General features: G+C 72.3%; 380 protein-coding genes, 2 tRNA genes and 30 pseudogenes (2 of these 412 running past the window's edge). 204 read left to right on the top strand and 208 right to left on the bottom strand.

Features of this window, described 5'->3' with window-relative positions; genetic code table 11:
- The 3 genes from LRS07_RS14380 to LRS07_RS14370 form a co-directional block, all read left to right on the top strand.
- Positions 1–510: the 3' portion of a LysR family transcriptional regulator gene (locus tag LRS07_RS14380; RefSeq protein ID WP_260498692.1), read on the top strand. It extends 417 nt beyond the left edge of the window; the window shows 510 of its 927 coding nt (coding positions 418–927); its start codon lies beyond the left edge, outside the window; it ends in the stop codon at positions 508–510.
- A gap of 87 nt (positions 511–597) precedes the next feature.
- Positions 598–1,797, top strand: coding sequence for an FAD-dependent oxidoreductase (locus LRS07_RS14375; protein ID WP_260498691.1), 1,200 nt, complete (start codon positions 598–600; stop codon positions 1,795–1,797).
- 15 nt (positions 1,798–1,812) lie between these two features.
- Entirely contained in the window at positions 1,813–2,553 is a 741-nt protein-coding gene (locus LRS07_RS14370) for a maleate cis-trans isomerase family protein (RefSeq protein WP_260498690.1), read from the top strand.
- A gap of 39 nt (positions 2,554–2,592) precedes the next feature.
- Here the strand turns inward: LRS07_RS14370 and LRS07_RS14365 are convergent, their stop codons facing one another.
- Positions 2,593–3,564 (bottom strand): Bug family tripartite tricarboxylate transporter substrate binding protein, encoded by a 972-nt coding sequence (locus LRS07_RS14365; RefSeq protein ID WP_260498689.1) that lies wholly within the window; start codon positions 3,562–3,564, stop codon positions 2,593–2,595.
- A gap of 283 nt (positions 3,565–3,847) precedes the next feature.
- Between LRS07_RS14365 and LRS07_RS14360 the strand changes: the two genes are divergently transcribed.
- The 7 genes and pseudogenes from LRS07_RS14360 to LRS07_RS14330 all read left to right on the top strand — a co-directional run bounded on the left by LRS07_RS14360 (position 3,848) and on the right by LRS07_RS14330 (position 11,592).
- On the top strand, positions 3,848–4,834 hold the full coding sequence (locus tag LRS07_RS14360; RefSeq protein WP_260498688.1) for a Bug family tripartite tricarboxylate transporter substrate binding protein: 987 nt from the start codon (positions 3,848–3,850) through the stop codon (positions 4,832–4,834).
- 8 nt (positions 4,835–4,842) lie between these two features.
- On the top strand, positions 4,843–6,576 hold the full coding sequence (locus LRS07_RS14355) for a thiamine pyrophosphate-requiring protein (RefSeq protein WP_260498687.1): 1,734 nt from the start codon (positions 4,843–4,845) through the stop codon (positions 6,574–6,576).
- A gap of 148 nt (positions 6,577–6,724) precedes the next feature.
- Positions 6,725–7,114 carry a photoactive yellow protein gene (pyp, locus tag LRS07_RS14350; protein ID WP_260498686.1) on the top strand — a complete coding sequence of 130 codons (390 nt, stop codon included), beginning with the start codon at positions 6,725–6,727 and terminating at the stop codon, positions 7,112–7,114.
- Positions 7,115–7,122: 8 nt separating this feature from the next.
- Positions 7,123–8,340, top strand: a complete 1,218-nt coding sequence (gene pcl / locus LRS07_RS14345) for a 4-coumarate--CoA ligase (RefSeq protein WP_260498685.1) — start codon at positions 7,123–7,125, stop codon at positions 8,338–8,340.
- A gap of 142 nt (positions 8,341–8,482) precedes the next feature.
- Positions 8,483–9,481 (top strand): tripartite tricarboxylate transporter substrate binding protein, encoded by a 999-nt coding sequence (locus LRS07_RS14340; protein WP_260498684.1) that lies wholly within the window; start codon positions 8,483–8,485, stop codon positions 9,479–9,481.
- 305 nt (positions 9,482–9,786) lie between these two features.
- Positions 9,787–10,617 carry a Kelch repeat-containing protein gene (locus LRS07_RS14335; protein ID WP_260498683.1) on the top strand — a complete coding sequence of 277 codons (831 nt, stop codon included), beginning with the start codon at positions 9,787–9,789 and terminating at the stop codon, positions 10,615–10,617.
- An 8-nt stretch (positions 10,618–10,625) separates the two neighbouring features.
- A pseudogene (locus tag LRS07_RS14330) lies at positions 10,626–11,592 on the top strand (magnesium and cobalt transport protein CorA).
- A gap of 12 nt (positions 11,593–11,604) precedes the next feature.
- Here the strand turns inward: LRS07_RS14330 and LRS07_RS14325 are convergent.
- Both LRS07_RS14325 and LRS07_RS22035 read right to left on the bottom strand, forming a co-directional pair.
- A complete protein-coding gene (locus LRS07_RS14325) occupies positions 11,605–11,841 on the bottom strand; it encodes a hypothetical protein (protein ID WP_260498682.1) in 237 nt (78 codons plus the stop codon).
- Between the two features lie 68 nt (positions 11,842–11,909).
- A complete protein-coding gene (locus tag LRS07_RS22035) occupies positions 11,910–13,454 on the bottom strand; it encodes a methyl-accepting chemotaxis protein (protein ID WP_409450647.1) in 1,545 nt (514 codons plus the stop codon).
- Between the two features lie 233 nt (positions 13,455–13,687).
- Here LRS07_RS22035 and LRS07_RS14310 point away from each other — a divergent pair, with 233 nt between their 5' ends.
- Positions 13,688–16,201: a DEAD/DEAH box helicase gene (locus tag LRS07_RS14310; RefSeq protein ID WP_260498681.1), complete on the top strand. Its 2,514-nt coding sequence runs from the start codon at positions 13,688–13,690 to the stop codon at positions 16,199–16,201.
- Between the two features lie 18 nt (positions 16,202–16,219).
- Here the strand turns inward: LRS07_RS14310 and LRS07_RS14305 are convergent, their stop codons facing one another.
- Genes LRS07_RS14305 through LRS07_RS14295 form a run of 3 tightly spaced genes read right to left on the bottom strand, consistent with a single transcriptional unit; the run spans position 16,220 to position 20,094 of the window.
- Positions 16,220–17,194 (bottom strand): Bug family tripartite tricarboxylate transporter substrate binding protein, encoded by a 975-nt coding sequence (locus LRS07_RS14305; RefSeq protein ID WP_260498680.1) that lies wholly within the window; start codon positions 17,192–17,194, stop codon positions 16,220–16,222.
- Positions 17,195–17,234: 40 nt separating this feature from the next.
- On the bottom strand, positions 17,235–18,329 hold the full coding sequence (locus LRS07_RS14300; protein ID WP_260498679.1) for a Rieske 2Fe-2S domain-containing protein: 1,095 nt from the start codon (positions 18,327–18,329) through the stop codon (positions 17,235–17,237).
- A gap of 10 nt (positions 18,330–18,339) precedes the next feature.
- A complete protein-coding gene (locus LRS07_RS14295; RefSeq protein ID WP_260498678.1) occupies positions 18,340–20,094 on the bottom strand; it encodes a feruloyl-CoA synthase in 1,755 nt (584 codons plus the stop codon).
- Positions 20,095–20,204: 110 nt separating this feature from the next.
- Between LRS07_RS14295 and LRS07_RS14290 the strand changes: the two genes are divergently transcribed.
- The 6 genes from LRS07_RS14290 (at position 20,205) to LRS07_RS14265 (ending at position 28,613) form a co-directional block, all read left to right on the top strand.
- Positions 20,205–21,170: a LysR family transcriptional regulator gene (locus LRS07_RS14290; RefSeq protein WP_260498677.1), complete on the top strand. Its 966-nt coding sequence runs from the start codon at positions 20,205–20,207 to the stop codon at positions 21,168–21,170.
- A 160-nt stretch (positions 21,171–21,330) separates the two neighbouring features.
- Positions 21,331–23,481, top strand: a complete 2,151-nt coding sequence (locus LRS07_RS14285) for a TonB-dependent siderophore receptor (protein WP_260498676.1) — start codon at positions 21,331–21,333, stop codon at positions 23,479–23,481.
- Between the two features lie 9 nt (positions 23,482–23,490).
- Positions 23,491–24,666 (top strand): PepSY-associated TM helix domain-containing protein, encoded by a 1,176-nt coding sequence (locus LRS07_RS14280; RefSeq protein ID WP_260498675.1) that lies wholly within the window; start codon positions 23,491–23,493, stop codon positions 24,664–24,666.
- Positions 24,667–24,888: 222 nt separating this feature from the next.
- Positions 24,889–25,314, top strand: a complete 426-nt coding sequence (locus tag LRS07_RS14275; protein ID WP_260498674.1) for a hotdog fold thioesterase — start codon at positions 24,889–24,891, stop codon at positions 25,312–25,314.
- Positions 25,315–25,389: 75 nt separating this feature from the next.
- Positions 25,390–26,691 (top strand): PepSY-associated TM helix domain-containing protein, encoded by a 1,302-nt coding sequence (locus tag LRS07_RS14270; protein WP_260498673.1) that lies wholly within the window; start codon positions 25,390–25,392, stop codon positions 26,689–26,691.
- A complete protein-coding gene (locus LRS07_RS14265; RefSeq protein WP_260498672.1) occupies positions 26,688–28,613 on the top strand; it encodes a cytochrome c/FTR1 family iron permease in 1,926 nt (641 codons plus the stop codon). The genes LRS07_RS14270 and LRS07_RS14265 overlap by 4 nt, the downstream gene beginning before the upstream one ends.
- 64 nt (positions 28,614–28,677) lie before the next feature.
- Here the strand turns inward: LRS07_RS14265 and LRS07_RS14260 are convergent, their stop codons facing one another.
- The 5 genes from LRS07_RS14260 to LRS07_RS14240 form a co-directional block, all read right to left on the bottom strand.
- Positions 28,678–29,508, bottom strand: a complete 831-nt coding sequence (locus tag LRS07_RS14260) for a trypsin-like serine peptidase (RefSeq protein ID WP_260498671.1) — start codon at positions 29,506–29,508, stop codon at positions 28,678–28,680.
- 128 nt (positions 29,509–29,636) lie between these two features.
- Positions 29,637–30,845 (bottom strand): hypothetical protein, encoded by a 1,209-nt coding sequence (locus tag LRS07_RS14255; RefSeq protein ID WP_260498670.1) that lies wholly within the window; start codon positions 30,843–30,845, stop codon positions 29,637–29,639.
- Between the two features lie 101 nt (positions 30,846–30,946).
- Positions 30,947–31,909, bottom strand: a complete 963-nt coding sequence (locus LRS07_RS14250) for a HupE/UreJ family protein (RefSeq protein WP_260498669.1) — start codon at positions 31,907–31,909, stop codon at positions 30,947–30,949.
- 16 nt (positions 31,910–31,925) lie between these two features.
- The gene (locus LRS07_RS14245; protein ID WP_260498668.1) at positions 31,926–32,738 is read right to left on the bottom strand and encodes a peptidylprolyl isomerase; all 813 of its coding nucleotides are present in this window, start codon (positions 32,736–32,738) and stop codon (positions 31,926–31,928) included.
- Between the two features lie 89 nt (positions 32,739–32,827).
- Positions 32,828–35,083, bottom strand: coding sequence for a CehA/McbA family metallohydrolase domain-containing protein (locus LRS07_RS14240; RefSeq protein ID WP_260498667.1), 2,256 nt, complete (start codon positions 35,081–35,083; stop codon positions 32,828–32,830).
- Positions 35,084–35,303: 220 nt separating this feature from the next.
- Here LRS07_RS14240 and LRS07_RS14235 point away from each other — a divergent pair, with 220 nt between their 5' ends.
- The 3 genes from LRS07_RS14235 to LRS07_RS14225 all read left to right on the top strand — a co-directional run bounded on the left by LRS07_RS14235 (position 35,304) and on the right by LRS07_RS14225 (position 39,219).
- Entirely contained in the window at positions 35,304–35,933 is a 630-nt protein-coding gene (locus LRS07_RS14235) for a PEP-CTERM sorting domain-containing protein (RefSeq protein ID WP_260498666.1), read from the top strand.
- Positions 35,933–36,559, top strand: a complete 627-nt coding sequence (locus LRS07_RS14230) for a putative 2OG-Fe(II) oxygenase (RefSeq protein ID WP_260498665.1) — start codon at positions 35,933–35,935, stop codon at positions 36,557–36,559. Before LRS07_RS14235 ends, LRS07_RS14230 begins: the two co-directional genes overlap by 1 nt.
- A gap of 83 nt (positions 36,560–36,642) precedes the next feature.
- Entirely contained in the window at positions 36,643–39,219 is a 2,577-nt protein-coding gene (locus LRS07_RS14225) for a fused MFS/spermidine synthase (protein ID WP_260498664.1), read from the top strand.
- A gap of 52 nt (positions 39,220–39,271) precedes the next feature.
- Here LRS07_RS14225 and LRS07_RS14220 read toward each other — a convergent pair whose 3' ends face one another.
- The 5 genes from LRS07_RS14220 to LRS07_RS14200 form a co-directional block, all read right to left on the bottom strand.
- Positions 39,272–41,284 (bottom strand): gamma-glutamyltransferase family protein, encoded by a 2,013-nt coding sequence (locus LRS07_RS14220; protein ID WP_260498663.1) that lies wholly within the window; start codon positions 41,282–41,284, stop codon positions 39,272–39,274.
- 90 nt (positions 41,285–41,374) lie between these two features.
- Entirely contained in the window at positions 41,375–43,534 is a 2,160-nt protein-coding gene (locus LRS07_RS14215; RefSeq protein WP_260498662.1) for a TonB-dependent receptor, read from the bottom strand.
- Positions 43,535–43,634: 100 nt separating this feature from the next.
- Positions 43,635–44,060 (bottom strand): hypothetical protein, encoded by a 426-nt coding sequence (locus tag LRS07_RS14210; protein ID WP_260498661.1) that lies wholly within the window; start codon positions 44,058–44,060, stop codon positions 43,635–43,637.
- Between the two features lie 56 nt (positions 44,061–44,116).
- Positions 44,117–44,527: a PhoD-like phosphatase N-terminal domain-containing protein gene (locus LRS07_RS14205; protein WP_260498660.1), complete on the bottom strand. Its 411-nt coding sequence runs from the start codon at positions 44,525–44,527 to the stop codon at positions 44,117–44,119.
- 133 nt (positions 44,528–44,660) lie between these two features.
- Positions 44,661–45,464 carry a siderophore-interacting protein gene (locus LRS07_RS14200; protein ID WP_260498659.1) on the bottom strand — a complete coding sequence of 268 codons (804 nt, stop codon included), beginning with the start codon at positions 45,462–45,464 and terminating at the stop codon, positions 44,661–44,663.
- A 76-nt stretch (positions 45,465–45,540) separates the two neighbouring features.
- On the opposite strand from LRS07_RS14200, the gene LRS07_RS14195 reads away from it, so the two are divergent.
- The 4 genes and pseudogenes from LRS07_RS14195 to ppk2 all read left to right on the top strand — a co-directional run bounded on the left by LRS07_RS14195 (position 45,541) and on the right by ppk2 (position 48,306).
- Positions 45,541–46,008 carry a MarR family winged helix-turn-helix transcriptional regulator gene (locus LRS07_RS14195; protein WP_260498658.1) on the top strand — a complete coding sequence of 156 codons (468 nt, stop codon included), beginning with the start codon at positions 45,541–45,543 and terminating at the stop codon, positions 46,006–46,008.
- 110 nt (positions 46,009–46,118) lie between these two features.
- Positions 46,119–46,991, top strand: coding sequence for a class II glutamine amidotransferase (locus LRS07_RS14190; protein ID WP_260498657.1), 873 nt, complete (start codon positions 46,119–46,121; stop codon positions 46,989–46,991).
- Positions 46,992–47,045: 54 nt separating this feature from the next.
- Positions 47,046–47,285 carry a hypothetical protein gene (locus LRS07_RS14185; RefSeq protein ID WP_260498656.1) on the top strand — a complete coding sequence of 80 codons (240 nt, stop codon included), beginning with the start codon at positions 47,046–47,048 and terminating at the stop codon, positions 47,283–47,285.
- A 102-nt stretch (positions 47,286–47,387) separates the two neighbouring features.
- Positions 47,388–48,306 (top strand): annotated as a pseudogene (gene ppk2 / locus LRS07_RS14180) (polyphosphate kinase 2).
- A 30-nt stretch (positions 48,307–48,336) separates the two neighbouring features.
- Here ppk2 and LRS07_RS14175 read toward each other — a convergent pair.
- Genes LRS07_RS14175 through LRS07_RS14165 form a run of 4 tightly spaced genes read right to left on the bottom strand, consistent with a single transcriptional unit; the run spans position 48,337 to position 50,979 of the window.
- Positions 48,337–48,786, bottom strand: a complete 450-nt coding sequence (locus LRS07_RS14175) for a response regulator (RefSeq protein ID WP_260498654.1) — start codon at positions 48,784–48,786, stop codon at positions 48,337–48,339.
- 20 nt (positions 48,787–48,806) lie between these two features.
- A complete protein-coding gene (locus LRS07_RS14170) occupies positions 48,807–50,189 on the bottom strand; it encodes an RAD55 family ATPase (protein WP_260498653.1) in 1,383 nt (460 codons plus the stop codon).
- 26 nt (positions 50,190–50,215) lie between these two features.
- On the bottom strand, positions 50,216–50,302 hold the full coding sequence (locus tag LRS07_RS22285) for a hypothetical protein (RefSeq protein ID WP_409450646.1): 87 nt from the start codon (positions 50,300–50,302) through the stop codon (positions 50,216–50,218).
- Positions 50,272–50,979 carry a sensor histidine kinase gene (locus LRS07_RS14165; protein WP_260498652.1) on the bottom strand — a complete coding sequence of 236 codons (708 nt, stop codon included), beginning with the start codon at positions 50,977–50,979 and terminating at the stop codon, positions 50,272–50,274. The genes LRS07_RS22285 and LRS07_RS14165 overlap by 31 nt, the downstream gene beginning before the upstream one ends.
- A gap of 159 nt (positions 50,980–51,138) precedes the next feature.
- Between LRS07_RS14165 and LRS07_RS14160 the strand changes: the two genes are divergently transcribed.
- On the top strand, positions 51,139–52,932 hold the full coding sequence (locus LRS07_RS14160; RefSeq protein ID WP_260498651.1) for a sensor histidine kinase: 1,794 nt from the start codon (positions 51,139–51,141) through the stop codon (positions 52,930–52,932).
- Positions 52,933–52,948: 16 nt separating this feature from the next.
- Here LRS07_RS14160 and LRS07_RS14155 read toward each other — a convergent pair.
- Positions 52,949–54,860, bottom strand: a pseudogene (locus LRS07_RS14155) (PAS domain-containing hybrid sensor histidine kinase/response regulator).
- A gap of 55 nt (positions 54,861–54,915) precedes the next feature.
- Positions 54,916–56,790 carry a TOL_0244 family TonB-dependent receptor gene (locus tag LRS07_RS14145; protein ID WP_260498649.1) on the bottom strand — a complete coding sequence of 625 codons (1,875 nt, stop codon included), beginning with the start codon at positions 56,788–56,790 and terminating at the stop codon, positions 54,916–54,918.
- A gap of 316 nt (positions 56,791–57,106) precedes the next feature.
- On the opposite strand from LRS07_RS14145, the gene LRS07_RS14140 reads away from it, so the two are divergent.
- Both LRS07_RS14140 and LRS07_RS14135 read left to right on the top strand, forming a co-directional pair.
- Complete coding sequence (locus LRS07_RS14140; RefSeq protein ID WP_260498648.1) at positions 57,107–57,568, top strand: TOL_0243 family YfiR-like periplasmic protein; 462 nt, start codon at positions 57,107–57,109, stop codon at positions 57,566–57,568.
- A complete protein-coding gene (locus LRS07_RS14135; protein ID WP_260498647.1) occupies positions 57,565–59,445 on the top strand; it encodes an ATP-binding protein in 1,881 nt (626 codons plus the stop codon). The genes LRS07_RS14140 and LRS07_RS14135 overlap by 4 nt, the downstream gene beginning before the upstream one ends.
- 19 nt (positions 59,446–59,464) lie before the next feature.
- On the opposite strand, the pseudogene LRS07_RS14130 reads toward LRS07_RS14135, so the two are convergent.
- The 5 genes and pseudogenes from LRS07_RS14130 to LRS07_RS14110 all read right to left on the bottom strand — a co-directional run.
- A pseudogene (locus LRS07_RS14130) lies at positions 59,465–59,866 on the bottom strand (GAF domain-containing protein); the annotation flags it as partial.
- A gap of 134 nt (positions 59,867–60,000) precedes the next feature.
- Complete coding sequence (locus LRS07_RS14125; RefSeq protein WP_260498646.1) at positions 60,001–60,942, bottom strand: methyl-accepting chemotaxis protein; 942 nt, start codon at positions 60,940–60,942, stop codon at positions 60,001–60,003.
- A 340-nt stretch (positions 60,943–61,282) separates the two neighbouring features.
- A pseudogene (locus tag LRS07_RS14120) lies at positions 61,283–61,564 on the bottom strand (PAS domain-containing protein); the annotation flags it as partial.
- A 157-nt stretch (positions 61,565–61,721) separates the two neighbouring features.
- Positions 61,722–62,921, bottom strand: a complete 1,200-nt coding sequence (locus tag LRS07_RS14115) for a multidrug effflux MFS transporter (RefSeq protein WP_260498645.1) — start codon at positions 62,919–62,921, stop codon at positions 61,722–61,724.
- 51 nt (positions 62,922–62,972) lie between these two features.
- On the bottom strand, positions 62,973–64,184 hold the full coding sequence (locus tag LRS07_RS14110; RefSeq protein WP_260498644.1) for an MFS transporter: 1,212 nt from the start codon (positions 64,182–64,184) through the stop codon (positions 62,973–62,975).
- 98 nt (positions 64,185–64,282) lie between these two features.
- Here LRS07_RS14110 and LRS07_RS14105 point away from each other — a divergent pair, with 98 nt between their 5' ends.
- Positions 64,283–65,230 carry a LysR family transcriptional regulator gene (locus tag LRS07_RS14105; protein WP_260498643.1) on the top strand — a complete coding sequence of 316 codons (948 nt, stop codon included), beginning with the start codon at positions 64,283–64,285 and terminating at the stop codon, positions 65,228–65,230.
- 13 nt (positions 65,231–65,243) lie between these two features.
- Here LRS07_RS14105 and LRS07_RS14100 read toward each other — a convergent pair whose 3' ends face one another.
- Positions 65,244–66,284, bottom strand: a complete 1,041-nt coding sequence (locus tag LRS07_RS14100; RefSeq protein WP_260498642.1) for an isopenicillin N synthase family dioxygenase — start codon at positions 66,282–66,284, stop codon at positions 65,244–65,246.
- A 253-nt stretch (positions 66,285–66,537) separates the two neighbouring features.
- On the opposite strand from LRS07_RS14100, the gene rutA reads away from it, so the two are divergent.
- The 5 genes from rutA (at position 66,538) to rutF (ending at position 70,146) form a co-directional block, all read left to right on the top strand.
- Positions 66,538–67,638, top strand: coding sequence for a pyrimidine utilization protein A (rutA, locus tag LRS07_RS14095; protein ID WP_260498641.1), 1,101 nt, complete (start codon positions 66,538–66,540; stop codon positions 67,636–67,638).
- A complete protein-coding gene (gene rutB, locus LRS07_RS14090) occupies positions 67,638–68,384 on the top strand; it encodes a pyrimidine utilization protein B (protein ID WP_312028303.1) in 747 nt (248 codons plus the stop codon). Before rutA ends, rutB begins: the two co-directional genes overlap by 1 nt.
- Positions 68,385–68,395: 11 nt before the next feature.
- Entirely contained in the window at positions 68,396–68,788 is a 393-nt protein-coding gene (gene rutC, locus LRS07_RS14085) for a pyrimidine utilization protein C (RefSeq protein ID WP_260498640.1), read from the top strand.
- Entirely contained in the window at positions 68,785–69,570 is a 786-nt protein-coding gene (gene rutD / locus LRS07_RS14080; protein ID WP_260498639.1) for a pyrimidine utilization protein D, read from the top strand. The genes rutC and rutD overlap by 4 nt, the downstream gene beginning before the upstream one ends.
- Positions 69,571–69,636: 66 nt before the next feature.
- A complete protein-coding gene (gene rutF, locus LRS07_RS14075) occupies positions 69,637–70,146 on the top strand; it encodes an NADH-dependent FMN reductase RutF (protein ID WP_260498638.1) in 510 nt (169 codons plus the stop codon).
- Between the two features lie 15 nt (positions 70,147–70,161).
- Here the strand turns inward: rutF and LRS07_RS14070 are convergent, their stop codons facing one another.
- Together LRS07_RS14070 and rutR are read right to left on the bottom strand one after the other, a co-directional pair.
- Positions 70,162–70,398: a hypothetical protein gene (locus LRS07_RS14070; RefSeq protein WP_260498637.1), complete on the bottom strand. Its 237-nt coding sequence runs from the start codon at positions 70,396–70,398 to the stop codon at positions 70,162–70,164.
- A 100-nt stretch (positions 70,399–70,498) separates the two neighbouring features.
- Positions 70,499–71,224, bottom strand: coding sequence for an HTH-type transcriptional regulator RutR (gene rutR / locus LRS07_RS14065; protein WP_260498636.1), 726 nt, complete (start codon positions 71,222–71,224; stop codon positions 70,499–70,501).
- Between the two features lie 208 nt (positions 71,225–71,432).
- Here rutR and LRS07_RS14060 point away from each other — a divergent pair, with 208 nt between their 5' ends.
- The 8 genes from LRS07_RS14060 (at position 71,433) to LRS07_RS22280 (ending at position 78,212) form a co-directional block, all read left to right on the top strand.
- Positions 71,433–71,822, top strand: a complete 390-nt coding sequence (locus tag LRS07_RS14060) for a VOC family protein (RefSeq protein ID WP_260498635.1) — start codon at positions 71,433–71,435, stop codon at positions 71,820–71,822.
- A 95-nt stretch (positions 71,823–71,917) separates the two neighbouring features.
- Positions 71,918–72,940: a BMP family ABC transporter substrate-binding protein gene (locus LRS07_RS14055; RefSeq protein WP_409450645.1), complete on the top strand. Its 1,023-nt coding sequence runs from the start codon at positions 71,918–71,920 to the stop codon at positions 72,938–72,940.
- A 19-nt stretch (positions 72,941–72,959) separates the two neighbouring features.
- On the top strand, positions 72,960–74,492 hold the full coding sequence (locus LRS07_RS14050; protein ID WP_260498633.1) for an ABC transporter ATP-binding protein: 1,533 nt from the start codon (positions 72,960–72,962) through the stop codon (positions 74,490–74,492).
- Positions 74,485–75,648 (top strand): ABC transporter permease, encoded by a 1,164-nt coding sequence (locus LRS07_RS14045; protein ID WP_260498632.1) that lies wholly within the window; start codon positions 74,485–74,487, stop codon positions 75,646–75,648. Before LRS07_RS14050 ends, LRS07_RS14045 begins: the two co-directional genes overlap by 8 nt.
- Positions 75,648–76,574 (top strand): ABC transporter permease, encoded by a 927-nt coding sequence (locus LRS07_RS14040; protein WP_260498631.1) that lies wholly within the window; start codon positions 75,648–75,650, stop codon positions 76,572–76,574. The genes LRS07_RS14045 and LRS07_RS14040 overlap by 1 nt, the downstream gene beginning before the upstream one ends.
- Entirely contained in the window at positions 76,571–77,251 is a 681-nt protein-coding gene (locus LRS07_RS14035) for a cysteine hydrolase family protein (RefSeq protein WP_260498630.1), read from the top strand. The genes LRS07_RS14040 and LRS07_RS14035 overlap by 4 nt, the downstream gene beginning before the upstream one ends.
- An 84-nt stretch (positions 77,252–77,335) precedes the next feature.
- On the top strand, positions 77,336–77,683 hold the full coding sequence (locus LRS07_RS14030; protein ID WP_260498629.1) for a VOC family protein: 348 nt from the start codon (positions 77,336–77,338) through the stop codon (positions 77,681–77,683).
- Positions 77,684–77,780: 97 nt separating this feature from the next.
- Positions 77,781–78,212 carry a hypothetical protein gene (locus tag LRS07_RS22280; RefSeq protein WP_409450547.1) on the top strand — a complete coding sequence of 144 codons (432 nt, stop codon included), beginning with the start codon at positions 77,781–77,783 and terminating at the stop codon, positions 78,210–78,212.
- A gap of 5 nt (positions 78,213–78,217) precedes the next feature.
- Here the strand turns inward: LRS07_RS22280 and LRS07_RS14020 are convergent, their stop codons facing one another.
- On the bottom strand, positions 78,218–78,709 hold the full coding sequence (locus tag LRS07_RS14020) for an MOSC domain-containing protein (protein ID WP_260498628.1): 492 nt from the start codon (positions 78,707–78,709) through the stop codon (positions 78,218–78,220).
- 63 nt (positions 78,710–78,772) lie between these two features.
- Positions 78,773–79,684 carry a LysR family transcriptional regulator gene (locus LRS07_RS14015; protein ID WP_260498627.1) on the bottom strand — a complete coding sequence of 304 codons (912 nt, stop codon included), beginning with the start codon at positions 79,682–79,684 and terminating at the stop codon, positions 78,773–78,775.
- A 180-nt stretch (positions 79,685–79,864) separates the two neighbouring features.
- Here LRS07_RS14015 and LRS07_RS14010 point away from each other — a divergent pair, with 180 nt between their 5' ends.
- On the top strand, positions 79,865–80,647 hold the full coding sequence (locus LRS07_RS14010) for an SDR family oxidoreductase (RefSeq protein WP_260498626.1): 783 nt from the start codon (positions 79,865–79,867) through the stop codon (positions 80,645–80,647).
- Positions 80,648–80,659: 12 nt separating this feature from the next.
- Here LRS07_RS14010 and LRS07_RS14005 read toward each other — a convergent pair whose 3' ends face one another.
- Both LRS07_RS14005 and LRS07_RS14000 read right to left on the bottom strand, forming a co-directional pair.
- A complete protein-coding gene (locus LRS07_RS14005) occupies positions 80,660–81,124 on the bottom strand; it encodes a CreA family protein (protein ID WP_260498625.1) in 465 nt (154 codons plus the stop codon).
- A 219-nt stretch (positions 81,125–81,343) separates the two neighbouring features.
- Positions 81,344–82,780: an IS1182 family transposase gene (locus LRS07_RS14000; protein WP_260498624.1), complete on the bottom strand. Its 1,437-nt coding sequence runs from the start codon at positions 82,778–82,780 to the stop codon at positions 81,344–81,346.
- Between the two features lie 353 nt (positions 82,781–83,133).
- Here LRS07_RS14000 and LRS07_RS13995 point away from each other — a divergent pair, with 353 nt between their 5' ends.
- Genes LRS07_RS13995 through LRS07_RS13980 form a run of 4 tightly spaced genes read left to right on the top strand, consistent with a single transcriptional unit; the run spans position 83,134 to position 85,731 of the window.
- Complete coding sequence (locus tag LRS07_RS13995; RefSeq protein WP_260498623.1) at positions 83,134–83,520, top strand: TIR domain-containing protein; 387 nt, start codon at positions 83,134–83,136, stop codon at positions 83,518–83,520.
- Entirely contained in the window at positions 83,520–84,074 is a 555-nt protein-coding gene (locus LRS07_RS13990) for a RipA family octameric membrane protein (protein WP_260498622.1), read from the top strand. The genes LRS07_RS13995 and LRS07_RS13990 overlap by 1 nt, the downstream gene beginning before the upstream one ends.
- Before the next feature lie 9 nt (positions 84,075–84,083).
- Complete coding sequence (locus tag LRS07_RS13985; protein WP_260498621.1) at positions 84,084–84,662, top strand: DUF4062 domain-containing protein; 579 nt, start codon at positions 84,084–84,086, stop codon at positions 84,660–84,662.
- Positions 84,663–84,693: 31 nt separating this feature from the next.
- Entirely contained in the window at positions 84,694–85,731 is a 1,038-nt protein-coding gene (locus tag LRS07_RS13980) for a PIN domain-containing protein (protein ID WP_260498620.1), read from the top strand.
- 182 nt (positions 85,732–85,913) lie between these two features.
- On the opposite strand, the gene LRS07_RS13975 is transcribed toward LRS07_RS13980, so the two are convergent.
- Both LRS07_RS13975 and LRS07_RS13970 read right to left on the bottom strand, forming a co-directional pair.
- A complete protein-coding gene (locus LRS07_RS13975; RefSeq protein WP_260498619.1) occupies positions 85,914–87,845 on the bottom strand; it encodes a B12-binding domain-containing radical SAM protein in 1,932 nt (643 codons plus the stop codon).
- 47 nt (positions 87,846–87,892) lie between these two features.
- Positions 87,893–90,352 carry a hybrid sensor histidine kinase/response regulator gene (locus tag LRS07_RS13970; protein WP_260498618.1) on the bottom strand — a complete coding sequence of 820 codons (2,460 nt, stop codon included), beginning with the start codon at positions 90,350–90,352 and terminating at the stop codon, positions 87,893–87,895.
- Between the two features lie 182 nt (positions 90,353–90,534).
- On the opposite strand from LRS07_RS13970, the gene LRS07_RS13965 reads away from it, so the two are divergent.
- The 3 genes from LRS07_RS13965 to LRS07_RS13955 all read left to right on the top strand — a co-directional run bounded on the left by LRS07_RS13965 (position 90,535) and on the right by LRS07_RS13955 (position 93,562).
- The gene (locus tag LRS07_RS13965) at positions 90,535–90,888 is read left to right on the top strand and encodes a DUF1428 domain-containing protein (RefSeq protein WP_260498617.1); all 354 of its coding nucleotides are present in this window, start codon (positions 90,535–90,537) and stop codon (positions 90,886–90,888) included.
- Between the two features lie 51 nt (positions 90,889–90,939).
- A complete protein-coding gene (locus LRS07_RS13960) occupies positions 90,940–91,827 on the top strand; it encodes an amidohydrolase family protein (protein ID WP_260498616.1) in 888 nt (295 codons plus the stop codon).
- 142 nt (positions 91,828–91,969) lie between these two features.
- On the top strand, positions 91,970–93,562 hold the full coding sequence (locus LRS07_RS13955) for a histidine kinase famiy protein (protein ID WP_260498615.1): 1,593 nt from the start codon (positions 91,970–91,972) through the stop codon (positions 93,560–93,562).
- 19 nt (positions 93,563–93,581) lie between these two features.
- Here the strand turns inward: LRS07_RS13955 and LRS07_RS13950 are convergent, their stop codons facing one another.
- From LRS07_RS13950 to LRS07_RS13940, 3 genes are read right to left on the bottom strand one after another with little or no spacing between them, the layout of a single operon-like run.
- Positions 93,582–94,835: an SAM-dependent methyltransferase gene (locus LRS07_RS13950; protein WP_260498614.1), complete on the bottom strand. Its 1,254-nt coding sequence runs from the start codon at positions 94,833–94,835 to the stop codon at positions 93,582–93,584.
- A complete protein-coding gene (locus LRS07_RS13945; protein WP_260498613.1) occupies positions 94,832–95,650 on the bottom strand; it encodes a DUF1365 domain-containing protein in 819 nt (272 codons plus the stop codon). Before LRS07_RS13945 ends, LRS07_RS13950 begins: the two co-directional genes overlap by 4 nt.
- Positions 95,647–97,023 (bottom strand): NAD(P)/FAD-dependent oxidoreductase, encoded by a 1,377-nt coding sequence (locus LRS07_RS13940; RefSeq protein WP_260498612.1) that lies wholly within the window; start codon positions 97,021–97,023, stop codon positions 95,647–95,649. The genes LRS07_RS13945 and LRS07_RS13940 overlap by 4 nt, the downstream gene beginning before the upstream one ends.
- A 203-nt stretch (positions 97,024–97,226) precedes the next feature.
- On the opposite strand from LRS07_RS13940, the gene LRS07_RS13935 reads away from it, so the two are divergent.
- Entirely contained in the window at positions 97,227–97,829 is a 603-nt protein-coding gene (locus LRS07_RS13935; RefSeq protein ID WP_260498611.1) for a sigma-70 family RNA polymerase sigma factor, read from the top strand.
- A gap of 70 nt (positions 97,830–97,899) precedes the next feature.
- Positions 97,900–98,553 (top strand): ChrR family anti-sigma-E factor, encoded by a 654-nt coding sequence (locus tag LRS07_RS13930; RefSeq protein WP_260498610.1) that lies wholly within the window; start codon positions 97,900–97,902, stop codon positions 98,551–98,553.
- Positions 98,554–98,595: 42 nt separating this feature from the next.
- Here the strand turns inward: LRS07_RS13930 and LRS07_RS13925 are convergent, their stop codons facing one another.
- The 13 genes and pseudogenes from LRS07_RS13925 to LRS07_RS13865 all read right to left on the bottom strand — a co-directional run bounded on the left by LRS07_RS13925 (position 98,596) and on the right by LRS07_RS13865 (position 111,031).
- Complete coding sequence (locus LRS07_RS13925) at positions 98,596–99,009, bottom strand: DUF2177 family protein (protein WP_260498609.1); 414 nt, start codon at positions 99,007–99,009, stop codon at positions 98,596–98,598.
- Between the two features lie 14 nt (positions 99,010–99,023).
- Positions 99,024–99,662, bottom strand: coding sequence for a DUF6134 family protein (locus LRS07_RS13920; RefSeq protein ID WP_260498608.1), 639 nt, complete (start codon positions 99,660–99,662; stop codon positions 99,024–99,026).
- Positions 99,659–100,441: a DUF1295 domain-containing protein gene (locus LRS07_RS13915; RefSeq protein ID WP_260498607.1), complete on the bottom strand. Its 783-nt coding sequence runs from the start codon at positions 100,439–100,441 to the stop codon at positions 99,659–99,661. The genes LRS07_RS13920 and LRS07_RS13915 overlap by 4 nt, the downstream gene beginning before the upstream one ends.
- A 7-nt stretch (positions 100,442–100,448) precedes the next feature.
- Positions 100,449–101,497, bottom strand: a pseudogene (locus tag LRS07_RS13910) (SAM-dependent methyltransferase).
- A gap of 77 nt (positions 101,498–101,574) precedes the next feature.
- Entirely contained in the window at positions 101,575–102,291 is a 717-nt protein-coding gene (locus LRS07_RS13905) for an ABC transporter ATP-binding protein (RefSeq protein WP_260498606.1), read from the bottom strand.
- A complete protein-coding gene (locus LRS07_RS13900; protein ID WP_260498605.1) occupies positions 102,288–103,040 on the bottom strand; it encodes an ABC transporter ATP-binding protein in 753 nt (250 codons plus the stop codon). The genes LRS07_RS13905 and LRS07_RS13900 overlap by 4 nt, the downstream gene beginning before the upstream one ends.
- A 148-nt stretch (positions 103,041–103,188) precedes the next feature.
- Positions 103,189–104,178, bottom strand: a complete 990-nt coding sequence (locus tag LRS07_RS13895) for a branched-chain amino acid ABC transporter permease (RefSeq protein ID WP_260498604.1) — start codon at positions 104,176–104,178, stop codon at positions 103,189–103,191.
- Positions 104,178–105,047 carry a branched-chain amino acid ABC transporter permease gene (locus LRS07_RS13890; RefSeq protein WP_260498603.1) on the bottom strand — a complete coding sequence of 290 codons (870 nt, stop codon included), beginning with the start codon at positions 105,045–105,047 and terminating at the stop codon, positions 104,178–104,180. The genes LRS07_RS13895 and LRS07_RS13890 overlap by 1 nt, the downstream gene beginning before the upstream one ends.
- Before the next feature lie 149 nt (positions 105,048–105,196).
- A complete protein-coding gene (locus tag LRS07_RS13885) occupies positions 105,197–106,375 on the bottom strand; it encodes an ABC transporter substrate-binding protein (RefSeq protein WP_409450546.1) in 1,179 nt (392 codons plus the stop codon).
- Positions 106,376–106,457: 82 nt separating this feature from the next.
- Positions 106,458–107,237 carry an alpha/beta fold hydrolase gene (locus LRS07_RS13880; protein WP_260498601.1) on the bottom strand — a complete coding sequence of 260 codons (780 nt, stop codon included), beginning with the start codon at positions 107,235–107,237 and terminating at the stop codon, positions 106,458–106,460.
- A gap of 76 nt (positions 107,238–107,313) precedes the next feature.
- Positions 107,314–108,906, bottom strand: coding sequence for a benzoate-CoA ligase family protein (locus LRS07_RS13875; protein ID WP_260498600.1), 1,593 nt, complete (start codon positions 108,904–108,906; stop codon positions 107,314–107,316).
- Between the two features lie 84 nt (positions 108,907–108,990).
- On the bottom strand, positions 108,991–110,562 hold the full coding sequence (locus LRS07_RS13870) for a 3,4-dehydroadipyl-CoA semialdehyde dehydrogenase (protein WP_260498599.1): 1,572 nt from the start codon (positions 110,560–110,562) through the stop codon (positions 108,991–108,993).
- 1 nt (position 110,563) lies between these two features.
- Entirely contained in the window at positions 110,564–111,031 is a 468-nt protein-coding gene (locus tag LRS07_RS13865; protein ID WP_260498598.1) for a DUF4863 family protein, read from the bottom strand.
- 131 nt (positions 111,032–111,162) lie between these two features.
- Here LRS07_RS13865 and LRS07_RS13860 point away from each other — a divergent pair, with 131 nt between their 5' ends.
- The 4 genes from LRS07_RS13860 to boxA all read left to right on the top strand — a co-directional run bounded on the left by LRS07_RS13860 (position 111,163) and on the right by boxA (position 116,638).
- Positions 111,163–112,128: a helix-turn-helix transcriptional regulator gene (locus LRS07_RS13860; RefSeq protein ID WP_260498597.1), complete on the top strand. Its 966-nt coding sequence runs from the start codon at positions 111,163–111,165 to the stop codon at positions 112,126–112,128.
- Between the two features lie 106 nt (positions 112,129–112,234).
- Positions 112,235–113,893, top strand: a complete 1,659-nt coding sequence (gene boxC / locus LRS07_RS13855; RefSeq protein WP_260498596.1) for a 2,3-epoxybenzoyl-CoA dihydrolase — start codon at positions 112,235–112,237, stop codon at positions 113,891–113,893.
- A 17-nt stretch (positions 113,894–113,910) separates the two neighbouring features.
- Positions 113,911–115,338: a benzoyl-CoA 2,3-epoxidase subunit BoxB gene (gene boxB / locus LRS07_RS13850; RefSeq protein ID WP_260498595.1), complete on the top strand. Its 1,428-nt coding sequence runs from the start codon at positions 113,911–113,913 to the stop codon at positions 115,336–115,338.
- A gap of 25 nt (positions 115,339–115,363) precedes the next feature.
- Positions 115,364–116,638, top strand: coding sequence for a benzoyl-CoA 2,3-epoxidase subunit BoxA (gene boxA, locus LRS07_RS13845; RefSeq protein ID WP_260498594.1), 1,275 nt, complete (start codon positions 115,364–115,366; stop codon positions 116,636–116,638).
- Here boxA and LRS07_RS13840 read toward each other — a convergent pair.
- Positions 116,601–117,269, bottom strand: a complete 669-nt coding sequence (locus tag LRS07_RS13840; RefSeq protein ID WP_260498593.1) for a TetR/AcrR family transcriptional regulator — start codon at positions 117,267–117,269, stop codon at positions 116,601–116,603. The two genes, boxA and LRS07_RS13840, sit on opposite strands and share 38 nt — an antisense overlap.
- A 142-nt stretch (positions 117,270–117,411) precedes the next feature.
- Here LRS07_RS13840 and LRS07_RS13835 point away from each other — a divergent pair.
- The 18 genes and pseudogenes from LRS07_RS13835 to LRS07_RS13750 all read left to right on the top strand — a co-directional run.
- A pseudogene (locus tag LRS07_RS13835) lies at positions 117,412–119,209 on the top strand (feruloyl-CoA synthase).
- 100 nt (positions 119,210–119,309) lie between these two features.
- Positions 119,310–120,302, top strand: a complete 993-nt coding sequence (locus tag LRS07_RS13830; protein WP_260498592.1) for a Bug family tripartite tricarboxylate transporter substrate binding protein — start codon at positions 119,310–119,312, stop codon at positions 120,300–120,302.
- A 198-nt stretch (positions 120,303–120,500) separates the two neighbouring features.
- Positions 120,501–121,673 (top strand): annotated as a pseudogene (locus LRS07_RS13825) (efflux RND transporter periplasmic adaptor subunit); the annotation flags it as partial.
- A gap of 316 nt (positions 121,674–121,989) precedes the next feature.
- Positions 121,990–125,188: pseudogene (locus LRS07_RS13820) on the top strand (efflux RND transporter permease subunit).
- Positions 125,185–128,451, top strand: a complete 3,267-nt coding sequence (locus tag LRS07_RS13815; protein WP_260502117.1) for an efflux RND transporter permease subunit — start codon at positions 125,185–125,187, stop codon at positions 128,449–128,451. The pseudogene LRS07_RS13820 and the gene LRS07_RS13815 overlap by 4 nt, the downstream one beginning before the upstream one ends.
- The gene (locus LRS07_RS13810) at positions 128,448–129,902 is read left to right on the top strand and encodes an efflux transporter outer membrane subunit (protein ID WP_260498591.1); all 1,455 of its coding nucleotides are present in this window, start codon (positions 128,448–128,450) and stop codon (positions 129,900–129,902) included. Before LRS07_RS13815 ends, LRS07_RS13810 begins: the two co-directional genes overlap by 4 nt.
- 355 nt (positions 129,903–130,257) lie before the next feature.
- Positions 130,258–130,815, top strand: coding sequence for a dihydrofolate reductase family protein (locus tag LRS07_RS13805; RefSeq protein WP_260498590.1), 558 nt, complete (start codon positions 130,258–130,260; stop codon positions 130,813–130,815).
- The gene (locus LRS07_RS13800) at positions 130,812–131,102 is read left to right on the top strand and encodes a hypothetical protein (protein ID WP_260498589.1); all 291 of its coding nucleotides are present in this window, start codon (positions 130,812–130,814) and stop codon (positions 131,100–131,102) included. Before LRS07_RS13805 ends, LRS07_RS13800 begins: the two co-directional genes overlap by 4 nt.
- Positions 131,103–131,104: 2 nt before the next feature.
- Complete coding sequence (locus tag LRS07_RS13795) at positions 131,105–131,593, top strand: GNAT family N-acetyltransferase (protein ID WP_260498588.1); 489 nt, start codon at positions 131,105–131,107, stop codon at positions 131,591–131,593.
- Positions 131,590–131,967, top strand: a complete 378-nt coding sequence (locus tag LRS07_RS13790) for a hypothetical protein (protein ID WP_260498587.1) — start codon at positions 131,590–131,592, stop codon at positions 131,965–131,967. Before LRS07_RS13795 ends, LRS07_RS13790 begins: the two co-directional genes overlap by 4 nt.
- A 31-nt stretch (positions 131,968–131,998) precedes the next feature.
- Positions 131,999–132,412, top strand: coding sequence for a PPC domain-containing DNA-binding protein (locus LRS07_RS13785; RefSeq protein WP_260498586.1), 414 nt, complete (start codon positions 131,999–132,001; stop codon positions 132,410–132,412).
- Positions 132,413–132,450: 38 nt separating this feature from the next.
- Positions 132,451–133,161, top strand: coding sequence for a TetR/AcrR family transcriptional regulator (locus LRS07_RS13780; protein WP_260498585.1), 711 nt, complete (start codon positions 132,451–132,453; stop codon positions 133,159–133,161).
- A gap of 168 nt (positions 133,162–133,329) precedes the next feature.
- Positions 133,330–134,583, top strand: a complete 1,254-nt coding sequence (locus LRS07_RS13775) for an alpha/beta fold hydrolase (RefSeq protein WP_260502116.1) — start codon at positions 133,330–133,332, stop codon at positions 134,581–134,583.
- A gap of 37 nt (positions 134,584–134,620) precedes the next feature.
- Positions 134,621–135,493, top strand: coding sequence for a VOC family protein (locus LRS07_RS13770; RefSeq protein WP_260498584.1), 873 nt, complete (start codon positions 134,621–134,623; stop codon positions 135,491–135,493).
- Between the two features lie 34 nt (positions 135,494–135,527).
- Positions 135,528–137,210 (top strand): AMP-binding protein, encoded by a 1,683-nt coding sequence (locus LRS07_RS13765; protein ID WP_260498583.1) that lies wholly within the window; start codon positions 135,528–135,530, stop codon positions 137,208–137,210.
- The gene (locus LRS07_RS13760) at positions 137,207–138,376 is read left to right on the top strand and encodes an FAD-dependent monooxygenase (RefSeq protein ID WP_260498582.1); all 1,170 of its coding nucleotides are present in this window, start codon (positions 137,207–137,209) and stop codon (positions 138,374–138,376) included. Before LRS07_RS13765 ends, LRS07_RS13760 begins: the two co-directional genes overlap by 4 nt.
- A gap of 23 nt (positions 138,377–138,399) precedes the next feature.
- A complete protein-coding gene (locus LRS07_RS13755) occupies positions 138,400–139,377 on the top strand; it encodes a Bug family tripartite tricarboxylate transporter substrate binding protein (RefSeq protein WP_260498581.1) in 978 nt (325 codons plus the stop codon).
- 16 nt (positions 139,378–139,393) lie between these two features.
- A pseudogene (locus LRS07_RS13750) lies at positions 139,394–140,122 on the top strand (maleate cis-trans isomerase family protein); the annotation flags it as partial.
- Between the two features lie 51 nt (positions 140,123–140,173).
- Here LRS07_RS13750 and LRS07_RS13745 read toward each other — a convergent pair.
- On the bottom strand, positions 140,174–141,667 hold the full coding sequence (locus LRS07_RS13745; RefSeq protein WP_260498580.1) for a CYTH and CHAD domain-containing protein: 1,494 nt from the start codon (positions 141,665–141,667) through the stop codon (positions 140,174–140,176).
- A 211-nt stretch (positions 141,668–141,878) separates the two neighbouring features.
- Between LRS07_RS13745 and LRS07_RS13740 the strand changes: the two genes are divergently transcribed.
- Positions 141,879–142,790, top strand: coding sequence for an SDR family NAD(P)-dependent oxidoreductase (locus LRS07_RS13740; RefSeq protein WP_260498579.1), 912 nt, complete (start codon positions 141,879–141,881; stop codon positions 142,788–142,790).
- Between the two features lie 10 nt (positions 142,791–142,800).
- Here LRS07_RS13740 and LRS07_RS13735 read toward each other — a convergent pair whose 3' ends face one another.
- The 3 genes from LRS07_RS13735 to LRS07_RS13725 are packed head-to-tail and all read right to left on the bottom strand — an operon-like array spanning position 142,801 to position 146,314.
- Entirely contained in the window at positions 142,801–143,613 is an 813-nt protein-coding gene (locus LRS07_RS13735; RefSeq protein WP_260498578.1) for an enoyl-CoA hydratase/isomerase family protein, read from the bottom strand.
- Positions 143,610–145,289, bottom strand: coding sequence for an AMP-binding protein (locus LRS07_RS13730; protein WP_260498577.1), 1,680 nt, complete (start codon positions 145,287–145,289; stop codon positions 143,610–143,612). The genes LRS07_RS13735 and LRS07_RS13730 overlap by 4 nt, the downstream gene beginning before the upstream one ends.
- Before the next feature lie 17 nt (positions 145,290–145,306).
- A complete protein-coding gene (locus LRS07_RS13725; protein WP_260498576.1) occupies positions 145,307–146,314 on the bottom strand; it encodes a Bug family tripartite tricarboxylate transporter substrate binding protein in 1,008 nt (335 codons plus the stop codon).
- 147 nt (positions 146,315–146,461) lie between these two features.
- Between LRS07_RS13725 and LRS07_RS13720 the strand changes: the two genes are divergently transcribed.
- From LRS07_RS13720 to LRS07_RS13645, 16 genes are all read left to right on the top strand, one after another.
- Entirely contained in the window at positions 146,462–147,109 is a 648-nt protein-coding gene (locus LRS07_RS13720; protein WP_260498575.1) for a hypothetical protein, read from the top strand.
- Positions 147,106–147,258, top strand: a complete 153-nt coding sequence (locus LRS07_RS13715; RefSeq protein ID WP_260498574.1) for a LuxR C-terminal-related transcriptional regulator — start codon at positions 147,106–147,108, stop codon at positions 147,256–147,258. The genes LRS07_RS13720 and LRS07_RS13715 overlap by 4 nt, the downstream gene beginning before the upstream one ends.
- A 61-nt stretch (positions 147,259–147,319) precedes the next feature.
- The gene (locus LRS07_RS13710; RefSeq protein WP_260498573.1) at positions 147,320–148,267 is read left to right on the top strand and encodes a LysR family transcriptional regulator; all 948 of its coding nucleotides are present in this window, start codon (positions 147,320–147,322) and stop codon (positions 148,265–148,267) included.
- 134 nt (positions 148,268–148,401) lie between these two features.
- Positions 148,402–148,911 (top strand): cupin domain-containing protein, encoded by a 510-nt coding sequence (locus LRS07_RS13705; RefSeq protein ID WP_260498572.1) that lies wholly within the window; start codon positions 148,402–148,404, stop codon positions 148,909–148,911.
- A gap of 33 nt (positions 148,912–148,944) precedes the next feature.
- Positions 148,945–149,952 carry a hydroxyquinol 1,2-dioxygenase gene (locus LRS07_RS13700; protein WP_260498571.1) on the top strand — a complete coding sequence of 336 codons (1,008 nt, stop codon included), beginning with the start codon at positions 148,945–148,947 and terminating at the stop codon, positions 149,950–149,952.
- Positions 149,953–150,055: 103 nt separating this feature from the next.
- On the top strand, positions 150,056–151,522 hold the full coding sequence (locus LRS07_RS13695) for an aldehyde dehydrogenase family protein (protein WP_260502115.1): 1,467 nt from the start codon (positions 150,056–150,058) through the stop codon (positions 151,520–151,522).
- A 19-nt stretch (positions 151,523–151,541) separates the two neighbouring features.
- The gene (locus tag LRS07_RS13690; RefSeq protein ID WP_260498570.1) at positions 151,542–152,516 is read left to right on the top strand and encodes a tripartite tricarboxylate transporter substrate binding protein; all 975 of its coding nucleotides are present in this window, start codon (positions 151,542–151,544) and stop codon (positions 152,514–152,516) included.
- Positions 152,517–152,518: 2 nt separating this feature from the next.
- The gene (locus LRS07_RS13685; protein ID WP_260498569.1) at positions 152,519–153,586 is read left to right on the top strand and encodes a maleylacetate reductase; all 1,068 of its coding nucleotides are present in this window, start codon (positions 152,519–152,521) and stop codon (positions 153,584–153,586) included.
- A 131-nt stretch (positions 153,587–153,717) separates the two neighbouring features.
- The gene (locus LRS07_RS13680; RefSeq protein ID WP_260498568.1) at positions 153,718–154,890 is read left to right on the top strand and encodes an ABC transporter substrate-binding protein; all 1,173 of its coding nucleotides are present in this window, start codon (positions 153,718–153,720) and stop codon (positions 154,888–154,890) included.
- Between the two features lie 12 nt (positions 154,891–154,902).
- On the top strand, positions 154,903–155,622 hold the full coding sequence (locus tag LRS07_RS13675) for an ABC transporter ATP-binding protein (RefSeq protein ID WP_260498567.1): 720 nt from the start codon (positions 154,903–154,905) through the stop codon (positions 155,620–155,622).
- Positions 155,619–156,323, top strand: coding sequence for an ABC transporter ATP-binding protein (locus LRS07_RS13670; RefSeq protein WP_260498566.1), 705 nt, complete (start codon positions 155,619–155,621; stop codon positions 156,321–156,323). The genes LRS07_RS13675 and LRS07_RS13670 overlap by 4 nt, the downstream gene beginning before the upstream one ends.
- Positions 156,324–156,327: 4 nt before the next feature.
- The gene (locus tag LRS07_RS13665; RefSeq protein ID WP_260498565.1) at positions 156,328–157,188 is read left to right on the top strand and encodes a branched-chain amino acid ABC transporter permease; all 861 of its coding nucleotides are present in this window, start codon (positions 156,328–156,330) and stop codon (positions 157,186–157,188) included.
- Between the two features lie 103 nt (positions 157,189–157,291).
- Positions 157,292–158,284, top strand: a complete 993-nt coding sequence (locus LRS07_RS13660; RefSeq protein ID WP_260498564.1) for a branched-chain amino acid ABC transporter permease — start codon at positions 157,292–157,294, stop codon at positions 158,282–158,284.
- Positions 158,285–158,310: 26 nt separating this feature from the next.
- Positions 158,311–159,171 (top strand): dioxygenase family protein, encoded by an 861-nt coding sequence (locus LRS07_RS13655; protein WP_260498563.1) that lies wholly within the window; start codon positions 158,311–158,313, stop codon positions 159,169–159,171.
- On the top strand, positions 159,168–159,884 hold the full coding sequence (locus tag LRS07_RS13650; RefSeq protein WP_260498562.1) for a 3-oxoacid CoA-transferase subunit A: 717 nt from the start codon (positions 159,168–159,170) through the stop codon (positions 159,882–159,884). Before LRS07_RS13655 ends, LRS07_RS13650 begins: the two co-directional genes overlap by 4 nt.
- The gene (locus LRS07_RS13645; RefSeq protein WP_260498561.1) at positions 159,881–160,537 is read left to right on the top strand and encodes a 3-oxoacid CoA-transferase subunit B; all 657 of its coding nucleotides are present in this window, start codon (positions 159,881–159,883) and stop codon (positions 160,535–160,537) included. The genes LRS07_RS13650 and LRS07_RS13645 overlap by 4 nt, the downstream gene beginning before the upstream one ends.
- Positions 160,538–160,554: 17 nt before the next feature.
- Here the strand turns inward: LRS07_RS13645 and LRS07_RS13640 are convergent, their stop codons facing one another.
- From LRS07_RS13640 to fdnG, 11 genes are all read right to left on the bottom strand, one after another.
- Entirely contained in the window at positions 160,555–161,433 is an 879-nt protein-coding gene (locus LRS07_RS13640; protein ID WP_260498560.1) for a sugar phosphate isomerase/epimerase family protein, read from the bottom strand.
- A 3-nt stretch (positions 161,434–161,436) separates the two neighbouring features.
- Positions 161,437–162,645 (bottom strand): dihydrodipicolinate synthase family protein, encoded by a 1,209-nt coding sequence (locus LRS07_RS13635; RefSeq protein ID WP_260498559.1) that lies wholly within the window; start codon positions 162,643–162,645, stop codon positions 161,437–161,439.
- A gap of 7 nt (positions 162,646–162,652) precedes the next feature.
- The gene (locus LRS07_RS13630; protein ID WP_260498558.1) at positions 162,653–163,816 is read right to left on the bottom strand and encodes a Gfo/Idh/MocA family protein; all 1,164 of its coding nucleotides are present in this window, start codon (positions 163,814–163,816) and stop codon (positions 162,653–162,655) included.
- A gap of 35 nt (positions 163,817–163,851) precedes the next feature.
- On the bottom strand, positions 163,852–164,832 hold the full coding sequence (locus LRS07_RS13625) for a tripartite tricarboxylate transporter substrate binding protein (protein ID WP_260498557.1): 981 nt from the start codon (positions 164,830–164,832) through the stop codon (positions 163,852–163,854).
- A 60-nt stretch (positions 164,833–164,892) separates the two neighbouring features.
- Positions 164,893–165,582 carry a TetR/AcrR family transcriptional regulator gene (locus tag LRS07_RS13620; RefSeq protein WP_260498556.1) on the bottom strand — a complete coding sequence of 230 codons (690 nt, stop codon included), beginning with the start codon at positions 165,580–165,582 and terminating at the stop codon, positions 164,893–164,895.
- 850 nt (positions 165,583–166,432) lie between these two features.
- The gene (selB, locus tag LRS07_RS13615) at positions 166,433–168,373 is read right to left on the bottom strand and encodes a selenocysteine-specific translation elongation factor (protein WP_260498555.1); all 1,941 of its coding nucleotides are present in this window, start codon (positions 168,371–168,373) and stop codon (positions 166,433–166,435) included.
- 10 nt (positions 168,374–168,383) lie between these two features.
- Positions 168,384–169,835 carry an L-seryl-tRNA(Sec) selenium transferase gene (gene selA, locus LRS07_RS13610; protein WP_260498554.1) on the bottom strand — a complete coding sequence of 484 codons (1,452 nt, stop codon included), beginning with the start codon at positions 169,833–169,835 and terminating at the stop codon, positions 168,384–168,386.
- The gene (gene fdhE / locus LRS07_RS13605) at positions 169,835–170,869 is read right to left on the bottom strand and encodes a formate dehydrogenase accessory protein FdhE (RefSeq protein ID WP_260498553.1); all 1,035 of its coding nucleotides are present in this window, start codon (positions 170,867–170,869) and stop codon (positions 169,835–169,837) included. The genes selA and fdhE overlap by 1 nt, the downstream gene beginning before the upstream one ends.
- A complete protein-coding gene (locus LRS07_RS13600; RefSeq protein WP_260498552.1) occupies positions 170,866–171,555 on the bottom strand; it encodes a formate dehydrogenase subunit gamma in 690 nt (229 codons plus the stop codon). The genes fdhE and LRS07_RS13600 overlap by 4 nt, the downstream gene beginning before the upstream one ends.
- Positions 171,556–171,567: 12 nt before the next feature.
- Positions 171,568–172,509: a formate dehydrogenase subunit beta gene (gene fdxH, locus LRS07_RS13595; RefSeq protein WP_260498551.1), complete on the bottom strand. Its 942-nt coding sequence runs from the start codon at positions 172,507–172,509 to the stop codon at positions 171,568–171,570.
- Positions 172,510–172,512: 3 nt separating this feature from the next.
- Positions 172,513–175,584 (bottom strand): formate dehydrogenase-N subunit alpha, encoded by a 3,072-nt coding sequence (gene fdnG, locus LRS07_RS13590; RefSeq protein WP_260498550.1) that lies wholly within the window; start codon positions 175,582–175,584, stop codon positions 172,513–172,515.
- Positions 175,585–175,870: 286 nt separating this feature from the next.
- On the opposite strand from fdnG, the gene LRS07_RS13585 reads away from it, so the two are divergent.
- On the top strand, positions 175,871–179,206 hold the full coding sequence (locus LRS07_RS13585) for a sigma 54-interacting transcriptional regulator (protein ID WP_260498549.1): 3,336 nt from the start codon (positions 175,871–175,873) through the stop codon (positions 179,204–179,206).
- Between the two features lie 4 nt (positions 179,207–179,210).
- Here the strand turns inward: LRS07_RS13585 and LRS07_RS13580 are convergent, their stop codons facing one another.
- From LRS07_RS13580 to LRS07_RS13570, 3 genes are all read right to left on the bottom strand, one after another.
- Entirely contained in the window at positions 179,211–179,555 is a 345-nt protein-coding gene (locus tag LRS07_RS13580; RefSeq protein WP_260498548.1) for a hypothetical protein, read from the bottom strand.
- Between the two features lie 91 nt (positions 179,556–179,646).
- Positions 179,647–180,747, bottom strand: a complete 1,101-nt coding sequence (apbC, locus tag LRS07_RS13575) for an iron-sulfur cluster carrier protein ApbC (RefSeq protein ID WP_260498547.1) — start codon at positions 180,745–180,747, stop codon at positions 179,647–179,649.
- A 36-nt stretch (positions 180,748–180,783) separates the two neighbouring features.
- Positions 180,784–181,584: a hypothetical protein gene (locus LRS07_RS13570; RefSeq protein WP_260498546.1), complete on the bottom strand. Its 801-nt coding sequence runs from the start codon at positions 181,582–181,584 to the stop codon at positions 180,784–180,786.
- 131 nt (positions 181,585–181,715) lie between these two features.
- On the opposite strand from LRS07_RS13570, the gene LRS07_RS13565 reads away from it, so the two are divergent.
- A complete protein-coding gene (locus tag LRS07_RS13565) occupies positions 181,716–182,996 on the top strand; it encodes a glycerophosphodiester phosphodiesterase family protein (RefSeq protein WP_260498545.1) in 1,281 nt (426 codons plus the stop codon).
- A 127-nt stretch (positions 182,997–183,123) separates the two neighbouring features.
- A complete protein-coding gene (locus LRS07_RS13560; RefSeq protein WP_260498544.1) occupies positions 183,124–183,681 on the top strand; it encodes a hypothetical protein in 558 nt (185 codons plus the stop codon).
- A gap of 95 nt (positions 183,682–183,776) precedes the next feature.
- On the opposite strand, the gene LRS07_RS13555 is transcribed toward LRS07_RS13560, so the two are convergent.
- The 16 genes and pseudogenes from LRS07_RS13555 to LRS07_RS13485 form a co-directional block, all read right to left on the bottom strand.
- Positions 183,777–185,732 (bottom strand): hybrid sensor histidine kinase/response regulator, encoded by a 1,956-nt coding sequence (locus LRS07_RS13555; protein ID WP_260498543.1) that lies wholly within the window; start codon positions 185,730–185,732, stop codon positions 183,777–183,779.
- Positions 185,725–186,183, bottom strand: a complete 459-nt coding sequence (locus tag LRS07_RS13550; RefSeq protein ID WP_260502114.1) for a response regulator — start codon at positions 186,181–186,183, stop codon at positions 185,725–185,727. The genes LRS07_RS13555 and LRS07_RS13550 overlap by 8 nt, the downstream gene beginning before the upstream one ends.
- A gap of 14 nt (positions 186,184–186,197) precedes the next feature.
- Positions 186,198–186,293, bottom strand: coding sequence for a hypothetical protein (locus tag LRS07_RS22275; protein ID WP_409450644.1), 96 nt, complete (start codon positions 186,291–186,293; stop codon positions 186,198–186,200).
- Between the two features lie 122 nt (positions 186,294–186,415).
- Positions 186,416–188,383: pseudogene (locus LRS07_RS13545) on the bottom strand (GAF domain-containing protein); the annotation flags it as partial.
- Entirely contained in the window at positions 188,361–188,888 is a 528-nt protein-coding gene (locus LRS07_RS13540) for a biliverdin-producing heme oxygenase (protein WP_260498542.1), read from the bottom strand. The gene LRS07_RS13540 and the pseudogene LRS07_RS13545, both read right to left, overlap by 23 nt.
- Positions 188,889–189,147: 259 nt before the next feature.
- Positions 189,148–190,159 (bottom strand): annotated as a pseudogene (locus LRS07_RS13535) (sulfate ABC transporter substrate-binding protein).
- A gap of 100 nt (positions 190,160–190,259) precedes the next feature.
- On the bottom strand, positions 190,260–190,862 hold the full coding sequence (locus LRS07_RS13530; RefSeq protein WP_260498541.1) for an RBBP9/YdeN family alpha/beta hydrolase: 603 nt from the start codon (positions 190,860–190,862) through the stop codon (positions 190,260–190,262).
- A gap of 4 nt (positions 190,863–190,866) precedes the next feature.
- A complete protein-coding gene (locus tag LRS07_RS13525; RefSeq protein ID WP_260498540.1) occupies positions 190,867–191,085 on the bottom strand; it encodes a TOBE domain-containing protein in 219 nt (72 codons plus the stop codon).
- A 33-nt stretch (positions 191,086–191,118) separates the two neighbouring features.
- Positions 191,119–191,985, bottom strand: a complete 867-nt coding sequence (locus LRS07_RS13520; RefSeq protein ID WP_260498539.1) for an ATP-binding cassette domain-containing protein — start codon at positions 191,983–191,985, stop codon at positions 191,119–191,121.
- A gap of 15 nt (positions 191,986–192,000) precedes the next feature.
- Positions 192,001–192,783 carry an aliphatic sulfonate ABC transporter permease SsuC gene (gene ssuC, locus LRS07_RS13515; RefSeq protein WP_260498538.1) on the bottom strand — a complete coding sequence of 261 codons (783 nt, stop codon included), beginning with the start codon at positions 192,781–192,783 and terminating at the stop codon, positions 192,001–192,003.
- Between the two features lie 115 nt (positions 192,784–192,898).
- Positions 192,899–194,065, bottom strand: a pseudogene (gene ssuD / locus LRS07_RS13510) (FMNH2-dependent alkanesulfonate monooxygenase); the annotation flags it as partial.
- A 23-nt stretch (positions 194,066–194,088) separates the two neighbouring features.
- Positions 194,089–195,048, bottom strand: a complete 960-nt coding sequence (locus LRS07_RS13505) for a sulfonate ABC transporter substrate-binding protein (RefSeq protein WP_260498537.1) — start codon at positions 195,046–195,048, stop codon at positions 194,089–194,091.
- Positions 195,049–195,166: 118 nt separating this feature from the next.
- Positions 195,167–196,465, bottom strand: a complete 1,299-nt coding sequence (locus LRS07_RS13500; protein WP_409450544.1) for an RNA polymerase sigma factor — start codon at positions 196,463–196,465, stop codon at positions 195,167–195,169.
- 1 nt (position 196,466) lies between these two features.
- Entirely contained in the window at positions 196,467–196,880 is a 414-nt protein-coding gene (locus LRS07_RS13495) for a VOC family protein (protein WP_260498536.1), read from the bottom strand.
- Between the two features lie 114 nt (positions 196,881–196,994).
- Positions 196,995–197,351 (bottom strand): YciI family protein, encoded by a 357-nt coding sequence (locus LRS07_RS13490; RefSeq protein ID WP_260498535.1) that lies wholly within the window; start codon positions 197,349–197,351, stop codon positions 196,995–196,997.
- Positions 197,352–197,388: 37 nt separating this feature from the next.
- The gene (locus LRS07_RS13485) at positions 197,389–198,132 is read right to left on the bottom strand and encodes a 3'(2'),5'-bisphosphate nucleotidase CysQ (RefSeq protein WP_260498534.1); all 744 of its coding nucleotides are present in this window, start codon (positions 198,130–198,132) and stop codon (positions 197,389–197,391) included.
- 102 nt (positions 198,133–198,234) lie between these two features.
- On the opposite strand from LRS07_RS13485, the gene LRS07_RS13480 reads away from it, so the two are divergent.
- Positions 198,235–198,591 (top strand): H-NS histone family protein, encoded by a 357-nt coding sequence (locus tag LRS07_RS13480; protein WP_260498533.1) that lies wholly within the window; start codon positions 198,235–198,237, stop codon positions 198,589–198,591.
- Between the two features lie 91 nt (positions 198,592–198,682).
- On the opposite strand, the gene LRS07_RS13475 is transcribed toward LRS07_RS13480, so the two are convergent.
- The 4 genes from LRS07_RS13475 to LRS07_RS13460 form a co-directional block, all read right to left on the bottom strand.
- Positions 198,683–199,999 carry a hypothetical protein gene (locus tag LRS07_RS13475; RefSeq protein ID WP_260498532.1) on the bottom strand — a complete coding sequence of 439 codons (1,317 nt, stop codon included), beginning with the start codon at positions 199,997–199,999 and terminating at the stop codon, positions 198,683–198,685.
- Positions 200,000–200,093: 94 nt separating this feature from the next.
- Positions 200,094–200,561, bottom strand: a complete 468-nt coding sequence (locus LRS07_RS13470; protein WP_260498531.1) for a DUF2269 family protein — start codon at positions 200,559–200,561, stop codon at positions 200,094–200,096.
- A gap of 34 nt (positions 200,562–200,595) precedes the next feature.
- Entirely contained in the window at positions 200,596–201,879 is a 1,284-nt protein-coding gene (locus LRS07_RS13465) for an NAD(P)H-binding protein (RefSeq protein ID WP_260498530.1), read from the bottom strand.
- Between the two features lie 648 nt (positions 201,880–202,527).
- Positions 202,528–203,130, bottom strand: coding sequence for a diguanylate cyclase (locus LRS07_RS13460; RefSeq protein ID WP_260498529.1), 603 nt, complete (start codon positions 203,128–203,130; stop codon positions 202,528–202,530).
- Between the two features lie 57 nt (positions 203,131–203,187).
- Here LRS07_RS13460 and LRS07_RS13455 point away from each other — a divergent pair, with 57 nt between their 5' ends.
- Genes LRS07_RS13455 through LRS07_RS13445 form a run of 3 tightly spaced genes read left to right on the top strand, consistent with a single transcriptional unit; the run spans position 203,188 to position 204,891 of the window.
- Positions 203,188–203,955 (top strand): histidine phosphatase family protein, encoded by a 768-nt coding sequence (locus tag LRS07_RS13455; RefSeq protein ID WP_260498528.1) that lies wholly within the window; start codon positions 203,188–203,190, stop codon positions 203,953–203,955.
- Entirely contained in the window at positions 203,952–204,473 is a 522-nt protein-coding gene (locus tag LRS07_RS13450; protein WP_260498527.1) for an NAD(P)H-hydrate dehydratase, read from the top strand. The genes LRS07_RS13455 and LRS07_RS13450 overlap by 4 nt, the downstream gene beginning before the upstream one ends.
- A 1-nt stretch (position 204,474) precedes the next feature.
- A complete protein-coding gene (locus tag LRS07_RS13445) occupies positions 204,475–204,891 on the top strand; it encodes an ADP-dependent NAD(P)H-hydrate dehydratase (RefSeq protein ID WP_260498526.1) in 417 nt (138 codons plus the stop codon).
- A 13-nt stretch (positions 204,892–204,904) separates the two neighbouring features.
- Here the strand turns inward: LRS07_RS13445 and LRS07_RS13440 are convergent, their stop codons facing one another.
- Positions 204,905–205,126 (bottom strand): heavy-metal-associated domain-containing protein, encoded by a 222-nt coding sequence (locus LRS07_RS13440; protein WP_260498525.1) that lies wholly within the window; start codon positions 205,124–205,126, stop codon positions 204,905–204,907.
- Between the two features lie 114 nt (positions 205,127–205,240).
- Between LRS07_RS13440 and LRS07_RS13435 the strand changes: the two are divergent.
- A pseudogene (locus tag LRS07_RS13435) lies at positions 205,241–207,533 on the top strand (heavy metal translocating P-type ATPase).
- A gap of 3 nt (positions 207,534–207,536) precedes the next feature.
- Here LRS07_RS13435 and ligD read toward each other — a convergent pair.
- On the bottom strand, positions 207,537–208,505 hold the full coding sequence (gene ligD, locus LRS07_RS13430; RefSeq protein WP_260498524.1) for a non-homologous end-joining DNA ligase: 969 nt from the start codon (positions 208,503–208,505) through the stop codon (positions 207,537–207,539).
- Positions 208,506–208,839: 334 nt separating this feature from the next.
- Here ligD and fumC point away from each other — a divergent pair.
- A pseudogene (gene fumC / locus LRS07_RS13425) lies at positions 208,840–210,236 on the top strand (class II fumarate hydratase).
- An 8-nt stretch (positions 210,237–210,244) separates the two neighbouring features.
- Here the strand turns inward: fumC and LRS07_RS13420 are convergent.
- On the bottom strand, positions 210,245–210,868 hold the full coding sequence (locus LRS07_RS13420; RefSeq protein WP_260498523.1) for a TetR-type transcription factor C-terminal domain-containing protein: 624 nt from the start codon (positions 210,866–210,868) through the stop codon (positions 210,245–210,247).
- Between the two features lie 197 nt (positions 210,869–211,065).
- Between LRS07_RS13420 and LRS07_RS13415 the strand changes: the two genes are divergently transcribed.
- From LRS07_RS13415 to LRS07_RS13390, 6 genes are all read left to right on the top strand, one after another.
- Positions 211,066–211,941, top strand: coding sequence for a branched-chain amino acid ABC transporter permease (locus tag LRS07_RS13415; RefSeq protein WP_260498522.1), 876 nt, complete (start codon positions 211,066–211,068; stop codon positions 211,939–211,941).
- Between the two features lie 16 nt (positions 211,942–211,957).
- Positions 211,958–213,034 (top strand): branched-chain amino acid ABC transporter permease, encoded by a 1,077-nt coding sequence (locus tag LRS07_RS13410; protein ID WP_260498521.1) that lies wholly within the window; start codon positions 211,958–211,960, stop codon positions 213,032–213,034.
- Between the two features lie 75 nt (positions 213,035–213,109).
- Complete coding sequence (locus LRS07_RS13405; protein WP_260498520.1) at positions 213,110–213,913, top strand: ABC transporter ATP-binding protein; 804 nt, start codon at positions 213,110–213,112, stop codon at positions 213,911–213,913.
- Positions 213,910–214,725 (top strand): ABC transporter ATP-binding protein, encoded by an 816-nt coding sequence (locus LRS07_RS13400; protein WP_260498519.1) that lies wholly within the window; start codon positions 213,910–213,912, stop codon positions 214,723–214,725. Before LRS07_RS13405 ends, LRS07_RS13400 begins: the two co-directional genes overlap by 4 nt.
- Positions 214,726–214,735: 10 nt before the next feature.
- Positions 214,736–216,607 carry an AMP-dependent synthetase/ligase gene (locus LRS07_RS13395; protein WP_260498518.1) on the top strand — a complete coding sequence of 624 codons (1,872 nt, stop codon included), beginning with the start codon at positions 214,736–214,738 and terminating at the stop codon, positions 216,605–216,607.
- An 11-nt stretch (positions 216,608–216,618) separates the two neighbouring features.
- Positions 216,619–217,800 carry an ABC transporter substrate-binding protein gene (locus tag LRS07_RS13390; protein WP_260498517.1) on the top strand — a complete coding sequence of 394 codons (1,182 nt, stop codon included), beginning with the start codon at positions 216,619–216,621 and terminating at the stop codon, positions 217,798–217,800.
- Here the strand turns inward: LRS07_RS13390 and LRS07_RS13385 are convergent.
- Entirely contained in the window at positions 217,797–220,199 is a 2,403-nt protein-coding gene (locus LRS07_RS13385; protein WP_260498516.1) for a transglycosylase domain-containing protein, read from the bottom strand. The genes LRS07_RS13390 and LRS07_RS13385 overlap by 4 nt on opposite strands.
- A 184-nt stretch (positions 220,200–220,383) precedes the next feature.
- On the opposite strand from LRS07_RS13385, the gene LRS07_RS13380 reads away from it, so the two are divergent.
- Positions 220,384–220,794 carry a TraR/DksA family transcriptional regulator gene (locus LRS07_RS13380; RefSeq protein ID WP_260498515.1) on the top strand — a complete coding sequence of 137 codons (411 nt, stop codon included), beginning with the start codon at positions 220,384–220,386 and terminating at the stop codon, positions 220,792–220,794.
- On the opposite strand, the gene LRS07_RS13375 is transcribed toward LRS07_RS13380, so the two are convergent.
- Positions 220,791–221,804: a LysR family transcriptional regulator gene (locus tag LRS07_RS13375; protein ID WP_260498514.1), complete on the bottom strand. Its 1,014-nt coding sequence runs from the start codon at positions 221,802–221,804 to the stop codon at positions 220,791–220,793. The two genes, LRS07_RS13380 and LRS07_RS13375, sit on opposite strands and share 4 nt — an antisense overlap.
- Before the next feature lie 124 nt (positions 221,805–221,928).
- On the opposite strand from LRS07_RS13375, the gene LRS07_RS13370 reads away from it, so the two are divergent.
- The 3 genes and pseudogenes from LRS07_RS13370 to dusA all read left to right on the top strand — a co-directional run bounded on the left by LRS07_RS13370 (position 221,929) and on the right by dusA (position 225,014).
- The gene (locus tag LRS07_RS13370) at positions 221,929–222,177 is read left to right on the top strand and encodes a hypothetical protein (RefSeq protein WP_260498513.1); all 249 of its coding nucleotides are present in this window, start codon (positions 221,929–221,931) and stop codon (positions 222,175–222,177) included.
- 209 nt (positions 222,178–222,386) lie between these two features.
- A complete protein-coding gene (locus tag LRS07_RS13365) occupies positions 222,387–223,946 on the top strand; it encodes a methyl-accepting chemotaxis protein (protein WP_260498512.1) in 1,560 nt (519 codons plus the stop codon).
- A gap of 103 nt (positions 223,947–224,049) precedes the next feature.
- Positions 224,050–225,014: pseudogene (gene dusA / locus LRS07_RS13360) on the top strand (tRNA dihydrouridine(20/20a) synthase DusA).
- A gap of 10 nt (positions 225,015–225,024) precedes the next feature.
- On the opposite strand, the gene LRS07_RS13355 reads toward dusA, so the two are convergent.
- The 6 genes from LRS07_RS13355 to aptA form a co-directional block, all read right to left on the bottom strand.
- Positions 225,025–225,798 carry a gamma-glutamyl-gamma-aminobutyrate hydrolase family protein gene (locus LRS07_RS13355; protein WP_260498511.1) on the bottom strand — a complete coding sequence of 258 codons (774 nt, stop codon included), beginning with the start codon at positions 225,796–225,798 and terminating at the stop codon, positions 225,025–225,027.
- 37 nt (positions 225,799–225,835) lie between these two features.
- Entirely contained in the window at positions 225,836–227,362 is a 1,527-nt protein-coding gene (locus tag LRS07_RS13350) for a hypothetical protein (RefSeq protein WP_260498510.1), read from the bottom strand.
- A 74-nt stretch (positions 227,363–227,436) separates the two neighbouring features.
- Positions 227,437–228,438 (bottom strand): glycosyltransferase family 2 protein, encoded by a 1,002-nt coding sequence (locus tag LRS07_RS13345; protein WP_260498509.1) that lies wholly within the window; start codon positions 228,436–228,438, stop codon positions 227,437–227,439.
- The gene (locus LRS07_RS13340) at positions 228,405–228,857 is read right to left on the bottom strand and encodes a GtrA family protein (RefSeq protein ID WP_260498508.1); all 453 of its coding nucleotides are present in this window, start codon (positions 228,855–228,857) and stop codon (positions 228,405–228,407) included. Before LRS07_RS13340 ends, LRS07_RS13345 begins: the two co-directional genes overlap by 34 nt.
- On the bottom strand, positions 228,854–229,549 hold the full coding sequence (locus LRS07_RS13335; protein ID WP_260498507.1) for a class I SAM-dependent methyltransferase: 696 nt from the start codon (positions 229,547–229,549) through the stop codon (positions 228,854–228,856). Before LRS07_RS13335 ends, LRS07_RS13340 begins: the two co-directional genes overlap by 4 nt.
- Positions 229,550–229,616: 67 nt before the next feature.
- Positions 229,617–230,927 (bottom strand): omega-aminotransferase AptA, encoded by a 1,311-nt coding sequence (gene aptA, locus LRS07_RS13330; RefSeq protein ID WP_260498506.1) that lies wholly within the window; start codon positions 230,925–230,927, stop codon positions 229,617–229,619.
- A 59-nt stretch (positions 230,928–230,986) separates the two neighbouring features.
- Here aptA and LRS07_RS13325 point away from each other — a divergent pair, with 59 nt between their 5' ends.
- The 4 genes from LRS07_RS13325 (at position 230,987) to LRS07_RS13310 (ending at position 238,295) form a co-directional block, all read left to right on the top strand.
- Complete coding sequence (locus tag LRS07_RS13325) at positions 230,987–234,787, top strand: DUF748 domain-containing protein (protein WP_509909122.1); 3,801 nt, start codon at positions 230,987–230,989, stop codon at positions 234,785–234,787.
- A gap of 257 nt (positions 234,788–235,044) precedes the next feature.
- A complete protein-coding gene (aceA, locus tag LRS07_RS13320; protein WP_260498504.1) occupies positions 235,045–236,340 on the top strand; it encodes an isocitrate lyase in 1,296 nt (431 codons plus the stop codon).
- A gap of 123 nt (positions 236,341–236,463) precedes the next feature.
- Positions 236,464–237,429 carry an alpha/beta hydrolase gene (locus tag LRS07_RS13315; protein ID WP_409450543.1) on the top strand — a complete coding sequence of 322 codons (966 nt, stop codon included), beginning with the start codon at positions 236,464–236,466 and terminating at the stop codon, positions 237,427–237,429.
- A complete protein-coding gene (locus tag LRS07_RS13310; protein ID WP_260498503.1) occupies positions 237,426–238,295 on the top strand; it encodes a YbgC/FadM family acyl-CoA thioesterase in 870 nt (289 codons plus the stop codon). Before LRS07_RS13315 ends, LRS07_RS13310 begins: the two co-directional genes overlap by 4 nt.
- A 14-nt stretch (positions 238,296–238,309) precedes the next feature.
- Here LRS07_RS13310 and LRS07_RS13305 read toward each other — a convergent pair whose 3' ends face one another.
- Genes LRS07_RS13305 through ygfZ form a run of 3 tightly spaced genes read right to left on the bottom strand, consistent with a single transcriptional unit; the run spans position 238,310 to position 240,404 of the window.
- The gene (locus tag LRS07_RS13305) at positions 238,310–239,119 is read right to left on the bottom strand and encodes an NRDE family protein (protein ID WP_260498502.1); all 810 of its coding nucleotides are present in this window, start codon (positions 239,117–239,119) and stop codon (positions 238,310–238,312) included.
- Entirely contained in the window at positions 239,110–239,415 is a 306-nt protein-coding gene (locus tag LRS07_RS13300) for a DUF4936 family protein (RefSeq protein WP_260498501.1), read from the bottom strand. The genes LRS07_RS13305 and LRS07_RS13300 overlap by 10 nt, the downstream gene beginning before the upstream one ends.
- Positions 239,412–240,404: a CAF17-like 4Fe-4S cluster assembly/insertion protein YgfZ gene (gene ygfZ, locus LRS07_RS13295; protein WP_312028301.1), complete on the bottom strand. Its 993-nt coding sequence runs from the start codon at positions 240,402–240,404 to the stop codon at positions 239,412–239,414. Before ygfZ ends, LRS07_RS13300 begins: the two co-directional genes overlap by 4 nt.
- Positions 240,405–240,449: 45 nt before the next feature.
- On the opposite strand from ygfZ, the gene mltG reads away from it, so the two are divergent.
- From mltG to LRS07_RS13260, 7 genes are all read left to right on the top strand, one after another.
- Positions 240,450–241,469: an endolytic transglycosylase MltG gene (gene mltG, locus LRS07_RS13290; protein ID WP_260502110.1), complete on the top strand. Its 1,020-nt coding sequence runs from the start codon at positions 240,450–240,452 to the stop codon at positions 241,467–241,469.
- Positions 241,470–241,478: 9 nt separating this feature from the next.
- Complete coding sequence (gene tmk / locus LRS07_RS13285; protein WP_260498500.1) at positions 241,479–242,138, top strand: dTMP kinase; 660 nt, start codon at positions 241,479–241,481, stop codon at positions 242,136–242,138.
- Entirely contained in the window at positions 242,129–243,187 is a 1,059-nt protein-coding gene (locus LRS07_RS13280) for a DNA polymerase III delta subunit-related protein (RefSeq protein WP_260498499.1), read from the top strand. Before tmk ends, LRS07_RS13280 begins: the two co-directional genes overlap by 10 nt.
- A 57-nt stretch (positions 243,188–243,244) precedes the next feature.
- Entirely contained in the window at positions 243,245–243,571 is a 327-nt protein-coding gene (locus LRS07_RS13275) for a PilZ domain-containing protein (protein ID WP_260498498.1), read from the top strand.
- Positions 243,572–243,628: 57 nt separating this feature from the next.
- Positions 243,629–244,420: a TatD family hydrolase gene (locus LRS07_RS13270; RefSeq protein ID WP_260498497.1), complete on the top strand. Its 792-nt coding sequence runs from the start codon at positions 243,629–243,631 to the stop codon at positions 244,418–244,420.
- Positions 244,421–244,852: 432 nt separating this feature from the next.
- Complete coding sequence (locus LRS07_RS13265; protein ID WP_409450542.1) at positions 244,853–245,182, top strand: ankyrin repeat domain-containing protein; 330 nt, start codon at positions 244,853–244,855, stop codon at positions 245,180–245,182.
- Positions 245,183–245,218: 36 nt separating this feature from the next.
- Positions 245,219–245,413 (top strand): hypothetical protein, encoded by a 195-nt coding sequence (locus LRS07_RS13260; RefSeq protein ID WP_260498496.1) that lies wholly within the window; start codon positions 245,219–245,221, stop codon positions 245,411–245,413.
- A gap of 9 nt (positions 245,414–245,422) precedes the next feature.
- On the opposite strand, the gene soxZ is transcribed toward LRS07_RS13260, so the two are convergent.
- Positions 245,423–245,740 (bottom strand): thiosulfate oxidation carrier complex protein SoxZ, encoded by a 318-nt coding sequence (soxZ, locus tag LRS07_RS13255; RefSeq protein ID WP_260498495.1) that lies wholly within the window; start codon positions 245,738–245,740, stop codon positions 245,423–245,425.
- A gap of 18 nt (positions 245,741–245,758) precedes the next feature.
- Positions 245,759–246,121 carry a thiosulfate oxidation carrier protein SoxY gene (locus LRS07_RS13250; protein ID WP_260498494.1) on the bottom strand — a complete coding sequence of 121 codons (363 nt, stop codon included), beginning with the start codon at positions 246,119–246,121 and terminating at the stop codon, positions 245,759–245,761.
- Between the two features lie 294 nt (positions 246,122–246,415).
- Here LRS07_RS13250 and LRS07_RS13245 point away from each other — a divergent pair, with 294 nt between their 5' ends.
- Together LRS07_RS13245 and LRS07_RS13240 are read left to right on the top strand one after the other, a co-directional pair.
- A complete protein-coding gene (locus tag LRS07_RS13245) occupies positions 246,416–246,796 on the top strand; it encodes a hypothetical protein (protein WP_260498493.1) in 381 nt (126 codons plus the stop codon).
- Positions 246,797–246,928: 132 nt separating this feature from the next.
- Positions 246,929–247,144 carry a hypothetical protein gene (locus LRS07_RS13240; protein ID WP_260498492.1) on the top strand — a complete coding sequence of 72 codons (216 nt, stop codon included), beginning with the start codon at positions 246,929–246,931 and terminating at the stop codon, positions 247,142–247,144.
- A gap of 265 nt (positions 247,145–247,409) precedes the next feature.
- Here the strand turns inward: LRS07_RS13240 and LRS07_RS13235 are convergent, their stop codons facing one another.
- Together LRS07_RS13235 and LRS07_RS13230 are read right to left on the bottom strand one after the other, a co-directional pair.
- Positions 247,410–248,855, bottom strand: a complete 1,446-nt coding sequence (locus LRS07_RS13235) for an RNA polymerase factor sigma-54 (RefSeq protein WP_260498491.1) — start codon at positions 248,853–248,855, stop codon at positions 247,410–247,412.
- A 285-nt stretch (positions 248,856–249,140) separates the two neighbouring features.
- Positions 249,141–249,509, bottom strand: a complete 369-nt coding sequence (locus tag LRS07_RS13230; RefSeq protein ID WP_260498490.1) for a hypothetical protein — start codon at positions 249,507–249,509, stop codon at positions 249,141–249,143.
- Between the two features lie 202 nt (positions 249,510–249,711).
- On the opposite strand from LRS07_RS13230, the gene LRS07_RS13225 reads away from it, so the two are divergent.
- Genes LRS07_RS13225 through LRS07_RS13210 form a run of 4 tightly spaced genes read left to right on the top strand, consistent with a single transcriptional unit; the run spans position 249,712 to position 254,483 of the window.
- Entirely contained in the window at positions 249,712–250,290 is a 579-nt protein-coding gene (locus LRS07_RS13225) for a beta-galactosidase (RefSeq protein ID WP_260498489.1), read from the top strand.
- Entirely contained in the window at positions 250,221–252,212 is a 1,992-nt protein-coding gene (locus LRS07_RS13220) for a glycosyltransferase (protein WP_260498488.1), read from the top strand. The genes LRS07_RS13225 and LRS07_RS13220 overlap by 70 nt, the downstream gene beginning before the upstream one ends.
- Positions 252,213–252,240: 28 nt before the next feature.
- Positions 252,241–253,206: an amidohydrolase family protein gene (locus LRS07_RS13215; protein WP_260498487.1), complete on the top strand. Its 966-nt coding sequence runs from the start codon at positions 252,241–252,243 to the stop codon at positions 253,204–253,206.
- Positions 253,207–253,217: 11 nt separating this feature from the next.
- A complete protein-coding gene (locus tag LRS07_RS13210; RefSeq protein ID WP_260498486.1) occupies positions 253,218–254,483 on the top strand; it encodes a glycosyltransferase in 1,266 nt (421 codons plus the stop codon).
- Here LRS07_RS13210 and LRS07_RS13205 read toward each other — a convergent pair.
- The gene (locus tag LRS07_RS13205; RefSeq protein ID WP_260498485.1) at positions 254,470–255,585 is read right to left on the bottom strand and encodes a mechanosensitive ion channel family protein; all 1,116 of its coding nucleotides are present in this window, start codon (positions 255,583–255,585) and stop codon (positions 254,470–254,472) included. The two genes, LRS07_RS13210 and LRS07_RS13205, sit on opposite strands and share 14 nt — an antisense overlap.
- The gene (locus tag LRS07_RS13200) at positions 255,582–256,577 is read right to left on the bottom strand and encodes a YihY/virulence factor BrkB family protein (RefSeq protein ID WP_260498484.1); all 996 of its coding nucleotides are present in this window, start codon (positions 256,575–256,577) and stop codon (positions 255,582–255,584) included. Before LRS07_RS13200 ends, LRS07_RS13205 begins: the two co-directional genes overlap by 4 nt.
- Positions 256,578–256,618: 41 nt before the next feature.
- Here LRS07_RS13200 and LRS07_RS13195 point away from each other — a divergent pair, with 41 nt between their 5' ends.
- The 3 genes from LRS07_RS13195 (at position 256,619) to LRS07_RS13185 (ending at position 261,192) form a co-directional block, all read left to right on the top strand.
- Positions 256,619–257,956 (top strand): AI-2E family transporter, encoded by a 1,338-nt coding sequence (locus LRS07_RS13195; RefSeq protein WP_260498483.1) that lies wholly within the window; start codon positions 256,619–256,621, stop codon positions 257,954–257,956.
- A 125-nt stretch (positions 257,957–258,081) separates the two neighbouring features.
- The gene (locus LRS07_RS13190) at positions 258,082–259,926 is read left to right on the top strand and encodes an ABC transporter ATP-binding protein (protein ID WP_260498482.1); all 1,845 of its coding nucleotides are present in this window, start codon (positions 258,082–258,084) and stop codon (positions 259,924–259,926) included.
- 153 nt (positions 259,927–260,079) lie between these two features.
- On the top strand, positions 260,080–261,192 hold the full coding sequence (locus LRS07_RS13185; protein ID WP_260498481.1) for a phospholipase D-like domain-containing protein: 1,113 nt from the start codon (positions 260,080–260,082) through the stop codon (positions 261,190–261,192).
- A gap of 18 nt (positions 261,193–261,210) precedes the next feature.
- Here the strand turns inward: LRS07_RS13185 and LRS07_RS13180 are convergent, their stop codons facing one another.
- Positions 261,211–262,107: a hypothetical protein gene (locus LRS07_RS13180; protein WP_260498480.1), complete on the bottom strand. Its 897-nt coding sequence runs from the start codon at positions 262,105–262,107 to the stop codon at positions 261,211–261,213.
- A 172-nt stretch (positions 262,108–262,279) separates the two neighbouring features.
- Between LRS07_RS13180 and LRS07_RS13175 the strand changes: the two genes are divergently transcribed.
- Genes LRS07_RS13175 through LRS07_RS13165 form a run of 3 tightly spaced genes read left to right on the top strand, consistent with a single transcriptional unit; the run spans position 262,280 to position 264,355 of the window.
- Positions 262,280–262,735 (top strand): ferritin-like domain-containing protein, encoded by a 456-nt coding sequence (locus LRS07_RS13175; RefSeq protein ID WP_260498479.1) that lies wholly within the window; start codon positions 262,280–262,282, stop codon positions 262,733–262,735.
- Positions 262,732–263,061, top strand: a complete 330-nt coding sequence (locus LRS07_RS13170) for a hypothetical protein (RefSeq protein ID WP_260498478.1) — start codon at positions 262,732–262,734, stop codon at positions 263,059–263,061. The genes LRS07_RS13175 and LRS07_RS13170 overlap by 4 nt, the downstream gene beginning before the upstream one ends.
- Positions 263,048–264,355 carry a DNA topoisomerase IB gene (locus tag LRS07_RS13165; protein ID WP_260498477.1) on the top strand — a complete coding sequence of 436 codons (1,308 nt, stop codon included), beginning with the start codon at positions 263,048–263,050 and terminating at the stop codon, positions 264,353–264,355. Before LRS07_RS13170 ends, LRS07_RS13165 begins: the two co-directional genes overlap by 14 nt.
- On the opposite strand, the gene LRS07_RS13160 is transcribed toward LRS07_RS13165, so the two are convergent.
- From LRS07_RS13160 to LRS07_RS13145, 4 genes are all read right to left on the bottom strand, one after another.
- A complete protein-coding gene (locus LRS07_RS13160; protein ID WP_260498476.1) occupies positions 264,271–264,534 on the bottom strand; it encodes a hypothetical protein in 264 nt (87 codons plus the stop codon). The genes LRS07_RS13165 and LRS07_RS13160 overlap by 85 nt on opposite strands.
- Positions 264,531–265,892: a lipocalin family protein gene (locus LRS07_RS13155; protein WP_260498475.1), complete on the bottom strand. Its 1,362-nt coding sequence runs from the start codon at positions 265,890–265,892 to the stop codon at positions 264,531–264,533. The genes LRS07_RS13160 and LRS07_RS13155 overlap by 4 nt, the downstream gene beginning before the upstream one ends.
- A 31-nt stretch (positions 265,893–265,923) precedes the next feature.
- A complete protein-coding gene (locus LRS07_RS13150) occupies positions 265,924–266,418 on the bottom strand; it encodes a phage holin family protein (protein WP_260498474.1) in 495 nt (164 codons plus the stop codon).
- 88 nt (positions 266,419–266,506) lie between these two features.
- Positions 266,507–266,833: an ElaB/YgaM/YqjD family protein gene (locus LRS07_RS13145; protein ID WP_260498473.1), complete on the bottom strand. Its 327-nt coding sequence runs from the start codon at positions 266,831–266,833 to the stop codon at positions 266,507–266,509.
- A gap of 299 nt (positions 266,834–267,132) precedes the next feature.
- On the opposite strand from LRS07_RS13145, the gene LRS07_RS13140 reads away from it, so the two are divergent.
- Positions 267,133–267,339 carry a hypothetical protein gene (locus tag LRS07_RS13140; RefSeq protein WP_260498472.1) on the top strand — a complete coding sequence of 69 codons (207 nt, stop codon included), beginning with the start codon at positions 267,133–267,135 and terminating at the stop codon, positions 267,337–267,339.
- Between the two features lie 108 nt (positions 267,340–267,447).
- Positions 267,448–269,415 (top strand): hybrid sensor histidine kinase/response regulator, encoded by a 1,968-nt coding sequence (locus tag LRS07_RS13135; protein WP_260498471.1) that lies wholly within the window; start codon positions 267,448–267,450, stop codon positions 269,413–269,415.
- Here the strand turns inward: LRS07_RS13135 and LRS07_RS13130 are convergent.
- The gene (locus LRS07_RS13130; RefSeq protein WP_260498470.1) at positions 269,369–269,986 is read right to left on the bottom strand and encodes a cysteine hydrolase family protein; all 618 of its coding nucleotides are present in this window, start codon (positions 269,984–269,986) and stop codon (positions 269,369–269,371) included. The two genes, LRS07_RS13135 and LRS07_RS13130, sit on opposite strands and share 47 nt — an antisense overlap.
- Before the next feature lie 63 nt (positions 269,987–270,049).
- Between LRS07_RS13130 and LRS07_RS13125 the strand changes: the two genes are divergently transcribed.
- The gene (locus tag LRS07_RS13125; RefSeq protein WP_260498469.1) at positions 270,050–271,432 is read left to right on the top strand and encodes a sigma-54-dependent transcriptional regulator; all 1,383 of its coding nucleotides are present in this window, start codon (positions 270,050–270,052) and stop codon (positions 271,430–271,432) included.
- 24 nt (positions 271,433–271,456) lie between these two features.
- On the opposite strand, the gene LRS07_RS13120 is transcribed toward LRS07_RS13125, so the two are convergent.
- From LRS07_RS13120 to LRS07_RS13110, 3 genes are all read right to left on the bottom strand, one after another.
- Positions 271,457–273,535, bottom strand: coding sequence for an AsmA family protein (locus LRS07_RS13120; protein WP_260498468.1), 2,079 nt, complete (start codon positions 273,533–273,535; stop codon positions 271,457–271,459).
- 9 nt (positions 273,536–273,544) lie between these two features.
- Positions 273,545–273,736 (bottom strand): hypothetical protein, encoded by a 192-nt coding sequence (locus LRS07_RS13115; RefSeq protein WP_260498467.1) that lies wholly within the window; start codon positions 273,734–273,736, stop codon positions 273,545–273,547.
- A gap of 63 nt (positions 273,737–273,799) precedes the next feature.
- Entirely contained in the window at positions 273,800–274,261 is a 462-nt protein-coding gene (locus LRS07_RS13110) for a hypothetical protein (RefSeq protein WP_260498466.1), read from the bottom strand.
- A 409-nt stretch (positions 274,262–274,670) separates the two neighbouring features.
- Between LRS07_RS13110 and LRS07_RS13105 the strand changes: the two genes are divergently transcribed.
- The 3 genes from LRS07_RS13105 to LRS07_RS13095 all read left to right on the top strand — a co-directional run bounded on the left by LRS07_RS13105 (position 274,671) and on the right by LRS07_RS13095 (position 277,840).
- Entirely contained in the window at positions 274,671–275,522 is an 852-nt protein-coding gene (locus tag LRS07_RS13105) for a transporter (RefSeq protein ID WP_312028300.1), read from the top strand.
- Positions 275,523–275,556: 34 nt separating this feature from the next.
- Positions 275,557–276,237 carry a cation efflux transmembrane domain-containing protein gene (locus LRS07_RS13100; protein ID WP_260498465.1) on the top strand — a complete coding sequence of 227 codons (681 nt, stop codon included), beginning with the start codon at positions 275,557–275,559 and terminating at the stop codon, positions 276,235–276,237.
- A 67-nt stretch (positions 276,238–276,304) separates the two neighbouring features.
- Positions 276,305–277,840: a class I adenylate-forming enzyme family protein gene (locus LRS07_RS13095; RefSeq protein ID WP_260498464.1), complete on the top strand. Its 1,536-nt coding sequence runs from the start codon at positions 276,305–276,307 to the stop codon at positions 277,838–277,840.
- 3 nt (positions 277,841–277,843) lie between these two features.
- On the opposite strand, the gene LRS07_RS13090 is transcribed toward LRS07_RS13095, so the two are convergent.
- The 6 genes from LRS07_RS13090 to LRS07_RS13065 all read right to left on the bottom strand — a co-directional run bounded on the left by LRS07_RS13090 (position 277,844) and on the right by LRS07_RS13065 (position 284,995).
- On the bottom strand, positions 277,844–278,224 hold the full coding sequence (locus LRS07_RS13090; protein WP_260498463.1) for a hypothetical protein: 381 nt from the start codon (positions 278,222–278,224) through the stop codon (positions 277,844–277,846).
- Positions 278,225–278,242: 18 nt separating this feature from the next.
- Positions 278,243–281,413 carry an efflux RND transporter permease subunit gene (locus LRS07_RS13085; protein WP_260498462.1) on the bottom strand — a complete coding sequence of 1,057 codons (3,171 nt, stop codon included), beginning with the start codon at positions 281,411–281,413 and terminating at the stop codon, positions 278,243–278,245.
- Positions 281,413–282,558 carry an efflux RND transporter periplasmic adaptor subunit gene (locus tag LRS07_RS13080; protein WP_260498461.1) on the bottom strand — a complete coding sequence of 382 codons (1,146 nt, stop codon included), beginning with the start codon at positions 282,556–282,558 and terminating at the stop codon, positions 281,413–281,415. Before LRS07_RS13080 ends, LRS07_RS13085 begins: the two co-directional genes overlap by 1 nt.
- The gene (locus tag LRS07_RS13075; protein ID WP_260498460.1) at positions 282,555–283,181 is read right to left on the bottom strand and encodes a hypothetical protein; all 627 of its coding nucleotides are present in this window, start codon (positions 283,179–283,181) and stop codon (positions 282,555–282,557) included. Before LRS07_RS13075 ends, LRS07_RS13080 begins: the two co-directional genes overlap by 4 nt.
- The gene (locus LRS07_RS13070) at positions 283,178–284,422 is read right to left on the bottom strand and encodes a TolC family protein (protein ID WP_260498459.1); all 1,245 of its coding nucleotides are present in this window, start codon (positions 284,420–284,422) and stop codon (positions 283,178–283,180) included. Before LRS07_RS13070 ends, LRS07_RS13075 begins: the two co-directional genes overlap by 4 nt.
- Before the next feature lie 159 nt (positions 284,423–284,581).
- Positions 284,582–284,995: a hypothetical protein gene (locus LRS07_RS13065; RefSeq protein WP_260498458.1), complete on the bottom strand. Its 414-nt coding sequence runs from the start codon at positions 284,993–284,995 to the stop codon at positions 284,582–284,584.
- A 66-nt stretch (positions 284,996–285,061) separates the two neighbouring features.
- Here LRS07_RS13065 and LRS07_RS13060 point away from each other — a divergent pair, with 66 nt between their 5' ends.
- Together LRS07_RS13060 and LRS07_RS13055 are read left to right on the top strand one after the other, a co-directional pair.
- The gene (locus LRS07_RS13060) at positions 285,062–285,442 is read left to right on the top strand and encodes an antitoxin Xre/MbcA/ParS toxin-binding domain-containing protein (protein ID WP_260498457.1); all 381 of its coding nucleotides are present in this window, start codon (positions 285,062–285,064) and stop codon (positions 285,440–285,442) included.
- On the top strand, positions 285,439–286,170 hold the full coding sequence (locus LRS07_RS13055) for an RES family NAD+ phosphorylase (protein WP_260498456.1): 732 nt from the start codon (positions 285,439–285,441) through the stop codon (positions 286,168–286,170). Before LRS07_RS13060 ends, LRS07_RS13055 begins: the two co-directional genes overlap by 4 nt.
- 4 nt (positions 286,171–286,174) lie before the next feature.
- On the opposite strand, the gene LRS07_RS13050 is transcribed toward LRS07_RS13055, so the two are convergent.
- The gene (locus tag LRS07_RS13050; protein ID WP_260498455.1) at positions 286,175–287,197 is read right to left on the bottom strand and encodes a Bug family tripartite tricarboxylate transporter substrate binding protein; all 1,023 of its coding nucleotides are present in this window, start codon (positions 287,195–287,197) and stop codon (positions 286,175–286,177) included.
- A 150-nt stretch (positions 287,198–287,347) separates the two neighbouring features.
- On the opposite strand from LRS07_RS13050, the gene recC reads away from it, so the two are divergent.
- From recC to LRS07_RS13025, 5 genes are all read left to right on the top strand, one after another.
- Complete coding sequence (gene recC / locus LRS07_RS13045; RefSeq protein ID WP_260498454.1) at positions 287,348–290,668, top strand: exodeoxyribonuclease V subunit gamma; 3,321 nt, start codon at positions 287,348–287,350, stop codon at positions 290,666–290,668.
- Entirely contained in the window at positions 290,665–294,336 is a 3,672-nt protein-coding gene (gene recB, locus LRS07_RS13040; RefSeq protein ID WP_260498453.1) for an exodeoxyribonuclease V subunit beta, read from the top strand. The genes recC and recB overlap by 4 nt, the downstream gene beginning before the upstream one ends.
- On the top strand, positions 294,333–296,240 hold the full coding sequence (gene recD / locus LRS07_RS13035; RefSeq protein ID WP_260498452.1) for an exodeoxyribonuclease V subunit alpha: 1,908 nt from the start codon (positions 294,333–294,335) through the stop codon (positions 296,238–296,240). Before recB ends, recD begins: the two co-directional genes overlap by 4 nt.
- Positions 296,237–297,634, top strand: a complete 1,398-nt coding sequence (locus LRS07_RS13030; protein ID WP_260498451.1) for a DNA recombination protein RmuC — start codon at positions 296,237–296,239, stop codon at positions 297,632–297,634. Before recD ends, LRS07_RS13030 begins: the two co-directional genes overlap by 4 nt.
- A gap of 13 nt (positions 297,635–297,647) precedes the next feature.
- Positions 297,648–297,725: transfer RNA gene (locus LRS07_RS13025), tRNA-Val, on the top strand.
- Positions 297,726–297,854: 129 nt separating this feature from the next.
- On the opposite strand, the gene LRS07_RS13020 is transcribed toward LRS07_RS13025, so the two are convergent.
- Complete coding sequence (locus LRS07_RS13020) at positions 297,855–299,429, bottom strand: methyl-accepting chemotaxis protein (protein ID WP_260498450.1); 1,575 nt, start codon at positions 299,427–299,429, stop codon at positions 297,855–297,857.
- 11 nt (positions 299,430–299,440) lie between these two features.
- On the bottom strand, positions 299,441–299,932 hold the full coding sequence (locus LRS07_RS13015; protein WP_260498449.1) for a Cache 3/Cache 2 fusion domain-containing protein: 492 nt from the start codon (positions 299,930–299,932) through the stop codon (positions 299,441–299,443).
- Positions 299,933–300,485: 553 nt separating this feature from the next.
- Here LRS07_RS13015 and LRS07_RS22030 point away from each other — a divergent pair.
- Both LRS07_RS22030 and LRS07_RS13005 read left to right on the top strand, forming a co-directional pair.
- Positions 300,486–300,815, top strand: a complete 330-nt coding sequence (locus LRS07_RS22030; RefSeq protein WP_312028299.1) for a c-type cytochrome — start codon at positions 300,486–300,488, stop codon at positions 300,813–300,815.
- Positions 300,812–302,071 (top strand): c-type cytochrome, encoded by a 1,260-nt coding sequence (locus LRS07_RS13005; RefSeq protein WP_260498448.1) that lies wholly within the window; start codon positions 300,812–300,814, stop codon positions 302,069–302,071. Before LRS07_RS22030 ends, LRS07_RS13005 begins: the two co-directional genes overlap by 4 nt.
- 10 nt (positions 302,072–302,081) lie before the next feature.
- Here LRS07_RS13005 and LRS07_RS13000 read toward each other — a convergent pair whose 3' ends face one another.
- The 3 genes from LRS07_RS13000 to LRS07_RS12990 all read right to left on the bottom strand — a co-directional run bounded on the left by LRS07_RS13000 (position 302,082) and on the right by LRS07_RS12990 (position 306,594).
- A complete protein-coding gene (locus tag LRS07_RS13000; RefSeq protein ID WP_260498447.1) occupies positions 302,082–303,269 on the bottom strand; it encodes a glycosyltransferase in 1,188 nt (395 codons plus the stop codon).
- Positions 303,270–303,410: 141 nt separating this feature from the next.
- Positions 303,411–305,720 carry a RelA/SpoT family protein gene (locus tag LRS07_RS12995; protein ID WP_260498446.1) on the bottom strand — a complete coding sequence of 770 codons (2,310 nt, stop codon included), beginning with the start codon at positions 305,718–305,720 and terminating at the stop codon, positions 303,411–303,413.
- 4 nt (positions 305,721–305,724) lie between these two features.
- Positions 305,725–306,594 (bottom strand): alpha/beta fold hydrolase, encoded by an 870-nt coding sequence (locus tag LRS07_RS12990; protein ID WP_260498445.1) that lies wholly within the window; start codon positions 306,592–306,594, stop codon positions 305,725–305,727.
- Positions 306,595–306,655: 61 nt separating this feature from the next.
- Here LRS07_RS12990 and LRS07_RS12985 point away from each other — a divergent pair, with 61 nt between their 5' ends.
- Complete coding sequence (locus tag LRS07_RS12985; protein WP_260498444.1) at positions 306,656–307,426, top strand: 3-hydroxybutyrate dehydrogenase; 771 nt, start codon at positions 306,656–306,658, stop codon at positions 307,424–307,426.
- A gap of 15 nt (positions 307,427–307,441) precedes the next feature.
- On the opposite strand, the gene LRS07_RS12980 is transcribed toward LRS07_RS12985, so the two are convergent.
- Positions 307,442–308,176 (bottom strand): SIMPL domain-containing protein, encoded by a 735-nt coding sequence (locus tag LRS07_RS12980; RefSeq protein WP_260498443.1) that lies wholly within the window; start codon positions 308,174–308,176, stop codon positions 307,442–307,444.
- A 181-nt stretch (positions 308,177–308,357) separates the two neighbouring features.
- Between LRS07_RS12980 and ompR the strand changes: the two genes are divergently transcribed.
- Positions 308,358–309,092: an osmolarity response regulator transcription factor OmpR gene (gene ompR / locus LRS07_RS12975; protein ID WP_260498442.1), complete on the top strand. Its 735-nt coding sequence runs from the start codon at positions 308,358–308,360 to the stop codon at positions 309,090–309,092.
- Positions 309,092–310,423 (top strand): sensor histidine kinase family protein, encoded by a 1,332-nt coding sequence (locus LRS07_RS12970; protein WP_260498441.1) that lies wholly within the window; start codon positions 309,092–309,094, stop codon positions 310,421–310,423. Before ompR ends, LRS07_RS12970 begins: the two co-directional genes overlap by 1 nt.
- A gap of 284 nt (positions 310,424–310,707) precedes the next feature.
- Here the strand turns inward: LRS07_RS12970 and LRS07_RS12965 are convergent, their stop codons facing one another.
- The 3 genes from LRS07_RS12965 to ispD form a co-directional block, all read right to left on the bottom strand.
- Positions 310,708–312,357 (bottom strand): hypothetical protein, encoded by a 1,650-nt coding sequence (locus LRS07_RS12965; protein WP_260498440.1) that lies wholly within the window; start codon positions 312,355–312,357, stop codon positions 310,708–310,710.
- Positions 312,358–312,379: 22 nt separating this feature from the next.
- On the bottom strand, positions 312,380–312,856 hold the full coding sequence (gene ispF / locus LRS07_RS12960; RefSeq protein WP_260498439.1) for a 2-C-methyl-D-erythritol 2,4-cyclodiphosphate synthase: 477 nt from the start codon (positions 312,854–312,856) through the stop codon (positions 312,380–312,382).
- Positions 312,857–312,953: 97 nt separating this feature from the next.
- On the bottom strand, positions 312,954–313,673 hold the full coding sequence (ispD, locus tag LRS07_RS12955) for a 2-C-methyl-D-erythritol 4-phosphate cytidylyltransferase (protein WP_260498438.1): 720 nt from the start codon (positions 313,671–313,673) through the stop codon (positions 312,954–312,956).
- A 92-nt stretch (positions 313,674–313,765) separates the two neighbouring features.
- Here ispD and mfd point away from each other — a divergent pair.
- From mfd to LRS07_RS12920, 7 genes and pseudogenes are all read left to right on the top strand, one after another.
- Positions 313,766–317,250 (top strand): annotated as a pseudogene (gene mfd, locus LRS07_RS12950) (transcription-repair coupling factor).
- A gap of 26 nt (positions 317,251–317,276) precedes the next feature.
- The gene (locus LRS07_RS12945) at positions 317,277–317,609 is read left to right on the top strand and encodes a hypothetical protein (RefSeq protein WP_260498437.1); all 333 of its coding nucleotides are present in this window, start codon (positions 317,277–317,279) and stop codon (positions 317,607–317,609) included.
- 432 nt (positions 317,610–318,041) lie between these two features.
- A complete protein-coding gene (locus LRS07_RS12940; protein ID WP_260498436.1) occupies positions 318,042–318,386 on the top strand; it encodes a DUF2834 domain-containing protein in 345 nt (114 codons plus the stop codon).
- Positions 318,387–318,440: 54 nt separating this feature from the next.
- The gene (locus tag LRS07_RS12935; protein ID WP_260498435.1) at positions 318,441–318,992 is read left to right on the top strand and encodes an alpha/beta hydrolase family protein; all 552 of its coding nucleotides are present in this window, start codon (positions 318,441–318,443) and stop codon (positions 318,990–318,992) included.
- A gap of 4 nt (positions 318,993–318,996) precedes the next feature.
- Positions 318,997–319,248 (top strand): dienelactone hydrolase family protein, encoded by a 252-nt coding sequence (locus LRS07_RS12930; protein WP_260498434.1) that lies wholly within the window; start codon positions 318,997–318,999, stop codon positions 319,246–319,248.
- A gap of 65 nt (positions 319,249–319,313) precedes the next feature.
- A complete protein-coding gene (locus LRS07_RS12925; RefSeq protein ID WP_260498433.1) occupies positions 319,314–319,775 on the top strand; it encodes a C2 domain-containing protein in 462 nt (153 codons plus the stop codon).
- 122 nt (positions 319,776–319,897) lie between these two features.
- Positions 319,898–320,377: a cupin domain-containing protein gene (locus LRS07_RS12920; protein ID WP_260498432.1), complete on the top strand. Its 480-nt coding sequence runs from the start codon at positions 319,898–319,900 to the stop codon at positions 320,375–320,377.
- A 105-nt stretch (positions 320,378–320,482) separates the two neighbouring features.
- On the opposite strand, the gene LRS07_RS12915 is transcribed toward LRS07_RS12920, so the two are convergent.
- The 7 genes from LRS07_RS12915 to LRS07_RS12885 are packed head-to-tail and all read right to left on the bottom strand — an operon-like array spanning position 320,483 to position 328,307.
- Positions 320,483–320,866, bottom strand: coding sequence for a RidA family protein (locus tag LRS07_RS12915; protein ID WP_260498431.1), 384 nt, complete (start codon positions 320,864–320,866; stop codon positions 320,483–320,485).
- A gap of 31 nt (positions 320,867–320,897) precedes the next feature.
- Positions 320,898–322,559 carry an AMP-binding protein gene (locus tag LRS07_RS12910; protein WP_260498430.1) on the bottom strand — a complete coding sequence of 554 codons (1,662 nt, stop codon included), beginning with the start codon at positions 322,557–322,559 and terminating at the stop codon, positions 320,898–320,900.
- Entirely contained in the window at positions 322,556–323,716 is a 1,161-nt protein-coding gene (locus LRS07_RS12905; RefSeq protein WP_260498429.1) for an acyl-CoA dehydrogenase family protein, read from the bottom strand. Before LRS07_RS12905 ends, LRS07_RS12910 begins: the two co-directional genes overlap by 4 nt.
- An 11-nt stretch (positions 323,717–323,727) precedes the next feature.
- Positions 323,728–324,588 carry an enoyl-CoA hydratase family protein gene (locus tag LRS07_RS12900; RefSeq protein WP_260498428.1) on the bottom strand — a complete coding sequence of 287 codons (861 nt, stop codon included), beginning with the start codon at positions 324,586–324,588 and terminating at the stop codon, positions 323,728–323,730.
- On the bottom strand, positions 324,585–325,133 hold the full coding sequence (locus LRS07_RS12895) for a MarR family winged helix-turn-helix transcriptional regulator (protein WP_260498427.1): 549 nt from the start codon (positions 325,131–325,133) through the stop codon (positions 324,585–324,587). Before LRS07_RS12895 ends, LRS07_RS12900 begins: the two co-directional genes overlap by 4 nt.
- Before the next feature lie 58 nt (positions 325,134–325,191).
- Positions 325,192–325,941 (bottom strand): SDR family NAD(P)-dependent oxidoreductase, encoded by a 750-nt coding sequence (locus LRS07_RS12890; protein WP_260498426.1) that lies wholly within the window; start codon positions 325,939–325,941, stop codon positions 325,192–325,194.
- Positions 325,941–328,307 (bottom strand): bifunctional salicylyl-CoA 5-hydroxylase/oxidoreductase, encoded by a 2,367-nt coding sequence (locus tag LRS07_RS12885; RefSeq protein ID WP_260498425.1) that lies wholly within the window; start codon positions 328,305–328,307, stop codon positions 325,941–325,943. The genes LRS07_RS12890 and LRS07_RS12885 overlap by 1 nt, the downstream gene beginning before the upstream one ends.
- A 150-nt stretch (positions 328,308–328,457) precedes the next feature.
- Between LRS07_RS12885 and serB the strand changes: the two genes are divergently transcribed.
- Positions 328,458–329,129, top strand: a complete 672-nt coding sequence (serB, locus tag LRS07_RS12880) for a phosphoserine phosphatase SerB (protein ID WP_312028298.1) — start codon at positions 328,458–328,460, stop codon at positions 329,127–329,129.
- Between the two features lie 62 nt (positions 329,130–329,191).
- Here the strand turns inward: serB and hrpA are convergent, their stop codons facing one another.
- Entirely contained in the window at positions 329,192–333,133 is a 3,942-nt protein-coding gene (gene hrpA, locus LRS07_RS12875; protein WP_260498424.1) for an ATP-dependent RNA helicase HrpA, read from the bottom strand.
- 107 nt (positions 333,134–333,240) lie between these two features.
- Here hrpA and argA point away from each other — a divergent pair, with 107 nt between their 5' ends.
- The 14 genes and pseudogenes from argA (at position 333,241) to dnaJ (ending at position 351,100) form a co-directional block, all read left to right on the top strand.
- Complete coding sequence (argA, locus tag LRS07_RS12870) at positions 333,241–334,590, top strand: amino-acid N-acetyltransferase (RefSeq protein WP_260498423.1); 1,350 nt, start codon at positions 333,241–333,243, stop codon at positions 334,588–334,590.
- A 22-nt stretch (positions 334,591–334,612) separates the two neighbouring features.
- Positions 334,613–334,888: an oxidative damage protection protein gene (locus tag LRS07_RS12865; RefSeq protein WP_260498422.1), complete on the top strand. Its 276-nt coding sequence runs from the start codon at positions 334,613–334,615 to the stop codon at positions 334,886–334,888.
- 71 nt (positions 334,889–334,959) lie between these two features.
- Entirely contained in the window at positions 334,960–336,006 is a 1,047-nt protein-coding gene (locus LRS07_RS12860; protein WP_260498421.1) for an extracellular solute-binding protein, read from the top strand.
- A gap of 69 nt (positions 336,007–336,075) precedes the next feature.
- The gene (locus LRS07_RS12855) at positions 336,076–336,384 is read left to right on the top strand and encodes an H-NS histone family protein (RefSeq protein WP_260498420.1); all 309 of its coding nucleotides are present in this window, start codon (positions 336,076–336,078) and stop codon (positions 336,382–336,384) included.
- Positions 336,385–336,579: 195 nt separating this feature from the next.
- Positions 336,580–339,612, top strand: a complete 3,033-nt coding sequence (locus LRS07_RS12850) for an EAL domain-containing protein (protein WP_260498419.1) — start codon at positions 336,580–336,582, stop codon at positions 339,610–339,612.
- 10 nt (positions 339,613–339,622) lie between these two features.
- On the top strand, positions 339,623–341,404 hold the full coding sequence (dnaG, locus tag LRS07_RS12845; RefSeq protein ID WP_260498418.1) for a DNA primase: 1,782 nt from the start codon (positions 339,623–339,625) through the stop codon (positions 341,402–341,404).
- Positions 341,405–341,760: 356 nt separating this feature from the next.
- Positions 341,761–343,998, top strand: a complete 2,238-nt coding sequence (gene rpoD, locus LRS07_RS12840) for an RNA polymerase sigma factor RpoD (protein ID WP_260498417.1) — start codon at positions 341,761–341,763, stop codon at positions 343,996–343,998.
- Between the two features lie 107 nt (positions 343,999–344,105).
- Complete coding sequence (locus tag LRS07_RS12835) at positions 344,106–345,059, top strand: adenylate/guanylate cyclase domain-containing protein (RefSeq protein WP_260498416.1); 954 nt, start codon at positions 344,106–344,108, stop codon at positions 345,057–345,059.
- Positions 345,056–345,418: a response regulator gene (locus LRS07_RS12830; RefSeq protein ID WP_260498415.1), complete on the top strand. Its 363-nt coding sequence runs from the start codon at positions 345,056–345,058 to the stop codon at positions 345,416–345,418. Before LRS07_RS12835 ends, LRS07_RS12830 begins: the two co-directional genes overlap by 4 nt.
- Before the next feature lie 48 nt (positions 345,419–345,466).
- On the top strand, positions 345,467–346,570 hold the full coding sequence (gene hemH, locus LRS07_RS12825) for a ferrochelatase (RefSeq protein WP_260498414.1): 1,104 nt from the start codon (positions 345,467–345,469) through the stop codon (positions 346,568–346,570).
- A gap of 61 nt (positions 346,571–346,631) precedes the next feature.
- Complete coding sequence (locus LRS07_RS12820) at positions 346,632–347,078, top strand: RNA-binding S4 domain-containing protein (protein WP_260498413.1); 447 nt, start codon at positions 346,632–346,634, stop codon at positions 347,076–347,078.
- A gap of 113 nt (positions 347,079–347,191) precedes the next feature.
- The gene (grpE, locus tag LRS07_RS12815; protein ID WP_260498412.1) at positions 347,192–347,761 is read left to right on the top strand and encodes a nucleotide exchange factor GrpE; all 570 of its coding nucleotides are present in this window, start codon (positions 347,192–347,194) and stop codon (positions 347,759–347,761) included.
- Positions 347,762–347,865: 104 nt separating this feature from the next.
- A pseudogene (dnaK, locus tag LRS07_RS12810) lies at positions 347,866–349,853 on the top strand (molecular chaperone DnaK).
- Positions 349,854–349,957: 104 nt separating this feature from the next.
- Positions 349,958–351,100 (top strand): molecular chaperone DnaJ, encoded by a 1,143-nt coding sequence (gene dnaJ, locus LRS07_RS12805; RefSeq protein WP_260498411.1) that lies wholly within the window; start codon positions 349,958–349,960, stop codon positions 351,098–351,100.
- 43 nt (positions 351,101–351,143) lie between these two features.
- Here the strand turns inward: dnaJ and LRS07_RS12800 are convergent, their stop codons facing one another.
- A complete protein-coding gene (locus LRS07_RS12800) occupies positions 351,144–352,028 on the bottom strand; it encodes a LysR family transcriptional regulator (protein WP_260498410.1) in 885 nt (294 codons plus the stop codon).
- Positions 352,029–352,141: 113 nt separating this feature from the next.
- Here LRS07_RS12800 and LRS07_RS12795 point away from each other — a divergent pair, with 113 nt between their 5' ends.
- Together LRS07_RS12795 and LRS07_RS12790 are read left to right on the top strand one after the other, a co-directional pair.
- Positions 352,142–353,332, top strand: a complete 1,191-nt coding sequence (locus LRS07_RS12795) for an Acg family FMN-binding oxidoreductase (protein WP_260498409.1) — start codon at positions 352,142–352,144, stop codon at positions 353,330–353,332.
- Positions 353,333–353,527: 195 nt separating this feature from the next.
- Positions 353,528–353,848 (top strand): annotated as a pseudogene (locus LRS07_RS12790) (response regulator); the annotation flags it as partial.
- Between the two features lie 1,368 nt (positions 353,849–355,216).
- Here the strand turns inward: LRS07_RS12790 and LRS07_RS12785 are convergent.
- The 9 genes and pseudogenes from LRS07_RS12785 to LRS07_RS12745 form a co-directional block, all read right to left on the bottom strand.
- Complete coding sequence (locus LRS07_RS12785) at positions 355,217–356,851, bottom strand: helicase-related protein (RefSeq protein WP_260498408.1); 1,635 nt, start codon at positions 356,849–356,851, stop codon at positions 355,217–355,219.
- Between the two features lie 74 nt (positions 356,852–356,925).
- Entirely contained in the window at positions 356,926–358,215 is a 1,290-nt protein-coding gene (locus tag LRS07_RS12780) for an amidohydrolase family protein (RefSeq protein ID WP_260498407.1), read from the bottom strand.
- Positions 358,216–358,229: 14 nt separating this feature from the next.
- Positions 358,230–359,153 (bottom strand): ABC transporter permease, encoded by a 924-nt coding sequence (locus LRS07_RS12775; protein ID WP_260498406.1) that lies wholly within the window; start codon positions 359,151–359,153, stop codon positions 358,230–358,232.
- A gap of 2 nt (positions 359,154–359,155) precedes the next feature.
- Positions 359,156–360,226, bottom strand: a complete 1,071-nt coding sequence (locus LRS07_RS12770; RefSeq protein WP_260498405.1) for an ABC transporter permease — start codon at positions 360,224–360,226, stop codon at positions 359,156–359,158.
- Positions 360,216–361,850: an ABC transporter ATP-binding protein gene (locus LRS07_RS12765; protein WP_409450541.1), complete on the bottom strand. Its 1,635-nt coding sequence runs from the start codon at positions 361,848–361,850 to the stop codon at positions 360,216–360,218. Before LRS07_RS12765 ends, LRS07_RS12770 begins: the two co-directional genes overlap by 11 nt.
- Positions 361,850–362,848 carry a BMP family protein gene (locus LRS07_RS12760; RefSeq protein ID WP_260498403.1) on the bottom strand — a complete coding sequence of 333 codons (999 nt, stop codon included), beginning with the start codon at positions 362,846–362,848 and terminating at the stop codon, positions 361,850–361,852. The genes LRS07_RS12765 and LRS07_RS12760 overlap by 1 nt, the downstream gene beginning before the upstream one ends.
- A 24-nt stretch (positions 362,849–362,872) precedes the next feature.
- Positions 362,873–363,514 carry a uracil phosphoribosyltransferase gene (gene upp, locus LRS07_RS12755; protein ID WP_260498402.1) on the bottom strand — a complete coding sequence of 214 codons (642 nt, stop codon included), beginning with the start codon at positions 363,512–363,514 and terminating at the stop codon, positions 362,873–362,875.
- Positions 363,515–363,526: 12 nt separating this feature from the next.
- On the bottom strand, positions 363,527–364,732 hold the full coding sequence (locus LRS07_RS12750; RefSeq protein ID WP_260498401.1) for a DUF1688 family protein: 1,206 nt from the start codon (positions 364,730–364,732) through the stop codon (positions 363,527–363,529).
- 58 nt (positions 364,733–364,790) lie between these two features.
- Positions 364,791–366,031 (bottom strand): annotated as a pseudogene (locus LRS07_RS12745) (GTP cyclohydrolase II).
- 192 nt (positions 366,032–366,223) lie between these two features.
- Between LRS07_RS12745 and LRS07_RS12740 the strand changes: the two are divergent.
- The 3 genes from LRS07_RS12740 (at position 366,224) to LRS07_RS12730 (ending at position 368,866) form a co-directional block, all read left to right on the top strand.
- The gene (locus LRS07_RS12740) at positions 366,224–366,442 is read left to right on the top strand and encodes a DUF1289 domain-containing protein (protein ID WP_260498400.1); all 219 of its coding nucleotides are present in this window, start codon (positions 366,224–366,226) and stop codon (positions 366,440–366,442) included.
- A gap of 133 nt (positions 366,443–366,575) precedes the next feature.
- Positions 366,576–367,760 carry an ABC transporter substrate-binding protein gene (locus LRS07_RS12735; RefSeq protein WP_260498399.1) on the top strand — a complete coding sequence of 395 codons (1,185 nt, stop codon included), beginning with the start codon at positions 366,576–366,578 and terminating at the stop codon, positions 367,758–367,760.
- A gap of 17 nt (positions 367,761–367,777) precedes the next feature.
- Positions 367,778–368,866, top strand: a complete 1,089-nt coding sequence (locus LRS07_RS12730) for a Rieske 2Fe-2S domain-containing protein (RefSeq protein ID WP_260498398.1) — start codon at positions 367,778–367,780, stop codon at positions 368,864–368,866.
- A 37-nt stretch (positions 368,867–368,903) separates the two neighbouring features.
- On the opposite strand, the gene LRS07_RS12725 is transcribed toward LRS07_RS12730, so the two are convergent.
- On the bottom strand, positions 368,904–369,659 hold the full coding sequence (locus LRS07_RS12725) for an SDR family oxidoreductase (RefSeq protein WP_260498397.1): 756 nt from the start codon (positions 369,657–369,659) through the stop codon (positions 368,904–368,906).
- A 166-nt stretch (positions 369,660–369,825) separates the two neighbouring features.
- Positions 369,826–370,332: pseudogene (locus tag LRS07_RS22270) on the bottom strand (DJ-1/PfpI family protein); the annotation flags it as partial.
- A gap of 379 nt (positions 370,333–370,711) precedes the next feature.
- Between LRS07_RS22270 and LRS07_RS12720 the strand changes: the two are divergent.
- Positions 370,712–371,839 (top strand): glycosyltransferase, encoded by a 1,128-nt coding sequence (locus tag LRS07_RS12720; protein WP_260498396.1) that lies wholly within the window; start codon positions 370,712–370,714, stop codon positions 371,837–371,839.
- A 6-nt stretch (positions 371,840–371,845) separates the two neighbouring features.
- Here LRS07_RS12720 and LRS07_RS12715 read toward each other — a convergent pair whose 3' ends face one another.
- The 3 genes from LRS07_RS12715 to LRS07_RS12705 form a co-directional block, all read right to left on the bottom strand.
- On the bottom strand, positions 371,846–372,958 hold the full coding sequence (locus tag LRS07_RS12715) for a hypothetical protein (protein WP_260498395.1): 1,113 nt from the start codon (positions 372,956–372,958) through the stop codon (positions 371,846–371,848).
- Positions 372,959–373,406: 448 nt separating this feature from the next.
- Positions 373,407–373,889: a hypothetical protein gene (locus LRS07_RS12710; protein ID WP_260498394.1), complete on the bottom strand. Its 483-nt coding sequence runs from the start codon at positions 373,887–373,889 to the stop codon at positions 373,407–373,409.
- Positions 373,890–373,922: 33 nt separating this feature from the next.
- The gene (locus LRS07_RS12705; protein ID WP_260498393.1) at positions 373,923–376,703 is read right to left on the bottom strand and encodes an ATP-binding cassette domain-containing protein; all 2,781 of its coding nucleotides are present in this window, start codon (positions 376,701–376,703) and stop codon (positions 373,923–373,925) included.
- Between the two features lie 247 nt (positions 376,704–376,950).
- On the opposite strand from LRS07_RS12705, the gene LRS07_RS12700 reads away from it, so the two are divergent.
- The 10 genes and pseudogenes from LRS07_RS12700 to LRS07_RS12655 all read left to right on the top strand — a co-directional run bounded on the left by LRS07_RS12700 (position 376,951) and on the right by LRS07_RS12655 (position 389,410).
- Entirely contained in the window at positions 376,951–378,318 is a 1,368-nt protein-coding gene (locus LRS07_RS12700; protein ID WP_260498392.1) for a glycosyltransferase family 4 protein, read from the top strand.
- Positions 378,318–378,926, top strand: coding sequence for a D-glycero-alpha-D-manno-heptose-1,7-bisphosphate 7-phosphatase (locus tag LRS07_RS12695; protein ID WP_312028297.1), 609 nt, complete (start codon positions 378,318–378,320; stop codon positions 378,924–378,926). Before LRS07_RS12700 ends, LRS07_RS12695 begins: the two co-directional genes overlap by 1 nt.
- 53 nt (positions 378,927–378,979) lie before the next feature.
- Positions 378,980–380,098 (top strand): lipopolysaccharide heptosyltransferase II, encoded by a 1,119-nt coding sequence (gene waaF, locus LRS07_RS12690; RefSeq protein ID WP_260498390.1) that lies wholly within the window; start codon positions 378,980–378,982, stop codon positions 380,096–380,098.
- Positions 380,095–381,854, top strand: a pseudogene (locus tag LRS07_RS12685) (carbamoyltransferase family protein). The gene waaF and the pseudogene LRS07_RS12685 overlap by 4 nt, the downstream one beginning before the upstream one ends.
- Entirely contained in the window at positions 381,851–382,888 is a 1,038-nt protein-coding gene (locus LRS07_RS12680) for a glycosyltransferase family 2 protein (RefSeq protein WP_260498389.1), read from the top strand. The pseudogene LRS07_RS12685 and the gene LRS07_RS12680 overlap by 4 nt, the downstream one beginning before the upstream one ends.
- A 5-nt stretch (positions 382,889–382,893) precedes the next feature.
- Positions 382,894–383,880 (top strand): annotated as a pseudogene (locus LRS07_RS12675) (glycosyltransferase family 9 protein); the annotation flags it as partial.
- Positions 383,881–384,028: 148 nt separating this feature from the next.
- Positions 384,029–384,982, top strand: coding sequence for a glycosyltransferase family 4 protein (locus LRS07_RS12670; protein WP_260498388.1), 954 nt, complete (start codon positions 384,029–384,031; stop codon positions 384,980–384,982).
- Positions 384,983–385,075: 93 nt separating this feature from the next.
- Positions 385,076–387,832, top strand: coding sequence for a bifunctional diguanylate cyclase/phosphodiesterase (locus LRS07_RS12665; protein ID WP_260498387.1), 2,757 nt, complete (start codon positions 385,076–385,078; stop codon positions 387,830–387,832).
- Positions 387,833–387,914: 82 nt separating this feature from the next.
- Positions 387,915–388,322 (top strand): H-NS family nucleoid-associated regulatory protein, encoded by a 408-nt coding sequence (locus LRS07_RS12660; RefSeq protein WP_260498386.1) that lies wholly within the window; start codon positions 387,915–387,917, stop codon positions 388,320–388,322.
- A 434-nt stretch (positions 388,323–388,756) separates the two neighbouring features.
- Positions 388,757–389,410 (top strand): AGE family epimerase/isomerase, encoded by a 654-nt coding sequence (locus LRS07_RS12655; protein ID WP_260498385.1) that lies wholly within the window; start codon positions 388,757–388,759, stop codon positions 389,408–389,410.
- Between the two features lie 72 nt (positions 389,411–389,482).
- Here LRS07_RS12655 and LRS07_RS12650 read toward each other — a convergent pair whose 3' ends face one another.
- A complete protein-coding gene (locus LRS07_RS12650; RefSeq protein ID WP_260498384.1) occupies positions 389,483–390,136 on the bottom strand; it encodes a glutathione S-transferase family protein in 654 nt (217 codons plus the stop codon).
- 173 nt (positions 390,137–390,309) lie between these two features.
- Here LRS07_RS12650 and LRS07_RS12645 point away from each other — a divergent pair, with 173 nt between their 5' ends.
- Positions 390,310–391,530 carry a polyhydroxyalkanoate depolymerase gene (locus LRS07_RS12645; RefSeq protein ID WP_260498383.1) on the top strand — a complete coding sequence of 407 codons (1,221 nt, stop codon included), beginning with the start codon at positions 390,310–390,312 and terminating at the stop codon, positions 391,528–391,530.
- Positions 391,531–391,593: 63 nt separating this feature from the next.
- On the opposite strand, the pseudogene LRS07_RS12640 reads toward LRS07_RS12645, so the two are convergent.
- From LRS07_RS12640 to LRS07_RS12625, 4 genes and pseudogenes are all read right to left on the bottom strand, one after another.
- Positions 391,594–392,608: pseudogene (locus tag LRS07_RS12640) on the bottom strand (TRAP transporter substrate-binding protein).
- 33 nt (positions 392,609–392,641) lie between these two features.
- Positions 392,642–393,934 (bottom strand): TRAP transporter large permease, encoded by a 1,293-nt coding sequence (locus LRS07_RS12635; protein WP_260498382.1) that lies wholly within the window; start codon positions 393,932–393,934, stop codon positions 392,642–392,644.
- 5 nt (positions 393,935–393,939) lie between these two features.
- Positions 393,940–394,389: a TRAP transporter small permease subunit gene (locus LRS07_RS12630; RefSeq protein WP_260498381.1), complete on the bottom strand. Its 450-nt coding sequence runs from the start codon at positions 394,387–394,389 to the stop codon at positions 393,940–393,942.
- A 44-nt stretch (positions 394,390–394,433) separates the two neighbouring features.
- Positions 394,434–394,964 carry a gluconokinase gene (locus LRS07_RS12625; RefSeq protein WP_260498380.1) on the bottom strand — a complete coding sequence of 177 codons (531 nt, stop codon included), beginning with the start codon at positions 394,962–394,964 and terminating at the stop codon, positions 394,434–394,436.
- Positions 394,965–395,128: 164 nt separating this feature from the next.
- On the opposite strand from LRS07_RS12625, the gene gntR reads away from it, so the two are divergent.
- Positions 395,129–396,151 (top strand): HTH-type transcriptional regulator GntR, encoded by a 1,023-nt coding sequence (gntR, locus tag LRS07_RS12620; protein ID WP_260498379.1) that lies wholly within the window; start codon positions 395,129–395,131, stop codon positions 396,149–396,151.
- A gap of 18 nt (positions 396,152–396,169) precedes the next feature.
- Here gntR and aroC read toward each other — a convergent pair whose 3' ends face one another.
- From aroC to LRS07_RS12600, 4 genes are all read right to left on the bottom strand, one after another.
- Positions 396,170–397,270 (bottom strand): chorismate synthase, encoded by a 1,101-nt coding sequence (gene aroC, locus LRS07_RS12615; protein WP_260498378.1) that lies wholly within the window; start codon positions 397,268–397,270, stop codon positions 396,170–396,172.
- A gap of 69 nt (positions 397,271–397,339) precedes the next feature.
- Positions 397,340–398,116 carry a PEP-CTERM sorting domain-containing protein gene (locus LRS07_RS12610; RefSeq protein ID WP_260498377.1) on the bottom strand — a complete coding sequence of 259 codons (777 nt, stop codon included), beginning with the start codon at positions 398,114–398,116 and terminating at the stop codon, positions 397,340–397,342.
- A 171-nt stretch (positions 398,117–398,287) separates the two neighbouring features.
- The gene (locus tag LRS07_RS12605) at positions 398,288–398,767 is read right to left on the bottom strand and encodes a CBS domain-containing protein (RefSeq protein WP_260498376.1); all 480 of its coding nucleotides are present in this window, start codon (positions 398,765–398,767) and stop codon (positions 398,288–398,290) included.
- 79 nt (positions 398,768–398,846) lie between these two features.
- Entirely contained in the window at positions 398,847–400,136 is a 1,290-nt protein-coding gene (locus LRS07_RS12600) for a YihY family inner membrane protein (RefSeq protein ID WP_260498375.1), read from the bottom strand.
- A gap of 19 nt (positions 400,137–400,155) precedes the next feature.
- Between LRS07_RS12600 and LRS07_RS12595 the strand changes: the two genes are divergently transcribed.
- Positions 400,156–400,599, top strand: a complete 444-nt coding sequence (locus tag LRS07_RS12595; RefSeq protein ID WP_260498374.1) for a DUF2069 domain-containing protein — start codon at positions 400,156–400,158, stop codon at positions 400,597–400,599.
- On the top strand, positions 400,596–402,014 hold the full coding sequence (locus LRS07_RS12590; protein ID WP_260498373.1) for an FAD-binding oxidoreductase: 1,419 nt from the start codon (positions 400,596–400,598) through the stop codon (positions 402,012–402,014). The genes LRS07_RS12595 and LRS07_RS12590 overlap by 4 nt, the downstream gene beginning before the upstream one ends.
- Before the next feature lie 30 nt (positions 402,015–402,044).
- On the opposite strand, the pseudogene LRS07_RS12585 reads toward LRS07_RS12590, so the two are convergent.
- The 26 genes and pseudogenes from LRS07_RS12585 to tsaD form a co-directional block, all read right to left on the bottom strand.
- Positions 402,045–402,513 (bottom strand): annotated as a pseudogene (locus LRS07_RS12585) (DUF1178 family protein).
- The gene (locus LRS07_RS12580; RefSeq protein ID WP_260498372.1) at positions 402,510–403,091 is read right to left on the bottom strand and encodes an NUDIX domain-containing protein; all 582 of its coding nucleotides are present in this window, start codon (positions 403,089–403,091) and stop codon (positions 402,510–402,512) included. The pseudogene LRS07_RS12585 and the gene LRS07_RS12580 overlap by 4 nt, the downstream one beginning before the upstream one ends.
- Positions 403,092–403,107: 16 nt before the next feature.
- The gene (locus tag LRS07_RS12575; protein WP_260498371.1) at positions 403,108–403,419 is read right to left on the bottom strand and encodes a DUF2818 family protein; all 312 of its coding nucleotides are present in this window, start codon (positions 403,417–403,419) and stop codon (positions 403,108–403,110) included.
- Between the two features lie 26 nt (positions 403,420–403,445).
- Positions 403,446–404,927 carry an NADH-quinone oxidoreductase subunit NuoN gene (nuoN, locus tag LRS07_RS12570; RefSeq protein WP_260498370.1) on the bottom strand — a complete coding sequence of 494 codons (1,482 nt, stop codon included), beginning with the start codon at positions 404,925–404,927 and terminating at the stop codon, positions 403,446–403,448.
- A complete protein-coding gene (locus LRS07_RS12565) occupies positions 404,924–406,396 on the bottom strand; it encodes an NADH-quinone oxidoreductase subunit M (protein ID WP_260498369.1) in 1,473 nt (490 codons plus the stop codon). Before LRS07_RS12565 ends, nuoN begins: the two co-directional genes overlap by 4 nt.
- A gap of 24 nt (positions 406,397–406,420) precedes the next feature.
- Positions 406,421–408,487, bottom strand: coding sequence for an NADH-quinone oxidoreductase subunit L (gene nuoL / locus LRS07_RS12560; RefSeq protein WP_260498368.1), 2,067 nt, complete (start codon positions 408,485–408,487; stop codon positions 406,421–406,423).
- Between the two features lie 13 nt (positions 408,488–408,500).
- The gene (gene nuoK / locus LRS07_RS12555; RefSeq protein WP_260498367.1) at positions 408,501–408,815 is read right to left on the bottom strand and encodes an NADH-quinone oxidoreductase subunit NuoK; all 315 of its coding nucleotides are present in this window, start codon (positions 408,813–408,815) and stop codon (positions 408,501–408,503) included.
- Positions 408,815–409,462 (bottom strand): NADH-quinone oxidoreductase subunit J, encoded by a 648-nt coding sequence (locus LRS07_RS12550; RefSeq protein ID WP_260498366.1) that lies wholly within the window; start codon positions 409,460–409,462, stop codon positions 408,815–408,817. The genes nuoK and LRS07_RS12550 overlap by 1 nt, the downstream gene beginning before the upstream one ends.
- Positions 409,463–409,542: 80 nt before the next feature.
- Positions 409,543–410,040, bottom strand: coding sequence for an NADH-quinone oxidoreductase subunit NuoI (gene nuoI / locus LRS07_RS12545; RefSeq protein ID WP_260498365.1), 498 nt, complete (start codon positions 410,038–410,040; stop codon positions 409,543–409,545).
- Between the two features lie 5 nt (positions 410,041–410,045).
- Positions 410,046–411,143: an NADH-quinone oxidoreductase subunit NuoH gene (nuoH, locus tag LRS07_RS12540; RefSeq protein WP_260498364.1), complete on the bottom strand. Its 1,098-nt coding sequence runs from the start codon at positions 411,141–411,143 to the stop codon at positions 410,046–410,048.
- A complete protein-coding gene (gene nuoG / locus LRS07_RS12535) occupies positions 411,140–413,479 on the bottom strand; it encodes an NADH-quinone oxidoreductase subunit NuoG (protein WP_260498363.1) in 2,340 nt (779 codons plus the stop codon). The genes nuoH and nuoG overlap by 4 nt, the downstream gene beginning before the upstream one ends.
- Positions 413,480–413,491: 12 nt before the next feature.
- Entirely contained in the window at positions 413,492–414,829 is a 1,338-nt protein-coding gene (gene nuoF, locus LRS07_RS12530) for an NADH-quinone oxidoreductase subunit NuoF (RefSeq protein ID WP_260498362.1), read from the bottom strand.
- Between the two features lie 23 nt (positions 414,830–414,852).
- A complete protein-coding gene (locus LRS07_RS12525) occupies positions 414,853–415,371 on the bottom strand; it encodes an NADH-quinone oxidoreductase subunit NuoE family protein (RefSeq protein ID WP_409450539.1) in 519 nt (172 codons plus the stop codon).
- Entirely contained in the window at positions 415,368–416,621 is a 1,254-nt protein-coding gene (locus LRS07_RS12520) for an NADH-quinone oxidoreductase subunit D (protein ID WP_260498361.1), read from the bottom strand. Before LRS07_RS12520 ends, LRS07_RS12525 begins: the two co-directional genes overlap by 4 nt.
- A gap of 90 nt (positions 416,622–416,711) precedes the next feature.
- Positions 416,712–417,308, bottom strand: coding sequence for an NADH-quinone oxidoreductase subunit C (locus LRS07_RS12515; RefSeq protein WP_260498360.1), 597 nt, complete (start codon positions 417,306–417,308; stop codon positions 416,712–416,714).
- Positions 417,305–417,783 (bottom strand): annotated as a pseudogene (locus LRS07_RS12510) (NuoB/complex I 20 kDa subunit family protein). The gene LRS07_RS12515 and the pseudogene LRS07_RS12510 overlap by 4 nt, the downstream one beginning before the upstream one ends.
- 36 nt (positions 417,784–417,819) lie before the next feature.
- A pseudogene (locus LRS07_RS12505) lies at positions 417,820–418,183 on the bottom strand (NADH-quinone oxidoreductase subunit A).
- 170 nt (positions 418,184–418,353) lie between these two features.
- A tRNA-Leu gene (locus LRS07_RS12500) sits at positions 418,354–418,438 on the bottom strand.
- Between the two features lie 192 nt (positions 418,439–418,630).
- Positions 418,631–419,029 (bottom strand): preprotein translocase subunit SecG, encoded by a 399-nt coding sequence (gene secG, locus LRS07_RS12495; protein ID WP_260498359.1) that lies wholly within the window; start codon positions 419,027–419,029, stop codon positions 418,631–418,633.
- A gap of 42 nt (positions 419,030–419,071) precedes the next feature.
- Complete coding sequence (tpiA, locus tag LRS07_RS12490) at positions 419,072–419,809, bottom strand: triose-phosphate isomerase (protein WP_260498358.1); 738 nt, start codon at positions 419,807–419,809, stop codon at positions 419,072–419,074.
- Positions 419,810–419,839: 30 nt separating this feature from the next.
- Positions 419,840–420,836: pseudogene (locus LRS07_RS12485) on the bottom strand (NAD(P)H-quinone oxidoreductase).
- A 54-nt stretch (positions 420,837–420,890) separates the two neighbouring features.
- A complete protein-coding gene (pnp, locus tag LRS07_RS12480; RefSeq protein WP_260498357.1) occupies positions 420,891–423,188 on the bottom strand; it encodes a polyribonucleotide nucleotidyltransferase in 2,298 nt (765 codons plus the stop codon).
- A 216-nt stretch (positions 423,189–423,404) separates the two neighbouring features.
- Positions 423,405–423,674 carry a 30S ribosomal protein S15 gene (rpsO, locus tag LRS07_RS12475; protein ID WP_260498356.1) on the bottom strand — a complete coding sequence of 90 codons (270 nt, stop codon included), beginning with the start codon at positions 423,672–423,674 and terminating at the stop codon, positions 423,405–423,407.
- A 285-nt stretch (positions 423,675–423,959) separates the two neighbouring features.
- Positions 423,960–424,358 (bottom strand): Hsp20/alpha crystallin family protein, encoded by a 399-nt coding sequence (locus LRS07_RS12470; RefSeq protein WP_260498355.1) that lies wholly within the window; start codon positions 424,356–424,358, stop codon positions 423,960–423,962.
- 28 nt (positions 424,359–424,386) lie between these two features.
- A complete protein-coding gene (locus LRS07_RS12465; RefSeq protein WP_260498354.1) occupies positions 424,387–424,845 on the bottom strand; it encodes an Hsp20/alpha crystallin family protein in 459 nt (152 codons plus the stop codon).
- A gap of 109 nt (positions 424,846–424,954) precedes the next feature.
- The gene (tsaD, locus tag LRS07_RS12460; protein WP_260498353.1) at positions 424,955–425,989 is read right to left on the bottom strand and encodes a tRNA (adenosine(37)-N6)-threonylcarbamoyltransferase complex transferase subunit TsaD; all 1,035 of its coding nucleotides are present in this window, start codon (positions 425,987–425,989) and stop codon (positions 424,955–424,957) included.
- Positions 425,990–426,057: 68 nt separating this feature from the next.
- Here tsaD and LRS07_RS12455 point away from each other — a divergent pair, with 68 nt between their 5' ends.
- The 6 genes from LRS07_RS12455 to LRS07_RS12430 all read left to right on the top strand — a co-directional run bounded on the left by LRS07_RS12455 (position 426,058) and on the right by LRS07_RS12430 (position 433,502).
- On the top strand, positions 426,058–426,690 hold the full coding sequence (locus tag LRS07_RS12455) for an ANTAR domain-containing response regulator (RefSeq protein WP_260498352.1): 633 nt from the start codon (positions 426,058–426,060) through the stop codon (positions 426,688–426,690).
- Positions 426,691–427,046: 356 nt separating this feature from the next.
- Entirely contained in the window at positions 427,047–428,267 is a 1,221-nt protein-coding gene (locus LRS07_RS12450; protein ID WP_260498351.1) for a CmpA/NrtA family ABC transporter substrate-binding protein, read from the top strand.
- Positions 428,268–428,298: 31 nt separating this feature from the next.
- Positions 428,299–429,216, top strand: coding sequence for a nitrate ABC transporter permease (ntrB, locus tag LRS07_RS12445; RefSeq protein WP_260498350.1), 918 nt, complete (start codon positions 428,299–428,301; stop codon positions 429,214–429,216).
- Between the two features lie 13 nt (positions 429,217–429,229).
- Positions 429,230–430,030: an ABC transporter ATP-binding protein gene (locus LRS07_RS12440; protein ID WP_260498349.1), complete on the top strand. Its 801-nt coding sequence runs from the start codon at positions 429,230–429,232 to the stop codon at positions 430,028–430,030.
- Between the two features lie 208 nt (positions 430,031–430,238).
- Positions 430,239–431,681 carry an NAD(P)/FAD-dependent oxidoreductase gene (locus LRS07_RS12435; RefSeq protein ID WP_260498348.1) on the top strand — a complete coding sequence of 481 codons (1,443 nt, stop codon included), beginning with the start codon at positions 430,239–430,241 and terminating at the stop codon, positions 431,679–431,681.
- Positions 431,682–431,690: 9 nt separating this feature from the next.
- Positions 431,691–433,502 carry an aminopeptidase P family protein gene (locus LRS07_RS12430; protein WP_260498347.1) on the top strand — a complete coding sequence of 604 codons (1,812 nt, stop codon included), beginning with the start codon at positions 431,691–431,693 and terminating at the stop codon, positions 433,500–433,502.
- A 20-nt stretch (positions 433,503–433,522) separates the two neighbouring features.
- Here LRS07_RS12430 and LRS07_RS22025 read toward each other — a convergent pair whose 3' ends face one another.
- A complete protein-coding gene (locus tag LRS07_RS22025; protein ID WP_312028296.1) occupies positions 433,523–435,067 on the bottom strand; it encodes a methyl-accepting chemotaxis protein in 1,545 nt (514 codons plus the stop codon).
- A 107-nt stretch (positions 435,068–435,174) separates the two neighbouring features.
- Here LRS07_RS22025 and LRS07_RS12415 point away from each other — a divergent pair, with 107 nt between their 5' ends.
- Entirely contained in the window at positions 435,175–436,140 is a 966-nt protein-coding gene (locus LRS07_RS12415; RefSeq protein WP_260498346.1) for an ROK family protein, read from the top strand.
- Here the strand turns inward: LRS07_RS12415 and LRS07_RS12410 are convergent.
- Positions 436,137–438,890, bottom strand: coding sequence for a zinc-dependent metalloprotease (locus LRS07_RS12410; protein WP_260498345.1), 2,754 nt, complete (start codon positions 438,888–438,890; stop codon positions 436,137–436,139). The two genes, LRS07_RS12415 and LRS07_RS12410, sit on opposite strands and share 4 nt — an antisense overlap.
- A gap of 255 nt (positions 438,891–439,145) precedes the next feature.
- Between LRS07_RS12410 and LRS07_RS12405 the strand changes: the two genes are divergently transcribed.
- From LRS07_RS12405 to LRS07_RS12385, 5 genes are all read left to right on the top strand, one after another.
- Positions 439,146–439,727 (top strand): D-sedoheptulose-7-phosphate isomerase, encoded by a 582-nt coding sequence (locus tag LRS07_RS12405; RefSeq protein WP_260498344.1) that lies wholly within the window; start codon positions 439,146–439,148, stop codon positions 439,725–439,727.
- Positions 439,728–439,735: 8 nt separating this feature from the next.
- Complete coding sequence (gene rfaE1 / locus LRS07_RS12400) at positions 439,736–440,668, top strand: D-glycero-beta-D-manno-heptose-7-phosphate kinase (protein WP_260498343.1); 933 nt, start codon at positions 439,736–439,738, stop codon at positions 440,666–440,668.
- Entirely contained in the window at positions 440,665–441,672 is a 1,008-nt protein-coding gene (rfaD, locus tag LRS07_RS12395; protein WP_260498342.1) for an ADP-glyceromanno-heptose 6-epimerase, read from the top strand. The genes rfaE1 and rfaD overlap by 4 nt, the downstream gene beginning before the upstream one ends.
- The gene (locus LRS07_RS12390) at positions 441,672–442,139 is read left to right on the top strand and encodes an adenylyltransferase/cytidyltransferase family protein (RefSeq protein WP_260498341.1); all 468 of its coding nucleotides are present in this window, start codon (positions 441,672–441,674) and stop codon (positions 442,137–442,139) included. Before rfaD ends, LRS07_RS12390 begins: the two co-directional genes overlap by 1 nt.
- Positions 442,140–442,511: 372 nt before the next feature.
- Complete coding sequence (locus LRS07_RS12385; protein ID WP_260498340.1) at positions 442,512–443,816, top strand: Ig-like domain-containing protein; 1,305 nt, start codon at positions 442,512–442,514, stop codon at positions 443,814–443,816.
- Between the two features lie 22 nt (positions 443,817–443,838).
- Here LRS07_RS12385 and LRS07_RS12380 read toward each other — a convergent pair whose 3' ends face one another.
- From LRS07_RS12380 to LRS07_RS12325, 12 genes and pseudogenes are all read right to left on the bottom strand, one after another.
- The gene (locus LRS07_RS12380) at positions 443,839–445,047 is read right to left on the bottom strand and encodes a capsular polysaccharide export protein, LipB/KpsS family (protein ID WP_260498339.1); all 1,209 of its coding nucleotides are present in this window, start codon (positions 445,045–445,047) and stop codon (positions 443,839–443,841) included.
- 31 nt (positions 445,048–445,078) lie between these two features.
- Positions 445,079–445,306: pseudogene (locus LRS07_RS12375) on the bottom strand (capsular polysaccharide export protein, LipB/KpsS family); the annotation flags it as partial.
- Positions 445,307–445,535: 229 nt separating this feature from the next.
- Positions 445,536–445,886 (bottom strand): annotated as a pseudogene (locus LRS07_RS12370) (capsular polysaccharide export protein, LipB/KpsS family); the annotation flags it as partial.
- Entirely contained in the window at positions 445,868–446,560 is a 693-nt protein-coding gene (locus LRS07_RS12365; protein WP_260498338.1) for an SGNH/GDSL hydrolase family protein, read from the bottom strand. The pseudogene LRS07_RS12370 and the gene LRS07_RS12365, both read right to left, overlap by 19 nt.
- A gap of 82 nt (positions 446,561–446,642) precedes the next feature.
- Entirely contained in the window at positions 446,643–447,962 is a 1,320-nt protein-coding gene (locus tag LRS07_RS12360; protein WP_260498337.1) for an alginate O-acetyltransferase AlgX-related protein, read from the bottom strand.
- A 56-nt stretch (positions 447,963–448,018) separates the two neighbouring features.
- Positions 448,019–449,056, bottom strand: coding sequence for a glycosyltransferase family protein (locus tag LRS07_RS12355; RefSeq protein ID WP_260498336.1), 1,038 nt, complete (start codon positions 449,054–449,056; stop codon positions 448,019–448,021).
- Positions 449,057–449,060: 4 nt separating this feature from the next.
- Positions 449,061–450,236 carry a hypothetical protein gene (locus tag LRS07_RS12350; RefSeq protein ID WP_260498335.1) on the bottom strand — a complete coding sequence of 392 codons (1,176 nt, stop codon included), beginning with the start codon at positions 450,234–450,236 and terminating at the stop codon, positions 449,061–449,063.
- Between the two features lie 10 nt (positions 450,237–450,246).
- The gene (locus LRS07_RS12345; RefSeq protein WP_260498334.1) at positions 450,247–451,395 is read right to left on the bottom strand and encodes a polysaccharide pyruvyl transferase family protein; all 1,149 of its coding nucleotides are present in this window, start codon (positions 451,393–451,395) and stop codon (positions 450,247–450,249) included.
- Positions 451,392–452,069: a CatB-related O-acetyltransferase gene (locus tag LRS07_RS12340; protein WP_260498333.1), complete on the bottom strand. Its 678-nt coding sequence runs from the start codon at positions 452,067–452,069 to the stop codon at positions 451,392–451,394. The genes LRS07_RS12345 and LRS07_RS12340 overlap by 4 nt, the downstream gene beginning before the upstream one ends.
- Positions 452,038–453,351, bottom strand: a complete 1,314-nt coding sequence (locus tag LRS07_RS12335) for a glycosyltransferase (protein WP_260498332.1) — start codon at positions 453,349–453,351, stop codon at positions 452,038–452,040. Before LRS07_RS12335 ends, LRS07_RS12340 begins: the two co-directional genes overlap by 32 nt.
- Positions 453,352–453,361: 10 nt before the next feature.
- Complete coding sequence (locus tag LRS07_RS12330; protein ID WP_260498331.1) at positions 453,362–455,242, bottom strand: glycosyltransferase family 2 protein; 1,881 nt, start codon at positions 455,240–455,242, stop codon at positions 453,362–453,364.
- Positions 455,239–455,502: the end of a glycosyltransferase family 2 protein gene (locus LRS07_RS12325; protein WP_260498330.1), read on the bottom strand. The gene runs 1,977 nt beyond the window's last position; 264 of the gene's 2,241 nt are visible here — the last part of the coding sequence; the start codon falls outside the window, past its right edge — the gene reads right to left on this strand; its stop codon occupies positions 455,239–455,241. Before LRS07_RS12325 ends, LRS07_RS12330 begins: the two co-directional genes overlap by 4 nt.

Below are 455,502 nucleotides of genomic sequence, written 5' to 3'. Positions count from 1 at the left end.
GCGCAGCTGCTGGAAGGCCGCGTCGACTTCGTCATCACGCGCACCGAGCAGGCGCGGCTCGAGCCCCGCCTGCGCCTCGAGCGGCTGTACCCGGAGCACATCTCGGTGGTCGTCGGCCCGCGGCACCCGCTGGCCGACCGGCGTGAGGTCGGCTGGCCCGAGGTCATGGCCTACCCGTGGGTGGCGCCGCCGCCCACCAGCCCCATCCGTCGTGAGCTGGACCATGAGCTGGCGCTGGCCGGCCAGGACAACCCGCGCTACCGCGTCGAATCCGGCTCGGCGCTGGTCATCGTGTCGCTGCTGCAGACCACCGAGATGGTGGCGCCGATGTCGAGCCGGCCGATGGCCTACTTCCGGCGGCTGGGGCAGCTGGTGCCGCTGCCACTGCCGAACCTGCGCGAGGGCTCGGTGAGCGTCATCCACCGCCGCGACGCGGTGCCGACGCCCCTGCACGGCGCCTTCCTCGACGGGTTGCGCGCAGCCGCACAGGCAGACATGCCGACTGCGTGATGACGGCATTGCCAAGTTCCATGGGGGCCGCGCCGGCGTGGCGTTGTCTGCGGTCCAGAATCGGTCAACGCCGCATCGCCCCTCACGATGAAACCACCGAGTGTCCTCATCGCCGGCGCCGGACCGGCCGGCCTGGTCAGCGCCCTGGCGCTGGCGCGCGCCGGCATCCCGGTCACCGTGCTGGAGCGCGCCGCTGACCTGGTGCAGGACCTGCGGGCCTCCACCTTCCACCCGCCGACGCTGGACCTGCTCGAGCAGTTCGGCGACATCCCCGAACGGCTGAAGGCCCAGGGCCTGATCGCCCGCCACACCCAGCAGCGTGACCGGCGCGAGGGCGTGATCGCCGAGTTCGACATGGCGTTACTGGAAGGCCAGACGCGGCACCCGTACCGCCTGCAGTGCGAACAATGGAAGCTGGCCCGGCTGCTGCGCGAGGCGCTGTCGGCGCTGCCGCACGCCCGGCTGGTGGCCGACGCCACGGTGGACGGGGTCGAGCAGGGGGCCGACCACGTCGTCGTCACCGCCACGGTGCAGGGCGAGGCCACCCGCTTCCAGGGCGACTGGCTGATCGGGGCCGACGGCGCCTGGAGCGCCGTGCGGCAGTCGCTGGGCATCGAGTTCGAGGGCTTCACCTACCCCGAGCGCTTCCTGGTGGTGTCGACGGCGTTCCCCTTCGAGTTGCACCTGCCGCGGCTGTCCTGGGTCAACTACATCTCCGACCCCGACGAATGGTGCGTGCTGCTGCGCGTGCCGGGGCTGTGGCGGGTGCTCTTCCCGACGCCGCCGCAGGAGACCGACGAGGAGGTGATGTCGGGCCTGACCATCGAGCGGCGACTGCAGGGCCTGCTGGCGCAGCCGCGGCCCTACGAGGTGGTGCACCGCACCCTCTACAAGGTGCACCAGCGCATCGCGCGCCAGTTCCGCAAGGGCCGGGTGCTGCTCGCCGGCGACGCGGCCCACATCAACAATCCGCTGGGCGGCATGGGGATGAATGGCGGCGTGCACGACGCCTTCAACCTGTCGGCCAAGCTCATCGAGGTGGTGCAGGGCGGTGCCGACGCCGCGCTGCTCGACCGCTACGAGCGGCAGCGCCGCACCGTCGCCATCGAGTACGTCAACGCGGACACGCAGCGCAACAAGAAGAACATCGAGGAACGCGACCCGGCGACGCGGGCGCGCCACCACGACGAGCTGCGGGCCATCGCCGCGGACCCCGCGGCGTCCCGCGCCTACCTGCGCAAGACCTCGATGCTCGACGCGCTGGCCCGCGCCGACGGCATCGCCTGAAGGCCCTCGACCACCATGGACCACCTCGGCTTCCGCGCCAAGCTCGGCGCCCTCGGCCCGTCGACGAACACCATCGTCCAGCCGGACTTCGACGACATGCGCCCGGTGGGCGTCACCAACCACTACAGCCGCATCGTCATCCCGGACGTGCCGGTCCACAGCGACGAGGACTTCGTGCGGCTGGTCGGCCTGATCCAGGACAACACCCTGCAGGCGGTGGACGTGCTGCGCAGCTGCGAGATCGACTACCTGGTGATGGGCATGTCGGCGGCCACCTTCTGGGACGGCAGGGCCGGCGCCGAACGGTACCTGGCCATGATGCGCGAACGCGCCGGCGTGGGCGTGTCCTGCGGCTCGTTCGCGATGGAGGCGGCGCTCAACGTCCATCGGGTCCGACGCATCGCGTTCATGTCGCCATACTTCCCGGTGGCCAACGCGCAGGTGCGCCGGTTCTTCGAGGACTGCGGCTTCATCGTCGTGCGCGACGTCTGCCTGCGGCGGCCGAGCCCGGTGCAGATCGCGCACACCACCGACGCCATGTGCCGGCAGGCGATCCGGGAGCTCGACGGCGACGACGTCGACGCGATCGTGCAGGTCGGCACCAACCTGTCCATGGTGCGGCTGGCCGCGGCGGCCGAGCTCTTCCTCGGCAAGCCGGTGCTCGCCATCAACACCGCCACCTACTGGCACGGGTTGCGGGCGATGGGCATCGGGGACCGCCGCGAGGGCTTCGGCTCCTTGCTGAGCCACCACTGAGGGCAGCCCTCGCCGCCGCGCGCGCCGCGGAAGCGACGGCTACTGCGCCTTCGCGCCGGAGACGCGAATGACCTCGGTCAGGCGCTCGGCGTCGCGCCGCACCCGGGCTTCGAGCTGTGCCGCGGTGCCGCCGACCGGTTCGCCACCGGCGCCGCGGATCACCTCCATCATCGCCGGGTCGGCCAGGAGCTTGGCAAGCTCCCGCTCCAGCCGGCCGAGGATGTCCGGCGGCGTTCGCGCCGGCGCGAAGATGCCGAACCAGCCCGACAGCTCGTAGTCGGGGATGCCCAGCGCTTCGGCCACCGTCGGCACGTCGGGCAGCAGGGCGGAGCGGCGGGCGCTCGTCACGGCCAGCGCCCGCAGCCGGTTGCTGCGCACGAACTGCAGGGCCACCGGCATGTTGACGAAGCCCACCTGCAGCACGCCGGACAGGTGGTCGTTGGTCGCCTGCGCGTTGCCCTGGTACGGCACGTGGGTGAGCAGGGCGCCGGTCTTCACCGCCAGCAGCTCGGCGGAGAGGTGGCCCGAGCTGCCGATGCCCGGTGTGCCGTAGTTGAACTTGCGCGGCTCCGCCTTCGCGGCCTGCACCAGTTCCTTCATCGACTGGATGGCCAGGCCCGGGTGCACCGTCACCACGTTGGCGATGTCCGCGACCTGGATGATGGGCGCCAGGTCGCGTGTCGGGCTGTAGGTCAGGTTGTCATAGAGGGCCGGGTTCGTGGCCAGCGGCAGGCCGTTGATCAGCAGGGTGTAGCCGTCCGGCGCCGCCTTGGCCACGAACGCATTGCCGATGTTGGTGCCGGCACCGGGCTTCTGCTCGACAAGGAAGGTCTGTCCCATCAACTGCTCGAGCCGCTGGGCGATCGCCCGTGCGAAGAGGTCGCCGCTGCCGCCGGCGGCGGGCACCACCAGGCGCACCGGCCGCGAGGGGTAGGTGTCGGCCAGGGCCCACGGGGACCGAGCGGCCAGCGGGACCGCGCCGGCGAGCGACAGGAGGGTGCGACGTTGCATTCGAGCCTTCAATCGTTTCCAGCTTCACCCAGCATGACGGCAGCCCGGCGTGAATCGATTATGGAAGTCAGGCCGGTGCGCGGTCGCATAAAACATTCTTCTCCACCGATCACCTCTTCCTCATGGCGCGGGCCGCGGCACGGGCGTGCGCATTGCGGACTTGTCGCCCGGCCGCGTTGACCCGGCGCTCTCCTGCTTCCCAGAATGGGCCGCACAGGCTCGCGCGGCCGGCCGCGCCTTCGGGTCGCGACCGCCCGCTGACGGGCCGGCTCAGGAGACAGGCATGCAACGACTCACGCGACGCCGGCTGATCGCCGGCCTGCCGGCCCTCGGGCTGGCGCCACTCGGCGCGGCATGGGCGCAGTCCGCCGCCTGGCAGCCCGCCCGCCCGGTGCGGGTGACCATTCCCTTTCCCGCCGGCGGCACCACCGACTCGGTGATGCGCCTGCTGGCCGAGCGCCTGTCCGGCCGCTGGCAGCAGCAGGTGCTGGTCGACAACAAGCCCGGCGCCGGCGGCAACATCGGCGCCTCGCTGTTCGCGCGCAGCGAGCCCGACGGCCACAGCCTGCTGTGCGCGCCGCCCGGGCCGCTGGCCATCAACCACCACCTGTACAAGACGCTGGCCTACGACCCGAGGCGCTTCGTGCCGGTGACCGTCATCGCCAACATGCCCAACGTGCTGGTGGTCGGTCCGCATGTGCCGGCGCGCAGCCTGGCCGAGCTGGTCGCCCTGGGGCGGTCCCAGCCGGGCAAGCTCAGCTTCGCCTCGCAGGGCAACGGCTCGACCTCGCACCTCACCGGCGTGCTCTTCCAGAACCGTGCGGCCATCGACATGGTCCACGTGCCCTACCGCGGCTCGGGCCCGGCGCTGAACGACATGATCGGCGGCAAGATCGACCTGATGTTCGACAACCTGACCACCACGCTGCCCTTCCACACCGCGCGGCGCGTCCACATCCTGGCATCGGCCACGCGCCAGCGACTGCCGACGCTGCCCGACGTGCCGACGATGGCCGAGGCGGGGCTGGCCGACTTCGAGTCCGGCACCTGGGTCGGGCTGGTGGCGCCGGCCGGCACGCCGACGGCCGTGGCCGACGCCATGGCCCGCGACATCGCCGAGGCGCTGCGCCAGCCGGAGCTGGTGCGCCTGTTCAACGGCCTGGGCGCCGAGCCCGTCGGCGGCACGCCGGCGACCGCGGCCAGCTTCATCCGCGACGAGTCCGCGAAATGGAAGCAGGTCATCGACAGCGCCAACGTGACGGCCGATTGAGCGACGCCATGAACCTTCCGCTGAACCCCCGCGTCGCCACCACCATCGCCACCGAGTCGGTGGCCGAGGCCTACCTGGCCCTGCTCAAGGACCGCGGCATCGACCACCTCTACGTCGGCGCGGGCACCGACACCGCCCCGGTGATCGAGGCCTACGCCCGCGCTGAACGCGCCGGCCTGGACTTCCCGAAGCCCATCGTCGCGGTGCACGAGAACCTGGCCGTCGGCATGGCGCACGGCTTCTACATGGTGGCGCGCCGGCCGCAGGCCGTGATGCTCCACGTGAGCGTCGGCGCGGCCAATGCGGTGTGCGGCCTCATCAACGCCGCGCGGGCGCAGGTGCCCATGCTCTTCACCGCCGGCCGCACGCCGCTCTACGAGCAGGGGCGGCTGGGCTCCCGGACCCACGAGGTGCACTGGGCGCAGGAGATGTTCTACCAGGGCGCCATGGTGCGCGAGCTGGTCAAGTGGGACTACGAACTGCGCGACGCCCTGCACGTCGACCAGGTGGTGGACCGCGCGCTCTCGGTGGCGATGGCCGAGCCGCGCGGCCCGGTCTACCTGACCCTGCCGCGCGAGGTGCTGGCCCAGCCGATGACCGAGTGCCGGCTGGGCGGCGCGCCGGCCGCCACCACCGCCGCGCAGGCCGATTCCCAGGGCGTGATGCGGCTGGCGCGGGCGCTGCTGGCCGCCGAGCGGCCGGCCATCGTCTGCGTCAGCAGCGGTGCCGACCCGCGCACGGTGCCGCTGCTGGTCGAACTGGCCGACCGCTTCGGCATCGGGGTCTGCGAGGGCCGCCCGCGCTACCTGAACTTCCCGAGCCGCCACCCGCTGCACCTGGGCCACGAACTCGGCCGGGTGCTGCCCCAGGCCGACGCGCTGCTCTTCCTCGAATGCGACGTGCCGTGGATCCCCTCCGTGGTGGCGCCCCGGGACGAGGCGTTCGTCGCCCACGCGGGCAGCGACCCGCTGTTCACGCGCTATCCGATGCGCAGCTTCCGCAGCGACCTCACGCTGCCGGGCAACCCGGTCGGCCTGTTGAAGGCCCTGATCGGGGCGCTGCACGAGGCCGGCGGCGACGCGCACGCTGCCCGCCGAAGGGCGTGGGGCGAAGCGGTGGGCGTGCAGGCGCGCGCCGCCGTGTCGGCGCGGCTGGCCGAGGACGAACGGGCCGGCGGCGCCATCACCAAGCGCTTCTTCACCCGCTGCCTGGACGCGGTGCGTCCCCCCGGCGCCATCGTCGTCAACGAGTACTCGGCGCTGCGCGAGGCGCTCCAGCTGGACGAGCCGGGCACCTTCTTCCAGCTGCCGTCGTCCGGCGGGCTGGGCTGGGGGTTGCCGGCGGCGCTCGGCGCCAAGCAGGCGGCGCCCGAGCGCACGGTGATCGCGGTGCAGGGCGATGGCGCCTACCTCTTCGCCAACCCCGCGGCCTGCCACCAGGCGATGGCGATGCACGGGCTGCCGGTGCTCACGCTGGTCTACAACAACGAGGGTTGGGAAGGCGTGCAGGCCGCGGCCACCGGCCTGTACCCCGGCGCGCATTCGGCCCGGTCGGTGCAGGAACGGCAGGCGGCGCCGCTCTCGTCGCTGAAGCCGGTGCCCGACTTCGAGCTCTACGCGCGCGCCTCCGGCGGCCACGGCGAGCGCGTCGAGCGGCGCGAAGACCTGCTGCCGGCGCTGCAGCGCGCGCTCCAGCGGGTGGCCGACGGCCAGCCGGCGCTGCTCAACGTCATCGGCCGCTGAGCGGGCGGCGGGGCGTGCGCTTTCGCACACTCTGCCGGAGACTTCATTGAGCGTACTCAATGCATGGGGGGATGGGCGCCGATACAGGCCCCGGCGACCCGCGTTCGCCGCGGGCCGCCGTCCGATCCATCCACGCAGGGAGCTCTCCATGATTTCGACTCTGGACACCGTCGCCTTCGGCAAGGCCGACATCGAGAACGTGCTGGCCCGTTTGAATGAGGCCGACCTCAACAAGCTCGCCTTCGGCGCCGTCGAGGTCGACCGGACGGGCAAGGTGCTGCGGTACAACGCCACCGAGGGCGCCATCACCGGCCGGGACCCGAAGGCGATGATCGGCAAGAACTTCTTCACCGACATCGCGCCCTGCACCAACCGGCCGCAGTTCAAGGGCGTGTTCGACAAGGGCGTGCGCGAGGACAACCTGAACACGCTGTTCGAGTACGTCTTCGACCATCAGATGAAGGCCACCCGGGTGAAGGTGCACATGAAGCGCGCCATCAACGGCGGCTCGTACTGGATCTTCGTCAAGCGCGTCTGAGGGCCGCCATGCGCTGGCATGCCGACGACCACGCGCTGGCGCGTGTGGTGGGCGACCTGGTGCGCGACGAGGTGGGTGCGCTGCGGCCCGGCCTGCCGGCGTTGTCCGCCGGCCCCTGGGCACCGACGCTGCGGTTGGACGAGGACGGGCTGGGCCTGGACTCGCTGGAGCGGCTGTCGGTGGCCGGCGCGCTGACCGAGGCGCTGCACCTGCACGAGAGCGGCCTGGAGGACCTGCTGCTGGCGCAGCAGGACGTCGGCGGCTGGCTGCAGCTGGTGCGCCGTGCGCTCGCGGTGGCCGATGCGCAGCTCAGCTTCCGCACCTCGGGCAGCACCGGCCCGCGCAAGCCCTGCACCCACCGCCTGGCCGACCTGCAGCAGGAGGTGGCCCACACCGCCGGCCTGCTCGGGGCGGTGAACCGGGTGGTCAGCGCGGTGCCCTCGCACCACATCTACGGCTTCCTCTTCACCGTGCTGCTGCCCCAGGCCTTGGGCGGCGTGCCGGTGGTGGACGGCCGCGCGCTCACACCGCAGGGCTTCGCCAAGACGCTGCGGCCGGGCGACCTGGTGGTGAGCCACCCGGCGCACTGGGCGCTGCTGTCGCGCCATGGCGCGGCGTTCGCGGCCGGCGTGGTCGGCGTCAGCTCCACCGCGCCGTGCCCGGACGCACTGGCCACCTCGTTGCTCGAGCAGGGGCTGTCGCGCCTGCTGCAGGTCTACGGCAGCTCCGAGACCGCCGGCATCGGTTGGCGCGACGCCCCCGGCGCGCCCTTCAGGCTGATGCCGTTCTGGTCGCCCGGGGCGGATGGCGGCTCGCTGCACCGTCGCCATGCGGACGGCGGCACGTCGCCCGTCGCGCTGCAGGACCGGCTGCACTGGACGGCCGTCGACCGCTTCGAGCTGCGCGGCCGCCACGACGCCGCGGTGCAGGTGGCCGGGCACAACGTCTTTCCCGAGCAGGTGCGGGCGGTGCTGTGCCGCCACCCTGAGGTGGCCGACGCCGCGGTGCGGCTGATGACGCCGGAGGAGGGCGGACGGCTCAAGGCCTTCGTCGTGCCGTCGGCCGGTGCCCAGCCTGACGGCCTGGCGGAACGCCTGCTTCGGTGGGCCGCCGCCCACCTGCCGGCGCCGGCGCAACCGCGTGCCTGCCGCATCGGGACCGCGCTGCCGGTCAACGCCCAGGGCAAGGCCTGCGACTGGCCGGTGGCCGCCGAACCGGTGGTCTGATCCGCCGACGTTCCGCGCTGCGGGCGCGCTGTCCGGTGGGCGACAGGCCGTCGCGGGTGGGACCCGAGCGGCACGGTGGCCCGCGCTGCCTAGACTGCCGGCCCGCCCTTCGAGGGCGACCCGAACCTGCAGGAGCCTCCGCATGCGCCGCTGTCCCGACACCGCCCGTTCCTCGCGCCGATCGCTGCTGCTGACCGCGGCCGCCGCCAGCCTCGGCCTGCCCGCCGTCGCCCAGACCGGCGCCTGGCCCGGAGGGCGGCCGCTGCGCATCGTCGTGCCCTACGGCCCGGGCGGCTTCACCGACGTCACCGCCCGCCTGGTGGCGCAGCAGCTGCAGCAGCGCCTGGGCGTGCCGGTCAACGTCGACAACCGGCCCGGCGCCAACAGCATCCTCGGCGTCGACCAGGTGGCCAAGGCGGCGCCCGACGGCAGCACCTTCGCCATGGTGATCGCGGCCTATGCGGCCAACACCACGCTGTACCCCAAGCTGCCGTACGACCCGAGGCGGGACCTCACCGGCGTGTCGCTGGTCGGCCTGTCGCCGCTGGTGGCGGCGGTGAACAACGACGCGCCGTTCAAGAACGCGAAGGAGCTGGTCGCGTATGCCAAGGCCAACCCGGGCAAGGTCAGCTTCGGCTCGTCGGGCAACGGCTCGGCCGCGCACCTGACCACCGAACTGCTGAAGGCGCAGACCAACACCTTCATGGTCCACATCCCCTACCGCGGCGCGGCGGCGGCGCTGGCCGACCTCGTGGGCGGGCAGATCCAGCTCTTCCTCGACGCGGCGCAGGGGCTGATCCAGCCCGGCCGCGCCGGCCGCGTGCGGCTGATCGGCGTTGCCGCCGACAAGCGGCTGGCCGTGCTGCCCGACGTGCCCACCTTCGTCGAGCAGGGCTTCAAGGACTTCACCGGCAGCACCTGGGCCGGCCTGCTGGCGCCGGCCGCCACGCCGAAGGAGGTCGTGCAGCGCGTGGCCGACGAGGTCGGCCGCATCGTGCAGACCGAGGAGATGCGCCAGCGGCTGGAGGCCATGGGCACGGTGCCGGTGGGCAGCGGCCCGGCCGACTTCAACAACTTCATCGATGCCGAGACGCGCAAGTGGGCCGCGGTGATCCAGCGGGCCAAGGTCGTGCCCGACTGACCCGGTCCCGGCGCTAGAGTCGGCCCCGCGCCCGTGGAGGGCGCGCCACGCAGGACCGCCATGCCCCATCGCCGCCACCTCGTCCTCGGCGCCGCCGCTGCGCTCGCCGCCCCCGCGCTGCTGCGGGCCCAGCAGGGACACCAGCATGGCCACCACACTGGCCAGTTCGAGCGGCTGGCCCAGCCCGGCCGCATCGATCTGCCGGCGATCCATGCGCAGCAGGCGGTCACCGACAGCCCGGCACCGGCGGCGGCCCGGCCCGGGGCCTGGCGGCCCGCGCGCCGCTGCCCATCCCGCGCACCGAGATGGCCTGGGCGGTGGCCTACCGCAACCGGGTGCACCTGGTCGGCGGCTACGCCGAGCAGCGGGTGGACAAGCCCTACCACCACGCCTACGACCCGGCCAGCGACCGCTGGGAGGAGCTGCCACAGCTGCCGCGCGGCGCCAACCACGTCGGCGTGGCCACCCTCGGCGACCGGCTCTACGCCTTCGGCGGTTTCATCGAACAGAACCGCACGCCGCACGACGAGGCCTTTGCCTTCGACGGCAGCCGCTGGAACCGCCTGCGCCGACTGCCCGAGGCCTGCGGCGCGATCGCCTGCATCGGCCTGGCCGGCAAGGTGCACCTGATCGGCGGCGCCATCGGCAGCGACTGGCGCCGCTCCATCGACTGGCACCTGGTCTACGACCCCGCCACCGACCGCTACGAACGCCGCCAGCCGCTGCCGGTGGCGCGCGACCACACCGGGATCGTGATCGTCAACGACGCGCTGCACGTCATCGGCGGCCGGGTCGATTCCTTCCACACCAACAGCAGCCTGCACCACCGCTACGACGCGCAGGCCGACCGCTGGGACTTCCGCACCCCCATGCCGACGCCGCGCAGCGGCCACGGCTGCGTGCTCTACCGCGGCAAGGTGTTCGTCATGGGCGGGGAGGGTACCAACCGCGTCTTCGGCCAGAACGAGGCCTGGGACCCGGTGGCCGACCGCTGGGAGGCGCATGCGCCGATGCTGACCCCGCGCCACGGCATGGGCGCGGTGGTGGTGGGCGATGAGGTCATCGTCGCCGGCGGCGGGCCGCAGATGGGCGGCGGCGTGAAGAGCGCGATCAACGAGTCGTTCACGCTGGGCTGAGCCGCCACATGCTGGTCAACTGTGTTGCCTACCAGGACGGTCGCAAGCTCGCCGACATCGCCGTCGAGGACATCAGCGAGCACGTCAGCCGACCGGACTGTTTCGTGTGGGTGGCGCTGCGCGACGCCACCGACGAGGAGCTGCAGCAGATGCAGCGCGAGTTCGGACTGCACGACCTGGCCGTCGAGGACGCGCGCCACGGTCACCAGCGGCCGAAGCTGGAGGAATACGGCGACACCGTCTTCGTCGTGCTGAAGTTGCTGGCGCTCGAGCAGGGCGAGGTGCACGTCGGCGAGGTGGCCATCTTCGTCGGCCCCAACTTCGTGCTGTCCGTGCGCAACGGCAGCCGGCAGGGGCTTCCTCGGCGTGCGCGAGCGCTGCGAGCGGGAGCCCGAGCTGCTGCGCCACGGTGCCGGCTTCGTCTTCTATGCGCTGCTCGATGCGGTGGTCGACCGCTACTTCCCGCTGCTGGACACCATCGAGACCGAACTGGAGACCATCGAGGCGCAGATCTTCGAGCCCGGCGCCGCGCGCTGGAACATCGAGCGGCTGTACGCGCTCAAGCGCCGTGCCTCGGTGCTGCGCCATGCGGTCGCGCCGCTGGTGGAGGTGGCCGGCAAGCTGCACGGGGGTCGCGTCCCGGCGGTGTGCGCCAGCACGCAGGAGTACTTCCGCGACGTGCACGACCACCTCACGCGCATCAACACCGCCATCGACGGCATCCGCGACACCATCGGCACCGCCATCCAGGTCAACCTGTCGATGGTCACCATCGAGGAGTCGGAGACCACCAAGCGGCTGGCCGCCTGGGCCGCCATCTTCGGTGTGTCCACCGCGCTGGCCGGCATCTGGGGCATGAACTTCGAGCACATGCCGGAGCTGAAGTGGGCCTACGGCTACCCGGCCGCGCTGGGCGCCATCGCCGGTGCGGCGGGCCTGCTGTACTGGCGCTTCCGCCGCGTCGGCTGGCTCTGAACCGGCGCCCGCTCAGCAGCGGCCCGACCGCCGGCTGCGCGGCTGCAGCTTGTCCAGTTCGGCGATCTGCTGCTTGAGCAGGATGAGCAGCGTGCGCGCATGCTCGACCGGGATGCGCAGCCGGCTGCCGGCATCGTCCTCGTCGCGCGGCGTGCGCGGCTGCACCAGCAGGTCGGTGCCCAGCTCGATCACGCCCTTGTCGTGGCGGGCGGACTTCAGGCGCTGCACTTCGATGTCGTAGGTTTTCACGGGGCCGCAAAGCGATGAGGGCGGGCGGGCAGCATAGCCGCCCGCCCGCCCCTTGCTGGAAGGCTGCGTCAGCCGCGGGCGAGGCGGAACACCGCCACCGCGTCGACCAGCTTGGCCGCCTGCGACTTCAGGCTGTCGGCGGCGGCGGCGCTTTCCTCGACCAGCGCGGCGTTCTGCTGCGTCACCTGGTCCATCTGGCCGACGGCCTCGCCGATCTGCGAGACGCCGCTGCTCTGCTCCTGCGAGGCCGAGCTGATTTCGCCCATCAGGTCGGTGACGCGGCGGATGGCGGCGACGATCTCGGTCATCTTCTCGCCGGCCTGGGCGGCCTGCACGCTGCCGCGCTCGACGCGCTCGCTGCTGGTGGAGATGAGGGCCTTGATCTCCTTGGCCGCGCTGGCGCTGCGCTGGGCCAGCGAACGCACCTCGCTGGCGACCACGGCGAAGCCGCGGCCCTGCTCGCCGGCGCGGGCCGCTTCCACCGCGGCGTTCAACGCCAGGATGTTGGTCTGGAAGGCGATGCCGTCGATGGTGCCGATGATGTCGGCGATGCGGCGCGCCGACTCGTCGATCTCGCGCATGGTGGCGACCACCTCGCCGACCACCGCGCCGCCCTGTTCGGCGACGCTGGAAGCACCGCTGGCCAGCTGGTTGGCCTGGGCCGCGTTGTCGGCGTTCTGGCGCACGGTGGAGCCCAGCTGCTCCATCGACGCGGCGGTCTGCTGCAGCGAGCTCGCCTGCTCCTCGGTGCGGCCGCTCAGCTCGGCGTTGCCCTGGGCGATCTGCGCCGAGGCGGTGGCCACGCCTTCGGCGTTGGCCCGCACGTCGCAGACGATGGCCGACAGGCTGTCCTGCATGCGTTTGAGCGAGGCCAGCAGGCTGGCCGTGTCGCCCGGCGCGGTGTGGATGGCCACGCTCAGGTCGCCCTCGGCGACGCGCTGCGCCAGCGCGGCGGCTTCGGCGGGCTCGCCGCCCAGCGTCTTCTTCACGCCGCGCAGGATGCCGACGGCGACCGCGACGGCGATCAGCACGGCCGCCAGCATGATGCCGACGGTCCAGCGCACGGCGGCGGCGTAGGTTGTCTTTGAGCGCGCGGCGACGTCGTCGGCGCCTTTGACGTTGATGTCGACCAACCCGCCCAGTTCAGCCACCATCGCGTTGAAGGCGGTGCGCGACTCGTTGCGGAAGAAGTGCCGCGACTCCGCGGCGTCGCCCTTGCGGGAAAGTTCGAACAGCTTCGCGCGGGCGGTCCGGTAGGCGGCCAGCTTCTCCTTGTAGCGTTCGTAGCCCGCCTGTTCGTCCGCGTTGGCGATCAAGGGCTCGTAGTGCTTACGACGCTCGTCCAGCTTGGCGGCAATCTCGCGCACTCGCTGCTCAATCTCGGTCATCTCCTCCGGCGTGGCGCTCAGCAGGTGATCGCCTTCGGCACGGCGCTGCTGGTTGGCATAGGTGCGGATTTCACCGAGCACCTTGATGCTGGGCAGCCAGCTCTCGGCGATCTCCACCGTGTCGGCGTTGACCGAGGCGAGGCGGGTGATGGCGAAGCCGCTCACCAGCACCGTCATGACCACCAGGGCAGTGAAGGCGAGGGCGAGCTTGGTGGCGAACTTCATCTGGGCGTTTTTCACGACTTCCTTTCAAAACGTGGTCGGTGGAGGCTGCATTCACCAAACAAGATGCGGCGAGGTGTCCCGGTTTCGTCACTCGGCGGTGCCGGGTTGAGGTGGGACTGCCCCGGGGGATGACCGAAATCAAGGATCCCCCACACACCGCGCGTCGGGCGTCGCGGCCGGTGCGGGCGGCCGGGCCGTCGGGCGGCCGCCCGGGCCGCCGCGACAATCCGCCGATGCCTTCCGGCCAGCGCCGTCCCGAACCCGGCCCCGACACCCCCGTCCCGGGCCACTTCCGCCCCCGGCTGACCCTGCAGACGCTGACCCGCGGCGACGGCCTGCTCGGGCTGCGCGCGGCGCCGGGGTTCGGCCCGCGCGGCGCCCAGGTCACGGTGGCGCAGGCGCACTGGACCTACGCCACCGCGCAGGGCCTGAACTGGGAAGGGCCGGCGCCGACCAAGGTCCTCGCCACCCGGCCGCGCGCCACGACCGAGGTGCTGCGCGGCGCCTGGAACGCCCGCGTGCTGCTGCAGCGTGACCCGTCGGCCGAGGCGGATGCGCGCGACGCGCTGTGGGCCAGCGGCCTGAAGCCGCTGCCGATGGAGGCGCTGCAGTGGCGCGGCCCGGAAGCGGCCGAGGGCCTCGGCCCGCTGTGGAGCCTGGCCGAGGAGGCGCATTTCGCCGACTTCTGGGCCGAGCAGGTGCCGCGGCTGCAGGCGCAGGGCTGGCAGGTGGTGGTGCGGCCGGGCTTTGCGCACGAGAGCCTGCCGGTGGACCGCTGGCGGCTGCTGGTCGATGCGGCCACCGGCGACGAGCAGGGCCGCGAACCGGCCGAATGGGCCCAGTCCGCGCCGGCCCTGCGCGCGCTGCGCCAGCCGCACCAGGAGGGCAGCTGGCGCCTGAGCCTGGGTGTCGACGTCGAGGGCGAGACGCTGGACCTGGTGCCCCTGCTGGCCGACCTGATCAAGCGCGACGCCCGTTGGCTGGACGCCCGCGAAGTGAAGTCCATCCCCGACGGCGCCATCGTCCACCTGCGCGCGCCGGGCGGCCGCCGCCTCGAGGCGCCGGCCGCGCCGCTGAAGGCCATCGTCGGCGCCATGGTCGACCTGCTGACCGACCCGCAGCGCACCGCCGACGGCGGGCCGCTGCTGCTGTCCACGCTGGAGGCGCACCGGCTGGACGCCCTGCGCGCCGGCCTGGCCGACACCATGGCCGAGCGCGCCGGCGAGCACGGCGCCTGGCAGCTGCAGGGCGAGGCCGGCCTGGCCGCGCTGGCGCAGCGCCTGCGCGAGGCCGGCGCGCCGGCCGAGGTGCCGCCGCCGCCCGGCCTGGGCCTGACGCTGCGGTCGTACCAGCGGCAGGGACTGGCCTGGCTGCAGCACCTGCGCGAGCACCGGCTGGGCGGCATCCTGGCCGACGACATGGGCCTGGGCAAGACGGCGCAGGTGCTGGCCCACGTGCTGGTCGAGCAGCAGGCCGGCCGGCTGGACCGGCCGGTGCTGGTGGTGCTGCCCACCTCGCTGATGGCCAACTGGCGGGCCGAGGCGGCGCGCATCGCGCCGACGCTGCGCACGCTGGTGCTGCACGGTGCCCAGCGGCAGGCGACCTTGCCGCAGGCCGCCGAACAGGACCTGGTCATCACCACCTACCCGCTGGTGTGGCGCGACATCGAGGCGCTGGCGGCGCAGCCCTGGCACCTGGTGGTGCTGGACGAGGCGCAGACGGTGAAGAACGCCGGCAGCCGGGCCGCCGCCGCGCTGCGACGGCTGCAGACCCGCCACCGCCTGTGCGTCACCGGCACGCCGCTGGAGAACCACCTGGGCGAGCTGTGGGCCCACTTCGACTGGCTGATGCCCGGCTTCCTCGGCAGCGAGCGGCAGTTCAACCGCCAGTGGCGGCGGCCGATCGAGAACGGCGGCGAGACGCTGCGCGCGCAGCTGCTGGCGCAGCGGGTGCGGCCCTTCATCCTGCGCCGGGCCAAGGACGAGGTCGCCACCGAGCTGCCGCCGCGCACCGAGGTGCTGCGCCGGGTGCGGCTGGAAGGCGCCCAGCGCGACCTCTACGAAAGCGTGCGCCTGGCCGCCGACGAGCAGGTGCGCCGGGTGCTCGAACGCAAGGCGTTCGCCGGGTCGCAGATCGCCATCCTCGACGCGCTGCTCAAGCTGCGGCAGGTGTGCTGCGACCCGCGGCTGGTCAAGGGGCCCGCCGGCCAGACCGATGCGGGCAGCGCCAAGCTCGACCTGCTGCACGACATGCTGCCCGCGCTGGTGGAGGAGGGCCGCCGGGTGCTGGTGTTCAGCCAGTTCACCGAACTGCTGGGCCTGGTCGGCCGCGCGCTGCACGACTGGTCGCTGCCGCACCTGGTGCTGACCGGCGACACGCCGCCGGCCGAGCGCGGCGCGCTGGTCGCGCGCTTCCAGTCGCGTGAGCACGAGCCGGTGCTGCTGGCCAGCCTGAAGGCCGGCGGCGTCGGCCTCAACCTCACCGCCGCCGACACCGTGATCCACCTCGACCCGTGGTGGAACCCGGCCGCCGAACGCCAGGCCAGCGACCGCGCGCACCGCATCGGCCAGGACCGGCCGGTGTTCGTCTACCGGCTGGTGGCCGAGGGCAGCATCGAGGAGCGCATCCTGGCGCTGCAGCAGCGCAAGTCGGCGCTGGCCGAGGCGGTGCTCGGCCGCGACGCCGAGGGCGCCGTCAAGTTCAGCGCCGAGGACCTGGACCGGCTGCTGGCCCCGCTGGAGGGGTGAGGGCGCCGGTCCCGCGCGTCAGTCGTCCGGCGTGAAGCCGGACTCGCGGATCACCGGGCCCCATTGTTCGGTGTCCTCGCGGATCAGGCGGGCGAACTCCTGCGGCGGCGCGAAGTTGGCTTGCAGCTGCAGCTTGGCCAGGCCGTCCTGCACCTCCTTCGTGTTCAACGCCTCTCGGACCTGGGCCTGCAGCCGCTGCACCACCGGCGCCGGCGTGGCGGCGGGCACGAAGGCGCCGAACCAGTCGCGCGTGACGATGTTGAAGCCGGACTCGACCAGCGTCGGCACGTCCGGCAGTTGCGGCGACCGTTGGGCACCGGTCGTCGCGAGCACCCGCAGCCGACCGCCGGGCACGTGCGGCAGCTGCGCGGCCGGGGTGTTCACGCTCATCGCGATCTGGCCGCCGAGCAGGTCCTGGATGGCCGGCGCGTCGCCCTTGTAGGCGGCGTGCGTGAGCGGCACGCCGGCGGCCTTGCCCAGCATCATGCCGATGAAGTGCGGCGTGCTGCCCGGGCCGGGCGTGCCGTAGAACGCCTTGTCGGGGTTGGCCTTGAACCACTGCATCAGGTCCTTGATGTTCTTCACCGAGGCCGGCACGCTGGGGCCGACGCCGATGAACAGCGGGAAGGTGGCCAGGCGCCCCACCGGCACCAGGTCCTTCTGCGGGTCGTACGCCAGCCGCTTGTAGAGGTGGGGGTACATGGTGATCATCGGGTTCGGCGTGATCAGCATGACGCTGCCGTCGGCCTCCGCCGCCTTGACCGCCTCGATGCCCAGCCGCCCGCCCGCGCCGGCGCGGTTCTCCACCAGCACCGGCGCGTCGATGCGGGTGCGCAGCGCTTCCGCCAGCAGGCGCGCCAGAGCGTCCGACGAGCCGCCGGCCGGGAAGCCGACGACGATGCGCATGGGCTTGCCCTGGGCCAGGGCGGTGCCGGCGAGCGGCAGGCCCGCGAGGCCGAGGCCTGCGAGCACGATGTGACGGCGGCGGTTCATCGGGGTCTCCTTGTGTTGGTGGTGGGAACGGGAAGGGACGTCAGGCGGGCCGCGTGGCGGCGGCCGTGGTCGCGGGGGAGGGGGTGGTCGCCGCGGCGGCCTGCTCGGCCCTGATCAGGCCTTCGAGCACCCGGCGGGCGCGCACGCCGGCCGCGTCGCCCGGCAGCAGCACCGGCTTGAGCGACCAGAATTCGGCGTCGCCCATGGCCGACTGCTGGGCCTCGAGCATCGGCAGGTCCTCCGTCTCGAAGGGCGCGCGCAGGAAGCGGATGTCGGCCTGTGCACGCCGCTGGCCCTCCTCGCCCATGCGCAGCGGGTAGCTGGTGGCGAAGAAGTAGTGGGTGGTGGTGGCGGTCTCCGGGGTGAACAGGTGCTGGAACGGCACCCGCTTGCCCACGGCGCGCGGGTCCGGGCTGCCGGCCGGCGCCTGGCCGACCCACAGCTCCATGTTGCCCGGCGCGTCCCAGCGGGTGTCCAGCCAGCGGTCGAGCAGCGTGCCCGGCGCGATGCCGTACTGCCGCTCCAGCGCCTCGGTCAGGCGCTCGTTGCGCGTCAGCCGCTTGGAGTAGACGGTGTGGCCGACCTGTTCGACGGAGGTTTCGGCCGACTTGACCGCGTCGCTGCCCAGGCTGGAGTCGTGCAGGAACTCGATGTGGCTGAGGTCGAGGATGTTGTCGACCTCGAGCATGTAGTTCGCGCGCGCGTTCAGGTAGTCGCGGCCGACGATGCGCTTGGCCGGGTCCATGCTGCTGAAGTCGGGGATGCGCTCCGGATCGGCCCGCGCCGGCTCGCCCATCCAGATCCACAGCGCGCCGTGGCGCTCGACCACCGGGTAGGACTTCACCCTGGCGCTGCGCGGGATGGCACCGTCGCCCTGCGGGTTGCGCACGCAGGCGCCGCTGCCGTCGAACTCCAGCCCGTGGTAGCGGCACTGCAGGCGGCCGTCGACGACCCGCGAGAGGTGCAGCGGCGCGAAGCGGTGCGGGCAGCGATTGGCGAGCGCCTGGGGCCGGCCGTCGCCATCGCGGTAGAAGACGATCGGCTCGTCGAGCAGGCGCCGGGCGAGGGTCGCCCCGGGGGCGACCTCGTCGTCCCAGGCGGCGATGTACCAGGTGTTGCGCAGGTAGGTGGTCATGGGAAGGCGGTCAGTCGGACGCCGCGGGCCGGATGAGGTCGGCGTCGGCGTCGTCGTAGAGGCGGGTCACGTCGTCGGCGCGGTGCTGCAGCACGGCGCGCTGGTTGAGGTAGCCCTTGTCGGTGATCTCGCCGAGGGCGATGCGGGGCGGCTCGGCGAGCACCCGTGCGCGGGCGATGCGCACCGAACTGCCGCCGCCGGCGTTCAGCCGGGTCAGCGCCCGGGCCAGGTGGTCGTGCACCTGCGTCGGCGACAGGCCGTCCACCCGCGCGGGGTTCAGGAAGAGCAGGGCGCCGACTTCGTCCCGGTCATGCCCGGCGATCACCGCGTCCTGCACCAGCGGGTCGGCGGCGGCCAGCAGCCGCGTGCGCAGCGCCCCCACGTGCACCCAGGTGCCGGTGCGCAGCTTGAAGTCCTCGGCGATGCGGCCGTCGAACACCAGCCCGCGCGCGGGCTGGCCGGCATCGGCGAAGCGCAGCGCGTCGCCCATGCGGTAGAAACCTTCGTCGTCGAAGGCGGCCGCGCTGAGGTCGTCACGTCGCCAGTAGCCCGGCGTGACCTGCGGCCCGCGCACGCGTGCCTCCAGCTTGCCGGCGGACGGCACCAGCTTCAGCTCGCAGCCGGGCACCGGCAGGCCGACGATGCCGGGTTCGGCCACCGGCGCGTGCACCGCCACCACCAGCGGCGCGGTCTCCGTCGAGCCCCAGGAGGAGGCCAGCAGCACGTCCTCGCCGCGCTCGGCCTTGGCCATGGCGGCGAGGCGCCGCCACAGGTGCTCGGGCAGGGCGGCGCCGGCGTAGAGCAGGAAGCCGCAACGGGAGAAGAACCGCCGGCGCAGCGCCTCGTCCTGCTCCAGCACGGGCAGCAGCAGGTCGAAGCCGCGGGGCACGTTGAAGTACATCGTCGGCGCCACCTCGCGCAGGTTGGCCAGGGTGTGGTCGATGAGGCCGGGCACCGGCTTGCCGCCGTCGATGTAGAAGGTGCCGCCGTTGGCCAGCACCAGGTGGAGGTTGAAGTTGCCGCCGAAGGTGTGGTTCCAGGGCAGCCAGTCGACCAGCACCGGCGGCTGTTCCAGCACGAAGGGCCAGACCTGCCGGGCCTGCTGCTGGTTGGTGGTCAGCATGCGCTGGGTGTTGATCACGCCCTTCGGCGTGCCGGTGGAGCCGGAGGTGAGCAGCACCTTGGCCACCGTGTCCGGCCCGACCCGGGCGTGCGCCTCGTCGACGGCCGTCGTGGGCGGCCGCCGCCGCAGCACGGTGACGTCGGCCACCGGGCGCCGCAGGGCCGCCAACGCCGGCGCGAAGCGCGCGCCGTCGGCGTACACCAGGCCGGGGGCGATGAGCTCGGCGACCTGCCGCAGCTTGGCGTGGTCGCTGCTCGACAGCGAGTAGGCCGGCGACACCGGCACCACCGGCACGCCGACGTGCATGGCGGCCAGCGCGATCAGCGCGTGCTCGACGCTGTTGTCCGACAGCACCATCAACGGGGCGTCGGGCCCCAGGCCCTGGTCCAGCAGGCCCTGCGCCAGCCGGCGCACCTCGTCGAGTGCCCGGGCGTAGGGCAGTTCGAACCAGGCGCCGTCGCGCCGTTCGGCCAGGAAGACGCGGTCGGGCGTCGCGGCCGCCCAGCGGGTCAGCCAGTCGCCGACGCAGCGCTCCGGGAGGCCCAGCGGCTGCGGTGAGCGCAGCACCATCGAGCCGTCGCGCCGGCGCTCCACGGCCAGTTCGGGCTCTGCCAGCGAAAGACGGCGTGCGCGGGTGTCCAAGGCTGTCGTCTCCTTCGTCCACCCGTCGTCCGCGGGCGATGGGCGAAGACTAGGCGGCCGTGCACCATCGGCCAATCCATGCCATCGGAGGATTACTATCTGCTGCAACGATGGACGTCGCGTTCGACCTCAACCTGCTGCGTGTGCTGGTGGCCCTCGACGCCGCCCGCAACGTCACCCGCGCCGCGCAGGAACTGGACATGAGCCAGTCCGGCTTCAGCACCGCGCTGGCCCGGCTGCGCCGCCAGGTCGGCGATCCGCTGTACGTGCGCACGAGCCGGGGCATGGAGGCGACCCCGCGCGCGGCCGCCATGGTGGAGACCGCGCGGGCGGTGCTCGCGCAGGTCCAGGCCGACATCCTGGAACAGCCGGTGTTCGAGCCCGGCACTGCGCGCGCCGAGTTCCGCCTGGCGATGGCCGACGTGGCCGAGATCGTCTTCCTGCCGCGGCTGCTGGCGCACCTGCAGACGGCGGCGCCCGGCGTGACCCTGCGCAGCGAGTCGTGGGCACGCGGCTCGCTGCGCGAGGCGATGGAGTCGGGCAAGGTCGACCTCGCGCTGGGCTATTTCCCCGACCTGTCGTCGGGGCCCTTCTACCAGCAGCGCCTGCTGACCCACACCTACGCGGCGATGCTGCGGCGGGGACACCCCGCGCTGCGACGCCGGCTGACCCTGGCCACCTACCTCGAACTCGGCCATGCGGTCGTCGCCTCGCCGTCACGCTCCAACGAGCTGTTCGAGCAGTTCCTGGAACGCGAGGGCGTGGAGCGGCGCATCGTGCTGCGCACGCCGCACCACCTCAGCCTGCCGGTGATCGTCGAGGGCAGCGACCTGGTGGCCAGCGTGCCGCTGGCGACGGCGGCACGCTATGCGGATGCCGGCATGGTCAGCGTGGCGCGGCTGCCGTTCGATCCGCCCTTCTTCCCGGTGCAGCAGTACTGGCACCGACGGTCCCACCGCGACCCGGCGTTGCGCTGGCTCCAGGCGCAGGTCGCGCGGCTGTTCAACGACGAACGCGACGACTGGATGGTGATGGAGCGCCGGCTGTACGGCCGGCTGCGTCCCGAAAAGCCGTGAGCCGTCGCATCCCGATGCGAATGATTCGCAGTACACTGCGGAGGCTGCGGCCCCAAGCCGCCTTCGAACCCAGCGGACCGATCGGCCGCTGACCTGCCCACCCCGCGCCAGCCCGCTCCCCGCCAGCCCGTGCGTTCCAGCTCCTGCAAGGAGAGAGCACGTGCTGTCCATCCGTCCGCTGCTGTGCGCCGGCGCCGCCCTTGGCGCGGCCTTGGCACCGCTTCACGCCGCCGCCCAGGGCGCCGCGCCCGCCGTCGTCCCGGCCGTTCCCGCCGCCGAGGAGGGCGCGCTGCCGGTCGTGCGCGCCCGTGCCCGCGCCGAGCGCGAGACGGCCACCGGCCCGGTGCAGGGCTACCGCGCCCGGCGCGCGGCCAGCGCCACCAAGACCGACACCCCGCTGTCGGAGACGCCGCAGGCGGTGACCGTGATCACCCGCGACCAGATCGTCGACCAGGGCGCCACCAACACGCAGGACGCGCTGGGTTATGCCGCCGGCGTGCGGTCGGATGCCTACGGGCTGGACTCGCGGACCGACACCGTGCGGGTGCGCGGCGCCTTCCCGGTGGAGTACCTCGACGGCCTGCGCAAGACCAACGGCTACTACACCTCCAACGGGCGCACCGAGCTGTACACGCTGGAGCGCCTGGAAGTGCTGCGCGGCCCGTCGGCCATGCTGTTCGGCCAGGGCTCCACCGGCGGCGTCGTCAACCTCGTCAGCAAGCGGCCGCTGGCCGAGCGTCAGGGCGAGGTGGGACTGCAGGTCGGCAGCTTCGGCCGCCGGCAACTGCAGGCCGACCTCACCGGCCCGCTGACCGCCGACGGCGAATGGCTGTACCGGCTGGTGGCCGTGGGCCGGGTGTCCGACACCCAGGTCGACCAGGTGCGCGACGACCGCCGGCTGCTCGCGCCGTCGTTGACCTGGCGGCCGAACGCGGCCACCTCGTTGACGCTGCAGGCGCTCTACCAGGACGACCGCAGCGGGTCCACCTCGCAGTTCCTGCCCTGGATCGGCACGCTGCTGCCCAGTCCCGCCGGCCCGGTGCCCAGCAACGCCTTCATCGGCCAGCCCGGCGACCACTACGACACCGAGCGCCGCACGCTGGGCTGGCTGTTCGAGCACCGGCTGAACGAGGCCTGGACGCTGCGCCAGAACCTGCGCTGGGCGCGCAACCGGGTCGACTACCTCAGCGCCTACGGCGACTCCTTCACCGTGCCGGGCGACTGGGCGGCCGACCCCGGCAACAAGCGGCTCATCGACCGCTTCTACTATGCCGAGAGGACCCAGCTCGACACCGTCAACGCCGACCAGCACGTCGAGGGCCGCATCGACACCGGCGCCGTGGAGCACCGGCTGCTGGCCGGCCTGGACCTGTCGCGCTTCAAGACGCGCCAGGCCACCGGCATCGGCCTGCCGACCAGCATGGGCGGCAACGTGCCGCCGGTCGACGCCTACAACCCCGTCTACCCGGCGGTGCCGGTGCCCACGCTGACCGACCGGCCGCTCAACACGTTGAAGCAGACCGGCCTGTACCTGCAGGACCAGATGAAGATCCATCGGCGGTGGATCGTCGTCGCCGGCCTGCGCCACGACCGCGTGACCAACGAGACGGCCGGCCGTCCCGACGAGGAGGCCAGCGCCACCTCCAAGCGCCTGGGCCTGATGCACGCCTTCGACAACGGCTGGAGCCCCTACGTCAGCTACAGCGAGTCGTTCACGCCGCAGGCCAACCTGGCGGGTCAGTCGTTCCGGCCGCTGCGGGGCGAGCAGTGGGAGGTCGGCGTCAAGGTCGAGCCCGCGGGCCGCGCGCTGGCCTTCAACGTCGCCGCCTACGACCTGCGGGAGAAGAACCGCATCAACACGCCGCAGCCCAACGTCTACAACCAGCTCGGGCAGACCAAGACCCGCGGCGTCGAGCTCGAAGCGCGCGGCAGCCTGACGCGCGACCTCGACCTCATCGCCCACTACAACCGCACCGACCTGGACGACCAGCTCGAAGGGCTTCCGCGTCACCAGGCGGCGGTGTGGACGAAGTACCGCTTCGCGCTGGCCGGGCTGCCCGGCTTCTCGGTCGGTGCCGGCGTGCGCTGGATGGGCGACTTCACCGACCGGCAGGACGGCCTCGTCGGGCCGCCGGTGCCGTCGGTGGCCCTGATCGACGCCATGCTGGCCTACGACAGCGGCGACTGGCGGCTCGCGCTCAACGCCTCCAACCTGGGCGACAAGCGCTACTTCAGCACCTGCCTGAACCGCGGCGACTGCTGGTACGGCACCCGGCGCAACGTCGTCGCCACGGCCACCTACCGCTTCTGAGGCGCCGGGATGACCGCCTCGTCGCTCAAGGCCTGGGCCTGGCTGCACAAGTGGTCCAGCCTGGTGTGCACGCTGTTCATGCTGCTGCTGTGCCTGACCGGCCTGCCGCTGATCTTCCACCACGAGATCGGGCACCTGCTCGGCACCGAGGTGGAGGCGCCGCCGATGCCGCCCGGCACGCCGCACGTCAGCGTCGACCGCCTGATGGCGGCCGCGCAGGCACGGCATCCCGACCGGGTGGTGCAGTTCGCCTCGCAGGACGAGGACGACGCCAACGTCTGGTTCTTCACCCTCACGCCGACGCCGGCGCCCACCGACGATTTCCGCTCGGTGGCGGTCGACGGGCGCAGCGCCGAGGTGCTGGCCCAGCCGCGCTTCGACGAGGGCTTCATGTGGGTGATGTTCAAGCTGCACGTCGACCTCTTCGCGGGCCTGCCGGGCAAGCTGTTCCTCGGCCTGATGGGGCTGCTGCTGCTGATCGCCATCGTCTCCGGCGTGGTGCTGTACGCGCCCTTCATGCGCCGGCTGGACTTCGGCACCGTGCGCCGCGACCGCTCGCCGCGCACCCGGTGGCTGGACCTGCACAACCTGCTGGGCATCGTGACGCTGGTGTGGGCCTTCGTCGTCGGCGCCACCGGCATGGTCAACACCTGGGCCGACCTGCTCGTCAAGTACTGGCAGCACGACCAGTTGACCGCGCTGATGGCGCCCTATGCCGGCCAGCCGCCGGTGCCACCCGCCGAGCGGGCGTCGCTGCAGCGCTCGCTGGACGCGGCGCTGGCGCAGGTGCCCGGCCGCGAACTGTCCTTCATCGCCTTCCCCGGCACCGCCTTCTCCAGCCCGCACCACCACACCTTCTTCCTGCGCGGCGACACGCCGCTGACCCAACGGCTGCTGCAGCCGGTGCTGGTCGACGCGCGCACCGCCGAGGTCACCGCCGCGCCCGAACTGCCCTGGTACCTGACCGCGCTGCTGCTGTCGCAGCCGCTGCACTTCGGCGATTACGGCGGCCTGCCGATGCAGGTGCTGTGGGCGGTGCTGGACGTGCTCACCATCGTCGTGCTGGGCAGCGGCCTGTACCTCTGGCTGCGGCGCGCGCGACGTCCGCTGCTGGCGGATCTGGCCGACGCGCCTGCGGCCGGCGGCGCGCCCGCCTACGTCGCCGTGCGCGAGGCCTCGCGATGACCGCCGCCGGCGTGAACTGGAAGGTCTGGGGTTGGCCCGCGGGGATCGGCGCCGCCTCGGCCGTCGGGCTGGTGTCCGCCCTGGTCGGCGACGGCGGGTTCGATGCGCTGTCCTGGGCGCTGCTCGGCGTGCCGGCCGCCTGCGGCCTGTGGGGGCTGTGGCGGGGCCGGCGCATCATGGGCGATCGACCCGCTCCGCCGCGCTCCGCCGCGCGCCCCCCGCATGACCACGATCTGGAAACAACCCGCCTCGCCCGAACTGCTGACACGATGGCATGTCGACACCGCACCGCAGCGCCTGGGCATCGAGTTCCTCGAGGTCGGCGACGACTTCGTGCGCGGCCGGGTGCCGGTGGACGAGCGCACCCGCCAGCCGATGGGCCTGCTGCATGGCGGCGTGTCGGTGGTGCTGGCCGAGACGCTGGGCTCCAGCGCCGCGCTGCTGACCCAGCCGCGCGACGGCCGGGTGGTCGGCCTGGACATCAACGCCAACCACCTGCGCGCGGTGAAGACCGGCTGGGTGGAGGGCATCGCCCGCCCGGTGCACCTGGGTCGCAGCACCCAGGTCTGGCAGATCGACCTGCGCGACGACGAAGGGCGGCTGACCTGCGTGTCGCGTCTGACGATGGCGGTGCTGGCCGGGGTGTGAGGAGGTCCCAGCACCGTGGAGCCTCGCACCTGGCGCCGGTCGGGCACCGTCGCCTTCCGACTTGAGGAGCCTGGCATGCGCCAAGCCTGGACCGTCATCCACCGTTGGGCCGGCCTGTTCATGGCCGCCTTCCTCGTCTTCAGCGGCCTCACCGGCGCGGTCATCTCCTGGGACCACGAGCTGGACGACTGGATCAACCCCGAGCTGATGCACGCGCGCACCGAGGGCCGGCCGCTGCCCGCGCTGGAACTGGTGCGGCGGGTGGAGCAGCGCCATCCGCAGGTGCGCGCCAGCTTCTTCCCGCTGCAGCCCGAGCCGGGAGACTCGTTCTCGGTGTTCGTCACGCCGCGGGTGGACCCGGCCACCGGGCGGCTGTTCGAGCCGGGCTTCAACCAGGTCTTCCTCGACCCGGCCACCGGCGACGAACTGGGCCGGCGCGAATGGGGTGCGGTGTGGCCCGTCACCAAGGAGAACGTCGTCTCCTTCCTCTACCGTCTGCACTACACGCTGCACCTGCCGGAGTTCCTCGGCATCGACCGCTGGGGCATCTGGCTGCTGGGTGTGGTGGCGGTGGTGTGGACGCTGGACTGCTTCGTCGGCTTCTACCTCACGCTGCCGGCTCGGCGTCGCGCCGCGCGCCGTCGCGACGACGATGTCGGCGGCGACGCAGTGCCGCCTTCCGGCAAGGGCTGGTGGGCGCGTTGGTCGCCGGCGTGGAAGGTGCGCTGGGGCAGCGGCAGCACCAAGCTCAACTTCGACCTGCACCGCGCCGTCAGCCTGTGGACCTGGGCGCTGCTGTTCATCGTGGCCTTCACCGCCTTCTCGCTCAACCTGTACCGCGAGGTGTTCTTCCCGCTGATGTCCAAGGTCTCGCAGGTGACGCCGACGCCCTTCGACCAGCGCCGGCCCGCCGACCGGCACCGGCCCATCACACCCACCGTGACCTGGCAGCAGGTGATCGACATCGGCCGTGCCGAGGGCCTGCGCCGCGGTTTCGATCCGCTGGGCGCGTTGTCCTACTCCGACCGCTACGGCATCTACCAGGCGCGCTACTTCAAGCCGGAAGACGACCACGGTGTGGGTGGCGCGGGCCCGACGCGGCTGTTCATCGACGGCCTGACCGGCGAGGTGCTGGGCCAGAAGGTGCCGTGGACCGGCACCGCCGCGGACATCTTCGTGCAGGCGCAGTTCCCGCTGCATTCGGGTCGCATCCTCGGCCTGCCGGGGCGCATCCTCATCTCGGTGATGGGCGTGGTGGTGGCGCTGCTCAGCATCACCGGCGTGGTCATCTGGTGGCGCAAGCGCACGGCCCGGATGGCGGCGCTGGCACGCGAGGCGTCGCGCCGGGCGCCGGCCGGCCCGGTGCTGGCCAAATGAGGCGGGCGCTGCAGGGCCTGTGGTGGGCCTGGATGTTCTGCCTGGCCTGGCCCGCCATGGCCGCACCGCACGACGACACCGTGCGCCAGGTCTGGCAGCTGCTCGACTACGTCGGCGTCGACTACGCCGGTGCGGTGGCGGACGGCAAGGTGATCAGCGAGCCCGAGTACGACGAGATGCGCGAGTTCTCCCAGCGCGCGCAGGACGGCATCTCCGGGCTGCCGGCCACCCCGCAGCAGCCGGCGCTCGTGGCGCAGGCCGCGGCGCTGCGCCAGGCCATCGCCGCCCGGCAGGCGCCCGACCAGGTTGCCGACCGCGCCCAACAGCTCGCCGCCGCGCTGCTGCAGGCCTATCCCATCCCGATGGCGCCGCGGCGGCCGCCGGACCTGCCGCGCGGCGCGGCGTTGTACGCGCAGCAGTGCGCGTCCTGCCATGGCGCCACCGGCGCCGGCGACGGGCCGGCCGCCGCCCGGCTGGACCCGCCGCCGGTGGCCTTCACCGACCGCGAACGGGCGTCGCAGCGCAGCCTTCAGTCGCTGTACCAGTCGATCACGCAGGGCGTGGCCGGCACCTCGATGCCGGCCTTCGCCGCCCTGTCGGAGGACGACCGGTGGGCGCTGGCCTTCTTCGCCGGCACGCTGTCGCACGACGCGGCGATGCGCGCCCGCGGCGCGCAGCTCGCGAAGACGCTGCCCGCCGCCCAGCGGCCGGCCGACCTGGCCGCGCTGGCGGCCGCCAGCGAACGCTCGCTGGCGCCGGCCCTCGGCGCCGAGCCGGCCCGCGACCTGCTGGCGCACCTGCGCGCGCAGCCGCAGGCGGTGGCCGCCGGCACCCCGCAGGGGACGGCGCTGGCGCGTCGGCGCCTGCAGCAGAGCCTGGCGGCCCTGCAGGCGGGTGACCGCGGCGGTGCGATGAAGCAGGCGCTGTCGGCCTACCTCGACGGCTTCGAGCCGGTGGAGCCGGCCCTCCGGGTGCGCCACGCCGAGCTGCTGGCGGCGGTGGAGGAGGGCATGCTCGCCTACCGCAGCGCGGTCGGCCGCGGTGACGCGGCCGAGGCGGCGGCCGGCGTGCAGCGCCTGGACGAGCTGCTGCGGCGCGCCGACGAAGCGCTGGACGCGGGCCGCGGCGACACCTGGTCGGTCTTCCTCGGGGCGATGACCATCCTGCTGCGCGAGGGCGCCGAGGCGCTGCTGGTGGTGATCGGCATCCTGGCCTTCCTGCGCAAGGCCGAGCGGCACGAGGCACTGCCCTATGTGCACGCCGGTTGGATCAGCGCCCTGGCCGCCGGCGGGCTGACCTGGGTGGCCGCCACCACGCTGGTCGACATCAGCGGCGCCAGCCGCGAGATCACCGAGGGCGTGGCCGCGCTGGTCGCCGCCGCCGTGCTGCTGGGCGTGGGCGTCTGGATGCACCACCAGTCGGCGGCGGGTCGATGGCAGGCCTACCTGCGCGACACGCTGGCCGCCGCCCTGTCGCGCCGCTCGGCGTGGGCGCTGTTCACCCTGGCCTTCGTGGCCGTCTACCGCGAGGTGTTCGAGACGGTGCTGTTCTATTCGGCGCTGTGGGTGGAGGGCAGCGGCCAGGCGCTGCTGGCCGGGCTGGCCGCCGGCGTGGTGCTGCTGGCGCTGCTGGCCTGGGCCCTGTTGCGCACCAGCGCGCGCCTGCCCATCGGCCGCTTCTTCGCCTGGAGCTCGGCGCTGATCGCGGTGCTGGCGGTGGTGCTTGCGGGCAAGGGTGTCGCGGCGCTGCAGGAAGCCGGTTGGTTCGACGTCACCCCCTGGGCCTCGCTGCCGCGGCTCGACTGGCTGGGCCTGTTCCCCACGCGGGAGACCGTGGTGGCGCAGCTGACGGTGGTGCTGGTGGTGCTGGTCGGCTACGGCCTGAACCTGCGCCGTCGTGCGCCGGCGGTCGAAGCCGCCTGACACGCCGCCGACCGGAGGGCCGGCGGCCCCAGGCGGGTGCGTGGCGCGGTGCAGGTCGCGCCGGTCAGTCGCCCACCGTGCCCGCCCAGGCGCCGATCTGGCGGAACACCTCGGGCGTGATGCGGATGCCGAAGTTCTTCGGGCACAAGCCGTAGGCGTGGATGGCGACGACGATGCGCTGGTCGCGGGCGTCGAGATGGAAGATCGGGCTGCCGCTCTGGCCTTCCGCGGTGTCCAGCCCGTACTCCAGCGTGCGCGCGCCGGTGCCGAGCACCCGGCCGGCATTGAACCATTGGGTGCCGATGCGCTTGTCGCCCGGATAGCCCGCGTTGTTGATCACCAGCCGCTGCAGCGCCGCGTCGTCGTAGACGGCGGTGCCGAACCAGCCCACGCGCTGCCCGATCGGCTCCTTGAGCCAGACCACGCCGTAGTCGTGGTCGCGCGACGCGCCGGCGCGCCATTGCGGATGCACGTCGGCAGCTTGCGCTTCATAGAACCCGAACGGTGCCTGGTCGCCGGTGCGGCCGGGAATCACGATGACGCTGCGCGGGCCGCGGCCCACCTGGTGGCTGAACAGGTTGTGGCCCGCCGTGACGACGGTGCGCGGGCCGACCAGGAAGCCGGTGCCGAAGACGTCCACCGAGTGCATGCCCTGCATCACCAGGTGGCAGATGCAGCGCCACGGCAGGGCGGCGGGGTTGGGCACGGGCACGCGGTCGTCGCGTTCGCCGCAGACCAGTTGCGGCATCGCGAACTCGAGGTTCGACGCCCGCTCGAAGTGCTCGCTGCGCAGGCGCTCCGGCAGCCGTCCCCCGCCGAAGCCCTGCGCCAGCGCACGGCCGGTGTCGAACGTCGGCACCGCCTCCACCCGGCCGCCGTTGTTGGTCTCGACCATGAAGGACGGGCGGCTCAGGGGGCCGCGGGCACCGGCGCGTCGGTCCCCGGCTTGGTGCGGGCGCGGCGGGGCGCCTCCTCGGCGCCGGGCGAGCGCGCTGCGGTGCGATGGGCCATGGCGCCGGTCCGTCAGTTCCGGGCGCTGCCCGACGAGCCCGGTGTGGACAGCAGCGGTGCGGGGCCGCTGGCGGCGGCTGGGGGTGTCGGGACAACAAGCGTGTCGACGGATCGGCTCGTGCCGAGGGTCAGCGTGGCCAGGGCGGTGTTGGGGTCGGCGGCCGGCGGCTTGTCGCCGCCTGCCTTCTTGGCCTCGTCCGCCTTGGCCTTGGCCGTGTCGGCCTCCGACTTCGCCTGCGCCGCCTTCGCTTCGTACTGGCCGCTGGTGTCGATCTTCAGCACCTCGCTGAGCGGCTTGGTGATGCTGCTGAGCACGCCGCTGACGGCGGCGAGCGGGCTGTTGACCAGCGCCAGCGCCGAGCTGGGCCGGTCCACGGTCGCCGACGTCAGCGTGCCCTGCTCGAACGCCAGGGTGTGGGTGGTGGTCACGAAGGCATGCCGCTCGAGCGGCACGGCCACCAGCGGCGCGGCATTGGGGATCTGCAGCACCAGCGACCGGCTGATGCCGCCCAGCGCCACCGTCAGCAGATGGGGTTGCGGCTGGCGGTAGCAGATGCCGACGCTGCAGTCGGCGCCCGGCGACGCGGCCTCCGCGGCGGGCGCCGTGGCGGGCGCAGCGGTCCGCCCGGCGGGGCGACCCTCCAGGCGGATGACGGGGGCGAGCCGGCGCACGGCCGCGTACTCGTCGCAGACGGCCTTGCCCTGGGTGCAGGACGACGCCTGCTGGTGCAGGAAGGTCATCAGCGATCCGTTCAACGCCTCCGTGGCGGCCCTCAGTTCGGCGTCGTTCGCCGGGTCGACCACCGCGCTGGCCAGCTCTTCAGCGCCTTCGGTCCGCTCCATCGTCGGCGTCGACTTCGGCAGCAGCAGCTTCTCGAGGACGACCAGCGTCTCGTCCTTGCCCACGGCGCTGACGGAGGTCAGGAACCCGGTGGCCGGGTCCACCGTGATCGTGACCTGGTCCGAGCCGAAGGGACTGGACTGCCGCTGCGCGACGTAGCGGTGGTCCGGGTCGGGCACCACGCGGGGCGTCAGCACGCGCAGGATGATCTGGCCCTGCTGGGCGGACAGCACCACCGGCACGCGGCTCATGGGCAGCGCATAGGCCACGCCGCTTCCGGCGCTGGCGCCCGGTGGCAGCCGCTGGCTGCCGACGATGGTGCAGCCGCACGACAGCGAAGCCGCCACCAGGGCGATGGATGTTGGGCCGACATGCCGCATGACGGGGTCCCTCCCTCGCTCCCGGGCCGGGAGCCTTGGGACCGATTGGACGCCCGGGCCCCGGTGCGAGGCATCCCCAGGAGTGTGGACGTCGGTGCGGCTCAGCCCGCCACTACCGCGCCCACCCGTTCGATGGCCCAGCAGGCGGCCAGGCCGCCGATGGCATAGAGCGCCGGCACCCGGCCGCGCTGGCGCCACGCGCCGGGCAGCACCTTCCACAGCGCCCAGGCGGCGGCGACCACCAGCAGCTGGCCGGCTTCGACGCCGAGGTTGAAGGTCAGCAGCGCCACGGCGAGGTGGTTCTGCGGCAGGCCGATCTGCTCCAGCGCGCCGGCGAAGCCCAGGCCGTGCACCAGCCCGAAGAGGAAAGCCACCAGCGCCGGCCAGCGGCGCGACAGCGTCGTCTCGCGGTGCAGCCCCTCGCGCGCGACCAGCACGATGGACAGCGCGATGCTGGCCTCCACCGGCGGTGGCCGCAGCGTCAGCAGGCCGAGCGCGGCCAGCGCCAGCGTGAGGCTGTGGGCCGCGGTGAAGGCGGTGATGGTGCCCACCAGCCGCCGGTTGAAGCCGACCAGGAACAGCAGGCCGATGACGAACAGCAGGTGGTCGATGCCGGCCAGGATGTGCTCGACGCCGAGCACCGCATAGGCGGTGGCGATCTCGCCCATGCCTCGGCGGTCGTCGGGGCCGTTGAACACCTGCACCTCGGGCTGCGCCTTCGTCAGCGTGTAGAGGCTGCTGCGTCCGTCGAGCCAGGTCACCTTGACCAGCACGGCCGAGAAGCGCTGGCCGACGCCCGCCATGCCGAGCCGGCCGCTGAGGCCGTCGGGCCCGCAGCGCAGCACGCCGTCCTGGTCGGCGCAGCCCTGCGGCCAGCGCGGCCGCAGCACCGCCTCGCCGGTGCGGTTGCCGGCGGTCCACTGCCAGAGGAACTCGGTGGGCGAGGCCTGCTGCAGCGACATCTCGGCCATGCTGATCTCGTGCGCCGTCGCGGCGCGCAGGCCGATGGCCAGCAGCCCGAGCAGAAACAGGCGCAGCCCGAGCGACAGGCGCGACGCCGTCACTTCGCGGCCTCCGCCGTCACCCGCACCTCGTACTTCCTGGCCAGCGCGCGCCGGCGGCCGTGCGCTGCTCGGCCATCACCGCGTCCTTCCAGTCCTGCAGCACCACGCCGCGCAGGGGCTCGAAGTCGGCCGGCTTCGCCGGCGTCACCGCCTGCAGCTGCACCACCCGCCAGACGCCGCCCTGCGGCAGCGCCTGCCAGCGTCCGACGGGTGCCGCCTGCAGCGCCTGCGCGAAGGGCTCGCCGTAGCTCTGCACGAGGTTGGCGTGCGGCCGTCCCTTGAAGACGCGCAGGCCGGCGTTGGTGTCGCCCGAGCCGCCGCCGTTGAGCTGTGCGGCCAGCGCGGTGGCGTCGGCCTCGGCGGCGTCGCCGGACAGCACCGCCTCCAGGAAGTCGACCCTTGGCGGCTCGTCGTAGCGCGCCCGGTTCTTCTCGAACCAGGCGCGCAGCGACTCGTCGTCGACGGCCGGCAGCTGCAGCCCGGCGTTGACGGCGGTCAGCGCCTTGAAGATGACGCGGTCGCGGATGGCCTTGTCGCCCCTGTCCATCTGCAGCGCGATGCCCTCGCGGTACAGCACCTCGTTGTCCAGCCAGATGCGGCGCAGGGCGTACAGCTCGTCCTCGTCGGGGTCGCGTCCGCGCGCGCCGCGGAAGACCGACAGCGCCTCCTGGTCCACCGAGGCGTCCACCGTGATGACGCGCGGGTCGTCCTGGCGGCCGGCGATCCAGGCATCGATGCCGAAGAGCAGGGCGCCGAGGACGGCGAAGTGCAGCAGCGGTTCGCGCAGCCAGGCATGGCGAGAACGGATCGGTTCGGTGGGGACGGACATCGTGGGGCGAGCGGTCTCAGGGGATGGAAGACGGCAAACGACAAGGCGCCGCGCGTTGCCGCGCGGCGCCCGTCGAGGCGGTGAGGGGTCTACTGCACGCCGGCGACCACGGTCGAGCCCGAGACCTCGACGAAGATCGGGTTGCTGTAGAACCACAGGTCGGCCCAGGCGGCGACGTCGAGCGCCAGCATGCGCTGGCCGTTGACCACCGGCAGGTGGTTCGGGCAGCCGTTGATGCCGGTGCTGTTGAACACCTCGGCGCCCGGCAGGTTGGTGCCCACCGTCGTGCAGGGGATGCGCAGCATCGCGTTCACCGGGAACTCGGTGGTGCTGCCGGTCTTCGCCCGAATGGCCTGCGAGTTGGTCCAAACGTCGGACAGCGGGTTGCCCGAGGCGTCCGTCTCGTAGGGCACGGCCGGCGGCAGGTTGGTGCCGCGCAGGCGCAGGTACTGCGACGCCGACACCGCCGGGATGCGGAAGGTCATCTTCTTGAACTCGGCATTGCCGGGCACCGTCGTCCAGGTCGCGTCGTTGAAGGTGCGCAGGACCGACGCCGTGGTGTTCTTCGCCGCGGCGGGCACGGTGGTCAACGGGCGCAGCTGCTGCGGGTTCGCCAGGTCGACCCAGTTGTCGGGCCAGGTGCCGGCGTAGTCGGCGCTGCCCGGCGTCCTGAAGCCGGTGACCAGGCCGCGGATGACGTCGACGTGGTGCAGCACCGGCGCGTCCAGCGGCTGGTTGATGCCCACCTGCAGCAGCGACGGGTTGGGGAAGGCGTAGGGCGAGAAGTTCTTGCCCGACGGATCGCGCACGACGATGGAGACGACGATCTCCGCGCCGGGCCGCACCTTGAGCTTCTCGCCCATGGTGGCGCAGCCGGCGACGTCGATGTCGGTCTTGTTCAGCGCCGCGGTCACCGCCAGCGCCTCGACCTGGGCGTCGGTGCGACGGGCCGGGCCGGCGTAGGAGGCGCACGCGACGAAGGCCAGGCGGTCGATGAGCTGGCCGGAGCTGACGTAGGTGTTCCCGCTGCGCAGGCCGTCGACGATCATCTGCGGCGTCATGCGCGAGCCGCCGGTGCGCACCATGGTGTAGTTGCGCTGGTACTCGCCGGGCCAGAAGTCGTTGTCGGTGCGGCGGTCGTCGACGCTGAAGCTGCCGCGCGAATGCCAGTCCGAGCTGGCGAAGAACCACCAGTTGCGGCCTTCGCCGAGCAGCGCGTCCCACACGCCGCCGACCTGCGCCGCGTAGACCCCGGTGCCGCCGAAGGTGGTGCCGCCCACCGAGTCGACGTTGACGCCGCCGATGGTGTTGCGGCGCAGGGTGTACTCGCCACGCTGTTCCGACGCGCCGTGGCCCGGCTGGCTTTCGAAGCCGAAGGCCACCCGCGGACCGGCGTTGTTGAAGTTGCGCAGGTGCTCGACGTTGAAGCCGTTGTTGCCCGACGGGTTGAAGGGGCCGGCGCGTTCCAGGTGGGCCGGCACGTAGTAGCTGCCCTCGCCGTGGAAGGCGGCCATCCACTTCACCGCCTCGACCGTCTTCAGGTGGCCGTTGTTGCCGTTGGCGCCGTTGAGCTTGGCGGCGCCGGCGTTCCAGTCCGGGTTGCCGCTGTTCAGGCTGCCGGGCACGGAGCATTCCCAGGCGTTGGCGCCACCGCGGCTGGTGTCGCTGTTGCCGCGGTCGAAGCAGTAGGCCCACTTGGCCAGCGCGTTGGCGTTGCCCAGCGGCGTGTAGCCGGGCGTGGTCGGCAGCGGCGTGTTGTAGATGGCCGTCGGCATCTGGCCGGTGATCACCGACATCGACGTGTGCTCGTGGCCGGCGACCACCGATTCGATGCCGATGAACAGCGGCTCGTTGCGGTAGGCGGCCAGGTACTCCATCAGCGGGTACTGGTAGCTCTGGATCGCGTTCCAGCGCCACATGTTGCGGTTGTTGCCCGAGCCCGAGACATCGCCGGCCGGCGTGACCGGCGGCTGCGAATTCAGCCAGGTGGTGTTGGGACCCAGCACCTGGCCGTTGGCGTTGGTCACCAGCGGGTAGGCCGGCGTGGCCAGGCTGGCGTCCTCGGCCAGCGTGCAGTTGCGGTTGCCGGTGCCGCCGTGGCCGGCCTGGACGAACCAGTCCAGGCCCCAGGGCGTGGTGGCGTCGCGGTCCATCGACTTCTTGACCTTCTTCTGCAGCGACGTGGCGCCGTCCGAGCAGGTGCTGTGGTTGTGGAAGTCGCCGGCGACGTAGGTGCCGGCGGTCTTCGCCGCGTTGGCGGCGTCGGGCGCGCCGCCGAGGGCCAGGCTGCCCAGCGCGGCCACGGCGGCCAGCGCGAGCGGGCTCTTGGGGAAGATCGTCTTCATGGGATTCCGGCAGCGGTCGTTGAAGTTGCCGGGATCCTAGGAACGGGCCGTGAACCGGCCGTGACAGATTCACGTCACCCCGGAACAAGTGCCCGTGCCGGCAGGAACGACGGACCGTCACGCTGCTGTCGTGAAGCGCTGGAAGACTGCGCGCCGTCTGCCGGTGGCGGGGTCCCATGGCGGCCCGGGCCGGCGTGCCCATCACCCCACGGGAGATCCCATGAAGTTCCTGTCCACCTCCGCGGTCCTCGGCCTGCTGGCCGCGGCACCGGCGTTCGCCGCGCCCATCCTGATCGACTTCGAACTGCCGTCGAGCAGCAGCTTCGGCTCCATCCTGGAGTACTACAACGGTGGCACCGATGCCGCCGGCAACAGCGGACCCGACCTGGGGGTGAGCTTCGGCGGCGGCGCGCTGGCGCTGCTCAACGACGCGGCCGGCCCGTACTTCTCGAACGCGCCGAGCGCGGTCGGTGTGATGACGCCGGTCGACGCCGACTCGACGCTGAACAGCGACCTCGCCTTCACCGGCCTGAGCTTCTACTACTCGTCGGCCGTGCGGTCGAGCGATGCGGTGGAGGTGTGGAGCGGCTTGAACGGCACCGGCACCCTGCTGGCCTCGTTCAACCTGCTGGCCAACGCCACCACGGGCTGCAGCGACACCGCGTTCTGCAACTTCAACATGCTGGCCGGCACCTTCGCCGACGCGCGCTCGGTGGTCTTCAGCGCCGGCCTGGAAGCCGCCTTCGACAACATCACCATCACGCCCATCCCCGAGCCGTCGACCTATGCGCTGATGGTGCTCGGCCTGGCCGGCCTGGGCGTCGCCGCGCGGCGGAACAAGAAGGGCTGATGGCCGACGACGTCTTCGGCCTCTTCGCCACCCCGGTGCTGCGCGCACCGGGCGTGCTGCCGGCGCCGCTGCTGGACGGCCTGGTCGCCTACTTCGGCGACCGCGCCGACCTGCAGAACAACGCGTCGGCGAACCTGTCGCACACCGCGCTGCTCAAGCCGTCGGACACGCCGCTGCTGGGCCTCGTCGCCGAGCGGCTGACACCCAAGCTGGTCGACTTCGGCGCGCTGCTGTTCGGCCAGCGCCTGGGCTGGGCGCTGAAGGAGATGTGGGTCAACCTGCTGGACGAGGGCGGCCGGCAGGCGATGCACAACCACGCCAACAGCTTCGTCTCCGGCATCGTCTACCTGACGCCGACGCATGCCGATTCGCGCACGGTGTTCATGAGGCCGCCGGCCGGCCACGACTTCGTGTTCAAGAACGACCACGCCGGCGCGGCCACCGGGCCCTACAACGCCGACAAGTGGATCAGCCCGCAGCCGCAGCCGGGCGATGCGCTGCTGTTCCCCAGCTACCTGCTGCACGCGGTGCCGCCCAACCCCGGGCCGCGCCGCATCACCCTGGCCTTCAACGCCATCCCGACGCGGCTGGACTCCTGGGGCTACACCATCGGCTTCAGCGGTTGAACGCCATCCTGTCCTCCGGCGACGAGGGAGCCGCGACGTCGGCGTCCCGGGCCGGCCGGCGCCTGCGCCTGGCGCCCCTGCTCATGCTCGGGTCGGGATTCGCCGGGCTCGGCTACCAGATCGTGTGGACGCAGCAGGGCGCGCTGTGGCTCGGCCACGAGACGGCGTCGGTGCTGGCGGTGGTCACCGCCTTCTTCGGCGGCCTGGCGTTCGGCGCCTGGACGCTGGGCGACCGCCTCGCCCGCAGCCGTCGGCCGGCTCGGGCTTATGCCCTTTGTGAGGCGGTGATCGCGGGCTGGAGCCTCGCGCTGGCCTGGCTGGCCCAGCCGGTCGCCGGGGCGTTGCGGCAGTTCATCGGCGCGCAGCCGACCGCCGCCTGGCAGGCGGGCGTCGCCTTCGGCGGCACCCTGCTGGTGCTGCTGCCCGCCACCGCCGCCATGGGTGCCACGCTGCCCGCGCTGGCGCGGGCGCTGGCCGCGCTGCAGCCGGGCCGTCCGTCGTTCGCGGGGCTGTACGCGGCCAACACGCTCGGCGCGGTGATCGGCGTGCTGGCGTCGGCCTTCTGGCTGGTCCCGTCGCTGGGCCTGCGGCAGACCGCCCTGGTGTGCGCGGGGTTGAACGTCCTGTGCGCGCTGCTCGCGTGGACCTGGCCGGCGGTGGCGGCCAAGACCACGCCGCGCCCGACCGTGCGGTCGCCCGAGGCCCGACGGCTCGGCGCGCTGCTGTGGCTCACCGGCCTGCTCGGCATCGGCTACGAGGTGCTGGCCGTGCGGGTGCTGGGCCAGCTCACCGAGAACACCGTCTACACCTTCGCGCTGCTGCTGGCGGTGTACCTGGTCGGCACGGCGCTGGGCGCGGCGGCGTGGCAGCGCTGGGGCGCCCGCCGCACCGTCGCGCCGCACCGGCTGCTGGGCACGCTGGCGGCGGCCGGCCTGCTGGGCGCCGGCGGGCTCTGGGGGGCGGGCCCCCTGCAGCCGATCCTGCAGTCGGTCCTGTCGTCGTCGTTCGGCGGAGGCGTCGGCGCCGCACTGGCGATCGAGGCCACGCTGGCGCTGGCCGCCTTCGCCGCGCCCACGCTGGCGATGGGCGCCGTCTTCAGCGCGCTGGCGCAACGCGCGCAGGACCGGGGCCTGGGCCTGGGGCGCGCATTGGCGCTGAACACCCTCGGTGCGGCGCTGGCGCCGATCGTCTTCGGCCTGCTGCTGGTGCCGGCCGCGGGCACCAAGGCCGCGCTGCTCGCCTTGATCGCGGCCTACCTGGTGCCGGCCTGGCGCCGCTGGACCTCGCCCGCGGTGTGGGCGCCGGCCGTGGCGCTGGCGCTGGTGGCGCTGGCCCTGCCGCCGCTGCGCTTCATCGGGGTCCCCGAGGGGGCCCGGCTGCTGGAGCATCGCGAGGGCGCGCTGGGCACGGTGGCCATCGTCGAGCACGCCGACGGCAGCGCCACGCTGCACATCGACAACCGCGCGCAGGAGGGCAGCAACACCACGTGGACGGCCGATGCGCGGCAGGCCCTGCTGCCGCTGCTGCTGCACGCCGGGCCGCGGCGGGCGCTGTTCCTCGGCCTGGGCACCGGCGTGACGGCGGCGTCGGCAGCGGTGATGACGGGGGTCGAGGTCGACGCGGTCGAGCTGCTGCCCGAGGTCATCGCGGCGTCGGCCTTCTTCACGCGACCGTTGATGGACGACGCGCCGGCCGCGCGGCTGCGTCTGCTGCAGGCCGACGCGCGGCGGTTCCTGCGCAGCGCCGAGCAGCGCTACGACGTCGTCGTCGCCGACAACGTGCACCCGGCGCGCGGCGGATCGGGCTCGCTCTACACCGTCGAGCACTTCCAGGCGGTGCGCGCGCGGCTGGCCGACGGCGGCCTCTTCTGCCAGTGGCTGCCGCTGCACCAGATGGACCTCGGCACGCTGCGCAGCGTCGTGCGGTCGTTCCAGGTCGCCTTCCCCGAAGGCGGCGCGGTGCTGGCCGGCCTCAGCCTGCAGACGCCGGTGCTGGGCCTGGTCTCGCACGCCGACGGCCGGCGCATCGACGTGGCGGCGCTCGGTGCCCGGCTGCAGCGCTCGCCCTGGCCGCGCTCGCCGGCCGAGGTCGGCCTGGCCGACGTCTGGGCGGTGGCGGGCGGCGTGGTGGCCGGTCCGTCGGCGCTGGCCCGGCTGGCGGGCGATGCGCCGCTGAACACCGACGACCACCCGGTGGTGGCGGCCCGGGCGCCGGCCGCCACCTACGCGCCCGAGGCCCGGCCGCGGGACCGGCTGCTGGCGCTGCTGCCGCAGCTCGACCTGCGGCCGGGCGAGCTGCTGGACCTCGGCGACGAGGCCACCGCCCGGCGGCTCGCCGCCTACCGGCAGGCGCGTGACCGCTTCCTCATCGCCGGCCGCGACGTGCGTCCCAGCGCCGACGCGCGGCAGATGCTGGCGCAGGTGCAGGCGCCGCTGCTGCAGGTGCTGGCCGACAGCGCCGACTTCCGCCCGGCCTACGACCCGCTGCTGCGCATGGCCGAGGCGCTGTCGCGGCAGGACCCGGCGGCGGCGGCGTCGCTGCTGGCCGCGCTGCAGCGCCTTCAGCCGACGCGGCCCGAGGCGGCCGCGCTGCTGCGGCAACTCGAGCCGCGGCAGCCAGGACCCGGCTCGCCCGTCGCCGGGCCGCCCCAAGGCGGCTGAGCACCGGCGCGGGCATGGCGCCCGGCACCCCGGGGGCCGGGCTCCGTTCGCGTCAGGGCGCGACCAGCACGTCCCCCAGCACGACGCCCTCGCGCCGCGGGTCCGCGCCGCCGGTGTAGCCGGGCCGGCCGAAGGGCGCGGTGCGCACGATGGTGCCGATGCCGCTGGACTGGGCGGCCACGCTCACCGTGTGGCCCAGCGCCCGCAGCCCGTTCACCAGCGGATCGGCGTTGCCGTTGTTGGCCGCGTTGACCGCCGGGTGCTCGCCGCCGACGTTGGTGGTGGGGCCGTTGGCGGCGCCGAAGTCGACCAGGTTGGTGGCCTGCTGCGCGTCCAGCCCCCAGTCGAGCACGCCGATGAGCGTCTTGGTCACGTACTGGATGATGGCGCCGCCGCCCGGCGAGCCGGTGGCCATCAGGAAGTCGCCGCGGCTGCCGTCGGCGTTGCGCCGGAACACCAGCGTCGGCGCCATCGAACTGCGCGGCCGCTTGCCCGCCGCCAGCCGGTTGGCGATGGGCAGGCCGGCAGCATCGGCGGGCGCGGGCGAGAAGTCGGTGAGCTGGTTGTTGAGGATGAAGCCGCGCGTCATGTGGAAGGCGCCGAACGAGCTTTCCACCGTCGTCGTCAGCACCACCACGTTGCCCGCCCTGTCGACGATGCTGACGTGGGTGGTGCCGTTGTCGCGGCCACGGTCGGCGCCCAGCGGTGCGAGGCCGAAGTTGCCCGGTTGCGCGGTGCCCAGGCTGGCCGTCGTGCGGATCAGCGCGGCGCGGCCCTTGAGGTAGTCCTTGTCGAGCAGCGCGCTGGGGCTGTTGCCCGGCAGCGGGACGAAGTCGGTGTCGGCGATGTAGCGGTCGCGGTCGGCGTAGGCCAGGCGTTCCGCCTCGCTGACCAGGTGCACGCCGAGCACCGTCGGCCGGCCGCCTTCGCCGTCGACCGCGGTGGGCTGCTGCGCCGCCAGGTCGAAGTTCTCGAGGATGCCCAGCGCCGAGGCCACCGTGATGCCGCCCGACGACGGCGGCGGCATGCCGCAGACCCAGTACGCGCGGTAGGTGGTGCACACCGCTTCGCGCTTCTTCGGCTGGTAGGCGGCCAGGTCGGCCAGCGTGGTGCGGCCCGGTGTGATGACGCTGCCGTCGGCGCCGGTGGTGGTGCCGATCTTGTCGACGATCGATTGCGCGATGGCGCCGGTGTAGAGCGCGTCGGCGCCGCCCTCGGCCAGCCGGGTCAGCGTGTCGGCATAGGCCGGCAGGGTGAACCGCGTGCCGAGCGCCTTCGGGCTGCCGTCGGCGTTGAAGTAGGTGGCCGCGGCCTCCGGGTCGCGTTTCAGGTCGGTGGCCGAGGCCTGGATCGCCGCCGCCATGCGGCCGCTGACGGCGAAGCCGTTGGTGGCCAGGTCGATGCCGGGCTTGAACAGGTCCTTCCACGGCCGGCGGCCGTGTTCCTGGTGCACCAGCCCGAGCATGCGCACGGCGCCGGGGGTGCCGATGGAACGGCCGCTGGCGCGGGCGCTGGGCTTCGGCAGCGTGCGATCGGTGGTGGCGTCCACCCAGCGCAGGTCGTTCTCGGTGGCCGCGGCGGGCGCGGTCTCGCGGCCGTCGTAGGCCTGCACGGTGCGGGTCTGCGCGTCGTAGTGCAGCAGGAAGGCACCGCCGCCGAGGCCGCTGGACTGCGGTTCGACCAGGCCGAGCACCGCCTGCACCGCGACCGCCGCGTCGGCGGCGTGGCCGCCCGAGCGCAGCACCTCGCAGCCGGCCTGGCTGGCCAGCGGGTTGGCGGTGATGACCATGTAGCTGCGGCTGTTCACCGCCGTCTTGCCCAGCCGGTAGCCGGAGGCGGGCTCCGGCGCGGCCGGGTCGCCCGCCACGCCCGAGCCGACGGTCACGTTGCCGGCACCGGTGACGACGGCGCATTCGGCCCGCGCGACGTCGTCGTTGTCGCCGCCACCGCAGGCGGTGAGCGCCAGGGCGCAGAACAGGGCGGACAGCAAGGCGGAGGGTCGGCGCCCGGTGGCGCAAAAGGTCGGGGGCGCGGCCGGTGTCAGGCCGCGGGCGAGGTACTGCATGTGGGATCTCCCGGCGGCGCTCGACGCGGCCGCGGGACTGCTGGGACCACGCAGCGCCTGCGGCCAGCATAGCCGCCCGCGGCCGCGGCTTCAGAACCGCTGCAGCAGCGTCAGCCGCAGCGTGCGCGGCTCGGCCGGGTGCAGGTGCCGGTCGGCCACGGGTGCCGCTTCGCCGGTGACGCGCGAGGGGTAGAAGTACTCGATGTCGTTGACCCGCCGGTCGAACAGGTTGAAGACGTCCAGCGTCAGCTCGGTGTCGCGGGCGAGCCGGTGGCCGATGCGCAGGTTGGTGGTGAGCGCGGTGCGCGAACGCACGCTGTTGTCCTCCACCAGCGCGCCGCTGCCGAGGTAGCGCCACTGCAGGCTGGCCGACCAGGGCCCGAGCTCGCGCACGGTGACGGCCACCGACGCCACCCGGTCCACCGCGTTGGGGATGCGGTCGCCCGCGCCATCCGGGTCGGGGCCGCGGAAGCGGGCGTGCGACCAGGCCAGGTCGGCATCGACGAGCAGCCACGACCGCGGCATCCAGCGGTTGTTCCACTCCAGCCCATGGCGCCGGCTCGGCCGGTTGGGTTCGGTGGCGCCGGCGTCGCCGACGTAGACCAGCTCGGAATCGAACTCGAGCTGCCACAGCGCCACCGAACTCTGCAGGCCGGGCAGCCACTCGGTGCGCGCGCCCAGCTCCATGCCCTTGGCGGCGACCAGGGCCGGCACGCGGTCCACCGGGTCGCCGGTGCGCGGGTCGACGCGGGCGGTGGTGCCGCGCGCGTCGTTGCTGTGGAAGCCCCGGCCGGCGTTGAAGAAGAGCTCGGTCCGGGCCCAGGGGCCGAACACCAGCGACAGCTTGGGCGAGACCAGCTGGTCCGACGCCCGGCCGGAGTTGGCCGCATTCGACAGGCTGTCGACGTCGAAGCGCGCCTGGTCGCCGCGCACGCCGACCACGCTGCGCAGCCAGGGTGTCCAGCGGGTGGCGGTCTGGGCGTAGAGGCCGGTCTGCGTCTGCCGCACCTCGTCGTCGCGGGTGGTGCCGACCACCTGCCGCGCCACGGTGTCGAACAGGCCGACGCGGAGGCGGTCGTGGCGCAGCTGCAGGCCGACCTCGGTGGTGGTCGGCCAGCGGCCCAGGCGATGCTCCACGGCATGGCTGGCGCTCAGGCCGTAGACGCGGCGCCGGTCCTGCTGCGCGAACTGGTCGCCTTCGCCGGGGGTGCGCGCGGTGGCGCAGTCGTCGGCCGCGTCCACCGGCGTGTTGGCGTCGCTGCACAGCGCGTAGGTGAAGTTGGAGTACAGCGACAGCCGGTAGGCCATCGCATAGGCCGCGAGGCGGGTGCTGGTGGTCTCGGTGCTGCGTCGCCATTCGCCGGACAGGCTGCTGCGGCGGGTGGTGCCCCCCGTGGTGGGGTCCAGGGAATCGAAGCGGCCGAAGGGCCGGCCGTTGAACGTGCCGGCGTCGATCAGCCGCTGCGGCACCTGGTCGGTGGCGGTCCATCGGCCGCTGTAGTGCATGGCGCTGGCGCTCCACCCGTTGGCGCCGTGGCCGCCGCTGAGCGTGAGCACACCGTTCAGGCGGCGCAGGTCCTCCGGCACCGTCCACGGGCCGTCGTTGCGCTGCACCTCCAGCGCGCCCAGCAGCGTGAGGTCGCCGCCGAGCCGTGTCGAGCCGGCGCCGAGCAGCCGCCGGTGGCCGCGCTGGCCGAAGGTGACCTGCGCCAGCGGCGCGTCGAGCCGGCGGCGGTAGCGGATGTCGGCCGATCCGGCGGCCGAGAAGTCGCCGCTCTGGGCGAAGTACGGTCCTTTGCGGTAGTCGATGCGGTCGACCAGCTCCGGGATCAGGAAGTTGAGGTCGCTGTAGCCCTGGCCGTGGCCATGGCTGGGCATGTTCACCGGCAGGCCGTTGACGGTGGTGGCGAAGTCGGTGCCGTGGTCGAGGTTGAAGCCGCGCAGGAAGTACTGGTTGGCTTTTCCGTCGCCCGAGTGCTGGGTGACGATGACGCCGGGCACGAACTCCAGGATCTCGCCCGGCCGCAGCGCGGGCCGGCTCTTCAGCAGGCTGCTGCGGATGCTGCCCTGCGAGGCGGCCTCGGAGGTCCCGACGGCGTTGTCGTAGTGGCCCTCGACGACCACCTCCTGCGCGGCGGCGGCGACGGCGGTGGGTGGCGAGGGCGGCTCGGCGGCGACGGCGAGCAGGGGCAGGCAGGACAGCAGCGGCAGCGCGGCCAGGGCGTTGCCGCGCGGGTGGCGGTGGGTCACGACGGGCTTTCGACAGGGCGGGAACGGACGGCCGTGGCCGCGGGGTCGCGGCTCGGCGGTCTACCGGGAGGGGGCACGGCCGCGCGGGCCGTGCCGGCGGTCAGCCCTGTCGGGGCGGGCGCCGCGGCGGCGCCGCGGGTGGCGCGCTGGCCGCCCACGCCGGCGCGGCCCGCAGCAGGTGGCGTCGCGGTTCCAGCGCCAGCGCACTGGCCGACGGCAGGGCGGCGGCGAAGGCCGCCAGCAGCGACTGGGTGCCGGCGCCATCGGCGGGGTCGGTGCCGAGGGCCAGCACGCTGGCGTCGAGCAGGTCGTGCTCGTGCGGCAGCGCGGCCTGGTGCAGGCGGTCGTGCGTGGCCGCCGGCGGTGCGGCGACGCCGATGTCCGGCGGCCGGTGCAGGTGGCGTCCGGTGCGGGCCAGCGCCTGGCCCGCCGCCAGCCCCTGCACCAGCAGCAGCACCGCCAGCCAGCCGGCCAGCAGCCGCAGCAGCGCGCGGGCGGTGGGTCCGAAGGGGCGGGCGGTGGTCATCGGCGGCAGGATTCTGCGGCTCTACGCGGGGTCGCCGGCGGCGGATGCGATGCGCCTCAGGAGCGCCGCGCGGTCGCCGGACCGGTCAACGCCCGGCCGACCGGGCTGACGTCGTGGTCGACGACGAAGCGGTAGTAGACAGTGATGCCGGGCGGCAGGCCGCCGAGCCGTGCCCTCACCCGGTAGTCGTCGCGCTTGAGCGCCACCAGCGGCACCTCGGCCAGCAGCTCGTGGAAGTCGTTGCGGTGGGAGACCTGGAGCGTCAGGCCGACGTCGGCCTCGCGGCCGTCGCGCCGCTGGCAGCGGGTGGTCAGCACCAGTTCGCCGTCGTGCACGCCGTCGCTGGCGACGCCCTGGGGAAAGGCGTAGCCACCGGGCGGCTCCGGCGCCTGCCCTCCGCCGCCGCAGCCGGAGAGCGGCAGGGTCGGCAGCAGGCTCAGCAGCAGCGCGAGGGCGGGGCGTGACATGGCGGGCATCGGATGAAGCCCGCGAGCATGTCAGCCGGACATGACAGCGGCGTGAGGGCCCGTCGGCGCACGACCACGGAGGGTTCCGGCCGTCGCAGGCGGTCGATGCCACGCGGCAGGCCAGCCGGCCGACTCAGTCGCCGAGGTTCTCGTGGTGGCCGGCGGCGCCCTGCTTCCAGTAGGCGGCGGCGCGGATGCGGTCGCGCGGCACACCGACCTCGGGCGCAACGAGCTGCGCGCGCAGGGCGGCGATCTCGCGCGCCTCGCCGGCGGCCCAGGCGTAGCCCTCGCCGGCCGGTGGGCGCCAGCCGGCCAGCGACGCCTGCAGGCTGCCGGGCGCCACCCAGCGCAGGTCGACGTCGGCCTGCGTCGCGAGGTCGATGCGGTCGGCCTCCGCCACCGCCAGCACCACGGCGACGCGGGTGCCGCGGGGCAGTTCCTCCAGGCGGCGGGCGATGGCGGGCAGGGCGGCCGCATCGCCGACCAGCAGTTGCCAGTCGTAGCCGTCCGGCAGCACGAAGGAGCCGCGCGGGCCGCCGATGGCGACCTCTTGCCCTGGTGCGGCCTGCGCCGCCCAGGTGGCGGCCGGACCGTGGCCGTGCAGCACCAGGTCGATGTCCAGCGTCAGCGCGTGGGCGTCGAAGCGGCGCGGGGTGTAGTCGCGCATCAGCGGCCGCGGGCCGGCATCCCCCTGCGGCGGGCGCTGCGGGCCGTCGGGACCCAGGTCCGGCAGCACCAGCGGCTGGCCGGGCGACGGCAGCATCAGCTTGACGTGGTCGTCGAAGGACGCGCTGACGAAGCCGGCCAGCTCGGGCCCCGCCAACCGCACGCGGCGCAGGTGCGGCGACAGCTCGATGACCCGCTGCACGGTGAGCCGGCGGCGCTGCAGGGGGTGGCGCACGCGCTGCGGCGCCAGGGAGGGGGAGGAGGGCGTCATGGCAATTCGTTGATATAGTCAACGTCATCATGGAGCTATTCGTGGACATTGTCAACGGTAAGGCCGGGTGGCGCCGGTGAAGGGTTCGACGGCCCGGGACGCGGTGCTCGACCAGTTGCAGGCGCTGATGTTCGCCGTGCGCGGCCGGCTGCACCAGGCGCTGCGCGAGGAGGCCGGCCGCGGCGCCCCGACCCTGACGCCGCTGGAGCTGCGCCTGCTGATGGGGCTGGGCCGGCGCGACAGCGGCCTGACGCAGGCCGAGCTGGTGCAGCGCAGCGGCCGCGACAAGGCCCAGATGACGCGGCTGCTGCACGGGCTGGAGCAGCGCGGGCTGGTCGAGCGCGAGCCGGACCCCGCCGACCGGCGCCGGCTGCTGCTGCGGCTCACCGCCGACGGCCGGGCGCTGCGCGACACGATGGAGGCACGGCGGCGGCGGCTGGTGGCCGGTCTGCTGGCCGGCCTCGGCGACGACGAGGTGCAGCAGCTCGGCGTGCTGCTCGGCCGGCTGCACGACAACCTCGGTCCCTCCGCGGACGAGCGCTGACCGGCGGCCGGCCCGCAGCCGCGCAAACCGTGCGAAACGGCCAGCGACGGCATGAAGCGTGCAGGGTATCGGCCGACAACCAAAGAACCGGTTGTCGCGTTTGACGTCCCATGTGCCAACTCTTCGCCCTCAGCTGCAACGTGCCCGCGGCGGTGACCTTCTCGTTCACCGGGCTGGCGGCGCGGGGCGGACGCACCGGCGAGCACGCGGACGGTTTCGGCGTCGCCTTCCACGACGACGCCGCCTGCCGGCTGTTCGTCGACGACCAGCCGGCCAGCCGCTCGGCGCTGGCCGAGTTCCTGCGCCACCACCCCATCCGCGCGCGCACCGTGCTGGCGCACATCCGCAAGGCCACGCAGGGTCCCGTGCGCTGGGCCAACTGCCATCCCTTCCTGCGCGAGTGGAACGGCCGCCACTGGTCCTTCGCCCACAACGGCGACCTGCAGGGCTTCAAGCCGCGGCTGGCCGGCGGCCTGCGCCCGGTGGGCCAGACCGACAGCGAACGCGCCTTCTGCTGGCTGCTGCAGCAGCTGCGCCAGCGCTTCCGCTCGCGCCAGGCGCCGGCCTGGCAGCAGGTGGCGCCGGTGATGGCCGAACTGGCCGCGGAGGTGGCACGGCACGGCCGGTTCAACTTCCTCGCCAGCGACGGCCAGGCGCTCTACGCCCACGCCAGCACCTCGCTGCACCTGCTGCAGCGCCGGCATCCGTTCCCGGTCGCCCACCTGGTCGACGAGGAGCTGAGCCTCGACCTCGGCGTCGACAACGGCCCCGGCGACCGCATGGTGCTGGTGGCCACCGAGCCGTTGACCCGCAACGAAGACTGGGCGCCGATGGCCGCCGGCGAACTGCGGGTCTTCGTCGCCGGCGAGCAGGTCTGGTGCTCGACGCCACCGGACCTGACGCGGTGTCAGGAGGCGGCCACCGCCCGGCCGCTGGTGACCGCCCGCCAGTCGCCATTGTCCTTCGCCGCCGCGGGCGGTTGACCTCGTCCAACCCAGCGCAGATACTGTACATATACACAGTACAGGAGCTGTCCCATGGACGAAGTGGAATGGATTGCGCGCTGCGCCGGGCGGCTGCAGGCGCAGTGGCCGCGGGCCGACCGTGACGCGCTGGTGGACGCGGCCGCCGAGCTCTGCGCCGAGACCCGCTGGCGCCGGCTGGCGCCGGAGGTGGCCGCCGTGGCCTGGCTGCGGCTGGGCGTGCTGGCGCCGGACCTGCCGCTGACGGCGCGCGGCGACGACGACGCCGCCGAGCCGGTGCGCCGGGCGGCCTGACCGCGGTCCGGCCGCTGCCCGGGCGGCGCCGGGGGGTTTCACACGGCTGTCGCCGCCGGGCCGCTAGGCTTCGGCGATGGACGACCGCACCCCCCTTCCGCCCTGTCCCGCACCGGCGAGGACCGGTTGCTCGACCGCCTCGGCGAGGAACTGCTCGACGACTACGACGAGGAGCTCGAGCTGGACTGGGAAGACCGGCTCGACGGCCTGCACGGCGGCGCGGCCGAGGCGCGCGAAGCCGGCAGCCCGCTGCCGCGCCGCCGCTACTTCGGCGAGCTGTTCCGCCTGCAGCGCGAGCTGGTCAAGCTGCAGGACTGGGTGGTGGCCAGCCGCCACAAGCTGGTCATCGTCTTCGAGGGCCGCGACGCCGCGGGCAAGGGCGGCATGATCAAGCGCATCACCCAGCGGCTGAACCCGCGGGTGGCACGGGTGGTGGCGCTGCCGGCGCCCAACGACCGCGAGCGCACCCAGTGGTACTTCCAGCGCTACGCGGCCCACCTGCCGGCGGCCGGCGAGATCGTGCTCTTCGACCGCAGCTGGTACAACCGGGCCGGCGTCGAACGGGTGATGGGCTTCTGCACCGAGGACGAGGTGGAGGAGTTCTTCCGCTCGGTGCCCGAGTTCGAGCGCATGCTGGTGCGCTCCGGCATCCAGCTGGTGAAGTACTGGTTCTCCATCACCGACGAGGCGCAGCACCTGCGCTTCCTCGGCCGCATGCACGACCCGCTCAAGCAGTGGAAGCTGAGCCCGATGGACCTGGAGTCGCGCCGCCGCTGGGAGGACTACACCAAGGCCAAGGAGGACATGCTGGCGCGCACGCACATCCCCGAGTCCCCCCTGGTGGGTGGTGCAGGCGGTGGACAAGAAGCGGGCGCGGCTGAACTGCATCGCCCACCTGCTGGGCCAGGTGCCCTACAGCGAGGTGCCGCGCGAGCCGCTGCAGCTGCCCGAGCGGGTGCGCCACGCGGACTACAGCCGCCACCCGGTGCCGGCGCGGATGCTCGTGCCGGAGGTGTACTAGCGCGGGCGCCGCGGCCTGGTGCGGCCGCGGTCAGGTTTCCTCGGGCCGCGACGAACTGATGCCGCGCAGCAGCTGGCGCACCGATTCGTCGATCTGGGCGTCGGGCGCCTGGGGCTGGCGGCCGCTTTCGGCGAGCCGGTCGAGCACCGCCAGCATCTGCTCGGCGTTGTAGGGCTTGCGCAGGAAGGCGTCGTAGTCGGCGAACACCGACTGGATCGCCGATTCCTCGGTGGCGCTCATGATGACGATCGGGATGTCGCGCAGCTGCGGGTCCGCTCGCAGCGCCAGCCCCAGCTCGCCGCCGGTCATGCGCGGCATCATGTAGTCGGTCAACACCAGGGTCGGCCGCTCGCGGGCCAGTTCGACCAGCGCCTCGCGGCCGTTGGAGGTCAGCCTGACCTGGTAGCCGGCCGACTCCAGCAGCAATTGCAGCACCTCCGCATTGCCGTACTCGTCTTCCACGACCAGGACCGACTTCATGGCTTTCCTTGCGGTGACGCTCACTGGGCCGACAGACCCGCATCGCTCATCCGCAGATGCAGCAGCGTTCGGCGGGCCCGGCCGCCGCGCAGCTTGCGCAGCACGGCCAGACGACCATCCTCTCCCACTGCAGGCAACTGAAGTTCCACCACATTGTCGAACCAGCCCATCAACCCCTGAGCCGGGGGGCCGCCGCCGGCGGCGTCGAAGGCCTGGGGATCGATGGTGAACAGCGCGGTGACGCCGCGCGCCTGCAGCTGCAGCAGCAGGTGCCCCATGAACCGGTAGCCCCGTTCGGCGAAGGCCGGCGTGTCGGCCAGCCCGGCGACGCCGTCGACGACCAGGCGCCGAACCCCGCCTTCGTCCACCATGCGCAGCAGGTGGTGGCCGATCTCGTCGAGGGCCTGCTCCTGGGCATCCCGCCAGGTGAAGGTGAGGCTGCCGTCGGCCACGCGCTGGGCCAGGTCCATGCCGCAGGCGCCGGCGACGGCCTTCAGGTCCTCGGGGGACTCGCCGAAGCTGAGCACGAGCCCGGGCTCTTCGACCGAGGAGGCGGCGGCGAAGGCCATGGCCAGCAGCGTCTTGCCGCTGCCGCTGGGGCCGTACACCGCCGTGCTGCTGCCCTGGCGCAGACCGCCGGCCAGCACCTGGTCGTCCAGGGCGGCCAGCCCGCTGCTGACCACGCGCGGCTCCGCCTCGCGCTCGCGCGGCTGGAGCGGCGTGGTCTCGAAGCGGGGGTAGAAGCGCAAACCGTCGTCGGTGATGCAGAAGGTATGCCCGCCGCGTTCGACCGCGCTGCCGCGGAACTTGCGGACGTGGAAGCGCCGCTCGGCGCGCCAGCGGTGCGACAGGTCCTCCAGCCGGAAGATGCCGTCGACCATGGTCTGCTCGGCGTTCACCGAGCGGCCGGTGCCGCTGGTCAGCAGCAGGCACAGGCAGTTGAGCAGGCCGGTCACGCTCTGCAGCTCGTGCACGAACTGGCGCACCTGCTCGTCGATCGGGTTGCCGTCGCTCGGGATCACCAGGCCGTCGACCACCAGCAGGCCGGCCCCATGGCGGGTGACCTCTTCACGCAGCAGGGCGATCACGCCCTTCAGGCCGTCGCGCTCGAGTTCGCGGTAGGCGCTCATGTAGATGACCTCGCGGTTCACCGCGCCGATGCGGAAGAAGGTCTGCGCCCCCATGTGCTGCAGCATGCGGGCATGCGACTCGGCGAGCAGGGTGACGTAGACCGTCTTCTGGCCGTGCGCCTGCGCGAAGTTGTAGGCCATCTGGTTGGCCAGGGTCGTCTTGCCCACCCCCGGCGGCCCTTCGACGATGTAGACGCCGCCTTCGAACAGCCCGCCGCGCAGGACGTCGTCCAGGCCTGGCACCAGCGTCGGGATGCGGCGCAGCAGGTTCATCGCGGTTCCTTTGGTGATGGTGTGTGTCATTCGGTGTGCGGCAGCGTGACCGTGAAGGTGCTGCCCTGGCCGAGGTTGCTGGTCACCTCGACGGTGCCGCCGTGGGCATGCACCAGTTGGCCGACGATCCACAAGCCCAGCCCGAAGCCGTCCTGGCGCACGCCCCCTGCATGAGGCGCTCGAACTTGTCGAAGATGCGCTGCCGGTCGGCGGCGGCGATGCCGGGTCCGCCGTCGCTGACGCTGAAGGCGGTGCCCCGGTCGTCGGCCCAGGCCCGCACCTGCACCGGCTGGCCGGCACCGTACTTCACCGCGTTGGTGATCAGGTTGTCGGCCACCTGGGCCAGCGCGTCGATGTCCCACAGGCCGGGCAGGCTGCCCGGGCAGTCCAGCCGGAGCGGACTGCTGACGTGCCTCGCCTGGTCGTCGAGCTGCGCCACCGCGGCGCGCAGGCAGTCGGCCAGGTCCGCCGGCCGCCGCCGCAGCACGAAGCTGCCGTCGTTGAGCCGGGAGACGTCCAGCAGCAGCGAGGCCCGCCGCACCAGCGTCTCGATCGCCCGCTGCGCCCGGCGCGCACGGCGTTCCAGCTCAGCGTCGCCCTGCGCGACCGACTGCGCCAGCACGGTGCTGATGGTGAGCGCGGCGGTGTGCATCGGGTTGCGGAGCTCGTGCGCCGCAATGGCGAGGAACTCGTCGCGTGCCCGCACCGCCAGCAGCGCCTGCGCCAACTGGTCGCGCAGAGCCTGCATCTCCTCCGCGGCGCCGTCGGTTCCAACCGCGTCCGACTGCATCTCGCACTCCCTGGCGTTGTGATGTCTTGCACGTGGGTCTGCCAACCCCGTGGGGCGCATGTTAGACGCAGTTTGGAACAGTCGAACCCGGGAGGCCAACGGGGCGTCGGCGGTCCCCGACAACCGCCTGGGCGAAAATGGCGGCATGGACATGCCTGGATGAGCGGGAGGCCCGAGCAGCCGTTGCGCCGACAACTGCTGCTGCTGTTCGCCACCGGTCTGCTGCCGTTGGCGCTGTTTGCCGCCTGGAACATGCGCGCCGCCATCGTCGCGCACCGGGCGGAGGTGGAACGCAGCGCGTTGAGCCTGACGCGGGCGCTGGCCAGCGCGGTGGACGGCGAGCTGGAGGGCTCGCGGGCGTCGCTGCGATCGTTGTCGCTGCTGCCGGCGCTGACCGAGGGCGACCTGCGCCAGCTCCACCTGCTGAGCCAGAAGGCGGTGCAGGCGCGGCCGAGCTGGCTGGCGGTGATCCTCACCGACGCCGACGGCCGGGTGCTGCTGCGCAGCTCGCGGCCCTTCGGGGCGCCGGGCGCCGAGCCGGTGGTCGATCCGGACAGCCTGCGGCTGGCGGTGGCGCAGCGCCGGCCGGTGCTCGGGTCGCTGGCCGTCGGCAGCCGCGGCAACCTGGCCTTCGCCGTGCGCCTGCCGGTCCTGCGGGAGGGCCAGGTGGCCTACGTGCTGAGCGCCGCCCTGCAGCCCGATCGCCTGGTCGAGCTGCTGCGCCGCCAGCAGCTGCCCGAGGGCTGGACCTCGTCGGTGTTCGACGGCCAGGGCCAGCGCGTGGCCCGCTCGACCGAGGACTTCCGGCCGCCGCGGGCGCAGCCGGTGTCCGACGCGCCGAACCGGCTGCCGCCCGGTTGGCGCGAGATGACCGGACACGCCAGCGGCGCCGACGGCGGGTCGGTGTACCTCGGCGTGAGCCGCATCGGCACCACCGACTGGACGGTGTCGGTGGAGATCCCGACCGCGCTGCTCGACGCGCCGCTGCAGCGCACGCTGGTCGGCTACGTCGTCGGCATCGTGCTGTCGCTGGGGCTCAGCCTGGCGCTGGCGCTGTACGTGGCGCGGCGGGTGAGCCGGCCCATCCGCGCCATCCGCGACCAGGCGGTGCGGCTGGGCGAGGGGCAGCCGCTGCAGCTGGGGCCGAGCGGCATCACCGAGCTCGACCAGATGGGCCAGGCGCTGCAGAAGGCCGCCGCCCAGCGCGCCGAGGCCGCGTCCGAGCGCGAGGACCTGCTCGCCTCGCTGCGCCAGGCGCTGCAGCGGGCAGGGGAGGCGGCGCAGGCCAAGGACCAGTTCCTCGCGGTGCTGGGCCACGAACTGCGCAACCCTCTGGCGCCGATGGTCACCGCGCTGCAGCTGCTGGACCGCAAGGCCGGCCCCGACACCGACCGCGAGCGCCTGATCATGCGGCGCCAGCTGCAGCACATGCGGCGGCTGGTCGACGACCTGCTCGACATCTCGCGCATCACCCGCGGTGCCCTGGTCCTGCAGCGCGAGCCGGTGGACCTGCGCACGGTGCTGGAGCGCGCGATCGAGGCGGTGCCCGACCACCCGGGCCTGCGCTTGCCCGATGCGCTGCCTCCGGCCGTGGTGCGGGGCGACGAGACGCGGCTGGTGCAGGCCGTCACCAACCTGCTCGTCAACGCGCTGCGCTTCTCGCCGCAGGCGCCGGTGACGGTGGACCTGGCGCTGGCCGGTGGCGAGGCCTGCATCGTCGTGCAGGACGAGGGGACCGGCATGGACGCCGGCACCCTGGCCCGCGTCTTCGAGCCCTTCTACCAGGCCGAGCAGCCGGTGGCCCGCGCGGCCGGCGGGCTCGGCCTCGGGCTGGCCATCGTGCACAGCATCGTCGCGGGCCACGGCGGGCGGGTGGCGGCCCGCAGCGACGGGCCCGGCCGCGGCAGTCGCTTCGAGATCTGGCTGCCGCTGGCGGACGCCGGCGGGGGTTGAGCCGGCGCTGTAGGCGTCAGCGCGGGGTCAGCGCCGCCTCCAGCTCGGCGGGGGCCACCGGCTTGGTCAGGTGGCCGTCGAAGCCGGCGGCCGCCGTCTGGCGGCGGTCGCCCTGCTGGCCATAGCCGGTCATGGCGAACACCCGCGGCGGCCGCGGCAGGCGGCGCAGCTCGGCGATGACCGAGAAGCCGTCGCCGTCGGGCATGTGCAGGTCCAGCAGCACCACCTCCGGGACGAAGGCGGCGGCCTGTTGCAGCGCCTCGGCGGCGCCGTAGGCGCCGAGCGCCTGGTGGCCCAGGCTGCGCAGCAGCTCGACCATGGTGTCGGTCGAGTCGTGGTTGTCGTCGATCACCAGCACCCGCTGCGGCGTGGCGGGCGCCGTCCGCCGGTGGGTCGCGGCGCCGGCCTGCGGGCCGCCGGCCAGCGGCAGCCGCAGCGTGAAGCAGCTGCCCCGGCCCGGCCCGTCGCTGGCGGCCACCAGGCTGCCGCCGTGGCCCTCCACCAGCGTGCGCGCGAGGCTGAGCCCGATGCCCAGGCCGCCGCCGTCGGCCGAACCGGCGGTGGCCTCGGCCTGGACGAAGAGGTCGAACACCCGCTCCAGGTCGGCGGCGGCGATGCCGCGGCCGTTGTCGTGCACGGTGGTCACCAGCCTGTCCGCATCGCGGCGCACCACCAGCGCGATGCGACCGCCGGGCGCGGTGTAGCGCACGGCGTTGTGCAGCAGGTTCTGCAGCGCCTGCACCAACCGCGTCAGGTCGCCGTCGACGGGCAGCGGTTCGTCGGGCTGGTCGACGGTGAGGTCGTGCTGCCGGGCCTGCGCCAGCGGCCGGGCGACCTCCAGGCTGGCCTGCACCACCTCGTGCCAGTCCAGCCGCCGGCGCTGCAGCACCACCTTGCCGGTGACGATGCGGCCGACGTCGAGCAGGTCGTCGACCAGCCGCACCAGGTGGTCGAGCTGGCGCTCGATGATGCCGGCCGAGTGCAGCGCCGGCGCCGGCAGCTCGGGCAGCCGGCGCAGCAGCGAGGCGGCGTTGCGGATCGGCGCCAGCGGGTTGCGCAGCTCATGGCCCAGCACCGCGAGGAAGGCGCTCATGCGCTGGCTCGACACCTCCAGTGCGGTCAGCCGGCGCTGCACCGACAGGTCGCGGGTCACCTTGGCGAAGCCGCGCAGCTGCCCGTCGTCGGCCAGCACCGGGGTGATCGTCACCCCGGCCCAGAAGCGGCTGCCGTCGCGGCGCAGCCGCCAGCCTTCGGTGCGGGCGCGGCCCTCTTGCACGGCGTGCTGCAGCTCGCGTCCGGGCAGGCCGGCCGCGCGGTCGGCCTCGGTGAAGAAGAGCGCGAAGTCCCGGCCCAGCACCGCCTCGGCGGGGGTGGCCGGTGATCAGCTCGGCGCCGGCGTTCCAGGTCAGCACGCGGCCTTCGGGATCGAGCATGAAGATGGCGTAGTCCTGCGCCGCGTTGACCAGCAGTCGCAGCTGTTCCTCGCTGCGGCGCAGCGCCTCCTCCTGCGCGCGGCGCTCGGTGAGGTCCCGGGTGACCTTGGCGTAACCCTGGTGCCGGCCCGCGCCGTCGCGCAGCGCGGTGATGACCACGCTGGCCCAGAAGCGGCTGCCGTCGCGTCGCACCCGCCAGCCTTCCGCCTCGAAGCGGCCCTCCGCCAGCGCACGGCGCAGCGCGTCGCGCGGCCAGCCCGAGGCCGCCACCTCCGGCGGGTAGAAGGTCTCGAGCGGACGGCCGACGATCTCCTCCGTCCGCCAGCCCTTCAGCCGCTGCGCCCCGGCGTTCCAGGTCAGCACGCGGCCCTCGGGGTCGAGCATGAAGATGGCGTAGTCCTGAACACTGTCGACCAGCAGCCGGAAGCGCTGGTCGGGGTTGAGCAGCGTGTCGGCCGGGGCGGCGGCGGATGGTCCTGGGGACGGGGCGGACATCGATACGTGGTGGATCGCGGGTGCCGTGGGCAAGCGTTGTACCCCGTTGCGGCGCCTATCGGTGGTCCGACAGCACCAGGCGCAGCCAGAGCCGCCGCCGCTGCAGGCTGGGATTGGCCTCGAATTCAGGATGGTGGGGGTCCAGTGCGTTGAACAGCGCCAGCGACACCTCCGCCTGCGGCGTCGGCCGCCAGCCCCAGCGCACGTCGAGCGCGGTGTAGGCGGGAATTGCCGGCTGGGGTAGGGCGCCGACGCGGCGCAGGAACAGGTCCAGCGCCTGGGCAGGGCCGAGCTGGTGGCTGGAGTGCAGCGACCACTGCGACGTCGGGTCGTTGCCCAGGTTGGCGATGCTGCTGGGCGCGGTGCCCGGCCGCGCGCGCAAGGCCTTCTTCTGCGCCAGCAGGCCGGCGGACAGCCGCCAGCTTCTGCCCGCCTGCCAGCTGCCCCAGGCCTCGACCCCGTCGGCATGGCCGTCGATGCGGTTCTCGACCTGGGTCGGCAGCGTGGTGCCGCCGGCGCGCAGGCCCTCGTACTGCTGGCGGTAGGCGGTGGCCGAGTAGGACCAGTCGGCGCCGACCTGCCCGCGAACGCCCACTTCCGCCACCAGCGCGATTTCGGACTGGAAGTCCGGGCCGCCGGCGATCAGGCTGCGGGTCACGGCGGGGAAGAAGAATTCGCGGTCGATGCGCGATGGTGCCCGCACCGCGCGCGACAGGCCGGCCCACACCATGCGCGCGTCGCTCGGCCGCCAGGCCAGGCGCAGGCTGGGCATCCATTCCCAGCCGTTGTAGCGGTTGCGTTCCAGCTTCAGGCCGCCGGTGACCTGCCAGCGCGGTGCCAGCCGCACCTCGTCCTGCAGGTACACGCTGGCCCAGTGCAGCCGGCGGTCGCCGGGCAGGAACTCCGCCGTGGTGCGTTCGGTCCGGCTGAACGCCTCGCGGGCGTTCAGGCCCCACAGCAGGCGGTGCGCGCCCCGGGCGGGCAGCGCATGGTCGAAGCGCAGGTCGACGGTGCGCGTGCGGTCGCGGAAGATCACCGGCTCGTCGCGCTCGGCGCTGTCGACGTAGCCCTGCAGCGTCCATTCGGCACCGTCGGCGCGGCGCTCGCCCAGGCGTGCCAGCAGGTGGTGGCCGCGCTGCACCGGGGCGGTGTTGGTGCCGGGCGCCTCGCCGCCTTCATAGGCCTCGCCCTGCACGGTCAGGCTGCGGCGCTCGTCGGCCCAGTCGGTGCGGAAGCCGAGCTGGCGTTTGCTCGCCTGGTCGGTCACGGGCGTGCCGTCGGCGCGCAGGGTGTTGTCGGTGTGGCGGGTCAGCGCGTAGAGCCGCAGGTGCGCCTGGTCGCCCAGCCGCAGGCCGTGGCGCAGGCTGGTGTGGTGGCCGTGCTCACCGCCGCCCACCGACAGCTGGGTGCCCTGCGTGGCCGCCGCGGTGCGCGTCACCACGTTGATGACGCCGTTGACCGCGTTGGCGCCCCACAGCGTGCCGCCCGGGCCGCTGATGACCTCGATGCGGTCGACGTCCTCCAGCACCACGTCCTGCGCGTCCCACAGCACGCCCGAGAACAGCGGCGAATAGACCGTGCGGCCGTCGATCAGCACCAGCAGCTTGTTGGCGATGGCGGTGTTGAAGCCGCGCGCGCTGATGGCGTTCTGCGTGGCGTTGAGCGCGGCGACGTGCAGGTTGGGCGCCAGCCGCAGCGCCTGCGGCAGGGTGACGGCGCCGGAACGGCGGATGTCGTCGCCGGTGATGACGTAGACCGAGGCCGGCGCGTCCTGCCAGCGCTCGGCGCGGCCGCTGACCGAGGTGACGGGCAGCGAACCCAGCTCTTCCAGCGACAGGTCGGGCAACGACGGGGCGGCCGGCGCCACCGGCGCGTCCCGGACCTGCGCGGCCGCCGGCACGCCGGTCGACGCGGCGGCGAGGGCGCACAAGGCGTGAGCGGTCCAACGGCGCCGTGAGGCGCCGGCAATGCGTCGAGCGAGCACGAAGGCCCCCCCTTCTCAACGGCGGGCAGGGTCGACATGCCCCGCTCCAGGCGGCGGCGATTCTGGCCGAAATGCGGCCACAATCGCGCCTCCCGAAGCGAGGGCGCATCGACCCCTCCACGGGGCCGCGGCGGCGGTGCCGCCGTGGGCCTGCCAGGACAAGAACACGCAGGGAGTCGATGGCGTGCAGGGACCGTGCACCAGGCGAGGGTTGGTTCTTCTGCTGGTCGGGCTGTGGCCCGGCCTGGCGGCTGCGCAGCCCGTGCCCGCCCCGCCGGTCAGCCCGGCCGACCTCAAGGCGGCCTACCTCGTGCGCTTTTCCGGCTTCGTCGAATGGCCGACGCCGACCCCGCCGGTGCTGGTGCTGGCGGTGGCCGGCGCGCCCGAGGTGGCGGCTGCGCTGCAGCACCATGCGGCCGGCCGGCAGGCCGGCGGCCCTGAACTGGCCACCCGTGCCGTGCGCACCGGCGACCCGGTCGACGACGTCCACCTGCTGTTCGTCGGCGGCCCGCGCTCCTATGCGGAGTCGTGGGCGATGCGGCTGCAGGGCCGGCCGGTGCTGCTGGTCACCGACGTGCCCGAGGGCCTGCCCGAAGGCAGCGCCATCAACTTCGTCCACGTCGGCGAGCGGTTGCGCTTCGAGGTCTCGCTGCGGGCGCTGGAGCGGGCGCGGCTGCGCGCCAGCGCCCGCCTGCTCGGCGTGGCGGTGAAGGTGGTCGAATGACGACGCCGCGCGGTCCACAACAGTCGCTGTCCGCCGCGCTCACGCGGGTGACGTGGACCACCACGGCCATGGCGCTGCTGGTCAGCGCGCTGGCCCTGCTGGCCTACGACCTGGTGAACCAGCGGCAGCAGGGGCTGCAGGACCTGCGCAGCCAGGCCGCGCTGGTGGCCAGCAGCGCGGTGGCGGCGCTGGCCTTCGACGACCCGCAGGCGCTGCAGGAGACCCTGCTCGCGCTGCGCGAGCGCCAGCGGGTGCGCCTGGTCTCGGTCTACCGCGCCGACGGCACGCTGTTCAACGGCGTGGCCGCGCCCGGCGAGCGCCTGCCGGACCGACTGAGCGACGACGGGTCGTCCGATGCCCGCCAGGGCATCGACTCGGTCGGCCTGGTGCTGCCGGTGGTGCACGTCGGCGAGCGCCTGGGCAGCGTCTACCTGGTGTCCCGCCTCGGGCTGACGCAGCGGCTGCGCGACACCGGCCTCATCCTCGTGGCCATCGGCGGCGCCGGCTTCCTGATCGCGGCGGCGGTGTTCGGTCGCCTGCGCCGCCGGCTGCTGCGGCCGCTGTCCAACGTGGCCGACGCCGCCGACGAGGTGGCCCGGCAGCGCGACTTCGGCCTGCGTGCGCCGACCAGCGGCCTGGCGGAGGTCGATGTGCTGGTGCGCGCCTTCAACGACATGCTCGGCACGCTGCAGCAGGAGATCCAGGACCGCCAGCGCGCCGAGGCGGCGCTGAAGGAGGACGACCGCCGCAAGGACGAGTTCCTCGCCACGCTGGCGCATGAGCTGCGCAACCCGCTGGCGCCCATCCGCCATGCCGCCGGCGTGTTCTCCAACGACCGCGCCAGCGAGGCGCAGCGCCTGCGCAGCGCCGCCATCATCGAGCGCCAGGTGCGCCACATGGCGCTGCTGCTGGACGACCTGCTCGACGTCTCGCGCATCACCCGCGGCAAGCTCGCGCTGCGCCGCGGCCCGCATGCGCTGGCCGAGATCGTCGCCTCCGCCGTCGAGACCTCGCGTCCGCTGATCGAGGCGCGGCGTCACCAGCTCTCGGTGGCGGTGCCGCAGCCGTCGCCGGTGGTCGACGCCGACCCGCTGCGGCTGGCGCAGGTGCTGTCCAACCTGCTGAGCAACGCGGCCAAGTTCACCGAGCCGGGCGGTGTCATCCGCCTCAGCGCCGAGGCGCGTGCCGACGGCGTGCGCCTGCGGGTGGAGGACAACGGCATGGGGATCGCGCGGCAGTCGCTGCCCTTGATCTTCTCGATGTTCGGCCAGGGACCGGGTGGCGAGCGTGGCGGTGGCCTGGGCATCGGCCTGGCGTTGTCGCGGGCGCTGGTCGAACTGCACGGCGGCCAGCTCACCGCCCACAGCGACGGCGAGGGCCACGGCACCAGCATGGTCGTCCACCTGCCGCCGGCGGTGGGAGCGCCGCCCGTGGCCGAGCCCGTGCCCGTGGCCGTGGCCACGGCGGCCGCCGCGCCAGCGGCGCCGGCCCGCCTGCGCGTGCTGGTGGCCGACGACAACCGCGACGCCGCCGACACGCTGCACGAACTGCTGACCCTCGACGGGCACCAGGTGCAGGTGGCCTACGACGGGGAGGAGGCGCTGGCCGCCTGGCAGGGGTTCTCGCCGCAGGTGGCGCTGCTGGACATCGGCATGCCGAAGGCCACCGGCGACGAGGTGGCGCGCCGCATCCGCGCCGCCGGCGACCGGGCGGTGCTGCTGGTCGCGCTCAGCGGCTGGGGCCAGGAGCGCGACAAGGCGGCCGCGCTGGCGGCCGGCTTCGACGAGCACCTGACGAAGCCGGTGGACGCCGCCCGGCTGGCCGCGCTGCTGCAGACGCGCCGGCCGCAAGAGCCGCGCCCCTCGGCCGGCGCTTGAACGCCCGCGTGGGCGGCCGCTAAGCCAGCGGAACCCAGGCGCGGGCGATGAGCTCGCAGGCCGCGGCCTGGGCCAGCCGCACCAGTTCGCCGCGATCCTCGCCGGTGAAGGTGCGGGGCTGGGTGTCCATCGCGCACAGCACGCCGACGGGCTCGCCGCCGGCCGACAGCAGCGGTGCGCCGGCATAGGCGCGCAGCCGCGGCTCGCCCACCACGTAGGGGTTGGCGCGCAGCACGGGATGGGCGGCCAGGTCCTCGACCACCAGCGGCGATTCGAGGAACACCACCTGCGAGCAGATCGATGCCGAGCGCCGCACCTCGCGCAGGCCGAGGCCGACGCTGGCGTGCACGACCTGGCGGTCCGAGGTCACCAGCGACAGCGCCGCCATCGGCGCCTGCAGGCGTTCGGCCAGGCGCACGACGAGCCGGTACAGGCCCGGTTCGCGCGGCGCGTCGACGATGTGCAGGGCGTCGAGCGCCGCCAGCCGGGCACGCTCGCGCCGTCCGTCGACCGCCCGCGCGGGGCGTGGCACGGCGAGCTGCAGCGGCATCGGCGTCAGGCCGCCGCCGCGGCGCGCGCGTCCTGGCGGAACACGCTCACCGCCTCGGTCACGGCCTGCGTGCGTTGGCGCAGCACCGTGGCCGAGGCCGACAGCTGCTCGACCATGGCGGCGTTCTGCTGCGTGAGGCCATCCAGCTGGGTCACCGCCACGTTGACCTGGGCCGTGCCCGCCGCCTGCTCGGCGGAGGCACGGCTGATCGAGTCGACCATCACCCGCACCGCCTCGACCGCGCTGGCGGTCTCGCGCACGCTGGCCTCGGTCTCGCGCACCAGGGCGTGGCCGGCTTCCACCTTCTCGCTGGTGTCGGCGATGAGCTGGCGGATTTCGCGCGCGGCCTCGCCGCTGCGGCTGGCCAGCGTGCGCACCTCGCCGGCGACGACCGCGAAGCCCTTGCCGGCCTCGCCGGCGCGGGCGGCTTCCACCGCCGCGTTCAGCGACAGCAGGTTGGTCTGGAAGGCGATGCCGTCGATCACGCCGACGATCTGCGCGATGCGCGCGGACGCCTGGCGGATGTCCTCCATGCGCTGCGCGGCCTGCTCGGCGCGCTCGCCGCCGTCGGCGGCCTGGCGGGCGCAGCGCGCGGCCAGTGCGGCGGCCTCCTCGCTGGTCTTGGCGTTCTGCCGCACGGTGGCGGTGATCTGCTCCAGCGAGGCCGCCGTCTGCTGCAGGTTGCCGGCCTGCGCCTCGGTGCGGCCGGACAGGTCCTGGCTGGCGCTGGCGATCTCGCGGCTGGTGAGGTCCATGCCGCGCACCTGCTCGCGCACGTCGCCGACGATGGCCTGCAGGTTCACGTCCAGCTGCTGCAGCCCCCGCTGCAGCCGTGCGGCGGCGGCCCGGCCCTGCGCGGCCTCGGTCCCGCCCAGGGTGCCGGCGGCCAGCCGGTGGGTGGCGGCGATGGCGACCGCCAGCCCCTTGCGGCGCGTGCGATGCGCCACCACGGCGCACACCACGCCCAGCGGCACGCCGACCGCGAGCGCGGCGACGGGGGGACACCAGCAGCGCGGCGGCGGCGACCGCCAGCGGCGCGCCCAGCCCGAGCGCCGGCGCGCCGCCCAGCGTCGACGCCAGCGGCGGCAACAGGCGCCGCAGGCCACGCCCGGCGACCACCTCGCCGCGGTGCAGGCGGGTGCGCAGCACGCCGGCCGCGGCTTCTTCCCGCATCCGGGCGTACAGCGCCTCGGCGGCCTGGACCTCGGCCCGGCCGGGCACCGTGCGCACCGACATGTAGCCGCTGGCCCGGCCCTGGCTCAGCACCGGGGTGACGTTGGCGCGCACCCAGTAGTGGTCGCCGTTGCGGCGGCGGTTCTTCACCATGCCCGACCACGGCTCGCCCGCCCGCAGCGTCTCCCACATGTCGCGGAAGGCCTCGGCCGGCATGTCCGGGTGGCGGATCAGGTGGTGCGGCTGGCCGATCAGCGCCTCGTGCTCGAAGCCGCTGGCGTCGATGAAGGCCGCGTTGCAGTAGGTGATGCGACTGTCGAGGTCGGTGGTCGAGACGAGCGTCGCGCCGGGGGTCAGGGCGTGCTCGACCTGGGTGACGGGGCCGTTGTTCTTCATGGATCGCTGCTGCGGTGGGGTGATCCCATTCTTCGGCCGCGCCCGGGCTTTTCCTCTGACACCGGCTGTCGGGAAAGCTTGATGGCCTGCGCCCCGGGTTGATCCACGTCAAGCAGATGTCACATCACGCCGTCGCCTGCGGGTTGGCCCGGGCCGGTCAGGCGGGGGCAGCGGGTCGCCTGCGCCAGCCCAGCGTGCCGACCGACAGCGCCAGGGTGGCGAGCGCGCAGGCCGCGATGGTCAGCAGCATCGGCCGCGCGGTGCCGTCGGCGAACAGCCCGGCCAGCGGCATCACCGCCGCGCCCACCAGCATCTGGAGGGTGCCCATCAGGGCGGCGGCGGTGCCGGCGATCGGACCGTGTTCCTCCATGCCCAGCACCGCGGTGGACGGCACGACCAGCCCGAGGAAGCCGAACCCGACGAACAGCAGCCCGACCATCCAGGGCAGGCCGTCCACGCCGGCCAGCGACAGCAGCGCCAGCGCCACCATCGCCGTCGCGAAGCCGACGCAGGCCGCCTGCACCAGCCCGGCCAGTCCCAGCCGGGCGGTGAGCGGTCCGGTGAGCTGGGCGACGCCGATGAACGCCACCGCGTTGAGCGAGAACAGCACGCTGTACTGCGAGCCGCTGAGCCCGTAGTGCCCCATCAGCACGAAGGACGAACTGGCCAGGTAGGCGAAGAAGGCGCTCATGCCCATCGCGCCGAGGAAGGTCAGGCCGAGGAAGTGGCGGTCGCGCAGCAGTTCGGCGCAGGCGGCCAGCGTGCTGCGCAGCGTGGTGTCGGCCCGGGCCGCGAGGGTGCGCGTCTCCGGCTGCTGCGTGGCGCACACCCACAGCGCGACCACCGCGATGCCGGCCACCGCCCAGAACACCGAGCGCCAGCCCCAGTGCTCGGTGAACTGGCTGCCGACCAGCGGGGCCAGCACCGGCGAGACGCTGAAGACCAGCATCAGCATGGAGCTGAGCCGCGCGGCCTCGCGGCCGGTGTAGAGGTCGCGCACGATGGCGCGCGGGATGACCCCCGGCGCCGCCGCGCCGACGCCCTGCAGGAAGCGGAAGACGACCAGCGTGCCGATGTCCGGCGACAGCGCGCTGCCGACGCTGCCGACGATGAACAGGGCCAGCCCGATCATCAGCGGCCGCTTGCGCCCCCAGCGGTCGGACGCCGGGCCGAAGACCATCTGGGCCAGCGCGAAGCTGGCGAAGAAGGCGGTGAGGCTGGCCTGTGCCTGGGCCATGCCGGTGCCGAGCTGCCGGCCGATGGTCGGCAGGGCCGGCAGGTACATGTCGATGGCGAAGGGACCGATGGCGGTCAGCAGGCCGAGGACGAGGGCGGGGCGGAGCAGGGAGGCGGTCAAGGCGGTGGGCTGGCAGGCCGGCGGGCGGGCGGCGATTCTCGGTGAGCGCCGTCAGCGGCGCCGGGCGAGCGCCAGCCCGCCCAGCGCGGACAGGGTCGAGAAGGCCGTCACCGCCATCCAGCCGCCGTGCGACAGCAGCGCGCTGCCGACCCCGGCGCCCAGCGCCATGAAGACGAACATCGTGCTCAGCAGCACCGCGTTGAGCCGGCTCCGGGCGTCGGGGTCGAGGTTGTAGACCAGCGTCTGGTGGGCGATCAGCGCCGACTGCACACCGAGGTCGAACGCCACCGCCACGCCGGCCAGCCACAGCAGCCGGCCGGTGACCGGCAGCAGCGGCAGCAGCACCATGCTGGCGAAGGCGGCCGCGGCCAGCGCGGCGCCGGCGGTGGCCACGCGCTGGGGCCCGCGGCGGTCGGCCAGGCGGCCGGCCAGCGGCGCCAGCAGCGCGCCGGCGGCGCCGGCCAGGCCATAGGCGCCCGCCACCGAGCTGCCGACGGCGTAGGGCTGGCCGTGCAGCAGCACCGCCAGCGTGGACCAGAAGGCGCTGAAGCCGGCCGAGAGCAGGCCCTGCGCCAGCGCGGCGCGGCGCAGCGTGGGATGGCGCCGCCACAGCGACAGCACCGACGCCAGCAGGGCGCCATAGGGCAGGGCGCTGGTGACCGCGAAGCGCGGCAGCCGGCGCCAGGCCGCGAGCGCCACGCCGGCGATGCTGAGCGCGGCCAGGCCGAACATCGCGCGCCAGCCGGCGTGTTCGGCCACCAGCCCGCTCACCACCCGCGACAGCAGGATGCCCAGCAGCAGCCCGGTCATCACCGTGCCCACCGCCTTGCCGCGACGCTGCTCGGGCGCCAGGATGGCCGCGGCCGGCACGAAGTCCTGCGCCACCGTCGCCAGCAGCCCGATGGCCGCGCTGGCCGCCAGCAGCACGGCCAGGTGCGGCGCCGCGGCGGCGGCCAGCAGCGCCAGCGTCAGCAGCACGAGCTTGATGCGGATGATGCGTCGCCGCTCGTAGCGGTCGCCCAGCGGGGCGAGCAGCGCGATGCCGAGCGCGTAGCCGAGCTGCGTCAGCGTCGGCACCCAGCCGATCTGGCGGGTGTCGGCGCCGAGGCTGTCGGCCAGCACGCCCAGCATCGGCTGGGCGTAGTACAGGGCGGCCGCCGCCAACCCGGCGCCGGCGCCCAGCAGCAGGGTGAGCGAGCCGGCCAGCGGCGGCGGGGTGGCGGGTGACGGGGCCATGCAATGCGTGGTGCGAATGGTCGACATGGTGAGGTACGGGCAGTGTCCAGGGTTGACCCGCAGTCTGCGGCGCGGTGCCCGGCTCGGATAGGCGGCCCCACGAAGAATGCCTATACGCTTGCCGCATGAGCCATCGCCCCCTCGACCCTGGCCCGCCCGCCGTCACCGCCGACCGGCTGGCCCTGCTGGCCACCTTCGTGCGCATCGTCGAGGCGGGCAGCCTGTCGGCCGCGGCGGCCCAGCTGCAGGCGACGCAGCCGACGGTCAGCCGCCGGCTGCAGGCGCTGGAGCGCGCGCTCGGGCTGCGCCTGCTGCAGCGGTCGACGCACAGCCTGCAGCTCACCGACGACGGCCGCCGCTGCTACGAGCGCGGCCGCGAGCTGCTGGCCGGCTGGGCCGCGATGGAGGCCGACCTGCGCGGCCTCGACGAGGCGCCGCAGGGCCCGCTGCGGGTGCTGGCGCCGCACGCCTTTGGCCAGGACCGGCTGATGGCGGTGACCGCGGCCTTCCTGCAGCGGCACCCCGGCGTCAGCGTCGAGTGGCTGCTGGACGACGACACGCACAACCTCATCGGCCGCGGCATCGACTGCGCCATCCACGTCGGCGCGGTGGGCGACGAGTCGCTGGTGGCGATCCGCCTGTCCGAGGTGAAGCGGGTGGTGGTCGGCGCGCCGTCGCTGTTCGGCGACGCCGCGCCGCCCCGCTCGCCGGCCGACCTGGCCGCGCTGCCGTGGCTGGCGCTGCGCACCTTCTACCGCGACGAGGTCGCCCTGCAGCCGCTAGGCGGCGGGCCGCTGCAGCGCATCGCGCTGAAGCCGCGCCTGAGCACCGACAACCTGTTCGCGCTGCGCACCGCCGCCCTGGCCGGGCTGGGCCTGGCGGTGGTGTCGCACTGGGCGGTGGTCGAGGACATCGCCCAGGGCCGCCTGCTGCACCTGGTGCCAGGGTGGGAGGCGGCGCCGCTGCCCATCCACCTGCTGTACCCCTACGCCAGCTTCTACCCGGCGCGCCTGCGCCGCTTCATCGAGGCGATGCGCGAGGCGCTGCCGCCGACGGTCAGCGCCGGCGGCTGACCGCCCTGCCTGCTCAATCGGCCATCGCCTTGGCCTTGGCCACGTCGAGCGTCTGCTCGCCGAAGGAGGCCTGGCGCACGAACTTGCTCAGCAGGTGGTCGCCGGAGGTCACGGGCGCGTACTTCGGCGTCTCGCCCGGCGCCAGGCAGCTGGGGATGCATTCGACCACCGCGTCGTAGTTGGGCTGGTGGAAGAACACCAGCGAGATGCGCCGGCTGTCGAGCGCCTTGTCGCGCGGCGGGTTGGCGACGCGGTGCATCGTCGACAGCCAGTGGTCGTTGGTCCACTGCATCATGAGGTCGGCGATGTTGACGACGAAGCTCTCGGGCACGAAGGGCACGCCCACCCACTCGCCGGCCTGGTTGCAGACCTGCAGGCCGCCGGGGCGGTCCTCCTGCCGGATGATGGTCAGCGAGCCGTAGTCGCTGTGCGCGCCGGAGCGCAGCTGCCCCGGCAGCGGCGCGTCCGGCTGGTCCGGGTAGTTCAACACCCGGAACATGCTGATGTGCCGGTCGATCTTGTCGTCGAAGAAGCGCTCCGGAAGCTTCAGCGCGACGGCGAAGATGCGCATCAGCTCGGCCGCCAGTTTCTCCATGACGCCGAAGTACTCCAGCCACGACACCTTCAGGTCGGCCGGCTGCTGCGGCCACAGGTTGGGCGCGAAGTGGATGCGGCCTTCCTTGCCGCCGAAGTAGGGGTCCGAATAGTCGACGTCCGGCGGGCCGATCGACAGCGACTCGTTGAGGTCGGGCGGCGACTCGCCGTCGAGGCCGTAGCTCACCGCCTCCGAGCCGAGCGCCGCGTAGCCGCGCACCTGCGTCGGGTCGGGCCGGGCGCACTTGAGCTTCTCCTCCTTCGGCAGGTCGAAGAAGGCCTTGGAGGTGGCGTAGACCCGCTCGCACAGCGCGGCCGACACGCCGTGGCCCGTGATGACGAGGAAGCCGATGTCCTCGCAGGCCTTGCCCACCTCGGCCGCGACGCGGGCCTTGTCCTCGGCGCCGCCGGTGAACCAGGGGCCGATGTCGATGACGGGAACGTTGAGCAGGGTGGTCATGTGCGGATCTCCTTTTGCGGCCCGGAAAAAAGCCAGATCCATGCCACCGCGCGCCGGCGCCGTCTTGCCTGCGAACGCCTGCGCGACGATGCACCAGACGGCGCAGCCATGCACTGCGCAAGGGCCTGCGACGGCCACGATCACCCACCGCATGCTCCGATTTGGACCATTTGGTCAAAAGACGAGGCGGAAAGGCCCGTCTCACGCTGGCACGGGCCATGCACGGGCTGCCGGTCCACCCAAAAGGCCCAGCATGAACGTCGGCGTCTTCATCCCCATCGGCAACAACGGCTGGCTGCTGTCCAGCACCGCACCCCAGTACAAGCCCACCTTCGAGCTGAACAAGCAGATCGTGCAGAAGGCCGAGGCCCACGGCTTCGACTTCGCGCTGTCGATGATCAAGCTGCGCGGCTTCGGCGGAAAGACGGAGTTCTGGGACCACAACCTGGAGTCGTTCACCCTGATGGCCGGCCTGGCCGCGGTGACGACGAAGATCCAGCTCTTCGCCACCGCGGCGTCGCTGGTGATGCCGCCGGCCATCGTGGCCCGCATGGCCTCGACCATCGACTCCATCTCCAACGGCCGCTTCGGCCTGAACCTGGTCACCGGCTGGCAGCGGCCGGAGTACTCGCAGATGGGCCTGTGGCCGGGCGACGAGTTCTTCGCCACCCGCTACGAGTACCTGGCCGAGTACATCCAGGTGCTGCGCGACCTGTGGGGCAGCGGCCGGTCCGACTTCAAGGGCCGGTACTTCCAGATGGACGACTGCCGCCTGAGCCCGCGGCCGTCGGTGCCGATGAAGGTGATCTGCGCCGGCCAGAGCGACGCCGGCGTCGCCTTCTCGGCCCGGCACGCGGACCACAACTTCATCTTCGGCAAGGGCGTGAACACGCCGGCCGCGTTCGCGCCCTCGGCGGCGAAGATCAAGACCGCGGCCGACGCCGCCGGCCGCCAGGTCGGCGCCTACGTGCTGTTCATGGTCATCGCCGACGAGACCGACGCCGCCGCCCGCGCCAAGTGGGAGCTGTACCAGGCCGGTGCCGACCAGGAGGCGATCGCCTGGCTGGGCCAGCAGGGCGCGGCCGACACCCGCAGCGGCGCCGACACCAACGTGCGCCAGATGGCCGACCCCACCTCGGCGGTGAACATCAACATGGGCACGCTGGTCGGCTCCTACGAGACGGTGGCCCGCCTGCTCGACGAGGTGGCCGAGGTGCCGGGCTGCGAGGGCGTGCTGCTGACCTTCGACGAGTTCGTGCAGGGCGTGGACACCTTCGGCAGCCGCATCCAGCCGTTGATGAAGAGCCGGCGGCACGTCGCCGCCGCGGCGCGGCCGGCGCTGGAGGCGGCGTGATGTCGGCCTTGCGGGACAGGATGCTCAACGAGGGCACCGTCGGCGTGCCCTCGTTCAACGGGCCCGACGCGCTGACGCTGCCGGCCCGTCCCGAGCCGATCGCGTTCACGCCGTCGCAGACCGCGCTCATCGTGGTCGACATGCAGAACGCCTACGCCAGCCAGGGCGGCTACGTCACGCTGGCCGGCTTCGACATCTCCGGCGCGCAGGCGGTGGCGAAGAGGATCGGCGACGCGCTGGTCGCCGCGCGCCGCGCCGGCCTCACCATCGTCTTCCTGCAGAACGGATGGGACGCCGACTACGTGGAAGCCGGCGGCCCGGCCTCGCCCAACTGGCACAAGAGCAACGCGCTGAAGACCATGCGCCGCCGGCCCGAACTGGCGGGCTCCCTGCTCGCCAAGGGCGGCTGGGACTACGCGCTGATCGACGCGCTGACGCCCGCGCCGGGCGACATCGTCGTGCCGAAGACGCGCTACAGCGGCTTCTACAACTCCACGCTGGACAGCACGCTGCGCGCGCGCGGCATCCGCAACGTGGTGCTCACCGGCATCGCCACCAACGTCTGCGTCGAGAGCACGCTGCGCGACGCCTTCCACCGCGAGTACTTCGCCATCGTGCTGGCCGACGCCACCCACCAGCTCGGCGGCGAGGAGATCCAGCGCGCCATGCTCTTCAACTGCGAGAAGTTCTTCGGCTGGGTGTCCACGGTGGACGACTTCCGCCAAGCGCTCTCGGCCAAGCCCTGAAGGACCGTTCCATGCCCAAGACCGCCATCATCCCGCCCGGCACCGGCAAGCCGCTGGCGCCCTACGTGCCCGGCACCCTGGCCGACGGCGTGCTCTACGTCAGCGGCACGCTGGCCTTCGACCAGGACAACAACGTGGTGCACGTCGGCGACGCCGCCGCGCAGACCCGCCATGTGCTGACCACGATCAAGGGCGTGGTCGAGGCCGCCGGCGGCACGATGGACGACGTGACGATGAACCACATCTTCGTCAAGGACTGGGCCGACTACGGCAAGGTCAACGCCGTCTACGCCGAGTTCTTCCCCGGCGACAAGCCGGCCCGCTACTGCATCCAGTGCGGGCTGGTGAAGCCCGACGCGCTGGTCGAGATCGCCAGCGTGGCGCACGTGGGGAAGGGCGCTTGAGCCTGAACTGGACCCTCGAGGGGCCGGCCGGGGCACCGGTGGTGCTCGTCTCCGCCGGCCTCGGCGGCGCGGCGGCCTACTGGGCGCCGCAGGCGCCGGCGCTGGCCGGCCACCGCGTGCTGGCCTTCGACCACCGCGGCACCGGCCGCAACGCCGGTGGGCTGCCGCCGGGCTATTCCGTGCCGGACATGGCCGACGAGGCGCTGGCGGTGATGGACGCGGCCGGCGTCGACCGCTGCCTGGTGCTCGGCCATGCGCTGGGCGGGCTGGTCGGCCTGTCGATGGCGCTGAAGGCGCCGCCCCGCATCGACGGCCTGGCCCTGGTCAACGCCTGGGCCGCGCCCAACCCGCACACCGAGCGCTGCTTCGCCGCCCGCACCCGGCTGTTGGCGCAGGGCGGGCCGCGGGCCTATGTCGAGGCGCAGCCGATCTTCCTGTACCCGGCGGCGTGGGCGATGGCGAACGACGAGCGGGTGGCTGCCGAGGTGGAGCACGGCGTGGCGCACTTCCAGGGCGAGGCCAACCTGCTCAAGCGCATCCGCGCGCTGCTGACCTTCGACGTGGCCCAGCACCTGCCGCGCCTCGACCTGCCGGTGTGGCTGCTCGCCGCCGAGGACGACACGCTGGTGCCCTGGACCTGCTCGCAGGCGCTGGCCGACGCGCTGCCGCGGGCGACGCTGCACCGCCTGCCGCAGGGCGGGCATGCGGTGAACGTGACGCAGGCCGATGCCTTCAACCAAGCGCTGTGGGCCTTCCTGCAGGCCACACGGTCGGCCAGCTGAGCCGACCGCATATCGATAGACGGACGCGCTGGCGCATGCTGCACCGTCCAACCCCCCGAGACGCCCATGACCGCCGTCGCCGATCCCCTGCCCGCCGTCTCCGCCGCCGACTTCCGCAACGCCATGGCCACGCTCGGTTCGGCGGTGCACGTCATCACCACCGACGGCCCCGGCGGGCGCGCCGGCTTCACCGCGTCGGCGGTGTGCAGCGTCACCGACAGCCCGCCCATGCTGCTGGTGTGCCTGAACCGGTCGGCGTCGGTGCACGCCACCTTCGCCGCCAACGACGTGCTCTGCGTCAACACGCTGGCGGCCGGACAGGAAGCGCTGTCCGCCCTGTTCGGCGGCAAGACGCCGATGGCGCAGCGCTTCGACGCCGCCCGCTGGCTCACCCTGGCCAGCGGCGCCCCGGTGCTGCACGACGCGCTGGCCGCCTTCGACTGCCGCATCACCAGCCGCTGCAGCGTCGGCACGCACGACGTGCTGTACTGCGAGGTGCTCGACGTCCGCCAGCGGCCGGGCGCCGACGGGCTGGTCTACTTCGGGCGGCGCTACCACGCCCTGTCGGCGCCGTAGGCCCGATCCGCGCGGCTAGGCGACGACGTCGAGCCGGGTCCCCAGGTTCGCCACCGCGTCGTACGTCATCACCGGTCCGGTGTAGACCAGCAGGTCGAAGGCACCGCCCGACATCCGGTAAGGCCCGAGGGTCGGCACCTGGGTGTCCAGCGCCACCAGCGGCCAGGGCGCCGCGCCATGGCGCAGGCCGCGGTCGATGTGCTCGGCCACGGCCGGCGGCAGCGCGAACAGGGAGGTGGGAACGACTGCCACGACTGGCCAGCGGGACGACAGCGGTACAACGGATGGAACGGGTCGGCGTCTGCGCGCCCCCCATTGTCTCTTCGATTTCCGGCCCGCCCGGCGTGGCGGGTCAGCGGCGCGAGCGCGGCATCGCCACGCCGTCCAGCACCAGCCGCTGCACGCTGGCCACCGCCTCCTCGAAGAAGCCCGGATCGTCCAGCGTCTTGCCGCTGATGGCATGCACCTGCACCGCGAAGTCGGCGTAGTGCTGGGTGGTGGCCCAGAGGGCGAAGATCAGGTGCCTCGGTTCCACCGTCGCCTTGAGCCTGCCTTGGGTTATCCACTGGCGGATGACGCCGGACTGCGCGTCCACCAGCGGCCGCAGGCTCTGCTCCAGCTCGGTCTTCAGCAGCGGCGCGCCCTGGACCATCTCCAGGCAGAACAGGCGCGAGGCTTCCGGCTGGTCGCGTGAATCGACCAGCTTGGCACGGACGTAGGCCTCGATCGCCTCGCGCGGGTCCTGCTCCGCGCTGAAGGCCTTCAGCGGCGCCAGCCACAGCGCCAGCAGGTCGCGCAGCACGGCGACGTACAGCTCCTCCTTGCTGGCGAAGTAGTAGAGCAGGTTGCTCTTCGAGACGTCGGCCCGGGCGGCCACCTGGTCGAGGCTGGTGCCGTGCAGGCCGAAGCGCGAGAACAGGCCGAGTGCCGCCTGCAGGATGGCGCCTCGCTTGTTCTCGATCAGCCGCAGCCGTCGCTGCGCGCTGGCCGGGCTGGTGCTGCGCGGTGTGGTCGCGGCCGGCCGCCGTGCGGTCTTGCGGGCGGCGGGCGTGGGCTTCTTCTTGGCTTTGGTCGTCATGGCGGCGGCGAAGCGGTGGCCCTCCAACGCAAGCCATCGGCCCGCATTCTAGGAAGCCGGACGCACCGCGAGAGGGTGCCGGCGGCCCGCCGCGACGGGCCAGGGCCGGTCTTCGGTGCATGCTGACCCGCCGCGGTGCGAAGGAACCCGACGGCGCATTTGTCCGTTTGGTCAACCAATGGCATGGGGGTTGCTTTTCAGGCCGCCCATGAGCGCGACCCTGTCCTATGTCAACGTCTTCGCCCGCGACGTGGTGGCCCTCAGCGGCTTCTACCAGCGGGTGTTCGGCTTCACCGAGATCGAGGCCATCCGCTCGCCTATCTTCCGCGGCCTCGACACCGGCAAGTCCAGCCTGGGCTTCAACGCGCTGGACGCCTACGGGCTGCTGCAGCTCGACGCCTTCAGCGACACCAAGGGCGTCAAGTTCCTGCTCAACATCGACGTCGACTCCAAGGACGAGGTCGATCGCCGCGTGCCGGTGGCGGTGGCCGAGGGCGCGACGCTGATCAAGCCGCCGTACGAAACCTACTACCACTGGTACCAGGCCGTCCTGCTGGACCCGGAAGGCAACGTCTTCCGCATCAACCACATGCTCTGACCACCGAAAGGTTCCCGATGATGAAGCGCAGCCCCTGGATCGCCCGCACCCTGGCCCTGCTGGCCACGTGTGCCGCCCTCGCCGCACCGGCCGCCATGGCCGCCGACGGTTTCACCTTGAAGGGCAAGCCGCAGATCGCGATGCTGTACTTCGGCCCGAAGAACGACGGCGGCTGGACGCAGGCCTTCGACGAGGCGCGGCAGAAGGTGGAGAAGGCCATCGGCATGAAGATCTCCTACGTCGAGAACGTGCCGGAGGACGCCTCGGCCATCAAGCCGGCGGCGGAGAAGTTCATCCAGCGCGGCGCCAACATCATCATCGGCACCGCCTTCGGCTACTCCGACACCTTCAAGGAACTGGCCGCCAAGTACCCGGACGTGGCCTTCCTCAACGGCTCCGGCACCACCAACGGCCCCAACCTGCAGAGCTTCTACGGCCGCACCTACGAGAGCCACTACCTCTGCGGCATGGCCGCCGGCGCGGCGTCGAAGACCGGCAAGCTCGGCTTCGTCGCCGCCAATCCCTTCGGCGTGGTGAACTGGACGGTCAACGCCTTCGCGCTGGGCGCGCAGAAGGTCAACCCCGCGGCCACGGTCAACGTCATCTACACCGGCGCCTGGAACGACCCGGTGAAGGAACGCGCCGCCGCGATGGCGCTGATCGACCAGGGCGCCGAGGTCATCGGCCAGCACGTGGACACGCCCACCCCGCAGGTGGTCGCGCAGGAGCGCGGCAAGCTCGGCACCGGCCACCACCGCGACATGAGCCAGTTCGCGCCCAAGGCCACCATCTGCTCGTCGGTCTGGGTGTGGGACAAGTTCCTGGCGCCGGAGCTGAAGAAGATCATGGCCGGCGGCTGGAAGCCTGCGCCCTACGGCGCCTTCATCGCGATGAAGGACGGCGGCACCGACATCGCCTGCTGCGGCAAGGCGGTGCCGGCCGACAAGGCCGCGATGATCAAGGTCGAGCGCGAGGCCATGCTCAAGGGCAAGCAGGTCTACGCCGGCCCGCTGGCCGACGCCTCGGGCAAGGAACGGGTGGCGGCCGGCGCCGTGCTCGGCGACGCCGACCTCTGGAAGATGGACTGGTACGTCAAGGGCGTGATCACGCAGAAGTGACCGCCGACGGCCCGACCCGATGACCACGCCCGCGCTGCAGCTCGACGGCATCTGCAAGTCCTTCGACGGCTTCGCGGCGCTGACCGACGCGTCGTTCTCCGCCCATTGGGGCGAGGTGCATGCCCTGCTGGGCGAGAACGGCGCGGGCAAGTCGTCGCTGATGAACATCGCCGCCGGCCTCTACGCGCCGGAGGCCGGGCGGCTGGCCATCGACGGCAACCCGCTGTCGCTGGCCGGCCCGCGCGACGCGGCCCGGGTGGGCATCGGCATGGTCCACCAGCACTTCAAGCTGGTGCGGCCGTTCACCGTGGCCGAGAACATCCTGCTCGGCCTGCCCGAGGGCAGCGAGGAGATCGCCGACGCGGCCACCCACCGCGCGCGCCTGCGCCGCATCGAGGCCGCGGTGAAGGCGCAGGCCGACGCCCTGGGCTTCGACATCGACGCCCGTGCGCGGGTCGAGACGCTGTCGGTGGCCGAGCAGCAGCGGGTCGAGATCCTCAAGGTGCTGCTGGCCGGCGCGCGCATCCTCATCCTCGACGAGCCCACCGCGGTGCTCACCGACGGCGAGGCGCAGCGCCTGCTGCTCACCGTGCAGGCGCTGGCCCGCCAGCGCGGCGCGGCGGTGGTGCTGGTCACGCACAAGATGGCCGACGTGAAGGCGCACGCCGACCGGGTGACGGTGATGCGCGGCGGCCGCACGGTGGCCACCGTCGACCCGCGCGCCACGCCGGCGGAGGCGCTGGTGCGGCTGACGGTGGGTGAATCGCCACCGCTGCCGGCCGCGGCGGCGCGGCCGGCCGGCGCGCTGCGCCTCACCGTGCGCGGCCTGCGCAGCCGGCAGGGCCAGGCGCTGCGCGGCGTGGACCTGCGGCTGCACGACGGCGAGGTCTACGGCATCGCCGGCGTCGGCGGCAACGGCCAGGGCGAGCTGGTGGCCGCGCTGCTCGGCCTGCAGGGCGCCGGCCGCGACGCCAACGAGGGCGAGGTGCTGCTCGAAGGGGTGGGCGACCTGTCGGCCATCGCCACGTCCGCCCGCCGCGCGCTCGGCATCGCCGCCATCCCCGCCGACCGCTACGGCCTGGCGCTGGCCGGCGCGCTGTCGGTGGCCGAGAACTTCGCCATCGGCCAGGTGCACGCCGGCCGCTACGGCCCGACCTGGTGGCTCAACGCCCGCCGCATGGCCGAGGACGCCATCGCCGCCGCCCGCGCCTTCGACGTGCAGGGCGTGCGCTCGCCGCGGCAGAAGGCGGCGCTGCTGTCGGGCGGCAACGCGCAGAAGCTGGTGCTGGCGCGCGAGTTCGGCCGCGCGCCGCGGCTGGTCATCGCCCACAGCCCCAGCCGCGGGCTGGACGTGCGCGCCTCGGCCGAGGTGCACGCCCGCCTGCAGGCCGCGCGCGACGGCGGCGCGGCGGTGCTGCTGATCAGCGAGGACCTGGACGAGGTGATGGCGCTGGCCGACCGCATCGGCGTGATGAACAAGGGCCGCATCGTGGCCGAGTTCGCCCGGCCGGCCGACCGGCAGGCCATCGGCAAGGCGATGGTCCATGACTGACCTGTCCGTGCCGCTGTCCCCGCCGGTGGCGACGGCCGCGCCCGCCCGCCCGCGCTTCGAGCCGCTGCTGTCGCGGCGCTACGCGCTGGAGGTGCGCGGCCAGCTCGCCTGGCCCTGGCAGGCGCTCATCCTGGCGCTGGCCGTCGTCGTCGGGCTGCTCGTGTCGGCGGCCATCCTGGTCGCCGCCGGAGTGCCGGCCGACCAGCTGCTCAACGAGTTCGTCGTGCAGACCTTCCTCGACGGGCAGAACCTGCGCGCCGTGCTGTTCCAGGCCGCGCCGATGGTGCTCATCGGCCTGGCCGGCTGCGTCGCCTTCCGCGCCCGCTTCTGGAACCTGGGGCTGGAGGGCCAGATGGTGTGGGGCGCCATCGCCGCCACCGCGGTGTCGGTGTGGGACCTCGGCCCGCAGCCGCTGCGCCTGCCGCTGATGTTCGCCGCCGCCGCCGCCTTCGGCCTGCTCTGGTCCTGGGGACCGGCCTGGCTGAAGCTGCGGCTGGGTGTCAACGAGATCATCTCCACGCTGATGCTCAACTACCTGGCGGCCAACTTCCTGCTGCACCTGGTCTACGGCGCGTGGAAGGACCCGGCCAGCGCCTTCCCGCACTCGCCCCAGTTCCGCGCCTTCGAGCGCCTGCCCGAGCTGGGCGCCGGCATCGGCAGCGCGGTGCTGCTGGCCGGCGTGGTGGCGCTGCTGGCCTGGTGGGGCGTGGAGCGCAGCCGCGCCGGCCTGTACCTGCGCTTCGTCGACGCCAACCCGCGCATGGCCGACGCGGTCGGCGTGCCGGTGCGGCGGCTGGTGCTGGCGGCGGTGCTGGTGTCGGGCGCGCTGTCCGGGCTGGCCGGCTTCGTCATCGCCTCGGGGCAGGAAGGGCGGCTGACGCAGGGCTTCTACGCCGGCTACGGCTTCAGCGGCATCCTCATCGCCTTCCTGGCGCGCAACCACCCGCTGGGCGCGGTGGCGGTGGCGCTGCTGGTGGCGGCCCTCTTCGTCACCGGCCGCAGCCTGCAGGTCTTCTACCAGATCCCGTTCTCCATGGTGCAGCTCATCCAGGCGGTGATCGTCGTCTGCGTCGCCTCGTCGGACTTCTTCATGCGGCACCGGCTGCGGCGGGTGGCCTCGGCCGCCGCGCGGGCCGGCACGCCAGGGGCGCGCTGATGGACATCGCGCTGCACTGGCTGACCAACACGCCCGACTTCGCGGTGCCGTTCGCGCTGGCCGCGCTCGGCCTCATCCTCACCGAGCGGGCCGGCGTGCTGTCGCTGGGCGCCGAGGGCTTCATGCTGGTCGGCGCGCTGGTGGGCATCGGCGGCATGCTGGCCTTCCAGGACCCGGCGGTGGCGCTGGTGCTGGCCATGATGGCGGCCGCCGCGGTGTCGCTGCTGTTCGCGGTGATGGTGGTCACGCTGCGCGTCAACCAGGTCATCGCCGGCCTGGCCATCGTCTTCTTCTGCCAGGGCTTCACCGGCCTGATGGGCACGCTGCTGGAATGGACCAACCAGACCACGGCCGGCCTGGCGCCGCTGGCGCTGTGGCCGCTGTCGGCGCTGCCGGGCATCGGCCCGGTGTTCACGCAGAACGCCATGGTGTGGCTGACGCCGCTGCTGTTCGTCGCCGTCACCGCCTTCCTCCACACGACCACCCTCGGCCTGCGCTGGCGCGCGGTGGGCGAGAACCCGCAGGCGGCGGATGCCGCCGGCATCCCGGTGTCGGCCTACCGCTTCGCCGCGGTGCTGGCCGGCTCGGCGCTGGTCGGGCTGGCGGGGGCGTACATCTCGGTGGTCAGCACCAAGCTGTGGATCGCCGGCATGACCGGCGGGCGCGGCTGGATCGCGGTGGGCTTGGTCATCTTCGCCCGCTGGTCGCCGTGGAAGGCGCTGGCCGGCGCGCTGCTGTTCGGCGGCATCGAGGCGCTGATCCCGCAGCTGGCGGCCAGCGGGGTGAAGCTGCCGCAGTACTTCGTGCTGATGACGCCCTATGCGGTGACGCTGGCGGTGATGGTGTGGGTGGCGCTGGCCGGGCGCGGTGGCCAGGCGGCCCCGGGCGCCCTGGGCGAGCCCTATGTTCGCGAGGAGCGGCGATGAAGATCTGGGTCCACGGCGTCGAGCGCGAACTGCCCGCCGGCTTCGACGACTACCTCGACCCCGCGCGCACCGCGGTGCTGTCGATCGACATGCACCGCGGCCACCTCGACGACTCGCCCGACTGCCCCTGCCCGGCGCCGCGGGCGCGCGAGATCGTCGCGCCGATCGACGCCTTCCACCGGCAGGTGAGGGCGCTCGGCGTTCGCATCGTGCACGTGAAGTCGGTGCTGCGGCCCGACGGCTCCGACGACCTGAAGGGCATCCCCGCCGCCTGGCGCCGCACCTTCCCGCTGCACGTCGGCGACATCCCCAACCACGCCGCCCATGCGCTGGCCGGCTCGCCCTGGACCGAATGGGTGACCGAGGTGCTGCCGCAGGACCTGACGGTGGAGAACAAGCGGCGCCTGTCGGCCTTCTACCCCACCGACCTCGACTTCCTGCTGCGCAACCAGCGCATCGAGACGGTGGTCATCGACGGCGGCTTCAGCGACTGCTGCGTGCTCAACACCGCCTTCGACGCCAACAACCACAACTACCGCGTCATCGTGCTCAAGGACCTGACCCGCGGCACCGACGACGAGCTGGAGGCCGCGGCGCAGGCGATGGTGTCGCTGCACCTGGGGCTGGTCACCGAATCGGCCGAGCTGGTCGCCGCCTGGCGCGCGCGCAGCCGCTGAGCCGTCGCGCCCCCCGGCCGGGGGCGATGTCGATCGCCGGGCGGCAGGATCGTCGTGAGGGGGAGACGCCGACAGGAGCCCCTCATGCTGCAGCAGTACCCGATGTTCAACTACCTGCCCGCGCGCGACCTGGCGCGCGCCCGCCGCTTCTACGAGACGGTGGTCGGCCTCACCCCCGACGAGGAGGTCAACGGTGGGGTCGTCTACCGCTGTGCCGGCGGCACGGCGGCCTTCCTCTACCCCACGCCCAATGCCGGCACGTCGAAGGCCAGCCAGGCCTTCTGGTCGGTGGACGACCTGGACGCGGTGATGGTGGCGCTGGCCGCCCGCGGCGTGGTCTTCGACCTCTACCCCGACCTGCCCGGCGAGCGCAGCCCGCAGGGCGCGCTCGTCGCCCGGCGGCGCCAAGGCCGCCTGGTTCCGCGACAGTGAAGGCAACATCCTCGCGCTGATCGAGACCCTGACCCCGCCGGCCTGACCCGCGGCGCCGGCGCCTGCCCTGCCGGCCACGCGCCGGCCGAGGAACGCCATGACCACGACACCCCACGACCCACCCGTCACCGCCGCGGCGGCCGTGCAGCGGCTCTGGCACCACGCCGGCCTGCCGGCCGAGGCGCTGCGCCACCTGCACCTGGCCGGCGCCGAGCCCGCGCTGCCCAGTTCGTTCGCGGTGGGCACCGCGCTGCAGTCGGCGGCGGCGGCGGCCGGCCTGGCCGCCGCGTCGCTGCGGGGCGCTGCGCGGCGGCGGCTGGCCGGGGTGCGGCAGTGGCTGGACGGCCTGGGCCGGGTGCCGGACGGCATCCACGGGGCATGGCCCCCGTTCGACGACGCGGCGATGGACGAGACCGACAGCGGCTGGGGCCGGCTGCGGGCGGTGCGGCATGCGGTGGCCTTCGACGGCGTGCGCGCCGGCTGGACGCGGCCGTCGGTCCGGCCGGGGGCGGATGAGCCGGTCTGGTGACAGGCCTACCGCTGGACCTGCACCGGGTCGCCCACGCGGATCGGGCCGCCGGTCAGCACCCGCGCCGTCATGCCGCCGTGGCCGCGCATCGCGGCGTAGCCGCCCGGGCCGATGGTCTCCTCCATGCGGGAACAGGGGTGGCACGGGCCGACGATCTCGAGCACCGCCTCGCCCACCTGCAGCCGCGCGTTCTTCAACGCGAGCAGGTTGATGCCGGAGACCACCAGGTTGCGGCGCAGCCCGACCGGGTCGACGCCGTCCACCCGCGCCAGCCCGGCGATCACCGGCAGGTGCTCGGCCTGGATCAACGTCACCTGCCGCGTCGACAGCTCGGCTTCGCCGCGCTGCCCCAGCCGATCGTCGGCCAGGCCGATGCCGGCCAGCGCCACCGTCTCGGCGATGCTGCGCGCCGCCGCGCGCGGCGAGGCCCGCACGACGATGGCCTCCACACGCCCGTCGATGTGCGGTGGCTTGAGCAGGTCGCGGATGGTCTTCATGCGAAGCAGCCTGTGGCCGTGGGCGGCGGGGGTCGTTTGAGGGCCGGTCGCTAGGGCCGGACGCTAGGGCCGGTCGAATGGCTTTCTGTCCAGCAGACAGTCGATGAACGCACCGAGGGCCGCGGGTCGGTGCTGCCGGTTCGGGTAGTACAGGAACAGACCCGGGCGCGAGATCGACCAGTCCGCAAGGACCTGGACCAGCCGTCCTTGGGCCAGGAGCTCGGCCACGCCGTCATTCTCGAAGTGATAGGCGATGCCGAGCCCGTTCAGTGCAGCGCCGAGGCCGATGTCGGCGTGATTGGTGACGACCGGGCCCTCCACCGCCACCTCGAGTCGCTGGCCCCGCTTCTTGAACTCCCAGCGATAGTGCCTGCCGTCCGTTTGGAGCCGCCAGTTGATGCAGGCATGGTCATGCAACTCGGTGGGCGACTTGGGGGTTCCGCGACGCGCAAGGTAGTCCGGGGACGCCACGGCGACCATGTTCAGGTCGGGCGTGAGGCGGATGGCCACCATGTCCTTGTGCAGTTGTCCTCCCACGCGGATGCCCGCGTCGAAGCGGCCTGCGACGATGTCCGCCAGTGCATCGTCGACCACGACGTCGAGCACGACGTCGGGGTGCGCCTCATGAAAACGCGAGAGCCGCGGCGCGATGATGGTTCTGGCCGCGATCCCCAACGTGTTGATGCGCAGGGTGCCGCTCATCCGTCCGGTGGCTTCTCCGGCCTCGGCGACGGCCACGGCCATTTCGCGGAACAACGGCGCGATGCGCCGGTAGAGCAGCTCGCCACTGGTCGACGGCGCGACGCTTCGGGTCGTGCGGTTCAGAAGGCGTGCACCGATGCGGCCTTCGAGGTGCCGGATCGTCTGGCTCAGCGCCGAGGGCGACAGGCCCAGATGCTCCGCCGCGCGCGCGAAGCTCTGACGCTCCACCACCGCGACGAACGCCTTCAGCTCGGCGAAGTCAGACCCGCGCATTGTGTATCGCCCCCCTACACAGCCATTGCCGATCCTAGTCTATTCATTAATCGGCTCGACGACGGCATTGTGTGGACCGTCCCAACCGACGAGTTCAACCATGTCAGCCCTCAGCCTCCCCGAACCCACGCCCGCCCTCCGCCTGGCGCGCGGCCTCTTCACCCGCTTGGAGATCACGGCATGAGCTTCGACCTGCAACTGAAAGGCCTGCGGGCCGTGGTCACCGGCGGTACGCTGGGCCTGGGCGCTGCCGTCGTGCACGCCCTGGTGGAGGCCGGCGCTCGGGTGGCGACATCCGCCCGCACCCCACCGCCGCAACCGGTGGAGGGGGTCACCTACGTCGCCGCCGACCTGTCGACGGCCGACGGCACGCACCACCTTGCCCAGACCATCCTGCGGGCGTGGGGCGGCGTCGACATCCTGGTCAACGTGCTCGGAGGGTCGAAAACGCCCGGCGGCGGTTTCGCCGCCATCAGCGACGAGCACTGGTTCGCCGAGTTGAACCTGAACCTGATGCCTGCCGTGCGCCTGGATCGGGCGCTGCTGCCCACGATGCTGGCGCAGGGCGCGGGGGTCATCATCCACGTCAGCTCCATCCAGCGTGTGCTGCCCCTTCCCGAGTCCACCACCGCCTACGCCGCGGCCAAGGCAGCCCTCACCACCTACAGCAAGTCGCTGGCGAGAGAAGTGACGCCGAAGGGCGTTCGCGTCCTGAGCGTTGCGCCGGGCTGGATCGAGACCGAGGCGTCGATGGTGTTTGCCCAGCGGATGGCCGACGAGGCCGGAACGGACTACGAAGGCGGCAAGAAGATCGTGATGGACTGGCTGGGCGGCATTCCCGTGGGGCGCCCCGCCAGACCACGCGAAGTGGCCGATCTGATCGCCTTCCTGGCGTCGCCCCGCTCCGCTTCCATCGCCGGTGCCGAGTACCGGATCGACGGCGGCACCGTTCCCACGCTGTAGGGCCCTGGCCCGCTACCGGACCGGGATCGGCGTGGCGCGGTCGACCGGCACGGCGGTGACGCTGTTCTGCGGCGAGCCTTCGATCACGCGGTCGGAGTAGGTGAGGTAGACCAGCGTGTTGCGCGGCGCGTCGACCATGCGCACCACGCGCAGGCGCTTGAAGACCAGCGAGATGCGCTCGCTGAACATCTCGTCCTGCCGCTTGACCGGCTGGGGGAACGAGATCGGGCCGGTCTGCCGACAGGCGATGGAGGCTTCCGCCTTGTCCTCCGCCAGGCCGAGCCCGCCCTTGATGCCGCCGGTCTGGGCGCGCGAGACGTAGCAGGTGACGCCCTTGACGCCCGGGTCGTCGTAGGCATCGACCACGATCTTGTGGTCGGGCCCGATCAGCTTGAACACCGTGTCGACTTCGCCGATGCGTTGGGCGTGGACCGCGCCGGCGGCGGCGAGCAGGGTGGGGAGCAGGAGGCGTTTCATGGGGGGATTGTGGGGGCGCAGTGGGGGCGGCAGTGCCGATGGGCCCTGCAGCCGCCAGGCTGACTGAGTGTTGCCTGTCGAGGTCGGCCGATAGGGGTCTGCTAAAGACTGAGGGCGTGTGCAAACAGCCCTGGCATCGGGTCGCAAGTAGCATCGGCCGCTGGAGCGCGCAGCGCTTCGGCGCATGGCCACTTACTCTCTTGCTAGGAAGTCTTCGTCCTACGCCCTCATCGCTTCGATCAGGGTCGTTGCACCCAAGATTCTGATCACGCGCCGCATGTTGTAGGCCAACACCTGCAGGCTCATCTCGGTCCGCACGCGCGGGAGCGTCCTGGTCTGGAAGTGCGTTGCTCCCATCCAAGCCTTCAGCGTGCCGAAGACGTGTTCGACGGTGCGCTGTCGTAGGCGGGAAGCTTCAGGCGCGCCGTCAAGGCGCGCCTGAACAACCTCCAGCACGCTTTCGTGCTCCCATCGGCTGATGCGCCGAAACGGCGCCGGGGTGCACTGCTTCTTGAGGTGACAGCCGGGGCACGCCGACGACCAGTACTTGTGGAGCGTCTTGCCGTCCTCGATCACGGTGAAGCGACGAACCGCCGTCTCTCCTGCCGGGCACCGGTACACGTCGCCTTGGGCGTCATAGGCGAAATCGCGCTTGTCGAAGCGCCCCTCGAACTTGCCGCCAGAGGTGAGTGGCTTGGGCACCATCGCTGCGATGCCCGCTCGCTCGCATTCCAGGATCTGGTAGCCCTCGAAGTAGCCTCTGTCTGCCAGAACGATCGGGCTCGGGTGAGCAGCAGCCTCCTTCGCCGCTTTGGCCATGGCGGCCAACTGGCCTCGGTCCGTGACGGCGTTGGTCACCTCATGCACAACGATCAGGTGGTGCCTGGTGTCGACGGCGGCCTGGACGTTGTAGCCGACGACCGCCGAGCCAAGTCGACTGGTTGCCATGGAGCGTGCGTCAGGATCGGTCAAGGAGACCTGCCGCTCATTGAAAGACCTGAGCTGCTGTTCGATCTCGGCCAGCCCTCGTATCTGCTCCTTGATCCTGGCGATCTTTTCCCTCAAACGGGCAGCCTTCTCGGGAAGCACCAGTGTCGGGTCGCGATCAGCGCGATCAAGCTCGGTGAGGTACCGGTTGATGTTGTGCTCCAACTGCTTCATCCGCACCTGAATCTTGTGGCTGGTGAAGTTCTTGTCTCGGTTGTTCACGCCCTTGAACTTGCTGCCGTCGATGGCCACCACCCCCTCGGTGAACAGCCGGAGCCGGCGACACAGAAGTACGAACTCACGGCATACCTTGCGGATCGCCTCTCCGTGGTCCTTTCGGAAGTCGGCGATCGTCTTGAAGTCCGGGGTCAAGCGACCGGTCAGCCACATGAGCTCGACGTTTCGCTGCGCTTCACGCTCCAGGCGCCGGCTCGACTGGATCTGATTGAGGTAGCCGTAGATGTAGAGCTTCAGCAGCACCGACGGGTGGTACGACGGGCGCCCGGTGGCGGCCGGCCTCACGCCATCGAAACCGAGCGAGTGGAGCTTGAGCTCATCGACGAAGACGTCGACAACGCGTACTGGGTTGTCTTCGGTGATGAAGTCGTCCAGACACTCAGGCAGCAGCGTGATCTGGCTGCGCTCCTCGCCCTCGATGAATCGCTTCATGTGGCCGCCCCAAGTCGCGTTGCCAAACCTTAAAAGCGCCGCCTCGATCGATCAAGACGTTTTCACACAGCCTCGACTGGTTGCTGTCGGTCGACGGCCGCCTCTTGAACGTCGGCGCGCACCGTAAGCCGACCTTCGCGACCCTCCAGTTCCGCTTCATAAGCAGGAGAGACCTGCTCTTCGGCGCCACCGGCACCGGCAAACGCGTTCCGGGATCGTGGCTAAACAGAGAGTCGGGATAAGCTAACCTGCCGGCGCAACCGCCGGAATATGGAGAACCACTGGGTGTGCCAGCGCTGAGTGAGATGGCCGATCGGTTGAATTAGAGCCCACCTACCTCGCAGGAGAAGCGGATGGCTAAGGCCCGTTTGTTCGTCAGCTTCGACTATGACAACGACGAAACCCTGAAGACGTTCCTGATCGGGCAGTCGAAGCACGACGACACGCCGTTCGATGTCACCGACGCCTCCGTCAAGGAGCACTTGACCGGCGACTGGGAAGAGAAGGTCAAGGGGCGCATCAACCGTGCCGACGTGGTGTGCGTGCTGTGCGGGATGCGGACCCATACGGCGAAGGGTGTCTCGATTGAACTCGCCATCGCCAAGAAGCTTGGCAAGCCATACTTCCTGCTCAAAGGGTATAGGGACGTGGACTGCACGCGGCCCAAGGGTGGCGAGAACGACAAGATGTACACCTGGACCTGGGAGAACCTCAAGACTCTCATCCACGGCGGGCGCTAATGCCTCGCCTGGACGAGAAATCGAAGCTGTGGAACGAGATACCCGTCAAGGAAGACGCGGTCTATCCGCACAACGAGAAGTGGTATAGCCATCTCCTTGATCAGTACAAGCTGTACGTGGAGATGGCTGACCGGATCAGCCAGCGGCGCACCACCGCGAACAACTACTTCCTGTCAGTGAACTCGGCGATCCTCGGCTTCGTCGGGTACCTGACCACCAAGGACTCGCCCGAGTACCTGTGGACCCTTGCCACGGCCGGCATTGCGCTGACCATGCTGTGGTTTGCGATCATCGTTTCCTACAAGAACCTGAACACCGCGAAGTGGGGTGTGGTGCACGAGATCGAGAAGCGCTTGCCGATCAGCCCGTACGACGCTGAGTGGGACGCGGTCCAGCGAGGCAAGAACAAGAAGCTGTACTGGCCGATCTCGCACATCGAGTCGTTCGTGCCGTGGGTGTTCGCAGGCCTGCACGTCTTCGTGTTTTGCAAAACCTTCCCATGGAAGGCGTTCCTTGACTTCGCAATCGGCATCGGGCGCAAGCAGTTCTGCTAAGGCATGGCGATGACACAGTCGATCTTCGTCAGCAGCACGTTCGTTGATCTTGAGTCGCACCGACGACTCGTACGCAGCGCGATTACGAAGTTGGAGCTGAGCTTCAAAGCGATGGAGTTCTTCGGGGCGCTTCCTGACACGCCAATGGAGGAGTGCCTTCGACTTGTCCGCGCCTCGAAGATCTTCGTCGGCATCATTGGCATGCGGTACGGTGACATCGACCCCGTCTATGGGAAGTCGATGACACAGCTCGAGTACGAAGAGGCACAGGCCGTTCGGCTGCCTACCCTGATGTACCTGATTGACGAAGATCACCACCCGGTGCTCCCCAAGCACGTCGACACCGGTGCCGGCGCCGAGAAGCTGGTGGCATTCAAGGCGCAGCTCAAGAATGCGCACGTTGTGAGCGCATTCACGTCGCCCGAGGATCTTGCCTTGAAGGTCACTCAGGATATCGTGCGGCTTGTCGGCGCAATGGCAAAGGAGCCCGCAGTGCAGGCGCTGCCTGATGCAGTCGACGGGCTGATGTCAATAGAAAGGGTGCTGGCGGAACTACTCAGGAACGCGCGTCCGCCTGCCGGCGCATGAAGAAGGTGTTCGAGGGCGGGGTGGCTTGATCATGTTCAACGTGCTGCTCGACACGTGCGTGTGGCTGGATCTGGCCCAGGATCGAAAGCTCCAGCCGTTAGTGCTTGTTCTTGAGAACATGGTCCGCAAGGAAATGCTGCGGCTCGTCGTGCCTGAGCTTGTGTTCACCGAGCTCAAGCGAAACAGGAACCGGGTTGCACAGACTGCGGCCAAGAGTCTCAAGTCGCACTTCCAACAGGTCCGTGAAGCGTTGACACGCCTACCGGGCGAAACACGCCGCAAGAAGTCCTTGCTGAAGCAGCTCGACGATGCGAACCACAAGGTGCCAATCGTTGGTGGTCGAGTGGAAGGCGTGCTGGACAGACTTGAGAGGCTACTGACCGACGCCCAGCACTCAAAGCCGTCCAGCGGTGCGATGCTTCGAGCGGCAGACCGGGCGTTGCATCGAAAAGCGCCCTGTCAGCACGAGAACAAGAATGGGGTGGCAGACGCGATCCTGTACGAGCTGTACGTCGACCTCGTGAAGGCTGCCCCGCCCGGTGAGCGACTCGCGTTCGTGACGCACAACAAGTCGGACTTCGGTGCGCAGAACGCGCGGCTGCCGCACTCTGACATCGCAGGCGCGTTCAGCCGCGTGAAGTCGCTGTACTTCATCAATCTCGCTGAGCTGCTGAGGCGCATCGACCCGTCGATGGTCAGCGAACTGATGTGGGAGCAGTCATGGGAGCAGGAACCGCGCGGCCTGCACGAGTTGCTCAAGGCCGAAGACCTGCTTTTCAATCAGGTTTGGTACAACCGCAAGATGGTCATGCGAGAGCACATCGAGGACGGCAAGCTCAAGATCGTGACTAAGGAGGAGTGGGACAAGGCCGGTCAGGGCGTTCGTCACCAATGGATGGTGGTCGACACCATTTGGGAAGGGTCTCTGCGTGCTCAGCGTCGAGTCGAGAAGGAGTACGGCAAGGAAAACCTTGGCCCGTGGGACGACTTCGAGTGGGGCATGATTAATGGGAAGCTATCAGCGATCCGTTGGATGCTCGGCGACGAGTGGGACATGCTTGATACGTGACCACGTGTGGAGTACTACAAGAAGACGTCGGCGCTGCCCAAGCCCGCGCGCTTCGTCGAGCGTGGGCTCGTGTGTGAATCGGTGACCGGTGTACGAATGAGAGCGTGAGTTCGAGCTTTCGCAGGGACTGACGGCTTACGCTGCATAGCGGACGTCAGTCATCCGCACCGCCCATCTCGCCGTCAGCCATTCATCCCCTCCCGCAACGCCCGCTCGATCCGATCCCTCCGCACCGTCGGCTTCGGCACCCGCACGTCGAACCACCGCCGCACGTCCTGCTCCAGGCCGATGCCGTGCATGTAGTTGTAGACCGCCTTCTTCAGCGCCCGGCCCATGGCGTCGTGGTCGGTGCCGGTGGGGTCGGTGAAGCCGATGTCGTTCTTGGCGAAGGCGCCGGGCGGCAGGGGCTGCAGGGTGACGCCGTAGGCCTCGGGCTCGCGGCCCACCGGGGAGTGCACGGTGCAGGTGAAGCGGTGGAAGAAGCCGCTCTGGATGCAGCCGGCCTCGAAGAGCTGGCGCACGTACTCCAGCGCGTCCACCGTGTCCTGCACCGTCTGGGTGGGAAAGCCGTACATCAGGTAGGCGTGCACCAGCACGCCGGCCTGCGAGAAGGCATGGGTGACGCGGGCCACCTGGTCCACCGTCACGCCCTTCTTCATCAGCTTGAGCAGCCGGTCGGAGGCCACCTCCAGCCCGCCGGTGACGGCGATGCAGCCGCTGTCGGCCAGCCGCTCGCACAGCGCGGGGGTGAAGGTCTTCTCGAAGCGGATGTTGCCCCACCAGGTGATGGGCAGCCGGCGCTGCAGCAGCTCGTCGGCCAGCGCCTTCAGCGCCTTGGGCGGCGCCGCCTCGTCGACGAAGTGGAAGCCGGTCTGCCCGGTCTCGGCGATCACCGCCTCGATGCGGTCGACCAGCGTGGTCGCGCTGGCCGCGTCGTAGCGGGAGATGTAGTCCAGGCTCACGTCGCAGAAGCTGCACTGCTTCCAGTAGCAGCCGTGGGCCACGGTCAGCTTGTTCCAGCGGCCGTCGCTCCACAGCCGGTGCATGGGGTTCAGCAGGTCCAGCAGCGACAGGTAGCGCTCGGTGGGCAGGCCGTCCCAGGTCGGCGTGCCGACGTCGTCGAAGTGGATGTCGGGCTCGACGAAGTTGACGTAGCGCACCTGCCCGGCGTCGGACCCATCGCCAACGTCACGCAGGAAGGTGCGCACCAGCCGCTGCCGCGAGCGCTTGCCCTGCAGGTGCTCCAGCAGCGCCAGCAGCGGCCGTTCGCCGGCGTCCAGCGTCACGTAGTCGACGACGTCGAAGACCCGCGGCTCGGCCAGCTCGCGCAGCTCGGTGTTGACGAAGCCGCCGCCCAGCACGACCACGGTCGCCGGGTCGTGCGCCTTCACCGCCTGCGCGATGCGCAGCGCGCCGTACACCGCGCCGGGGAAGGGCACCGACAGCAGCACCACGCCGGGCCGGTGCCGTTCCAGCGCCTGCCGCGTCAACGCCTGCAGGGTGCGGTCGATGAGGTTGGGGTCGGCCGCCAGCGCCTGGGCCAGCGGGTCGAAGCTGGGCTGGCTCATCGCCAGCCGCTCGGCGTAGCGCACGAACTCGAAGCGCGGGTCCACCGCGTCGCGTAGCACGTCGGCCAGGTCGTTGAGGTGCAGCGTGGCCAGGTGGCGTGCGCGGTCGTGCAGGCCGAGCGCGCCGAAGGCCCAGGCGAGCGGGTCTTCGCCGTCTTCGGCGACGTAGTTGTCCAGCGAGCGGAAGCGCGGCCCCTCGGGCAGCCAGCCGCGGCCGGCGATGCGGTGCGCCAGCGTCGGGTCGCGGCCCTGCAGGAAGTTGATCACCCGCGGCACGGTCTGGCGGTAGCGGTGGAACTCGCGCTCGAAGGTGGCCAGCGTCTCGCTGCGCCGCTCGGCCGGCAGCGCCGTCACCACGGCGTGCAGCGCGTCCAGGCCCTCGGCCGAGAACAGCGCCAGCACCAGCTCCAGCGACAGGTCGGCCTGCACCGCGTCCACCCCGCGCGAGCGCAGGAAGCCGGTGAGGTAGGCGGTCGACGGGTAGGGCGTGTTGAGCTGCGTCATCGGCGGGATGAGCGACAGCACGCGCGGGGCGGCGGGCGGCATGGGCCGGCAGCATAGCGGCGGGCCCGTGCCCGTCGCGGGCGGTGGCCTCAGCCGCCGGCGGTGCCGGGGTCGCCCGCCGTGTCGCCGCTTTCGCGCTGGAGCAGGGCGACCACCGCGTCCACCAGCGCCGACGGCGCCAGCGGCTTGACCAGGTGGTGCTGGTAGCCGGCCTCGATGGCGCGCTGCCGGTCCTCGGGGCGGGCGAAGGCGGTGAAGGCGGCGGCCGGGGTGTGGCGGCCCTGCGCCGCTTCGGCTTGGCGCATCCAGCGGATGAAGGCGTAGCCGTCGTGCACCGGCATGCCGATGTCGCACAGCACCGCCGCCGGCCGGTGCGCCTGGAAGCGCTGCAGCCCCTCTTCGGCGCTGCCCGCGGTGACCACCCGCGCGCCGGCGGCCTGCAGGGCGTAGGCGGCGACGGCGCGGCCGTCCGGCTCGTCGTCGATCACCAGCAGGTCGACACCGTCCAGCCGGTGGTCCTGCTCATGCACTGGCGGCCCCGGCAGCGGCGCCGGCGCCTCGGCGGCGGCGGTGCGGTTGCCGCGCTCGCGGCCCAGGGCCGGCAGGCGGACGGTGAAGGTCGAGCCCTTGCCCGGGCCGGCGCTGTCGGCGCGCACGCTGCCGCCGTGCAGTTCGGTGAGCTGGCGCACGATGGCCAGGCCCAGGCCCAGCCCGCCGAAGCGGCGGGTGCTGGACGCGTCCTGCTGCTGGAAGCGGTGGAAGGCGCGCGTCAGGAACTCGCGTTCCATGCCCTGCCCGGTGTCGGCGACGGCGATCTCGAGGTGGCCGCGCACCCGGGTGACCGACACCGTCACCCGGCCGCCGGCGGGGGTGAACTTCACCGCGTTGCTGAGCAGGTTCCAGACGATCTGCTGCAGCCGTGCCGGGTCGCCCATCACCGGCCCGGCGCGGGGGTCGAGCAGGGTGTGCACCGTCAGGTCCTTGTGGTCGGCGTTGGGCTGCACCGCCTCCACCGCCGCCGCCACCACCCCGGTGATGTCCACCGGCCCGGTCTCCAGCCGCATCTGGCCGGACTCGATGCGGCTCATGTCGAGCAGGTCCTCGATCAGCTGCACCTGCACCTGGGCGTTGCGCCGGATGGCGGCCAGCCCCTGCTGCAGGTTGTGCGGGTCGGCCACGCCGCGCTCCAGCAGGTGCGCCCAGCCGAGGATGGCGCCCAGCGGCGTGCGCAGCTCGTGCGAGATCACGGCCAGGAACTCGCCCTTCGAATGGCTGGCGCGCTCGGCGTCGGCGCGCGCGGCCTGCGCCAGGCTGAGCATCTCCTCGCGCTCGGCCTCGACCTGCTTGCGCCGGGTGATGTCCTGTGTCAGCTTCAGGTAGCCGAGCAGGCCGTCGTCCGGGCCGCGCAGGGCGGTCAGCACCACCGCCGCCTCGAAGGCCGTGCCGTCCTGGCGCAGGCGGCGTCCCTCGCCCTTGAATTCGCCGGTGCGCACGGCCATGTCCATCTCCAGCTGCGGCCGGCCGGCGGCCCGGTCCTCGGGGGTGAAGAGGTCCGCGAAGGGCATGCCGATGGCCTGCTCGGCCGTGTAGCCCTTCATCAGCTGCGCGCCGATGTGCCAGGACGAGATCCGGCCGTCCAGGCCGATGGTGAAGATGGCGTAGTCGCGCACGCCGCGCACCAGCGCGCGGAAGGCCTCCTCGCGCTCGGCCAGCAGGCCCTTCACCTGTGCCAGCTCGCGCTGCCGCTCGTCCAGGCGCACGCGGTGGGTGAGGTCGCTGTTGATGGCCACCGCGCCGAGGATGTGGCCGTCGACGCGGATCGGCGCCGCCGTGCCGCGGATGAAGACGTCCTCGCCGTCCGGCCGGGTGGCCCAGGTCTCCAGCGTCGCCATCTCGCCGTTCAGGGCGCGCGCGAAGGGCAGGTCCTGCGCCGCGACCAGGTCGCCGTCGCGCTCGCGGCGCACCCGGAAGCGCCGCCCCAGCTCGTCGATGCGCGCCCGCAGCTCGTCCAGCGACGCCACCCCCAGCATCTGCAGCGCCTGCGCGTTGCATTCGGTGATGCCGTCGGCATTGCCGATGTACAGCGCGTCCGGGATGGCGGCGATGGTCGCCCGCAGCACCGCCGCCTGCCGTTCGGACTGCGCCCGCAGCGTCCGTTCGGCGGCCAGCGCCCGCTCGCATTCGTCGGCGGTGCGGCGGGCGTCGGTGCCGTCGCGCAGCACCTTGAGGAAGGCGACGATGGCGCCCGCCTCGTCGCGCACCGGGCTCACGCTGCCGTTGGCGAAGAAGCGTTCGCCGTCGCGGCGCTGCAGCCAGCGGTCGTCGTGCGCGCTGCCGGTGCGGGCGGCCTGCCGAAGCTCGCGCTCGGGCACGCCGTCGGCCACGTCCTCCGGGGTGAAGGCCACCGCCACCGGCTGGCCGATCCAGTCGGCCTCGTCCCAGCCCAGGATGGCGCCCACGCCCTCGTTCCAGCTGGCGCAGCGGCCTTGCAGGTCGACCACGAACATGGCGTGGTCGCGCACCTGCCGCACGAACCGCGCGATGGCCATGTTCAGCGGGGCGGGCCGATCATCGTCTCGGGGCAGGGGGCTCACGGCCCCGGCCGGGCAACGCCTGTACCCGGGGCAACGCCGCAGGGCCCGGGCCGGACGTCGAAATCGGGCCGGCCCGTGCGTCGTGGGGCATGCGGGGCCCTCGGTGGGCCGCGCCGGTCCGACCGACAGGAGATGCGATGAACTACGTGGATGGCTTCGTGGCCGCCGTGCCCAACGCCAACAAGGAGGCCTATCGCCGGCACGCCGCCGACGCGGCGGTGGTGTTCCGGGAGCACGGCGCCCTGGGCGTCGTCGAGTGCTGGGGCGACGACGTGCCCGAGGGCAAGCTGACCTCCTTCCCGATGGCGGTCCAGCGCCGGGACGACGAGACGGTGGTTTTCGCCTGGATCACCTGGCCGTCGAAGGCGGTGCGCGACGCGGGCTGGAAGCAGGTGATGGCCGACCCGCGCATGGCCGCCGACCGCGCGCCCATGCCCTTCGACGGCCAGCGGATGGTCTACGGCGGCTTCCAGGTCATCCTGGACGCCTGACGGGGTGCCGCCGGCGCGCACCGCGTCGGCCGCTTCGGCTAAGGTGGCGCCATGGCACGCCACCCCATCGCCCGCCGTCCGCTGCTGCTGGCCGCCGCGCTGTCCGCCGTCGCCGGCGCGGCCAGGGCCCAGCCCGCGCCCTATGCCGGCCCGTTGTTCGATGCCCACCTGCACTACAACGACGAGGCGGTGGCGCGCTACCCCATCGCCGACGTGCTGGGGCGCCTGCAGCGCAGCGGGGTGCGGGCCATCGTGGCCAACAGCCGGCCGAACGACGGCACCAAGGCGCTGGCCGCGGCGCGGGAGGCCACGCGCGGCGCCGGCGTGACGGTGGTGCCCTTCGTGCGCCTGTACCGCAACCGCGCCGACTACACCGGGTGGCCGCACGACGCCAGCATCGTCGAGATGGTCGAGCGCGAGCTGGCCGCCGGCACCGAATCCGGCCCGTACCGCGGCCTGGGCGAGTTCCACCTCTACGACAGCGCCAACGCCGACGGCCCCACCGCGCGGCGGCTGATGCGGCTGGCCGAGCAGCGCGGCCTGGCGGTGCTGGCCCACGTCGACGACGTGGCGGTCGACCGGCTGATGGCCCATGCGCCGGGCGCCAGGCTCATCTGGGCCCACACCGGCATCGGCGGCGTGCCCCTCGAGCGGGTGAAGGCGCTGCTGGCCCGGTACCCGACGCTGCTGGGCGAACTGTCCTACCGGCCGGGGCTGACGGAGGGCGACGGCCGGCTGGCCGCGGCCTGGCGGGCGCTGTTCACCGAGCAGCCGCAGCGTTTCCTCGTCGGCTCCGACACCTGGGTCAACGGCCGCTGGGACGACTACGAGAACCTGATGCGGCAGGCGCGTCGCTGGCTCGGCGACCTGCCGCCGGCCGCCGCCCGCCGCATCGCCTGGGACAACGGCGCCACGCTGTTCGACCTGCCGGCCGGCTGACCATAACCCCACGGGGAGTGGAAACGTTCCCCTACAGGCAACGGCTGTCCCGCCCGACAGCCCGGGAGACCCGGGTTTCGAAGAATCTCGACATCGGCGCACCGCGCCGTTCGTCGAAAGGAAGCGCATGGTGCGCCCGCACATGCCCGCCGGCCCCTCCGAGCCGGTCACCGTCTCCCACGAAAAGCTGAACGCCGACCGCCACGGCCGGGACATCTTCTTCGCCGCCGTGGAGACCACCCGCATGCCGATGGTCATCACCGACCCGCGGCAGCCGGACAACCCCATCGTCTTCGCCAACCACGCGTTCCTGCAGATGACGGGCTACGAGCCCGAGGAGGTGCTGGGACGCAACTGCCGCTTCCTGCAGGGACCGGAGACCGACCGTGCGGCGGTGGCCGAGGTGCGGCAGGCGATCTCGCACGGCCGCGAGCACGCGGTCGAGATCCTCAACTACCGCAAGGACGGCAGCAGCTTCTGGAACGCGCTGTTCGTCACCCCGCTGTACGACAACGAGGGCGGGCTCATCTACTTCTTCTCCTCGCAGCTCGACGTCAGCCGCCGTCGCGACGCCGAGACCGCGCTCAGCCAGGCGCAGAAGATGGAGGCGCTGGGCCAGCTCACCGGCGGCATCGCGCACGACTTCAACAACCTGCTGCAGGTGATCGCCGGCAACGTCGACGTGCTCGAGCGGCGCATGCGCAAGCTGGGCCTCGACGACGAGGTGCTGACCAAGGCGCTGACCGGCGCCCGCCAGGGCACCAACAAGTCGGCGGCGCTGACGCAGCAGCTGCTGTCCTTCGCCCGCAAGCAGCAGCTCAGCGGCCGGGTGATCAACCTCAACGAGCTGGCGCAGAACACCGCCGAGCTGGCCCGGCGCACGCTGGGCGGCTCGGTGGAGCTGGTGCTGCCGCTGGCCGACGGCCTGTGGAACTGCCGCATCGACCCGACGCAGGCCGAGGTGGCGCTGCTCAACCTGCTGCTCAATTCGCGCGACGCCATGCCGCAGGGCGGACGCATCACCCTGCGCACCGAGAACCTGCTGATCGACGACGCCGGCGCCGCGCTGCGCACGCTGCCGGCGCCGGGGCCGTACGTCGGCATCAGCGTCAGCGACACCGGGCAGGGCATCCCGCCCGAGGCGCAGGCGCGGGTGCTCGACCCGTTCTTCACCACCAAGCCGGCGGGCAGCGGCACCGGGCTCGGCCTGTCGATGGTCTACGGCTTCGTCAAGCAGAGCGGCGGCGCGCTGACGCTCTACTCCGAGGTCGGCGTCGGCACCACGGTGACGCTGTACTTCCCCGCCACCGAGGACGCCGCGTGGCGGCCGGTGCCGCCCTCGCGCTCGGTGCAGGCCGGCGACGAGCGGGTGCTGGTGGTGGACGACCGGCCGGAGATCGCCGAGATGGCGGCGATGATGCTGCGCGAGGTGGGCTACACGGTGGTCGAGTGCCACAGCGCCAAGGACGCGCTGCGCCTGCTCGACGGCGAGGACGGCTTCGACCTGCTGCTGACCGACCTCATCATGCCGGGCGGCATGAACGGCGTCGTGCTGGCCCGCGAGGCGCGCCAGCGCCATCCCAAGCTGAAGGTGCTGCTGATGACCGGCTTCGCCGACGGCCTGCCCGACAAGTGGGGCGGCCGCAACTTCGAGCTGATCTTCAAGCCCTATTCGCAGGGCGACCTGACCAGCAAGGTGCGGCGGGTGCTGCACGGCGCCGACGGCACCTCCTGAGGCGCGCGGGCGCCTGGCCTCAGTCGTCGGTCTCGAAGACGTAGAGCCCGACGTCGATGCGGCCGGTGTTGAAGCCGGCCTCGCAGTAGCACAGGTAGTACTCCCACAGCCGCTTGAACCCGGCATCGAAGCCGAGCGGCTCGATGCCGGGCCAGGCGGCGAGGAAACGCTGCCGCCAGTCGGCCAGCGTGCGCGCGTAGCTGGGGCCGAAGCGCTGCTCGGTCGAAAGGCGCAGGCCGGCGCGCTCGGCGTGCTGCCGCATCGCCGTCACCGTCGGCAGCATGCCGCCGGGGAAGATGTAGCGCTGGATGAAGTCGGCGCCGCGGCGGTAGCGGTCGAAGTACGCCTCGTCGATGGTGATGGCCTGCAGCACCGCCCGGCCGCCCGGCTTCAGCCGGTCGCGCAGCACCTGGAAGTAGGTGGGCCACCAGGCCTCGCCCACCGCCTCGATCATCTCGATGGAGACGATGCGGTCGTAGCGGCCCTGCACGTCGCGGTAGTCCTGCAGGCGCAGGTCCACGCGGGCTTCGACGCCGCGCTGCCGGGCCAGCGCCCGCGCATGCGCCAGCTGCTCGGTGGACAGGGTGAGGCCGGTCACCGCCGCGCCGTGGCGCTCGGCCAGCGTGGCGGCCAGCGTGCCCCAGCCGCAGCCGATCTCCAGCACCTGGCCGCCGGCCGGCGTGTCGAGCAGCTCGACGATGCGGTCGAGCCGGGCGGCCTGGGCCTGCTCCAGCGTCTCCAGGCCGGTGGCGTAGAGCGCGCTGGAGTACAGCATGCTGGCGTCCAGCCACTGGGCGTAGAAGGCGTTGCCCAGGTCGTAGTGGTAGGCGATGTTGTGGCGGCTGCCGCGGCGGGTGTTGGCGTGCGCCAGGTGGGCCACGCGGGCCAGCGCGCGCGCCAGCACCGAGCCGTTCAGCGTGTCGCCCCAGGCCGCTTCGTTGAGGGCGCCGAACTCGATCAGCGCGGTGAGGTCGGGCGTCGACCAGTCGCCGTCGCGCCAGGACTCGGCCAGGCCGAGGTCGCCCTTCAGCGCCAGCTTCCACAGCGGCCGCCAGCGGTGCAGCACCAGCGCGGCGTCGCGGCCGGGTTCGGCGCCCTGCGCCTCGAGCCGGTCGCCATGGGGCAGGGTGACGGTGATGGAGCCGCACCGCACCTGCCGCAGCAGGCGCTCCAGCAGGCGGCGCAGCGGCCGGGCCGCGCGCGATGGCGTGGCGGCCACGGCCTCGGCCAGGGCCAGCTCCAGGGGCGCGGAGGCGTCGGTGCGGGTGTTCATGTCTTCGTCAGCGGGGCGGGCAGGGAAGCGGGGACGACGGTCAGGTCGGCGGCCGGCGGCGCCGGCCGCGGCTGCAGGCGGGCGCCCTTGAGCCACAGCTTCAGCGCCTCCCAGTGGATGGCGGCGATGACCTTGAGCGTGAGCAGCGGATGGGTGGCCAGCGCGCCGAGCAGCACGCCGTCGGTCAGCGGCCGGCGCCGCGCGTCGAGCTGCGCGGCCAGCACCAGCGTGCCGTCGTCGCGGTGCACGTTGACGCTTAAGGCCAGCCGCTCGGCCGGCGGGTGCACCCGGAAGCGGTAGTGCAGGTCCATGCCCAGGAAGGGCGAGACGTAGAGCTGCTTGTCGCAGCGCTGCGCGATGACGCCGCCGGCCGCCGCCTCGCGGGCCTGCGCCTCGTCCACCGGGATGAGGTAGCTGTGGCGCTGGCCGAAGGTGTTGTTGACCTCGTACAGGATGGCCTGCAGCGGCCCGTCCGGCCGGTGGCAGAAATAGACGGAGAGCGGGTTGAAGGCGTAGCCCAGGATGCGCGGCATGGCCAGCAGCCGCACCGCGCCGCCGGTGGCCAGGCCGTTGTCGCGCAGGCGTTGCTCGACCTGGGCCTTCAGCGGCGTGGCGCTGCCGTCGCCGTGGTCGGCCTGGCGCAGGCTGAAGAGGTTGAAGCGGTCCACCGACAACAGCCGCAGGCGGCGCGGCAGCGCCGGAAGGTCGTCCAGGTCGACCAGCAGCGAGAACACCCGGTAGCGCAGCCGGTGGCGCAGCGGCAGGAGCCGCTGGTGCATCACCGTCCCGCTGAACAGGCCGGAGTCCAAGCTCATGCGGCCACCGCCCCGGCCGGCGACGGCAGGTGGATGCGGCCCGACTCGTTGGCCACCGTCCACGGCCGGCGCACGCCGCCCAGCGCCTCGGCCACCGCCAGGCCGGACTGCAGGCCGTCCTCATGGAAGCCGGCGCCGAAGTAGGCGCCGCAGAACCAGGTGCGCTGGCGGCCCTGCAGGGTCCACAGCGCGCGCTGGGCGCGCATGGCGGCGGCGTCGAACAGCGGGTGCTCGTAGACCTCGGTGCGGATCAGCTGCTCGGGCCGCGGCGGCTGCAGCGGGTTGAGCGTGAGGAACAGCGGCGTGTCGTGTGGGATCGACTGCAGCCGGTTCATCCAGTAGGTGACGCAGGGCGGCCGGTCGGCCCCGGCGCGGCGGTCGGCCAGGTAGTTCCAGCTCGCCCACACCTCGCGCCGCTGCGGCATCAGCGCCGGGTCGGCATGCAGCACCGCATGGTTGCGGCTGTAGCCGAAGGCGCCGAGCAGCTGGCGCTCGTCGTCGCTGGGCTGCTCCAGCAGGTGCAGCGACTGGTCGGCGTGGGTGGCCAGCACCACCTGGTCGAAGCGCTCGGGCCACCAGCCGTCGCGGGTGCGCAGCAAGACGCCGTCGGCGTCGCGGCGCAGCGCCAGCACCGGCGTGTCCAGCCGCAGGCCGTCGGCGAAGGCGGCGGTCAGCCGGCGCACGTACTCGCGGCTGCCGCCGGTGACGGTGCGCCAGGCCGGCCGGCCGCTGACCTGCAGCAGGTGGTGGTTCTGGCAGAAGCGGATGAAGGCCTCGGTGGGGTGACGGCCGATGCGGCCGGCCGCGGTGGACCAGATGGCGGCCGCCATCGGGTACAGGTGGTCGTCGCGGAAGGCCTCGCCGTAGCCGTTGCGGGCCAGGTAGTCGTCCAGCGGCTCCAGTCCGGCGGCCGCTGCGTCGTTCGGCGCCTGGCGGTAGAAGCGCAGCAGGTCGACCAGCATCGACCAGAAGCGCGGGCGCAGCAGGTTGCGCCGCTGAGCGAACAGCCCCTTCAGGTCGGTGCCGGCGTATTCGAGCGCCCCGCCGTCCAGGCTGACGGCGAAGGACATGTCCGAGGTCTGCGTCGGCACCCGCAGGTGCTCGAACAGCGCGGTGAGGTTGGGGTAGGCCGGCTCGTTGTAGACGATGAAGCCGGTGTCCACCGCCTGCGCGCCGCGCGGGCCGGGCGCCTCCACCGTGTGGCTGTGGCCGCCGGGCCGGGCCTCGCCCTCGAACACCGTCACCCGGTGGCCCTGGGACAGCAGCCAGGCGCAGGCCAGGCCGGAGATGCCGCTGCCGACGACGGCGATGTGCTGGGGGCGGTCGCCGGTGCGGGCGGGCGGCAGGGGCAGGTCGGCCGGGAAGGCGGTCATCGGTCGGCGTGGGAGGGTCTGGCCGCTCTTACGCGCGCCGCGCGGTTTTGGATTTCGGCACGCCGGCGGCCGCCTCGGGCGTCCGGCCGGGGGGATTGATCCGGTCCGTGGCCGGCGCCGTATTAAGCTGCATGCCACCGCCCTCCCTGTCGTCCTTGCCGGGTGCGCCCGCGACGGCGTCCCGGCGCCGGCTCACCCCCGCCTTGACCCTGGTCCGCTCCAGCGCCGTGCGCGCCGACTCCACGCAGCCCGCCGCCGAAGAACTGGTCGCCTGGGTGCATGCGGTGGCCGTCCGGCAGGACCGTCAGGCCTTCGCGCTGCTGTTCAAGCATTTCGCGCCGCGCGTGAAGTCCTACCTGCAGCGCACCGGCGCCAGCGAGGAACTGGCCGAGGAGGTGGTGCAGGAGACGATGGTCAGCCTGTGGCGCAAGGCGGCGATGTTCGACGCCCGGCAGGCCGCGGTGTCGACCTGGGTCTTCACCATCGCCCGTAACCTGCGCATCGACGCCCTGCGCCGGCGCGGGCCGGTGGGGGCCTACGAGGACGAGGGGGTGACGCTGGACGCGCTGGTCGACCAGGCCCCGCTGCCCGAGGATCGGGTGCGGCAGGCCCGTCGCGACGAAGGCCTGCACGCCGCCATCAACCGCCTGCCGGCGGAGCAGGCGCAGGTGCTGCGCCTGTCGTTCTTCGAGGAACGGCCCCACGCCCAGATCGCCAGCGAACTGGGCATCCCGCTGGGCACGGTCAAGTCGCGGGTGCGGCTGGCCGTGGCCCACATCCGCCGATTGCTGAACCACCTGGAATGAGAACGACCGGATTCACCGCCGCCAGCCCCTCGGGGGATCGACCGCCGTCCCCGGCGGGCGAGGGGTCGACATGAACCACCACCCGGAAGACGACCTGCTGCTGGCCCATGCAGCGGGCACGCTGCCGACCGGCACCGCGCTGGTCGTCGCCGCGCACGTCGAGGGTTGCGCGCACTGCCAGGAACAGCTCCGGTTCTGCGAGTCCATCGGCTCGGTGCTGATGGACGAACTGCCCGAGGCGCCGCTGCGCGCCGACGCGCTGGCGCGCACGCTGGCGGCGATCGACGCGCTGCCCGCGGCCCCGACCCCGCGGTCGACCGAGGTCGCGGGGCCGCCGCCGCTGCCGGCGGGCGCCACCTGGCCCAAGGCGCTGGCCGGTTGCCGCGCCACCCCCTGGCGCTGGATGGGCCCGGGCATGCGCTGGAGCCGGGTCACCGTGCCCTACGACCCGGCGGCCAATGTCTTCCTGCTGCGCATCGGCGCCGGCAAGTACCTGCCCCAGCACACCCACAGCGAGCTGGAGGTGACGCAGGTGCTGCACGGCCGCTTCCACGACGGCCGGGCGCTGTTCGAGGCGGGCGACTTCGACGCCGCCGACGGCCAGGTGCGCCACCAGCCGGTGGTGCAGGAGGGCAGCGAGTGCATCTGCCTGGCCGCGGTCGAAGGCCGGGTGGTGTTCGACGGCTTCATCGCCCGCGCGCTGGGGTCGCTGGTCGGGATGTGAGGGCGGGGCGCGGCCCCGCGCCCGCCTCGGCGGGCGTGGGCCTCAGCCCCGGTCCAGCCGGAGCACGACCGCCGCCGACGCCCCCGCCGCCGCCGCGGTGACGAAGGCGCCCCAGGCCAGGTCGGCCAGCGTCACCGACCAGGGCCAGTCGCGCAGCGTGGCCTGGTTGGTCAGGTCGTAGGTGGCGTAGGCCAGCAGCCCGAACAACGCCCCGCGGCCGATCGCGCCGAGCGCGCTGCCGCCGTCCTGCGCCGGTGCGACGGCGAAGAACAGGATGCCGACCAGGTACAGCAGGTAGAACAGCACCGCCGGCACCCACTGCACCGTGTCGCCCATGAGGTGGCCGATGGCCGGCCGGTAGAGGCGCTGCGCCATGGTGGACAGCCAGATCGCGTCCAGCACCAGGAAGACGAGCGCGGCGATCAGATAGCCGACGACGGCGTGCTTGAAGGTCATGTGCATCCCCTGTTTCATTTGAGCCGGTAGCTCAGCCGCTTGCCGCCGCTGACCGTGGAATCGAGGCCGATCCAGGCGCCGTCGGCGGCGGATTCCCACAGCTCGATCGGCTGCTTGGGCCCGCTGATGCGCCAGCGCACCGCCGGCACGGCCTGGCCGCGGACCTCGACGGTGCCGGTGCCGGCGCGTTCGATCTTCACCGGCTCCAGCGCGCCGGTCTGCGCGTTGAGCAGCCGCGGCTGCTGGCGGATGGCCGGGTTCCAGTAGGCGAAGCTCATCACGCAGCCGGTGGCGGATTCGGCCTTGCCGCCGCTGCCGCCGTCGATGCGCAGCGCGCCGCCGTCCTTTCGGGCGTCGACCTGGCTCTTGTCGCCGTTGTCGTCGGTGCCGGCCTGCATCGCGTCCAGGCAGCCGTCGCGCCAGCGCTCGGTGGCGCTGTGGCGGTAGCGGTAGACCGGGATGCCGAGCAGCCGCACGGTGAAGGCGGCCTCGCTCTTCAGCGTGCCGTCGGCGGGGCTGCCGGTGAGCTCGAAGCGGTGTTGGCCGATCGGCGTGTCGTCGAGGCGGACCTCGAAGGGCCACTGACGGGTCTGCGCCTGGGCGGTGGCGGCCAGCAGCAGGGCGGCGGCGGCCAGCGGGGTGCGAAGGGTCATGGGGTGGTGCGGCGCGGTGGCCAGGGCAGGAAGGCGCTGGTGCGCGCGATGTAGTCGCGGTAGGCGGGGCGGCGCTCGGCGATGTCCTGCTCCAGCAGGGCGACGCCGGACACGCGCAGCAGCAGGAAGGTCATCAGCGCCGGCGAGACGACGGCCCAGGCGGCGTCCCGGCCGGCACCCGCCAGCGCGATCAGCCACAGGCCCCACCAGACGCAGGCCTCGCCGAAGTAGTTGGGGTGGCGCGACCAGCGCCAGAGCCCGCGGTCCATCACCCGGCCGCGCTGCGAGGGGTCGGCGCGGAAGCGCGCCATCTGCGCGTCGGCCACCGCCTCGAAGACCAGGCCGAACAGCGCCAGCACGGCACCGAGCGCATCGAGCAGGCCGAGCGGCGAGGCCGTCGCCACGGCGGCCAGCACCGGTGCCGACACGATCCAGCCCAGCACCGCCTGCAGGCCGAACACGAGCCCCAAGCTCTTCCATGCGAAGGCCTCGCCATGGCGCTGGCGCATGGCGGCGTAGCGGCGGTCCTCGCCGTGGCCCCAGTTGCGCCAGGTGATGAAGGCGGCCAGGCGCAGCGCCCAGGCGATCAGCAGCGCGAGCATCAGCAGGCCTCGCGTGCCGGCGCCCAGCGCCAGCGCGTAGACCACGCCGGGCCCGGCAATCAGCAGCGGCCAGATGCGGTCGGCCAGGCTGGCGTCGCGCAGCCGCAGGCTGAGCCACCACGTCGGCACCGCGATGGCCAAGCCGAGCACCAGGCCGGCGAAGGCGGCTTGCAGCATCGTGCGGTCAGCGCTTGTCGAACAGGTAGTGGCTGACCCACCACTGGCGGCCGCCGTCCCAGCCGAACAGCTCTTCCACCGACAGGAAGAAGAGGCGCCAGCGGGTCCACCACACCGGTGCGTCCTGCTCGCCGTAGGTGGCCTCGAACAGCGGCATCAGCGCCTCGCGGCGAGCGTCCATGTTGGCCAGCCAGGCGGCGGCGGTGCGCTGGTAGTGGGTGCCGTCCCAGCGCCAGCGGGCCTGCAGCCGCAGGTGGTCCTGGCAGTGCAGCGCCAGGTCGTCGCTGGGCATCATGCCGCCGGAGAAGAAGTGCCGGCTCATCCAGTCGCTGGCGTCGCGCTCGACGAACGCGTAGGGCGCCTCGCGGTGGGCGAAGACGTGCATGAAGAAGCGGCCGTCGGGCTTCAGCCAGCCCGCCACCCGCTCGAAGGCCAGCGGCCAGTTGCGCAGGTGCTCGAACATCTCCACCGACACCACCCGGTCGAAGCGGCCGGGCTCGGCCTGGAAGTCGTTGACGTCGCAGGTGATGACCTGCAGGTTGCCGAGCCCGCGCTGGCGCGCGACCGCTTCGATGTGCCGCCGCTGCGACTGCGAGTTGGAGACCGCGGTGATGCGGCTGCCGGGGAAGCGCTCGGCCATCCACAGGCTGAGCGAGCCCCAGCCGCAGCCCAGCTCCAGCACCTGCTGGCCGTCCTCCAGGCCGGCGCGTTCGCAGGTGGCGGCGAGCGCCGCGGCCTCGGCCTGCTCCAGCGTCTGCACGCCGTCCGGCCACCAGCAGCTGCTGTACTTGCGGTGCGGCCCGAGCACCGCCTCGAAGAAGGCCGCCGGCACCTCGTAGTGCTGCTCGTTGGCCTTCTCCGGCACCAGGGCCAGGGGGCGGCGCGCAGCGACGCGACGAAGTCCTGCGTCAGCCGCGCGGTGGCTTCGGCATCGCCGCTCGACAGCTCGGCCAGCCGCGCCTTCAGCAGCCGGCGGATGCCGAAGCGCACCGCGGTGTCGGGCACCAGGCCCTGTTCGACCCAGTGGATGGCGGTGGCGGTGCTGGCAGCGGGCATGAGCGCGGGAGCGAGGGACGATGCCGCTTTTACGTCCCGGGCCGCCGTTCGGATCAGGCGGCCCACCCGTCGGGCGTTCAGACGCCCAGGTAGCCGGCCAGCGCCGGATCGTCCTGCACCGCGGCGCTGGCGCCGGCCAGCACCACCTCGCCCTTCTGCAGCACGACCACGCGGTCGGCCTGGGCGATGACGCGGCGGTAGTTGCGGTCGACGACGATGGTCGCCAGGCCGGTCTGGCGGATGGTGGCGATGACGCGCCAGATCTCGTCGACGATCAGCGGGGCCAGTCCTTCGGTGGCCTCGTCGAGCACGATGGCCTTGGGGTGCGTCATCAGCGCGCGGCCGATGGACAGCATCTGCTGCTCGCCGCCGGACAGCTGCGAGCCGAGGTTGCCCACCCGCTCGGACAGCCGGGGGAAGGTGGCCATGATGCGGTCGTAGGTCCAGACCGCCGGGCTGCCGTCGGCCGGCGGCCGGGCCGCCATGACCAGGTTCTCGCGCACCGTGAGGTTGGGAAAGACGCCGCGGCCCTCGGGCACGTAGGCGATGCCCAGCTGCGCCACGCGGTGCGGCGCGGCGCGCGAGCAGTCCTCGCCGGCGACGCGGATGCGGCCGTCGCGCTGCTTGACATGGCCGAGCAGGGTGCGGATGAGCGTCGACTTGCCCATGCCGTTGCGGCCGAGCAGGCCCAGCGTCTCGCCCTCGGCCAGCGTGAGGTCGACGCCGCGCAGCACGTGGCTGCTGCCGTACCAGGCCTGCACGCCGGTCGCTTCGATGAGCAGCGGCGTGGTCATGCGTGGCCTCCCAGGTAGGCCGCTTGCACCTGTGCGTTCTCGCGCACGGCCTGCGGCGCGCCGCTGGCCAGCACCGCGCCGTTGACCATGACGGTGATCTCGTCGGCGACGGCGAACACCGCGTCCATGTCGTGCTCCACCAGCAGCAGGGCGTGGTCGGCGCGCAGGGCGCGCAGCAGGTCGAGCATGCGCTGCGATTCCTCGGCGCCCATGCCGGCCAGCGGCTCGTCCAGCATCACCGCGCGCGGCGCGGTGGCCAGGCACATCGCCACCTCCAGCTGCCGCTTCTGGCCGTGCGACAGGCTGGCCGCGACGCGGTCGGCGCGGTCGGCCAGGCCGGCGCGGTCCATCGCCTCGTCGGCCAAGCGGCGGCTGTGACGGCAGGCCTGCGCCGATTCCCACACCGCCCAGGGGCGGGGGCGGCGCGCCTGCGCGGCCAGGCGGCAGTTCTCGCGCACGGTCAGCGGCAGGAAGACGTTGTTGCGCTGGTAGCTGCGGTTGAGGCCGGCGTCGGCGCGCCTGGGCTGCGGCCAGCGGCTGATGTCCTGGCCGTCCAGACTCACCGTGCCGGCCGACAGCGGGACCTCGCCGGACAGCAGGTTGATCAGCGTCGACTTGCCGGCGCCGTTGGTGCCGATGACGGCGTGGATCCGGTTCCTGTGCAGCGCCAGCGAGACGTTGTCCACCGCCACCAGGGCGCCGAAGCGGCGCGTCACCCCATGGGCCTCGAGGACCGGCACGGCGCTCATTGGCGCACCCTCCACTTCGTGGGTCCCTCCGAGAGGGACGAGCGCTCCCTTCGGAGCGGCCGTGCGGGAGCGCTCATTGGCGCACCCTCCACTTCGTGGGTCCTTCCGAAGGGGACGAGCGCTCCCTTCGGAGCGGCCGTGCGGGAGCTCATGGCCGGCCCTCCTGAACGGCGGCGCCCAGGGGCGTGGCCGCCGCACGGCGACGGCGCTTCAGCAGCGACAGCCCGCCCATCAGCCCCTGCGGCAGCACCGCCACGATGACGATGATGAAGCCGCCGAGCAGCAGCTGCCAGTGCTTGGTGAGGCCGCTGAACCATTCGGACAGCAGCACGAAGGCCACCGCGCCGGCGATGGCGCCGCCCAGGCTGCCGAGCCCGCCGAGGATGATCATCAGCAGCGCGTTGCCCGACTGGTGCCAGGACAGCAGCTCCGGGTTGACGTAGCCGGTGCGTGCCGCGTAGAGGAAACCGGCCAGCCCGGCCAGCGCGCCGCCGATGGTGAAGCTGGCCAGCTTGTAGGCCAGGGTCGGGAAGCCGGCGGCGCGCATGCGCTGCTCGTTGTGGCGGATGCCGACGAAGGCGTGGCCCAGCCGCGAGCGCAGCACCAGGCCGAGCACCGCCACGGTCACCGCCGTCAGCGCCAGCGAGAACCAGTACAGCTGCGCCGGCTGGTCCAGGTCCACCAGCTTCGACGCGCCGACGGTGAACTCGGGCTTGAAGTACAGGTAGGCGCCGTCGCTGCCGCCGAAGCCCTTGGTGTCGTGGACGACGAAGTACACCAGCTGTGCGAAGGCCAGCGTGACCATGATGAAGTACACGCCCTTGGTGCGCATGACGAAGAGGCCGATGAGCAGCGACAGCGCACCGGCCACGCCGACCGAGGCGGCCAGCATCGTCCAGCCGTTGCCGGCCTCGCTTTCGGGCGCCAGCAGCGCGGCGGTGTAGGCCGCGGCGCCGAAGAAGGCCGCATGGCCCAGGCTCACCAGCCCGGTGAAGCCCACCAGCAGCTGCAGGCTGAGCGCGAAGATGGCCATGGTCAGCACCTGGGCCCCGAGCTCCAGGTGGAACTTGCTGCCCACCGGCTCCGGCCACCAGGGCAGGCTGGCGGCCAGCGCGAAGAGAAGGGTCCAGCGCAGCATCACGTGCCCTGCTTGAAGAGGCCCTCGGGCCGCCAGATCAGGATGACGGCCATGAGCAGGTAGGTCAGCGCGCCGGCGCCTTCCTGCCACAGCACCTTGCCGAAGGTGTCGACGAAGCCCACCGCCAGCGCGGCCACCAGCGCGCCCTTGACCGAGCCGATGCCGCCGATGACCACCACCACGAAGCAGATGATGAGCACCTGGCCGCCCATGCCGGGATAGACCGAGGCCACCGGCGCGGCCACCATGCCGGCCAGCGCCGCCAGCGCCACGCCGACGGCGAAGACGATGCGGTACAGCACCGAGATGTTGACCCCCAGCGACTGCACCATCTCGCGGTTGGTCGCGCCGGCGCGGATGCGCATGCCCAGCCGCGTCGAGCGGAAGGTCCACATCATCGCCGCGGCCACGGCCAGGCACACCGCGGAGATGAACAAGCGGTAGACCGGGTAGGTCATGTTCTCTCCCAGCGGCACCGACCCGGCCAGCCAGGCCGGCACCGGCACCCCGTGCACGTCGTCGCCGACCAGGATGCTGCGCAGCTCCTCGAAGACCAGGATCAGGCCGTAGGTCATCAGCACCTGCTGCAGGTGCTCACGCTCGTAGAGGAAGCTGAAGAAGGCCCACTCCAGCAGGTAGCCCAGCGCCACCGTGAGCACGATGCCCAGCAGCAGCGACAGCACGAAGTCGCCGGTGAGCGCCGACAGGGTGAAGGCCAGGTAGGCCCCCACCATGTAGAAGCTGCCGTGCGCCAGGTTGATGACGCCCATGATCCCGAAGATCAGCGTCAGCCCGCTGGCCACCAGGAACAGCAGCAGGCCGTACTGGACGCTGTTCAGGCACTGGATGAGAAAGGTGGTCAGGTCCATCGGGACGGTGGTCCAGGCAGGTCCCTCTGGGACGGACCGCGACAGCGGTCAGGGGCGGTACGGGCCGAGGAGCGGCGCAGGATCCGGGTCCCCCGGTCCTGCGTCGTGCCCCCTCGGAGGGCGGCCCCCGAGGGCCGGGGGCTCAAGGTTCACAGTTTGCAGCCGCGGCCCGGGTCGGCGAGCTGCTTGGCGGCGACGCCGACGTTCTTGTTCATGTTGCCCTCGACCTTGCGCAGGTAGAAGTCCTGCACCGGGTTGTGCGCCTTGCTGACGGTGAAGACGCCGCGCGGGCTGTCGATCTTGGCCTGCTCGATGCCCTTGACCACCGCGTCGCGCTTGGCGATGTCGCCGCCCGCGGCCTTCAGGCCGGCGGCCAGCATCTGCGCCGCGTCGTAGCCCTGCACCGCGTAGACGTCGGGCTGCAGCTTGAAGGTCTTGGCGTAGGCCAGGCGGAAGGCCTTGTCCTTCGGGATGTTCAGGTCGTCGGCGTAGTGCAGCGCGGTGAGCATGCCGGCGGCGGCGGCGCCCTGCGCCTCCAGCGTGCCGTCGGTGAGGAAGCCGGGGCCGTACAGCGGGATCTTGTCCTTCAGGCCGGCCGCCGCGTAGTCCTTGACGAACTTGACGGCGCCGCCACCGGCGAAGAAGGCGTAGACCGCGTCCGGCTTCTGCGCGGCGATCTCGGTGAGCAGCGCCTGGAACTCGACGTTGGGGAAGGGCAGGTTCAGCTCCTTGACCACCTTGCCGCCCTTGGACTCGAAGCCGTCCTTGAAGCCCTTGACCGACTCGTCGCCGGCGGCGTACTTCCAGCTGATGGTGATGGCCGTCTTGTGCTTCTGCTTCTCGGCCGCGACCAGGCCCATGGCGTAGCCCGGCTGGGAGTTGGAGAAGCTGCTGCGGAAGACGTTGGCCGCGCACAGCGGGCCGGTCAGCGCGTCGGCGCCGGCGTTGGGGATGATGAGCAGGGTGTTGTTGTCGCGGGCCACCTTGGCCAGCGCCATGGCCACGCCCGAATGCACGGTGCCGACGAGCACGTCGACGTTGTCGCGCTTGACCAGCTTGTTGGCGTTGTCGGTGGCCTTGGCCGGGTCGGACTCGTCGTCGACCTTGAAGAACTCCACCGTCTTGCCGCCGAGCTTGCCGCCGTTCTCCTCCATGTAGAGCCGGAAGCCGTTCTCGATGGCGACGCCCAGGGCGGCGAAGGTGCCGGTGTACGGCAGCATGAGGCCGACCTTGATCTTGTCGGACTGGGCCTGCGCCAGCCCGCCGGTGAAGGCCAGCGTGGTGGCGGCGGCCAGGGCCGCGGCGCGGAAGGTGCTTCTCATCGTCATCTCCTCGGGGCCTCGCCCCGTCGTGGTCGTGCTGGAAAGAAGAATCGCCCCGAACTGCGGCGGATGAAACCGGTGCCGTCCCTCAGCGCATCAGCCCGCTCACCGCCTGCAGCACCGCCTGCGGCTGGTCGCGGTGCGGCGAGTGGCCGCAGTCGTCCAGCCGCAGCAATTGCGCCTGCGGCACCGCCTCGGCGATGCCCTCGATCTGCGCCATGGTGCCGTATTCGTCGTCGACGCCCTGGATGGCCAGCACCGGGCAGCGGATGGCCGGCAGCGCCGCCCGGATGTCCCAGTCGCGGAAGGCCGGGTCCAGCCAGACGTCGTTCCAGCCCCAGAACGCCGAGTCCGGGTCGGCATGGTAGCGGCCCAGCTTGGCGCGCAGGTCGGTCGCCAGGTAGGCATCGCGCGCCTTGTCGATGCTGGCCACGCTGAGGTCCTCGACCAGGATGTGCGGTGCGGCGACGACCAGCCCTGCCACCCGGTCGGGAAAGGCGGCGGCGTGCAGCAGCGCGATGGAGCCGCCGTCGCTGTGGCCGTACAGCCAGGGCGGTTCGGCCCGGGTGTCGAGGTCCAAGGCGGCGAAGAAGGCCGGCAGGAACGCGCTGGCCTGCCGGTGCATGAAGTCCACCGGCCAGCGCTCGTGCGGCTGGCGCGGGGTCGACTGGCCGTAGCCCCAGCGCGAGAACACCAGGCCGCGGCAGTCGGCGGCGTCGCACAGCCGGGCGGGAAAGTCGCGCCACATCGCCACCGAGCCCAGGCCCTCGTGCAGGAAGACCAGCAGCGGCCGGTGCCGGCGCTGCGGGGCCAGCCATTCGAACTCGATCCGATGGTCGTGGCCGTCCCAGTGGACCCGCACGTTCACTGGTGCACCCTTTCGCTTCGCTGCGTCCCTCCAGGAGGGACGCAGCGCTCCCTTCGGAGCGGCCGTGCGGTAGCGCTCATGGCTGCGACGCCGCCAGCGCGCGCAGGCGGAAGCGCTGGATCTTGCCGGTGGCGGTCTTCGGCAGCTCCGGCACGAAGGCCAGCAGCCGCGGGTACTTGTGCGGCGCCAGCCGCGACTTGACGAAGGCCTTGAGCTCCGCGTCCAGCGCCTCGCCGCCGGCACCGCCGTCCTTGAGCACCACGTAGGCCTTCACCCGCGTCAGCCCGTTCTCGTCCGGCACGCCGATGACGGCCGCCTCCAGCACCGCGGGGTGCTGCACCAGCGTCGCCTCGACCTCGAAGGGCGAGACGTACTGGCCGCTGACCTTGAGCATGTCGTCGCTGCGACCGGCGTAGGTGTAGTAGCCGTCGGCGTCGCGGGTGTACTTGTCGCCGCTCTTGGTCCAGGCGCCCTGGAAGGTGTCGCGCGACTTCTCGCGGTGGTTCCAGTACATCAGCGCGGCGCTCGGCCCCTGGATGTAGAGGTCGCCCACCTCGCCGTCGGCCACCGGCCGGCCGTCCTCGCCGCGCAGCTCGACCTCGTAGCCCGGCACCGGCCGGCCGGTGGTGCCGTAGCGCACGTCGCCCGGGCGGTTGGACAGGAAGATGTGCAGCATCTCGGTCGAGCCGATGCCGTCGATGATGGGCGCGCCGAAGTGCGCCTGCCAGCGCTCGCCGATGTCCTGCGGCAGGGCCTCGCCGGCCGACGAGCACAGGCGCAGGCCCACCGCCTCGCGGGCGGGCAGGGCGGGCGAGGCCAGCATGCCGGCGTAGCCGGTGGGCGCGCCGCAGAAGACGGTGGGCCGATGCCGCGTCAGGCGCTCGAAGCAGGCGTCGGGCGTCGGCCGGCCGGCCATCAGCACGGTGGTGGCGCCGACGCTCAAGGGAAAGCTCAGCGCGTTGCCCAGGCCGTAGGCGAAGAACAGCTTGGCCGCGGAGAACACCACGTCGTCTTCGCGCAGGCCCAGCAGCCGGCGGCCGTAGAGCTCCGCCGTCCAGTACAGGTTGGCGTGGCTGTGCACCGTGCCCTTGGGCCGCCCGGTGGAGCCCGACGAATAGAGCCAGAAGGCGGGTTCGTCGGCGCAGGTCATGGCGGCATGGGCCGCGGGCGTCTGGCCGTCGATGAACCCGGCCAGGGCCTGTGCGACGGCGGGCAGATCGCCGGCCGGCTGCGAGACGAGCAGGTGCCGCAGTTCGTGCCGGGTCTTCTCCATCGCCTGCTGCAGCACCGGCAGCAGCGCGCCGGACACCAGCGCCGCCTGCACCCGGCTGTGCCCGAGCAGGTAGGCGATGTCGTCGGCGGTGAGCAGGGTGTTGACGGCCACCGGCACCACGCCCGCGTGCAGCGCGCCGAGGAAGGCCACCGGCCAGTCGAGGGTGTCCTGCATCAGCAGCAGCACCCGCTCCTCGCGCCGCACGCCCAGGGCCAGCAGGCCGGCCGCCAGGCGACGCGCACGCCCGGCCAGTTCGCCATAACTCAGGGCGCCGTGGTCGTCGAGGTAGGCCGTCTTGGCGGCCCGCGCCTCGTTCCGCTCGAACAGGTGCTCGGCGAAGTTGAAGGTGACGGGCGGCGGGGCGACGGGTGGGTCGTTCAAGCGGGCGTGGGCCATGGCGGTCTCCTGCGAACGGTCCTTCTCACGAGGACTTGACGGGGGAAGGACCGGCCGCCGCGACGGGCGGCGGCGCGGTCTTCGTCACTGCGGCAGCGCCGCCGCCTGCGCGGCGAGCGCGGCCAGCGCCGATTCGCCGGCCTGCACGGCGCTGCGGCGGTGGTAGAAGCCCAGCGCACGCAGGCCGCCCAGTTCCTCGCCGCCGCCGGCGCGGCCGGGGCCGCCGTGCAGCGACTGCGGCATGACGTTGCCGTGGCCGGTGTGCCGTGCGGCCACCTCGGCCGTCAGGCCATGCACCCGGCCGTGGCTGTCGGCCAGCGACAGGGCCGCCTCGCCGACGAAGGCCGGGTCCTCGGCCACCACCGAGACCACCAGCGAGCCTTCGCCGCGGCGGATCAGCGCCTGCGCCTGCTCGACGCTGCGGTAGGACATCAGCGTGGCCACCGGGCCGAAGACCTCGGTGCGGTGCACCGCGTCGGCCTCGTCCGGCGTGGTGCAGCCCAGCAGCACCGGGCCGATGCAGGCGGCCACCGCCGGGTCGGCGTCGACCAGCGGCACGTCGCGGCCGTCGAACAGCGCCTGCGACTGGCCCATCAACCGGGCCAGGCCGTCCTGCACCGACTGCCACTGCGCCCGGCCGACGAGCGAGCCCATGCGCACGCCGTCGTGACGCGGGTTGCCGACGGTGGTCGTTCTGAGCTTGGCGGCGACCGCCTCGCCGACCGCGCCGTACAGCGCCTCGGGCACGAAGACGCGCCGGATGGCGGTGCATTTCTGGCCCGACTTGACGGTCATCTCGCGCGCCACCTCGCCCACCAGCAGCTCGAAGGCGGCGCTGCCGGGCGTGGCGTCCGGCGCCAGCAGGGCGGAGTTCAGGCTGTCGGCCTCGACGTTCAGCCGCACCGAGCGTTCGGCGAAGGCCGGATGCCGGCGCAGCAGCGCGGCGGTGTCGGCCGAGCCGGTGAAGGACACCACGTCGAAGGGTTGCAGCGCGTCGAGCAGGCCGGCCGAGCCGCCGCAGACGATGGACAGCGCGCCGGCCGGCAGCACGCCGGCCTCGACGACGTCGTGCACCATGCGTTGCGTCAGCCAGGCGGTGACGGTGGCCGGCTTGACCACCACCGGCACGCCGGACAGCAGCGCCGGTCCGGCCTTCTCCCACACTCCCCAGGCGGGGAAGTTGAAGGCGTTGATGAACAGCGCCAGGCCGCGCGTGGGCGCCAGCAGGTGCTGGCTGCGGAACACGCCGTCCTTGGACAGCGGCACCGCCGGCCCGTCGAGCAGGAACCTCGCATTGCCCAGCGTGTCGCCCCAGCGGGCGTACTGGCCGAGGGTGAACAGCGCGCCCTCGATGTCGACGCCCGAGTCCTTCTGCGTGGTGCCGCTGTTGGCGGTGGCGATCTCGTAGTAGGCGGCCTTGTTCGCCGCCAGCACCTTGCCCACCTCGCCCAGCAGCGCGGCGCGCTGGCGGTAGGTGAGGGCGCGCAGCGCGGCGCCGCCGGTGTCGCGGGCGAAGGCGAAGCCGGCCGCCAGGTCGAGGCCGTCGCTGGAGACGCGGACCAGGTCGGTACCCAGCACCGGGTCGCGCAGCGTGGTGCCTGGGCCCTCACCGGCCTGCCAGCGGCCGCCGAGGTGGTTGTGCAAAAGCTCCGTCATCTCAGGCCGCCTGGCTGAATTCGATGCTGCCCTGGGGCAGCAGGTAGAGCACCAGGGCGCGGCCCTGGCGCACGGTGGGGCGGTGCGCGGTGCCGGGGCCGTAGACCTTCCAGCCGGCGCCCTGGCCGTCGAAGGTGGCGCCGGGGGTGAGCGGCATCACCAGGTCGATCTCGCCCTGGGGATGGGCGTGGTGCGGGCCGGCGATGTCGTTCATGTCGACCACGTCGATGGAGAAGCCGGCCAGCGCCTCGCTGGGCTTGGCCACCCGGCCCCAGCGCAGGCTGGGCTCGCCGCGGGCGCACATCCAGCCTTCGGCGATGCCGTCCCGGCAGGCCTGCACGGTCGATGAGAACCACGGGCCGTCGGCTGGGAACTGCCGGTTCAGCCAGCCTTCGAGCGCGCCGTCCAACGGGCGGCCGGCGATGGCGGTGGTGACCTCGGCGATCAGGGACTGGAAGCGGTCGTTCATGGCGGGTCGGGTAAACCTGCGGCCGGTCCGGCCAGAAGATGCAATATGGTGCAGATCAGGCGCCGCACGATACGCAGGGGGTGGGCGCAGTGTCAAGAACGATAGTGCATATACTGGTGTAAACACCGACCATGGCCCGCGACACCACCGCCCCCCAAGCCAAGGCCGACGAGCCGGCGGCCAACGACGCGGCCGCCGATCGCGGCGCGGCGGCCGAGGCGCCGCGCGACCCGCTGCTCACCGCCCTCGGCGAACGGGTCCGCAACCTGCGCGCACGACGGGGGTTGACGCGCAAGCAGCTGGCGGCGTCGGCCGAGGTGTCGGAGCGCCACCTCGCCAACCTGGAATACGGCGTCGGCAACGCCTCCATCCTGGTGCTGCAGCAGGTGGCGCAGGCGCTGCAGTCGCCGCTGGCCGAGCTGATCGGCGACGTCACCACCGCCAGCCCCGAGTGGCTGCTCATCCGCGAGCTGCTGGCCGGCCGCGACGAAGCCGAACTGCAGCGCGCCCGGCTGAAGCTGACCGAGCTCTTCGGCGACGGCGCGGCCAAGCCCGCCCGGCGCACGCACATCGCGCTGATCGGCCTGCGGGGCGCGGGCAAGTCCACCCTCGGCCGCCGGCTGGCCGACGACCTGGGCTGGACCTTCGTCGAACTCAGCCGCGCCATCGAGGAGGTGGCCGGCTGCAGCATCACCGAGATCCATTCGCTGTACGGCGCCAACGCCTACCGCCGCTACGAGCGCCGGGCGCTGGAGGAGGCGCTGCAGATCCACCCGGAGGCGGTGATCGCCACGCCGGGCGGCCTGGTGTCCGACGCGGCGAACTTCAACCTGCTGCTCGGCCACTGCACCACGGTGTGGCTGCAGGCCGAGCCCGAGGACCACATGCGGCGGGTGCTGGCGCAAGGGGACCTGCGGCCGATGTCCGGCCACCGCGAGGCGATGGACGACCTCAAGCGCATCCTGGCCGGCCGCACCGCCTTCTATGCCAAGGCGGACCTGGCGTTCAACACCTCCGGCCGCAGCCTGGACGATGCTTACGCCGGCCTCAAGGCGGCGCTGCACGGGTTGCTCGGCAAGGTCGATTGGAGCGTTTGACGCGGTGCGTCCGGAGAAACCCCACGTCATGCACAAAACTGCTTGACCCTCTCCGGCTTGCGGCAATATGCTGCATGTCATTGATCCGACCCCGGAGAGGTTCGCCGTGACCCAAAACCTTCGCGTCGACTACCAGACCGACCCGTCCCGCTACCGCCACTGGAAGCTGAAGTTCGAGGGTCCGCTGGCCACGCTGGTGGCCGACTTCGACGAGAACGGCGGTCTCAAGCCCGGCTACAAGCTCAAGCTCAACAGCTACGACCTGGGCGTCGACATCGAGCTGCACGACGCCTTGAACCGCATCCGCTTCGAGCACCCCGAGGTGCGCACGGTGGTCGTCACCAGCGCCAAGGAGAAGGTGTTCTGTTCGGGCGCCAACATCTTCATGCTGGGCGTCAGCAGCCATGCGTGGAAGGTGAACTTCTGCAAGTTCACCAACGAGACGCGCAACGGCATCGAGGACTCGTCGCAGCACTCGGGCCTGAAGTTCATCGCGGCGGTCAACGGCGCCTGCGCCGGCGGCGGCTACGAGCTGGCGCTGGCCTGCGACGAGATCATCCTGGTCGACGACCGCTCGAGCGCCGTCAGCCTGCCCGAGGTGCCGCTGCTGGGCGTGCTGCCCGGCACCGGCGGCCTGACCCGTGTCACCGACAAGCGCCACGTGCGCCACGACCTGGCCGACATCTTCTGCACCACCACCGAGGGCGTGCGCGGCGCGCGGGCGAAGGACTGGCGTCTGGTCGACGACATCGCCAAGCCGGCCGTGTTCGCGCAGAAGGTGCAGGAGCGGGCGCTGGAGCTGGCCGCCCGCAGCGACCGGCCGGCCGACGCGAAGGGCGTGGCGCTGACGCCGATCCCCTGCACCGTGGAGGCCGACGCCCTGCGCTATGCCCATGTCACGGTGGAAATCGACCGCGCCAAGCGCACCGCCACCTTCACCGTGAAGGCGCCTACCGGCGCGCAGCCGACCGACGTCGCCGGCATCGAGGCCGCCGGCTCGGACTGGTACCCGCTGCAGCTCGGCCGCCAGCTCGACGACGCCATCCTGCAGATGCGCACCAACGAGCTGGAGATCGGCACCTGGCTGATCAAGACCGAGGGCGACGCCGCCGCGGTGCAGGCGATGGACGGCACGCTGCTGCAGCACCGTGACCACTGGCTGGTGCGCGAGACCACCGGCCTGCTGCGCCGCACGCTGTCGCGGCTGGACGTGTCCTCGCGCAGCCTGTTCGCGCTGATCGAGCCGGGGTCGTGCTTCGCCGGCACCTTCCTCGAGCTGGCGCTGGCCTGCGACCGCAGCTACATGCTGGCGCTGCCCGACGACGAGGCGCGCGCGCCCAGGCTCACGGTGGGCGAGATCAACTTCGGCACCTACCCCATGGTCACCGGCCAGAGCCGGCTGGGCCGCCGCTTCTACGACGAGGCCGCGCCGCTGGCCGCCGCGCGCGAGGCGATGGGCCGGCCGCTGGACGCCGACCAGGCCTTCGCCCTCGGCCTGGTCACCGCCAACCCGGACGACATCGACTGGGACGACGAGGTGCGCATCGCCGTCGAGGAACGGGTGGCGATGAGCCCCGACGCGCTGACCGGCATGGAAGCCAACCTGCGCTTCAACGGGCCCGAGACCATGCTGACCCGGGTCTTCGGCCGCCTCACCGCCTGGCAGAACTGGATCTTCCAGCGGCCCAACGCCGTCGGCGAGAAGGGCGCCCTGAAGGTCTACGGCAAGGGCGACAAGGCCGCCTTCGACTGGAACCGGGTTTGAGCATTCAGGAGCACGACATGAGCACCATCGACTACGCCGAGAAGATCCCCAACAACGTCAACCTGGCCGAGGACCGCACGCTCAAGCGGGCGCTGGAGCAGTGGCAGCCCAACTTCCTGTCTTGGTGGGACGACATGGGCCCCGAGGGCAGCACCGGCACGGAGGTGTACCTGCGCACCGCCGTCAGCGTCGACCCGCAGGGCTGGGCCCAGTTCGGGCACGTGAAGATGCGCGACTACCGCTGGGGCATCTTCCTCAACCCGGGCGACGCCAACCGCGAGATCCACTTCGGCGACCACAAGGGCGAACGTGCCTGGACCGACGTGCCGGGCGAGTACCGGGCCAACCTGCGCCGCATCATCGTGACGCAGGGCGACACCGAGCCGGCCTCGGTGGAGCAGCAGCGCCACCTGGGCCTGACCGCGCCCAGCATGTACGACCTGCGCAACCTCTACCAGATCAACGTCGAGGAAGGCCGCCACCTGTGGGCCATGGTCTACCTGCTGCACAAGCACTTCGGCCGCGACGGCCGCGAGGAGGGCGAGGCGCTGCTCGAGCGCCGCAGCGGCCAGCAGGACAACCCGCGCATCCTGCAGGCCTTCAACGAGCAGACGCCCGACTGGCTGGCGTTCTTCATGTTCACCTACTTCACCGACCGCGACGGCAAGTTCCAGCTGAGCGCGCTGGCCGAAAGCGCCTTCGACCCGCTGGCGCGCACGACGAAGTTCATGCTGACCGAAGAGGCGCACCACATGTTCGTGGGCGAGTCGGGCGTCAGCCGCGTCATCCAGCGCACCGCCCAGGTGATGAACGAGCTGAAGACCGACGACCCGAAGAGGCTGCGCGAGGCCGGGGTCATCGACCTGCCGACGCTGCAGCGCTACCTCAATTTCCACTACAGCGTGACCATCGACCTGTTCGGCGCCGACGAGTCGAGCAACGCCGCCACCTTCTACTCCACCGGCCTGAAAGGCCGCTTCGAGGAGGGCAAGCGCACGGACGACCATGTCCTCAAGGGCCAGACCTACAAGGTGCTCGCCATCCAGAACGGCCAGCTGGTCGAGCGAGAGGTGCCGATGCTCAACGCGCTGAACGAGGTGCTGCGCGACGACTACATCAAGGACAGCATCGCCGGTGTCGAGCGCTGGAACAAGGTGCTCGACAAGGCCGGCATCCCGACGCGGCTCACCGTGCCGCACAAGGCCTTCCACCGCAACATCGGCGCGTTGTCGGGCGCCAAGGTGTCGCCCGAGGGGCGGGTGGTGTCCGAGGCCGAATGGAATGCCAAGGTCGGCGAATGGCTGCCGACGGCGGAAGACCGCGCCTTTGTCGCCAGCCTGATGGGCCGGGTGGTCGAGCCGGGCAAGTTCGCCAACTGGATCGCCCCGCCGGTGATGGGCATCAACCGACAGCCGGTCAACTTCGAATACGTGAGGTTCGGCTGAAGTCCTTGCGCTGCAGGAGCCCGATGTGAACGCCGTCGCAGAGATCACCGTCATCCAGCAGCACCTGATCGACCCGGAGATCTGCATCCGCTGCAACACCTGCGAGGCCACCTGCCCGGTGGGCGCGATCACGCACGACGACCGCAACTACGTGGTCGATGCGGACAAGTGCAACCTCTGCATGGCCTGCGTGCCGCCGTGCCCCACCGGATCGATCGACAACTGGCGGTCGGTGCCCAAGGTCCGGGCCTACACGCTGGAAGAGCAGCTCAGCTGGGACGTGCTGCCCGGCGAGCTGCCGCCCGAGCAACTGGCGGGTGACGGCCTGACCGGGCAGGCGCTGGCCGAGCCGGCCCCCGCGGCGGCCCCGGTGCCGGCCGGCGAGGCGGCCTTCAACAGCGCGCAGTACAACGCCGCGCTGCCGCCCTGGTCGGCCGCGCACGCCTACACCAACCTCTACGGGCCGAAGTCGGCCGCCAAGTCGGTGACGGCCACGGTGACCGGCAACTTCCGCGTCACCGAGGTGGGCCGCGAGTACGACACCCACCACATCGTGCTGGACTTCGGCCAGCTGCCCTTCCCGGTGCTGGAGGGCCAGTCCATCGGCATCGTGCCGCCGGGCACCGACGCCGGCGGCCGGCCGCACCATGCGCGCCAGTACAGCATCGCCAGCCCGCGCAACGGCGAGCGGCCCGGCTACAACAACCTGTCGGTGACGGTCAAGCGCGTGCTGGAGGATCACCAGGGCCGACCGGTTCGCGGGCTGGCCAGCAATTACCTGTGCGACCTGAAGGTGGGCGACACGGTGGAGGTGATCGGGCCCTTCGGCGCCACCTTCCTGATGCCCAACCACCCGAAGAGCCACATCGTCATGATCTGCACCGGCACCGGCTCCGCGCCGATGCGGGCGATGACGGAATGGCGGCGGCGGCTGCGCGCATCGGGCAAGTTCGAAGGCGGCAAGCTGATGCTGTTCTTCGGCGCACGCACCCAGCAGGAGCTGCCGTACTTCGGCCCGCTGCAGAGCCTTCCGAAGGACTTCATCGACATCCACCTGGCCTTCAGCCGGACGCCCGGCCAGCCCAAGCGCTACGTGCAGGACCTGATGCGCGAGCGGGCCGCCGACCTGGCCGAGATGCTGAAGGACCCGAACGCCCACTTCTACGTCTGCGGGCTGAAGGCGATGGAGGAGGGCGTGGTGCTGGCGCTGCGCGACGTCGCGCGCGACGCCGGGCTGGACTGGGATGCGATCGGCCCGCAGCTCAAGGCACAGGGGCGGCTGCACCTGGAGACCTACTGAGGTCCAACACCGGCAGCAGCAGCAGCTGCGTCATCAGTGCGCTGCGGTCGCCCTTCTGGGCGTCGTTGCCCTGGTTCCAGAGGATCGACTCCGACACCTCGTAGCCGTAGAGCAGGAAGGCCCGCGCCCGCGCCTCCCGCATCGAGAACCCCAGCGCCGAGAAGCACTGCGTGCAGAAGGCGATGCGGCGCGAGTCGACGTCGTCCAGCGCCTGCCGCGCCATCGGGTCGCGCCGCGCCCAGGCGCGGATGGCGATCTCGATGCCGGCGGCGCGGCGCGCGGCCCGGCCGCGGAAGGGCAGCGAGATCAGCTCCTTGAGCAGCTTGCGCGGATCGCTCTGCCGGCGCTCGAAGCGCGCGATCAGCAGCTCGGTGGCCGCGTCGCGCCACGCCTTCAGCACCGCCTTCAGCAGGTCCTCGCGGTCCTCGAAGTGCCAGTAGAAGCTGCCGCGGGTGACGCCCAGCGTGCGCGCCAGCACGTCCACCCGCACCGAGTCGATGCCGTGGGCCACCAGCTGGTCGGTGGCCGCGGCGATCCAGGCGTCGGGCGTCAGCGGGCTTCTCGGCTCGTCGGCCGGGGCGGCCGATGGACGCTGCGGGCGCGTGCGGGCGGCGGCATCTCGTCGTGTCACGGGCATGAGCCATAGCATCGCTCCATACACCACCGTATTGAACGGGGTGCAAACCCGGATGCGTGGTGGCCGGACGAGTGGATAGATTCTGGTCCATGAACATACACCGGTGTACGGTGCATGTGATCTTGAAGGAGGCTCCATGGCCGACCCCACGGCGCAGGACCTGGCCCCTGCGGCCGTGCTGCGCGAGGACCGACCCGGCGGCGTGTTCGTGCTGCGATCGCCGCTGCCGCTGCAGGCGCCTGTGCGCTGCATCGGCGACTGGGTCGACCGCTGGGCGCGCGAGACGCCCGACGCGACCTGCCTGGCCGAGCGCGACGCCGCCGGCGACTGGCGCCGGCTGAGCTACGCCCGGGTGCGCCAGGCGGTGGGCGCGGTCGGCCAGGGCCTGCTCGACCTGGCGCTGCCCGCCGGCCGACCGGTGGTGGTGCTGTCGGACAACGCGGTCGACCATGCGCTGCTGATGCTGGCCGCGCTGTACGTCGGCCGGCCGGTGTGCACCGTGTCCAGCGCCTATTCGCGCATGACGCAGGACCACGCCAAGCTGCGCGCCATCCTCACCGCGCTGCAGCCCGGCCTGGTCTACGCCACCGATGCGGCGGTGTACGGCAGGGCCATGGCCGCCTGCGACGTCGCCGCGCCGCGGGTCTTCAGCCGCGGCGCCGCCGACGTCCCCGGCGGCATCGGCTTCGACACCCTGCTGGCGGCCGTCGAGGGCGAGGGCGTGCGACGCGCCTTCGAGGCGGTGCGCCCCGACGACCACGCCAAGTACCTGCTGACCTCCGGTTCCACCGGCACCCCGAAGGTGGTGGTCAACACCCACCGCATGCTGTGCGCCAACCAGCAGATGATCGGGCAGGTCTGGCGCTTCCTCGACCACGAGAAGCCGGTGGTCCTGGACTGGCTGCCCTGGAGCCACACCTTCGGCGGCAACCACAACCTGAACCTGGTGCTGCGCAACGGCGGCAGCCTGTTCATCGACGAGGGCCGGCCGGCGCCGGGCCTGGTCGAGCGCAGCGTGCGCAACCTGCGCGAGGTGCAGCCCACGCTGTACTTCAACGTGCCGCGCGGCTTCGACATGCTGCTGCCCTTCCTGGAGGCCGCCGACGACGCTGGCCGCGCAGGCGCTGGCGCGCATGCGCATGGTCTTCTACGCCGGCGCGGCGCTGCCGCAGTCCACCTGGGACCGGCTGTCGGCACTGGCCCGGCGCGTGCGGCCGCAGCGGCCGTTGTGGTTCACCACCTCCTGGGGCTCGACCGAGACCTCGCCCACCGTCACCAGCGCGCACTGGACGCTGGAGCGCGCCGGCGTCATCGGCCTGCCGGTGCCGGGCATGGAACTGAAGTTCGTGCCCAACGGCGGCAAGCTGGAGATGCGGGTGCGCGGGCCGTCGGTGTTCCCCGGCTACCGCGACGCGCCGGACCTGACCGCGCAGGCCTTCGACGACGAAGGCTTCTACCGGATCGGCGACGCCGGCCGGCTGCTCGAGCCCGGCCGGCCCGAGGCCGGCGTGGTGTTCGACGGCCGCGTGGCGGAGGACTTCAAGCTGGGCAGCGGCACCTGGGTGTCGGTGGGCACGCTGCGGCCGAAGCTCATCTCGGCGCTGGCCCCCTGGGTGCAGGACGCGGTGATCACCGGCCACGACCGCGACGAGGTGGGCGCGCTGCTGTTCCTCAGCGCCGAGGGCCGCGCGCTGGCGCCCGAGGCCCTGCGCGCCGCCCTGGCCGACGGCCTGGCCCGGATGAAGGCCGAAGGCGGCGGCTCCTCGCAGTGCCCGGTCCGCGTGCTGGTGCTGGACGAACCGCCCAGCGCCGACGGCGGCGAGATCACCGACAAGGGCTACCTCAACCAGCGGGCGGTGCTGCAGCGGCGGGCGGCCTGGGTGCAGGCGCTGTACGCCACGCCCACGGATGCGCGGGTGGTGCAGCCGTCATGACGCCTGCGCGGCTCGTCGAGAACCCTGAGGCCGTCCACTGAGTTCACGCCGATACTTTGATCGATCGACCCACTCGAACCCCCGGAGAAGGAGACCTCGCATGACCACCCGCCGCCGCTTCACCCAGGCCGCCCTCGGCTCCACCGTGCTGGCCACGCTCGGCGTGCCGGCCGCGCGTGCGCAGGCCATCGAGCAGCCGAAGATCCTCTACGGCTTCCCGGCCGGCAGCTCGGGCGACATCGTCGCCCGCCGGGTGGCCGAACGGCTGGCGGCGGCCGGCTATGGCAGGACCGCGGCGGTGGTGGAGAACAAGCCCGGTGCCGGCGGCCGCATCGCGCTGGAGACGCTGAAGGCTTCGCCGGCCGACGGCAGCGTGCTGTGCCTGACGCCGTTCTCCTGCACCTCGATCTACCCGCACGTCTACAAGAAGCTGAGCTACGACCCGGTGGCCGACTTCGTGCCGGTGTCGATCGCGGCCATCATGCACCACGGCCTGTCGGTCGGGCCCATGGTGCCGGACAGCGTGAAGGACGTGCGCGGCTTCGTCGCCTGGCTCAAGGCCAACCCCGACAAGGCCAACTACGGCAGCCCGGCCGCCGGCTCCACGCCGCACTTCCTGGGCGCGCTGCTGGGCCTGAGCCAGGCCATCGACTACAAGCACGTGCCCTACCGCGGCAGCGTGCCCGCCATCACCGACGTGATGGGCGGCCAGCTCGCCAGCGTGTTCTGCCCGGCCGGCGACCCGCTGCCCAACCACCGCGCCGGCAAGCTGCGCCTGATCGCCACCAGCGGCCGCCAGCGCCTGCCCTTCGCGCAGGACGTGGCCACGTTCGCGGAGCAGGGCTTCTCCGAGCTGACCACCGAGGAATGGTTCGGCTTCTACGTCCCGGCGCGGACCCCCGCCGCGGTCGTCGCGGCGGCGAACACCGCCATCAACCAGGCGCTGAAGGACAAGGCCCTGATCGACGGCGCCGCCCAGGTCGGCCTGCTGGCCCAGGGCTCCACCGGCGCCGACATGGCGCGCAGCCAGCGCGCCGAGTTCGAGCGCTGGGCCCCGCTGGTGCAGAAGATCGGCTTCACCGCGGATTCCTGAGCACCCCCAGGCACGGGCCTGGCGGTCGACCCACACAGGGCCCTGCGGGCCCTGTGTTGCCTGTGCGATGCGTCAGAGCAACACACTGGCAACACCCACGGCGTGCAATGGTCGGGTGGCGGCCCGGGTCCGTAAGAAGGCCCGGCCGTGACCCGTCCGGCCATCGCCGCGAAGCCCTGCCGTCCTTGACCGCCCTCCATGCCGCCTGCCGCTCCCGCTGAACCGCCGTCCTCCCCCAGCCCGGTGGCCGTCCGGCCGCGTCGCCGCTGGCGCGGCACCGTCGTCGCCCTGCTGGGCCTGATCGCCCTCGGCGCGCTGGCCTGGTGGCTGACCCATCGCCCGCCGGCCGCGGCCCCCGGCGGCCCGCCCGGCGGCGGCATGGCCGGCGGTCCCCCGGGCATGGCGCCGCCGGGGGGCGGCGGCGGGGGCGGCCGGGGCGCGCCGGTCACCGTCGGCGTGGCGCCGGCGCAGCCGGCCGATGTGCCGGTGGTTCTCGACGCCTTGGGCACGGTGACGCCGATCGCCACGGTCACCCTGCGGCCGCAGGTCTCCGGCGTGCTGCAGCAGGTGCTGTTCCGCGAGGGCCAGCTGGTGAAGAAGGGCGAGCTGCTGGCGCAGATCGACCCCCGACCGTTCGAGATCGCGCTGCAGCAGGCCATCGGCACCCGCCAGCGCGACGAGGCGCAGCTGGAGAACGCCCGCCTGACGCTGCAGCGCTACGAGACGCTGCTCAAGCAGGACTCCATCGCCCGCCAGGACGTGGACACCCAGGCCGCGCTGGTGCGCCAGCTCGAAGGCACGGTCACCACCGACCGCGCGGCCGAGGCGAACGCCCGGCTCAACCTGTCCTACACCCGCATCGTCTCGCCGGTGGCCGGTCGCATCGGCCTGCGCGCGGTGGACGCCGGCAACCTGGTCAGCTCGTCCGACGCCGCCGGGCTGGTCGTCATCACCCAGCTGTCGCCGGTGGACGTGGTCTTCGCGGTGCCGCAGGACCGCGTGCCCGAAGTGCAGGCGCAGGCGGCCAAGGGTCCCCTGCCGGCGCGCGCGCTGGACCGCAGCCGCAGCCAGGTGCTGGCCGAGGGCCGCTTCTGGACGCTGGACAACCAGGTCGACGTGCAGACCGGCACCGTGCGCGCCAAGGCCCGCTTCGACAACGCCGACGGCGGGCTCATCGCCAACCAGTTCGTCAACCTGCGGCTGCAGCTGGACCTGCTCAAGGGCGTGGTCACGGTGCCGCTATCGGCGGTGCGGCAGGGCGCGCAGGGCGAGTTCGTCTTCGTCGTGCAGGCCGACCGCACGGTGCAGATGCGGCCCATCCAGCGCGGGCCGATGATGGGCGAGCGGCTGGCGGTGCTGAAAGGCCTGCAGCCCGGCGAGCGGGTGGTGACCGAAGGCGCCGACCGGCTGCGCGATGGCGGCCGGGTGGTGCTGCCCGGCGAGGGCCCGGCGGGCGGCCGCCGGGCGGGCGCCGCCTCCGCCCCCGGCGCGTCGGCATCCGATGCGGGCGCGCCCGGGGGGCGTCCGGGGAAGGCCGGCCGCGGCGCCAGCGGCCGGCGCAGGACGCAGCGGCGGCGGCGCCGTGAGCGACGATCGCCGCATCGACACCCCGACGCCGGCCGCCGATGGTGCGCCGGGCGGCATCTCCCGGCTGTTCATCCTGCGGCCGGTGGCCACCTCGCTGCTGATGCTGGCCATCCTGCTGTCGGGCCTGGTCGCGCTGCGGCTGCTGCCGCTGTCGGCGCTGCCGCAGGTCGACTACCCGACCATCCAGGTGCAGACGCTGTACCCCGGCGGCAGCCCGGAGGTGATGGCGCAGACCGTCACCGCGCCGCTGGAGCGCCAGTTCGGCCAGATGCCCGGCCTGGCGCGCATGAGCAGCAACAGCGCCGCCGGCGTCTCCGTCATCGTGCTGCAGTTCGCCCTCGGCCTGAAGCTCGATGTGGCCGAGCAGCAGGTGCAGGCCGCCATCAACGCCGCCAACGCCCTGCTGCCGGCCGACCTGCCGGCGCCGCCCATCTACGCCAAGGTCAATCCGGCCGACGCGCCGGTGCTGACGCTGGCCGTCACCTCCGACACGCTGCAGCTGACGCAGGTGCAGGACCTGGTGCAGACGCGGCTGGCGCAGAAGATCTCGCAGGTGCCGGGCGTCGGCCTGGTCAGCCTGGCCGGCGGCCAGCGGCCGGCGGTGCGCATCCAGGCCGACGCCCAGGCGCTGGCCGCGCAGGGCCTGGGCCTGGACACGCTGCGCAACGCCATCTCGGCGGCCAACGCCAACCAGGCCAAGGGCAGCCTCGAAGGCGCCGCCCGCAGCTACAGCATCAACGCCAACGACCAGCTGGTGGTCGCCGACGACTACCGCGAGCTGGTGGTGGCCTGGCGCAACGGCGCACCGGTGCGGCTGAAGGACGTGGCGCGCATCGTCGACGGGGCCGAAAACACCCGGCTCGGCGCCTGGGCCGGCTGGCCCTGCGCGGCCGCGATGGCGGACGGCGACTGCCGCAGCCGCGCGTCGGCGGACACCGCCGCCGATGCGGATGTGGTGCCGGTGCTCAAGCCGGCCGTGGTGCTCAACGTGCAGCGCCAGCCGGGGGCCAACGTCATCGACACGGTGGACGCCATCCGCAACCGCCTGCCCGAGCTGCAGTCGGCGCTGCCCGGCGGCATCCAGGTGGCGGTGCTGGCCGACCGCACCACCGGCATCCGCGCGTCGGTCAAGCACGTGGCGTGGGAGCTGGTGCTGGCCGTGGTGCTGGTGGTGCTGGTCATCTTCGCCTTCCTGCACAGCTGGCGCGCCACGCTGATCGCCAGCCTGGCGGTGCCGATCTCGCTGATCGGCACGCTGGGCTTCATGCAGCTGCTCGGCTACTCGCTGAACAACCTGAGCCTGATGGCGCTGACCATCGCCACCGGCTTCGTCGTCGACGACGCCATCGTGATGATCGAGAACATCGCCCGCCACCTGGAGATGGAACGCAGGGCCGGCCGCCCTGCGGGCCCCCCGCGCGGCGATGGACGCCGCCATCCGCGGCGCCTCGCAGATCGGCTTCACCATCGTCTCGCTCACCGTCTCGCTGGTGGCGGTGTTGATCCCGCTGCTCTTCATGGGCGACGTGGTGGGGCGCCTGTTCCGCGAGTTCGCGGTCACGCTGGCCATCACCATCGGCCTGTCGGCGGTGGTGTCGCTGACGCTGGTGCCGATGATGTGCGCGCGCTGGCTGCGCGAGGAGGGCCCGCCGGGCCGCTTCGCCCGCAGGTTCCAGCGCGGCTTCGACCGGCTGGTCGCCGGCTACGCCCGCACGCTGGACGGCGTGCTGGCGCGCCAGGGCCTGACGCTGCTGGTGGCGCTGGCCACGCTGGTGCTCACCGTGCTGCTGTACCTGGGCATCCCCAAGGGCCTGTTCCCGACGCAGGACACCGGCCAGCTGCAGGGCCGGGTGGAGGCCGCGCAGGAGGTGTCCTACCCCCGCATGGCCAGCCTGCAGGCCGAGCTGGCGCGGGCGCTGCTGGCCGACCCGGCGGTGCGCAACGTGGCCAGCTTCGTCGGCGTCGACGCGGCCAACAGCACGCTGCTGCACACCGGCCGCCTGTTGATCCAGCTGCAGCGCGACGGCCGGCCCGGCCTGGACGCGTTGCTGCAGCGGCTGCAGCAGCGCGCCGCCGCGGTGGCCGGCGTGTCGCTGGTGCTGCAGCCGACGCAGGACCTGACCATCGACGCCGAGGGCGGCGCCACGCTGTACCGCGCCTCGCTGGAGGGCGCCGACACCGCCACGGTGCGCAACTGGTCGCTGAAGCTGGTCGAGGCGATGAAGCGACAGGCCGGCCTGGCCAACGTGGTGACCGACGCCGGCGCCATGGGCCGCGCGCTGCAGGTGCAGCTCGACCGCGACAGCGCCGCGCGGCTGGGCATCACCGCCGCGGCGCTGGACGACGCGCTGTACAACGCCTTCGGCCAGCGCATCGTCTCCACCATCTTCACGCCGACCAACCAGTACCGGGTGATCCTGGAAGCGCGGCCCGACACCCAGCAGTCGCCGCAGGCGCTGCACCAGCTGCCGCTGCGCACCAGCGGCGGCGACACCGTGCCGCTGTCGGCCGTGGCACGCATCAGCGAGGTCGAGGCGCCGCTGCAGTTGAGCCATGTCGCGCAGTACCCGTCGGCCACGCTGGGCTTCGACACCGCCCCCGGCACCGCGCTGGGCGCGGCGGTGCAGCAGGTGCGCGACGCGGCGGCGTCGATCGGCCTGCCCGAGTCGGTCTCCCTGAGCTTCCTCGGCGCGGCCGGCGCCTACGAGCAGTCGCTCGTCAGCCAGCTCTGGCTGATCCTGGCGGCGGTGGTCTGCGTCTACATCGTGCTGGGCGTGCTCTACGAGAGCTACGTCCACCCGCTGACCATCCTGTCCACGCTGCCGTCGGCGGGCGTCGGCGCGCTGCTCGCGTTGTGGATCAGCGGCCAGGACCTGGGGGTCATCGGCATCATCGGCATCATCCTCCTGATCGGCATCGTCAAGAAGAACGCGATCATGATGATCGACTTCGCGCTCGACGCCGAACGGCACGAGGGCCGCAGCCCGCACGAGGCCATCCGCGAGGCGGCGCTGCTGCGCCTGCGGCCCATCCTGATGACCACCTTCGCCGCGCTGTTCGCCGCGGTGCCGCTGATGCTGGGCTTCGGCGAGGGCGCCGAGCTGCGCCGGCCGCTGGGCCTGGCCATCTTCGGCGGGCTGATCGCCAGCCAGCTGCTGACGCTGTTCACCACGCCGGTGATCTACCTGGCCTTCGACCGGCTGGGTCGGCGCTTCGGGCGGGCGCCGTCGCGCGCGCCGGTGGACGTCGAGGGCCCGCGCGACGCCGAGGGCCTGACCGAAGGGCAGGGCGGCCGATGAACCTGTCGCGGCCCTTCATCCAGCGCCCGGTGGCGACCGTGCTGCTGACCCTCGGCCTCGCGCTGGCCGGCGCGGCCGCCTTCTTCACGCTGCCGGTGTCGCCGCTGCCGCAGGTCGACTTCCCGGTCGTCACCGTCAGCGCCAACGTGCCCGGCGCCAGCCCGGCCACCATGGCCAGCAGCGTGGCCACGCCGCTGGAGCGGCGGCTGGGCAGCATCGCGGGCGTCAACGAGATCACCTCCACCAGCGGCATCGGCTCCACCCGCATCAACCTGCAGTTCGACCTCTCGCGCGACGCCGACGGCGCGGCGCGCGAGGTGCAGGCGGCGATCAACGCCTCGCGCGCCGACCTGCCGGCCACGCTGCGCAGCAACCCGACCTACCGCAAGGCCAACCCGGCGGCGGCGCCGGTGATCATCCTGGCGCTCACCTCCAAGACCCGGTCGCCGGGGCAGATCGTCGACGCGGTGTCCAACGTGCTGCAGCAGCGCATCGCGCAGGTGCAGGGCGTGGGCGACGTGGAGATCGGCGGCGGCTCGCTGCCCGCGGTGCGGGTGGAGGTGAACCCGCTGGCGCTGGCCCGCATGGGCCTGGCGATGGAGGACGTGCGCGCCGCCGTGCAGGCCGCCACCGCCAACCGGCCCAAGGGCGCGGTGGAGGTGGGCGGCGAACGCCTGCAGGTCTACACCGCCACCCAGGGCCTGGACGCCGACCAGCGCCGCGACGCCGACGCCTACCGCGACCTCGTCATCGCCTGGCGCGACGGCGCGCCGGTGCGCCTGCGCGACATCGCGCGGGTGATCGACGGGCAGGAGGACCGGCGGCAGTTGGGCCTGTTCAACGGCCAGCCGGCGGTGATCGTGCTGATCACCCGGCAGCCCAACGCCAACATCATCGAGACGGTGGACTCGGTGCGCGCGCTGCTGCCGTCCCTGCGCGCGCAGATGCCGCCGGACATCGAGCTGCAGGTGGCCTCCGACGCCACCGCCTCCATCCGCGCCTCGCTGCACGAGGTGGAGATCACGCTGCTCATCAGCATCGTGCTGGTGGTGGCGGTGGTCGGCGTGTTCCTGCGCCGCTGGCGCGCCACGCTGATCCCGGCGGTGGCCACGGTGGTGTCGCTGCTGGCCACCTTCGGCGTGATGAAGCTGCTCGGCTTCTCGCTCAACAACCTCAGCCTGATGGCGCTGACGGTGGCCACCGGCTTCGTCGTCGACGACGCCATCGTCGTGCTGGAGAACACCAGCCGCCACATCGAGCGCGGCATGCGGCCCTTCGAGGCCGCGCTGCTCGGCGCCAAGGAGGTGGGCTTCACCGTGCTGTCGATCAGCCTGTCGCTGGTGGCGGTGTTCATCCCGCTGCTGTTCATGGGCGACCTGGTGGGGCGGCTGTTCCGCGAGTTCGCGGTCACGCTGTCGGCGGCGGTGCTGGTGTCGCTGGTGATCTCGCTGACCACCACGCCGATGATGTGCGCCTGGCTGCTCAAGGCCGAGGGCACCGGCCGCCGGCCCGGCCGCATCGCCCGCGGCTTCGAGCGGGCGCAGGACGCGCTGCTCGGCGCCTACGCCCGCGCGCTCGACTGGGCGCTGCACGCCAAGGCGCTGGTGATGCTCATCCTGTTGGCGGTGATCGGCCTCAACGTCTACCTCTTCGCCCAGGTGCCCAAGGGCTTCTTCCCGCAGCAGGACACCGGCCAGCTCAACGGCGGCCTGCGCGCCGACCAGAGCATCAGCTTCGAGGCGCTGCAGGCCAAGCTGCGCCAGCTGGTGGACGTCATCCACCGGGACCCGGCGGTGGACACGGTGGTCGGCTTCACCGGCGGCGGCCGGGCGGGTGGCGGCTTCCTCTTCGTCAACCTCAAGCCGCGCCCCGAGCGCACCGAGGGCGCCCAGGCGGTCATCGCCCGCCTGCGGCCGCAGATCGCGCGGGTCACCGGCGTGCAGCTCTTCCTCAACCCGGTGCAGGACCTGCGCTTCGGCGGGCGCTCGGCCAACGCCAGCATCCAATACACGCTGAAGGCCGCCGACCCGGCCGAGCTGCGCACCTGGGCCGAGCGCCTGGCGCTGGCCATGCGCGGCCGGCCCGAGCTGTTCACCGACGTCGACACCGACCTGCAGCAGAACGGCGTCGAGGCCTATGTCGACATCGACCGCGAGCGCGCCGCGCGTCTGGGCATCACCCCCCGCGACATCGACAACGCGCTGTACAGCGCCTTCGGCCAGCGCCAGGCGGCGACCCTCTACGATGAGCTGAACCAGTACCGCGTCATCCTCGAAGCGGCACCGGGCTGGGGCCGCACGCCGGCGGCGCTGGCCGACGTGATGGTGCCGGCGCGCGGCCTCACCGCCGCCGGCACGGCGAGTGCGGCGCAGGCGCAGGCGGCGCTCAACCCCTCCGCCGCGGCCAGCGGCGCGGGCAGCAGCAACGCGGTGGTCAACCCGTCGCTGCGCGACGCCTCGGCGGGCACGCCGCTGGCGACCGGCGGCGCCACCACCATGGTGCCGCTGTCGGCCATCGCCACCTTCCGCGAGCGGCCGACCGCCGCGTCGGTCGCCCACCAGGACGGCGAGCTGGCCGCCACCATCGCCTTCAACCTGCCGGAAGGGCGGGCGCTGGGCGAGGCCCAGGCCGGGCTGCGCGAGCTGGCCGACGAGATCCGCCTGCCGTCCAACGTGCGCGGCAGCTTCCAGGGCACCGCGCGCAACTTCCAGCAGTCGCAGGGTCAGCAGCCGCTGCTCGTCCTGGCGGCGCTGGTGGTCATCTACCTGGTGCTGGGCGTGCTCTACGAAAGCCTGGTGCACCCGCTGACGGTGCTCTCAACGCTGCCCTCGGCCGGCGTGGGCGCGGTGCTGGCGCTGCTGATGTTCCGGCTGGAGTTCTCGCTCATCGCGCTGATCGGCGTCTTCCTGCTCATCGGCATCGTCAAGAAGAACGCCATCCTCATCATCGACTTCGCGCTGCAGGCCGAACGCGCCGGCGCGACGGCATTGGAAGCGGTGCGCGAGGCCTGCCTGCTGCGCTTCCGTCCGATCCTGATGACCACGCTGGCCGCGGCGCTGGGCGCCCTGCCGCTGGCCGTCGGCTTCGGCGACGGCGCCGAGCTGCGCCGGCCGCTGGGCATCGCCATCATCGGCGGGCTCATCGCCAGCCAGCTGCTCACCCTGCTGACCACGCCGGTGGTCTACCTGCTGCTCGACCGCCTCAGCGGCCGCTCGTGGTGGCCGCGCCGCTGGCGCCGCGCCGCGGCCCTGCCTGCCACATGACCGCACGCCCGCTGCTTCCCACCCTGATCGCCCTGGCCGTGCTGACCGGCTGTGCCAGCGGCCCGACGCGCCAGCCGCAGGCGCTGGCGGTGCCCGCGGCCTTCAAGGAAGCGCCGCCGGGCTGGACGACCGCGCAGCCGGCGGACGGTGTCGAGCGCGGGCCCTGGTGGCAGGGCTTCGGCGACCCGGTGCTCGACCAACTGGCCACGCAGGCCCTGCAGGCCAACGCCAACCTGGAAGCCGCCGCCGCCGCGCTGGAGCAGTCGCAGGCGCTGGTGCGCCAGCAGCGCGCGGCGCTGTGGCCGGTGCTCACCGCCAGCGGCGGCGCCACCCGCAGCGGCAACAGCACCGGCAGCGGCACGGTGAGCAGCGTCAACCCGACCGCCGGCACCGTGACCAGCAGCGCGCGCGGCAACCGCTTCTCGGCCAGTCTGGGCGCGAGTTGGGAGGCCGACCTGTGGGGTCGGCTGCGCGGCGGCGTCAACGCCGCGCAGGCCGGCGCCGAGGCCAGCGCCGCCGACCTGGCCGCGCTGCGCCTGTCGGTCACCGGAGAGCTGGCCGCCAACTACCTCGCGCTGCGCAGCGGCGAGGCCGAGGCCGCGCTGCTGCGCGAAACGATCGCGGCCTACGAACGCTCGCTGCAGATCACGCAGAACCGCTACACCGTCGGCGTGGCGCCGAAGAGCGACGTGCTGCAGGCGCAGACCCAGCTGGCCAACGCCCGCGCCGACCTGCTGACGCTGGAGCGCAGCCGCGCCCAGTTCGAGCACGCCATCGCCGTGCTGGTGGGCCAGGCGCCCGGCGGCTTCACCCTGGCCCCCGCCGCCTGGCGGCCCGAGGTGCGGCCCGACATCCCGCCCAGCCTGCCCAGCACGCTGCTGCAGCGCCGCCCTGACATCGCCGCCGCGCAACGTCGGGTCAACGTGGCGCAGGCGCAGATCGGCATCGCCCAGGCGGCGCTGTTCCCCAGCCTGCAGCTCAGCGCCAGCTATGGCAGCAACGCCACCCGCCTCGGCGACCTGTTCAGCGCCACGGCCTGGTCGCTCGGCCTGTCGCTGGCGCAGACGATCTTCGACGCCGGCGCCCGTCGCGCCGCCATCGACCAGAGCCAGGCGGCGTGGGTGCAGTCGGTGGCCAACTACCGCCAGACCGTGCTCAACGCCTTCCAGGACGTCGAGGACCAGCTCGCCGCGCTGCGCGTGCTCGACCAGCAGCAGGGCCTGCGCCGCGAAGCCGCCGACGCCGCGGTGCAGACCCAGGCGCAGGTGGAGAACCGCTACCGCGCCGGCCAGGTGGGCTACACCGAGGTGGTCACCGCGCAGGTGACCGCCTTGAACGCGCGGCGGGCGCTGGTGCAGGCGATCGCCGACCGGCAGGCGGTGGCGGTGGCACTGGTGCGGGCGCTGGGGGGTGGGTTCGAGATGGGAGACCTGGTGGCGGGGAGGCAGTGACGCCGAACCTTCTGGTCTGCCTGCCGCCGGAGCACTCTGCTTCGACAGGCGCGACTTCCGAGGTATCGACAGCGCGCGGTTCGCATTCAAGAATGCGGCGGACCCTATGGGTCATGGGTGTCGTGATCACTCGACCTGCGAGATCCAATATATGCCCGCGTTGATCTTGTGGGGTGCCGGCGCCAGCTTCGGTAGCGGCGGCGCCCAGCCGTGTCGCCCGCCGCTGGGGAACGGTCCGGACGGTCTCTTTGCCAGACTGGAGGCAGCCGGTGGGCAGGGAACTGGCCGCATACCTCGCGGAGTTCGAGCCGCAAAGGCGATGGCACCCGTGACCTAGTTTGGACACGCTTGAGCAGTGGGCCTCCTCACCTTCACCCTCAACCTCACCCTCGACGGCTGCACCGACCACCAGGAAGGCATCGCCGACGACGAGACGCATGCCTTCTTCACGCGCCTGATGGACGAGGCCGGGGCGATGCTGTGGGGCCGGGTCACGTACGAGCTGATGGAGGGCTACTGGCCGGCGGTCGCGCGTGGTGAGGTGGCCGCGGTGCCCGCGGTGCGCGAGTGGGCGGTCAAGCTGGAGGCCAAGCCGAAGTACGTGGTGTCGTCGACGCGGACGCACTACCCATGGACCCGCAGCCATCACCTCGCCGGCGACCTGCGCGAGACCGTGCAACGGCTGAAGGACGCGACACCCGACGGCGTGCTGCTCGGCAGCGCCCGACTCGCCTCCGGGCTGGACCGGCTGGACCTGATCGACGAGTACCGGCTGCTGGTGCACCCGCGCATCGCCGGGCACGGCCCGACGCTGTACGCTGGCGGGCTGCCCGGCACGCGGCGGCTGGCCCTGGTCTCGGCGACGCCGCTGCGCAATGGCGCGGTGGCGATGCACTACCGGCGCGAGCGTTGAGCTTCGAGGCCGCAGGGTTCGTCGGGTCCGACCCCTTCGCCGCCTTCGACCTGCCGGCCTCGGCCAAGCGGGTGGTCACCTTCCTTCGGCGCCCGGCGGAGCTGTCGCTCGCCCTGCCCATCGAGCAGGACGGCGCCCACATCCCGATCGTCACCGGAACCGAGGTGCTGTCGGCCGACGTGCCGGGGCCGAAGGGGCCGGCCCTCATGGCCTTGCTGGAACGGACGTTCGGCAGGACGATCACCACCCGCACCCTGCACACCGTGCGCAAATGCGCGGTGGCATGACCATGCCCGCCACCCTTTCCGAAGGCTACGCCCCCGGCTGCATCGGCCGCATCGCGGCCCTGCACGCGTCGTACTACGCCCGGGCCAGCGGCTTCGGCGTCGAGTTCGAGGCCAAGGTGGCCACCGAGCTGAGCCGGTTCTGCCTGCGCTGCGTGCCGGGCCGCGACGGGCTGTGGCTGGCGCGTGAAACGGAGGTCGAAGGTTCGATCGTCATCGACGCCTCGCACGTCGAAGCGGAAGGCGCGCACCTGCGGTGGTTCATCACCTCCGATGCGCTGCGGGGACAGGGCGTCGGGCGGCGCCTGCTGGCGCAGGCCATGGACTTCTGCGACGCACGGGGGTACCGCAAGGTGTTCCTGTGGACCTTCGAGGGGCTGGACGCCGCGCGGCACCTGTACGAGGGCCATGGCTTTCGCCTGGTGGACCAACGTGAGGGCACGACGTGGGGACGGCGGGTCAACGAGCAGCGCTTCGAACGGCGGACGGCGTGACGGCGCTGGCCGGCCTGCTGGCGCATGCGGTCGCGTTCACCGGGCTGCTGGCGCTGCTCCGGCCCGTCGGCGTCGTGCCTGTCGCCTGGGTCCTGGTCTTCGGGCTCGGCAGTGCCGTCCTGACCTGGGGGCCGCGGCACCCGATCTGGCCCCGGTCCCCCGCGGTGTGGTTGAAGGTCTTTGCCGTCACGGTGCTGGTGGCCGCGGTCTTCTTCGGCGCCGACGTGGCGTTGACCACGCTGGGCAACTCGGTCAAGCCGCGGGTGCCGCCGCCAGAGGCGCTCGGCGGCTTGACCTTGCCCCTCTTCCTGGTGCCCGGGGTGGCGAGCGTCGCCTGCGGCGCCTGGGTCGGCGCGCTGGTCGGGCGGCCGTAGCATCGCGTCTCCATCCACTCGGGAAGCCTCCATGCTCATGGCGTCGGCGCTGTGTCCCTTGCGGTTGCGTCCCGGCGACGACCTGCGCGCCGCGCTGGAGGCCGCCGGCGACGTGTCGGCCTTCGTGCTGAGCGGCATCGGCAGCCTGTCGCGGGTCCGATTGCGCCTGGCCGGTGCGGACGACGAGACGGTGCTCGACGGCCCGGTCGAGATCCTCACCCTGTCCGGCACGCTGACGCCGGACGGGGCGCACCTGCACATGGCGGTGGCCGATGCGCAAGGCCGGGTCGTCGGCGGCCACGTGGGCCGCGGCAACCTGGTGCGCACCACCGCGGAGGTGCTGCTGCTGCGCCTGCCGCAGTGGTCGTTGCGCCGCGAGCACGACCCCGGCACCGGATACCGAGAGCTGGTGGTCCCGCCGCCGCTGGCCGGGCACGACCACTAAACTCGACCGGGTCATCCGTCATCGACCGCCAGCCGCACTTGACCAGACCCACTGCCGCCGCGAAGGGCCGCGCACGTCGCAACGACCAGCAACGGCAGGCGCTGCTGGACGCGGCCTGCCGGCTGTTCATCGAACGCGGCTTCGGCGGCACCAACATCAACGACATCGCCGATGCGGTCGGCGTCACCCGCACCGCGCTGTACTACTACTTCCCCAGCAAGGAGTCGATGCTGCAGGCGCTGACGGAGGAGGTGACCGAGCAGGCCGCGCGCATGGCCGGCGAGCTGGCGCGCAGCGGTGCCGAAATGGCGCCGGACGAGGCCCTGCGCCGCCTGGTCGAGCAGCACGCCAGCCTCATCCTCCGTCACCCGCTGCAGTTCCGTGTCGTCGAGCGCAGCGAGAGCAGCCTGCCCGAGCCGCACCGGTCGCAGGCCGCGGCATCGCGGCGCGCGGTGCTGGACAACTTCGTCGACGCCATCGAGCGCGGCATCCACGCCGGCGTGTTCCGCCGCGTCAACGCGCACGTCAGCGCCTTCGCCATCCTGGGCATGTGCAACTGGTGCGCCTGGTGGTTCGATCCCGACGGCGATGTGCCGGCCGAAGGCGTCGCGCAGACCATCGTCGACTTCAGCCTGCGCTCGCTGATGGCCACCACGCCGCGGCGCGCGCGCGCCGACACCGCCGCCGAAGCGCTCGAGCAGATGCGCGACGCGCTGGGCGTGCTCGAGGCCAAGGTCCGCACACGCTGATCCGCGGCGTCGCCGGACGCCGGTTCTGCCCGATCCACGAACCGGGGCGATGACGCCACGGCCGCATTGCGACCCCGTGTTAACACTAACGTCTATTGTTTGACGTAGACGTCAAACAAGGCGCATGATGTGGCCATCGCCTTCGCCACCGCGCCTTGCGCCACGCCGATGTCCAGCGTCCATGCCGCCACCGCCGGCTTCCTCAACACCGACTGGAACCCCCGCGACCTGCCCGACGGGGCGGTGACGCGCAACGTGGTGCTGCGCACCGCCGACGGCGCCGCCTGCGGCGGTGCGCTGTACCGGCCATCGACGCCGACCGACACCGTCGTCTGTGTCATGCACCCGCGCGAGTTCATGGCCTGCCACTACCTCATCCCCGACATCGTGGGCGCGGGGTTCGCGGCCTGGTCGCAGCAGCCGCGCTCGGTGGGCAACGACCTGCGGCTGGAACACGAGTTCGCGCTGCACGACGTGGCGGCCGGCCTGACGTTCCTGCGTGCACAGGGCTTTCGCCGCATCGTGCTGCTGGGCAACTCCGGCGGCGCGGGGCTCTATGCCTTCTATGCGCAGCAGGCCGCGCTGCCAGGCTCGCAGCGCCTCGCCCGCACGCCGGGCGGCCGGCCGACCCAGCTGGGCGAACTCGACATGCCGCAAGCCGACGGCCTGGTCTTTGTCGGCCCGCACCCGGGGCAGGGCGCGCTGCTGATGAACTGCATCGACCCCTCCGTCACCGACGAGGACGACCCGCTGTCCGTCGACCCGACGCTCGACCCGCTCGACCGTGGCAACGGCTGGCGCGGTCGCGAGGGCACGCGATACGACGCGGCGTTCGTCGAACGCTACCGCGCGGCCCAGCGCGAACGCGTGGCACGGCTGGACGCGAAGGCGAGGGCGCTCATCGAGCGCCGGCAGGCGGCCCGCCAACGCGTGAAGGCCCAGGGTCGCGAGGCGACGAGCGACGACAAGCGCCTGGCCGGCCACACGCCCATCCTCAACGTCTGGCGCACCGACGCCGACCTGCGCTGCTTCGACCTGTCGCTCGATGCGTCGGACCGCCGCTTCGGCTCGTTGTGGGGCGCGGACCCTTATGCGTCCAACTACGGCGCGGTGGGTTTCGCCCGCCAGTGCACGCCCGAGAGCTGGCTGTCGACCTGGTCGGGCCTGAGTTCCAACGCCACGCTGGCGACGTGCGCACCGGCCCTCACGCAGCCGGTGCTGGTGGTCGAGTACACCGGCGACCAGGCCTGCTTTCCCGGCGACGTGCGGCGCATCGTCGAGTCGATCGCCAGCCACGACAAGCGCCATGAGCGCGTGCGCGGTGACCACCACGGCCGCGCGCTGACCGCCGACGAAGAGCCCGGACGTCACGCCGCGGGCCGCCTGCTCGCGCAATGGCTGCGCGAGCGCTTCCCGGCCTGATCCCCTTCGCCGCCAACCCCTTCGACGAAAGACCGCCATGTCCGCCCGCGACCTGCCCACGCCCACGCTGCACGGTGTCGACCACACCGCCCGCCCGACCTGGAAGCTCAAGGAGACGCTGCACTTCTACCGCGACCTGCTCGGCCTGCCGCTGGTGCACGTCATCTCCGCCCGCGGCTGGGGGCCGTCCACGCACCCGGACTTCCTGCACTTCTTCTTCGATGCCGGCCAGGGCGCGACCATCGCCTTCTTCTACTACCTGGGCAGCGAGCCGCCGGCGTCGATGCAGGGCCGCGCCGAGCGGCCGCCGACGCCGGACGACCATGTCTTCGACGCCACCCACACCGCCTGGCAGGTCGAGACCGAGGCCGACCTGCTGCAGTGGAAGCACCGCCTGGAGGCGCAGGGCCTGAAGGTGTCGGCCGAGACGCGGCACGAGGTGATCGAGTCGATCTACGTGCGCGACCCCAACGGCTACTTCATCGAGTTCACCCGCAAGCTGCGGCCGCTCACCGCGCTGGACGCCCGCGACGGTGCGCTGACGCTGCAGGCCGCCGTCGAGGCCGAGGACGCGGCGCGTGCCGCGGGCACCCGCGTCACCCGCATCGACGATGTGTGGGCGCGCAAGGCTGCGCTGCTGGACGACGGCCGTGCCAACGCGCCCATCCGCCTGTACGTGCCGCAGGTCGACGAGTTTTCCTCTCTGGTGGCCGAGGCGCGCCGGCGCGGCGACTGCACGGTGACGGCGCAGGACGGCCACGACCGCATCGAGGCACAGGCGCCGATCGAGTTCGGCCGCAAGGCGCTGGGCCTCAAGCCCGCCGTCTGGTATGGCCTCTTCACCGGCGGGCTGCACGGCCGCATCGAGGTGCTGGACCGCGACCGCGTGGTCATCGCCCCCGTGGCCTGAACCGCGCCACCACACCCACAAAGGAGACCCGCCCATGACGGCACGACGCTTCACCGTTCCCGGGGTGGTCTACCCCGACGCCGAGCGGGCACGACGCGCATTGGGCAGCGGCAGCTGGATCGACGCCAGCGTCGGCGATGCCCTGCGCGCCACCGCCGCCCGGCGGGGCGACGCGCCGGCCTTCATCAGCGACGAGCGCACCATCGGCTTCCGCCAGCTCGACGAGGACAGCGAGCGGCTCGCCGCCGCGCTGCTGGCGTTCGGCGCCGAGCCCGGCGACCGCGCCCTTTGCCAGCTCGGCACCACGGTGGAGACGGCGCTGGTGCTGCTGGCCTGCTTCAAGGCGGGCATCGTGCCGGTGTGCTCGCTGCCGCAGCACCGCGAGGTCGAGATCGGCCAGCTCGCCGAGCAGTCGGGCGCGCGGCTGTACTTCGTGCAGGCGGACTTCAGCGCCGGCTTCGACCTGCCGGCCTTCGCGCGCCGCATGATGGACCGGCACCCGGGGCTGCGGCACCGCATCGTCGTGCGCGGGCCGGACGACGAGCTGCAGCGGTTCATCGACGGCATGCCGCTGGCCACGGCGCGCGCGCGGCTGGCCGCCGTCGCCCCCGGCCGCGAGGACGTGCTGAGCTTCCAGCTTTCGGGCGGCACCACCGGCGTGCCGAAGATCATCCCGCGCTTCCACGGCGAGTACCTCGGGCACGCCGCCGGCTGGATGCGGCGCTTCCGCATCGACGGCGAGGGCCGCGTCGTCTGGTCGCTGCCGCTGATGCACAACGCCGGCCAGCTGTACGCCCTGATGCCCGTGGTGCTGGCCGGCACGAGCGCGGTGCTCATGCCCAAGGTCGACATCCGCCGCATGCTCGAACTCGTCGAGCAGCACCGGGTGACGCATGCGCTGTCCATCGGGCCGATCGCGCCGCAGCTCATGGCCTACGGCGACCTGGCGCAACACGACCTGTCCAGCCTGCGCCTGTTCGCCACCATGAGCCGCGCCGACACGCTGGAGGCGCACCTGGGCGTGCCGTGCTCCAACCTGTACGGCATCACCGAAGGGCTGCTGCTGGGGTCGCCGGCGGATGCGCCGGCGCAGGCCCGTCATGCCACGCAGGGCGCCTCCGGCTGCGAGGACGACGAACTGGTGTTGCTGCGCCCTGGCACCGAGGAGCCGGTGGCCCCGGGCGAGGCCGGCGAACTGTGCTTCCGCGGGCCGTCCACGCTCACGGGTTATGTCGGCCACCCGCAGGCCAACGCCGAGGCGTTCACCCGCGACGGCTTCTACCGCACCGGCGACATGATGACCGCGCACCACGTCGACGGCCGCTGGCACTACGCCTTCGAGGGCCGGCTGCGCGACAACGTCAACCGAGGCGGCGAGAAGATCGGCTGCGAGGAAGTGGAGGCCTTCGTCAGCCGCCATCCCGCGGTGGCCGACGCCAAGCTGGTCGCCATGCCCGATCCGTTCTACGGCGAGAAGGGCTGCGTCTTCCTCATCCCGCGCCCCGGCCGCACGACGCCCGATGTCAAGGCGCTGGCCGACTTCCTCGTCGCGCAGGGCCTGGCCAAGTTCAAGTGCCCCGAACGCGTGGAGGTGGTGGACAGCTTCCCCGTCACCCGCGTGGGCAAGCTGGACAAGCCGGCGCTCAAGCGCCGCATCGCCGAACTGCTCGCCGCCGAGACGGCGCAGGTCGCCGCGCAACCTGGAGCCCCGACATGAAGATCGCCGTCATCGGCGCCGGCCCGGCCGGCCTGTACTTCTCGCTGCTGGCCAAGAAGCACGACCCCGGCCATCAGATCGACGTCTACGAGCAGAACCCCGCCGGCGCCACCTACGGCTGGGGCGTGGTGTTCTCCGACGTCGGGCTGGCGTTCCTGAAGGAGGCCGACCCCGAGTTCCATGCCGAGTTCGTGGCGCACCACGAGCGCTGCGACTACATGGAGATCGTGCACCAGGGCACGCGGGTGCAGGTGCAGGGCAACCACTTCTCGCGCACCGCGCGGCTGGACATGCTGCAGGTGCTGCAGCGCGCCTGCGAACGCGTCGGCGTTCGGGTGCACCACGGCCACCGCATCGCCGACGTGCAGGCGCTGGCCGACGGGGTGGACCTGCTGGTGGCCGCCGACGGCGGCAACAGCGCCACGCGCACCCGCTTCGCCGACCACTTCCGCCCGCGCTTCGAGAAGCGGCGCAACAAGTTCGCCTGGTACGGCACGCGCCAGCGCTTCCATCCGGTGTCGCTGATCTTCCGGCCCGGTGCCCACGGGCTGTTCATCGCCCACGCCTACCAGTACAGCGCCGAGTTCAGCACCTTCCTGGTCGAGGTCGACCCCGACACCTGGCGCCGCGCCGGGCTGGAGGACGCCAGCGAGGACGACAGCCGCCGCCTGTGCGCGGAGGTCTTCGCGCCCGACCTCGGCGGGCACGACCTGCTCACCAACCGCTCGCTCTGGTTCGAGGCCAACATCGTCAGCAACGAGCGCTGGACCCACCGCAACATGGTGCTGCTGGGCGATGCGCTGCGCACGGTGCACTTCTCGCTGGGCTCGGGCACCCGCATGGCGATGCAGGACGCCATCGCGCTGCAGCGGGCGCTGGCCGAGCACCCGCGCGACCTGGCCGCCGCCTTCGCCGCCTTCGAGGGCCAGCGGCGCGCGCATTCCAGCACCTTCCAGCAGGCCGCCGCCCGCAGCCTGGACTGGTACGAGCACGTGGCCGACAAGCTGCACCTGTCGCCGCTGGACTTCGCCTACGACTACATGCGGCGCACCGGCCAGGTCGGCCACGCCGACCTGATGCAGCGCGACCCGCATTTCGTGGCCGCCTGGCAGGCGCAGCACGCCGCGCCGCACGACGCTCCCCAACCGCAGGCGCAGGCCGCCTGATCCACCAGACACCAGGAGAGACCATGACGCACCGATTCCTGCGGGCCCTCGCGCTCGCCGCTTCCGTCCTGGGCGCCAGCACGCTGTGCGCCGCGCAGACCTTCCCGCAAAAACCGGTGCGGGTGGTGTTGCCCTATTCGGCCGGCAGCGGTCCGGACGCGGTGGTCCGCCAGGTGGGGGAGAAGCTGGGCCAGGCCTGGGGCCAGCAGGTGATCGTGGACAACAAGCCGGGCTCCAACGGTTGGATCTCCACCGGCGAGGTCAAGCGCTCGGCCCCGGACGGCTACACGCTGCTGACGGTCGACGCCACCCACATGACGCTGCAGCCCACGCTGTACAAGTCGCTGCCTTTCGACCCGGTGAAGGACTTCGAGCCGGTGGCGCCGCTCTACCACACCAACTTCTTCGTTGTGGTGGGCGCCAACGCGCCGTGGAAGACGATGGCCGAGCTGCTGGCCGACGCCAAGGCCAAGGGCGGCCGCATGACCTACGGCACCTGGGGCTACGGCAGCGTGGCCCACATCGGCGCGGCCATGCTGGAGTCCGCCACCGGCACGCAGATGACGCACGTGCCGTTCAAGGAGCTGCCGCTGCTCTACACCTCGGTGGCCACGGGCGAGGTCGACTGGGCCTTCGGCACGGCCGCCACGGTGGCGCCGCTGGTGCAGGCGAAGAAGGTGCGGCTGCTGGCCTACGCGGCGCCGGCGCGCATGCCCGGCCAGGAATCGGTGCCCACCATGGGCGAGGCCGGCGGGCCGGCGGGCTTCGAACTGGGCACCTGGGTGGCGCTGTACGCGCCCAAGGGCACGCCGCGGCCGGTGATCGAGCGCATCAACGCGGCGGTCAACAAGGCGCTGTCCGAGCCCGACGTCAAGGGCCGCCTGGCGGGCTTCGGCTTCCAGCCCTGGGCCGCGCCGTCGGCCGACATCACGCGCTCGGCCGACGCCGACACGCGGCGCTACGGCGCCATCGTGCGGCAGGCCAGCATCTCCCTCGACTGACCGCAAGGCCCACGCCATGACCCCCAGGACGTTCCGCATCGGGCAGATCGTGCCCAGTTCCAACACCACGATGGAGACCGAGATCCCGGCCATGCTGCGGGCGCGGGAGGCGCTGCGCCCCGACGAACGCTTCACCTTCCATTCCAGCCGCATGCGCATGCACCGGGTGGTCAAGGAGGAGCTGGAGGCGATGAACGCGCAGGGCCTGCGCTGCGCCGCCGAACTGGCCGACGCGCGGGTGGACGTGATGAGCACCGCCTGCCTGGTGGCCATCATGGCGATGGGTCTGGGCCACCACCGCACCACCGAACGCGAACTCACCGAGGTGGCCCGCGCCAACGGCTGCCAGGCGCCGGTGATGACCTCCGCCGGCGCGCTGATCGACGGCCTGAAGGCGATGAAGGCGCGCCGCATCGCGCTGATGGCGCCCTACATGAAACCGCTCACCGACCTGGTGGTGCGCTACATCGAGTCGGAGGACATCGAGGTGGTCGACGCCCTCTGCTTCGAGATCCCCGACAACCTGGAGGTCGGCCGCCGCGACCCGATGCAGTTGCTGCAGGACGTGCAGCGGCTGGACACCCGGCGCGCCGACGTGGTGGTGGCCTCGGCCTGCGTGCAGATGCCCTCGCTGCCGGCGCTGCAGGCCATCGAGGACCGGCTGGGCCTTCCCACGGTGTCCACCGCCGCCTGCACGGTGCACCAGATGCTGGTGCGGCTGGGGCTCGACCCCGTCGCGCCGGGGGGCCGGCGCGCTGCTGCGCCCGGCGGGCTGACCGACGAGGGCGCGGCGGCGTCAGCGCCGCCCGGGCTCGCGCCAGAAGGCCAGCCGCCGACCCTGCAGCCGGCACAGCGCCTTGCGCGCGTCGCGGGCGGTGACGGCCAGGTACGCCTGCAGCCAGCCGGCGGCGAAACCCGCCTCGGGGTGGGCGGCCATGGCGGCGCGGAAGCGATCGGCCGCCACCGCCACGTCGTTGTGCTGCCCCAGCGCCTCCTGCGCCGGCTTCAGCCGGTCGAGGCAGCGGTCCACCGCCTTGTGCGGCCACAGCGGGCGGGCGAACTCCGCCAGGTAGCGCAGGCGCTTGAGGCGCTTGCGCACGCGGTGCTGGTCGTCGGTGGTGAGGCGGTCGAAGCGCATGCCGTCGCGGCGCACCCGCTTCCACAGCGACTGCAGCCGCTTGGCCAGCGTGCGGCGCAGGGCGGCGTGGTTCAGGCCGGCGAACCGTTCGTCACCGGCATGCGACAGCGCCAGCAGGCCGATCAGCGCGGCCTGCAGCGCCGGCGCCTGGACGGCCGGCGCCAGGTCGGCGGCCGGTGGTGGGGGCCAGCCGGTCATCGGGGCATGGGCGGCCTGCAGCAGCGGCTGCACCGCGGCGGACACCGCCGCCTCGTCGCGCCGTTCGCCCAGGCGGGCGAAGGCCTCGGCCAGGGGCACGCCCCAGGCCGGGTCGAGCGCGGGCGACAGCGCCTGCAGCTCGCGCAACGCGGTGCGCAGGCGGCGCAGGCCGACGCGGGCCTGGTGGACGAGGTCGGTCGCGTCCTCGCCGTCGGCGATCTCGCCCAGGTTGGCCAGCACCTGGTCCAGCGTGTTGCGCAGCGTCTCGCGCAGGAAGTCCGCCGCACCGGCGTCGTCGCCCAACTGCAGCGGCCGCGCCTTGGTCGGCGGCGACGGCGCGGCCGGTTGCAGCAGCCGTAGGCCGCGTGCGGCCTTGGGCAGCGTGCTCAGCCACAGCCCGTGGCGGGCGGTCCACTCGGCGGCCAGCACGAACAACGGCGCGGCCGGGCCCGCCTTGAGCTCCAGCTCCAGTTCGGCGAGCTCGGCCCGGCGTACGCCGGCGGCCACGTGGCCGGTGTCCAGCGCGAGCTCGACCACCGTCTCGCCCAGCCGGTGCTCGGCGTGCAGGCGGTCGACCTCGGTGGTCAGCACCGGCTGCAGGGCCGACGGCTCGACACCGTGCAGGGCCTCGCGCAGGCGGTCGAGCGCGGGATGGCCGTGGTGGCGCCCGAGGTCCAGCGGCGGCGGCGTGGTGCCGGCGTACGGCAGCTCGACCTCGTGCTCCAGCCGGTGCACGGCGCTGTCGCCCGGCGCCTTCAGCGTCTGCACCCAGCGCCCGCCCTCCAGTCGCAGCCGCAGGGCCAGCCGGGCCGCGGCCAGGCGGCCGTCGGCGGTGTCGAAGTACAGCGCGCGCAGCGGCAGCGTCGTGGCGCCGAGCTGCTGCAGGGCCTCGCGCACCGCGGACAGCGCGCCGGCGGGCACGCGCAGCTTGAGTTCCAGTTCGTCGTGGTTCATCGGAGCAGGGGGTGAGGCCGCGCAGGGTGGCATGGCGCCGCCGCGGGCGTCGTGACACCTTGATGACAGCCCTCCGACCCCGGGGTTCCCTGCCACCGGGGGCCGAAGGGGTCCCGAGGCGGTGGGCCGCGCCGTCCGCTTCGCGGCCGACAGCCGGCCGGCGAGCCCTTTGCTACCCTGCAACGCTGCATCACAAGAGGAGCGACACGAGATGAGTCTGGACTTCAGCGGCCGCGTGGCCATCGTGACCGGCGCCGGCGGCGGCCTGGGCCGCCAGCATGCGCTGGCGCTGGCGGCGCGCGGCGCCAAGGTGGTCGTCAACGACCTGGGCAGCACGACGGACGGCTCCGGCGGCTCCAGCGCCGCCGCGCTGGCGGTGGTCGACGAGATCCGGGCGGCCGGCGGCGAGGCCATGGCCAACGGCTGCTCGGTCACCGACGTGGCCGGCGTGCAGGCCATGGTGGACGAGGCGGTGGCCGCCTGGGGCCGGGTGGACATCCTCATCAACAACGCCGGCGTGCTGCGCGACAAGAGCTTCGCCAAGATGACGCTGGAGGACTTCCGCTTCGTGCTGGAGGTGCACCTGATGGGCTCGGTGGTCTGCACCAAGGCGGTCTGGCCGCTGATGCAGGCGCAGGGCTACGGCCGCATCGTGATGACCACCTCGTCGACCGGCCTGTACGGCAACTTCGGCCAGGCCAACTACGGCGCGGCGAAGATGGGGCTGGTGGGGCTGATGCAGACGCTGTCGATCGAAGGACAGAAGCACGACATCCGCGTCAACTGCCTGGCGCCCACGGCGGCCACCCGCATGACCGAGGGCATCATCCCGCAGGCGGTGCTGGACGCCATGCAGCCGGAGGCCGTGGTGCCGGCCATGCTGGTGATGGCCTCGCAGGACGCGCCCAACCGCACGGTGCTGCTGGCCGGCGCGGGCAGCTTCGAGGCTGCGCACGTGACCATGACGCAGGGCGTGCACCTGGGCATGGGTCCCGACATCGACAGCCGGCTGGCCGCGGTGATGGACACCGTCACCGACCGCGCCGGCGAGCGGGTGCCGGTCAGCGGCCACGAGCAGGGCCAGCACGAGGTCGGCAAGGCGATGGCCGCCAACGGCGGCTGATCGCCCCGGTTCAGCGGCCGCTGAACTTCGGCGGCCGCTTCTCCATGAAGGCCCGCGGGCCCTCGCGCGCGTCGTCGGTGGTCATGATGAAGCGCTTGGCCTCGTCCTCCAGCCGGAACGCCTCGTCCAGCGGCCGGCCGCTGGAGGCGAGCACCGTGCGCTTGACCGCCTGCACCGCCAGCGGCGCGTTGTCGGCGATGCGTGCGGCCAGTGCCATCGCCTCGGCCTGCAGGCGCTCCTTGGGCACCACCTGGTTGAGGATGCCCCAGCGCAGCGCCTCCTCCGCGCCGAAGGTGGCGCCGGTGAGCATGATCTCCATCGCGCGGGCCAGCGGCACCTGCCGCGGCAGCCGCGCCATCGAGCCGCCGAAGGGGATGACGCCGCGGCGCACCTCGGGCAGGGCGAAGGTGGCGTGCTCGGCCGCGAGGCGGATGTCGGTGCCGAGCAGGATCTCCAGCCCGGCGGCCATGCAGGCGCCGTTGACCGCGCCGATGACCGGCTTGTCCAGCGGGTAGCCGCGAAAGGCCGACGCCGCATGCACCTGGGGATCCTCCAGCAGCCGCCGGTCCCAGTCGTCCTCGGGCGGGCGCTCGCCGGACATCAGCGGGATCGAGCGCTGCAGGTCGCCGCCGGCGCAGAAGGCGACGTCGCCGCTGCCGGTGAGCACCGCCACCCGCAGCGCGTCGTCGGCGGCGAAGTCGATCACCGCGTCGGCCAGGCGGCAGATCATCTCCGGCGACAGCGCGTGGCGCGCGGCCGGCCGGTCGAAGGTGATGACGGCGATGGCGCCGTGCTTCTCGTAGCGCAGGGGCGTCGGGCTCATGTCGTCGACAGTTCCTTGACCAGCCGGTCGCGCAGCGCGAACTTCATCACCTTGCCGCTGCCGGTGAGCGGGTAGCCGTCGACGAAGCGGAAGTACTTGGGCAGCTTGTGGCGCGCGATGTGGGCCCGGCAATAGGCTTCCAGCTCCTCCGCCGTGACGGTCTCGCCGGGGCGCGCCTGGATGAAGGCCGCGGCCTCCTCGCCCATGTACTCGTCGGGCACGCCGACCACCTGCGCCTGCGCCACCTTGGGGTGCTGCATGAGGAAGTTCTCGACCTCGGCCGGGTAGACGTTCTCGCCGCCGCGCTTGATCATGTCCTTCAGCCGGCCGACGATGCGCACCGTGCCGTCGGCGTCCATCGAGGCCAGGTCGCCGCTGTGCAGCCAGCCCTCGGCGTCGATGGTGCGGGCGGTGGCGTCGGGCTGCCGGTAGTAGCCCGGCGTCACGCCGAAGCCGCGCACCAGCAGCTCGCCCGGCTGGCCGTGCGGGCAGGTGGCGCCGTCCTCGCCCACCACCTTCACCTCCAGGTGCGGCAGCGGCCGCCCCACCGTCAGCGACTTGCGCTCCAGCGGGTCGTCCATGGCGGTGCAGGTCACCATCGGGCTGAGCTCGGTCATGCCGAAGCCGATCTGCGCCACCACGCCGAAGTCGTCGCGCAGCCGCGTCAGCACCGGCACCGGGTAGGGCGTGCCGCCGCCGATGAGCAGCCGCAGGCTGTCCAGCTTCGACTGCGTGGCGAGGAACGTGGGGTGGTTCCACATCGCGATCAGCATGGTCGGCACCGCGCACAGCACGGTCGGCTTCTGCTCGGCGATCAGCTCGAGCATCGCCCCGGCCTCGAAGGAGCTGGTCTTGATCAGGCGCGCCCGGTGCACCAGCGCGCCCAGCACCTCGACGATGTTGCCGGCGGTGTGGAACAGCGGCATGGCCGACACCATCGAGTCGCCCTCGCGCAGCCCGACCGCGCCGCCGAAGACCCAGGCGTTGTTGACCGTGCCGTGGTGCGTCAGCATCGCGCCCTTGGCCGCGCCGGTGGTGCCGCTGGTGAACTGGATCTGCCAGACGTCGGTCGGCTTCACCGCGGCCTGCCGCTCGGCGAGCACGGCATCGGGCGCTTCGGCGCCGGCCGCCACCACCGCATCGAAGCCGACGGTGCCAGGTTCGTCGACGCCGGGCTCGCCGACCAGGACGGCCAGCCTGAAGGTCGGGTGCGAGCCCGGCGTGCCGAGGTCCGGCACGATGGCGCGCAGGTGCTCCAGGAAGGGGTTGCCGCGGTGCGACCGCTGCAGGATCAGGCCCGACAGTTCGGCCTGGCGCACGATGTGCGACAGCTCGGCCTGCCGGCTCTGCGTGTTGACGGTGACCAGCACCGCGCCGATCTTGGCCAGGGCGAAGTTCGCCACCAGCCACTCCGCCCGGTTGCTGCACAGCACGCCGACCTTGTCGCCGGCCTGCACCCCCAGGCCGATCAGGCCCTTGGCGAAGGCGTTCACCTGGCGGCGCAGGCCCCCCAGCGTGAAGTCGGTGTCTTCGCCGGACTCGAGGTTGCGGCAGAGCAGGAACGGCCGGTCCGCCCGCTCGTCGGCGCGCCGGTCCAGCAGGTCCCCCACCGTGAGGGACAGCAGGGCCGGACCCGGCTCGGCGGTCCAGCGTGATTCGTGTGAATGGACTCCCATGGCGTTGCAGTGTGCCGTCAGTCGGCGCGCATGCCGTAGCGGCGCACCGCCTCGGCCCACTTCGGCAGGTCGGTGGCCAGCATCTGCGCGAACGGCTGGCGCGCGGTGCCGGTGATGCGGAAGCCCGTCTCCTCCAGCTTGCGCTTGGTGTCCGGGGCGCGCAGCGACGCCACCGTGGCATCGCTGAGCTTGTCGAGGATGGGCACCGGCGTGCGGGCCGGCGCGAACATGCCGAACCAGTACACCGCCTCCATCGGCGCCAGGCCGATCTCGCGTGCCGTGGGCACGTCGGGCAGCACCGGCGAGCGGCTGCTGGACGTCACGGCCAGCGCCTTCAGCTTGCCGCTGCGGAGGAAGGGCAGCGCCAGCGCCACGCTGGCGAACAGGGCGTGGATGTCGCCCGAGGTGATGCCGGCGATGCCTTCGCCCGGCGCACGGAAGTGCACCGGCTCGACCTTCAGCTTGGCCGCGTCGCCGAACTGCATGGCCGACAGGTGGGCCGGGTTGCCGACGCCGAAGGTGCCGGCCAGCAGCGGCTGGCGCTGGCGCGCCCACGCCAGGTACTCGTCCAGCGAGTTCGTCGGCGCCCGCTCCGGGTTCACCACCAGCAGCAGGTCGGCCGAGCCCAGCTCGCCCAGCGGCGCGAAGTCGCGCAGCGGGTCATAGCGCACGCTCTTGTAGACGTGTGGCGTCAGCGCGATCTCGGACATCGTGCCGAACAGCAGGGTGTAGCCGTCGGCCGGCGACGACAGCACGGCCTCGGCGGCGAGGGTGCCGCCGGCGCCGGGCCGGTTGTCCACCACGAAGGGCTTGCCCATCAGCTCCTGGAAGCGCTGGGCCACCGCGCGGGCGGCCACGTCCGGCGCGGTGCCGGCGGCGTTGCTGAGCACGATGCGGCCGGGCTTGCTCGGGTACTCGGCGGCGGTCTCGGCGCGGGCGGCGCCGGCGCCCAGGCCCAGGCCGGCGGCAGCGCCGGCGGCCAGCAGGGAGCGGCGGCGCAGCGGGGGAAGCGTTGAGCGGTTCATGTGTCTCCTCCATCGGACCGGGGGCCCGGGGCAGGTGGCAGACTAAGACCTGGCCGGCGCCTTGTCTGTCGGCCGCGGGGCCTGCGGGGTAACCCTTGCTTCGGGGCCGGCCGATCCCCTTTGACCTCGCCGAAGACCGTCCGTCGCATGCGCACCTGGGCCCTTGAAGATCACTCGCTGCAGCAGCGCCGACCGCCGGGTGCGGACGAGGTGCTGGCGGGCGTCATCGACGCCATCGGCCAGGCCGACTTCGGCCACCGCCTGCTGGTGCAGCTGAACCGGCTGCTGCCGGTGGGCTCGGTGTCGGCCTACCTGCTGTCGCAGGGCGGGCTGCCCCAGCTCATCACCACCGCGACCCAGGTGTCGCCCGACCGCACGGCCGAGGTGTGGCGCGCCTACTGCGGCGACGTCCACCGGCTGGACCGGACCTTCGACGCCTGCTGGAACAGCCCCGGCAGCCTGCTGACGCACCACCGCAAGGACGCCTTCACCACACCGCACCAGCGGCTGGTGTACGACCCGCTGCAGACGCAGGAGCGGCTGTCGCTGGCGGTGCCCTGCGACGGCGGACGGCTGCTGGCGGTCAACCTGTACCGCTGCGTCGGCCAGCGCTGGTTCAGCCTGGAGGAGGCCGAGGCGGTGGGCAGCCTGGCCCGGCCGCTGGTCGCCTGCGTCAAGCAGCAGGCCAAGGGGTGTGGGCGCCGCCACCCGGCACGACGCCCGACGCCCGCGCGCTGCGCACCCGGCTGGCCCGCCTGTGCAGCCGGCTCACGGCGCGCGAACTCGACGTGGTGAGCCTGCTGGCCGCGGGCCTGCGCTACGAGGAGGTGTGCGTGGCGACGGGGCTGTCGCGCTCGACGGTGAAGACCTACCGCGAGCGGTCGTTCCTCAAGCTCGGGCTGACCTCGCGCGCGCAGCTGTGGGCGCTGCTGGCGCCGCATTGACCCCGCCGCGGCCGGCCGTCGAGACGCGGCCGCTGCGGCCGCTTCAGAATCGCCGCCGCCCATGGACCGCTTCCTCGTCATCGAGGCCTTCGTCCGCGTCGCCGAGACCGGCAGCTTCGCCGAGGCGGCGCGGCAGATGCGCGTCAGCCGTTCGGCGCTGACCGAGCGGGTGCAGCAGCTCGAGGCCTTCGTCGGTGCGCCGCTGTTCGTGCGCAACACCCGCAGCGTGCGGCTGTCGGAGCTGGGCCAGACCTTCCTGCGCGAATGCACGGAGCTGGTGGCGCGCACCGACGAGGTGGTCAACCAGATGCGCGAGGTCACCACCTCGCCGGCGGGGCGTCTGCGGGTGCATGCGCTGCCCGGCTTCGTGCTCGGCCACCTGGCCACGCTGCTGCAGGACTTCCAGGGCCGCTACCCGCAGATCGTGCTCGACATCGTCGTCAACGACGCGGCCATCGACCCGGTGAAGGAGGGTTTCGACTGCGCGCTGCAGATCTTCCCGCCGCGCTCGGAGGAGCTGGTGTCGCGCCGGCTGTTCCCGGTGCGCCGCGTGTTCTGCGCCTCGCCCACCTACCTGCGCCGCTGGGGCGTGCCGCGGGCGCCGGAGGACCTGCTGCGGCACCGGCTGGGCTGGTACTCCGGCTACCCCACGCGCGAGCGGGTGGTGTTCCACCGCGCGGATGAAACACCGGTGTCGCTGGAGCTCAAGCCCACGCTGCTGAGCAACAGCGTGCACCTGCTGCAGGAGTACGCGCTGGAGCATGCCGGCATCGTCTGCCTGCCCACGCTGGTGGCCTCGCGCGCGGTGCTGGCCGGCCAGCTGGTGCTGGTGCTGCCCAAGCACCAGCTCAGCGCCTTCTGGCTGAGCGTGTTCTACCCGCGGGCGGCGCGCAGCTCGCTCAAGCTCAAGCTGTTCCTGGAGGCGCTGGTGAAGAATTTCGCCGGGACGCCGCCCTGGGACGCGGGGCTGTTCGAGGCCGGCCTGGTGCCGGAGACCCTGATCGAGTGACCGGGGAAACCCGGACGATTGTTCGGGACTGGCGAACAAATCAGTCCCCGATGCGGGACTACTGCGCAGAAGTCCTCCTGCCTAGACTGCGGCCACTCGCCGGAACAGGCGAACGAACCGCGACAGGAGACCGCATGCCCGACGTTGCCTACCAGACCCAGTTCGGCTCCCTCGACCACTACGAGAAGGGCCAGGTGCAGATCATCGACGACGATGTGCGCCACTACGCCTTCAGCAACTGCTTCGAGATCGCCTCCAAGGCCAGGCCGTACGAGCGGGTGGTCTTCGGCCAGAACCAGATCTACGTGCTGGAGTGCGTGCGGGCCGAGGGCGGCTCGCCCTGGTACACCTGCGCGCACGACGAGTTCGCGCTGGTGATGGACGGCGAGGTGGAGGTCCACCTGGTGCAGTTGTCCAAGGAGCAGCAGGTGCCCGACGCCGAGCACAACGGCGCGGTGCTGGTGAAGGGCGAGCCCAAGGGCGCCAGGATGGGCTGGATGACGCTGCGCCGCGGCCACCAGGCGCTGCTGCCGAAGAACGCCGCCTACCAGTTCCGCAGCGCCAAGCCCGCGGTGGTGGTGCTGCAGACCTGCAAGGGCGACCTGTCGGTCGAACGCTGGGCCGAGATCTGCCAGACCGCCTGAACGCCCGTCAACCAGACACCGGAAGGACGCACCATGAACGCACCCGCCGAACTCGCCCACGTGGCCGCCTCGCAGCCCCACGAGGTGCTGGGCTACCGCAGCTTCACGCTCGGCAGCTTCAAGTTCCGCCGCGACGAGTACTTCGCTCACATCGAGTGGACCACCCGCGACGGCCGGCCGCTGAGCCACACCATGGACGTGGGCAACTACCTGCGGGCGCTGATGCGCGACGTGGCCTGGGGCTTCTTCTACGGCTGGGTCAACTTCGACCATGTGGTGGGCACCGTCAACCACTACAAGACGGTGGACTTCTTCGCCGGCAGCTACAACGAGACGATGAAGGCCGCCAACGTCGACCTGCTGGAGAACTTCCCCAGCGAGCAGATTGGCGAGACCTTCAAGGCCATGCTGGACGACTGGACCAACGAGGGCTTCGACCCCTTCGCCGCGCCGCAGGAGACCGGCACCCCCTACGGCCGCAAGCGCGGCAACAACACCGCGGCGGTGACCCGCGCGCGCGAGCTGGCCACCCGCTGCGTCGGCCTCAAGGGCGACCTCGACCTGCGCAGCGACGCGCGCGGCGCGCCGGTCAACCGCGCCTTCGCCGACGTGCCGCAGGACCAGCCCGAACTGCACCCCGAGCCCGGCTTCGAGAACGAGGTGCACGCCTTCAACCTCTTCGCCTTCCTCAGCCGCAGCCAGGTGACCTGGAACCCCAGCTTCACCAGCGTCGTCAAGCACAGCTACATGTGCCCGACCACCGAGGAGCACATCCTGCCCATCGTGCACGGCAACGACCGGGTGGAGTGGTTCTTCCAGATGTGCGACGAGATCCACTGGGACTGCGCGCACAAGGAGACCGGCAAGCCGCTGGCGCGGGTGATCATGAAGGCCGGCGACATGGCCGCGATGCCGGCCTACTGCCGCCACCAGGGCTACAGCCCCAAGCGCTCGATGCTGCTGGTGTGGGAGAACGGCTCGCCGACGCTGGTCTACGAGATCCAGAAGGGCGAGGCCCCGGAAGTCCCGGTCAAGTTCTGAGCGCACCCCCGCCACGGGCGGCCCCGCTGCCCCTTCCCAACGCCTTCGGAGATCGTTCATGAACCTCGCGGACATCCAGGCCGCGGCCGGCCTGCGCACGCCGATCCGGCACCAGCTGTTCATCGGCGGCCGGTTCGTCGATGCCGCCAGCGGCGAAACGCAGGCCACGCTCAACCCGCACGACAACACGCCGATCGCCGAGGTGGCCATGGCCGGCCGGGCCGACGTGGACGCGGCGGTCGAGGCGGCGACGAAGGCCTTTCCCGCCTGGGCCCGCATGGCGGCGGCCGACCGCGGCCGCATCCTGCTCAAGCTGGCCGACCTGATCGAGGCCAACGCCGAGGAGCTGGCGCGGCTGGAGTCGCTGGACACCGGCCATCCGCTGCGCGATTCGCGTGCGCTTGACGTGCCGCGCACGGCGGCCTGCTACCGCTACTTCGGCGGCATGGCCGACAAGTTCCAGGGCGAGACCATTCCCGTCGAGGCCGGCTTCCTCAACTACACCCTGCGCGAGCCGGTGGGCGTGGTCGGCCAGGTGGTGCCGTGGAACTTCCCGCTGATGTTCACCAGCTGGAAGATGGCGCCGGCCCTGGCCGCCGGCAACACCGTCGTCATGAAGCCGGCGGAGATCACGCCGCTGACGAGCCTGCGGATCGCCGAGCTGATGGCCGAGGCCGGCCTGCCCGACGGCGTGGTCAACGTCGTGCCGGGGCTGGGCCCGGTGGCGGGTCAGTACCTGGCCGAGCACCCCGGCGTGGCCAAGATCGCCTTCACCGGCAGCACCGCGACCGGCAAGCGCATCGTGCAGGCGAGCGCCGGCAACCTGAAGAAGGTGCAGCTCGAGCTCGGCGGAAAGGGCGCCAACATCGTCTTCGACGACGCCAACCTGGCCGCTGCCGTCAACGGCAGCGCCTGGGCCATCTTCCACAACCAGGGACAGGCCTGCATCGCCGGCAGCCGGCTCATGCTGCACGAGCGCATCGCCGACGAGTTCCTCGAGCGTTTCGCGACGCTCGCGCGCAGCATCCGGCTGGGCAACCCGCTGGACGACGCCACCGAGATGGGGCCGCTGACCAGCGTGCAGCACCGCGACCGCGTGCTGTCCTACGTCGACGTGGCACGGGCGCAGGGCGGCGAGGTGGTGGCCGGCGGCCGGGCGCCGACGGCGGCGGACCTGGCGGCCGGCTGCTACGTCGAGCCCACCATCGTCCGCGCGCGCAGCGCCCGCGACCGCATCGCGCAGGAGGAGGTCTTCGGCCCCTTCGTCACCGTGCTCACCTTCAAGGACGATGCGGAGGCCCTGGCCATCGCCAACGGCACCGACTACGGCCTGGGCTCGGGCCTGTGGACCACCCACCTGCCGCGCGCCCACCGCTTCGCCCGCGAGCTGCACGCCGGCATGGTGTGGATCAACTCGTACAAGCGGGTCAACCCCGGCTCGCCCTTCGGCGGCGTGGGCCAGAGCGGCTACGGCCGCGAGATGGGCTTCGACGCCATGCGCGAGTACACCCAGGTCAAGAGCGTCTGGGTCAACGTCGACGCGCAGATCCCGCCGTGGTACCCACGCTGATCGCCGAAGGACTTGCACCATGAGGACTGTCATCAAAGCCGCGCTCACCGCCCTGCTGGCCGCCGGCACCCTGGGCGCGGCCAGCGCGCAGGCGCCCGCCTGGCCGAGCAAGCCGATCCGCGTGGTGGTGCCGTTCCCGCCGGGCGGCATCGTCGACACGGTGGCCCGGCAGCTGCAGCCGCGGCTGCAGGCCGCGCTCGGCCAGCCGGTGCTGATCGACAACCGCGGGGGCGCCGGCGGCACCGTGGGCGTCGGCGAGGTGGTGCGGGCGCCCGCCGACGGCCACACGCTGGTGATGGTGTTCGACGCCTTCGCCACCTACCCGCTGGCCTATCCCAAGCTGGGCTACGACATCCAGCGCGACCTGCAGCCGGTGACGCAGATCGTCAGCAACCCGCTGGTGCTGGTGGTCAACCCCGCGGTGCCGGCGCCCGACCTCAAGGCCTTCGTCGCGCTGGCCAGGTCGCGGCCGGGCAAGCTGAACTACGCCTCGGTGGGCGCGGGCAGCAGCAACCACCTGACCGCCGAGCTGTTCAAGAGCGTCAGCGGCACCTTCATCACCCACATCCCCTACCGCGGCGGCGGTCCTGCGCAGCAGGACCTGCTGGGCGGCCAGGTGGAGGCGATGTTCCTCTCGGCCGTGCTGGCGCAGCCGCACGTCAAGGGCGGCAAGCTGCGCGCGCTGGCGCAGACCGGCGCCCGCCGGGTGCCGGCCTACGCCGACACCCCGACGGTGGCGGAGAGCGGCTACCCCGGCTTCGACGTCAACTCCTGGGTCGGCCTGCTGGCACCGGCCCAGACGCCGCGGCCCATCGTCGACCGTCTGCAGGCCGAGGTGCGCCGCATCGTCGAGTCGCCCGACTTCGCCGCCCGCCTGACCGAGCAGGGGCTCACCGGCATCGCCAGCACGCCGGAGCAGTTCGCCGCGCTGCTGGCCGCCGAGCAGGCCCGGTGGGGCCGGCTGGTGAGCGAACGCAAGCTGGCGCTGGACTGACGATGCAGGCCTTCACCTACGCCGCCAGCCCGTCGCGCATCGTCTTCGGCGCGGGATCGCTGGCCCAGTTGCCCGCCGAGGTGGAGCGGCTGGGCGCGCGGCGTGCGCTGGTGCTGTCCACGCCCGAGCAGGCGGCGTCGGCCGAGCGGGTGGCCGCGCTGCTGGGCGAGCGCTCGGCCGGTGTCTTTCCGCGCGCCGTCATGCACGTGCCGATCGAGACCGCGCGCGAGGCGCGGGCCGAGGCGCAGCGGCTGGGCGCCGACTGCGCGGTGGCGATCGGCGGCGGCTCGACGACGGGACTGGGCAAGGCGATCGCGCTGGACAGCGGCCTGCCCATCATCGCCGTGCCGACCACCTACGCCGGCAGCGAGGTCACGCCCATCTACGGCCTCACCGAGGCCGGCGTGAAGAAAACCGGCCGCGACCCGCGGGTGCTGCCGAAGACGGTGGTCTACGACCCCGAGCTCACGCTGACGCTGCCGCTGGCCATGACGGTGACCAGCGCCTTGAACGCCATCGCCCATGCCGCCGAGGGCCTGTACGCGCACGACGGCAACCCGGTGGTTGCGCTGATGGCGGAGGAGGGCCTGCGTGCCTGCGCCGCCGCGCTGCCGGCGCTGCAGGCCGACCCGCGCGACCTGGCCGCCCGCGGCGAGGCGCTGTACGGCGCCTGGCTGTGCGGCACCGTGCTCGGCAGCGTGGCCATGGGCCTGCACCACAAGCTGTGCCACACGCTGGGCGGCAGCTTCGACCTGCCGCATGCCGAGGTGCACACCGTGGTGCTGCCGCATGCGCTGGCCTACAACGCGCCGCACATCCCCGCCGCGCTGCTGCGCATCGGCCGCGCGCTGCAGGTGCCGGCGGCCGCGGTGCCGGCCGCGCTGCAGGCGCTGGCGGCCCGCCACGGGGCGCCCACCTCGCTGGCCGCGCTCGGCATGCCGGCCGGCGGGCTGGACCGTGCCGCCGGCCTGGCCGTGCAGACGCCGTACCCCAACCCGCGGCCGCTGGAGCGGGCGCCGCTGCGCGCGCTGCTGCAGCGCGCGTTCGAGGGCGCGCCGCCCGAGCCCTGAGCCGACGATCCCGACACCCACAACACCACGAGAAGGAGACACCATGACGCTGAACCGCCGCACCTTCGTGCAGGGCACCACCGCCACCGTGGCGGCGGGCGCCCTGGCCCGCCGCCTTCGCCGCCGACACGGTGAAGATCGGCTACGTCAGCCCGCAGACCGGGCCGCTGGCGCCCTTCGGCGAGGCCGACAAGTGGGTGATCGACCAGATGAAGGCCGCCTTCAAGGACGGCATCGCCATCGGCGGCAAGAAGCACGCGGTGCAGATCGTGCTGAAGGACAGCCAGTCCAACCCCAACCGCGCCGGCGAGGTGGCCAACGACCTCATCCTCAAGGACAAGGTGGCGCTGGTGCTGACGGCCGGCACGCCGGAGACCGCCAACCCGGTGAGCGACGCCTGCGAGCTGAACGAGGTGCCCTGCGTCAGCAGCGTGGTGCCCTGGCAGCCCTGGTTCTTCGGCCGCAAGGGCGACCCGGCCAAGGGCTTCGCCTGGACCTACCACCTGTTCTGGGGCCTGGAGGACGTCATCGCCAACTTCACCAACGGCTGGAAGGGCGTGGCCACCAACAAGAAGGTGGGCGGCCTGTTCCCCAACGACGGCGACGGCAACGCCTGGGGCGACAAGGAACTCGGCTTCCCCAAGCCGCTGGCCGCGCAGGGCTTCGCGCTCACCGACCCCGGCCGCTTCCAGAACGGCACGCAGGACTTCAGCGCGCAGATCGCCGCCTTCAAGCGCGACGGGGTGGAGATCGTCACCGGCGTGGTCATCCCGCCGGACGCCAAGACCTTCCTCACCCAGGCGCGGCAGCAGGGGCTCAGGCCCAAGGTCGTCACGCTGGGCAAGGCGTTGCTCTTCCCGGGCGCGATCGAGGCGCTGGGAGACCTCGGCCACGGCCTGACCACCGAGGTGTGGTGGACGCCCTCACATCCCTTCACCTCGTCGCTGACCAAGCAGAGCGCCAAGGCGCTGGCCGACGCCTACGAGGCCGGCACCGGCAAGCAGTGGACGCAGCCGATCGGCTTCGCGCACGCCCTCTTCGAGGTGGCGTCCAGCGCGCTGTCGCGGGCGAAGTCGGTGAAGGCGGCCGACGTGCGCGACGCGGTGGCGGCCACCTCGATCAGCAGCGTGGTCGGCCCGGTGAAGTGGGGCGGGCCCGGCCCGATGAAGAACGTCAGCAAGACGCCGCTGGTGCTCGGCCAGTGGGTGCCGTCCACCGGCAAGCGCAAGGTGGAACTGGTGGTGGTGAACAACGCGGCCGCGCCCAACATCCCCACCGGCGGCACGCTCAAGCCGCTGGGCTGACGGTTGACCGCCATGACGCTGCTGGCGCTGCACGGCGTGCGCAAGTCCTACGGCGCGCTGACGGTGACCGACGACGTCTCGCTGGCCGTGCAGGCCGGCGAGACCCTGGGCATCCTCGGCCCCAACGGCGCCGGCAAGACGACGCTGTTCAACCTCATCACGGGCGACGTGCGGGCCGACGCCGGCCGGGTGGAATACGAGGGCCGCGACGTCACCGCGCTGCCGCCGCACCGGCGCTGCCGCGGCGGCATCGGCCGCAGCTACCAGGTGCCGCAGCCGTTCGGCCACATGACGGTGTTCGAGAACCTGGTCACCGCCGCCTGCTTCGGCGGCCGGCAGACCGAGCGCGAGGCCTGGGCCACCGCGGTGCAGGTGCTGGAGCAGACCGGCCTGGCGCCGCAGGCGAACAAGCCGGCCGGCGGGCTGACGCTGCTCAACCGCAAGCGGCTGGAACTGGCCCGCGCGCTGGCCACGCGGCCGAAGCTGCTGCTGCTCGACGAGATCGCCGGCGGCCTGACCGAGCCCGAGGCGCAGGTGCTGGTCGAGGAGCTGAAGCGCATCAAGGCCCAGGGCGTGACCATGGTCTGGATCGAGCACGTGGTGCACGCGCTGCTGGCCATCGCCGACCGCCTCCTCGTCATCAACTTCGGCCAGACGCTGGCCGAGGGCGATCCGCAGGCGGTGATGGCGAACCCCGAGGTGCGGCGCGTGTACATGGGGATGGAAGCATGACCGCGCTGCTGACCACCCATGGCCTGACCGCCTTCTACGGCGACGCCCAGGCGCTGTTCGGCATCGACTTCCGGCTCGACGCCGGCGAGGTGGTGGCCGTCATCGGCGCCAACGGCGCGGGCAAGAGCACCTTCCTGAAGTCGCTCACCGGCCTGGTCAAGGCGCCCAGCGCCGACAGCATCCGCTTCGACGGCCAGCCCATCGGCGGCCTGCCGCCGGGGCGCATCGTGCGCCAGGGGCTGGCCATGGTGCCGGAGGGCCGGCGCCTCTTCCCCAGCCTGACGGTGGAGGAGAACCTGCTGATGGGCGCCACCGCCGGCCGTGCGGGGCCGTGGAACCTGCCGCGCCTGCAGGCGCTGTTCCCCATCCTCAAGGACAGGCGGCACCAGCCCGGCACCGCGCTGTCCGGCGGGCAGCAGCAGATGGTCGCCATCGGACGGGCGCTGATGAGCAACCCGCGGGTGCTGCTGTGCGACGAGCTGTCGCTGGGGCTGGCGCCCATCGTCATCAAGGAGATCTACGACGCGCTGCCGGCCATCACCGCCGAGGGCATGAGCGTCGTCATCGTCGAGCAGGACGTCGGCGTGGCGCAGCGGGTGAGCCGGCGGGTCTACTGCTTCCAGGAAGGGCGCGTGTCGTTGGAAGGCGCCAGCGGCGCCCTGAGCCGCGAACAGATCAGCGCCGCCTACTTCGGGGTGTGAGGCGATGGTGGACACCGTGATCCAGGGCCTGCTGCTGGGCGGGCTGTACGCGCTGTTCGCGCAGGGCCTGTCGCTGATGTTCGGCGTCATGCGGCTGACCAACACCGCGCAGGGCGACTTCATCGTGCTGGCGGCGTTCGGCGCCATCGCGCTGGCCGCCGGCACCGGCGCCGGGCCGCTGTGGGCGGCCGTGCTGCTGCTGCCGGTGGCCTTCGGGGCCGGTTATGCGCTGCAGCGCTGGGTCCTGAACGGCACGCTGGGCAAGGACCCGCTGCCCTCGCTGGTGGTCACCTTCGGCCTGTCGGTGGTGATCCAGAACGCGCTGCTGGAGGTCTTCTCCGCGGACCCCCGTTCACTGGACAGCGGCGGCCTGGCGACGCAGAGCCTGGCGCTGGGCGAGGGACTGGCCGTCGGCGTGCTGCCGCTGGCCATCCTGGCCGTGGCGCTGGCGGTGACCTTCGGCCTGCAGCAGCTGTTCGACCGCACCGCGCTCGGCCGCGCCTTCCGCGCGGTGTCCGACGAGCGCGAGATCGCCGAGCTGATGGGGCTGGACGCCCGCAAGGTCTACGCCCTGGCCACCGCCATCGCCTGCGCGGTGATCGCGGTGGCCGGCGTCTTCCAGGCGCTGCGCACGACCGTGTCGCCGGCCGACGGGCCGCTGCTGCTGCTGTTCGCCTTCGAGGCGGTGATCATCGGCGGCATGGGCTCGTTCTGGGGCACGCTGGTGGGCGCCCTGGTGCTGGGCGTCACCCAGCAGGTGGGCTTCCGCATCGACCCGGGCTGGGGCATCTGGTTCGGCCACCTGATGTTCCTGGCGGTGCTGCTGGTGCGGCCGCAGGGGCTGTTCCCGCGCACCCGAGGCTGAAATGGACCACCCCCTACGCGCTTCGCGCGCCCCCTTCGAGGGGCAACACCAGCGGCCCGGCAAAGCCGGATCCGCGGTGTTCTGCTTGGAAAGAGGGACGGGTGTGAACGCTGGCTTTGAGGTGGTGAGGCACAGCACGGCCAGCCGTGCGACGCTGGCCGTCGGCCTGGCGCTGGTGCTGCTGGCGGCCAGCATGCCGTGGTGGGCCGAGTCGAGCTGGATGCGCGACTTCGTCGAGATCGCCTGCTACTTCATCTTCGCGATGATGTGGAACCTGCTGGCCGGCTACGGCGGCATGGTGTCCATCGGCCAGCAGGCCTTCTTCGGCCTCGGCGGCTACGCCATGGTGGCGATGGGCAACCTGGGCGGGGTGAACCCCTTCGTCGCCATCCCGCTGGCGGCGCTGGCCGCGGCCATGGCGGCGGTGCCGCTGTCCACGCTGGCCTTCCGGCTGCAGGGCGGCTACTTCGCCATCGGCACCTGGGTCATCGCCGACGTGCTGCGGCTGTCCTTCGCCAACCTGAGCGCGCTGGGCGGCGGCTCGGGCACCAGCCTGACGGCGCTGCGCGGCATCGACAAGGCCACCCGCGAGGGGGTCACCTTCTGGATGGCGCTGGCCTGCGTGGTGGCCAGCCTCCTGCTGGTGTACCTCTTCCTGCGCAGCAAGCAGGGGCTGGCGCTGCTGGCCATCCGCGACAACGAGGTGGCGGCCGAGAGCCAGGGCATCGCCGTGCGCCGCATGAAGCTGGCGGTGTACGTGGTGGCGGCCTTCGGCGCCGGGCTGGCCGGCGCGCTGTACTTCGTCGGCAACCTGCGCATCAGCCCGGATGCGGCCTTCAGCGTCAACTGGACGGCCTTCGCCATCTTCATGGTGGTGATCGGCGGCATCGGCCGCATCGAGGGGCCGCTGGTGGGCGCGGTGATCTTCTTCCTGCTGAACAAGCTGTTCAGCGACTACGGCACCTGGTACCTGCTCGGCCTGGGGCTGCTGGCCATCGTGGTCACCATCCGCTTCCGCCAGGGGCTGTGGGGCTGGGCGCAGCAGCGCTGGGGCTGGTCGCTGTTCCCCACCGGCCGCCGCCTGGTGCGTCGCTGACGCCGCACACAACCCGAAGGATGGACATGTCCCCCCGTGAATCCGAACCGCTGACCCGAGAGGCGCTGGAACGTTTCGCCCACACGCCCGACGCGCGTCTGAAGCAGGTCATGCAGTCGCTGGTGCGCCACCTGCACGACTTCGCGCGCGACGTGCAGCTCACCGAGGCCGAGTGGGTGCAGGCCATCGGCTTCCTCACCGAGACGGGCCAGACCTGCACGCCCAGCCGGCAGGAGTTCATCCTGCTCAGCGACGTGCTCGGCCTGTCGATGCAGACGGTGGTGCTGAACCAGGCGCGGCCGGCCGGCTGCACCGAGTCCACCGTGCTCGGGCCCTTCCACGTGCGCGAGGCACCGCTGTACGAGAACGGCGCCGACATCGCCAACGGCGCCGCCGGCCGGCCCTGCACGGTGCGCGGCCAGGTGCGCAGCGTGGACGGCAGGCCGCTGGCCGGCGCGCTGCTGGACGTCTGGCAGGCCGACGCCGACGGCGAGTACGACGTGCAGAAGCCCGGCCTGGCGCAGGCCCAGGCCCGCGGCAAGCTGCACGCCGACGCCGACGGCCGCTTCGAGTTCCGCACCATCGTCGCCGAGTCCTACCCCATTCCCACCGACGGGCCGGTGGGCCGGCTGCTGGCGGCCACGCGACGCTCGTCCTGGCGGCCGGCGCACCTGCACTTCTGGATCGAGGCCGAGGGCCACGAGACGCTGGTCACCCATGTCTTCCGCCGCGGCGATCCGCACATCGCCACCGACCCGGTGTTCGGCGTGCGGCAGTCGCTGATGGCAGACTGGCGCGAGCAGCCGGACGGCACGACGCTGCTGGAATACGATTTCGTCCTCAACCCCACCGTGCCCAACCCCCCACTGCGAGAGGAGCCGGCGTGATCGACAAACGGGCGGCCTCGGTCGCCGATGCGCTGGCCGGCACGCCGGACGGCGCCACCGTGCTCATCGGCGGCTTCGGCACCGCCGGCATTCCGAACGAACTGATCGACGGGCTGATCGAGCAGGGCGCGCGCGACCTGGTGATCGTCAACAACAACGCCGGCAACGGCGAGACCGGGCTGGCCGCGCTGCTGAAGGCCGGCCGGGTGCGCAAGGTCATCTGCAGCTTCCCGCGCCAGGCCGATTCGCAGGTGTTCGACGGGCTGTACCGCAGCGGCAGGCTGGAACTGGAGCTGGTGCCGCAGGGCAACCTGGCCGAGCGGCTGCGCGCCGCCGGCGCCGGCATCGGCGCCTTCTTCACGCCCACCGGCTTCGGCACCGAGCTGGCGCTGAACGCCGACGGCACGCCGAAGGAGACCCGCGTCATCGACGGCAAGCCCTACGTGCTGGAGCACCCCATCCGCGGCGACCTGGCGCTGATCAAGGCCGAGCGCGGCGACCGTTGGGGCAACCTCACCTACCGCAAGGCGGCGCGCAACTTCGGCCCGGTGATGGCGATGGCGGCGGCCCGCACGGTGGCGTCGGTGCACGAGATCGTCGAGCTGGGCGAGCTCGACCCCGAGGTGGTGGTGACCCCCGGCATCCACGTCAGCCGCATCGTCCAGGTGCCGCGGGTGGCGACGCAGGCCGGCGGCTTCAAGGAGCGGGCATGAAGCGCAGGACCAAGGACGAACTGGCGGCCCGCGTCGCGCAGGACATCCACGACGGTGCCTACGTCAACCTGGGCATCGGCCAGCCCACGCTGGTCGCCAACCACATCCCGCCCGGCCGGGAGGTGATCCTGCACAGCGAGAACGGCATCCTCGGCATGGGCCCGGCGCCGGCCGCGGGCGAGGAGGACTACGACCTCATCAACGCCGGCAAGCAGCCGGTGACGCTCAGGCCCGGCGGCGCCTATTTCCACCACGCCGACAGCTTCGCCATGATGCGCGGCGGCCACCTGGACATCTGCGTGCTCGGCGCCTTCCAGGTCTCGGCCACCGGCGACCTGGCCAACTGGAGCACCGGCGAGGCCGGCGCCATTCCCGCGGTCGGCGGCGCAATGGACCTGGCCATCGGCGCCAAGCAGACCTGGGTGATGATGGACCTGCTGACCAAGCCGAGCCCCAACAAGCCCGGGACCAGCAAGCTGGTCGAGCGCTGCACCTACCCGCTGACCGGCATCGCCTGCGTCAAGCGCGTCTACACCGACCTCGCGACGCTGGCCTGCACGCCGCAGGGTCTGGTGCTGATCGACCTCGTCGACGGGCTGACGCACGCCGAACTGGAGCGCCTGATCGGGCTGCCGGTGGCCGGCGCCGCCTGACCGGCGGCCACCGGGGCCTAGACGCAGGCCCGGTGCCGCTCGATGCAGGTGCGCAGCGTGGTCTCGCCGTCGCGCTGCCACCAGTCGCGGGTGGAGAAGATCTCCACCTCGCTGTGGCCGTCGAAGCCCTGCGCCTCCACCCAGCCGCGGATGCGGCGCAGGTCGATCACGCCGTCGCCCATCATCCCGCGGTCGTTGAGCAGGTCGCGGGTCTCGATGCGCCAGTCGCAGACGTGGAAGGCCAGCAGCCGCTCGCGACCGGCGCGGGCGATCTGGGCCTCCAGCTTGGGGTCCCACCAGGTGTGGAAGACGTCGACCGCCACGCCCAGCGCGCCGCTGCGCTGCGGGTCGAGGAGGTCGCACACGTCCAGCGCCTGTTCCATCGTGTTGATGCAGGCGCGGTCGGCGGCGAACATCGGGTGCAGCGGCTCGATGGCCAGCGGCATCCGGCGCTCGACGGCGTAGGGCAGCAGGGCGGCGATGCCGTCGGTGACCTGCTGCCGCGCGGCGCCGATGTCCTTGTGGGCCGCCCGGCCCTGCAGGGCGCCGGGCAGGCCGCCGACCACCAGCACGAGGCAGGGCGCGCCCAGCTCGCAGGCCTCGTCCACCGCGCGCCGGTTGTCGTCCAGCGCGGCGCGGAAGCCGGCGTCGTCGGCCGTGGTGAACATCCCGCCGCGGCAGTAGCCGGAGAGCTCCAGGCCATGCGCCTTGATCGTGCGGGCCGTTTCCTTCAGGCCGGCGGCGTGCACCTGGTCGCGCCAGGGCGAAACCGCGCGGATCTCCAGCCGCGCGCAGGCGTCGAGGATGTCCAGCAGCGGCCAGTCGCGGCCGTGCTGCTGGCGCACGGTGGCGGTGTTGATGGACAGCCAGCGGTGGTCCTGCGAGAAGTCCCGCATGGCTCAACCCTCCAGGCCGTGAAGGGCCAGCAGCGTCTTCATCCGCCGCACCGCCAGCTCGGGCTGTTCCAGCAGGCCGGCGGCGTCGGCCAGGCGGAACAGCTCGGCGAGGTGCGGCAGCGAGCGGGTGCTCTGCTGGCCGCCGACCATGGCGAAGTGGCTCTGGTGGCCGTTCAGCCAGGCCATGAACACCACGCCGGTCTTGTAGAAGCGGGTGGGCGCCTTGAAGATGTGGCGCGACAGCGGCACGGTGGGCGCCAGCAGTTCGTGGAAGCGGCCGGCGTCGCCCGCGGCCAGCGACTGCAGTGCGGCGGCGGCGGCGGGTGCGATGGCGTCGAAGATGCCCAGCAGCGCGTCGCTCTGGCGCCGGTTCTCCGCCTCGCCCACCCCGTCGCCGGCGATCAGCTCGGCGTAGTGGAAGTCGTCGCCGGTGTACATGCGGACGCCGCGGCCGTCGGGCCCGCCGGTGGTCGGCAGGCGGCGCCGCATGGCGATCTCTTTGTCCTTGTCCAGCAGCGAGATCTTGATGCCGTCGACCTTGTCGGGATGGGCGGCGATGACGCCCAGCGCGGTGCTCATCGCCTCGTCGACGTTGGCAGAACCCCAGTACCCGGCCAGCGCCGGGTCGAACATCTCGCCCAGCCAGTGCAGCACCACCGGCTGCCGGGCCTGCGACAGCACCCGGTCGTAAACGCGCTCGTAGTCGGCCGCGCCCTTCGCCACCCGCGCCAGCGCGCGGCTGGCCATGACGATGAGCCTGCCGCCGGCGGCCTCGATGGCGGCCATCTGCTCCTCGTAGGCGCGGATCACGTCGTCGACGCTGCGTGCCGCCTCGGGCGCCAGCTGGTCGGTGCCGCAGCCGCAGGCGACGAGGGCGCCCGGCACCGAGCGGGCCTCGGCCAGCGAGCGCTGGATCAGCTGCAGCGAGGTTGGCCAGTCCAGCCCCATGCCACGCTGCGCCGTGTCCATGGCCTCGGCCACGCCCAGGCCGAGCGACCACAGCCGGCGGCGGTAGGCCAGCGTCGACTCCCAGTCGACCGCCGCCTGCAGCCAGGGATCGATGGCCGCAAGCGGATCGGCCACCACGTGCGCGGCCGAGTAGGCGATGCGCGCCAGCGGCTTGCCGGCCACCGGCTGCACCGGGGTGCGGCCGCTGAGCGTGTAGCGGGCCGGCCGACCGTCGGCACCCGGCAGGGTGAGGGACAGGCTCATCCCGGCCTCACAGCGCCAGCGCGGGCACGTCGACCCAGCGCCGGTCCTTCCAGCTCTTCAGGGCGGCCTCGACCAGCTGCACGCCCTTGGCGCCTTCGGGCAGCGTCCAGCGGTACGGCGCGTCCTCGACGACGTGGCGGATGAAGGCCTCCCACTGGATCTTGAAGCCGTTGTCGTAGACCTGGGTGTCCGGCACCTCCTGCCACTGGTCGAAGAAGTTCATCGTCTGCTTGACGTCGGGGTTCCACACCGGCCGCGGCGTGTTGACGCGCGACTGCGCGCGGCAGTCCTGCAGGCCGGCGACGGCCGAGCCGTGGGTGCCGTCGACGTGGAAGGTGACCAGGTCGTCGCGGCGCACGCGGGTGGCCCAGCTCATGGTGAGCTGCGCGATCACCGGCTCGCCGTTGTGGCCGACCAGCTCGGCGGTGCCGTAGGCGGCGTCGTCGGCGGTGGCCTTGTACGGCTGGCCGGCCTCGTCCCAGCGCTTGTCGATGTGGGTGGCGCCGATGCAGCTGATGCTCTTCACCTGGCCGAACAGGTTGTCCAGCACATAGCGCCAGTGGCACATCATGTCGAGGATCATCCCGCCGCCGTCCTCGGCACGGTAGTTCCAGCTCGGGCGCTGGATGGGCTGCAGGTCGCCTTCGAAGACCCAGTAGCCGAAGTCGATGCGCACGTTGAGCATGCGCCCGAAGAAGCCGGCGCGGCGCAGCATGTCCAGCTTGCGCAGCCCGGGCAGGAACAGCTTGTCCTGCACCGCGCCGTGCTTCAGGCCGGAGGCCTTGGCCACCTGGCACAGCTCCATCGCCTCGGCCAGCGTGGTGGCGATGGGCTTCTCGCAATACACGTGCTTGCCGGCGCGCAGCGCCTGCGCCAGAAGGGTGGGGCGCATCTGCGTGGTGCCGGCGTCGAAGAAGACGCTGTCGTTCCGGTCGGCCAGCGCGGCGTCGAGGTTGGTGCCCCAGCGGGCGATGCCGTGGGCCTTGGCCAGCGCCTCGATCTTCTCGGCGTTGCGGCCGATGAGGATGGGGTCGGGCATGACCCGGTCGCCGTTGGCGAGCGTGACGCCGCCCTGCTGGCGGATGGCGACGATGGAGCGGATGAGGTGCTGGTTCATGCCCATGCGTCCGGTGACGCCGTGCATGATCAGACCGAGCCGTTGGGTGGCCATGGAGGTCCTTCGGTGGAGTCGGTGGAAGGCGGCGGTCACTGCTGGGCGGTGAGCCCGGCGGCCTTGACCAGCGCCTGGTTGGCGTTGATCTCTTGGCGGATGTAGGCGTCGAACTGCTCGGGCGGCAGCGTCCAGGCGTCGGCGCCCAGCCGGGTGAAGCGGTCCTTCACCTCGGGCGAGGCGAGCGCCTTGGCCACTTCCTCGTGCAGCCGGTTGACGATGTCGCGCGGCGTCTTCGCCGGCACCATCATCCCGATCCAGAAGTTGAACTCCGAGCCCGGCACGCCGGCCTCGGCCGTGGTGGGCACGTCGGGCAGCGCCGCCGAGCGCTTGGGCGAGCCCACCGCCAGCGCGATGAGCTGGCCTTCCTTGATCTGCCCCAGCACCGGCGCGATGGGCGAGAAGTAGTAGTCCACCCGACCGGCCATCACCTCGCCCACGGCTTCCGCGGAGCCCTTGAAGGGGATGTTCGTCGCCTCGATGCGCGCGGCGAGCCGGAACTTCTCGGCGTTGAGGTGGGTGGCGCTGCCCTGGCCGGCCGAGGCGAAGTTGAAGCTGCCCGGCTTGGCGCGCGCGGCGGTGAGCAATTGCTGCAGGCTCTTGATGTTCTTCTGCGGCGAGATCACCAGCGCATTGGGCAGCGAGGCGATCGGCGTGACGCCGGCGAAGTCGGCCACCGTGTCGAACGGCAGCTTGGCGAAGGTCCAGGGGCTGACCGTGTGCGACGAGGAATGGATCATCACCGTGTAGCCGTCGGGCGCCGCGGTGGCGACCGCCTGCTGGCCGATGGTGCCGCTGGCGCCGGCCCGGTTGTCGACCACCAGCTGCTGGCCCAGGCTGGCGGCCATCTTGTCGGTGATGGCGCGGGCGATGATGTCGGTGGTGCTGCCGGCGGCGAAGGGCACCACCACGCGGATGGGCTTGTTGGGGTAGGCGGTGGACTGGGCGGCGGCGGCCAGGCTGAAGCTTGCGGCCAGGCCGGCCAGCGCCAGCCGCAGGGGCAGGGCGAAGGTCATCGGGTTGTCTCCTTGCGGGGGTCTTCTTAATTCCCCGTTCGGTTAATTCTGGACCCGGACCTAGTCCCTTAGCAAGTACCCCAGCACCACGTCGGTGATGTGCGACAGCCGTTCGCTGCAGGCCTTCGGCGCCATCAGGTTGCGGCCGAAGATGGCCGACAGGGTGTGCCGGTTGGACTGGTAGAAGTAGGCCAGCCCGGCGATGGAGATGTAGAGCTGCACCGGGTCCACCCCGCCGCGGAACACGCCGTCGCGCTGGCCGCGCGCCAGCACCTCGGCCAGCGTCTGCACCAGCGGCGAGTTCATCTCGCGCACCCGCTCCGACCGCTGCAGGTGCGTCGCCCGGTGCAGGTTCTCGCTGTTGAGCAGCGTCAGGAACTCCGGGTGCTTCAGGTAGTAGTCCCAGGTGAAGGCGGTGAGCCGGCGCACCGCCTCGGGCGGGTCGAGGTCGGTCAGGTGGAGCTGCTGTTCGGCCTCGCGGATGCGCCGGTAGGCGTCCTCCAGGACGGCCAGGAACAGGTCGTCCTTGTTGCCGTAGTAGTAGTAGATCAGCCGCTTGTTCAGCCCGGCCCGTTCGGCGATGCGGTCCATGCGGGCGCCGCCCAGTCCGTGCTCGGCGAACTCGGCGGCGGCGGCGGCCAGCAGCGCCTGCTGCGAGCGCTCGGCGTCGCGGGCGCGCGGGCCGGCGGGCTCGGCGGGCGCCGCGGCGCCGGAGGAGGCGTCGACGGGGGCGGTCTTCTTGTTAACCATTCGGTGAATCGCGTGGCGCCGGTCCGGCACGGGGGCATTGTCGGCGCAGCGCGACGGCACCCCCCGGGCCGGGTGCCGCGGGCCGGCGCGCAGTTTGCCGAGAGGCTTGCACCTTGTTTCACGCTTCGCTGCAGGAGGCCGCTATGCGATGTCCTGTGCCCCTCGTCCGCCGCCCGTCGCCCCCGTGGCGCGTCGCCCTGCTCATGGCCGTGGGTTGGCCGGCGTTGGCGGCGGCCGACACGATGGGCGAGGCGATGGTGTCGCCGCTGTCGTTGACGGCCCGGGTGATGGAAGCCCCGGCCGAGCCGGCCGCCGACGAAGCCCCCGCGCCGGACGCGCGGGCGGCCCGTTTCTGGCGGCGGGCGCGGCCGGTGGCCGCCCTGGGCCTGGCGCTGGGGCTGGAGGAGGCGTCGCCGGGCTGGCCGGCGGCCTCTCTGCGGCTGTCGGCCCTCGAGCGGCAAGACCGCAGCCGGGCCGACGGCATGGGCCTGGTCATCGGCCCCGTGCGGTCGGCCGGCAGTCCCCTGCCGGCGGTCCGCCTGATCGCCCTGCGCCTGGGTTTCCGCGAGGCCACGCCCACCCAGGCCATGGCGGCCTACGCCGGCATGCGGCGGCTGCAGGGGGCAACAACATCGGCGTCGCCGGCTCGTTGGCGCTCAGCGCGGCCGCCGGCGCGGTGTGGACCACGCAGCACGAAGGGGCGAAGCTCGCCGTCATCCCGGCCATCGGCTCGAAGCACATCGGCATCGGCGTGGCGGCCAGCTGGTGAATCTCGTCGCCCCCCCTTGCAGGCGAGCACGCCCGCCGAGGCCCCTGGGGGACGGCGGGGCCGGCGCTCGGCCCGCGGCGGCTAGGCTTCCGGCAGAAACAGCAGGCAGTCGGCGCGCAGCCGGTGCAGGTCGCCGGTGCGGCGCAGCAGGCCGATGCGGTCGAAGTGCTCCAGCACCTGGATGGCCCGCTTGCGGCCCAGGCCGGTGGCGTCGCGGAAGGCGGCGGCGGTGACGGTGCCGCCGTGCTCGGCCGCCAGGCGGCGGGCGGTGCCGGCCAGCGCGGCCATCGTCGCCTCGGGGTAGTAGAGGTCGCGCACGACCTGGTGCAGTTCGCCGCGCTGGGCCAGCCGGGCGAGGGTGGTGCGCATGAGGGCCTCGGGCTCGCCGCCGTCGCGCGCCAGGTCGCGCACCCAGGCGCCCTCGACGCCGGCGGCGGCCAGCCGCGGCGCGGCCTTCTGTGCGATCCGGGTCTCGGTGTCGGACAGCCGCACACCGTGCGCCGGCAGGTGCACGAAGGCGCCGCGCCGCGCGATGCGGCCGTCGTCGCGCAACCGCTGCAGCAGCGCCCGCCACAGCGGCTCGCTCAAGCGCGGCAGCGCGATGCGGCGCAGCCGGGTGGCGTCCGGTCCCAGTTCGTCGGGCGCGCGCTCGTGGAACTCGGTCAGCGCCTGCAGCACTTGGCCGGCGGCCTGGTCGGCCTGGGCGGCACCCAGCACCCAGGTGGCGCCCGCCTCGTCCGACGACAGGCAGCCCTCGGGCAGCGCGGTCCGCAGCGGCTCCACCGCCGTCAGGCCCTGGGCGCGGGCGAAGCGCAGCAGGTCCAGGCCCTGCGGTGCGCAGGCCACCGCCTGCCGCAGCCGCCCGGCGGCGGTCGGTGCCTGCAGGGCCTGCAATTCCTGCAGCCGCTGCGGGCTGCGGCGGTAACGCGCGGGCGCGAAGGGGTCGATCACCGTGCCGCCGGCCAGCGTGCGGCTGGCCGAGGCGTCGCGCAGCACCAGCCGGTCGCCATGCCAGGCGCCCAGCGGCGCCTGCAGCACCAGTTGCACCAGGCCCTGCTCGCCGGGCTGCAGCCGCTCGGGCTCGCGTCCGCCGTCGAGCACCGCCACGCTGCCGGCCACCGCGGTGGCGCCGAGGTGCACCTGCACCGGCTGGCCGGTCTTCAGCGCCTTGGCTTCGCCGGGCCAGACCTGCAGCCGCACGTCCAGTCGCGAGGTGGCCAGCGCCACCGACGGTTCCACCAGCCACTGGCCGCGCTGGACCTCGGCGCGTTCGAGGCCGGCCAGGCCCACGGCGCAGCGCTGGCCTGCGCCGGCCTGCGCCACCGCCCGGTTCTGCGCATGCAGGCTGCGCACGCGCACCTGCCGGCCGTCGGCCGGGTCGCCGAGCTGCAGGGCCTGGCCGGTGCGCACCCGCCCTGCGTGCGCCGTGCCGGTGACCACGGTGCCCACGCCGTCCAGCGTGAACGCCCGGTCCACCGCGAGACGGAAGGCGCGTCCGTCGTCCTCGGCCCGGCGATGCTTCCGCGCGGCCTCCACCAGCAGCTCGCGCAGGCCGGGCAGGCCGCGGCCGTCGGTGGCACTGACGGCGAGTAAGGGTGCGTCGGCCAGCACGCTGTGCTGCACCAGCGCGCGCGCCTCGGCCTCGACGGCGCGCCGCCGGGCCTCGTTCACCCGGTCGGCCTTGGTGATCACGACCGCGCCCTGGCCGATGCCCAGCAGCGACAGCACCGCCAGGTGCTCGCGGGTCTGCGGCATCGGCCCGTCGTCCGCCGCCACCAGCAGCAGCGCGAAGTCGATGCCGGTGGCGCCGGCGAGCATGGTGTGCACCAGCCGCTCGTGGCCGGGCACGTCGACGAAGCCGATCGGCTCGTCCAGTCCGTCCACCGGCAGGTAGGCATAACCCAGCTGCAGGGTGATGCCGCGCGCCTTCTCCTCCGGCAGGCGGTCGGTGTCGACGCCGGTGAGCGCGCGCACCAGGGTCGTCTTGCCGTGGTCGATGTGGCCTGCCGTTCCGACGATCATGTGCCGACGATCATCGGGCCAGCAGGCCCTGCAGGGTGGAAAGCTGCTCGAACAGCAGGCGCGGCTCTTCGAGACAGCGCAGGTCCAGCAGCAGCCGGTCGTCGGCGATGCGGCCGATCACCGGGCGGGGCAGGGCGCGCAGGGCGGCGGCCAGGGCGTCCAGCGCGCGGCCGCTGCCCTTCTTCTTCGCGTCCGCCGGCGACAGCGCCAGCCCGGCCGAGGGCAGGCGGTCCACGGGCAGCGAGCCGGAGCCGATCTGGCCCTGCAGCGCGACGAGTTCGACGTCATAACGCGGCTGCACCGCCGCCTGCACCGACGGCAGCAGCGCCTCGGCCACGGCCTGGATGCGCGCCAGCGGGCGGGTCAGCAGCCGCAGGGTGGGCAGCGTGTCCGTCAGCTTCTCCGGTCGCAGGTACAGCCGCAGCGTGGCCTCCAGCGCCGCCAGCGGCAGCTTGCCCATGCGCAGGGCGCGCTTCATCGGAAAGCGGCGGATGCGCTCGACGGCGTCGCGCCGGCCGACGATCAAGCCGGCCTGCGGCCCGCCGAGCAGCTTGTCGCCGCTGAAGGTGACGACGTCGCAACCCGCAGCCAGCTTCTCCTGCGGCAGCGGCTCCCGCGGCAGGCCCCAGGTCGACAGGTCGACCAGCGAGCCGGCGCCCAGGTCGCTGGCCAGCGGCAGGCCCCGGGCATGGGCGATGGCGGCCAGCTCGGCCTCGTCCACCGCGGCGGTGAAGCCCTGCACCACGTAGTTGCTGGTGTGCACCTTCATCAGCAGCGCGGTGCGTTCGCCGATGGCGCGCTCGTAGTCGCGCGCGTGGGTGCGGTTCGTGGTGCCCACTTCCACCAGCGTGGCGCCGGCGGCGGCCATCACGTCCGGCATGCGGAAGGCGCCGCCGATCTCGACCAGCTCGCCGCGCGAGACGATGCATTCCCGCCCGCCGGCCAGCGCGGCGATGGTGAGCAGCACCGCCGCGGCGTTGTTGTTGACCACCGTGGCCGCCTCGGCGCCGGTCAGCTCGCACAGCAGGCCCTCGACCAGCGCATCGCGGTCGCCGCGGCCACCGGCGGCCAGGTCGTATTCGAGGTTGTTCGGGCCGGCCATCACCTCGGTGATCAGGTCCAGCGCGGCCTGCGGCAGCAGCGCGCGGCCGAGGTTGGTGTGGACCACCGTGCCGGTGAGGTTGAGCACCGGCCGGATGTTGGAGGCCAGGCGCCGCGCGACCCGCTCCGTCAGGGCCTGCGCCAGGGCCGCGGGCTGCACGGCCTCGCCGGCGAGGGTGCCGCCCACGGCCAGCGCGCGCAGCCCCTCCAGCAGCGCCCGCGCCTCGCCGGCGATCAGGGTGTGGCCATGGGCCTGCACCAGCGCCGTCACGGCGGGCAGGCGCAGCAGGTTGTGAATCGAAGGGAGGGCCTGGGGACTCGCCTTCGGACCATGCACGATGGACCCGACGGGCGTCGTCATCAGCCGCCTCCGGGGTCGTCGGCGTCGCCTTCGGGGTCGCCGAACAGCAGCAGCAGGTTCAGGCCGTGGCGCTGCAGGCCCTCCTCGGCCACCAGCAGGTCCAGCGTCAGCGACGCCAGGTCGTCGGCCACCGGCTCGACCTGCGGGTCGCGCGTCATGTGCACGATCTTCAGGTAGTGGCCGCACTCGCCGCAGCACTCGGCCTGCACCGCATCCCGGCCGGCGCCGGCCGGCGGGGTGGCCCGGCCTTCGACCGGCTGCAGCGAGCGGTAGGTGATGCCCTTGGTGCTGTCGCAGCGGGCGCACTTGATGCGCACCAGGTGCCACTGCGTGGCGCACAGCGAGCAGTGCAGGTAGCGAAAGCCCGAGGTGTCGGCGCCGATGCGGGTGACGCTGGCGGTGGGCCGGCCGGCGCAGCAGGGGCAGGCCGTGGCGTCGTCGACGCGGCCGAAGGGCGCGATGGCGCCGGGCGCGGCCGCGGCGTCGTGGCGCTGCTGCACCGCCAGCACCAGCCGCGTCAGGTGCAGCTGCAGGCCGGCCGCCAGCAGCGGCGCGGCGCCCAGGTCCAGGCCCTGCATCACGCCGGTGAGCAGCCGCTCGGCCTGCTGCTGAAGTCGATCGTCGTCCCAGGCCGCCACCTGCTCGACCATCGGCCGCGCCGGGCTGTTCGCCAGTCGCGGCAGCAGCGCGGTCAGCAGGTCGCGCAGCTCCGGCCGCCACGCAGCGTCGCGCAGCAGCCAGTCGGCCTGCAGCGGTGCCACGCCGTCGCGGGCGGCATCGTCGAGCGCCTTCGGCTCGGGCAGGACCAGGCCCGGCCGTTCACGCTGCAACGCGGCATGCTGGGCCTCGGTCAGCTGCGCCGCGAAGAGCAGGAAGTCGCGCATCGCATGCCCGGCGGACAGCTGCCGCAGGCGCAGCGCGCGGTCGGCAAAGACGCTGGCCCGCTCGGGCAGGCGGAGGAAGGGCGCCGGCTCGCCGGAGTTGACGGCGATCTCTTCCGGCGACAGCAGCCGGGCGGTGGAGGAAAGGCTCAAGGCGTGCTTCGGGTGGGGGGCAGGGGACGGCCGAGGCCGGGGGTGACACCGGGCGTCGTGCCGGCGGCCGCGCGTTGGGTCACCTCACGGTGCCACAGCGGGTGATTCTGGCGCGCCCAGCCCTCGTTGACCGTGCCGCGGGTCATCGCCCGCACCGTGCCCTTGACCCAGATCGCCGCGTAGACGTGGACGATGACGCCCAGCACCAGCACGAAGGCCGCGATGGCGTGCAGCAGCACCGCCACCCGGCGCAGCGGGATGGCGAAGGCCGGTGCGAACCAGGGCTGCCAGAACATGAAGCCGGTGACGAGCAGCACCGCCAGCGCCACCACGAAGACCCAGAACACCGCCTTCTGCCCGGCGTTGTACTTGCCGACCGGCGGCATGCCGGCCTTGTCGCCCTTCAGCATCTTCGGCGCGTGGCGCAGCCATTCGCGGTCGTGCGAATGCAGCAGGTTCTCCCGCCACAGCCGCACGGCCAGGCCGATGAAGGCCAGCGCCATCGCCACCCCGAGGAAGGGGTGCAGGATGCGCGCCCAGGTGCCACCGCCGAAGAAGGTGGACAACCAGAACAGGCTGGGGTGGAAGAAGGCCAGGCCGGAGGCGCCGGCGCAGAGGAAGAGCAGGGCGATCAGCCAGTGGTTGAGCCGCTGGCCGTCGGTGTAGCGCTGGATGTAGCGGGGCATGGTCGCTCTCCTTCAGGCCGGCGTGCGGGGCGAATGGCCGGTGCCGTCGATCACCTCGTCGGCCTTGGCATCGGCCGGTCGCGGCGCGTCGTCGTTGTCGTCCTTCGCTTCCACCGGACCGACCTTCATGTAATGGAAGAAGCCAGCCACCGCGGCGCCGACCATGGCCGCCACCGCCAGCGGCTTGGCCACGCCCTTCCACAGCGAGACCATCGGGCTGATGGTCGGGTTCTCCGGCAGGCCGTGGTACAGGCCCGGCTTGTCGGCGTGCTGCAGCACGTAGACCACGTGCGTGCCGCCGACACCGGCCGGGTCGTAGACGCCGGCCTTGTCGAAGCCGCGCTCCTTCAGGTCGGTCACCCGCTCGGCGCCGTAGTCCAGCATGTCCTCCTTGCTGCCGAAGCGGATGGCGCCGGTGGGGCAGGCCTTGACGCAGGCCGGCTCCAGGCCGACGCCGACGCGGTCGGAGCACAGCGAGCACTTGTAGGCCTTGCTGTCCTCCTTCGACAGCCGCGGCACGTCGAACGGGCAGCCGATGACGCAGTTGCCGCAGCCGACGCAGTTCTCGCTGATGAAGTCGACGATGCCGTTGGTGTACTTGACGATGGCGCCCGGGGCCGGGCAGCTCTTCAGGCAGCCCGGGTCCTCGCAGTGCATGCAGCCGTCCTTGCGGATCAGCCACTGCAGCCGGTTCTCCTCGGTTTCCACCTCGGAGAAGCGCATCACCGTCCACGACTGAGGCGTCAGGTCGCGCGGGTTGTCGTAGGTGCCCACGGTGTCGCCGACGTCGTCGCGCAGGTCGTTCCACTCCATGCACGCCACCTGGCAGGCCTTGCAGCCGATGCAGGAGGAGACGTCGATGAGTTTGGCGACCTCGACGTTCTTGCGCGCCTGCGGCGTCGGCGTGGTGGTCGCGGAGCGCAGCGCGATGTCGAGGGATTGCAGGGAGGACATCGCTTACGCCCTTTCGATGTTCACGGTGAAGCTCTTGTACTCGGGCGTCTGCGTGTTGGCGTCCCCGACGAACGGCGTCAGCGTGTTGACCAGGTAGCCCGGCTTGGCCACCCCGACGAAGCCCCAGTGGTTGGGCAGGCCGACGGTGTGCACCTTCTGCCCGTCGACCTGCAGGGTGCGCAGGCGCTTGGTCACCACGGCCTTGGCCTTGATGAAGCCGCGCTTGCTCGACACCTTGACCGTGTCGCCGTTGGCGATGCCCTTCTCCTTGGCCAGCTCCTCGCCGATCTCGACGAACTGCTCCGGCTGGATGATGGCGCTGGTCTTGACGTTCTTCGTCCAGTAGTGGAAGTGCTCGGTCAGCCGGTAGCTGGTGGCGACGTACGGGAAGTCCTTCGGCAGGCCCATGCGCTCCAGGTCGCCCTTGAACACCCGCGCCGCAGGGTTGGCCCGCGCCTTGGGGTTGTTCGGGTGCATCGGGTTGTTCGCCAGCGGCGACTCGAAGGGCTCGTAGTGCTCCGGCAGCGGGCCCTCGGCCATGCCGGTGGGCGCGAACATGCGGGCCACGCCCTCGGCCGTCATGATGAACGGCTGCACCCGGTCGGCGTCGGCCGGGTTGGCGTCGGGCCGGATGTCCGGCACGTCGGCGCCGGCCCAGCGCTGGCCGTTCCAGCGCACCAGCGTGCGCTTGGCGATCCACGGCTTGCCGGTGGGGTCGGTGGAGGCGGCGTTGTAGAGGATGCGCCGGTTCGCCGGCCAGGCCCAGGCCCAGTTCAGCGTCTGGCCGATGCCCCAGGGGTCGGCGTTGTCGCGCCGGGCCATCTGGTTGCCGGCCTGCGTCCAGGCGCCGGTGTAGATCCAGCAGCCGGCCGACGTGCTGCCGTCGTCGCGCAGCAGGCCGAAGCCGGGCAGTTGCTCGCCGGCACGGGCCAGCACCTTGGTCGCGTCCTTCGGGTCGACGAGGTCGGTGATGGCGCGGCCGTTGTACTCCATCGCCAGCTCCTCGGGAGAGGGGCTGGTCGGCTTCCGGTAGGGCCAGGTCAGGTTGACGATGGGGTCGGGGAAGGCGCCGCCGTCCTTGGCGTAGGCCGCGCGCAGCCGGGTGAACAGCTCGGCGATGATCTCCGGGTCGGGCTTGGCCTCGCCGGGCGGCTCGGCGCCCTTCCAGTGCCACTGCAGCCAGCGGCCGGAGTTGGTCAGCGAGCCGTCCTCCTCCGCGAAGCAGGTCGACGGCAGGCGGAACACCGTGGTCTGGATGTCCTCGGGCTTGACGTCGTGGTGCTCGCCGAAGTTGCGCCAGAACTCGCTGGTCTCGGTGACCAGCGGGTCGATGGTGACCAGGAACTTGAGCTTCGACAGCCCGTCGACCACCTTCTTCTTGTCCGGGAAGGAACCCACCGGGTTGAAGCCCTGGCAGATGTAGCCGTTGAGCTGCCCCTGGTTCATCATCTCGAAGGCCTGCAGCACGTCGTAGACCTTGTCGATCTTCGGCAGGTAGTGGAAGGCCCACTGGTTCTCCGCCGTCGCCGCGTTGCCCCACCACGCCTTCTGCAGGCTGACGAAGAACTTCGGGTAGTTCTGCCAGAAGCTCATCTGGTTGGGACGCAGGGGCTTCAGCGCGCGCGGCTTGTAGTAGGTCTCCAGGTCCTGCTCGGTCTCGCGGGCCAGCGACAGGTAGCCGGGCAGCGAGTTCGACAGCAGGCCCAGGTCCGTCAGGCCCTGGATGTTGGAGTGGCCGCGCAGCGCGTTCATGCCGCCGCCCGGCACGCCGATGTTGCCCAGCAGCAGCTGCACGATGGCCGCCGTGCGGATCATCTCGGAGCCCTGGCTGTGCTGCGTCCAGCCCAGGGCGTACATGATGGTCATCGTGCGGTCGGGCGTGCTGGTGCTGGCGATGGCCTCGCACACCTTGATGAACTGGTCCTGCGGCGTGCCGGTGATGCGGCTGACCAGCTCCGGCGTGTAGCGGCTGAAGTGCCGCTTCATGACCTGCATGACGCAGCGCTCGTGCTGCAGCGTCGGGTCGACCTTGGCGTAGCCCTGCTCGTCCAGCTCGTAGCCCCAGCTCTTGTTGTCGTAGTTGCGGCGGCCCTCGTTGTAGCCGCTGAACAACCCGTCCTGGAAGCCGTAGGCCTCGCCGACGATGAAGCTGGCGTTGGTGTAGTGCTTGACGTACTCGTGCTGGATCTTGTCGTTGGACAGCAGGTAGTGGATGACGCCGCCGAGGAAGGCGATGTCCGAGCCGGCGCGGATGGGCGCGTAGTAGTCGGCCATCGCGGCCGAGCGGGTGAAGCGCGGGTCGACCACCACCAGGCGCGCCTTGTTGTGGTTGCGCGCCTCGATCACCCACTTGAAACCGCAGGGGTGGGCCTCGGCGGCATTGCCGCCCATGATGAGCACCAGGTCAGCGTTCTTGATGTCCACCCAGTGGTTGGTCATCGCGCCGCGGCCGAACGTCGGGGCCAGACTGGCCACCGTCGGGCCGTGTCAAACACGGGCCTGGTTGTCGAATACGAGCATCCCCAGGCTGCGCATCGCCTTGTGGGTGATGTAGCCCGATTCGTTGGAGGAGGCGGACGCGCACAGCATGCCGGTGCTGGTCCAGCGGTTGACCACCTTGCCGTCGGCCGTGGTGGCCTGGAAGTTGGCGTCGCGGTCGGCCTTCATCAGCGCGGTGATGCGGGTGAGCGCGTCGTTCCAGGACACCCGCTTCCATTCCTTGCTGCCGGGCTCGCGCACCTCGGGGTACTTCAGCCGGTTGGGGCTGTGGACGAAGTCGAGCAGGCCGGCGCCCTTGGGGCACAGCGTGCCGCGGTTGACGGGGTGGTCGGGGTCGCCCTCGATGTGGATGATCTCCGACGTGACGTTCTTGGACTTGTCGCCCAGGCTGTACATCACGACGCCGCACCCGACCGAGCAGTACGGGCAGGTGTTGCGGGTTTCGGTGGTCCGGGCGAGCTTGAAGTGGCGGGTTTCCGCCAGCGCCTGCGTGGGCGAGAAGCCCAACGCGACCAGGCTGGAGCCGACCAGCCCCGCGCCGCTCACCCGGAAGAAATGCCTCCGGTTCATGTCCATGGGATGTGCTCTCCTCGACGAGATGACCCGGTTGTGCCTGGATCCCGCGCGCAAGGGCATCAGGGCTTTTTCTTAGGAGGGCGTCGACCGGGCGGCGGGCGGCGGGAAAGACACGTGCCAGCCGTCGCCCCTTGCGGAGTCCACCCCGGTGGCCGGGCGGGCCGCGAGCGGCCGGCGCCAACTTGTCGCGGGGCCGTTGCGACAAGTTGTCGTAAGGGGAACTGCGTACGCATGGCCCGCTGTGGCGGTCGGCCGACAGTGGACGCATCCGGTAGCCTCTGACCACATGGACACCGGCAGCCGCACCCACGCCACCGCCTGGGCTCACCGCCAGGTCCTGGTCGTCGACGACGAGCAGGGCATGCGCAACTTCCTCGACAAGACCATCGCCCTGCGCGGCGCCGAGGTGGCCAGCGCGGAGAGCGCGGAAGCCGCCGAGCCCCTGCTGCGCTCGCGCCGTTTCGACGTGCTGGTGCTCGACATCTCGCTGCCCGGCAAGAGCGGCCTGCAGCTGCTGCGCGAGCTGCGGGAGCAGGGCTTCCCCGGCGAGGTCATCCTCATCACCGCCTTCGCCGACCTGGAGACCGCCATCGAGGCGCTGCGTGCGGGGGCGTCGGACTTCATCCTCAAGCCCTTCCGCATCCCGCAGATCGTCAACGCGCTGACGCAGAGCTTCGAACGCTCGCGGCTGACGCGCGAGAACTGGGTGCTCAAGCGCCAGGTCGGCGCGCCGGCGCTGGACGCGCTGGTCGGCGGCTCGGCCCTGATGCGGCAGCTGCGCGAAGCGCTGCAGCGGGCGGCGGCGGTGAACAGCACGGTGCTGCTGACCGGCGAATCCGGCACCGGCAAGGAGCTGGCCGCGTTGACGCTGCACCGCGCCAGCGGCCGCGCCAGGGGGCCGTTCGTGCCGGTGAACTGCGCCACCGTGTCGCCGGAGCTGATCGAGAGCGAGCTGTTCGGCCACGCCCGCGGCGCCTTCACCGGCGCCACCAAGGCACGCGACGGGCTCTTCTACTACGCCCAGGGCGGCACGCTCTTCCTCGACCAGGTGTCCGAGCTGCCGCCGGCCGCGCAGGCCGCGCTGCTGCGCGTGCTGGAGGACCGGCGCATCCGGCCGGTGGGCAGCGAGCAGGAGATCGCGGTGGACGTGCGCATCGTCGCCGCCACCCACCGGCCGCTGGCGGCCGAGGTGGCCGCCGGCCGCTTCCGCGACGACCTGTACTACCGGCTGCAGGTGCTGGAGGTGGCGCTGCCGCCGCTGCGCCAGCACAAGGAGGACATCCCCGCGCTGCTGGCCCACTTCATCGCGCTGCTGGCGCCGGCGCTGGGCGTGCCGCCGATCGACGTCAGCGACGCCGAGCTGGACTACCTGCGCCAGTACCGCTGGCCGGGCAACGTGCGCGAGCTGCGCAACCTGGTCGAACGCTCGCTCATCCTCGGCTCGCTCAACGTCTCGGCGCTGTACCCCGGCGCGGCGACCCCCGAGCCGGACGACGCGGCGCCGGTCGACCTGGCCGGCCTGGAGAAGCGCCACATCCTGCAGGTGCTCGACTCGGTGCGCGGCGACAAGACCCGCGCCCGCGCAGCTGCTCGGCATCTCGCGGCGCACGCTGGAGCGGCGCTGCGCCGAATGGCAGGCGTGACGCGGTGGTGGCGCCCCTGGCCGGCGCGCGCCAGCGTGTCCGTCCGCCACAAGCTGCTGGCCCTGGTCCTGCTGCCGCTGCTGGTGGTGCTGCCGCTGCTCGGCGTGCTGCTGCTGCTGTGGGGCAACGCGGCGGTCGACCGGCTGCTGATCGACAAGGTGCGTTCCGACCTCGCGGTGGCGCAGGGCTACTTCGACCGCGTGCTGTCCGAGGTGGGCTCGGGCACGCAGGCGGTGGCCGGCTCGCACCGGCTGGTGGCCTCGCTGGCGGAGCCGTCCGCGGTGCAGCGGCTGCTGCGGGAGGGGCGCCAGCGTTATGGCCTGGACTTCCTCAACCTGCTGACGCCCGAGGCCCGGCTGTGGGTCGGCGACGACGGGCTGGCGTTGTCGCCGGCCGACGAGCCGATGCCGCAGCTGGCCGCTGACGCCACCGGCACGCAGGCCTCGGTGGCGCTGCTCAGCGTGGGCCAGCTTCGCCGCATCGCGCCGCAGCTGGCGCCGCGGGCGATCCAGGTGCTGACGACGCCCAACGCCGCCCCCGGTGGCCCGCAGGTCGAGGACCGCGCGCTGGTGCTGATCGCCCGCGCGCCGGTGCAGGCGGCCGACGGCCGCCTGCTCGGGCACCTGCAGGGCGGTGTGCTGCTCAACCGCAACCTCGGGCTGGTCGACCACCTGAACGAGATCGTCTACCCGCCCGGCTCGTTGCCCTTCGGCAGCCAGGGCACGGCCACGCTGTTCCTCGACGACGTGCGCATCGCCACCAACGTGCGCCTCTTCGGCTCCGACGACCGGGCCATCGGCACGCGGGTGTCGGCCGCGGTGCGCGAGGCGGTGCTCGACCGCGGGCAGACCTGGCTGGGCCGCGCCTTCGTCGTCGACGACTGGTACGTCAGCGGCTACCTGCCGCTGGCCGACCGGGAGCAGCGCCGCGTCGGCATGCTCTACGTCGGCTACCTGGAGCGGCCGTTCACGGCGGTCAAGCTGGCCATGCTGGCCGCCATCGGCGTCATCTTCTTCACCGTGATGATCGCCGCCGCCTGGTTCAGCCTGCGCTGGGCGCGCGACATCTTCCGCCCGCTGGAACGCATGGCGCAGACCATGGCGCAGGTCGAAGGCGGCGCCGCGGACGCCCGGGTGGGCCGCGTCGAGACCGACGACGAGATCGGCCGCCTGGCCCGCCACTTCGACCACCTGCTCGACACGCTGGACGAGCAGCGCCGGGCGCTGGAGCGATCGCGCGACGAGCTCGACCGCAAGGTGATCGAGCGCACCGCCGAGCTGCAGACCGCGCAGCAGCAGCTGGTGCGCAGCGAGAAGCTGGCCGCCATCGGCCAGCTCACCGCCAGCATCGCGCACGAGGTGAACAACCCGATCGCGGTGATCCAGGGCAACCTCGACCTCGCGCGCGAACTGCTCGGGCCCGCCGGCGAGCCGGTGCGGGCGGAGCTGGCGCTGGCCGATGCGCAGATCGAGCGCATGCGCCTCATCGTGACGCGGCTGCTGCAGTTCGCCCGGCCGACCGACTACGCGGGATACGTCGACGCGGTAGACGTGGAGCAGGCGCTGGACGACAGCCTGGTGCTGGTGGGCCACCTGCTCGGTCGCAGCCGCATCGCGCTGGCGCGCCGCCGCGGCGCGACGCGCCCGGCCGGCGTCAACCGACAGGAACTGCAGCAGGTGCTGGTCAACCTGCTGGTCAACGCGGTGCAGGCCATGCCGGAGGGCGGCCGGCTGCTGCTGGCCAGCCGCGACGCGGCCGACGGCCGGCTGGCGCTGGACATCGCCGACAGCGGGCCGGGCCTGGCGCCCGAGGTCGCGCGCAGCCTGTTCCAGCCCTTCGTCACGACGAAGAAGGACGGCACCGGCCTCGGCCTGTGGATCAGCCGCAGCCTGCTGGAGCGCTACGGCGGCGACATCACCGCCGCGCCGGGCGATGCCGGCGGCGCGGTGTTCACCGTCTGGCTGCCCGCGGCGGCCTGAGGCGTCAGCGCGAAGCGGCGGTCCCGGGCGCCGTGGCGCCGTCGCCGGCGGTCGGCGCCGGGGTGCTGCCGCCGCTCGAGCCGCCACCGCCGCCGGTGCCCGCGCCGCCGGTCATGCCGCCGATCGCGGTCGAGCCGTTGGCCGGGCCGGTCGACGCCGATGGGCTCGATTCGCCGGCGCGGTTGTCCGAATTCACCGTCGTGCCGGTGCCGGCGGTCGGGCTCTGGTTGGACAGGCCGCCGGTGTTGCCGGCCCCCACCTCGGCGTTGCTGCCGGTGTCGCTGCGCTGGCAGCCGGCCAGTCCGAGGGAAGCGGTCGCCGCGGCGGCGAGGAGCAAGGCCTTGATCATGATCGGTGCGCGTGGCTGACGCGGTGAGAGTCGATGAGCCCCGCCCGGGCAGCCACCGTGCCCGCACGCCGCGCCCCGTGCGCGGGCCGCCTCAGGTGGTCTTGGAGACGGTGATGGTCGGGAACTTGGCGCTGTAGTCCTTCGCCTTCTCGGCGATGCCGGCGGCCACCTTCTGCGCCAGGCCCAGGTACAACCCGGCGATCTCGCCCTCGGGTTCGGCCACCACCGGCGGCCGGCCGGCGTCCGACTGCTCGCGGATCGAGCGCGCCAGCGGCAGCCCGGCCAGGTAGGGCACGCCGTACTCGGCCGCCATGCGCCGGCCGCCCTCGGCGCCGAAGATGTGCTCGGCGTGGCCGCAGTTCGAGCACACGTGCACCGCCATGTTCTCGACGATGCCGAGGATGGGCACGTCCACCTTCTCGAACATCTTCAGGCCCTTGCGGGCGTCCAGCAGCGCGATGTCCTGCGGTGTGGTGACGATCACCGCGCCGGTCAGCGGCACCTTCTGGCTCAGCGTCAGCGCGATGTCGCCGGTGCCCGGCGGCATGTCGACGATCAGGTAGTCCAGGTCGCCCCAGCGGGTCTGCCGCAGCAGCTGGTCCAGCGCCTGCGTGGCCATCGGGCCGCGCCAGATCATGGCCTGGTCGGGCTCGACCAGGAAGCCGATGGACATCACCTTCAGGCCGTGGCCGATCAGCGGCGCCATGGTCTGGCCGTCCGTGCTCTCGGGCCGGCCGCTGGCGCCCAGCATCATCGGCTGGCTGGGGCCGTAGATGTCGGCGTCGAGCACGCCCACGCTGGCGCCTTCGGCCTGCAGCGCCAGCGCCAGGTTGGCGGCGGTGGTGCTCTTGCCCACGCCGCCCTTGCCCGAGGCCACGGCGATGATGTTCTTCACGCCGGGCAGCAGCTGCACGCCGCGCTGCACGGCATGCGCCACCACCCGGGTCGTGATGGCGACGCTGACGTTGGCCACGCCCGGCACGCTGCGGGCGGCGGCCACCAGCGCCGAGCGCAGCGCCGCATGGCGGCTGCGCGCCGGGTAGCCCAGCTCCAGCTCGAAGGCGACATCGCCGTCGGGGCCGATGGTCAGCTGCTTGATGCGCCTGGCCGTCACGAAGTCGGCGCCGCCCTGGGGGTCGGGCACGGTGGACAGCGCCTGGAGCAGCTGGGATTCGGGGATGGCAGCGGGCATGCGGTGGGCGAGGCGGACGTCGAAGGGGCAGGCAGTCTAGCCGGCAGGCATTGCCCGCATCCCGCGCAGCACCAGCGGGTCGGCCGTGACGGCGAGCCGCGGCGCGGCGCCGGCCAGGCCTTCCACCCGCACCGACAGCCGACCCTCGACCGACGCGGCCGTGAGCCGCTGGCCGCCGCGCTCGAGCACCAGGTCGTGCCCTTGCAGCGCGGGCAGCTCGAGGCTCAGCGCGTGGCCGGCCTGCGCCGCGCGCAGCAGCAGCCGGTTGCGGCCGCGATCGGCGCCGTCGAGCCGCAGCGACGCACCGGGCCCCGCCAGCGCGCCGTCGCCCAGTTGCAGCTCGCCCTCCAGCCGGGTGCGCTGCAGCGCCTGCCACGACGGCCCCGCCGCGCGCACCAACGGTCCGCCCCGCGGCTGCAGCACGCCGGCGACGAACGCCGGCAGGTCGATGCCGCCGCGGTCGCGCACCCGCGGGCCGAGCAGCCCGCCGCCGCGCTGCTCGAACGCCACGCCGGGCGGCAGCGCCGAGCCGAACAGCGCCAGGTACTGACGGCCCGCCGGCGTGTCGACGTAGACGCCGAGGTGGCTGGCGCCCATCACCGAATCGGGCCCGATGTGGGAGACGGTCACCTGGCCGAAGTCCAGCCGCCCGCCGTGCACCGGCAGTTCCACCTCGGCGTCGAGCACCCAGGCGGCGTCGGTGACGAAGGCGCGCAGCCGGCCGTGCAGGCCGCGCAGCGCGTCCAGCACCCAGGCGCCGTCGGTTGTCGGCACGGGGAGGGCGGACAGCGCCGCCTCGAACCGCACGCCGCCGAGCCGGACCTGGTCGATCTCCATGGCCGCGCGGCGGCAAGCCCCGAGCCCAGCCGGTGGCCGAGACGTCACCCTGCTGTCACCGTCGGCGCCTAGCGAGCGCCCGCCGCCACCCACTTCCGGCGGTGCTTTACAGAACTTCGAAAAGGACGACCATGCAACGCCGCCACCTGGCCCTTCTGCCCGCGCTCCTGCCCACCCTCCTGCCGGTTGCCCTGGCCCTGATGACCTCCGCACCCCCCGCCATCGCCGCCACCGGGTGGACCACGCTGTCCGGCCAGGCGCCGGTCGTCATCGGCCACCGCGGCGCTTCCGGCTACCGGCCTGAGCACACGCTGGCCGCGTACGAGCTGGCCATCCAGCAGGGCGCGCACTACATCGAGCCCGACCTGGTGATGACCCGCGACGGCGTGCTGGTGGCGCGGCACGAGCCGATGCTGGCCCGGGTCAACCTCAACCCCGACGGCACCGTCAAGCTCGTCAACGGGCAGCCGGAGCTCAACCGCACCGACACCAGCACCAACGTCTGGCAGCTGCCGCAGTACGCCGACCGGCTGAAGGTGAAGACGCTGGACGGCGTGACGATCGGCGGCTGGTGGGTGGAGGACTTCACCGCCGCCGAGCTGCGCGCCGACGTGCGCGCGCAGGAGCGGCTGCGCGACCTGCGCACCGCCAACAACGCCTACAACGACCGGTTCGTCATCCCGACGCTGCAGGAGGTGATCGCGCTGGCGCAGGCCAAGTCGGCCGAGCTGGGCCGCACCATCGGCGTCTATCCCGAGACCAAGCACCCGACCTACTTCGCCGCCCACGCACGGGCCCACGGCCTGACCTCGATGGAGGACACGCTGGTGGACGTGCTGCACGCCAGCTACGGCAACGCCGCGGACGCGCCGGTCTACATCCAGTCCTTCGAGGTGGGCAACCTGCAGGCGCTCGACGGCAAGACGCAGATCCGCCTGGTGCAGCTGCTCAACGGCAGCGGCCAGCCCTACGACTTCACGCTCCAGGGCGACGGCCGCAGCTACGCCGACCTGGCCGGCGCACAAGGCCTGGCCTTCATCGACGGTTATGCCGACGGCGTGGGCGCCAACACCAACCTGATGATCCCGCTGGTCAACGGCCGGCTGGGCACGCCGACCTCGCTGGTGGCCAACGCGCACCAGCTCGGCCTGGAGGTGCACGGCTGGACCTTCCGCGCGGAGAACAGCTTCCTGCCCGACGAGTTCGATTCGGCGGGCGGGCCCGGGGCGATCGGCGATTTGCAGGGGCAGGTCCACGCCTTCCTCGCGCTGGGCATGGACGGCTTCTTCACCGACCACCCGGACCTCGGCGTGGCCGCGGTGGCGGCCATCCCGGAGCCCGGCACCTGGGCGCTCATGCTCGGCGGGCTGGGCGCGTTGGGCTGGCACGCGCGGCGCCGGTCGTCGCGCTGACGCCGCACCCCGAAGCGCGGCAGTGACGAATGCACGCGCCGCGCGAGAAGCACCCTGTTTCCAGCCTGTGGGGGAATGACAACGAGCGGAGCCCGGCTAAAGAATGCTGTCATGCGGCCGCGTCACCATGGCCGCCATGCAGCCGGAGTTCGCCATGCCGCAGACCTTCACCGTCGGAGCCCGCTCGTTGTTCGTCACCGTGACGGCGTGGATCGCCATCGTGCTGTCCGGCGTGGCCGCCAGCCTGGCGGTGCTGCAGGCGGCGTCGGTGGCGTCGCTGATGCCGTCGCTGCAGGCGCAGGCGCTGCCGCCGCTGACCAGCCTGCTCGCCACCTACTCGCCCTGGCTGCTGGCCGCCGGCATCGTGCTGGCGCTGGCCACCATGGCCTGTGCCATCGGCCTGCTGCTGCGGCTGGAATGGGCGCGGCGCGCCTTCATCGGCGTGCTGCTGCTGACCCTGGTCGCGCACGTGGCCGGCCTGTGGCTGCAGCACGAGCTGCTGCAGGCGCTGATCGATTCCACGCTGCGCCGCACCGCGTTGCCCGGGGCGGTGGCCGAGGTGGTCGGCGGCTTCGTCACCGCCACCCGGGCCTTCGCCGCCGCGCTGGTGCTCGCCGCCTGCGCCCTGCTGGGCTGGGTCATCCGGCGCCTGATGTCGCCGGCGGTGCGCCAGGAATTCGCCTGAACTGAAGCCCCCGGCCGTCCGGCGGCCGCCCCTCGCGCGGCTGGCGCGCTAGGGGGCAGCCCCCGTGGCCGCCCGAGGCGGCCTGGCCCGGTGGATCACGTGCGGCGTTGCGACAGCAGCCGCTGCACCAGCAGGTGCACGGCCTGCGGGTCCACCGGCTTGACCAGGTGGCCGGCGAAGCCGGCCTCGGACGAGAGCCGCACGTCCTGGGCGGTGCCGTAGCCGCTGAGCGCGATCACCGGGCAGCGGTCGCCGAGTTCCCGGCCGAGGTCGAGGCCGCTGCCGTCCGGCAGGCCGAGGTCGCTGACCACCGCGTCGAAGTGCCGCTCGCGCGCCAGCGCCAGCGCCTCGGCCCGCGTGGTGGCGTGGGTGGTGTCGTAGCCCAGGTCCTCCAGCCACAGCCGCAGCGCCTCCGCCGCGTCCAGGTTGTCCTCCACCAGCAGCAGCCGGCAGCGCTGGCCGGTGCGGCCGTCGTCGGCCGGTGGGCCGGAGGGTGAGGGCGCCTGCGGGTCGGCGAGCACCGGCAGGCGCAGCGTGAACGTGGCGCCCCGGTGCCGGCCGTCGCTGCGCGCCTCCAGCCGACCCCCGTGTTCGACCACCAGCCCGCGCGCGATGGCCAGGCCCAGCCCCAGGCCGCCGTAGCGCTGCGACACCTCCGGCTCGGCCTGCTCGAAGGCGGTGAAGATGCGCGGCAGCGCGTCCGGCTCGATGCCGATGCCCTCGTCGGCGCAGTGCAGCAGCACCTCGTTGCCGTCGTTCTCGCTGGCCAGCCGCACACGGCCGCCCGGCGCGCTGAACTTCACCGCGTTGCGCACCACGTTCCACAGCACCTGCTGCAGCCGCGCCTCGTCGCCTTCGACCATGGCGCGACCGGCGGCGAGGTCGAACTCGATCTTCAGCTGCTGTTCCTGGATGCGCTCGGCCAGCATCTCCACCACCGCGTGCAGCAGCTCGTGCAGGTTGACCGGCGCCTTGCGCAGGCGGATCTTGCCGGCGGCGATGGAGGTCAGGTCGAGCAGGTCGTCGATCAGCCGCGCCTCCAGCGCCACGTTGCGCTGGATCATCGGCAGCAGGCTGCGGTGCGCCGCCGGCACGTCGGCCGAGCGTTCGAGCAGCCGGGCCGCGGTGGCGATCGGCGTCAGCGGGGTGCGCAACTCGTGCGACAGCATGGCCAGGAAGCGGTCCTTGGCGCGGTTGGCGCGCTCGGCCTCTTCCTTCGCCTGGCGCAGCGCGGCGGCCGCCTGCTGGGCCGCGGTGCTGTCGCGCACCACCTTGCAGTAGCCGTTGAGCGGGCCGTCGTCGGCGTACAGCGGCGTGACGGCGCCCTCGGCGTACAGGCGGCTGCCGTCGGCGCGCTGCATCCAGCGGTCGTCCGAGGCCAGCCCCTGCTCGCGGGCGACGCGCAGTTCCTCCTGCAGCGCGCCGCGCGCGCGGTCCTCGGGCAGGAACAGCAGCTCGGCGCTGCGGCCGATCACGGCCTCGGGCGGATGGGCGAAGATCTCGCTGGCCGCCCGGTTCCAGCTGCGGATGCAGCCTTCGCGGTCGAGCAAGATGACGGCATAACCGCGCAGGGAGTCCACCACCCGGCCGAAGGTCGCGTCGGCCTCGCGCAGCTGGCTCTCGGCTCGCTCGCGGGCGCTGCGGTCGGCCACCTCGCCCAGCGCGCGGTCGATCACCACCGGCAGCCGCGACAGCCGCCCCTTGCTGACGTAGTCGGTGGCCCCCCGCTTGAGCATCTCCACCGCGTTGTCCTCGCCGATGACGCCGGACACGAAGATGAACGGCGTGCGCGGCGCCACCATCTGCGCGATCTGCAGCGCCTGCGCGCCCGAGAAGCCGGGCAACTCGTAGTCGGACAGCAGCACGTCCCAGCCGCCCTGGGCCAGGGCGGCGACGAAGCCGTCCTCGTCCTGCACCCGCGTCATCTCCGCCGCGGGGTAGTGGGCCTTGAGGTGTTCGCCGAGCAGTTCCGCGTCGAAGCGCGAGTCTTCCAGCAGCAGGACCTTCAGGGGCAGCGATCGCCAAGCCAGGGCACCGGTGCCCTCACGCATGGCGTCGACCCGCCTTCAGCGACCCCGGGGGCGGCTCGTTCAGCACCGCCCAGAACACGCCGAGGTCCGCGATGGCGGCGACGAATTCCTTGAACTCGACCGGTTTGACGACGTAGGCGTTGACGCCCAGCTCGTAGCTGCGCAGCACGTCCGACTCCTCGTGAGAGGAGGTCAGCATCACCACCGGCATGCTGCGCAGCGTGTCGGTGGCGCGCACGGTCTTCAGCACCTCCAGGCCGTTGACCTTGGGCAGCTTCAGGTCGAGCAGCACCACCGCCGGGTTGCCTTCGGGGCGGCTGGCGTAGTCGCCCTCGCGCTTCAGGTAGTCCAGCGCCGCCGCGCCGTCGCGCACGACGATCACGTCGTTGGCCAGCTGGCTGCGCTCCAGCGCGACCAGCGTCAGTTCCAGGTCGCGCTTGTCGTCCTCGACGAGCAATATCGGCTTGAGCATCCCCACCTCCTACTTCAATCGTCCTTCGGCCGGCGCGGCAGGGCGAAGCCGAACGTCGCCCCCCGGTCCAGTTCGCCTTCGGCCCACACCACCCCGCCGTGCCGCTCCACGATGCGGCGCACGCTGGCCAGGCCGATGCCCGTGCCCTCGAACTCTTCCGACTGGTGCAGGCGCTGGAGACACCGAACAGCTTGCCGACGTACTTCATCGAGAAGCCGACGCCGTTGTCGCTGATCTCCAGCCCGTCGCCCTCGGCCCGGCTCACGCCGCGCACCCGCACCTTCGGCGGCTGGCGGTCGCGGCTGTACTTCACCGCGTTGCCCAGCAGGTTGCGCACGGCGACCTGCAGCAGGAAGGGGTCGGCCCACAGCATGGGCAGCGGGTGGGCGATGTCCCACACCACGTCGCGGCTGGCCTCCTGCTGGCGCAGCTGGCGCACCAGGTCGTCGACCAGTTCGTTGGCGTCCACCGTCGTGCGCTTCAGCGCCGAGCGGCCCATGCGCGAGAAGTCCAGCAGCGCATCGACCAGGTGGCCGGCGAAGACCGAGGCCTCCTTCACGTGCTGCAGGTAGCGGTGGCCGCGCGGGCTGAGCGCGCCGCCCTCCAGGTCCAGCACCAGGTCGACGTAGCCGGCGATGTGGCGCATCGGCGCGCGCAGGTCGTGCGACACGGTGTAGGAGAACGCCTCGAGCTCCTTGTTGACGCGGCCGAGTTCGGTGGCCACCTCGGCCATCTCCTCGGCGCGGCGCAGCACGATGCCGATCAGCGCCTGGCGCAGTTCCAGCGCGGCGGACACCTCGCCGAAGTTCCAGCCCAGCGAGCGGCCGCCCACCTGTTCCTGCCAGGTGGAGAAGCTGCGCCGCGGGTGCAGGCGGCCGTGGTGGTCGCTGACCTTGCGCCGCGGGTCGCCGGCCCACTTCAGCGTCTGCACCACCTCCGGCCGGAACCACAGGATCTGGTGGCGGTGCACCTGCGAGATCGAGATGGCCAGCAGGCCGGAGGGTAGGCCGTCTGCGGTGGCCGGGTCGGGCCAGACGCTGGGCAGCCGGTCGGTGTGCACCACCTCCTGGTTCTGCAGCGCCACCCAGCGCGACAGCGCACCCACCTGCTCGCGCGACGGCGCCTCGCCGACGGTCCAGCACTCGTCGTCCAGCACCACCGCCGCGCCACTGGCGCGCGCCAGCCGCAGCAGCGGCGCCGGCTGCTGCACCAGCTGCTGCAGGCTGGCGTCGCTCTCGGCCAGGTGGGCGACGATCTCCAGCGTGAGCTGCCGCAGCTCCAGCCGCCGGGCCACTTCCTCGTTGTCCTCCTTGGCCTCGATCTGCAGCGACAGCAGCCGGCCCAGGTGCTCGCTCGCCACCCGGGTGCCCAGCGGCAGGGGCCGCGGCGCATGGTCGTGGCAGGAGATCAGGCCCCACAGCCGGCTGCGCACGACGATGGACACCGACATCGAGGCCGGCGTGCCCATGTTGCGCATGTACTCCAGGTGCACCGGCGAGACGCTGCGCAGCATGGCGAAGCTGAGGTCGATCTGCTGCGCCGCAGCCCCCGGCACCAGCGCCCGCAGCGGCACCGGCTGGTAGTGCGCGTCGGGGATCAGGCGGATGTGGTTCTGCACGTACAGCGCCCGCGCCTGCGCCGGCACGTCGGACGCCGGGAAGTGGTGCCCGAGGTAGGACTCGTAGCCCTCGTCGCCCGCTTCGGCCAGCACCTCGCCGTGGTCGTCGGCGTCGAAGCGGTAGACGACGCAGCGGCCGAAGCCGGTCAGCCGCTTCATCTCGCGCGCCGCCAGTTCCACCAGCGCCTGCACCGTCGCCGCTTCCTGCAGCCGGGGCAGGAAGTCGCGGGCCAGGGCGTAGATGGGCGCGCGCAGCCCGTCCTGGTCGGCGCTGGCGGGCTCGAACTCCAGCAGCAGGTGACCCGACAGCCGGTGGCCGGTCACCTCCTGCAGCCGGCCGTCGACCTGCAGGCGCCCCAGGCTGCTCGGCGCGTGGCCGTCGACCAGCTCCGCGGCGGGGCCGGCCAGCACGTCGGCCACGCGCCGGAGTTCGCCCTCGTCCGGCCAGTTGTCGCTGCAGGCGATGGGCCGGCCGCTGGCGCCGTCCAGCACCAGCAACCGGCCATGGGGCTGGATGGCACCGGGCACGCGGATGGGCTCCTCCGCGCAACGGTCCAGGTCAAGCGCGGTACGGGGCGTCATCGAGCACGTGGCGAAAGGCGTCGGTCAAGGCGTCGAAGGTGGCGTTGGCGGCCGCGCAGGCGGCCGCGATGTCGGCAGGCCGCGGCCCCACTTCCTGTTCCAGCCGCTCCCGGAATTCGCGCCACAGCGCGCCGGTGGCCGTGCCGAACCCATGGAAATAGGCGCTGCCGCGGTCGATGGTCAGCCCCAGCCGCTGGTCCAGGTCGCGCGCGAGCACCTGCCCGCCGAGCGCCGACCCCTCCATCACGTACAGCGAGCCGAACTGCGCGGCGATGTCGGTCAGCACCAGGGAGGCGGTCGGGTCGTGGAACGGCTGGCCGTGGGGCGCGGCAGGCGCCAGGCAGCGGAGGTCACGCTGCGCCAGCGAACGCCGGGAGCGGCCGCGGAACCAGTCGTGCAGCCGTGCCGGCAGGCACTGCAGCAAACGGGATTCCCAGTGGTGGAGGAACCAGTCGAACCCGGCGATGACGCGGCCGTACCGCTGCAGGCTGAGCGGCTGGTCCAATCGCAGGACAACTTCGATGGCGTGGTGGCGCGATGCCGTCGCGGCACGCAACGCCGCAACGACTGGCCGGTCGTCATGCATGCCTTCCCTGAGCTCTTGTGTGGATCGACCGAATGCACAGTCTATTCCAACGGACGCATAACGCCGGTGCTTTCCCCGGGTCTCCGGGGGCGCCGGCGTTTGCTGTCCATCCCCAGAAGCACGGCGGGCGGCCGCTTGCGCAGGCCGCCCGCCGAGGCCGCGTGTCCGCGGCGCCCGCTCACTTGCGGGTGAAGATGCGGTCGAAGGTGCCGCCGTCGGCGAAGTGGGTCTTCTGCGCCTTGGCCCAGCCGCCGAAGGCCTGGTCGATGGTGATGAGGTTCACCTTCGGGAACAGCTTGGCGTATTTCGCCGCCGTCGCAGGATCGGTCGGCCGGTAGTAGTTCTGGCCGGCCAGGTCCTGGCCCTCGGGCGAGTAGAGGTACTCCAGGTAGGCCTGCGCCACCGCGCGGGTGCCGCGCTTGTCGACCACCTTGTCGACGAGGGTCACCGGCGGCTCGGCCAGGATGGACAGGCTGGGCACGACGATGTCGAACTTGTCCGGTCCCAGCTCCTTCAGCGCCAGCAGCGCCTCGTTCTCCCAGGCCAGCAGCACGTCGCCGAGGCCGCGTTCGACGAAGGTGGTGGTGGAGCCGCGGGCGCCGGCGTCCAGCACCGGCACGTTGGCCAGCAGCTTGCCGACGAACTCCTCGGCCTTGGCGTCGCTGCCGTACTTCTTGGCGGCATAACCCCAGGCGGCCAGGTAGTTCCAGCGCGCGCCCCCCGAGGTCTTCGGGTTGGGCGTGATCACGCCGATGCCCGGCTTGACCAGGTCGTCCCAGTCCTTGATGCCCTTCGGGTTGCCCTTGCGCACCAGGAAGACGATGGTCGAGGTGTAGGGCGCGCTGTTCTGCTTCAGTCGCTTCTGCCAGTCGGCGGGGATGAGCTTCGCCTTCTCGGACAGCTCGTCGATGTCGTAGGCCAGCGCCAGCGTGACGACGTCGGCCTCCAGGCCGTCGATCACCGAGCGGGCCTGCTTGCCAGAGCCGCCGTGCGACTGCTTGACGCTGACGTTGTCCCCCCGTCTTCGCCTTCCAGTGCGCGGCGAAGGCCTTGTTGAAGTCCTGGTAGAACTCCCGCGTCGGGTCGTACGAGACGTTGAGCAGGCTGATGTCCTTGGCCAGGGCGGCGCCGCCGGCGAGGGCGAGGGTGGCGGCCAGGGCGGCGTGGCGGAAGAGACGGAAGCGGCTCATGGACGTCGGTGCATGGGTGGAAGCGATGGCCGCCATGCTAGGCAGCGGGCGGTCCTTGCCGAACGAATCAAAGCGGCTTTGCTCATGCGGCCACCGGATATCAGACCGCGAAGGACCACTCCGCCACCGTGCGGCGCGCCGGCCGCTGGTCGCGTGCCAGGCGCCGGCCCATGGCCAGCACCCAGCGACGGGCCAGAGGCAGGGGACCGAAGCCGGCCTCGGTGTTGATGTGGCCGGCGTCGCCCAGGTCGAGGCAATGGGCGCCCCACAGCCGGCCCCAGTGCAGCGCGCGGTCGGCGCTCATCCACGGGTCGGTCCGGCTGGCCACCACCGTGGCGTGCGGCCCCAGCGCGCGCTGCGGCAGCGCCGCCTCGACACCGAAGCGGGCCGGGTCGGCCGGCGCCACCAGCAACACCGCCCGCAGCGGCGAGCCGGGCCGCGTGGCCACGTGGTGGGCCAGCGCCAGGCAGCCGAAGCTGTGGGCCGCCGCGATCCAGGGTGCCGGGCCGGCCCGTTCCAGCGTCTGGGCGATGCGCGCGCTCCAGCCCTCGAGGTCCGGCCGTGCCCAGTCGTCCTGCACCACCCGCACGCTGCCCGGCACCAGGCGCTGCAACCAGCTCTGCCAGTGCTCCGGTCCGCTGTCGTGAAGACCCGGGACGATCAGGAGCCTCGGCGCGTGCGATGTTCCAGCGGGCCGGGCCATGGCCTCACAGCGTGGCGATCGAGACCTCGGTGGACTTGACCAGCGCGACGACCTCGCGGCCGACCTGGAGGTCAAGCTCCTTCACCGATCGGGTGGTGATCACCGAGGTGACGATGAGGCCCCCGGCGGTCTGCACGTCGACCTCGCTGACCACCGGGCCTTCGATGATCTCCTTGATGGTGCCGCGGAACTGGTTGCGGACGTTGATGGCGGTGATGGTCATGGCGACTCCATAGGGGTGTGGACGAAGCGGTGGTCAGATGGCGAAGCGCACCGCGGACAGCGGCAGCGGCTCGGGCCGCGGTTCCTCGGCCGACGGCTGCTGCAGCACCCGGGCCAGGATGTCGGCCTCGTGGCGGGCGAAGCCGGGCGAGCCCTGGACGCGTGGGCGGGCGAGTTCGATGCGTCGGTCGAGCGCGATGCGCTGGTCCTCGATCAGCAGCACGCGGTCGGCCAGCGCCACCGCCTCGCTCACGTCGTGCGTCACCAGCAGGGCGGTGAAGCCGTGCCGGCGCCAGAGCTGCTCGATGAGGCGGTGCATCTCGATGCGGGTCAGCGCGTCGAGCGCGCCCAGCGGCTCGTCGAGCAGCAGCAGCCGCGGCGCGTGCACCAGCGCCCGGGCCAGCGCCACCCGCTGGCGCTGGCCGCCGGACAGCACGGCCGGCCAGTCGTGGGCGCGCTCCGCGAGGCCGACCTGGGCCAGGGCCTCGAGGGCCCGCGCCTTCGCCTCGCGGCCCTCCAGGCCCAACGCGATGTTGTCGATGACGCGCTTCCAGGGCAGCAGCCGGGCGTCCTGGAACATGATGCGCAGGTCGGTCCTGCGCTCGGCCAAGGCCTGCCGGCCGTCCGCGGTCAACTCGCCCGCATCGGGCTTCTCCAGCTGCGCCAGCAGCCGCAGCAGCGTGCTCTTGCCGCAGCCGCTGCGGCCGACGATGGTGACGAACTCGCCCGGCGCGATGTCCAGGTCGATGTCGCGCAGGACCTGGCGTTCGCCATAACGCTTGCCGATGCCGCGCAGCTGCAGGGCGAGGCCCGCCGGCGCCGTGGCGTCGGCGCGGCGCTCGACGGCGGGGGCGTCCCGCCGCGCGATGCCGGGCCCGAGGGTGAGGGAGGAGGTCGACATCGATGAAGGTCCTCGTCAGGCCACGACCTGGTAGCCCGGGTGCCAGCGCAGCCACCAGCGTTCCAGCCCCTTGGCCGCCACGTCGGCCAGCTTGCCGAGCAGCGCGTAGAGCAGGATGCCGACCAGCACCACGTCGGTCTGCAGGAACTCGCGGGCGTTCATCGTCAGGTAGCCGATGCCGGCCTGGGTGGAGATGGTCTCGGCGACGATCAGCAGCACCCACATCAGGCCCAGGCTGAAGCGCAGGCCGACCAGGATGGACGGCAGCGCGCCGGGCAGGATGACCTGGCGGTAGAGCTGCCAGCCCGACAGGCCATAGCTCTTGGCCATCTCGATCAGCCCCTTGTCCACCGAGCGGATGCCGTGGAAGGTGTTGAGGTAGATCGGGAAGAACACGCCCAGCGCGACGAGGAAGAGCTTGGCCGTCTCGTCGATGCCGAACCACAGGATGACCAGCGGGATCAGCGCCAGCGCCGGGATGTTGCGGACCATCTGCAGCGTGCTGTCCAGCAGCGTCTCGGCGTGGCGGAAGGTGCCCGTCAGCAGGCCCAGCACCAGGCCGAGCCCGCCGCCGATGGCGAAACCCACCGCCGCCCGGCGGGTGCTCACGGCCACATGGGTCCACATCTCGCCGGAGGCGGCCAGTTGCCAGAAGGCCTTGAACACCGACAGCGGCTCGGGCAGCACGCGGGTGGACAGCCAGCCCAGGCGTGACGCCGCCTCCCACCCCAGGAAGATGGCGATCGGCACCAGCCAGGGCCCGATGCGGCTGGCGCTGCGTTGAAGCACTTCGCGCATCAGCGACCCCCTCGTGGCAAGACCCCGTCCGGTTCAAGCTGAACACCGCGGATCTGGCTCCGCCAGTCCGCTGGTGTTGCCCCTCGTAGGCGGCGCGCGAAGCGCGTAGGGGGTGGGCCGTTCCCGGCAGGATGTCGTTGGCGACGATCTCGCCGAAGGGGCCGGTCAGCGTCGGCTGCACCAGCCTCTCGCGGGTCTGCACCGGCAGCAGCGGGAACACCAGCTCGGCGAAGCGGTAGGCCTCTTCCAGGTGCGGGTAGCCGCTGAGGATGAAGTGGGACAGGCCCAGGTCGGCGTACGCCTGGATGCGCGCGGCCACCTGCTCGGGCGTGCCCACCAGCGCGGTGCCGGCGCCGCCGCGCACCAGGCCGACACCGGCCCACAGGTTGGGCGCGATCTCCAGGCCCTTGCGCACGTCGCCCGGGTCCCACTGGCCGCCGTGCAGCGCGGCCATGCGGCGCTGGCCGACGCTGTCCATCTGCGAGAACTTGCGCTGGGCGGCGGCCACGGTGTCCGGGTCCAGGTGCTGGATCAGTTCGGCCGCGGCGGCCCAGGCGGCGTCCTCGGTCTCGCGCACGATGACGTGCAGGCGGATGCCGTAGCTCAGGCTGCGGCCGCGGGCGTCGGCACGTGCCTTCACGTCGGCCACCTTCTCGGCCACCGCCGCGGGCGGCTCGCCCCAGGTGAGGTAGGTGTCCAGCTGCTCGGCCACCAGGTCGTGCGCCTCGGCCGACGAGCCGCCGAAGAACAGCGGCGGGTAGGGCCGCTGCAGCGGCGGGTAGACCAGCTTGGCGGCCTTGACCTGGAGGTGCTTGCCGTCGAAGTCGAAGGGCCGCCCCTCGTGGCTGCGCGCCATGATCTCGCGCCACACCGTCATGAACTCGCGCGAGAGTTCGTAGCGCTCTTCGTGCGGCAGGAACAGGCCGTCGCCTTCCAGTTCGTCGCGGTCGCCGCCGGTGACCAGGTTGATCAGCAGCCGCCCGCCGGACAGCCGGTCGAAGGTGGCGGCCACCCGCGCGCCGAGGGCCGGCGTCATCAGCCCCGGCCGCAGCGCGACGAGGAATTTCAGCCGTTCGGTGGCGTCGATCAGGCTGGACGCCACCGTCCACGGGTCCTCGCAGGAGCGGCCGGTGGGAATGAGCACGCCTTCGTAGCCCAGCCGGTCGGCGGCCACCGCCACCTGCTTGAAGTAGCCGAAGTCGGCCTGCCGCGCGCCCTTCGACGTGCCGAGGTAGCGGCTGTCGCCGTGGGTTGGGATGAACCAGAAGATCTTGAGGGACATGGTCGCGTGAAGCCGTTCCGGGGTCAGGGCGCCGGCGCCGGCAGCGCGTCGGCGATGCGGACCGGTTTCGGGAGGAGCTTCAGCTCGGCGAAGGCATCGGCCAGCTTCTGCTGCTCGGCGGCAACCTGCGGCGACAGCGGCTGCACGCCGAACTGGTAGCGCCGCAGCGCCTGCTCGACCACCGCGACGTCCAGCCCCTGCAGCGGCGCGATCAGCGCGGCCGCCTGCGCCAGGTTGGCCTTGATCCAGCGGCCCTGCTCGACGCTGTCCTCGAACAGCGTGCGGATGACCTGCGGCCGGCGCTGCGCGTAACCGCGCTCGGCGACGTAGAAGGCGTAGTTCTGCGCCACGCCGTGGCGGCCGTCGGCGACGATGCGCGCGCCGGTCTGCTTCTCCACCGCGGAGAGGAACGGGTCCCAGATCACCCAGGCGTCGACGCTGCCGCGCTCGAAGGCGGCGCGCGCATCGGCCGGCGGCAGGAACACCGGCTGCACGTCGCTGTACTTCAGCCCCGCCTTCTCCAACGCGCGCACCAGCAGGTAGTGCACGTTGCTGCCCTTGTTCAGCACCACCTTCTTGCCCTTCAGGTCGGCGACCGTCCTGATCGGCGAGTCCTTCGGCACGACGATGGCCTCGGCCTGGGGCGAGGCCGGGTCGTGGCCGATGTAGACGAAGTCGGCGCCGGCGGCCTGCGCGAACACCGGCGGCGCCTCGCCGACGTAGCCGACGTCCACCGCGCCGACGTTCAGGCCTTCGAGCAGCTGCGGGCCGGCCGGGAACTCGACCCACTTCACGCCCACGCCCTGCGCGGCCAGCTTCTTCTCCAGCGTGCCCTGCGCCTTCTGCAGCGTCAGCAGGCTGGCCGACTTCTGGAAGCCGATGCGCAGCAGGTTGTCCTGGGATTGCGCATGGGCCGGCACGGCCAGCGACAGGCCGAAGGCGAGGGCGGCGATCAGCCCGTGGCGGCGGGAGATGGAGGACATGGCGTGCGGCATCGTGGTGTCGAATGGCCGCACGATAGGCAGCACCGCGGATGCGGTGAACGAAGCAAAACGCGATTGGTCAGTCGGCCGCCGAATGACCGCCGCCGGGCCGCGGGGCTCAGGCGGGCGGTGCCAGGGCGGCCGCGCGCTGCAGCAGCAGCGCCTTCTCGCGGGCGTTGCCCGCCATCGCGGCCGCGCGTTCGAACTCGGCGCGCGCCTCCTGGCGCCGGTCGAGCCGCGCCAGCAGGTCGGCGCGCACGCTGGGCAGCCAGTGGTAGCCGGCCAGGCGCGGGTCGTCGCGCAGCGCGTCGACGATGGCCAGGCCGGCCGCCGGGCCCTGCGCCATGGCCACCGCCACCGCGCGGTTGAGCTCGACCACCGGCGACGGCGCCAGGCGGGCCAGCGCCTGGTAGAGCGCCGCGATGCTCGGCCAGTCGGTGGCGTCGGCGGTGGGTGCCCGGGCATGGCAGGCGGCGATGGCGGCCTGCAGCGCATAGGGGCCGAGGGGTCGGCCATGCGACGCGGCCAACGCCTCGGCGCGCTGCAGCGCCGACAGGCCGGCCTCGATGAGGCTGCGGTCCCAGCGGCCGCGGTCCTGGTCGGCCAGCAGCACCGGCTCGCCGGCGGCGTCCACCCGCGCGGCGTTGCGCGAGGCCTGCAGCTGCATCAGCGCGAGCAGGCCCGACACCTCCGGCTCCTCGGGCGCCAGCGTGGCCAGCACCCGGCCCAGGCGCAGCGCCTCCTGCTGCAGCTCGGGCCGCAGCCACTGCTCGCCTTCGGTGGCGGTGTAGCCCTCGTTGAAGACCAGGTAGACCACCTCCAGCACCGACGCCAGCCGCTCGGCCAGCTCGGCCGCGGGCGGCAGCTCGAAGGGCACGCGGGCCCCGGCCAGCGTCTTCTTGGCGCGCACGATGCGCTGCGCCACGGTGGGCTCGGGCACGAGGAAGGCGCGGGCGATCTCGGCGGTGGACAGGCCGGCCACCACCTTCAGCGTCAGCGCCACCCGCGCGTCGGTGGACAGCACCGGATGGCAGGCGGTGAAGACCAGCCGCAGCAGGTCGTCGCCGATCGGGTCGGCCTCAAGCGCCATGACCTGCTCCAGCACGTCGGGCGCGAGGTGGGACTGGCGGGCGTCGGCGTCCAGGCCCAGCGCCTCGTGCTGCCGGTGCGCCTGCGTGGCGTGGCGCAGCCGGTCGAGCGCGCGGCGCTTGGCGGTGGTGGTCAGCCAGGCGCCGGGGTTGTCCGGCAGGCCCTCGGCCGGCCAGTGCTCGAGCGCCGCCACCCAGGCCTCCTGGGCGCAGTCCTCGGCCAGGCCGACATCCCGTGTGACGCGGGCGACGGCGGCGACGATGCGGGCGCATTCTTCGCGCCAGACCGCGGCCAGCGTGGCGTGCAGGTCGCGGTCCGGCACCGTCATGTCAGGGTTGCGAGGCCGGCGGCGGCGCCTCGCTCATCCACACCAGTTCCCACTGGTGGCCGTCGAGGTCCTCGAAGCCGTGGGCGTACATGAAGCCGTGGTCCTGCACTGGCATCGGCGCCCGGCCGCCGGCGGCCAGCGCCTTCTTCACCAGCGCGTCGACCTCCTCGCGGCTGTCGCAGGACAGGCAGACCAGCACCTCGGTGCTCTGCGTCGCGTCGGCCACCGGCTTCTTGGTGAAGGTCTTGAAGAAGTCGGTGTGCAGCAGCATGGCGTGGATGCCGTCGGCGATCACCATGCACAGCGCGGTGTCGTTGCTGAACTGCGGGTTGAATTCGAACCCGAGGGCCGCGAAGAAGGCCTGGGTGCGGGCGACGTCCTGCACGGGCAGGTTGACGAAGATCTGGCGGGGCATGGTGGCGGGGGCTCCTGGTCGTGGGTGGCGGCCTTCAACGGCGCCGCACATCCAGACGACGGTCGGCGGCGCGCGATTTCGACATCGGCACGCGCCGCGCGGCCCGGGGCGGGCTCACAGCCAGCAGGGACCGGTCTCCCGCACCTCGACCGTGGCCCATTGCGCCGCCGGGCACTCCGCGGCCAGTTCGAGGGCCTGCTCTCGGCCCGCCACGTCGATCAGGAAGAAGCCGCCGATCATCTCCTTGGCTTCGCTGAAGGGGCCGTCGAGCAGCCGCTTCTCACCCTGTCGTCGCTGCACCCGCACGCCCTGGTCGTCCGACTGCAGCGACGCCACCGCCCGCAGCACGCCACGGGCCTTCAAGGCGTCCGCATAGGCCAGCATCTCGTCGTAGGCCGCGCGGCCCTCGGCCTCGTTGCGCGCTTGGCGCTGGCCACGGGGTTCGGCGATCAGCAGCAGGTAGGACGGCATGGTGACGGTCGGTCAGGGCCGGGGCGGCGGAATCGGCTCATGTTAGCCGCGCCAGGGCGACGGCCTGCAGCAGGGGCGCGGCCAGTTCGGGCCGGCACACCAGCAGGTCGGGCAGGAACGGGTCCGCCCGGTTGTAGACCAGGGGCGAGCCGTCGAGGCGCGAGCAGTGCAGCCCGGCCGCCAGCGCCACCGCCACCGGGGCGCAGGAGTCCCATTCGTGCTGGCCGCCATCGTGCAGGTAGGCCTCGGCCTCGCCGCGCACCACCGCCATCGCCTTGGCGCCGGCCGATCCCATGGGCCACAGCTCGGCGTCCAGCGCCCGGGCCACCGGGTCGGTCCAGGCCGGCGCGCGGCTGCGGCTGACGACCAGGCGGTGGCGCCGACCGGCGGGCGCAGCCGCCGGCGACGGGCCGCCGCCGCTGTCCAGCACGAGGCCCAGCGGCGGCAGCGCCACGGCGCCCAGCGCGGGCCGCCCGTCCACGGCCAGGCCGACGTGGACCGCCCAGTCGTCGCGGCGCTGTTCGTATTCGCGGGTGCCGTCCAGCGGGTCGATGACCCAGACGCGGCGACACGACAGGCGTGCCGCGTCGTCGACCTCTTCCTCGCACAGCACCGCGTCGTCGGGCCGGTGCTGGCGCAGCGCCGCCATCAGCACGGCGTTGGCGGCCTGGTCGGCCGCCCGGCCCAGCGCGGCGCCGTCGAGCAAGGGCGACGCCCGCAACAGGAGCAGCAGCCGGGCCGCCGCATCGGCCATGGAACGGGCGAGTTCGAGGTCGGTCATGGTGGACATTCGATTCGCCCGCATTTTCACTGCGTTAGCATTCGAAGCTTTTTCTCTGAAACCGGTTTCGGTTTTGTTTCATTTTGAGCTGAGGAGATTTGAATGGCGCGAGGCAAGAAAACGCTGGAGCAACTGGACAAGCAGATCGAGGCGCTGCAGCGCGAACGCGAAGCCATTCGGCATCGCGAGATTGCCGGCGTCATCGAGCGCATCAAGGATGCGATTGCCCATTACGATTTGACCGCCGACGACCTGGGGTTCGGCGGAGCGCGCAAGCCGCGGGCGCAGGCCCCTGCCGCCAAGCGGCGCGGTCGTCCGGCCAAGGCCGCGCGCAAGCCCGCGGGCGTCGTGCGTTTCCGCGACCAGGCCGGCAACACCTGGTCCGGCCGCGGCAAACGGCCGAACTGGCTGAAGGCCGCGTTGGCCGAGGGCAAGACGCTGCAGGACCTGGCGGTCTGAAGCGCCCGCCTCGATATTCAGCCCGGCCCGGTGCCGGGCTTTTTCTTTAATGCGATCGCATTGACCGCCCGTCGATTCGGCCGCGTTGCCGTCAGCGCCCGTCGATCGCCGACCCGCTGTGCCCGCCGCCGCTGTTCTCGCCGATGCTGGTGCTGGCATTGGCGCCGGTGCCACCACCCTGGTGACCGCCGGTGGCACCAAGGCCACCGGCCGGCGACGCGTCAGGCTGCGGCGACGGCCGGCCGTCGGGCAGCCCGGCGGGCTGCCCGTGCGTGCTGCCGCGATGCGCCGCCGCGCGCTGGCTGTCCGGTCCCGCACCGCCGCCTGCCGCCTCGCCCACCGGTCCGCCGTCGGCCGCCCGCTGCTGGTTGCGCCGCCGGGCCTCGCGCCAGTCGTTGAACTCCTGCGAGAACTTCTCGTAGCGCTCGCGGCGCCAGTGGCCGTAGTCGGTGTCGAGCTCGCGCATCTGCTGCTCGCGCCACTGCTGGTACTCCGGGTCGAACATCGGCTGGCCGTGCTGGCCCTGCTGCTGCGGCGACTCGTAGCCGTAGACCCCGGAATGTTGCCCATGGCCCCCGCCGAAGCCCTGCGGCTCACGGTGGTCGGCGTCGGGGCCGGGCCCGCCATGCACGCCGCGGCTGCCCGCGGGCTGGAGGTGGTGGCCCGGGCCGCCGTGTCCGCCGCCGTGCCCCTGCGACGGTCCGGCGCCGCCCTCGAAGCGCTCCATGCCGCCGACGTAGCCGCCCGCGCGTCCGCCGGCCGGCCCACTGCCGCGGCCGCCGCCCCAGGCGCCGTGCATGCCGCCCCCGTCGCGCTGCGGCCCGCCGGGCCGGTTCCCGGGCGGATGGCCTGCGTCCTGGCCAGCGCCGAGGGACGGGCCGTCCTGGCCGCCCCATTGCGCGCCGCCGAACTCGCCGCCGCCGAAGCGGTCGTCGCCGCGCTGCGCCCCGCGGGCGCTGCCATAGCTGCCGCTTTGCGTTTCCCAGCTGCCACCGCCGGTGGCACGGCCGTAGTTGCTGTAGGCCGCAGGCTCCCGCGGGACCTCGGCGTTGCCGCCGGTGTAGTGGTTGCCCGTGCCCGCGCCGGCCTCGCCGCCGCGGAACTCACCACGCTCGGCCTCGCCCTGGAAGCCCTGCGGACCGCCGAAGCCGGCGCTGCTGTCCGCTGCACTGTCGGCGGGCCCGCCGCCCCAACCGCCGCCCGGCCCGTCGCGGGTCTCGCGGTAGCCGCCGGCGTTGCCGCGACCCTGCACCGCGGAGCGCCGCGACCAGTCACCGTCCTGCAGGTGGCTGTCGCCGCCCGCACGGTCGCGGAAGTTGTCGGCCTGGCCGCCCTGGCGGGCAGGGGCGGGGTTGCGCTGCGGGTCCTGGCCCGGGCGACGGTCGCCGTGTTCACGGTCTCGGTTCATGGCGTTCTCCTTCGGCAGGGGCGCCGCGCCGCGGCTGGCCCGATGCAGCAGGCCGGCAAGCCCTGTTCCCTGGGTCCTCTCGCCACGGGAGCGGTCAGACGGGTTTCGCCACCATCAGCCAGAACACGATGACCAGCGCGATGAACGCCGGCCAGCCCAGCCAGAACCAGATGCGCAGGTAGCGCCAGTAGGGCGCGGGCAGCTCGGTGCGGCCTTCACGCACGGCCGCCTGCGCGATGTCGCGCATGCGCAGCTGCAGCCACACCACCGGCAGCCAGCACGCACCGGCCAGCAGGTAGAGCGCGAAGGTCCACATGATCCACTTGGTGGTCCACGGGATCTGCGCCAGGTGCAGCAGCCAGAGCCCCGACAGCGGCTGGAAGACGATGGTGGTGGTGGTGAACAGCCAGTCCGCCATCACCACGTAGCGCACCACCACCGCGATGGCCCGCGGGTCGCGGGTGCGGCTGGCGAACCACATGTAGTAGGCCGAGCCGAGCCCCGTGCCGAACAGCAGCGTGGACGACAGGATGTGCAGCCACTTGACGACCTGGTATTCCATCCGTCCGGTCCTGCCATCCACGTGCCCGCTCGGTTCATCGCCGGCGGTCGTCGGCCCACAGCAGCAGCAGCACGGCCAGCAGCGGCAGGTTCTTCAGGATCGGGCCGTAGGGATGGAGCCAGAACTCCGGCAGCCGGACGGTGACGATCAGCGTGTAGGCGCCCATCAGCGCGATCTGCGCCAGCCACACCCAGGCCTTGCGCTTCAGCGGCCACAGCGTCAGCACGCCGAGCAGCAGGTCCAGCGCGGCCGCACCGTACAGCGCCCATGGCCGCAGCGACGCCGGCACGCCGGCACGGGCGAGCAGCGCGTGGCTCTCCTGCACCGGGTAGAGGCCGAACGAGACGAGCGCGGTGACGAACCACACCAGCGCCACCGACACCACCAGCGCCGGGCGCAGCCAGCCCCATTCGCCACGCCGCCTCAGGTCGCGGGCCAGCGCGGTCGGGATGAAGGTCTCGGCCGCGCGTGGTGCCCGGCCGAGCAGCCGGCGGGTGTCGGCCGCGTCCGCGGTGTTGCCCCGCTGCAGCATCGACCAGCCGTCGCGGTCCAGCATCATCCCGGGCACGTGGTCGCCGATGGCCGCCGTCATCGCCACCAGCGGTGCCGGCACCGGCAGCGTGAGGGCGGGCCGCAGGCCGACGCCCTGGCGCAGCGTCTGCAGGTAGTCGGCCAGCGTCAGCGGCCGCGGGCCGACCACCGCGAGGCGGCGGCGGGGCAGGGGCTCGGGCTGCTCGACCAGCCGCAGCAGCACCGCCACCAGATCGTCCACGTGCACCGGCTGCACCCCCTGCTGGCCGCCGGCGGGCAGGCCCAGCACCGGCAGCGTGGCCAGGGTGAGGAAGAAGCCGGTGCTCTCGCCCTCGACGCCGAAGACCAGCGACGGCTGCACGACCGCCGCGTCCAGCGGCAGCCCCAGCAGGTGCTGGTCGGCGGCGCGCTTGCTGCGGTGGTAGGCGGTGGCCGCCGCTTCGTCGGCGCCCAGCGCCGACAGCTGCACCACCCGCTTCACGCCGGCTTGCAGCGCGGCATCGAAAAGGGCGGCCGGCGCCCGGTGGTGCAGGTCGTCGAAGCGCTGGCCTGCGGTCTCCTTCAAGATGCCGACGGCGTTGACCACCACGTCCACGCCGTGCAGCCGTGGCAGCCAGTCCTCGGCACGGTGGTCCCGGGAGAAGTCGGCGCGGTGCCAGCGGGTGCCGTCGGGCGGATCGGCCGGCGGGGTGCGCACGGCGCAGCTCACCGTGTGGCCGGCGTCCAGCAGGGCCTTCAGCAGATGGCCGCCGATGAAGCCGGTGGCGCCGGTGAGCAGGATGTGCATGCGGTGGGGGTCGGGAACGGCGGCAGCCGCCGGAACGGCGCTTGCCGCCTCGAACGCGAGCAAACGCGGCGCCGGGCCGCATCCTGCCCGATACGGGCGACCCCAGACCGAGGATCACCGCCGATGAGCCAGGACGACGCCATCCCGAGACCTGACGCTTTCCACGCCGACCGCGGCCATGGCCTTCGCAAGGGTCACCTGAACGGCCACGCCGGGCACGGGCTCGACACCTCGCGCCTGCTGAGCCAGGGCGCGCCGGTGGTCAAGCGCGGGGCCCTGGAGGGCCTGATCGCCGCGCTGCTGTCCACCGCCGTGCTGGCCTGGCGCGGTCGCGTGGACACCGGCTCGGCGGCGGCGCCGATCAACGCGCCCAGCCAGTGGCTATGGGGCGACGACGCGCTCGACCACGACGAGTTCGACTGGAAGCACACCGGCGCGGGACACGCCATCCACCACCTGTCGGCGCTGCTGTGGGGCCTGGTCTTCGAGGGCCTGCAGCGTGCGCGTCGGCGGCGCTCGGTGACGAGCGTGGTGACCGACGCCGCCGCGGTCACCGCGCTGGCCGCCGCCGTCGACCTGAAGCTGGTGCCCGACCGCCTGACGCCCGGCTTCGAAAAAGCGGCTGAGCCCGCGCAGCGTGGCGCTGGTCTACGGCGGCTTCGGCCTCGGCCTGGCGGCGGCCGGGCTGTGGCTGCTCAAGCGGCGCTGAACCCGCAACGCCCGTCGCAGCTCCATCAGGAACGGCAACACCACGCCGAGCGCGCCGGTCGCCGCCACGCCGACGACATAGCGCACATCCAATGGCGGCTCGCGCCAGCGCCAGCCCCAGTCGGCCGTCGCCTCGCCCATCCCCAGCAACGCCAGCGCGGCCTGCGGGTGCAGCAGGGCGACGGCCACGCCGCCGGCCCAGGGCAGCACGCTCTGCAGGCCGTGCACCCACTGCTCCGGCACCGGGATCTCGCGGCGCGACTCCGCCCAGGCCAGGTCGGCCCACATCGTCAGCTCGTGCGCGACCAGGCAGGCCAGCAGCAGCAACAGAACGGCCGAGGTGACCTGCAGCAGCAGCACCGCCATCAGGCCGAGGCCGAGCTGGGCCAGCATGACCAGGTGCAGCAGCGCTTCCGGCACCCCGGCGCTGTGCTCGATGCGCTGCCACCGATGGCAGCACCAGTCCAGCCAGCCGGCCAGCAGCCACAGCGGCACCAGGCCGAACAGCAGGGACAGCGTCAGTCGTTCCGCGGTCGCGTCCATCGCTTGGTGCGAGGCAAGCGACGGGCCGCGGGCACAGCGTCTGCCGCCGGAGCGCCCATGGAACAGAAATGGCCGGACCGCCTGTGGGTGGTGCGGCACGGGCAGAGTGCCGGCAACGTCGCCCGCGACGCGGCCGAGGCCGCCGGTGTGCCGCTGATCGACATCGCGCTGCGCGACATGGACGTGCCGCTGTCGGCGCTCGGCGAGCGCCAGGCCGAGGCGCTGGGCCGCTGGTGGGCGGCCCAGCCGGTGCACGAGCGTCCCAGCGTGCTGCTGAGCAGCCCCTACCGCCGCGCGCGCCAGACCGCGGAGCACCTGCGCCAGGCGGTGTCGGTGCAGTCGGAGGAACTGGCCGTGGTCGTCGACGAACGCCTGCGCGAGAAGGAGTTCGGCCTGCTCGACCGGCTGACGCGCACCGGCATCCGCGAGCGGCACCCGGAGCTGCACGCACAGCGTGCGCACGTGGGCAAGTTCTACTTCCGGCCGCCCGGTGGCGAGAGCTGGTGCGACGTCATCCTGCGGCTGCGCAGCCTGCTCGACATGGTGGTGCGCGAGTACCGCGGCGAGCGGGTGCTGGTGGTCGGGCACCAGGTCATCGTCAACTGCATGCGCTACCTGCTGGAGCGGCTGGACGAGGAGACCATCCTGGCCATCGACCGCGCCGGCGACGTGCCCAACTGCGGCGTCACCAGCTACGCCTTCGACCCCGGCGTCGGCCGACGCGGCAAGCTGGTGCTGCGCCAGGCCAACTTCGTCGCGCCGCTGGAGGCCAGCGACACGCCCGTCACCGCCGAGCCCGACGCGCCGGCCGCACCCAAGCCATGAGGGCGCCGCAGGGGCCGTCGGCGACGCCGGCAGCGAAGGTCGACGACGACCTGTTGCGGCAATGGCCGCTGCCGCAGCCCGACGGGGCTGCCGACAAGGAGGCGCGCGGCCGGGTGCTGATCGTCGGCGGCAGCACCGAACTTCCCGGCGGCGTGGTGCTGGCGGCGGAGGCGGCGCTGCGCGCCGGTGCCGGCAAGGTGGCGGTGGCCACGGTGCGCAGCGCCGCGCCGTTCGTGGCGGCGGCCCTGCCGGAGGCGCGGGTGGTGGCCCTCGACGAGGACGGGCAGGGCCGGCTGGCGATCCACGCCGCCGAGCGGCTGCGGCCGCTGCTGGCGCGCACGGCGGCGCTGCTGGTCGGCCCCGGCATGCCCACCGACGACGCCGTGCTGCCGCTGGTCGACGGCCTGCTGCAGGCGCTGGCGGACGAGGCGACCGTCGTCCTCGACGCGGCGGCGATGGTGCCGGTCGCCAGGGGGCGCGTCGGCGCGCGGCGAGGACCGGCGACCGTGGCGGCATGACATGCTGCTGACGCCGCATGCCGGCGAGATGGCCAAGCTGTGCGGCCGCGACAAGGCCGAGGTGCTGGCCTCGGCCGGCGAGCAGGCGCTGGCCGCGGCGGCGCGCTGGTCGGTGCACGTGGCGCTGAAAGGGCCCGTCACCCACCTGGCCGCGCCCGATGGCCGGCACTGGCGCCACCAGGGCGGCAACAGCGGGCTGGGCACCTCCGGCTCGGGCGACGTGCTGGCCGGCCTGATCGCTGGCCTGGCCGCGCGCGGCGCCCCGTTGGCGCAGGCCGCGGCGTGGGGTGTCGCCCTGCACGCGCGCGCCGGCGAGGCGCTGGCGCGCCGCATCGGGCCGCTGGGCTACCTGGCGCGCGAACTGCCCGCCGAGGTGCCGGCGCTGATGGCGTCGCTCGGACCGCCGCCGGAGCGCTGAACCGTCGCCGGCCTCAGGCAGCAACCGGCGGGTAGCCGGCCTCCGACAGCGCGTCGGCGAAGCGTCGGCGCAGCGTGTCGGCCTCCGCCACCACGGTGTCCCCGGGCTGCACCCGCACCTGCTTGGTCGGCAGGTCGACGTCCACCCAGGCCGCGCCGTCCACTTCCTGCACGGCCTGGGTCACCGCCGTGACACAGTGGTCGCAGCTCATCGCCGGGATCTGGAACTCGAACATGGACGCCTCCAGGAGTGCTTCGGCGCCATCATCGCAGGCCGTCGGCGGCTTTGCTTGCGCCGCAGCAAAAACTTGGGGGGTGCGCCTTGCCATGATGCGAGCGGACCCCACGCCATGAACGCCGGACCGCCTTTCGCCGCCGAGACCCCGAACCTGGAGCTCCAGGTGCAGGGCATGACCTGCGCGGCCTGCGTCGGGCGGGTGGAGAAGGCGCTGGCCGCGGTGCCCGGCGTGCGCTCGGTGTCGGTGAACCTGGCCACCGACACCGCCGCGCTGGCGCTGTCGCCCGCCGCCGAGGCCGACCGGGTGGCGACGCGCGCGGCGCTGGCGGCCGCCCTGGGACGCGCCGGCTACCGGCTGGTGGAGCCGGTGGCGCAGGGCGCCGACGCGCCGGCCCGCCGCGGCCCCGACCGGGAGACGGTGGCGCTGGGCCTGGCCATCGTGTTGTCGCTGCCGCTGGCGCTGCCGATGCTGCTGCCGTCGGCGGACCACGCGGCGCTGCTGCCGGCATGGGCGCAATGGCTGCTGGCCACGCCGGTGCAGTTCGGGCTCGGCGCGCGGTTCTACCGCGCGGCCTGGTCGGCGCTGAAGGCACGCAGCGGCAACATGGACCTGCTGGTCGCCATCGGCACCAGCGCCGCCTACGGCCTCAGCCTGTGGCAGTGGTGGCGGCAGGGCGACCACGGCGAGCTGTACTTCGAGGCGTCGGCGCTGGTCATCACGCTGGTGCTGCTGGGCAAGTGGCTGGAGCGCCGGGCCAAGCACCGCACCACCGCCGCGCTGCGCGCGCTGGCGGCGCTGCAGCCGGGCGTCGCCGTCGTGCGGCGCGCCGACGGGTCCGAACAGCCGGTGCCGGTGTCCGCCCTGAAGGTGGGCGACCGCGTGGTGGTGCGGCCGGGCGGCCGGCTGCCGGCCGACGGCCGCGTGGTCGAGGGCGACAGCCATGTCGACAAATCGCTGATCACCGGCGAGTCGCTGCCGGTGGCGCGTGGCCCGGGCGACCGGGTCATCGGCGGCGCGGTCAACGGCGAAGGCCGGCTGCTGGTGCAGGTGACGGCGCTGGGCGCGCAGTCGATGCTGGCCCGCATCGCCCAGGGCGTCGCGTCGGCCCAGGCGAAGAAGGCGCCGATCCAGCGGCTGGTGGACCGAGTCAGCGCCGTCTTCGTGCCGGCGGTGCTGGTGCTGGCGCTGCTCACCTGGACGGGCTGGTGGTGGGCCAGCGGCGACGGCACCACCGCGCTGCTGCATGCGGTGGCGGTGCTGGTCATCGCCTGTCCCTGCGCGCTGGGCCTGGCGACGCCGGCGGCGCTGATGGCGGGCACCGGCGCCGCGGCACGGCAGGGCATCCTCATCCGCGACGCGGAGGCGCTGGAGGTGGCGCACCGGGTCGACCTGCTGGCGCTGGACAAGACCGGCACGCTGACGGAGGGCCGGCCCGTGCTGGTGGCCTGCCTGCCGACCGTCGGCGACGAGGACGGCCTGCTGCGGCTGGCGGCCGCGCTGCAGGCCGGCAGTGAGCACCCGCTGGCCGGCGCGGTGCGCCACGCCGCCGCGGCGCGGGGCCTGGCGCCGCCGGCGGCCACCGCGGTCCGCGCCGTGCCCGGCCGCGGCGTGCAGGGGCGGGTGGCCGGCACCGACGGCAGCGCCCGCGAACTGCGCCTGGGCAGCGGCCGCTGGATGGCCGAGATGGGCGCCGACCTGGCACCGCTGGCCTCGGCGGCCGAGGCGCTGCAGGCGGCGGGCCGCAGCGTCGCCTGGCTGGCCGCTCGCGACGGCACCCGCCCGCCGCCGCCCTGGCAGGTGCTGGGGCTGCTGGCCTTCGGCGATCCGGTGAAGCCCGGTGCGGCGCAGGTGCTGCAGCGCCTGCGGGCGATGGGCGTGCGGCCGGTGCTGCTGAGCGGCGACCACCACGGCGCGGCGCAGGCGGTGGCCGAGGCGGTGGGCATCGAGGAGGTGCATGCCGAGGTGCTGCCGGAGGACAAGGCCGCCCGGGTGGCGGCCTGGCGGCGGCGGGGGGTCGGTGGTGGCGATGGCGGGCGACGGCCTGAACGACGCGCCGGCGCTGGCGGCGGCCGACGTCGGCATCGCCATGGGCACCGGCACCGACGTCGCCATGCACACCGCCGGCATCACGCTGATGCGCGGCGACCTCTCGCTGCTGCCCGATGCGCTCGACATCGCCCGACGCACCCGGCGCAAGATCGTGCAGAACCTGTTCTGGGCCTTTGCCTACAACGTGGTCGGCCTGCCGCTGGCGGCCTTCGGCGGCCTGACGCCGGTGGTGGCCGGCGCCGCCATGGCGCTCAGCAGCGTCAGCGTGGTGGCCAACTCGCTGTGGCTGTCGCGCTGGCGCGGCGGGGGGCGACGGCGCCCGGTGGCGCCGTCCGGCGGCGGTGATCGCCGGTGAGCCTCAGCGGGTGACGAGCAGCCGCGACGCGCCGCCCAGGGCCTGCCGCTCGGTCTCGAACAGCGACCAGGGGTCGTGCTCGCGTCGTTCGGCCAGCAGGTCGCCGATGGTGGCGATGGTCCAGGGCGCCGGGCCGGGCAGGGTGACCAGTTCGTCCCAGGCCAGCGGCACCGACACCGGCAGCCCGAGCCGCGCCCGCGGCGACCAGGCCGCCACGGTGGTGGCGCCGCGGTGGTTGCGCCCGTGGTCGACGAAGATGCGGCCGACCCGCTGCGCGGCGCCTGCGCGCGCGACGAACACCTCGGGATGGCGCCTCGCCAGCGTCTCGGCCGCCATGCGGGCGAAGCGGGCCACGCCGTCCCAGCTGTGGCAGCGGCGCAGCGGCAGCACGATGTGCAGGCCGTGGCCGCCGGAGGTCTTGAGGAAGCCCCTGAGCCCGAGCTGGTCAAGCAGCTGGCGCACCAGCTCGGCCGCCTCGATGACGTGGTTCCAGTGCAGGTCCGGGTCGGGGTCGAGGTCCAGCACCAGGCGGTCCGGACGGTCCAGCGAGTTGGCCTTGGCGCCCCAGGGATGGAACTCGATGGCGCCCATCTGCAGCGCGCCGATGACGGCCTGCACCGACTCGACGGCGATCAGCGGCGGGTGCGGCGCGTCCAGAGCCGGGTCGAGCAGCGTCAGCCCGGGAATCGCGCCGCGGCCGGCGTGCTTCTGGAAGAAGCTTTCGCCGTCGAGCCCTTCCGGCGCCCGCACCAGCGACACCGGCCGCCCCTTCAGGTGCTTGAGCAGCAGGTCGGCCACCGACTCGCCGTAGCGCACGAGGTCGATCTTGCGCAGGTCGCGTCCGGGGTCGACCACCCGGTCGGGATGGGTGATGCGCACGCCGGCGACCTCGAGGTCGCCGGCCGGCGGGGCCGCTGCGGTGTCGGGCGTGGCGGTGCGGGCCGCGGTGTCGTTGGAAGGCGAGGTGGGCATCGACTTGGTCAAACTGCGGCCAAGGCGGTTGGCGCTGGCTGAGGGGGCGGAGGGAATCAGGCGCGTTTTCGGGGAGCGGACCGCTCGTCCGCCGCCGCCGAGGGCCGCGATGGCGCGGCCTCGACGCGGGGCCGCTTTGCAGCCGGATACAGGGCCACCGGGATGTGCACGAGGCCGACGGTGATGGCACCTTTCCACGGGGGGCGCGGCATGGCATGTCCTCTCGGCTGACGCCGGAAAACCGGAACGGGTGCAATCCACGTGCCTTGATGTTTCAGAGCGCGATCGCCCGGCATGCGGGCTGCCGCCGCCCCCTCACCGCCCTAGGACCACCATGACCGACGCCACCCCGCAAGCCACCCGCCTGGAACACGACACCTTCGGCGAGATCGCCGTGCCCGACCGCGCGCTGTGGGGGCCCAGACCCAGCGCTCGCTGCAGTTCTTCGCCATCGGCGCCGAGCGCCAGCCGCCGGAGCTGATCGCCGCGCTGGCGCTGGTCAAGCGCGCGGCGGCGGAGGTCAACCGCGACCTGGGCCTGCTGCCGGCGGACGTCGCCGGCGCCATCGTCGCCGCCGCCGACGAGGTGCTGGCCGGCCGCCACGACGACCAGTTCCCGCTGTCGGTCTGGCAGACCGGCTCCGGAACCCAGACCAACATGAACTTGAACGAGGTGCTGGCCAACCGCGCCAGCGAGCTGCTGGGCGGCGCGCGCGGCCAGCAGCGCCGGGTGCACCCGAACGACGACGTGAACCGAGGCCAGTCGTCCAACGACGTCTACCCGACGGCCATGCACGTGGCGGTGGCGCAGGCCATCGAGCGGCGGCTGAAGCCGGCCGTGCAGGCGCTGCGCGCGACGCTGGACGCCAAGGCGCGGGCCTTCGCGCAGGTCGTCAAGATCGGCCGCACCCACCTGCAGGACGCGACGCCGATCACGCTGGGGCAGGAGTTCTCCGGCTACGTGGCGCAGCTCGACCAGAACCTCAGGCATTTGGACACCGCGCTGCCGCACCTGCACGAGCTTGCACTCGGCGGCACCGCGGTGGGCACCGGCCTCAACGCCCACCCCGAGTTCGCCCACCGCGTGGCGGCGGTGATCGCGCGGTTGACGGGGCTGCCCTTCGTCAGCGCGCCGAACAAGTTCGAGGTGATGGCCGCCGCCGACGCGCTGGTGTTCGCCCACGGGGCGCTGAAGACGCTGGCGGCCAGCCTCTTCAAGATCGCGAACGACGTGCGCTGGATGGCCAGCGGCCCGCGCAGCGGGCTGGGCGAGATCGCGATTCCCGAGAACGAGCCGGGCAGCTCCATCATGCCGGGCAAGGTCAACCCCACGCAGTGCGAGGCGCTGACCATGGTCTGCGCGCAGGTGTTCGGCAACGACGTGGCGGTCAACGTCGGCGGGGCGTCGGGCAACTTCGAGCTGAACGTGTTCCGGCCGATGATCGTGCACAACGTGCTGCAGTCCGTACGACTTCTCGCCGACGCGGTGGCCAGCTTCGACGCCCACTGCGCCGCCGGCATTGAGCCGCGGCACGACCGCATCGCGCAGCTGCTGGAGCAGTCGCTGATGCTAGTCACCGCGCTCAACCCGCACATCGGCTACGACAAGGCGGCCGCCATCGCCAAGAAGGCGCACCGGGAGAACACGACGCTGAAGCAGGCGGCGCTGGCGCTCGGCCACGTCAGCGAGGCCGATTTCGACCGCTGGGTGCGGCCGCAGGACATGGTCTGAAGCCGGCGTCAGGGCGCGGGCTGCAGGAACAGCCGCACCGTCTGGTCGGCCATCTCCTCCAGCCCGATGCTGCCGGCGGCGCGCGAGCGGGGTCGGAACCAGGTGGTGTAGTTGATAGCGCCGAGGATGAGCCGGCGCGCCAGCTTGGGATCGGCCCCGAGCCGGCCTTCGGCATGCAGGTCGTCGATCACCTGCTGCCACAGCCCGTCGTAGCGCTTCTTCAGCGGTCGCACGGTGGCCTGCTGCTCGGGGGTGAGCGAGCGCCATTCGAGCAGGATCACCAGGTTCGCGTCGCTGCCGTGGTCGTGCAGGATGCCGTACTGGGCCCGCACGAGCCGGGCGAAACGCTCGGTGGGCGGCAGCGCGGCGGCGGCGCCGGCCACCGCTTCCTCGGTGCGCTGCAGTGCGCTGGTGACCGCCTCCTCGATGACCGCCAGCAGCAGGTCCTGCTTGCTGGCGAAGTGATAGAACGGGCTGCCGGAACGCATGTCCGCCGCCTGGGCGATGTCGCGCACCGTCGTCCCCTTGAAGCCCTTCTCGCGGAACAGCCGCGCGGCCACGCGCACGAGCTCGTCGCGGCGGTTGGGAGCACCCCCGGAGGCGGGGACGGCCGAGGTCGATCTGGGGGGCATTGCGGGTTTCCACGCTCGCGGCAACGGGCCGCTCCGGCTTGAAATCGCGTCCTCACCAAGCAAGTGCTTGGTTGAACACTCACCCAGCCAGCGGCGGCGGCTGGGTGCCAAAACGCCAAGCAAGCGCTTGGTGGTTTGAAACAGCATAGCGGGCCCGCGGCGGGCGCGCATCGGCGGTCACCGGGGGGGCGAGCGGTTTGCAGGCGCTACAGATCGTCATCAGCGGCATCGCGCAGGGCTGCATCTACGGCCTGATCGCCCTCGGCTTCGTGCTCATCTACAAGGCCACCGAGACGGTGACCTTCGCCCAGGGCGAGCTGATGATGCTCGGGGCCTTTGCCGGGCTGGCCGCGGTGACGGTGATGGGCCTGCCGTTCTGGGTCGCGGTGCCGCTGGCGGTGGCGGCGATGGCGCTGCTCGGCCTGCTGATCGAGCGGGTGACCATCCGGCCGGTGCTCGGCCAGCCGGTGTTCAGCATCGTCATGCTGACGCTGGGCCTGGGCTACATGGCCCGCGGCGCGGTGACCATGATCCCGGGCATCGGCACCGACACGCATGCCCTGCCGGTGCCCTACAAGGACGTGCTGTGGCGCGCCGGCGAGCTGGTGGTCAACGCCGAGCAGCTGGTGGTGATCGGCACCACGGCGCTGCTGTGCGCCGGGCTGTACGGGCTGTTCAGCCGCAGCCGCGTCGGCATCGCCATGCAGGCGGTGTCGCAGAACCAGCTCGCGGCCTACTACATGGGCATCCCGGTCAAGCGGCTCAACGGCATCGTCTGGGCGCTGGCGGCGGCGGTGGCCGCGCTGGCCGGGCTGCTGCTGGCGCCGATCACCTTCGTGCACGCGAACATGGGCTTCATCGGGTTGAAGGCGTTGCCGGCGGCGGTGGTCGGCGGCTTCGGCAGCCTGCCGGGCGCGGTGGTCGGCGGGCTGGTCATCGGGGTGGTGGAGTCGCTGGCCGGCTTCTACCTGCCCGAAGGGGTGAAGGACGTGGCGGCCTACGTGGTGGTGCTGGTGATGCTGATGGTGCGGCCCAACGGGCTGTTCGGCGAAACCTCGCGCAAGAAGGTCTGACCGCGGACCGACCGACATGCGCTTCATCTTCAAGACCGACTACGCCCAGGACGTGGCCCTGGCCAAGCACGGCGGCCACCGCTTCTGGTACGGCCTGCTGGGGCTGGCGCTGCTGGCCGCGCCCTGGGCGCTGCCCGACTACTGGCTGTCGCAGCTGACCTTCATCTGCATCTACGGCGTGGTCGGCCTCGGGCTGATGCTGCTGTCGGGCTACACCGGGCTGTTCTCCATCGGCCATGCGGCGTTCCTCGGCGTGGGCGCCTACACCGAGGCCTGGCTGCAGGCGCGCGGCTGGCCGTTCCCGCTGTCGATGGTGGTGGCGGCGCTGCTGTCGGCCGCGGTGGGCGCGGTGGTCGGGCTGCCGGCGCTGCGCGTCAAGGGCGTGTACCTGGGCATCGCCACGCTGGCCTTCGGCTTCATCGTCGAGGAAGGTCTGGCGCGCTGGGAAAGCGTGACCGGCGGCAATGCCGGCAAGTCGGTGGGCAGCCTGACCGGCTTCGGCTGGACCGCCGACACGGCCACGAGCTTCTACTTCGTCTGCCTCGTCGTGGTGGTGGGCAGCACGCTGCTGGTGCTCAACCTGCTGCGCTCGCCCACCGGCCGGGCCTTCGTGGCGGTGCGCGACTCGGAGATCTCGGCGCAGAGCATGGGCATCCACCTGGCGCGCACCAAGACGCTGTCGTTCGCGTTGTCGGCGGCGCTGGCCGGGCTGGGGGGCGCGCTGTACGCGCACCAGCTGCGCTTCATCTCGCCCGACCAGTTCGGCATCCTGCAGTCGGTGGACCTGCTGCTGATGGTGGTGGTCGGCGGCCTGGGCTCGATCCACGGCGTGTTCTTCGGCGCCGCCTTCCTGATCACGCTGCCGCAGTTGATCGCGCTCGGCAAGGACGTGCTGCCGGCGGCCATCGGCCAGGCGGCCGGCCTGCAGCCCTTCGTCTACGGCCTGGTGCTGGTGGCCTTCGTGCTGTTCGAGCCGATGGGCCTGTACGGCCGCTGGCTGAAGGTGCGGACCTACCTGCAGCTGTTCCCGTTCTACCGCGCCGGGCTGTTCAAGCGGCAGCGGTCGTTCCAGAAGTCGGACCGGGTGAAATGAAGCCCCCACGCTCACTTTCGTTCGCTGCCCCCCGAGGGCGCGTTCAGTGCCTTCGGGCGGCCGGGCGGCACTGAAATGACAGATCAGGTCCTGCTCCAGGCGCGCCACCTCGGCGTGCGCTTCGGCGGCGTGCACGCGGTCAAGGACGTCAGCTTCGAGGTCCGCCGCGGCGAGGTGTTCACGCTGATCGGGCCCAACGGCGCCGGCAAGACGACGGTGTTCAACCTGATCAGCCGGCTCTACGAACCGACCAGCGGCGAGCTGTTCTTCGAGGGGCGGCGCCTCAACGACCTGGCGCCGCACCGGGTGGCCGCGCTGGGCATCGCGCGCACCTTCCAGAACATCGAGCTGTTCGAGCACGCCACCGTGCTGCAGAACCTGCTGATCGGCCGCCATGTGCACGCCCGCAGCCGGCTGTGGCAGGAGCTGCTGTTCACCCGCCGCGTGCGCGACGCCGAGCTGGCCGCGCGCCGCAAGGTCGAGGAGGTGATCGACTTCCTCGACCTGCAGCACCACCGCGACGCGCTGGTCATGGGCCTGCCCTACGGCGTGCGCAAGGTGGTGGAACTGGCGCGGGCGCTGTGCACCGAGCCCAAGCTGGTGCTGCTGGACGAGCCGTCCTCCGGCCTCAACCCGGACGAGACCGGCGACATGGCGTTCTGGATTCAGGACATGGTGCGCGAGCTGGGCATCACCGTGCTCATGGTCGAGCACGACATGGGCCTGGTGTCGCGGGTGTCCGACCGGGTGCTGGCGATGAACCAGGGCGAAGTGCTGGCCACCGGCAGCGCGCGCGAGGTGCAGGCGCACCCGGGTGTCGCGGAGGCCTACCTCGGGCGCAGCGAGGACCTGAGCGCGCTGCGCAGGAGGGCGGCATGACCGCGCCCGCCATGGCGGCGCAGGCCGTCGCGCCGACCACCGACTCGTCGGTGCTGCGCCTGTCGAACGTGGAGAGCGCCTACGGGCCGGTGAAGGCGCTGCGCGGCGTCTCGCTGGCGGTGCAGCCGGGCGAGATCGTCACCGTGCTGGGTTCCAACGGCGCCGGCAAGACCACCATCCTGAAGACGGTGAGCGGCATCATCGAGCCGCGCAAGGGGTCGATCCACTTCCGCGGCGAGGACATCACCGCCGCCGACCCGTCGCGCATCGTGCAGCGCGGGCTGTGCCACGTGCCCGAGGGCCGCGAGGTGTTCCCGCTGCTGTCGGTGCGCGACAACCTGCTGATGGGCGCCTACACCCGCCGCGACCGCGACGCGGTGGCGCGCGAGATGGCGCAGGTGTTCGGCTACTTCCCCATCCTGAAGGAGCGCGCCGACCAGGACGCCGGCCTGCTGTCCGGCGGCCAGCAGCAGATGCTGGCCATCAGCCGCGCGCTGATGGCCGCGCCCCAGCTCATCCTGCTCGACGAGCCCAGCCTGGGCCTGAGCCCCAAGCTCACGCAGGCCATCTTCGAGATCGTGGTGCGCATCAACCGCGAGCGCGGCACCACCTTCCTGCTGGTCGAGCAGAACGCCAACCTGGCGCTGCACGTGGCCGACCGCGGCTACGTGCTGGAGAACGGCCGCATCGTGATGGAGGACAGCTGCGAACGCCTGCGCGAGAAGGACGACATCAAGGAGTTCTACCTCGGCATGCGCGACGCCGGAGAGCGTGGCGAGCGGCGGTGGAAGCGCAAGAAGACATGGCGATGAGGTGGCCGACATGACCTCGTTGTGGAACGCCGGGCGGCTGAAGCCGGGACCGGAGAAGGTGCTGGAGGGCGAGACCCTGCCGCAGCTCTTCCGCCACGCGGTGCGCCGGCGCGGCGACCGCACCTTCATGCGGCAGAAAGCATTCGGCGTCTGGCGCGCCTGGAGCTGGCGCGAGGCCGAGCAGGCGGTGCGCGAGATCGCGATGGGGCTGGTGGCGCTGGGCCTGCAGCCGGGCCAGTGCGCCTCCATCCTGTCCAACACCGTGGTCGACTGGGTGCTGGCCGACCTCGGCATCCTGTGCGCGGCCGGCGTGTCCAACGGCGTCTACCCCACCGACTCGGCCTCGCAGCTGCAGTACCTGTGCGAGGACTCCGCCACCGTGGTGCTGTTCGTCGAGGACGACGAGCAACTGGACAAGGCGCTGGCCGTGCGCGCGCAGTGCCCGACGCTGCGCCGCATCGTCGTCTTCGACATGGAGGGCCTGCGCGGCCTGGACGACCCGATGGTGATGGGCCTGGACGCCCTGCGCGCGCTGGGCCGCGAGCACGACGGCCGCCACCCCGAGCTGTTCGACCAGCGCTGCGCGACACCGAAGCCCGACGACCTGGCCATCCTCATCTACACCAGCGGCACCACCGGCCGGCCCAAGGGCGCGATGCACAGCCACCGCGCGCTGGTCCACACGGTGCACGGCTACGACCAGATGACGGCGCAGGACGAGCGCGACGAGCGCATGTGCTTCCTGCCGCTGTGCCACGTCGCCGAACGGCTGGGCGGCGAGTACAGCGCCATCTACACCGGCGCGGTGCTCAACTTCGTCGAGAACCCGGACACCGTGCCGGAGAACGTGCGCGAGATCGCGCCCACCGTCTTCACCGCCGTGCCGCGGGTGTGGGAGAAGTTCTACTCCGGCGTGCGCATCGCGCTGGCCGAGGCGACGCCACTGCAGCGTGCGGCCTACGCCTGGGCCATCGGCGTCGGCCAGCGCGTGGCCGAGCGGGTGCTGGCCGGGCAGCCGGTGCCGGCCAGCCTGAAGGCGCGCTTCCAGCTCGCGCGCTGGCTGGTGCTGGACAACGTGCGCAAGCTCATCGGCGTGCACCGGGCGCGCTACCTGGTCACCGGCGCCGCGCCCATCTCGCCGGACCTGGTGCGCTGGTACCTGGCGCTGGGCCTGCCGATGCTCGAGGCCTGGGGCATGACCGAGACCTGCGGCGCGTCCACCGCCATGCCGGCCGGGCGCATCAAGCCGGGCTCCATCGGCAAGCCGGGGCCGCACAACGAGGTGAAGGTCGACCCGGCCACCGGCGAGCTGCTGGTGCGCGGCGCCAACGTCTTCATGGGCTACCTCAACCAGCCGCAGAAGACGGCCGAGGCGATCGACGCCGACGGCTGGCTGCACACCGGCGACGTGGGCACGGTGGACGAGGAAGGGTACTTCCGCATCACCGACCGCATGAAGGACATCATCATCACCGCGGGCGGCAAGAACATCACGCCCAGCGAGATCGAGAACGAGCTGAAGTTCTCGCCCTACATCACCGACGCGGTGGTCATCGGCGACAAGCGGCCCTACCTCACCGCGCTCGTCCTGATCGACCAGGAGAACGTCGAGAAGTACGCGCAGGACCACGACGTGCCGTTCTCCAACTACACCAGCCTGACCCGCGCCCCCGAGGTGGTGGCGCTGATCGAGGCCGAGGTGGCCAAGGTCAACGCCAAGTTCGCCCGCGTCGAGCAGCTGAAGGCCTTCCGGCTGCTCGAGAACCAGCTCACCGCCGAGGACGAGGAGCTGACCGCCACCATGAAGCTCAAGCGCAGCCTGGTGCAGAAGAAGTACGCACCGCTGATCGAGTCGATGTACGCACGACAGACGACCCCCTGAGGAGAACGACGATGAAGCACAAGCAACTCGCCGCCGCCGCGCTGCTGGCGCTCGGCACCACCGGGTTCACCAGCGCCGCCCTGGCCCAGTCGCAGGGCGTCTCGAAGACCGAGATCGTGCTCGGCAGCATCCTCGACCAGTCGGGGCCGCTGGCCGGCTACGGCAAGCAGATCCGCATGGGCCTGCTGCTGCGGCAGGACGAGATCAACGAACAGGGCGGCGTCAACGGCCGCAAGGTCCGGCTGGTGATCGAGGACGACGGCTACGACCCGCGCAAGGCGGTGCTGGCCGCGCAGAAGCTGGTCAACCAGGACAAGGTGTTCGCGGTGGTCGGCCACCTGGGCACGGCGCAGAACATGGCGTCGATGCCCATCCAGTTCGAGAAGAACATCCTCAACTTCTTCCCGGTCACCGCGGCGCGCGAGATGTACGAGCCGCTGCACCGGCTGAAGTATTCCTTCGCCGCTACCTATTACGACCAGATCCGCACGTCGCTGCCGGCGCTGGTGAAGGAGAAGTCGGCCAAGAAGCCCTGCATCCTGTACCAGGACGACGACTTCGGCCTCGAGGTGCTTCGCGGCGCCGAGGCGGGGCTGAAGGGCACCGGCATGGAGCTGGCCGAGAAGACCAGCTACAAGCGCGGCGCCACCGACTTCTCCAGCCAGGTGGCGCGCATGAAGTCGGCGCAGTGCGACGTGGTGGTGCTGGGCACCATCATCCGCGAGACCATCGGCGCCATCGCCGAGGCGCGCAAGACCGGCTACGCGCCGGTCTTCGTCGGCACCAGCGCCGCCTACACCGACCTCATCCACAAGCTGGGCGGCAAGGCCATGGACGGGCTATACGCCACCCACACCGTGCAGCACCCCTACCTGGACGAGGCGTCGGAGCCGATCCGCTTCTGGGCCAACAAGTACAAGACCAAGTTCAACGAGGACCCGACGGTGTTCTCGGTCTACGGCTACATGGTGCTGGACAGCTTCATCCGCGGCGCGCAGGCGGCGGGCCCGAACCTCACCACCGACAGCTTCATCGCGGCGATGGACAAGATGACGCTGCCGGCCGACATCTTCGGCGGCCCGCCGATGAGCTTCACCGCGACCAAGCGGCTGGGCTCGCCGGCCTCGCGGCTGTCGATGCTGCAGGACGGCCGCTGGAAGGTCATGTCGGGGTATGTGAGCCCGGCGAACTAGTTCAGGCCCAGCCCCGGCGTGGCCAGCGGCGCCGGCGTCGCCGGCCGCACCGGGCCGAGGGCCTGTTCCAGCTCCCGCTCGGTCTTGGGCGGGGCGTCCTGCCCGCGCAGGGACTGCATGCCGGCGGCGTCGCCGATGGCCGTGCTGCCGCCGACGCGCTGCACGATGACGCCGGCCGGCACCGTCGGCGCCATGCCGGGCGACGCGCCGCTCCACAGCGGCGGACCGGCTTCCGGTGGCGGGTGGCCGGGGTCGACCTCCAGCAGGTCGTCCTCGGGCCGCGGCGGCGGGGCCGGCGGGCGCAGCGGCGGGGGCAAGGTGGCCTTGGCGTCCAGCCAGCCCTGCTTCAGCGCCTCGCGGGTGAACTCGCCGACGATGCGCAGGGCGCCGTGCCCGCCCTGGCCCCAGTGGTCCGAGCGCATGGTCACCCGCTGGTCGTTGAAGCCGACCCAGGCACCGGCGACCAGGTCGCGGTGCATGAGGATGAACCAGCCGTCGGTGTTGCGTTGCGTGGTGCCGGTCTTGCCCGCGACGTCGGCGTTGATGCCGTAGCGGCTGCGGATGGCGGTGGCGGTGCCGCTGCGCACCGGGCCCCGCAGCATTTCGATCAGGTCGTTGGCCGTCTCGCGGGCCAGCGCCTGCACCGCGTCGGGCGGGGCGTAGGCGGCCAGCACCTGGCCGTGGCGGTCGCTCACCTGCTGGATGAACCAGGGCGTGCGGCGCTGGCCTTCGGTGGCCAGCGTGGCGTAGGCGCCGACCATCTCCAGCAGCGTCACCGGGCTGGTGCCCAGCGCCAGCGACGGCACCGCGTCGAGCCGGCTCTGCACCCCGGCCGCGCGCGCCACCTGCACCACCCGCGGCAGCCCGGCGGCCATCATGGCCTGCGCGGTGATGGTGTTCTTCGACTGCGCCAGGCCCTCGCGCAGCGTCATCCAGCGGTAGCTGGGGCCGCCCATGTCGGTCGGGCGCCAGGCGTTGCCGTCGGCCAGGCGGATCTCCACCGGCTCGTCGACGAAGCCGCGGTCGGGCGTGAGCCCGGCCTCGAGCGCGGCGCCATAGACGAAGGGCTTGAAGGTCGACCCCGGCTGGCGCTGCGCCTGGGCGACGTGGTCGAACTGGTCCTCGCCGAAATCGCGGCTGCCGACCCAGGCCCGCACCGCCCCCGTGCCCGGTTCGACGGCGACGAAGCCGGCCTCCAGGCGGGTGAAGTCGGCCTTGGCGCGGGCGACGGCGCGTGCGTCCTGCCGGAGGTGGCCCAGGGCCGCCGCCTCGTCCAGCCCCTGCTGCCGTGCCTCCCGGTAGGCGCCGCTCTGCCGCAGCGCCTCGTCGAGCAGCTGCGGACGCTGCTGCCAGAACCAGTCGAAGCCGGCGGCGCGGCGGGCCCAGGCGGCATAGGCCTGCGGGTCGGTGGAGAAGGGCGGCCGGGCGCGCGACCATTCCACCGCGGCGACGTCCTGCAGCAGCCGGGCCTGGCCGGCCAGCGCCGACTCGGCCGCCCGCTGCAGCCGGCTGTCGAGCGTGGTCTGCACCACCAGACCGTCCGCCGCGGGGTCGAGCCCACGCGCCTCGGCCCAGGCGTTGAGCCAGCGCCGCACCAGCACAGCGAAGTGCGGGGCACCGCCATCGCCGTCGCGCGGCCGCTGCAGCGACACCGCCATCGGCCGCGCCTGCAGCGCGCGCAGTGCGCCGTCCTCGATCAGGCCGTGGCGGGCCATCTGCAGCAGCACCACGTTGCGCCGCTCGCGGGCGCGCTGCGGATGCAGCACCGGGTTGTAGTAGTGGGTGCCCTTGAGCATGCCGACCAGCGTGGCCACCTGCGCGGTGTCCAGCTCCTCGGCGCCGCGGCCGAAGTAGGTGCGCGCGGCCATCTCCACGCCCATCACGTTGTAGAGGAAGGGCACCGAGTTCAGGTAGCGCTCGAGGATCTGCTCCTTGGTCCACAGCCGCTCGATGCGGCGCGCGGTGACCATCTCCTTGACCTTGCGCTCCAGGCTGCGCGCGCGGCCGATCTCCTTGGGGAACAGGTTGCGCGCCAGCTGCTGCGTGATGGTGGAGCCACCCTGCACGTCGCCGGTCGCGGTGTGCAGTGCCGCGCTGACGGTGCGGCGCCAGTCGATGCCGTCGTGCTCGGCGAAGCGGCGGTCCTCGGTGGCCACCAGCGCGGACGGCAGCAGCGGTCCCATGCGGTCCAGCGGCAGCGGCTGCAGGTGCACGCGGCGCAGCGTGGCCAGGGTCTGGCCGTCGGCCGAGACCAGCACGCTGGGCTGGGGCAGGCGCAGGGCGCGCAGCTCGGCCTCGCCCGGCGCCGAGGCCGCGACGCGCGCCACCCACGCCGCCAGCGCGCCACCGGCCAGCGCCAGCGCGAGGAGCGCGACGGCGGTGATCGAGCGCCAGGGCACGGCGCGTCGGCGGTCGGTGCCGGGGGCAGGGTCGGGGGGCGGCGGCGGGTTCGGTCGGCATGTCGGGAAACCCCGGGATGGGCGGCTGGTCAAGGGCAAGGCCTGTACCCAGCGCCGGTGCCGCAGGCCCGGGGCCAGCGCACGCCGATTGCCATGCCGCTCCATCCAAGCAGGAGGACCCCCAATGGCCCTGAACGAGACGGACATTTCCACGCTGAAGCAGCGGCTGACGGACCGCCAGCGCGAACTCGGCGAGGAGGTTCGCGGCGCCCACGAGGCCCAGGAGGACCAGCGCGACCGCATGGCGGGCGAGGTGCTGGACAGCGGCGAGAGCGCCGAGGTCGGCCGCCGCGCCGACGTCGGCCATGCCGAGGCCGAGCGCGACGTGGCCGAGGCGCTGGACGTGCAGCAGGCGCTGGAGCGCATCGAGCGCGGTGAGTACGGCGACTGCACCGATTGCGGGATGGAGATCCCGGTGGAGCGGCTGAGGGTGCAACCGGCCGCCGCCCGCTGCATCGACTGCCAGCAGGCCTGGGAGCGAACCCACGCGGTGACGGCGACCGCCGCCGGTCACCCCCTGATGCAGAACCGCTAGCGGCGGCGGCGCTTCGGCGCCGCATCGGCCGCGGGGGCCGGTGTCGGGGCCGGCGCGGGCCCCGGCGCGCCCATGGGCCGGCCGCGCCGCTGCGCGGCCAGCTCGATCTGCTGCAGCATCCAGCGCTGCGGCGCCTCGCCCTCGTGGCGGCGGTGCCAGCAGACCTCGACGTGCACCGTCTCGAGGGTGAGCGGCAGCGGCTTGACCACCAGTTCCCGCTCCATGCCGGTGGCCGGCAGGAAGTCCAGCGGCAGCACGGTCAGCAGGTTCGATCGGGCCACCACCTGGCCCGCGGTGAAGAACTGGTTGACCGTGAGCACGATGCGGCGCTTGCGCCCCATCGCCGCCAAGGCCTGGTCGACGAACCCGTGCGCCCGGCCGGAAAAGCTGACCAGCAGGTGGTGCGCCGCGCAAAACGCGTCCAGCGTCAGCGGCGCGTCGGCGAGCGGATGGCCGCGGCGCATGGCGCAGACGTACTCGCCGTCCCACAGCCGCCGGTGGCGGATCGACGCCGCCTCGCCGGCGGCGGTCAGCTCGGCGATGGCCACCGGGAAGTAGCCGATCGCGAAGTCGAGCTCGCCGCGTTCCAGCATCGGCCGCGGATCGCGGGTGGTCAGCGGATGCAGGCGCAGCTGGGCCAATGCGCCGGCGGATTCGAGCAGTTCCACCAGTGGCGGCATCAGCGTCAGCGCGCTGGCGTCGGCCATCGCCAGGCGGAAGGCCGATTCGTCGCGCCCCGGGTCGAAGGCCCGCGGGTCGATGGCGCCGCGCAGCTGCGACAGCGCGGCCCGCACCTGCGGCCACAGCGCCTCGGCGCGTGGGGTCGGCCGCATGCCGGCGGCCGTGCGCACCAGCAGGTCGTCGCCCAGCGCGCGACGCAGCCGGCCGAGCGCATTGCTGACCGCAGGCTGCGTCATCGCCAGCCGCTCCGCGGCCCGGGTCAGGTTCTGCTCCGCCATCACTTCATCGAAGACGCGCAGCAGGTTCAGGTCGAGCGTGCGGAAGTTCATGCGTCATTCTCACGGTGAATCGGCTTTATTCGCACAATTCAGTTCCGCGATATCAGTGGAATCCCTATAGTCACGCCATCGAAAGTTTCCCTGGGTCTACGGACCCACCACAGAGGAGGTCCCCATGACTGCTGTCACCGTCAACATCCCCGCCGACCACGTGGCCGTGCCGCGCGGCGCCGCCGTCCTGGCCCGTCTGGCCGCTGCGGTGCTCCGCCTGTCGGGCCGTGCCATCGGCACCATGGTTCAACCGGTGTCCCGTGCGGTCACCCCGCGCGACGTCGCGGCGGTGCTGCGCGCCGCGCGCCGCGTCGAGCGCATCCAGCCGAACCTGGCCGCCGAGCTGCGCGCCGTCGCCTGCCGCGACGAGTGAGCGCAGGGCGCTTCGGCGCTCCGCATCGAAGGGCCGGCGTTTGCCGGCCTTTTTTGCGTCCCGTCGCAGAGCGGGTCGCCGGGTCCTCGCGTGACATGCGTCACGTCTAAGGGTAAGTACTTATCCTTCGTTCGGAGGACACGCGCTTCACCGTCCGCTTGCTTCGCCGAAGAAAACCAACGGTTCGACTTTGGAAGCTGGCGGAACCCATGTCCCTGCGTCACCTCACCATCGGCCGCAAGCTGGCCTTGTCGTTCGGCCTGCTGGCCGCGCTGGTCCTGCTGGTCGCTACTGCGTCCATCCTGTCGCTGGGCACCGAGCACCGCCACTTCTCGGCCTACGTGCAGGAAACCGGCGCCCGCATCACCCTGGCGCGTGACCTCCTCGACCGCGCCAACGCGCGCGCCATCGGCGCGCGCAACTTGGTGCTGCTGCGCGACGCGGCCGACCGGGAACGGGAGCGGCAGGTGGTGGTTCGCGACCATGAGCGGGTGCAGGTTACGCTGAAGAAGCTGAAGGACGCCGTCGCCGGCGCCTCGTCCGCCCTGGAGGAGGAGCGTCGCCTCGTCGCCGACCTGGAGACGTTGGAGTCGCAATACGCGCCGGTCGCGCTGAAGGTCGTCGAACTGGCCACGTCCGGTGCGCTCGACGAGGCGGCGACGGTGATGAACACCCAGTGCCGGCCCCTGCTGGCGAAACTGGTGACGTCGGCACAGGCCTATGCGGACCTCGGTGCCCAGAAGGCGGCCGCCGAGGTGGCCGCCGGTGACGACGCCTTCCGCACCAACCTCGTCCTGATGCTGGCCTGCGGCGTGGCCGCGCTGGCGGTCGCCATCGTCCTGGGCATCGTCATCCACCGCGCCGTCGTCGGGCCGATCCGTCAGGCGGTGTCGGTGGCGCAGGCGGTGGCGGCGGGCGACCTGACCTCGGCCATCGAGGTCGGGCGGCGCGACGAGATGGGCGCGCTGCTGGTCGCGCTGAAGGCGATGAACGACGGTCTGGTCGACATCGTCGGACAGGTGCGTTCCAGCAGCGACCACATCGCCATTGGCTCGGCGGAAATCGCCAGCGGCAACGCCGACCTGTCGCAGCGCACCGAACTGCAGGCCTCCAGCCTGCAGCAGACGGCCTCCTCGATGGAGCAGATGCAGGCCACGGTGCACCACAACGCGCAGACCGCCAGCCGGGCGGCGCAGTTGGCGAGCGCCGTCAGCACGGCGGCCAGCGAAGGCGGCGAGACGGTGCGCCGCGTGGTGACCACCATGGAGGGCATCAGCTTGAGCTCACGCAAGATCGCCGACATCATCGGTGTCATCGACGGCATCGCCTTCCAGACCAACATCCTGGCGCTGAACGCCGCCGTGGAAGCGGCACGCGCCGGCGAGCAGGGCCGCGGCTTCAGCGTGGTGGCGAGCGAGGTGCGCAGCCTGGCGCAACGCAGCGCCGAGGCCGCCCGCGAGATCAAGGACCTGATCGGCAGCAGCGTCGAGCAGGTCGAGGCCGGTTCGGTGCTGGTGGGCGACGCAGGCAAGGCGATGGACGAGCTGGTCGCGCAGGTGCGGCGCGTCGCCGACCTGATCGGCGAGATGGACGGCGCCACGCGGGAGCAGACCCAGGGCATCCAGCAGGTCGGTCGGGCCGTCGCGGACATCGACCAGGTGACGCAGCAGAATGCGGCGCTGGTCGAACAGAGTGCGGCCGCTGCCGAGAACCTGAGCAAGCAGGCCGTGCGGCTGGCCAGCGTGGTGTCAGTGTTCCGCGTGGCGTGATGAGCGCCGGCGCGGTGCCGCGTCGAGGTCTGGAGAACGTGGTCGGGTGAACAGAGAAGAACCGAAGCATGATGTGAGCGATTGGCGGCTGTGCGTGGCACCCATGCTCGACTGGAGCGATCGCCACTGCCGCTTCTTCCACCGCCAGCTCACCCGCCGCACCCGCCTGTACACCGAGATGGTGACCACCGGCGCGCTGCTGCACGGCGACCAGCGCCGGCACCTGGACTTCGACGCCGCGGAGCACCCGCTGGCGCTGCAGCTCGGCGGCAGCGAGCCGCCCGACCTGGCGGCGTGTGCAGCGCTGGCCGAGGCGTGGGGTTATGACGAGGTGAACCTCAACTGCGGCTGCCCCAGCGAGCGGGTGCAGCGCGGCGCGTTCGGGGCCTGCCTGATGGCCGAACCGCGGTTGGTGGCGCAGTGCGTGAAGGCGATGCGCGATGCGACCTCGCTGCCGGTGACGGTCAAGCACCGCATCGGCATCGACCGCATCGAGTCCTACGACTTCGTGCGCGACTTCGTCGGCATGGTGGCCGACGCCGGCTGCGAGGTCTTCATCGTGCACGCCCGCAACGCCTGGCTGAAGGGCCTGAGCCCGAAGCAGAACCGCGAGGTGCCGCCGCTGCGGCACGAGCTGGTGCACCGGCTGAAGGCCGACTTCCCGGCGCTGACCCTGGTGCTCAACGGCGGCCTCGACAGCGACGAGGCGATGGCCGCACCGCTGGCCGGCGACGTTCCCCTCGACGGCGTGATGGTGGGCCGGCGGGCGTACCACGAGCCCTGGTCCCTGGCGGGCTGGGACCACCGCTTTTCGGCGAGGCGGGCCCGGCCGCCTCGCGCGAGCAGGTCGAGGAAACGATGGTGGCCTACATGGAACGCCAGGCCGCCGACCACGGCACGCCCTGGTCGCACATCGCCCGCCACCTGCTCGGGCTGTACAACGGCCTGCCCGGCGCCCGGCGCTGGCGACAGGTGTGGTCGGACCACCGGTTGAAGGGGCTGCCAGCAGTGGAGGTGTGGCGGCAGGCCACCGCCGCGCGCATCGGCGGGCTGGCGCAGGCCGCCTGACCGCGGACGGTCAGCGGCCCCGGCTCGCGCGGCGTGCCCGCGCCGCCTCGCCGTACGCGGTCAGCAGCCGCCGCGACACCGCGTTCTCCGCCGCCTTCCATTCCGGATGCCACTGCACGCCGACGGCGAAGGCCGACGCGCCGCCGACGCTGACCGCCTCCACCAGGCCGTCCGGCGCCCGGGCCTCCACCTGCAGCGCATCGGCCAGCCGGTTCAGGCCCTGGCCGTGCAGCGAGTTGACGGTCAGCCGCGTGCCGGCGGGACCGAACCAGCCGGCGAAGCAGCCGTCGCCGACCACCTCGATGGGATGCGCCGGGCCGTACTGCACGTCGATCGGGTCGGCGTCGCGGTCGCGGTGGTCGGCATGGCCGGGCACCTGGTGCACCGCCTGGTGCAGGCTGCCGCCCAGCGCCACGTTCATCTCCTGCACGCCGCGGCAGATGCCGAACAGCGGCACCCCGCGCTCGATGGCGCGCGGGATCAGCGGCAGCGTCCAGCGGTCGCGCTCGGGGTCGAGCGGCAGCGCCTCGTTCAGCACCGCCTCGCCGAAATGCGACGGGTGGACGTTGGAGGGCGAGCCGGTGAGCAGCACACCGTCGGCGATGTCGAGCAGGGCATCGAGCTCCTCGGGCAGCGCGCCGGGCACCATCAACGGCCGGCCGCCGGCCAGGCGCACCGCCTCCACATAGGGCGCCAGCACCAGCCGCTGGCGCTCACCGTCGCGGCGGGTTCGGTGGTCGGCGGGCAGCAGGATGAGCGGGGCGTCGTGGGGCAGCGGCGTCATGCCCGAGAGCATGCACCAGCCATGCCGGGTCGTCGGTTCAACAAGCGTCCACGCGTTCGTATAGGACCCAGCCGTCGTGCGCCGTCCACTTCACCTTGGGCATGCAGGGCGCGCCCTTGAAGATCTCCTCGGGCGTCTTCTTCGCCCGGTAGACCAGGAAGTAGCGGTAGTCGCCGCCGCGGAACTCGTTCCACTCGAAGCGCCAGGGCTTCCATTCGAAGCCCGGGTTCACCGGCGGCAGCTTGTCCGGCTTGAAGCGCACGACCTGCGGCGGGAACCAGGCGAAGTTGTAGTCGACGAAGCCGCCGCGTTCGGCCTGGTACCAGGCGCCGTACTGCATGTAGATGACCGGGTTCTGCGCGTCGTGGCTGTGGAACTCGTAGGCCATCATCACCAGCCGCTGGTTGGGCTCCAGGCTGCGCAGGCCGGCGTTCAGCTCCCGGGTCTCGAGGTCGAAGCGCCAGGCCCGGTGCGCCTGCAGCGCGGGCAGCACCAGGCACAGCGCGAACAGCAGCCGCGCCGCGGCCGGCTGCCAGCGCGGCGCCGGGCGCGAGGCCGGCTGCACGAAGGCCAGCGCCCACAGCGGCGGCAGGTACAGGCAGAAGCGCTCCCACAGCAGGGCGGTGTCCAGCGCGAAGGACGGGCCGGCCAGCAGCAGCACCAGCAGGCAGGCCACGGGGATGGTGCGCGGCTCGAGGCGCCAGCGCGGCCGCAGGCCCATGACGAAGGGCATGGCCAGCAGCGCCAGGCCGAGCGGCAGCAGGTGCTTGTCCTCCAGGCTGCCGACGATGTAGATCATCGCCTTGGGGATGCGCTTCCAGCCCCAGTCGTAGATCGGCACGTAGTCGTACGGCGCCTTGAACTCCGCCTGCAGCAGCCGGTTGATGGCGAACAGCGCGACGAAGCCGGCCAGCGGCAGCAGGTACGGCGCCACCTGGGGCCAGAAGCCGCCGCGCCGCTGCCAGGTGCCCCACAGCGCATAGGCCAGGCCGGTGCCCACCGCGAACAGGAAGGCCAGCCCGTGCGAGAACAGCAGCGCCACGGCAAGCCCTGCCACCGCCAGGCCGCGCCGCAGCGTCGGCGCCTGCGCCTGCTTGCTGGCCAGCAGGAGCAGCAGCAGCACCACCGGCGCCGCCATCATGAAGGTGATGAGCCCCCACTTGTAGGCGTAGCCGAGGAAGGAGAACAGGAACAGCGGGTCCAGCCGCTCGTCGGCGCCATGGTGCTGGCGCAGCCTCACGCTGACCAGCACGAAGGCCAGGTAGGCGACGGTGAGCAGGACCTTGAACGCCGTGACCAGCGGCAGCACGAACGACAGCGGCAGTGCCAGCCCGTAGCCCAGCAGGTAGGGCGTGAGCAGGTTGATGCGCACCAGGTCGGCCCAGGCCGAGCGGCCGAGGATGAGGTCGCGCCACAGCGCCACCTGGCCGGAATGCTGGGCCAGGTCCGCCATCGGCGGGTGGTCGGCGATCCAGAAGACCGACGCGCCGAAGGCCACCGCCAGCCAGAACAGCCAGCGTGGCCACGGCACGGCCGGCGCGTCGCTGCGGGCGTCGCCGCCCACGCCCAGGGGGCCGGGGCGACGGCGCTCACCGCCGTCGCCCGGCGGGGGAAGAGGCGACCGGTGCGACGCCGGCCTCACAACGACTGCTCCACGATGAAGCGTGGCCGCTGCTTGGTCTCGGCGTACACCCGCGACAGGTAGCCGCCGATGATGCCCAGCGCCATCAGCTGCAGCCCGCCGAGGAAGGAGATCGGGATCACCGTCGACGCCCAGCCGGGGATGCCGAGGTCGGTGAACAGCCGCACGCCCAGCGCCCACAGCGCGAAGCCCAGCGCGCCGAGCGAGATCACCACGCCGCACATCGAGATCCACTGCAGCGGCACGGTGGAGAACGAGAACACACCCTCCATCGCCAGCGCCAGCATGCGGCGGAAGGGGTACTTGCTCTCGCCGGCGGTGCGCTGCTGCCGCTCGTAGGTGACGATGGCGCGCTTGAAGCCGAGCAGCGGGATGATGCCGCGCAGGAACAGGTTGACCTCGCGGAAATCGCGCAGCGCCTCCAGCGCCCGCCGGCTGAGCAGCCGGAAGTCGGCATGGTCGGGCACGATGTCCACGCCCAGCTTGCGCAGCAGGGCGTAGTAGCCCTGCGCGGTGGTGCGCTTGAACCAGGTGTCGGTGTCGCGCCGCGAGCGCACGCCGAGCACCACGTCGGCGCCCTCGCGATGCGCCTGCAGCATGCGCGGGATGGCCTCCAGGTCGTCCTGCAGGTCGGCGTCCAGGCTGATCAGCACGTCGCCGCTGGTGCTCATCAGCCCGGCCAGCAGGGCGTTCTGGTGGCCGCGGTTGCACGACAGCTTGATGCCATGCACACGGCGATCCTCCAGGTGCGCGCGCTCGATCATCGACCAGGTGGCGTCGCGCGAGCCGTCGTCGACGAAGGTGATGCCGCTCTCGTCGTCGACCAGGCCCTCGCGCTGCAGCCGGTCGAGCAGCGCCAGCAGCTTGGCCAGCGTCTGCGGCAGCACTTCCTGCTCGTTGTAGCAGGGCACGACGAGGCCCAGCCGCAGCGCCTGCTGCGGCCGGGAGAAGGGCACCGCCGTGTTCAGCGGGAACTGCGATCGCTGCGGGTCGAGCATGGCGGGGACTCCTTGAAGGCGAAGAAGCGGCTGCCGGTGAAGCTCACGGCGGTGTAGGTCACCATCGCCAGCACGTGCGGCCAGAAGGGCTGCGGCCCGGCCCAGCCGCGGGCGACCTGCAGCACCAGCAGGTTCATCGCGTAGGCCATGGCGCAGACCAGGGCGTAGCGCAGCAGGTGCTGGTCGGCCCGGCCGGCCGGGCGGCCGAAGGTCCAGTGGCGGTGGGCGAAGAAGCTCCAGACGAAACCGACGGCGTAACCCAGCACGTTGGCCGGCAGGTCGGCCCAGCCCCACCAGCGCCAGGCCAGCCAGATGACGGCCAGGCCGAGCACCGTGTTGCTGATGCCGACCAGCCCGAAGCGCAGCGCCGACCGCCACAGCGGCAGCGGCAGGGGGCGGGCGGGCGCGATGCTGTTCACCGTGTCGCCCGCAGGTAGTACTGCGCCCCCAGCGGCAGGCGGACCATCAGCCGTTCCAGCGGCCGGGCGAAGCGCAGGGCGTGCGGAAAGAACAGCCGGTAGACGATGCGCGGCGACCGCCACCCCGTGGGCGCCGCGCGGCGGGCCATCTCGCGGCCGTGGATCAGCACCGCGTTGGCGTCGAACGGGCAGTCGCGCACCGCCTTGCAGGTCAGCGGGTTCAGCGGGTTGTGCTCGAACAACATCAGCAGCCCGCCGGGACGGGTGACCCGCCGCAGCTCCCGCAGCCAGTGGGGGTGCTCGGCCTGCGGGATGTGGTGGAAGACGCAGGCGGTGAAGGCGAGGTCGATGCTGCCGTCGGGCAGCGGCAGCCGCTGGTCCTCGATGCGGTGCAGCGTCAGCCGGTCCGAGCCGGCGCGCTGGCGCGCGATGTCCAGGCTGCGCTGCGAGACGTCGGCGCCGACGACCTCGGCCGTCGGAAAAGCGGTGTGAAGAAATGGCAGGGAATTGCCGATGCCGCAGCCGAAGTCCAGCACCCGGCGCACCGGCACGCCGGCGCGGGCCGCTTCACGGGCGGCGTCCTGCACCTTGTAGCGGGCGAAGAACTCCAGGCTCTCGCCCGACGCGGCGACGCTGCGCGCGTGCATCGCGGCGTATTCGTCGGCGACGAGGTCGAACTCGGCTTCCTGCATCCCTGCCCCTGGGGTGTTCCCGGGGGCCCTGCAGGCAGTCAGCGTGCCGGGGGTGACGTTGTCGGCATCAGCCGACACGGTCCAGCGCCCGCCCGAGGGCGGCCACCAGCGCCTGCAGCTGTTCCGCCGAGGCGATCAGCGGCGGCGACAGCGCGATGGTGTCGCCGGTGGTGCGCACCAGCACCCCTTCGCGGTGGAAACAGTCGAGGAAGACGTCGAAGGCGCGCTGCGCTGGTGCACCGGGCCGCGGCGCCAGTTCCACCGCGCCGACCAAGCCGAGGTTGCGGATGTCGACCACGTGCGGCCGCCGGCGCAGGCTGTGCAGCGCCTCGGCGAAGCCGGCCTCCAGCGTGCGGGCGCGGGTCAGCAGGCCTTCCTCCTCGTAGGTGTCCAGCGTCGCCAGGCCGGCCGCGCAGGCCAGCGGGTGGCCGGAGTAGGTATAGCCGTGCGGCAGCTCGATCAGGTGCTCGGGCCCCTGCATGAAGGCGTCGTGGATCGCACGCTTGGCCAGCACCGCGCCCATCGGCACCGCGCCGTTGGTCAGGCCCTTGGCCACCGTCATCAGGTCGGGCGTGACGCCGAAGCGCTGCGCCGCGAAAGGCGCGCCCAGCCGGCCGAAGCCGGTGATGACCTCGTCGAAGATGAGCAGGATGCCGTGGCGGTCGCAGACCTCGCGCAGCCGCTGCAGGTAGCCCTCCGGCGGCACCAGCACGCCGGTGGAGCCGGCCACCGGCTCGACGATGACGGCGGCGATGGTCGAGGCGTCGTGCAGCGCCACCAGCCGCTCCAGGTCGTCGGCCAGCTCGGCGCCATGCGCGGGCTGGCCGACCGAGAAGGCATTGCGCTGCGCGTCGTGGGTGTGGCGCAGGTGGTCGACGCCGCCCAGCAGCGGGCCGAAGGGCTTGCGGTTGCCGACGATGCCGCCCACCGAGGTGCCGCCGAAGTTGACGCCATGGTAGCCGCGTTCGCGGCCGACGAGCCGGGTGCGGGCGCCGTCGCCGCGCAGCCGGTGCCAGGCCAGCGCGATCTTCAGGGCGCTGTCCACCGCCTCGCTGCCGGAGTTGGTGAAGAACACCCGGTCGAGCCCGGCGGGCGCCAGGGCGGCCAGCCGCTCGGCCAGCGCGAAGGCCTTCGGGTGCCCCATCTGGAACGGCGGCGCGAAGTCCATCTGCCCGGCCTGCTCGGCGATGGCCTGCGCGATGCGGGGCCGGCCGTGGCCGGCGTTGACGCACCACAGGCCGGCGGCGCCGTCGAGGATGCGCCGGCCGTCGTCGGTCCAGTAGTGCATGCCCTCGGCGCGCACCAGCAGCCGCGGCGCCGCCTTGAACTGCCGGTTGGCGGTGAAGGGCATCCAGTAGGCGTCGAGGGCGGCGGTCATGGCGGCGACAGGGTGGGCGTGGTCGTGCATCTTGCCTGCAGCCCACGACCCTGCGGCGGATGGGGCAGGGTCGCACCTATCATCGCCCGCCTATGCCGCCGGCACCCACTTCGGCTTCGTTCCCATCACCACGCGGCCGACCCTGGCGCCGCGTGGCGGTGGCCACCGCGGCGCTGCTGCTCGTCGTCCTCGGGGTGCTGCCGCTGGTGCTGTGGGCCGGCGCCGACGCGCTGCTGCGGCCGCCGCTGCAGGCCCGTGCCAGCCAGGCCCTGGGCCGGCCGCTGCAGGTGGATCGGCTCTCGGTGGTGCCGTGGCGGCTGGTGGTGCAACTCGACGGCGTGCGGCTGGCCGGACCGCCCGGCATCGATGCCCCGGCGCTGAGCGCCGATCGGGTGTCGCTGCGGCTGTCGCCGCAGTCGCTCTGGCAGCGGGCGCCGGTGGTGGCGGCGCTCGAGCTCGAACGCCCGGTGCTGCGGGTGGCCCGCCATGCCGAGGGCTGGGACTTCGACGACCTCGTGCGGCGACTGGCGGCACCGACCCCCGAGCCCGGACGCCCGCCGGCCCGCTGGGCGCTGCAATCGTTCACCGTGCGCGACGGCCGCCTGCTGTTCGACGACGGCGGCCCGGTGCGGCGGCTCGACCTGGCATCGCTGCAGGTCGAACTGCAGGGCCTGTCGCGACTGACCTCGCCGACGGCGGACGACGTGCCGGCCGCGCGGCTGTCGGCCTCGGCCCTGGCCTCGGGCGCCCAGCTGACGGCGAAAGGCACGCTCGCGCCCTTCGCCGCCCAGCCGCAGGCCGCGCTGTCGGTCCGGCTGGACGACCTGTCGCTGCCGGACTGGCAGGCCTGGTGGCCGACCGGTCTGCCGTTGACCCCACGGGCCGGCCGGCTCGGGGCGAAGGCCGACCTGCAGCTGCACTGGGGCGGCGACCGGCCGCCCCGGCTGCAGGGCCGCGGCGAACTGCAGGGCGCCGACCTGCGCCTGCAGGCGGCCGATGGCGGCGCACTGTCCTGGCGCCAACTGGTGGTGCCGGTGAGCGCGATCGACAGCGAGGCCCGGCGGCTGGTGCTCGGCCCGGTGCTGCTCGTCGGCGCCGAGGCCGGCCTGCAGCGCGACCCCGACGGCAGCCTGCGCTGGCCGGGTCGCCCGGCGGAAGCCCGCGCCACCGCCGCAGGGGCATCGCCACCACCGTGGACGCTGCAGGGCGAGGGCCTTCGGCTGGACGACGCCCGCCTGACCCTCACGGACCGCACCCGCCAACCCGCGGCGCAGGTGTCGCTGCACCTGCCGCAGGCCCGGCTGGGGGCCTGGCGCTGGCCGCAGCCGACGCCGGTGACCCTGCAGGCCGACAGCCGCTGGCAGGTCGACGGCCGGCCGGCCGCGCGGCTGTCGCTGCAGGGGGAGGCCGCGCCGGCCGCCGGGCGCCTCTCCGCCACCCTCGACGAGCTGGACCTGGCCGCCTTCGCGCCCTGGCGCCCGGCGGGCGCGGCGGCCCAGCTGGACGGGCACGGCCAGGCCAGCGCCACGCTGCGCTGGCAGGGCGATGCCTGGCAGGCCGAGGTGCCCTCGTTGCGCCTCGACGCACTGGCCTGGCGGCCGCCGGCGCTGGCCGACGGCGGCCCGCCTGCGGCACGCGCTGAGGGCCGGACACGCGGCGCCACCGACCTCCCGCCGCAGCTCGGGTGGCGACGCCTGGCCCTGACCCGGCTGCAGGTCGACGGCGCCGCCCGGCGCATCGCCATCGGCGGGGTGTCGCTGGAGGCGCCGGTGGCCGTCGCCCGCCGGGGCCGCGACGGCCGGCTCGACTGGGCCGTCGCGCTGCAGGCGCTTCGGCCGCCGCCGAATGGCGCGGCGACCGGGACGCCCGCCGCCGCGCCCGCAACGGCGGCGCCGGGCTGGTCGGTCAGCGTCGACGACGCGCGGGTGGAAGGCGGCCGCCTGCACTGGACCGACAGCGCCCCGACCCCGCGCGGCGCCCAGCGCAGCCTGCGCAGCCGCTGGGAGGCGCTGAACGTCAGCCTTCGCCGGCTGCAGTGGCCGCCGCCGGCCGGCACGCCGGCGCCGGCGGAATGGAGCCTGTCGGCGCGCGTCGACGACGGGCGGGCCAGCGCCGGCGGGCGGCTCTCGGCAAGCGGGCTGTGGAGCGGGACCGCGGCCGCCGACCCGGCGCAGGGCCGGCTGCAGGCCCGCTGGACCGCCGAACGGCTGCCGCTGCACGGCTGGGAGCGCTACGTCGAGTTGCCGTCGGCGCTCAGCCTGCAGCGCCTGCTGCTCGGGGGCACCGGGCGGGTCGACATGGCGCTGGCGGGCGACGGCCTGCGCCTGGCCGGCGACGGCGAACTGGTGCTGGGCGAACTGCAGCTGATGGCCCCGGACGGCACCGACGGCGCGCCCAGCCCACTGCTCGGCTGGAGCGCGCTGCGGCTGCCCGGCCTGCAGGTGCAACTGGCGCCCGGCGCCGCCCCTCGCCTCAGCCTCGGCGAAGCGGTTCTGAGCGACCTCGACACCCGCCTGGTGATCACCGAGCAGGGTCGCTTCAACCTCACCGACGTGGCCGCACCGCCCGGCGTGCCGCCGGCGCCGCCCGGCGGCTTCGGCCCGGCGCCTCGGCGGCTGTCGCCGGCACCGGCCACCGACGCTCCCGCCGCCGCCCGGCCGGCGGTGACCCTGGCCGTCGGTGGGCTGGTCCTCGACAACGGCCGCATCAACTTCACCGACCGCTTCGTGCGGCCCAACTACAGCGCCGTGCTCAGCGGCCTGCAGGGTCGGCTGGGCGCCTTCGGCACGGCGCAGCGCGAGCCGGCCGCGCTGTCCCTCGACGGGCGCATCGCCGGCACCGGGGAGCTGAAGGTGCAGGGGCAGCTGAACCCGGCGTTCAGCCCGCCGCTGCTGGACATCGAGGCCTCGGCGCGCGAGATCGAACTGGCGCCGCTGTCGCCCTACGCCGGCAAGTACATCGGCTACGAGATCGACCGCGGCAAGCTGGCGATGGCGGTGCACTACCGGGTGCGGGAAGGCGGCGAACTGGAGGCCAGCAACCGGGTGGAGCTGAACCAGTTGCAGTTCGGCGAGCGGGTGGACAGCCCGGACGCCACCCGGCTGCCGGTGAAGCTGGCGGTGTCCCTGCTCACCGACCGCCAGGGCCGCATCCAGCTCGACCTGCCGGTGGCGGGGCGGCTGGGCGATCCGCAGTTCAGCCTCGGCGGGCTGGTGCTCAAGGCCCTGGGCAACCTCATCGTCAAGGCGGTCACGTCGCCCTTCGCGCTGCTGGCCGGGATCGGTGGGGAGGGCGGCGGCGAGCAGGTGAACGTGCGCTTCCTGCCGGGCCGCCCGATGCTGGCCCCCGACGCCGCGGCCGAGCTGGACCGGCTGGCCCGCGCGCTGCAGGACCGGCCGGCCGTGAGCCTTCGCATCGCCGGTGCGGTGGACGTGGAGGCCGAACGCGAGCCGCTGCGGCGCGCGGTTCTGGAGGCGCGCCTGGCCGAGGAGCAACGCCGCCGCGGCGTGCAGGCCGCGGCCGGCGGCGGTGCAGCGGCCACGCCGGCCGGCGAGGAGCGGGTGCGCCTGCTGCGCGCGCTGTACCGCGCCAATCCGCCGCCGCAGGCGCCGCGCAATGCGCTGGGCGGCCTGAGCGACCTGCCTCCCGCCGAGCTGGAGGCCCAGGTGCTGGCCCGGCTCGCCGTCGACGAGGACGACCTGCGGGAGCTGGCCCTGCAGCGCGGCCTCGTGGTGCGCGAGGCGCTGGTGGCCCGTGGCGTCGCCAGCGAGCGGTTGTTCCTCACCGCGCCGCGATTGGGAACTGCCGGTGAGTCCACCCCCGGGCCGACCGGCGCCGTGCTCACCGTCGCGGCGCCGTGACCGCCGCACGGCCCTGCCCATCTCATCATCAGAAAACGGCGTTTCGCGATGCGGAATGCGGCGCTGACGCACCGCAGCAATTTTTCCCATGATGGAAGAGAGCATTCCGCATCAAGAAAAATCGTCCTAACTGTTTGATTTGTAAGGAGGAAGATTTTTGTCTTCTATAAGACAGAAGTCTTCCGCCGTCGCGACGACGCCGATACGCTGGAGCCCATCGAATCCCCCTCTTCAACCGTCCCCAAGGAGCCCCAGCGATGAGCCAGACCCGCGAACAACAGATTGCCGCCCTCGAGAAGGACTGGGCCGAGAACCCGCGCTGGAAGGGCATCAAGCGCGGCTACAGCGCCGCCGACGTCGTCAAGCTGCGCGGCTCGCTGCAGATCGAACACACGCTGGCCAAGCGCGGTGCCGAGAAGCTGTGGAACCTCGTCAACACCGAGCCGTTCGTCAACTCCCTCGGCGCGCTCACCGGCAACCAGGCCATGCAGCAGGTCAAGGCCGGGCTGAAGGCGATCTACCTGTCGGGCTGGCAGGTGGCCGGCGACGCCAACAGCAACGGCGAGATGTACCCGGACCAGTCGCTGTACTCGGTGGACTCGGTGCCGAAGGTGGTCAAGAAGATCAACGCCACCTTCCAGCGCGCCGACCAGATCCAGTGGAGCGAAGGCAAGAACGACGTCGACTTCTTCGCCCCCATCGTGGCCGATGCGGAAGCCGGCTTCGGCGGCGTGCTCAACGCCTTCGAACTGATGAAGGCGATGATCGAAGCGGGCGCTGCCGGCGTGCACTTCGAAGACCAGCTCGCCGCCGCCAAGAAGTGCGGCCACATGGGCGGCAAGGTGCTGGTGCCCACCCGTGAAGCGGTGAGCAAGCTGGTGGCCGCCCGCCTGGCCGCCGACGTGATGGGCACGCCGACCATCCTGCTGGCGCGCACCGACGCCGAGGCCGCCGACCTGGTGACCAGCGACGTCGACGACAACGACAAGCCCTTCTTCACCGGCGAGCGCACCGTCGAGGGCTTCTACCGCAGCCGCAACGGCCTCGAGCAGGCCATCAGCCGCGGCCTGGCCTACGCCGAGTACGCCGACATGGTCTGGTGCGAGACCGGCACGCCGGACCTGGCCTTCGCCAAGAAGTTCGCCGACGCCATCCACGCCAAGTTCCCCGGCAAGCTGCTGGCGTACAACTGCTCGCCCAGCTTCAACTGGAAGAAGAACCTGGACGACGCGACCATCGCCAAGTTCCAGCGCGAACTGGGCGCCATGGGCTACAAGTTCCAGTTCATCACGCTGGCCGGCTTCCACGCGCTGAACTACTCGATGTTCAACCTGGCCTACGGCTACGCCCGCCAGAACATGAGCGCCTTCGTCGAACTGCAGGAGGCCGAGTTCGCCGCCGCCGACAAGGGTTTCACCGCGGTGAAGCACCAGCGCGAAGTGGGCACCGGGTACTTCGATGCGGTGACCACCACCATCGAACGCGAAGCCTCGACCGCGGCGCTGAAGGGCTCGACCGAGGACGAACAGTTCTTCGACGCCAAGCACGGCTGAGTCGAAGCACGTGCTGCCTCAAGGGCCCGGGACACCGGGCCCTTTTTCCTTGCGGCGTCCGTCCGGCGACCGGGTAGCGGCCGGCGCGTCGCGTTCCACGTCGCTGGCACACTGCGGCAGCCCATGGCTGCCGCGCCCGACGACGATCCTGCCCGCCTGCTGAGCCCGTCCATGCGCGGGCTGCTGGACCGCATCGCCCGCGCGGGCCGGCCACCGTTCCACACCCTGCCCGTGCACGAGGCGCGGCGCGCCTACGCCGCGGCCGCCGAGGTGCTGGAGCCGACCCGGCCGGTGCTGTCACGCGTCGAGGCGCTGCAGGTGCCGGCCGCCGACGGCACTCCGCTCGGGGCTCGGCTCTACGCGCCGTCGCACGACCGCCTGCCGGCGCTGCTGTACCTGCACGGCGGTGGCTTCGTCATCGGCGGCCTCGACACCCACGACGCGCTGTGCCGGCAGCTCGCCGCGCGCAGCGGCGGCGCGGTGCTGGCGCTGGACTACCGGCTGGCGCCGGAGCACCGTTTTCCCACGGCGGTGGACGACACCTGGGCCGCGCTGCGCTGGCTGGCACAGCATGCCGGCCACCTGGGCGTGGACGGCCGCCGGCTGGCCGTCGGCGGCGACAGCGCCGGTGGCACGCTGGCCGCGGTGGCGGCGATCCACGCCCGCGACATCGGCCTGCCGCTGGCGCTGCAGCTGCTCATCACGCCGGGCGCCACGGCGCACGCCGACACCACCTCGCACCGCCGCTTCGCACAGGGCTTCCTGCTCGACGCCCCGGCCATCGCCTGGTTCTTCGACCACTACATCGACCGCGAACAACGCGACGACTGGCGCTTCGCGCCACTGCACGCCGACGACCTGCAGGGCGTGGCACCCGCCTGCGTGGTGCTCGCCGAATGCGACCCGCTGGTCGACGAAGGGCTCGCCTACGCCGACCGGCTGCGCATGGCCGGCGTTCCCGTGACGCTGGAACTGGCCCGCGGCCTGGTCCACGACTTCATCAAGATGGGCCGCGCGCTGCCCGAGGCGCTGGCCGCCCAACAGGCCTGCGCCGACGCGTTGCGCGAGGCCTGGAACCCGACGACATGACCACCACCGACCACCGCTCACGTTTCCGACACCTCGAGAGGCTGCGCGTGCGCTGGGCCGAGGTGGACATGCAGCAGATCGTCTTCAACGGCCACTACCTGACGTACTTCGACACCGCGGTGGGCGGGTACTGGCGGGCGCTGGCGCTGCCTTACCAGGCGACGATGCACACCCTCGGCGGCGACCTCTTCGTGCGCAAGGCGACGCTGGAGTACGAGTCCTCCGCCCGCTACGACGACACGCTGGACATCGGCGTGCGCTGCGCACGGATCGGCAACTCGTCCATGGTCTTCGAATGCGCGGTGCTGCGCGGCGACGAGCGGCTGGTCGGCGGCGAGCTGGTCTACGTCTTCGCCGACGCCGAGGCCCGTGGCGCCCGACCGGTGCCCCAGGACCTGCGGGCGGTGCTCGAGGACTTCGAGGCCGGCAAGCCGATGGTGGAGGTGCGCGTGGCCGGCTGGGCCGAACTGGGCGAGGCGGCGCGGCCGATCCGCACGCAGGTCTTCGTCGAGGAGCAGCGCATCCCCGCCGCCCTGGAATGGGACGAGGCCGACGCCACCTGCACCCATGCGGTGGCCTTCAACCGCTTCGGCGTGCCGCTGGCCACCGGCCGGCTGCTGGAGCACGTGCCCGGCGTGGCCAAGATCGGCCGCATGGCCGTGCTGCCCGCCATGCGCGGGACCGGCGTCGGCCGGCAGGTGCTGCAGTCGCTGATGGACACGGCGCGTGCGCGCGGCGACCGCGAGGTGCTGCTGCACGCGCAGTTGAGCGCCGAGCGCTTCTACCGCCAGCAGGGCTTCCAGCAGCGCGGACCGGTGTTCGACGAAGCCGGCATCCCGCACGTGGAGATGGTGCGGGGGCTCTGACGGGGTGCGTGCGGTCAGGCCACCGGCGGCCAGTCGGTCAGGCGAAAGCGCTGCTCACCGGTGACCGACCGGTCCGGCGCGAAGCTGCGCTCGAGCACGTGGGTCACCAGGCCCTGCGCCGTGCGCTCGGCCACCAGCACCGTCGAGCAGCGGGTGCCGTAGCGGTCGTCGTGCAGGCGGATGAAGACCTTGGCCAGCTCGCGCTCGACGGCCAGCGGCACGCCGGTCTGAGGCAGTCGGTCGTCGGGCACCGGCTCGTCGTTGCGCAGCGCGGCGAGCAGCCGGGTGGTCAGGCGGTCGGCGTCGGCGGCCTCGTCGAGCGCCTGCCGCAGGGCGGCCTTCAGGCCGGTCAGCTTGGGCCAGGGGGTGTCCAGCGCGGCGTTGGACAGGCCCCACAGGCCGGCGGACAACCGGCGCGGCGCCGGCTGGTCGGGCGCGTACCAGTGCCAGGCGCCCGAGGGCAGGTCGGCCATCAGCAGGTTGAAGCCGTTGTGGCCGGCGTTGGCCAGCGGGGCGCAGAAGGCCTCGGCGTCCTGCGTGGCGCCCACCCAGGCGGTGACCAGACCGCCGCGCGACGGCGCGTCGCTGCGCATCGAGTCGGGCCGCCGCACGTTGGTGATCAGCGCCAGCCGGCCGCGTGGCGTCAGCGCCAGCCAGCTGCCGCCGCCGCGCAGGTCGCGACCGGCGAGCACCGGCTCCGCATCCCGCGTGGGCGGCCACCAGTGCATGCGCTCGGTGGGCCGGTCGAAGTACTCGTCGCGGTTGCTCGCCAGCACCAGCGGGAAGCGGGGATGCGCCCCCAGCGCCAGCACCGCTAGGCACATGGACGGAACACCTCGACATGGCGCACGGCCGCACGCACGGCCTGCACCGGCACGTCGCGCGCGGCGCCGGCGATGTCCTCGGCCAGCATCGCGTCGATGCCCACGCCGGCCCGGCGGTAGACCTCCATCAACGTCACCTGGCCCGCGTCCGGTTCGCGCTGCAGCAGTTCGGCCTGCAGGCCGGCGTGCCGGCCGCACAGCGCCTGCTGCATCGCCCGCACCGCGCGCACGGCCGTGTTCGCCGCGGCCTGGGGGACCTTGAAGTAGACGTACAGCCGCGCGCCGTCCGCCGTCATGGGACGTCGTCGCCCGGCGCGGGCAGGGCATAGGGCAGGGCGGCCTCCACCAGCGGCTCGCCGTCCGGCGACCGCAGGTGCCAGCTGCCCTGGCCCAGCGCGGCGGTCTTCAACGACACCAGCAGCGCCAGCCGCTTGCCGTCGGGATGCGGCGCCGCGTTCACCACCAGGCCGGAGGGCTGCGCCGGGTCGCCGCTGTGGAACACCTCCTCGCCGGGCAGGGCGGTGACCGGCCCGGCCTCGAACAGCACCATGCGGCGCTTCAGCGTGCCGCGGTACTGGCTGCGCGCCACCACCTCCTGGCCGGGGTAACAACCCTTGCGGAAGTTCACCCCGCCCAGCAACTCGAGGTTGACCATCTGCGGCACGAACTGGTCGGCCGTGGCGGCGGTGATCACCGGCAGGCCGCCGTGCACCTGCAGCCAGGACCAGGCGGCGGCCAGCAGCAGCGGCAGCGGCGGCGGATCGGCGACCGCCGGTTGGGCCAGCAGGACACGCGGCACGCCCTGCACATCGGCCAGCCGCAGCACCTGCCCCGCGTCGCCCCGGGGCGTGACGCTGCCGGGCGCGGCCGCCGCCCCGTCCAGCCAGGCCAAGGCCGGCGCGCCGGCCAGGCCCCACAGCGCGACGTCGCCGCTGGCATCCGTCAACCGGCACTTGGCGCGCAGCACGAACATCGACAGCCGCTTCAGCGTCGCGGCCAGCAGGTCGGCACTGCAGGCGAGGTGGAACCGCTGCGGGCCGGCGCGCCAGGCGATGAAGCTCGCCAGCAGCCGGCCCTTGGGCGAGCAGTAGCCGGCCAGCCGGTGCTCGCCGTCGTGGAACGCGGCGAAATCCTGCGTCAGCTGCGACTGCAGGAAGGTCGCCGCGTCCTCGCCGTCGGCGCGGATGACGCCCCAGTCGATGAGGCGAAGCGCCCCCTGCCAGGGACCGTCGGGGAGGCCGTGTCGCGCGGTTCGCTCATGGTGGACGATTATCATCAGCCGCATGTCGCGCACCGGCCCTCCGTGGGATCGCCCCGCCCACCGCAGGCCATGCGGGCGGTGAGGCGCGGCCTGCTGGCGCTGCTGCTGCTGGCGGTCCTGATCGGCGCGACGGTGGCGTGGTGGCTGCAGCGGCCGCTGCCCTTGGCCACGCCGACGGTGGAGCTGTCCATCGAGCCGGGCACCTCGCCGCGCGCGATCGCCGAGCAGTGGGTGCAGGCCGGCGTGCAGACCCATCCCGCACTGCTGTACCAATGGTTCCGCTGGTCCGGCGACAGCCGCCGCATCCGCGCCGGCAGCTACGAGGTCGAGGCGGGCGCCACGCCGCGCGACCTGCTGCGCAAGATGGTCCAGGGCGAGGAGGCGCTGGAGACCGTGCGTCTCATCGACGGCTGGACCTTTCGCCAGTGGCGCGCCGAGCTGGCCAAGGCCAAGGCGCTGAAGCCGGCCAGCCAGGGCCTGACCGACGAGCAGCTGATGGCCGCGCTCGGCGCGCCGGGCGTGCACCCGGAAGGCCGCTTCTTCCCCGACACCTACGCCTACAGCCGCGGCGTGAGCGACCTCACCGTGATGAAGCGCGCCTTCCAGGCGCAGCGGCGGCGGCTGGACGAGGCATGGGCCGACCGCGCCCCCGACCTGCCGCTGAAGAGCGCCGACGAGGCGCTGATCCTCGCCTCCATCGTCGAGAAGGAGACCGGCACGCCGGCCGACCGCGGCAAGGTGGCGGGCGTGTTCGTCAACCGGCTCAGGCTCGGCATGCCGCTGCAGACCGATCCGACGCTGATCTACGGCCTGGGCGAGCGCTTCGACGGCAACCTGCGCAAGCGCGACCTCACCACCGCCGGCCGCTACAACACCTACCTCAACCCCGGCCTGCCGCCGACGCCCATCGCCATGCCGGGCCTGGCTTCGCTGCGTGCCGCCGTCCGGCCGGAGTCGACCAAGGCGCTTTTCTTCGTCGCCCGCGGCGACGGCAGCAGCGAGTTCAGCGAGACGCTGGCCGAGCACAACCGCGCGGTCGACCGCTACCAGCGCAGCCCTGCGCGCGCTGCAGTGTCCAAAGGAGGATGACGTGACGCCATGCCGGGTGCCGGAGTGCAGGGACGGGCCGACGTGACCGGCCGCTTCATCAGCTTCGAGGGCATCGACGGTGCCGGCAAGTCCACCCACATCGAGCCGCTGGCCGAGTGGCTGCGGTCGCACGGCCGCACCGTCCGGCTGACGCGCGAGCCGGGCGGCACCGACCTCGCCGAGTCCTTGCGCGCGCTGCTGCTCGCCCAGCCGATGGACGCGCTGACCGAGACGCTGCTGGTCTTCGCCGCCCGCCGCGACCACCTGCAGCGCTGCATCCTGCCCGCGCTGGCGGACGGCGCGGTCGTGCTGTGCGACCGCTTCACCGACGCCACCTTCGCCTACCAGGGCGGTGGCCGCGGCTTCGATCCGACGGTGCTGGGCCAGCTGGAAGCCTGGGTGCAGCAGGGCCGGCAGCCGGACCTGACGCTGTGGTTCGACGTCGCGCCCGACGTCGCCGCCGCCCGCCGCGCGGCCGCGCGCGCGCCGGACCGCTTCGAGCGCGAGGACCTGGGCTTCTTCGAGCGCGTGCGCGCCGGTTATGCCGAGCGGCGGGACGCCCAGCCGCAGCGCTTCGCGGTCCTCGACGCCGGGCAGCCGCCCGAACGGGTGTGGCAGGCCGTTCTGCACGCCGTGCAGACCAAGGCGGAGGCCGAGGCATGGTGGTGAACGAGGCGGCGCTGCCGCTGCCCTGGCTGGCCGCGCCGCTGGCCGACGTGCTCGCCATGCCGCCGCACCATGCGCTGCTGGTCCATGGCGCGGCGGGCAGCGGCCTGTTCGAGTTCGCCGACGGCCTGGTCGCCGCGCAGCTCTGCGAGGCCGACGCGGCGACCGCACGGCCCTGCGGCCGCTGCCCCGGCTGCCACCTGCGGCAGGCCGGGCACCACCCCGACCTGCGCCGCCTGGTGCCCGCGGCCCTGCTGACGTCGCTCGGCCTCGCCGACGCGGCGGAGGAGGGCGCCGACACCAAGGCCAGCAAGGCCAAGCCCAGCCGCGAGATCAAGGTCGAAGCGGTGCGCGAGGCCATCGGCTGGACCCAGCAGAGCAGCTCGCGCGGGCGCGGCAAGTGGCTGCTGCTGCACCCGGCCGAGGCCCTGAACCTCGTGGCGGCCAACGCGCTGCTGAAGACGCTGGAGGAACCGCCGCCGGGCGTGCGCCTGCTGCTCACCAGCGCCGAGCCCGACCGCCTGCTGCCCACCGTGCGCAGCCGCTGCCGGCGCCTGGCCCTGGCCGCGCCCGCCGCCGAGCCGGCCCTGGCCTGGCTGCGGGGGCAAGGGGTCGATTGCCCCGAGGTGCTGCTGCGCGCCGCCGGCGGCCAGCCGCTGCTGGCGCGGTCGATGGCGGCCGAGGGGGTGCAGTCGGCGCACTGGCTGGCGCTGCCCGGGGCCGTGGCCGCGGGCGATGCCGGGCCGATGGCCGGCTGGCCGCTGCCGCGCGCGGTGGAAGCGCTGCAGAAGCTCTGCCACGACGCGATGGCCACGGCCGTGGGGGCGGCGCCACGCTACTTTCCGGCCGACCGCCTGCCGGCCACCGACGGATTGGCGCCGCTGGCCGCCTGGTCCAAGGTGCTGAGGGAGGCGGCACGCCACGACGAGCACCCCTGGCAGGCCGGCCTGCTCGTCGAATCCCTCGTGTTGCAAAGTGCACCGGCGTGGGCCCGGCGCCGTGCCGCCGGCCCGTCGCGCGGCGGACGCGCCACTACACTGGCCGGCCGATGAACGAGCACCGCCCTCCGCGCCGCCCCGCCGGCCGCCGCCCACGCCGGCCGGCCCAGCGTGATCCAGCTCGTCTTCAAGGAGAAGGGCGCGCTCTACGCGGCCTACATCCCGCTCTTCACCGAGGGCGGCCTCTTCGTGCCGACGCAGCGCGAGTACCGGCTGGGCGACGACATCTACCTGCTGCTGTCCCTGCCCGACGACGCGCAGCGCTACCCGGTGGCGGGCAAGGTGGCGTGGCTCACGCCACCCAACGCATCGGGCGGCCGCACCCAGGGCGTCGGGGTGCGCTTCCCCGGCGACGAGAAGACCCGGCTGCTGCGCGCCCGCATCGAAGAGATCCTCGGCACGGCCATCTCGTCGTCGAAGCCGACGCAGACGCTGTAGCCTGGGCCGCACGGTGCCCTTGGGCGCCACCGGCCTGCCACCACCCGCTCCCTTGCGATGTTCGTCGACTCCCACTGCCACCTCAGCATGCCGGCGCTGCGCGAGCGCCTGCCCGAGATCCTGGACGCCATGGCGGCGGCCAGCGTCGACCGGGCCCTGACGATCTGCACCACGATCGAGGACTTCGACAACGTGCTGTCGCTGGCCCGCGAGCACGCCCACCTCTGGGCGACGGTGGGCGTGCACCCCGACGAGGAGGACGTGCGCGAGCCGACGGTGGACGAGCTCGTGGCGCTGGCCGGGTCGCCGAAGGTGGTGGCCCTCGGCGAGACGGGGCTCGACTACTACCGCCTGAACGGCCGCAGCACGGCCGAGATGCAGTGGCAGCGCGACCGCTTCGCGGCGCACATCCGGGCCGCGCGTCGCACCGGCCTGCCGCTGGTCATCCACACCCGCAGCGCGAGCGAGGACACGGTCGCGCTGCTGAAGGCCGAAGGCGAGGGCGCCGTGCGCGGGGTCTTCCACTGCTTCACCGAGACCATGGCGGTGGCGCGCGCGGCGCTGGACCTGGGCTTCCTCATCTCGTTCTCCGGCATCCTGACGTTCAAGAACGCCGGCGACCTGCGCGAGGTGGCGCGCTTCGTGCCGCTGGACCGCTGCCTGATCGAGACCGACAGCCCTTATCTGGCACCCGTGCCCCACCGCGGCAAGACCAACAGCCCGGCCTACGTGCCGTTCGTGGCGCGGCAGATCGCCGAGCTCAAGGGCGTCACAACGGAAGCGGTGGCCCAGACGACCAGCGCCAACTTCGAGGCGCTGTTCGGCATCCCGCCGCTGGAGAGGCGATGAGGCGTCGCCGGGGCCTCGGGCTGGCGGCGGCGCTGGTCGCCGGCTGGGGGACGGCCGCCGACGTGGCGGCGGGCGCCTGGGACGACTTCTTCCGGGCCCTCATCCGCGACAACGGGACCACCGTCAGCACGCTGCTGCTGCGCGGCTTCGATCCCAACACGGTCAACGAGCACGGCCAGCCGGCACTGGTGCTGGCGCTGCGCGAGGAGTCCTTCGCCGTCGCCGAGGCGCTGATGCTGTCGCCCCAGCTGAAGGTGGACCTGCCCAACCCGGCCGGCGAGACCGAAGCCCCCCTTTTTGGGGGGGCGCTAAGGGGTCCCCCGGGGGGGGGGGGGGGGGGGGGGCCCGCGGCGCGTCGGTCAACCGCGACGGCTGGACACCCCACCCACGCTGGACACCCACTACGCCGCCAGCGGACCGGAACCGGCGGCGGTGCAGCTGCTCATCGAGCGTGGCGCCGACCTGAACGCGCGGTCGCCGAACGGCAGCACGCCGCTGATGATGGCGGCCGGTTACGGCTCGGTCACCGCGGCCGAGCTGCTGCTGGCGCGTGGGGCCGACCCGCGTCTGGCCAACGACCTGGACCTCGACGCCGCGGACTTCGCCCGGCGGGCCGACCGTGTCCGGCTGGCCGACCAGATCGCCGCCGCCCGCGGCGGCGCATGCAGGCCGACGACGCCCGGCGCTGACAGGCCTGTCGGCGCGCTTCGTACAGCGGCTTTGGCCGGGCGTCCAATGGGCGCCGCAGGCGACCCCGCCTAGAGTGCGATCACCCCAACGCACCGCCAGGAGCCGCCGATGGCCGACAGCACGCACGTGATCGCCGCCGACCCCTTCGCCCTGATGCTCGACCCCGACGCCGTGCTGCGGGCCATCGAGGGCTCGGTGCGCCTGGAACGGCTGCAGCGCCGCATCTGCCGGCCGCTCGACCGGATGCCGGCCGAGGGCCCGGCGCAGGGCGACGCACGCGACGCCGACGACGACGAGGCCTGACGGACGCCGTCAGCCGGCGACGAGCACCTCGTCGCTGCGGCTGGCGCCACGGTTGTCGGTCCAGGCCACCGCGAGGCGGTCGCCGGCCTTGGCACCGCGCAGGTTGAACTGCAGGAACGGGTTCTTCGAGACGCTGGGGCCCCAGTGCGCACTCAGCACGGGGCGGTCGTTCAGCTTCACCGTCACCAGCTGGATGTGCCAGGCGGGCACCAGTCGGCCGTTCGCTTCCTTGCGCTGGCCGCTTTCCATCTCGTGGCTCATCAGGACCCGCACGGTGGTGCGGCCGTCGGGGCCCAGCTGGGCCCGGATCCGGGTGGGGTCGCTCACAGCAAGCTCCTCTTCGCCTCAGGCACCGCAGCCCCCCAGGGTCACCCGGACGTCCTTGGTCGCCGCCAGGAGCCGGCCGTCCTGCATCAGCGCCACCGCGTGCACGGTGGACGACTGGGCCATCTTCACCTGCAAGGTGAACACCGCCTCCACCGACTCCGACGGCTCGAACACCGCGCTCAGCACGGCGGGGTTGCGGTCCACCAGCAGCAGCACCCGCCGCACGCCCGGCAACGCGGTGCCGAAGGTGATGCGCACCGACCCGCCGTTCTCGGCGATGTCGGGGGCCTGGAGCAGCACGTCGCGGCTGCTCACCGGCACGCCCAGCCCGAGCGCGCGGTAGGCGTCCGCCGCGCTGCGTGCGTCGAAGGCGCCGGACATGGGCGTCTGGGCCGCCGCCGTCGGAGCGAGCAGCGGGGACACCAAGGGCGACAGCAACAACGCGGTCACGCTGCGGCGACGCCGCCGACCGGAGGTCGATGCCGCTGGCGGGGGAAGGGCGGGGGCAGGCGGGTTCACGCCGGCGATGCTAACGGCCGGGCCGCGGCCGTGCCGGCACATGGTTGGGCCGAGGCGCTCCCGGGGTTACGTCCGCACACCATCCGACACCTTCATGGCGGAACGCCGTGCTTTTTGGCGCATGCGAACCACCGCAGACGGCCGAACATTCCACCCATGCGCACCATCCAACTGCCCGACCTGCCCAGCCGAGCCGGCATGCCGCGGCCGGCCTGGGGCAGCTCGGACTGGGCCAGCGAGTCCTGCCTCAAGGACTGGGACGAGCTGGAGCGCGACTGGCTGGATCGGGAGGCGCAGGCGACGCCGCGCAGCGCGGTGCCCCCGCTGGCGCTGGTGGTGATGGGCCTGGCGGCTGCCGCGCTGTTATGGTCGGTGCTGCGGTTGGCGGAAGCCTTCCTGCTGCCCGGCGTGCTCGGCATGACGACCGCCATGGACCTGCTGCCGGAACTGATCGCGGCCTTCCTGCTCCTGGTCTTGACCGCGGTCGGCTACGCCTTGTCGGGCCCGACGCCCGCCGAGGGCGACGATCGGTCCTGACGGAGACGACACCAGGCCGACGCTCGGCGCCGCCGGAAGGCCCTGTCGCCCGCCCGTGCACTGATAACCCGGTATCCTTGAGGGTTGGACGGCTTCGCCGTCCTGAGCCTCTTGTCCACCACCATCAGCTGCATGAGCAAGACCCTCCAGACCAAGGTTGCCAGCAACGGGCTTCGCTACACCTCCAAGGTCAGCGGCTCGCCATTCCTCGGCAATGGCTCGACCATGTCGTGCTTCCGTTGCGGGAAGCACCGCACGGCCGACCAGTTGCAGACCAAGAAGCTGATCGGTCGCAACCAGCGGGTGTGCAAACCGTCTTGCGCAGAGCTGGACGCCGCACGCGGCTGAACCGATGCTGAAGAAGCCGCCGCGAGGCGGCTTCTTCGTTTAGAGCGCCGCCGACGTCGGTGGACGCTTTGTCGTCACGGTCGCGCGCGACACGTTGCACGATACCTCGCCACGGCCAGCCAGTGGGTCGTTAGCCGTTCTAATGTGCATTATGTTAAGTCAGGATGAACGAGAAAGACGCCGGGGCCATCAGGCCGCGCGGCGTCGGAATACAGGACTTGAACTCACCGCAGCGTCAGGGGCCCGCACCCCGGCTGACGACACCTCAAGCGTGGCGGCGGCGCTTCTCCACGGCGGGCAGCTTCATCATCTGCCGGTACTTGGTGACCGTGCGGCGGGCCACCGACAGGCCCTGGCGCGCGAGGTTGCGGGCGATCTGGGCGTCGCTCAGCGGGTCGGTGGCGCTCTCGGCCTCGATCATGTCGCGGATCATTCCGCGGATTGCGGTCGCCGAGGCGGCACCGCCGCCGGGCGTGGGCAGCGCGCGCGAGAAGAAGTACTTGAGCTCGAACACGCCGGAGGGCGTGGCCATGTACTTGTTGTTGGTCACCCGGCAGACGGTCGACTCGTGCAGCCCCAGTTCTTCGGCGATCTCGCGCAGGCCCATCGGCTTCATCGCCAGCGGCCCGAACTCGAAGAAGTGGTGCTGCCGCCGCACGATGGCGTCGGCCACGTCGAGGATGGTCGAGAAGCGCTGCTCCACGTTGCGCACCGTCCAGCGGGCCTCGCGCAGGTGAGACGCCAGTTCGGCATGGCCGGAGTCCCGGTGCTGCTGGAACAGCTCGGCATACATCTGGTTGAGGCGAACCTTCGGCACCACGTCCGGGTTCAACATCGTGATCCAGCGGTTGCCCTTGGCCTTGCGCACGATGACGTCCGGCGTCACGTACTGCGCGGTGCTGGCACCGAAGCGCCAGCCCGGCCGGGGGTCGAGGTGGCGGATGCGCTCGCACACCGCCTCCACCTGGGCCGGCGTGGCCCCGGTGGCGCGGCACAGGTGCGGCACGTCCCGCATGGCCAGGCGGTCGAGGTGGTGGGTCACGATGCGCTGCGCCAGCTCCCGCTCCGCGTCGTCGACCGTGTCGCGCAATTGCAGCAGCAGGCATTCGCGCACGTCGCGCGCGGCCACCCCGCTGGGGTCCAGGCTCTGCACCAGACGCAGCGCCACGTTGAGTTCGTCGTCGTCGACGGCCGGCTGCACCTCGCACATCTCGCGGATCTCGTCCATCGAGATGCGCAGGTAGCCGTCGTCGTCCAGCGATTCGATGATGACGGCCGTCAGCATGCGGTCGCGTGCCGAGAGCGGGGTCACGTTGATCTGGCCGTGCAGGTGCTGCCGCAACGACACGTCGGCGGCCATCATGTCGACCACGTCCATCTCGCCGTCGCCATGGCCGCGACCGGAGCCGCTGCCCGGTGTCGAGGTCCAGCTGTCGCGCTCCCAGACCTGCTCGGTGGCGCTCACCGTGTCGTTGATGATCTCCGGCGCCGAGTCCCAGGGCGCGGTGATCGGGTCGGCCGCGGCCTCGGCGGCCTGCACGGCGGCCGGGGTCTCGGTCTCCTCCTCGAGGAAGGGATTGGTGTCCAGCGCCTGCTGGACTTCCTGCGCGAAGTCGAGCGACGACAACTGCAGCAGCCGAACCGCTTGTTGCAGGCGCGGGGTCAGCGTCTGGTGTTGCCGGTGCTCGAGGCGCAGCGTGGGTGCGTTCATGGACTCTCCCTGCGTGTGTTGTTCAAGCGGTCCTTAACGCAACACCCATGCCGGGATTCGTGAAGTCCTCACGGCCGGTGAGCCGCGCAACGAGACGTTTCATTCATCGCGTGCTCGCTCAAGAAACCTCTCGAAAGTCGGCGCATTCCCTTCATCCGACGCACCACTTCACGGGGCTCCAGGCGCCGTTTGCAGCAGCACCGGTAAGGCAGGCCTGTGGATTGCCGGCAAGCCTGGCTGGCCTTACCGCAAGAAGTGCGTCGGCGACCGTGCGCTCGCCCGGGTTCAGTCCCGACGCGAGGTGTCGTCCACCCCCCGCCGGTCGTCCACCCTCCCCTGGTCGTCGCGCTGCTGCTCCCGGTAGGCGCGGTCGGTGGCCTCGGCCCGGCTGGTGTCGCGCAGGCCGCGGGCCACGTCCTCGGCAGCCTGCCGGGTGACCTGCGGCACCTGGTGCTGCTGGCTGTCGGCCGACTCGTCCCGTTCATGCGGCAGCCGCGGCTCCGGCGCGTCGTCGCGTCGCTGGCTGCTGCGCCCGTCGATGTCCGCCGTGCCGTGCCGGTCCTCGCCTTCGCCGGCGCCGTCCGCCCGGCGTCCCGGCGGGTTGCCGGGCGCGGCGGGGGCGACGGGCGGCGTGGGTCGTTCGGTCCGGGTCATGGGCATTCCCAAATGCGGCGAGTCGTGCCGCCACCAGCGCGCGGCAAGGCCCGTGCCCCCGCCCGACGTGCTTCTGATGTTTTGGTGCGGTGCGGTACGCCAGTTGCCCAAGGGTGCCGGTGCCTCCACCGACCACCCGCCAGACCTCCATGCGCCTGACCCGTCGCATCGGCCCCATCACCTGCCCGGCGGAGGCGTGGCGTTGAGCGGGCCGCCGTCCCTGCAGTCGTTCTGGATGGCCGGCTTCGAAGGCGCGGACCATCGCAATGGCAGCGGCCACCCACTGGACATGGTGGCCCTCACCGACCACCTCGATCGACTCGAGGCCGACTACGCCCGCTGTGCGCGGCAGGGCCTGCGCAGCGTGCGCGAGAGCATCGGCTGGCGGCTGGCGGAGCCGAGTCCCGGCGCTTACGACTTCGCCCGCTTGCACCGCATGGCCGAGGTGGCCCGGCGGCAAGGCGTGCAGCCGCTGTGGACGCTCATGCACTACGGCATGCCGGACGACCTGCACGTGATGCACGAGGACTTCGTCGACCGCTTCGCGGCCTTCGCCGCGGCCGTGGCCCGCGAACTCCAGCCGTTGCACGACGACGCCCTGCCGCCCATCGTCACGCCGGTCAACGAAGTGAGCTTCGTCGCCTGGGTGCTGTCCGAGACCGACAACATGGCCGGCGGCCCCCCGGCGGCCGCAAGCTGGCCGATGGCGAGGTGGCCAGTTCGGCGCGCAGCGGCTATGCCATCAAGTGCCGGCTGGTCGAAGCCTCGTTGGCCGCCATGAAGGCCATGCGCCAGGTCGATCCGCGCGTGCGTTTCCTTCAGATCGAGCCGGTGGTTCACGTGGCGCCGCCGGCCGACCGACCCGACCTGCAGCCGCTGGCCGACGAGGTGGCCGGTTACCAGTGGCAGGTGTGGGACATGCTCGCCGGCCGCAGCGAGCCCCAGCTCGGCGGTGGCCCGCAATGGCTGGACGTGCTGGGCATCAATTACTACCACTCCGGCCAGTGGGAGGTCATGACCGAACGGCGCCTGTACTGGCACCTGAAGGACCCCCGCCGCAAGCCGCTGGGCGACCTGCTCACCGCCGCCTGGCAGCGCTACGACCGGCCGCTGCTCATCGCCGAGACCAGCCATGTCGGCGTCGGCCGGGCCGAATGGCTGGAGGAGGTGGCGGCCGAGGTCGAGCGGGTGCGCCGCCAGGGCCTGCCGCTGGCCGGCATCTGCCTGTACCCCGTCGTCGACCGCCCCGACTGGGACAACCTCGACCACTGGCACCGCAGCGGCCTGTGGGACGCCGCGGCCACCGAGCACGGCAAGCCCCCCGGCCCGCCCGGCCGCGTGCTCTGCCGGCCCTACGCCCGGGCGCTGCAGCAGTGGCAGCGCCGCCTGCCGCACGACCTCACCCCCGATTCCACCGACCCAGGAAAGCCCGCCATGAGCACCTCGCTGATCGTCTTCTCGCACCTGCGCTGGGACTTCGTCTTCCAGCGGCCGCAGCACCTGCTGACGCGGCTGGGCCGGCAGCACCCCGTCTACTTCTTCGAGGAGCCGGTGCACTGCGAGGGCGACGCCTGGCTGGAGCAGCTGCCGGTGTGCGACGGCATCACCGTGCTGCGGCCGCACACGCCGCTGGCCGGTGGCGGCTTCGACGACGCCCAGATGCCGGTGCTGCGCCGTCTGCTCGACCAGTGGCTGGTCGACGAAGGTCCCGCCGAGCACCTGGCCTGGTTCTACACGCCGATGGCGCTGCCGCTGCTGGACGCGCTCGATCCGCAGGCCGTCATCTACGACTGCATGGACGAACTGGCGGCGTTCAAGCACGCACCGAAGGCCTTGCGCCAGCGCGAGGCCGCCCTGCTCAAGCGCGCCGACATCGTGCTCACCGGCGGGCCCAGCCTGTACGAGGCCAAGCGCGACCTCGGCCGCAACGTGCACTGCCTGCCGAGCTCGGTGGACGTGGCGCACTACGCGCCCGAGCACGTCACCCGCGACTGCGAGCACTACCTGGCCGCCGAGAAGCTGCAGAGCCACCTGCTGGCGCCGCGGCTCGGTTTCTTCGGCGTCATCGACGAGCGGCTCGACCTGGCGCTGCTCGCCCAGGTCGTCGATGCCCGTCCGCAGTGGCAGTTCGTCATGGTCGGTCCGGTGGTGAAGATCGATCCCGAGCAGCTGCCGCAGCGCCCCAACCTGCACTGGCTGGGCCAGCAGAGCTACCAGCGTCTGCCGGCGCTGGTCGCCGGTTGGGACGTCTGCCTGCTGCCCTTCGCCCTCAACGAGCACACGCGCTACATCAGCCCCACCAAGACGCTGGAGTACCTGGCCGCCGAGAAGCCGGTGGTCTCGACGCCGGTGAAGGACGTGGTGACGCTGTACGGCGAGGCGGTGCGCATCGCCGGCACGGCCGAGGACTTCGCCGCCGCCTGCGACGCGGCGCTGGCCGAGACGCCGGAGCAGCGGCAGGCCCGGCTGCGGCAGGGCGCCGCCTGTGTCGCCCGTCACTCGTGGGACGCCGCCAGCCGCAAGGTGATGTCGCTGATCGACGAGGTGCTGGCGCAGCGCGCGGCGCTGCTGTCCGAGCTCGACGTGCCGGACGACGAGGTGATGGCCGTCGACACCCTGCCGGGCGCCCTCGCCCCGGTGGCCGATCCGCTGGCGGCGGCGCGGTTGCAGGCGGTGCTCATCGCGCCCGCCGCGGCCCGCTGAGGGAGGACGCGGCAGCCCGCCGGCGGCCATGATCATCGACGCCCACCTGCACTGCACCGGCGACGAGACGGCCGAGGGCGTGCTGCGTGCGCTCGACGAGGCCGACACCGACATCGGCGTGCTGCTCGCGCCCTTCCTGCACAACGGCTACTCGATGCACGACCCGGCCTCGCTGCGGCGGGCCAACGCGCACCTGGCCGGGCTGGTGAAGGGCCACGAGGACCGGTTGGTCGGCTTCGCGGTGCTGAACCCGGCCGACCCCGGCGCGGTCGCCGACCTCGACCGCTGCCTGGAGACGGGGCTGCGCGGCATCAAGATGGTCCCGAGCGGCTGGTCGCCCGAAGACGACCGGGTGCAGCCGCTGTTCGCGCGGGCCGCGCAGCACCGGCTGCCGCTGCTCTTCCACAGCGGCATCTTCATCGACGGCCGCTCCAGCCGCTTCTGCCGTCCCGCCGGCTTCGAGCCGCTGCGCGACCACCCCGGCGTGCGCGTCACGCTGGCGCACCTCAGCTGGCCGTGGTGCGACGAGGCCATCGCCGTCGGCCTCATCGACCGCATCCACGGCGTGCCGCCGGAGCGCATGGTGTTCCGCTTCGACCTCAGCTTCGGGCCGCCGCCGCCCTACCGGCTGGAGGTCCTGCGCAAGGCGCTCGACGTGCTCGGTGCCGACTGCCTGCAGTACGGCAGCGACTGCTTCTTTCCCTGCGACGGCGCGCACATCGCCGAACGCCGGCGCTGGCTGGTCGACCTGCTCGACCAGCTGGAGGTCGGCCGCGAGGACCGCGAGCGCATCTTCTTCCGCACCGCCGCCACCTGGCTGGGGCTGGTGCCGCCGGCCCAGCGCCTGGTGCGCGAGACGCCCGCCGCCGAGGCGCCGGGCCCGCGCGCGGGCGGACTGTTCTCGTCCCTCACCTCGCGTGGCGCGCAAGCCCTGCGCGCCGCGGGCGGCACGTCGCGGCCCGGGCGCCTGCGCTGGATGCCCACCTGCTGTTGAAAGGCGATGCCGTGAGCCCGACCAGCAGCACGCCGATCGGCCAGGCCGCCGCCGGGCGCGGTGGCCGCATCCACGTGCTCCAGGTCGTCGGCAACGCCATCGTCGGCGGCATGGAGACCTACGTGCAGCGGCTGGTGCGCGCCCTGCCGAAGGACCGCTTCGACGTCACGGTCTGCTGCCCGCACGAGGGCCCGTTCAGCGAGTCGCTGCAGGGGCTGCCCGGCGTGCGCATCCTGGTCATGCCGATGCCCGACGACCCGGCCTGGGCGTCGATCAGCAGCACGGCGTCCTATGTGCGCTCGCAGGGCGTCGACGTCATCCACTGCCACCTCAACAACGCCCACCTCCTGGGCGGCCTGGCCGGGCGGCTCACCGGCGTGCCGGTGCTGTTCACCAACCACGGAAGGCAGCTCGGCAGCCCCGACCTGGAGATGCACCGGCTGGGCCAGACGCACCTCGGCGTGGTCTGCCAGTACAGCCAGCTGCACGCGCTCAACCTCGGCGTGGCACCCGACCGGCTGCACCTCATCCCCAACGGCGTCGACTGCGGCGTGTTCCAGCCGCGCCGGGTGCGCGACGGCGCCCTGCGCCGGCGCTTCGGCATCGCCCCCGAGGCCACGCTGATCGGCTTCATCGGCCGCCTCTCGTGGGAGAAGGCGCCGGAGACCTTCCTGCGCGCCATGCTGCTGGTGCACCAGACCGACCCCGAGGCCCGCGTCGTGATGTGCGGCACCGGCCCGATGGCCGAGCAGGCGGCCGGCTTCGTGCGCCAGTTCGACATGCAGGACCATGTGCACCTGGCCGGGCTGCAGTCGGACATGGCGGCGGTGCTGGCCGAGCTGGACCTCGTGGTGTCGAGCTCGCACACCGAGGCCATGCCGCTGGCGCTGATGGAGGCCATGGCGGCCGGGCTGCCGGTGGTGGGCACCCGGGTCGGCGGCGTGCCGGAACTGGTCCAGCACGGCATCACCGGCTACCTGGCCGGCCCCGGCGACATCGACGCCATCGCCTCCTGCGCCCGTGCGCTGCTGCGCGACCCCGCCCTGCGCGAACGCTTCGGCGGCGCCGCGCGCAGCCGTGCCCTGCAGCGCTTCTCGCTCGACGACTGCGTGGCCCGCACCGGCGAGCTGCTGCAGCGGCTGGCGCGGCAGGGCCGCTTCCACGACGCCGACGGCGCCGAGCCGGCGGCCAACGAGTCGCTGGTGCCGGGGCTGGCCGGCCGCGGCGGCAAGGGCGCCCACGGCCTCGGGGCCAACGGCCTGGTCACGGGGCGCTGAGCGAGGTGGCACCCGGCGGCGGCGCCCTGCCCCGCGTGGCCGCCCCTTCCCAGCCGTCCTGCAGCGCCACCCGCAGCGTGGGCAGGCACTGCGGGCGGGTGCGCTGCAGGAAGGCGATCAACCCCTCGCGCAGTTCGCAGCGCAGGTCCCAGTTCTGGCCGGACGAGGCCGAGCTGACGATCAGCCGCAGCTGCATGGCGCGGGTGTCGGCGTCGGTCACCTGCAGCAGGCAGACCCGGCCGTCCCAGTGCGCGCTGGCCTCGGCCAGCCGCCGGGCCTCCTCGCGCAGCGGCTCCAGCGGCGTGGTGTAGTCGACCCACAGGAAGACGCTGCCGATGATCTGCGCGCTGTCGCGCGTCCAGTTCTGGAACGGGTTCTCGATGAACCACTGCAGCGGGATGATCAGCCGCCGCTCGTCCCACAGCTTCATCACCACGTAGGTGCCGGTGATCTCCTCCACCCGCCCCCACTCGCCCTGAACGATGAGCACGTCGTCGATGCGCAGCGGCTGCGTCAGCGCCAGCTGGAGGCCGGCGATCAAGTTGCTGAACACCGAGCGCGCGGCGATGCCGGCCACCAGGCCCACCACGCCGGCCGACGCCAGCAGGCTGGCGCCGAACTGCCGCGCCGTGGGGAAGGTCATGAGCATGAAGGCGATGCCCGCCACCAGCAGCGCGCTGGCGACGATGCGCGACAGCACCCGCGTCTGCGTGAGGATGCGGCGCGCGTGCAGGTTGTCGGCGGCGTCGACCGGGTGGCGCTTGAGCACGGCGTCGGCCACGCCATGCACCGCCCGCGTCAGCGCCCAGGTGATGGCGGCGATCAGCGCGAGCACCGTCAGGTGGCGCACGCCGTCGAGCCCGGGCAGCGTCGACGGCGCGCCCTGCCACACCGCTTGCAGCGCCAGCAACGGCAGCACCCACTGCATCGGCCGGTCGATGCGCAGCAGCACCGATTCGCCCAGCGGCGCATGGCGCGACAGCCGCAGCAGCAGCGCCCGGCCCAGCCGCTGCACCACCACCGCCAGCAGCACGGCGGCCAGCGCGACGGCCGCCGGCGTGAGCCAGGGGCGCAGCGCCTCCAGGTCCGGCAGCGGGTTCACCGCACGGGGGTCGCCACGCCGCCGGCGGGCGGTGCCTCACCCCGGCGCTCGGCCTCCAGCGCGTCGGCGCGGGCGGCCACCGCCTGCGTGTCCTCGGCCTGCACGCCCTCGATCGCCCAGGTCACCGCCGCGCCCAGCAGCAGGATCTGCGAGGAGTAGTAGATCCACAGCATGATGATGGCGAAGGAGCCCGCGGCGCCATAGCTGTTGGTGGCGCTCACGCGGCCCAGGTACAGGCCGATGAAGTGCTTGCCGATGGAGAACAGCAGCGCGCTCACCAGCGCGCCGATCCACACCGAGCGCCAGTGCGGCGGCGCGTCGGGCAGCCAGCGCAGGAAGGCGGCGAAGGCGGCGGTCAGCACCGCGGTGGACACCACCACGTCCAGCAGCGACAGCACGCCGGCCAGCATCGGCGCCTGGCGCACCAGCGCCGAGGTGAAGGCCGCCAGCGCCGCCGACAGCGCGAGCGACGCCACCAGCAGGAAGCCGAAGCCGAGCACCAGCGCGATGGCCACCAGCTTGGCGCGGACGAAGGTGGTCAGCGCCGACGCGTGCGGCACCACCCGGCCGATGCGGTTGAGCGCGGTGCGCAGCGCCGCGAACACGCGGCTGGCCGCGAACAGCAGCGTGACGATGCCCAGCGCCGCGGCGAGGCCGCCGGAGTTGCTGTTCCAGGCCGAGGCGATCATCTCCTGGATGGCGAGGGCGGCGTCGCGGCCGACCATGTCCTCGATCTGGCCGACGATCTCGCCGCGCGCCGCCTCGGCCCCGAAGACGCCGCTGGCCACCGAGATGGCCACCACCAGCAGCGGCGCCAGGCCGAACATGGAGTAGAAGGCGATGGAGGCGCCCAGTTCGGCGGCGTCCTGCGCGATCCACAGCCGCACGCCCAGCCAGCCGGTGTGCAGCCCCTCGCGCAGGCGCGGCGGCAGCCGCCCCCACAGCCGTTGACCACGTTGTTCCAGGCGAAGTCGGAGTGCGTCGATGGCCATGGAGGCGTTTCGGGCACACCGCATGCCTGAGCGGGGCACCCATGCCCGCTGCATTGCCCCTCGGCTCCTCGGCCACCGACGACGACCGGCGTCAGACCGGGCCGTTTCCCGCCGCCGCCGGCATGGGGCAGACGCCGCCGCCGGCCGACGCCGACGCCATTCCCTCGCCCGGGGGCGTGGCCGATCTCGCGCCCGGGCTCGCGGCGTCCCTGCCGCCCGGCCCGCCGATGGTGGCGCGCAGTTCGCCGGCCAACCGCCGCGGCGTGGCGGTGCGGGTGGTCGGCCTGCCGCCGTGGGTGGGCAAGGGGCTGCTGGCCATCGCCGTGCTGTTCTTCCTGCAGGAGGCGAAGGTCGTGCTGCTGCCGCTGGCGGTGGCGCTGATCCTGACCTTCCTGCTCTACGGGCCGGTGCGCCTGCTGTCGCGGCGCGGCGTGCCGCCGCAGCTCGGCGCGGCCATCGTGCTGGGCGCGGCGCTCACCATCGCCGGCTCGGTGGTCAGCACGCTGGCGGTGCCGGCGGCGGACTGGTGGGCGCGGGCACCGGCCAACATCCAGCAGGTCGCCGACATCCTCGAGCGGCTGCGTGCGGCGCTGCCGATCCCCGGCATGCAGCCGCCACGCCGCGGCACCCGCGAACCCGACCCGGTGCAGCAGCAGATCGCCACCGAGAGCGTCACCGTCACCCGCACGCTGGCCAAGCACGTGCTGGGCTTCGGCGTCACCGCCATCGCCACCATCATCCTGCTGTACTTCCTGCTGGCGTCCGAGTACCGGCTGCTGTCGCGCACGGTGGAGGCGCTGCCCGACCGACGGGCCCGGGCCCGGGTGCTCGGCGGCATGCGGCGGGCGCAGCGCGACATCGGCCGCTACCTCGGCACGATGACGATCATCAACAGCGGCGTCGGCATCGCCGTGGGGCTGGCGATGCTGCAGCTCGGGCTGTCCAACCCGCTGCTGTGGGGCGCGCTGGCCGGGGCGATGAACTTCGTGCCCTTCATCGGCCCGTCGCTGGTGTCCGGCGGGCTGCTGGTGGCCGGCGTGCTGACCTTCAACGACTGGACCAGCATGGTGGCGCCGGCCGCCTGCTACATGCTCCTGCACAGCATCGAGGCCAACCTGGTCACCCCGCTGGTGGTCGGCCGCCGCCTGCGGCTGTCGCCGATGGCGGTGTTCCTGTCGGTCATGCTGTGGGGCTGGCTGTGGGGCGTGGCCGGCGCCTTCATCGCGGTGCCGATGCTGCTGGGCATCCGCGCCGCCTGCCAGCGGGTGACCGGCTGGCGCCTGATGGCCGGCTACCTGAGCGAGCAGGAGGCGCCGCCCACCTCGCTGCGCAAGCTGATGCGCCGGACGCGCCCGCGCATGGGGTTTCCGCCGCGCTGACCCTCGCCGCCTGTCGGACCGATTCCGACACGGCAAACGGTCGGCGACCGACGCGGCAAACCCGCGCCGGCGCCCTACAGTGCCCGCATCGCGGCCGACGTCCTGGCCGCCTGCCGTGCCCCCCGATGTCCCCTGCTGCGTCCGCCTGCGCCGGTCCTTCCTTCGCCGACCTGTACCGCGCGCTGTGGCGCCATGCCGAGGGGGCACGGCCGCGCTTCGTGCTCGCCATGGCGATGCTCGCCACCTCGCAGCTGGTCAAGCTGGCCATGCCGTGGATGGCGGCGCAGGCGATCAACCGCATCCAGGCCGCCGGCGTCGCCGGCCTGCCCGCCGCCGGCTGGTGGATCGCCGGCCTGCTGGCCACCTACTGCGGCGTCTGGTCGCTGCACGGGCCGGCCCGGGTGATCGAGCGCTCGGTGGGCGTGCGCGTGCGCCGCAGCGTGGCCGACCTGCTCTACGCCCGACTGGCCGCCGCGCCCCTGCCCTGGCACGAGCAGCGCCATTCCGGCGAACTGCAGCACCGGGTCGCGCAGGCCAGCGGCGCGCTCTACAGCTTCACCCAGAACCAGTTCATCTACCTGCAGGCCGCCGTCAACCTGGTCGGACCGCTGCTGGCGCTGTGGTGGCTGTCGCCGGCCACCGGCGGCGTGGCGCTGGTCGGCTATGCGGTGATCTTCGCCGTCATCGTGCGCTTCGACGGCTCGCTGATGCGCCTGGCGGCGCAGGAGAACACCGCCGAGCGGCGCTACGCCGCCCGGCTGCTCGACTTCGTCGGCAACATCGGCTCGGTCAAGAGCCTGCGGCTGCAGGGCGCCAGCCGGCGGCTGCTCGACCGCCGCCTCGGCGAGGTCTTCCAGCCGCTGGCGCGCAGCATCGTGCTCACCGAGTGGAAGTGGTGCGGCGTCGACCTGATGGGCGCGGCCCTGACCTGGGGCCTGGTCGTGGTCTACGTGCTGGCCGCGACCGGCGGCGCGGCGCCGGCCGCCGCCGGCACGTTGCTGCTGGGCAGCCTGTTCATGGTCCACCAGTACGCGCAGCAGGCGGCCGGGGTGGTGGGCGCCCTGGCCAGCCACTACCAGGCCTTCGCCCGCGCCCGGACCGACTACGCCCAGGCCGCCGAGATCCTGCAGGCGCCGCAGGCGGCGCCCGTGGCGCCGGCCGACGGCGGCTGGCGGCGCATCGACCTGCACGACCTGGCCTACGACCATGCCGGCGGCGGCGGGGTCGAGGGCGTGCGGCTGTCGCTGCACCGCGGCGAACGCCTGGCGCTGGTCGGGCCCAGCGGCAGCGGCAAGAGCACGCTGCTCAAGCTGCTGGCCGGGCTGTACGAGGCCGGCAGCGGCCACATCGAGGTCGACGGCGTGGCGCTCGCCGGCCGGCGCCACCTGGCCGACCGCGCGACGCTGGTTCCGCAGGAGGCCGAGGTGTTCGAGGCCAGCGTGCGCGAGAACATCGTGCTCGACCCGCAGGCCGGCGACGGCGAGGCGCCGTTGGCCGCGGCGCTGCACGCCAGCAGCTTCGACGGCGTGCTGTCGACGCTGCCGCAAGGGCTGGACACGCCGCTGGCCGAACGCGGCATGAACCTGTCCGGCGGCCAGCGCCAGCGTCTGGCCCTGGCGCGCGGCCTGTTCGCCGCCCGCCACAGCAGCCTGCTGCTGCTGGACGAGCCGACGAGCGCGCTCGACCCGATCACCGAGCTGCGCGTGCACCACCGCATCGACGCCGCCTTTGCCGACGCGACGGTGGTCGCCTCGGTCCACCGCATGTCGTTGCTCGGTCATTTCGACCGGGTGGCGCTGATGGTGGGCGGGCGGCTGGTCGACGTCGGCACGGTGGACCAGTTGCGCGAACGGCAGCCGCTGTTCGCCCGGCTGCTGCTCGGCGCAGCCGCCGACGACGTGGCGACGCCGGCCCCGGCATCGCGAGGGCCCGCCGACGAACGGCCGGCGGCCGTGGCCGTCGCCGCCTGAACGCCCTCCCGCTGCCCTCGCAGGGCCGGCCCCGCCCGGGCACAGGCGTTGCCCGCGTCCGACACGGCATCCCCGCCGTACCCGGATCGCCCATGGCCGTCGTTCCCCTGCTGCCGCGCGCACCCTCGCCACGCCCGGCCCCCCTCCCCCAATGTGCTGCACTGGCCGGTCGGCTCCGCGCTGCCGGCGCTGGACCGTCCGCCGGCCGGCAGTCCCTGGGCCGATGCCGAATGGCGGGCCGGCAACCGCTGGCGCTGGCTGCACGACGCGCCGCAGGCGGCGAAGGCCCAGTTCGCCGCGCTCGACGGCGCGAGAGACCACGTCAACCTCGTCCGCCCGGTGCTGGACGCCGACGGGACCGGCCAGGCGCTGGTGGCCCGGCTGGCGGCCAAGGCGCGCCAGGGCGTGAAGGTGCACCTGCTGGTGGGCGCCGAACGCGGCTGGCCCGCGCACCGGCCGGCGAGCCGGCTGCTGCAGGAGGCCGGCGTGCACCTGGCCCAGTGCCCCTCCCTCGCCGAACCCGGCACCCGCTGGTGGCCGGGCGCGGCGGCGGCCGACGAGCGCGGCGCCTGCTGGCTCGTGGTCGATGGACGCCAGGCGGTGGTCGGCCTGGCCGGCGGCGCGCGCGCGCCGGCGGTCGATGGCCGGCTGCGGCCGGCCCGTCGACAGGAGGTGGCGCTCGCCGGCCCCGCCGTGGCGCTGCTGCAGGCCCGTTTCATCGACGCCTGGCAGGCCGCCAGCGGCCGGCGTCCGTACCTGGCGCGCTACTTCCCGCAGCCCACGCCGCGCGGTGAAGGCCTGGTGGCGCTGGCGGTGGACGACCAGCCGCTGTGCCGCGCCCTGCACGGCGCCCGGCGCAGCGTGCTGGTGGCGGTCGAGCGCTGGCAGCCCACGCCGGCGCTCGCCGCGGCGGCCGAGGGCGCGCTGCAGCGCGGCGTGGAGCTGCGGGTGCTGCTGCCCGCCGACGACGACGGCCGACCGCTGCACCGGGTGCATGGGCGGCTGTCCGGGGTTCGGATGCATGCCATCGCGCGCCGCCGCTGGCCGGGCGAACTCGCCAGCGTGGACGGCCGTTGGGCGGTCTTCGGTCCCACCGGTGCGGACTGCGGTGACGGCCGGCACCCGGCCGCCATGCCGTGGCTGCCCGCGCTGCTGTGCGCCGATGCCGACGCGGCGGCGCAGCTCACCGCCGAGCTGCGGCAGGACCTGCAGCGCGGACGGCCGCTGCCGCCGCCGAGGGCCTGGTTCCTGCGCTGGCTGGGCTGAGGCGCCCTGCCGCCGCCGTCAGGGCGGCGGTCGTTGTGACGACGGTCCCGCCGCATGGCGCGGCGTGGCGCCCGGGCCGACCCAGTCGCCGGGCAGCGGCGTGGGCGCGGCGTTGTCGGGCAACACCGGGCTTTCGGCGCTGACCAGCGGCACGGCCTCGGCCGGTGGGCCGAGGGCGGCGTCGTCCGCCTGTGCGGCGCGCACCAGGCGGCCGCAGTCGCGGGCGCAGTCGGCGAGCGTGGCGCTGCGGCGCACGGCGAGCTGGCGCGCCAGGCAGCGCTGCCAGTGCCGGCGCGGTCCGGCCCGGTCGGCGTCCTCGGGCCGCAGGTCGAGCCGCAGCACGGGGGCGTGGTCCAGCCCCAGCGCCCCGGGAAGGCGCTCGCGCAGGCGTGCCACCAGCCGGGGCCACGGGCCGCCGCAGCGCGGCCCCACCGACGGCAGCGCCAGCCCTTCACCCAACGGCAGCAGCTGCAGCTCGCGGCCGAGCAGCGCGTACTGCAGCGGCATCAGCTGCAACGCCGCTTCCAGTCCAGGCCCGACGGCCCGCGCCGGCGGCACCACGCCATGCAGCGGCCAGCCGCGGGCCGAGAACCAGCGCAGCGCCGCCTGCAGTCCGTTCAGCGCGTCCTCGCAGCGCAGGCGACCCCGTGCCGGATCCGCCGCGGCCAGCCGACGCCAGCGGCGCTCGGCCGGCGGCGCCGCCGCGGCGCGCAGCCCGACCTCGTCGCCGGCGTCGAGCCGCCGGCCGAGCGCGGCCTCGAAGGCCGGGTCGCGGGGCGCGGCCATCACCTCGGCGGACAGCAGCCAGGTCAGCTTCACCGGACCGAGGGCCTGCACCGCCTGCAGCAGCCGGGCACAGGCCGGCCAGCGCAGCGGGGAAACGGGGTGCACCAGCACGACCAGCGTGGGTTCCATGGCAGACAGGGGACGGCGGGGATCCCGTCGGGGTGCAAGGCCCATGCCCCCGCCGGGGCGGCCACCGTGACGTCGCCTGGGCACGGCGTCTGCCGTGAAGCGGGCAGGCCGCCGGCTTCCCTGGCGACCGCCACAGGCGTCCGGATTCCGGCGCCCTGACCAAAGGAACGAGATGGACACGAAGAACACGATTTCGCTGCTGAACGACCTCATCGAGACCTGCAAGGACGGCGAGTACGGGTTTCGCGAATGCGCCGAACACGCCAAGGCGCCGGAGCTGAAGACGCTGTTCACCACGCGCGCCCAGGGCTGTGCCCGCGCCGCGCAGGAGCTGCAGGCACAGGTCGTCGCGCTCGGTGGCAGCCCCGACCAGGGCGGCAGCGTGGCCGGTGCCGTGCACCGCGGCTGGGTGTCGGTGCGCAGCAAGCTGACCGGCTACGACGACAAGGCGATGCTGGAGGAATGCGAGCGCGGCGAGGACGTGGCGGTGGCCAAGTACCGCAAGGCGCTCGAGCAGCCGCTGGACCCTGCGCTGCGCCAGCTGGTGCAGACCCAGTACGAGGGCGCCCAGCGCAACCACGACGAGGTCAAGGCCGCGCGCAACCGCTACCGGCAGGCGGCCGCATGACACGCGTCGCGGCCACCGCCGGCCTGGTCCTGCTGCTGGCCGTGGCCGGCTGCGACCGCAAGCCCAGCACGCCGCCGACGCCCGGCATGAACCCGAGCACGCAGACGGGCAACCCCAAGGGGGTGTTCAGCGACCGGCCCACCGGCGACGTCGCGGCGCCGGGGGCGCGGCCGAGCGGGCCGGGCGAGTCCAGCACCAGCGCCGGGGCGACGCCCGACGTGGTGGGCGTGCGACCGGGCAGCCCGGCGGTGCCCGGCGGCGGACTGCCGCCCGCGCCGCTGGCCGGTGGCAGCGCGCCGGCGGGCGGCGGCGGTGCCGGCCGCTGAACCGCAGCCCGGCACCCCGGCGCCGCCCAGGAGCCGGTCACGCGCCGCGTCGCGGTCCCGCCCCGTCGCCGACGCCGGGCGGGCGCTGGCGACGCTGCTCGCCGACGAGGAACGGGCCGCGATCCGACGCCTGGTCCACGTCGACGACACCCACCTCGACGGCTGGCGTCGCGAACGTCGCGGCGACGGCTTCGAGGTGTTGGACACCCGGGGCCGGCCGGTCGCCGACGACACCGCGTTGCGCCGGGTGCGTTCGCTGGCCATTCCGCCGGCGTGGACCGATGTCTGGATCTGCCCGCTGGCGGACGGCCACCTGCAGGCCACCGGCCGCGACGCCAGGGGCCGGAAGCAGTACCGCTACCACCCGCTGTGGCAGCAGCTGCGCGGCGCCACCAAATTCGAGCGCCTGCGCGAGTTCGGCCTGGCGCTGCCGCGCATCCGCCGCGGCGTGGAGCGCGACCTCGGCCTGCCCGGCCTGCCCGCGCGCAAGGTGCTGGCCACGCTGGTGCGGCTGCTCGACACCACCTACCTGCGCGTGGGCAACGACGAGTACGCGCGCGAGAACCGCTCCTTCGGCCTGACCACGCTGCGCAACCGGCATGCGGCGGTCCGCGGCGGCCACCTGAAGCTGTCGTTCCGCGGCAAGAGCGGGGTGCAGCAGACGGTGGAGCTCGACGATCCGCGCATCGCACGCATCGTGCGCAAGCTGCAGGACCTGCCCGGCCAGGACCTCTTCCAATGCGTGGACGAGGACGGCGAGCTGCACGGCATCGGCTCGGGCGACGTCAACGCCTACCTGCGCGAACTGTCCGGCGGCGACTTCACGGCCAAGGACTTCCGCACCTGGCACGCCAGCGCGCTGGCGCTGGAGCGGCTGCAGCCCTGCCGCGCCGACACGAAGGCCGAGGGCCAGCGACTGGTCAAGGAGGTGATCACCGAGGTGGCGTCGCTGCTCGGCCACACGGTGACCGTCTGCCGCAAGTCCTACGTCCACCCGCTGGTGCTGGCCAGCTTCGGCGAAGGCCGCCTCGAACAGCTGTGCGCGCGCGAGGGCAGGACGCCGGCGGCGTGGCGCGGATTGAAGCCGGCGGAGCGGCAGCTGGTCACGCTGCTGACGCCGCTGCGGCGCCGCACGACCCGCTCGGCCGCAGCATCGGGCGCGACGGCGGCCCGCCTGGCCCGCCGCCCGCGCCTGACCCGCTGCGCGGCTCAGCCGGCCACGGTCCCCGGCGCAGGGTCGTCGCGCAGGCTGGCGTCGTCGGTGCTTTGCAGCGGCGACACCCGAGCGGCTTGACCCTGCGGCGCCGGCACGGCACCGCCTTCGTCTTCCCAGGTCTGCAGCGGTGCCGGCAACGCGGCCGGCCGGCTGTCGTGCAGCACCGCCTGGCGGCGCTGGCGCTGGCGCCAGCCGATGGACATCCCCGCCATGACGCCCGCGGCGACGGCCAGGCCGATCGTGGTCTGAATCCTCATGAACCCTCCTGCGGTGCGATCACCGTGGACCGACACGGGCAACCGCCATGCCTCGCGGTCGCCCCTGGGCCGCGGCACCGCGGTTGCCGCTGGAGGGACACCACCCCAAGGAGATGGCCATGCACCGACAAACGCTCGACCGACACTTCGTCCTCCAGTCCGCCGCCGAGCCGCCGCGCGGCTGGGTGCCGCGCGCCTCGCCGCTGCCGAAGGACGGCCGCGACGGGACACCGCAGGACGCTCCAACCGTCGAGGAGATCAAACAGGGCAAAACCGTGCGCGGCGGCCAGAAGCCGCCGCCGGAATCGCCGGAGCAGGAAACCCGGTCGGGCTTCCCGACCGGCAACAGCTGAGAACGGGGTCGGGCGCCCGCCCGGCTCAGACCGGCGAGGCGCCGGCGACGCGGGGGTCGAGGCCGCCGGCGGCACGGCGTCCGGCAGGTAGGCGCTCTCGGCCGGCGTGGCGGTCGCCGGCGGCAGGTCCGCCGGCAGCGCGGCCGCGGCCGGCGCGCTGGCCGCACGGCGAAGGCGGTCCACCTCGAACCCCTGCGCCGCGGCGATCTCCAGCAGCGCCGGCCAGCGCGCCTCGTCCAGCACCGGGCCGCGGCCGAGCACCCACAGCCGCTGCCGGTCCGGGGTGCCGATGACGAGCACGTCGCCTTCGGGCGCGACGTGCAGCACCACCTCGTCGTGCCAGGCCAGCGGCAGGAACTGCAGCGCGGGCGCGGCAAAGCTCGTCTGCATCAGGCCCGGCTGCGCCGGGTCGGGACGGCGGCAGCGGCCCTGGGTGCGCTGCTCGCGCCCGGCGCCGTCGATGCCCTCGACGACGATGTCCCAGGTCGGCGGCGGCGGGTCGGCGGTCGTGCCGCGATCGGCACTGTCGTCGGCCACCGGCCGCAGCGTCCAGCGGACGTCGGTGTCATGGTGCTCGCGGGTGGGCAGGAAGGCCCACTCGTGCCAGGTGCCCTCCCACTGCGTGTCGGGCAGCGTGTCGACACCGTGCAGCGGCGGGTCGACCGGGCCGCCCACGGGCAGCCCGACCCGCGACATCAGCGATGTCGCGCGTCGGTCGAGCAGCGGCGTGATCAACGGGAGCAGCACCGGCAGGCCGGTCTTCAGCAGCGGGGCGGCGAAGCGGCCGTAGCGCCGCCAGCCGGACCGCGGCACACGGCCGGCACCCCGCGCGGGCCGCAGCACCAGGCCGACCGCGAGCGCCACGCCCCCGGCGAGCAGCTTGCGCTTGGCGGCGGAGGCGCCCGACTGCTTGAGCACCGACCAGCTCACCGACAGGCGCTCGTCCTGCGCCGCGATCTCCGCCCGGGCGGCTTCGATCTCCTGTCGCAGCTGACGCGCGTTCATGGGCTGGTTCCGTTCGATGCACTCGCGCCGCTCAGCGCGCCGGCGGCGGCGCCGGGGGGGTGGGGGTGGCGCGATGCGGCTGCAGCGCGTGCAGCGTCCCCGGCAGGTCCAGCCGGGCCAGCAGCCGCAGCATGACCGTCACCAGCACGCCGGCCACCACGAGGTTGAGCACGACCGCGCCGGCGACCGCGACCGCCCAGTGGGCGCCGGCCTGGATGGCGCCCCAGGTGAGGCCGGCCACCAGCGCCAGCCAGGCGGTGACGAGCAGCAGCCCGGCGACAAGACCGAGCAGCACCGCCTGCGCCAGCGTCAGGCCGACGAGCTTGAGTTCGAGGGTGGCCAGGCGCAACCGCTGGTGCAGCGCACCGCGCAGGTCCTGCCAGGCCAGCCGGGCGGCGTCGCCCAGCCGTGGCGGCAGGCCGTCCGGCGCGATGCCGGCGCGGGTGTGGGCGTCGGATGCCGGCGCATCCGCGGGCGCGGCGTCGGCGGCCGCGCGGGTGGCGGCGACCGGTGGGACGGCGTTCACCGAGCCACCTCCGCCGCCCGCGCGGCCATGTGGGCTTCGACGCGGCACGGGTCGCGCAGCGCCCGACCCTCCGCCCGGCCGCGGACCATCAGTCCCGGCCGCCCAGGCGACCGATGATCAGGCCGGCCAGCGCGGCGATGCCCACCGCGCGCCAGGGGTTCTCACGGATGTAGTCGCGGGCGGTTTCCACCCACTGGTCCTGCAGTTCGCCGAACTGGTCGGCCTTGCCCTGCAGCGTGCTGCCGGCGCTGCTGGCCTGGCTGCGCAGCTTCTCGAGCACCGGCGTGGCCGCCGAAGCAAGCCGGTCGACCGCGCTGTGCGCCGTCTCCGCAGCGCGGTCCACGAACTGCTTGGGATCGCGGGTGACGCCGCCGTTCACGGTGGGATTGGTGGTGCTGGAAGACGTGGTGTCCATGGGAGGCCTCCGTTAGAAGAAATTACCGTAGCACTTGCCGATGCGGCAGCCAAGGTGGTTGCGGAACAACCGCCTTGAAGGTCCTGACGCGTCCCCGTCCACTGTCTCGGAAGCCGCGACTGGCCGACGGTGTGCCCCTGCGGCAAGCGGTGTGCCACAACGCCGCGATCCCCGCGTCCGCCGGTCCGCCCGGGAGGTGGGCACACGCCTTGCACTCAGTCGCGCTTGCACCGGCACCGAACCGGTCGCCACGCATCGCCTGCCATGACGCAGCAGGCCCCAAGGGAAGGACAAACGCCATGCCACCACTGCCAGCCGGACCCGCGGCCACCCCCCTCGACAGCCTGCCCCCGCCACTGGTGTGGCCGCCGCTGCACGAGGTGGAGCTGCGCGTGCGCACCGCCCACCCGGGCGAGCCGCGTCGTGTGCTGGTGTCGGACCGGCCCTCGGAGCGCCGCGAAAAAGGTCCCCGCGAAAGCGCCCGTGGACGGGAGCGCGCTCGCTGAGGCGGCGTGGAAGGGTTGCCAGCCATCCCGCGCGACGGCCTGACGCGGCCTGCCGCGCCTCGCGGCCGGCGGGCACCGCCCGCCGAGTCCGCGTCCTCGCCCAGCGTCGTGCTGACACCGCTGGCCGCGTTGCTGCCGGCGGCGGCCGCGGCGGCGCTGGAGGCCCTGCCCGGCGCGGTGGCGGTGTGCAGCGGGCCGTCGAACCTCGCCCTCAACCGGGCGGCCCGACAGCTGTTCGGTGACGGCGGTGACGCGCCGGCGCCGGGGCTGCTCGCCCTGCACGAGGCCCTGACCGGTGCCGGCGCCGGCATGAACTGCCGTGAACTCCGCCTGCAGGCCGACGGCAGCGGCGTGCGCCGCCTTCGCCTGCAGTGGACGGTCGACGCGGTCGACGGGCTGCCGCCGGACTGCCGGCTGGTGCACATCGCGCTGGTCGAGGACGCCGGCGCGCCGGCGGACCTGCCCGAACACGGCCACACCCTGCGCGCGCTGCAGGACAGCGAACGCCGGTTCGAACAGTTCGCCCAGCGCAGCGACGACGTCTTCTGGTTCGCCGACCTGGCCCGGCAGGAACTGCTGTACGTCAGCCCGGGCTTCGCCAAGTTGTGGGGCCGTGATGTGCCGGCCTTGCTCGCCGACGCGGGCCTCTGGCGCGACGCGGTGCTGGAACAGGACCGCGAGGCGCTGCCGCAGCCCTTCTTCGCCGACCCCCTGCCGCAGCCGCTGCGCGAGTACCGCGTGCGCGCCGCCGACGGCCGCCTGCTGTGGCTGCGCGACCGGCGGTTCGCACTGCCGGCCGCCGACGGGCAGCCCAGCCGCGTCGGCGGCATCCTGGAAGACATCACCGAACGCAAGCGGCAGGAACGCGAGCGCGAGGAACTGCTGACCAGCGAGCGCAACGCCCGGGCCGAGGCGGAGGCGCTGGCGGTGGCCAAGGACGAGTTCCTCTCGGTGGTGTCGCACGAGCTGCGCTCGCCGCTCAACGCCATCCGCGGCTGGGCGCACGTGCTGCGCAAGATGCTGCCGGACGACCCGGGCCAGCTGAAGCCGCTGGACGCCATCGAGCGCAACGTGGCCACGCAGGCGCGCATGGTCGACGACCTGCTCGACACCCAGCGCCTGCTGCGCGGCAAGGTGGTCCTGCACCGCCAGCCCACGCCGCTGGCCCAGCTGACCGAGCGGGCGGTCGACGCGGTGCGCACCGCCGTCCAGGACAAGGGCCTGGAGCTGCAGGTGGAGCTGCCGTCGCCGCCGCTGACGCTGGACGTCGATGGCGACCGCCTGGCGCAGGCGCTGGTCCACCTGCTGTCCAACGCGGTGAAGTTCACCTCCGCGCCGGGCCGCCTGCGGCTGCTGGCCGAACGCCGGGGCGAGGTGGTGGCGTTGGTGGTCAGCGACACCGGGGTCGGCCTGGCACCGGAGCGCCGCGACGCCCTGTTCCAGCCGTTCAGCCAGGCCAACGCCTCGCGCACGCGGCAGCAGGGCGGCCTCGGCCTCGGGCTGACGCTGGCGCGCCAGCTGGTGCAGCTGCACGGTGGCCGCCTGGTCGCCGACAGCGACGGACCGCACCGCGGCTCCAGCTTCACCATCGAGCTGCCCGGGTCGCTGGCGCGCGCGATGGCCGAGCCCCTGGTGCCGCGGGAGGCGGCGGGTCCGTCGCTCAGCGGCCGGCGCATCGCCGTGGTCGACGACGACCCGCAGGCGCGGCAGATCCTGGAGCTGCTGCTGCGCGACGAGGCGGTGCGCATCGAGCTGCACGCCAGCGCCCGCTCCCTTTACGACCGGCTGCGCGACTCGCCTCGCGACGACTGGCCGGAGGTGCTGATCTCCGACATCGCCATGCCCGGCGAGGACGGCTACAGCCTCATCCGGCGCGTCCGCCGGCTGACCCGCGAGCGGGGCCACGCGTCGCTGCCCGCGGTGGCGCTGACGGCCTTCACCGGCACCGTCGACAAGCAGCGTGCGCTGGACGCGGGCTTCGACGCGCACCTGGGCAAGCCGATGGACCCGGAACTGCTGCGGCGCACGCTCAGGTCGCTGTTGTCATCGCGGCCGACGCCCGCACATCGGCCTTGAGGACCCGGTTCATGTACCGCAGCGACTCGGCCGTGGCCTGCGCGCTTTCTGCCGCCACGCAGTCCGCGGGCACCCACAGCTTGAAGCCTCGCAGGTGCGCGTCCATGGCGGTGAACAGCACGCAGATGTCGGTCGCCAGGCCCACCAGCACCAGCTTCTTGGCGCCGAGCTGGCCCAGCACCAGTTCCAGCGGCGTGCTGAAAAAGGCCGAATGCCGGGGCTTGAGGATGGCCAGGTCGGCCGGCCCGGGCTTCAACCGCCGCGCCAGACCTCCGGCATGACCCTGCAGAGACCGACAATGACCCCAGACATCGCGAAAGTTCGAGTGCCAGATCCCATAATTGTCGTTGGCGTATACGGATTGCACACCCTCGGCGGCAAGCCGCGCCTTCAACCGGGCCGTCGCGTCGGCGGCCCTGACCGCGGGCGGCCCCAGTGTTTCGGCACCGGGAAAGTCCAATGGATTGATGAAGTCGATCAGCAGCAGCACCGTCGGGCTGCGCGGCAGCGGCTCGCCACCCCCTTGAATGCTCATCGGGTGCTTGCGGCGGGCCGGGGCAGTCAACTTCATTGTTTTGCTTCATGCGCAAGCGACATGCCCATGAGCCGTAGCTAGACAGGACGAGGGACCACCATGGGACACGCACTCATCGTCGAGGACGATGCCGATTCCGCCGAGATGATGGCCGCGCTGATCGCCAGCGAAGGCTTCACCGCGGCCACCGCCGGCACCCTGCGCGACGCGCGTCGGCACCTGGCCATGCGAGAGCCGGACATCGTCCTGCTCGACCTCATGCTGCCCGATGGCAGCGGCATGGACCTGTTCAAGGAACCGGAGACGCTGGCCAACACCGAGGTCGTGCTGATCACCGGCCATGCCAGCCTGGAGACCTCCATCCAGGCGCTGCGCCTGGGCGCGGCCGACTACCTGATCAAGCCCTTCAACATCAAGCAGCTGCAGGGCATCCTGTCGCGGGTGATGCGGCCGTCGGCGCTGAAGGCCGAGCTGGCGGACCTGAAGAAGGAATTCGAGAAGACCGGCAAGTTCGGCCAGATGTGGGGCCGCGCGCAGCCGATGCAGCGGGTCTACGAGCAGATCTCGCGGGTGGCCGGCACCGCCGTCACCGTGCTCATCACCGGCGAAAGCGGCACCGGCAAGGAAGTCGCGGCGCGGACCATCCACGAGCTGTCGCGGCGGCGCAAGCAGCCCTTCCTCGCCGTCAACTGCGGCGCCATCTCGCCGCACCTGATCGAGAGCGAGATCTTCGGCCACGAGAAGGGCAGCTTCACCGGCGCCGACCGCCAGCACCTGGGCTTCTTCGAACGCGCCCACGGCGGCACGCTGTTCCTCGACGAGGTGACGGAGATGCCGCTGGAGCTGCAGGTCAAGCTGCTGCGCGTGCTGGAGACGGGCACCTTCATGCGGGTGGGCTCGACCAACCCGATCGAGACCGACGTGCGCGTCATCGCCGCCACCAACCGGCAGCCCGAGCTGGCGGTGACCATGGGCAAGCTGCGCGAGGACCTGCTGTACCGACTCAACGTCTTCCCGATCCACCTGCCGCCGCTGAACGAGCGCACCGAGGACATCCCGCTGCTGGCGGAACACTTCCTGCAGGACATCTGCCGCCGCGAGGGCCAGCAGAAGCGCTTCGCGCCGCAGACGCTGGAGAAGATGCGCCAGCACCGCTGGCCGGGCAACGTGCGCGAGCTGCGCAACGTGGTCCAGCGGCTGTACCTGATGGAGGAAGGCCACGTCATCGGCGACGAGTGGCTGCAGCTGGAGCCGCCGAAGGCGGCCACCAGCGACGGCTCCACCATCACCGTGCGCGTCGGCACGCCGCTGGCGGAGGTCGAGCGCACGCTCATCCTGGCCACGCTGCAGCGCTTCGGCAACCACAAGGAAAAGACCGCGGCCGCGCTCGGCGTCAGCCTGAAGACGCTGTACAACCGGCTGAAGGAGTATTCGCAGGAGGGCAGCGGCGCCGCCGCCTCCGCGGTCGACCCGGCGGCCTGAGGGCCGCGGCGGGTCGAGCGCCGGTCAGCGGCTGCGGCCGTTGCCCGCGCTGCCCTTCGCCGCCGGCGCGGCGCGCTCGCCGGCACGCAGCGCCGCCACCGCCTGGCCGCAGCCGCCGGCGTTGTCGCGGTCGCCCGGGTCGATCAGCGGGATCAGCGCCGCCAGCGGGTTGACGAAGGCCAGGGCCACCGCGGCCGCGCCCTTCAGCCCCAGCGTCCTGGCGTCCAGCCGCACCTTCGGGTCGCCGAAGCTGCCCTCCACGTGCAGCGGCGAGCGCAGCGTCAACGGGCTGAAGTCCTTGGGGCGGGCCTGCGCGGTCAGCGCCAGGCGCTCGTCGGCCAGGCCGATGGTGCCGGTCAGCAGCACGGTCGAGTCCGGCGTGTCGAACAGGCCCACCTCGGTGGTCATGCGGCCGTCGCGCACGCCGAACTGCATCACCGCGCAGGTCAGCGGCAGGGACTTGTCCTTGCTCAGCAGCAGCCCCAGGCCCTGCGCCACGTCCAGCCCCAGCGCCTCCACCACCAGGTGCGAGATGCGGCCGTTGCGGATCCAGGCCGACAGGTCGCCGTCCAGGCTCTCGGCCAGGGTGGCGATCGACCGGCCCTGCCCGGCCAGCGTGGTCTTCAGCTGGAGCCGGCCGCTGACATAACCGGGCGCCGGCGCGTCCTCGCCGCCGGCGCGCGCGTTGCGCGCCTTCAGCCAGCGGTCGAGGTCGACGTCGCTGGCGCGCAGGTCCACCGTCCACTGGGGGCGTTTTTCATCGCGGCCGTCGAGGCCCAGCCGGCCCTGCAGGCTGCCGCCGGCGGTGCGTGCCAGCAGCTCGTCGATGGCCAGCACACCGTCCTGCAGGGTGATGCGCGCCTGCAGCGGCGTCAGCGCCTCCAGCAGCGGGGTGTGCAGGTCGGCCCGGTCGAGCCGCACCCGCACGTCGGCGTTCATGCGGCTCAGCGCGGGAATGTTGAACTCGCGCTGCGGCAGCACCCGGTCGCCGCTGCGCCTGACCGGCGCGCCGTCGGGCGTGCGCGTCCCGAAGGCCGGGCCGAGGTCGAGCAGGTCGAGGTTGCGGCCCGAGAGCAGGCCCGTCAGCACCGGCTTGGCGCCGGTCTGGTCGAGCGTGAAGTCGCCGGCCAGGCGGCTGCTGCCCACCGCCAGGCCCGGCACCTTGGCCTGCCAGCGGCCGCCGTCCTTGACCACCCGGCCCTGCAGCGAGAAGGCGGCGGTGGTCGGCAGCGTGATCGACAGCGCGTCGCCCAGCCGCGCCAGCGACGTGCCGGCCAGGGTGACCTGGCCGTCCATGGCCTGGAAGCTCATCACGTCGCGCGCCTGGCCGTCGAAGGTGAAGCGGGTGCCGGGGGCCTGCGCCTGAAGCTGCAGCGGCACCGTCACCCCGGGCTCGCGCGAGATCAGCGGCAGCACGCCCTTGGACTGCAGGCCGAGGGTGAAGCGGCTCTCCTGCCAGCGGCCCTCGCCCTTGATGGCGAGGCGTCCCTCGCCGCCCTCGCCTTCGTCGGTGGTGGCCTCGGCCTTTAAGGCCAGGTCCATCGGCCGGTCGTCCAGGTCCAGCCGGCCGTTGCGCACGACCAGCCGGCCGAAGCCCGGCAGGCCGACGCTCGCCTTCTGCTCGTCCTCGGGCTTGGGCGGGCCGATCTGCCAGTTGGCGCGACGGTCCGACTGCCGCCACAACGAGGCGGCGAAGCGGTCCACCTCGAGCAATTCGATGTCGATCGGGCGTTCGCGGTCGCCGAAGGCGAAGCGCAGCAGCTCCGACCAGTAGACCTTGACCTTCAGTCCCTCGGCGTCGAAGAACGCCCGGCGGTCGGCCGGCGCCCAGGACGGCCCGCCGACATGCAGCCGGTCGGTGGACAGCCGCACCGGGCCGAGCAGGTGCAGCCGGAAGCCCTCGCCGACGCTGAGCTCCCGCTCGAGCCGGGGCCCGAGCTGGCGCTCGATCGGCCCGCGCAGGAATCGCCAGCCCGCCAGTTCGCAGGCCAGCAGCACCACGAGCAGCGCCACCACCGCGGCGAGCAACGACCACCGCACCGGGTGCGCCCGCCAGCGCCGGCGTGGTCCGTTGACGTTCGATGCGGCAGGCGGCACGGCCATGCTGCCGGGTCAGTGCAGCACGACGTGCGGCGGCGGGCCGTGGTCGGCCGGCTCGGGCGCACCCGGCGCCGGCGGCGGCGGGTCGAGCTCGGGCCGGTGGGGCATCTCGTCGCGCAGCGGCATCACCGGCGGGCGCCAGCCGGGCATGTAGGGCGGGGTGGAATGGCAGCGCAGCGGGCTGCCGACGTCGGCATGCGACATGGTGGGCTCCTGGGGTAAGCCCTTGAAGAGCAGCCGGCGTGCCCGAGGGCGGGCCGCCTCGGCTCAATGCACGCCGTCGGTCTCGGCCTCGCGCAGCAGCAGGGGCAGGTCGTCTTCCGCCGGCTCCACCCGCCGGACGATCGCGCTGTGGCACAGCCCGTCGCCGCGCCGGCCGCAGCCGGCCAGCCGCAGCGCCAGCAGCGGCCGCTCCACCGCCTCGCCCACCCAGCCGCTGAGCACCACGAAACGGCCCTGGCCCTGGTGGCAGAGCAGGTCGCTGCCGTCGAAGGCCAGCTGCAGCAGCTGCGCGAAGGCCTGCCACCCCGGCTGCAGCAGGCTGCCCGCACGGTCGTGCAGCCGCAGGTGCACCAGCGCCGACGGCCGGCCCTGGCGCCGGCGCTGGCGCAGCACCGGCCCACCCAGCGCGACGAAGCCGCAGGCACTGAACAGGCCGGTGGCGTCGTCGCGGACGGCGCCGGGCGCCCGTTGGGTGTCGGGCAGCAGGAAGGCCAGCGTGGAGGGCATCGGGACCGGTGGTTGGGGGCTAAAAGCGGAAGCGGGCGTCATCGCCAGGAACAACCGGTGTCACCATAGGCGGCGCGCCCGCACACCAGGGCTTTCCCGGACGTCTGCGCCGTGGGGAATCCTCGATGCGGTCTGTCGGCGGTTCACGCGCTGGCGACAGCCGGCCACCGCCGCCAGCGCATCACGACGCGCCGATCCCCTCGCCGACGTTCCTGCACCGCATGCCCGCCGCCATCTCCGCCCCCCAACACCACTGGCCTGTACGGCGCCGACACCAACGGACTGATCTGCGGCTACCGCTTCGCCCCCCGGGCGGCCGGGCACGGCGCTGGACAGCGCGCAGGCCGCGGCCTGGCTGGCGTCCCCGCCGGACGACGGCAGCTTCGTCTGGCTGCACGTCAACCTCAGCGTGGCGCAGAGCAGCCCCTGGCTGCGCCGCCACGCCGGTCTGCCCGAGGGCTTCTTCGAGGCGCTGGGCGGCGGCTCGCGCTCGACGCGCATCGAGCGCGAGCGCGACGAGCTGCTGGCGGTGGTCAACGACGTCACCTTCGACTTCGCCTTCGAGCCCTCCGACGTGGCCACGCTGTGGGTGGCCGTGGGCGAGCGCCGGGTGGTCACCGCCCGCCGCCAGGCGCTGCGCTCGGTCGACCGGTTGCGCGCCGCGGCCAACCGGGGGGAGGCCATCGGCTCGCCGCTGGCGCTGCTCGACCACCTGCTGCGCGACCAGGCCGACGAACTGCAGCGGCTGGTGCGCCAGGCCACCGAGCGGGTCGACGACATCGAGGACAAGGTGCTGGCCGGCCGCACGGGCGACGACTCGGCCGACCTGGCGCGGCTGCGCCGGTTGATGGTGCGGCTGCAGCGGCTGCTGGCGCCGGAGCCGGGTGCGCTGCTGCGGCTGCTCGGCAACCCGCCGCGCTGGGTGCCGGCGGAGGACCTGCAGCGCCTGCGCGACGCCAGCGAGGATTTCGCGCTGGCACTGCGCGACGTCGCCGCGCTGCAGGAACGCGTCAAGCTGCTGCAGGAAGAGGCCGACTCGCGGGTGGCGATGGAGAACAACCGCATCCTCTTCCTGCTGACCACGGTCACCGTGCTGGCGCTGCCCATCAACCTCGTCGCCGGCCTGATGGGCATGAACGTCGGCGGCATCCCGCTGGCCGAGCACGCGCACGGTTTCGCCTGGGTGGTGGCGCTGGTGCTCGGCGTGACCGGCGGCGCGGCCTGGCTGGTGCTCAAGCGGCTGGGGCGCAAGCGTCGCTGAGTGGGGGCTTGGTCCCCCGTGCTACGGTTTCTCCATGAGCGCTGCCTGCCACCACGACCATTCACCCCCGGGCGATGTCCACGACGCCCGCTTCCGCCGCGTGCTGTGGATCGCGCTGGCGCTGAACGCCGGCATGTTCCTGCTGGAGATCGGCGGCTCCTGGCGCTCGGGCTCGGTGTCGCTGCTGGCCGACGCGATCGACTTCTTCGGCGACGCGCTGAACTACGGGCTGTCGCTGGCGGTGCTCGGCCTGGCGGCGGTGTGGCGCTCGCGGGTGGCCTGGCTCAAGGGCGCGACCATGGGGCTGTGGGGCCTGGCGGTGCTGGCGCGCGCCGGCTGGTCGGCCTGGACCGGGGTGGTGCCCGAGGCAGCGACCATGGGCTGGATCGGCGCGCTCGCGCTGGCGGTGAACGTCGGCGTGGCGGTGCTGCTGTTCAGCCACCGCGAGGGCGACGCCAACCGGCGCTCGGTGTGGCTGTGCAGCCGCAACGACGCCATCGGCAACCTGGCGGTGATCGCCGCCGCGGCCGGCGTCTTCGGCACCGGCCGCGGCTGGCCGGACCTGCTCGTGGCCATCGGCATGGCGGCGCTGGCGCTGTCGGCGGCGCGCAGCGTGCTGCAGTCGGCCAGCGCGGAACTGCGCGCACCGGCCGGCGCGGCCGGCAGGCCGCACCACGCCCATCACCCTCACGACCACGCCGGCCACCGTCACTGAGCGGCCCGGCGCGGCTGCCGCCCAGGCGACAGACACTGTCCGACCCGGCCACCGAGAATCGCCGACCATGCCGCTTTCACTGCACGACGACTTCGGGTCCATCCCGGACCTGCTGCGCCAGCACGCGAAGGCGCGGCCCGACGCGCCGGCGCTGGTGGACGACGGGCAGCGGCTCAGCTGGTCGGCGCTGGACCGGTGGATGGACCGGGTGGCCGTGGCGCTGCAGCGCGACGGCCTGGGCGCCGGCGACACCGTCGCCGTCTGCGCCGCCGCGTCCTGCGCCTACGCCGCGGTGTACCTGGGCGCGGTGCGGGCGGGCGTGGCGGTGGCGCCGCTGGCGCCGGGCAGCACGCCCCAGGCGCTGGCCCGCATGCTGGACGACTGCGGCGCCGCGCTGCTGTTCACCGATGCCGGCACCGCCGACGGCTTCGAGCACAGCGCCGTGCCGCAGTGGCGGCTGGACGGCGAGGGCCCGCGGCCGCTGTCCGCCTGGCTGGCCGCCGACGGCCTGCAGCCCCGGCCGGTGGCGATGCCGCCCGAGGCGCCCTTCAACCTCATCTACTCCTCCGGCACGACCGGTGAGCCCAAGGGCATCGTGCAGCCGTGGTCGATGCGCTGGAGGCACGCCCAGCGCGGTCTGTCATGGGGCTACGGCCCGCAGGCGGTGACGCTGCTGTCCACGCCGCTGTACTCCAACACCACGCTGGTCGCCTTCTTCCCCACGCTGGCCGCCGGCGGCTGCGTGGTGCTGATGCCGAAGTTCGAGGCGGGGCGCTGGCTGGGGCTCGCGCAGGCTCATCGCATGAGCCACACCATGCTCGTGCCGGTGCAGTACCGCCGCCTGCTGGCGCATGCAGACTTCGACCGCACCGACCTGTCGTCGACGGTGATGAAGTTCTGCACCAGTGCGCCCTTCCCCGCCGAACTGAAGGCCGAAGTGCTGCGCCGCTGGCCGGGCGGGCTGGTCGAGTTCTACGGCATGACCGAGGGCGGCGGCTCCTGCGTGCTCGAAGCCCACCTGCACCCGGACAAGCTGCACACCGTCGGCCGGCCGCTGGCGAATCAGGACATCCGCCTGATCGACGGGCAGGACCGCGAGCTGCCCCGGCATCCGGACAGCGTCGGCGAGGTGGTTGGCCGCTCGCCGTCGATGATGAGCGGCTACCACCGCCGGCCCGACGCCAGCCGCGAGGCCGAATGGTTCTCGCCCGACGGCCTGCGCTTCATCCGCACCGGCGACGTCGGCCGCTTCGACGACGACGGCTTCCTGGTGCTGGTGGACCGCCGCAAGGACATGATCATCAGCGGCGGCTTCAACCTCTACCCCAGCGACCTGGAGTCGGTGCTGCAGTCGCACCCGGCGGTGCTGGAGGCGGCGGTGGTCGGCCTGCCGTCGCAGCGCTGGGGCGAGACGCCGTGGGGCTTCGTGGCGGCGCGGCCGGGCCAGGCGCTGGACGGCGCGGCGCTGCTCGCCTGGGCCAACGAGCGCCTGGGCAAGACCCAGCGGCTGGCCGGCGTGAGCGTGGTCGACAGCCTGCCGCGCAGCCCGATCGGCAAGGTGCTCAAGCGCGAGCTGAAGGACCTCGCGCCGGCCGTGGACTGAGCGTCACTTCGCCTCGAAGCGCAGCACGCCGGACAGGCCGTCGGCCAGCGTGATGGTCGCCGTGGCCCTGGCCCCGGGCGGCCACGCCCCCGCGGCCTGCAGCGTGTTGTCGCGGCCCGGGCGCAGCTCCAGTTCCTGCTGCTGCCCCTGGATCACCAGCGTCAGCCGGCCCTTGGCGCCCTTGGCCGGCAGCGGATGGCCGTGTTCGCTGAGGTGGATGACCAGCCGGCCGCCGCGGGCGACCAGCTCGCCCTGGAAGACGCCGGCCTCGGCCACGATGCCGCCGTGCTGCGGCTGGCCATGGGTGGCATGGGCCAGGGCACCCACCGGCGCCGCGGCGGCGCACAGCGAGAGTGCCAGTCGAAGCAGGTTGCGTTTCGTCATCGGTTCGATCCTCCTGGGTCAAAGGGCCTGAATGGCGGTGGCCGGCACGCCGTCGGCGGCAGCGGCGGCCAGCCGCTCGGCCGCGCGCCGGCCGAAGCGGGCGAAGAGCAGCGGGGTGACGAAGGCGTCCAGCAGCGTCGCGCCGACCAGCCCGCCGAAGATCACCACCGCCACCGGGTGCAGCAGCTCGGTGCCGGGCTGCTCGGCCTCCAGCAGCAGCGGCGACAGCGCCAGCGCGGCGGTGAGCGCGGTCATCAGCACCGGGACCAGCCGTTCGGCCGAACCGCGCACGATGAGCTCGGTGCCGAAGGGCATGTTCTCCAGGCGCATCAGGTTGACCCAGTGGCTGGTCTTCAGCAGCCCGTTGCGGGTGGCGATGCCGGCCAGCGTGACGAAGCCGATCAGCGCCGCGATGGACAGCGGCTGGCCGGCCAGCTTCAGCGCCAGCACGCTGCCCACCAGCGCCAGCGGGATGTTGGCCATCACCAGCAGCGCCAGCACCGACGAGCGGTAGCGCTGCTGCAGCACGAGGAACACCAGCAGCGCGGAGCCGGTGCCGAGCAGCGCGATCAGCCGCGACGCCTCCTCCTGCGCCTGGAACTGCCCGCCGATCGACACCGACACCCCCGCCGGCAGCGGCGCGGCGGCGACGACCTGGCGCACCTCCTCGACCACCGCCGACAGCGGCCGGCCCTGCGCATTGGCCACGTTGGCGGACAGCACGATGCGCCGGCGGCCGTCGTCGCGCGAGATCTGGTTCGGCCCCAGCCCTTCCTCGATGGCCGCCAGCCGCGACAGCGGCACCCGGCCGAGCGGCGTCTCCACCAGCAGGCCCTGCAGGCCTTCGGGCCCTCGGGCCGACTCCGGCAGGCGCAGCACGACGTCGAAGCGGCGCGCGCCGCCGGAGGCGCCCTCGACCACCTGCGACACCCGTTCGCCCTCGGTCAGCGCCTGCAGCTCGCGCGCCAGCAGCGCCGGCGACAGGCCGTGCTGGGCCAGCGCCGGCAGGTCCAGCCGGACGCGCAGCTGCGGGCTGAGCACCAGCTTCTCCACCTCCAGGTCGGCCAGGCCGCGGATGGCGCCGAGGCGGTCGCGCAGCCGGGCCGCCTCGCCGCGCAGCAGGTCCAGGTCCTCGCCGATCAGCCGCACGGCGATCTGCGCCCGCACGCCGGACAGCAGGTGGTCCAGGCGGTGCGAGATCGGCTGGCCCAGGCTCACGGCGACCGGGAGCGTGGCCAGGCGGTTGCGCACGTCGGCCTGCACCGCGTCCAGCGACCTCGCAGAGCGCTGCAGCCCCACGTCCAGCTCGGTGACGTGCACGCCCTCGGCGTGTTCGTCCAGTTCGGCCCGGCCCGAGCGGCGGCCGACGTGGGTCACCTCGGGCACGCCCTGCAGCAGCCGCTCGGCCTCGCGGCCGATGGCGGTGGACTGCGCCAGCGTCGAGCCCGGGTTCAGCCGCAGGCCGATCACCAACGAGCCCTCGTTGAACGGCGGCAGGAAGCTGCGCGGGAAGGTGGGCACCAGCGCCACGGCGACGAGCACCAGCGCGGCGGCCAGCGCCAGCGGCGCCCACGGCGCGGCCAGCGCGCGCCGCAGCAGCGGGGCGTAGTGCGACTTGAGCCAGCGCGCCAGCCGCGCCTCGTGGTGCGCCACCGGCCGCCGGCCGACGAGGAACCAGGCCAGCACCGGCGTCACCGTCACCGCCACCCCCAGGCTGGCGGCGATGGCCGCCATGTAGGCGATGCCCAGCGGCACGAAGAGCCGCCCCTCGATGCCCGGCAGCCACAGCAGCGGCAGGAACACCAGCAGCACCACCACCGTCGACCAGATGACGCCGCCGCGCACCTCCTGGCTGGCGTCGCGCACGACGGTCAGCGCCGGGCGCGGGGACGCCAGGGCCGCGTTCTCGCGCAGCCGGCGCACGATGTTCTCCAGGTCCACGATGGCGTCGTCCACCAGCTCGCCGATGGCGATGGCCAGGCCGCCCAGCGTCATGGTGTTGATCGAAATGTCGAAGGCGCGGAACACCAGCACCGCCGCCAGCAACGACAGCGGCAGCGCCGCCAGCGACACCAGCGTCAGCCGAACGCTGCCGAGGAAGGCCCACACCACCACCGCCACCACGCCGGCCGCGGCCATCAGCTTGGTCTTGAGGTTGCCGAGCGAGGCCTCGATGAAGTCGGCCTGGCGGAAGGTGATGCGCGGCGCGGCGACGCCCGGCGGCAGGGAGCGCGCCGCGTCCTGCAGCGCGGCCTCGACCGCGCGGGTGAGCTTCACCGTGTCGGCCGCGGGCTGCTTCTGCACCGACAGCACCACCGCCGGCCCGCCGTCCAGCCCGGCGTCGCCGCGCCGCGGCGCGGCCCCGAAGCCGACCTCGGCCACCTGGTGCAGCAGGATGGGCTGCGCCGTGGCGCCCTGCCCGTTGACCCGCACGGCCACGTTGCGCAGGTCCTCCAGCTGCACGGTGCGCGCCAGGTGGCGGATGAGCAGCTCGCGGCCCTCGGCCTGCAGGAAGCCGCCGCCCAGGTTGGCGGCGAACCCCTGCAGCGCGGCGCGCAGGTCCTCCACCGTGACGCCCAGCGCGGCCATGCGGCGCGCGTCCGGCCGCACCTGGAACTGGCGCACGCCGCCGCCGATGGGGATGACCTGCGCCACGCCCGGCACCGCCAGCAGCCGCGGCCGCAGCACCCAGTCGGCCGCCTCGCGCGCGGCCATGGCGGCGGCCTCGGGGTCGACGCCGGGGGCGGCGGTGGTCGGCACCGCGACGAGCAGGATCTCGCCCATGATGGAGCTCACCGGGCCCATGCGCGGCACCACGCCGGGCGGCAGGCTGCCCTCCACCGTGGCCAGCCGCTCGGCGACGAACTGGCGGGCACGGTAGAGGTCGGCGTCCCAGCCGAAGGTGACGGTCACCACCGCCAGGCCGGCGGCCGCGGTCGAGCGAACGCTCTCCACGCCGGGCAGGCCGCCCATCGCCGCCTCCAGCGGCACGGCGATGAGCTGCTCCACCTCCTCCGGCGCCATGCCGCCGGCCTCGGTCATCAGGGTGACGGTGGGCTTGTTGAGGTCGGGGAAGACGTCCACCGGCGTACGGCCGGCCAGCCAGCCGCCCCACAGCAGCAGCGCCGCCGCCAGGGCCAGCACCAGGCCGCGGGCGGCCAGGCTGGCGTCGAGGATGACCTTGAACATCAGCGCACCTGCGGCAGCATGGCCGCACCGTCGGTGACGACCCGTTCACCCGCCTGGACGCCGGCCGTGATGAGCACCCGGCCGCCGTCCAGCGGCAGGTGCTGCACGCGCCGCGGCTCGAAGCGCTCCGGCGCGGTCTTCACCCACACCTGAGGCTCGTTGGCGGCCGAGCGCACCAGCGCGGCGGCCGGCAGCGGCATCCCCTGCAGCGGCGTTCGGCGCTGCACCGCCACCGTCACCGGCTGGCCCAGCGCCAGCGGCAGGCCCTCGCGCTGCCGCACGCGGAACAGCAGAGGCAGCGCCTGCTCCTTCATCACCCGCGCAGCGCCGACGAAAGCGAGCGGCCAGCGCCGGTCGCCCGACTGCAGCTCGGCGCCAACGACGTCGGCGGCCAGGCCGGCGTCGAAGGCGATGGCCTCGATCAGCAGCCGGCGCGGGTCGACGATCTCGAACAGCAGGTCGCGCGCCTCCACGACTTGGCCGGCGACCGCCTCGCTGCGGGCGATGACGCCGGACACCGGCGCGCGCAGCAGCTCCACCGGCGCTGTTGCCGGCGCGAGCGCGGCCAGCCGGGCGTCGAGCGAGGCCAGCTCGCTGCGCGCGGCGTCGATGTCCTTGCGCGGCACGGTGTCGGCCAGCGACTGCAGACGCTGCAGCCGCTGCTCGGCCAGCGTGCGCGCGGCGCGAAGCTCCGCCTGCTGCGCCGCCTGCTGCGCCCGCGCCAGCGGGTCGACGTTGGCCACCACCCGCGCCAGCACCTGGCCGGCGCGCACCGCCTGGCCGGGCAGCGGCAGGCCCTGCGGGCCCGGTTCCAGCCGGCCGGACCAGCTGGCCTGAACGTGCCCGTCGGCCTGCGGGTCGGTCACCACCCGGCCGGCCAACTGCACCACCGCCGGCACCGAGCGCGGCTCGGCGACCACGGTGCGCAGGGCCAGCGTGCGCTGCACCGGCTTGGGCAGGGCGACCGCGCCGTCGGGCAGGCGGCGCGGCAGGTGATCGGCGGGACCGGCGGCCGGCGCCTCGTCGGCGTGCGGTGCGCCCTCGTGGGGCCGGCCGGGCAGCGGCTGCAGGAGCAGCGCCGGCATCAGCCACGCCGCCAGCAGGCGGCCGAGGTGGCGCCGCAGCGGGGATGGGAACGGCTTCATGCGCAGCCTCCCGGGTGACGCGGCCGGCTGCGCCGGCCCAGCCACCAGCCGGCGAGCAGGCCGCCGGCGGCGACGAGCCCGCCGGCGGCCAGCGGCCTCCAGGCCGCCGACGCCGACGCCGACGCAGGGTCGTCGTCGTGGTCATGGTCGTCGTGGGCGACGGTGACGCGGCCGGTGAGCCGTTCGGCCGCGGCCGGCGCGCCGCCGGTCGCCGGCAGCCGCACCTCGACGAACACCGGCTGCGTGCCGTCGGGCGGCTCCGCCGGCAGGTCGGCGCGGTAGGCGTCGCCCACCGCCGTGGCGGCGACCGAGGCCTCGCCGAGGCCGACGCGCACCGGCACGCCGGCGATGGGCCGGTTGTCGGCCCAGCCGTCCAGCCACAGCCAGACGCGGCGGCCGTCGAGCACGCCGACCGCTTCCAGCCGGTCGCTGTGCAGCGCGAACCGCGGCCCGGCGGCCAGCGCCGCGGCCGCCGGGTCGCCATCGGCCGGGGCGGTGACCGCCACGGGCGGTGTCGCGGGCATCGGCGGCACGGGCCGGCCGTGCGCCTCGCCTTCGTGCGCCGCCGCCCACGGCGGCATCAGCAAGGCGGCCCACAGGGGAAGGAGGAAAGAACGATTCATGGCATGGCTCCGATCGCCTGGTTCCAGCGCGCCGCGGCCCGATCGGCCTGGCGGCGTGCGTTCTCGTGGGCCCATTCGGCCTCGCGCGCCAGCGCGCGCACCCGCAGCCGTTCGGGCAGGCCGCGCTCGCCGGCCCGCCAGGCGCGGTCCACCGCCGCGTCCAGCCGGCCCGCCACGGCGAGCCGCTCGGCGGCCAGCGCCAGGGCGTCGTCGGCCGCCTGGCGCTCGGCCAGCGCCTGCTCGCGTTCGAGCTGCCGCTGCCGTCGGACGGCCTGCAGCGCCAGTTCCGCGTCCAGCCGCTCGGCCTCTGCCGCGGCGAGCCGCGGAGCGTTGCGCGCCTCGGTGTCCAGCGGCAGGGCGATGCCGACGCGCACGGTGTTGCGGTAGCCGGTGCCGTAGCCCTCGCGGTCGAAGCGGGCGGCCATCGACAACGTCGGGGCGTCGCGCCGCAGCAGGGCCGCCTCGCGGGCACGGGCCTGGGCCACGCCCACCGCGGCCCGGGCCTCGGCCAACGCGGGATGGTCGTCGTCGGGGAGCGGCGGCAACGGCACTTCGGCCGGCGGCAGCGGCCCGGACCAGCCGGTGAGCGCCAGCCAGCGCGCGCGGGCCGACTGCGCCAGGCCGTGCGCCTCGCGGGCGGCCATGGCGGCGGCGAGGCGTTCCTCGGCCGCCAGCAGCGCGTCGGCCGGGGCCAGGTCGCCGGCCTGGACACGGCGGCGCACGTCGTCCTCCAACGCCGCGGCGCCGGCCTCGCGGGCGCGTTCGGCCTGCCAGCGGGCGTCCGCCAGGGCCAGCGCGGCCGCGGCCTCGCGCAGTTCGCCGGCCAGGCGCCAGCGGCCGGCCGTGGCGGCGGCGGTGCGGGCGGCCTCCTCCTCGGTCAGGGTGGCGCGGCCGGCCTCGCGCTGGCCCGGCAGCCACAGCGGCACCGACACGCCCGGCTCCAGCTCGTTGCGGCCGCGCTGGCCGACCGTGTCGGTGCCGGGCAGGCGGGCGCCGGGCGGCAGGTCCCGGCGCACGTCGAGGCCGACGGTGGGCGGACCGGCGAAGGGCGTGGCCAGCGCCTGGCCGCGGGCCTGCAGCACCGCGCCGCGCGCGGCCTGCGCCTCGTCACGGCGCTGGCGCGTCCACGCACGGTCGAGCAGCCAGGCCCAGCCGGGCGCTGTCTGTTCCGACGCCCGCACCGGCGGCAGGGGTGGCGGCTCCACGGCCGTGCAGACGCTGGCCGTGAACAGCACGGCCATGGCGGCGACGCGCGGACGCGGCGCCCTGGGGCGAGGGGACATGGGGCAACGGGTGAAGGCCTGGGACCCCGCACCGGTCGCGCACGTCCCGGCACGGGCCGGACGGCGGGATCGGTGGGAGGGCGGCGGCCGGTGGCTTCACCGGCCGAACGAGGGCCTTCAGCCGCGTGGCGGTCGGTACAGCCCGTCGGTCGACCGGCTGGAGAGCGGCACCCCGGCCCACAGCGGCTGGGGCTGCGCCGCGGTCAGGGCCGGCGACGGCCGGCTCATCGCCGGCAGGGCGCTGCCCGCCAGGTGGCAGCAGTCGCAGGCGCTGCAGGTGGCGAGGTCGCCCGGCGGCGCCGCGTCGGCGGCGTCCGCCGTGGCACCGGCCGTGACGGCGGCGCCGTGCTCCGCGAGGTGCGCATGGTGCGCGTGCGCGCCGTCGTGCGAGCCCTGCGCGCCGTGGTGCGCACTGGCTTGCTGCACGGCAGGGGCCGCACGGGCCGGGGCGCCATGGTCGCAGGCGGCCACCGCCGCGGCCCATTGCAGGGGCAGCAGGAAGAGCAGGAGCCAGCACAACCGGGCGCGCATGACCGCCATTCTAGGCAGACCTGAAGGGCTTGCCAGACATTGGGTGAAGTCCTACTATTTCTTTCCATGGAAAGAATCCTCGCCCGCCATGCCGTGGTCGACCCGTCGCAGGTGCTGGCCAAGGCGACGGCGCGGGCCGGCAGCCTGCTCGGCCTGTCCGGCGCCGCCCTGGCGCGGGTGATCGGCAGCAGCGAGCCGACGGTGTCGCGCCTGCTGCGCGGCGAGCGCGGGCTCGATCCCGCCTCCAAACCGGGCGAACTGGCGGCGCTGCTGGTGCGGGTGTACCGTTCGCTCGACGCGCTGGTCGGCAACGACGACGCCCGCCGCCAGGCCTGGATGCGCAGCCACAACGACGCCCTCGGCGGCGTGCCGCGCGAGCTGATCCAGACCGCCGAGGGGCTGGTCGCCACGCTGGCCTACCTGGACGGCCTGCGCGCGCCCTCGTGAGCGGCACGGACGGCGCGGCCCGGCCCTGGCAGAACGACTGGTTCCGCAGCGCCGCCGACCGGCAGACCAGCGCCTGGCGCGGCGTCGAGGCGCAGCACGTGGTCGCCACCATGCGGCTGGTCGACTCGCTGGACGAGCAGGCGGTGCTGGAGCAGCTGCTCGAAGCCGGCAAGCCCGCCCTGCCCCCGGCCGCGGCCGGCCTGCACTACCTGCTGTCGACGCCGTTCCGCTACCGATCGCCGCACGCCAGCCGCTTCCGCCGCGCCCATTCGCCCGGTCTCTGGTACGGCGGCGAGACGCTGCGCACCGCCGGCGCCGAGGTCGCCTACTGGCGCTGGCGCTTCCTGGTCGACAGCGCCGGCCTGCGCGACGGCGAGCTGCTGAGCCAGCACACCTTCTTCCGCGCCGCCATCGGCGGGCGGGCGATCGACCTCGGCCGCCCGCCCTGGTCGGCGTCGGCCGGGCACTGGACGCACCCGGACGACTACACCGCCTGCCAGGCCTTGGGCGACGCCGCGCGCGCGCAAGGCATCGCCTGGCTGCGCTACCGCTCGGTGCGCGACCCCGGCGGCCACAACGTGGCGGTGTTCCAGCCGCAGGCGCTGCACCTGCGCGAACGCACCGCGCAGCAGACCTGGCACTGCCGCACCACCCGCGAGGCGGTGCGCCTGGTCCACGACGACGACCGCTTCGAGTGGCGGTTCGAGGCGCCGGTGGCGCGGCCCTGAACCGTCAGTCGACCGTCGCCCCCGAGCGCCGCACGATCTCGCGGTAGCGGGCGTGGTCGGCCTCCACCTTGCGCTGCAGGTCCTGCGGCGTGCCGGGTGCCGGCTCGGCGGCCAAGCGGGCCAGCGTCTCCGTCACCGCCGCGCTGCGCAGCGCGGCCGTCGCCTGCTCGTTCAGCCGCTGCAGCACCGGCGCCGGCAGGCCGGCCGGACCGAACAGGCCGAACCAGGTGCTGATGTCGAAGCCCTTCAGCGCCGGCACGCCGGAGCGGGCCAGCGCCGGCAGCTCGGGGAAGGCGCCGGCGGGCCCGGGCGTCGTCACGCCCAGCGCCTTGAGCGAGCCGTCGCGCAGGCGCGGCGCCGCCGACGCCAGGTTGTCGAACATGAACTGCACCTCGCCCGACAGCAGCGCCAGCTGCGCCGGCGCGGCGCCGCGGTAGGGGATGTGCACGGCGAAGGTGCCGGTCAACTGCTTGAACAGCTCGCCGGCCAGGTGCCCGGCGCTGCCGTTGCCGCCGGAGGCGAACTGCAGCCGCCCCGGCCTCGCCTTGAGGTGGGCGATGAAGCCGGCGACGTCGGCGATGCGGTGCTCGCGCGCATAGGCGCCCGGCAGCACCAGCACGTTGGGCACCTCGGCGATCAGGGTGATCGGCGTGAAGTCGCGCAGCGCGTCGTACGGCATCCTCGGGTACAGCCACGGGTTGATGGCGTGCGTGGCCACCGCGCCGATGAGCAGCGTGTGGCCGTCCGGCGCCGCCTTGGCCACCGCGTCGGCGCCGATGTTGCCGCCGGCCCCGGTGCGGTTCTCGACCACGACGGTGGTGCCCAGGCCCGGGCCCATCGCCTGCGCCAGCGCGCGGGCGCCGATGTCCAGCGGCCCGCCGGGCGGATACGGCACCACCAGCCGGATCGGACGGTTCGGGAACGCCTGCGCCGCCGTCCGGCCGGGCGCGAGCGCAGCGCCGGCCAGGGCCAGCAGCGCACGGCGCGGCAGACGGCCGCGGGTGATCGGGCTCGGCATCGACGGCATGGTGGAACGGGTGGGCGGTGGACGGGCGGCGATGGTAGCCAAGCCGGGCTGGCTCACCTCATGAGCCAGGCCGCCGCCACACTGGACGGTCCTCGACCCGGCCACCGCCGCCACGCCCCCCCGTAGACTCCCCCGTCGCCCTGCCCGCCGATGCTCCACCTCCACTTCTCCAACCGCTTCGAGGTCCTGCGCGACGGGCTGCTGCAGCGCCTGGACGAGGCCCCCGGCGGGGTGTTCGACGCCCCGACGGTGATCGTGCCCGGGGCCGCCGTGCAGCGGGCGCTGACGCTGGCCATCGCCGACCGCCACGGCGTGTGCGCCAACGTCGAGTTCGCCTTCCTCGCGCAGTGGCTGTGGCGGCAGATCGCCCGCCTGGTGCCCGACGTCGCCGAGGCCTCGCCCTTCGCCCCCGGCGTGCTCGCCTGGCGCGTGTGGGACGCGCTGGTCGACCCGGCCTTCGCCGCCGACCACCCCCGGCTGCAGGGCTGGCTGGCGCAGGCCGATGCGGTGATGCGCTGGGACCTGGCGCAGCAGGTGGCGTCGCTGTTCGACCAGTACCTCACCTACCGGCCGCAGTGGCTGCAGTCGTGGGAACGCGGCCGGCGGGTGCTGGAAGGCGACGCCGACGAGGCCTGGCAGGCCGCCCTCTGGCAACGCCTGGCCGCCGGCCTGCGCCTGCGGCCGGCTCACCCGGCCGACGCCTTCCTCGCCGCCCTCGACCGGCTCGGCGCCCAGGGGCCGCAGGCCCTCGCCGACCACGGCCTGCCGACCGGCGTGCACCTCATCGCCCTGCCCGCCATCCCGCCGCTGTACCTGAAGCTGCTGGCCGGCATGGGCCGTTGGACGGACCTGCACCTGCACGTGCTCAACCCCTGCCGCGAGTACTGGTTCGAGATCGTCGACGGCCGGGTGCTGGCCCGCCTGCGCGCCGAGGGCCGCGACCAGGGTCACGAGATCGGCCACCGCCTGCTCGCCGGCTGGGGCCGGCAGACCCAGTCGCAGGTGGCGCTGCTGATCGAGGCGGCGGGCGAGTCGCTGGTCGACGACGGCGCCTTCGTCGAGGCGGCGCGGCCCACCCTGCTCGCCCGCCTGCAGGACAGCCTGCTCGACCTGCAGCAGCCGGTGCCCGGTGCGTGGCCGCTGGCCGAGGACGACCGCAGCCTGGAAGTGCACGTGGCCCATTCCCGCCTGCGCGAGCTGGAGGTGCTGCAGGACCGGCTGCTCGCCCGCTTCGCCGCCGACCCGACGCTGCGACCGGGCGACGTGCTGGTGGTCACGCCCGACCTCGACGCCACCGCGCCGCTGGTCGAGGCCGTCTTCGGCACCGTGCCGGCCGAACGCGCCCTGCCGTTCTCCATCAGCGGCCGCTCGCGCAGCCGGCTCAACCCGCTGGCGCAGGCGCTGCTCGGCGTGCTGGCGCTGGCCGGCGCGCGCTGCACGGTGACCGAGGTCACCGGCCTGCTGGCGCAGCCGCCGGTGGCCCGCCGTTTCGGCCTCGACGACGAGGCGCTGGCCCAGCTCGGCGACGCGCTGAACGCCGCCGGCGTGCATTGGGGCCTGGACGGCGCGCAGCGCCAGGCGCTCGGCCTGGGCGACGCCGGGGCCCACAGCTTCGAGGACGGCCTGGACCGGCTGCTGCTGGGCCATGCGCTGCCCGGCGATCGCCCGCCCTCCGCCCCGCTCGCCGGCCGGCTGCCGGTGGGGGACATCGAGGGCCGCCGCGCGCTGCCGCTGGGCGCGCTGTGGCAGCTGGTGCAGCGGCTGCAAGGCCTGCAGGTGCTGGCCGGCACCGCGCTGCCCGCCGGCGCCTGGCCGGCGCGGCTGGCGGCCCTGGTCGACGACTTCGTCGAGGCGTCCGCCGACGAGGCCGACGACGCCCGCGAACTGCAGGCCGCCATCGCCGCCCTCGGCGACACGCTGCGCGCCGCGGACCCCGCCGCACCGCTGCCGCTGGCGGTGCTGCGCGAGGCGCTGGCGCGGCAGCTGGACGACCCGGCGCGCGGCGCCACGCCCACCGGCGCGATCACCTTCACCGGCATGACGCCGCTGCGAGGGCTGCCCTACCGCATCGTCTGCGTGATCGGCCTGGACGACGGCGCCTTCCCCGGCCGCCAACGACCGCCCGAGTTCGACCTGATGGCGCGCCAGCCGCGCGAGGGCGACCGACAGCGCCGGCTGGACGAGCGCAACCTCTTCCTCGACCTGGTGCTGGCCGCGCGCGAGCAGCTCCACCTCAGCCACACCGGCCGCAGCGCCCGCGACAACCAGCCGCTGCCGCCCTCGGTGCTGGTCGACGAGCTGCTCGAGTTCGTGTTGCCGGCCGTCACCACGCCGGTGATGGACGAGGCGGCCGCACGCCGTCGCCTGGTGGTCGAGCACCCGCTGCAGCCCTTCGCACTGGAGAGCTTCCTGGCCGGGAGCGACCCGCGACAGCGCAGCCACGCCGAGGAGCTGGCGCAGGCGCTGCGGCGCGCCCTGGGGTCGCCGCCGGCCAACGAGGCCATTGCACCGACCGCCGTGGAGGACGACCCGGACCTCGAGGACGACCGCGACGATGCGCCGCAGGCACCGTTCTTCATCCGACCGCTGCCGCCTCCCGACGGCGACTGGCGCCAGCCGACGCTGGCGCGGCTCATCGAGTTCTTCAGCCACCCGGCGCGCGCGCTGCTGAAGCACCGGCTGCAGGTCGACCTGCCGCGGCCGGCCGAGGCGCTGGACGACTGCGAGCCGTTCACGCCGGACGGCCTGTCGGTCTACGGCCTCGGCCAGCGGCTGCTGCCGGCGTTGCTGGAGGGCCGGGCCCCGGCCGGCGTGGAGGCCCTGGCCGAGGCCGGCACCGAGCTGCCGGCCGGCCCGCTGGGCCGCCAGCGCCGAGCGCAGGCGCTGACCGGCCTGCACGACCTGGCGCAACGGCTGCGCCCGGTGCTGGCCGACGCACCGCTGCCCACCCGGCCGGTGGTGCTGGACCTCGACCTCGGCGGCGAGGCCTGGCGGCTGCACGGTCACTTGGCCGGCCTGCGCCCGCAGGGCCTGGTGCAGTGGCGCGCCGGCGCCATCCGCGCGCAGGAGCGGCTGCGCGCCTGGCTGTCGCACCTGCTGCTGTGCGCCGCCGCGCCCGCCGACGCCGCGCCGCGCACCCGCATGCTGGCGCTGGACGGCGGCTTCGACCTCACGCCGGTGCCCGACGCACCGCAGCGGCTGCGCGAACTGCTCGCCCTGTACCGCGAAGGCCTCGGCACCCCCCTGCACTTCTTCCCGAAGACGGCCTGGACCTGGTGGACCTGCGACCGACAGCCCGGCCCCACGCGCCGCGCCTGGCACGGCAGCGCCGGCCGCGGCGGCGAAGGCGACGACCCCGCCTGGCGCCTGGCCCTGCGCGGCATGGCCGACCCGCTGGACGAGCACTTCGCGCGTTGCGCCGAGGCGGTGTACGGGCCGCTGTCGCAGCACCTGCAGGAGCCGGGCCGATGAACCTGGAGCCGCTGGACGTCTTCCACTGCCCGCTCGATGGCACGCAGCTGATCGAGGCCTCGGCCGGCACCGGCAAGACCTGGAACCTGTGCGGGCTGGTGCTGCGCCTGCTGCTTGAACGCGGCCTGCCGGTGGAGCAGGTGCTGGTCGTCACCTTCACCAACGCCGCCACCGCCGAGCTGCACGAGCGCATCCGCGGCCGCATCGCGCAGACGTCGAAGGCGCTGCGCGGCGACACCCGCTGCGCCGACGACCCCTTCGTCGCCGGCCTGCTGCGCCGTCTGCGCGACGAACTCGGCCTGGCCGATGCGCTGCTGGGGCAGCGGCTCGACGCCGCGCTGCAGACCTTCGACGAGGCGGCCATCCTCACCATCCACGGCTTCTGCCAGCGCGCGCTGGCCGACGCGCCCTTCAGCGCCGGCCTGCCGCTGGCCACCGAGCTGCTGACCGACGACGGCGCGCTGCGGCTGCAGGTGGTGCAGGACTTCTGGCGCCGGCGCATCGCAGGCCCGGCGCTGCCGGCGCCGGTGGCGGCGCTGCTGCTCGCCAGGGGCGACTCCCCGAGCGCCATGCCGAGCTGCTGCGGCGCCGCATCGCCAAGGCCGCTGGCCGTGCTGCGCTGGCCCGAGGCGCTGGACGCCGGCCCGCTGCCGGGCTTCGACCTCGACGGCCTGCGGGCGGCCCACGACGCGGCCCGGGCGCTGTGGGCGCGCGAGCGCGAAGCCATCGTCGAGCTGCTGCGGCGCAGCCGTGCCGCGAACCTCAACGGCGTCACCTACAAGGAGGCGACGCTGCAGAAGTCGTTCGAGCAGTGGGACCGCCTGCTGCGATCGGCCGATCCCGTGGCGGCCGACGCCACGCTGGACAGGCTCGACCTGCTCGGCGAGGCCCGGCTGCGCGCCTGCACCAAGGCCGGCAAGGTGACGCCGGAGCACCCCTTCTTCGCCCTGGCGCAGGACCTGCTCGACCGGCGCGAGGCGACTGGACATGCCGCGGGCCTGCACCGCCTGGCGCTCCTGCGCGAACTGCTCACCACCGGCCCCGAGGCGCTTCGCCAGCTCAAGCGCGAACGCCGCGTCGTCGCCTTCGACGACATGCTCGCCAACCTGCACGAGCGGTTGACCGGACCGCATGGCGCGGCGCTGGCCGCGACCCTGCGCGCGCGCTTTCCCGCCGTGCTGATCGACGAGTTCCAGGACACCGACCCGCTGCAGTGGGCGATCTTCGAGGCGGTGTGGGGCCCGTCACGGCAGCCGCTGTTCCTGATCGGCGATCCGAAGCAGGCCATCTACAGCTTCCGCAACGCCGACCTGCACACCTACCTGCAGGCGCGATCGACGGCCGGGGCGCGGCACGGCCTGGCGCACAACCAGCGCTCGGTGCCGGGGCTGATCGACGGCCTCAACGGCCTGTTCGGCGGCCACCCGCGGGCCTTCTTCATCGAGGGGCTGGACTTCCACCCGGTGCAGCCGGGCGACAAGCCGCGGCCCCGGCTGGACGCCGCCGGCGTCGCGCCGCCGGCGCCGCTGCAGCTGTGGACCCTGCCCGACGGCGACGACGGCCAGCCGCTGGACAAGGCGCAGGCGCTGCACCTGGCCGCGCAGGCGTGCGCGGGCGAGATCGCCCGGCTGCTCGGCCAGGCGCGGGCCGGCCGGCTGCTGCTCGAGGGCCGGCCGCTGGGCGCCGGCGACATCGCGGTGCTGGTGCGCAGCCATGCCCAGGCCGCCCGCATGCGGCAGGCGCTGGCGGCGGTGGGTGTCGGCAGCGTGGAGGTGTCGCAGGCCAGCGTCTTTTCCAGCGTCGACGCCGAGGAACTCGAACGCCTGTTGACCGCCCTGCTGCAGCCCGGCCGCGAGCGCCTGCTGCGCGCCGCGCTGGCCACCGAACTGCTCGGCCACGACGCGCCGTCGCTGCACCGGCTGATGGAGGACGAGGACGGCCTGCTGGCCTGGGTCGAGCGCTTCGCCGAGGACCGCGAACGCTGGCGCCAGCAGGGCATCGGCGTGGTGCTGCGCGGCCTGATGCGTCGTGAAGACGTCGCCGGCCGCCTGCTCGCCCGCCCCGACGGCGAGCGCCGCATGACCAACCTGCTGCACCTGGCCGAACTGCTGCAGCAGGCCGAGGCCGAGCCGCTGACGCCGCAGGCGCTGCTGGCCTGGCTGCAGCGGCAGCGCCGCGAGCGCCGCGCGTCGGAGGCCACCGAGCTGCGGCTGGAGTCCGACCGCCACCTGGTGCAGATCGTCACCATCCACCGCAGCAAGGGGCTGGAGTACCCCCTGGTGTTCTGTCCCTTCCTCTTCGACGGCGACACCGGCGCCCGTCGCGCGGCCAGCGGCGAGGCCGTGGAGTGGCACGACGACGACGGCCGGCTGGTGCTGGACCTGCGCGGCGACCTGCCGAAACCGGACGCCGACGCCCGCGCCGGGCGCATCGCCGCCGAGGCCATGGCGGAGCACCTGCGGCTGCTCTACGTGGCGCTGACGCGGGCGGTGCACCGCTGCCATGTCGTGGTCGGCCGGTACGGCCGGCGCAGCGGCCGCGGCACGAGCGTCGGCGAGGGCGACCGCTCGCCGCTGCACTGGCTGGTCGCCGGCGGCGGCCGCACCCCCGCCGACTGGCTCGCCCACGGCGTGGACCCGGCGACGCTGGCCTCGGCCTGGCAGGCGTTCGCGGTCCGCCATGCACCGGCGGTCGACCTGTCGCCGCTGCCCTCGGCGGCGGGGACGGTGCTGCCGGCGGAACGGCCCGATCCGCTGGCGGTGCAGGCGTTGCCGCCGCCGGCCCGCCTGCCCGGCGCCTGGTGGCTGGGCAGCTACAGCAGCCTGGCGCACGGCGCCCGCCACGAGGGCGCGGCCACCGACCACGATGCCCGCGTCGACGACCCGGCGCCGCCGCCGGCGCCCGCCATGGCGCTGGCCGACACCGACATCCTGCGCTTCCCCCGCGGGCCGGCGGCCGGCGACTGCCTGCACGCCGTCTTCGAGCGCATCGACTTCACCGACCCCGACGGCTGGCCGCCGGCGATCGACAGCGTCCTGCGCCGCCATGCCGGCGTGGCCGCGCAGGCGCCCGGCGCGCCGCTGGCCGCCATGCTGCGCGGCGCGGTCGAGGCCGTGGTGCAGACGCCGCTGATGGAGGGTCGCGACGGAGGCCTGCGCCTGGCCGAGGTCACGCCGCGCCGGCGGCTGGTCGAGCTGGAGTTCACGCTGCCGTCGCGCCGCCTGCGCGCCGGCGCGCTGTCGGCCCTGCTGCAGCGGCATGGCGTGGCGGCGCCGGCGCTGTCGTTCGGCGAGCTGCAGGGGTACCTGCGCGGCTTCATCGACCTGGTGGTCGAGCACCAGGGCCGCTTCTTCGTCGTCGACTGGAAGTCGAACCACCTGGGCGACGCACCGGCCGACTACGCGGCGGCGTCGCTGCAGCGGGCGATGGCGCAGCACGGCTATGCGCTGCAGGCGCTGATCTACTGCCTGGCGCTGCACCGCCACCTGCAGCGGCGGCTGCCCGGCTACCGCTACGAGCAGCACCACGGCGGCGCGCTGTACCTCTTCGTGCGCGGCGTGCGGCCGGCCTGGGGACGCGCCGGCGTGCACGCCTGGAAGCCGCCGCGGGCGCTGGTCGAGGCCTTCTCGGCGCTGCTCGACGGTGTTGACACCCGGAGTGCTGCATGAGCGCCGACCTCTTCGACGGTCTGCCGCCGGCCGATGAGCTGCCGCCGCCGGTGGAGGTGATCCACCCTCCGGCCGACACCGCCGAGCAGCGCCTGGCCCGGGCGCTGGCGCACCAGGTGCGCCGCTGGTCCCTGCGGCTGCAGCCCGACGACGGGGCGGCCCAGGCCGCGGCCGAGGCGGCGCAGGCGCTGAGCCTGGCCGCCAGCGACGGCCATGTCGGCATCGCGCTGTCGGCGCTCGCGACCGAGGGCGACCTCGACGGCTGGCGGCAACGGCTGCTGGCCAGCGCCGTGGTCGGCGGCTCGCCCGAGGGCGACGCGCCGGATCCGCTGCCGCTGGTGATCGACGCGCACGACCGTCTCTACCTGCACCGCCACTTCGACCAGGAACGGCGCCTGGCGCGGCGGCTGGTCGCCGCCGCCAACGCGCCGCCGTCGCCGCCGTCGCCGGCCGCCCGTGCGCTGCTGCGCGAGCTGTTCCCGCGCGGCCACGAGGCGGTGGACTGGCAGCAGCTGGCCACCGCGCTGGCGCTGCGCCAGCGGCTGACCGTCATCAGCGGCGGCCCCGGCACCGGCAAGACCACCACCGTGGTCGCGCTGCTCGGCTGCCTGCTGGCCGACGACCCCGATTGCCGCATCGCGCTGGCGGCGCCCACCGGCAAGGCGGCCGCGCGGTTGGGCGAGGCGCTGCGCGAGCGCGGCGCGGCGCTGCCGCCCGCGCTGCGCGAGCGGCTGCCGGCCGAGGCGACCACGCTGCACCGGCTGCTCGGCGCGCGGCCCGACGGGTTCACCCACCACGCCGCGAACCCGCTGCCGGTGGAGGCACTGGTGGTCGACGAGGCGTCCATGCTCGACCTGTCGCTGGCCGCGCGGCTGCTGGACGCGGTGCCGCCGACGGCGCGGCTGGTGCTGCTCGGCGACAAGGACCAGCTGGCAGCGGTGGAGGCCGGCGCCGTGTTCGCCGAACTGAGCGCCGACGCCCACCTGAGCGTGGCCGCCCGGCGCGACCTCGCCGACGCCTGCGGCCTGCCAGCCGACGCCCTGCCCCCTGCTGCCACGGTCGCGGGACCGTTGGTCGACAGCACCGTCTGGTTCCAGCGCAACTTCCGCTTCAGCGCCGGCTCGGCCATCGGCCGCCTGGCCGGCCACCTCAAGGCCGGTGAGGCCGACGGCCTGCTGCAGGCGCTGCGCAGCGCCGACGGCGGCGACCTGCGCTGGCACGACGACCGCGGCGAGGCGCCGTCGCCCGCCGTGCGGCGCGACATGGCCGACGGCTTCGCGGCCTTCGCCGAGGCGCTGCGGCGCGACCCCGGCGACGTGGCCGGCGCCAGCGCCGCCTTCGCGTCCTTCCGGGTGCTGTGCGCGCTGCGCGAAGGGCCGCGGGGCACGGCGGCGGTCAACGCCTCGCTCACCCGCTGGCTGCGCGAGCGGCTGCAGCGCGAACGGCCCGATGGGGCCGGTGATCCTCGCTCGCCCTGGTTCACCGGCCGGCCGGTGATGGTGCTGCGCAACGACCCGGTGCTGCGGCTGTTCAACGGCGACATCGGCATCACCCTGCCCGATGCCGACGGGCGGCTGATGGTGCACGTCCCGCTGCCCGACGGCGGCTTCCGCGCGCTGCCGCCGCAGCGGCTGCCCGAGCACGACACCGCCTTCGCGATGACGGTGCACAAGTCGCAGGGCTCCGAATTCGACCGCGTGCTGGTGCTGCTGCCGCACCGGCCGCACCGCGTGGCCAGCCGCGAACTGCTCTACACCGCCGTCACCCGCGCCCGCCGGGGCCTGTCGCTGGCGGCGCCGGCCGACGTGGTGCAGGCCGCGGTACGCTCCCCCACCCGCCGCGACAGCGGCCTGCGCGACCGGCTGGCCGAAGCCGCCGCCGGTGCCCCGAACCCTTCCGCATGACCGAGACCCTTCCCCTGATGTTCCCGCTGCTGGCGTTGCTGATCGGCACCTTGGTCGGCGCCGTGGCCGCGGCGCTGTGGTGGCGCGGCCGCAGCGCCGCCGCGCTGGCCGAAGCGCATGGCAACGCCCAGGCCGAGCTGGCCACGCTGCGCGAGCGCGTGCGCGGGCTGGAGGCCGAGCGCCACGCCATGGCCGCCCAGCACGAGGCCCTGCAGGCGCAGGCCGGCCGCTGGCGCGACGAACTGGACACCGCGCGCGACGAACGCGCCGCACTGATCACCCGGCTCGACGCCGAGCGCCGCCAGTCCGAGGAGAAGCTCGCGCTGCTGACCGAGGCCAAGGCGGCGCTGACCGACCAGTTCCGCCAGCTCGCCGCCGACATCCTCGACGAGAAGAGCAAGCGCTTCACCGAGCAGAACCAGGCCCACCTCGGCCAGCTGCTGGACCCGTTGCGGCTCAAGCTCAACGAGTTCCAGGCCAAGGTCGAGCACGTCTACGTCCAGGAGGGCAAGGACCGCAGCGCGCTGGCTGAGCAGGTGCGACAGCTGATGGCGCTGAACCAGTCGCTGAGCGAGGACGCCAAGGGCCTGACCCGCGCGCTCAAGGGGTCGAGCAAGACCCAGGGCAACTGGGGCGAGCTGGTGCTCGAACGCGTGCTCGAAGCCTCCGGCCTGCGCAAGGGCGAGGAGTACGAGGTGCAGGTCAGCCACACCCGGGAGGACGGGACGCGGGCGCAGCCCGACGTGGTCATCCGCCTGCCCGAAGGCCGCCACCTGGTGGTCGACGCCAAGGTCTCGCTCAACGCCTACGAGGACTGCTGCAGCCTGGAGGACGAGGCCGCGCTGCTGATCGCCACGCGCCGCCACCTGGAGTCCATCCGCGGGCACATGAAGGGCCTGTCCGAGCGCAACTACCAGAGCCTGTACGGCCTCAAGTCGCTCGACTTCGTGCTCATGTTCGTGCCCATCGAGCCGGCCTTCATGCTGGCGGTGAGCCACGACCGCGAGCTGTTCATGGACGCCTGGGCGAGGAACGTGCTGCTGGTCAGCCCGTCGACGCTGCTCTTCGTCGTGCGCACCGTGGCGCACCTGTGGCGGCAGGAGGCGCAGAACCGCAACGCGCAGGACATCGCCCGCCGGGGTGCCGAGCTGTACGACAAGCTGGCCGGCTTCGTCGGCGACCTGGAGGCGGTGGGCAAGGGCCTTCGCCAAGCGCAGGACCAGTACGACGCGGCCCACAAGAAGCTCACGGCCGGGCGCGGCAACGTGATCCGACAGGCCGAGATGCTGAAGGAACTCGGCATCAAGCCGAGCAAGTCGCTGCCGGCGGGGCTGGTCGAGGCCGCGCTGGAGGCAGCGCCGCCCGCCATCGAGGCGCAAGGCACCATGCTATAGTGCGAGGCTTCGCAGGCGCGTAGCTCAGCTGGTTAGAGCACCACCTTGACATGGTGGGGGGTCGTTGGTTCGAGTCCAATCGCGCCTACCACGACTGCAAAGCCCGTCCCCCCCGGGCCTGGTAGCGGAAGCCGGTCACGACCGGTGGATGAAAAGTGAAAAGGGCTTGGCCGTGTGGCCAAGCCCTTTTTCCATGGTGGCAGCGCGCCGCCGTGGATCGCTAGGTGCGGAACACCGCCACCGCGGACACCAGCTGGCGCGACTGCTCGCTCAGGCTGCCGGCGGCCGCCGAGCTCTGCTCCACCAGCGCCGCGTTCTGCTGCGTCATGGTGTCGATGCGCGACACCGCCTGCGCCAGTTCGGCCATGCCGTCGCGCTGTTCGGCGCTGGCCTGGCTGATCTGCGCCACGATGCGGCTGACGTCCTGGATCGAGGTGACCACCTTCTGCATGGTCTCGCCGGCCCGCGTCACCAACTGCGAGCCCTCGCCCACCCGCTCGACGCTGGCCTGGATCAGGCTCTTGATCTCCTTGGCGGCGTCCGCGCTGCGCTGCGCCAGGCTGCGCACCTCCGACGCGACCACCGCGAAGCCGCGGCCCTGCTCGCCAGCGCGGGCGGCTTCGACCGCGGCGTTCAGCGCCAGGATGTTGGTCTGGAAGGCGATGCCGTCGATGACGCCGATGATCTCGGCGATGCGACGGCTGCTCTCGTCGATGCCCTTCATGGTCTGCACCACGCGGCCCACGACCTCGCCGCCCTCCTCGGCGACGCCGGTGGCCTGCTCGGCCAGCTGACGTGCCTGGTCGGCGTTGCCCGCGCTGGTGCGCACCGCCTCGCCCAGTTGCTCCATGGTGGCGCTGGTCTGGCGCAGCTCTTGGGCCTGGTGCTCGGTGCGGCCCGACAGGTCGTCGTTGCCGCGGGCGATCTCGCCGCTTGCGAGGGCGACCTGCTCGGCACCCCGGCGCACCTCGCCCACCGCGGTGGCCAGGCGGGCCTGCATGCCCTGCAGGTGGGCGAGCAGGCTGCTCTCGTCACCGGCGCGCAGGGCCACCGGCGTGTCCAGCCGGCCTTCGGCCACCGCACGGGCGACCGCCGTCGCACGTCGCGGCTCGCCGCCGAGTTGGCGCAGCAGGCTTCTTGTGATGGTCCACGCCAGCCCGCCGCCCAGCCCCAGCGCGCACAGCAGCGTGGCGGCGACGACCAGCTGGACCTTCTGGTACACACCACGGACCGCTTCGGCCGCCGCGGCGCCGCCGTCGTAGTTGAACTGCAGCAGCTTGCCGAGGGCGCCCTGCACCTCCTCGAAGGCCATGCCGGAAGCACCGTCCGCGATGTCGGCCGCGTCCTGCTGCTGCTTGTCGCGGCCCAGCTTGACCACGCGCAGCTGGGCCTGCCGGTAGCCGGCCCACTGTTTCGACAGCGTGGCGACGATCTCGCCCTCCTCGGCGCTGCCGGCCTGGGCCGCCTGGTCCTTGAGCAGGGCCGCGACGGTCTTCTCCACCTCGGCCATCTTGTCTTCGTACTCGGCGTGGTAGCTGCTGTCGGCGGTGCGGCTGTGGCGCACCTCGAGGTCGCGCGTCTCCAGCAGATGGGCGCGCGCATCGGACAGCGCGCCGACGCCCTTGAGCCACTTGTCCGACAGCAGGGCGGCCCGCTCGTTGACCGTCCGCAACCCGACCAGCGCCTCCGCACCCAGGGCGGCGGCCAACAGCAGAACGCAGGCAAAGGCCAACACGAGCTGGCGGCCGACCGGCAGCCGCTCCAGCAGCGAAAGGGGTCGCATCCAGCGCGTCATGGCCCGGGCCCTTATTTCTTGTGGCCGATGTAGCTGGCGCCGATGACCTGGCCGCTGCCGTCCTTGATGGGGTTGTAGCAGGCGTCGTAGGCGGTGCCGAGCACGTCGATCGCGCCGCAGAACGACTGGCCCTTGCTCACCGCCTCGTAGGCCGGGTTGCGGGCCAGCTGGGTGCCGATGCCGCGCTTGCCCTCGGGCGTCAACACATTGGTGCTGACGCGCACGAACTCGTCGCCGGCCTTGACGAACACCGTCGCGGTGGCCTGGTGCGACTTGCGCACCGCATCGACCACGTCGTAGTTGTTGTTGATCTTACGTTCGCCGAAGAACAGCGCCGGCACGTCCTTGCCGGCCACCGCCTCGGTGCCCTGCACGCGCGGCGCGCCGGCCTTGGCCAGGCGGGCGTCCAGGTCGGCGATGGTGGCCTTCGGGTCGTAGGCGCTGGCCGTCGTGGCGGCGCCAAGGGCCAGGGTGGCGATGCAGAAGAGGGTGCGGCGGTTCATGAGGCGTCCTTCGTCCGCATGACGATGCGGCTCCATGCTGGGCTTTCGGTACGCGGACTGCGGACTGATGTGGGGAAACCATGGTGGGCCACCGATTGCCGTGACCCACGCCACGGCCCCCGCACAATTGACGCGATGAGCGGCAACCTGAACGAACCCAGAAGCCGCGGCGCCCGGCGCTGTGCGCGGTCCCTCGCCGCGGTCGTCCTCGCCGCCTGCGCCGCAGCGGTTCCGGCGACGGCCGCCCCGGTGCCCGACACCATGGCCCAGCGCACGCTGGCCTGCACCGCCTGCCATGGCCGGGAGGGCCGCGCCACCAACGACGGCTACTACCCGCGCATCGCCGGCAAGCCGGCCGGCTACCTGTACGAGCAGCTGCTCAACTTCCGCGAGGGCCGGCGCCGCAACGAGGCGATGGAGCGCCTGTTGGCACCGCTGTCGGACGCCTACCTGCGCGAGATCGCGGAGCACTTCGCCGGTCTCGACCTGCCCTATCCGGCGCCGCAGACCCGCGGGGCGCGCGGCGGCGGCGATGGCCCGGGGAGAGTCCCTGGTGCGCCAGGGCGACCCCGCCCGGGGCGTGCCGGCCTGCAGCGCCTGCCACGGCGCGGCGATGACCGGCGTGCAGCCCGGCATGCCGGGGCTGCTGGGGCTGTCGCGCGACTACCTGGTGGCGCAGATGGGCGCCTGGCGCAACGGGCTGCGTCAGGCCCGTGCGCCGGACTGCATGGCCAGGGTCGCCCGGGCGTTGTCCGAGGAGGACGTGGCCGCCATGGCGCTGTGGCTGTCGTCGCAACCGTTGCCGGCGGATGCCAAACCGGCCGCCACCGTCGCGCAGCCGTTGCCGCTGGACTGCGGCAGCGGGCTCAGGGCGCGGCCATGACGCGGCGCCTGATCGGCCTCGTCGTCGCGCTGGCGCTGGCGGCGGCGCTGTTCGCCGCCTGGGTGCTGTGGCAGGACCGGCTGCGGCCGGAGGACGGCCGCCCACCCCCGCCCATGACCGACGCGCTCGTCGAACGCGGCGCCTACCTGGCGCGCGCCGGGAACTGCGCCGGCTGCCACAGCCTGCCGGGGCAGCCGGCCTATGCCGGCGGGCTGGCCATCGCCACGCCCTTCGGCACGCTGGTGGCAAGCAACCTGACGCCGGACGCCGAGACCGGCATCGGCACCTGGACCGCCGCCGACATGCGCCGCGCGCTGCACCAGGGGCGGTCGAAGGACGGCCGGCGGCTCTACCCCGCCTTCCCCTACCCGCACTACACCCTGATGAGCGCCGAGGACAGCGACGCGCTGCACGCCTTCCTCATGCGCCAGCCGGCCGTGCACCGGCCCAACGCCCCGCACGACCTGCGCTACCCCTATGGCACCCAGTGGGCGCTGGCGGTCTGGCGGGCGCTGTACTTCGAGCCGGGCCGCTTCGAGCCGTCGCCCGAGCGCACTGCCGAATGGAACCGGGGCGCCTACCTGGTGCGCGGGCCGGGCCACTGCGCGGCCTGCCACGCGGCCCGCAACCGCCTCGGCGCGACCATCGACGACAACGAACTGGGCGGCGGCCTGATCCCGATGCAGGGCTGGTACGCACCCTCGCTGGCCTCCGACCGGGAAGCGGGCGTCGCCCGCTGGCCCCTTGAGGACGTGGTCGCGCTGCTCAAGACCGGCCTCTCGCCTCGCGCCTCCGTCATGGGCCCCATGGCGGAGGTGGTGCTGGGCAGCACCCAGCACCTGAGCGATGCCGACCTGCGCGCGATGGCGGCGTTCCTGCAGGGCCTGCCGCCGCACGACCCGCCGCGTCCCAAGGGCAAGCCGGCCGACGGCGCCGTGCTGGCGCGCGGCGAACGGCTCTACGGTCAGCATTGCAAGGACTGCCACGGCGAACGCGGCGAGGGCGCCGCGCCGGCCTACCCGCCGCTGGCCGGCAACCGGTCCGTCACCCTGGCCTCGCCGGCCAACGCGCTGCAGGCGGTGCTGCACGGCGGCTTCCCGCCGGCCACCGCCGGCAACCCACGGCCTTACGGCATGCCGCCCTTCGGCCAGGCCCTGGAGGACGCGGACATCGCCGCGCTGCTCAGCTTCATCCGCCAGGCCTGGGGCAACGACGCCCCCGCGGTGGATGCGCTGGCGGTGCAGAAGGCGCGTTGAACCCCGGTTTTCACAGACGCACCGGCGTCGCGCGGTGTGGGGCAGCGTCCTTGTCCACTGCCTCGTAAAGAGGGTCGGCGGTGAACAGCCATTGAACCTGGTCGACGAAGCGCTGGGACGACAGGTACTGATACACCGCCTCGAAGGCCCGCGCCGCCATGATGGACCGCCGCGACTCGTCGCCAAGCAATTGTTCAACCGTGTCGCGGAAGTCGGCAAGGTCCCAGCGCACCGCAGCGTATGTCTCCTCGGCCAGAAGGAGGTCGGGGTCCATGCGGATGTGGCCGACGTCGGGCTTCACCAGCACGGCGCCGCAGGCGATCGCTTCGAAATCGCGCCAACAGATCTCGCCGTAGCCGAACGGACTGAAGCACAGGGTGCTGGCCTCCACCTCGCGCATGAACTGGGACCGCGACACCCGGCCGTCCTGGATCACGCGACGGTGCTGCAGCGCGCCGAGCGCGGTCTTCGCCTCCTGGCGCATGCGTGAATACCACGGCTCTCCAGCGATCGCGATGCGCGCGTGGACGTCGAACTTTCGGGTGTGCACCGGCATCGGTCGTGAGAAGCGACTGATCAGGTACGGTGCGAGGTAGAAGCTGGGACCCAGCAACAACTTGTCGGAGAAGAACCGGTCGTCGACCGGCTCCTGCATGGTGACGGGCATGTCGAGCCCGAACCTGCGAGAGTAGTAGTCCGTGAGGTTGGTGTCGCCTTGGTGCGGGCGCCGATAGTCCTCCACGTCGCGCAGCACCTGCTTCTTGTAGTACCTGTGGATCCACCCCTGGAGGCGACCGGCGTAGCGCAAGTCGAGCGGCGCGAACCAGTCAAAGTAATTGATCCTGGCGTTGGGAAAAATCTGGTTGATGCGCTCCAACAGAAATTCGATCTGTTGACCCGAAAGGTCGAACCAAGTTTGCAGGCAAACCCATTGCACTCTAGGAAAGACGGCCGCCGGCTTTTCCTCGGCTTGCAGACAACGCCAGTCCAGTTCGCAAAACCGGATGCCATAGGCTTGCCGCAACTTGCTCGAGTAGAGATAGAAAGGGAAGACCTGGTTGCGTGCGATCGGATCGTCGACGGTGAAGAAGACCGCATTGCAATCGGACGGAACATCCGCGATGGCGCTGACCCTTCGAGCGCGCCGCTTGAGTCGCCATTCAACGTTCAAGCGCAGTTCTTGAAAATCTGACTTCACCCGAACTCCATGGCACTGGCAGAACCGCGAGGTGAACCCCGGCGCAGGTTTCACCCATTTTCGCTATGGATGTTAGCGAATTGAAAGGTCAATGCGTATCCTCCATGCGGATGGCAAAAGCCGAGCGTGACCGAGGTCGGCTCAGCGCCGGCGGGCCTGGCGCACGCCGTCGATGCGCAGCACCTGGCCCAGCACCCGCTGCAGCCGTTGCGCGTCGCTGACCTCCACCGTGCAGTTCATGCGGGTGGTGCCAAGGCCGCCGTCGCGCAGGGTCTGCATCTGCACGCCGGTGAGGTGCAGCTTCTCCTTGGCGAAGACCTCGGAGATGTCGCGCAGCAGGCCCGGGCGGTCGCTGCCCTCGACCATCACGCCCACCGGGTACAGCGGGGCCCCCCGCACCGCCCTGCCCCTCCCCCAGGTGACGGCGATGCGCCGTTCCGGCGACCGCGCCGCCATGTGGCGGAAGTTGGGGCAGTCGGCGCGGTGCACGGCCACGCCTCTGCCGCGGGTGACGAAGCCGGCGATGGCGTCCGGCGGCGCCGGCCGGCAGCAGCGGGCCAGCGAGGTGAGCAGCGAATCGACGCCCACCACCAGCACGCCGCCCGCCGGCGCCAGCGTGGTGGGCCTGGCCTTCTTCAGCGCGAGCAGTTCGTCGGCCTCGGGCGCCGGCTCGGCGGGCCGGAGCAATTGCTCGATGTGGCGCAGCGAGTACTCGTCCTTGCCCACCACCTCGAACAAGGCGTCGGCGCTGCGGAAGCCCAGCCGTGCGGCGAGTTCGTCGAGCTTGAGCGCGGTGCGGCCCTCGCGCTGCAGCAGCTTCTCGACCGCCTCGCGGCCGCGGGCGATGGTCTCGCCCTGCTGCAGGTTGTTGAACCAGGCGCGCACCTTGGCCTTGGCGCGGGCGCTCTTCAGGTAGCCCAGTTCGGGGTTCAGCCAGTCCAGCGACGGCCCGCCCTCCTTGGCCGCCACCACCTCCACCGTCTGCCCGTTCTGCAGCGGCGTGTTCAGCGGCACCATGGCGCCGTCGACCCGGGCGCCGCGGCAGCGGTGGCCGAGGTCGGTGTGCAGGGCGTAGGCGAAGTCGATGGGCGTGGCGCCGGCGGTGAGTTCGATCACCGCGGCCTGCGGCGTGAACACGTACAGCCGGTCGTCGAAACGTCCGGCCACGGCGTCCCCGCCCGGGGCCGGCAGCGGGTCGTCGGCATGCCGGGCCGCGGCCTCGCCGTCGCCCTGCGGCGCGGCCAGGTCGCGTTCCCACGCCAGCAGCTGGCGCAGCACGGCCTTGCGGGCGTCGGCCACCCGCTGCTCGAAGTCGCCCGCCGCGGCAACGCCGGCGTAGCCCTTGGCGCCGGCCTCCTTGTAGGCCCAGTGCGCGGCGACCCCGTGCTCGGCGTGCTCGTGCATCTCGCGGGTGCGGATCTGCACCTCCACCGGCCGGCCGTCGTCCAGCACCACCGTGTGCAGCGACTGGTAGCCGTTGGGCTTGGGCCTGGCGATGTAGTCGTCGTACTCGCCGGGCACCGGCGCGAAGCGCTCGTGCACCGCGCTCAGGGCCGCGTAGCAGCACTGCACGTCGTCGACGATGACCCGCAGCGCCCGCAGGTCCATCACCTGGCCGATGTCCAGGCCCTTGCCGCGCATCTTCTTGAAGATGGAGTACAGGTGCTTGGGCCGGCCCTGCACCTCGGCCGGCACGCCCGCGGCCTGCAGGGCGTCGGCCATGCGCCGGCGGGCCGCCTCGGTGCTCTGCTCCCGCTGCAGCCGGGTCTCGTCCAGCAGCGCGGCGACGGCCTTGTAGGCGGCGGGGTCGAGGAAGCGGAAGGACAGGTCCTCCAGCTCCCACTTGATCGGCCAGATGCCCAGCCGGTTGGCCAGCGGCGCGAAGACCTCGCGGCTCTCGCGCGCCAGCGCCTCGGGGCAGGCCTGCTTGCTGGCCGCGTAATGGCGCAGCGTCTGCAGCCGCGAGGCCAGGCGCAGCAGCACCACCCGCAGGTCGCGCGAGAAGGCCAGCAGCATCTTGCGCACGCGCTCGGTCTGCTCGGCGCGCCGGGCGCCGTCGAGCGAGGCTTCCCGCGCCGCCCGCTGCACCTGCACCAGGCGCCGGGTGTGGCCGACCAGCCGGGCGTAGGACTCGCCGAAGGCCTTGCGCACCACCTCCTCCGGCCGCTGCAGGAAGTCGCTGGCGTAGACCAGGTAGCTGGCGGCGAGCAGCGGCGGCGCCGCGCCGATGCCGGCCAGGATGGCGGCCACGCCGTCGGCATGGGCCAGCGCGTCCTCGCCGCTGTCGAAGCGCTGGCCGGCGAGCAGCGGCTCGGCGAAGGCGCGGGCGCGCGCCACGTCGTCGCGCGGGGCGCCGGCGTCGGTGTCGGCGTCGAGCAGGCGGACGATGGGCGCGGCCGCCACCGCCGGTGCGCCGCCGGCGGGAAGGCCGGTCAGCGAACCGGTCTTCATGCGGTCAGTCCTGCTTGCAGAGGAAGTCGACCACCACCGCCACCTGGTCGGCCGCCTGCAGCGTGGGCGCATGGCCGACGCCGGCGAACTCCACGAGCCGGGCCTTCGGGCCGCGCTCGGTCATCGCTCTGGCGGTGGCGGCCGACAGCAGGTCGGACTCCGCCCCGCGCAGCAGCAGCACCGGCAAGGTCAGGCTGTCCCAGGCCTGCCACAGGTGGCGCTCGCCGGCCGCCGCCACCTCGGGCGTGACCTGGCGGAAGGGCACCGCGATGGCGGGGTCGTAGTGCGGCTTGAAGCCGTCGCCGTCGGCCTTCAACTGCGGCCGGCTCATCGCCAGCCACTGCTCGGGCGTGTGCGGGCCGAAGCTGCGCGAGATGGCCCACAGCGCGTCGGCCGCTTCCTGCTCGGTCTTCCAGCGCACGGGCATGCCCAGGTACTGGCCGATGCGCTGCAGCGACGCGTATTCGATCGTCGGGCCGACGTCGTTCAGCACCAGCCGGCGGATCGGCGAGTTCTTCAATGCGGCCAGGCCCAACCCGATCAGGCCGCCCATCGAGGTGCCGACCCAGTCCAGCGTCTTCGCGTTCAGCCGCGCCAGCAGCGTGACCATGTCGGCCACGTAGGCCGGGATGGCGTAGCCCGCGGGGTCGGCCAGCCAGTCGGAGCGCCCGCGACCCACCACGTCGGGGCAGACGACGCGGTAGCGGTCGCTCAGCGCCCGGGCCAGCGTGTCGAAGTCGCGGCCCTGGCGGGTCAGGCCGTGCACGCAGACCAGGACGTTGTCGTTGGCCGGGTCGCCCCACGCCCAGTACGCCATGCGGTGCAGGCCGCGGCTGTCCAGGCACTGCACGTGTTCGAGGCGGGGGTCGGTCATGTCGGCCGCGGTTCTATGATGGTCGCAGTCGATGCTACCAACCCCTTCGGAGGACCTGCCCATGCTCAGCGGAAAGACCGCCCTCGTCACCGGCTCCACCAGCGGCATCGGGCTGGGCATCGCCCTGGCGCTGGCCCGCGAGGGCGCCACCCTGGTGCTCAACGGCTTCGGCGACCCCGAGCCGGCCAAGGCGGAGGTGGCGGCGCTGGGCGGCAAGGTGGGCTTCCACGGTGCGGACATGTCCAAGCCCGAGCAGATCGCCGACCTGATGGCCTACGCCGAGCGCGAGTTCGGCGGCGTCGACATCCTGGTCAACAACGCCGGCATCCAGCACGTGGCCAACATCGAGGACTTCCCGCCGGAGAAGTGGGACTCGATCATCGCCATCAACCTGAGCTCGGCCTTCCACACCACCCGGCTGGCGGTGCCCGGCATGCGGCGGAAGAACTGGGGCCGCATCCTCAACATCGCCTCGGCGCACGGGCTGGTGGCCTCGGCGCAGAAGGTGGCCTACGTCGCCGCCAAGCACGGCATCGTCGGCCTGACGAAGACGGTGGCGCTGGAGACGGCCACCACCGGCGTCACCTGCAACGCCATCTGCCCCGGCTGGGTGCTGACGCCGCTGGTGCAGAAGCAGATCGACGACCGCGCCGCCCGCGAGGGCCTGGCGGTGGAGAAGGCGCGCGCCGAACTGCTGGGCGAGAAGCAGCCGTCCGGCGAGTTCGTCACGCCCGAGCAGTTGGGCGGGCTGGCGGTGTTCCTCTGCTCGCCGGCCGCCGACCAGGTGCGCGGCGTGGCGTGGAACATGGATGGCGGCTGGGTCGCCCAGTGAGCCGGGCGCCGGCCGCTACGGTTTCAGCTGCACCGAGCCGTTGACCGTCACCGTCACCGTCGCCTTGCCGGCCTGCACCGGCAGCGACTCGTCGGCAACGGCAGCCCCGGCGGCCTGCATCCGGTACATCGGCACCGGCGGCACGCCGGGGTCGCTGGCGCCGACGCTGACCTCGCGCAGCACGTAGGTCGACTGACCGAACAGCCGCGCCAGCTCGGCGGCGCGGGCCCTGAAGCGGCCCACGGCCTGGGCGGTGAGCTCGTCTTCCGCCTTCTCGCGCGCCTCGCGCGACAGGCCCGGCTGCACCCGGACCACCGCCAGGCCCGACAGCCGTCCGGCCAGGGCCGCCACCGCGGCGGTGTCACGGCCTTCCACGATCAGCTCCGCCTGGCCCTGCCAGCCGGCGATCTGGCCGTTGCCGTTGGGCCCGCTTTGAACCCTCGGCAGCACGTTGAAGGCGCCGGTCTTCACCTCCAGCCGACCCGGCACGACCTGCCGGCGCGCGTCCGACAGCGCGGCGTCCAGCGCCTGGCGCAGCTGGGCCTGCACCGCGGCGGCCTCGGCGCCCTCGCGGGTGGCGCGCAGGGTGATCGACAGCAGGTCCTGCGGCACCTCGGCGGCGGCCTGCGCGCTCAGCTGCACCACGTTGTCCAACGGCGCGGCCGGCTGCGCCAGGGCGACCGGCAGGCTGCCCATGAGGGCGGCGGCACACAGCGCGGCACGGGCCGCATGGGCCACCGAACGAGTCATCGAACGGGACGAAGGAAGGGGTTGCATCAGCATCCGGTCAGCCTGGCAAGTCGCCACCCGGGGTTCAACGCGGCACGCGTCACGCGGTGGGCACCGACGTTGTAACCGTGGGTGAGGGGGTCCGAAACCACGGGAAATCGTGCGCACAATGCCGCTGTTACATATTCGGGAGAGACCATCGATGAACGCACCCGCCAACGCCCGGGCCGACCGCGTCGTCGTCGTCGACGACGACGCCCGCATCCGGGACCTGCTGCGCCGCTACCTGACGCAGGAAGGCTTCGAGGTGCTGCTGGCCGAGGACGCCAAGGCGCTGAACCGCGTGCTCACCCGCGAGACCATCGACCTCATCGTGCTCGACCTGATGCTGCCCGGCGAGGACGGCCTGTCCATCTGCCGGCGCCTGCGCGCCGCCAACGACGTGACGCCCATCATCATGCTCACGGCCAAGGTGGAGGACGTGGACCGCATCGTCGGCCTGGAGGTGGGCGCCGACGACTACCTGCCCAAGCCCTTCAACCCGCGCGAGCTGCTGGCGCGCATCCACGCGGTGCTGCGCCGCCGGCCGACGCTGGAGGCGCCCGGCGCGCCGGCCAAGGAACCGCAGACCGTCAGCTTCGGCCCGTTCGAGTTCGACCTGTCGCTGCGCCGGCTGACCAAAGAAGGCGAGCAGATCGCCCTGACCACCGGCGAGTTCTCCATGCTCAAGGCGCTGGTGCGCCACCCGCGGCAGCCGCTGTCGCGCGACAAGCTGGCGCAGCTGGCCCGCGGCCGTGAGTTCGAGCCCTTCGACCGCAGCCTGGACGTGCAGATCAGCCGCCTGCGCAAGATGATCGAGCCCGATCCCTCGCAGCCGCGCTACATCCAGACGGTCTGGGGCGTGGGCTACGTCTTCGTGCCGGACGGCACGAACTGATGCCGCGCAAGCCCTTCGCCCTGAGCCTTTTCTGGCGCACCTTCTTCCTGCTCGCGCTGCTGCTGGCCGGCGGCGTCTTCGCCTGGGTGCAGACGCTGCGGGCGCTGGAGCTGGAGCCGCGGGCGGTGCAGGCGGCGCAGCAGATCGCCAGCCTGGTCAACCTGTCGCGCGCCGCGCTGCGCTACTCGGACAACATCAACCGGGTGACGGTGATGAAGGCGATGACCGACCAGGAGTCGGTGCGCCTGCTGCCGCGCGAGCCGGGTGACCGCTACGAACCCTTCGAGGTCGACCGTTTCACCCGGCGCATCGGCCAGGAACTGCGCACCAAGCTGGGCCCCGACACGCTGGTGGCCAGCTCGGTCAACGGGGTGCCGGGCCTGTGGGTCGGGCTGTCGATCGAACGGGACCCCTACTGGCTGCGCGCCGAGGCCACCCGCGTCTTCACCTCGGCCGGCGGCGGCACCTGGTTCAGCTGGGTCAGCATCGCCATCATCGCCACCGGCTTCGGCTCGGTGGCCATCGCGCGGCTGATCAACCGGCCGCTGCGCGAGCTGTCGTTCGCCGCCAGCCGCATCCGCGAGGGCGAGTTCGATTCGCGCCTGGACGAGAACACGCTGACCAGCGAGATCCGCGAGGTCAACCGCGGCTTCAACCGCATGGCGCGCGAGCTGGCCAAGGTCGAGGAGGACCGCGCCGTCATGCTGGCCGGCATCAGCCACGACCTGCGCACCCCGCTCGCCCGGCTGCGGCTGGAAGCCGAGATGAGCGTGCACGACGAGGAGGCGCGGCGGGCGATGGCGATGGACATCGACCAGCTCGACGCCATCATCGACAAGTTCATGGACTACGCCCGCCCCGGCGAGGTCGAGCTGGTGCCGGTGCTGCTGGCCAAGCTGATCGACCGCGAGGCGGCCGCCATCCGCGACCCGTCGGTCATCCGCATCACCTCGCGGGTGGCGATCGACCTGATGGTGATGGCCGACGACGTCGAGCTCGGCCGGGTGTTCGGCAACCTGTTCGAGAACGCCCGCCGCTACGGCCGCACCACCGAGACCGGCGTGGCGGTGGTCGAGGTGAGCTACGCGCGCACCGGCCCCTGGGTGATCGTCAACGTGCGCGACCACGGCCCCGGCGTGCCGCCGGAGAAGCTGGCCCAACTCACCACCCCGTTCTACCGCGGCGACGCCGCGCGCACCGCGGCCACCGGCGCGGGGCTGGGTCTGGCCATCGTGGAGAAGGCGCTGCAGCGCATGGGCGGCAGCTTCGAGCTGCAGAACGCCGACAGCGGCGGCCTGGTGGCGCGGCTGCGGCTGCGGCGGGCGGCGTAGCGGGGGGCCGCGCCACCGCGCGGCCAGGCCTCATTCCGGCGTCCAGCGCCACAGCCGCGGGATCAGCCGCACCACGTCGACCACCAGCCACGGCAGCGTCACCACGAACTTCAGCGCTTCGAGCATCTTCCCCCTCCGGGAGCGCCATCACCCTTGGCGGCGCCTCCTCGGGGAGGGTGCCGGGCGTGTGCGATCAAGGTATCGAAGCGTAAACGAAGGCGGCCGCCGGCGGCGCGGCGACGCAGCGCGCTGGTGCGACTTCCGGCGCACCGTCCGCGCCGGCGTCAGTCGAGCACGATCACCGGCTGCGGGTGCGCGGCGATGAAGGCCTCGTCGTTCAGGCCGCGCCCGCGGTAGCGCAGGCGGTGCGCGTCGGCCGGCGCCGGCCCGGGGGCGGGCAGCGCGGCGGCGAGGTCCGAGCGCAGCCAGAACCAGCTGCCGTCGACCACCACCGGCTGGTAGTGGGCGACGAACCAGGGCTGCTCGTAGATCTGCGTCACCCAGGACCACATCGCATGGGTCTCGATCACGTCCGGCCGCCGCTGCTGCAGGTACTCGCCGAAACGTGCATAGCCGTGGCGGGCCAGGAAGGGATCGGTGAGCAGCGCCGAGTCGATGATGTCCAGCCGCTCGCAGCACAGCGCCGTGCCGCCGACGTCGGGCACCATCAGGCTCAGCCGTTCGAGGCCGAGCCGCTGGCGCAGCCGGTCCACCGCCAGGCCGGTGAGGCGGTAGCTGTCCGGCGTGATGCCCCAGCGCGGCGGCTGACCCGCCTGCGCCTGGAAGGCGATGCCGACATGCTTCCACTGCAGCACCGTCATCGAGCCCAGCAGCGTCAGCACGGCGAGCAGCGCCACCCGCCGCGGCGCCTGCCAGGCCGGCGCCCTCCAGGCCAGGGCGAGCAGCACCGGCAGCACCAGCGCCGACAGCTGCATGCGCGACACATAGCCCCAGTTGCGGCCCATCACCGTGTTGGCCCCCCAAACGCAGGCGACGTAGGCGACGGCGAAGAGCAGCGCCGGCTCGTTGCGCACCCGGGCCACCGCGCCACCGACGCGCTGATGCCCACCGAGGCTCAGCACCGCCACCAGCGCCACCGCATACGGCAGCCAGGGTTCGATCAGCGCCTGCCCGCGCACCAGCGCCCGGCCCCCGAGCGTGCCCGGCCGATAAGGCCACCAGCGCTTGGCCCACACCGTGTTGGGCAGCCAGTCGCCGAAGACCCACAGGCGCACCGCCTCCATCGCCGCCGCCCCGGCCAGCGCGCCCAGCGCCAACGCCAGCGCCGCGCGCCGCGAGGCCGGCTGCAGCACGAACAGCACCAGCGCCGACCCGACCGCATAGGCCACGCCCTCCAGCCGCAGCAGCGCCATCGCCGCACCCAGCGCGAACAGCAGCGGCGCCGACGGCCGCGGCCGCTGCAGCGCCGTCATCACGCCGAGCACGACGGCCGCCAGCAGCGCCATCTCCATGCCGTTCATCGTCTCGTTGAGGAACGGCCCGCCGAGGAACAGCGCCGGCGGCAGCAGCGCCGCCACCCAGAAGCCCGCCAGCGGCCGCAGCAGCCGCGCCAGAAGCACCGCCGCCACGGCGGAGCACAGGCCCGCCGCCACCTGCGAGGCGGCGATGAAGGCGTCGAAGCCCGGCCGCCCCAGCCAGTGCACCACCGCCATCAGCGCCATCCACAGCGGCGACGAACTGCCCTCCACCGTCACTGACTCGGGCGTCAGCGCGATGCGGCCGCTGGTGGCCAGCGTGCGGGCGAAGGCCAGCGTGATGGTGCCGTCGTCCCAGCCGTAGGTGCGGATGAACAGCGCCACCAGCAGGTGGCCCAGCGCCACCACCGAGAACACGGCGGCGTCCACGCGCCAGGCGGCTGCCGATCCGGCGGTGGCGGGCGGCATCAGGCCCGCGGTCGGTCGATCGAACGGCATCGCCGGGCGGGGTGGTCCGGCTTCAGCGCGCCAGCAGCAGCGCCACCGCCCGCGCCTCGATCGATCGGCCCTCGCCCACCGGTCCCATCTTCTCGGCCGTCTTCGCCTTGACGTTGACCTGCTCCACCGTCACGCCCAGCGCGGCGGCGATGCGCTCGCGCATGGCCGGGATGTGCGGCGACATCTTCGGCGCCTGGGCGACGATGGTGGCGTCGACGTTGCCCACCGCCCAGCCGGCCTCGCCGACCCGGCGCGCCGCCTCGGCCAGCAGCGCGTGCGAGTCGGCGCCCTTGAACTGCGGGTCGGTGTCCGGGAAGTGGCGGCCGATGTCGCCCAGGCCGGCCGCGCCCAGCAGCGCGTCGGTGATGGCGTGCAGCAGCGCGTCGGCGTCGGAATGGCCGAGCAGCCCATGGCTGTGCGGGATGGTCACGCCGCCCAGCACCAAGGGCCGGCCGGACACGAGCGCGTGGGTGTCCCATCCTTCACCGATGCGAATCATGACTGCCCCTCGCCCGACGGGTACGTCGATCGATCCCCCGAGGGGATGCGGGCCGGCTTGGGAGCGGCCCGGCGCTCGGCCCGCCTGAAGATCAACGTCATCGGTGTCTTTCGCAAGAGGCCAGCAGCCGCTCGGCCAGCTCGAAGTCGGCCGGCCAGGTGAGCTTGAGGTTGTCCAGGTCGCCGGGCACCAGCCGCGGCCGGTGGCCCAGGCGTTCGACGGCCGACGACTCGTCGGTGACCGAGGCGTCGGCCCCGGCCAGCGCGGCCTGCAGCAGCCCGAGCCGGAACATCTGCGGCGTCTGCGCCGCCCACTTGGCGCGGCGGTCCACCGTCGCGGCGACGTGCTCGCCCTCGGCCTGCTTCAGCGTGTCGGCCACCGGCAGCGCCAGCAGGCCGCCGACTTCGTCGTCCGCGCAGGCGGCGATCAACCGCTCGACGGCCGACGGCCGCAGCAGGCAGCGTGCCGCGTCGTGCACCAGCACCCAGTCGTGCGGCTGCACGCCGCGTTCGCGCAGCACCTGCAGGCCGGCGGACACCGACGCCGCCCGGCTGTCGCCGCCGCAGCGTGCCACCCAGCCGCGGCCGCCGGCCTCGAAGCCGGGCAGCTCGGCCTCGAAGCGATCGTCGTCCGGTGCCAGCACCACCAGGGTGGCGCTGAGGCCCCGCACGGCGGCCAGCGCGTCCAGCGTGTGGGCCACCACCGGGCGGCCGGCCAGCGGCCGGTACTGCTTGGGCCCGCCCGGGCCGGCGCGGCGGCCGCTGCCAGCGCACGGGACCAACGCGTAGCACCGGGGCGCGTCGAAGGAGATCTGCATCGGGGCGGGATTGTGGCCTGCCTACAATCCTTCGCGCTGCGCCCCGCTCGCCCTTCGACGCGGGGCGTTTCCCTTTGGTGCGCCCCCCTTCCATGCAATTGCCTTCGATCGCCCCCCGGCAAGCGCTTCACCCTGCCCCGTCCCGTCGGCTCGGCCGACGCGCTGCTGCTCGCCCGCCACGCCCAGGCCCTGAAGGCCGAGGGCCGGCTGGTGGTGCTGGTCACCGCCGACCCGGCCGACACCCAGCGGCTGGAGGGCGAACTGCCCTTCTTCGCGCCCGACCTGCGGGTGGCCGTCTTCCCCGACTGGGAGACCCTGCCCTACGACAGCTTCTCGCCGCACCAGGACCTGATTTCCGAGCGGCTGGCCACGCTGTGGCGTCTGCACCTGCAGCGCACCGGCCGCGCGGCCGAGGCCGACCGCGTCGACGTGCTGCTGCTGCCCGCGGCCACCGCGCTGCAGCGGCTGGCGCCGCCCAGCTTCCTGGCCGCCACCACCTTCCAGTTCAAGCAGAAGCAGAAGCTGGACGAGGCGGCGCTGAAGGCCCAGCTCACGCTCGGCGGCTACACCCACGTCAGCCAGGTGGTGTCGCCGGGCGAGTACGCGGTGCGCGGCGGCCTGATCGACCTCTTCCCCATGGGCTCGACGGTGCCCTACCGCGTCGACCTGTTCGACGACGAGGTGGACTCCATCCGCGTCTTCGACCCCGACAGCCAGCGCAGCCTGTACCCCGTGCCGGAGGTGCGCCTGCTGCCCGGCCGCGAGTTCCCGCTGGACGAGGCGGCGCGCAACGCCTTCCGCGCCCGCTGGCGCTCGGCGCTGGAAGGCGACCCCACCCGGGCCCGCGCCTACAAGGACATCGCCCAGGGCATCGCCACCGCGGGCATCGAGTACTACCTGCCGCTGTTCTTCGACGAGACGGCGACGGTGTTCGACTACATCAACGAGGCCAGCGGCCTGGTGCTGCACGGCGAGGTGGACGAGGCGCTGAACCGCTTCTGGGCCGACACCCGCGAGCGCCACCGCTTCCTGCAGCACGACCCCGAGCGCCCCACCCTGCCGCCGGAGGCGCTGTACCTCAAGCCGGAGCAGTTCTTCGTCAAGACCGGCGAGCACGCGACGCTAGTCGCTGCGCGGCCAGGGGGACGTCGACTGGGCCCGCCCCCTGCCCGACCTGAGCGCCGAGCGCGGCGCCACCGAGCCGCTGGCCCGCCTGGAGCGGCACCTCGACACCACGCCGCACCGGGTGCTGCTGCTGGCCGAAAGCTCGGGCCGGCGCGAGAGCCTGCTGGAGCTGCTGCGCGACCACGGCATCTCGGTGCCGGCGGCCGACAGCCTGGACGACTTCTGCCGCGGCGAGGAACGGGTGGCCATCGCCGCCGCGCCGCTGGCCGTCGGCTTCTTCTGGCACGAGCCCGACGCGAACGTGGCGGTCGAGTTCGTCACCGAGACCGAACTCTTCGCCAGCGGCCCCTCGGCCCGCCGCCGGCGCAAGCAGGAGCAGGTCAGCAACGTCGACGCGCTGATCAAGGACCTGTCCGAGCTGAAGGTCGGCGACCCGGTGGTGCACGCCAACCACGGCATCGGCCGCTACCAGGGCCTGTTGAACATCGACCTGGGCGACGGGCCCAGCGAGTTCCTGCACCTGGAATACGCCGACAAGGCCACGCTGTACGTGCCGGTGGCGCAGCTGCAGCTGATCAGCCGCTACACCGGCGTGTCGGCCGAGGAGGCGCCGCTGCACAAGCTGGGCTCGCAGCAGTGGGACAAGGCCAAGCGCAAGGCCGCCGAGCAGGTGCGCGACGCCGCCGCCGAGCTGCTGAACCTGTACGCCCGCCGCGCCGCGCGCGAGGGCTTCGCCCACCGCTTCCAGCCGCACGACTACGAGGCCTTCGCCGCCAGCTTCGGCTTCGAGGAAACGCCCGACCAGCGCGCCGCCATCCACGCTGTCATCCAGGACCTGATCAGCCCCAAGCCGATGGACCGGCTGGTCTGCGGCGACGTCGGCTTCGGCAAGACCGAGGTGGCGCTGCGCGCCGCCTTCGTGGCGGTGAACTCCGGCAAGCAGGTGGCGCTGCTGGCGCCCACCACGCTGCTGGCCGAGCAGCACTTCCAGAACATCTCGGACCGCTTCGGCAAGTGGCCGGTGCGGGTGGCCGAGCTGTCACGCTTCCGCTCGGCCAAGGAAGTGGCCGCGGCGCTGGAGGGCATCGAGAACGGCACGGTGGACATCGTCGTCGGCACGCACAAGCTGCTCAGCTCGACGGTGAAGTTCAAGCGCCTGGGGCTGCTGATCGTCGACGAGGAGCACCGCTTCGGCGTGCGCCACAAGGAGGCCATCAAGTCGCTGCGCGCCGAGGTGGACGTGCTGACGCTCACCGCCACGCCCATCCCGCGCACGCTGGGCATGGCGCTGGAGGGGCTGCGCGACCTGAGCGTGATCGCCACCGCGCCGCAGCGGCGGCTGGCGATCAAGACCTTTGTGCGGCGCGAGTCCAGCGGCACCATCCGCGAGGCGGTGCTGCGCGAGCTGAAGCGCGGCGGCCAGGTCTACTTCCTGCACAACGAGGTGGAGACCATCCAGAACCGGCGCGAGGCACTGCAGGCGCTGCTGCCCGAGGCGCGCATCGCCGTGGCCCACGGCCAGCTGCCCGAGCGCGAGCTGGAGCAGGTGATGCGCGACTTCGTCGCCCAGCGCCACAACCTGCTGCTGTGCTCGACCATCATCGAGACCGGCATCGACGTGCCCAGCGCCAACACCATCGTCATCAGCCGCGCCGACAAGTTCGGCCTGGCGCAGCTGCACCAGCTGCGCGGCCGGGTGGGCCGCAGCCACCACCAGGCCTACGCCTACCTGATGGTGCCGGACCCGGAGGGCCTGTCCAAGCAGGCCGCCCAGCGGCTGGAGGCCATCCAGCAGATGGAGGAGCTGGGCAGCGGCTTCTACCTCGCCATGCACGACCTGGAGATCCGCGGCGCCGGCGAGGTGCTGGGCGAGCACCAGAGCGGCAACATGCAGGAGGTGGGCTTCCAGCTCTACAACGACATGCTGAGCGAGGCCGTGCGGGCGCTGAAGAACGGCGAGGAGCCCGACCTGCTGAGCCCCACGGGCCTGTTCAGCGCCGGCACCGAGATCAACCTGCACGCCCCCGCCCTGCTGCCCGACGCCTACTGCGGCGACGTGCACGTGCGGCTGTCGCTGTACAAGCGCCTGGCCACCGCCGAGACGCCGAACCAGCTGGACGCCATCCTGGAAGAGGTGACCGACCGCTTTGGCAAGCTGCCGGCGCAGGGCCAGACGCTGTTCGACAGCCACCGGCTGCGCATCCTGGCCCGGCCCTACGGTGTGATGAAGGTGGATGCGGGCCCGTCGGTCATCATCGTCACCTTCCGCCCCAACCCGCCGGTGGACCCGATGCGCATCATCGAGCTGGTGCAGAAGAACCGCCACATCAAGCTGGCCGGCAACGAGAAGCTGCGCATCGAACGCGCCCTGCCCGAGGCCAAGGACCGGGCGCAGATGGTGCGCGACGTGCTGCGCAGCCTGGGCCAGCCGGTGGTCAAGGCGGCGGCCTGAAGACGATCACGAGGAGAGACAACACCATGAAGAACCTGCCCGCACGCGAAAAGCTGGACCTGGCCGAAAAGGTCGCCACCTACCTGGTGACCGCCGGCGCGCTGGACAAGAACGCCCCGCTGGAAGACCACGAGCGCGCCACCGAGCTGAGCCTGGAGCTGGCCATGCTGCTGCCCGCGCCGCTGTACCGCGCCATGGTCGAAGCCACCGCCCACCCCTCGGCCAAGGTCAACCCCTCAACCGTGGCGATCCTGGTCCGCCAGGAACTGTTGGGCATCGAGGCCGGCGACCTGGAGCCCGGGCAGATCGCGGTGCACGTGCCGGGGGCGGCGCCGAAGGCGAAGCCGAGGACGCATTGAGAGTTTGAGACGGCCGCGGGAGCGGCTGGTGGGCCGGCGGAGAGCGCCGACCTGACTTGGGACGGTTCGCGAAAATCTGGGCCGCCTATTGCACCGACCCATCCGCCCAAAGGCGGAGGCCGGGGGACTTCCCACAGAGCAAAGTTGACGGCAGCATCACCCGGTGAGCAGAACTTCCTGCGCGAACCGGCAGCGGTTGTTGGATCTCATCTGCTCCACCGCACGGGATTGCCCTTAGTCAAGCGAGACGAAATAACCGAGGTGCAGGGCAACTCGAAACCGCTTCCGCAGTCCACGAACCAATGTCGTTGTGCACGGGATGACAGGCAGGCGCTATCCAAGAAGAGCAAGGCCCGTATGGTGCGCTCTGTGTTGTGCATTCCAACCACTTGGCTAACTGGTATTTAAGCGGCGTAAGCCAAATCAACCACCATGCCGAAATTACTCGAACGCGCATATTTTATCCTTGCAATCGTCGGTTTGCTGTTCACTTGGTACTTCAATATCCAATTTTTCCTCGGTGGTGGTAACGTTGCACCGAGCTCCTTCTTTTCTAGCGCGTTTGCCAACCCACTCACCACGGCGATCACCTTAGACGTCTACTGCTCGGCACTGGTGTTTTCAGTTTGGGCGATAGCCGACCAAAAGGAATCCTTCGCGCCGCGACCGTGGATCTACGTTTTACTGTGCTTCGCAGTTGGCCTTGCGTTCGCATTCCCGCTCTACTTGGGTCGCCGGCGCCAGCTGAGACGCGCTGCTCAGCGGCACGGTGATTGATCAGCTCGTTCGGACGTTGTGGCTCAACGACCAGCTTTAGCTTGTTGTTGCTTTTTGGTTGCGTTTATCCAGGTTGCTTGCAAAGCCGGAGAAGCAGTAGTTGTTCCGGTTCAAGTCACTGTTCAAGGCTCACTCAAAGAACTCAAGCTCGAAGCATTCATTTATAAGCCCACCGGTGACGGAAATTTTCCTGTCGTGATTTTCAATCACGGCTCGTCCGGCGGGGATCCAAAACGAAGTTTCCCTTCAAGAGTACAAGCCAAGCACTTCGCTGAGCGTGGCTTCGTGGTTATTGTTCCGATGCGTCGAGGACGCGGTAAATCTGAAGGCTTATCGCTTGAGTCGGAAGAAAAGAATTGTGATACTCAGTCTTGGTTGCCTGGTCTAAATGCAGCCCTTGAAGATGTAACTGCCGTTATTGACTACGCAAGACGGCTCCCTTACGCTGACTCATCACGAATCGTGTTGGCAGGTGCATCTCGAGGCGGATTTCTGTCGGTGGCGTACGCCGCAAAAGGCCTGAAGAATGCCGGAATCGTGGGGGGTGATCAATTTTTCGGGGGGCTGGGTGGCGCAGGCCCAAGACAACTGCCCAATCGATTTTAACCGCGTGAGTTTTATTGAGCTGGGAAAGCAAACGAAAACGCCTATGCTATGGCTTTATGGCGAGGACGACCTGTTTAATTCACTTAGTTCTATTCGTATTTATGCAAGAGAATTTGGAGAGAGCGGCGGTGCCGTGCGCCTCGAGCTTATTCGCGGTGTTCCGGGCAACGGGCATTGGTTGTCCGACCATCCGAATTTATGGAGCGGCATCGTTGATGAATATCTCGCATCACTCAATCTCCATCGTAGTCAATAATTTTCCAGTTCCCGGATCGTGCCCTCACGGCGAGCATGGGTCGCCCGCACACGCTCGGAGTTGACATGTACTTGTTCGAGCATCAAAATTCTCGTCAAACCCTTGAAGAAGGAATTGCAGAATACTCTCTAGCGAACGCAAAACTCGCGCGTGACCGGACCATGTCGCCAGAGGCTAAAGAGTTTTTTCGATGCCACGATGCGGCGCATGTTATATTCGGTTGCGGCAACACCCTGGAGGATGAGGCGGTCGTAAAGATTGCTAGCATCTTCGGAACATCGGGTGGATTCGGCGTATTGGGCGGGTACCGCCTCCATGAGTCCTTTGAGATTTATATGCATTTGGGCGCGCGAGACGTTCTACGCTCCATCGTAAAATCAGTTTTCCTGGTGCCGCTAACAATCCTTCAATGTTTTCGGCAGCGTCGTCGGTGGCCATGGAACGACTTCGAGATGCATGTTCAGGTGCCACTGCAGGATATCCGCGAAGAGTTCGGTATTCGAGTGGCGCACTATCGACGCGCTTAAGCATCACGTAACATGGCTTCGTCGTTGGCCGCATATGACGTTCGCATTGAGGACGTATGGCGACGCGTAGCCTGGGGTACGTTTTTTACTGAACTAAAACGTTGACTGCACAAGGAGCGCTCGTGCCTTCGTCCAAACCACCAGTTGCCATCGTTGCCATCGAGGCGCCAGTCAGAACCAAACGCTCGAACTACCCCGAACCCTTTGCGTCTCGCATGGCGGGTCGGCAGAAGCATCCACTCGGCGATCTCTTCGGACTCACCAACTTTGGCGTCAATCTAACCCGACTCGCGCCCGGCGCGATGTCCGCACTTCGCCATGCGCACACCAAGCAAGATGAGTTTGTCTACATTATTCAAGGGCAGCCAACGCTGCACACCGATGAAGGGTATACGCTCCTCGATCCCGGCATGTGCGCAGGCTTCAAGGCCGGCACAGGCGACGGTCATCGCCTTATCAACAACAGCGCCGAGGAAGTCATCTACTTGGAAATCGGAGATCGCACGCTCGGAGACGAGGCTACGTACCCCGACGACGACATCTGTGCCCAACTCGTCAATGGGGGTTGGCTCTTCTCACGCAAAGACGGCACGCCGTACTGAATCGTCGGACCCGAGTCCGGCCTTTGACGCTCGTCTCGAGCGTCGGCCCAATCCGTGAAGGTCCCCAGCAAGTGACCACGTGGCCTGACGCTCACGGTCTGTCGATCACCCAGGCACCACCGCCGTCACCTCAATCTCCACCTTCGCCCGGTCCTCCATCAGCGCCACCACCTGCACGGCGGTCATCGCGATGTCGTAGTGGCCGATGAGTTCGCGAAAGGCGGTGCCGATGGCGCGGCCGGCGGCCAGGTACTCGCGCTTGTCGGTGACGTACCAGGTCATGCGCACGATGTGCTGGGGCTTGGCGCCGCCGGCCTCCAGCACCGCGACGACGTTGTGCAGCGCCTGGATGGCCTGGCCGGCGAAGTCGTCCGTCTCGAATCGGCCGTCGGGCGTCCAGCCGATCATGCCGGCGACCGAGAAGATGCAGCCCTGGGCCGACACGCCGTTGGCATAACCCTTGGGCCGGGGCCAGCCGGCGGGCAGCAAGGCGGTGTTGGGGGGGAGGCGGCGGTCGTCGTCATGCGGGGGCCTGTGCGGTGGACGAAGCGGCGGCGGCGCTCGTTGCCGCAGCTTCGCGCAGCTTGAAGCGCTGCAGCTTGCCGGTCTCGGTGCGGGGCAGCGAATCGCGGAACTCGATGGCGCGCGGGTACTTGTAGGGCGCGATCGACGCCTTGACGTGGTCCTGCAGCGCGCGCACCAGCGCCTCGCCCGGCGTGTGGCTGGGGCGCGGCACGACGAAGGCCTTGACCACCTGCCCGCGCTCCTCGTCGGGCCAGCCGATGACCGCGCATTCGGCCACCGCCGGGTGCTGCAGCAGGCAGTCCTCCACCTCCGGGCCGCCGATGTTGTAGCCGCCGGAGATGATCATGTCGTCGACGCGCGACTGGTAGTGGAACCAGCCGTCGTCGTCGACCCAGTAGGCGTCGCCGGTGATGTTCCAGCCGTCCTGCACGTAGCGCCGTTGGCGCTCGTCGGCCAGGTAGCGGCAGCCGGTCGGCCCCTTCACCGCCAACCGGCCGACGGTGTTGGGCGGCAGCGGCTGCAACTGCTCGTCGACCACGCAGGCCACGTAACCCGGCACCAGCTTTCCGGTGGCACCGGGCCGGGCCTCGTCGTCGGTGTGCGAGATGAAGATGTGCAGCAGCTCGGTGGCGCCGATGCCGTCGATCAGCTCGATGCCGGTGGCCTGCTTCCACAGCGCGCGCGTGGCCGCCGGCAGCGCCTCGCCGGCGCTGACGCACTTGCGCAGCGAACGCAGGTCGTGCGGCGCCACCTTGGCCGCCATCGCGCGGTAGGCGGTGGGCGCGGTGAAGCACACCGTCGCCTTGAACCGCTCGATGGCGGCGGGCAGTGCCTCCGGCGTCGCCTTCTCGATCAGCACGGTGGAGGCGCCGATGCTCATCGGGAACAGCACCAGCCCGCCCAGCCCGAAGGTGAAGGCCAGCGGCGGGCTGCCAATGAACACGTCGTCGGGCGTGGCCTTCAGCGTGTGCACCGGCCAGCAGGCGCAGGCGGCCATCACGTCGCGGTGGAAGTGCATGGTGCCCTTCGGCGCGCCGGTGGTGCCCGAGGTGAAGGCGATGAGGCAGGTGTCGTCGGCCGCGGTGGGCACGGCGTCGAAGGTGGCCGGCTGGGCGGCGGCCAGCGCCTCCAGCGTCGGCGCGCCGTCGGGTGCGTCGCCGTGGTAGTGCAGCACCCGCTGCAGGCTGGGGCACTGCGGCCGCGCCAGCGCCAGTTCGTCGGCCAGGCGGGCGTCGCACAGCGCCAGGCCGATCTCGGCCTTCTGCACGATCTGGCACAGCTCCTTGGCGCGCAGCAGCGGCATGCTGCCCACCGCAATGCCGCCGGCCTTGACCACCGCGAACCAGCAGGCCACCAGCCGCGGCGCGTTGGGGCCGCGCAGCAGCACGCGCTGGCCGGGCACCAGGCCGCAGTCGTGCACCAGCACGTTGGCGATGCGGTTCACCTCGGCCTGCAGCTGCTCGTAGGTCCAGCGCACGCCGGGGCCCTGCAGGCACAGCCGGTCGCCCTGGCCGCAGTCGACCCAGCGGTCGAGCAGCTCGGCGGCGCAGTTCAGCTGCGGCGGGAACTGCAGCTCGGGCCGGTCGAAGAGGAAGTCCGGCTGCTGCTCCGGCGGCGGCAGGCGGTCCTTCGCAAAGGTGTCGACGTGCGCGGTCATGACGCCTCCTTCAACAGGTCGCGGCCGATGATCAGTTGCTGCACCTCGGTGGCGCCTTCGTAGATGCGCAGGGCGCGGATCTCGCGGTACAGCGACTCCACCACTTGGCCATGGCGCACGCCTTCGCCGCCGAACAGCTGCACCGCCGCGTCGATGACACGCTGCGCGCCCTCGGTGGCGCTCAGCTTGGCCATCGCGGCTTCGCGGGTGACGCCGCGGCCCTGGTCGCGCTGCCAGGCGGCGCGGTAGGTCAGCAGCGCGGCGGCGTCCAGCGTGGTCGCCATGTCGGCCAGCTTGGCCTGGGTGAGCTGGAAGTCGCCCAGGCGCTGGCCGAACATCGGGCGCTGCCGGGCGCGCTGCAGCCCCTCGTGCAGCGCCCGCCGGCCGAAGCCCAACGCCGCCGCCGCCACCGAGGTGCGGAAGACGTCGAGCGTGCGCATGGCCACCTTGAAGCCCTCGCCGGCCTCGCCGATGCGCTGGGCCTTGGGCACCCGGCAGCCGGTGAATCGCAGCCGCGCCAGCGGGTGCGGCGCGATGACGTCGATGCGCTCGGCGATGTCAAAGCCCGGCGTGCCGGCCTCGACCACGAAGGCGCTGATGCCGCGGGCGCCGGCCGCTTCGCCGGTGCGGGCGAAGACCACGTACAGGTCGGCGATGCCGCCGTTGGAGATCCAGGTCTTCTCGCCGTCGAGCACGTAGGCGTCGCCGTCGTCGCGCGCGCTGCAGGCCATGGCCGCCACGTCGGAGCCGGCGCCCGGCTCGGACAGCGCGAAGGCGGCAATCGCCTCGCCGCGCGCCACCCGCGGCAGCCAGCGCTCGCGCTGCGCGGCCGTGCCCTGCAGCGAGATGGCGCCCGAGCCCAGGCCCTGCATGGCGAAGGCGAAATCAGCCAGGCCGTGGTGCCAGGCCAGCGTCTCGCGCGCCAGGCAGAGGATGCGGGTGTCGAGCACGTCGGCCGCGCCGCCGTGGCCGGTGCCGGCCACCGCATGGCGCAGCCAGCCGGCCTGGCCGAGCTGGCGCACCAGCGCCCTGCACTGCGCGTCGACGTCGGGCGCGTGGTCGGGCTGCAGCGAGGCCAACGCCCAGTCGCCCAGCGCCGCGGCGAAGGCGCGGTGGTGCGGCTCGAAGAAGGGCCAGTCGAGGTGGGCGCGGTCCATGTGGCCTGCCCTCAATCGCCTTGGAACACCGGCTTCGACTTCGCCGCGAAGGCCTCGTACGCGCGGTGGAAGTCCTGCGTCATCATGCAGATGGCCTGCGCCTGCGCCTCGGCTTCGATGGCCTCGTCCACGCCCATGGCCCATTCCTGATGGAGCATGCGCTTGGTCATGCCATGGGCGAAGGTGGGGCCGGCGACCAGCTCCGCGGCCCAGGCGGTGGCGGCGCCTAGCAGCTCCTCCGGAGCGACCAGCCGGTTGTAGAAGCCCCAGGCCAGCGCTTCCTCGCCCGGCAGCGCGCGGCCGGTGTACAGCAGCTCCGACGCCCGCCCTTGGCCGATGAGGCGCGGCAGCATCGCGCAGGCGCCCATGTCGCAGCCGGCCAGCCCCACGCGCGAGAACAGGAAGGCCACCTTGCTGCGCGCCGTGCCCAGCCGCAGGTCGGACGCCATGGCGACGATGGCGCCGGCCCCGGCGCACACGCCGTCGATGGCCGAGAACACCGGCTGCGGGCAGGCCCGCATGGCCTTGACCAGGTCGCCCGTCATGCGGGTGAAGGCCAGCAGCTCGGGCATGGCCATGCGGGTCAGCGGGCCGATGATCTCGTGCACGTCGCCGCCCGAGCAGAAGTTGCCGCCCTCGCCCTGCACCACGATCGCCTTCACGTCGTCGGCATAGGCCAATAGGCGGAACAGGTCGCGCAGCTCGGCGTACGAGTCGAAGGTCAGCGGGTTCTTGCGCTCCGGCCGGTTGAGGGTGATCACGCCCACGCGGTCGGTCACCCGCCAGCCGAAGTGCTGCGGCGTCAGGTCGGCGGCGCGGCGGCGGTGGCCGGCGGCCAGCGGATCGGCGGCGGGATCGAGGCGGGTTGTCATGCGGTCTTCCCCTTCAGGTGCTTGGCGCCACGCCGGGCGGGCGTCGGCGGTGCGGCGGCGTCGACGCCGGCCAGGTGCTGCTTCAGCTGCGCGAGCAGCGCATACGCCTGGTCCTTCTGCGCCGTGTCCAGGCCGGCGAAGAGCTCGATCACCCACTGCTCGTGCACAGCCGCCATGCGGCGGAACTGGCGGCGGCCCAGCGGCGTGAGCTGCACCACGTACGCGCGCCGGTCGGTGGGGTGCGGCTCGCGCTTGACCAGCCCTTCCGCCTCCAGCTGGTCGGTCACGCCGGTGACGTTGCCGCCGGTGACCATCAGCCGCTGCGACAGCTCGCCCATGGTCAGGCCGGCGGGCTCGCGCTCCAGCTGCGCCAGCAGGTCGAAGCGCGGCAGCGTGGTGTTGAACTCGGCGCGCAGCCGGTTGCGGATGATGGTCTCCACCCGCGTGGTGCAGGCCAGCAGGCGCAGCCAGAGCTTCAAGGCCTGGTGGTGGTCGTCGGCCACCCTGGATTCGAGGTCGGTGATGTCCTCGGCGACGGCGTTCATTGGGTAGCCCTCCGCGCACAGCGCTCCGGGATTCGCGCTTGGGGGCGGCCCGGCGCGCTCATGCGGTCTCTCCCCCATCGACGGCGATGGACTGGCCGTTGACCGAGGCCGACTCGCGCCGGCACAGCCACAGCACCGCCTGCGCCACCTCGTCGGGCTGCACCAGTCGGCGCTGCGGGTTGGTGGCGGCCAGCTCGGCCCGCGCCTGCTCGGCGCTGCGGCCGGTCTTGGCGGTGATCTCGTGCACCGCCCGCTCGACGATGTCGGTGTCGGTGTAGCCGGGGCACACCGCGTTGACGGTGACGCCCTTCTTCGCCACCTCCAGCGCCAGCGCGCGGGTCAGGCCCAGCACGCCGTGCTTGGCCGCGCAGTAGGCCGCCACATAGGCATAGCCCTTGAGCGAGGCGGTGCTGGCCACGTTGACGATGCGGCCGAAGCCGCGTTCGACCATGCCCGGCAGCACCTGCTGCGTGCACAGGAAGGTGCCGGTGAGGTTGACGTCCAGCATGCGCCGCCACAGGGCCAGGTCGGTGCGGTTGAAGGGCGCGCTGTCGGCCTGGCCGGCGTTGTTGACCAGCAGGCCGACCGGGCCATGGCCCGCCGCCGCCTCGGCGAAGGCGCGCTGCACCGAGGCTTCGTCGCCCACATCGGCCGCGACACAGGCGGCACCGGGCAGCCCCAGCGCCTGCAGGCGCTCCAGGCTGCGGCCCATCAGCGTGAGCCGCACGCCCTCGGCCGCCAGCGCGCGGGCGATCGCCGCGCCGATGCCGCTGCCGCCGCCGGTGACCACCGCATGCAGGTCGCGCATCACACCCCCAGCGCCAGGTTGGCCTGTTCCTGCGCCGACAGGCCGGCGGTCTGCGCGGCCAGGGCGCGCTCGCGCTCCAGGTTGCGTTCGAGCTGGGACTTGCCGGACAGGTACTGCTTCGGCCAGTCGGCGCCGATGCCGTTGGTGTGGCCGATGCGTGCCGCCTCCAGCAGCGTCCACGCCGGGTTGGCCAGGTGCGGCCGGGCGATGGCGCAGAGGTCGGCACGGCCGGCGGCGACGATGCTGTTCACATGGTCGGCCTCGGAGATGGCGCCCACCGCCATGGTGGCGATGCCCACCTCGTTGCGCACGGCTTCGGCGAACGGCGTCTGGTACATGCGGCCGTACACCGGCTTCTGCCGCTTGCTCACCTGGCCGGACGAGACGTCGATCAGGTCGCAGCCGGCGGCCTTGAAGGCGCGCGCGATCTCGACCGCATCGGCCGGCGTGTTGCCGCCGGGCACCCAGTCGTGCGCCGAGAGGCGCACCGACATCGGCTTGTCCGCGGGCCAGGCCGCGCGCATCGCCTTGAACACCGCCAGCGGCCAGCGCAGACGGTTCTCCAGTGAGCCGCCGTACTCGTCGGTGCGCTGGTTGGTCAGCGGCGACAGGAAGGCCGACAGCAGGTAGCCGTGCGCGCAGTGCAGCTCCAGCCAGTCGAAGCCGGCCTCGGCCGCCCGGCGGGTGGCGGCGACGAAGTCGGCGGTGATGCGGTCCATGTCCTCGCGGGTGGCGGCCGGCGCCCAATCGCTCACCCCGTCGAGGTACTGCTGGGGCGAGGCGGAGACCAGCGGCCAGTTGCCCTCGGCCAGCGGCAGGTCCTCGCCGTCCCAGGGCGCGCGGGTGGAGCCTTTCGGGCCGGCATGCCCCAGCTGCATCGCGATCTTGGCGCTGGTGCTGCCATGCACGTAGTCGACGATGCGCTGCCAGGCCGCCGTCTGCGCGTCGTTCCACAGCCCCGGGCAGCCGGGGGTGATGCGCGCGTCCGGCGAGGGGCAGGTCATCTCGGCGAACACCAGCCCGGCGCCGCCCAGCGCCCGCGCGCCCAGGTGCACCAGGTGGTGGTCGGTGGGCAGGCCGTCGACCGCGCTGTACTGCGCCATCGGCGAGACGACGACGCGGTTCTTCAACGTCAGCCCGCGCAGGGTGAAGGGCGTGAACATCGGCGGCACCGGCGCCTCGGCGTGCAACCCGGCGCGCTCGGCCAGCCAGTGCTCGACCCCGCCGACGTAGGCCGCGTCGCGCTGGCGCAGGTTCTCGTGCGAGATGCGCTGCGACCGGGTGAGCAGCGAGTAGGCGAACTGCTCGGGCGCCAGCCGCGCGTGGCGCTCGACGTTCTCGAACCACTCGGTGGAGTTGCGCGCCGCGTTCTGGATCTTCAGCACCTCGACGCTGCGCCGCGCCTCGTAGGCCTGCAGCGCGCCGGGCAGGTCGCCGGGGTGCGCCTGCAGGCTGGCGGCGAGGTCGATCGCGTCCTCCACCGCCAGCTTGGTGCCGGAGCCGATCGAGAAGTGCGCGGTGTGCGCCGCGTCGCCCATCAGCACCACCGGCGTGCGGCCGTCGGCGCCGCCGGCCGGCTGCACCCAGGTGCGGCAGACCACGCGCGGGAAGCGGATCCACTGCGAGGAGCCGCGCAGGTGCGCCGCGTTGGACATCAGCGCATGGCCGTCGAGGTACTTGGCGAACAGGCGCTCGCAGAAGTTGATGCCCTCCTCCTTGCCCATGTCGGCCAGGCCGGCGGCGCGCCACACGTCTTCCGGCGCCTCGACGATGAAGGTGGAGGTCTTGTCGTCGAAGCGGTAGGCGTGGGCCTGGAACCAGCCCCACTCGGTCTTCTCGAAGGCGAAGGTGAAGGCGTCGAACAGCTTGTGCGTGCCCAGCCAGACGAAACGGCAGCGCCGCAGGTCGATGTCTGGCTGGAAGACGGCGGCGTGACGGGTGCGCACGCGGCTGTTCAGCCCGTCGCAGGCGACGATGAGGTCGGCCTCGACCTGCGAATCGTCGGCGACGTCGCACTCGTAGCGCAGGTCCACGCCCAGTTCAATGCAGCGGTCCTGCAGGATGTTGAGCAGCCGCTTGCGGCCGATGCCGCAGAAGCCGTGGCCGGAGGACCGCAGGCGGCGGCCCTGGAAGTGGACCTCGATGTCGTCCCAGTGGTTGAAGGCGTCGAGGATCTGCGTCGCGGTGGTCGCGTCGGCCTGCTGCAGCGCGGCCAGCGTCTGGTCGGAGAACACCACGCCCCAGCCGAAGGTGTCGCCGGCGCGGTTGCGTTCCAGCACCGTGACCTGGTGCGCCGGGTCGGCGCGCTTCATCAGCAGGGCCAGGTACAGGCCGGCGGGACCGCCGCCGATGCAGGTGATGCGCATGCCAGCCCTTTCACGACGACGCGACGCAGGCACTTTAGGTCTGCATGGTTTAGGTGTCAAGCATCTACGGCGCGACCCACAGTCGCAGGGACTAACATCGCCGGACATGACCGACGCCCTCCAAGCTCCCCCGGCCTCGTCCTGCGCAACGTGTCCCCGCCGCTGCGCTGGGCCGACTACGGCCTGATCGCTTTCGACATGGACTCGACGCTGATCACCATCGAGTGCATCGACGAGATCGCCGACGCCGCCGGCCGCAAGGCCGAGGTGGCCGCCATCACCGAAGCGGCGATGCGCGGCGAGATCACCGACTTCAAGGACAGCCTGCGCCGCCGGCTGGCGCTGCTGAAGGGGGTCTCCACCGCGCAGCTGCAGCAGGTGCTCGACGAGCGGCTGCGCATCAGCCCCGGCGCCGAGACGCTGGTCGCCACCGCCAAGCAGCACGGCCTGAAGGTGCTGCTGGTCTCCGGCGGCTTCAGCTTCTTCGCCGACCGCGTGGCCGAGCGGCTGGGCATCGACTTCGTGCGCAGCAACCTGCTGGCCTTCGACCGCGAGGGCCGGCTCACCGGCCGGGTGGTGCCGCAGTTCTGGGGCGACATCTGCGACGGCGAGGCCAAGCGCCACATGCTGCTGGCCACCTGCGAGCGGCTCAACCTGCAGCCCTCGCAGGCCATCGCGGTGGGCGACGGCGCCAACGACCTGCCGATGATGGGCGTCGCCGGCCTGTCGGTGGCCTACCACGCCAAGCCCAAGGTGCGCGAGCAGGCCATGGTGTCGATCGAGGCCGGCGGGCTGGACCGGCTGCTCGAGCTGTTCGCCTGAGCGGCCGGGTCCGCCCGCGCCGGCCCGCCCCAAGCCGGCTGGGCACTCCCAGGGGGCTCCCTTCAGGCCATCTGCGCCCAGGCCTTCTCCAGCCGCTTCACGCTCACCGGCTGCGGCGTGCGCAGTTCCTGCGCGAACAGGCTCACGCGCAGCTCTTCCAGCAGCCAGCGGAATTCCTCCAGCCGCGGGTCGTGCACGCCCTTGCGTTCGGCCAGGCGGCGTGTCCAACGCTGCTCCAGCGGCTTCAGCTCCGCCAGGCGCTGGGCGTCGCGCGCCGGGTCGGCGCGCGACTTGTCCAGCCGCAGCACCACGCCCTTGAGGTAACGCGGCAGGTGCGCCAGCGCCTCCCACGGCGTGTCGAGCAGGAAGCGCTTGGGCACCAGGCGCTTGAGCTGCGCGTCGATGTCGTCGCTGACCTCCTTCGGCGGCCGGCTGTCCTTGAGCTTGCGCTGGGCGGCCGCCCCCTCGGTGAGCACCGTCAGCGCCAGCCGCGCCACTTCCTGCGCGATCAGCACGAAGCGGCCGCGGCCTTCGGCCAGCCGGGCGTCGAAGCTGGCCTTGTCGGTGGGCAGCGGCGCGTTCAGGAAGGCCCGGTCCAGCGCCACGTCGAGGATCTGGCCGCGCAGTTCCTCCGGCGTGCCCAGCGGCATGTAGAGCACGGCCATCTTCTGCAGCTCGGGCAGCTGCTTCTCCAGCGCCTTGATCGGCTCCTTCAGCTGCAGTGACAGCAGCCGGCGCAGGCCGGCGCGGTGCCGGGTGGCCGCGACCTCGGGTTCGTCGAAGACCCCGATCTCGACGTGCGTGCCCTTGTCGATCAGCGCCGGGAAGCCGACCAGCGTCTGGCCGCGCTGCTGCAGCTCCATCAGCTCGGGCAGTTCGCCGAAGTCCCAAGCGGTGTGGCGGGCGCCGGCGGCCACGGCAGGGCCGGCGGCCTTCGCCGGCGCGGCGGGCGTGGGCGCGGCGCCCTTGCCCGTTGGTACGGCCTCCACCGCCGTTTTCACCTTCAGGCTGGCCAGCGCCTGGAAGGCCGACCGCGCCTGCCCGCCCAGTTCGGACTTCAGCGCCGCCAGCTGGCGGCCCATGCCCAACTGCCGCCCGTGTTCGTCGACCACCCGGACGTTCATGAAGTGGTGCAGCGACAGCGTCTCCAGCTTGAAGTCGTTGCGCTGCACCGCCAGCTGCGTGCGCTCGCGCACCGCCTCCAGCAGGCGCTGCAGCAGGCTGCCCTCGCCGAAGGGCGCCAGCTCGCAGAACTCGGCGACGAAGTCGGCCACCGGCTGCACGCGGGCGCGCGGCTTCTGGTGCAGGCTCTTCACCAGCGCCGCCACCTTGTCCTTGAGCATGCCGGGCACCAGCCATTCGCAGCGCTCCTCGCTGACCTGGTTGAGCGCGAACAGCGGCACGGTGACGGTGAGGCCGTCGCGGGCGTCGCCCGGCTCGTGCAGGTAGGTGGCGGCGCAGTCCACGCCGCCCAGCCGCACCAGCTTCGGGAAGGCGTCCGTGGTCACGCCCGCCGCCTCGTGCCGCATCAGCTCCTCGCGGCTGAGGTGCAGCAGCTTGGGGTTGTCGCGGCTGGCCTCGCGCCACCAGCGCTCCAGCGCGCGGCCGCTGGCGACGTCGGCCGGCAGCTGGGCGTCGTAGAAGCCGAAGATCAGCGCGTCGTCGACCAGCACGTCCTGCCGGCGCGACTTGTGCTCCAGCTCCTGCACCTGGCGCATCAGCTTGCGGTTGTGGGCGAGGAAGGGCAGCGGCGACTCCCATTCCCCTTCGACCAGCGCCTGGCGGATGAAGACCTCGCGCGCCGCGGCGGGGTCGACGCGGGCGAAGTTGACCCGCCGGCCGCTGTACACCGGCAGGCCGTACAGCGTGCCGCGCTCGTGGGCGATGACCTCGGCGGTCTTGCGGTCCCATTGCGGGTCGGACAGCTGCCGCTGCAGCAGGTGGCCGCCCAGGCGCTCCAGCCACGGCGGCTCGATGGCGGCGATGCCGCGGCCGAAGAGCCGCGTGGTCTCCACCAGCTCGGCCACCATGATCCAGCGCGCCGGCTTCTTCGACAGGTTGGCGCCGGGGTGCTTCCAGAACTTGATGCCGCGGGCGCCGAGGTACCAGTCGTCCTCGTCGGACTTCAGCCCAACGTTGCCGAGCAGCCCGGCCAGCAGCGACAGGTGCAGCTGCTCGTAGGTGGCGGGCGTGCCGTTGAGGCGCCAGCCCTGCTCGGCCACCACGGTGTGCAGCTGGCTGTGGATGTCGCGCCATTCGCGCACCCGACGCGGGCTGATGAAGTGCTCGCGCAGCCGCTGCTCCTGCTGGCGGTTGGACAGCTTGTGGGTGTCCACCTTCTGCGCCGACGCGTCCGCGTGCCCGTGCACCCCGCGGCCGGCCTCGATCCACTGCCACAGCTTCAGCGTGCCGGCGAACTCGCTCTTCTCGTCGTCGAAGGGCTTGTGCTTCTGGTCGGCGGCCTGCTGCTGATCGAGCGGGCGGTCGCGCACGTCCTGCACGCTCAGGGCGGCGGCGATGACCAGCACCTCGGCCAGCGCCTGGCGCTCGCGCGCCTCCAGGATCATCCGGCCGATGCGCGGGTCCAGCGGCAGGCGGGCCAGTTCGCGGCCGATGGCGGTCAGCGCGTTGGCGCCGTCCACCGCGCCCAGCTCGGCCAGCAGCGCGTGGCCGTCGGCGATGGCCTTCGGCCGCGGCGGCTCGACGAAGGGGAAGTCCTCGATCTCGCCCAGGCGCAGCGCCTTCATGCGCAGGATCACGCCGGCCAGCGACGAGCGCAGGATCTCCGGGTCGGTGAAACGCGGCCGGCCGGCGAAGTCCTGTTCGTCGTAGAGCCGGATGCAGACGCCGTCGGCCACGCGGCCGCAGCGGCCGGCGCGCTGGTTGGCGGCGGCCTGGCTGACCGCCTCCACCTGCAGCTGCTCGACCTTGTTGCGGTAGCTGTAGCGCTTGACCCGCGCCAGCCCGCTGTCGACGACGTAGCGGATGCCGGGCACGGTGAGCGAGGTCTCGGCCACGTTGGTGGCCAGCACGATGCGGCGGCCGTTGCCGGGCCGGAACACCTGGTCCTGCTCGGCCTGCGACAGGCGGGAGAACAGCGGCAGCACCTCCACCGGGCCGCGCCGCGCGTCGGCCGCCGCGTGGCGGCGAAGGTGGTCGGCGGCCTCGCGGATCTCGCGTTCGCCGGGCAGGAACACGAGGATGTCGCCGGAGCCTTCGCGCCACAGTTCGTCGACCGCGTCGGCGATGGCGTCGTTGAGGTCGAAGCTGCGGCTCTCCTCATACGGCCGCCAGCGCTGCTCGACCGGGAACAGCCGGCCGGAGACGCTGATGACGGGCGCCGGGCCATCGGCGCCGGCGAAGTGCCTGGCGAAGCGCTCCGCGTCGATGGTCGCCGAGGTGATCACCACCTTCAGGTCCGGCCGCCGCGGCAGCAGCTGCCGCAGGTAACCGAGCAGGAAGTCGATGTTGAGGCTGCGCTCGTGCGCCTCGTCGATGATGAGCGTGTCGTAGGCGCGCAGCTCGGGGTCGGTCTGCGTCTCGGCGAGCAGGATGCCGTCGGTCATCAGCTTGACCGAGGCGCCGGGCTGCAGCCGGTCCTGGAAGCGCACCTTGTAGCCCACCACCTCGCCCAGCGGCGAGTCCAACTCCTCGGCGATGCGCTTGGCCACCGACGACGCCGCGATGCGCCGCGGCTGGGTGTGGCCGATCAGCCCCGCGCCGCCGGCGCCGCGGCCGCGGCCCAGCGACAGCGCGATCTTGGGCAGCTGCGTGGTCTTGCCCGAGCCGGTCTCGCCGCTGACGATCACCACCTGGTGGTCCTGCATCGCCCGCGCGATCTCGTCGCGGCGGGCGCTGACGGGCAGCGACTCGGGGAAGGCGATCGGCGGCACCGGCGTGGCGGGGCGCGGGGCGCGCCGCTGCCGCTCCGCGCCGGGGACGGGTGCCGCGCGCTCGCGGTCGGGACGCACGGTGCGGTCGATGGGGGGAAGCGCCGGTTTCATGAGGGGCGCGGATTATCGGCCCCGCCTCTGCGGCCGTTTTGCATGCTGCACAATGCCCGCCCTTCGGGAGCCGAGGCTCCCTCCACCGCCACGAAGCCGTCGCCGCGATGAGCCTGGTCTTCCCCCACACCTTCGTGCCGTGGTTCCGTTCGGTGGCGCCCTACATCCACGCGCACCGCGGCAAGACCTTCGTCGTCGGCATCGCCGGCGAGCTGATCGCCGCCGGCAAGCTGAACACCTTCGTGCAGGACCTGGCGCTGATCCACGCCATGGGCATCAAGGTGGTGCTGGTGCACGGCTTCCGCCCGCAGGTGGAGGAGCAGCTCGCCGCCAAGGGCGTGGTCTCGCGCTTCAGCCACGGCATGCGCATCACCGACGCGGCGGCGCTGGACGCGGCGCAGGAGGCCGCCGGCCAGCTGCGCTACGAGATCGAGGCCGCGTTCTCGCAAGGGCTGCCCAACACGCCGATGGCCGGCAGCCAGATCCGCGTCATCTCCGGCAACTTCGTCACCGCCCGGCCGGTGGGCATCGTCGACGGCGTCGACTTCCAGCACACCGGCCTGGTGCGCAAGATCGACGGCCTGGGCGTTCGCCGTTCGCTGGAGGCGGGCGCCCTGGTGCTGCTGTCGCCCTTCGGCTTCTCGCCCACCGGCGAGGCGTTCAACCTCAGCATGGAGGACCTGGCGACCAGCGCCGCCATCAGCCTGCAGGCCGACAAGCTGATCTTCATCACCGAGGTGCGCGGCGTGCCGCTGGACCCGACCGCCGACCCCAGCGACGACGAGCGCGAGATCGACCAGGAGCTGGCGCTCGCCGAGGCGCGGCGCCTGCTGCAGTCGCTGCCCGACCCCAAGCAGCCCACCGACACCGCCTTCTACCTGCAGCACGCGGTGAAGGCCGCCGAGCACGGCGTGGAGCGGGTGCACATCCTGCCCTTCCAGGTCGACGGCGGGCTGCTGATGGAGGTGTTCACCCACGACGGGGTGGGCACCATGATCGTCGACGAGAAGCTGGAGAGCCTGCGCGAGGCCACCGCCGACGACATCGGCGGCATCCTGCAGCTGATCGAGCCCTTCGAGCGGGACGGCACGCTGGTCAAGCGCGACCGCACCGAGATCGAACGCGACATCGACCACTACACCGTGATCGAGCACGACGGCGTCATCTTCGGCTGCGCCGCGCTGCACCCCTACCCGGAGACCCGCACCGGCGAGATGGCGGCCCTCACCGTCTCCGACGCGGTGCAGGGCCAGGGCGATGGCGAGCGCATCCTCAAGCGCATCGAGCAGCGGGCGCGGTCGATGGGGCTGGATTCGCTGTTCGTGCTGACGACGCGCACCATGCACTGGTTCTTGAAGCGCGGCTTCCAGCAGGTCGACGCCGACTGGCTGCCCGACGCCCGCAAGCGCCACTACAACTGGGACCGGCGATCGCAGGTCCTCGTGAAAAAACTCTGAACCCTCAAACGGAGAGAACCCGATGCCCCGTACCGTGCAGTGCCAGTACCTGAAGAAGGAAGCCGACGGCCTGGAGTACCTGCCCTACCCCGGCGAGCTGGGCAAGCGCATCTACGACAACATCTCGAAGGAGGCCTTCGAGCTGTGGAAGCGCCACCAGACCATGCTGGTCAACGAGAACCGGCTGAACCTGGCCGACGCCCGCGCCCGCCAGTACCTGGCGCGGCAGATGGAGCAGTTCTTCTTCGGCGGCGCCGTCGAGCAGCCGGCGGGCTACGTGCCACCGTCGCCCACCTGAGCCACGGGCCATATAACGAGAATCGTTCTCGTTCAACTACACTGCCGGTCCCTTCAGTTCGATGGACCGGCATGACCCTCGCTCGACGCGCTTTCGCCTTCGCGGCCACCGTGGCCGGCTTTGCCCTGGCCCTGCCCGCCACCGCCCAGGAGCAGGTGCTGAACCTGTATTCCGCCCGTCACTATTCCACCGACGAGGCGCTGTACGACAACTTCACCAAGGCCACCGGGATTCGCATCAACCGGGTCGACGCCGATGACGCGGGAATTCTCGCGCGGCTGAAGAGCGAAGGCAGTTCCAGTCCGGCCGACGTGGTGCTGCTGGTGGACGCGGCGCGGCTTTGGCGTGCCGAGGTGGACGGTTTGTTCCAGCCGGTCAAGAGCCCGACGCTGGAATCCCGCATTCCAGCCCAATTGCGCGGAAAGGACGAGGGCACCGGCTCGCAGTGGTTCGGCTTTTCCACCCGGGCGCGGGTGATCGTCTACAACAAGCTGGCCCTGGCGCGCGGCGACGTGGACAGCTATGAAAAACTCGCCGACCCCAAGCTCAAGGGCAAGGTGTGCACGCGCAGCGGCTCCCACCCGTACAACCTGTCGCTGTTCGGCGCGGTGCTGGAGCACCTCGGCCCTGAGAAGACCGAGGCCTGGCTGAAGGCCGTCAACGACAACATGGCCCGGGCGCCCAAGGGCGGCGACACCGACCAGATCAAGGCGGTCGCCAGCGGCGAATGCGGCGTGGCGCTGAGCAACAGCTACTACGTCGCGCGGATGATGCGTTCCAGCAACCCGGACGACCGGGCGGCCATCGAGAAGGTGGCCGTCGTGTTCCCGAACCAGCAGAGCTGGGGCACGCACCTCAACATCGCCGGCGGGGCGGTGGCGCGGCACGCGCCGCACCGGGCCGCGGCGGTGCGCTTCCTGGAGTACCTGGCCAGCGATTCGGCGCAGTCCTATTTCGCCAACGGCAACAACGAATGGCCGGCGGTGCCGGGACTCAAACCCGACAACCCGGCGCTGCAGGCGCTGGGCAGCTTCAAGTCGGAGACGATTCCGGTTTCGTCGATCGGCGCCAACCAGGTGCGGGTGCAGCAGATGCTGGACCGGGTGGGTTTCCGCTGACCTTTTGTCTCCGACCGGAACGGCACGGTGATAATATTCGCCGTGCCGTTTTTCATTGAGGAGACCGCTTTGCCCACACTGCAGGAACTGCTGGCACAAAAAGCCAGCCTCGAAAAGCAGATCGCCGAGACGCAACGGCAGGAGCGAACGGACGCGATCGCCAAGGTCAAATCCCTCATGGCCGAATATGGCTTGACCGCCGCCGATATTGCCGGCAAACCCGCGGCGGCGCCGCGCGGCGCCGCCGCCGGCCGCAAGGTCGCGCCGAAGTACCGCAACCCGCAGACCGGCGAAACCTGGTCCGGCCGCGGCCTGCAGCCGAACTGGCTGAAGAACGCGCTGGCCGCCGGGCACAAGATCGAGGAGTTCTCGGTCTGATGGCGGCGCCCCGCGGCGTGCGTCGCCGCCCGCATCCCGGGGTGCCCCAGCGTCCCGCCCACTGCTAGCATCGCAGCGCCGGCGTCACCGGCTTCGCACCGGCCGGTCCTTGGACCGGCCTTCTTGTTCCCACTCCATCGCCCGCGCGTTCTCCGGGCTTCGCGACTGCCCGTGTCCGTCCCGGTACCGCACGTGATGCCCGCCGGCGCCAGCCGCGCCGCCCCACGCCCTGCCGCCCGCCTGCACTGGCAACGGCGTGCGTGGGGCAGCGCGGCCGTGCTCGTCGCCTACGCCGTCTGCGCCGTGCTCGGCCAGCGCTTCGCCGCGCTCGGGCCGGAGCCGCTGCTGCTGGGCGCGCCGTTCGCGATCGCGCTCGCCGCCCTGCTGCGCTGGGGCCGGTGGCTGCTGCCGGCCTGCGTCGCCGGGCTGGCCCTGCCGGCATTGGCGCTCGGCATGGACGGCGTCGACCTGCTCGGTGTCGTCGGCTGGCCGCTCGCGGTCGCGCTGCTCGCGGCCCGAGGGCTTCGCCGGTTCGTCGGCCACGGCAGCCTGGACGTGCGGCAGCTGCTGCGGGTGGCCACGGCCGGCGTCGTGCTGGCGCTGCCGGCGTCCGCGGGGCATGTGGGCTGGCTCTGGTTCCGCGGGCTGGTCGCGGCGCCGCAGGCCGCGACCTGGCTGGTGGCCTGGGGTGGCCAGGCGCTGGCGGTGCTGCTGGTGGCGGTGCCGCTGCTGGTGAGCAGCAGGTCCGGCCTTCGGCAGTCGCTCACCGGCCCGCGGGCCCGTTCGGCCTGGCTGGGTTCGCTGGCGCTGCTGGCGATGGCGGTGGCCGCCTTCGTCGTGGAGGGCCAGAACACCCCGGCCCACCTCACCCCGCTGGCCTTCGTGCCGCACGTGCTGCTGTGCTGGCTGGCGTTGCGGCACGGCGCGGCGCTGCCCGCGCTGATGGTGCTGGTGCTCGCCGTCGGCGGGCTGCTGCTGACCGCCGCCGGCGCCGGCCCGTTCGCCCAGGCGCAGAGCCCGGCGCAGGGCCTGGCGCTGCTGGCCGCCTACCTCGGCCTGCTGGCGGTGTCGTCGCTGGTGACGGCCGCGCTGACCGAGGAGATGGCCCGCAACGAGGACCGCTGGCAGCGCGCCCTCGAAGGCAGCGACCTCGGCGTGGCGGACTGGAACCTGGCGCAGCACGGCGCCTACCTCTCCCGGCGCTGGCGCGACCTGCTCGGCATGGCGTCGGGCGCCGACGCCCCGACCCCCGACGCCTGGCTGCGCGCCGTGCACGAGGACGACGCAGGCCGGGTGCGGGCGGCGATCGAAGGCCTGTCCACCGGCGGCCGCGACACCGCCCGCCTGGAACTGCGGCTGGGCCCCGGAGGCGACCACCGCTGGGTCGAACTTCACCTGCTGGCCGCCGAGCGCGATGCCGCCGGGCGGCTGCAGCGGCTGGTTGCCACCCTGGCCGACATCAGCGAACGCCGCGAGGCCGAGGCACGCCAGCGCCTGTCGGCCAGCCTGTTCCAGCACCTGCACGAGGGGCTGCTGATCACCGACGCCGAGCTGCGCGTGCTGGACGCCAACCCGACCTACTCGCAGATCACCGGCGTGCCGCGCCAGGCGCTGATCGGCCGGGTGCCCGCGCTGCTCGACGCCGCGGGGGCCGACGAGGCGACGCGGCGCCAGCACACCGCGATGTGGGCCAGCCTGCGCGCCTCGGGCACCTGGCGGGGCGAGATGCTGGTGCCCCGGCCGCCGGGTCCCGGCGGTCCGCCCCAGCTGTGCGCGCTGCAGGTCACCATCTCCACCGTGCAGGGCGCCGACGGGCGGGTGCGCTTCCATGCGCTGGTCATCTCGGACATCACCGAGCAGCGCCAGCAGCGCGAGCGGCTGGAGCGCCAGGCGCACTTCGACGAACTGACCCGCCTGCCGAACCGCGCCCGCATGTCGCAGATGCTCAGCGAGGTGATGGCCGCCAGCGAGCGCGAGGGGTTCCTGCTGGCGGTGTGTTACCTCGACCTGGACCACTTCAAGCCGGTCAACGACCGCTTCGGCCACGCCGCCGGCGACCGGCTGCTGGTCGAGCTGGCCGGCCGCCTGCGCGGCGCGCTGCGCAGCAACGCGCTGTGGTCGGACGCCGCCGCCCGCCTGGGCGGCGACGAGTTCGTGCTGCTGCTGCGCGCCAACACGCTGGACGAGGCCCGGCTGGCCATCGAACGGGTGCTGCGCGTGATCACCATGCCCTATTCGGTGGACCCCGACGCCGACCCGGTGGTGGTCACCGCCAGCGTCGGCGCCACCGTCTACCCGCTGGACCGCAGCGACGCCGACACCCTGCTGCGCCATGCCGACCACGCGATGTACTCGGCCAAGCAGAGCGGCCGCAACGGCTACGTCTTCTTCGACCCGGAGAACAGCCGGCGCACCGAGGAACGCGTGATGGCGATCGGCCGGGTGCAGGACGCGCTCGACCACCAGGAGCTGGTGCTGCACTACCAGCCCAAGGTCGACATGCGGCGCGGGCTGGTGCTGGGCATGGAGGCGCTGCTGCGCTGGAACCACCCCGAGCACGGCCTGCTGCCGCCGGCGCAGTTCCTGCCGCTGATCGAGCCCACGGGCCTGTCGGCCAGCATCGGCGACTGGGTGCTGGAGCACGCGCTCGAGCAGCTGGCGCACTGGCAGCGCATGGGGCTGGACCTGTCGATCAGCGTCAACGTCTCCGCCCGCCACCTGCAGGAGCCCGACTTCGTGCAGCGGCTGACGGAACTGCTCGCCCGCCACCCGCGGCCGCTGGGCGCGCGGCTGGAGCTGGAGGTGCTGGAGACCGCCGCCCTGGCCGACGTGGCCTACACCTCGGCGCTGATGGAGCGCTGCCGCCGGCTGGGCGTGCGTTTCTCGCTGGACGACTTCGGCACCGGCTACTCCACCCTCACCTACCTCAAGCAGCTGCCGGTGGACGTGCTCAAGATCGACCGCAGCTTCGTCCACAACATGCTGGACGACACCCAGGACCTGGCCATCGTGCAGGGCGTGATCGGCCTGGCGCGCACCTTCGGCTGCTCGGTGGTGGCCGAGGGCGTCGAGCTGCCGGCGCAGGCGCGCACCCTCATCGAGCTGGGCTGCGACATCGGCCAGGGCCGCGGCCTGTCGGCCCCCATGCCGGCGCACGAGGTGTTCCGCTGGGTGCGCGACTACAAGGGGCCGTTCGCCGCCGGCGAGGCCGCGCAGGTCGCTCGTTAGACTTTGGTCGGTGATCCCACCGTCCTTCCTGCAGGAGCTGCTGTCGCGCATCGACGTGGTCGAGGTGGTCGGCCGCCATGTCGAGCTGCGCAAGGCCGGCGCGCTGCACAAGGGGCTCTGCCCGTTCCATGCCGAGAAGTCGCCCAGCTTCACCGTCAGCCCGGCGCGGCAGACCTACCACTGCTTCGGCTGCGGCGTGCACGGCGACGCGCTGCGCTTCCTCACCGAGTACGCCGGCCTCGGCTTCGTCGACGCGGTGCACGAGCTGGCCGGCATGGCGGGCCTGACCGTGCCCGAGGACAGCCGCAGCCCGGAAGAACGCGCCGAGGCGGCCCAGCGCAAGGAGCGGCAGGCCACGCTCACCGAGGTGCTGCACAAAGCGGCCGAGCACTACCGGAAGCAGCTCAAGGCCAGCCCGAAGGCGATCGGCTACCTGAAGGGCCGCGGGCTCACCGGCGAGGTGGCCGGTCGCTTCGCCATGGGCTACGCGCCTGAGGGGTGGCGCAGCCTGGCCAGCGCCTTCCCGCGCTACGACGACCCGCAGCTGGTCGAGGCCGGCCTGGTCATCGTGCAGGGGGAGGACCAGGACCCCGCCGAGCAGAAGCGCTACGACCGCTTCCGCGACCGGGTGATGTTCCCCATCCGCGCGGTCACCGGCGAGGTGATCGGCTTCGGCGGCCGGGTGCTCGACGGCGGCGAACCGAAGTACCTCAACTCGCCGGAAACGCCGGTCTTCGTCAAGGGCCGCGAGCTGTACGGGCTGTTCGAGGCCCGGCAGGCCATGCGCACCCAGGGCTATGCGCTGGTGGTCGAGGGCTACATGGACGTGGTGGCGCTGGCGCAGCTCGGATTTCCCAACGCGGTGGCGACCCTGGGCACCGCCTGCACGGAGGAGCATGTGCGCAAGCTCTTCCGCTTCACCGACTCGGTGGTCTTCAGCTTCGACGGCGACGCCGCCGGCCGCCGCGCCGCCACCCGGGCGCTGGAGGCGGCGCTGCCGCACGCCACCGACCTGCGCACCGTGCGCTTCCTCTTCCTGCCGCCCGAGCACGACCCGGACTCCTTCATCCGGGCGCTCGGCGCCGAGGCTTTCGAGCGCCAGGTCGCCGCGGCGGTGCCGCTGTCGCGCCAGCTGATCGAGACCGCCCGCGACAACGCCGACCTGGGCACCGCCGAGGGCCGGGCGCGCTTCCTGGCGCAGGCGCGGCCGCTGTGGCAGGCGCTGCCCGAGGGGGCCTTGCGCTCGCAGTTGCTCGGCGAACTGGCCGAACTGGGCCGGCTGCCCACCGACGAGCTGCTGCGGCTGTGGGGCGCGGCACCGGCGGCCGCCGCGCCGGCACCGGCGGGCCACGGTGGCGGCCCGGAGCGCCGCGGCTGGCGGGGCCGCGACGGCCGCGAGGGTCGCGACCGTGGCGACCGCCGCCCACCCGGCCCGCCGTTGCGGGCGCGCACCCGGCAGCCGGCCGACAACGTGGCCCAGCTGCTGCTGCTGCGCAGCGACTGGTGGCAGGAGCTCACCGCCGAGGTGCACGAGCAGCTCTGCGCCCTGCCCGGCTGGCACGCCGCCGCCTTCGCCTGGCTCGACCGCCACCTGCTGGAACACGGCCACCAGCCCTGGCCGGCGCTTCGCATGGCGTTGCCGGCGGAACCCTGGGCCGCGCAGGCCGCTCCATTGGCCGACGAGGCCGACCCTGCCATCGAGCCGCTGCGCGAGGACCTCGACCAGGCGCTGCACCAGTTGCGCCGGGCGCAACAGCAGCCGGACATCGACAAGGTGCTGGGCCGCCGGTGAGCCGCGAAACCCTTGCGGTTTTGACGGCAAGCCCTACATGGGAGACAATCGCGGGTTCGTTGCAGCGGCAAGAGTGACGGCAGCACCTCCGGCATCGGCCACCCTGGACAAGGGTCAAGTCGGCCACCTCCCCCGCAAGGGCTGCTCCTCAACACGTCCACGCCATCTTGCCTGCCCGACGCCTTGTGTCCCGGTGCCGCGCGGCCTCCCGCCCGCGGTCCCCGGCCGAGGACGGTTGCCGCCGGTCGGCGCCGTCGCGGCGTGCCGCCCCTGGTGAAGGGGACGGTTCGTGACGGGCGTCGTCCGGGCACCGCAATGGCCCCGCCTCCCCTAGAGATCCGACGCGAAGGACCCGCATGACCGCCAAGAAGACCGCCGCCGCACCTTCTATCGCCAAGACGGCGCCTGCCAAGACGCCCGCCGCGAAGAAGGGCGCTGCCGCCGAGGAGGTGAAGAAGACGAAGGCCGTCGCCACGTCGAAGCCCGCCGCCAAGGCCGGCAAGCCCGAGGTCGAGGCCAAGGGCAAGCCGGGTCGCAAGCCGAAGGACGAGGCCAAGAAGACGGGCCCGCTGCTCGATGACGAGATCGCCGAGGTCGACACCGACCTCGAGGGCGAGGCCGAGACCGAGGAGGTCACCGCCGAGGTGGCCGACGACAAGGAAGAGGCCAAGGCCAAGCCGCTGCGCATGAAGGTCAGCCGCGCCAAGGAGCGCGCGCTGATGCGCGAGTTCGGCCTCGACGAGACCCAGCTCACAGAAGAGGAAGTCGCCAAGCGCCGCCAGGAGCTGAAGACCCTCATCAAGATGGGCAAGACCCGTGGTTTCCTGACGCACCAGGAGATCAACGACCACCTGCCCGAGAAGCTGGTCAACGAGGAAATCCTCGAGGCCATCATCTCCATGCTCAACGACATGGGGATCGCGGTCTACGAGCAGGCGCCCGACGCCGCCACCCTGCTGATCGCCGGCGGCTCGACCACCACCGCCACCGAGGAGGAGGCCGAGGAGGCCGCCGAGGCGGCGCTGTCGACGGTCGACTCCGAGTTCGGCCGCACCACCGACCCGGTGCGCATGTACATGCGCGAGATGGGCACGGTGGAGCTGCTGACGCGCGAGGGCGAGATCGAGATCGCCAAGCGCATCGAAGGCGGCCTGCAGGCGATGATGCTGGCCATCAGCGCCAGCCCGACCACCATCGCCGAGATCCTGGCCATGGCGGCCAAGATCCGCGCCGGCGAGATGCAGATCTCGGAGGTGGTCGACGGCTTCGTCTCCGACGACGAGGCCGACGACTACGTCGCCGAGGAGGACTTCGACGAGTTCGACGAAGAGGACGACGACGACGGCCAGGGCGGCAGCAAGGCGCTGACCAAGAAGCTCGAGGAGCTGAAGACCACCGCGCTGCAGAAGTTCGACGCGCTGAACACGCACTTCGACGCCATGCGCAAGGCCTACGAGCGCGACGGCTACAAGTCGCCGGCCTACAACCGCGCGCAGATGGCGGTCTCGGCCGAGATCATGAGCATCCGCTTCACGGTGAAGACCATCGAGAAGCTGTGCGACATCCTGCGCTCGCAGGTCGACGACGTGCGCCGCTACGAGCGCGAGATCCGCAAGATCGTGGTCGACAAGTGCGGCATGCCGCAGGACCAGTTCATCAAGTCCTTCCCGCCCAACGCGCTGAACCTGAAGTGGGCCGAGAAGGAAGTGCAGGCGGGCAAGAACTACAGCACCGTGCTGAGCCGCAACCTGCCGGCGGTGCAGGAACTGCAGCAGAAGCTGATCGACCTGCAGAGCCGGGCGGTGGTGCCGCTGGACGACCTGAAGGAGATCAACCGCCGCATGAACGAGGGCGAGAAGGCGAGCCGCGACGCGAAGAAGGAAATGATCGAGGCCAACCTGCGCCTGGTCATTTCCATCGCCAAGAAATACACCAACCGCGGCCTGCAGTTCCTCGACCTCATCCAGGAAGGCAACATCGGCCTGATGAAGGCGGTGGACAAGTTCGAATACCGCCGCGGCTACAAGTTCTCGACCTACGCGACGTGGTGGATCCGCCAGGCCATCACCCGCTCGATCGCCGACCAGGCGCGCACCATCCGCATCCCGGTGCACATGATCGAGACGATCAACAAGATGAACCGGATCTCGCGCCAGCACCTGCAGGAGTTCGGCTTCGAGCCCGACGCGCCGACGCTGGCCGAGAAGATGGAGATCCCCGAGGACAAGATCCGCAAGATCATGAAGATCGCCAAGGAGCCGATCTCCATGGAGACGCCGATCGGCGACGACGACGACAGCCACCTGGGCGACTTCATCGAGGACACGAACAACGTGGCCCCGGTGGACGCCGCCATGCAGGCCGGTCTGCGCGACGTGGTCAAGGACATCCTCGACTCGTTGACCCCGCGCGAGGCCAAGGTGCTGCGCATGCGCTTCGGCATCGAGATGTCGACCGACCACACGCTGGAGGAAGTCGGCAAGCAGTTCGACGTGACGCGCGAGCGCATCCGGCAGATCGAGGCCAAGGCCATCCGCAAGCTCAAGCACCCGAGCCGGTCGGACAAGCTGCGCACCTACCTCGACAACCTGTAAGCAGACCGAGAAGCGGGTTCGCTGGCGCGAACCCGTCCCGGTGGGCCCGCCTCGGCGGGCTTCTTCTTTGTGGCGCCGCTAAACTGCCGCGAACCACCGCAGCGGCCATGACGCAAATCGCCGAGCGCACCATCCTCTTCGCCGACCTGCGCGGCAGCACCGCACTGTTCGAGCAGCTCGGCAACGCCGAAGCGACCTCGGTGGTCACGCACACCATCGCCGCCCTCGCGGCCGTCATCGCGCCCGGCCAGGGCAAGCTGGTGAAGACGCTGGGCGACGGCCTGATGGCGGTGTTCACCGATCCACCCTCCGCCCTGCGCGCCGCCGACCAGATGCACGAGGTGCTGGACCGGCTGGTCAGCCGCGGCCACGAACGCGGCGCCTCCGCCGGGCTGCGCGGCCTCAAGCTGCAGATCGGCCTGGCCTGCGGCGAAGTGGTCGAGATGGGCGGCGACTGCTTCGGCGACGCCGTCAACGTCGCCGCCCGCCTGATCGACCACGCCGGCGACAACGAGACGCTGCTGACCGCCGAGGTGGCCGCCACCCTGCCGGCCGCGGTGCTGGCCCGCGCGCGGGCGCTGGACCGGGTGCAGCTGCGCGGCCGGGCCGAGCCGGTGCAGGTGCATGCGATGAGCCACGGGCGCCGCAGCGACCTGGCCGCGACCCAGTTCGGCGACATGGGCCCGGCCAGCGAGCCCGAGGGCATCCGCCTCGGCTGGGGCGAGCAGCAGCGCATCTTCGCCGGCCCGCACCTGCCCATCGTGCTTGGTCGCAGCCCGCAGGCCAGCTGGTGCATCGACGACAGCCGGGTGTCGCGTTCGCACGCCCGCATCGACTGGCACGGCGGCGGCTTCCAGCTCACCGACCTCAGCTACAACGGCACCTACGTGCGCTTCGGCCGCGACGGCGAGATCGTCAGCCTGCGCCGCGGCAGCTGCACCCTGCACGGGCGCGGCAGCATCGGCCTGGGCGCCGCGCCGGGCGACGGCGGCCCGACCCTGGACTTCGAGGTCCTCATCTTCATGGACACCCTGCCCAGCCCGCCGGCCGCGCCGCGATGAAACTGCTGTACGTCGAGGACAACCGCATCAACGCCATCCTCTTCGAGGAGGCGCTGAAGGTGGCCGGCGGCTTCGAGCTGCAGGTGGCCGAGGACGGCGCCCAGGCGCTCGCCCTGGTCGAGCACTGGCAGCCCGAGGTGCTGGTGCTCGACTCGCACCTGCCCGACACCAACGGCATCGCCCTGCTGCAGCGGCTGCGCGCCCTGCCCGCCTGCGCCGCGCTGCCGGCCTACATGTGCTCGGCCGACGCGCTGCAGGAGGACATCGACCGCGCGCTGGCCGCCGGTTTCCACGGCTACTGGACCAAGCCGCTGGACCTTCAGCGGCTGCTGGCCGACCTGCACGCCCTGCGCGGCTGAAGCCCGCGGCGCAGCGCCGCGGCACCCCCTTCGGCACAATCGCCGCCGATGAAATACGCCGCCGAACCCGTGCTGGACCCGACGTACGAGCACGGCCGACCGGCGCGCACCGGGCTGCTGCTGGTCAACCTCGGCACGCCCGACGCGCCCACCCCGCAGGCGGTGCGCCGCTACCTCGCCGAGTTCCTGTCCGACCCCCGGGTGGTCGAGATCCCCGCGGCGCTGTGGAAACCGATCCTGCACGGCGTCATCCTGCGCGTGCGGCCGAAGAAGAGCGCCGCCAAGTACGCCAGCATCTGGACCGCCGACGGCTCGCCGCTGGCGCACTGGACCGCGGTGCAGGCCAGGCTGCTGCAGGGCTGGCTCGGCGAGCGCGGCCATGCGGTGGTGGTGCGCCATGCCATGCGCTACGGCAACCCGTCGATCGCCAGCCAGCTCGACGCGCTGAAGGCCGAAGGTGCTACCCGCATCCTGGTGCTGCCGCTGTACCCGCAGTACTCCGCCACCACCACCGCCAGCGTGTTCGACGCCGTGGCCGCCTGGGCCCGGCGCACCCGCCACCTGCCCGAGCTGCGCTTCGTCAACCGCTACCACGACGAGCCGCTGTACATCGAGGCGCTGGCCCAGCGGCTGCGCACGCACTGGGCGCACCATGGCCAGCCCGAGCGGCTGGTGCTCAGCTTCCACGGCGTGCCCAAGCGCACGCTGATGCTGGGCGACCCCTACCACTGCGAATGCCACAAGACCGCCCGCCTGCTGGCGGAGCGGCTGCAGTGGCCCCTGGCCCGGCTGCACGTCACCTTCCAGAGCCGCTTCGGCAAGGCCGAATGGCTGCAGCCCTACACCGAGCCGACGGTGCGCCAGCTCGCCGCCGGCGGCATCAAGCGCATCGACATCGCCTGCCCCGGCTTCGTCAGCGACTGCCTGGAGACGCTGGAGGAGATCGGCATGGAGGTGCGCGACGCCTTCCTGCAGGCCGGCGGCGAGGAGTACCGCTACGTGCCCTGCCTGAACGACGACCCGCGCTGGATCACCGCGCTGGCCCAGGTGGCGGTGGACCACCTGGCCGGCTGGCCGATGCAGCCGGCGGCACCGGCGCCGGTGCGCGCCGCCCAGCGGGAGCGGGCGATCGCCCTCGGCGCGGCGGCGTGACGGCCGGCCGCGCCGCCGCACGGCCCCACCGGGCGCACCGCTTGCAGCGTCGGTCTGGCCGATGAAACCCTCCCGCAAGCCCGCCGCCGACGTCGACGCCGCCGATGCCGTCCGGCTCGACAAGTGGCTGTGGGCGGCGCGCTTCTTCAAGACCCGCGCTCTGGCGGTGGAGGAGATCGAGCGCGGCCGGGTGAAGGTCAACGGGCAGCCGGGCAAGGCCGGCCGCGGCGTGAAGCCGGGCGACGAGGTGGCGCTGCGCCAGGGCAGCGTGCCGCGGACGGTGGTCGTGCTGGGCTTGAGCCAGGTGCGCGGCCCCGCGCCGGTGGCCCAGGCGCTGTACCGGGAGACGGACGAGAGCGTGGCCGGGCGCGAGGCCCTGGCCGCCCAGCGCAGGCTCGCGCCGGAGCCGGCGCTGGCCATCGGCCAGGGACGACCCACCAAGCGCGACCGGCGCGACCTGGCGGACTGGAACCGCTGGAGCGCCAGCCTCGACCGGACGGACGGCTGAAAAAATTCCTGCCGACCCCTCTTGAAGCAGGGTCGAGCGGCCCCAGTTGCGCGGCTGTTGCCGGCCGCGGCGGGGTTTCCGTCGCGGTCGGCGCCCGTTCAGAAGAGCCGCGCATGAGCACCCCCGATCCCCAGACGCCCTCCCACGACCCCATCCTCGACGTCAGCCCCGCCGAGGGCAGCGCGCCCGACGTGACCCCCGACGCGCCGGCCGAGTCCAACCTGGCGGCCCGCCTGGCGGAACTGGAGGCCAAGCACGCCGAGGTGGCCGACGCCTACCTGCGCGCCAAGGCGGAGACCGAGAACGTTCGCCGCCGGTCCGAGGAGGAGGTGTCGAAGGCGCGCAAGTTCGCCGTCGACGCGTTCGCCGAGAGCCTGCTGCCCGTCAAGGACAGCCTGGAGGCCGCCATCGCCACCCAGGCCACCACCCAGGCCACCGCCGAGCAGGTGCTGGAAGGCGTGCACGCCACCCTGCGCCAGCTGCAACAGGCGCTGGAGCGCCACAAGGTGCTGGAGATCAACCCGCCCGCCGGCACCCGGTTCGACCCGCACCAGCACCAGGCCATCAGCGTCATCCCGGCCGAGCAGGAGCCCAACACCGTGGTCGCCGTGCTGCAGAAGGGCTACCTCATCGCCGACCGCGTGCTGCGGCCGGCCCTCGTCACCGTGGCGGCGCCGAAGTAGCCGCATGAGCCGCCGGCGCCCCCGCGCCGGCATCGGCGCTTGAAAATGCCGCCGACATTCACAACTACATCGACAACCGAATTCCAGTTTCCGGAGAACAAGCAATGGGCAAGATCATCGGCATCGACCTCGGGACCACGAACTCCTGCGTGGCCATCATGGAGGGCAACACCACCAAGGTGATCGAGAACAGCGAGGGTGCGCGCACCACGCCGTCGATCATCGCCTACCAGGAGGACGGCGAGGTGCTGGTCGGCGCCTCGGCCAAGCGCCAGGCGGTGACGAACCCGCGCAACACGCTGTACGCGGTGAAGCGGCTCATCGGCCGCAAGTTCACCGAGAAGGAAGTGCAGAAGGACATCGACCTGATGCCCTACAAGATCTCGGCCGCCGACAACGGCGACGCCTGGGTCGAGGTGCGCGGCAACAAGCTGGCGCCGCCGCAGGTCAGCGCCGAGGTGCTGCGCAAGATGAAGAAGACCGCCGAGGACTACCTCGGCGAGGAAGTGACCGAGGCGGTGATCACCGTGCCGGCCTACTTCAACGACAGCCAGCGCCAGGCCACCAAGGACGCCGGCCGCATCGCCGGCCTGGACGTCAAGCGCATCATCAACGAGCCGACCGCGGCGGCGCTGGCGTTCGGCCTGGACAAGGCCAGCAAGGGCGACCGCAAGATCGCCGTCTACGACCTGGGCGGCGGCACCTTCGACGTGTCGATCATCGAGATCGCCGACGTCGACGGCGAGAAGCAGTTCGAGGTGCTGTCGACCAACGGCGACACCTTCCTCGGCGGCGAGGACTTCGACCAGCGCATCATCGACTACATCATCGCCGAGTTCAAAAAGGAACAGGGCGTCGACCTGACCAAGGACGTGCTGGCCCTGCAGCGCCTGAAGGAAGCGGCAGAGAAGGCCAAGATCGAGCTGTCCAACAGCTCGCAGACCGACATCAACCTGCCGTACATCACGGCCGACGCGTCGGGTCCGAAGCACCTCAACGTCAAGCTCACCCGGGCCAAGCTGGAGGCGCTGGTCGAGGACCTGATCGAGCGCACGATCGAGCCCTGCCGCACCGCCATCAAGGACGCCGGCGTCAAGGCCGGCGACATCGACGACGTCATCCTGGTCGGCGGCATGACCCGCATGCCCAAGGTGCAGGACAAGGTCAAGGAGTTCTTCGGCAAGGAGCCGCGCAAGGACGTCAACCCCGACGAGGCGGTGGCCGTCGGGGCCGCCATCCAGGGCCAGGTGCTGTCGGGCGACCGCAAGGACGTGCTGCTGCTGGACGTCACCCCGCTGTCCCTGGGCATCGAGACCCTGGGCGGCGTGATGACGAAGATGATCAAGAAGAACACCACCATCCCGACCAAGTTCGCGCAGACCTTCTCCACCGCCGACGACAACCAGCCGGCGGTGACCATCAAGGTCTACCAGGGCGAGCGCGAGATGGCCTCGGGCAACAAGAGCCTGGGCGAGTTCAACCTCGAGGGCATCCCGCCCGCCCCACGCGGCCTGCCGCAGATCGAGGTCACCTTCGACATCGACGCCAACGGCATCCTGCACGTGTCGGCCAAGGACAAGGGCACCGGCAAGGAGAACAAGATCACCATCAAGGCGAACTCCGGCCTCACCGAGGAGGAGATCCAGAAGATGGTGCGCGACGCCGAGGCCAACGCCGCCGAGGACCAGAAGAAGCTCGAACTGGTGCAGGCGCGCAACCAGGGCGACGCGCTGCTGCACAGCGTGCGCAAGTCGCTGAGCGAGCACGGCGACAAGCTGGAGGCCGGCGAGAAGGACAAGATCGAGGCCGCGCTGAAGGAACTGGAAGAGGCGCTGAAGGGCGAGGACAAGGAGGCCATCGAGGGCCGCACCGAGTCGCTGATGACCGTGAGCCAGAAGCTGGGCGAGAAAATCTACGCCGAGCAGCAGGCGGCGGCCGGCGCCGCCGGCGCGGCTGCGGGGGTCCCGCCCCCGGCGCCGACGGCCCGGGCGCGGCCGGTCCGCAGTCGGCGCCGCGCGGCGAGGCGGCCGGTGCCCGCGCCGACGACGATGTCGTCGACGCGGAGTTCAAGGAGGTCAAGGACCGCAAGTGACCGGCCACCGGCCACCGCGGCGGACCCGGCGTTCCGTTGCGTGAGAAGGTCCACCCCCGCGGGCTGCGGCAGCCCCCGGGGGCTTTCGTTTGACAGGGCACACCATGGCAAAGCGGGATTACTACGAGGTTCTCGGGGTGGCGAAAAACGCCAGCGACGAGGACATCAAGAAGGCCTATCGCAAGCTGGCGATGAAGTACCACCCGGACCGGAACCAGGGTGAGAAGGCCAAGGAGGCGGAGGACAAGTTCAAGGAGGCCAAGGAGGCCTACGAGATGCTGTCCGAGCCGCAGAAGCGGGCGGCCTACGACCAGTTCGGCCATGCCGGCGTCGACCCCAACATGGGCGGCGCGGGCTTCCGCGGCGGGCCGGAGAACTTCGGCGGCTTCGCCGAGGCCTTCGGCGACATCTTCGGCGACATCTTCGGCGGTGCGGGCGGCCAGCGCCGCGGCGGCCAGCAGGTCTACCGCGGCTCGGACCTGTCCTACACGATGGAGATCACGCTGGAGGAGGCGGCGCTCGGCAAGGACAGCCAGATCCGCATCCCGACCTGGGACACCTGCGAGACCTGCCATGGCACCGGCGCCAAGCCGGGCACCCAGCCCAAGACCTGCAGCACCTGCAACGGCGCCGGCGCGGTGCACATGCGTCAGGGCTTCTTCAGCATCCAGCAGACCTGCCCCAACTGCCACGGCAGCGGCAAGATCATTCCCGAGCCCTGCACCACCTGCAACGGCCAGGGCCGGCTGAAGCGGCAGAAGACGCTGGAGGTGAAGATCCCCGCCGGCATCAACGAGGGCATGCGCATCCGCTCGGCCGGCAACGGCGAGCCGGGCAGCAACGGCGGCCCGCCGGGCGACCTGTTCATCGAGATCCGCATCAAGCCGCACGAGGTCTTCGAGCGCGACGGCGACGACCTGCACTGCACCGTGCCGGTGGGGCTGACCACCGTGGCGCTCGGCGGCCCGATCCAGGTGCCGACGCTGGGCGGCAGCGCTGAGATCGAACTGCCCGAGGGCACCCAGCACGGCAAGACCTTCCGCCTGCGCGGCAAGGGCATCAAGGGGCTGCGCTCCTCGTACCCGGGCGACCTCTACGTGCACGTGGCGGTGGAGACGCCGATCAAGCTCACCGAACACCAGCGCAAGCTGCTGAAGGAGCTCGACGAGTCCTTCCGCAAGGGCGGCGACAAGCACTCGCCCAACGCCAAGAGCTGGACCGACCGGGTGAAGGACATCTTCAAGTGATGGCGTGGCGGCGCTTCGGGCGCCGCCGCCACCTTCGCCGTGATCAAAGGGCCGTGGGAACGGCCTGCGCGAGGAAGTCCCACACCGCGCGGATGCGCTGGCTGTGGCGCACCTCGCGGTGCGACACCAGCCACATCGGCAGCGGCGGGATCTTCAGCATCGGCAGCAGCGGCACCACCGCAGGATCGCCGCGCGCCACGTAATCGGCGACGAAGCCGATGCCGACGCCGGCGCGCAGCGCCTGCCAGCCGGCCACCAGGTCGTCGGTGCGCAGCACGAAGTCCTCGCGCGTCAACGCCAGGCCGGCCGAGGCGAAGCCCTTGACGATGTCCTGGCCCTGGTCGCCGCCGATCAGGTCATGGCCGCGCAGGTCGGCCAGCGACTTCGGCACCCCGCGGCGTTGCAGGTAGTCGCGGTGGGCGTAGGCACCCAGCGTCACCCGACCGATGCGGCGCGCCAGCAGCGTCGACTGCTGCGGCTGCACCATGCGCAGCGCGATGTCGGCCTCGCGGCGCAGCAGGTTGCTCACCTCGTTGCTGGCCACCAGCTCGACCTGGATGTCGGGCAGCGCGGTGCGCATGCGCGCCAGCACCGGCGGCAGCAGGTGGCAGGCCACCGGCTGGCTGGCCGACAGCCGCACCGTGCCGCCGGCCGCCGCGTCGGCCCCCGCCGCGCGGCGCGCCAGCTGCAGCGCACCCGCCTCCATCGCGCGCGCGCCGTCGGCCAGCGTCTGCGCCATGTCGGTGGGCCGCAGGCCGCGGCCGGTGCGCTCGAACAGCGCGACGCCGAGCTGCGCCTCCAGCTCCGCGATGTGGCGGCCCAGCGTCGGCTGGCTGGCGCCGAGGGCGCGCGCCGCGCCGAGCAGGCTGCCGTGCTCCAGCGCCGCCAGGAAGGAACGCACCAGGCGCCAGTCGAAGTCCTGCGTCATCGGTTATTCAATGATAAATAGCTGTTCGCCGCCGTTATGCAATTGTCGAAGAGACGACCGGTTTCCACAATCCTGTCCATCGCCTCCCCTCGACGCCAGGAAAGGACACCACCATGCAACGTCGCACCTTCATCCGCCTGGCCGGCGGCGGCCTCGTGTGCACCGCCGCGGCGGCCGGTGCCGGCGCGTATGCGCTGCGCAGCGGCTACCCGGCGCAGGCCGTCGAAGCCTGGCAGGGGCCTTCGGCCGCCGAGGCCGACCCGCGGCGCCGGGCGCTGGCCTACGCCATCACCGCGCCCAACCCGCACAACCTGCAGCCCTGGCTGGCCGACCTGCGCGAGCCGGGCGTCATCACCGTTCACACCGACCCCGAGCGGGTGCTGCCGCAGACCGACCCGTTCGGCCGCCAGATCCTCATCGGCCACGGGGCCTTCCTCGAACTGCTGGTCATGGCGCTGGCCGAACAGGGGTTCGGTGCCGAGGTGGCGCTGTGGCCTGACGGCGCCCTGCCCGCCGGCCTGGACGGCTGGGACCGCCGGCCGGTCGCCCGGCTGCGGCTGGTGCCCGGCGGTGTGGCCGACCCGCTGTTCACCCAGGTGCTGCGCCGGCGCACGCCGAAGTCGGACTACGACACCGCCCGCCCCGTGGCGCCGGCGACGCTGCGCGCGCTGCTGGACGCCGCCGGTCCTAGTGTCGACCGCGCCGGCACGGTGGACGCCGATCGCCTGCCCGCCCTGCGCCGGCTGTGCTGGGAATCGGCCAAGGTCGAGCTGCTCACCCCGGCCACGGTGATGGAGAGCGTGCACCTCACCCGCGTCGGGCCGTCGGAGATCCTGCGCCACCGCGACGGCATCTCGATCAACACCGCCGTGCCGCGCATCGCCGCCGCCCTCGGGCAGTTCGACCGCAGCGCCCCGCCCCCGCCGGGCAGCCCGGCCTACGACCAGATGATGGCCCGCTTCCGCGGCCACAGCGACAGCGCGATGGGCTTCGTCTGGCTGGCGACCCGGGCACAGCGCCACGCCGACGCCGTCGCCGCCGGGCGGGCCTACGTTCGGCTGCAGCTCCAGGCCACCGCGCTGGGCGTGGCGGTGCACCCGATGAGCCAGGCCCTGCAGGAATTCCCCGAGATGGCGGCCTGCCGCGAGCAGGCGCACCGGCTGACCCTGGGCCGCGGCGCGCCGCAGGCCGAGGGGCGACCCCACCCTGCAGATGTTCTGCCGCATCGGTCATCCCACCGCACCGGCCCCGGCCACGCCACGCCGACCGCTGGCGGCCTTCGTCGTCTGAGGCTCGTTCAGTGAGCCAGCCGACGCGGGTGCGCGCGGCGGCTTTCACAAAAGCGTCACAAAGAGGCCGGATCCGGCGCCGCGGCCGGGTTGACCGGGATCAAGGCGACGGCGGTGGCCGACGATAGGCCGGGCAGAACGACCATTTCACGGGAGCCCCATGCCGCCGACGCCCGCCGCCGACCGACCCCCTGCCCTGCCGGGCCGGCGATGACACGCGCCGCCCCGTCGGCCGGCATGCACGAATGCCGGGCGCTGGTGATCGATCCCAACCCCACCTCGCGCAGCATCCTGGCCGCGCAGCTGCGCGACTTCGGCCTGCAGACGGTGGTCCAGTGCAGCCGCCTGCACGACGGCCGCCGGCAACTGGAAGCGCGCGAGTTCGACATCGTCCTGTGTGAACAACACTTTCCCGGCGAACGCTCCAGCGGACAGGACCTGCTGGAGGACCTGCGCCGGGCGCAACTGCTGCCGCTGGCCACCGTCTTCGTCATGATCACCGGCGAGGCGGCCTACGACCGGGTGGCCGACGCCGCCGAGTCTGCGCTGGACAGCTACCTGCTCAAGCCGCACACCGCCAAGGACCTGGGCGTGCGGCTGCAGCAGGCACGCCGGCGCAAGCTGTCGCTCAAGCCCATCTTCGACGCCATGGAAGAGGGCGACCACGACCAGGCCGCCCGGCTGGCGCTGCAGCGCTTCCAGGACCGGGGGCCCTACTGGCTGTACGCCGCGCGCATCGGCGCCGAGCTGCTGCTGCGGCTGAACCAGCCCGAGGCCGCGCAGAAGCTCTACGAAGCGGTCATCGAGGCCCAGGCCCTGCCCTGGGCCAAGCTCGGCGTGGCCCGCGCGCAGATCGACAACGCGCAGACCGGCCCGGCCCGGCGCACCCTCGAATCGCTGCTGGTCGAGGCGCCGAGCTACGCCGACGCCTACGACGTGATGGGCCGGCTGCAGGTGGACCAGGGAGACCTGGGGCAGGCGCTGGCCACCTACCGCCAGGCCTGCGACCTGACCCCCGGCTCGGTGGTGCGGCTGCAGAAGCAGGGCATGCTGGCCTTCTACCTCGGCGAGTCGGAGGAGGCCGCACGCTCGCTGGAGCGCGCCACCACGCTGGGCATCAGCTCGCAGATGTTCGACTTCCAGTCGCTGGTGCTGCTGGCCTTCACCCGCTTCCAGGCACGCGACGCCAAGGGCCTGCAGCGTTGCCTGGACAACCTGGCGCACGCGCTGGAGCGTGCCCCCCAGAGCCAGCGGCTGCAGCGCTTCCACGGCATCGTGCGGGCGGTGTCGCTGATGCTGGCCAAGCAGGTGGGCGCGGTGGTGGCCGAGCTGCGCAGCCTGGCCGAGGACCTGCGCTCGCCGGCGCTGGACGTGGAGGCCGCCTGCAACCTGCTGTCGCTGATCGCCCAGCTCACCGCCGCCGAACTGCAGCTGCCCGACGCCGAACGCTGGGTGGACACGCTGGCGCTGCGCTTCTGCACCACCCGCGGCCTGTCGGAGCTGCTGGCCCGCACGGCCAGCGCCCACCCGCCCTTCGAGCAGCAGGTGCGCGAGGCCCACCACCGCATCACCGCCCTGGCCGAGCAGGCGATGAGCCATTCGCTGGCCGGCGACCCCGCCACCAGCGTGCGCGAGCTGCTGCGCCATGGCGAGCAGACGCTGAACCTGAAGCTGGTCGACATGGCGCGCGGTGCGCTGCTGCGCCACCGCGACAAGGTGGCGGACGCCGACGACCTGGGCGCGCGCATCGACGGCCTGCGCGAACGCCACGCCGCGTCCGCCATGGCCCCCCGCTCGGCCAGACCGGTGGGCGCCAAGCCGGCGGCCTGGCCCTGCGCGCACCGCCGGGCAGCCCGGCCGCCGAGACGCTGCGGCGCGAGGCCGCCGACGCCGACACCCCTACCAGCGGCGGTGCGGACCCCGCCGCGAACGCGGCACCTGCCACAGCGGGCGTCGGCTCTTGAGCTGGCGCTCGATGCCGTCGTTCAGCGCGTCGCGCTGGACGCGCACGGCATCACCATGGCCGTAGGCGCCGGGAAAACGCCGGTCCAGCCACAACCACAGCGAGCACAGCTTCAACCCCTGCTCCATCCGGTCCAGCCGGCTGTGGGCATCGGTCTCGTCCAGGAAGTCGGGCCAGCCGGCCTGGCCGCTGCGTGCATGCGATGCCGCCCAGGACAGGAAGTGCTCGCGCTGCACCAGCGCATCGCCGTCCACCGGCGCCTGCGCGTAGACGAAGCGCTCCTGCAGCGGCAGCGGCGCGGCGGCCCGGTCCAGGTGCTCGGCCAGTTCCAGCATCGGCTGCAGGGCCGCCACCTCGAAGTGCTCGCTGTCCAGCTGCAACTGCTCCATGAACACGCCCAGCACCTCGCGCAGCGAGTGGCGGCCCAGCCGCGCGGCGATGGCCTGGACGTGCGCCGTGTTCGGCGCCACCCGCGCCTTGAAGCCGGGCGGCGCGGTGGGCGCCTGCGGCAGCAGGTGCTGCAGCAGGCGCAGGTCCGCCGGATCGGCCTCGCGCAGCACGCCGACGAACCCCTCCTCGTGCAGGCCGTAGCGGCCGGCGCGGCCGGCGATCTGCGACACCTCCGACGGCGTCAGCTCGCGGTCGGCCTGGCCGTCGAACTTGGTCATGGCGCTGAACAGCACGCGGCGGATCGGCAGGTTCAGGCCCATGCCGATGGCGTCGGTGGCCACCAGCACGTCGGCGTCGCCGCCGGCGAAGCGCTCGGCCTCGCGCCGGCGCACCTCGGGCGGCAGCGCGCCGTAGATCACGCTCACCCGGTGGTGGCCGTGTTCGGCCAGGCGGTCGCGCAGCATCAGCACCTCGCGGCGGCTGAAGGCCACCACTGCGTCGCCGCGCTTCACCGCATGCAGCGGCACCGGCGTCTTCAGCAGCTGAACCGGCTGCTTGCGCTCGAAGGTGCGCACCTGGCAGCTCTCGCCGCAGGCCCCGAGCAGCCGCGTGATCGCCTCCACCGCGAAGGCCGAGCAGATGATGAGCAGCTCCTCCGCCGGCACGCCGACGATGGCCTGCGTCCAGGCCCAGCCGCGGTCGGCGTCGAACAGCATCTGCGCCTCGTCGATCACCGCCACCTCCACCGCATGGCGGGTGTCGACCATCTCCAGTGTGCTGGACACCACCCGGGCGCCCTCGGCGGGCACGTGTTCCTCGCCGGTCAGCAGGGTGCAGGGCACGCCACGCGCTTCCAGGCGGTCGCGGCCTTCCAGCGCCAGCAGCCGCAGCGGCGCCAGGTAGGCCCCGTCCTCGGCCAGCGCCAGGCGCTCGAAGGCCGCGTGGGTCTTGCCGCTGTTCGGCGGGCCGACGTACAGCGTGACCTGCCGGTCCAGCTTGCGGGCGAGCGGAAAACTGTCCGGGTAGACGTGGAAGCCCAGGCTGTCGCTCAAGGCGACCAGCGCCTCGCGTTCGGCGCTGCGGCGCGCCAGCCGTGCGGCGGCTTCGGGGCTCTGGCCGCTCAGGGCGCCGGGCCGGACGCGGCGGGTGCGCGGGATGTCGGAGGGGGTGTCGCGGCTCATGGTGGCTACGGCCGTTGGAGCCAGGCGGGTGCCCGGCCCATGGCCGCAGGACCCGGGATTGTCGAGGGTGACGCTCAGGCCGCCGGCCGCAGCCAGTCCACCGCCTTCTCCGCCTGCCCCGGCAGGCTCAGCGTGGCCACCTGCGCCGGCGTGCGGCTGATCACCCGGCCGGCCTTCATCACCAGCAGCCGGGTGGCGCGCAGGCGGATGGCTTCGACCGGGTCGCGCGCCTGCAGCAGCACCAGGTCCGCGCGGCAGCCGGGTTGCAGGCCGTAGCCCTCGAGGCCCAGGATCTGCGCCGGCGTCGTCGTCACCGCGTCGAAGCACTGTCGCATCGCCGCCTGGCCGGTCATCTGCGCCACGTGCAGGCCCATGTGCGCGACTTCCAGCATGTCGCCCGAGCCCATGCCGTACCAGGGATCGAGCACACAGTCGTGGCCGAAGGCCACCGGCACGCCCGCGGCAAGCAGCTCGGGCACCCGGGTCATGCCCCGGCGCTTGGGGTAGGTGTCGTGCCGGCCCTGCAGGGTGATGTTGATCAGCGGGTTGGCGATGGCGGCGACACCGGCCTCCTTGATCAGCGGGATGAGCTTGGAGACGTAGTAGTTGTCCATGCTGTGCATGGAGGTCAGGTGCGAGCCGGCCACCCGCCCCTGCAGCCCCAGGCGCTGCGTCTCGGCGGCCAGCGTCTCGATGTGCCGGCTCATCGGGTCGTCGGTCTCGTCGCAGTGCATGTCGACCCGCAGGCCGCGCTCGGCCGCGAGCTCGCACAGCCAGCGCACCGAGGCCGCGCCGTCGGCCATGGTGCGCTCGAAGTGCGGAATGCCGCCGACCACGTCCACGCCGAGGTCGAGCGCGCGCTTCAGGGTGTCCATCGCGCCGGCTGAGCGCAGCACGCCGTCCTGCGGGAAGGCCACCAGCTGCAGGTCCAGGTACGGCTTCACCCGCTGCCGGACGTGCAGCAGCGCCTCGGTGGCCAGCAGCCGCGGGTCGCAGACGTCGACATGGCTGCGGATGGCCAGCAGCCCGCGCGCGGCCGCCCAGTCGCAGTAGGCCAGCGCACGCTCGACGATCGCCTCCTGCAGCAGCAGCGGCTTCAGCTCGCCCCACAGCGCGATGCCCTCGAGCAGCGTGCCGCTCTGGTTGATGCGCGGCAGGCCGAAGCTCAGCGTCGAGTCCATGTGGAAGTGGGCGTCGACGAAGGGGGGCGTGACCAGGAAGCCCTGGCCGTCGATTGCCTCGGCGGCCTGCGCTGTCAAGGCCGGGCCGACCTCGACGATGCGGCCGTCGGCGATGGCGATGTCCTGCGGAGCGCCGCCCTGGGGCAGCGTGCAGCGGCGAAGGAGCAAGTCGACTTGTGGCATCGGTCAGTTCATCCTCATCGTTCACCACGCCGCCAGGGCTTCATCAGCGCCCGCGGCACCGCCGCCCGGCGCGCCATCACCACCAGGGCGAGGATGGACAGCGCGTAGGGCAGCATCAGGTAGAGCTGGTAGGGCAGCGTGAGCCCGAACACCGGCGTCTGCTGCAGGCGCAGCTGCAGCGCGTCGAAGCCGGCGAACAGCAGCGCGCCCAGCAGCGCCCGGCCCGGCCGCCAGGCGGCGAACACCACCAGCGCCACGCACACCCAGCCGCGGCCGTTGACCATGTTGAAGTAGAAGGCGTTGAAGGCCGACAGCGTGAGGAAGGCGCCGCCCACCGCCATCAGCGCCGAGCCGGCCGCCACCGCGCCGCAGCGCAGGCCGCGCACCGACAGGCCCTGCCCGTCCACCGCCTGCGGGTTCTCGCCCACCGCGGTCAGGGCCAGGCCCAGCGGCGTGCGGTTCAGGCCCCAGGCCAGCAGCGGGACCAGGGCCAGCGCCAGCAGGGTGAGCGCGGTCTGCGCGCCCAGGATGTTGAACGGCGACGGCAGCACGGCCATCGGCGCGAACGGCGTGACGGTGGGCGGCCGGTCCACCTTGGGGAAGGACACCCGATAGGCATAACTGGCCAGGCTCGTGCCCAGCAGCGTCAGTCCGAGGCCGGCCACATGCTGCGACACCCCCAGCCCCACGGTGAAGCCGGCGTGGACCAGGCCCATCAGGGCACCCGTGGACGCCGCCACCGCCACCCCGCCCCACAGCGGCGCGCCGGCATGCACCGCCCACCAGCCGGTGAAGGCGCCGGCCACCATGATCCCTTCGATGCCGAGGTTGAGCACGCCGGCGCGCTCGCACAGCAGCACGCCCAGCGTGCCGAAGATCAGCGGCGTGGCCACGCGCAGCACGGCGATCCAGAACGCTGTGTCCGCGAGCAGGTCCATCGTCAGCCCCGGCCCCAGCGCACCCGCCAGCCCGCCGCGGCCGAGGTGAACAGCAGCGCCAGCAGCGCGATGGCGACGATGGCGTCGGCGATGTAGGTGGGCACGCCCACCGTGCGGCCCATGCCGTCGGCCCCCACCAGGATGCCGGAGACGAACACCGCCGCCGGCACCACCGCCAGCGGGTTCAGGCCCGCCAGCATGGCGACGACGATGCCGGAGTAGCCGACGCCCGGCGCCATGTCCAGCGTCAGGTAGCCGGTGCGGCCGGCCACCTCCAGCGCACCGGCCAGCCCGGCCAGCGCGCCCGACAGCAGCGCGGTGACGACCACCGTGCGGCCCACGCCCAGGCCGGCGAAGGCGGCGGCGCGCGGGTTGGCGCCCACCGCCCGCACGGCCAAGCCGAAGGTCGACCAGCGCATCAGCGCCGCCAGGCCGCAGGCCGCGGCCAGCGCCAGCAGCAGGCCGCGGTGCACGCGGCTGCGTTCGATCAGCCGCTCGAACTGCAGCGCGTCGGCCACCGCCACGCTTTGCGGCCAGCCCATGGCGGTGGGGTCCTTCATCGGACCGTCGAGCATGGCGCTGACGAACAGCAGCGCGATGAAGTTGAGCAGCAGCGTGGTGACCACCTCGTCGGCGCCCAGCTTCAGCTTCAGCAGCGCCGGCCCGAGCAGCAGCAGCGCCCCGGCGGCCATGGCGGCCAGCAGCATCAGGCCGAACAGCAGCGGCGCGGGCACGCCGTCGAAGCCGCTGCCGCCGTGCAGCCCGCCCACCGCCACCGCGGCCAGCGCGCCGAGGTAGAGCTGCCCTTCCCCGCCGATGTTGTACAGCCGGGCCTTGAAGGCCAGCGCCGCCGCCAGGCCGGTGAGGATCAGCGGCGTGGCGCGGGTCAGCGTCTCGCCCCAGGCGAAGCGCGAGCCGAAGCCGCCTTCGAGCAGCAGCGCGTAGGCCCGGCCCACCGGCGCGCCCGCCCAGGCCACCAGCGCGGAGGCCAGCAGCAGCGTCAGCGCCACCGCCGCCAGCGGCGCCAGCAGCAGCGCCAGGCGGGGCACGTCGGCGCGGCGTTCAAGCCGCATGGGACCCTTCGCTCCCGGCCATCGCCAGGCCGACCTCGGTGCGGTTCCACGCCTCGGCGGGCCGCGCGGCGGTCAGCCGGCCCTGGTGCAGCACCGCGAGTTCGTCGACCAGCGCGAACAGCTCGTCCAGGTCGTCGGAGATGAGCAGCACCGCCGCGCCCTGGCCGGCCGCGTCCAGCAGGCGGCGGTGCACCTCGGCCACCGCGCCGACGTCCAGGCCCCAGGTCGGCTGGTGCGCGACGATGAGCCGCGGCGCGCGCTCGGCGCCCGGCTCGCCCGACAGCGCTCGGCCGAGGATGAGCTTCTGCACATTGCCGCCCGACAGCGCCCGGGTGGTGGTGTGCACGCCGCGGCCCTCGGTGCCGCGCACGTCGAAGGCCCGCACCAGGCGCTGGGCATGCGCCTGCGCCGCGCGGCGCCTCAGCAGCCCGAAGCGCGACACCGCCGGGCTGCGCAGCCGCTCGCTGACCGCGTTCTCCCACAGCGGCAGGTCGCCCACCACGCCGACGGCCTGCCGGTCCTCGGGAATGCGCGCCACGCCGGCCGCCACCCAGCGCTGCGGCTGCGGCGGCAGCACGCGGCCATCGACCAGCAGTCGGCCCTCGTCCGGCACCCGCAGGCCGCAGAGCAGCGCCGCCAGTTCCGCCTGTCCGTTGCCCGAGACACCGGCGATGCCGGTGATGCGACCGGCCGCGAGCTGCAGCGACACGCCGTCCAGCCGCGGCCGCGCCCCGCCACCGCGCACGCGGACGCCCTCCAACGACGCCACCACCGCGCCGGCCGGCCGAGCCTGCCGCGACGGCCGCTGCACGCTGCGGCCCACCATCAGCTCCGCCAGCTGCGCCGGGCTGGCGCCGGCCGCCGGCAGCGTGGCCACCCGCCGGCCGCCGCGCAGCACCACCACCCGGTGCGAGACGCGCAGCACCTCGTCCAGCTTGTGGCTGATGAAGACGATGGCCAGCCCCGCGGCCACCAGCTGCCGCAGCGTGGCGAACAGCGACTCGGCCTCCTGCGGCGTGAGCACCGCGGTGGGCTCGTCGAGGATGAGGATGCGCACGCCCCGCACCAGCGTCTTCAGCAGTTCCACCCGCTGGCGCTCGCCCACCGACAGCTCGGCCACCCGGGCGTCGGGCTGCACCGCCAGGCCGAAGCGGGCCGCCGTGTCCAGCAACCGTCGGCGCGCCGCCGCACGGGCCGAGAACGGTCGCCACAGCGGCTCGGTGCCCAGCATCACGTTGTCCAGCACGGACAGGTTCTCGGCCAGTGTCGAATGCTGGTGCACCAGGCCGATGCCGGCCTTCAGCGCGGCCTGCGGCCGGCCCGGCGGCAGCGGCCGGCCGAAGGCCTCGATGCGGCCGGCGTCGGCCACGTAGTGGCCGAAGAGGATGGACACCAGCGTGCTCTTGCCCGCGCCGTTCTCGCCGAGCAGCGCCAGCACCTCGCCGGCGTGCAGGTCCAGCGAGACGTCGTCGTTGGCGGTGACCGGGCCGAAGCGCTTGGTGATGCCGACCAGCCGAAGCACCGGACCGGCGGATGCCGGCCCCTCGCCCGACGGGTCCGCCGGTCGATCGCCCGAGGGGGTGGCGGGCCGGCTTGGCAGCGGCCCGGCGCTCGGCCCGCGCATCAAGGCGTCGACTTCGGCTCGCCGTCGTTGACCTTGACGGTGAACTTGCCGTCCAGGATGGCCTTCTCCTTGGCCTTGACCTTGGCCATCAGCTCGGCCGGCACCTTCTTCTCGAAGGTGCCCAGCGGCGACAGCGCCGAGCCGCCCACCTTCATCATCGACAGCGGGCCGTAGTCCTCGGCGGTGAACTTGCCGTCCTTCACCTTCTTGAGCGCCGCGTCGACCGTCGGCTCCATGTGCCACAGGGCCGACGCCACCACCGTGTCGGGGTACTGCGCCTGGGTGTCGATGACGTTGCCGATGGCCAGCACCTTGCGCTCCTTGGCCGCGTCGCTGACGCCGAAGCGCTCGGCATACATCACGTCGGCGCCCTTGTCGATCATGGCGAAGGCCGCCTCCTTGGCCTTCGGCGGGTCGAACCAGGAGCCGATGAAGGTGACGCTGAACTTCACCTTCGGGTTCACCTCCTTCGCGCCTTCCATGAAGGCGTGCATCAGCCGGTTCACCTCGGGGATGGGGTAGCCGCCCACCATGCCGATCAGGTTGGACTTGGTCAGGCCGCCGGCCAGCATGCCGGTCAGGTAGGCCGGCTCCTGGATGTAGTTGTCGAACACCGCGAAGTTGGGCGCCTGCGGCTTGCCCGACGAGCCCATGAGGAAGGCCGTCTTCGGGTACTCCTTGGCCACCTTGCGCGCCGCCGCCTCCACCGCGAAGGACTCGCCGATGACGAACTGCTGGCCGCCCTCGGCGTACTGGCGCATCACCCGCTCGTAGTCGGCGTTCGCCACGTTCTCGGAGAACACGTAGTCGATCTCGCCGCGGGCCTTGGCCGCGTTCAGCGCCTTGTGGATGCGCGACACCCACTGCTGCTCCACCGGCACGGTGTAGATGCCGGCCACCTTGAGCTTGGCCTGCGCCAGTGCGGGCAGCGGGGCGGCGAGCGCGGCGGCCAGGGCCAGCACGGCCTGCAGGGAAAGACGACGGTTCCAGTGCTTCATCGGTCAGCTCCTGTGGGAAAGGTCTTACTTGGTGCCGAACATGCGGTCGCCGGCGTCGCCCAGCCCCGGCACGATGTAGCCGTGGTCGTTGAGGCGCTCGTCCAGCGCGGCGGTGACGATGGGCACGTCGGGGTGCTGCGCGGCGACGTTGGCGACGCCTTCGGGCGCGGCGAGCAGGCACACCAGCTTGAGCGTCTGCACCCGGCACTCCTTCAGCCGGTCCAGCGCGGCGGCGGCGGAGTTGCCGGTGGCCAGCATGGGGTCGACCACGATGACGTCGCGCTCGGCCACGTCGTCGGGCACCTTGAAGTAGTACTCCACCGGCTCCAGCGTGCCGGGGTCGCGGTACAGGCCGATGTGACCGACGCGGGCCGCGGGCAGCAGCTCCAGCATGCCGTCGAGCATGCCGTTGCCGGCGCGCAGGATGGAGACGAAGCACAGCTTCTTGCCGCTGATGACCGGCGACCGCATGGTCGCCACGGGGGTGGTGATCTCGATCAGCTCGGTGGGCAGGTCCTTGGTCGCCTCGTAGGCCAGCATCTGCGTGGTCTCGCGCAGCAGGCGGCGGAAGTTCTCGGTGGTGGTGTCCTGGCTGCGGATGTAGGTCAGCTTGTGCTGCACCAGCGGATGGCGGACGACGGTGAGGGTGGGGAAGTCGTGGGGCATGAAGAAGTCCTCTCAGAACACGGTGCCGTCGCTGTGAATGGCAAAGGGCGGCCCGCCGCCCGGGCGTCGCTCGGCGGCGATCCGCCGGCCGGCGGCCCAGGTGCCGCCTTCGAGCACGCAGGCCAGCGGGAAATCGGCCGCCGACAGGCCGAGGCGCCCGCGCACCATGACCGCCAGCCGGTCGAGCGCGGCCACCGTCAGACCCCGCCATTCCACCACCGCCGGCGTGTCGACCCGCCAGGTGCCGGCGAGGAAGCCCGGGTCGCGCGGCCGCAGCAGGCCGAGGTCGATCAGCAGGCCGCCGTTGCGGTACTCGGGCAGGCCGGTCAGCGCGTCGAGACCGGTGACCTGCAGGCCGCCGTCGGCCAGCGGCTCCAGCAGCGAGTAGGTCAGCCATTGCGACAGCTTGTGCAGCGGCAGCCAGCCGTCGCCGGTCAGCTCGCAGGGCCAGCAGTCGCCCAGCGGCACGCCCTGCAGCGCATGGCGGCTGGGCCACACCGGCCCGAGGGCGTGCAGCAGGGTGGACAGCACGTCGCCAGCGTCGACGCGGCCGTCCACCGCGCGGGCGGCCAGGTGGTCGAACAGGTGACCGAGCCGCGCCGGCGTGCCGAACACCGCCGGCGCGGCGGCGGCCACGGTGCCGAGCCGGGCCAGCAGCGCCGCGCGGCCGTCCAGGCCCACCAGCGGGTTGTCGGGCCCGACCTGGAAGGCGCGGCCGATGGCGTCGGGTGTCACCGCCTGCAGCGCCGTGGCGTCGGCCCGCAACGGTTGCCGCGGATCGGCCGACAGCGTGCCGGCGGCGAACAGCGCCAGGCTGGCCACGCCCAGGCCCTCGGAGCGCGCCAGCACGCCGCCATCGTCCTCCCGGTACCGCCAGTCGGCGCCGGCGCCGGCGTCGAGCAGCACGCTTGGGATGACCAGGTCGATGCGCACCCGCGCCCGCTCGGCGCGCATGGCATCGCCCTGCAGGCCGTGCCGCTCGGACAACGCGGCCCAGCGGTCGGTGCCACCGGCCTCGAAGTGGCGCCAGCGGGCGTGGAAGGGCACCTGAAGCGACGGGTAGCGCTGGCGGATGGTGTCGGCGACGAAGTCGGCGGTGGCCTCGAGCCGGGACCCGTCCCAGGCCCAATGGCGCGAGCCGCCGGCCTGCACCGCGGCCAGCACCTGCTCGGCATGGGCCCTGACGGCTTGTGCCGTGAGCAGCGCCTCAGCCGTCACTGGACTCGCCTCCGCGCGAAGCGCTTCGGGATTCGCGCTGGGGAGCGGCCCGGCGCGCTCATGCCTCCAACCCCCGCCCTTTCGGCTGCGCCAGTTCGGCCTCGTCGGGCACCACCTCGGCGAAGTAGCCGGCGGCCTTCTTGGCGTCCATCTCCACCTGGGCGTCGGCCGGGATGAGCTCGTCCGGGATCGGCACCCGCTCGACCACGTCGATGCCCTGCGCCACCAGCGCGTCGTGTTTCATGTTGCTCATGCTGGCCCAGCGGTCGATGCGGCGGATGCCCAGCCAGTGGAAGACGTCGGGCATCAGTTCCTGGAAGCGCATGTCCTGCACCCCGGCCACGCATTCGGTGCGGGCGAAGTAGGTCTCCGCGCGGTCGCCGCCCACCTGGCGCTTGCGGGCGTTGTAGACCAGGAACTTGGTCACCTCGCCCAGCGCCCGGCCCTCCTTGCGGTTGTAGACGACCAGGCCGACGCCCCCCTGCTGCGCCATCTCGATGCACACCTCGATGCCGTGCGCCAGGTAGGGCCGGCAGGTGCAGATGTCGGAGCCGAAGACGTCCGAGCCGTTGCACTCGTCGTGCAGCCGGCAGGCGATGCGGGTGCCGGACCGACCCAGCTGGGCCACGTCGCCGAAGAAGTACAGCGTCATGCCGCCGATGGGCGGCAGGAAGACCTTCAGGTCGGGCCGCGTCACCAGCTCCGGGAACATGCCGCCGGTGTGCTCGAACAGGCCGCGGCGCAGCGCGCTTTCCTTGATGCCGAAGCGCTCCGCGATGCCGGGCAGCCACCACACCGGGTCCACCGCCGCCTTCGTCACCTTCACGTCGCCGTCGGCGTCCAGGATGTCGCCGTCGGGCTTCAGCCGGCCGGCGCGCACCGCGTCGTGCAGCTCGGGCATGTTGATGTGCGCCCGCGTGACCGCGATGGTCGGGCGGATGTCCTCGCCGGCGGCGATGCGGTCGGCGAAGGCGCTGGCCACCAGGTGGCCCCAGGGGTCGAGCGAGACGATGCGGCCCGGCTCCGACCACTGCGGGTGCGGGCCGATGTCGGCCGCCGGCGCGGTGTCGGTCAGGTCGGGCCGGTGGTCGCGCTGCAGCGCTCCGGCCGCCACCGCCAGCGCGCGGTAGACGGCATAGGCGCCGGAGTGGGTGCCGATGGCGTTGCGGTGCGCCGGATCGGTGAGGCTGGCGATCACCGGGCCGCGCTCGGCCGGCGTCGCCACCCCCAGCGGATGGGCGGCGGGTCGCCCGCCGCCGCCTTGCGCGGATGGGACGTGAGCACGATGTGGCCGGCCATGGCACCTCCTCGGTCGTTCTTGGGTCGACATCTTGACCGTTTGGTCAGGACACGGGGCCCGGCGAATGCAAGGGATGTGCCAGGATTACCCGCACCGGCGCACCGCGACGGGCCCGCCACCGGCCCGCGCCGGCGGGCACTGGCGGGCGCGCCGCTGGCCTGACCCTTCTCCCATCGCTTCCCACCAACGCCATGGTCCTCCTCGTCACCCGCAGCCCCTGCATCGGCGTGTGCAAGCTCGACCGCCACGACGTCTGCAAGGGCTGCGGCCGCACCGCCGCCGAGATCGCCCGCTGGGGCCGGATGGACCCGGAGGCCCGGCACGACATCAACCTGCGGCTGCTGGCGACCGAAGGCAAGCAGGTCCGCAAGCGGCTGTTGAAACCGCTGCGCAAAGCCGTGCGGCGCTGAGCACCCCCGGACGCGACGCCGGGTGCGTCGGGTTCCCGGGTAAGCCCGAAGTTCGTCCGACCAGATCGACCGTATGCTGACAATCTTCATGCTGACGATTTAGGCCGACCGCCGGCCACACCGAGGAGCGACGATGAAGAGACGGCAGTTCGTCCTGCACACGACCCTGGGCGCGGCGGCGGGTGCCGCGGCCGCGCTGCCGCTGGGCGTGTCGGCGCAGGCCGCCGCGCCGGTGAAGGTGGGCCTGATCCTGTCGATGACCGGCCCCTTCGCCTCCACCGGCAAGCAGATCGAGGCCGGCGCACGGCTGTACCAGGCCGAGCACGGCGACACGGTGGCCGGCCGCAAGGTGGAACTGCTGGTCCGCGACGACGCCTCGACGCCGGACCAGTCGCGCCGCATCGCGCAGGAGTTCGTCGTCAACGACAAGGTGGCGGTGATGGGCGGCTTCGTGCTGACGCCGCTGGCGCTGGCCGTCGGGCCGGTGGCCACGCAGAGCAGGACGCCGACCATCGTCATGTCGGCCGGCACCTCCAGCGTCATCGACGCCTCGCCCTACTTCATCCGCTGCAGCTTCACCCTGCCGCAGAACACCATCGGCGTGGCGGAGTGGGCGCCGAAGAACGGCATCCGGTCGGTGGTCACGCTGGTCAGCGACTACGGCCCCGGCATCGACGCCGAGACGGCGTTCCGCGACCGCTTCACGCTCAACGGCGGCACGGTCAAGGAACTGCTGCGCGTGCCGGTGCGCAACCCGGACTTCGCACCCTTCCTGCAGCGCGTGCGGGACGCCCAGCCCGACGCGGTGTTCGTCTTCCTGCCGGCGGGCGTGGGCACCACCTTCATGAAGCAGTTCGTCGAGCGCGGGCTGGACAAGGCCGGCATCCGGCTCATCGCCACCGGCGACGTGACCGAGGACGACATCCTCAACGACATGGGCGACGTGGCGTTGGGTGTCGTCACCTCGCACCATTACTCGGCGGCGCACCCGTCTACAGCCAACCAGAAGTTCGTCGCCGCCTTCAAGAAGGCCAACGCCGGCAAGCGGCCGAACTACATGGCGGTGGCCGGCTACGACGGCATGCGCATCCTGTACACGGCGCTGCAGCGCACGAAGGGCCAGACCGGCGACGCGCTGCTGGAGGCGATGAAGGGCCAGACCTTCGAGAGCCCGCGCGGGCCGGTGCTGATCGACGCGCAGACGCGGGACATCGTGCAGAACGTCTACATCCGACGGGTGGCGCGCCAGGACGGCGAGTTGCACAACGTCGAGTTCGAGGTGCTCAAGTCCGTCAAGGACCCGGGCCGCCGCAAGTAACGAGAAGGAGACCTTCGATGACGTGGCTGAAGAACGCCTGGTACGTGGCCGGCTTCAAGCAGGAACTGGACGACGGCAAGGTGGTGGGCCGCACCTTCCTCGGCACCCCCGTCGTGATGCTGAAGCATTCGGACGGCCGCATCGCCGCGCTGGAGGACCTGTGCCCGCACCGGCTGATGCCGCTGTCGGCCGGCCGGCGCGTCGGCGACGAACTGCAGTGCAGCTACCACGGCATGCGCTTCGCCGTCACCGGCCTGTGCACGCTGGCCCCCGGGCAGTCGCAGATCCCCGCCCAGGCGGCCGTGCGCACCTTCCCGCTGGTGCAGCGGCACGGCCTGCTGTGGATCTGGATGGGCGCGGCCGAGCGCGCCGACACCGCGCTGATCCCGGACATCCGCTGGAACGAACACCCGGAGTGGACGCCGTCGCGCGGCTACCACCACCTGGAGGCCAACTTCCAGCTGTCGGTCGACAACCTGATGGACCTGGGCCACGAGAGCTGGGTGCACCTGCGGACGATCGGGCAGGAGGACGAGGAGGTCATCCCCAACTACCCGGTGCAGGTCACGGTGAAGGACGAGGGGCTGCTGTACGCCCACCGCGAGATGCCGAACATCGACGCGCCGCCGTTCTTCGCCATGGTGCTGAACCACCAGGGCAAGATCAACCGCTGGCAGACGGCCATCAGCCTGGCGCCGTCGATCTGCATGACGGACTTCGGCGTCTACCCGGTCGGCACCTCGCCCGACGACGCCTACCGCAGCCACGTCCTGCACCTGCTGACGCCGGAGACCGAGCGGTCGACCCACTACTTCTGGTCGGTGGCGCGCAACCGGCGGCTCGACGACGACGCGCTGACGCAGGCCGTGTGCCACGCCATCGAGCTGACCTTCAACGAGGACGCGGCGGTGCTGAAGGTGCAGCAGGCGCAGCTCGAGAAGCACGGCGGCGCCGTGCCGCGGGTGGCGATGAAGGTGGACGAGGCGCCGATCCGCGCCCGCCGCATGCTGCAGGCGCTGGTGAAGAAGGAGGCCGACGATCCGGCCTTCGTCTACCGGCCGCCGCTGATGATCGAGGACACGACGCCGGCGCTGGCGATGGGCTGACCCGCCCCGCCCTCGACCGGCGCCGCCCACCGCCGGCTCAGGGCCAGGACGACTCGCGCATCGGCAGCACCATCACCTCCGGGATCACCGTCTCGTCGGGCTGCTGCAGCACGAAGCGCACCGCCTTGGCCACGTTCATCGGGTCCTGCAGCACGTCGGGGTCGATGTCCGGGAAGCGGTCGAGCAGGAAGGGCGTGCGCATGCCGCCGGCGACGATGGCCGACACCTTGATGCCCTTCGGCCGCAGCTCCGCGTGCAGCGCGTGCGACAGGCCCAGCAGGCCCCACTTGGTGGCGTGGTAGGCGGCCGCGTTCGGCCACGCCCGCTTGCTGGCGGTGGAGGCGATGTTGACGATGTGGCCGGCGGTCTGCTTGGGACTGCCGCCGGTCATCGCCGCCACCGCGTGCTTGGCGATGAAGAAGGGGCCGGTGAGGTTGGTCCGCACCACCCGCTCCCAGTCGCCGCCGGCCAGTTCGTCGATGGGCACGGTGATGTCGATGGCGGCGTTGTTGACGACCACGTCGAGGCGGCCATGGCGTTCGCGCAGCGCCGCCAGCGCGGCCTGCACCGACGTCTCGTCGCCGACGTCGAGTGCCAGCGGCGAGGCCTGGAAGCCCTGCTCGCGCAGGTCGCTCGCGGCCTTGTCCGCGCGTTCGCCGGCGATGTCGGCGATCACGACGTGGCCGCCGTCCTCGGCCAGCACGCGGGCGATGCAGGCGCCGAGCCCGCGCGACCCGCCGGTGACGACGCAGACCTTGCCCTGCAGCGGGCCTTGGGAGGAAGGGGTGTTCATGGATGACGCTTGGTTGGGGGGTGAAAGAAGCGGAATTCAGGGATGGGGGGGCCTCGGCCTCGCGCCGCATGCGGGCGAAGTAGGCCGACTTGCCGGTGTGGTAGAGCTGGTACCAGGCTTCCAGCGCCGCGGGTTCGTACACGCCGAGCCGGGCCAGCAGGCAGCGCGCGAACTCCAGCGGCGCCATGCCGCCGGCGGTGATCACACCGTCGGCGTCGACCGCGGCCTGCTCCTTGTAGTGGTCGCCGCCGGCGTAGCCGGTGCCGCGCAGGTAGGCGGCGGCGTTGCTAGTGTGCGGCCGGTGGTCCAGCAGGCCGGCGCGGGCCAGGCCGGCGGTGGCGCCGCAGATGGCGGCCACCGGCACGCCGGCGTCGGCGAAGGCCTGCGCGACCCGGATGGCGTGCTGGTGGCGGGCGGGGTCTTCCCAGCCCGGCCCGCCGGGCAGCAGCAGGCCATCGCCCGCCCGCGGCGCCAGGTCCTGCAGCCGCGCGTCGGGCAAGACGGCGAGCCCGCCCATCGAGCGCACCGGCCCGGGCTGCGTCGCCACCGTGCGCACCTGCCATCGGCCCGGCGCCCGCTGGAACTGGGGGTTGTGCACCGCCGCCGTCACGAAGGCCGGCTCCCAGTCGGCGAAGCCGTCGAAGACGTAGAGGTGCAGGGTGCTGGCGGCCAAGGGTTTCGATCGAACGACGGGACGGGTTCGAGGCGCCAACGGCAACCCCTGTACCCGCGCGGCCGGCCGTGGCGCCGCCGGTGCATCGCCTCGGCCACACAATCGCGCTCGCCGCCTTCACGACGCAGGAGGAGGCCCGAATGCCACCGCCGGCAGAGGCATGCCAACATGTCACGCCGTGGCGCTCGCGATCGCGATGTCCTGCATGGCGATAGCTGACTGCAAGGTTGCGTTCCTAGCATCCGCCGCGACGCCCGCCCGGGCCCCCCTGCCGCCCAACCTCACCCTTCGCCTTCCTCATGCCCATGTCGCCCCAGCGCCCTACGCCCCGCCTGTTCGGCGTTGTCGGGCCCGGTGACGCGCTGGCCGCGTTCGAGGATTGGCGCCACGGCGTGCGCACCCCCCCAGCGAGACCTCGCTCACCTTCACCGGCCAGACCTACGAGGCGGCACGTCGGCTCGGTGTGCCGGGGCTCTTCGTCTCCAGCAACGCCCGACGTGCCGAGGCCAGCGACGGCGCGCTGAAGGTGGTCAACCGGCCCGCGCCCTGGCCGTCGGCGCGCGGCGTGGCCTACCACCTGGCCAAGGCCCTGCACGCCGCCCGGCTGACGTGGTCGGCGCTTCGCTTTCGCGCCACCCATGCGCTCATCGATTCCGGCACCGCCCACTGGTTTCTGTTCGCACCCCTGGCCTGGGCGGGGGTGCAGGTGATCCCCAACCTGCACAACACCCGCTGGCCGGCCGGCCACCGCCCCACCGGCCGCATGGCGCGCGGGCTGCTTCGGCTGGACAGCCTGTTCTTCCGCCACTGCGTGAAGGTGGCGCTGGCCGTGTCGCCGGAGGGCGCGCGGCAGGTGGCCGAGCTGTCGCAGGGCCGCACGCGGACGCGGGAGTACCGCGCGCAGTTCGTCGAGTCGGATTTCACCGCCCTGCCGCCCGCACCGCCCCTGGACGGTCCCCGCCGGCTGCTGTTCGCCGGCCGGGTGGAGCGCGACAAGGGTGTGTTCGACCTGGTGGAAGCGGTGGCCCGGCTGAACCGCGACGGTGCGGTGCGCTACACGCTCGAGGTCTGCGGTGCGGGCAGCGCCGTGCCCGAACTGGAGGCGCTGCTGCGCGACCGCGGCCTGGCCGACCAGGTGCGCCTGCGCGGCCGCCTGAAGCGGCCCGACCTGCTGCAGGCCTACGCCCATTGCCATGCGGTCGTGGTGCCGACGGGACCGACGTTCAACGAAGGCTTCGCCATGGTCTGCGCCGAAGCCGCGTTGGCCGGCCGGCCGGTGGTCGGCAGCCGGGTGGTGCCCGCCGGCGAGGTGCTGGGCGCGGCGTTCAAGACGGCCGAGAACGATCCGGACGACATCGCCCGGGTGCTGCGCCAGCTGCTGGAGGATCCCCACGCCTACGCCGCCGCGATCGCGGCGACGGTGCGGGTGCGGCCTCAGTTCGTCGACCGCGCGAACGGCCTGACGGCGGCGCTGGTGTCGCTGCTCAATGTTGATCGCAACGAATAGTATCTATTAGGTTGCGCCAAGCACGTTACGCAAATAGTTCATCTGCACCCAACTCGTCGCGAAAACTACCGGTGCCACCGACCATACAGCAAGTTCGGAACGGTATCGTGCTGCGGTCAGTTCTATTCCAGCGATCAGCACCATCAGCGGAATGAAGCAACCTGCATATAGGAACATGCTGTTGGCGCTTCCTATGTGAAGGAGCAGCCACTGCACCATCAAGAGGACGGTTAGGCGCTGGGCCCTAAAGCGAGCTGTGGAATGCAGGCCATGTCGACGATTGCGAATCGCCACTCCACCGATAAAAATCCAAAATGTCACAATTGTGGTCACAGCGAGCGCCCCTAGCGCAGAACCTTTCGCTGTGGAATAGACTCCGTACCAATGGAGATCGGTGTTGTCCTGCAAACTGACGAAGCCCCCAACAAAGAGCTGCGATAGAGACACTTCAACGGCGGTTCTGCTGTACCAGTCGACGGCCTTTATTAAGGGAGAAAAGAACTGATAAAAGGCAATATATTGCTGCGGCGAAAGCGATTGGTCGAACTGACCTAGTAATAGCAATACTCCCAAAAAGGTGGCTGTGAGTGACACACCGGTTGCTGCCGAGCACAGGATAGTCCTTTGCCAGCCGCGGCCCTCCTGACTGCAGGCCACCACCGGAAGTGCAAGCAAAACAAGGAGAGAGACATTGCATAGCATCGTCAGCCCAACAAAGCAACCGAACATTAGCCTGCGATCAGGCCACCGTTCGTGCAGTAGCACTGCGACTACCACTAACAATGCGCTGAGAGTCCACGACTCAGGAAGTCCTGCGTAAACCACGATCCCGGGTGCCGCAGCCACCAACATCAGCATTGGCAAATGTAGACGCGGTGCAATTTCACACACCGTCATTAGCCTCACAAAAGCGAACAGCAGAGCGACGACGATGAGCGTCGAGATGAGGCGGGCTGCGGGCTGCGCCGCCATTCCGAGGCCAGTGAAGGCTCGGTATACAGGCGATGTCAACAAACCATAGAGGGGATGCTTAATTTTGTGTTCTTGATGCTGCGCGTTTAGTGTGCGCGGTAGTTCGTAGGCATTGCCATACGGCTCGCGTAGGCGCCAGTCGCTCATCAAGCGATAGAAGGAAGCCGAATCCGCTGAACCAACTGCATCGTTGGTCGAAAAGACGACATCTGCGCCTCGGTAGGCGACGAAGTAAAAGAGCCCGCAAGAGCGACTAACAGCAAAATCCAGAACCGTCGTATCGTGGGCATCAGATCAGAAGCATTTCCGGCCTGGCTTACACCTGCGGCCTCTACAGGTGGGGTCATTTCTTTTCCACAGATGATGTCTAAGAATACGCTGGCGTATCATCCCCTACCAGACGACCTTCATGGCGGCCTGCCTCACACCAACCGTGCGCGGGAGTGTCGCCTGACCCTGGTTCAGGCGGGTGACCGCTAGCGTCCCCGCACCAAGACCATGAGAGTTTCTCGCATCGGCCCTTTGCCGTAAGGCACACGGCTCCTGAAACGGGGATCAGCGCGGCGGCGCTAAGCCCGTTGGGCCGAGGTCTGGTCTAGCCGGCGACGAGCTGGCCGGCCTTCAGCGCCTGCTCGTGGCGGTCGCGCGCCACCGCCTTCAGGCAGGCGGCCAGCGTGGTGGCGAAGGCCTCGTCCCACTGCGCATGGGCACCGCTGGCGGCGACGACGATGCCGTCCAGCACCACCGCGCCGGCGAGCAGCGAGTCGCCCTCGCGCAGCCGCCAGGGCTGCTGCTGCACGTCGCGGCCGTCGTGGCGCTCGCGCCAGGCCAGGCGGGCCTTGCCATGCGCGAAGGCCGCGTAGTCGGCATCCCACCGGGCGCGGTCGCCCACCGCGTGCTCGAGCAGGATGGCGTCTTCGAAGCGGGCCTCGGCGGGGCCGAGCGCCGGGTCCATCACCACGAGGTAGAGGAAGCCGGAGCCGCAGACCTCGGGCACCGCCATCAGCGGCTCGATCAGGGGCAGGGCAAGCTGCAAGGCGCGCTCGGCGGCGCTGCGGTCGGCGAAATGGCTGGGCATGGTGTCCTTGGAGGGAACGGTGGATGACGGGGCTCAGGCCACGGCTTCGCGCGGGTGGCCCGACGACGGCGGGCCGCGCCGGCCGGACAGCTCCAGCAGCGCGGCGATCAGGGCGTCGGGCGCCACCGGCTTGGCCAGGTGCACCTGGAAGCCCGCCATCAGCGCGCGAATGCGGTCGCCGGCCTGGGCCAGGCCGGTCAGCGCCACCGCCGGGATGCGCTGCTCCAGCGGCACCTTGCGCTGGGCCTCGATCTGGCGCACGCGGCGGATCACGGCGTGGCCGTCCTCCTCGCCGAGCGCGATGTCGCAGACGATCAGGTGCGGCCACTGCGCGGTGGTCCGCGACTCCAGCCAGGCGATCGCGGCGCTGCCGCTGGCGAAGGCCACCGTGGCCGCGCCCTCGGCCTGCAGCAGCAGCTCCAGCGATTCGCGGGCGTCGGCGCGGTCGTCGATGCACAGCACCTGCAGCCCGGTCAGCGGCGCGGGCGCCAGCGGCACGCCGCCCGGCACCGACGGTTCCACCGGCCGTCGCGACGCCGGCTCGCCGCTCAACGCGCGCAGCGGCAGTTCCATCACGTAGCGCATGCCGCGCTGGCCGGTGGGCGGCTCGGTGTAGAAGCGGCCGCCCTGCCGCTCCAGCGTCGAGCGCAGGCTCAGCGGGTCGAGCGGGGTGTCCAGGCCGTGCAGCGTGCTGCCGTCGCCGGTCCCCACCAGGCGCAGCCGCTGCCCCGGGGCGGCCCCGTGGCGGCCATCGGTGACCGAGAAGCGCACGTCGGTCTCGTGGCGCTCCAGCGCCAGCTGGATGCGGCCGTCCACCGGCGTGGCCTGCACCGCGTGCATGCACACCTCGCGCACCACCTGCGCCAACGTGCCGGGGTCGCCGGTGACGCCGGCGTTGTCGAGGTCGAGGTCGGTGTAGAGCTGCACGCCACGCGCCTCGATGGCCTCGCGCAGGCCGTCGATGGCCTGGCCGATGAGCAGTGCCAGGTTGACCGGCTGCTGCGCCAGCCGGCGTTCCAGCCGCTCCACCTGCTGCTGCTGGCGCTGCAGGCTCCACAGCTGGGCGTACAGGCCGCCGAGCGCCAGCAGGTCGTCGTGCCGCCCGCGCTCCACGATGCGGCCGCGGTCGAGCACCACGATCTCGTCGGCGTTGACGATGGTCGACAGCCGGTGGGCGATGATCAGCGTCGAGCGGCCCTGCGCGATGCGGTCCAGCTCGCCCTGGATGGCCCGCTCGGCCCGGGTGTCCAGCGCCGAGGTCGCCTCGTCGAAGACCATGATCGGCGGGTTCTTCAGGAAGGCCCGCGCGATGGCGATGCGCTGCTTCTCGCCGCCGGACAGCTTGGTGCCGCGCTCGCCGACCAGCGTGTCGTAGCCCTCGGGCAGGCTCTCGATGAACTCGTGCACCTGCGCCGCGCGGGCCGCCTCGATGATCTCGCTCAAGGAGGCGCCGGGGCGGCCGTAGCCGATGTTGTAGGCGATGCTGTCGTTGAACAGCACTGTGTCCTGCGGCACCACGCCGATGGCGTCGCGCAGCGAGGCCAGGCTCACCTCGCGCAGGTCCTGGCCGTCGATGGTGATGCGCCCGCCCTGCGGCTCGTACAGCCGCAGCAGCAGCCGCGCCAGCGTGCTCTTGCCCGAGCCGCTGCCGCCGACCACCGCCACCGTCTTGCCCGCCGGCACCGCCAGGCTGATGCCGTGCAGGATGGGGCGGCCGGGCTCGTAGGCGAACTGCACGTCGTCGAAGGCGATGCCGCCGCCGCTCACCGCCAACGGCCGCGCGCCCGGCGCGTCGACGATGTCGGGCGGCTGCTCGAGCAGGTCGAACAGCTTCTCGGTGTTGACCAGCGCATCGCGCGCCTCGCGGAAGACGAAGCCCAGCGCATTCAGCGGCAGGCAGATCTGCAGGATGAAGCTGTTGACCAGCACCAGGTCGCCCACCGTCATCGCGCCCTGCAGCGTCTGCTGCGCGGCCAGCAGCATCACCGCCGCCACACCGCAGGCGATGATGGCGCTCTGCCCGATGTGCAGGGCCGACAAGGCGTACTGGTTGCGCACGCTGTGCTCCACCCACAGGCCGCAGATGTCGGCGTAGCGCCGGCGCTCGAACGGCTCGCGGGCGTACACCTTCACCGTCTCGTAGTTCATCAGCGTGTCGACCATGCGGCCGTTGGCGCTGGAGTCCATCTGGTTGACCCGGCGCTGGCGCACCTCGCGCCGGTGCGTCATGGTCGTGGTGTAGCCGCCGTAGACGACGAAGGTGACGAAGATGATGAGCGTGAACCAGAGGCTGTAGCCGCGCGCCATCACCACCAGCACGGCGACGAACTCGACCAGCGTCGGCACGATGGTGAACACACCGGCGCCCAGCAGGAAGCCGATGCCGGCGGTGCCGCGCTCCAGGTCGCGGATGAGGGAGCCGGTGTTGCGCCGGGTGTGGAAGCGCGCGCTCAAGGCCAGCAGGTGGGCGAAGCTGCGCTCGGCGAAGTCGATCATCGTGCGCTGGGTCACGCGGGCGAACACGATGTCGCGCAGCTCGTTGAACAGCGTCGTGACGAAGCGCAGCAGCGCATAGCCCAGCAGCAGGAACACCGGCAGCACCATCACCGCGGCGGTGCCGGCCGGCAACGGCAGCGTCCCGGTCAGCGTCTCCGGTCGGCTGAACTGGTCGACGATCTCCTTGAGCAGCAGCGGCACCGACACCGCGGCCGCCTTGGCCGCCAGCAGCAGCGCGAGGGCCAGCAGCGTGCGCGTCCTGAAGCGCCACACCGCGGCCCAGAGGCCGGAAAGGACGACGCGGGTTCGAGGCTGCATCTCGGCCGCAAAGGCAATGCCTGTGCCCAAGCCACGGCACGGGCCGCGGGCAGCCTTTACCGAGCGCGCCGACGCGCTGCCCCCAAGCCTCCCCGGGCACCACCCGGGGCGGCGGCGAGGTCTCGCCAAGCGGCCGGCGAGCACTGTCCAGGTGTGCCCGCTGGGCCACGAAAACCGACGCCGCGCGCACCGAAAAGCGGCACGACGTTTGCCCTTCGGCCGCAACAGCAGTACCAGGGACCGCAACATGAGAATTGCGCTGATCAGCGAACACGCATCGCCGCTTGCGGCCCTCGGCGGCGTGGACTCCGGAGGCCAGAACATCTACGTCGCGCAGGTCGCGCGTTGCCTGGTCGAACAAGGCCACCAGGTCGATGTCTTCACCCGCCGCGACGACCCGCGGCAGCCGCCGGTGGTGCAGGTGCAGCCCGGCCTGCGGGTGATGCACATCGCGGCCGGTCCGGCCGCCTTCGTGCCCAAGGAGCAGCTGCTGCGCCACATGCCGGCCTTCGCGCAGGCGATGGAGCGGCTGTGTCGCGTGCAGGGCCGCCTGGGCTACGACGCGGTCCACGCCAACTTCTTCATGTCGGGCTGGGTGGCGCTGCGGTTGAAGCAGCGCCTCGGCCTGCCCTTCGCCGTCACCTTCCATGCCCTGGGTCTGGTCCGGCGCGAGCACCAGCGCGAGGCCGACACCTTTCCCGCCGAGCGCATCGACATCGAGCGCACGCTGGTGCGCGAGGCCGACCTGCTGGTGGCGGAATGCCCGCAGGACCAGCTCGACCTGCAACGGCTCTACGGCGCCGACCCGCGGCGCATCGTGATGGTCCCCTGCGGCTTCGACGCCGGCGAGTTCTCGCCGATGTCGCGTGAGCAGGCGCGCCGGCGCCTGGGTCTGGACCCGCACGAATTCATCGTGCTGCAGCTCGGCCGCATGGTGCCGCGCAAGGGGGTGGAGAACGTGGTGCGCGCGATGGCGCTGCTGCCCGGCGACCGCCCCTCGCGCCTGCTCGTCGTCGGCGGCGAAGCCGACACGCCCGACCCGCTGTCCACGCCGGAGATCGGCCGCCTGCAGGCCATCGCCGAGCACCTGGGCATCGCGTCCCGCGTGACCTTCACCGGCCGCCGGCAGCGCGAGCAGCTGCGGGCCTACTACTGCGCCGCCGACGTCTTCGTCACCACGCCGTGGTACGAACCGTTCGGCATCACCCCGCTGGAGGCGATGGCCTGCGGCACGCCGGTGATCGGCAGCGCGGTGGGCGGCATCCAGTACTCGGTGGTCGACGGCCTGACCGGCTACCTCGTGCCGCCGCACGCGCCGCATGCGCTGGCCGAGCACCTGGCGCTGCTGCAGCAGCGGCCGGCCGTGGCCCGGGCGATGGGCATCGCCGGCATCCGCCGCGCGCAGATGATGTTCACCTGGGAACAGGTGACGCAGCAGCTGCTGCAGGGCCTGCGCCGGCTGCCCGCACCGCAGGCGCCGCGCCGCCGCCACCTGACGCTGGTCCACGACAGCAGCCACGGCGGCAGCCTGGCCACCGGTGCGGTGGCCGCCGCGGCCGCGATGCTGCCCGGCGTGGTGGTCGCCGCCGAGGCGGCGAGCCTGATCGCCAAGTGATGCGGCCGGCCGTCTTTCTGGACAAGGACGGGACGCTGGTCGAGGACGTGCCGTACAACGTCGACCCGGCGCTCCTGGTCTTCACCCGCGACGCCGTCGAGGGCCTGCGTCGGCTGCAGGCCGCGGGCTTCGCGCTGCTGGTCGTCACGAACCAGCCCGGCATCGCGCTCGGCTTGTTCGACCACGAGGCCCTGGATCGCCTGCGCGAGGGCCTGGTCGGACGGCTGGCCGAGCACGGCGTCCGGCTCTACGGCTTCCACGCCTGCCCCCACGCGCCCGGCGCGGACGGCCGCAGCCTGACCTGTGCGTGCCGCAAGCCGGCGCCGGGCCTGCTGCTGCAGGCGGCGCGGATCCACCGGCTGGACCTGCGCCGTTCGTGGATGGTCGGCGACATCCTCCACGACGTCGAAGCGGGACGGCGCGCCGGCTGCCGAACGGTGCTGCTCGATGTCGGCCACGAGACCGAATGGCTGCCCGGCCCGCTGCGCACGCCGCACCACCGCTGCAGCACGCTGCTCGAGGCGGCCGAGGCCATCCTCGGGGCCGAGGCGCCGGCCGCGGCCGGTCCCACCGACGCGCCGCCGGCCCTGGCGGCCCTGCCACTTTGAGCCCGGCCGCCGCGACCCTCGCCCACCCCGCCCAGGCCCGTCGGCCGACCGCGTTGGCCGCCCCGCGCACGCCCGGCTGGGACGCGGCCCAGCGGGTGCTGGCGGTCCGCCTGGACAACCTGGGCGACCTGCTGATGACGACGCCCGCGCTGGCCGCGCTCAAGGCCGCCCGGCCGGGCCGTCACCTGGCCGTGCTGACCTCCGCCTCCGGCGCCGCCCTGGCGCCGCACCTGCCCTGGGTCGACGAATGGCTGGTGCAGGCGCCGTCGTGGATGCCGCAGGGCCGTGATTGCGACGCCGACGACGACCAGCGCCTGATCGAGCGGCTGCGCGACGGCCGCTACGACGCGGCCGTCGTGTTCACCGTCTGCACCCAGAGCGCCCTGCCCGCCGCGCTGGCCCTGCGCCTGGGCGGTGTGCCGCTGCGGCTGGCGCACAGCCGCGAGAACCCCTACGGCCTGCTGACCGACTGGGTGCGCGAGCCGGACACCGACTGGGCCACCGTGCGCCATGAGGTGCGCCGCCAGCTCGACCTGGTGGCGGCCGTCGGCTGCCGCAGCGGGGACGACCGCCTGCGCTTCACGCTGCGGCGCGCCGACGAGGCGGCCATCGAGCGTCGCCTGGCCACCCTGCCGGACCAGCCGCTGGTGCTGGTGCAGCCCGGCGCCACCGCCGCGTCGCGCCGCTGGCCGGCCGAGCGCTTCGGCGCCCTGGCCGACGCCCTGGTGCGCTCGCGCGGCGCGACCGTGGTCTTCGCCGGCAGCCCGGACGAGCGGCCGCTGGTGGCCGAGGCGCGCGCCGCCATGCGCTGCGAATCGCTGGACTGGTCGGGCGCCCTGTCGCTGGGCGAGCTGGCCGCGCTGATCGCCCGCGCCGACCTGCTGGTGGGCAACAACAGCGGGCCGGCGCACCTGGCGGCCGCCCTGGGCACGCCGACGGTGGTGCTGTACGCGCTGACCAACCCGCAGCACACCCCCTGGATGGCGCAGGCTCAGGTGCTGAGCCACCCGGTCGACTGCCGGCACTGCCTGCGCAGCGTCTGCCCCGAGGGCCACCACCACTGCCTCACCCGCGTCAGCGTGGAACAGGCGCTGCAGGCCGCGCTCGACCTGCTGCCCGATGACGACCACCGTGCCGCCGCACCAATGACCGAAGCCCGGAGCCTTGCATGATCACCCTCGGCCTCAACGCCGCCTTCCACGATTCGTCGGCCGCCCTGGTGGTCGACGGCCGGCTGGTCGCCGCCTCCGAGGAGGAGCGCTTCACCGGCATCAAGCACGCCAAGCGGCCCCTGCCCTTCACCGCCTGGGAGCTGCCCTTCAACGCCATCGACCACTGCCTGGCCGAGGCGGGGGTCACGCTGGCCGAGGTGGACCACGTGGCCTACAGCTACGACCCGCAGCGCTTCATCCGCGAACGGCTGAAGGGCGACACCATGACGCTGCCGCTGCAGCCCAGCGCCGGCGACAAGGGCGACTGGGAGAACCCGTGGGACCCGCTGTTCGCCAGCTACATCCTGAACGCGCCGCGGCAGCTGGCGTCGGGCGCGCCGCACCACCTGAGGCAGCGCTTCGCCGGCGTCCGCCACGACGGCCCCTACCGGTGGCACTTCGTCGACCACCACCTCTGCCACCAGGCCAGCGCCTACCTCGCCTCGCCCTTCGAGCGATGCGCGGTGATGACGCTGGACGGCCGGGGCGAAGAAGCGACGACGAGCTACGGCCGGTTCAAGGACGGCCGGTATGAGCGCTTCGGCGACGTGCTGATGCCCCACTCGCTCGGCCTGCTGTACGAGCGCATCACCTCGTACCTGGGCTTCCTGCACTCCAGCGACGAGTACAAGGTGATGGCGCTGGCGGCGATGGGCGAGCCCAAGCACCTCGACACGTTCCGCTCGTTGATCCACGTCGGCGAGGACGGCCAATACCGCATCGACGCCTTCGACCCGGTGGCGCTGTTCGGCCCCCGCGCGCGCGCGGCGGGCCGCTGGAGCAGCGGCACTTCGACCTCACCGCCTCGCTGCAGCGGGCGCTGGAAGAGACCGCCATCGAACTGGCGCGCTGGCTGCGGCGGGCCAGCGGCGAGCGCCACCTGGCCATGGCCGGCGGCGTGGCGCTGAACTGCGTGATGAACGCCCGGCTGCGCGACGCCGGCCTCTTCGACGAGGTGTGGGTGCAGCCGGCGGCGGGCGATGCCGGCACCGCGCTCGGCGCCGCGCTGTGGGTGGACGCACGGCAGCGGGCGACCGCCTCGGCCCCAGCGCCCCGGGCGTGGGCCATGGAGCATGCCTACTGGGGTCCGCAGTACGGCGACGACGAGGTCGAGCAGCTGCTGCGCTGGTCGAAGATCCCCTACCGCGTGCTGGACGACGTGGCCGCCGAGACCGCCGAGCTGCTGGCACGCGACCAGGTCATCGGCTGGTTCCAGGGCCGCATGGAGTTCGGCCCGCGGGCGCTGGGCGCGCGCAGCATCCTCGCCTCGCCGCTGAAGCCCGAGATGCAGCAGCGGCTGAACGAACTGAAGGACCGCGAGGACTTTCGCCCGGTGGCACCGGTCATCGCCGAGGAGGACCTGGCCGACTGGTTCACGCCGGCCGAGGCCAACGGCGGCAAGGCCCGCTTCATGCTGTTCATCTACGACGTGAAGCCGGAGCAGGCGGCGCGCATCCCCGCCGTCTGCCACGCCGACCACACGGCGCGGGTGCAGACGGTCACGGCGGAGATCAACCCCCGCTACCACGCGCTGCTGAAGGCCTTCCAGGCGCGCACCGGCGTGCCGGTGCTGGTCAACACCAGCTTCAACGTGCGCGGCGAGCCCATGGTCTGCAGCCCGAAGGACGCCATCAACGCCTTCTTCTCCACGCCGCTGGACGCGCTGGTGATCGGCCGCTGCCTGGTCGAGAAGCGGCCGGCCGGAGACGGCCGATGAGCGCTGTGCCGGTGTCGCATCCCGACGCCCCGGACGCCGGGGCGGCGTTGCAGCCCGAGGTGCCGCGGGTCTCGGTGGTGGTGCCGACCTGCCGCCGGCCCGACCTGCTGCAGCGCTGCCTGCAGGCGCTGCTGACGCAGTCGCTGCCGGGCGAGTGGTTCGAGGTCATCGTGGTCGACGACGGCGGCACGCCGGACACGCAGGCGCTGGTGGAGGACTTCGCCGGCCGCGCCCGCGGCAAGCCCGCCTTCCACTACCTGCGCAACGGCGGCGCCCAGGGCCCGGCCGGCGCACGCAACACCGGCTGGCGGGCGGCACGGGCGCCGGTCATCGCCTTCACCGACGACGACACCGTGCCCGACGTGCAGTGGCTGCGCTTCGGCCTGGAGGCCATGCGCGACGCCCGCGCCGCGGTGCGCGGCCGCGTCTTCGTGCCGCCGCCCGAGGAGATGACCGACCACGCGCGCATGACCAAGGGCCTGGAGGAGGCCGAGTTCGTCACCGCCAACGTGCTGGTCCGCAAGGAGGCGCTGCAGGCGGTGGACGGCTTCGACGAGCGTTTCCGCCGGCCCTGGCGCGAGGACTCGGACCTGCACTACAAGCTGATCCGCCTCTACGGCGCGATCCCGAAGAGCGAGCGCGCGCTGGTGCTGCACCCGGTGCGGCCCGCGCCCTGGGGCATCAGCCTGAGGCAGCAGGCCAACACCGCCTACGACGCGCTGCTCTACAAGAAGCACCCCGCGACCTACCGCCACAAGGTGGGCCGGCTGCACGCCCCGCCGCTGTACTACGCCGTGGTCGGCTTCACGCTGCTGGCGCTGGGCCTGGCCCTGGCGGCGCAGCCGTGGTGGGCGCTGGCCGGCCTGCTGGCGGCGCTGGCGGGCATCGGGCGCCTCACCTGGCGGCGGCTGCGCCACACCAGCCGTGAGCCTTCGCACGTGCTCGAGATGGCGCTCACCTCCGCCGCCATCCCCTTCCTGTCGCTGTGGTGGCGGCTCGTCGGGGCGCTGCGCTTCCGGGTGCTCTTCTTCTGACCGGCATGGCCACCACCGCGTCGGCCCGCCCCTGGCTCGAGAAGGCTCACCCGGTGAGCCTGCCGACCCCGGCGCGTCCCTGGCTGCCGGCGCAGGCGGTGCGCCGCATCGGCGTCTTCCGCGCGCTGGTGCTGGGCGACCTGCTGTGCGCGCAGCCGGCGCTGCGGGCGCTGCGGGCGGCGTACCCGCAGGCGCGCATCACGCTGATCGGGCTGCCGTGGGCGGAGGCGCTGGTCGAGCGCCTGCCCGAGCTCGACGACCTGCTGCCGTTCCCCGGCTGGCCCGGCCTGCCGGAGAGCCCGCCGCGGCTGTCCGCCCTGCCCGGCTTCTTCATCGACGCGCAGGCGCAGGGCTTCGACCTGCTGCTTCAGCTGCACGGCAGCGGCCGGCTCATCAACCCGCTGGTGGCGGCGCTGGGGGCGCGCCACCTGGCCTGCTTCGCCAGCGGCGATGCGCTGCGGCCCGAGGGCGCGCGCTGCCTGCCCTGGCCCGAGCAGGGCCACGAGATCGAACGCTGCCTGGCGCTGACCGACCACCTGGGCCTGCCGCGCCAGGGGCTGCAGCTGTCGCTGGCGCTGCAGGCCAGGGACCACGCGGACGCCGACGCCCTGCTGTCGGGACTGCCGCCCGGCCGGCCGCTGGTGCTGGTGCACCCGGGCGCGCAGCTGCCCTCGCGCCGCTGGCCGGTGGACCGCTTCGCCGCCGTGGCGCGGGCGCTCGCGGACGACGGTTGCCAGCTGGCGATCACCGGCACCGCGGGCGAGGCCGGGCTGGCGGCGGCGCTGAAGGCCGCCCTCGGCCCGTTGCCGGTGCTGGACCTGGTCGGCCGCACCGGGTTGTGGACGCTGGCGGCGGTGGTCGCGCGCGCGCGGCTGGTGGTGGCCAACGACACCGGCGTGTCGCACCTGGCCGCCGCCCTCGCCACGCCGAGCGTCATCGTCGCCAGCGGCAGCGAGGTGGCCCGCTGGGCGCCGCTGGACCGCGCGCGCCACCCGGTGCTGTGGGCCGATGCCGCCTGCCGCCCCTGCGCCCACCGCGACTGCCCCAGCGGCCACGAATGCGCGCTGGCCGTGGCGCCCGAGGGGTGCTGGCGCAGGCGCGCCGGCTGCTCGTGCAGGTTTCCACCGTCCACGACACGCCATGCCCCGCCGTCCCCTGCGCATCCTGACCTGGCACGTCCACGGCAACTACCTCTACTACCTGAGCCAGGTGCCGCACGAGTTCTGGCTCGTCACCGACGCGCAGCGCTCCAGCCACCACAGCGGTCGCAGCGGGCGACTGCCCTGGGGCGACAACGTGAAGGAGGCGCCGGTCGAGGCGCTGGCGCAGATGGATTTCGACGTGGTGCTCTACCAGTCGCGCCACGCCTGGGAGACCGAACGCCACACCCTGCTCAGCCCGGCACAACGCCGGCTGCCCGCCATCGTGCTGGAGCACGACCCGCCGCAGGAGCACCCGACCAACACCCGCCATTGGGCCGCCGACGCGCCCGACACGCTGATCGTCCACTGCACGCACTTCAACGCGCTGATGTGGGATTCCGGCGCCTCGTCGGTGCAGGTCGTCGAGCACGGTGTCAGGCCGCTGGCCGACGCCCGCTACCGCGGCGAACGGGCCGAGGGCGTGGTGGTGGTGAACAACCTGGCGCGGCGCGGCCGCCGGCTCGGGGCGGACGTCTACGCCACCGTCCGCGAGCAGGTGCCGCTGGTGCTGGTGGGCATGAACGCCGAAGCCGCCGGCGGGCTGGGCGAGGTGGCGCACCAGGATCTGCCGGGCTTCGTCGCCGAGCGGCGCTTCTTCTTCAACCCCATCCGCTACACCAGCCTCGGGCTGTCCATCGTCGAGGCGATGATGGTCGGCGCGCCGATCGTCGGCCTGGCCACGACCGAGCTGGCGACCGTGCTGCGCGACGGCGAAACCGGCTTCGTCGACACCCGGCTCGACCGCCTGGTCGACAGCATGCGGCGCCTGCTGGCCGACCCCGGCCTGGCGCGTAGCGTCGGCGAGGCCGGGCGCCGGCTGGCACAGGAGCGCTTCGGCATCGGCCGCTTCGTGACGGATTGGCAGCGCGTGCTGCAGACGGTGGCCGGTTAGGGCGCATCGCCCCGTCGGCCGGGCGAAACCCCGCCTCAAGGGAGGGGGCGAGGGGTCGATAAGCCCCCAGTGCCCTCCGTCCCTCCCACCCCCTTGCCGACGGCGCGACGCCCGGCCGGCGGCTGGCTGCCCGTGCTGGTGGTCGCGCTGGCCGGCCTCGCCCTGACGCTGGGCGTCTGGCACCTGGTGCACGAGGAGGACCGGGAGGGCCGGCGGGTGCGCGTCGAGCGGGAGGTCGGCCAGGTGGTGCGCGACCTGCAGCAGCGCCTGGCCGAGACCGATCGCCTGCTGCGCGCCGTCTCCGCCCTGGTGTCGGCCAGTGACGAGGTGACCCTGGAGGATTGGGAGCACTTCGTCGGTCACCTGGACTTCGTCCACCACCTGCCGGCGGTGCGCAGCGTCGGCATGGTGCAGCTGGTGCGGCCGCAGGACGTGCAGGCGCTGACCACGCGCATGCGGGCCGCCGGTGCGTCCGCCTTCGAGGTGCGCCCGCCGCCGCAGGCGCCGCCCTCGACGGACGCCGCTGCCGAGTCGCACGCACCGGTGGTCTTCCTCGGGCCGCGCACCCCGTTGAGCCGCCGGCTGCTCGGCCTGGACCATCTCGGCGAGGCCGACCTGCGCGAGGCGCTGCTGCGGGCGGTGGAGACCGGCGAGCCGGCGCTCAGCTCCGCCTTCGTGCTGCCGACGGCCGTGAATCGGCCCGACAAGCGCTCGGCCGCGGTCCTCTACCTGCCGCTGTACCGGCCGGGCGAGTGGCCGCGCACCCCGCAGGACCGCAGCCATGCGCTGGTCGGCGTGGCGTTCGCCTTCCTCGACGTGCAACAGCTGCTCGGCACCGTGGTCACCCACGGCAACGAGAACCTGCACTTCGAGGTCTCGGACCAGCGACACGATGGCGGCTCCTCCCTGATGTTCCGCTCCGACGGGCCGGCGTACAGCCCGTCGACGCGGGTGCTGCACCGCATCGAGCACGCCGGCCACGCCTGGCTGCTCAGCGTCACCGAGCGGCCGCAACTGAGGCCGCAGGGGTTGACCCGGCTGCTCATGCCGCAAACCCGGGCCGACGGCGCACTCGCCGCCGGGCTGCTGGTCACGCTCCTGCTGTGCCTGCTGCTCGCGACCTTGCAGAACCAGCGCCGCCGGGCCCTCAGCCTGGCGCTGCGCATGCGGGACGCCTGGCAGCGCAGCGAATCGCGTGCGGCGGCGGTGCTGGAATGCGCGCCGCTGGCGGTCATCACCTGCGACCGCGAGGGCCGGGTGCTGCAGGCCAACCCGGGCAGCGAGCACCTGCTGGGCTGCCCGGCGGCGGCGCTGATCGGCGTCCCGCTGGCCAGCCTGCAGGACGCCGAGGGCGACGGCGGCCAGACACCGCCCTCCGGCCAGGCGCTGACGCAGGACGAGGTGCACGAAGCCGTCTGGCGGCGCCGCGACGGCAGCACGGTGCCGGTGATGGTGGCGTACGCCCCGCTGCGCGGCGGCGACGGCAGCGTCGACGGGCTGCTGGCTTTCGCGCAGGACATCAGCGAGCGCAAGCGGCACGAGGCCTTCATCCGCCACCTGGCACACCACGATGAGCTGACCGGTCTGCCCAACCGCACGCTGCTGACCCAGCACGCCGAACGTGCCCTGGCGTCGGCGCGCGCGCAGGACCGCCATGCCGCGGTGCTGCTCATCGACCTCGACCGCTTCAAGCAGATCAACGATTCACTCGGCCACAACGCCGGCGATGCGGTGCTGTGCGCGGTCGCCATGCGGCTGAAGCACACGGTGCGCAGCCACGACACGGTCGCGCGGCTGGGCGGCGACGAGTTCGTCGTGCTGCTCGACGACCTGGGCAGCGCCGACGAGGCCGAGGCGGTGGCCGGCAAGCTGATCGCCGCGCTGGCCGAGCCGGTGCTGAACAGCGGCCGGCAGCTCACGGTGACGCCCAGCATCGGCGTGGCCTGCAGTCCCCACGACGGCGACGACCTGCCCACCCTGCTGCGCAACGCCGACGCGGCGATGTACCAGGCCAAGGGGCGCGGACGCAACGGCTACATGCTGTACACGCCGCAGATGCATGCCGCATCGTCGGAGCGGCTGACGCTGGAGGGCGAACTGCGCGAGGCGCTGGTCGCACAGGCGCTGACGCTGCACTACCAGCCGCTGGTCGACATCGCCGACGGCCGCATCGTCGGCGTGGAGGCGCTGCTGCGCTGGCCGCACCCCCGGCACGGCTTCGTGCCGCCGGACCGCTTCATCCCCATCGCCGAGGAGACCGGGCTCATCGTGCCGCTGGGCGAATGGGTGCTGCACCAGGCCTGCACCGAGATGCGGTCGCTGCGCGAACGCACAGGGCGGCGGCTCACGCTGGCGGTGAACCTCTCGCCGCGCCAGCTGCGCGCGCCCGGGCTGGTGGACATGATCGGGCACTGCCTGCAGGCCACCGGCTGGGCGGCGGAGGACCTGGAGCTGGAGATCACCGAGTCGATGGTCATCGACAACCCGGACGCCTCGATCGCCACGATGCAAAGGCTGCGCGCGATGGGCATCGGCTTCGCCATCGACGACTTCGGCACCGGCTACTCCAGCCTGAGCTACCTGTCACGCTTCCCGCTGGCCAAGCTGAAGATCGACCGCAGCTTCGTTCGCGGGCTGCCCGACAACCCGAGCGACGTGGCCATCGCGTCGTCCATCATCGGCCTGGGCCACGGCCTGAAGCTGATGGTGCTGGCCGAGGGCGTGGAGACCGAACCGCAGGCCGCCCTGCTGCGCCGGCTGGGCTGCGACCTTGGCCAGGGCTGGCTGTTCAACCGGCCGATGCCGCTGGAGGCGCTGGTGTCTCGGATGGGCCATGCCCTGGCGGCCTGAACGACATCCCCGGGCGCCGGTCGCCCGCAAGGGCGGGCACAATGATTGCCATTCGGCGACCGTTGCGGTTTCCGACACCTCCATGTCCGCGCTGCCCCCGCTCGCCGAACCCACCCCGCCTTCGTTGGTCGACGACGCCGACGACCGGTCCGAATGGCTGGCCCGCCGGCGTGTCGCGCTGCACACCATCCGCTCGCTGGTCGAGTTCTGGCGCATCCAGCCGCACGAGCTGGAAGGCGAACTGCCGACGCCACCGCGGGCCGAGCCGGTGCTGCGGCCCGTCAAGTACCGCCATCCGGTGACCGCCGAGACCTGGGACGGCGACGGCGCGCAGCCGGACTGGCTGCGCCGCGCCCTGCTGCAGGAGGGCTACACCGTGGCCGAGCTGCGCAAGGCGGCGGCCGAGGCGACGCCGTCGACGCCGCCGGCGGGCGACGCCGCCGAAGCGGCGCCTGAGAACGGGCCGCCCGTCGCCTGGTCGCGCCATTGAGCGTGGCGGCAGGCCCGCAGGACGTCGGCGGCCGCCGAGGCGCGTGGCGCCGGGCCGGCGTGTCGCCCATACTGGCGGCATGATGGCCCTGCCGCCCGACTTCCGAGACCCCGATTTCCTGCGCCGCCAGGCGTTGGCCCTGCTCGCCTTCGACGAGGTGGCCGGGCCGGCGCCCACGGCCGGACCCGCCGCCACCCACCGCCTGCTGCGCCTGGCGCTGGCCGCCGACGCCTTCTCGCGCCACCCCCGCGCCGGCACCTGGCGCGTCCAGGCGCAGGCGCTGCTCGACGCACTGCCGTCCGCGGCGGACCCGCTCGCGCTGCAGGCCCGCGCGGCGGCCTTCTTCGCCGGCCTCGGACCCCGACCGGACGCCGGCGAGGACCACGCCTGCGGCGGGCAGCCTGGCCGGGCCGCTGGCGCGGCTGCAGGCGCTGGTGCTGCTCGGCTCGCCCCGAGCGCCGGCCCTGGCCGCGCGGCTCGCCGCCTTGGCGCCGCAGGGCCTGCTGTGGGACCCCTGGGGCGCCGACGGTCAGCCGCGGCGGACCGCCGAGGACGGCGTGGTGCCCGGCTTTCACCCGGGCCTGGCGCTGTGCCTGGCCCGCCTGCTGATGGCGGTGACGCCCGCCGATGCACCCGTCGTCGAGGGCGACGACCATGCCCTCGGCGAGCACCAGGCCCGCGAGCTGTTCGCCGCCAGCATGCTGCGCGGCTGGGACCGTGCCCACGACGGGCTGCACGCCTGCATCGGTGTCGAGGACGGACTGGAACGTCTGCTGCAGCCGGTGGCCCACGACGCCCAGAACCCGGCGCACGACGCCAAATTCGTGGTGATCGACGCCCGGCGGCCCACCGCCGTGCAGGCGGAGGCGATCGCCGCCGCCGCCACGCTGGCCACCCGCACGCTCGAAGGCGGCTACTGGGACTGGTACGACCGCGTCTGGGCCTTCGCGTGGGAGCACCTGCGCGACCACGACCTGGAAGGCCGCTGGCGGCCGGCCGCCGGCGTCGACGCAGCCGACGACGACGGCGCCACCGCCACCGCCATGCTGCAGGCCATCCTGGCCGGCCTGCGGGCGCTCAGCCCCTAGGCAGGGTCGGGACGTCCCAGGGACGGACCGCGACAGCGGTCAGGGGCGGGGCGGCCGCCAGGCCGAGGGGCTTCAGAACTCCATGTCGAGTTCGTCGATCTCGTCGGGCTCGGCCAGCGCGGCCTCCCGCCACGCCACCATCTCGGGCAGCGCGCGCACCCGGTCGCAGTAGGCCTGGCAGGCGGCGTCCTGCGCGACGTGGTAGGTGGCGAAGCGGGTGGTGACGGGCGCGTACATCGCGTCCGCCATGCCGGGCTTGGTGCCGAAGAGGAAGGGGCCGCCGTAGGCGACCAGGCACTCGCGCCAGATTTCGTGGATGCGGTCGATGTCGGCCTGCGCCCGGGCCCAGATGCGAAAGCCGGGGAAATCGCCCTTGAGGTTCATCGGCAGCGCGGCGCGCAGGCTGGCGAAGCCGGAATGCATCTCGCCGCACACCGCGCGGCAGTGCGCCCTCGCCTTGCGGTCGGTGGGCAGCAGGCCGCTGCGCGGCTTGAGCTCGTGCAGGTACTCGGCGATGGCCAGCGTGTCCCACACCTCCACCCCGTCGTGCGACAGACGCGGCACGCGGATGGACGGCGCGAGCAGCAGCATCTCCTGGCGGGCGTCCTCGTCGTCGGCGGCGACCATGACCTCCTCGCAGGCCAGGCCGGCAAAGCGCACCAGCAGCCAGCCGCGCAGCGACCAGGACGAGTAGTTGCGGCTGCTCAGGGTCAGCGTGGCGGCCATCCGGTCTCCTCTCGGGTGTTTGCCTGCAGGCCGGTCGGCCCGGGCGGGTCGGCCGCGGTTCGCAAGGCCTGTGCCAATCAGCGGCCGGATCGACGCCCTCACGCTTGGCTCGGGAGTTGCGTGCGGCGGCGCCCAGGGCCCGGACGGGCCGCGCGACCGACGAGGAGACCGCCATGCTCTACCCCAGCTACCAGGCCCAGGCCGACGCGGGCGCCGCGGTGCGCAGCGCCGCCCGCTGGCTGCTGCCCTGGTTGGCGGCGCCCCTGAACCCGGCGGCCGATGCGCCCCTGCTGCGGCGCTGGCGCGCGGCCCTGGAACTGCTGCTGCTGACTGAATTCACCCACCGCCGGCCCGACTTCGGCATCGACAGGGTGGGCACCGGCCGGCAGGCGTGGGCGGTGGAGGAGCGCCCGGTCCTGCGCACCCCGTTCGCCACGCTGGTGCACTTCGCCAAGCCCGAGGCGCCGCCGCAGCCGCCGCTGCTCATCGTCGCACCCATGTCGGGCCACTTCGCCACGCTGCTGCGCGACACCGTGCGCACCGCCCTGGCCGACCACGACGTCTACCTGACCGACTGGCACAACGCCCGCGACGTGCCGCGCTCGGCCGGCCCGTTCGGGCTGGACGAGTACACCGAGCACCTGATGCAGTTCCTGCGGGCGATGGGCCCGCGCAGCCACCTGATGGCGATCTGCCAGCCATGCGTGCCGGCGCTCGCCGCCACCGCGCTGATGGCCGAGGACGGCGACCCCTGCACCCCGCGCAGCCTGTGCCTGCTGGCGGGCCCGGTGGACTGCCGCATCTCCCCCACCGCGGTGAACCAGCTGGCCAACGAGAAGCCGCGGGCCTGGTTCGAGCAGCGGCTGCTGGCCACCGTGCCCGGCCGCTATGCCGGCGCCGGCCGCCGGGTGTACCCCGGCTTCGTGCAGCTCAGCGCGTTCATGAGCATGAACGTGCAGCGCCACGTCGACATGCTGCTCGACTACTGGCGCCATCGCGCCGACGGCGATCCCGCGGGCAAGGGCGCCGGCATCCAGCGCTTCTACGAGGAGTACTTCGCCGTGGCCGACCTGCCGGGCGAGTTCTACCTGGAGACGGTGGAACGGGTGTTCCAGCGCTACGAGCTGGCCACCGGCAAGCTGACCTGGCGCGGCCGGCCGGTGCGGCCCGACGCGATCCGCCGCACCGCGCTGCTCACCGTCGAGGGCGAGCGCGACGACATCTGCTCGCTCGGCCAGACGCTGGCCGCGCACGACCTGTGCAGCGGCCTGAAGCCTTACTGGAAGAGCCACTACGTGCAGGCCGGCGCCGGCCACTACGGCGTCTTCAGCGGCAAGCGCTGGCAGCGGCAGATCTACCCGATGGTGCGCGACACCATCCACCGGGTGGGGTGAAGCCCCCGGCCTCGGGGCCGGCCGCCGACCGCTGCGCGGTCTGTCCCCTGGGACTGGGTGCTGCTACTTCCTGGCTCGGATCTTGGTCAGTTCGGCCTGGGTCTCGTTCCACAGGTCCATGCCGACGTTGGTGGCCACGCTGGCGTTGACGCGGGTGAGCTTGTCGCGCATGCGGGCGGCCTCGGCGGGCGGCAGCTCGTTGACCTGCATGCCCTTGGCCTTCAGGTCGGCCAGCGCCTGGGCGGCCTCGGCCCGGGTGTCCTGGCGCTCGAAGTCGCGGCTCTTCTGCGCCGCCGCCATCAGCACCTTGCGCTCGTCGGCCGACAGCTGGTCCCAGTACTTCTTGCTGACCAGCACGATCCACGGGCTGTAGACGTGGTTGGTCACCGTGAGGTACTTCTGCACCTCGTAGAACTTGCTCGACAGGATGGTGTTGAACGGGTTCTCCTGGCCGTCGACCGCCTTGGTCTCCAGCGCCGCGAACAGCTCCGAGAAGGGCAGCGGCACCGCGTTGGCGCCGAGCGTCTTGAAGCTGTCGAGGAAGACGTTGTTCTGCATCACCCGCAGCTTGACGCCATCCATGTCCTCCAGCTTCGCGATCGGCCGCTTGCTGTTGGTCAGGTTGCGGAAGCCGTTCTCCCAGTAGACCAGCCCGACCAGGCCCTTCTCCTCCAGCTTGGCCTTGACCTTCTCGCCCACCGGGCCGTCCAGCAGCGCGTCGGCCTCCCCTGACGTTGTTGACCAGGAAGGGCGTGTCCCACAGCGCCATCTCCTTGGTGATGCCGACCAGCGTGGCGGTGGAGCCGACCATCATCTCCTGCGCCCCGCCGATCAGCGCCTGCTGCATCTGCACGTCGGTGCCCAGGCTGGCGGCGCCGAAGGCGCGGATGCGCATCTTGCCGCCCGAGGCCTTCTCCACCTCCTCGGCGAAGCGCTTGACGGCGCGGCCCTGGTTGGACTGTTCGTTCAGCCCGTAACCGAAGCGGATGATGCGCGGCTTGATGTCCTGCGCGGCGGCCTGGGCGGACAGCGCCAGCGTGGCGCACAGCGCGATGAGGGAACGGCGGGTGACGGTCATGGCAATGTCTCCTGTGGGCAAGCCGGTGGCGGTTCAGCGCATCCACGCCACCGGCGCGGTGACGATCTGCGGGAAGGCGACGAACAACGCGAGGATCACGAAGTACGTCAGCAGGAAGGGGTTGACGCCGCGGATCACCTGGACGAGGCCGATGCGGCCGACGCCGGCGACGACGTTGAGCACCGTGCCCACCGGCGGCGTGATGAGGCCGATCGAGCCGTTGAGCACGAACATCAGGCCGAAGTACACCGGGTCGATGCCCGCCTTGACGGCGATGGGCAGCATCACCGGCGCGAAGATGAGGATGGTGGGCGTGAGGTCGAGCGCGGTGCCGATGACCACCAGCACCACCATCATCACCGCCATCAGCAGCCGCGGGTTCTGCGCCAGCGGGCCCAGCCAGCCGGTCAGCACCGCCGGCAGGTCGGCCAGCGTGATCATGTAGCTGGCCACCTGGGCGCCGGCGCAGAGGAACATGACCACCGCCGTCGTCTTCGCCGCGTTGACCAGCACGGTGCCGAGCTGCGGCAGCCGCATCTCGCGGTAGACGAACAGCGAGATGGCCAGCGCGTAGAAGGCCGCGACCACCGCCGCCTCGGTGGGCGTGAAGACGCCGGACTTCATGCCGCCGATGATGATCACCGGCATCAGCAGCGCCCACAGCGCGCGGCCGGTGGCGCGCAGGCGCTGGGCCATCGGCACCGGCGGGTCGCCGGCGATGTCCATCCGGCGCAGCAGCAGGGTCCAGGCCACCACCAGCGCGCCGCCCATCAGCAGCCCGGGCACGATGCCGGAGAGGAACAGCGCCGAGATGGAGGTGTTGGTGGTGACGCCGTAGATGACGAAGGCCATCGACGGCGGGATGATCGGCCCGATCACGCTGCCCGAGGCGATGAGCCCGGCCGACGCCGCCACCGGGTAGCCGTGCCGGCGCATCATCGGCAGCAGGATCGAGGACATGGCCGCCGCGTCGGCCAGCGCCGAGCCGGACATCGCCGACAGCAGCACCGCCGCGCCGATGGCCACGTAGCCCAGCCCGCCGTGGATGTGGCCGACCCAGGCCTGCGCCATGTCGATGATGCGGCGGCTGATGCCGCCGCTGTTCATCAGCTCGCCGGCCAGGATGAAGAAGGGCACCGCCAGCAGCGGGAAGCTGTCGATGCCGGCGACCAGGTTCTGCGCCAGCAGCTGGGTGTCCCAGAAGTCCAGCACCCAGGCCATGCCGGCGCCGGTGAGCACCAGCGCCAGGGCCATGTTCATGCCGATGCCCATCAGCAGCAGCATGCCGGCCGAGAAGACGATGAAGGCCTGCGCTTCGGGGGCCATGCGCCCTACTCCATGTCGGCCGCGTGGCCCAAATCCAGCGGCGTGCGCCTCACCAGTTCGACCAGCGCCATGACGCCGATGGCCAGTGCGCACAGCAGCGCCGGCAGCGGCAGCAGCGCGGCCGGATAACCCAGCACCACCGACCGGCTGTCCAGCCCCACCAACACCTGCTGCCAGGCGCCCCAGGCCAGCAGCGCGCAGGCCGCGAGGACCAGCAGCCGGATGAGCACCGTCGCGAGGCGGAACGCGGCCGGCCGCCGCGCGAGCAGGCCGACCAGCCCGGTGAAGGCCATGTGCTCGCCCGCCGGGTAGGCGGTGGCGGCACCGATGAACACCATCCACACGAAGAGCAGGCGCGACAGCTCCTCGGCGGCGGCGATGCCGCTGCCGAAGCCGTAGCGCAGCACCACGTTGACGAAGACGGCCAGCGCCATCACCGCCAGGCAGGCGGCCATGGCGACGTCGGCCAGGCGGCGGGCTGGGTGTGTCGCCGATCCACTCACGAGGGCACCTCAGGCTGCAGCCAGCGCACCACCGCGTCGGTGAGCACGGGCAGCGGGTCGGTGGCCTGCAGCCGCAGCACGCCGGCTTCGCCCAGCGGCGGCTCCAGCGTCGCGAACTGGCTGGCCACCAGCGTCGGCGGGAACAGGTGCTGCGCCTGGCGCTGCGCCACCCGGGCCCGGGCCGTCGCCTCGTCGATCTCCAGGTAGGCGAAGCGCAGCGCCGGCAGCCCCTCGCGCAGCCGGTCGCGGTAGCGCCGCTTCAGCGCCGAGCAGGCCAGCACCGCCCCGTCGGGATGCGACCGCAGCACGTCGGACAGCGTCGCCAGCCAGCCGGCCCGGTCCGCATCGTCCAGCGGCACGCCGCGGCGCATCTTGTCGCGGCTGGCCGGGGTGTGGAAGGCGTCGCCCTCGACCACCGGTACGCGCAACGTCGCCGCCACCCGCTCGGCCAGGCTGGTCTTGCCGCAGCCGGCCACGCCCATGACCACGAGGTGGGGCGGTGCGGCGGGTGAGGTGGTGTCGGACATTGGACAGCGCTATCTCATTAGACCTATGGCTCGGCGGCGGGCAAACCCATACCGCTTCCAAAGGATGACGGCTTGCATACGGGTTCGCCCCTGAGCAGCCTCGCCTTGGATAGCGCTATCCTAATCACTCGTCTTCAGTCGAACCTTGGTGCAAACCCGCTGACATGCCCCGCCCACCCCGTCCCCGCGGCAGCGGCCGCACCACGCTGCAGGACGTGGCCGCGGCCGCGGGCGTCAGCCCCATCACGGTGTCGCGGGTGCTGCGCGGCGAGCGCCGGGTCGACGGCGAACTCGCCGAACGGGTGCGGCAGGCGGTGCAGCGGCTGGGCTACGTGCCGGACCCTGCCGCACGGGCGCTGGCCTCGGCCCGCAGCAGCCAGGTGCCGGTGCTGGTGCCGCTGCTGTCCAACGCGCTCTTCGTCGACCTGCTGGAGGCGGTGCACCGGGTGCTCTTCCCCGCCGGCTACCAGCCGCTGATCGGCGTCACCCACTACGACACCGGCGAAGAGGAACGGCTGCTGGCCAGCCACCTGGCGCACCGGCCGGCCGGGCTGCTGGTCACCGGCTTCGACCGCACCGAGCGCTCGCGCCGGCTGATCGCCGACGCCGGCCTGCCCTGCGTGCACCTGATGGAGCTGAGCGACGCGCCCGGCGTGCACTGCGTCGGCTTCTCGCAGGCGGACGCCGGGGCCGCCATCACCGAGCACCTGCTGGCGCGCGGCCGGCGCCGCATCGGCTTCGTCGCCGCGCAGCTCGACCCGCGCACGCTGCAGCGCGCCGAGGGCTACCGCCGCTGCCTGCGCACCGCCGGCCTGCACGACCCCGGGCTGGAGCTGCTCAGCGCGGAACGGTCGTCGATCGCGCTCGGCGGCGAGCTGCTGCAGCGGCTGCTCACCCTGCGGCCCGACGTGGACGCCGTCTTCTTCTGCAACGACGACCTGGCCCAGGGCGGGCTGCTGGCCGCGCAGCGGTTGCGCCTGGACGTGCCCGGCCGCCTGGCCGTGGCCGGCTTCAACGACCTGGCCGGCAGCGCGCAGATGCTGCCGCCGCTGACCAGCGTGCGCACGCCGCGCGCCGAGGTGGGCCACGCCGGGGCGCAGATGCTGCTGCAGCTCATGCGCGGCGAAACGCCGGCCGAGCACTGCGTGCGGCTGTCCTACGAGGTGGTGGTGCGCGAGAGCAGCTGACCCGCGCTCGGCCCCGGCTCAGCCGATGGCGCCGGGGATGGGCGGCGTGGGCAGCACCACGTCGCCGCACTGGGCGCGGTGGCGCAGCGCATGGTCGATCAGCACCAGCGCCAGCAGCGCCTCGGCGATCGGCGTGGCGCGGATGCCGACGCAGGGGTCGTGGCGGCCGAAGGTCTGCACCTGCGTCGGGGCACCCGTGCGGTCGATGCTGGCCTTCTCCGTGCGGATGGAACTCGTCGGCTTGATGGCCAGCGACACGCGGATGGCCTGGCCGGTTGAGATGCCACCCAGCACCCCGCCGGCGCGGTTGGCCGCGAAGCCCTCGGGCGTCAGCTCGTCGCCGTGCTGGCTGCCGCGCTGCGCGACGACGTCGAAGCCGTCGCCGATGGACACGCCCTTGACGGCGTTGAGGCCCATCATCGCGTGCGCGATGTCGGCGTCAAGGCGGTCGTACAGCGGCTCGCCCCAGCCCGGCGGCAGGCCGCTGGCCTGCACCTCGATGCGCGCGCCGCAGGAGTCGCCGGCCTTGCGCAAGGCGTCCATGTGCGCTTCCAGCCGATCGATGATCGAGGCGTTGGGCGCGAAGAAGGGGTTCCGGCCGATGTGCTCGGTGCCCTCGAACGGGATCTCGATCTCGCCGAGCGCGCCCATCCAACCGGTGATGGCCACGCCGTGGTGCTCGCGCAGCCACTTGCGCGCCACCGCGCCGGCGGCGACGGTGGGTGCGGTCAGCCGCGCCGACGAGCGGCCGCCGCCGCGCGGGTCGCGCAGGCCGTACTTGCGCCAGTAGGTGTAGTCGGCATGGCCGGGGCGGAAGGTATCGAGCAGGTTGCCGTAGTCCTTGCTGCGCTGGTCGGTGTTGCGGATCAGCAGGCAGATCGGCGTGCCGGTGGTCTGGCCTTCGTAGACGCCGGACAGGATCTCCACCGCGTCGGGCTCGTTGCGCTGGGTGACGTGGCGCGAGGTGCCGGGGCGCCGGCGGTCGAGGTCGGCCTGGATGTCGGCTTCGCTCAGCGCCAGGCCGGGCGGGCAGCCGTCGATCACGCAGCCGATGGCCGGGCCGTGGCTCTCACCGAAGTTGGTGACGCGGAACAGGAGGCCGAGGGTGCTGCCGGACATGGCGGAAAGGGAAAAGGGCGCCGGATGGTACCAAGCGCCCTCGGGTCGACGCCGCGTGGCGCCGCGCGATCAGCCGCGGTGGTGGCCGGCGCGGCGGCGTGCCATGAAGCCGACGCCCAGCAGGCCGCCGAGCATCAGGGCGTAGGTCTCGGGCTCCGGCACCGGCGACACCTGGACGTTGCCGTACAGCGCGTTGGCCTGCGAGAAGTTGTAGAAGCCGAACCGGCCCTCGCCGAAGCTGCCCTGCGCGGTGTAGAGCGTGCTGCCGTTCAGGCCCACGGTGACCGTGTTCGCCAGCACCGTGAAGCTGAACTGGTAGGTGCTCGCCGGCGCCCACGGCGTGGTGTTGCTGAACAGTTCGGTGATGCCGCTGCCGTGGCCCCAGAACTGGTCGGCCTGCGGCGCGCCCTGCACCAGCGAGATGGCCAGGCCGCGCTGCGCCGTGCTGCCGGCCACGGTCGACGGGGCGGCGAAGTTGTGGAATTGGTCGGTCTTCTTCCAGTCGATCAGCAGGTACTGGGCCGAGGCGCTCGTGGCCTCGCCCGGGTCGAAGCCGATGACGAAGCCGACGAAGTCGTCGTCTGCGGAGCCCGCCTTGACGTCGGCGGTGATGACCTTGCCGCCCGCGTTGAAGTCGCTGTAGAAGAAGGTCGGCTGGCCGTTGGTCGTTTCCTTGACCGAGGTGCCGCCAGGCTGCACGACCCATTGGGCGTTCGGCTGGTCACCCAGCTTCGGCGTGCTTTCGGCCGTCCAGCTGGTGAGGGCGACCGGCACCGCGTGGGCGGCGACGGCACCGAGGATCAGGGCGGATGCGGCGGCCAGGCGGCTCAGGGACAGCAGTTTCATCAGGGACTCCGGTTGCGATGGAGTCACTGTAAGAAGCTGTTGCCTGCGGGCGCCCCCCGCGGGGACGGGGAGGTCGTGCCGCCGAGGGCGTTGCCGTGATGCGCTTCACGGCGGGCGGTGCAGCGAGGCCGCGCACTGCGGCGCGCACGCCACAGCCTGTCGGCCGGCGGCTCAGAGCAGCGGGCGCGTTTCCTTCTCCTGCGCCGCCTGCTCCTCTTCCACCGGCCAGTCGCGGATGTAGGCCTTGAGCATGCGGTTCTCGAAGTCCTGGCTGTCGACCACCGCCTTGGCCACGTCGTAGAACGAGATCACGCCCATCAGCGTGCGGCCGTTCATCACCGGCATGTAGCGGGCGTGCCGGCCCAGCATCATGCGGCGCACCTCGTCGATCTCGGTCTCGGGGGTGCAGGTGAGGGGTGCGTCGTCCATCACCGAGCGCACCAGCGTCTTGCCGACGACGCCGCCGTTCTTCACCACCGCCTGGATGACCTCGCGGAAGGTGAGCATGCCGACCAGGTGGCCGTATTCCATCACCACCAGGGAACCGATGTCGCGCTCGGCCATGGCGGTGAGCGCATCGGCCAGCGGCCGGTCCGGCTCGACGGTGAACAGGGTGTTGCCCTTGACGCGCAGGATGTCGCTGACTTTCATGGCTGTCTCGATGCTGTCTCGGCGTTCAACATAGCACACAACCCCGTCGAAACCTCCCGGGACGGTCACCGATTCGGCCTCAACGTTCGTCGGCCGCCAGCGCCTCGGCCAGCGTCAGCCGCTCGAAGCCGGCGCGCCGCCAGAAGGCACCCACGTCGGCCGATGGCGCGAGCAGCAGGCGGGTGATCGCCGGCGACAGCGGCACCCGCTCCGGGTCGCACAGCAGCGCATGGCGGGGGTCGCCCTCCTCGTCCAGCCGGCCGACCCAGTCCAGCCGGACGAGCACCTCCAGCACCGGCTCCAGCCGCAGGGGCTCGACCGCCAGCCGGCCGGCGAGCGTCTGCAGGCCCAACCCGGCGTGGCCGTCGAGTCGCGCCTGGCGCAGCGCGCGCAGCGCCGCCAGCGCCAGCTCGAACGGCTGGCCGGGGCCCGCCTGGCGCAGCGGCCCGAGTCGCAGCGTCGGCGCATAGGCCGCCAGCACGGCGCCGAGCAGCACCACCACCCAGCTGACGAAGAGCCAGACCAGGAAGATCGGCACCGTGGCGAAGGCCCCGTAGATGGCCGAATAACCGGGCACCAGCGCCAGGTACAGCCCGAGCCCGCGCTGCGCCAGCTCCAGCCCGACAGCGACGAAGAGGCCGCCGGCCAGCGCATGGCGCCACGGCACGTGCGTGTTCGGCACGAAGCGGTACAGACCCGCCACCCCGGCGGTGATGAGCATGAACTGGACGCCGTCCAGCAGCAGCGTGACCCCGCCCGGCAGCGTGTCGACGATGCCGCGCGAGGCCGAGATGGCGTAGGACGTGAGCGACAGGCTGATGCCCAGCGCCAGCGGGCCCAGCGTCATCGCCGCCCAGTACACCAGCACCCGCTGGGCGATCGGCCGCGGGCGGCGCACCCGCCAGATGCCGTTGAGCGTGCGGTCGATGGTCAGCATCAGCGCCAGCGCGGTGACCACCAGGGCGACCAGGCCGGCGCCGCCGATGCGGCTGGCCCGCGCGGCGAACTGCGTGAGCGCGGCCAGCACCGGCTTGGAGATGCTGGGCGGCACGAGGCTCTGCAGGAAGTAGGTCTCCAGCGCGCGCTGCAGGCTGGCGAAGACCGGGAAGGCGGTGAACAGCGCCAGCATCACCGTCAGCAGCGGCACCAGGCCGATGAGGGTGGTGAAGGTCAGGCTGCCCGCGGTGAGCGCCAGCCGGTCCTCGCGGAAGCGCTGGCGCAGCACCTTCACGGTCTCGAGCCAGGGCCAGTCGGCCAGGCCGGTCAGCGTCTGCCGCACCACGTCGGGCGCCGCGGAGGGGTCCGCCACCCGCACCACCTCCCGGCCGTCGCCGCGGGCATCGGGTTTGCGGACGGCGGACCAGACCATGCTGGCTATGATGCCCCACATGCCCGGCCTGCCCCTGCAGTCGGACGCGGCGCTTGGCGCCTCGCCGTCCTCCTCCCCTTCCCTGTCCAAGCCCGCGTCGGCCGGTATCCGCTTCACGCGGGCGCTGGCGGTGGGCAGCGTGCTCGGTCTCATCGTGCTCGGCCTGCTGTGGGAGCTGTGGCTGGCGCCCACCGGGCAGCGCAGCCTGGTGCTCAAGGTGCTGCCCCTGCTGCTGCCGCTGCCCGGCCTGCTGAAGCACCGCATGTACACCTACCGGTGGCTGAGCCTGCTGGTCTGGATCTACTTCACCGAAGGCGCCGTGCGCGCCACCAGCGACACCGGCATCAGCGCGCTGCTGGCCGCCGTCGAGGTGGTGCTGTGCCTGCTGCTGTTCACCGCCTGCGCGCTGCACGTGCGCTGGCGGCTGCGCAACGCGGCCGCGGCCAGGGGCGACGCCACATGAGTCACGACGCGGTGCTGCAGGCCTTGCGCGCGGCGGTCGGCCCGGCGCAGGTGCTGACCGACGGCGACCTGTCGGCCTGGGAACTGGACTGGCGCAAGCGCTATCGTGGGCGCGCGCTGGCGGTGGTGCGGCCGGGCAACACGCACGAGGTGGCGGCGGTGGTGAAGGCCTGCGCGGCGCACGGCGTGCCGCTGGTGCCGCAGGGCGGCAACACCGGCCTCGTCGGTGGCGGGGTGCCGGACGACAGCGGCCGGCAGGTGGTGCTCAGCCTGTCGCGGCTCAACCGGGTGCGCACCATCGACCGCGACAACCTGACCATGACGGCCGAGGCCGGTGTGGTGCTGCAGGCGGCGCAGCAGGCGGCCGACGCCGAAGGCCTGCTGCTGCCGCTGTCGCTGGCGGCCGAGGGCAGCTGCACGCTGGGCGGCAACCTGGCCACCAACGCCGGCGGCACCCAGGTGCTGCGCTACGGCAACGCACGCGAGCTCTGCCTGGGGCTGGAGGTGGTGACCGCCGCCGGCGAGGTCTGGGACGGCCTGTCCGGCCTGCGAAAGGACAACACCGGCTACGACCTGCGCGACCTCTTCATCGGCAGCGAGGGCACGCTGGGCATCATCACCGCGGCGACGCTGAAGCTGTACCCGCAGCCGGCCGCGCGCATGACCGCGCTGGCCACCTGCGACACGATGCCGGCCGCGGTGCGCCTGCTCGGCCTGGCGCAGGCGCGGCTGGCCTCCGGCCTGACCGGCTTCGAGGTCATGGGCGAGTTCGCCCTGTCGCTGGTCGCCAAGCACTTTCCGCAGCTGCCGCGGCCGCTGCCCGCCGCGCCGTGGACCGTGCTGCTGGAGCTGTCGGACAGCGAGAGCGAGGCCCACGCCCGCACCCAGTTCGAGTCGCTGCTGGAGGCGGCGCTGGAAGCGGGCCTGATCACCGACGCCGCGGTGGCCGAAAGCGTGGCCCAGTCGAAGGCGCTGTGGCACCTGCGCGAGTCGATCCCGCTGGCGCAGGCCGAGGAAGGGCTGAACATCAAGCACGACATCTCGCTGCCGGTGTCCAGCATCCCGGCCTTCGTCGAGGCCACCGACGCCGGGCTGCAGGCCCGCTTTCCCGGCGCGCGGCTGGTCAACTTCGGCCACCTGGGCGACGGCAACCTGCACTACAACGTGCAGGCGCCCGAAGGCGACGCCGCGGCGCCCTTCCTGCAGCAGCACGAAGCGGCCGTCAACGCGCTGGTCTACGACGCGGTGGACCGTTTCGGCGGCAGCTTCTCGGCCGAGCATGGCGTCGGCGCGCTGAAGGTCGACGACCTGCGGCGGCGCAAGCCGGCGGTGGCGCTGGAGCTGATGCGGGCGATCAAGCGCGCGCTCGATCCGCAGGGCCTGCTCAACCCGGGGCGGGTGGTCGGGACGTCCTGAACGGCCCGGCGCGCCCCCTTCAGGCCGCCTTCACTGCAGCGGCCCCTTCAGCGCGGCGGGCACCGGCAGCAGCGCCACCTCGATGCCCTCCTCGGCCAGCTCACGCGCCTCGTCGGCGGTGGCCTGGCCGCGGATGGGACGTTCGGGCGCCTCGCCGTGGTGGATGGCGCGGGCCTCGGTGGCGAAGCGGCGGCCGACGTCCTCGGTGCTGGCGAGCACCTCGCGCACCGCGCGCAGGAAGCGGGCCTGGAGGTCGGCCTCGGGCGGCACGGGGGGCCGGCGGCTGCGGTACCGGCCCGGGCGCGGGGGCCTTCGGCGGCGCCCGGCCGGCGGCCGACAGGTTCAGCCGCGGCGCGCTGGGCAGGCGACGGATGACCTTGTCGCCGCAGAGCGGGCACTCGATCAGGCCGCGGCCGTTCTGCGACTGGTAGTCGTCCTCGGAGCCGAACCAGCCTTCGAAGCCGTGGCCGTTGGAGCAGGACAGGTCGAGGACCTTCATGACGACCACCGCACCGGCCAGCGCCCGGCGCGCCACTTCTGCAGCCAGAGCAGGCCGATCAGCGTCTTCGCATCGGTCAGCTCGCCGGCGCCGGCGCGGCGGTCGATCTCGTCCTCGGTCATGGCCAGCACCTCCAGGTGCTCGCCGACGTCGGGCTTGGCGGCACCGGCGGTGAGGCCGCGGGCGAACCAGATCTCGATGTGCTCGGTGGAATAGGCCGGCGCGTTGTGCAGCACGCCGGCGTGGCCCCATTCGGCCGCGCGGTAGCCGGTTTCTTCGGCCAGCTCGCGCTCGGCGCAGACGCGGCCGCTCTCGCCCGGGTCCTTCTTGCCGGCGGGGAACTCCAGCACCACCTGCTGCAGCGGGCTGCGGTACTGCCGTTCGACGACCAGGCGGCCGTCGTCGAGGATGGGCACCACCATCACCGCCCCGGGGTGGACCACGTACTCGCGCGTCGCCTCGCCGCCGCCGGGCAGCGCCACGGTGTCGCGGCGCACGTCGAGGAAGCGGCCCTTGAGCAGCCCCTCGGTGCGCAGGCGGGTCTCGATGAGGTGGGCGTCGACGGGAGCGGCGGACATGGCGGGCGGGTCTCGGTCAGTCGGCTTCGGGTCGGCGCCGCCGCAGGTGGCGCCAGACGAAGCCGGGAAAGGCGAAGGTGAGGAACAGGCAGCCGGCGGCGGCGTAGAAGGCCCAGCCCTGCGGCGCGCGCTGGCCCAGCCGGGCCTCGAGCCCCCAGCCCAGGCCGAGCGTGAGCGCCGCCATCAGCAGCAGTTCGACCAGCCGCCAGGCCAGCGGTTTGTCACCGTGCCGGGGACCGACCAGCAGCCGGCGCTCGGTGAAGAAGGGCCAGTTGGCGGCCAGCACGCCGACCAGCAGGACCAGCCAGACGGCGGCGCCCTGGTCCATCGCTCAGCCCGCGCCGTCGGCCGCCATCAGGAGGTCAGCGCCTTCTGGATGGCGTCGCGGCACAGCGCCATCAGGCCGCCGGGCAGCAGGCCGAACACCAGCACCGCCGCGCCGTTGAGCGCCAGCAGCGGGCCGATGCCGGGGTGCTGTTCCACCGCGTGGCGGTCGGTCGGCTCGTCGAAGTACATCACCTTGATGACGCGCAGGTAGTAGTACGCGGCGATCAGCGACAGCAGCACCGCGGCGATGGCCAGGCCGATGTAGTACGGCTGGTTGGTGGTGATCAGCGCCTGCAGCACCGCCAGCTTGGCGTAGAAGCCCACCGTCGGCGGGATGCCGGCCAGCGAGAACATGAACACCGCCATCACCGCGGCCGCCCAGGGCGCGCGCTTGCCCAGTCCGGCCAGGTCGGTGACTTCATCGGCCTCGTGCCCGCGCCGCGACAGCAGCAGGATGATGCCGAAGCTGCCCAGCGTGGTGAGCACGTAGGTCACCAGGTAGAACATGGCCGAGCTGTAGCCGTTGGCGGCCGACGCGGTGTTGCCGCCCACCACCGTGGGCGTGAAGCCCAGCAGCATGAAGCCCATCTGGCCGATGGTGGAGTAGGCCAGCAGCCGTTTCAGGTTGCTCTGCGCGATGGCGGCCAGGTTGCCCAGCACCAGCGAGGCCACCGCCATCACCACCAGCATTTCCTGCCAGTCGCGGGCCAGGCCGCTCATGCCCTCGACCAGCAGCCGGAAGGTGATGGCGAAGGCCGCCAGCTTGGGCGCCGCGGCCACCAGCAGCGTGACCGCCGTCGGCGCGCCGTGGTAGACGTCGGGCACCCACATGTGGAAGGGTGCGGTGGCCATCTTGAAGCCCAGGCCGGCGACGACGAAGACCAGGCCGAAGGTCAGCACCTGCCGGTTGATGCTGCCGCCGGCGATGGCCGCGAACACCTCGGGGATCTCCAGCGAGCCGGTGGCGCCGTACATCATCGACAGGCCGTAGAGCAGGAAGCCGGACGACAGCGCGCCGAGCACGAAGTACTTCATCGCCGCCTCGGTCGACAGCGCATGGTCGCGGCGCAGCGCCACCAGGGCGTACAGCGACAGGCTCATCAGCTCCAGGCCGAGGTAGACGACCAGGAAGTTGTTGGCGAAGGTCATCACCGACACGCCGAGCAGCGAGAACATCGCCAGCGAGAAGAACTCGCCCTTGAGCATCTCGCGCGCGCCGATGTACGGCTGGGCGTAGGCCAGCGTGACCATCGTCGCCACGGTGGAGAAGAACGCCAGCAGGTGGCCGAGCGGGTCGATCACCATCATGTTCTGCATGGCGTAGACGGTGTCGCCCTGGTCGAAGAACCACAGGTGCAGCGCCGCCACCGCGGCCAGCGAGGCCTGGGCCAGCCAGTAGGTCGGCCGCCGCTTCTCGTCGGTCACGCCGAGGTCGACCAGCGCCACCGCGCAGGTGAGCACCAGCAGCAGGATCTGCGGGCTGCCGAGCAGCCAGTTGATGGGGTTCATAGCTTGGAGACCGCGACGTGGCGCAGCAGCTCGGTGACCGAGGCCTGCATCGCGTCGGTGAAGGGCTTGGGGTACAGGCCCATGGCCAGGACCGCCACGGCCAGCAGGGTGAGCATCAGGAACTCGCGGGCGTTGAGGTCGGTGAGCGCGCGCACGTCGTCGTTGGCCGGGGCCCCGAAGTACACCCGCTTGACCATCCACAGCGTGTACGCGGCGCCGAAGATCAGCGTGGTGGCGGCGATCAGGCCGAGCCAGAAGTTGGCGCCCACGGCGCCGAGGATGACCATCCACTCGCCGACGAAGCCGGCGGTGCCGGGCAGGCCGCAGTTGGCCATGGCGAACAGCACCGCGAAGGCGGCGAACTTCGGCATGGTGTTGACCACGCCGCCGTAGGACGCGATCTCGCGGCTGTGCACCCGGTCGTAGAGCACGCCGATGCACAGGAACATGGCGCCGGAGACGAAGCCGTGGCTGATCATCTGCACCAGCCCGCCGGCCACGCCCAGGTCGTTGAAGATGAAGAAGCCCAGGGTCACGAACCCCATGTGCGCGATGGACGAATAGGCCACCAGCTTCTTCATGTCCGTCTGCACCAGCGCCACCAGCCCGATGTAGACGACGGCGGTGAGGCTGAGGCCGATCATCAGCCAGGCGTACTCACGCGCCGCGTCGGGCGCGATCGGCAGCGAGAAGCGCAGGAAGCCGTAGGCGCCCAGCTTCAGCATGATGGCCGCCAGCACCACCGAACCGCCAGTGGGCGCTTCGACGTGGGCGTCGGGCAGCCAGGTGTGGACCGGCCACATCGGCACCTTCACCGAGAAGGCGGCGAAGAAGGCGAAGAACAGCAGGACCTGCGCCGTCAGCGGCAGCGGCGTGGTGTGCCAGGTGGCGATGTCGAAGCTGCCGCCGCTCTTGTAGTAGAGGTACAGCAGCGCCACCAGCATCAGCAGCGAGCCGAGCAGCGTGTAGAGGAAGAACTTGAACGCCGCGTACACCCGCCGCGGGCCGCCCCAGACGCCGATGATGATGTACATCGGGATCAGCGTGGCCTCGAAGAAGACGTAGAACAGCAGGCCGTCGGCCGCGCAGAACACGCCGATCATCAGCCCCGACAGGATGAGGAAGGCGCCGAGGTACTGGTGGGCGCGGTCGGTGACCACCTCCCAGGCCGCGATGACCACGATGACGGTGATGAAGGCCGTCAGCGGCACGAACCACATCGACAGGCCGTCCACGCCGAGGTGGTAGCGCACGTTGAAGCGGTCGATCCAGGCGAAATCCTCCTGGAACTGCAGCGCCGCGGTGCCGTTGTCGAAGCCGCCGACGATGGGCAGCGTGACGAGGAAGCCGGCCACCGCGGCCGCCAGGGCAAGCCAGCGCGTGGCGCGCTCATGGCCCTCGCGGCCCAGGCCCAGCAGCAGCCCGCCGGCGACGATGGGCAGCCAGATCGAAAGACTCAGAAGACCCATGTTGTTGTTCTCCGCCGCCGCCGGTCAGCGGCCGGCCAGGCCGGGCAGCCCGGGCCAAAGTTGCCAGGTCATGAAGACGAACACGCCGAGGATCATCACCAGCGCGTACCAGTACAGGTGGCCGCTCTGCAGGTGGCGCGTCAGCCGGGCGACGCCGCCGACCAGGCGGGCCGAGCCGTTGACGAACACGCCGTCGATGACGCCGCCGTCGCCGCCCTTCCACAGGCCGAAGCCCAGCCCGCGGGCGAGCCGGGCGAGCACGTTCTCGTTGAACCAGTCGAGGTAGTACTTGTTCTCGAGCACCACGACCAGAGGGCGCAGCGCGCGGCCGATGGCCGCCGGGATGCCGGGCTTGATCAGGTAGAAGAACCAGGCCACGACCACGCCGGCCAGCGCCAGCCAGAAGGGCAACGTCGACAGGCCGTGCAGCGCCATGGCGCCAGCGCCGTGGAAGGCCTCGGCCAGTTCCTTCATCGCCGGATGGCGGGTGGTGTCGACGGTGATCGCGTCCTTGAGGAAGTCGCCGTACAGCAGCGGGCCGATGGTGAGGTGGCCGATGACCACCGACGGGACGGCCAGCAGCACCAGCGGCAGCCACACCACCCAGGGCGATTCGTGCGGCTTCTGGCCGGGGGCCAGGCCATGATGCTCACCATGGTCATCGGCGTGGGCGGCGTGGTGGTCCGGTTCCTCGTCGCTGTGGTGGTCGCCGGCATGGTGCTGGCCGAAGCGTTCCTGGCCGTGGAAGACCAGGAAGTACATGCGGAAGGAATAGAACGCGGTGACGAACACCCCGGCCACCACCGCGACGTAGGCGAAGCCGGCGCTGGGCAGGTCGCTGGCGTGCACCGCCTCGATGATCGAGTCCTTGCTGTAGAAGCCGGAGAACAGCGGCGTGCCGATCAGCGCCAGCGAGCCCAGCAGCGAGGTGATCCAGGTGATGGGCATGTACTTGCGCAGGCCGCCCATGTTGCGGATGTCCTGGTCGTGGTGCATGCCGATGATCACGCTGCCCGCGGCCAGGAAGAGCAGCGCCTTGAAGAAGGCGTGCGTCATCAGGTGGAAGACGCCGACCGAGTAGGCCGAGACGCCGAGCGCCACCGTCATGTAGCCGAGCTGGCTGAGCGTTGAGTACGCCACCACCCGCTTGATGTCGTTCTGGATGATGCCGAGGAAGCCCATGAACAGGGCCGTGATGGCGCCGATCACCAGCACGAAGTTCAGCGCGGCGTCGGACAGCTCGAACAGCGGCGACATGCGCGCCACCATGAAGATGCCGGCCGTCACCATCGTCGCGGCGTGGATCAGCGCGGAGATCGGCGTCGGGCCTTCCATCGAGTCCGGCAGCCAGACGTGCAGCGGGAACTGCGCGCTCTTGCCCATGGCGCCGATGAACAGGCAGACGCAGATGACGGTGATCAGCGCCCAGCCGGTGCCCGGGAAGCCGAGCGTGGCCAGCTCGCCGGCCTTGGCGAAGGTCTCGGCGTAGTCCAGCGTGCCGGCGTAGGCGGCGATGAGGCCGATGCCCAGGATGAAGCCGAAGTCGCCGACCCGGTTGACCAGGAAGGCCTTCATGTTGGCGAAGATCGCCGTCGGCTTGTTGAACCAGAAGCCGATCAGCAGGTAGCTGACCAGGCCCACCGCCTCCCAGCCGAAGAACAGCTGCAGGAAGTTGTTGCTCATGACGAGCATCAACATCGAGAAGGTGAACAGGCTGATGTAGGCGAAGAAGCGCTGATAGCCCGGGTCCTCCTCCATGTAGCCGATGGTGTAGATGTGCACCATCAGCGAGACGAAGGTGACGACGCACATCATCATCGCCGTCAGGCCGTCGACCAGGAAGCCGACCTCCATGCGCAGGCCGCCCACGGTCATCCATTCGTAGACGGTCTCGTTGTAGCGGGCGCCGTCCACGGCGACGCTGTGGAGCACCGACGCCGAGGCGAGGAAGGCGACCAGCACGCCGAGGATGGTGACGAGGTGGGCGCCGCGGCGGCCGACCACGCGGCCGGCCAGGCCGGCGACGATCGCGCCGACCAGCGGCGCCAGCGGCACCGTGAGCAGCAGGGTCTGGGAGAGTTGGGATGCCATGTTCTTGTGGTCCTCAGCCCTTCAGCTCGTCCAACTGCTCCACCGCGATCGTTGCGCGGTTGCGGAACAGCACCACCAGGATGGCCAGGCCGATCGCCGACTCGGCCGCCGCCACGGTGAGGATGAAGAAGACGAACACCTGCCCCGCCATGTCGCCGAGGTAGTGCGAGAAGGCGACGAAGTTGAGGTTGACCGCCAGCAGCATCAGCTCGATGGCCATCAGCAGCACGATCAGGTTGCGGCGGTTGAGGAAGATGCCGATGACCGACAGCGCGAACAGGATGGCGCCGAGCGACAGGAAGTGGCCGAGGGTGATGGGGCCCAGCATCAGTGGCTCCTTCCGGCATCGCCCGCGGCGGGCGGCGTGGCGGGCGGCATCGGCCGCTCTACCTTCATCGGCACGATGCGCAGGCGGTCGCTCTTCTTCACCCGCACCTGCTGCGACGGGTCCATGGCACGCGAGTCCTTGCGCCGGCGCAGGGTGAGCGCGATGGCGGCGATGATGGCCACCAGCAGCAGCACGGCGGCGATCTGCAACGGGTAGAGGTAGCTGGTGTAGACCTCGATGCCCAGCAGCCGGGTGTTGCCGAGTTCGGCCTGCGCGGCCGGCAGCGCGGGGGCGTCGGCCAGGCGGAAGCCGCCCATCAGCACCAGCGCCATCTCGAGTGCGATCAGCGCGCCGACCAGGCCGGCGGCGGGGAAGTGCTTCCAGAAGCCCTCGCGGAACTGGTCGGTGTTGACGTCCAGCATCATCACCACGAACAGGAACAGCACCATCACCGCGCCGACGTAGACCAGCACCAGCGCGATGGCCAGGAACTCGGCCCGCAGCAGCATCCACACGCAGGACGCGCTGAAGAAGGCCAGCACCAGGAACAGCGCGGCATGCACCGTGCTGCGCGCGGTGATGACGCGGAAAGACGCGAGCAGCAGCACTGCCGCGAAGAGGTAGAAGAGAGCGGTCGTCGTGTTCATGTTCTTCGGATGCCGCGCACGCGCGCGCCACCGCTCCGTGCGCCCTGCCCTGCGCGGGCCCGGGCACCGGGCGGCAGCCTTCAGCGGTACTGGGCGTCGGCCTCCTTGTTGGCGGCGATCTCTTTTTCGTAGCGGTCGCCCACGGCCAGCAGCATGTCCTTGGTGAAGTACAGGTCGCCGCGCTTCTCGCCGTGGTACTCGAGGATGTGCGTCTCGACGATGGAGTCCACCGGGCAGCTCTCCTCGCAGAAGCCGCAGAAGATGCACTTGGTGAGGTCGATGTCGTAGCGCGTGGTCTTGCGCGCGCCGTCCTCGCGCACGTCCGACTCGATGGTGATCGCCATCGCCGGGCACACCGCCTCGCACAGCTTGCAGGCGATGCAGCGCTCCTCGCCGTTCTCGTAGCGGCGCAGCGCGTGCAGCCCGCGGAAGCGCGGCGACAGCGGCGTCTTCTCCTCGGGGAATTGGATGGTGATGTTGCGCGACAGGAAATGGCGCCCGGTGAGCGCCATGCCCTTGAGGAGCTCGGTCAGCATGAAGCTGGACAGCAGCTCCTTGATCGAAGCGACGGCCGACATGTTGATCACTTCCAGATGTTGAAGGGCGTCTGCATCCACAGGCCCACCACGACCAGCCACACCAGCGTCACCGGGATGAAGATCTTCCAGCCCAGGCGCATGATCTGGTCGTAGCGGAAGCGCGGGAAGGTGGCCCGCACCCACAGGAACAGGGTGACGACGACGAAGGTCTTGCCGAAGAGCCAGAACCAGTCCCATAACCAGGCGGTGTCGCGGAAGAAGGCCGGCGTCTCCATGCCGAGGAGGCCGAAGCTCACCGGCGCCGACCAGCCGCCGAGGAACAGGGTCACCGCCAGCGCGGAGACCAGGATCATGTTGGCGTACTCGGCCAGGAAGAACATCGCGAAGGCCATGCCCGAGTACTCGATCATGTGGCCGGCGACGATCTCCGACTCGCCTTCGACGACGTCGAACGGATGGCGGTTGGTCTCCGCCAGGCCCGAGATGAAGTAGACGACGAAGATGGGCAGCAGCGGCAGCCAGTTCCACGACAGGAAGGTCAGCCCCATGTCGGCGAAGGTGCCGCGCAGCTGGCCCTCGACGATGCCGGTCATGTTCAGCGTGCCGCTGACCATCAGCACCACGACCAGCGCGAAGCCCATGGCGATCTCGTAGGACACCATCTGCGCCGAGGCGCGCAGCGCGCCCAGGAAGGCGTACTTCGAGTTGCTGGCCCAGCCGGCGATGATCACGCCGTACACCTCCATCGAGGTGATGGCCATCAGGAACAGCAGGCCGGCGTTGATGTTGGCCACCGCCTTGTCCGGCCCGAAGGGCACCACCGCCCAGGCGGCCAGCGCCGGCATGATGGTCATCACCGGGCCGAGGAAGAACAGGCCCTTGTTGGCCGCGGTCGGGCGGATGATCTCCTTGAAGATCAGCTTGACCGCGTCGGCGATGGGCGTGAGCAGGCCGAAGGGCCCGACCCGGTTCGGGCCGGGGCGGATCTGCGACCAGCCGATGGCCTTGCGCTCCCACAGCGTGAGGTAGGCGACGCAGCCCATCAGCGGCGCCACCAGCAGCACGATCTTGAGCAGGCTCCAGACCACCGGCCAGCCGGGGCCCAGCAGGTCGCTGCCGAAGGTGTTGAACGAATCGATCACGCCGCAGCCTCCACGGTGACGGGGCCGAACATCGGGCCGAGCTGGGCGGTCTCGGCCGTCGCGGCCGGCACCCGCACCACGCCGGCGGCCAGGCGCTCGTCACGGACGGCGGGCAGCACGACGCTCGCCCCACCCTGCCCCACGCGGACCCGGGTGGCCGCGCCCAGGCCCAGGCGGTCCCAGTCGGCGGCGGCGACGCGCACCACGCGCGCGCTGCGGGCGTCGGCGGTGGCCTGCAGCGGCGGCGAGCGGCGCACCAGCGCGTCGGCCTGGTACAGCGGCACGTCGGCGATGCGCTCCAGCGCGGCCGCCTGCGGGCGCTGCGCCGCGGCCGGCAGCGCCGGCGCCGCGGTCGGGGCCAGGCGCTGGCCGATGTCGCCGATGCGCTTCAGCGCCTCGGCGCGCACGTCCTCGGCGCTCTCCTGCGCGAAGCCGGGCAGGCCGAGCAGGTTGCCCAGCACGCGCAGCACCTTCCAGCCGGGCCGGGTCTCCCCCAGCGGCTTGACCACGCCGTGGAAGCTCTGCACCCGGCCTTCGGCGTTGACGAAGCTGCCCGCGGTCTCGCTGAAGGGCGACACCGGCAGCAGCACGTCGGCGACATCGAGCGCGGCGTCGGCGAACGGGGTCAGCAGCACCACCATCTCGGCGCGCTGCAGGGCGGACCGGGCGGCCGCCGGGTCGGCGACGTCGAAGGCCGGCTCGACGCCCAGCAGCACGAAGGCCTTCGGCGTCGCGCCGTCGGCGGCCAGCATCTGGGCGGCGGCCAGGCCGTCGCGCTGCGGCATCACGCCGAGCAGCTGCGCGCCGACCGCGTTGGCCGCGTCGCCGAACGCGCCGACGGGCGCGTCGCATTGCTCGCCGATCCAGCGCGCCAGGGCGACGAGCGCGGCGGCCTGCGGGTGCTGCAGCACCGCGTTGCCCAGCAGCACCGCCTTTCGGCGACCGCCCAGCAGAGAGCGCGCGACGGCGCGTGCGGCGTCGCTGGCTTCGCCGCCGGCCACCGGCGCGCTGGTGCCGCGCTCGGCGGCGACCGCGGCGGCCACGTCGGCCAGCACCGCCAGCCAACCGCTCGGCGGCACCGCCTGGCTGGACGCCATCGGCATCAGCCAGTCGTCGTGCAGCGCGTGCAGGCTGTGCACCTGCGCGCCGCGGCGGGCGGCCTGGCGCAGGCGCTGGGCGAACAGCGGATGGTCCTTGCGCAGGAAGCTGCCGATGACGAAGGCGCGGTCGAGCTGCGACAGCGCCGCGATGGGCTGGCCCAGCCACTGGATGCCCTTCAACGCCGGGTCGCTCTGGCGCAGGCGGTGGTCGAGGTTGTCGCTGCCCAGCCCGCGGGTGAACTCGGCCAGCAGGTGCAGCTCCTCCAGCGTGCTGTGCGGCGAGGCCAGCGCGCCGATCGACTGCGGCCCGTGCTCGGCGGCGATCTGCTTCAGGCCGTTGGCGACGAACTCCAGCGCGGTGGTCCAATCCACCGTCTTCCACTCGCCGCCCTGCTTGATCATCGGCGCGGTCAGGCGCTCGGGCGCGTTCAGCGCCTCGTAGCTGAAGCGGTCACGGTCGGCCAGCCAGCATTCGTTGACGTCCTCGTTCTCCAGCGGCAGCACGCGCATGACGCGGCCGCCCTTGACCTGGACCACGAGGTTGGCGCCGGTCGAGTCGTGCGGGCTGACGCTCTTGCGCCTCGACAGCTCCCAGGTGCGGGCCTGGTAGCGGAAGGGCTTGCTGGTCAGCGCGCCCACCGGGCACAGGTCGATCATGTTGCCCGACAGCTCCGAGTCCACCGTCTGGCCGACGAAGGTGGTGATCTCGGAGTGCTCGCCGCGGTGGAGCATGCCCAGCTCCATCACGCCGGCGATCTCCTGGCCAAAGCGCACGCAGCGGGTGCAGTGGATGCAGCGGGTCATCTCCGCCGCCGACACCAGGGGCCCGAGGTCCTTGTGGAAGACCACGCGCTTCTCCTCCGCGTAGCGCGAGGAGGAGCCGCCGTAGCCCACCGCCAGGTCCTGCAGCTGGCATTCGCCGCCCTGGTCGCAGATCGGGCAGTCCAGCGGGTGGTTGATGAGCAGGAACTCCATCACCCCCTGCTGCGCCTTGATCGCCTTGTCGCTCTTGGTGCGGACGATCATGCCCTGCGTGACCGGCGTGGCGCAGGCCGGCATGGGCTTGGGCGCCTTCTCGACGTCGACCAGGCACATGCGGCAGTTGGCCGCGATGGACAGCTTCTTGTGGTAACAGAAGTGCGGGATGTAGGTGCCGGCCTTGTCGGCCGCATGCATCACCATGCTGCCTTCGGGCACCTCGACCTTTTGGCCGTCCAGTTCGATTTCGATTGCCATGGTGTTCGGTCCTCAGGCGTGCTGAGGGACCAGACAGGTCTTGTGTTCGACGTGGTAGGCGAACTCGTCGCGGAAGTGCTTGAGCATCGCCCGCACCGGCATCGCCGCCGCATCGCCGAGCGCGCAGATGGTGCGGCCCTGGATGTTGTCGGCCACGCTGTTGAGCAGGTCCAGGTCCTCCATGCGGCCCTTGCCGTGCTCGATGCGGTCGACCATGCGCCACAGCCAGCCGGTGCCCTCGCGGCAGGGCGTGCACTGGCCGCAGCTCTCGTGGGTGTAGAAGTAGCTCAGGCGCAGCAGGCTCTTCACCATGCAGCGGCTGTCGTCCATGACGATGACGGCACCCGAGCCCAGCATGGAGCCGGCCTTGGCGATGGCGTCGTAGTCCATCGTGCAGTCCATCATCGTGGCGGCCGGCAGCACCGGCGCCGACGAGCCGCCGGGGATCACCGCCTTCAGCTTGCGGCCGGTGCGCACACCGCCGGCCAGTTCCAGCAGGGTGCCGAAGGGGGTGCCGAGCGGGACCTCGAAGTTGCCGGGCCGGTTGACGTCGCCGACCACCGAGAAGATCTTGGTGCCGCCGTTGTTCGGCTTGCCGATCTCGAGGTAGGGCTGGCCGCCGTGGACGATGATCCACGGCACCGCGGCGAAGGTCTCGGTGTTGTTGATCGTCGTCGGCTTGCCGTACAGGCCGTAGCTGGCGGGGAACGGCGGCTTGAAGCGCGGCTGGCCCTTCTTGCCTTCCAGCGATTCCAGCAGCGCGGTCTCTTCGCCGCAGATGTAGGCGCCGAAGCCGTGGTGCGCGTGCAGCTGGAACTTGAAGCCGCTGCCCAGGATGTTGTCGCCGAGGAAGCCGGCGCGGCGGGCTTCGTCCAGCGCCTCCTCGAAGCGCTCGTAGACCTCGAAGATCTCGCCGTGGATGTAGTTGTAGCCGACGCTGATGCCCATCGCGTAGGCCGCGATGATCATGCCCTCGATGACGATGTGCGGGTTGTAGCGAAGGATGTCGCGGTCCTTGCAGGTGCCCGGCTCGCCCTCGTCCGAATTGCAGACCAGGTACTTCTGACCCGGGAACTGCCGCGGCATGAAGCTCCACTTCAGGCCCGTCGGGAAGCCTGCGCCGCCGCGGCCGCGCAGGCCGCTGGTCTTGACCTCGGCGATGACCTGCTCGGGCGTCATGCCCGCCGCCCCGTCGAGGATCTTGCGCAGCGCCCGGTAGCCGCCGCGCGCCTCATAGTCGGCCAGCCGCCAGTTGCTGCCGTCGAGGCCGGCGTAGATCTGCGGCTGGATGTGGCGGCCGTGGAAGCAGGTTTCGCGACCGGTCGCCTGGAACTTGGAAAGGTCCAACATGGTGTGCTTTCGGCCGTGCCCGGTCAGCGGACGGCGCGCAGGGACGCGAGCAGCTCGTCGAGCCGTTCGCGGGTCATGAAGCTCAGCATCTGCCGGTCGTTGACCAGCATCACCGGTGCGTCGGCGCAGGCGCCCAGGCATTCGCTCTTCTGCACGGTGAACTGGCCGTCGGCGGTGGTGCCGCCCTCTTCAACCCCGAGCCGCTCGCAGACATGCGCCAGTGCCGTCTGGCCATCGCGCAGCTGGCACGGCAGGTTCGTGCAGACGTTGAGCTTGAAGCGGCCCAGCGGGCGCTGGTTGTACATGTTGTAGAAGGTGGTCACCTCCCGCACTGCGATCGCCGGCATGCCCAGGTAATCGGCGATGCCGGCCTCGGCCTCGGCGGAGACGAAGCCCTGCTCCTGCTGCACGATGGCCAGGCAGGCCATGACGGCCGACTGCGCCTGGTCGGCCGGGTACTTGGCGACTTCGCGGGCGAAGCGCGCACGGGTGGCGTCGGAGAACACCGTCGTGGCGTCGGCTGCGGTGGTGGGGATGCTCATCGATCGATCTCGCCGAACACGATGTCCATGGTGCCGATGACCGCGACCGCGTCGGCGATCATGTGGCCGCGCGCCATCTCGTCCAGCGACGCCAGGTGCGAGAAGCCGGGGGCACGGATCTTCAGCCGGTAGGGCTTGTTGGCGCCGTCGCTGACCAGGTAGATGCCGAACTCGCCCTTCGGGTGCTCGACCGCGGCGTAGACCTCGCCCTCGGGCGCGTGGAAGCCTTCGGTGAAGAGCTTGAAGTGGTGGATCAGCTCTTCCATGTTGGCCTTCATCTCCAGCCGCGACGGCGGGGCCACCTTGTGGTTCTCGGTGATCACCGGGCCCGGGTTGGCGCGCAGCCAGGCCACGCACTGCTGGATGATGCGGTTCGACTCGCGCATCTCCTGCATGCGCACCAGGTAGCGGTCGTAGGTGTCGCCGTTGGTGCCCACCGGCACGTCGAACTCGACCCGGTCGTAGACGTCGTAGGGCTGCTTCTTGCGCAGGTCCCAGGCGATGCCCGAGCCGCGCAGCATCGGCCCGGTGAAGCCGAGGTTGAGGGCGCGCTCGGGCGACACCACGCCGATGCCGACGGTGCGCTGCTTCCAGATGCGGTTGTCGGTGAGCAGGGTCTCGTAGTCGTCGACGTTCTTCGGGAAGCGGCGGCAGAAGTCGTCGATGAAGTCGAGCAGCGAGCCCGAACGGGCGTCGTTGAGGCGCTTGACGTCGCGCTCGTTGCGCACCTTCGAGGCCTTGTACTGCGGCATCGAATCCGGCAGGTCGCGGTAGACGCCGCCCGGGCGGAAGTAGGCGGCGTGCATGCGCGCGCCCGACACCGCCTCGTAGACGTCGAACAGGTCCTCGCGCTCGCGGAAGCAGTAGATGAGGATGTTCATCGCGCCGCAGTCCAGCCCGTGCGCGCCCAGCCACAGCAGGTGGTTCAGCAGCCGGGTGATCTCGGCGAACATGACGCGGATGTACTGCGCGCGCAACGGCACGTCGACGCCCACCAGCTTCTCGATGGCCAGGCAGTAGGCGTGCTCGTTGCACATCATCGAGACGTAGTCCAGCCGGTCCATGTAGGGCAGCGACTGGATGTAGGTCTTGGTCTCGGCCAGCTTCTCGGTGGCCCGGTGCAGCAGGCCGATGTGCGGATCGGCGCGCTGGATGACCTCGCCGTCCAGCTCCAGCACCAGGCGCAGCACGCCGTGCGCGGCCGGGTGCTGGGGTCCGAAGTTCAGCGTGTAGTTCTTGATCTCAGCCATGGCGTGGGGACTCCCGCCGGGCCGCCCCAAGGGAGGCCCACACCCCCTCGGGGGGCAGCGAACGGATGTGAGCGTGGGGGCACCAGTTCATCAGTGGAGCCCGCCGTAGTTCTCTTCGCGGATGACGCGGGGCACGATCTCGCGCGGCTCGATCGTCACCGGCTGGTAGACGACCCGCTTCTGCGCCTCGTCGTAGCGCATCTCGACGTGGCCGCTCACCGGGAAGTCCTTGCGGAAGGGGTGCCCGATGAAGCCGTAGTCGGTGAGGATGCGGCGCAGGTCGAGGTGGCCGTCGAAGACGATGCCGAAGAGGTCGAACGCCTCGCGCTCGAACCAGTTGGCCGCGCTCCACAGCTCGGTGATGCTGGGCACCACCGGCAGGTCGTCGTCGGGGCAGAACACCCGCACCCGCAGGCGCCAGTTGTAGGTGATGGACAGCAGGTGGGTGACCACCGCGAAGCGCGGGCCGTCCCAGCCGCCGTCGCGGTAGGTGCTGTAGTCGACGCCGCACAGGTCGATCATCTGCTCGAAGCGCAGGGCGGGCGCGTCGCGCAGGGTGCGCATCACGTCGAGGTAGTGCGCCCCCGTCACCGCGATGGTCAACTCGCCGCGGTCGGCGGTCACGGAGGTCAGCCGGCCTTCGAGCAGCGACTGCAGGTTGGCGCGCAGGGTGTCCAGCGTGTTCATCGAGCGATCGTGTTCTCGCGGCGGATCTTGGCCTGCAGCTGCAGGATGCCGTAGAGCAGCGCCTCGGCGGTGGGGGGGGACAGCCCGGCACGTAGACGTCCACCGGCACGATGCGGTCGCAGCCGCGCACCACCGAGTAGCTGTAGTGGTAGTAGCCGCCGCCGTTGGCGCAGCTGCCCATGCTCAGCACCCAGCGCGGCTCGGCCATCTGGTCGTAGACCTTGCGCAGCGCCGGCGCCATCTTGTTGCACAGCGTGCCGGCGACGATCATCAGGTCGCTCTGCCGCGGGCTGGGCCGGAACAGCATGCCGAAGCGGTCGATGTCGTAGCGCGCCGCACCGGCGTGCATCATTTCCACCGCGCAGCAGGCCAGGCCGAAGGTCATCGGCCACAGCGAGCCGGTCTTCGACCAGTTGATCAGCTTGTCCACCGAGGTGGTGACGAAGCCTTCCTTCAGTACGCCTTCGATGCCCATGGCGATATTCCAATCAATGGACGGCAGGCCCCGGGACTACTCCCAGTCCAGGGCACCCTTCTTCCACTCGTAGATGAAGCCGACGACGAGGATGGCCAGGAAGACCATCATGGCCCAGAAGCCCGTCGGGCCGATGTCCTTCAGGGCGACCGCCCACGGGAAGAGGAAGGCGATCTCGAGGTCGAACAGGATGAACAGGATGGCGACGAGGTAGTAGCGCACGTCGAACTGCATGCGCGCGTCCTCGAAGGCCTCGAAGCCGCATTCGTACGGGCTGTTCTTCGCGGCATCGGGCCGGTTCGGGCCGAAGACGAAACCGAGCACCTGGGGCGCCACCCCCCACCGCCGCGCCGACCACGATGAACAGGATGACGGGCAGGTAGCTTTGCAGGTCGAACATGTGCCGCGGTCTTGGCTTCTAGCGTCCGGCCATGAAAAAGCGCGCCTCCAGGCGGCCCTTCGACCGCTTGCCTAGCGCGCCCGCCTTGTCTCCCCGACGTCGCGTCAGGGCGCACGGTCGAGGTGCCGGAACGAGCCCTCGCCGATGTCTTCTTCGTTCAATGGAACCACTGGTGCCGACGGCGAGACTCGAACTCGCACAGCTTTCGCCACTACCCCCTCAAGATAGCGTGTCTACCAATTTCACCACGTCGGCTTGGAGGGCCCTTCAAGCCGTCTGAAGGACCGTCACCAGGCTGTTCGGCTCGCATGAGGAGGGGCTTGCCGGACAGCTGCGCATTCTACCCCGAAACGAGGCCTTCACCCGGGTTTGCACGAGGGCTGGCGCACAGTCCGAGTGCACCCGCCGCACCGTCGCCGCACGTCGCGCCGACGGCGGGCGCTGCGTTCATCGAGAGGCGCCGGCGTCGGGTGCCGGCGCGGCCGGGGTCGGCGCTTGCAGGCCGGGGATCTGGGCGGCGCCCTGCGGTGCGGCGCTGGCCGCCGGTGCCGGGGCGACCGGCGCGGCGCGGTCGAGCACGCTGGCGCCGCCGTCGCTGCTGCGGCCCTGCCCTTGCGACAGGTAGACCAGCACCAGCGTGCAGACGAAGAACAGCGTGGCGCAGACCGCCGTGCTGCGCGACAGGAAGTTCGCGCTGCCGGTGGCGCCGAACAGGCTGCCCGAGGCGCCGCTGCCGAAGGAGGCGCCCATGTCGGCACCCTTGCCGTGCTGGATCAGCACCAGGCCGATCATCACCAGGGCCGACAGCAGCTGCACCAGCAGCACGACGTTCATCAGGATGGTCATGGAAAGGAGATCAAGAGCGGGGGTGGAAGGTGCCGCGGGGCATCAGCCGGCGCGGCAGATGGCGATGAAGTCGGCCGCCTTGAGCGAGGCGCCGCCGATCAGCCCGCCGTCGATGTCGGGCTGCGAGAACAGCTCGGCGGCGTTGTCCGGCTTGACGCTGCCGCCGTAGAGCAGCCGCATGTCGCCCGCATGCGCGGTGGCAGCCTGCAGCTGCGCGCGCAGCAGGGCGTGCACCTCCTGGGCCTGGGCCGGGCTGGCGGTGCGGCCGGTGCCGATGGCCCACACCGGCTCGTAGGCCACGACGATCTCGCCGACGCAGTGGGTGAGCGTGTGGATGACGGCGGAGAGCTGGCGCTTGACCACCTCGGCGGTGTGCCCGGCCTCGCGCTCGGCCAGCGTCTCGCCGACGCACACGATGGGCGTGATGCCCTTGTTCAGCGCGGCGCGCGCCTTGTCGGCCACCTGCTGGTCGGTCTCGCCGTGGTAGGCGCGGCGTTCCGAGTGACCGACGATGGCGTAACGGCAGCCGAACTCGGCCAGCATCGCGGCCGACACCTCGCCGGTGTAGGCGCCCTGCTCGTGCGCCGACACGTCCTGCGCACCCCAGCGCAGGTCGCTGGAGGCCAGCGTCACCGCCGTCTCGGACAGGTAGGGGAACGGCACGCACACCGCCACGTCCAGCGTGTAGGGCCGCCCGGCCAGCACGCCGGCCAGCAGTTCGGCGTTGGCCGGGTGGCTGCCGTGCATCTTCCAGTTGCCCACCACCAGCTTGCGTCGCATCGTCGTCATGTCCTTGTTGGGGATGCCGCCTCAGGCGGCGGTCCAGTCGAGCACGATCTTGCCGATGTGCTCGCCCGACTCCATCAGCGCATGGGCCGCGGCGGCCTGGGACGCCGAGAACACCTGGTGGATCACGGGCTTCACCTTGCGCGCGGCCAGCAGCGGCCAGGCGTGTTCGCGCAGCGCCGCGGCGATCGCGGCCTTGAACGCCACCGGCCGCGGCCGCAGCGTCGAGCCGGTGATGACGAGCCGGCGGCGCAGCACCACCGACACATCGATCTCCGCCTTCACGCCGCCCTGCACCGCGATGATCACGATGCGGCCATCGTCCGCCACGCAGTCGATCTCGCGCGCCACGTAGGGCCCGGCCACCATGTCGAGCACCACGTCCGCGCCGCGGCCGTTCGTCAGGCGCTTGACCTCGGCGGCGAAGTCCTGCGTCTTGTAGTTGATGGCATGGTCGGCGCCGAGGTCGACGCAGGCCCTGCACTTGTCGTCGCTGCCGGCGGTGACGATCACCGTCGCGCCGAAGGCCTTGCCCAGCTGGATGGCGGTGACGCCGATGCCGCTGGCGCCGCCCTGCACCAGCAGCGTCTCGCCGGGCCGCAGGCGGCCGCGGTCGAAGACGTTGGACCAGACGGTGAAGAAGGTCTCGGGCAGCGTGGCCGCCTCGAGCTCGCTCCAGCCGGCCGGCAGCGGCAGGCACTGGCCCACCGGCGCCACGCAGCGCTCGGCATAACCGCCGCCGGCGACCAGGGCGCACACGGCGTCGCCGACCTTCAGGCCGGCGGCGGCCATCGCCGCCTCGTCACCGGCGACGATGCGCCCCGCCACCTCCAGCCCCGGCAGGTCGGACACGCCCGGCGGCATGGGGTACAGGCCCTTGCGCTGCAGCACGTCCGGCCGGTTGACGCCGGAGGCGCTGACGGCGATCAGCAGCTCGCCCGCCCCCCGGCACCGGGTCCGGACGTTCGGTGGGCACCAGCACCTCGGGGGCGCCGGGCCGGACGATCTCGATGGCTTTCATCGCAGCTCCACACAACGTGCGCGGCGCGGCCGGTGCACGGCCGCGCCACGGGGGTCACTCGTCGCGACCGCCGCGGTCGTCGCCCTGCGCCGGCGCCGGCGCGGTGTCCTGCGCCACGGTCTCGCTGCGCGGTTCACGCGGCTCGCGCGGTTCGCGCGGTTCGCGGCGCGGGCCACGGTCACCGCGGTCGCCCCGGCCACCGCGGTCGCCCCGGTCGCCGTACTCGCGGCGCGGACGCTCCTCCTCGACATAACCTTCCGGCTTGTCGAGCAACGCCTTCAGCGACAGCTTGATGCGGCCCTTGTCGTCGGTCTCCAGCACCTTGACCTTGACCACCTGGCCCTCCTGCAGGAAGTCCTCGACGCGCTCGACGCGCTGGTGCGCGATCTGGCTGATGTGCAGCAGGCCGTCCTTGCCGGGCAAGATGTTGACCAGCGCACCGAAGTCCAGGATCTTGGTGACCGGGCCTTCGTAGACCTTGCCCACCTCGGCCTCGGCGGTGATCTCGGTGATGCGGCGCTTGGCGAACTCGGCCTTGTCGGCGTCGACCGAGGCGATGGTGATGGTGCCGTCCTCGCCGATGTCGATGGTGCAGCCGGTCTCCTCGGTCAGCGCGCGGATGGTGGCGCCGCCCTTGCCGATCACGTCGCGGATCTTCTCCGGGTTGATCTTCATGGTGTAGAGGCGGGGCGCGAACTGCGACACCTCGGTCTTGGCACTGCCGACGGCCTCGGTCATCTTGCCCAGGATGTGCAGCCGCGCTTCCTTGGCCTGCGCCAGCGCCACCTGCATGATCTCCTTGGTGATGCCCTGGATCTTGATGTCCATCTGCAGGGCGGTCACGCCGGCGGTGGTTCCGGCCACCTTGAAGTCCATGTCGCCGAGGTGGTCCTCGTCACCCAGGATGTCGGTCAGCACCGCGAAGCGGTTGCCTTCCTTGATCAGGCCCATGGCGATGCCGGCGACGTGCGCGGTCATCGGCACGCCGGCGTCCATCATGGCCAGGCAGCCGCCGCAGACCGAGGCCATCGACGACGAGCCGTTCGACTCGGTGATCTCGGAGACGACGCGGATCGAGTACGGGAAGTCTTCCTTGCTCGGCAGGCAGGCGACCAGCGCCCGCTTGGCCAGCCGGCCGTGGCCGATCTCGCGCCGCTTGGGGCTGCCGACGCGGCCGGTCTCGCCGGTGGCGAACGGCGGCATGTTGTAGTGGAGCATGAAGCGCTCCTCGAACTCGCCGGCCAGGGCGTCGATGCGCTGCGCGTCGCGGTCGGTGCCGAGGGTGGCGACCACCACCGCCTGGGTCTCGCCGCGCGTGAACAGCGCCGAGCCGTGGGTGCGCGGCAGCACGCCGGTGCGGATCTCGATCGGGCGCACGGTGCGGGTGTCGCGGCCGTCGATGCGCGGCTCGCCGGCCAGGATCTGGCCGCGCACGATGCGCGCCTCGATGTCGAACAGCAGGCCTTCGACGGCCACCGGGTCGAAGGTGGCGCCCTCGGCCTTCAGGCCGGCGAAGACGGCGGCATAGGCTTCGCGGGTGGCCTGGGTGCGGGCCTGCTTGGAGCGGATCTGGTAGGCCGCCTGCAGCGGACCCTCGGCCAGCGCCTTCACCTTGGCGATGAAGTCCTCGTCCTTGGCCGGCGCCTTCCAGTCCCACACCGGCTTGCCGGCGTCGCGCACCAGTTCGTGGATGGCGTTGATGGCGATGTTGCCCTGCTGGTGGCCGAAGACCACCGCCCCCAGCATCACCTCTTCCGACAGCTGCCGCGCCTCGGACTCGACCATCAGCACGGCCGCTTCGGTGCCGGCGACCACCAGGTCGAGCTGGCTGTTCGCCAGCTCGCTCTTGCCCGGGTTGAGCACGTACTCGCCGTTGACGTAGCCCACCCGCGCGGCGCCGATCGGGCCGTTGAACGGGATGCCGGAGATCGACAGCGCGGCGCTGGTGGCGATCAGCGCGGCGATGTCGGCCTGCACCTCGGGGTTCAGGCTGAGCACGTGCACCACCACCTGGACCTCGTTGAAGAAGCCCTCGGGGAAGAGCGGACGGATCGGGCGGTCGATCAGGCGGCTCGTCAGCGTCTCCAGCTCGCTCGGGCGGCCCTCGCGCTTGAAGAAGCTGCCGGGGATCTTGCCGGCGGCGTAGGTCTTCTCGATGTAGTCGACCGTCAGCGGGAAGAAGTCCTGGCCGGACTTCGCCTCGCTCTTGGCCACCACGGTGGCCAGCACCACGGTGTCCTCGATGTCGACCAGCACCGCGCCGGTGGACTGGCGGGCGATTTCGCCGGTTTCCATGCGGACCTGGTGCTGGCCCCACTGGAAGCTCTTGGTGACCTTGTTGAACAGGCTCATGCCGTGTCTCTCCTGGGTTGTGATCGGCGCCTTGCAGGGCGGCGGCCGGGGCCCGGAGCGGGGCGAGGATGGCCCAAGCGGGATGCCATTCCAGCGCGGCTGCCGCGGCAGCGTCGTTGGAATGACATGAGCAGCGCCTGTGACAGTCCTCGCAGCTCCAAAGACAAAGCGCCTGTGCTGCGACGTGGCAGACAGGCGCTTCGTGTCATCGGGTGGTTACTTGCGCAGGCCCAGCTTCTGGATCAGCGCGGTGTAGCGTTCAGCGTCCTTGCCCTTCAGGTAGGCCAGCAGGCGCTTGCGCTGGTTGACCATCTTCAGCAGGCCACGGCGGCCGTGGTGGTCCTTCAGGTGCTGCTTGAAGTGCGGCGTCAGTTCGTTGATGCGCGCGGTGAGCAGGGCCACCTGCACTTCCGGGGAGCCGGTGTCCGCGGGGCCGCGGGCGTTCGACTGGATGATCTCGGCCTTGTTGAGGTCGGCGACTGCCATGGTGTTTCCTGGTGGGAGACCGGGCAGCCCCTGCCGATGGGAAGGCAGACTGCGGTCTCGGTTGAACTTGCGGTCGCGGGTGAAACCGACCCACGCCGTGCGACGACTCCGCCCGAAGCGAGCGAAGCCGCCGATTCTAGCCGCATCTTCGGGCGCGCCCGGTGGTGACAGGCCGCCGCAGGCGGCCAGGGCGCGGGCCGCCTGTCAGCGCCCCCAAAAAGGATCCGGGTCCCCCCGGTCCTTTCGGGCTGCCCCTCGGGGGGCGGCCGCCCGCGGCCCGGGGGCTCAAGTGACGTTGACTTGGATGCGGCGCGGCTGGGCGTGCGCGTGCTTGGGCACGCGCAGCGTCAGCACGCCGTCCTTCAGGTTGGCCTCGATGCGGCTGCCGTCCAGTTCCCGGCTGAGCGAGAACGCGCGGCGGTAGCGGGGCAGGCGCACCTCGGCGTACAGCGGCTTCAGGTCCGCCGGCGCCAGCGCCACCACCTCGCCTTCGATCTGCAGGCGGTCGCCCTCGACCTTGATGTCGAGCTTGTCGCGCGGCACGCCGGGCAGGTCGGCCAGCAGGGTCAGGCCGGCCTCGTCTTCCAGCACGTCCACCCGCGGCAGCAGGGCCCGCTCGTCGCGGGACCGCGCAGCCGTTGCGGCGCCCTGGCCCGCCGCTTGAACCTGGTTGTGGTCGGTCATGTCGTTTCTCCTTGGGGTTCGGTGGGGATCACTGCACTTCGATGCGCCGCGGCTGCGCCGCTTCCTGGCGGGCGACGCTGATGCGCAGCACGCCGTCGCGGTAGGTGGCCTCGACGCGTCCGGGATCGATGTCGTCCGGCAGGCTGATGACCCGGGTGAAGCGGCCGCCGGTGCGCTCGCGGCTGTAGACGTTGACCTTGCGGCCGTCGGCGCCGGCCTGCGGCAGGTCGACCGGCCGCTCGCCGACGATCGTCAGCACGCCGCGGTCGAGCGTGATGTCGACCTTGCTCACGTCCAGCCCGGGGGCGAAGGCGTAGATCTCCACGCTGCCGGGGGTGTTGCCGACGTTGATCGCCGGGTAGCCGCCCGGGGCGACCGAGCGGATGCTGGCGGGCGCGCCGCCGGTGAAGAAGTCGTCCAGTTCGCGGCGCAGGCGGTCGAACTCGCCGAACAGGCCACCGGGAACGCTCAGCATCGATTCGTACATGGCTGTGTCTCCTTGGGGAGTTGCGGGGTGGGCGGGCCGGCCGGCCGGTCCGCGTCTGCAGCCAGAGGTAGAGGTCGGGCGGCGGGTTTCAATACCTCGCCGCGCGCGGTCAGGCCTGCCCCAGCGGCCAGCGCGGCAGCACCTCGAAGGCCCCGTCGCGGGTGGGCACGGCCAGCCCGGCCTGCAGCCGCATGGCGGCGGCCAGGGCGATCATGGCGCCGTTGTCGGTGCACAGCGCCAGTTCCGGGTAGTGCACCCGCACGCCACGGCGCCGGCAGCGCTCGTCGAGTTGGCGACGCAGTTCGCGGTTGGCGCCCACGCCGCCGGCCACCACCAGCCGGTCGAGCCCGCTGGCGGCCACCGCGGCCATCGCCTTCTTCACGAGCACCTCGACGATGGCGGCCTGGGTGGCGGCGGCCAGGTCGGCCCGCACCGCCTCGGGCAGCGGGTCGGGCAGTTTCCTCACCTGGGTGAGGACGGCGGTCTTCAGGCCGGAGAAGGAGAAGTCCAGGTCGCCGCTGTGCAGCAGCGGCCGTGGCAGCGCGAAGGCGTCGGCCCGGCCGCCTTCGGCGCAGCGCGCCAGCGCCGGCCCGCCGGGGTAGCCCAGGCCCATCAGCTTGGCCGACTTGTCGAAGGCCTCGCCGGCGGCGTCGTCGATGGTCTCGCCGAGCAGTTCGTAGCGGCCGACGCCGTCGACCCGCATCAGCTGCGTGTGCCCGCCGGAGACCAGCAGCGCGACGAAGGGGAACGACGGCGGGTCGGCCGACAGGAAGGGCGACAGCAGGTGGCCTTCCAGGTGGTGCACGCCGAGCAGCGGCCGGTCCAGCGCGGTGGCCAGCGCGGCGGCGGTGCCGGCGCCCACCAGCAGCGCGCCGGCAAGGCCGGGACCGCGCGTGTAGGCCACGACATCGACGTCGCGGCGGCCGGCCCCGGCCTCGTCCAGCACGGACTGCAGCAGCGGCAGCACGCGCCGGATGTGGTCGCGCGAGGCCAGCTCCGGCACCACGCCGCCGTAGGCCTGGTGCATCTCGACCTGGCTGTGCAGCGCCTGCGCGCGCAGCCGCGGCAGGTCGCCGCCCTCGTCCACCGACACCAGCGCGACGCCGGTTTCGTCACACGACGACTCGATTCCCAGCACGTTCATCGGCGGTCAGTGTAGTGAGGCGCCCTGCCCTCGTGTCCAATGGCGCAATAGTTGCGTCGCCCCCCTGCATGACGTCGTCCCCGCCGCTGCGCATCGTCATCGTCGCCCCCGACTCGCTGACCCCCGACCCGACCGATGCCGAGGCGCACCGGGAAGCCGAGCGCTCGCGGACCCTGCGCATCGGCCTGCTGGAGAACGGCTACGACATCGTGGCGGTGCTGCCGGCCGACGTGTTCCTGCCCGACCGGCTGGCGCAGATCCAGCCCGACATGATCATCGTCGACGCCGAGAGCCAGGCCCGCGACACGCTGGAGCACGTGGTGATGGCCACCCGCGACGCACGCCGGCCGATCGTGCTGTTCACCGACGACGCCGACACCAGCCACGTCGGCGACGCCATCGCCGCCGGCGTGACGGCGTACGTGGTGGCCGGCCTCGGCGGCGAGCGCATCAAGCCGGTGTTGGACGTGGCGCTGGCCCGCTTCCGCCACGAGGAGGCGCTGCGCCGCGAACTGGCCGACGCCAAGAGCCAGCTGCAGGAGCGCAAGCTGATCGAGCGCGCCAAGGGCCTGCTGATGGAACGGCAGAAGCTCACCGAGCCCGAGGCCCATGCCCGGCTGCGCAAACTGGCGATGGACAAGGGCCTGAAGCTGGCCGACGTGGCGCAGCGCGTGATCGACGTCGCCGACCTGCTCGGCTGACAGAGGCCGCTCACCAGCGCGCGGCGCCGGCAACCGCTTTTGGTGCAGCGCAGCGGAAGCGGCGCACGCCATCGGCGCATCCGCGCCAGCGTCCGACCTCGGCCGCCAGGGGCGGCCCTGTGGCGATGTGTTGGCATGGTCATTGCGTTCGATTGCGCCGGGCCGGTCAAAGGCGACCGCCCCTCCCCGAAGTCGTGCGGCCGAGGCCGGTCGCACGCATCAGGACGACGGCGTCCCCATGCCAGGCCCTCCTCGTGAGTGCCTGTCGTGAGGACGCCGTTTCGCTTTTGGGTTCGACGCCGCGCACACCACCACAGGACCATCGAGCAATGGATCAGCACAAGGGAACGATCAGCATGGGACGCCGCACTCTGATCAAGGCCGCCGCCGCCACCGGGGCGGCCGGCATGGTGCCGGGGCTGCAGAGCGCGGTCTACGCGCAGGGCTCCGACAAGCCGGAGAAGGAAGAGGTCAGGATCGGCTTCATCCCCCTCACCGACTGCGCCTCGGTGGTGATGGCGTCGGTGCTGGGCTTCGACAAGAAGTACGGCGTCAAGATCGTGCCGACCAAGGAAGCCTCGTGGGCCGGCGTGCGGGACAAGCTGGTCAACGGCGAGCTCGACATGGCGCACGTGCTGTGGGGCCTGGTCTACGGCGTGCACCTGGGGGTGGGCGGTCCGAAGAAGGACATGGCCATCCTGATGAACCTGAACCACAACGGCCAGGCCATCACGCTGTCGAAGAAGCTGGCCGAGAAGGGCGCGGTGGACGGGCCCTCGCTGGCCAAGCTGATGGCCACCGACAAGCGCGACTACACCTTCGCGCAGACTTTTCCCACCGGCACCCACGCGATGTGGCTGTACTACTGGCTGGCGACCTACGGCGTGAACCCGATGAAGGAAGCCAAGGTCATCACCGTGCCGCCGCCGCAGATGGTGGCCAACATGCGCGTCGGCAACATGGACGGCTACTGCGTGGGCGAGCCCTGGGGCCACCGCGCCATCATGGACGGCATCGGCGTCACCGGGGTCACCACCCAGGACATCTGGAAGGACCACCCGGAGAAAGCGCTGGGCACCACCGGCGACTTCGTCAAGAAGCACCCCAACACCTGCCGCGCGGTGATGATGGCCATCCTGGAGGCCAGCAAGTGGATCGACGCCGGCCTGCAGAACAAGCTGAAGATGGCCGAGACGGTGGCCGACAAGGCCTACGTCAACACCGGCGTCGACGCGATCAACCAGCGCATCCTGGGCCGCTACCAGAACGGCCTGGGCAAGACCTGGGACGACCCCAACCACATGAAGTTCTTCAACGACGGGCTGGTGAACTTCCCCTACCTGTCGGACGGCATGTGGTTCCTCACCCAGCACAAGCGCTGGGGCCTGCTCAAGGACCACCCGGACTACCTGGCCGTCGCGCAGCAGGTCAACCAGGTCGACCTGTACAAGCAGGCCGCCTCGGCGATGAAGGTCAGCATCCCGGCACCGACGCGCTCCAGCAAGCTGGTCGACGGCACGGTCTGGGACGGCAAGGACCCGGCGAAGTACGCCGACGGCTTCAAGATCAAGGCCTGACGGCCGCGCAGTCCCACCAAGGAGTTCCACGATGGTCAGTGCCGTCTTCCACTCACCCCTCGGCGCCGCCGAGCCCGCTGAGGATGGCGTGGGCGCGAAGCCCGCGCCCGCCAAGTCCGTGCCGGCAGCGCCGGCGGCGCGCAGCGCCGCCCCGGCCCGGCCGCCGCGCACGCCGATCGACTGGCGCGCCGTCTGGCTGACGGTGCTGCCGCCGGTGGCCGGCATCGGCCTGCTGGTCGGCATCTGGGCGCTGCTCACGATGAACAGCACCACCTTCCCGACGCCGAAGGCGACCTGGGACGCCGCCTACAAGCTGTTCGCCGACCCGTTCTACCGCAACGGCCCCAACGACCAGGGCATCGGCTGGAACATCCTGTTCTCGCTGCAGCGGGTGGCGCTGGGCTTCGGCCTGGCGGCGGCGGTGGGCATCCCCGCTGGTTTCGCCATCGGCCGCTTTGCCTTCCTCAACCGCATGTTCTCGCCGCTGATCAGCCTGCTGCGGCCGGTGTCGCCGCTGGCCTGGCTGCCGATCGGCCTGCTGGTCTTCAAGGCCGCCAACCCGGCGGCCATCTGGACCATCTTCATCTGCAGCATCTGGCCGATGGTGATCAACACCGCGGTGGGCGTGCAGCGGGTGCCGCAGGACTACCTGAACGTCGCCCGGGTGCTGAACCTGTCGGAGTGGAAGGTGATGACCCGCATCCTCCTGCCCGCCGTGCTGCCCTACATGCTCACCGGCGTGCGGCTGTCGGTGGGCACCGCCTGGCTGGTGATCGTGGCCGCCGAGATGCTGACCGGCGGCGTCGGCATCGGCTTCTGGGTGTGGGACGAGTGGAACAACCTCAACGTCCAGCACATCCTGATCGCCATCTTCGTCATCGGCATCGTCGGCCTGCTGCTCGAGCAGTTCCTGATGCTGGTGGCCAAGCGCTTCTCCTTCGACAACTGAGCGGGCGCACCCCATGAACCACTTCATCCAAGTGCAGAACGCCGAGATGGTGTTCGACACCCGCAAGGGTCGCTTCCACGCCCTGCGCGAGATCAACCTCAACGTCGCCAAGGGCGAGTTCGTCACCCTGATCGGCCATTCGGGCTGCGGCAAGAGCACCCTGCTCAACCTGATCGCCGGTCTGCTGCTGCCGAGCAGCGGCGTGCTGCTGTGCGACAACCGCGAGATCGCCGCCCCGGGCCCCGAGCGCGGCGTGGTGTTCCAGAACCACTCGCTGCTGCCGTGGCTGACCTGCTTCGAGAACGTGCACCTGGCGGTGGAACGCGTCTTCGGCGCGACCGAGACCAAGGCCCAGCTCAAGGCCCGCACGCTGGCCGCGCTGGACCTGGTCGGCATGGCGCACGCGACGCACAAGCGGCCGCACGAGATCTCCGGCGGCATGAAGCAGCGGGTGGGCATCGCCCGGGCCCTGGCGATGGAGCCCAAGGTGCTGCTGATGGACGAGCCCTTCGGCGCACTCGACGCGCTGACCCGCGCCCACCTGCAGGACGAACTGCTGAAGATCGTCGGCCGCACCCACAGCACCGTGGTCATGGTGACCCATGACGTCGACGAGGCGGTGCTGCTGTCCGACCGCATCGTCATGATGACCAACGGCCCGGCCGCCACCATCGGCGAGATCCTCGAGGTCAAGCTGGCGCGCCCGCGCGACCGGGTGGAACTGGCCGAGGACCACGACTACGTGCACTACCGCAAGGAAGTGCTGGACTTCCTCTACACCCGGCACGGGCATGTGGAGAAGGTGGCGGCCTGACCGGTCACCGGCCGACGTGGCATGGACCTTGCGAAAGATGGCGCGGCACTGGTTCAGTGTCTGTCTATCTCCTCAGCAGGGCCGCGGCCCTTTCGTCCAACCCTCCTGCCTGCGGCAGGGGGTTTTTTTCGCACCAGCGTCGAGCGGCGGGTGAAGTCCATGCCCTGCCCGGGTGCGCCGGGCACGGCATTGGCAAACTCGCCCTGCCATGACCGCGTCCCTCCCCGCTCCCACGTCCCGGCCCCGGGTCCTCATCGTCGGTTGCGGCTTCGGCGGCCTGGCCGCGGTGCAGCGGCTGTCGCGGGCCGACGTGGACGTGACGCTGGTCGACCGCACCAACCACCACCTGTTCCAGCCGCTGCTCTACCAGGTGGCCACCGCCACGCTCAGCGCGCCGGCGGTGTCGGCGCCGATCCGCCATGTGCTGCGCCGGCAGATCCGCCGCGGCAACCTGACGGTGCTGCAGGGCGAGGTGGCCGACGTCGATGCGGCGTCACGCTGCGTGCGGCTGGCCGACGGCGGCCGGCTCGACTACGACCACCTGATCGTCGCCGCCGGCGCCACGCACAGCTATTTCGGCCATGACGACTGGGCCGCCGTGGCGCCCGGCCTGAAGACGCTGGCCGATGCGTTCGACATCCGCGCCCGCGTCATCGGCGCCTTCGAACGGGCCGAGCGCTGCGAGGACCCCGCCGCCCGGCAGGCCTGGCTGAACTTCGTCATCGTCGGCGCCGGACCCACCGGCGTCGAGCTGGCCGGCGCGGTGGTGGAGATCGCGCGCCACACGCTGGCCGACGAGTTCCGCCGCATCGACAGCCGGCAGGCCCGCGTGGTGCTCATCGAGGGCTCCCCGCGGGTGCTCGGCGCCTTCGACGAGGCGCTGTCGGACAGCGCACGCCGGCAGCTGGAACGGCTGGGCGTGGAAGTGCGCACCGGCTGCCGCGTCACCGCCATCGACGCCGACGGGGTGAGTTACCAGGACGGTGAGGCGTCCGAGCATTTGCCGGCGCACACCGTGCTGTGGGCCGCCGGGGTGGCGGCCTCGCCGCTGGGCCGCCGGCTGGCCGCCACCACCGGGGCGACGGTCGACCGCGCCGGCCGGCTCGAGGTGCTGCCCGACCTCAGCCTGCCCGGCCACCCGGAGATCAGCGTCATCGGCGACCTGGCCAATGCGTACAGCTTCCGCGACCCGGCCACGCGGGAGCGGCCCGCGGCCGCGGCGCCGGGGGCCGGCCAGGACGCCGCGCCGAATCCGCACGACCCGCGCCCCGTGCCCGGCGTCAGCCCGGCGGCCAAGCAGATGGGCCGCACCGCCGCCGACAACCTGCTGGCGCGCCTGCGCAAGGCGCCCACGCGCGCCTTCCGCTACCGCGACTACGGCTCGCTGGCCACCATCGGCCGCAAGGCCGCCGTGGTGCAGCTCGAAGCGCCGGTGTTCGGCCACCTCAAGTGGTCGGGCTTCGCCGCCTGGCTGTTCTGGCTCTTCGCCCACGTCTTCTTCCTGATCGACTTCCGCAGCCGGGTGATCGTGCTGTTCCACTGGGCCTGGGCCTACTGGACGTTCGACCGCCACGCCCGCGTCATCGCCGAGCCCGCCACGCCGCTCGACGCCGCTGCGCCGCCGCCGCCCGACACGAAGCCCGCTGCCTAGAATTCGGCGATGGACACCGCCACCTCCCCGGCCCGCCTGCGCCTGCAGGCCGTTCGCGACGCGCTGTCGCGGGAAGGGCTGCAGGCGCTGCTCGTGCCCTCGTCCGATCCGCACCTGTCTGAGTACCTGCCCGGCCGCTGGCAGGGCCGCGAGTGGCTCTCGGGCTTCACCGGCTCGATGGGCACGCTGGTGGTCACGCACGAACAGGCCGCGCTCTTCGCCGACAGCCGCTACTGGTCCCAGGCCGACCTGCAACTGGCCGGCTCGGGCATCGACCTGGTGAAGGTGCCGAACGGCGCGCTGGTCCACCTCACCGACTGGGTCACCGCGCGGCTGAAGGCGGGCGACACGCTGGCGGTGGACGGCCAAGTGCTGGGCCTGGCCACCGCGCAGCAGCTGGCCGCCACGCTGGCCGCCGCCGGTGTCGGCCTGCGCACCGACCTCGACCTGCTGACCGCGGTGTGGCCCGACCGTCCCACCCTGCCCACCGAACCGGTCTACGCCCACCGGCCGCCGCAGGCGGCGGTGACGCGCGCCGCGAAGCTGGCCCAACTGCGCGAGGCGATGGCCCGCCACGGCGCCAGCCACCACTTCGTCTCCACCGTCGACGACATCGCCTGGATCACCAACCTGCGCGGCGCCGACGTCGACCACAACCCGGTGTTCCTGGCCCACCTGCTCGTCGGGTTGGACAACGCCGTGCTGTTCACCTCGCCGGCCAAGGTGCCCGCCGACCTGCAGGCCGACCTGGCGGCCGACGGCGTCACCGTGAGCGACTACGCCGAGGCGCCGCGGGCGCTGGCGTCGCTGCCGTCCGGCGCGGTGCTGCTGGTCGACCCGAAGCGCATCACCCACGGCCTGCGCCAGTCGGTGGCCGACGGCGCTCGGGTGGTCGAGGCGATCAACCCGAGCACGCTGGCCAAGAGCCGCAAGACGGCGGAGGAAGCCGCCTTCGTGCGCCAGGCCATGGTCGAGGACGGGGTGGCGATGTGCCGCTTCTACGCCCGCTTCGAGGCCGCGCTGGCCCGCGGTGAGCGGCTGACCGAGCTGACGGTGGACGAATGGCTGACCGCCGAGCGCGCGCAGCAGCCGGGCTTCATGGGCCTGTCCTTCCCGACGATCGCCGGCTTCAACGCCAACGGCGCGATGCCGCACTACCGGGCCACCGCCGACTCGCATGCCGCCATCGAGGGCCAGGGCCTGCTGCTGATCGACTCCGGCGGCCAGTACCTCGGCGGCACCACCGACATCACCCGCGTCTGGCCGATCGGCACGCCGACCGATGCCCAGCGGCGCGACTACACCCTGGTGCTCAAGGGCATGGTGGCGCTGTCACGCACCCGCTTCCCGCGCGGCACGCTGTCGCCGATGCTGGACGCCATCGCTCGCGCACCGCTGTGGGAACACGGGCTGGACTACGGCCACGGCACCGGCCACGGCGTGGGCTACTTCCTCAACGTGCACGAGGGCCCGCAATCGATCTCCAAGGCGGTGCCCGAGGCGACGATGGCGATGGAGCCCGGCATGATCACCAGCAACGAGCCCGGCCTGTACCGGCCCGGCCGCTGGGGCGTGCGCATCGAGAACCTGGTGCTCAACGTGCCGGTGGACACGCCCGAGCACGGTGCCTTCGGCGAGATGCTGGCGTTCGAGACGCTGACGCTGTGCCCCATCGACACCCGTTGCCTGGAGCCCGGGTTGCTGCGGCCGGACGAACTGGACTGGCTCAACGCCTACCACGCGGTGGTGCGCGAGCGCCTGGCGCCCCGCCTGCAGGGCGAGTCGCTGGCCTGGCTGCAGGCCCGCACCGCGCCGCGTTAGGGCCGCCATCGACGCAGCCCTCAGGCGGCGCCGAGCTTGAAGGAGGCCACCAGGCCGGCCAGCCGTGCCGCCTGGTCCTTCAGGCTCTGCGCCGCGGCGGCCGACTGCTCGACCAGCGCGGCGTTCTGCTGCGTCATCCGGTCGAGCTCCACCACCGAGCCGTTGACGTGGTCGAGGCCCTGGCGCTGCTCGTGCGCCGCGGCGCGGATCTCACCGACCATGTCGGTCACCCGGCGCACGCTGGCCACGATCTCGCCCATGGTGCCGCCCGCGTCGCCGACCAGCCGGCTGCCCGCCTCCACGCGCTCGACGCTGCTGCCGATCAGGCCCTTGATCTCCCGGGCCGCTTCGGCCGAGCGCTGGGCCAGGCTGCGGACCTCGCCGGCGACCACCGCGAAGCCGCGGCCCTGCTCGCCGGCCCGCGCCGCTTCCACCGCGGCGTTCAAGGCCAGGATGTTGGTCTGGAAGGCGATGCCGTCGATGACGCCGATGATCTCGGCGATCTTCTTCGAGCTGCCGTGGATCTGGTCCATGGTGGCCACCACCCGGGACACCACCTCGCCGCCCCGGGTCGCGACGTCGGCGGCCGAGCCGGCGAGCTGGTCCACCGTCTGCGCCGATTCGCTGGCACGTGCGGCGGTGCTGGTCAGCTGCTCCACCGCCGAGGCCGCATGCTGCAGGTTGGCCGCGGTGTGCTCGGTGCGCTGGCTGAGGTCGGCGTTGCCGCCGGCGATCTCGCTGGCCGCCACCGACACGCTGTCGGCCGCCTCACGCACCTTGGCCAGCGTGCCGCGCAGCGCCAGCGCCATCTCCTGCAGCGCCTGCTGCACGTCCCCGATCTCGTCGTCGCGGTCGCGCCCGGCGGCATCGCTCAGGTCGCCGGCGCCGATGCGGCGCGCACGCTCCGCCACCGCCCGCAGCGGCGGACAGATGCGCCGCGTGAGGACCAGCGTGATGCCGACCAGCACCAGCACCAGGCCGGCGCTCAGGCCGGTGCTGACGACGACGTTGCGCGTGCGCGCCCGGCCGACACCGTCGCCCAGCGCCTTGGTCCTCGCGATCTGCAGTTCGACGAAAGCCTGCTGGGCGGCGAGGTAGTCGGCCAGCGCCGGCCGCACCCGATCCTTCAGCGTGTCGAGCGCGGCCTGGGTCTGGCCGTCGGCCTTCAGTTTGGCGGCGGCCGTGCGCGTTTCCAGGTAGCGCGTGCGCTCGGCGGCGACCCGGGCGATGCCCGCCTTCTCGTCGTCGGCGGTGCAGGCGGCTTCGACCGCCTTCTGCAGCTCGGAGATGCGGCCCGAGGTGGCCTTGATCTCGGCCGCCAACGACTCGGCCAGCGCAGCGTCGCTGGTCTGCAAGGCCGCCACGGTGCGCGCCGCATTGGCCTCGGTCAGCCCGGCCCAGCGCATCACCAGCGGCAGCTTGGCCATCTGGGCTTCCTGGTCGACGGCGGCCTGCTGCACCGAGCCGAGGGTGCCGTGCCAGGTGAAGAGCGACAGGGCCAGGATGATCAGCGCCATGGTCAGCGCGGGCAGCCACAACAGGCGGTAGAGGGTCAACTTCGGCATCGAGAACGTCCACATCAGGGGTCGCGGGGCCATGCGCCCGCCGTCGAACGGCTATCGGCGGTCGGCGAGCGCACTGAAGCGGTGCCGCCGGCTGCTAGCCTTCGGGCGTGAACAGCGACACCCATCCGGCGGCCCGGGACCAGCCCGCCGCCGTGCCCGCCCTGGGCGTCGACCTCGGCGGCACCAAGGTCGAGGCCGTGCTGATCGACGCCGACGGCCGCGAGACCTGGCGCCGGCGGCGGCCGACGCCGGCCGGCGACTACGACGCCACGCTCGCCGCGATCGTCGCCCTGGTCGACGAGGCGCGCGACCACAGCGCCCCGGCCCGGCCCACCCTCGGCATCGGCACCCCGGGCAGCGCGACGGCCGCCGGGCTCATCAAGAACGCCAACTCCACCTGCCTCAACGGCCGGCCGCTGCAGGCCGACCTGCAGGCGCGCCTGGGCCAGCCGGTGGCCGTCGCCAACGACGCCAACTGCCTGGCGGCCTCGGAGGCCGCCGACGGGGCCGGCGCGGGCGCGGACGTGGTGTTCGCCGCCATCCTCGGCACCGGCGTGGGGGCGGGCATCGTGGTGCACGGCCGCGTGCTGCAGGGGCCGAACGGGCTGGCCGGCGAATGGGGGCATGTGCCGCTGCCCTGGGCCACGGCCGACGAACTCCGCTGGCCCTGCTACTGCGGTCGGCGCGGCTGCGTCGAGACGCTGCTCAGCGGCCCCGCGATCGCCCGCGACCACGAGGCGGCGACGGGGCAGCGACGCTCGGCGATCGAACTGGCTGCCGCGGCCCTGGCCGGCGACGCCACCGCCCGCGCCACGCTGGACCGCCACGCCGAGCGGCTGGCGCGCGGCCTGGCGATGGTCATCGACCTGCTCGACCCTGACGTGATCGTGCTCGGCGGCGGCGTCTCGCGCATGGCGCACCTGTACGAGCAGGTGCCGCAGCGCTGGACGGCGCATGTCTTCAGCGGCGGCCTGCAGGACGCGGTGCGCACCCGGCTCGCACCGGCGCTGCACGGCGACGCCAGCGGCGTGCGCGGCGCGGCCTGGCTGGGCCGCGCGCTGCGGCCGACCTAGAGCCCGGCGCGCTGCAGGCGCGCGGCCAGCGCCTGCTGCAGCGTCTCCATGCTGTCGGCCAGGTGCGCCTGCGTGGCCAGGGGCAGGCCGGGCTGCGCCTGGGCCACCTGCAGCCGCTGCACCAGACCCTGCGCATCCAGGCGCAGCAGGCTGCGCGCGTCGCTGCGGCTCAGGCTGGACGGCCGCAGCAGCAGCGCGGCCAGCCGGGTGACGTGCTCGCGCTGCAGTTCGCGGCGCACCGGGGCGATGTCGGCCAGCTTGGGCGCGACGAGTTCGCTCCACACCTCGCGGCCCAGGCGCTGGTAGAGCTCTCCCACGCTGAAGGCCTCGCCGGGGCGGCTCTTGGCCTCGCTGTCGACCAGGCGGGACAGCACCGCGTCGCTCATCAACTGGCCGAGCACGTTGCGCTGCAGGTCGGCGACGCTGGTGTTGAGCGAGAAGTCGGTCTGCACGCTGTCGGCGCCGTCGAAGACGGCGTCGGTGCGCTCTTGGAAGTCGGGCGCCAGCCGGCGCGCCAGCGCCGGCGAGATGCGCAGGCCGTCGGGGGCCAGCACCGCGCGGGCGAGCAGGTCCAGCGCCTCGCGTTGCTGGCCGGCGGGCACCGGCACCAGCGGGTCGCGGCCGGAGCCGGGGAAATCGCGCAGCGTGCGCACGCCGCCGATCTGCCGCGTGAGCACGTTGGCGGCGCGGCCGACGTCGCGCAGCGCGAAGCTGACCGAGCGGCGCAGCACCGAGTAGTCCTCGCTGGCCTTGAGGCTGCGCGACTCCTGGCGCTTGAGCAGGTCGCGGGCGATCTCGATGCGCTTGCGCGCGAAGGCCACCGGGTCGCGGCCGAGGTCGAACTGCAGCGCGTCGGGGTCGAGGCCGAGGAAGTGGTCCTCGTCGGTGGCGAAGGCCAGCGCCGGCTCGGTGTTGCGGCCGGCGATGCGCGCCAGCTCGGCGGCTTCCTGCTCGGGCGACAGCGGCTTGTAGGCGTACTCGATGGCCCAGTGGTCGTAGGGGCCGAGCGTGGTCTGGAACGGGGTGCCGCCCTTCTCGCCCGGCCGCGGCAGGTTGATCGGCGAGTACTCCATCACCGAGCCGGCGATGCCGTTCTCGCGGGTGAACACCGGGTCGTTGAGCTGCTGCTCGCCGTAGGCGGTCGACGCGCGGAAGTTGTGGCGCAGGCCCAGCGCATGGCCGACCTCGTGCATCGACGTGTCCTTCAGGTAGTCGAGCACGAAGCGCTGCGCCTCGGGGCCGTCCGGCGCCAGTTCGCCGCGGGCGGCCAGCACGTCCAGCGCGTAGCCCAGCTGGTCGGCCGCCTGGTCGGCGAAGTCGCAGCGCTGGGCCAGGTCGGCCAGCCGGGCACCGGCCGGGGCGGCATGGTCGTGGTGGGCGTGCGCGGCCGCCCCCGGGTGCGCGATGACCTGCGAGCGCAGCGAGCGCACCGCACGCGAGGACAGGCTCTCGAAGGCGATGTCGGCGTCGAGGATCTCGCCCGAGCGCGGGTCGACGTGGCTGGGGCCGATGGCGCCGAACTGCGGCTGCGCGTTGGTCATCCAGCGGATGGACGCCGCGCCGAAGTCCAGCGTGTCGAAGTCGGCGTCGGCCGGCTGCACCTTGACCACCAGCGCGTCCTTGAAGCCGATGCGCTCGAAGGCCTTGTTCCACTCCAGCACGCCGGCGGCGATGGCCTCCCGGTACGCGGTGGGGATGGTGCGGTCGAGCCAGAAGACGATGGGCTTGACCGGCGGCGACAGCGCGGCCGTCGGGTCCTGCTTCTCCAGGCGCCAGCGGTTGACCCAGCGCACCCGCGGGTTGCGCGCGGTCTCGTTGCCGAAGTCGCTCCAGTTGGTGGTGAAGTGCCCCAGCCGCGGGTCGGCGCGGCGCGGGGCCATCGGCTGCTCGGGCAGCCGGGCCAGCGCGTAGTGCAGCTGCACGAACAGGCTGCGCGCGTCGGGCAGCGTGCCGGGCACCGACGGCCCGCCGGCCTGCGACGCCGCCAGCGACGCGGTGGCGTAGTGGTTCTGCACCTTGAGCACCACCTCGTCGGGCTTGACCCGCACGTCGACGAAGGCCGAATGCCGCGCGTCGAAGGCGTAGGCCTGGCGGTAGCGCCGCTGCAGCTGCAGGCCGAGGCCGAGCAGGTCGCTGACGAACAGCCCGTTGGCGTCGATCAGCACCGTCTTGCGCTCGGGGTGGGGCTGGCTCAGGACCGGCGAGCTGCCCAGCAGGCTCGGCGAGAAGGCGGCCTGCACCGCCAGCGCCTCGGCCGAACCGGCGGGCGCGGCGAAGGCGGTGTTGCGCGCCACCAGCTGCACCTGGTGGTGGATGCGGCGGAACTCGACCAGCTGCGGCCGGCCCAGCGGCTCGCCGCCGGCGCGGGCCATCATGCCGCCGAAGAGCCCGGCCTCGCCGATGCCGCTGGCGATCTTCGGGCTGAGGAAGAACGGCCGGCCGAAGTCCTCCGGCGCCAGTTCGATCCACACCTTGTCGTCGCGCTGCCACAGCGTCAGCAGGCCGGGCAGGCGCTTGGCGTCGCGCACCACCGACGCGAAGGCCGGCAGCGACGACGGCGACGGCGCGGTGGCGGCGGGGGCCGCGGCGGGCGCGGCGGCCCCGCCGAGGTGCGCCGGCGCCGGCGCCGCGGCGCCGCGGCCCGTCAGCACAGGCGGCAGCGACGCGCAGCCCGCCAGCAGGACGGCGACGCCGGTGCCCAGCCATGCCAGGGAACGTGGAAGCAGGAGGAGGCGCCGGGAGGTTTCCATCGTCGGGTACTGCGGAGACGGGGACGGGCGGACGGCTGCCAGCATAGCCGGTTGGGCATGGGCGTTGCTCGGCAAGCCTGTTCTACCGGTCAAACTTTCTTGACGCGGCACCGAAGACGATGCAACTCGCGGGCCAGACGCGTTCTGTCGAACAGCCTGGTGACGACCCGGCTCCTCGGCAGACCGGCAGGTCCGGCCGTCCTGGGACAGCAGAAGCGCCGGGCACAATGGCGGATCTCTCCGGAGCCTGACGCCTTGTCCCTTTACCGATCCAACCTCAACGAACACCGCGCGCTCTTCGCCGCGCTCGACGCCCTGGAACCAGCGGTGGAAGCGGCCGGGCGACGCATCGCCGAGGCGCTTGCCGCCGGCGGCAAGCTGATGCTCTGCGGCAACGGCGGGTCGGCCGCCGACAGCCAGCACATCGCCGCCGAGCTGACCGGCCGCTTCATCGACGACCGGCGCCCGCTGGCCGCGCTGGCCCTGTCCACCGACAGCTCGGCGCTGACCTGCATCGCCAACGACTACACCTTCGACCAGGTCTTCTCGCGCCAGGTGCTCGGGCTGGGCCGCGCCGGCGACGTGCTGATCGGCATCTCGACCTCGGGCAACTCGGGCAACGTCATCGCGGCGGTGGCGGCGGCGAAGTCGCTCGGCATCCTCACCGTCGGCCTGCTCGGCCGCGACGGCGGCCAGCTGGCCGCCCTGTGCGACCAGTGCATCGTCGTGCCCAGCCGCACCACCGCGCGCATCCAGGAGGCGCACATCCTCATCGGCCACACGCTGTGCGGGCTGATCGAGGCGCAACTGGGGCTGGCGGGCGGGGCGCAGCAGTGACGACGCCGTTGCCGCGCCTTCACCGGCAGGCCGTGGCGGCCGCCCGGGTGCTGGTGGTGGGCGACGCCATGCTCGACCGCTACTGGTTCGGCGACGTCGAGCGCATCTCGCCCGAGGCGCCGGTGCCGGTGGTGCGGGTGCGGCGGCAGGAAGAACGCCTGGGCGGCGCCGGCAACGTGGCGCTGAACGCCAAGGCGCTGGGCGCCCGCACCACGCTGCTGACGGTGGTCGGCGAGGACGAGCCCGGCCGGCAGCTGCAGGCGCTGCTGGCGCGCGAGGGCGTCGCCACCATCCTCTCCACCGATCCGGCGCTGCAGACCATCGTCAAGCTGCGCCTCATCGGCCGCGCCCAGCAGCTGCTGCGCGCCGACTTCGAGAGCGAGCCCGACCACGAGGTCCTGGGCCGCATGCTCGACCGCTACCAAGAAGCGCTGGCGGCGCACGACGTGGTGCTGTTCTCCGACTACGGCAAGGGCGGCCTGACCCACATCCCGACCATGATCGAGCGCGCCCGGGCCGCGGGCAAGCCGGTGCTGGTCGACCCCAAGGGATCGAACTACCAGCGCTACGCCGGGGCGACCGTCATCACGCCCAACCGCGCCGAGCTGGCGCAGGTGATCGGCGCCTGGTCCGACGAGGACACGCTGCGCCGCAAGGCGGAGGCGCTGCGCCGCGAGCTGGGCCTGGACGCCCTGCTGCTGACCCGGTCGGAGGACGGCATGACGCTGTTCGACGCCGAGGGCGACACCACCGTGCCGGCCGAAGCGCGGCAGGTGTTCGACGTCACCGGCGCCGGCGACACCGTGATCGCCACGCTGGCGGTGGCGCAGGCGGCGGGTTTGTCGCTGCGCGAGGCGGTGCCGGTGGCCAACCGCGCCGGCGGCATCGTCGTGGGCAAGTTCGGCACGGCACACGTCACCTACGAGGAACTGTTCTCATGACCCGCACGGTGGTCACCGGGGCGGCCGGCTTCATCGGCGCCAACCTGGTCAAGGGGCTCAACGACCGCGGCGTCAGCGACGTGATCGCGGTCGACGACCTGCGCGACGGGGCGAAATTCCACAACCTGGCCGACCTTCGGATCAGCGACTACCTGGACAAGGACGAGTTCTACGCCCGCTTCGCCCGCGGCGAGTTCGGCCGGGTGGACGCGGTGCTGCACCAGGGCGCCTGCTCCGACACCATGGAGCACGACGGCCGCTACATGCTGCAGACCAACTACCGCTGCAGCAAGGACCTGCTGGACGCCTGCATCGCCCAGGGCACGCGGCTGCTCTACGCCTCCTCCGCGGCGACCTACGGCGCCAGCGAGACCTTCCGCGAGGAGCCGGCGTTCGAGCGGCCGCTCAACGTCTACGGCTACTCGAAGCTGCTGTTCGACCAGGTGCTGCGCCAGTACGTGCAGCGCCGTCCGCTGCCGGTGCAGGTGGCGGGCTTCCGCTACTTCAATGTCTACGGCCCGCGCGAGCAGCACAAGGGCCGCATGGCCTCGGTGGCCTTCCACCACTTCCGCCAGTTCCGCGACACCGGCACCGTCAAGCTGTTCGGCGAGTACGGCGGCTACGGCCCCGGCCAGCAGCGGCGCGACTTCGTCTTCGTCGACGACGTGGTGGCGGTCAACCTCTGGTTCCTCGACCACCCGGACCGAAGCGGCATCTTCAACCTCGGCACCGGCCGCGCGCAGCCGTTCAACGACCTGGCCCATGCCACGGTCAACGCCTGCCGCGCGCTGCAGGGCGAGGCGCCGCTGACGCTGGCCCAGCAGGTCGACCAGGGCCTGATCGAGTACGTGCCCTTCCCCGACGCGCTGCGCGGCAAGTACCAGTGCCACACCCAGGCGGACCTGACCCACCTGCGCGCCACCGGCTGCGGCCATGCCTTCGCGGACGTGGCCACCGGCGTGGCGAAGTACGTGCAGTGGCTGGCCGCCCAGCCGCACGTGTGATGCCGCTGATCGACAAGATCGTCGGCTGGGACGAGGCCGCGGCCCTGCCGCCGGACCAGCGCCCGCTGGTCTTCACCAACGGCGTCTTCGACCTCCTGCACCGCGGCCACGTGGCCTACCTGGAGAAGGCGGCCGAACTGGGCACTGCGCTGATGGTCGGCCTCAACAGCGACGCCTCGGCGCGCGGCCTGGGCAAGGGACCCGACCGGCCGCTGAACCGCGAACTCGACCGGGCCCTGGTCATCGCCGGCCTGGCCAGCGTGCGCTGGGTGGTGCTGTTCGACCAGCCCACGCCATGCGAGCTGATCGAGCGCGTCAGGCCCGACGTCTACGTCAAGGGCGGCGACTACGACATGGAAACGCTGCGCGAGACGGCCCTGGTCCGGTCGTGGGGTGGCCGCTCGCTGGCGATCCCGTTCATGGACGGTTACTCCACCACGTCGCTGGTGCGCCGCATCCGCGGCTGACCGGCGCGATCCGCTGCGCCCTCGCAGCGGATCCTCCTGGGCACCCGGCCACGGCGCGCTGCCGTCGTCCGCGCCGCGTGCCGGCCGGCATGTGCATTGCCAAATGTTGCCGGCCGCTTCCTGCACCTCGGTGATGTCCGCCGCGGCGGGGGGTCGGCTCGAAGGCGCATGCCATGGCAGTCCCTGCAAGCGCGCGGTCGCCCGCGGTCCGCCGCGGCCCTGACGCGGGCCAACCCCCGGGCGCGGACGCCTATCCAACGACGAGCGGGGTCATCACCCGCCATCTGTCCTCCAGCGTTCAAGTTCACCCGGTTCGCAGCCGACATACGGGTCGCGGTGCCGTACGGCCGAGGCCCTTGTTGGAGCGACCCGATGACCCCCCCATTCCTGCGCCCGGCGTTCACCGTTGTCATCGCCTTGTGGCTCGTCGCCTGCGGCGGAGGGGGCGGCGGCGGCGACGCCGCTGACCAGAGCGGACGCGCGGCCCCGCTCTCCGGCAGCCCGGACCCGAACAGCTACCGCGCCGGCGACCTGCTGGTGCTGGAACGCAACACCGACGCCGGCCTGGCCCGGGTGGCCGTCGACCTGACACGCGGCGGCATGATCGTCGAGGCCGGCGTGGCCGGCCGCAACGTGGTCAACGCCGACGACACCGGACGCGGCGTGCAGTTCGCGCTGTACGACGGCGCCGGGCCCTACGACAACTGCGCCGGCTGTTCCGGCCAGTGGGGCTGGAACCCGGTGCAGGGCGGCAACCGGGCCAACGTCGGCAGCCCGGTCACCAGCTGGTCGGTGCAGAACCGCACGCTGACCATCACCACCAAGGGCCGCCAGTGGAGCGGCACCGACGACGACCAGATCACCATCGAGCAGGCGGTGACCGCGGTGGACAACGAGCCCTTCGCCTTCCGCGTCGCCTTCCGCATCGCCTATTCGGGCACCCAGGACCGCGTCATCGCCATGCAGGAGCTGCCCGCCGCGTATGCCGGCAGCGCCTACCGCACGCTGATCGGCTACAGCGGCAGCGCCCCCTGGACCTCCGGTGCGTTGAGCACCGGCGCCCTGCCCCCGATGGCGGCCGCCAGCAGCTTCTCGATGGCGGCGCCGGAGCGCTGGTTCTCGCTCGTGGACGGCACCGGCCACGGCCTGACCCTCTACGCACCGGGTGCCGACGCCACGGTGCGCGGCTTCGCCACCGCCGACACCGCCTTCGCGCGGCTGGACCAGCCGCTGTCGCTGGTCGCCGGCCAGGTGCTGAGCGGTCACTACTTCCTCATCGTCGGCGACCACCGCGCCGCCCGCGACACCGTCTACCGCCTGCGCGCCCAGCAGGAGAACCAGACCCTCGACCTGACCGCGCCGGTCTCGGTGGTCGACACGCCGGCGGCGACGGCCACGGTGAGCGGCATGGCCCACGTCAGCGGCTGGTCGGTGGACGACCGCGCCGTCGCCAGCGTGGAGGTGCGCCTGGACGGCCAGCGCCTGGGCGACGCCGCGCTGGGCATCGCCCGGCCCGACGTGCAGGCCGCGGTGCCCGGTGCCCCGGGCGATGCCGGTTTCGGCTTCAACTTCGACAGCCGGAGCTGGCCCAACGGCGCGCACGTGCTGCAGGTCAAGGTGACCGACCATCGGGGCAATGCCGCCGTGCGCCAGCGCACGGTCCAGATCGCCAACTGAGCATCGCCGGCGGGCCCGACCGTCAGGCGGTCAGCCGTCGCAGCAGCGGGCGCAGCAGGCGGGTGCGCCAGGGCGCGCGGCCCGCGCCTTCGGCCCGCCACTGCAGCAGTTCGTCCAGCGCCCGCTCGGCGGTGGTGAAGTGGCCGGTGCGCCGGCTGACGTAGGTCGGGTACAGCAGCAGCGTGCCGGCGACCAGTTCGTCGAGGCCGAGCCGTCGGCTGCGGCGCGGCGTCGTCATGCGGTCCTCGGTCAGGCCCCAGCCGGCATAGAACGGCAGGCCGTGCACCACCACGCGCCGCTGCCTCAGCAGCGCCTCGAAGCCGGCCAGCGAGGTGATGACGTGCACCTCGTCCACTTGGTCCAGCAGCTGCACGATCGGCACGTCGCGCACGACCTCGTCGCAGCAGCGCAGCAGTTCGCGCTCGGAGGCGCCGCCCGCGCGCAGCCCGGCCACCACGTCGGGGTGCGGCTTGTAGACGAGGTGGGCCGCCGGGTGCGCCCGGCGCGCCTCCTGCAGCAGCGCCAGGTTCGTGCGCACGGCACCGGCGCCGAGGGCGATCGACGCATCGGCCTCCACCTGCCCGGCCACCAGCACCACCGTCGCGCCGGCCGGCCGACGCCAGCGGCCATGGCCCACGTTGTACTTGCTCAGCCCCGCCTGGACCAGCCGTTCGCGCAGCGCCGCCGCGCGCCGGCACAGCGCGGCGTCGAAGGACTGGTGCTGCAGCAGCCGCTCCAGCGCCGACGGTCGCGTGGCGTCGTAGTACAGGCCCTCGCCGTCGACCACCCACGACAGCGGGCGCACCAGGTCCGCGCCCAGCCCCACCGAGCGCAGGAAGCCGTCCTCCAGCCGCAGCCACGCAGCGCCGTCGCCCGCCTGGCCGGCGACGCGGCGCCCGCCCCACACCGCGACACAACCGCCGGGCAGCGCGGCGGCCGCTGCGGCCCGGCGCTGGAAGGTCACCTCGCTGCCGGCCAGGAAGGCGCGCACGATGGGCTTCTTCCAGCGCGAGAAGCCGATGGCCTGCACCGCCGCGGGGAAGCGCTCGCGCATGCGGCGCTGCAGGGCCATCCACTCGACGAGCCGCTCCGGCGCGCAGCGGCGCCCCGTCTCCGGATCGAGGTAGCGGGGATAGTCCACCAGCGCCGCATGCACGAGCGCCTGCAGGGCGACCGGCCGCCGCCGCGGCGGCGCGGCCTGCTCGTCCTCGGTCAGCCCCCCAGCCGGCATAGAACGGCATGCCGAAGCAGCGCACCGGCAGCCCCCACAGCAGCGCCTCGAAACCCACCTGCGAGGTGACGCAGTAGACCGCCCGCGCCCGCGCCAGCAGCGCCGGCAGGTGCAGGTCCTGCGCGATCAGCCGCACCCGCGCCGCAGCGCCGGCGCCCAGGCGCTCGAAGTGGCCGCGCCGTCGACCGGCCACCACGTCGGGATGGGTCTTGACCAGCACCGCCGCGCCGGGGTGCTCGTCCAGCGCCGCCTCGAGCATGCGCTGGAAGGCCGCGGCGTCCCCCCCGCCCATGGACGATGGACAGGTCGCCCGCCGTCTGGTCGACCACCAGCACGGCGCCCTGCGGCAGCGCATCGGCCGGACCCTCGCGGGCATGGTTGTACTTGGACGCCCGCGATTGCCGCCAGGCCGCCCGCAGGTCGTCGGCCCGCCGCGCCGACGCGGCGGGCAATGGCGACTGGGCCAGCGCCTCCAGGCGCGACGGCCGGTCGGCGTCGTAGTAGATGCCGACATCGTCGAGCACCACGGACAGCGGGGCCTCGCGGTCGCCGCCGTGCACCGAGCGCAGGAAGCCGTCCTCGGCACGCCACAGCGGCAGGCCGGCACGGGCCGCGGCGGCCTCGGCGCGGCGGGCGCTGGGCTTCAAGCCCCAGGCCAGCACCGCATCGGCCGCGCCGTCGCGACCGCCCAGCGCGTGGACCAGCCGCCAGTCGTCCAGCAACCCGGGCAGCGTGGCGATGCGCCGCAGCCCGCCGGACAACAGCGCCAGGCGCGGCCGGTGGTCCTGGTCCGGGTCGGCGGCGGGCCGGGGCGGTGCCGTCACGGCCGCTGGACGCATTCGCCGGACTGCAGCCTCGCCTGCACCCGCGACAGCACGACCGCATGGCCGGCGTCGTTGAGGTGCACGCCGTCGCCGGCGTCGAACCGGGCATCGATGCGGCCGTCGGGCGCCGACAGGTCGGCCCGCACCGCCACGAAACAGGCGCCGACCGCCGCGGCCAGCCGGTCGTCGACCTCGCGCAGCCGATCGCGCAGACCGTCCGCCAGGTCGCGCGGCTGGCTGGACAGCACCATCACCGACGCGCCGCCGGCCATCAGCACCGAGCGCATGGCCAGCAGGTTGGCCACCGTCTCCTCCACCGCATAACCGAGCGCGGTGTCGTTGGAGGGGAAGGACAGCAGCACCAGGCGGGGCTGCCGCGCCAGCGCGGCTTCCACGTTGAGCGTCACGTCGCTGACGGGACGACCCGCAGGCCGCGAAGCCGCCGCCGGCAAGGCCTGGTAGGTGGTGATGCCGCCGCGGGCCAGGTTGGTCATCGTCACGCCGCGGGCCGCCATGTCCGCGGCCAGCCGGGCCGCCCAGGCATTGCCCGCCGTGGCATTGGCTCCCGCTGCCGTCGACGAGCCGAGGACCACCCAGGTGCCGGGTGCCACGGCCGGTGGCGGGGACGACGGCGCCTCGCCGCCGCCACCACCGCACGCCGACAGCAGCACCGCCACCAAGGCCAGCACCACCCCGCCAAACGATGTGGCACACCGCCCGGCTCCGCGGCCCCATGCCGATGGTCCGGCGGGCATCCGACACACACCCCGGTCAAGCGCCATGGTCGGGCTCGAGCAGGCGGGCATAGAAAACGTTGAGCGGATCGACCGCCAAGGACCGAGACGCCGCCTCGGCTCGCCAGGCAGGGCCGGCTTCGGCCAGCTTGGTGCGCACCGCGTCCGCCAACACGAAATCGCAGGACGGCGGCTCGATCAGGAACCGCGCGGTCGACTGGCAGAGCAGCAGGTCCGGCCGCTCGTGCTCGACCACCCGGCTGTCCACCTTGCCTGCGCTGTGGACGAACACCGTGCGCCGGAACAGCCGCTTCAGGTACTTGAGCATGGGATAAGCCGACGAGGCGCCGAAGACCAGCAGCCGCTGCTCGAAGCACGGCTGCGGCCATCCGTCGAACACGATCACGCGGCCGATGTTGGGCAACCGGTTGTCGAACACCGCCCCCTCCTCCGGCGGCGGGCCGTCCAGGAATTCCGTTGGCGCGCTGCGCGCCGGCACCAGCTTGCCGCCGAGATCACCGACGTAGGGCTCCATGCGGTAGGCGTCGTCCGAACAGCGGGCGACGGCGGGCGCCGTGTCCAGGCCCAGCACCTGCAGCGCTGCCAGCGTGGCGCGCCAGGCGCCACGGTCGGTCCAATGCGTGTCCGTCCGCTTGAAGCAGTCCTGCGGCGACGGCGCCGCCGCCAGCACCTTGGCACCGTCGACGAGGCCATCCTCCGGCTGGGCCAGGCTGCACACCTGGTCGAGCACCGTCTGGGCGGCGCGGGCATGCGGGTACTGCTGCCGCAGCACCTCTTCCTTCGACGGCGCGATGAGCAGCGCATGCCGCATGCGCATCTGCAACGCCAGTTGCCGAACGTCGGCCAGATAACGCTGCCAGCGCCGCAGCCCTTCCTCGTCCAGGCGCAGGTCACCGGTGAACTGGTCGACGCTGCGGTTGGTGTCGTTGTCGAGGAAGAGCCAGCCGTCAGAGCCTTCGAGCACCCTCGGACCGTCGCGCAACTGCAGAGAAACGGCCCAGAAGACCTGCCCGTCGGGCAGCCCGAAGCCGAGTTCGATTGCGCGCACCGGCAGCGGCACCTCCACCGTGAAGCCGCAACGCAGTTGCGCATGGCCGGACGGCGGCTCGCCGAGCACCCGCTGGATCACATCGGGTCGGCCGTTGTTGAACGCCTGGCGCTGGACCGCATCCGACCCGGCGGCGCCCTCCGCGCGCCAGACCACGAACGGCGGCTCGCCGAGCGCCTCCTGCCGAAGGAGCAGCCAGCCCTGCAGACGCAGGCAGCCCGCCGTCACGTCCAATGCCGCACCGTCACGCGGAAGGTCCAGCGTCCAGCGATGGACGGCCGGGGGCATGTCCCTGCTCAGGCGCAGCGACGCGACGACCGGAGACGCGGCTGCCACGACGTCCATCAATACGCCAGCGCCATGGCCCGGTCACGGGCAGCAGCGGCCATGCGCTGCCGCCTCGGCGCATCGGCGGCCAGTTCCAGGATGGCGGTCACCCAGCGATCGGCATCGTTGGGCAGCAGCAGCCCATCGACGCCATCGCGGACAAAGCTGCGGTACGGCTCGACATCGCTGTAAAGGCCGACGGCATGCATGCGCGCGTGGTCGAAGAACTTGGTGGGCGCTCGCCCCGCATTGAACAACGACGGCAGCAGCGGCGCCAACGCGATGTCCCGCCGCACGCCGGCGGTGTAGTCCAGGTAGTTGGGCCAGGTCATGGGGTGAAGGACGTTGACACGAGGGAGCGAGGAGAATCGCTTGTAAGTCTTGTGGCCGCCGAAGACCTCCATGCGGCTTGACGTCAACCGCGATTGCACTCCCTCAATCACCGGGACGAGCCACTGGAACTCCGCCTCGTGCGAGGCGGTACCGTGGTAGCAGATCCACGTCGGTGGGCCGGATTCCATCGTGAGGCGCAGCGGTCGCGGGGGCAGCGTCCTGGGTTGCCAATGGGCGTATTTCTGCGCGAGGTAGGGTGTCGACACCCAAAACTCGTTGCACAACGACTCGATCATCTTTCGCTGGTGCAGCGCGCCGCGACCGACCTTTGACCGATAGGGCTCGGGCAACGTCCGGACCGCCGCCTCGTCCATCAAGTCGTCGTCCATGAAGTAGACGATCCTTTTCAGCGCCTGCCGATGCTTCCACAGGGCGAGGGCCTGATGACGCTCCAGATACCTGGAGATCACCACGTCGGGTCGATTCTGAAGAAGCTCGTCCAGGGGCACCACCGCTTCCTCCTCACGAAGCGGCCCGACTTCGGTCGACAGAAGAAAAAAGTAGGACGGCCCGTTCCAGGCGCCAACCAGCAACCAGCCGTCCGACGTTCGTGCGGCGCCGCGATGGGCCGATTCGGGCGACGACTTCGTCGGCCCGACGCGGCGCAAACCGTCGAAGCCCGCACCAAGGCGGCGTATGGATGCCCTCAGCCGCTCGCCCACCGCACTACTCATTCGTCGATACCCGCACGGGAAACCGGATGAGATCGCGGTTCGGTGTGGCGCCGCAGCCCCCGGGCCGGTTGAACCGCGTGTAATAGACATAGGCCCGAGAGCCCAGGGTGCCGAAGTTTCGGTCCTGCGACTCATGATCGATGAGAGACGGGTAGGCCACGTCTTCCAGGGGTCGAGGGCATCCTGACTTCGACACCATCGACGCAAACGGCCGGGGACGAGTCCACCGCCACAGATCGCTGGACGTCGCGGTCTGGAATTCGATCCTCACACCGGCGTCGGTCGTCGCACCGGCTCGACTCCAACTCGCCAGGACCGCCACGTACCGCCCGCTGTCCTGATGCCACAGCAGGCTGCGCACCGGCGCGTCGAGGTTCGCCATGGTCTTGCAACCCGCTTCGGCCTGAGCCCCGAGGCCTTGAACCTGTCCCGGCCGCAAATCGACACGGAACGCCTCGCCATCAAAGGCGCGCCACTGGGAAGGTTCGGCTGGATCAAGGGCGCGCAGCAGACAGACGCCTCGCGACTGTCCAGCATGCCCGAACGAGAACACCAGCGTGTAGTAGGCGCCATCGCGACCGCGCACGATGTTCGAGGTGGTGAAGTAGCCGGTGGGTGAGCGGGCGTCTGGCGAATACTCAATCTGCGGCCGGGCCATGATGTGATGCGGCGGCTGCGGCGCCTCGAAGGACTGGCCGCCGTCGGTCGAAATGGCGACGATCAAGGCGCTCCACCAGCAATTCGTTCCTGGTATCCCCCTCGAATTGCAGTTGTTGAACCACTCACCGTGGTAGTCGGCACTGCCAAGGGCGACGACCTTGTCGTCGCCGACGACGTAGAAGGTCTGAAGCCATGTTCGGGCGTTAAAGGCGTCCGGCCTGCTGTCCATCGCCGAACGGAAGATGGAGCGGCAGGACGACCTCAGGTGATCGAAACCATCGCCGACCCGTTGCAGATTGGTGAAGTGAGCAGCGCTGACGACCAGCTTGCCGTCGCCGCGTCGGTAGGCGCGTGCAGGGGAGTCAGGAAAGTCCTCTGCGTCGCAGCGGTCCACCTCCCACTTGAAGACCACCTCTTCCGGTCCAGCTGGGCTCAACACGAGCTCCGCCCCATACAGGCGACCGGAAAGAAGCGCCGTTGCCAGGACAACAAGGATCCAATGACGCATCACGGCGTCCTCAATCCTTCGCCGGTTGCGCAATTGACGCGAGCCAGGTGGCGGGTTCGAGTCCATTGCTCCGCAAAAACCTGACATACCGCGCCGCCAGGGTGAGTCTGTTCTTGTCGAACGCATCGGCGTCAAACTGGAACAGGCGCGAAAGCATGTCTCGTGTGATTCCTCTGCTGACGTCCTTCGCTTCGACATGCGGCACCTTCATGGTGGCGCACAGTTCCAAGGTCCTGGAGTCGTGGGCCACACACATCGCAGGCACACCGACCTGGAGGGCAAGCATGACGCCGTGGATCCGCGTTCCCACCACGAAGTCGAACCGCCTCAGGTGGTCCATCCAGAAAGCGGCGGAGAAAAACGATCGAGCGTGGCGCTGGGTCCAGCGGGAGAACTCCACATCCGACATCCAAGGAGCGGCGTACTGCCGACAGGCATCGGCCACCTCGTGATCCAACGACCCCGCTTCCCCGCGACCGACCCGCACCATTTCAAGCGGGCTCTGGCAGATGTAGTCTCCCCCTGTCGAGCAGGCCATCTGCACCAGCGAGGCCTCCAAACGGCTCAGGTGGGTCCAGCGCTGATGCCCAGCCGTCACGGCGATGAGTTCGGGCTTCCCATTCCACCGGTCGACGATCTTGCGACCCAGGCCTGGGTCGGGATTGATGAACAGCGTCGGGCACCCGGTGACCACTGCCTTGTCCGCGAGGCCATATCGCTCGAGGGATCGCCTGCTGAACTCGCCTCGCATCGCCAGGTTCGGCGACTCGGAGGGCGAGTGATCCTGTATGGCGCGGATCCAGTCGAGGGTGCCCTGGGGGATGTCGACATTCTCTTCGGCATGCCCTGCCTGCGCCCCCAGTCCGATGCCGACCAGCCGGACGTCAAGGCGACGGAAGCTGTCAACCAGATAGCCAAGGTCGACATGGCTGCCCAACTGGTTGGCCAGCGTGAGAACGCCGACGTCGCCCAAGCGCTCGACCGCCGGCGGTTCTGCGTGCCACAGGATCGAACGGAGATCCCCGCCCAGGTGCTGTGAAATGGCGTAGCAGAAGGCCAGATTCCCCGTGTTGTCACCGACGAGTTGCAGCGCCCGCTCGGTCGGCAGCAGCGGTGCAGCCTCCAGGGAGGGCGAAAAGCCGAACAAGAACGCCTTCACTTCTCCGCCCTCTTCTCGGGGTACACCTTCGGGGGACTGAACTCCGTTAGTCGGCCGTCCTCGATGGCTTCTGCAAGCTGGTCGAGCGCCAAGTTGACGTCGTCGAAGTTGATCGACCCGATGGCGGTCACGTTGTACTTCCACCATTGCGCCTTCAGAAGTCGATCAATGGTGTTGTCGTCGAATCGAAGACGCTTGACCTTTGCCGGAACACCGGCGACCACCGCGTAGGCTGGCACGTCTTCGATCACGACGGAGTGGGCTGCCACCACCGCGCCGTTTCCAATGGTGACCCCGGACTTCACGAACACTCCCTGGCCGATCCACACGTCATGCCCTATCACGACCGTGGCGTTTGACGAATAGCTTCGGACCGGCTTGTGGTAGTCATGCCCGTGGGACTGCAGCCACTCACCCCATCCATGGACATTCGGCACGTACTGAATCATGGAGGAGGACAGCCATGACGTTGGATGTTGGTCGGAGGCGATGTCGACGCCGGGCGCAATCGAGCAGTAGCGACCAATGCTGCAATGCCCCAGTCGGCCCCCGAAGATGCCGGTGAAGCTGCCAACTTCTACCCTGTTGTAGGGCACAAGGGTGGCCTGGATAACGACCGGCGGTTCAAACCACGACCGGGAGTCAAGGGTCGGCAGGGTCCCCGTGATCAACACCCCGTTGTCTCGTGCTGCAGCAGGTGACATGCCTCAACGCCCGATGAGCTGCAAGTGCTCCGCAGCGCACCTGGAAAAGGAAAGAGGCGGCACACAGGCGGACTTGAGTCGGTCCCATGTCTCGGACTGGCTGCACAGTTGGACCAGGGTCCGACGCCAAGCCAACACGTTGCCGGCGGGAACGTGCACACCGTCCACGCCGTTCTTCACTTTCTCGGCCATGCCCCCCGATGTCGGAGACGACGAGCGGCCGCCCCGACACGAAGGCCTCCTGGATCACCATCGGCGAGTTCTCCCACCAGATCGACGGCACCACCACCCAGTCGATGGTGGCCATTCGGGTGCGCAACTCGTGCGGCTGGTAGGGGCCGACCCACTGCACCACGCCCTGGTCGATGAGCGGCTTGCGCAGCGTCTCAACCTTCTCCCGGTACTCCGCCGGCTGCAACTCCAGGTTGGCACCGTGGACCTCCAGCACGATCTTCTTTCGCTCCGCCTTGGGCAGGTCGTGAAGCGCCTGCATCACCACGTCCAGGCCCTTGTAGGGGTTGATCTGCCCGAAGAACCCGAAGCGGTTGCGCGTCTCGCCCTCGGCCAGCGGACGCGGCGGCAGAGGCGGCTCGTCCGACTGGCCGTTCTCGATGGTGACGATCTTGTCGGCCGGCAGCCCCCAGTCGATGTAGCGCTGGCGCAGGAAGTCCGACGGTGCGATGAACTGGTCCACCAGCTTGAAATGGCTCTGGAAGTAGTGCTTGCGCATCCAGAAGTCCTCCGCCGACTTGTCGGGGAAGCAGCGGTGGCATTCGTCGAAGCTTTCCCGGCTGCACAGCTTGAAGCTGCCGGTCTTGATCATCTGGCCGTTGTTGCGGCAGATGGCCATGTACTCGTGCAGGGTGAGCACGAGGCGGATCGACGGGTCGACCTGCTTGATGACGCGCAGGTACTCCAGCCCCAGGTGCGCATAGTGGTGGGTGTGCACCACCGTCGGCCGCAGCTCGCGCACCAGATCCGCGAACCAGGTGGTGAGCGACTCCTGGTGCACCGCCTTCATGGCGTGCCAGTCGTGCACCGCCTGCTCCCACAGGTATTCGTTGCTGCGACGCATGGTGATGGCGCCGGTCGGGCCGCGCCCCCGGTCGGCGCGGGCCAGGAACCAGGCGTCCTCCACCTCGGGCAGCCCGCGGTAGGCCTTGAACAGGTTGTAGGCGGCGATCTCACCGCCACCCAAACTGAAGTCCGGGTGGGCGTGGGCCATGACGAGGATGCGGTGGCGTTGGGTCATCGTCGCCACCTCAGGCCGTGAGCAGGGGTCTGGGCCACGCGCCGGGCTGCGCCGCTCCGGGTCCCTTCTCGATCAGCCCTTGCCATCGGGTCTGGTGCCGCACGGCGTTGTAGATGACCACGCGATGGCGGAACTCGTCTTGGCCCAGCAGCTTGAAGCTTTGCCGCTCCAGGTGGACGAGTTGCACGTCCGGCAGGTAGCCGATCTCCAGACCCGCATTGCGCAGCTTGAGGCACAGGTCCGAGTCCTCGAAATCGCCGATGAGGTAGCCCGCGTCCCAGGCGCCGAGTTCCAGAAGCTGCTGGCGCCGAACGGCGATGCAGGCCCCGGTGACGCAGGTGACGCTGCGAAGGCCCTTGTGCACGTCGAGCTTCGGGTCCAGCCCCATACGGGGATGGTGGTTGATCCAGATGCCCAGTTCCTCCCGGCGCTGAAACTCCATGCCGCAGTGCTGCATGGCGCCGTCAGGGAACACCAGCCGCACGCCCAACGCACCAAGGTCGGGGCGTGTGTCGAGCGCTTGGCACATCTGCGCCGCCCAGCCCGTCTGCTGCGGAAAGGCATCGCTGTTGAGGAAGATCACGCGAGGCGCGACGGTGTGCTGCAGGCCCAGGTTGTTGGCACCCGAGAAGCCCCGGTTCACGCTGCCCCACACCCAGCGGAAGGGCAGCTGGTAGAGCCGGTGAAGCGCCTCCGCCTGGTTGGCGAAGGGTTCCACCAGCCGCGGGTCGTCGATGACGTAGACCAGCTCCGCGTTGGCCTTCAGCCACGGGTCGGCCGCAAACTCGATGAGCTGGTGCTCGACGAAGTCGCAGCGTCCGTACAGCGGCACCACGATGGCCACCTGCGGCTTGATCACCGGCGTGCCGAGCTGACGAACCTTGGCCGGCAGCTGCTCCCAGACGCTTTGTCGGTGTTCCATCAGCCCGCGCAGCAGCGGTTCATCGACCAGCGGCACCCGCCGGTGCATCTCCGACATCGGCGTGTGGATGGAGAACAGCCAACGGGCGGCGGCCACCGGGTCGATGGGCAGCGTGCTCGCATGTGCCGAACTGAGGACGTGGACGCCGAGTTCCGACAGTGCCTTGAGCCGGACCTGGCCGGATGGCTTCAAGCCGCGCAAGCGCACGATGAACCCCGCATCGCGGCTGGCGGCACCGAACTCGCCGTGCGTGGCCTCATGCACATCCTCGCGGAAGCGGCGGAAGGCGCCCTCCAGCGGGTACGTGTCCCCCTGTTCATCCTCCAACCACACGACGGTGCCCGGCATCTGCACCACCCAGCCGAAGGCCACCCCCTCCTTGGACAGATCGCTGGCGGCGGCACCCTCGAGGAACCCCCTTGCGCTGCGGCAAGGCGCCGAAACCTGCGGCGTACGGGCGATCAGGCTGCGCCACGACGGCGAGTGCGCCGGTTCGCCCAACGCCAGCAGGCCCATGGCCGGTCCGAGCAATTGCACCTCGGCGCCGTCGAAAGCCGGCTCGGTGCCGAAGACGAGCGGCGCGGACCCACCGCCGACGCCGTCGCCGGGCAGGCGCCAGGTCAGGCTCACCGCGTCGTCCTCGTGCGCCTGGGCGACCAGGACGAAGCCCAAGTTCTCGGCGCTGTCCAGTCCGAAGTGCAGGGCCACGTCGGTGCGAGACAGCGAAACATGACGGCATTGCAGCGGTTTGGTGCTCACCGCCAAGCCGAGCGTGGCGCTGCCCGTGCACCAGCCGGCGACGACCAGGACGCCGTCGAAACGGCAGGCCAGGTCGACCTTGACGCTGGGGCCCTCCAAGCCGAGCGAGGCCGACAGCGCCGCCGGCATGTTCTGGACATTGGGCAGTTGAAGCGCCGGCAGCATTGTTTTCTGGCCGGGCGGTTTGCTGGGGCTGGAGAAGAGCTTCACGGCGAGGTTCCGGTGGAGGTGATCGGCTCGGGTGGCCGTTGGAATGGCAACTGCAGTGAGTAGTCCTCCCGCGAACGGCTCAAGTGCGGGCTGTAGAAGGGATCGGTGTCGAGGGCCGCGCCCCAGCGGCGGCGCATGGCCTCGACCTCTTGACGAAAACGTGCCTGCTGCAGCGGCGTCACGTCGGCGCCGCGGGTGCGCGATTCGTGGTGGCGCAGCTCGGCGAACGGCGTGAAGACGTTGAGGTAGCCGGCCTGCCG

It is taken from the genome of Aquabacterium sp. J223 (assembly GCF_024666615.1).
Lineage (GTDB): Bacteria > Pseudomonadota > Gammaproteobacteria > Burkholderiales > Burkholderiaceae_C > J223.
The sequence above is the reverse complement of the archived record's forward strand: the minus strand, read 5'-3'. Positions and strand labels throughout refer to the sequence as shown.

Excerpts from the sequence above, each read along its gene's own strand:
- LRS07_RS14375 (WP_260498691.1), top strand. The coding sequence starts at position 598 with ATGAAACCACCGAGTGTCCTCATCGCCGGCGCCGGACCGGCCGGCCTG.
- LRS07_RS14370 (WP_260498690.1), top strand. The coding sequence starts at position 1,813 with ATGGACCACCTCGGCTTCCGCGCCAAGCTCGGCGCCCTCGGCCCGTCG.
- LRS07_RS14365 (WP_260498689.1), bottom strand. The coding sequence starts at position 3,564 with ATGCAACGTCGCACCCTCCTGTCGCTCGCCGGCGCGGTCCCGCTGGCC.
- LRS07_RS14360 (WP_260498688.1), top strand. The coding sequence starts at position 3,848 with ATGCAACGACTCACGCGACGCCGGCTGATCGCCGGCCTGCCGGCCCTC.
- LRS07_RS14355 (WP_260498687.1), top strand. The coding sequence starts at position 4,843 with ATGAACCTTCCGCTGAACCCCCGCGTCGCCACCACCATCGCCACCGAG.
- pyp (WP_260498686.1), top strand. The coding sequence starts at position 6,725 with ATGATTTCGACTCTGGACACCGTCGCCTTCGGCAAGGCCGACATCGAG.
- pcl (WP_260498685.1), top strand. The coding sequence starts at position 7,123 with ATGCGCTGGCATGCCGACGACCACGCGCTGGCGCGTGTGGTGGGCGAC.
- LRS07_RS14340 (WP_260498684.1), top strand. The coding sequence starts at position 8,483 with ATGCGCCGCTGTCCCGACACCGCCCGTTCCTCGCGCCGATCGCTGCTG.
- LRS07_RS14335 (WP_260498683.1), top strand. The coding sequence starts at position 9,787 with ATGGCCTGGGCGGTGGCCTACCGCAACCGGGTGCACCTGGTCGGCGGC.
- LRS07_RS22035 (WP_409450647.1), bottom strand. The coding sequence starts at position 13,454 with ATGAAGTTCGCCACCAAGCTCGCCCTCGCCTTCACTGCCCTGGTGGTC.
- LRS07_RS14310 (WP_260498681.1), top strand. The coding sequence starts at position 13,688 with ATGCCTTCCGGCCAGCGCCGTCCCGAACCCGGCCCCGACACCCCCGTC.
- LRS07_RS14305 (WP_260498680.1), bottom strand. The coding sequence starts at position 17,194 with ATGAACCGCCGCCGTCACATCGTGCTCGCAGGCCTCGGCCTCGCGGGC.
- LRS07_RS14300 (WP_260498679.1), bottom strand. The coding sequence starts at position 18,329 with ATGACCACCTACCTGCGCAACACCTGGTACATCGCCGCCTGGGACGAC.
- LRS07_RS14290 (WP_260498677.1), top strand. The coding sequence starts at position 20,205 with ATGGACGTCGCGTTCGACCTCAACCTGCTGCGTGTGCTGGTGGCCCTC.
- LRS07_RS14280 (WP_260498675.1), top strand. The coding sequence starts at position 23,491 with ATGACCGCCTCGTCGCTCAAGGCCTGGGCCTGGCTGCACAAGTGGTCC.
- LRS07_RS14275 (WP_260498674.1), top strand. The coding sequence starts at position 24,889 with ATGACCACGATCTGGAAACAACCCGCCTCGCCCGAACTGCTGACACGA.
- LRS07_RS14270 (WP_260498673.1), top strand. The coding sequence starts at position 25,390 with ATGCGCCAAGCCTGGACCGTCATCCACCGTTGGGCCGGCCTGTTCATG.
- LRS07_RS14265 (WP_260498672.1), top strand. The coding sequence starts at position 26,688 with ATGAGGCGGGCGCTGCAGGGCCTGTGGTGGGCCTGGATGTTCTGCCTG.
- LRS07_RS14260 (WP_260498671.1), bottom strand. The coding sequence starts at position 29,508 with ATGGTCGAGACCAACAACGGCGGCCGGGTGGAGGCGGTGCCGACGTTC.
- LRS07_RS14255 (WP_260498670.1), bottom strand. The coding sequence starts at position 30,845 with ATGCGGCATGTCGGCCCAACATCCATCGCCCTGGTGGCGGCTTCGCTG.
- LRS07_RS14245 (WP_260498668.1), bottom strand. The coding sequence starts at position 32,738 with ATGTCCGTCCCCACCGAACCGATCCGTTCTCGCCATGCCTGGCTGCGC.
- LRS07_RS14240 (WP_260498667.1), bottom strand. The coding sequence starts at position 35,083 with ATGAAGACGATCTTCCCCAAGAGCCCGCTCGCGCTGGCCGCCGTGGCC.
- LRS07_RS14235 (WP_260498666.1), top strand. The coding sequence starts at position 35,304 with ATGAAGTTCCTGTCCACCTCCGCGGTCCTCGGCCTGCTGGCCGCGGCA.
- LRS07_RS14230 (WP_260498665.1), top strand. The coding sequence starts at position 35,933 with ATGGCCGACGACGTCTTCGGCCTCTTCGCCACCCCGGTGCTGCGCGCA.
- LRS07_RS14225 (WP_260498664.1), top strand. The coding sequence starts at position 36,643 with ATGCTCGGGTCGGGATTCGCCGGGCTCGGCTACCAGATCGTGTGGACG.
- LRS07_RS14220 (WP_260498663.1), bottom strand. The coding sequence starts at position 41,284 with ATGCAGTACCTCGCCCGCGGCCTGACACCGGCCGCGCCCCCGACCTTT.
- LRS07_RS14210 (WP_260498661.1), bottom strand. The coding sequence starts at position 44,060 with ATGACCACCGCCCGCCCCTTCGGACCCACCGCCCGCGCGCTGCTGCGG.
- LRS07_RS14205 (WP_260498660.1), bottom strand. The coding sequence starts at position 44,527 with ATGTCACGCCCCGCCCTCGCGCTGCTGCTGAGCCTGCTGCCGACCCTG.
- LRS07_RS14200 (WP_260498659.1), bottom strand. The coding sequence starts at position 45,464 with ATGACGCCCTCCTCCCCCTCCCTGGCGCCGCAGCGCGTGCGCCACCCC.
- LRS07_RS14190 (WP_260498657.1), top strand. The coding sequence starts at position 46,119 with ATGTGCCAACTCTTCGCCCTCAGCTGCAACGTGCCCGCGGCGGTGACC.
- LRS07_RS14185 (WP_260498656.1), top strand. The coding sequence starts at position 47,046 with ATGGACGAAGTGGAATGGATTGCGCGCTGCGCCGGGCGGCTGCAGGCG.
- LRS07_RS14175 (WP_260498654.1), bottom strand. The coding sequence starts at position 48,786 with ATGAAGTCGGTCCTGGTCGTGGAAGACGAGTACGGCAATGCGGAGGTG.
- LRS07_RS14170 (WP_260498653.1), bottom strand. The coding sequence starts at position 50,189 with ATGAACCTGCTGCGCCGCATCCCGACGCTGGTGCCAGGCCTGGACGAC.
- LRS07_RS14165 (WP_260498652.1), bottom strand. The coding sequence starts at position 50,979 with ATGCAGTCGGACGCGGTTGGAACCGACGGCGCCGCGGAGGAGATGCAG.
- LRS07_RS14160 (WP_260498651.1), top strand. The coding sequence starts at position 51,139 with ATGAGCGGGAGGCCCGAGCAGCCGTTGCGCCGACAACTGCTGCTGCTG.
- LRS07_RS14135 (WP_260498647.1), top strand. The coding sequence starts at position 57,565 with ATGACGACGCCGCGCGGTCCACAACAGTCGCTGTCCGCCGCGCTCACG.
- LRS07_RS14110 (WP_260498644.1), bottom strand. The coding sequence starts at position 64,184 with ATGTCGACCATTCGCACCACGCATTGCATGGCCCCGTCACCCGCCACC.
- LRS07_RS14105 (WP_260498643.1), top strand. The coding sequence starts at position 64,283 with ATGAGCCATCGCCCCCTCGACCCTGGCCCGCCCGCCGTCACCGCCGAC.
- LRS07_RS14100 (WP_260498642.1), bottom strand. The coding sequence starts at position 66,284 with ATGACCACCCTGCTCAACGTTCCCGTCATCGACATCGGCCCCTGGTTC.
- rutA (WP_260498641.1), top strand. The coding sequence starts at position 66,538 with ATGAACGTCGGCGTCTTCATCCCCATCGGCAACAACGGCTGGCTGCTG.
- rutB (WP_312028303.1), top strand. The coding sequence starts at position 67,638 with ATGTCGGCCTTGCGGGACAGGATGCTCAACGAGGGCACCGTCGGCGTG.
- rutC (WP_260498640.1), top strand. The coding sequence starts at position 68,396 with ATGCCCAAGACCGCCATCATCCCGCCCGGCACCGGCAAGCCGCTGGCG.
- rutF (WP_260498638.1), top strand. The coding sequence starts at position 69,637 with ATGACCGCCGTCGCCGATCCCCTGCCCGCCGTCTCCGCCGCCGACTTC.
- rutR (WP_260498636.1), bottom strand. The coding sequence starts at position 71,224 with ATGACGACCAAAGCCAAGAAGAAGCCCACGCCCGCCGCCCGCAAGACC.
- LRS07_RS14060 (WP_260498635.1), top strand. The coding sequence starts at position 71,433 with ATGAGCGCGACCCTGTCCTATGTCAACGTCTTCGCCCGCGACGTGGTG.
- LRS07_RS14055 (WP_409450645.1), top strand. The coding sequence starts at position 71,918 with ATGGCCGCCGACGGTTTCACCTTGAAGGGCAAGCCGCAGATCGCGATG.
- LRS07_RS14050 (WP_260498633.1), top strand. The coding sequence starts at position 72,960 with ATGACCACGCCCGCGCTGCAGCTCGACGGCATCTGCAAGTCCTTCGAC.
- LRS07_RS14045 (WP_260498632.1), top strand. The coding sequence starts at position 74,485 with ATGACTGACCTGTCCGTGCCGCTGTCCCCGCCGGTGGCGACGGCCGCG.
- LRS07_RS14040 (WP_260498631.1), top strand. The coding sequence starts at position 75,648 with ATGGACATCGCGCTGCACTGGCTGACCAACACGCCCGACTTCGCGGTG.
- LRS07_RS14035 (WP_260498630.1), top strand. The coding sequence starts at position 76,571 with ATGAAGATCTGGGTCCACGGCGTCGAGCGCGAACTGCCCGCCGGCTTC.
- LRS07_RS14030 (WP_260498629.1), top strand. The coding sequence starts at position 77,336 with ATGCTGCAGCAGTACCCGATGTTCAACTACCTGCCCGCGCGCGACCTG.
- LRS07_RS22280 (WP_409450547.1), top strand. The coding sequence starts at position 77,781 with ATGACCACGACACCCCACGACCCACCCGTCACCGCCGCGGCGGCCGTG.
- LRS07_RS14020 (WP_260498628.1), bottom strand. The coding sequence starts at position 78,709 with ATGAAGACCATCCGCGACCTGCTCAAGCCACCGCACATCGACGGGCGT.
- LRS07_RS14015 (WP_260498627.1), bottom strand. The coding sequence starts at position 79,684 with ATGCGCGGGTCTGACTTCGCCGAGCTGAAGGCGTTCGTCGCGGTGGTG.
- LRS07_RS14010 (WP_260498626.1), top strand. The coding sequence starts at position 79,865 with ATGAGCTTCGACCTGCAACTGAAAGGCCTGCGGGCCGTGGTCACCGGC.
- LRS07_RS14005 (WP_260498625.1), bottom strand. The coding sequence starts at position 81,124 with ATGAAACGCCTCCTGCTCCCCACCCTGCTCGCCGCCGCCGGCGCGGTC.
- LRS07_RS14000 (WP_260498624.1), bottom strand. The coding sequence starts at position 82,780 with ATGAAGCGATTCATCGAGGGCGAGGAGCGCAGCCAGATCACGCTGCTG.
- LRS07_RS13995 (WP_260498623.1), top strand. The coding sequence starts at position 83,134 with ATGGCTAAGGCCCGTTTGTTCGTCAGCTTCGACTATGACAACGACGAA.
- LRS07_RS13990 (WP_260498622.1), top strand. The coding sequence starts at position 83,520 with ATGCCTCGCCTGGACGAGAAATCGAAGCTGTGGAACGAGATACCCGTC.
- LRS07_RS13985 (WP_260498621.1), top strand. The coding sequence starts at position 84,084 with ATGACACAGTCGATCTTCGTCAGCAGCACGTTCGTTGATCTTGAGTCG.
- LRS07_RS13980 (WP_260498620.1), top strand. The coding sequence starts at position 84,694 with ATGTTCAACGTGCTGCTCGACACGTGCGTGTGGCTGGATCTGGCCCAG.
- LRS07_RS13975 (WP_260498619.1), bottom strand. The coding sequence starts at position 87,845 with ATGCCGCCCGCCGCCCCGCGCGTGCTGTCGCTCATCCCGCCGATGACG.
- LRS07_RS13970 (WP_260498618.1), bottom strand. The coding sequence starts at position 90,352 with ATGGCCATCGCGCGGTTCGTGCGGCAGGTGCGCGACCACGCCATGTTC.
- LRS07_RS13965 (WP_260498617.1), top strand. The coding sequence starts at position 90,535 with ATGAACTACGTGGATGGCTTCGTGGCCGCCGTGCCCAACGCCAACAAG.
- LRS07_RS13960 (WP_260498616.1), top strand. The coding sequence starts at position 90,940 with ATGGCACGCCACCCCATCGCCCGCCGTCCGCTGCTGCTGGCCGCCGCG.
- LRS07_RS13955 (WP_260498615.1), top strand. The coding sequence starts at position 91,970 with ATGCCCGCCGGCCCCTCCGAGCCGGTCACCGTCTCCCACGAAAAGCTG.
- LRS07_RS13950 (WP_260498614.1), bottom strand. The coding sequence starts at position 94,835 with ATGAACACCCGCACCGACGCCTCCGCGCCCCTGGAGCTGGCCCTGGCC.
- LRS07_RS13945 (WP_260498613.1), bottom strand. The coding sequence starts at position 95,650 with ATGAGCTTGGACTCCGGCCTGTTCAGCGGGACGGTGATGCACCAGCGG.
- LRS07_RS13940 (WP_260498612.1), bottom strand. The coding sequence starts at position 97,023 with ATGACCGCCTTCCCGGCCGACCTGCCCCTGCCGCCCGCCCGCACCGGC.
- LRS07_RS13930 (WP_260498610.1), top strand. The coding sequence starts at position 97,900 with ATGAACCACCACCCGGAAGACGACCTGCTGCTGGCCCATGCAGCGGGC.
- LRS07_RS13925 (WP_260498609.1), bottom strand. The coding sequence starts at position 99,009 with ATGACCTTCAAGCACGCCGTCGTCGGCTATCTGATCGCCGCGCTCGTC.
- LRS07_RS13920 (WP_260498608.1), bottom strand. The coding sequence starts at position 99,662 with ATGACCCTTCGCACCCCGCTGGCCGCCGCCGCCCTGCTGCTGGCCGCC.
- LRS07_RS13915 (WP_260498607.1), bottom strand. The coding sequence starts at position 100,441 with ATGCTGCAAGCCGCCTTCGCCGGCCTGGTGCTCGGCTTGGCCATCGCG.
- LRS07_RS13905 (WP_260498606.1), bottom strand. The coding sequence starts at position 102,291 with ATGACCACGCCGCTGCTCATCGAAGCGACCGGCGTGCAGGCCTGGTAC.
- LRS07_RS13900 (WP_260498605.1), bottom strand. The coding sequence starts at position 103,040 with ATGAGCGCCGTGCCGGTCCTCGAGGCCCATGGGGTGACGCGCCGCTTC.
- LRS07_RS13895 (WP_260498604.1), bottom strand. The coding sequence starts at position 104,178 with ATGCTGCGCTGGACCCTTCTCTTCGCGCTGGCCGCCAGCCTGCCCTGG.
- LRS07_RS13890 (WP_260498603.1), bottom strand. The coding sequence starts at position 105,047 with ATGGACCTGACCACCTTTCTCATCCAGTGCCTGAACAGCGTCCAGTAC.
- LRS07_RS13885 (WP_409450546.1), bottom strand. The coding sequence starts at position 106,375 with ATGACGATGAGAAGCACCTTCCGCGCCGCGGCCCTGGCCGCCGCCACC.
- LRS07_RS13875 (WP_260498600.1), bottom strand. The coding sequence starts at position 108,906 with ATGGCCCACGCCCGCTTGAACGACCCACCCGTCGCCCCGCCGCCCGTC.
- LRS07_RS13870 (WP_260498599.1), bottom strand. The coding sequence starts at position 110,562 with ATGACGGAGCTTTTGCACAACCACCTCGGCGGCCGCTGGCAGGCCGGT.
- LRS07_RS13865 (WP_260498598.1), bottom strand. The coding sequence starts at position 111,031 with ATGAACGACCGCTTCCAGTCCCTGATCGCCGAGGTCACCACCGCCATC.
- LRS07_RS13860 (WP_260498597.1), top strand. The coding sequence starts at position 111,163 with ATGGCCCGCGACACCACCGCCCCCCAAGCCAAGGCCGACGAGCCGGCG.
- boxB (WP_260498595.1), top strand. The coding sequence starts at position 113,911 with ATGAGCACCATCGACTACGCCGAGAAGATCCCCAACAACGTCAACCTG.
- LRS07_RS13830 (WP_260498592.1), top strand. The coding sequence starts at position 119,310 with ATGACCACCCGCCGCCGCTTCACCCAGGCCGCCCTCGGCTCCACCGTG.
- LRS07_RS13815 (WP_260502117.1), top strand. The coding sequence starts at position 125,185 with ATGAACCTGTCGCGGCCCTTCATCCAGCGCCCGGTGGCGACCGTGCTG.
- LRS07_RS13810 (WP_260498591.1), top strand. The coding sequence starts at position 128,448 with ATGACCGCACGCCCGCTGCTTCCCACCCTGATCGCCCTGGCCGTGCTG.
- LRS07_RS13795 (WP_260498588.1), top strand. The coding sequence starts at position 131,105 with ATGCCCGCCACCCTTTCCGAAGGCTACGCCCCCGGCTGCATCGGCCGC.
- LRS07_RS13785 (WP_260498586.1), top strand. The coding sequence starts at position 131,999 with ATGCTCATGGCGTCGGCGCTGTGTCCCTTGCGGTTGCGTCCCGGCGAC.
- LRS07_RS13775 (WP_260502116.1), top strand. The coding sequence starts at position 133,330 with ATGTCCAGCGTCCATGCCGCCACCGCCGGCTTCCTCAACACCGACTGG.
- LRS07_RS13770 (WP_260498584.1), top strand. The coding sequence starts at position 134,621 with ATGTCCGCCCGCGACCTGCCCACGCCCACGCTGCACGGTGTCGACCAC.
- LRS07_RS13765 (WP_260498583.1), top strand. The coding sequence starts at position 135,528 with ATGACGGCACGACGCTTCACCGTTCCCGGGGTGGTCTACCCCGACGCC.
- LRS07_RS13760 (WP_260498582.1), top strand. The coding sequence starts at position 137,207 with ATGAAGATCGCCGTCATCGGCGCCGGCCCGGCCGGCCTGTACTTCTCG.
- LRS07_RS13755 (WP_260498581.1), top strand. The coding sequence starts at position 138,400 with ATGACGCACCGATTCCTGCGGGCCCTCGCGCTCGCCGCTTCCGTCCTG.
- LRS07_RS13745 (WP_260498580.1), bottom strand. The coding sequence starts at position 141,667 with ATGAACCACGACGAACTGGAACTCAAGCTGCGCGTGCCCGCCGGCGCG.
- LRS07_RS13740 (WP_260498579.1), top strand. The coding sequence starts at position 141,879 with ATGAGTCTGGACTTCAGCGGCCGCGTGGCCATCGTGACCGGCGCCGGC.
- LRS07_RS13735 (WP_260498578.1), bottom strand. The coding sequence starts at position 143,613 with ATGAGCCCGACGCCCCTGCGCTACGAGAAGCACGGCGCCATCGCCGTC.
- LRS07_RS13730 (WP_260498577.1), bottom strand. The coding sequence starts at position 145,289 with ATGGGAGTCCATTCACACGAATCACGCTGGACCGCCGAGCCGGGTCCG.
- LRS07_RS13725 (WP_260498576.1), bottom strand. The coding sequence starts at position 146,314 with ATGAACCGCTCAACGCTTCCCCCGCTGCGCCGCCGCTCCCTGCTGGCC.
- LRS07_RS13720 (WP_260498575.1), top strand. The coding sequence starts at position 146,462 with ATGCGCACCTGGGCCCTTGAAGATCACTCGCTGCAGCAGCGCCGACCG.
- LRS07_RS13710 (WP_260498573.1), top strand. The coding sequence starts at position 147,320 with ATGGACCGCTTCCTCGTCATCGAGGCCTTCGTCCGCGTCGCCGAGACC.
- LRS07_RS13705 (WP_260498572.1), top strand. The coding sequence starts at position 148,402 with ATGCCCGACGTTGCCTACCAGACCCAGTTCGGCTCCCTCGACCACTAC.
- LRS07_RS13700 (WP_260498571.1), top strand. The coding sequence starts at position 148,945 with ATGAACGCACCCGCCGAACTCGCCCACGTGGCCGCCTCGCAGCCCCAC.
- LRS07_RS13690 (WP_260498570.1), top strand. The coding sequence starts at position 151,542 with ATGAGGACTGTCATCAAAGCCGCGCTCACCGCCCTGCTGGCCGCCGGC.
- LRS07_RS13685 (WP_260498569.1), top strand. The coding sequence starts at position 152,519 with ATGCAGGCCTTCACCTACGCCGCCAGCCCGTCGCGCATCGTCTTCGGC.
- LRS07_RS13675 (WP_260498567.1), top strand. The coding sequence starts at position 154,903 with ATGACGCTGCTGGCGCTGCACGGCGTGCGCAAGTCCTACGGCGCGCTG.
- LRS07_RS13670 (WP_260498566.1), top strand. The coding sequence starts at position 155,619 with ATGACCGCGCTGCTGACCACCCATGGCCTGACCGCCTTCTACGGCGAC.
- LRS07_RS13665 (WP_260498565.1), top strand. The coding sequence starts at position 156,328 with ATGGTGGACACCGTGATCCAGGGCCTGCTGCTGGGCGGGCTGTACGCG.
- LRS07_RS13655 (WP_260498563.1), top strand. The coding sequence starts at position 158,311 with ATGTCCCCCCGTGAATCCGAACCGCTGACCCGAGAGGCGCTGGAACGT.
- LRS07_RS13645 (WP_260498561.1), top strand. The coding sequence starts at position 159,881 with ATGAAGCGCAGGACCAAGGACGAACTGGCGGCCCGCGTCGCGCAGGAC.
- LRS07_RS13640 (WP_260498560.1), bottom strand. The coding sequence starts at position 161,433 with ATGCGGGACTTCTCGCAGGACCACCGCTGGCTGTCCATCAACACCGCC.
- LRS07_RS13635 (WP_260498559.1), bottom strand. The coding sequence starts at position 162,645 with ATGAGCCTGTCCCTCACCCTGCCGGGTGCCGACGGTCGGCCGGCCCGC.
- LRS07_RS13630 (WP_260498558.1), bottom strand. The coding sequence starts at position 163,816 with ATGGCCACCCAACGGCTCGGTCTGATCATGCACGGCGTCACCGGACGC.
- LRS07_RS13625 (WP_260498557.1), bottom strand. The coding sequence starts at position 164,832 with ATGACCTTCGCCCTGCCCCTGCGGCTGGCGCTGGCCGGCCTGGCCGCA.
- LRS07_RS13620 (WP_260498556.1), bottom strand. The coding sequence starts at position 165,582 with ATGGTTAACAAGAAGACCGCCCCCGTCGACGCCTCCTCCGGCGCCGCG.
- selB (WP_260498555.1), bottom strand. The coding sequence starts at position 168,373 with ATGATCGTCGGAACGGCAGGCCACATCGACCACGGCAAGACGACCCTG.
- selA (WP_260498554.1), bottom strand. The coding sequence starts at position 169,835 with ATGACGACGCCCGTCGGGTCCATCGTGCATGGTCCGAAGGCGAGTCCC.
- LRS07_RS13600 (WP_260498552.1), bottom strand. The coding sequence starts at position 171,555 with ATGCCCCGCTACATCCAGCGCTACACCGACGGCCAGCGGCTCAACCAC.
- fdxH (WP_260498551.1), bottom strand. The coding sequence starts at position 172,509 with ATGTCCTCCCTGCAATCCCTCGACATCGCGCTGCGCTCCGCGACCACC.
- LRS07_RS13585 (WP_260498549.1), top strand. The coding sequence starts at position 175,871 with ATGGACACCGGCAGCCGCACCCACGCCACCGCCTGGGCTCACCGCCAG.
- LRS07_RS13580 (WP_260498548.1), bottom strand. The coding sequence starts at position 179,555 with ATGATCAAGGCCTTGCTCCTCGCCGCCGCGGCGACCGCTTCCCTCGGA.
- apbC (WP_260498547.1), bottom strand. The coding sequence starts at position 180,747 with ATGCCCGCTGCCATCCCCGAATCCCAGCTGCTCCAGGCGCTGTCCACC.
- LRS07_RS13570 (WP_260498546.1), bottom strand. The coding sequence starts at position 181,584 with ATGGAGATCGACCAGGTCCGGCTCGGCGGCGTGCGGTTCGAGGCGGCG.
- LRS07_RS13565 (WP_260498545.1), top strand. The coding sequence starts at position 181,716 with ATGCAACGCCGCCACCTGGCCCTTCTGCCCGCGCTCCTGCCCACCCTC.
- LRS07_RS13560 (WP_260498544.1), top strand. The coding sequence starts at position 183,124 with ATGGCCGCCATGCAGCCGGAGTTCGCCATGCCGCAGACCTTCACCGTC.
- LRS07_RS13555 (WP_260498543.1), bottom strand. The coding sequence starts at position 185,732 with ATGCGTGAGGGCACCGGTGCCCTGGCTTGGCGATCGCTGCCCCTGAAG.
- LRS07_RS13550 (WP_260502114.1), bottom strand. The coding sequence starts at position 186,183 with ATGCTCAAGCCGATATTGCTCGTCGAGGACGACAAGCGCGACCTGGAA.
- LRS07_RS13530 (WP_260498541.1), bottom strand. The coding sequence starts at position 190,862 with ATGGCCCGGCCCGCTGGAACATCGCACGCGCCGAGGCTCCTGATCGTC.
- LRS07_RS13525 (WP_260498540.1), bottom strand. The coding sequence starts at position 191,085 with ATGACCATCACCGCCATCAACGTCCGCAACCAGTTCCGCGGCACCATC.
- LRS07_RS13520 (WP_260498539.1), bottom strand. The coding sequence starts at position 191,985 with ATGTCGACCTCCTCCCTCACCCTCGGGCCCGGCATCGCGCGGCGGGAC.
- ssuC (WP_260498538.1), bottom strand. The coding sequence starts at position 192,783 with ATGCGCGAAGTGCTTCAACGCAGCGCCAGCCGCATCGGGCCCTGGCTG.
- LRS07_RS13505 (WP_260498537.1), bottom strand. The coding sequence starts at position 195,048 with ATGTCCTCCATCTCCCGCCGCCACGGGCTGATCGCCGCCCTCGCCTTC.
- LRS07_RS13500 (WP_409450544.1), bottom strand. The coding sequence starts at position 196,465 with ATGACGGTGCCGGACCGCGACCTGCACGCCACGCTGGCCGCGGTCTGG.
- LRS07_RS13495 (WP_260498536.1), bottom strand. The coding sequence starts at position 196,880 with ATGCCCCGCCAGATCTTCGTCAACCTGCCCGTGCAGGACGTCGCCCGC.
- LRS07_RS13490 (WP_260498535.1), bottom strand. The coding sequence starts at position 197,351 with ATGCCGTCCTACCTGCTGCTGATCGCCGAACCCCGTGGCCAGCGCCAA.
- LRS07_RS13485 (WP_260498534.1), bottom strand. The coding sequence starts at position 198,132 with ATGACCGACCTCGAACTCGCCCGTTCCATGGCCGATGCGGCGGCCCGG.
- LRS07_RS13480 (WP_260498533.1), top strand. The coding sequence starts at position 198,235 with ATGGCGCGAGGCAAGAAAACGCTGGAGCAACTGGACAAGCAGATCGAG.
- LRS07_RS13475 (WP_260498532.1), bottom strand. The coding sequence starts at position 199,999 with ATGAACCGAGACCGTGAACACGGCGACCGTCGCCCGGGCCAGGACCCG.
- LRS07_RS13470 (WP_260498531.1), bottom strand. The coding sequence starts at position 200,561 with ATGGAATACCAGGTCGTCAAGTGGCTGCACATCCTGTCGTCCACGCTG.
- LRS07_RS13465 (WP_260498530.1), bottom strand. The coding sequence starts at position 201,879 with ATGCACATCCTGCTCACCGGCGCCACCGGCTTCATCGGCGGCCATCTG.
- LRS07_RS13460 (WP_260498529.1), bottom strand. The coding sequence starts at position 203,130 with ATGGACGCGACCGCGGAACGACTGACGCTGTCCCTGCTGTTCGGCCTG.
- LRS07_RS13455 (WP_260498528.1), top strand. The coding sequence starts at position 203,188 with ATGGAACAGAAATGGCCGGACCGCCTGTGGGTGGTGCGGCACGGGCAG.
- LRS07_RS13450 (WP_260498527.1), top strand. The coding sequence starts at position 203,952 with ATGAGGGCGCCGCAGGGGCCGTCGGCGACGCCGGCAGCGAAGGTCGAC.
- LRS07_RS13445 (WP_260498526.1), top strand. The coding sequence starts at position 204,475 with ATGCTGCTGACGCCGCATGCCGGCGAGATGGCCAAGCTGTGCGGCCGC.
- LRS07_RS13440 (WP_260498525.1), bottom strand. The coding sequence starts at position 205,126 with ATGTTCGAGTTCCAGATCCCGGCGATGAGCTGCGACCACTGTGTCACG.
- ligD (WP_260498524.1), bottom strand. The coding sequence starts at position 208,505 with ATGCCCACCTCGCCTTCCAACGACACCGCGGCCCGCACCGCCACGCCC.
- LRS07_RS13420 (WP_260498523.1), bottom strand. The coding sequence starts at position 210,868 with ATGCCCCCCAGATCGACCTCGGCCGTCCCCGCCTCCGGGGGTGCTCCC.
- LRS07_RS13410 (WP_260498521.1), top strand. The coding sequence starts at position 211,958 with ATGCGCTTCATCTTCAAGACCGACTACGCCCAGGACGTGGCCCTGGCC.
- LRS07_RS13405 (WP_260498520.1), top strand. The coding sequence starts at position 213,110 with ATGACAGATCAGGTCCTGCTCCAGGCGCGCCACCTCGGCGTGCGCTTC.
- LRS07_RS13400 (WP_260498519.1), top strand. The coding sequence starts at position 213,910 with ATGACCGCGCCCGCCATGGCGGCGCAGGCCGTCGCGCCGACCACCGAC.
- LRS07_RS13395 (WP_260498518.1), top strand. The coding sequence starts at position 214,736 with ATGACCTCGTTGTGGAACGCCGGGCGGCTGAAGCCGGGACCGGAGAAG.
- LRS07_RS13390 (WP_260498517.1), top strand. The coding sequence starts at position 216,619 with ATGAAGCACAAGCAACTCGCCGCCGCCGCGCTGCTGGCGCTCGGCACC.
- LRS07_RS13380 (WP_260498515.1), top strand. The coding sequence starts at position 220,384 with ATGGCCCTGAACGAGACGGACATTTCCACGCTGAAGCAGCGGCTGACG.
- LRS07_RS13375 (WP_260498514.1), bottom strand. The coding sequence starts at position 221,804 with ATGAACTTCCGCACGCTCGACCTGAACCTGCTGCGCGTCTTCGATGAA.
- LRS07_RS13370 (WP_260498513.1), top strand. The coding sequence starts at position 221,929 with ATGACTGCTGTCACCGTCAACATCCCCGCCGACCACGTGGCCGTGCCG.
- LRS07_RS13365 (WP_260498512.1), top strand. The coding sequence starts at position 222,387 with ATGTCCCTGCGTCACCTCACCATCGGCCGCAAGCTGGCCTTGTCGTTC.
- LRS07_RS13355 (WP_260498511.1), bottom strand. The coding sequence starts at position 225,798 with ATGACGCCGCTGCCCCACGACGCCCCGCTCATCCTGCTGCCCGCCGAC.
- LRS07_RS13345 (WP_260498509.1), bottom strand. The coding sequence starts at position 228,438 with ATGCTCGACCCGCAGCGATCGCAGTTCCCGCTGAACACGGCGGTGCCC.
- LRS07_RS13335 (WP_260498507.1), bottom strand. The coding sequence starts at position 229,549 with ATGCAGGAAGCCGAGTTCGACCTCGTCGCCGACGAATACGCCGCGATG.
- aptA (WP_260498506.1), bottom strand. The coding sequence starts at position 230,927 with ATGACCGCCGCCCTCGACGCCTACTGGATGCCCTTCACCGCCAACCGG.
- LRS07_RS13325 (WP_509909122.1), top strand. The coding sequence starts at position 230,987 with ATGGGGCAGGGTCGCACCTATCATCGCCCGCCTATGCCGCCGGCACCC.
- aceA (WP_260498504.1), top strand. The coding sequence starts at position 235,045 with ATGAGCCAGACCCGCGAACAACAGATTGCCGCCCTCGAGAAGGACTGG.
- LRS07_RS13315 (WP_409450543.1), top strand. The coding sequence starts at position 236,464 with ATGGCTGCCGCGCCCGACGACGATCCTGCCCGCCTGCTGAGCCCGTCC.
- LRS07_RS13310 (WP_260498503.1), top strand. The coding sequence starts at position 237,426 with ATGACCACCACCGACCACCGCTCACGTTTCCGACACCTCGAGAGGCTG.
- LRS07_RS13305 (WP_260498502.1), bottom strand. The coding sequence starts at position 239,119 with ATGTGCCTAGCGGTGCTGGCGCTGGGGGCGCATCCCCGCTTCCCGCTG.
- LRS07_RS13300 (WP_260498501.1), bottom strand. The coding sequence starts at position 239,415 with ATGACGGCGGACGGCGCGCGGCTGTACGTCTACTTCAAGGTCCCCCAG.
- ygfZ (WP_312028301.1), bottom strand. The coding sequence starts at position 240,404 with ATGCGGCTGATGATAATCGTCCACCATGAGCGAACCGCGCGACACGGC.
- mltG (WP_260502110.1), top strand. The coding sequence starts at position 240,450 with ATGCGGGCGGTGAGGCGCGGCCTGCTGGCGCTGCTGCTGCTGGCGGTC.
- tmk (WP_260498500.1), top strand. The coding sequence starts at position 241,479 with ATGCCGGGTGCCGGAGTGCAGGGACGGGCCGACGTGACCGGCCGCTTC.
- LRS07_RS13280 (WP_260498499.1), top strand. The coding sequence starts at position 242,129 with ATGGTGGTGAACGAGGCGGCGCTGCCGCTGCCCTGGCTGGCCGCGCCG.
- LRS07_RS13270 (WP_260498497.1), top strand. The coding sequence starts at position 243,629 with ATGTTCGTCGACTCCCACTGCCACCTCAGCATGCCGGCGCTGCGCGAG.
- LRS07_RS13260 (WP_260498496.1), top strand. The coding sequence starts at position 245,219 with ATGGCCGACAGCACGCACGTGATCGCCGCCGACCCCTTCGCCCTGATG.
- LRS07_RS13250 (WP_260498494.1), bottom strand. The coding sequence starts at position 246,121 with ATGTCCGGCGCCTTCGACGCACGCAGCGCGGCGGACGCCTACCGCGCG.
- LRS07_RS13245 (WP_260498493.1), top strand. The coding sequence starts at position 246,416 with ATGCGCACCATCCAACTGCCCGACCTGCCCAGCCGAGCCGGCATGCCG.
- LRS07_RS13240 (WP_260498492.1), top strand. The coding sequence starts at position 246,929 with ATGAGCAAGACCCTCCAGACCAAGGTTGCCAGCAACGGGCTTCGCTAC.
- LRS07_RS13235 (WP_260498491.1), bottom strand. The coding sequence starts at position 248,855 with ATGAACGCACCCACGCTGCGCCTCGAGCACCGGCAACACCAGACGCTG.
- LRS07_RS13230 (WP_260498490.1), bottom strand. The coding sequence starts at position 249,509 with ATGACCCGGACCGAACGACCCACGCCGCCCGTCGCCCCCGCCGCGCCC.
- LRS07_RS13215 (WP_260498487.1), top strand. The coding sequence starts at position 252,241 with ATGATCATCGACGCCCACCTGCACTGCACCGGCGACGAGACGGCCGAG.
- LRS07_RS13200 (WP_260498484.1), bottom strand. The coding sequence starts at position 256,577 with ATGGCCATCGACGCACTCCGACTTCGCCTGGAACAACGTGGTCAACGG.
- LRS07_RS13195 (WP_260498483.1), top strand. The coding sequence starts at position 256,619 with ATGCCCGCTGCATTGCCCCTCGGCTCCTCGGCCACCGACGACGACCGG.
- LRS07_RS13190 (WP_260498482.1), top strand. The coding sequence starts at position 258,082 with ATGTCCCCTGCTGCGTCCGCCTGCGCCGGTCCTTCCTTCGCCGACCTG.
- LRS07_RS13180 (WP_260498480.1), bottom strand. The coding sequence starts at position 262,107 with ATGGAACCCACGCTGGTCGTGCTGGTGCACCCCGTTTCCCCGCTGCGC.
- LRS07_RS13175 (WP_260498479.1), top strand. The coding sequence starts at position 262,280 with ATGGACACGAAGAACACGATTTCGCTGCTGAACGACCTCATCGAGACC.
- LRS07_RS13170 (WP_260498478.1), top strand. The coding sequence starts at position 262,732 with ATGACACGCGTCGCGGCCACCGCCGGCCTGGTCCTGCTGCTGGCCGTG.
- LRS07_RS13160 (WP_260498476.1), bottom strand. The coding sequence starts at position 264,534 with ATGAGGATTCAGACCACGATCGGCCTGGCCGTCGCCGCGGGCGTCATG.
- LRS07_RS13155 (WP_260498475.1), bottom strand. The coding sequence starts at position 265,892 with ATGAACGCGCGTCAGCTGCGACAGGAGATCGAAGCCGCCCGGGCGGAG.
- LRS07_RS13145 (WP_260498473.1), bottom strand. The coding sequence starts at position 266,833 with ATGGACACCACGTCTTCCAGCACCACCAATCCCACCGTGAACGGCGGC.
- LRS07_RS13140 (WP_260498472.1), top strand. The coding sequence starts at position 267,133 with ATGCCACCACTGCCAGCCGGACCCGCGGCCACCCCCCTCGACAGCCTG.
- LRS07_RS13130 (WP_260498470.1), bottom strand. The coding sequence starts at position 269,986 with ATGAAGTTGACTGCCCCGGCCCGCCGCAAGCACCCGATGAGCATTCAA.
- LRS07_RS13125 (WP_260498469.1), top strand. The coding sequence starts at position 270,050 with ATGGGACACGCACTCATCGTCGAGGACGATGCCGATTCCGCCGAGATG.
- LRS07_RS13120 (WP_260498468.1), bottom strand. The coding sequence starts at position 273,535 with ATGGCCGTGCCGCCTGCCGCATCGAACGTCAACGGACCACGCCGGCGC.
- LRS07_RS13115 (WP_260498467.1), bottom strand. The coding sequence starts at position 273,736 with ATGTCGCATGCCGACGTCGGCAGCCCGCTGCGCTGCCATTCCACCCCG.
- LRS07_RS13110 (WP_260498466.1), bottom strand. The coding sequence starts at position 274,261 with ATGCCCTCCACGCTGGCCTTCCTGCTGCCCGACACCCAACGGGCGCCC.
- LRS07_RS13100 (WP_260498465.1), top strand. The coding sequence starts at position 275,557 with ATGAGCGCTGCCTGCCACCACGACCATTCACCCCCGGGCGATGTCCAC.
- LRS07_RS13095 (WP_260498464.1), top strand. The coding sequence starts at position 276,305 with ATGCCGCTTTCACTGCACGACGACTTCGGGTCCATCCCGGACCTGCTG.
- LRS07_RS13090 (WP_260498463.1), bottom strand. The coding sequence starts at position 278,224 with ATGACGAAACGCAACCTGCTTCGACTGGCACTCTCGCTGTGCGCCGCC.
- LRS07_RS13085 (WP_260498462.1), bottom strand. The coding sequence starts at position 281,413 with ATGTTCAAGGTCATCCTCGACGCCAGCCTGGCCGCCCGCGGCCTGGTG.
- LRS07_RS13080 (WP_260498461.1), bottom strand. The coding sequence starts at position 282,558 with ATGAAGCCGTTCCCATCCCCGCTGCGGCGCCACCTCGGCCGCCTGCTG.
- LRS07_RS13075 (WP_260498460.1), bottom strand. The coding sequence starts at position 283,181 with ATGAATCGTTCTTTCCTCCTTCCCCTGTGGGCCGCCTTGCTGATGCCG.
- LRS07_RS13070 (WP_260498459.1), bottom strand. The coding sequence starts at position 284,422 with ATGGCCGTGCTGTTCACGGCCAGCGTCTGCACGGCCGTGGAGCCGCCA.
- LRS07_RS13065 (WP_260498458.1), bottom strand. The coding sequence starts at position 284,995 with ATGCGCGCCCGGTTGTGCTGGCTCCTGCTCTTCCTGCTGCCCCTGCAA.
- LRS07_RS13060 (WP_260498457.1), top strand. The coding sequence starts at position 285,062 with ATGGAAAGAATCCTCGCCCGCCATGCCGTGGTCGACCCGTCGCAGGTG.
- LRS07_RS13050 (WP_260498455.1), bottom strand. The coding sequence starts at position 287,197 with ATGCCGTCGATGCCGAGCCCGATCACCCGCGGCCGTCTGCCGCGCCGT.
- recC (WP_260498454.1), top strand. The coding sequence starts at position 287,348 with ATGCTCCACCTCCACTTCTCCAACCGCTTCGAGGTCCTGCGCGACGGG.
- recB (WP_260498453.1), top strand. The coding sequence starts at position 290,665 with ATGAACCTGGAGCCGCTGGACGTCTTCCACTGCCCGCTCGATGGCACG.
- recD (WP_260498452.1), top strand. The coding sequence starts at position 294,333 with ATGAGCGCCGACCTCTTCGACGGTCTGCCGCCGGCCGATGAGCTGCCG.
- LRS07_RS13030 (WP_260498451.1), top strand. The coding sequence starts at position 296,237 with ATGACCGAGACCCTTCCCCTGATGTTCCCGCTGCTGGCGTTGCTGATC.
- LRS07_RS13020 (WP_260498450.1), bottom strand. The coding sequence starts at position 299,429 with ATGACGCGCTGGATGCGACCCCTTTCGCTGCTGGAGCGGCTGCCGGTC.
- LRS07_RS13015 (WP_260498449.1), bottom strand. The coding sequence starts at position 299,932 with ATGAACCGCCGCACCCTCTTCTGCATCGCCACCCTGGCCCTTGGCGCC.
- LRS07_RS13005 (WP_260498448.1), top strand. The coding sequence starts at position 300,812 with ATGACGCGGCGCCTGATCGGCCTCGTCGTCGCGCTGGCGCTGGCGGCG.
- LRS07_RS12995 (WP_260498446.1), bottom strand. The coding sequence starts at position 305,720 with ATGAAGACCGGTTCGCTGACCGGCCTTCCCGCCGGCGGCGCACCGGCG.
- LRS07_RS12990 (WP_260498445.1), bottom strand. The coding sequence starts at position 306,594 with ATGACCGACCCCCGCCTCGAACACGTGCAGTGCCTGGACAGCCGCGGC.
- LRS07_RS12985 (WP_260498444.1), top strand. The coding sequence starts at position 306,656 with ATGCTCAGCGGAAAGACCGCCCTCGTCACCGGCTCCACCAGCGGCATC.
- LRS07_RS12980 (WP_260498443.1), bottom strand. The coding sequence starts at position 308,176 with ATGACTCGTTCGGTGGCCCATGCGGCCCGTGCCGCGCTGTGTGCCGCC.
- ompR (WP_260498442.1), top strand. The coding sequence starts at position 308,358 with ATGAACGCACCCGCCAACGCCCGGGCCGACCGCGTCGTCGTCGTCGAC.
- LRS07_RS12970 (WP_260498441.1), top strand. The coding sequence starts at position 309,092 with ATGCCGCGCAAGCCCTTCGCCCTGAGCCTTTTCTGGCGCACCTTCTTC.
- LRS07_RS12965 (WP_260498440.1), bottom strand. The coding sequence starts at position 312,357 with ATGCCGTTCGATCGACCGACCGCGGGCCTGATGCCGCCCGCCACCGCC.
- ispF (WP_260498439.1), bottom strand. The coding sequence starts at position 312,856 with ATGATTCGCATCGGTGAAGGATGGGACACCCACGCGCTCGTGTCCGGC.
- ispD (WP_260498438.1), bottom strand. The coding sequence starts at position 313,673 with ATGCAGATCTCCTTCGACGCGCCCCGGTGCTACGCGTTGGTCCCGTGC.
- LRS07_RS12945 (WP_260498437.1), top strand. The coding sequence starts at position 317,277 with ATGAAGAACCTGCCCGCACGCGAAAAGCTGGACCTGGCCGAAAAGGTC.
- LRS07_RS12940 (WP_260498436.1), top strand. The coding sequence starts at position 318,042 with ATGCCGAAATTACTCGAACGCGCATATTTTATCCTTGCAATCGTCGGT.
- LRS07_RS12925 (WP_260498433.1), top strand. The coding sequence starts at position 319,314 with ATGTACTTGTTCGAGCATCAAAATTCTCGTCAAACCCTTGAAGAAGGA.
- LRS07_RS12910 (WP_260498430.1), bottom strand. The coding sequence starts at position 322,559 with ATGACCGCGCACGTCGACACCTTTGCGAAGGACCGCCTGCCGCCGCCG.
- LRS07_RS12905 (WP_260498429.1), bottom strand. The coding sequence starts at position 323,716 with ATGGACCGCGCCCACCTCGACTGGCCCTTCTTCGAGCCGCACCACCGC.
- LRS07_RS12900 (WP_260498428.1), bottom strand. The coding sequence starts at position 324,588 with ATGACAACCCGCCTCGATCCCGCCGCCGATCCGCTGGCCGCCGGCCAC.
- LRS07_RS12895 (WP_260498427.1), bottom strand. The coding sequence starts at position 325,133 with ATGAACGCCGTCGCCGAGGACATCACCGACCTCGAATCCAGGGTGGCC.
- LRS07_RS12890 (WP_260498426.1), bottom strand. The coding sequence starts at position 325,941 with ATGCGCGACCTGCATGCGGTGGTCACCGGCGGCGGCAGCGGCATCGGC.
- LRS07_RS12885 (WP_260498425.1), bottom strand. The coding sequence starts at position 328,307 with ATGCGCATCACCTGCATCGGCGGCGGTCCCGCCGGCCTGTACCTGGCC.
- hrpA (WP_260498424.1), bottom strand. The coding sequence starts at position 333,133 with ATGAAACCGGCGCTTCCCCCCATCGACCGCACCGTGCGTCCCGACCGC.
- argA (WP_260498423.1), top strand. The coding sequence starts at position 333,241 with ATGAGCCTGGTCTTCCCCCACACCTTCGTGCCGTGGTTCCGTTCGGTG.
- LRS07_RS12865 (WP_260498422.1), top strand. The coding sequence starts at position 334,613 with ATGCCCCGTACCGTGCAGTGCCAGTACCTGAAGAAGGAAGCCGACGGC.
- LRS07_RS12860 (WP_260498421.1), top strand. The coding sequence starts at position 334,960 with ATGACCCTCGCTCGACGCGCTTTCGCCTTCGCGGCCACCGTGGCCGGC.
- LRS07_RS12850 (WP_260498419.1), top strand. The coding sequence starts at position 336,580 with ATGCCCGCCGGCGCCAGCCGCGCCGCCCCACGCCCTGCCGCCCGCCTG.
- rpoD (WP_260498417.1), top strand. The coding sequence starts at position 341,761 with ATGACCGCCAAGAAGACCGCCGCCGCACCTTCTATCGCCAAGACGGCG.
- LRS07_RS12835 (WP_260498416.1), top strand. The coding sequence starts at position 344,106 with ATGACGCAAATCGCCGAGCGCACCATCCTCTTCGCCGACCTGCGCGGC.
- LRS07_RS12830 (WP_260498415.1), top strand. The coding sequence starts at position 345,056 with ATGAAACTGCTGTACGTCGAGGACAACCGCATCAACGCCATCCTCTTC.
- hemH (WP_260498414.1), top strand. The coding sequence starts at position 345,467 with ATGAAATACGCCGCCGAACCCGTGCTGGACCCGACGTACGAGCACGGC.
- LRS07_RS12820 (WP_260498413.1), top strand. The coding sequence starts at position 346,632 with ATGAAACCCTCCCGCAAGCCCGCCGCCGACGTCGACGCCGCCGATGCC.
- grpE (WP_260498412.1), top strand. The coding sequence starts at position 347,192 with ATGAGCACCCCCGATCCCCAGACGCCCTCCCACGACCCCATCCTCGAC.
- dnaJ (WP_260498411.1), top strand. The coding sequence starts at position 349,958 with ATGGCAAAGCGGGATTACTACGAGGTTCTCGGGGTGGCGAAAAACGCC.
- LRS07_RS12800 (WP_260498410.1), bottom strand. The coding sequence starts at position 352,028 with ATGACGCAGGACTTCGACTGGCGCCTGGTGCGTTCCTTCCTGGCGGCG.
- LRS07_RS12795 (WP_260498409.1), top strand. The coding sequence starts at position 352,142 with ATGCAACGTCGCACCTTCATCCGCCTGGCCGGCGGCGGCCTCGTGTGC.
- LRS07_RS12785 (WP_260498408.1), bottom strand. The coding sequence starts at position 356,851 with ATGAGCCGCGACACCCCCTCCGACATCCCGCGCACCCGCCGCGTCCGG.
- LRS07_RS12780 (WP_260498407.1), bottom strand. The coding sequence starts at position 358,215 with ATGCCACAAGTCGACTTGCTCCTTCGCCGCTGCACGCTGCCCCAGGGC.
- LRS07_RS12775 (WP_260498406.1), bottom strand. The coding sequence starts at position 359,153 with ATGGACCTGCTCGCGGACACAGCGTTCTGGATCGCCGTGCTGCGCGTG.
- LRS07_RS12770 (WP_260498405.1), bottom strand. The coding sequence starts at position 360,226 with ATGCGGCTTGAACGCCGCGCCGACGTGCCCCGCCTGGCGCTGCTGCTG.
- LRS07_RS12765 (WP_409450541.1), bottom strand. The coding sequence starts at position 361,850 with ATGCGCGGGCCGAGCGCCGGGCCGCTGCCAAGCCGGCCCGCCACCCCC.
- LRS07_RS12760 (WP_260498403.1), bottom strand. The coding sequence starts at position 362,848 with ATGAAGCACTGGAACCGTCGTCTTTCCCTGCAGGCCGTGCTGGCCCTG.
- upp (WP_260498402.1), bottom strand. The coding sequence starts at position 363,514 with ATGCCCCACGACTTCCCCACCCTCACCGTCGTCCGCCATCCGCTGGTG.
- LRS07_RS12740 (WP_260498400.1), top strand. The coding sequence starts at position 366,224 with ATGGTCCTCCTCGTCACCCGCAGCCCCTGCATCGGCGTGTGCAAGCTC.
- LRS07_RS12735 (WP_260498399.1), top strand. The coding sequence starts at position 366,576 with ATGAAGAGACGGCAGTTCGTCCTGCACACGACCCTGGGCGCGGCGGCG.
- LRS07_RS12730 (WP_260498398.1), top strand. The coding sequence starts at position 367,778 with ATGACGTGGCTGAAGAACGCCTGGTACGTGGCCGGCTTCAAGCAGGAA.
- LRS07_RS12725 (WP_260498397.1), bottom strand. The coding sequence starts at position 369,659 with ATGAACACCCCTTCCTCCCAAGGCCCGCTGCAGGGCAAGGTCTGCGTC.
- LRS07_RS12715 (WP_260498395.1), bottom strand. The coding sequence starts at position 372,958 with ATGAGCGACTGGCGCCTACGCGAGCCGTATGGCAATGCCTACGAACTA.
- LRS07_RS12710 (WP_260498394.1), bottom strand. The coding sequence starts at position 373,889 with ATGCCCAGCCATTTCGCCGACCGCAGCGCCGCCGAGCGCGCCTTGCAG.
- LRS07_RS12705 (WP_260498393.1), bottom strand. The coding sequence starts at position 376,703 with ATGCAGCCTCGAACCCGCGTCGTCCTTTCCGGCCTCTGGGCCGCGGTG.
- LRS07_RS12700 (WP_260498392.1), top strand. The coding sequence starts at position 376,951 with ATGAGAATTGCGCTGATCAGCGAACACGCATCGCCGCTTGCGGCCCTC.
- LRS07_RS12695 (WP_312028297.1), top strand. The coding sequence starts at position 378,318 with ATGCGGCCGGCCGTCTTTCTGGACAAGGACGGGACGCTGGTCGAGGAC.
- LRS07_RS12680 (WP_260498389.1), top strand. The coding sequence starts at position 381,851 with ATGAGCGCTGTGCCGGTGTCGCATCCCGACGCCCCGGACGCCGGGGCG.
- LRS07_RS12670 (WP_260498388.1), top strand. The coding sequence starts at position 384,029 with ATGCCCCGCCGTCCCCTGCGCATCCTGACCTGGCACGTCCACGGCAAC.
- LRS07_RS12660 (WP_260498386.1), top strand. The coding sequence starts at position 387,915 with ATGTCCGCGCTGCCCCCGCTCGCCGAACCCACCCCGCCTTCGTTGGTC.
- LRS07_RS12650 (WP_260498384.1), bottom strand. The coding sequence starts at position 390,136 with ATGGCCGCCACGCTGACCCTGAGCAGCCGCAACTACTCGTCCTGGTCG.
- LRS07_RS12645 (WP_260498383.1), top strand. The coding sequence starts at position 390,310 with ATGCTCTACCCCAGCTACCAGGCCCAGGCCGACGCGGGCGCCGCGGTG.
- LRS07_RS12635 (WP_260498382.1), bottom strand. The coding sequence starts at position 393,934 with ATGGCCCCCGAAGCGCAGGCCTTCATCGTCTTCTCGGCCGGCATGCTG.
- LRS07_RS12630 (WP_260498381.1), bottom strand. The coding sequence starts at position 394,389 with ATGGCCGCCTGCCTGGCGGTGATGGCGCTGGCCGTCTTCGTCAACGTG.
- LRS07_RS12625 (WP_260498380.1), bottom strand. The coding sequence starts at position 394,964 with ATGTCCGACACCACCTCACCCGCCGCACCGCCCCACCTCGTGGTCATG.
- gntR (WP_260498379.1), top strand. The coding sequence starts at position 395,129 with ATGCCCCGCCCACCCCGTCCCCGCGGCAGCGGCCGCACCACGCTGCAG.
- aroC (WP_260498378.1), bottom strand. The coding sequence starts at position 397,270 with ATGTCCGGCAGCACCCTCGGCCTCCTGTTCCGCGTCACCAACTTCGGT.
- LRS07_RS12610 (WP_260498377.1), bottom strand. The coding sequence starts at position 398,116 with ATGAAACTGCTGTCCCTGAGCCGCCTGGCCGCCGCATCCGCCCTGATC.
- LRS07_RS12605 (WP_260498376.1), bottom strand. The coding sequence starts at position 398,767 with ATGAAAGTCAGCGACATCCTGCGCGTCAAGGGCAACACCCTGTTCACC.
- LRS07_RS12600 (WP_260498375.1), bottom strand. The coding sequence starts at position 400,136 with ATGGTCTGGTCCGCCGTCCGCAAACCCGATGCCCGCGGCGACGGCCGG.
- LRS07_RS12595 (WP_260498374.1), top strand. The coding sequence starts at position 400,156 with ATGCCCGGCCTGCCCCTGCAGTCGGACGCGGCGCTTGGCGCCTCGCCG.
- LRS07_RS12590 (WP_260498373.1), top strand. The coding sequence starts at position 400,596 with ATGAGTCACGACGCGGTGCTGCAGGCCTTGCGCGCGGCGGTCGGCCCG.
- LRS07_RS12580 (WP_260498372.1), bottom strand. The coding sequence starts at position 403,091 with ATGTCCGCCGCTCCCGTCGACGCCCACCTCATCGAGACCCGCCTGCGC.
- LRS07_RS12575 (WP_260498371.1), bottom strand. The coding sequence starts at position 403,419 with ATGGACCAGGGCGCCGCCGTCTGGCTGGTCCTGCTGGTCGGCGTGCTG.
- nuoN (WP_260498370.1), bottom strand. The coding sequence starts at position 404,927 with ATGAACCCCATCAACTGGCTGCTCGGCAGCCCGCAGATCCTGCTGCTG.
- LRS07_RS12565 (WP_260498369.1), bottom strand. The coding sequence starts at position 406,396 with ATGGGTCTTCTGAGTCTTTCGATCTGGCTGCCCATCGTCGCCGGCGGG.
- nuoL (WP_260498368.1), bottom strand. The coding sequence starts at position 408,487 with ATGGCATCCCAACTCTCCCAGACCCTGCTGCTCACGGTGCCGCTGGCG.
- nuoK (WP_260498367.1), bottom strand. The coding sequence starts at position 408,815 with ATGCTGGGCCCCATCACCCTCGGCCACTTCCTGTCGCTCGGCGCCATC.
- LRS07_RS12550 (WP_260498366.1), bottom strand. The coding sequence starts at position 409,462 with ATGAACACGACGACCGCTCTCTTCTACCTCTTCGCGGCAGTGCTGCTG.
- nuoI (WP_260498365.1), bottom strand. The coding sequence starts at position 410,040 with ATGTCGGCCGTCGCTTCGATCAAGGAGCTGCTGTCCAGCTTCATGCTG.
- nuoG (WP_260498363.1), bottom strand. The coding sequence starts at position 413,479 with ATGGCAATCGAAATCGAACTGGACGGCCAAAAGGTCGAGGTGCCCGAA.
- nuoF (WP_260498362.1), bottom strand. The coding sequence starts at position 414,829 with ATGTTGGACCTTTCCAAGTTCCAGGCGACCGGTCGCGAAACCTGCTTC.
- LRS07_RS12525 (WP_409450539.1), bottom strand. The coding sequence starts at position 415,371 with ATGAGCATCCCCACCACCGCAGCCGACGCCACGACGGTGTTCTCCGAC.
- LRS07_RS12520 (WP_260498361.1), bottom strand. The coding sequence starts at position 416,621 with ATGGCTGAGATCAAGAACTACACGCTGAACTTCGGACCCCAGCACCCG.
- LRS07_RS12515 (WP_260498360.1), bottom strand. The coding sequence starts at position 417,308 with ATGAACACGCTGGACACCCTGCGCGCCAACCTGCAGTCGCTGCTCGAA.
- secG (WP_260498359.1), bottom strand. The coding sequence starts at position 419,029 with ATGACCATCCTGATGAACGTCGTGCTGCTGGTGCAGCTGCTGTCGGCC.
- tpiA (WP_260498358.1), bottom strand. The coding sequence starts at position 419,809 with ATGCGACGCAAGCTGGTGGTGGGCAACTGGAAGATGCACGGCAGCCAC.
- pnp (WP_260498357.1), bottom strand. The coding sequence starts at position 423,188 with ATGAGCCTGTTCAACAAGGTCACCAAGAGCTTCCAGTGGGGCCAGCAC.
- rpsO (WP_260498356.1), bottom strand. The coding sequence starts at position 423,674 with ATGGCAGTCGCCGACCTCAACAAGGCCGAGATCATCCAGTCGAACGCC.
- LRS07_RS12470 (WP_260498355.1), bottom strand. The coding sequence starts at position 424,358 with ATGACCGACCACAACCAGGTTCAAGCGGCGGGCCAGGGCGCCGCAACG.
- LRS07_RS12465 (WP_260498354.1), bottom strand. The coding sequence starts at position 424,845 with ATGTACGAATCGATGCTGAGCGTTCCCGGTGGCCTGTTCGGCGAGTTC.
- tsaD (WP_260498353.1), bottom strand. The coding sequence starts at position 425,989 with ATGAACGTGCTGGGAATCGAGTCGTCGTGTGACGAAACCGGCGTCGCG.
- LRS07_RS12455 (WP_260498352.1), top strand. The coding sequence starts at position 426,058 with ATGACGTCGTCCCCGCCGCTGCGCATCGTCATCGTCGCCCCCGACTCG.
- LRS07_RS12450 (WP_260498351.1), top strand. The coding sequence starts at position 427,047 with ATGGGACGCCGCACTCTGATCAAGGCCGCCGCCGCCACCGGGGCGGCC.
- ntrB (WP_260498350.1), top strand. The coding sequence starts at position 428,299 with ATGGTCAGTGCCGTCTTCCACTCACCCCTCGGCGCCGCCGAGCCCGCT.
- LRS07_RS12440 (WP_260498349.1), top strand. The coding sequence starts at position 429,230 with ATGAACCACTTCATCCAAGTGCAGAACGCCGAGATGGTGTTCGACACC.
- LRS07_RS12435 (WP_260498348.1), top strand. The coding sequence starts at position 430,239 with ATGACCGCGTCCCTCCCCGCTCCCACGTCCCGGCCCCGGGTCCTCATC.
- LRS07_RS12430 (WP_260498347.1), top strand. The coding sequence starts at position 431,691 with ATGGACACCGCCACCTCCCCGGCCCGCCTGCGCCTGCAGGCCGTTCGC.
- LRS07_RS22025 (WP_312028296.1), bottom strand. The coding sequence starts at position 435,067 with ATGCCGAAGTTGACCCTCTACCGCCTGTTGTGGCTGCCCGCGCTGACC.
- LRS07_RS12410 (WP_260498345.1), bottom strand. The coding sequence starts at position 438,890 with ATGGAAACCTCCCGGCGCCTCCTCCTGCTTCCACGTTCCCTGGCATGG.
- rfaD (WP_260498342.1), top strand. The coding sequence starts at position 440,665 with ATGACCCGCACGGTGGTCACCGGGGCGGCCGGCTTCATCGGCGCCAAC.
- LRS07_RS12390 (WP_260498341.1), top strand. The coding sequence starts at position 441,672 with ATGCCGCTGATCGACAAGATCGTCGGCTGGGACGAGGCCGCGGCCCTG.
- LRS07_RS12385 (WP_260498340.1), top strand. The coding sequence starts at position 442,512 with ATGACCCCCCCATTCCTGCGCCCGGCGTTCACCGTTGTCATCGCCTTG.
- LRS07_RS12380 (WP_260498339.1), bottom strand. The coding sequence starts at position 445,047 with ATGCCGGCTGGGGGGCTGACCGAGGACGAGCAGGCCGCGCCGCCGCGG.
- LRS07_RS12360 (WP_260498337.1), bottom strand. The coding sequence starts at position 447,962 with ATGCCCCCGGCCGTCCATCGCTGGACGCTGGACCTTCCGCGTGACGGT.
- LRS07_RS12350 (WP_260498335.1), bottom strand. The coding sequence starts at position 450,236 with ATGCGTCATTGGATCCTTGTTGTCCTGGCAACGGCGCTTCTTTCCGGT.
- LRS07_RS12335 (WP_260498332.1), bottom strand. The coding sequence starts at position 453,351 with ATGACCCAACGCCACCGCATCCTCGTCATGGCCCACGCCCACCCGGAC.